This is a genomic window from Nocardia sp. NPDC127606 (genome assembly GCF_042671725.1).
GTDB lineage: Bacteria > Actinomycetota > Actinomycetes > Mycobacteriales > Mycobacteriaceae > Nocardia.
This window is the reverse complement of record NZ_JBHXWQ010000001.1, coordinates 1,392,179-1,853,551: the sequence shown is the minus strand read 5'-3', so window position 1 is coordinate 1,853,551 and position 461,373 is coordinate 1,392,179. Positions and strand designations below refer to the sequence as shown.

General features: G+C 66.4%; 408 protein-coding genes, 8 pseudogenes and 1 riboswitch (2 of these 417 only partly in view). Of the genes and pseudogenes, 236 read left to right on the top strand and 180 right to left on the bottom strand.

From position 1 onward, the window contains the following. Window positions 1–139 carry the 5' end (the start) of a MarR family winged helix-turn-helix transcriptional regulator gene (locus ACFVJ5_RS08665; protein ID WP_379219252.1) on the bottom strand. 356 nt of this gene lie to the left of the window's left edge, so the window shows 139 of its 495 coding nt (coding positions 1–139); its start codon is at window positions 137–139; the stop codon falls past the left edge of the window. Window positions 140–646: 507 nt separating this feature from the next. Continuing rightward, window positions 647–973, bottom strand: a complete 327-nt coding sequence (locus tag ACFVJ5_RS08660) for a hypothetical protein (protein WP_379219251.1) — start codon at window positions 971–973, stop codon at window positions 647–649. On the opposite strand from ACFVJ5_RS08660, the gene ACFVJ5_RS08655 reads away from it, so the two are divergent. After that, window positions 966–1,340 (top strand): hypothetical protein, encoded by a 375-nt coding sequence (locus ACFVJ5_RS08655; protein ID WP_379219250.1) that lies wholly within the window; start codon window positions 966–968, stop codon window positions 1,338–1,340. The genes ACFVJ5_RS08660 and ACFVJ5_RS08655 overlap by 8 nt on opposite strands. Window positions 1,341–1,492: 152 nt before the next feature. Here the strand turns inward: ACFVJ5_RS08655 and ACFVJ5_RS08650 are convergent, their stop codons facing one another. The 6 genes from ACFVJ5_RS08650 to ACFVJ5_RS08625 all read right to left on the bottom strand — a co-directional run bounded on the left by ACFVJ5_RS08650 (window position 1,493) and on the right by ACFVJ5_RS08625 (window position 7,650). Then, window positions 1,493–2,236, bottom strand: a complete 744-nt coding sequence (locus ACFVJ5_RS08650) for a Crp/Fnr family transcriptional regulator (RefSeq protein WP_379219249.1) — start codon at window positions 2,234–2,236, stop codon at window positions 1,493–1,495. A 63-nt stretch (window positions 2,237–2,299) separates the two neighbouring features. Further along, window positions 2,300–3,910: a GMC family oxidoreductase gene (locus tag ACFVJ5_RS08645; protein ID WP_379219248.1), complete on the bottom strand. Its 1,611-nt coding sequence runs from the start codon at window positions 3,908–3,910 to the stop codon at window positions 2,300–2,302. A 113-nt stretch (window positions 3,911–4,023) separates the two neighbouring features. Further along, window positions 4,024–4,530, bottom strand: a complete 507-nt coding sequence (locus tag ACFVJ5_RS08640) for a pyridoxamine 5'-phosphate oxidase family protein (protein ID WP_379219247.1) — start codon at window positions 4,528–4,530, stop codon at window positions 4,024–4,026. Between the two features lie 180 nt (window positions 4,531–4,710). Then, a complete protein-coding gene (locus ACFVJ5_RS08635) occupies window positions 4,711–5,487 on the bottom strand; it encodes an SDR family NAD(P)-dependent oxidoreductase (RefSeq protein WP_379219246.1) in 777 nt (258 codons plus the stop codon). A gap of 68 nt (window positions 5,488–5,555) precedes the next feature. Next, a complete protein-coding gene (locus ACFVJ5_RS08630) occupies window positions 5,556–6,047 on the bottom strand; it encodes a beta-class carbonic anhydrase (protein ID WP_379219245.1) in 492 nt (163 codons plus the stop codon). A 220-nt stretch (window positions 6,048–6,267) separates the two neighbouring features. Further along, on the bottom strand, window positions 6,268–7,650 hold the full coding sequence (locus ACFVJ5_RS08625) for a glutamate decarboxylase (protein WP_379219244.1): 1,383 nt from the start codon (window positions 7,648–7,650) through the stop codon (window positions 6,268–6,270). A 381-nt stretch (window positions 7,651–8,031) separates the two neighbouring features. Between ACFVJ5_RS08625 and ACFVJ5_RS08620 the strand changes: the two genes are divergently transcribed. Then, window positions 8,032–8,691 carry a HEAT repeat domain-containing protein gene (locus tag ACFVJ5_RS08620; protein WP_379219243.1) on the top strand — a complete coding sequence of 220 codons (660 nt, stop codon included), beginning with the start codon at window positions 8,032–8,034 and terminating at the stop codon, window positions 8,689–8,691. Then, window positions 8,685–9,710, top strand: coding sequence for a MerR family transcriptional regulator (locus ACFVJ5_RS08615; RefSeq protein WP_379219242.1), 1,026 nt, complete (start codon window positions 8,685–8,687; stop codon window positions 9,708–9,710). Before ACFVJ5_RS08620 ends, ACFVJ5_RS08615 begins: the two co-directional genes overlap by 7 nt. Window positions 9,711–9,789: 79 nt before the next feature. Here ACFVJ5_RS08615 and ACFVJ5_RS08610 read toward each other — a convergent pair whose 3' ends face one another. The 4 genes from ACFVJ5_RS08610 to ACFVJ5_RS08595 form a co-directional block, all read right to left on the bottom strand. Further along, a complete protein-coding gene (locus ACFVJ5_RS08610) occupies window positions 9,790–10,545 on the bottom strand; it encodes a dienelactone hydrolase family protein (RefSeq protein ID WP_379219241.1) in 756 nt (251 codons plus the stop codon). Window positions 10,546–11,044: 499 nt separating this feature from the next. Further along, entirely contained in the window at window positions 11,045–11,524 is a 480-nt protein-coding gene (locus ACFVJ5_RS08605) for a GNAT family N-acetyltransferase (RefSeq protein ID WP_379219240.1), read from the bottom strand. A 108-nt stretch (window positions 11,525–11,632) separates the two neighbouring features. Next, complete coding sequence (locus ACFVJ5_RS08600) at window positions 11,633–12,202, bottom strand: uridine kinase (protein ID WP_379219239.1); 570 nt, start codon at window positions 12,200–12,202, stop codon at window positions 11,633–11,635. 42 nt (window positions 12,203–12,244) lie between these two features. Beyond that, window positions 12,245–12,613: a DUF4440 domain-containing protein gene (locus ACFVJ5_RS08595; RefSeq protein ID WP_379219238.1), complete on the bottom strand. Its 369-nt coding sequence runs from the start codon at window positions 12,611–12,613 to the stop codon at window positions 12,245–12,247. Window positions 12,614–13,060: 447 nt separating this feature from the next. Between ACFVJ5_RS08595 and ACFVJ5_RS08590 the strand changes: the two genes are divergently transcribed. The 3 genes from ACFVJ5_RS08590 (at window position 13,061) to ACFVJ5_RS08580 (ending at window position 15,949) form a co-directional block, all read left to right on the top strand. Then, complete coding sequence (locus ACFVJ5_RS08590; RefSeq protein WP_379219237.1) at window positions 13,061–13,744, top strand: cysteine hydrolase family protein; 684 nt, start codon at window positions 13,061–13,063, stop codon at window positions 13,742–13,744. A 464-nt stretch (window positions 13,745–14,208) separates the two neighbouring features. Next, window positions 14,209–14,649 carry a hypothetical protein gene (locus ACFVJ5_RS08585; protein ID WP_379219236.1) on the top strand — a complete coding sequence of 147 codons (441 nt, stop codon included), beginning with the start codon at window positions 14,209–14,211 and terminating at the stop codon, window positions 14,647–14,649. Between the two features lie 406 nt (window positions 14,650–15,055). After that, a complete protein-coding gene (locus ACFVJ5_RS08580) occupies window positions 15,056–15,949 on the top strand; it encodes a helix-turn-helix transcriptional regulator (protein WP_379219235.1) in 894 nt (297 codons plus the stop codon). A 66-nt stretch (window positions 15,950–16,015) separates the two neighbouring features. Here ACFVJ5_RS08580 and ACFVJ5_RS08575 read toward each other — a convergent pair whose 3' ends face one another. Continuing rightward, entirely contained in the window at window positions 16,016–16,444 is a 429-nt protein-coding gene (locus ACFVJ5_RS08575) for a pyridoxamine 5'-phosphate oxidase family protein (RefSeq protein ID WP_379219234.1), read from the bottom strand. Between the two features lie 216 nt (window positions 16,445–16,660). Between ACFVJ5_RS08575 and ACFVJ5_RS08570 the strand changes: the two genes are divergently transcribed. The 5 genes from ACFVJ5_RS08570 (at window position 16,661) to ACFVJ5_RS08550 (ending at window position 23,737) form a co-directional block, all read left to right on the top strand. Then, window positions 16,661–17,884 (top strand): cytochrome P450, encoded by a 1,224-nt coding sequence (locus ACFVJ5_RS08570; protein WP_379219233.1) that lies wholly within the window; start codon window positions 16,661–16,663, stop codon window positions 17,882–17,884. A gap of 264 nt (window positions 17,885–18,148) precedes the next feature. Continuing rightward, window positions 18,149–18,955 carry an LppX_LprAFG lipoprotein gene (locus ACFVJ5_RS08565; protein WP_379219232.1) on the top strand — a complete coding sequence of 269 codons (807 nt, stop codon included), beginning with the start codon at window positions 18,149–18,151 and terminating at the stop codon, window positions 18,953–18,955. A 252-nt stretch (window positions 18,956–19,207) separates the two neighbouring features. Beyond that, window positions 19,208–20,674 carry a fatty acid desaturase gene (locus tag ACFVJ5_RS08560; protein ID WP_379219231.1) on the top strand — a complete coding sequence of 489 codons (1,467 nt, stop codon included), beginning with the start codon at window positions 19,208–19,210 and terminating at the stop codon, window positions 20,672–20,674. Window positions 20,675–20,719: 45 nt separating this feature from the next. Next, window positions 20,720–21,889 (top strand): type III polyketide synthase, encoded by a 1,170-nt coding sequence (locus tag ACFVJ5_RS08555; RefSeq protein ID WP_379219230.1) that lies wholly within the window; start codon window positions 20,720–20,722, stop codon window positions 21,887–21,889. Window positions 21,890–21,901: 12 nt separating this feature from the next. Next, a complete protein-coding gene (locus ACFVJ5_RS08550) occupies window positions 21,902–23,737 on the top strand; it encodes an ATP-binding cassette domain-containing protein (RefSeq protein WP_379219229.1) in 1,836 nt (611 codons plus the stop codon). Between the two features lie 42 nt (window positions 23,738–23,779). Here ACFVJ5_RS08550 and ACFVJ5_RS08545 read toward each other — a convergent pair whose 3' ends face one another. Beyond that, window positions 23,780–24,676 carry a glucosyl-3-phosphoglycerate synthase gene (locus ACFVJ5_RS08545; RefSeq protein WP_379219228.1) on the bottom strand — a complete coding sequence of 299 codons (897 nt, stop codon included), beginning with the start codon at window positions 24,674–24,676 and terminating at the stop codon, window positions 23,780–23,782. A gap of 178 nt (window positions 24,677–24,854) precedes the next feature. Between ACFVJ5_RS08545 and ACFVJ5_RS08540 the strand changes: the two genes are divergently transcribed. Together ACFVJ5_RS08540 and ACFVJ5_RS08535 are read left to right on the top strand one after the other, a co-directional pair. Further along, window positions 24,855–26,162, top strand: coding sequence for a TerD family protein (locus tag ACFVJ5_RS08540; RefSeq protein WP_379219227.1), 1,308 nt, complete (start codon window positions 24,855–24,857; stop codon window positions 26,160–26,162). A gap of 281 nt (window positions 26,163–26,443) precedes the next feature. Continuing rightward, entirely contained in the window at window positions 26,444–27,199 is a 756-nt protein-coding gene (locus ACFVJ5_RS08535) for a MerR family transcriptional regulator (protein WP_379219226.1), read from the top strand. A 119-nt stretch (window positions 27,200–27,318) separates the two neighbouring features. Here ACFVJ5_RS08535 and ACFVJ5_RS08530 read toward each other — a convergent pair whose 3' ends face one another. After that, a complete protein-coding gene (locus ACFVJ5_RS08530) occupies window positions 27,319–28,197 on the bottom strand; it encodes a sulfurtransferase (RefSeq protein WP_379219225.1) in 879 nt (292 codons plus the stop codon). Window positions 28,198–28,881: 684 nt separating this feature from the next. Between ACFVJ5_RS08530 and ACFVJ5_RS08525 the strand changes: the two genes are divergently transcribed. The 16 genes from ACFVJ5_RS08525 (at window position 28,882) to fabD (ending at window position 46,770) form a co-directional block, all read left to right on the top strand. Next, complete coding sequence (locus ACFVJ5_RS08525) at window positions 28,882–30,147, top strand: LuxR C-terminal-related transcriptional regulator (protein WP_379219224.1); 1,266 nt, start codon at window positions 28,882–28,884, stop codon at window positions 30,145–30,147. 285 nt (window positions 30,148–30,432) lie between these two features. Beyond that, window positions 30,433–31,608, top strand: a complete 1,176-nt coding sequence (locus ACFVJ5_RS08520; RefSeq protein WP_379219223.1) for an acyl-CoA dehydrogenase family protein — start codon at window positions 30,433–30,435, stop codon at window positions 31,606–31,608. Window positions 31,609–31,637: 29 nt separating this feature from the next. Continuing rightward, window positions 31,638–33,392, top strand: a complete 1,755-nt coding sequence (locus ACFVJ5_RS08515) for an acetyl/propionyl/methylcrotonyl-CoA carboxylase subunit alpha (RefSeq protein WP_379219222.1) — start codon at window positions 31,638–31,640, stop codon at window positions 33,390–33,392. A gap of 20 nt (window positions 33,393–33,412) precedes the next feature. Then, window positions 33,413–34,867 (top strand): FAD-dependent monooxygenase, encoded by a 1,455-nt coding sequence (locus ACFVJ5_RS08510; protein WP_379219221.1) that lies wholly within the window; start codon window positions 33,413–33,415, stop codon window positions 34,865–34,867. A 23-nt stretch (window positions 34,868–34,890) separates the two neighbouring features. After that, window positions 34,891–35,217 carry a TcmI family type II polyketide cyclase gene (locus ACFVJ5_RS08505; RefSeq protein WP_379219220.1) on the top strand — a complete coding sequence of 109 codons (327 nt, stop codon included), beginning with the start codon at window positions 34,891–34,893 and terminating at the stop codon, window positions 35,215–35,217. Further along, window positions 35,214–36,491, top strand: a complete 1,278-nt coding sequence (locus ACFVJ5_RS08500; protein ID WP_379219219.1) for a beta-ketoacyl-[acyl-carrier-protein] synthase family protein — start codon at window positions 35,214–35,216, stop codon at window positions 36,489–36,491. Before ACFVJ5_RS08505 ends, ACFVJ5_RS08500 begins: the two co-directional genes overlap by 4 nt. Then, window positions 36,488–37,711, top strand: a complete 1,224-nt coding sequence (locus tag ACFVJ5_RS08495) for a ketosynthase chain-length factor (RefSeq protein ID WP_379219218.1) — start codon at window positions 36,488–36,490, stop codon at window positions 37,709–37,711. Before ACFVJ5_RS08500 ends, ACFVJ5_RS08495 begins: the two co-directional genes overlap by 4 nt. 14 nt (window positions 37,712–37,725) lie before the next feature. Further along, window positions 37,726–37,989 (top strand): acyl carrier protein, encoded by a 264-nt coding sequence (locus ACFVJ5_RS08490; RefSeq protein WP_056819520.1) that lies wholly within the window; start codon window positions 37,726–37,728, stop codon window positions 37,987–37,989. A gap of 33 nt (window positions 37,990–38,022) precedes the next feature. Continuing rightward, window positions 38,023–38,805 carry a 3-oxoacyl-ACP reductase FabG gene (gene fabG / locus ACFVJ5_RS08485; RefSeq protein WP_357213470.1) on the top strand — a complete coding sequence of 261 codons (783 nt, stop codon included), beginning with the start codon at window positions 38,023–38,025 and terminating at the stop codon, window positions 38,803–38,805. A gap of 29 nt (window positions 38,806–38,834) precedes the next feature. After that, the gene (locus ACFVJ5_RS08480; RefSeq protein WP_378707783.1) at window positions 38,835–39,782 is read left to right on the top strand and encodes an aromatase/cyclase; all 948 of its coding nucleotides are present in this window, start codon (window positions 38,835–38,837) and stop codon (window positions 39,780–39,782) included. Continuing rightward, window positions 39,763–41,718, top strand: a complete 1,956-nt coding sequence (locus tag ACFVJ5_RS08475; RefSeq protein WP_379219217.1) for an SDR family oxidoreductase — start codon at window positions 39,763–39,765, stop codon at window positions 41,716–41,718. Before ACFVJ5_RS08480 ends, ACFVJ5_RS08475 begins: the two co-directional genes overlap by 20 nt. A gap of 35 nt (window positions 41,719–41,753) precedes the next feature. Beyond that, window positions 41,754–43,334: an acyl-CoA carboxylase subunit beta gene (locus tag ACFVJ5_RS08470; protein WP_379219216.1), complete on the top strand. Its 1,581-nt coding sequence runs from the start codon at window positions 41,754–41,756 to the stop codon at window positions 43,332–43,334. Next, complete coding sequence (locus ACFVJ5_RS08465; protein WP_379219215.1) at window positions 43,331–43,540, top strand: acyl-CoA carboxylase epsilon subunit; 210 nt, start codon at window positions 43,331–43,333, stop codon at window positions 43,538–43,540. The genes ACFVJ5_RS08470 and ACFVJ5_RS08465 overlap by 4 nt, the downstream gene beginning before the upstream one ends. Window positions 43,541–43,554: 14 nt before the next feature. Further along, window positions 43,555–44,574 (top strand): LLM class flavin-dependent oxidoreductase, encoded by a 1,020-nt coding sequence (locus ACFVJ5_RS08460; RefSeq protein ID WP_379219214.1) that lies wholly within the window; start codon window positions 43,555–43,557, stop codon window positions 44,572–44,574. Continuing rightward, the gene (locus ACFVJ5_RS08455) at window positions 44,567–45,784 is read left to right on the top strand and encodes an MFS transporter (protein ID WP_379219213.1); all 1,218 of its coding nucleotides are present in this window, start codon (window positions 44,567–44,569) and stop codon (window positions 45,782–45,784) included. The genes ACFVJ5_RS08460 and ACFVJ5_RS08455 overlap by 8 nt, the downstream gene beginning before the upstream one ends. 32 nt (window positions 45,785–45,816) lie before the next feature. Continuing rightward, a complete protein-coding gene (gene fabD, locus ACFVJ5_RS08450; RefSeq protein WP_379219212.1) occupies window positions 45,817–46,770 on the top strand; it encodes an ACP S-malonyltransferase in 954 nt (317 codons plus the stop codon). 616 nt (window positions 46,771–47,386) lie between these two features. Here fabD and ACFVJ5_RS08445 read toward each other — a convergent pair. Further along, a complete protein-coding gene (locus tag ACFVJ5_RS08445; RefSeq protein WP_379219211.1) occupies window positions 47,387–48,175 on the bottom strand; it encodes an NAD(P)/FAD-dependent oxidoreductase in 789 nt (262 codons plus the stop codon). A 220-nt stretch (window positions 48,176–48,395) separates the two neighbouring features. On the opposite strand from ACFVJ5_RS08445, the gene ACFVJ5_RS08440 reads away from it, so the two are divergent. The 4 genes from ACFVJ5_RS08440 (at window position 48,396) to ACFVJ5_RS08425 (ending at window position 55,372) form a co-directional block, all read left to right on the top strand. Then, window positions 48,396–52,088, top strand: a complete 3,693-nt coding sequence (locus tag ACFVJ5_RS08440) for a metallophosphoesterase (protein WP_379219210.1) — start codon at window positions 48,396–48,398, stop codon at window positions 52,086–52,088. A 99-nt stretch (window positions 52,089–52,187) separates the two neighbouring features. Beyond that, window positions 52,188–52,820 (top strand): SLATT domain-containing protein, encoded by a 633-nt coding sequence (locus ACFVJ5_RS08435; RefSeq protein ID WP_379219209.1) that lies wholly within the window; start codon window positions 52,188–52,190, stop codon window positions 52,818–52,820. 402 nt (window positions 52,821–53,222) lie between these two features. After that, window positions 53,223–53,516, top strand: a complete 294-nt coding sequence (locus tag ACFVJ5_RS08430; protein ID WP_379219208.1) for a hypothetical protein — start codon at window positions 53,223–53,225, stop codon at window positions 53,514–53,516. 968 nt (window positions 53,517–54,484) lie between these two features. Next, window positions 54,485–55,372, top strand: a complete 888-nt coding sequence (locus tag ACFVJ5_RS08425) for an exodeoxyribonuclease III (protein WP_379219207.1) — start codon at window positions 54,485–54,487, stop codon at window positions 55,370–55,372. A 57-nt stretch (window positions 55,373–55,429) separates the two neighbouring features. Here the strand turns inward: ACFVJ5_RS08425 and ACFVJ5_RS08420 are convergent, their stop codons facing one another. Together ACFVJ5_RS08420 and ACFVJ5_RS08415 are read right to left on the bottom strand one after the other, a co-directional pair. Next, window positions 55,430–57,121 carry a recombinase family protein gene (locus tag ACFVJ5_RS08420; RefSeq protein WP_379219206.1) on the bottom strand — a complete coding sequence of 564 codons (1,692 nt, stop codon included), beginning with the start codon at window positions 57,119–57,121 and terminating at the stop codon, window positions 55,430–55,432. Window positions 57,122–57,207: 86 nt separating this feature from the next. After that, on the bottom strand, window positions 57,208–57,429 hold the full coding sequence (locus ACFVJ5_RS08415; protein ID WP_379219205.1) for a hypothetical protein: 222 nt from the start codon (window positions 57,427–57,429) through the stop codon (window positions 57,208–57,210). Between the two features lie 1,340 nt (window positions 57,430–58,769). Between ACFVJ5_RS08415 and ACFVJ5_RS08410 the strand changes: the two genes are divergently transcribed. Next, window positions 58,770–59,270, top strand: a complete 501-nt coding sequence (locus ACFVJ5_RS08410) for a hypothetical protein (protein ID WP_379219204.1) — start codon at window positions 58,770–58,772, stop codon at window positions 59,268–59,270. Here ACFVJ5_RS08410 and ACFVJ5_RS08405 read toward each other — a convergent pair. Further along, on the bottom strand, window positions 59,240–60,505 hold the full coding sequence (locus tag ACFVJ5_RS08405) for a hypothetical protein (protein WP_379219203.1): 1,266 nt from the start codon (window positions 60,503–60,505) through the stop codon (window positions 59,240–59,242). The genes ACFVJ5_RS08410 and ACFVJ5_RS08405 overlap by 31 nt on opposite strands. 515 nt (window positions 60,506–61,020) lie before the next feature. Here ACFVJ5_RS08405 and ACFVJ5_RS08400 point away from each other — a divergent pair. The 7 genes from ACFVJ5_RS08400 to ACFVJ5_RS08370 all read left to right on the top strand — a co-directional run bounded on the left by ACFVJ5_RS08400 (window position 61,021) and on the right by ACFVJ5_RS08370 (window position 70,202). After that, complete coding sequence (locus tag ACFVJ5_RS08400) at window positions 61,021–62,226, top strand: hypothetical protein (RefSeq protein WP_379219202.1); 1,206 nt, start codon at window positions 61,021–61,023, stop codon at window positions 62,224–62,226. Window positions 62,227–62,344: 118 nt separating this feature from the next. Next, window positions 62,345–62,884 (top strand): hypothetical protein, encoded by a 540-nt coding sequence (locus ACFVJ5_RS08395; protein ID WP_379219201.1) that lies wholly within the window; start codon window positions 62,345–62,347, stop codon window positions 62,882–62,884. Between the two features lie 1,660 nt (window positions 62,885–64,544). Then, window positions 64,545–64,880 carry a hypothetical protein gene (locus ACFVJ5_RS08390; RefSeq protein WP_379219200.1) on the top strand — a complete coding sequence of 112 codons (336 nt, stop codon included), beginning with the start codon at window positions 64,545–64,547 and terminating at the stop codon, window positions 64,878–64,880. A gap of 529 nt (window positions 64,881–65,409) precedes the next feature. After that, window positions 65,410–66,456, top strand: a complete 1,047-nt coding sequence (locus ACFVJ5_RS08385) for a ferritin-like protein (protein ID WP_379219199.1) — start codon at window positions 65,410–65,412, stop codon at window positions 66,454–66,456. A gap of 106 nt (window positions 66,457–66,562) precedes the next feature. Further along, on the top strand, window positions 66,563–67,303 hold the full coding sequence (locus ACFVJ5_RS08380; protein ID WP_379219198.1) for an SDR family oxidoreductase: 741 nt from the start codon (window positions 66,563–66,565) through the stop codon (window positions 67,301–67,303). 65 nt (window positions 67,304–67,368) lie between these two features. Beyond that, window positions 67,369–69,102 carry an L-aspartate oxidase gene (locus ACFVJ5_RS08375; RefSeq protein WP_379219197.1) on the top strand — a complete coding sequence of 578 codons (1,734 nt, stop codon included), beginning with the start codon at window positions 67,369–67,371 and terminating at the stop codon, window positions 69,100–69,102. A 176-nt stretch (window positions 69,103–69,278) separates the two neighbouring features. Beyond that, on the top strand, window positions 69,279–70,202 hold the full coding sequence (locus tag ACFVJ5_RS08370) for an RNA polymerase sigma-70 factor (RefSeq protein ID WP_379219196.1): 924 nt from the start codon (window positions 69,279–69,281) through the stop codon (window positions 70,200–70,202). Window positions 70,203–70,843: 641 nt separating this feature from the next. Here the strand turns inward: ACFVJ5_RS08370 and ACFVJ5_RS08365 are convergent. The 6 genes from ACFVJ5_RS08365 to ACFVJ5_RS08340 all read right to left on the bottom strand — a co-directional run bounded on the left by ACFVJ5_RS08365 (window position 70,844) and on the right by ACFVJ5_RS08340 (window position 75,872). Then, a complete protein-coding gene (locus ACFVJ5_RS08365; protein WP_379219195.1) occupies window positions 70,844–71,788 on the bottom strand; it encodes a PDR/VanB family oxidoreductase in 945 nt (314 codons plus the stop codon). 13 nt (window positions 71,789–71,801) lie between these two features. Then, entirely contained in the window at window positions 71,802–73,094 is a 1,293-nt protein-coding gene (locus ACFVJ5_RS08360; protein WP_379219194.1) for a Rieske 2Fe-2S domain-containing protein, read from the bottom strand. A 40-nt stretch (window positions 73,095–73,134) separates the two neighbouring features. Continuing rightward, the gene (locus ACFVJ5_RS08355) at window positions 73,135–74,022 is read right to left on the bottom strand and encodes a TIGR03621 family F420-dependent LLM class oxidoreductase (protein WP_379219193.1); all 888 of its coding nucleotides are present in this window, start codon (window positions 74,020–74,022) and stop codon (window positions 73,135–73,137) included. A gap of 16 nt (window positions 74,023–74,038) precedes the next feature. Further along, window positions 74,039–74,464 (bottom strand): MarR family winged helix-turn-helix transcriptional regulator, encoded by a 426-nt coding sequence (locus ACFVJ5_RS08350; protein WP_379219192.1) that lies wholly within the window; start codon window positions 74,462–74,464, stop codon window positions 74,039–74,041. Between the two features lie 29 nt (window positions 74,465–74,493). Next, entirely contained in the window at window positions 74,494–74,985 is a 492-nt protein-coding gene (locus tag ACFVJ5_RS08345) for a nuclear transport factor 2 family protein (protein ID WP_379219191.1), read from the bottom strand. Between the two features lie 404 nt (window positions 74,986–75,389). Next, window positions 75,390–75,872 carry a nuclear transport factor 2 family protein gene (locus ACFVJ5_RS08340; protein ID WP_301907190.1) on the bottom strand — a complete coding sequence of 161 codons (483 nt, stop codon included), beginning with the start codon at window positions 75,870–75,872 and terminating at the stop codon, window positions 75,390–75,392. A 244-nt stretch (window positions 75,873–76,116) separates the two neighbouring features. Here ACFVJ5_RS08340 and ACFVJ5_RS08335 point away from each other — a divergent pair, with 244 nt between their 5' ends. The 4 genes from ACFVJ5_RS08335 to ACFVJ5_RS08320 all read left to right on the top strand — a co-directional run bounded on the left by ACFVJ5_RS08335 (window position 76,117) and on the right by ACFVJ5_RS08320 (window position 81,223). Next, window positions 76,117–77,733 carry an ABC transporter substrate-binding protein gene (locus ACFVJ5_RS08335; protein ID WP_379219190.1) on the top strand — a complete coding sequence of 539 codons (1,617 nt, stop codon included), beginning with the start codon at window positions 76,117–76,119 and terminating at the stop codon, window positions 77,731–77,733. 6 nt (window positions 77,734–77,739) lie between these two features. Then, complete coding sequence (locus ACFVJ5_RS08330; protein WP_379219189.1) at window positions 77,740–78,693, top strand: ABC transporter permease; 954 nt, start codon at window positions 77,740–77,742, stop codon at window positions 78,691–78,693. Window positions 78,694–78,782: 89 nt separating this feature from the next. Beyond that, on the top strand, window positions 78,783–79,598 hold the full coding sequence (locus tag ACFVJ5_RS08325) for an ABC transporter permease (RefSeq protein ID WP_379219802.1): 816 nt from the start codon (window positions 78,783–78,785) through the stop codon (window positions 79,596–79,598). After that, a complete protein-coding gene (locus tag ACFVJ5_RS08320) occupies window positions 79,595–81,223 on the top strand; it encodes a dipeptide ABC transporter ATP-binding protein (protein ID WP_379219188.1) in 1,629 nt (542 codons plus the stop codon). Before ACFVJ5_RS08325 ends, ACFVJ5_RS08320 begins: the two co-directional genes overlap by 4 nt. Here the strand turns inward: ACFVJ5_RS08320 and ACFVJ5_RS08315 are convergent. Both ACFVJ5_RS08315 and ACFVJ5_RS08310 read right to left on the bottom strand, forming a co-directional pair. Next, a complete protein-coding gene (locus tag ACFVJ5_RS08315) occupies window positions 81,212–82,054 on the bottom strand; it encodes an LLM class flavin-dependent oxidoreductase (RefSeq protein WP_379219187.1) in 843 nt (280 codons plus the stop codon). The two genes, ACFVJ5_RS08320 and ACFVJ5_RS08315, sit on opposite strands and share 12 nt — an antisense overlap. Beyond that, window positions 82,051–82,707, bottom strand: a complete 657-nt coding sequence (locus tag ACFVJ5_RS08310) for a TetR/AcrR family transcriptional regulator (protein WP_379219186.1) — start codon at window positions 82,705–82,707, stop codon at window positions 82,051–82,053. Before ACFVJ5_RS08310 ends, ACFVJ5_RS08315 begins: the two co-directional genes overlap by 4 nt. Window positions 82,708–82,931: 224 nt before the next feature. On the opposite strand from ACFVJ5_RS08310, the gene ACFVJ5_RS08305 reads away from it, so the two are divergent. After that, window positions 82,932–83,378 (top strand): helix-turn-helix domain-containing protein, encoded by a 447-nt coding sequence (locus tag ACFVJ5_RS08305; protein ID WP_379219185.1) that lies wholly within the window; start codon window positions 82,932–82,934, stop codon window positions 83,376–83,378. Then, window positions 83,378–84,820 carry an MFS transporter gene (locus tag ACFVJ5_RS08300; RefSeq protein ID WP_379219184.1) on the top strand — a complete coding sequence of 481 codons (1,443 nt, stop codon included), beginning with the start codon at window positions 83,378–83,380 and terminating at the stop codon, window positions 84,818–84,820. Before ACFVJ5_RS08305 ends, ACFVJ5_RS08300 begins: the two co-directional genes overlap by 1 nt. A gap of 23 nt (window positions 84,821–84,843) precedes the next feature. Here ACFVJ5_RS08300 and ACFVJ5_RS08295 read toward each other — a convergent pair whose 3' ends face one another. After that, window positions 84,844–85,758 (bottom strand): LysR family transcriptional regulator, encoded by a 915-nt coding sequence (locus ACFVJ5_RS08295; RefSeq protein ID WP_379219183.1) that lies wholly within the window; start codon window positions 85,756–85,758, stop codon window positions 84,844–84,846. 192 nt (window positions 85,759–85,950) lie between these two features. Here ACFVJ5_RS08295 and ACFVJ5_RS08290 point away from each other — a divergent pair, with 192 nt between their 5' ends. From ACFVJ5_RS08290 to ACFVJ5_RS08275, 4 genes are all read left to right on the top strand, one after another. Then, window positions 85,951–87,324 (top strand): MFS transporter, encoded by a 1,374-nt coding sequence (locus ACFVJ5_RS08290; RefSeq protein WP_379219182.1) that lies wholly within the window; start codon window positions 85,951–85,953, stop codon window positions 87,322–87,324. Beyond that, window positions 87,321–88,067, top strand: a complete 747-nt coding sequence (locus ACFVJ5_RS08285; protein WP_379219181.1) for a 3-hydroxybutyrate dehydrogenase — start codon at window positions 87,321–87,323, stop codon at window positions 88,065–88,067. The genes ACFVJ5_RS08290 and ACFVJ5_RS08285 overlap by 4 nt, the downstream gene beginning before the upstream one ends. Further along, a complete protein-coding gene (locus ACFVJ5_RS08280) occupies window positions 88,064–90,007 on the top strand; it encodes an acetoacetate--CoA ligase (RefSeq protein ID WP_379219180.1) in 1,944 nt (647 codons plus the stop codon). The genes ACFVJ5_RS08285 and ACFVJ5_RS08280 overlap by 4 nt, the downstream gene beginning before the upstream one ends. 196 nt (window positions 90,008–90,203) lie before the next feature. After that, complete coding sequence (locus tag ACFVJ5_RS08275) at window positions 90,204–90,440, top strand: hypothetical protein (RefSeq protein WP_379219179.1); 237 nt, start codon at window positions 90,204–90,206, stop codon at window positions 90,438–90,440. Window positions 90,441–90,510: 70 nt separating this feature from the next. On the opposite strand, the gene ACFVJ5_RS08270 is transcribed toward ACFVJ5_RS08275, so the two are convergent. Further along, window positions 90,511–91,641 (bottom strand): GDSL-type esterase/lipase family protein, encoded by a 1,131-nt coding sequence (locus ACFVJ5_RS08270; RefSeq protein WP_379219178.1) that lies wholly within the window; start codon window positions 91,639–91,641, stop codon window positions 90,511–90,513. Window positions 91,642–91,747: 106 nt separating this feature from the next. On the opposite strand from ACFVJ5_RS08270, the gene ACFVJ5_RS08265 reads away from it, so the two are divergent. Further along, window positions 91,748–92,227, top strand: a complete 480-nt coding sequence (locus ACFVJ5_RS08265) for a MarR family winged helix-turn-helix transcriptional regulator (protein ID WP_379219177.1) — start codon at window positions 91,748–91,750, stop codon at window positions 92,225–92,227. On the opposite strand, the gene ACFVJ5_RS08260 is transcribed toward ACFVJ5_RS08265, so the two are convergent. Further along, window positions 92,202–93,002: a helix-turn-helix domain-containing protein gene (locus ACFVJ5_RS08260; protein ID WP_379219176.1), complete on the bottom strand. Its 801-nt coding sequence runs from the start codon at window positions 93,000–93,002 to the stop codon at window positions 92,202–92,204. The two genes, ACFVJ5_RS08265 and ACFVJ5_RS08260, sit on opposite strands and share 26 nt — an antisense overlap. A 263-nt stretch (window positions 93,003–93,265) precedes the next feature. Next, window positions 93,266–93,490 (bottom strand): hypothetical protein, encoded by a 225-nt coding sequence (locus ACFVJ5_RS08255; RefSeq protein WP_379219175.1) that lies wholly within the window; start codon window positions 93,488–93,490, stop codon window positions 93,266–93,268. Between the two features lie 190 nt (window positions 93,491–93,680). After that, a riboswitch (cobalamin riboswitch) is annotated at window positions 93,681–93,874 on the top strand. A 28-nt stretch (window positions 93,875–93,902) separates the two neighbouring features. Between ACFVJ5_RS08255 and ACFVJ5_RS08250 the strand changes: the two genes are divergently transcribed. From ACFVJ5_RS08250 to ACFVJ5_RS08215, 8 genes are all read left to right on the top strand, one after another. Continuing rightward, window positions 93,903–94,940, top strand: coding sequence for an ABC transporter substrate-binding protein (locus tag ACFVJ5_RS08250; protein WP_379219174.1), 1,038 nt, complete (start codon window positions 93,903–93,905; stop codon window positions 94,938–94,940). Then, complete coding sequence (locus ACFVJ5_RS08245; protein ID WP_379219173.1) at window positions 94,937–95,935, top strand: FecCD family ABC transporter permease; 999 nt, start codon at window positions 94,937–94,939, stop codon at window positions 95,933–95,935. The genes ACFVJ5_RS08250 and ACFVJ5_RS08245 overlap by 4 nt, the downstream gene beginning before the upstream one ends. Continuing rightward, window positions 95,932–96,999 (top strand): FecCD family ABC transporter permease, encoded by a 1,068-nt coding sequence (locus ACFVJ5_RS08240; RefSeq protein WP_379219172.1) that lies wholly within the window; start codon window positions 95,932–95,934, stop codon window positions 96,997–96,999. The genes ACFVJ5_RS08245 and ACFVJ5_RS08240 overlap by 4 nt, the downstream gene beginning before the upstream one ends. After that, the gene (locus ACFVJ5_RS08235) at window positions 96,996–97,784 is read left to right on the top strand and encodes an ABC transporter ATP-binding protein (RefSeq protein WP_379219171.1); all 789 of its coding nucleotides are present in this window, start codon (window positions 96,996–96,998) and stop codon (window positions 97,782–97,784) included. The genes ACFVJ5_RS08240 and ACFVJ5_RS08235 overlap by 4 nt, the downstream gene beginning before the upstream one ends. Beyond that, window positions 97,781–98,416, top strand: coding sequence for a hypothetical protein (locus tag ACFVJ5_RS08230; protein ID WP_379219170.1), 636 nt, complete (start codon window positions 97,781–97,783; stop codon window positions 98,414–98,416). Before ACFVJ5_RS08235 ends, ACFVJ5_RS08230 begins: the two co-directional genes overlap by 4 nt. A gap of 58 nt (window positions 98,417–98,474) precedes the next feature. Continuing rightward, window positions 98,475–99,068: a hypothetical protein gene (locus ACFVJ5_RS08225; RefSeq protein ID WP_378629419.1), complete on the top strand. Its 594-nt coding sequence runs from the start codon at window positions 98,475–98,477 to the stop codon at window positions 99,066–99,068. Window positions 99,069–99,291: 223 nt separating this feature from the next. After that, complete coding sequence (locus ACFVJ5_RS08220; protein ID WP_379219169.1) at window positions 99,292–100,512, top strand: serine hydrolase domain-containing protein; 1,221 nt, start codon at window positions 99,292–99,294, stop codon at window positions 100,510–100,512. Between the two features lie 169 nt (window positions 100,513–100,681). Then, complete coding sequence (locus ACFVJ5_RS08215; RefSeq protein WP_379219168.1) at window positions 100,682–102,490, top strand: exonuclease domain-containing protein; 1,809 nt, start codon at window positions 100,682–100,684, stop codon at window positions 102,488–102,490. Between the two features lie 157 nt (window positions 102,491–102,647). Here the strand turns inward: ACFVJ5_RS08215 and ACFVJ5_RS08210 are convergent, their stop codons facing one another. Genes ACFVJ5_RS08210 through cysD form a run of 5 tightly spaced genes read right to left on the bottom strand, consistent with a single transcriptional unit; the run spans window position 102,648 to window position 108,570 of the window. After that, the gene (locus tag ACFVJ5_RS08210) at window positions 102,648–103,781 is read right to left on the bottom strand and encodes a sulfotransferase family protein (protein WP_379219167.1); all 1,134 of its coding nucleotides are present in this window, start codon (window positions 103,779–103,781) and stop codon (window positions 102,648–102,650) included. A 13-nt stretch (window positions 103,782–103,794) separates the two neighbouring features. Beyond that, window positions 103,795–104,580 carry an SDR family oxidoreductase gene (locus ACFVJ5_RS08205; protein ID WP_379219166.1) on the bottom strand — a complete coding sequence of 262 codons (786 nt, stop codon included), beginning with the start codon at window positions 104,578–104,580 and terminating at the stop codon, window positions 103,795–103,797. Then, the gene (locus tag ACFVJ5_RS08200) at window positions 104,577–105,794 is read right to left on the bottom strand and encodes a hypothetical protein (protein ID WP_379219165.1); all 1,218 of its coding nucleotides are present in this window, start codon (window positions 105,792–105,794) and stop codon (window positions 104,577–104,579) included. Before ACFVJ5_RS08200 ends, ACFVJ5_RS08205 begins: the two co-directional genes overlap by 4 nt. Beyond that, entirely contained in the window at window positions 105,791–107,665 is a 1,875-nt protein-coding gene (gene cysC, locus ACFVJ5_RS08195) for an adenylyl-sulfate kinase (protein WP_379219164.1), read from the bottom strand. The genes ACFVJ5_RS08200 and cysC overlap by 4 nt, the downstream gene beginning before the upstream one ends. Further along, window positions 107,665–108,570, bottom strand: a complete 906-nt coding sequence (gene cysD, locus ACFVJ5_RS08190) for a sulfate adenylyltransferase subunit CysD (protein WP_379219163.1) — start codon at window positions 108,568–108,570, stop codon at window positions 107,665–107,667. Before cysD ends, cysC begins: the two co-directional genes overlap by 1 nt. Window positions 108,571–108,657: 87 nt before the next feature. Between cysD and ACFVJ5_RS08185 the strand changes: the two genes are divergently transcribed. From ACFVJ5_RS08185 to ACFVJ5_RS08160, 6 genes are all read left to right on the top strand, one after another. Then, entirely contained in the window at window positions 108,658–109,587 is a 930-nt protein-coding gene (locus tag ACFVJ5_RS08185) for an IclR family transcriptional regulator (protein WP_379219162.1), read from the top strand. A 152-nt stretch (window positions 109,588–109,739) separates the two neighbouring features. Further along, window positions 109,740–111,089, top strand: a complete 1,350-nt coding sequence (locus tag ACFVJ5_RS08180; protein WP_379219161.1) for a hypothetical protein — start codon at window positions 109,740–109,742, stop codon at window positions 111,087–111,089. A 42-nt stretch (window positions 111,090–111,131) separates the two neighbouring features. Continuing rightward, entirely contained in the window at window positions 111,132–111,797 is a 666-nt protein-coding gene (locus ACFVJ5_RS08175; protein WP_379219160.1) for a GntR family transcriptional regulator, read from the top strand. 57 nt (window positions 111,798–111,854) lie between these two features. After that, window positions 111,855–113,240: an allophanate hydrolase gene (locus tag ACFVJ5_RS08170; RefSeq protein ID WP_379219159.1), complete on the top strand. Its 1,386-nt coding sequence runs from the start codon at window positions 111,855–111,857 to the stop codon at window positions 113,238–113,240. Next, entirely contained in the window at window positions 113,237–113,920 is a 684-nt protein-coding gene (locus ACFVJ5_RS08165) for a cysteine hydrolase family protein (protein WP_379219158.1), read from the top strand. The genes ACFVJ5_RS08170 and ACFVJ5_RS08165 overlap by 4 nt, the downstream gene beginning before the upstream one ends. Window positions 113,921–113,935: 15 nt before the next feature. Further along, on the top strand, window positions 113,936–115,513 hold the full coding sequence (locus tag ACFVJ5_RS08160; RefSeq protein WP_379219157.1) for a regulator: 1,578 nt from the start codon (window positions 113,936–113,938) through the stop codon (window positions 115,511–115,513). A gap of 32 nt (window positions 115,514–115,545) precedes the next feature. On the opposite strand, the gene ACFVJ5_RS08155 is transcribed toward ACFVJ5_RS08160, so the two are convergent. After that, window positions 115,546–116,394 (bottom strand): SDR family oxidoreductase, encoded by an 849-nt coding sequence (locus ACFVJ5_RS08155; RefSeq protein WP_379219156.1) that lies wholly within the window; start codon window positions 116,392–116,394, stop codon window positions 115,546–115,548. Between the two features lie 108 nt (window positions 116,395–116,502). Here ACFVJ5_RS08155 and ACFVJ5_RS08150 point away from each other — a divergent pair, with 108 nt between their 5' ends. Further along, the gene (locus ACFVJ5_RS08150; protein WP_379219155.1) at window positions 116,503–117,384 is read left to right on the top strand and encodes a DUF5995 family protein; all 882 of its coding nucleotides are present in this window, start codon (window positions 116,503–116,505) and stop codon (window positions 117,382–117,384) included. Between the two features lie 54 nt (window positions 117,385–117,438). Here ACFVJ5_RS08150 and ACFVJ5_RS08145 read toward each other — a convergent pair whose 3' ends face one another. Then, window positions 117,439–118,374: an NAD-dependent epimerase/dehydratase family protein gene (locus tag ACFVJ5_RS08145; RefSeq protein WP_379219154.1), complete on the bottom strand. Its 936-nt coding sequence runs from the start codon at window positions 118,372–118,374 to the stop codon at window positions 117,439–117,441. A gap of 103 nt (window positions 118,375–118,477) precedes the next feature. Then, window positions 118,478–120,205, bottom strand: a complete 1,728-nt coding sequence (locus ACFVJ5_RS08140) for a GMC oxidoreductase (protein ID WP_379219153.1) — start codon at window positions 120,203–120,205, stop codon at window positions 118,478–118,480. Window positions 120,206–120,304: 99 nt separating this feature from the next. Here ACFVJ5_RS08140 and ACFVJ5_RS08135 point away from each other — a divergent pair, with 99 nt between their 5' ends. The 4 genes from ACFVJ5_RS08135 to ACFVJ5_RS08120 all read left to right on the top strand — a co-directional run bounded on the left by ACFVJ5_RS08135 (window position 120,305) and on the right by ACFVJ5_RS08120 (window position 123,564). Then, window positions 120,305–121,018 (top strand): MerR family transcriptional regulator, encoded by a 714-nt coding sequence (locus ACFVJ5_RS08135; RefSeq protein WP_379219152.1) that lies wholly within the window; start codon window positions 120,305–120,307, stop codon window positions 121,016–121,018. A 7-nt stretch (window positions 121,019–121,025) separates the two neighbouring features. Beyond that, the gene (locus ACFVJ5_RS08130; RefSeq protein ID WP_379219151.1) at window positions 121,026–121,766 is read left to right on the top strand and encodes a TetR/AcrR family transcriptional regulator; all 741 of its coding nucleotides are present in this window, start codon (window positions 121,026–121,028) and stop codon (window positions 121,764–121,766) included. 84 nt (window positions 121,767–121,850) lie between these two features. After that, window positions 121,851–122,444, top strand: coding sequence for a hypothetical protein (locus tag ACFVJ5_RS08125; protein ID WP_379219150.1), 594 nt, complete (start codon window positions 121,851–121,853; stop codon window positions 122,442–122,444). Window positions 122,445–122,565: 121 nt separating this feature from the next. Beyond that, entirely contained in the window at window positions 122,566–123,564 is a 999-nt protein-coding gene (locus ACFVJ5_RS08120; RefSeq protein ID WP_379219149.1) for a diiron oxygenase, read from the top strand. Between the two features lie 18 nt (window positions 123,565–123,582). On the opposite strand, the gene ACFVJ5_RS08115 is transcribed toward ACFVJ5_RS08120, so the two are convergent. From ACFVJ5_RS08115 to ACFVJ5_RS08105, 3 genes are all read right to left on the bottom strand, one after another. Continuing rightward, the gene (locus ACFVJ5_RS08115) at window positions 123,583–124,305 is read right to left on the bottom strand and encodes a TetR/AcrR family transcriptional regulator (protein ID WP_379219148.1); all 723 of its coding nucleotides are present in this window, start codon (window positions 124,303–124,305) and stop codon (window positions 123,583–123,585) included. A gap of 38 nt (window positions 124,306–124,343) precedes the next feature. Then, window positions 124,344–125,624 (bottom strand): family 1 glycosylhydrolase, encoded by a 1,281-nt coding sequence (locus tag ACFVJ5_RS08110; RefSeq protein ID WP_379219147.1) that lies wholly within the window; start codon window positions 125,622–125,624, stop codon window positions 124,344–124,346. 276 nt (window positions 125,625–125,900) lie between these two features. Further along, window positions 125,901–126,446, bottom strand: coding sequence for a nitroreductase/quinone reductase family protein (locus tag ACFVJ5_RS08105; RefSeq protein WP_379219146.1), 546 nt, complete (start codon window positions 126,444–126,446; stop codon window positions 125,901–125,903). A 110-nt stretch (window positions 126,447–126,556) separates the two neighbouring features. Between ACFVJ5_RS08105 and ACFVJ5_RS08100 the strand changes: the two genes are divergently transcribed. Further along, window positions 126,557–127,039, top strand: coding sequence for a nitroreductase family deazaflavin-dependent oxidoreductase (locus ACFVJ5_RS08100; protein ID WP_378629363.1), 483 nt, complete (start codon window positions 126,557–126,559; stop codon window positions 127,037–127,039). Window positions 127,040–127,108: 69 nt separating this feature from the next. Here ACFVJ5_RS08100 and ACFVJ5_RS08095 read toward each other — a convergent pair whose 3' ends face one another. Together ACFVJ5_RS08095 and ACFVJ5_RS08090 are read right to left on the bottom strand one after the other, a co-directional pair. Beyond that, window positions 127,109–128,311 (bottom strand): site-specific integrase, encoded by a 1,203-nt coding sequence (locus tag ACFVJ5_RS08095; RefSeq protein ID WP_379219145.1) that lies wholly within the window; start codon window positions 128,309–128,311, stop codon window positions 127,109–127,111. A 75-nt stretch (window positions 128,312–128,386) separates the two neighbouring features. Continuing rightward, window positions 128,387–128,626, bottom strand: coding sequence for a hypothetical protein (locus ACFVJ5_RS08090; RefSeq protein ID WP_379219144.1), 240 nt, complete (start codon window positions 128,624–128,626; stop codon window positions 128,387–128,389). Between the two features lie 129 nt (window positions 128,627–128,755). Here ACFVJ5_RS08090 and ACFVJ5_RS08085 point away from each other — a divergent pair, with 129 nt between their 5' ends. Continuing rightward, a complete protein-coding gene (locus ACFVJ5_RS08085; RefSeq protein ID WP_379219143.1) occupies window positions 128,756–129,307 on the top strand; it encodes a hypothetical protein in 552 nt (183 codons plus the stop codon). An 18-nt stretch (window positions 129,308–129,325) separates the two neighbouring features. Here the strand turns inward: ACFVJ5_RS08085 and ACFVJ5_RS08080 are convergent, their stop codons facing one another. Beyond that, on the bottom strand, window positions 129,326–130,024 hold the full coding sequence (locus ACFVJ5_RS08080) for a winged helix-turn-helix transcriptional regulator (RefSeq protein WP_379219142.1): 699 nt from the start codon (window positions 130,022–130,024) through the stop codon (window positions 129,326–129,328). Window positions 130,025–130,141: 117 nt separating this feature from the next. On the opposite strand from ACFVJ5_RS08080, the gene ACFVJ5_RS08075 reads away from it, so the two are divergent. Next, a complete protein-coding gene (locus ACFVJ5_RS08075) occupies window positions 130,142–131,263 on the top strand; it encodes an acyl-CoA dehydrogenase family protein (protein WP_379219141.1) in 1,122 nt (373 codons plus the stop codon). Window positions 131,264–131,299: 36 nt separating this feature from the next. On the opposite strand, the gene ACFVJ5_RS08070 is transcribed toward ACFVJ5_RS08075, so the two are convergent. Then, complete coding sequence (locus tag ACFVJ5_RS08070; protein ID WP_379219140.1) at window positions 131,300–131,740, bottom strand: hypothetical protein; 441 nt, start codon at window positions 131,738–131,740, stop codon at window positions 131,300–131,302. Between the two features lie 309 nt (window positions 131,741–132,049). Between ACFVJ5_RS08070 and ACFVJ5_RS08065 the strand changes: the two genes are divergently transcribed. Continuing rightward, window positions 132,050–132,763, top strand: coding sequence for a hypothetical protein (locus tag ACFVJ5_RS08065; protein ID WP_379219139.1), 714 nt, complete (start codon window positions 132,050–132,052; stop codon window positions 132,761–132,763). A gap of 51 nt (window positions 132,764–132,814) precedes the next feature. On the opposite strand, the gene ACFVJ5_RS08060 is transcribed toward ACFVJ5_RS08065, so the two are convergent. After that, window positions 132,815–133,402 (bottom strand): TetR/AcrR family transcriptional regulator, encoded by a 588-nt coding sequence (locus tag ACFVJ5_RS08060; RefSeq protein WP_379219138.1) that lies wholly within the window; start codon window positions 133,400–133,402, stop codon window positions 132,815–132,817. A 59-nt stretch (window positions 133,403–133,461) separates the two neighbouring features. On the opposite strand from ACFVJ5_RS08060, the gene ACFVJ5_RS08055 reads away from it, so the two are divergent. Continuing rightward, entirely contained in the window at window positions 133,462–135,183 is a 1,722-nt protein-coding gene (locus tag ACFVJ5_RS08055) for an amidohydrolase family protein (protein ID WP_379219137.1), read from the top strand. Window positions 135,184–135,278: 95 nt separating this feature from the next. Here ACFVJ5_RS08055 and ACFVJ5_RS08050 read toward each other — a convergent pair whose 3' ends face one another. After that, entirely contained in the window at window positions 135,279–135,758 is a 480-nt protein-coding gene (locus tag ACFVJ5_RS08050) for a MarR family winged helix-turn-helix transcriptional regulator (RefSeq protein WP_379219136.1), read from the bottom strand. 102 nt (window positions 135,759–135,860) lie between these two features. On the opposite strand from ACFVJ5_RS08050, the gene ACFVJ5_RS08045 reads away from it, so the two are divergent. Further along, window positions 135,861–136,943 (top strand): epoxide hydrolase family protein, encoded by a 1,083-nt coding sequence (locus ACFVJ5_RS08045; RefSeq protein ID WP_379219135.1) that lies wholly within the window; start codon window positions 135,861–135,863, stop codon window positions 136,941–136,943. A gap of 6 nt (window positions 136,944–136,949) precedes the next feature. On the opposite strand, the gene ACFVJ5_RS08040 is transcribed toward ACFVJ5_RS08045, so the two are convergent. The 3 genes from ACFVJ5_RS08040 to ACFVJ5_RS08030 form a co-directional block, all read right to left on the bottom strand. Continuing rightward, window positions 136,950–137,513: a DoxX family protein gene (locus ACFVJ5_RS08040; RefSeq protein WP_379219134.1), complete on the bottom strand. Its 564-nt coding sequence runs from the start codon at window positions 137,511–137,513 to the stop codon at window positions 136,950–136,952. Further along, entirely contained in the window at window positions 137,456–138,352 is an 897-nt protein-coding gene (locus ACFVJ5_RS08035; protein WP_379219133.1) for a sterol desaturase family protein, read from the bottom strand. The genes ACFVJ5_RS08040 and ACFVJ5_RS08035 overlap by 58 nt, the downstream gene beginning before the upstream one ends. 94 nt (window positions 138,353–138,446) lie before the next feature. Further along, window positions 138,447–138,905 (bottom strand): MBL fold metallo-hydrolase, encoded by a 459-nt coding sequence (locus ACFVJ5_RS08030; protein ID WP_379219132.1) that lies wholly within the window; start codon window positions 138,903–138,905, stop codon window positions 138,447–138,449. A gap of 255 nt (window positions 138,906–139,160) precedes the next feature. On the opposite strand from ACFVJ5_RS08030, the gene ACFVJ5_RS08025 reads away from it, so the two are divergent. Further along, window positions 139,161–139,679: a pyridoxamine 5'-phosphate oxidase family protein gene (locus ACFVJ5_RS08025; protein ID WP_379219131.1), complete on the top strand. Its 519-nt coding sequence runs from the start codon at window positions 139,161–139,163 to the stop codon at window positions 139,677–139,679. Between the two features lie 115 nt (window positions 139,680–139,794). Beyond that, a complete protein-coding gene (locus ACFVJ5_RS08020; protein WP_379219130.1) occupies window positions 139,795–140,439 on the top strand; it encodes a DUF4097 family beta strand repeat-containing protein in 645 nt (214 codons plus the stop codon). 91 nt (window positions 140,440–140,530) lie between these two features. Here ACFVJ5_RS08020 and ACFVJ5_RS08015 read toward each other — a convergent pair whose 3' ends face one another. After that, on the bottom strand, window positions 140,531–141,151 hold the full coding sequence (locus ACFVJ5_RS08015; RefSeq protein WP_379219129.1) for a TetR/AcrR family transcriptional regulator: 621 nt from the start codon (window positions 141,149–141,151) through the stop codon (window positions 140,531–140,533). A gap of 164 nt (window positions 141,152–141,315) precedes the next feature. Between ACFVJ5_RS08015 and ACFVJ5_RS08010 the strand changes: the two genes are divergently transcribed. After that, complete coding sequence (locus ACFVJ5_RS08010) at window positions 141,316–141,924, top strand: CatB-related O-acetyltransferase (RefSeq protein ID WP_379219801.1); 609 nt, start codon at window positions 141,316–141,318, stop codon at window positions 141,922–141,924. A gap of 5 nt (window positions 141,925–141,929) precedes the next feature. After that, complete coding sequence (locus tag ACFVJ5_RS08005) at window positions 141,930–143,114, top strand: macrolide family glycosyltransferase (protein WP_379219128.1); 1,185 nt, start codon at window positions 141,930–141,932, stop codon at window positions 143,112–143,114. Here the strand turns inward: ACFVJ5_RS08005 and ACFVJ5_RS08000 are convergent. Beyond that, window positions 143,099–143,833, bottom strand: a complete 735-nt coding sequence (locus ACFVJ5_RS08000; RefSeq protein WP_379219127.1) for a ferritin-like domain-containing protein — start codon at window positions 143,831–143,833, stop codon at window positions 143,099–143,101. The two genes, ACFVJ5_RS08005 and ACFVJ5_RS08000, sit on opposite strands and share 16 nt — an antisense overlap. A gap of 188 nt (window positions 143,834–144,021) precedes the next feature. Continuing rightward, entirely contained in the window at window positions 144,022–144,303 is a 282-nt protein-coding gene (locus ACFVJ5_RS07995) for a hypothetical protein (RefSeq protein WP_379219126.1), read from the bottom strand. Window positions 144,304–144,678: 375 nt separating this feature from the next. Between ACFVJ5_RS07995 and ACFVJ5_RS07990 the strand changes: the two genes are divergently transcribed. Together ACFVJ5_RS07990 and ACFVJ5_RS07985 are read left to right on the top strand one after the other, a co-directional pair. Continuing rightward, on the top strand, window positions 144,679–146,130 hold the full coding sequence (locus tag ACFVJ5_RS07990; RefSeq protein WP_379219125.1) for an amidase: 1,452 nt from the start codon (window positions 144,679–144,681) through the stop codon (window positions 146,128–146,130). 120 nt (window positions 146,131–146,250) lie between these two features. Continuing rightward, complete coding sequence (locus ACFVJ5_RS07985) at window positions 146,251–146,595, top strand: DUF1330 domain-containing protein (RefSeq protein WP_379219124.1); 345 nt, start codon at window positions 146,251–146,253, stop codon at window positions 146,593–146,595. 11 nt (window positions 146,596–146,606) lie between these two features. Here ACFVJ5_RS07985 and ACFVJ5_RS07980 read toward each other — a convergent pair whose 3' ends face one another. Continuing rightward, complete coding sequence (locus tag ACFVJ5_RS07980) at window positions 146,607–147,125, bottom strand: MarR family winged helix-turn-helix transcriptional regulator (protein ID WP_379219123.1); 519 nt, start codon at window positions 147,123–147,125, stop codon at window positions 146,607–146,609. Window positions 147,126–147,198: 73 nt separating this feature from the next. Between ACFVJ5_RS07980 and ACFVJ5_RS07975 the strand changes: the two genes are divergently transcribed. Beyond that, window positions 147,199–148,680, top strand: coding sequence for an FUSC family protein (locus ACFVJ5_RS07975; RefSeq protein ID WP_379219122.1), 1,482 nt, complete (start codon window positions 147,199–147,201; stop codon window positions 148,678–148,680). On the opposite strand, the gene ACFVJ5_RS07970 is transcribed toward ACFVJ5_RS07975, so the two are convergent. Then, a complete protein-coding gene (locus ACFVJ5_RS07970) occupies window positions 148,635–149,480 on the bottom strand; it encodes a DMT family transporter (protein ID WP_379219121.1) in 846 nt (281 codons plus the stop codon). The genes ACFVJ5_RS07975 and ACFVJ5_RS07970 overlap by 46 nt on opposite strands. Window positions 149,481–149,892: 412 nt before the next feature. On the opposite strand from ACFVJ5_RS07970, the gene ACFVJ5_RS07965 reads away from it, so the two are divergent. Next, window positions 149,893–151,011, top strand: coding sequence for a hypothetical protein (locus ACFVJ5_RS07965; protein ID WP_379219120.1), 1,119 nt, complete (start codon window positions 149,893–149,895; stop codon window positions 151,009–151,011). Window positions 151,012–151,060: 49 nt separating this feature from the next. Beyond that, a complete protein-coding gene (locus tag ACFVJ5_RS07960) occupies window positions 151,061–151,246 on the top strand; it encodes a hypothetical protein (protein WP_379219119.1) in 186 nt (61 codons plus the stop codon). A 4-nt stretch (window positions 151,247–151,250) separates the two neighbouring features. Here the strand turns inward: ACFVJ5_RS07960 and ACFVJ5_RS07955 are convergent, their stop codons facing one another. Together ACFVJ5_RS07955 and ACFVJ5_RS07950 are read right to left on the bottom strand one after the other, a co-directional pair. Then, window positions 151,251–151,817, bottom strand: a complete 567-nt coding sequence (locus ACFVJ5_RS07955) for an LGFP repeat-containing protein (protein ID WP_379219800.1) — start codon at window positions 151,815–151,817, stop codon at window positions 151,251–151,253. Window positions 151,818–152,309: 492 nt separating this feature from the next. Beyond that, window positions 152,310–152,963: pseudogene (locus ACFVJ5_RS07950) on the bottom strand (DUF1906 domain-containing protein); the annotation flags it as partial. A gap of 232 nt (window positions 152,964–153,195) precedes the next feature. Between ACFVJ5_RS07950 and ACFVJ5_RS07945 the strand changes: the two are divergent. From ACFVJ5_RS07945 to ACFVJ5_RS07865, 17 genes are all read left to right on the top strand, one after another. Next, the gene (locus tag ACFVJ5_RS07945; protein ID WP_379219118.1) at window positions 153,196–153,951 is read left to right on the top strand and encodes a prolipoprotein diacylglyceryl transferase; all 756 of its coding nucleotides are present in this window, start codon (window positions 153,196–153,198) and stop codon (window positions 153,949–153,951) included. After that, on the top strand, window positions 153,948–154,346 hold the full coding sequence (locus ACFVJ5_RS07940; RefSeq protein ID WP_379219117.1) for a hypothetical protein: 399 nt from the start codon (window positions 153,948–153,950) through the stop codon (window positions 154,344–154,346). The genes ACFVJ5_RS07945 and ACFVJ5_RS07940 overlap by 4 nt, the downstream gene beginning before the upstream one ends. A gap of 5 nt (window positions 154,347–154,351) precedes the next feature. Beyond that, window positions 154,352–155,902, top strand: coding sequence for a radical SAM protein (locus ACFVJ5_RS07935; protein ID WP_379219799.1), 1,551 nt, complete (start codon window positions 154,352–154,354; stop codon window positions 155,900–155,902). Next, entirely contained in the window at window positions 155,899–156,171 is a 273-nt protein-coding gene (locus ACFVJ5_RS07930; RefSeq protein WP_379219116.1) for a hypothetical protein, read from the top strand. The genes ACFVJ5_RS07935 and ACFVJ5_RS07930 overlap by 4 nt, the downstream gene beginning before the upstream one ends. 69 nt (window positions 156,172–156,240) lie before the next feature. Further along, complete coding sequence (locus ACFVJ5_RS07925) at window positions 156,241–157,689, top strand: S8 family serine peptidase (RefSeq protein WP_379219115.1); 1,449 nt, start codon at window positions 156,241–156,243, stop codon at window positions 157,687–157,689. Between the two features lie 8 nt (window positions 157,690–157,697). Further along, window positions 157,698–158,309 (top strand): 1,4-alpha-glucan branching protein, encoded by a 612-nt coding sequence (locus ACFVJ5_RS07920; protein WP_379219114.1) that lies wholly within the window; start codon window positions 157,698–157,700, stop codon window positions 158,307–158,309. Window positions 158,310–158,396: 87 nt separating this feature from the next. Continuing rightward, window positions 158,397–159,599: a GNAT family N-acetyltransferase gene (locus tag ACFVJ5_RS07915; protein WP_379219113.1), complete on the top strand. Its 1,203-nt coding sequence runs from the start codon at window positions 158,397–158,399 to the stop codon at window positions 159,597–159,599. A 139-nt stretch (window positions 159,600–159,738) separates the two neighbouring features. Beyond that, window positions 159,739–162,048 (top strand): ATP-binding cassette domain-containing protein, encoded by a 2,310-nt coding sequence (locus tag ACFVJ5_RS07910; protein ID WP_379219798.1) that lies wholly within the window; start codon window positions 159,739–159,741, stop codon window positions 162,046–162,048. Then, window positions 162,045–162,632 (top strand): DUF308 domain-containing protein, encoded by a 588-nt coding sequence (locus ACFVJ5_RS07905; RefSeq protein WP_379219112.1) that lies wholly within the window; start codon window positions 162,045–162,047, stop codon window positions 162,630–162,632. The genes ACFVJ5_RS07910 and ACFVJ5_RS07905 overlap by 4 nt, the downstream gene beginning before the upstream one ends. A gap of 222 nt (window positions 162,633–162,854) precedes the next feature. Further along, entirely contained in the window at window positions 162,855–164,276 is a 1,422-nt protein-coding gene (locus ACFVJ5_RS07900) for a three-helix bundle dimerization domain-containing protein (protein ID WP_379219111.1), read from the top strand. 223 nt (window positions 164,277–164,499) lie between these two features. After that, on the top strand, window positions 164,500–164,700 hold the full coding sequence (locus ACFVJ5_RS07895; protein ID WP_378629218.1) for a hypothetical protein: 201 nt from the start codon (window positions 164,500–164,502) through the stop codon (window positions 164,698–164,700). Window positions 164,701–164,789: 89 nt separating this feature from the next. Further along, on the top strand, window positions 164,790–165,125 hold the full coding sequence (locus ACFVJ5_RS07890) for a hypothetical protein (RefSeq protein ID WP_379219110.1): 336 nt from the start codon (window positions 164,790–164,792) through the stop codon (window positions 165,123–165,125). A 207-nt stretch (window positions 165,126–165,332) separates the two neighbouring features. Further along, window positions 165,333–165,524 carry a hypothetical protein gene (locus ACFVJ5_RS07885; RefSeq protein ID WP_379219109.1) on the top strand — a complete coding sequence of 64 codons (192 nt, stop codon included), beginning with the start codon at window positions 165,333–165,335 and terminating at the stop codon, window positions 165,522–165,524. A 160-nt stretch (window positions 165,525–165,684) separates the two neighbouring features. Next, entirely contained in the window at window positions 165,685–167,049 is a 1,365-nt protein-coding gene (locus tag ACFVJ5_RS07880) for an MFS transporter (RefSeq protein WP_379219108.1), read from the top strand. Between the two features lie 107 nt (window positions 167,050–167,156). Continuing rightward, window positions 167,157–167,984 (top strand): alpha/beta fold hydrolase, encoded by an 828-nt coding sequence (locus tag ACFVJ5_RS07875; protein WP_379219107.1) that lies wholly within the window; start codon window positions 167,157–167,159, stop codon window positions 167,982–167,984. A 46-nt stretch (window positions 167,985–168,030) separates the two neighbouring features. Beyond that, window positions 168,031–168,459, top strand: a complete 429-nt coding sequence (locus ACFVJ5_RS07870; protein WP_379219106.1) for a nitroreductase/quinone reductase family protein — start codon at window positions 168,031–168,033, stop codon at window positions 168,457–168,459. Window positions 168,460–168,575: 116 nt separating this feature from the next. Further along, on the top strand, window positions 168,576–169,691 hold the full coding sequence (locus ACFVJ5_RS07865; protein ID WP_379219105.1) for a serine hydrolase domain-containing protein: 1,116 nt from the start codon (window positions 168,576–168,578) through the stop codon (window positions 169,689–169,691). A gap of 47 nt (window positions 169,692–169,738) precedes the next feature. Here the strand turns inward: ACFVJ5_RS07865 and ACFVJ5_RS07860 are convergent, their stop codons facing one another. Continuing rightward, window positions 169,739–170,731, bottom strand: coding sequence for a helix-turn-helix transcriptional regulator (locus tag ACFVJ5_RS07860; RefSeq protein ID WP_379219104.1), 993 nt, complete (start codon window positions 170,729–170,731; stop codon window positions 169,739–169,741). A gap of 75 nt (window positions 170,732–170,806) precedes the next feature. Then, a complete protein-coding gene (locus tag ACFVJ5_RS07855) occupies window positions 170,807–171,409 on the bottom strand; it encodes a dihydrofolate reductase family protein (RefSeq protein WP_379219103.1) in 603 nt (200 codons plus the stop codon). Between the two features lie 204 nt (window positions 171,410–171,613). Here ACFVJ5_RS07855 and ACFVJ5_RS07850 point away from each other — a divergent pair, with 204 nt between their 5' ends. Then, window positions 171,614–172,750 carry an epoxide hydrolase family protein gene (locus ACFVJ5_RS07850; protein WP_379219102.1) on the top strand — a complete coding sequence of 379 codons (1,137 nt, stop codon included), beginning with the start codon at window positions 171,614–171,616 and terminating at the stop codon, window positions 172,748–172,750. 18 nt (window positions 172,751–172,768) lie between these two features. On the opposite strand, the gene ACFVJ5_RS07845 is transcribed toward ACFVJ5_RS07850, so the two are convergent. Further along, on the bottom strand, window positions 172,769–173,779 hold the full coding sequence (locus tag ACFVJ5_RS07845; protein ID WP_379219101.1) for a saccharopine dehydrogenase: 1,011 nt from the start codon (window positions 173,777–173,779) through the stop codon (window positions 172,769–172,771). Window positions 173,780–173,857: 78 nt separating this feature from the next. Here ACFVJ5_RS07845 and ACFVJ5_RS07840 point away from each other — a divergent pair, with 78 nt between their 5' ends. Continuing rightward, window positions 173,858–174,448, top strand: a complete 591-nt coding sequence (locus ACFVJ5_RS07840; protein ID WP_379219100.1) for a TetR/AcrR family transcriptional regulator — start codon at window positions 173,858–173,860, stop codon at window positions 174,446–174,448. Between the two features lie 15 nt (window positions 174,449–174,463). Continuing rightward, the gene (locus tag ACFVJ5_RS07835) at window positions 174,464–175,972 is read left to right on the top strand and encodes a carboxylesterase/lipase family protein (protein WP_379219099.1); all 1,509 of its coding nucleotides are present in this window, start codon (window positions 174,464–174,466) and stop codon (window positions 175,970–175,972) included. Between the two features lie 36 nt (window positions 175,973–176,008). On the opposite strand, the gene ACFVJ5_RS07830 is transcribed toward ACFVJ5_RS07835, so the two are convergent. Then, the gene (locus ACFVJ5_RS07830) at window positions 176,009–176,740 is read right to left on the bottom strand and encodes a hypothetical protein (protein WP_379219098.1); all 732 of its coding nucleotides are present in this window, start codon (window positions 176,738–176,740) and stop codon (window positions 176,009–176,011) included. A gap of 104 nt (window positions 176,741–176,844) precedes the next feature. On the opposite strand from ACFVJ5_RS07830, the gene ACFVJ5_RS07825 reads away from it, so the two are divergent. Then, window positions 176,845–177,399 carry a GNAT family N-acetyltransferase gene (locus ACFVJ5_RS07825; RefSeq protein ID WP_379219097.1) on the top strand — a complete coding sequence of 185 codons (555 nt, stop codon included), beginning with the start codon at window positions 176,845–176,847 and terminating at the stop codon, window positions 177,397–177,399. Between the two features lie 47 nt (window positions 177,400–177,446). On the opposite strand, the gene ACFVJ5_RS07820 is transcribed toward ACFVJ5_RS07825, so the two are convergent. The 19 genes from ACFVJ5_RS07820 to ACFVJ5_RS07730 form a co-directional block, all read right to left on the bottom strand. Then, on the bottom strand, window positions 177,447–178,334 hold the full coding sequence (locus ACFVJ5_RS07820) for an NAD(P)-dependent oxidoreductase (RefSeq protein WP_379219096.1): 888 nt from the start codon (window positions 178,332–178,334) through the stop codon (window positions 177,447–177,449). 59 nt (window positions 178,335–178,393) lie between these two features. Continuing rightward, complete coding sequence (locus ACFVJ5_RS07815; RefSeq protein ID WP_379219095.1) at window positions 178,394–179,032, bottom strand: class I SAM-dependent methyltransferase; 639 nt, start codon at window positions 179,030–179,032, stop codon at window positions 178,394–178,396. Next, complete coding sequence (gene nuoN, locus ACFVJ5_RS07810) at window positions 179,032–180,654, bottom strand: NADH-quinone oxidoreductase subunit NuoN (protein WP_379219094.1); 1,623 nt, start codon at window positions 180,652–180,654, stop codon at window positions 179,032–179,034. The genes ACFVJ5_RS07815 and nuoN overlap by 1 nt, the downstream gene beginning before the upstream one ends. Continuing rightward, window positions 180,651–182,273 (bottom strand): NADH-quinone oxidoreductase subunit M, encoded by a 1,623-nt coding sequence (locus tag ACFVJ5_RS07805; RefSeq protein WP_379219093.1) that lies wholly within the window; start codon window positions 182,271–182,273, stop codon window positions 180,651–180,653. The genes nuoN and ACFVJ5_RS07805 overlap by 4 nt, the downstream gene beginning before the upstream one ends. Then, complete coding sequence (gene nuoL, locus ACFVJ5_RS07800; protein ID WP_379219092.1) at window positions 182,270–184,156, bottom strand: NADH-quinone oxidoreductase subunit L; 1,887 nt, start codon at window positions 184,154–184,156, stop codon at window positions 182,270–182,272. Before nuoL ends, ACFVJ5_RS07805 begins: the two co-directional genes overlap by 4 nt. Window position 184,157: 1 nt before the next feature. Next, the gene (gene nuoK / locus ACFVJ5_RS07795) at window positions 184,158–184,457 is read right to left on the bottom strand and encodes an NADH-quinone oxidoreductase subunit NuoK (protein WP_266288663.1); all 300 of its coding nucleotides are present in this window, start codon (window positions 184,455–184,457) and stop codon (window positions 184,158–184,160) included. After that, window positions 184,454–185,275 carry an NADH-quinone oxidoreductase subunit J gene (locus ACFVJ5_RS07790; protein ID WP_379219091.1) on the bottom strand — a complete coding sequence of 274 codons (822 nt, stop codon included), beginning with the start codon at window positions 185,273–185,275 and terminating at the stop codon, window positions 184,454–184,456. Before ACFVJ5_RS07790 ends, nuoK begins: the two co-directional genes overlap by 4 nt. Then, window positions 185,272–187,062: an NADH-quinone oxidoreductase subunit NuoH gene (gene nuoH, locus ACFVJ5_RS07785; RefSeq protein ID WP_379219090.1), complete on the bottom strand. Its 1,791-nt coding sequence runs from the start codon at window positions 187,060–187,062 to the stop codon at window positions 185,272–185,274. Before nuoH ends, ACFVJ5_RS07790 begins: the two co-directional genes overlap by 4 nt. Beyond that, complete coding sequence (locus ACFVJ5_RS07780) at window positions 187,055–189,514, bottom strand: NADH-quinone oxidoreductase subunit G (protein WP_379219089.1); 2,460 nt, start codon at window positions 189,512–189,514, stop codon at window positions 187,055–187,057. The genes nuoH and ACFVJ5_RS07780 overlap by 8 nt, the downstream gene beginning before the upstream one ends. Continuing rightward, window positions 189,511–190,830, bottom strand: coding sequence for an NADH-quinone oxidoreductase subunit NuoF (gene nuoF, locus ACFVJ5_RS07775; RefSeq protein WP_379219088.1), 1,320 nt, complete (start codon window positions 190,828–190,830; stop codon window positions 189,511–189,513). The genes ACFVJ5_RS07780 and nuoF overlap by 4 nt, the downstream gene beginning before the upstream one ends. Next, complete coding sequence (nuoE, locus tag ACFVJ5_RS07770) at window positions 190,830–191,546, bottom strand: NADH-quinone oxidoreductase subunit NuoE (protein ID WP_379219087.1); 717 nt, start codon at window positions 191,544–191,546, stop codon at window positions 190,830–190,832. The genes nuoF and nuoE overlap by 1 nt, the downstream gene beginning before the upstream one ends. Further along, on the bottom strand, window positions 191,543–192,856 hold the full coding sequence (gene nuoD, locus ACFVJ5_RS07765; protein WP_378629165.1) for an NADH dehydrogenase (quinone) subunit D: 1,314 nt from the start codon (window positions 192,854–192,856) through the stop codon (window positions 191,543–191,545). Before nuoD ends, nuoE begins: the two co-directional genes overlap by 4 nt. Beyond that, the gene (locus ACFVJ5_RS07760; RefSeq protein ID WP_379219086.1) at window positions 192,856–193,608 is read right to left on the bottom strand and encodes an NADH-quinone oxidoreductase subunit C; all 753 of its coding nucleotides are present in this window, start codon (window positions 193,606–193,608) and stop codon (window positions 192,856–192,858) included. The genes nuoD and ACFVJ5_RS07760 overlap by 1 nt, the downstream gene beginning before the upstream one ends. After that, window positions 193,605–194,159, bottom strand: coding sequence for an NADH-quinone oxidoreductase subunit B family protein (locus ACFVJ5_RS07755; RefSeq protein WP_101468016.1), 555 nt, complete (start codon window positions 194,157–194,159; stop codon window positions 193,605–193,607). The genes ACFVJ5_RS07760 and ACFVJ5_RS07755 overlap by 4 nt, the downstream gene beginning before the upstream one ends. A 10-nt stretch (window positions 194,160–194,169) precedes the next feature. After that, a complete protein-coding gene (locus tag ACFVJ5_RS07750) occupies window positions 194,170–194,550 on the bottom strand; it encodes an NADH-quinone oxidoreductase subunit A (RefSeq protein WP_056819816.1) in 381 nt (126 codons plus the stop codon). A gap of 371 nt (window positions 194,551–194,921) precedes the next feature. Continuing rightward, the gene (locus ACFVJ5_RS07745; RefSeq protein WP_378991733.1) at window positions 194,922–195,323 is read right to left on the bottom strand and encodes a hypothetical protein; all 402 of its coding nucleotides are present in this window, start codon (window positions 195,321–195,323) and stop codon (window positions 194,922–194,924) included. A gap of 92 nt (window positions 195,324–195,415) precedes the next feature. Continuing rightward, entirely contained in the window at window positions 195,416–196,612 is a 1,197-nt protein-coding gene (locus ACFVJ5_RS07740; RefSeq protein ID WP_379219085.1) for a hypothetical protein, read from the bottom strand. 16 nt (window positions 196,613–196,628) lie between these two features. Continuing rightward, on the bottom strand, window positions 196,629–196,964 hold the full coding sequence (locus tag ACFVJ5_RS07735) for a thioredoxin family protein (protein ID WP_379219084.1): 336 nt from the start codon (window positions 196,962–196,964) through the stop codon (window positions 196,629–196,631). Continuing rightward, complete coding sequence (locus tag ACFVJ5_RS07730) at window positions 196,961–197,446, bottom strand: MerR family transcriptional regulator (protein ID WP_379219083.1); 486 nt, start codon at window positions 197,444–197,446, stop codon at window positions 196,961–196,963. The genes ACFVJ5_RS07735 and ACFVJ5_RS07730 overlap by 4 nt, the downstream gene beginning before the upstream one ends. A 126-nt stretch (window positions 197,447–197,572) precedes the next feature. On the opposite strand from ACFVJ5_RS07730, the gene ACFVJ5_RS07725 reads away from it, so the two are divergent. Further along, the gene (locus tag ACFVJ5_RS07725) at window positions 197,573–198,652 is read left to right on the top strand and encodes a class 1 fructose-bisphosphatase (protein WP_379219082.1); all 1,080 of its coding nucleotides are present in this window, start codon (window positions 197,573–197,575) and stop codon (window positions 198,650–198,652) included. Window positions 198,653–198,683: 31 nt separating this feature from the next. On the opposite strand, the gene ACFVJ5_RS07720 is transcribed toward ACFVJ5_RS07725, so the two are convergent. Together ACFVJ5_RS07720 and ACFVJ5_RS07715 are read right to left on the bottom strand one after the other, a co-directional pair. Continuing rightward, on the bottom strand, window positions 198,684–199,037 hold the full coding sequence (locus tag ACFVJ5_RS07720) for a PLD nuclease N-terminal domain-containing protein (protein ID WP_101468011.1): 354 nt from the start codon (window positions 199,035–199,037) through the stop codon (window positions 198,684–198,686). 7 nt (window positions 199,038–199,044) lie between these two features. After that, window positions 199,045–200,076 (bottom strand): hypothetical protein, encoded by a 1,032-nt coding sequence (locus ACFVJ5_RS07715; RefSeq protein ID WP_379219081.1) that lies wholly within the window; start codon window positions 200,074–200,076, stop codon window positions 199,045–199,047. A gap of 114 nt (window positions 200,077–200,190) precedes the next feature. On the opposite strand from ACFVJ5_RS07715, the gene ACFVJ5_RS07710 reads away from it, so the two are divergent. After that, a complete protein-coding gene (locus tag ACFVJ5_RS07710; protein WP_379219080.1) occupies window positions 200,191–200,787 on the top strand; it encodes a TetR/AcrR family transcriptional regulator in 597 nt (198 codons plus the stop codon). Here ACFVJ5_RS07710 and dinB read toward each other — a convergent pair. The 4 genes from dinB to rox form a co-directional block, all read right to left on the bottom strand. Further along, window positions 200,784–202,019: a DNA polymerase IV gene (dinB, locus tag ACFVJ5_RS07705; protein WP_379219079.1), complete on the bottom strand. Its 1,236-nt coding sequence runs from the start codon at window positions 202,017–202,019 to the stop codon at window positions 200,784–200,786. The two genes, ACFVJ5_RS07710 and dinB, sit on opposite strands and share 4 nt — an antisense overlap. Before the next feature lie 33 nt (window positions 202,020–202,052). Beyond that, window positions 202,053–202,526, bottom strand: a complete 474-nt coding sequence (locus tag ACFVJ5_RS07700; RefSeq protein ID WP_379219078.1) for a flavodoxin family protein — start codon at window positions 202,524–202,526, stop codon at window positions 202,053–202,055. A 91-nt stretch (window positions 202,527–202,617) separates the two neighbouring features. Next, window positions 202,618–203,508 (bottom strand): RNA polymerase sigma-70 factor, encoded by an 891-nt coding sequence (locus tag ACFVJ5_RS07695; RefSeq protein WP_379219077.1) that lies wholly within the window; start codon window positions 203,506–203,508, stop codon window positions 202,618–202,620. Between the two features lie 105 nt (window positions 203,509–203,613). After that, window positions 203,614–205,053: a rifampin monooxygenase gene (rox, locus tag ACFVJ5_RS07690; RefSeq protein ID WP_379219076.1), complete on the bottom strand. Its 1,440-nt coding sequence runs from the start codon at window positions 205,051–205,053 to the stop codon at window positions 203,614–203,616. Window positions 205,054–205,269: 216 nt separating this feature from the next. Between rox and ACFVJ5_RS07685 the strand changes: the two genes are divergently transcribed. The 7 genes and pseudogenes from ACFVJ5_RS07685 (at window position 205,270) to ACFVJ5_RS07655 (ending at window position 209,431) form a co-directional block, all read left to right on the top strand. Continuing rightward, window positions 205,270–205,647 (top strand): BlaI/MecI/CopY family transcriptional regulator, encoded by a 378-nt coding sequence (locus ACFVJ5_RS07685; RefSeq protein ID WP_379219075.1) that lies wholly within the window; start codon window positions 205,270–205,272, stop codon window positions 205,645–205,647. 68 nt (window positions 205,648–205,715) lie between these two features. After that, window positions 205,716–205,904, top strand: a pseudogene (locus ACFVJ5_RS07680) (winged helix DNA-binding domain-containing protein); the annotation flags it as partial. Window positions 205,905–205,962: 58 nt separating this feature from the next. Beyond that, window positions 205,963–206,829, top strand: a complete 867-nt coding sequence (locus ACFVJ5_RS07675; protein ID WP_379219074.1) for a DNA glycosylase AlkZ-like family protein — start codon at window positions 205,963–205,965, stop codon at window positions 206,827–206,829. 49 nt (window positions 206,830–206,878) lie between these two features. After that, window positions 206,879–207,958 carry a dihydrodipicolinate reductase gene (locus ACFVJ5_RS07670; RefSeq protein WP_379219073.1) on the top strand — a complete coding sequence of 360 codons (1,080 nt, stop codon included), beginning with the start codon at window positions 206,879–206,881 and terminating at the stop codon, window positions 207,956–207,958. Beyond that, the gene (locus ACFVJ5_RS07665; RefSeq protein WP_378991755.1) at window positions 207,955–208,434 is read left to right on the top strand and encodes a carboxymuconolactone decarboxylase family protein; all 480 of its coding nucleotides are present in this window, start codon (window positions 207,955–207,957) and stop codon (window positions 208,432–208,434) included. Before ACFVJ5_RS07670 ends, ACFVJ5_RS07665 begins: the two co-directional genes overlap by 4 nt. Window positions 208,435–208,532: 98 nt before the next feature. After that, a complete protein-coding gene (locus tag ACFVJ5_RS07660) occupies window positions 208,533–208,943 on the top strand; it encodes an NUDIX domain-containing protein (protein WP_379219072.1) in 411 nt (136 codons plus the stop codon). Further along, window positions 208,940–209,431 carry a hypothetical protein gene (locus ACFVJ5_RS07655; RefSeq protein WP_379219071.1) on the top strand — a complete coding sequence of 164 codons (492 nt, stop codon included), beginning with the start codon at window positions 208,940–208,942 and terminating at the stop codon, window positions 209,429–209,431. Before ACFVJ5_RS07660 ends, ACFVJ5_RS07655 begins: the two co-directional genes overlap by 4 nt. 9 nt (window positions 209,432–209,440) lie before the next feature. On the opposite strand, the gene ACFVJ5_RS07650 is transcribed toward ACFVJ5_RS07655, so the two are convergent. The 5 genes from ACFVJ5_RS07650 to ACFVJ5_RS07630 form a co-directional block, all read right to left on the bottom strand. Then, entirely contained in the window at window positions 209,441–210,217 is a 777-nt protein-coding gene (locus ACFVJ5_RS07650) for a MerR family transcriptional regulator (RefSeq protein WP_379219070.1), read from the bottom strand. 115 nt (window positions 210,218–210,332) lie between these two features. Then, window positions 210,333–210,941: a serine hydrolase domain-containing protein gene (locus ACFVJ5_RS07645; RefSeq protein ID WP_379219069.1), complete on the bottom strand. Its 609-nt coding sequence runs from the start codon at window positions 210,939–210,941 to the stop codon at window positions 210,333–210,335. After that, window positions 210,878–211,084 (bottom strand): hypothetical protein, encoded by a 207-nt coding sequence (locus tag ACFVJ5_RS07640; RefSeq protein ID WP_379219068.1) that lies wholly within the window; start codon window positions 211,082–211,084, stop codon window positions 210,878–210,880. Before ACFVJ5_RS07640 ends, ACFVJ5_RS07645 begins: the two co-directional genes overlap by 64 nt. Before the next feature lie 100 nt (window positions 211,085–211,184). Then, window positions 211,185–211,928 carry an alpha/beta hydrolase gene (locus ACFVJ5_RS07635; RefSeq protein WP_379219067.1) on the bottom strand — a complete coding sequence of 248 codons (744 nt, stop codon included), beginning with the start codon at window positions 211,926–211,928 and terminating at the stop codon, window positions 211,185–211,187. A 180-nt stretch (window positions 211,929–212,108) separates the two neighbouring features. Continuing rightward, window positions 212,109–228,428, bottom strand: a complete 16,320-nt coding sequence (locus ACFVJ5_RS07630; RefSeq protein WP_379219066.1) for an amino acid adenylation domain-containing protein — start codon at window positions 228,426–228,428, stop codon at window positions 212,109–212,111. A 233-nt stretch (window positions 228,429–228,661) separates the two neighbouring features. Here ACFVJ5_RS07630 and ACFVJ5_RS07625 point away from each other — a divergent pair, with 233 nt between their 5' ends. The 5 genes from ACFVJ5_RS07625 (at window position 228,662) to ACFVJ5_RS07605 (ending at window position 232,837) form a co-directional block, all read left to right on the top strand. Continuing rightward, window positions 228,662–229,918: a PucR family transcriptional regulator gene (locus ACFVJ5_RS07625; protein ID WP_379219065.1), complete on the top strand. Its 1,257-nt coding sequence runs from the start codon at window positions 228,662–228,664 to the stop codon at window positions 229,916–229,918. 174 nt (window positions 229,919–230,092) lie between these two features. Further along, complete coding sequence (locus ACFVJ5_RS07620) at window positions 230,093–230,479, top strand: hypothetical protein (protein WP_379219064.1); 387 nt, start codon at window positions 230,093–230,095, stop codon at window positions 230,477–230,479. A gap of 167 nt (window positions 230,480–230,646) precedes the next feature. Beyond that, window positions 230,647–231,141, top strand: coding sequence for a nuclear transport factor 2 family protein (locus ACFVJ5_RS07615; protein ID WP_379219063.1), 495 nt, complete (start codon window positions 230,647–230,649; stop codon window positions 231,139–231,141). 8 nt (window positions 231,142–231,149) lie between these two features. Then, the gene (locus ACFVJ5_RS07610; protein WP_379219062.1) at window positions 231,150–231,980 is read left to right on the top strand and encodes an SDR family NAD(P)-dependent oxidoreductase; all 831 of its coding nucleotides are present in this window, start codon (window positions 231,150–231,152) and stop codon (window positions 231,978–231,980) included. 83 nt (window positions 231,981–232,063) lie between these two features. After that, window positions 232,064–232,837 (top strand): SDR family NAD(P)-dependent oxidoreductase, encoded by a 774-nt coding sequence (locus ACFVJ5_RS07605; RefSeq protein ID WP_379219061.1) that lies wholly within the window; start codon window positions 232,064–232,066, stop codon window positions 232,835–232,837. 43 nt (window positions 232,838–232,880) lie between these two features. On the opposite strand, the gene ACFVJ5_RS07600 is transcribed toward ACFVJ5_RS07605, so the two are convergent. Then, window positions 232,881–233,957, bottom strand: a complete 1,077-nt coding sequence (locus tag ACFVJ5_RS07600; RefSeq protein WP_379219060.1) for an alcohol dehydrogenase catalytic domain-containing protein — start codon at window positions 233,955–233,957, stop codon at window positions 232,881–232,883. A gap of 2 nt (window positions 233,958–233,959) precedes the next feature. After that, window positions 233,960–235,144, bottom strand: a complete 1,185-nt coding sequence (locus ACFVJ5_RS07595; protein WP_379219059.1) for an LLM class flavin-dependent oxidoreductase — start codon at window positions 235,142–235,144, stop codon at window positions 233,960–233,962. A gap of 232 nt (window positions 235,145–235,376) precedes the next feature. On the opposite strand from ACFVJ5_RS07595, the gene ACFVJ5_RS07590 reads away from it, so the two are divergent. Together ACFVJ5_RS07590 and ACFVJ5_RS07585 are read left to right on the top strand one after the other, a co-directional pair. After that, window positions 235,377–235,697: a hypothetical protein gene (locus ACFVJ5_RS07590; RefSeq protein WP_379219058.1), complete on the top strand. Its 321-nt coding sequence runs from the start codon at window positions 235,377–235,379 to the stop codon at window positions 235,695–235,697. After that, window positions 235,694–236,356 carry a TetR/AcrR family transcriptional regulator gene (locus tag ACFVJ5_RS07585; RefSeq protein ID WP_379219057.1) on the top strand — a complete coding sequence of 221 codons (663 nt, stop codon included), beginning with the start codon at window positions 235,694–235,696 and terminating at the stop codon, window positions 236,354–236,356. Before ACFVJ5_RS07590 ends, ACFVJ5_RS07585 begins: the two co-directional genes overlap by 4 nt. Before the next feature lie 18 nt (window positions 236,357–236,374). Here ACFVJ5_RS07585 and ACFVJ5_RS07580 read toward each other — a convergent pair whose 3' ends face one another. The 3 genes from ACFVJ5_RS07580 to ACFVJ5_RS07570 form a co-directional block, all read right to left on the bottom strand. Next, window positions 236,375–238,045 (bottom strand): AMP-binding protein, encoded by a 1,671-nt coding sequence (locus ACFVJ5_RS07580; protein WP_379219056.1) that lies wholly within the window; start codon window positions 238,043–238,045, stop codon window positions 236,375–236,377. A 113-nt stretch (window positions 238,046–238,158) separates the two neighbouring features. Continuing rightward, complete coding sequence (locus ACFVJ5_RS07575) at window positions 238,159–239,643, bottom strand: FAD-dependent oxidoreductase (RefSeq protein WP_379219055.1); 1,485 nt, start codon at window positions 239,641–239,643, stop codon at window positions 238,159–238,161. Window positions 239,644–239,733: 90 nt separating this feature from the next. Next, window positions 239,734–240,309 (bottom strand): CGNR zinc finger domain-containing protein, encoded by a 576-nt coding sequence (locus ACFVJ5_RS07570; RefSeq protein ID WP_379219054.1) that lies wholly within the window; start codon window positions 240,307–240,309, stop codon window positions 239,734–239,736. A gap of 80 nt (window positions 240,310–240,389) precedes the next feature. On the opposite strand from ACFVJ5_RS07570, the gene ACFVJ5_RS07565 reads away from it, so the two are divergent. Continuing rightward, a complete protein-coding gene (locus ACFVJ5_RS07565; protein WP_379219053.1) occupies window positions 240,390–241,571 on the top strand; it encodes an epoxide hydrolase family protein in 1,182 nt (393 codons plus the stop codon). Between the two features lie 912 nt (window positions 241,572–242,483). Here the strand turns inward: ACFVJ5_RS07565 and ACFVJ5_RS07560 are convergent. From ACFVJ5_RS07560 to ACFVJ5_RS07545, 4 genes are all read right to left on the bottom strand, one after another. Beyond that, on the bottom strand, window positions 242,484–243,476 hold the full coding sequence (locus tag ACFVJ5_RS07560; RefSeq protein ID WP_379219052.1) for a hypothetical protein: 993 nt from the start codon (window positions 243,474–243,476) through the stop codon (window positions 242,484–242,486). Window positions 243,477–243,871: 395 nt separating this feature from the next. Further along, entirely contained in the window at window positions 243,872–244,078 is a 207-nt protein-coding gene (locus tag ACFVJ5_RS07555) for a hypothetical protein (RefSeq protein ID WP_379219051.1), read from the bottom strand. Window positions 244,079–244,206: 128 nt separating this feature from the next. After that, window positions 244,207–245,610, bottom strand: coding sequence for a hypothetical protein (locus ACFVJ5_RS07550; RefSeq protein ID WP_379219050.1), 1,404 nt, complete (start codon window positions 245,608–245,610; stop codon window positions 244,207–244,209). A 267-nt stretch (window positions 245,611–245,877) separates the two neighbouring features. After that, a complete protein-coding gene (locus tag ACFVJ5_RS07545; RefSeq protein WP_379219049.1) occupies window positions 245,878–246,069 on the bottom strand; it encodes a YegP family protein in 192 nt (63 codons plus the stop codon). Between ACFVJ5_RS07545 and ACFVJ5_RS07540 the strand changes: the two are divergent. From ACFVJ5_RS07540 to ACFVJ5_RS07530, 3 genes and pseudogenes are all read left to right on the top strand, one after another. Continuing rightward, a pseudogene (locus ACFVJ5_RS07540) lies at window positions 246,068–246,858 on the top strand (Tn3 family transposase). The gene ACFVJ5_RS07545 and the pseudogene ACFVJ5_RS07540 overlap by 2 nt on opposite strands. A 159-nt stretch (window positions 246,859–247,017) precedes the next feature. Continuing rightward, the gene (locus tag ACFVJ5_RS07535; protein ID WP_379219048.1) at window positions 247,018–247,557 is read left to right on the top strand and encodes a TetR/AcrR family transcriptional regulator; all 540 of its coding nucleotides are present in this window, start codon (window positions 247,018–247,020) and stop codon (window positions 247,555–247,557) included. 43 nt (window positions 247,558–247,600) lie between these two features. Further along, window positions 247,601–248,092, top strand: coding sequence for a nitroreductase family deazaflavin-dependent oxidoreductase (locus ACFVJ5_RS07530; protein WP_379219047.1), 492 nt, complete (start codon window positions 247,601–247,603; stop codon window positions 248,090–248,092). On the opposite strand, the gene ACFVJ5_RS07525 is transcribed toward ACFVJ5_RS07530, so the two are convergent. Together ACFVJ5_RS07525 and ACFVJ5_RS07520 are read right to left on the bottom strand one after the other, a co-directional pair. Further along, a complete protein-coding gene (locus tag ACFVJ5_RS07525; RefSeq protein WP_379219046.1) occupies window positions 248,093–248,269 on the bottom strand; it encodes a tyrosine-type recombinase/integrase in 177 nt (58 codons plus the stop codon). Window positions 248,270–248,759: 490 nt separating this feature from the next. Then, window positions 248,760–251,024: a hypothetical protein gene (locus ACFVJ5_RS07520; protein ID WP_379219045.1), complete on the bottom strand. Its 2,265-nt coding sequence runs from the start codon at window positions 251,022–251,024 to the stop codon at window positions 248,760–248,762. Window positions 251,025–251,187: 163 nt separating this feature from the next. Between ACFVJ5_RS07520 and ACFVJ5_RS07515 the strand changes: the two genes are divergently transcribed. The 4 genes and pseudogenes from ACFVJ5_RS07515 (at window position 251,188) to ACFVJ5_RS07500 (ending at window position 269,922) form a co-directional block, all read left to right on the top strand. Further along, on the top strand, window positions 251,188–251,421 hold the full coding sequence (locus tag ACFVJ5_RS07515; RefSeq protein ID WP_379219044.1) for a hypothetical protein: 234 nt from the start codon (window positions 251,188–251,190) through the stop codon (window positions 251,419–251,421). 543 nt (window positions 251,422–251,964) lie between these two features. Then, complete coding sequence (locus ACFVJ5_RS07510) at window positions 251,965–259,419, top strand: SpvB/TcaC N-terminal domain-containing protein (RefSeq protein ID WP_379219043.1); 7,455 nt, start codon at window positions 251,965–251,967, stop codon at window positions 259,417–259,419. A 67-nt stretch (window positions 259,420–259,486) separates the two neighbouring features. Further along, window positions 259,487–268,861 carry a neuraminidase-like domain-containing protein gene (locus ACFVJ5_RS07505; protein ID WP_379219042.1) on the top strand — a complete coding sequence of 3,125 codons (9,375 nt, stop codon included), beginning with the start codon at window positions 259,487–259,489 and terminating at the stop codon, window positions 268,859–268,861. Window positions 268,862–269,028: 167 nt separating this feature from the next. Beyond that, window positions 269,029–269,922: pseudogene (locus tag ACFVJ5_RS07500) on the top strand (IS5 family transposase). Between the two features lie 499 nt (window positions 269,923–270,421). Here ACFVJ5_RS07500 and ACFVJ5_RS07495 read toward each other — a convergent pair. Further along, complete coding sequence (locus ACFVJ5_RS07495; protein WP_379219797.1) at window positions 270,422–270,664, bottom strand: transposase; 243 nt, start codon at window positions 270,662–270,664, stop codon at window positions 270,422–270,424. 56 nt (window positions 270,665–270,720) lie between these two features. Next, entirely contained in the window at window positions 270,721–271,266 is a 546-nt protein-coding gene (locus ACFVJ5_RS07490) for a TetR/AcrR family transcriptional regulator (protein WP_379219041.1), read from the bottom strand. Window positions 271,267–271,515: 249 nt separating this feature from the next. Here ACFVJ5_RS07490 and ACFVJ5_RS07485 point away from each other — a divergent pair, with 249 nt between their 5' ends. Next, window positions 271,516–271,902: a nuclear transport factor 2 family protein gene (locus tag ACFVJ5_RS07485; protein WP_379219040.1), complete on the top strand. Its 387-nt coding sequence runs from the start codon at window positions 271,516–271,518 to the stop codon at window positions 271,900–271,902. A 196-nt stretch (window positions 271,903–272,098) separates the two neighbouring features. On the opposite strand, the pseudogene ACFVJ5_RS07480 reads toward ACFVJ5_RS07485, so the two are convergent. Next, a pseudogene (locus tag ACFVJ5_RS07480) lies at window positions 272,099–272,281 on the bottom strand (TetR family transcriptional regulator); the annotation flags it as partial. Between the two features lie 81 nt (window positions 272,282–272,362). On the opposite strand from ACFVJ5_RS07480, the pseudogene ACFVJ5_RS07475 reads away from it, so the two are divergent. The 5 genes and pseudogenes from ACFVJ5_RS07475 to ACFVJ5_RS07455 form a co-directional block, all read left to right on the top strand. Continuing rightward, window positions 272,363–272,477, top strand: a pseudogene (locus tag ACFVJ5_RS07475) (alcohol dehydrogenase); the annotation flags it as partial. Then, window positions 272,440–272,709 carry a hypothetical protein gene (locus tag ACFVJ5_RS07470; protein WP_379219818.1) on the top strand — a complete coding sequence of 90 codons (270 nt, stop codon included), beginning with the start codon at window positions 272,440–272,442 and terminating at the stop codon, window positions 272,707–272,709. The pseudogene ACFVJ5_RS07475 and the gene ACFVJ5_RS07470, both read left to right, overlap by 38 nt. Before the next feature lie 202 nt (window positions 272,710–272,911). After that, window positions 272,912–275,617, top strand: a complete 2,706-nt coding sequence (locus ACFVJ5_RS07465) for a CHAT domain-containing protein (protein ID WP_379219039.1) — start codon at window positions 272,912–272,914, stop codon at window positions 275,615–275,617. A gap of 169 nt (window positions 275,618–275,786) precedes the next feature. Beyond that, window positions 275,787–276,179, top strand: a complete 393-nt coding sequence (locus ACFVJ5_RS07460; protein ID WP_379219038.1) for a hypothetical protein — start codon at window positions 275,787–275,789, stop codon at window positions 276,177–276,179. A gap of 11 nt (window positions 276,180–276,190) precedes the next feature. Then, window positions 276,191–277,114: a hypothetical protein gene (locus ACFVJ5_RS07455; RefSeq protein ID WP_379219037.1), complete on the top strand. Its 924-nt coding sequence runs from the start codon at window positions 276,191–276,193 to the stop codon at window positions 277,112–277,114. A gap of 405 nt (window positions 277,115–277,519) precedes the next feature. Here the strand turns inward: ACFVJ5_RS07455 and ACFVJ5_RS07450 are convergent, their stop codons facing one another. Further along, entirely contained in the window at window positions 277,520–279,025 is a 1,506-nt protein-coding gene (locus ACFVJ5_RS07450; RefSeq protein ID WP_379219036.1) for a peptide deformylase, read from the bottom strand. Window positions 279,026–279,227: 202 nt separating this feature from the next. Between ACFVJ5_RS07450 and ACFVJ5_RS07445 the strand changes: the two genes are divergently transcribed. From ACFVJ5_RS07445 to ACFVJ5_RS07415, 7 genes are all read left to right on the top strand, one after another. After that, complete coding sequence (locus ACFVJ5_RS07445) at window positions 279,228–280,427, top strand: radical SAM/SPASM domain-containing protein (protein ID WP_379219035.1); 1,200 nt, start codon at window positions 279,228–279,230, stop codon at window positions 280,425–280,427. A gap of 11 nt (window positions 280,428–280,438) precedes the next feature. Next, window positions 280,439–281,413, top strand: coding sequence for a hypothetical protein (locus ACFVJ5_RS07440; RefSeq protein WP_379219034.1), 975 nt, complete (start codon window positions 280,439–280,441; stop codon window positions 281,411–281,413). Between the two features lie 46 nt (window positions 281,414–281,459). Continuing rightward, the gene (locus ACFVJ5_RS07435; protein ID WP_379219033.1) at window positions 281,460–282,227 is read left to right on the top strand and encodes a creatininase family protein; all 768 of its coding nucleotides are present in this window, start codon (window positions 281,460–281,462) and stop codon (window positions 282,225–282,227) included. Next, window positions 282,227–283,426: an arylsulfotransferase family protein gene (locus tag ACFVJ5_RS07430; RefSeq protein ID WP_379219032.1), complete on the top strand. Its 1,200-nt coding sequence runs from the start codon at window positions 282,227–282,229 to the stop codon at window positions 283,424–283,426. Before ACFVJ5_RS07435 ends, ACFVJ5_RS07430 begins: the two co-directional genes overlap by 1 nt. Beyond that, entirely contained in the window at window positions 283,423–284,352 is a 930-nt protein-coding gene (locus ACFVJ5_RS07425) for a glycosyltransferase family 2 protein (RefSeq protein WP_379219031.1), read from the top strand. The genes ACFVJ5_RS07430 and ACFVJ5_RS07425 overlap by 4 nt, the downstream gene beginning before the upstream one ends. Window positions 284,353–284,355: 3 nt before the next feature. Further along, window positions 284,356–285,090, top strand: coding sequence for a class I SAM-dependent methyltransferase (locus ACFVJ5_RS07420; RefSeq protein ID WP_379219030.1), 735 nt, complete (start codon window positions 284,356–284,358; stop codon window positions 285,088–285,090). A gap of 490 nt (window positions 285,091–285,580) precedes the next feature. Next, on the top strand, window positions 285,581–286,177 hold the full coding sequence (locus tag ACFVJ5_RS07415; protein ID WP_379219029.1) for an AAA family ATPase: 597 nt from the start codon (window positions 285,581–285,583) through the stop codon (window positions 286,175–286,177). Between the two features lie 469 nt (window positions 286,178–286,646). On the opposite strand, the gene ACFVJ5_RS07410 is transcribed toward ACFVJ5_RS07415, so the two are convergent. Continuing rightward, entirely contained in the window at window positions 286,647–287,882 is a 1,236-nt protein-coding gene (locus tag ACFVJ5_RS07410; protein ID WP_379219028.1) for a Scr1 family TA system antitoxin-like transcriptional regulator, read from the bottom strand. A gap of 239 nt (window positions 287,883–288,121) precedes the next feature. Here ACFVJ5_RS07410 and ACFVJ5_RS07405 point away from each other — a divergent pair, with 239 nt between their 5' ends. Together ACFVJ5_RS07405 and ACFVJ5_RS07400 are read left to right on the top strand one after the other, a co-directional pair. Then, entirely contained in the window at window positions 288,122–288,532 is a 411-nt protein-coding gene (locus ACFVJ5_RS07405; RefSeq protein ID WP_379219027.1) for a helix-turn-helix transcriptional regulator, read from the top strand. After that, window positions 288,522–288,746 carry a hypothetical protein gene (locus tag ACFVJ5_RS07400; protein ID WP_379219026.1) on the top strand — a complete coding sequence of 75 codons (225 nt, stop codon included), beginning with the start codon at window positions 288,522–288,524 and terminating at the stop codon, window positions 288,744–288,746. The genes ACFVJ5_RS07405 and ACFVJ5_RS07400 overlap by 11 nt, the downstream gene beginning before the upstream one ends. A 194-nt stretch (window positions 288,747–288,940) precedes the next feature. Here the strand turns inward: ACFVJ5_RS07400 and ACFVJ5_RS07395 are convergent, their stop codons facing one another. The 4 genes from ACFVJ5_RS07395 to ACFVJ5_RS07380 all read right to left on the bottom strand — a co-directional run bounded on the left by ACFVJ5_RS07395 (window position 288,941) and on the right by ACFVJ5_RS07380 (window position 292,711). Next, entirely contained in the window at window positions 288,941–289,585 is a 645-nt protein-coding gene (locus tag ACFVJ5_RS07395; RefSeq protein ID WP_379219025.1) for a hypothetical protein, read from the bottom strand. A 917-nt stretch (window positions 289,586–290,502) separates the two neighbouring features. Next, window positions 290,503–290,922 (bottom strand): hypothetical protein, encoded by a 420-nt coding sequence (locus tag ACFVJ5_RS07390; RefSeq protein WP_379219024.1) that lies wholly within the window; start codon window positions 290,920–290,922, stop codon window positions 290,503–290,505. An 830-nt stretch (window positions 290,923–291,752) separates the two neighbouring features. Continuing rightward, entirely contained in the window at window positions 291,753–292,130 is a 378-nt protein-coding gene (locus ACFVJ5_RS07385) for a hypothetical protein (protein WP_379219023.1), read from the bottom strand. Beyond that, the gene (locus ACFVJ5_RS07380) at window positions 292,127–292,711 is read right to left on the bottom strand and encodes a TetR/AcrR family transcriptional regulator (protein ID WP_379219022.1); all 585 of its coding nucleotides are present in this window, start codon (window positions 292,709–292,711) and stop codon (window positions 292,127–292,129) included. The genes ACFVJ5_RS07385 and ACFVJ5_RS07380 overlap by 4 nt, the downstream gene beginning before the upstream one ends. A gap of 1,003 nt (window positions 292,712–293,714) precedes the next feature. Here ACFVJ5_RS07380 and ACFVJ5_RS07375 point away from each other — a divergent pair. Continuing rightward, window positions 293,715–294,539, top strand: coding sequence for a CPBP family intramembrane glutamic endopeptidase (locus ACFVJ5_RS07375; protein ID WP_379219021.1), 825 nt, complete (start codon window positions 293,715–293,717; stop codon window positions 294,537–294,539). Here the strand turns inward: ACFVJ5_RS07375 and ACFVJ5_RS07370 are convergent. Both ACFVJ5_RS07370 and ACFVJ5_RS07365 read right to left on the bottom strand, forming a co-directional pair. Continuing rightward, complete coding sequence (locus ACFVJ5_RS07370) at window positions 294,490–295,188, bottom strand: response regulator (RefSeq protein ID WP_379219020.1); 699 nt, start codon at window positions 295,186–295,188, stop codon at window positions 294,490–294,492. The two genes, ACFVJ5_RS07375 and ACFVJ5_RS07370, sit on opposite strands and share 50 nt — an antisense overlap. After that, window positions 295,185–296,432, bottom strand: coding sequence for a sensor histidine kinase (locus ACFVJ5_RS07365; protein WP_379219019.1), 1,248 nt, complete (start codon window positions 296,430–296,432; stop codon window positions 295,185–295,187). The genes ACFVJ5_RS07370 and ACFVJ5_RS07365 overlap by 4 nt, the downstream gene beginning before the upstream one ends. Window positions 296,433–296,719: 287 nt before the next feature. On the opposite strand from ACFVJ5_RS07365, the gene ACFVJ5_RS07360 reads away from it, so the two are divergent. The 5 genes from ACFVJ5_RS07360 to ACFVJ5_RS07340 all read left to right on the top strand — a co-directional run bounded on the left by ACFVJ5_RS07360 (window position 296,720) and on the right by ACFVJ5_RS07340 (window position 299,521). Further along, a complete protein-coding gene (locus ACFVJ5_RS07360) occupies window positions 296,720–297,136 on the top strand; it encodes a hypothetical protein (RefSeq protein ID WP_379219018.1) in 417 nt (138 codons plus the stop codon). Window positions 297,137–297,158: 22 nt separating this feature from the next. Next, window positions 297,159–297,320, top strand: coding sequence for a hypothetical protein (locus ACFVJ5_RS07355; RefSeq protein WP_379219017.1), 162 nt, complete (start codon window positions 297,159–297,161; stop codon window positions 297,318–297,320). A 20-nt stretch (window positions 297,321–297,340) separates the two neighbouring features. Next, a complete protein-coding gene (locus ACFVJ5_RS07350; protein ID WP_379219016.1) occupies window positions 297,341–297,859 on the top strand; it encodes a MarR family winged helix-turn-helix transcriptional regulator in 519 nt (172 codons plus the stop codon). Window positions 297,860–298,054: 195 nt separating this feature from the next. Beyond that, entirely contained in the window at window positions 298,055–298,522 is a 468-nt protein-coding gene (locus ACFVJ5_RS07345; RefSeq protein ID WP_379219015.1) for a hypothetical protein, read from the top strand. A gap of 132 nt (window positions 298,523–298,654) precedes the next feature. Next, window positions 298,655–299,521, top strand: coding sequence for an NmrA family NAD(P)-binding protein (locus tag ACFVJ5_RS07340; protein WP_379219014.1), 867 nt, complete (start codon window positions 298,655–298,657; stop codon window positions 299,519–299,521). Window positions 299,522–299,685: 164 nt separating this feature from the next. On the opposite strand, the gene ACFVJ5_RS07335 is transcribed toward ACFVJ5_RS07340, so the two are convergent. Further along, complete coding sequence (locus ACFVJ5_RS07335; protein ID WP_379219013.1) at window positions 299,686–300,843, bottom strand: DUF2254 family protein; 1,158 nt, start codon at window positions 300,841–300,843, stop codon at window positions 299,686–299,688. Window positions 300,844–300,869: 26 nt separating this feature from the next. Then, window positions 300,870–303,227, bottom strand: coding sequence for an arylsulfatase (locus ACFVJ5_RS07330; RefSeq protein ID WP_379219012.1), 2,358 nt, complete (start codon window positions 303,225–303,227; stop codon window positions 300,870–300,872). 381 nt (window positions 303,228–303,608) lie between these two features. On the opposite strand from ACFVJ5_RS07330, the gene ACFVJ5_RS07325 reads away from it, so the two are divergent. After that, window positions 303,609–304,565 (top strand): formylglycine-generating enzyme family protein, encoded by a 957-nt coding sequence (locus ACFVJ5_RS07325; protein ID WP_379219011.1) that lies wholly within the window; start codon window positions 303,609–303,611, stop codon window positions 304,563–304,565. A 220-nt stretch (window positions 304,566–304,785) separates the two neighbouring features. Here ACFVJ5_RS07325 and ACFVJ5_RS07320 read toward each other — a convergent pair whose 3' ends face one another. From ACFVJ5_RS07320 to ACFVJ5_RS07300, 5 genes are all read right to left on the bottom strand, one after another. After that, window positions 304,786–305,001: a biotin/lipoyl-binding carrier protein gene (locus ACFVJ5_RS07320; protein WP_379219010.1), complete on the bottom strand. Its 216-nt coding sequence runs from the start codon at window positions 304,999–305,001 to the stop codon at window positions 304,786–304,788. A gap of 58 nt (window positions 305,002–305,059) precedes the next feature. Further along, complete coding sequence (locus ACFVJ5_RS07315; RefSeq protein ID WP_379219009.1) at window positions 305,060–306,586, bottom strand: acyl-CoA carboxylase subunit beta; 1,527 nt, start codon at window positions 306,584–306,586, stop codon at window positions 305,060–305,062. Beyond that, window positions 306,583–308,796, bottom strand: coding sequence for an acetate--CoA ligase family protein (locus ACFVJ5_RS07310; RefSeq protein WP_379219008.1), 2,214 nt, complete (start codon window positions 308,794–308,796; stop codon window positions 306,583–306,585). The genes ACFVJ5_RS07315 and ACFVJ5_RS07310 overlap by 4 nt, the downstream gene beginning before the upstream one ends. A 157-nt stretch (window positions 308,797–308,953) precedes the next feature. Next, window positions 308,954–309,853: a LysR family transcriptional regulator gene (locus tag ACFVJ5_RS07305; RefSeq protein WP_379219007.1), complete on the bottom strand. Its 900-nt coding sequence runs from the start codon at window positions 309,851–309,853 to the stop codon at window positions 308,954–308,956. Between the two features lie 40 nt (window positions 309,854–309,893). Next, window positions 309,894–310,793, bottom strand: coding sequence for a LysR family transcriptional regulator (locus tag ACFVJ5_RS07300; protein WP_379219006.1), 900 nt, complete (start codon window positions 310,791–310,793; stop codon window positions 309,894–309,896). A gap of 152 nt (window positions 310,794–310,945) precedes the next feature. Here ACFVJ5_RS07300 and ACFVJ5_RS07295 point away from each other — a divergent pair, with 152 nt between their 5' ends. The 16 genes and pseudogenes from ACFVJ5_RS07295 to ACFVJ5_RS07220 all read left to right on the top strand — a co-directional run bounded on the left by ACFVJ5_RS07295 (window position 310,946) and on the right by ACFVJ5_RS07220 (window position 328,219). After that, window positions 310,946–312,145 (top strand): ATP-grasp domain-containing protein, encoded by a 1,200-nt coding sequence (locus tag ACFVJ5_RS07295; RefSeq protein WP_379219005.1) that lies wholly within the window; start codon window positions 310,946–310,948, stop codon window positions 312,143–312,145. Further along, window positions 312,142–313,047, top strand: coding sequence for a CoA-binding protein (locus tag ACFVJ5_RS07290; protein WP_379219004.1), 906 nt, complete (start codon window positions 312,142–312,144; stop codon window positions 313,045–313,047). Before ACFVJ5_RS07295 ends, ACFVJ5_RS07290 begins: the two co-directional genes overlap by 4 nt. 32 nt (window positions 313,048–313,079) lie before the next feature. After that, on the top strand, window positions 313,080–314,702 hold the full coding sequence (locus ACFVJ5_RS07285; protein ID WP_379219003.1) for an acyl-CoA carboxylase subunit beta: 1,623 nt from the start codon (window positions 313,080–313,082) through the stop codon (window positions 314,700–314,702). Window positions 314,703–314,740: 38 nt separating this feature from the next. Further along, window positions 314,741–315,271: an acetyl-CoA carboxylase biotin carboxyl carrier protein gene (locus ACFVJ5_RS07280; RefSeq protein WP_379219002.1), complete on the top strand. Its 531-nt coding sequence runs from the start codon at window positions 314,741–314,743 to the stop codon at window positions 315,269–315,271. After that, entirely contained in the window at window positions 315,268–316,698 is a 1,431-nt protein-coding gene (accC, locus tag ACFVJ5_RS07275; protein ID WP_379219001.1) for an acetyl-CoA carboxylase biotin carboxylase subunit, read from the top strand. Before ACFVJ5_RS07280 ends, accC begins: the two co-directional genes overlap by 4 nt. Then, window positions 316,695–318,119, top strand: a complete 1,425-nt coding sequence (locus tag ACFVJ5_RS07270; RefSeq protein ID WP_379219000.1) for a hypothetical protein — start codon at window positions 316,695–316,697, stop codon at window positions 318,117–318,119. Before accC ends, ACFVJ5_RS07270 begins: the two co-directional genes overlap by 4 nt. Before the next feature lie 5 nt (window positions 318,120–318,124). Continuing rightward, window positions 318,125–319,621, top strand: coding sequence for a pyruvate carboxylase (locus tag ACFVJ5_RS07265; RefSeq protein ID WP_379218999.1), 1,497 nt, complete (start codon window positions 318,125–318,127; stop codon window positions 319,619–319,621). Further along, on the top strand, window positions 319,614–320,039 hold the full coding sequence (locus ACFVJ5_RS07260; protein WP_379218998.1) for a Zn-ribbon domain-containing OB-fold protein: 426 nt from the start codon (window positions 319,614–319,616) through the stop codon (window positions 320,037–320,039). The genes ACFVJ5_RS07265 and ACFVJ5_RS07260 overlap by 8 nt, the downstream gene beginning before the upstream one ends. Then, window positions 320,036–321,574: a class I adenylate-forming enzyme family protein gene (locus ACFVJ5_RS07255; protein ID WP_379218997.1), complete on the top strand. Its 1,539-nt coding sequence runs from the start codon at window positions 320,036–320,038 to the stop codon at window positions 321,572–321,574. The genes ACFVJ5_RS07260 and ACFVJ5_RS07255 overlap by 4 nt, the downstream gene beginning before the upstream one ends. Window positions 321,575–321,577: 3 nt before the next feature. After that, a complete protein-coding gene (locus ACFVJ5_RS07250; RefSeq protein ID WP_379218996.1) occupies window positions 321,578–322,750 on the top strand; it encodes a hypothetical protein in 1,173 nt (390 codons plus the stop codon). Window positions 322,751–322,807: 57 nt separating this feature from the next. Further along, a complete protein-coding gene (locus tag ACFVJ5_RS07245) occupies window positions 322,808–324,211 on the top strand; it encodes an MFS transporter (protein ID WP_379218995.1) in 1,404 nt (467 codons plus the stop codon). A 160-nt stretch (window positions 324,212–324,371) separates the two neighbouring features. Further along, a complete protein-coding gene (locus ACFVJ5_RS07240) occupies window positions 324,372–325,085 on the top strand; it encodes a hypothetical protein (RefSeq protein ID WP_379218994.1) in 714 nt (237 codons plus the stop codon). 229 nt (window positions 325,086–325,314) lie between these two features. Beyond that, a pseudogene (locus tag ACFVJ5_RS07235) lies at window positions 325,315–325,731 on the top strand (hypothetical protein); the annotation flags it as partial. 14 nt (window positions 325,732–325,745) lie between these two features. After that, window positions 325,746–326,108: pseudogene (locus ACFVJ5_RS07230) on the top strand (IS701 family transposase); the annotation flags it as partial. Between the two features lie 818 nt (window positions 326,109–326,926). Beyond that, complete coding sequence (locus ACFVJ5_RS07225; protein WP_379218993.1) at window positions 326,927–327,076, top strand: hypothetical protein; 150 nt, start codon at window positions 326,927–326,929, stop codon at window positions 327,074–327,076. Between the two features lie 585 nt (window positions 327,077–327,661). Beyond that, on the top strand, window positions 327,662–328,219 hold the full coding sequence (locus tag ACFVJ5_RS07220; protein WP_379218992.1) for an Lrp/AsnC family transcriptional regulator: 558 nt from the start codon (window positions 327,662–327,664) through the stop codon (window positions 328,217–328,219). Here ACFVJ5_RS07220 and ald read toward each other — a convergent pair. Further along, complete coding sequence (gene ald, locus ACFVJ5_RS07215) at window positions 328,216–329,322, bottom strand: alanine dehydrogenase (protein WP_379218991.1); 1,107 nt, start codon at window positions 329,320–329,322, stop codon at window positions 328,216–328,218. The two genes, ACFVJ5_RS07220 and ald, sit on opposite strands and share 4 nt — an antisense overlap. A gap of 992 nt (window positions 329,323–330,314) precedes the next feature. Here ald and ACFVJ5_RS07210 point away from each other — a divergent pair. Then, the gene (locus ACFVJ5_RS07210) at window positions 330,315–331,742 is read left to right on the top strand and encodes an amino acid permease (RefSeq protein ID WP_379219796.1); all 1,428 of its coding nucleotides are present in this window, start codon (window positions 330,315–330,317) and stop codon (window positions 331,740–331,742) included. A 716-nt stretch (window positions 331,743–332,458) separates the two neighbouring features. Here the strand turns inward: ACFVJ5_RS07210 and ACFVJ5_RS07205 are convergent. Further along, window positions 332,459–332,656 carry a hypothetical protein gene (locus tag ACFVJ5_RS07205; RefSeq protein WP_379218990.1) on the bottom strand — a complete coding sequence of 66 codons (198 nt, stop codon included), beginning with the start codon at window positions 332,654–332,656 and terminating at the stop codon, window positions 332,459–332,461. 182 nt (window positions 332,657–332,838) lie between these two features. On the opposite strand from ACFVJ5_RS07205, the gene ACFVJ5_RS07200 reads away from it, so the two are divergent. Further along, window positions 332,839–332,994, top strand: coding sequence for a hypothetical protein (locus ACFVJ5_RS07200; protein WP_379218989.1), 156 nt, complete (start codon window positions 332,839–332,841; stop codon window positions 332,992–332,994). Window positions 332,995–333,063: 69 nt separating this feature from the next. After that, complete coding sequence (locus ACFVJ5_RS07195; RefSeq protein ID WP_379218988.1) at window positions 333,064–333,528, top strand: pyridoxamine 5'-phosphate oxidase family protein; 465 nt, start codon at window positions 333,064–333,066, stop codon at window positions 333,526–333,528. A 456-nt stretch (window positions 333,529–333,984) separates the two neighbouring features. Here the strand turns inward: ACFVJ5_RS07195 and ACFVJ5_RS07190 are convergent, their stop codons facing one another. The 3 genes from ACFVJ5_RS07190 to ACFVJ5_RS07180 form a co-directional block, all read right to left on the bottom strand. Further along, on the bottom strand, window positions 333,985–334,956 hold the full coding sequence (locus ACFVJ5_RS07190; protein ID WP_379218987.1) for an MBL fold metallo-hydrolase: 972 nt from the start codon (window positions 334,954–334,956) through the stop codon (window positions 333,985–333,987). 414 nt (window positions 334,957–335,370) lie between these two features. Next, the gene (locus ACFVJ5_RS07185) at window positions 335,371–335,658 is read right to left on the bottom strand and encodes a hypothetical protein (RefSeq protein WP_379218986.1); all 288 of its coding nucleotides are present in this window, start codon (window positions 335,656–335,658) and stop codon (window positions 335,371–335,373) included. A 266-nt stretch (window positions 335,659–335,924) separates the two neighbouring features. Further along, window positions 335,925–337,175, bottom strand: coding sequence for a saccharopine dehydrogenase family protein (locus ACFVJ5_RS07180; protein ID WP_379218985.1), 1,251 nt, complete (start codon window positions 337,173–337,175; stop codon window positions 335,925–335,927). A gap of 62 nt (window positions 337,176–337,237) precedes the next feature. On the opposite strand from ACFVJ5_RS07180, the gene ACFVJ5_RS07175 reads away from it, so the two are divergent. Then, window positions 337,238–337,768, top strand: coding sequence for a hypothetical protein (locus ACFVJ5_RS07175; protein ID WP_379218984.1), 531 nt, complete (start codon window positions 337,238–337,240; stop codon window positions 337,766–337,768). Here ACFVJ5_RS07175 and ACFVJ5_RS07170 read toward each other — a convergent pair. Next, entirely contained in the window at window positions 337,695–338,624 is a 930-nt protein-coding gene (locus ACFVJ5_RS07170) for a PaaX family transcriptional regulator C-terminal domain-containing protein (RefSeq protein WP_379218983.1), read from the bottom strand. The genes ACFVJ5_RS07175 and ACFVJ5_RS07170 overlap by 74 nt on opposite strands. Before the next feature lie 73 nt (window positions 338,625–338,697). Here ACFVJ5_RS07170 and ACFVJ5_RS07165 point away from each other — a divergent pair, with 73 nt between their 5' ends. The 3 genes from ACFVJ5_RS07165 (at window position 338,698) to ACFVJ5_RS07155 (ending at window position 340,998) form a co-directional block, all read left to right on the top strand. Continuing rightward, on the top strand, window positions 338,698–339,753 hold the full coding sequence (locus ACFVJ5_RS07165; RefSeq protein WP_379218982.1) for an alpha/beta hydrolase family protein: 1,056 nt from the start codon (window positions 338,698–338,700) through the stop codon (window positions 339,751–339,753). A gap of 185 nt (window positions 339,754–339,938) precedes the next feature. Continuing rightward, complete coding sequence (locus ACFVJ5_RS07160) at window positions 339,939–340,445, top strand: hypothetical protein (protein WP_379218981.1); 507 nt, start codon at window positions 339,939–339,941, stop codon at window positions 340,443–340,445. 10 nt (window positions 340,446–340,455) lie between these two features. Continuing rightward, window positions 340,456–340,998 carry a TetR/AcrR family transcriptional regulator gene (locus tag ACFVJ5_RS07155; RefSeq protein WP_379218980.1) on the top strand — a complete coding sequence of 181 codons (543 nt, stop codon included), beginning with the start codon at window positions 340,456–340,458 and terminating at the stop codon, window positions 340,996–340,998. Window positions 340,999–341,363: 365 nt separating this feature from the next. Here the strand turns inward: ACFVJ5_RS07155 and ACFVJ5_RS07150 are convergent, their stop codons facing one another. After that, window positions 341,364–341,684 carry a DUF732 domain-containing protein gene (locus tag ACFVJ5_RS07150; RefSeq protein ID WP_379218979.1) on the bottom strand — a complete coding sequence of 107 codons (321 nt, stop codon included), beginning with the start codon at window positions 341,682–341,684 and terminating at the stop codon, window positions 341,364–341,366. Between ACFVJ5_RS07150 and ACFVJ5_RS07145 the strand changes: the two genes are divergently transcribed. The 3 genes from ACFVJ5_RS07145 to ACFVJ5_RS07135 all read left to right on the top strand — a co-directional run bounded on the left by ACFVJ5_RS07145 (window position 341,565) and on the right by ACFVJ5_RS07135 (window position 344,147). Beyond that, window positions 341,565–342,290: a serine protease gene (locus ACFVJ5_RS07145; RefSeq protein ID WP_379219795.1), complete on the top strand. Its 726-nt coding sequence runs from the start codon at window positions 341,565–341,567 to the stop codon at window positions 342,288–342,290. The two genes, ACFVJ5_RS07150 and ACFVJ5_RS07145, sit on opposite strands and share 120 nt — an antisense overlap. A gap of 643 nt (window positions 342,291–342,933) precedes the next feature. Beyond that, window positions 342,934–343,188 (top strand): hypothetical protein, encoded by a 255-nt coding sequence (locus tag ACFVJ5_RS07140; protein WP_379218978.1) that lies wholly within the window; start codon window positions 342,934–342,936, stop codon window positions 343,186–343,188. 371 nt (window positions 343,189–343,559) lie between these two features. After that, window positions 343,560–344,147, top strand: coding sequence for a hypothetical protein (locus tag ACFVJ5_RS07135; protein ID WP_379218977.1), 588 nt, complete (start codon window positions 343,560–343,562; stop codon window positions 344,145–344,147). Window positions 344,148–344,294: 147 nt separating this feature from the next. Here ACFVJ5_RS07135 and ACFVJ5_RS07130 read toward each other — a convergent pair whose 3' ends face one another. Continuing rightward, the gene (locus ACFVJ5_RS07130; protein ID WP_379218976.1) at window positions 344,295–345,305 is read right to left on the bottom strand and encodes an Acg family FMN-binding oxidoreductase; all 1,011 of its coding nucleotides are present in this window, start codon (window positions 345,303–345,305) and stop codon (window positions 344,295–344,297) included. Then, window positions 345,283–346,281: an Acg family FMN-binding oxidoreductase gene (locus ACFVJ5_RS07125; RefSeq protein ID WP_379218975.1), complete on the bottom strand. Its 999-nt coding sequence runs from the start codon at window positions 346,279–346,281 to the stop codon at window positions 345,283–345,285. Before ACFVJ5_RS07125 ends, ACFVJ5_RS07130 begins: the two co-directional genes overlap by 23 nt. A gap of 207 nt (window positions 346,282–346,488) precedes the next feature. On the opposite strand from ACFVJ5_RS07125, the gene ACFVJ5_RS07120 reads away from it, so the two are divergent. Continuing rightward, complete coding sequence (locus tag ACFVJ5_RS07120) at window positions 346,489–346,734, top strand: hypothetical protein (RefSeq protein WP_379218974.1); 246 nt, start codon at window positions 346,489–346,491, stop codon at window positions 346,732–346,734. 163 nt (window positions 346,735–346,897) lie between these two features. Here the strand turns inward: ACFVJ5_RS07120 and ACFVJ5_RS07115 are convergent, their stop codons facing one another. Next, on the bottom strand, window positions 346,898–347,545 hold the full coding sequence (locus ACFVJ5_RS07115) for a PadR family transcriptional regulator (protein ID WP_379218973.1): 648 nt from the start codon (window positions 347,543–347,545) through the stop codon (window positions 346,898–346,900). Window positions 347,546–347,694: 149 nt separating this feature from the next. Between ACFVJ5_RS07115 and ACFVJ5_RS07110 the strand changes: the two genes are divergently transcribed. The 3 genes from ACFVJ5_RS07110 to ACFVJ5_RS07100 all read left to right on the top strand — a co-directional run bounded on the left by ACFVJ5_RS07110 (window position 347,695) and on the right by ACFVJ5_RS07100 (window position 350,373). Then, a complete protein-coding gene (locus tag ACFVJ5_RS07110) occupies window positions 347,695–348,063 on the top strand; it encodes a hypothetical protein (protein WP_379218972.1) in 369 nt (122 codons plus the stop codon). A 282-nt stretch (window positions 348,064–348,345) separates the two neighbouring features. Further along, window positions 348,346–349,824, top strand: coding sequence for a carotenoid oxygenase family protein (locus ACFVJ5_RS07105; protein ID WP_379218971.1), 1,479 nt, complete (start codon window positions 348,346–348,348; stop codon window positions 349,822–349,824). Between the two features lie 30 nt (window positions 349,825–349,854). Beyond that, on the top strand, window positions 349,855–350,373 hold the full coding sequence (locus ACFVJ5_RS07100) for a nitroreductase/quinone reductase family protein (protein WP_379218970.1): 519 nt from the start codon (window positions 349,855–349,857) through the stop codon (window positions 350,371–350,373). Window positions 350,374–350,453: 80 nt separating this feature from the next. Here ACFVJ5_RS07100 and ACFVJ5_RS07095 read toward each other — a convergent pair whose 3' ends face one another. Together ACFVJ5_RS07095 and ACFVJ5_RS07090 are read right to left on the bottom strand one after the other, a co-directional pair. Then, window positions 350,454–351,044: a DUF2267 domain-containing protein gene (locus ACFVJ5_RS07095; protein ID WP_379218969.1), complete on the bottom strand. Its 591-nt coding sequence runs from the start codon at window positions 351,042–351,044 to the stop codon at window positions 350,454–350,456. Between the two features lie 116 nt (window positions 351,045–351,160). Then, window positions 351,161–351,562 carry a DUF302 domain-containing protein gene (locus ACFVJ5_RS07090; protein ID WP_379218968.1) on the bottom strand — a complete coding sequence of 134 codons (402 nt, stop codon included), beginning with the start codon at window positions 351,560–351,562 and terminating at the stop codon, window positions 351,161–351,163. Window positions 351,563–352,036: 474 nt separating this feature from the next. Here ACFVJ5_RS07090 and ACFVJ5_RS07085 point away from each other — a divergent pair, with 474 nt between their 5' ends. The 5 genes from ACFVJ5_RS07085 to ACFVJ5_RS07065 all read left to right on the top strand — a co-directional run bounded on the left by ACFVJ5_RS07085 (window position 352,037) and on the right by ACFVJ5_RS07065 (window position 356,676). Then, the gene (locus ACFVJ5_RS07085; RefSeq protein WP_379218967.1) at window positions 352,037–352,426 is read left to right on the top strand and encodes a PEP/pyruvate-binding domain-containing protein; all 390 of its coding nucleotides are present in this window, start codon (window positions 352,037–352,039) and stop codon (window positions 352,424–352,426) included. After that, window positions 352,419–353,162, top strand: a complete 744-nt coding sequence (locus tag ACFVJ5_RS07080) for an SDR family oxidoreductase (protein WP_379218966.1) — start codon at window positions 352,419–352,421, stop codon at window positions 353,160–353,162. The genes ACFVJ5_RS07085 and ACFVJ5_RS07080 overlap by 8 nt, the downstream gene beginning before the upstream one ends. Further along, window positions 353,159–354,667 (top strand): AAA family ATPase, encoded by a 1,509-nt coding sequence (locus ACFVJ5_RS07075; RefSeq protein ID WP_379218965.1) that lies wholly within the window; start codon window positions 353,159–353,161, stop codon window positions 354,665–354,667. Before ACFVJ5_RS07080 ends, ACFVJ5_RS07075 begins: the two co-directional genes overlap by 4 nt. Window positions 354,668–354,695: 28 nt before the next feature. Beyond that, window positions 354,696–355,604, top strand: coding sequence for a universal stress protein (locus ACFVJ5_RS07070; RefSeq protein ID WP_379218964.1), 909 nt, complete (start codon window positions 354,696–354,698; stop codon window positions 355,602–355,604). Between the two features lie 85 nt (window positions 355,605–355,689). Then, entirely contained in the window at window positions 355,690–356,676 is a 987-nt protein-coding gene (locus ACFVJ5_RS07065; RefSeq protein ID WP_379218963.1) for an Acg family FMN-binding oxidoreductase, read from the top strand. Between the two features lie 72 nt (window positions 356,677–356,748). Here the strand turns inward: ACFVJ5_RS07065 and ACFVJ5_RS07060 are convergent, their stop codons facing one another. Next, complete coding sequence (locus tag ACFVJ5_RS07060) at window positions 356,749–357,654, bottom strand: universal stress protein (RefSeq protein ID WP_379218962.1); 906 nt, start codon at window positions 357,652–357,654, stop codon at window positions 356,749–356,751. Between the two features lie 90 nt (window positions 357,655–357,744). Beyond that, window positions 357,745–359,451, bottom strand: coding sequence for a SulP family inorganic anion transporter (locus tag ACFVJ5_RS07055; protein ID WP_379218961.1), 1,707 nt, complete (start codon window positions 359,449–359,451; stop codon window positions 357,745–357,747). A gap of 127 nt (window positions 359,452–359,578) precedes the next feature. Here ACFVJ5_RS07055 and ACFVJ5_RS07050 point away from each other — a divergent pair, with 127 nt between their 5' ends. The 4 genes from ACFVJ5_RS07050 (at window position 359,579) to ACFVJ5_RS07035 (ending at window position 363,061) form a co-directional block, all read left to right on the top strand. Then, the gene (locus tag ACFVJ5_RS07050; protein WP_379218960.1) at window positions 359,579–359,995 is read left to right on the top strand and encodes a hypothetical protein; all 417 of its coding nucleotides are present in this window, start codon (window positions 359,579–359,581) and stop codon (window positions 359,993–359,995) included. A gap of 24 nt (window positions 359,996–360,019) precedes the next feature. Beyond that, the gene (locus tag ACFVJ5_RS07045; protein WP_379218959.1) at window positions 360,020–360,547 is read left to right on the top strand and encodes a flavodoxin family protein; all 528 of its coding nucleotides are present in this window, start codon (window positions 360,020–360,022) and stop codon (window positions 360,545–360,547) included. 95 nt (window positions 360,548–360,642) lie between these two features. Beyond that, entirely contained in the window at window positions 360,643–361,287 is a 645-nt protein-coding gene (locus ACFVJ5_RS07040; protein WP_379218958.1) for a response regulator, read from the top strand. A 37-nt stretch (window positions 361,288–361,324) separates the two neighbouring features. Continuing rightward, window positions 361,325–363,061 (top strand): GAF domain-containing protein, encoded by a 1,737-nt coding sequence (locus ACFVJ5_RS07035; RefSeq protein WP_379218957.1) that lies wholly within the window; start codon window positions 361,325–361,327, stop codon window positions 363,059–363,061. A gap of 5 nt (window positions 363,062–363,066) precedes the next feature. On the opposite strand, the gene ACFVJ5_RS07030 is transcribed toward ACFVJ5_RS07035, so the two are convergent. Further along, on the bottom strand, window positions 363,067–364,017 hold the full coding sequence (locus tag ACFVJ5_RS07030) for a CHAD domain-containing protein (protein ID WP_379218956.1): 951 nt from the start codon (window positions 364,015–364,017) through the stop codon (window positions 363,067–363,069). A 205-nt stretch (window positions 364,018–364,222) separates the two neighbouring features. Here ACFVJ5_RS07030 and ACFVJ5_RS07025 point away from each other — a divergent pair, with 205 nt between their 5' ends. After that, entirely contained in the window at window positions 364,223–365,098 is an 876-nt protein-coding gene (locus ACFVJ5_RS07025; protein WP_379218955.1) for a universal stress protein, read from the top strand. 25 nt (window positions 365,099–365,123) lie between these two features. Here the strand turns inward: ACFVJ5_RS07025 and ACFVJ5_RS07020 are convergent, their stop codons facing one another. Then, window positions 365,124–366,122, bottom strand: coding sequence for a zinc-binding alcohol dehydrogenase family protein (locus tag ACFVJ5_RS07020; RefSeq protein ID WP_379218954.1), 999 nt, complete (start codon window positions 366,120–366,122; stop codon window positions 365,124–365,126). A gap of 839 nt (window positions 366,123–366,961) precedes the next feature. Continuing rightward, window positions 366,962–367,165, bottom strand: a complete 204-nt coding sequence (locus tag ACFVJ5_RS07015; protein ID WP_379218953.1) for a type II toxin-antitoxin system ParD family antitoxin — start codon at window positions 367,163–367,165, stop codon at window positions 366,962–366,964. A gap of 1,287 nt (window positions 367,166–368,452) precedes the next feature. Between ACFVJ5_RS07015 and ACFVJ5_RS07010 the strand changes: the two genes are divergently transcribed. From ACFVJ5_RS07010 to ACFVJ5_RS06980, 7 genes are all read left to right on the top strand, one after another. Then, a complete protein-coding gene (locus tag ACFVJ5_RS07010) occupies window positions 368,453–369,823 on the top strand; it encodes a hypothetical protein (RefSeq protein WP_379218952.1) in 1,371 nt (456 codons plus the stop codon). Window positions 369,824–370,671: 848 nt separating this feature from the next. Next, on the top strand, window positions 370,672–371,661 hold the full coding sequence (locus ACFVJ5_RS07005; protein ID WP_379218951.1) for a hypothetical protein: 990 nt from the start codon (window positions 370,672–370,674) through the stop codon (window positions 371,659–371,661). Between the two features lie 631 nt (window positions 371,662–372,292). Then, the gene (locus ACFVJ5_RS07000; RefSeq protein WP_379218950.1) at window positions 372,293–372,634 is read left to right on the top strand and encodes a hypothetical protein; all 342 of its coding nucleotides are present in this window, start codon (window positions 372,293–372,295) and stop codon (window positions 372,632–372,634) included. A 481-nt stretch (window positions 372,635–373,115) separates the two neighbouring features. Then, window positions 373,116–373,451 carry a hypothetical protein gene (locus ACFVJ5_RS06995; RefSeq protein ID WP_379218949.1) on the top strand — a complete coding sequence of 112 codons (336 nt, stop codon included), beginning with the start codon at window positions 373,116–373,118 and terminating at the stop codon, window positions 373,449–373,451. Window positions 373,452–373,592: 141 nt separating this feature from the next. Continuing rightward, complete coding sequence (locus ACFVJ5_RS06990) at window positions 373,593–373,886, top strand: hypothetical protein (RefSeq protein ID WP_379218948.1); 294 nt, start codon at window positions 373,593–373,595, stop codon at window positions 373,884–373,886. Window positions 373,887–373,983: 97 nt separating this feature from the next. Beyond that, window positions 373,984–374,724, top strand: a complete 741-nt coding sequence (locus ACFVJ5_RS06985) for a VOC family protein (protein WP_379218947.1) — start codon at window positions 373,984–373,986, stop codon at window positions 374,722–374,724. A gap of 177 nt (window positions 374,725–374,901) precedes the next feature. Further along, window positions 374,902–375,432: a hypothetical protein gene (locus tag ACFVJ5_RS06980; RefSeq protein ID WP_379218946.1), complete on the top strand. Its 531-nt coding sequence runs from the start codon at window positions 374,902–374,904 to the stop codon at window positions 375,430–375,432. A 1,816-nt stretch (window positions 375,433–377,248) separates the two neighbouring features. Here the strand turns inward: ACFVJ5_RS06980 and ACFVJ5_RS06975 are convergent. Together ACFVJ5_RS06975 and ACFVJ5_RS06970 are read right to left on the bottom strand one after the other, a co-directional pair. Then, a complete protein-coding gene (locus ACFVJ5_RS06975; protein WP_379218945.1) occupies window positions 377,249–379,138 on the bottom strand; it encodes a DUF4365 domain-containing protein in 1,890 nt (629 codons plus the stop codon). A gap of 252 nt (window positions 379,139–379,390) precedes the next feature. Further along, complete coding sequence (locus tag ACFVJ5_RS06970; protein ID WP_379218944.1) at window positions 379,391–379,642, bottom strand: hypothetical protein; 252 nt, start codon at window positions 379,640–379,642, stop codon at window positions 379,391–379,393. Here ACFVJ5_RS06970 and ACFVJ5_RS06965 point away from each other — a divergent pair. From ACFVJ5_RS06965 to ACFVJ5_RS06935, 7 genes are all read left to right on the top strand, one after another. Then, a complete protein-coding gene (locus ACFVJ5_RS06965; protein ID WP_379218943.1) occupies window positions 379,629–380,465 on the top strand; it encodes a hypothetical protein in 837 nt (278 codons plus the stop codon). The two genes, ACFVJ5_RS06970 and ACFVJ5_RS06965, sit on opposite strands and share 14 nt — an antisense overlap. A 28-nt stretch (window positions 380,466–380,493) precedes the next feature. Continuing rightward, the gene (locus tag ACFVJ5_RS06960; protein WP_379218942.1) at window positions 380,494–381,510 is read left to right on the top strand and encodes an ATP-binding protein; all 1,017 of its coding nucleotides are present in this window, start codon (window positions 380,494–380,496) and stop codon (window positions 381,508–381,510) included. Then, window positions 381,507–382,250 carry a TniQ family protein gene (locus ACFVJ5_RS06955; protein WP_379218941.1) on the top strand — a complete coding sequence of 248 codons (744 nt, stop codon included), beginning with the start codon at window positions 381,507–381,509 and terminating at the stop codon, window positions 382,248–382,250. The genes ACFVJ5_RS06960 and ACFVJ5_RS06955 overlap by 4 nt, the downstream gene beginning before the upstream one ends. Before the next feature lie 450 nt (window positions 382,251–382,700). Continuing rightward, window positions 382,701–383,423, top strand: a complete 723-nt coding sequence (locus ACFVJ5_RS06950; RefSeq protein WP_379218940.1) for a TnsA-like heteromeric transposase endonuclease subunit — start codon at window positions 382,701–382,703, stop codon at window positions 383,421–383,423. Beyond that, window positions 383,420–385,474: a hypothetical protein gene (locus ACFVJ5_RS06945; RefSeq protein ID WP_379218939.1), complete on the top strand. Its 2,055-nt coding sequence runs from the start codon at window positions 383,420–383,422 to the stop codon at window positions 385,472–385,474. Before ACFVJ5_RS06950 ends, ACFVJ5_RS06945 begins: the two co-directional genes overlap by 4 nt. A gap of 5 nt (window positions 385,475–385,479) precedes the next feature. Beyond that, window positions 385,480–386,520 carry an ATP-binding protein gene (locus ACFVJ5_RS06940; RefSeq protein WP_379218938.1) on the top strand — a complete coding sequence of 347 codons (1,041 nt, stop codon included), beginning with the start codon at window positions 385,480–385,482 and terminating at the stop codon, window positions 386,518–386,520. Window positions 386,521–386,523: 3 nt separating this feature from the next. Continuing rightward, a complete protein-coding gene (locus tag ACFVJ5_RS06935; RefSeq protein WP_379218937.1) occupies window positions 386,524–387,423 on the top strand; it encodes a TniQ family protein in 900 nt (299 codons plus the stop codon). A 120-nt stretch (window positions 387,424–387,543) separates the two neighbouring features. Here ACFVJ5_RS06935 and ACFVJ5_RS06930 read toward each other — a convergent pair whose 3' ends face one another. Further along, window positions 387,544–391,215, bottom strand: a complete 3,672-nt coding sequence (locus ACFVJ5_RS06930; protein ID WP_379218936.1) for a hypothetical protein — start codon at window positions 391,213–391,215, stop codon at window positions 387,544–387,546. 547 nt (window positions 391,216–391,762) lie between these two features. On the opposite strand from ACFVJ5_RS06930, the gene ACFVJ5_RS06925 reads away from it, so the two are divergent. The 4 genes from ACFVJ5_RS06925 to ACFVJ5_RS06910 all read left to right on the top strand — a co-directional run bounded on the left by ACFVJ5_RS06925 (window position 391,763) and on the right by ACFVJ5_RS06910 (window position 395,742). Continuing rightward, a complete protein-coding gene (locus ACFVJ5_RS06925) occupies window positions 391,763–392,764 on the top strand; it encodes a CBASS oligonucleotide cyclase (RefSeq protein WP_379218935.1) in 1,002 nt (333 codons plus the stop codon). Window position 392,765: 1 nt separating this feature from the next. Then, window positions 392,766–393,269 (top strand): hypothetical protein, encoded by a 504-nt coding sequence (locus ACFVJ5_RS06920; protein WP_379218934.1) that lies wholly within the window; start codon window positions 392,766–392,768, stop codon window positions 393,267–393,269. A 71-nt stretch (window positions 393,270–393,340) separates the two neighbouring features. Further along, window positions 393,341–394,282 (top strand): AAA family ATPase, encoded by a 942-nt coding sequence (locus ACFVJ5_RS06915; protein WP_379218933.1) that lies wholly within the window; start codon window positions 393,341–393,343, stop codon window positions 394,280–394,282. Next, window positions 394,279–395,742 carry an SAVED domain-containing protein gene (locus tag ACFVJ5_RS06910; protein ID WP_379218932.1) on the top strand — a complete coding sequence of 488 codons (1,464 nt, stop codon included), beginning with the start codon at window positions 394,279–394,281 and terminating at the stop codon, window positions 395,740–395,742. Before ACFVJ5_RS06915 ends, ACFVJ5_RS06910 begins: the two co-directional genes overlap by 4 nt. Before the next feature lie 681 nt (window positions 395,743–396,423). On the opposite strand, the gene ACFVJ5_RS06905 is transcribed toward ACFVJ5_RS06910, so the two are convergent. Both ACFVJ5_RS06905 and ACFVJ5_RS06900 read right to left on the bottom strand, forming a co-directional pair. Then, window positions 396,424–397,842 carry a TIR domain-containing protein gene (locus ACFVJ5_RS06905; protein WP_379218931.1) on the bottom strand — a complete coding sequence of 473 codons (1,419 nt, stop codon included), beginning with the start codon at window positions 397,840–397,842 and terminating at the stop codon, window positions 396,424–396,426. A gap of 308 nt (window positions 397,843–398,150) precedes the next feature. Further along, on the bottom strand, window positions 398,151–399,869 hold the full coding sequence (locus ACFVJ5_RS06900) for a serine hydrolase domain-containing protein (RefSeq protein ID WP_379218930.1): 1,719 nt from the start codon (window positions 399,867–399,869) through the stop codon (window positions 398,151–398,153). A gap of 60 nt (window positions 399,870–399,929) precedes the next feature. On the opposite strand from ACFVJ5_RS06900, the gene ACFVJ5_RS06895 reads away from it, so the two are divergent. Next, the gene (locus ACFVJ5_RS06895) at window positions 399,930–400,982 is read left to right on the top strand and encodes an alpha/beta hydrolase (protein ID WP_379218929.1); all 1,053 of its coding nucleotides are present in this window, start codon (window positions 399,930–399,932) and stop codon (window positions 400,980–400,982) included. A 57-nt stretch (window positions 400,983–401,039) separates the two neighbouring features. Here ACFVJ5_RS06895 and ACFVJ5_RS06890 read toward each other — a convergent pair whose 3' ends face one another. The 4 genes from ACFVJ5_RS06890 to ACFVJ5_RS06875 all read right to left on the bottom strand — a co-directional run bounded on the left by ACFVJ5_RS06890 (window position 401,040) and on the right by ACFVJ5_RS06875 (window position 406,220). Beyond that, a complete protein-coding gene (locus ACFVJ5_RS06890) occupies window positions 401,040–401,663 on the bottom strand; it encodes a TetR/AcrR family transcriptional regulator (RefSeq protein ID WP_379218928.1) in 624 nt (207 codons plus the stop codon). A 126-nt stretch (window positions 401,664–401,789) separates the two neighbouring features. Further along, on the bottom strand, window positions 401,790–402,947 hold the full coding sequence (locus ACFVJ5_RS06885) for a fatty acid desaturase family protein (protein WP_379218927.1): 1,158 nt from the start codon (window positions 402,945–402,947) through the stop codon (window positions 401,790–401,792). 133 nt (window positions 402,948–403,080) lie between these two features. Continuing rightward, on the bottom strand, window positions 403,081–404,895 hold the full coding sequence (locus ACFVJ5_RS06880; protein WP_379218926.1) for an AMP-dependent synthetase/ligase: 1,815 nt from the start codon (window positions 404,893–404,895) through the stop codon (window positions 403,081–403,083). 29 nt (window positions 404,896–404,924) lie between these two features. After that, entirely contained in the window at window positions 404,925–406,220 is a 1,296-nt protein-coding gene (locus tag ACFVJ5_RS06875) for a DUF3533 domain-containing protein (RefSeq protein ID WP_379218925.1), read from the bottom strand. 78 nt (window positions 406,221–406,298) lie between these two features. Here ACFVJ5_RS06875 and ACFVJ5_RS06870 point away from each other — a divergent pair, with 78 nt between their 5' ends. Further along, window positions 406,299–406,898: a TetR/AcrR family transcriptional regulator gene (locus ACFVJ5_RS06870; RefSeq protein WP_379218924.1), complete on the top strand. Its 600-nt coding sequence runs from the start codon at window positions 406,299–406,301 to the stop codon at window positions 406,896–406,898. A gap of 38 nt (window positions 406,899–406,936) precedes the next feature. Here ACFVJ5_RS06870 and ACFVJ5_RS06865 read toward each other — a convergent pair whose 3' ends face one another. The 11 genes from ACFVJ5_RS06865 to ACFVJ5_RS06815 form a co-directional block, all read right to left on the bottom strand. Beyond that, a complete protein-coding gene (locus tag ACFVJ5_RS06865) occupies window positions 406,937–407,737 on the bottom strand; it encodes a carbonic anhydrase (protein ID WP_379218923.1) in 801 nt (266 codons plus the stop codon). A gap of 775 nt (window positions 407,738–408,512) precedes the next feature. Further along, complete coding sequence (locus ACFVJ5_RS06860) at window positions 408,513–409,925, bottom strand: MFS transporter (RefSeq protein ID WP_379218922.1); 1,413 nt, start codon at window positions 409,923–409,925, stop codon at window positions 408,513–408,515. A gap of 82 nt (window positions 409,926–410,007) precedes the next feature. Then, window positions 410,008–410,448: an Rrf2 family transcriptional regulator gene (locus ACFVJ5_RS06855; protein WP_379218921.1), complete on the bottom strand. Its 441-nt coding sequence runs from the start codon at window positions 410,446–410,448 to the stop codon at window positions 410,008–410,010. A gap of 85 nt (window positions 410,449–410,533) precedes the next feature. Then, complete coding sequence (locus ACFVJ5_RS06850) at window positions 410,534–410,950, bottom strand: GNAT family N-acetyltransferase (protein ID WP_379218920.1); 417 nt, start codon at window positions 410,948–410,950, stop codon at window positions 410,534–410,536. Between the two features lie 196 nt (window positions 410,951–411,146). After that, window positions 411,147–413,528 (bottom strand): ATP-binding cassette domain-containing protein, encoded by a 2,382-nt coding sequence (locus ACFVJ5_RS06845; RefSeq protein ID WP_379218919.1) that lies wholly within the window; start codon window positions 413,526–413,528, stop codon window positions 411,147–411,149. Window positions 413,529–413,583: 55 nt separating this feature from the next. After that, window positions 413,584–413,994 carry a VOC family protein gene (locus tag ACFVJ5_RS06840; RefSeq protein ID WP_379218918.1) on the bottom strand — a complete coding sequence of 137 codons (411 nt, stop codon included), beginning with the start codon at window positions 413,992–413,994 and terminating at the stop codon, window positions 413,584–413,586. A gap of 10 nt (window positions 413,995–414,004) precedes the next feature. After that, complete coding sequence (locus ACFVJ5_RS06835) at window positions 414,005–414,448, bottom strand: helix-turn-helix transcriptional regulator (protein WP_379218917.1); 444 nt, start codon at window positions 414,446–414,448, stop codon at window positions 414,005–414,007. Next, window positions 414,445–414,897, bottom strand: a complete 453-nt coding sequence (locus ACFVJ5_RS06830; protein WP_379218916.1) for a MerR family transcriptional regulator — start codon at window positions 414,895–414,897, stop codon at window positions 414,445–414,447. Before ACFVJ5_RS06830 ends, ACFVJ5_RS06835 begins: the two co-directional genes overlap by 4 nt. Window positions 414,898–414,906: 9 nt before the next feature. Beyond that, window positions 414,907–415,449 carry a class I SAM-dependent methyltransferase gene (locus ACFVJ5_RS06825; RefSeq protein ID WP_379218915.1) on the bottom strand — a complete coding sequence of 181 codons (543 nt, stop codon included), beginning with the start codon at window positions 415,447–415,449 and terminating at the stop codon, window positions 414,907–414,909. A 17-nt stretch (window positions 415,450–415,466) separates the two neighbouring features. Continuing rightward, window positions 415,467–416,024 (bottom strand): isochorismatase family protein, encoded by a 558-nt coding sequence (locus ACFVJ5_RS06820; RefSeq protein WP_379218914.1) that lies wholly within the window; start codon window positions 416,022–416,024, stop codon window positions 415,467–415,469. Window positions 416,025–416,043: 19 nt separating this feature from the next. Then, on the bottom strand, window positions 416,044–416,832 hold the full coding sequence (locus tag ACFVJ5_RS06815; protein ID WP_379218913.1) for a DUF1460 domain-containing protein: 789 nt from the start codon (window positions 416,830–416,832) through the stop codon (window positions 416,044–416,046). Between the two features lie 329 nt (window positions 416,833–417,161). Here ACFVJ5_RS06815 and ACFVJ5_RS06810 point away from each other — a divergent pair, with 329 nt between their 5' ends. Continuing rightward, window positions 417,162–418,187 (top strand): glucose 1-dehydrogenase, encoded by a 1,026-nt coding sequence (locus tag ACFVJ5_RS06810; protein WP_379218912.1) that lies wholly within the window; start codon window positions 417,162–417,164, stop codon window positions 418,185–418,187. Window positions 418,188–418,212: 25 nt separating this feature from the next. Here ACFVJ5_RS06810 and ACFVJ5_RS06805 read toward each other — a convergent pair whose 3' ends face one another. After that, complete coding sequence (locus ACFVJ5_RS06805) at window positions 418,213–418,944, bottom strand: DsbA family oxidoreductase (RefSeq protein WP_379218911.1); 732 nt, start codon at window positions 418,942–418,944, stop codon at window positions 418,213–418,215. A 182-nt stretch (window positions 418,945–419,126) separates the two neighbouring features. Between ACFVJ5_RS06805 and ACFVJ5_RS06800 the strand changes: the two genes are divergently transcribed. The 4 genes from ACFVJ5_RS06800 (at window position 419,127) to ACFVJ5_RS06785 (ending at window position 423,159) form a co-directional block, all read left to right on the top strand. Then, window positions 419,127–419,849 carry a histidine phosphatase family protein gene (locus ACFVJ5_RS06800; RefSeq protein ID WP_379218910.1) on the top strand — a complete coding sequence of 241 codons (723 nt, stop codon included), beginning with the start codon at window positions 419,127–419,129 and terminating at the stop codon, window positions 419,847–419,849. A gap of 146 nt (window positions 419,850–419,995) precedes the next feature. Then, a complete protein-coding gene (locus tag ACFVJ5_RS06795) occupies window positions 419,996–420,181 on the top strand; it encodes a hypothetical protein (RefSeq protein WP_379218909.1) in 186 nt (61 codons plus the stop codon). Then, the gene (locus ACFVJ5_RS06790) at window positions 420,136–421,272 is read left to right on the top strand and encodes a threonine/serine exporter family protein (RefSeq protein WP_379218908.1); all 1,137 of its coding nucleotides are present in this window, start codon (window positions 420,136–420,138) and stop codon (window positions 421,270–421,272) included. Before ACFVJ5_RS06795 ends, ACFVJ5_RS06790 begins: the two co-directional genes overlap by 46 nt. Before the next feature lie 27 nt (window positions 421,273–421,299). After that, on the top strand, window positions 421,300–423,159 hold the full coding sequence (locus tag ACFVJ5_RS06785) for a Na+/H+ antiporter (RefSeq protein ID WP_379218907.1): 1,860 nt from the start codon (window positions 421,300–421,302) through the stop codon (window positions 423,157–423,159). Window positions 423,160–423,189: 30 nt separating this feature from the next. Here ACFVJ5_RS06785 and ACFVJ5_RS06780 read toward each other — a convergent pair whose 3' ends face one another. Beyond that, complete coding sequence (locus tag ACFVJ5_RS06780) at window positions 423,190–423,735, bottom strand: TetR/AcrR family transcriptional regulator (protein WP_379218906.1); 546 nt, start codon at window positions 423,733–423,735, stop codon at window positions 423,190–423,192. A gap of 213 nt (window positions 423,736–423,948) precedes the next feature. On the opposite strand from ACFVJ5_RS06780, the gene ACFVJ5_RS06775 reads away from it, so the two are divergent. Together ACFVJ5_RS06775 and ACFVJ5_RS06770 are read left to right on the top strand one after the other, a co-directional pair. Next, window positions 423,949–424,557: a TetR family transcriptional regulator gene (locus tag ACFVJ5_RS06775; RefSeq protein WP_379218905.1), complete on the top strand. Its 609-nt coding sequence runs from the start codon at window positions 423,949–423,951 to the stop codon at window positions 424,555–424,557. Between the two features lie 12 nt (window positions 424,558–424,569). Next, a complete protein-coding gene (locus ACFVJ5_RS06770; RefSeq protein WP_379218904.1) occupies window positions 424,570–425,226 on the top strand; it encodes an enoyl-CoA hydratase-related protein in 657 nt (218 codons plus the stop codon). Window positions 425,227–425,231: 5 nt separating this feature from the next. On the opposite strand, the gene ACFVJ5_RS06765 is transcribed toward ACFVJ5_RS06770, so the two are convergent. From ACFVJ5_RS06765 to mshC, 6 genes are all read right to left on the bottom strand, one after another. After that, a complete protein-coding gene (locus tag ACFVJ5_RS06765) occupies window positions 425,232–426,059 on the bottom strand; it encodes an Abi-alpha family protein (RefSeq protein ID WP_379218903.1) in 828 nt (275 codons plus the stop codon). 3 nt (window positions 426,060–426,062) lie between these two features. Further along, complete coding sequence (locus ACFVJ5_RS06760; protein ID WP_379218902.1) at window positions 426,063–427,481, bottom strand: hypothetical protein; 1,419 nt, start codon at window positions 427,479–427,481, stop codon at window positions 426,063–426,065. Between the two features lie 114 nt (window positions 427,482–427,595). Beyond that, a complete protein-coding gene (gene zwf, locus ACFVJ5_RS06755; RefSeq protein WP_379218901.1) occupies window positions 427,596–429,044 on the bottom strand; it encodes a glucose-6-phosphate dehydrogenase in 1,449 nt (482 codons plus the stop codon). 45 nt (window positions 429,045–429,089) lie between these two features. Next, complete coding sequence (locus ACFVJ5_RS06750) at window positions 429,090–429,875, bottom strand: universal stress protein (protein ID WP_379218900.1); 786 nt, start codon at window positions 429,873–429,875, stop codon at window positions 429,090–429,092. 128 nt (window positions 429,876–430,003) lie between these two features. Next, window positions 430,004–432,379, bottom strand: a complete 2,376-nt coding sequence (locus tag ACFVJ5_RS06745; protein ID WP_379218899.1) for a heavy metal translocating P-type ATPase — start codon at window positions 432,377–432,379, stop codon at window positions 430,004–430,006. 143 nt (window positions 432,380–432,522) lie between these two features. Beyond that, window positions 432,523–433,761: a cysteine--1-D-myo-inosityl 2-amino-2-deoxy-alpha-D-glucopyranoside ligase gene (gene mshC / locus ACFVJ5_RS06740; protein WP_379218898.1), complete on the bottom strand. Its 1,239-nt coding sequence runs from the start codon at window positions 433,759–433,761 to the stop codon at window positions 432,523–432,525. 295 nt (window positions 433,762–434,056) lie between these two features. Between mshC and ACFVJ5_RS06735 the strand changes: the two genes are divergently transcribed. Continuing rightward, window positions 434,057–434,479, top strand: a complete 423-nt coding sequence (locus tag ACFVJ5_RS06735; protein ID WP_379218897.1) for a helix-turn-helix domain-containing protein — start codon at window positions 434,057–434,059, stop codon at window positions 434,477–434,479. Next, window positions 434,476–435,315 (top strand): alpha/beta fold hydrolase, encoded by an 840-nt coding sequence (locus ACFVJ5_RS06730; protein ID WP_379218896.1) that lies wholly within the window; start codon window positions 434,476–434,478, stop codon window positions 435,313–435,315. Before ACFVJ5_RS06735 ends, ACFVJ5_RS06730 begins: the two co-directional genes overlap by 4 nt. A 51-nt stretch (window positions 435,316–435,366) precedes the next feature. Here the strand turns inward: ACFVJ5_RS06730 and ACFVJ5_RS06725 are convergent, their stop codons facing one another. From ACFVJ5_RS06725 to ACFVJ5_RS06690, 8 genes are all read right to left on the bottom strand, one after another. After that, window positions 435,367–435,624: a hypothetical protein gene (locus tag ACFVJ5_RS06725; RefSeq protein WP_194828263.1), complete on the bottom strand. Its 258-nt coding sequence runs from the start codon at window positions 435,622–435,624 to the stop codon at window positions 435,367–435,369. A gap of 122 nt (window positions 435,625–435,746) precedes the next feature. Next, window positions 435,747–436,298 (bottom strand): dihydrofolate reductase family protein, encoded by a 552-nt coding sequence (locus tag ACFVJ5_RS06720; protein WP_379218895.1) that lies wholly within the window; start codon window positions 436,296–436,298, stop codon window positions 435,747–435,749. Window positions 436,299–436,571: 273 nt separating this feature from the next. Next, entirely contained in the window at window positions 436,572–436,937 is a 366-nt protein-coding gene (locus ACFVJ5_RS06715) for a DUF4345 domain-containing protein (protein ID WP_379218894.1), read from the bottom strand. A 159-nt stretch (window positions 436,938–437,096) separates the two neighbouring features. Then, window positions 437,097–438,281: an alanine--tRNA ligase-related protein gene (locus ACFVJ5_RS06710; RefSeq protein WP_379218893.1), complete on the bottom strand. Its 1,185-nt coding sequence runs from the start codon at window positions 438,279–438,281 to the stop codon at window positions 437,097–437,099. Window positions 438,282–438,523: 242 nt separating this feature from the next. After that, entirely contained in the window at window positions 438,524–439,321 is a 798-nt protein-coding gene (locus ACFVJ5_RS06705) for an SCO1664 family protein (protein ID WP_379218892.1), read from the bottom strand. 6 nt (window positions 439,322–439,327) lie between these two features. Then, window positions 439,328–439,915: a DUF3090 domain-containing protein gene (locus ACFVJ5_RS06700; RefSeq protein WP_056820470.1), complete on the bottom strand. Its 588-nt coding sequence runs from the start codon at window positions 439,913–439,915 to the stop codon at window positions 439,328–439,330. A 49-nt stretch (window positions 439,916–439,964) separates the two neighbouring features. Then, a complete protein-coding gene (locus ACFVJ5_RS06695) occupies window positions 439,965–440,681 on the bottom strand; it encodes a histidine phosphatase family protein (protein WP_379218891.1) in 717 nt (238 codons plus the stop codon). A 32-nt stretch (window positions 440,682–440,713) separates the two neighbouring features. Further along, window positions 440,714–441,655 carry an undecaprenyl-diphosphate phosphatase gene (locus ACFVJ5_RS06690; protein ID WP_379218890.1) on the bottom strand — a complete coding sequence of 314 codons (942 nt, stop codon included), beginning with the start codon at window positions 441,653–441,655 and terminating at the stop codon, window positions 440,714–440,716. Between the two features lie 228 nt (window positions 441,656–441,883). Between ACFVJ5_RS06690 and ACFVJ5_RS06685 the strand changes: the two genes are divergently transcribed. From ACFVJ5_RS06685 to ACFVJ5_RS06650, 8 genes are all read left to right on the top strand, one after another. After that, entirely contained in the window at window positions 441,884–442,861 is a 978-nt protein-coding gene (locus tag ACFVJ5_RS06685) for an aldo/keto reductase (protein WP_379218889.1), read from the top strand. 17 nt (window positions 442,862–442,878) lie between these two features. Next, window positions 442,879–443,892, top strand: coding sequence for a hemin ABC transporter substrate-binding protein (locus ACFVJ5_RS06680; protein ID WP_379218888.1), 1,014 nt, complete (start codon window positions 442,879–442,881; stop codon window positions 443,890–443,892). A gap of 31 nt (window positions 443,893–443,923) precedes the next feature. After that, a complete protein-coding gene (locus ACFVJ5_RS06675) occupies window positions 443,924–445,045 on the top strand; it encodes a FecCD family ABC transporter permease (protein ID WP_379218887.1) in 1,122 nt (373 codons plus the stop codon). Beyond that, window positions 445,042–445,905 (top strand): heme ABC transporter ATP-binding protein, encoded by an 864-nt coding sequence (locus tag ACFVJ5_RS06670; protein WP_379218886.1) that lies wholly within the window; start codon window positions 445,042–445,044, stop codon window positions 445,903–445,905. Before ACFVJ5_RS06675 ends, ACFVJ5_RS06670 begins: the two co-directional genes overlap by 4 nt. Before the next feature lie 176 nt (window positions 445,906–446,081). Beyond that, window positions 446,082–446,414, top strand: a complete 333-nt coding sequence (locus tag ACFVJ5_RS06665) for a VOC family protein (RefSeq protein ID WP_378629065.1) — start codon at window positions 446,082–446,084, stop codon at window positions 446,412–446,414. A gap of 81 nt (window positions 446,415–446,495) precedes the next feature. After that, window positions 446,496–447,071, top strand: a complete 576-nt coding sequence (locus tag ACFVJ5_RS06660) for a TetR/AcrR family transcriptional regulator (protein ID WP_379218885.1) — start codon at window positions 446,496–446,498, stop codon at window positions 447,069–447,071. Window positions 447,072–447,140: 69 nt separating this feature from the next. Beyond that, window positions 447,141–447,929: an SDR family oxidoreductase gene (locus ACFVJ5_RS06655; protein ID WP_379218884.1), complete on the top strand. Its 789-nt coding sequence runs from the start codon at window positions 447,141–447,143 to the stop codon at window positions 447,927–447,929. Between the two features lie 87 nt (window positions 447,930–448,016). After that, window positions 448,017–449,111, top strand: coding sequence for an asparaginase (locus ACFVJ5_RS06650; RefSeq protein ID WP_379218883.1), 1,095 nt, complete (start codon window positions 448,017–448,019; stop codon window positions 449,109–449,111). Between the two features lie 5 nt (window positions 449,112–449,116). Here ACFVJ5_RS06650 and ACFVJ5_RS06645 read toward each other — a convergent pair whose 3' ends face one another. Genes ACFVJ5_RS06645 through ACFVJ5_RS06635 form a run of 3 tightly spaced genes read right to left on the bottom strand, consistent with a single transcriptional unit; the run spans window position 449,117 to window position 452,111 of the window. After that, the gene (locus ACFVJ5_RS06645; protein ID WP_379218882.1) at window positions 449,117–451,195 is read right to left on the bottom strand and encodes an MMPL family transporter; all 2,079 of its coding nucleotides are present in this window, start codon (window positions 451,193–451,195) and stop codon (window positions 449,117–449,119) included. Window positions 451,196–451,214: 19 nt separating this feature from the next. Beyond that, window positions 451,215–451,748: a hypothetical protein gene (locus ACFVJ5_RS06640; RefSeq protein ID WP_379218881.1), complete on the bottom strand. Its 534-nt coding sequence runs from the start codon at window positions 451,746–451,748 to the stop codon at window positions 451,215–451,217. A 6-nt stretch (window positions 451,749–451,754) separates the two neighbouring features. After that, window positions 451,755–452,111: a hypothetical protein gene (locus tag ACFVJ5_RS06635; RefSeq protein ID WP_379218880.1), complete on the bottom strand. Its 357-nt coding sequence runs from the start codon at window positions 452,109–452,111 to the stop codon at window positions 451,755–451,757. A 168-nt stretch (window positions 452,112–452,279) separates the two neighbouring features. On the opposite strand from ACFVJ5_RS06635, the gene ACFVJ5_RS06630 reads away from it, so the two are divergent. From ACFVJ5_RS06630 to ACFVJ5_RS06620, 3 genes are read left to right on the top strand one after another with little or no spacing between them, the layout of a single operon-like run. After that, entirely contained in the window at window positions 452,280–453,287 is a 1,008-nt protein-coding gene (locus tag ACFVJ5_RS06630; RefSeq protein WP_379218879.1) for a hypothetical protein, read from the top strand. Next, window positions 453,287–453,538, top strand: coding sequence for a DUF5703 family protein (locus ACFVJ5_RS06625; protein ID WP_101467954.1), 252 nt, complete (start codon window positions 453,287–453,289; stop codon window positions 453,536–453,538). Before ACFVJ5_RS06630 ends, ACFVJ5_RS06625 begins: the two co-directional genes overlap by 1 nt. A gap of 7 nt (window positions 453,539–453,545) precedes the next feature. Then, window positions 453,546–454,625, top strand: coding sequence for a quinone-dependent dihydroorotate dehydrogenase (locus ACFVJ5_RS06620; protein WP_379218878.1), 1,080 nt, complete (start codon window positions 453,546–453,548; stop codon window positions 454,623–454,625). Window positions 454,626–454,629: 4 nt separating this feature from the next. Here ACFVJ5_RS06620 and ACFVJ5_RS06615 read toward each other — a convergent pair whose 3' ends face one another. Next, window positions 454,630–455,025 (bottom strand): hypothetical protein, encoded by a 396-nt coding sequence (locus tag ACFVJ5_RS06615; RefSeq protein WP_379218877.1) that lies wholly within the window; start codon window positions 455,023–455,025, stop codon window positions 454,630–454,632. 227 nt (window positions 455,026–455,252) lie between these two features. Here ACFVJ5_RS06615 and ACFVJ5_RS06610 point away from each other — a divergent pair, with 227 nt between their 5' ends. The 3 genes from ACFVJ5_RS06610 (at window position 455,253) to ACFVJ5_RS06600 (ending at window position 459,456) form a co-directional block, all read left to right on the top strand. Continuing rightward, the gene (locus tag ACFVJ5_RS06610) at window positions 455,253–456,734 is read left to right on the top strand and encodes a PfkB family carbohydrate kinase (protein ID WP_379218876.1); all 1,482 of its coding nucleotides are present in this window, start codon (window positions 455,253–455,255) and stop codon (window positions 456,732–456,734) included. Window positions 456,735–456,814: 80 nt separating this feature from the next. Continuing rightward, window positions 456,815–457,501 (top strand): GTP cyclohydrolase II, encoded by a 687-nt coding sequence (locus ACFVJ5_RS06605; protein WP_379218875.1) that lies wholly within the window; start codon window positions 456,815–456,817, stop codon window positions 457,499–457,501. 131 nt (window positions 457,502–457,632) lie between these two features. Continuing rightward, the gene (locus ACFVJ5_RS06600; protein ID WP_379218874.1) at window positions 457,633–459,456 is read left to right on the top strand and encodes an AMP-dependent synthetase/ligase; all 1,824 of its coding nucleotides are present in this window, start codon (window positions 457,633–457,635) and stop codon (window positions 459,454–459,456) included. 54 nt (window positions 459,457–459,510) lie between these two features. Here ACFVJ5_RS06600 and ACFVJ5_RS06595 read toward each other — a convergent pair whose 3' ends face one another. Together ACFVJ5_RS06595 and ACFVJ5_RS06590 are read right to left on the bottom strand one after the other, a co-directional pair. After that, window positions 459,511–460,038, bottom strand: a complete 528-nt coding sequence (locus ACFVJ5_RS06595; protein WP_379218873.1) for a YbhB/YbcL family Raf kinase inhibitor-like protein — start codon at window positions 460,036–460,038, stop codon at window positions 459,511–459,513. A 21-nt stretch (window positions 460,039–460,059) separates the two neighbouring features. Then, a protein-coding gene (locus ACFVJ5_RS06590) for a M20/M25/M40 family metallo-hydrolase (RefSeq protein WP_379218872.1) crosses the window boundary here: on the bottom strand, window positions 460,060–461,373 show its 3' portion. 48 nt of this gene lie beyond the right edge of the window; the window shows 1,314 of its 1,362 coding nt (coding positions 49–1,362); its start codon lies off the right edge, out of view; it ends in the stop codon at window positions 460,060–460,062.

The window sequence follows — 461,373 nt, the reverse complement described above, 5'->3', positions numbered from 1 at the left end:
GTGCGCGCCGATCGGTTTCGTTCACGCCCAGCACTCTGATCAATTCGCGGACCAGATCCTCGACGCTTCCGTGATAGAACTCCAGCGCCCTTTTGAGCTCGACCGAGATCCGGGCGGGTTCGCTTGTTGTCGAGCACACGGGCTTTCCCATCGATCACGTGAAACACAGAACCGCTCAGCACAAGTCACCGATCAGGGCCTGCTCGGTTGCTGAGTGCCCGGATCCGTTCGGGGGAGTCGGGGAGCTCGGCGGCGTAGATGGGTGCCGCAGGTCGCGACAGTAGGGATTGGTGCCGGGCGTTCGAAGCGGGCATGGGGGCTCCTGTCAATCGATCGACCGGCGGCCCGAACCGCGGCTGACGAACATTGCGAAAGCGGCACGGCTGCGGTCGTCGAAGCGGCCGTGGCTGTGCCGGACATGCACTGTACGACACACCGGGCGAGGCGATACTGCGCATCGGATAATTCGGTCGAAGTGACTTCACGGCACCAAACCGTAAGCAGGGCAACCACTATCAGGGACGGCGGCTGTCCGGTGTGGCTCGGTCGGACCGGGCCGGGTTGCTGAGGCAACCCGGCCCGGGGCGTTCACGACAGGCCGCCGGCGCGGACACCGGTCATCATCCAGCGGCACCCGTCTGTCGGCTCAGACGACAGTGGTGGTGGTCAGGGTCGGGGACGGGTTCGGGTAGCACGAGGTCGCGACATTGCCGACAAATGAGACATTGGTCGTCATGGTCATGCCGGGACTGGTGTAGCTGGTCCCCGCGTACTTGCTGGTGATCGGTGTTCCGGCGGCACCGGCGGTGACGTTGATGGTCACCGCCGGCGGAGTGAAGCTGGTGCCGCCGGCGATCGGACCCGGCACTGTCAGGACGACGTTCCCGCCGGACGTGGCGACGGTGCCTGCCACGGTCCCCCCGGAGGCGGTAGCCGAGACCAATGTCGAATTCGCCGGAGTCGGAATGGTCATCTTCAGGTTGCTGATGTTGTTCACGGTGAAGCCCGAAGCCGAACTGGGAACCGACGAGGCGCCCGGTGTGATGGTGATGGCCACCGCGGAACCCGATGCCGCCGAGCCCGGCGCGGTTCCGGTGACCGAGGTGTTCATGCTCGAGGTCTGGCCGATGCCGAAGACCGTGCCCCGGCAGCTCCAGTTCACGCTGACGGGGGCGGCGTTTACCGGTGCGGCCAAACAAAAGACGGTCGCGACGGCCACGGGGGCGATAAAGCCGGCGCGAAACAGGGAAGAGGTCGATATCATGGCGATCTCCAGAGAATGTCGAGCAGCGGTATGGCGGGAGGTCCAACCGCAAAAAATGGGTGTTCAGAAAATATAACCCGCTCTCATCCTTCTGTTGTTGAAATCGCAAATCTAAGCGTGTCAAATATATCATTATCCGCAATTAGATATCTACTCTGAATAGTTAACTTCAGAAAGGTTTCTATTTAGGCCAGATAATTATTTGGCCGGTCATCGCCCGCGGACTGCTCAGTGGCTGGGTGTTTTCGCTGTGAGCTGCCGCAATCCGTCGACGTCTTCGATGTCGATGCTCCGTGGGCCGATGGTGATCAGGTGGTGTCGTTCGAATTCCTCGATGACCTTGTGGAACGACGCGATTCGCATGCCGAGCATGGCCGCGAGCGTGCGCTGGTCCGGCTGAACCGACCCGTCGACGGCTTCGTCGAGAAGCAATTGGGCCACCTGGACCGGGAGCGGGCGGCCGAGTAGATCGGTCAGCCGGGCCTGACCTGTCGAAACCCGTTGCGCCACACTGGATATCCAGCGCCGAGCGATCTCGGGGTGGGTGGTGAGCAGTGTGTCGAAATTGCGCTGGGGCAGGAACAGACACTGCGCCTCGGTGAGCGTGCGCGCGGTGTATGCCGGCTCCGCGCCCAGCAGCAGCGCGATATCGCCGTCGACATCGCCAGGGCCCAGCGCGCCCACCACCGCACGCTGCCTGCCCGACCCGACAGACAATTCGACCTGCCCCTGCCCCACGATCCACACCCCGTCCGGCGGTTGGTCCGCCGAGAACATCACCGACCCGGCGGGCAGGGATGTGGACTCGAGATGATCGGCGAGGGCGGTGAGGTCATCGGGGTGCAGGGGAGCGGTGGCGCCGCGGCCTACCGACCGCGCGACCCAGGCCGCATGGCCCACTTGGTGGTCGTCGAACGACTGCTCGCTCATATCGTGCAGCAGGTGGGAGAACGTTCGGTGGCTGTGTAGCATCGCGTGCTCCTGGTGGTGCGTGCGAACTGGTCACCCCCACCGTCCATTGTCCTCCCTTCGGCATCAGGGGCGAAGGATCAGGTCCGCGCACTTCTCGCCGATCATGATCGAGGGCGCATTGGTGTTCCCGCCGATGATGGTCGGCATGATCGACGCGTCCGCGACGCGCAGACCGTCGATGCCCGATACCCGCAACGTCGGATCGACGACTGCCCGCTCGTCGACTCCCATCCGGACCGAGCCCACCGGGTGGTACACGGTGTGAATCCGGTTCGGCAGCTCCGCGCGCAGCGACGCGTCGTCGGAGAACTCGGCCCCGGGATTGATCTCGCCCGCGTTGTCGCCGGTTCCGGCCATGATCTCGCGCACCATCGCGATGCCTTCGAGTAGCACTTCCGCATCTTTGGCCACGCTCAGGTACCCCGGGTCGATGAGGGGAGCCGCGGTCGGATCCGCCGAGGCGAGCCTGACCGTGCCGCGGCTCTCCGGGTAGATCAGTGTCGGGAAGATACTCTGCCCCGGCTTCTTGGTCGGCGGTACGACCCGCTTGTCGGAGTCCTGATTGGGCGAAGGGTAGACCCAGTAGAGGCTGAGCAATTGCAGATCGGGAATGTCGTGGGCGAACGACGTCCGCACGAACGCGACGGATTCGAACGACGATCCGGCCGCCCACGAACTGCCCGGCCGTCGCTTCTCCGCGAGAAGTCCACGCAGGAAGTACGACGGAGTCGGTCGACGCACCGCCGATGTCATCTTGTACGAGAGCGGGACGAAGAGGTGGTCATGCAGGTTGTCGCCGACCGGCAGATCCGCGTGCACCGCGATACCGTGTCGCGCGAGGTGTTCGGCGGGACCGATTCCGGACAGCTGGAGGATCTGCGGCGACCCGAACGCTCCCGCCGAGAGGACCACCTCGCGCGAGGCACGCACGATCTGCTTGCCGCCCTCGACCGAGATCTCGACGCCGGTCGCCCGAGAGCCGTTGATGACGATCCTGATGACCGTCGTATCGGTGAGAACCAGCAGGTTCGGGAGCGGATCCCGATGGATGTAGCCCTGTGCCGCGGAGTACCGCAATCCCTTCGCGGCGCTCTGCTGAAAGACCGCGACGCCTTCCTGACTTTCCGCGTTGTAGTCGTCGATGGCAGGCACGCCCAAGCGCTCGGTCGCCGCACCCATGAAGGCGCGGGCCGCCTCGGTGAGATCGCCCTTCCGGGTGACCTTGATCGGGCCGCCGGCGCCACGAAGGTCGCTGGCGCCGCCCTCCCAATCCTCCAGCCGTTTGAAGTACGGAAGGACACCGGCGTAATCCCAGCCCTGGCAGCCCTCGGCAGCCCAGTCGTCGAAGTTCTTCTTGTTGCCGCGGACGAAGAGCATGCCGTTGACCGAACTCGAACCACCCAGGACCCGGCCACGCGTCATGGGGATGGTGCGGTTGAGCGCATTGCGCTGCGGTGTCGACTTGGATCCCCAGTCGAACAGCTTCTTCAACTGCGGCGTGGAGTGCATGACGTTGATAGCACCGGGAATCTGGAAGAGCATCTTGGCGATGCCCTTGTCGTCTGCGCGCCCTGCCTCGATCAGCACGACGGACGCGCCACTTTCCGCTAGTCGGCGAGCCACCGCGCACCCGGCGCTACCGGCTCCGACCACGACGTAATTGGCATCGGCCATCGGCGTTTCTCCGTTCGATTACCGTTCTTCCAGGACGCCGCAGGCCGCTCACACTCGCGCGGGGGCCTCGGCGAGGCGTGGTCGTCCGACGTCGGCCGACCGATGACCGATGATCAGGGTTGAACGTCAGCTGTACTGCCGCCGAGTGGCATGGCGGGCAGACCGAGTTTGCGATGGTCCCACGAGCGGATCCGAGTCGGCTCGACCCGAACGACGATGCGTTTGTGCATCATGGACTCGACCAGCGGACGAGCCTGCTCGGTGTAGGGACCGACGTAGCGGCGGAAGACGTCGATTCCGGCGTTCCAGTACTCCTCATCGGCGGGGTCCTCGATCAGATGCGCTGTTCCTTCGATCGAAACGCCGCGCAGCTGGTCGTAGGTGTCGCCCGCCTCGGCCATACAGGTGAGGGTCGGGTTGCGGCGCAGGTTGGCCGCCTTCTGCGACTTCGCCTTGGTCTCGAAGTAGATCTTGCCGTCGATGTGGCCGAACCACATCGCTGTCAGATGCGGTTTCCCCTCGGCATCGAGGGTGGCCAAGGTGAGCACCCTGCTGCGGTCGAGGAACTGCGCGATCTCGTCCGCGCTCATCTGCACCGTGGCCCGCTGTTTGACTCCCACGTTCACCTCCCAGATCGATCGTTGCGCCGACCCTATCGAGCAACCGCGCTCGGCGATCCCGAACGCGATTATTCCGCTGGTCAGCGGAGCGGGGCGTTGTTGTCGCCTACTGGAACAGCGTGTCCGACAGGGTGAATCGCAGTCGACGGAACTTCGGAGCGAACGGCGGGCGATGCCCGTTCAGAACGACTGGCCGGGCAGGGGCACAATGCCCAGGTTAGCGTCGAGACCACCGTCGACGACGAGGGTGGTGCCGGTGATATAGCCGGCTGCGGGCGAGGCGAGAAACCAGATCGCCTCCGCCTGTTCGCGTGGTTCCGCGAACCGTCCGAGCGGGATCCGGCGTTCGATCTCGGCCAGCAGCGCGGGGTCCTGGTGCACGCCGGCGGTGATGCCGGTGCGGGTGAGTCCGGGTGCGATGGCGTTGATCCGAATCCCTTGCGCCGCATAGTCGATCGCGACCGCGCGGACCAGGTTGATCAATGCGCCTTTGGACGCGTTGTACGCCCAGTTCCCCGCATCGCCACGCAGACCGGCCACCGACGCGGTCAACACCGCTGAGCCCCCCGACCGGCGCAATGCCGGAATCGCCGCGCGCAGCCCGCGAATCGGGCCGAGCAGGTTCACGTCGAGGATGCGGTCGGCCGCGCGCACCGCATCGGCGGACTCGAACGGCGGGGTGCCGCCGGTTCCGGCATTGAGAACGATGGTGTCGAGTCGGCCGAAGCGGTTCAGTGCGGCGTCCACCGCGGCCTGGTTCACCGCGTCGGCGGACACGTCGCCGGCCAGGGTCACGACGCCGTCGCGAAATCCGGTCAGACCGTGCTCGGAGATGTCCACTGCGACCACGTCGTGCCCGCGTTCGGCGAACAACTCGACGGTGGCACGGCCGATACCGGAGGCGGCGCCGGTCACGATCGCGACGCGACGCGGGTCGGCGGGGGAGGGTTCACTCAATCTGAGGCCTTTTATGGGAGCCCGAGCAGCACGTCTGATCTCGGCCGCTCGGGCAGTCACACCGATGATCAGTCGAGCACTTCGTTCAGTTTCCCGGTCGCGACGTCGAAGACGAATCCGCGCAGGGAGGTGGTGCGCGTGATGAAGGAGTTGCGTTCGATGCGGCGCAGCGAGTTGCGGACGTCCTCGTCGAGATCGCCGAAGGCCTCGGCGGACCAGGTCGGCTTGATGCCGATCTCGTCCTGGATGGCCCGTTTGAAATCGTCGTCGGTGAAGGTGAGCATGCCGCAGTCGGTGTGGTGGATCAGGATGATCTCCGTGGTGCCGAGCAGCCGCTGGCTGATGGCCAGCGAGCGGATCTCGTCGTCGGTCACCACGCCGCCCGCATTGCGGATGACGTGCGCTTCGCCGTCCTGTAGGCCCAGGATGCGGTAGACGTCGAGGCGGGCGTCCATGCACGCCACCACGGCGACGTGCTTGCTGGGCGGCAGCGGCAGCGGGCCGCTGAACTGCGCTGCGTAGGCGGTGTTGTTACTGAGGTATTCGTCTGTGACTGTCATGGCGGCGTCCTCGGGTCGATGGGTGGCGACAACGAATCTCCGCGTTCATGGTTGGTGCTGTACCGGGGAGCGGCCAGAGATTCGCGCAGATCGAGGAGAAAGGTCGTTCGCAGCGGTGCGAACGAGTAGAAGCGCGCATTGCGCGGTATCCGAGATGCGAGCACTCGGATCCCTCGGCGAGGCGCTCGACGTTCGGTATCCGGGTCTCAACGACCCAGCGCTAGTGCGCGAAGGGCTTGAGCCGGTCGAAGTATCCGTTGGGCTTGAGCGCGTCGAGGTGTCCGAGCGCGGCGGTGATGTCTTCGCTCAACGCCCTGGCCATATCCGCCGAGAAACCTTCCCGCACCACGACGCGCAGCACCGCGATATCGGTGGCGTTGTCCGGCATGGTGTACGCGGGCACCTGCCAGCCGTAGGAGCGCAGGGCGTGCGAGACGTCGAACTCGGTGTAGTCGGGGTCGCCCGACAGCCGGAAGCTGATCACCGGGATCGCCGAGCCGTCGGTGATCACCTCGAAGTGTCCGCTCTCGCGCAGCTGGTCGCCGAGCCAGCGCGCGGTCTGTGAGAGGGACTGCATGACCAGGCTGTAGCCGAAGCGGCCGAGCCTGAGGAAGTTGTAGTACTGGCCGATGACCTGATTGCCGGGCCGGGAGAAGTTGAGTGTGAAGGTGGGCATGTCGCCGCCCAGATAGTTGACCCGGAAGATCAGGTCGTCGGGCAGGTACGCGGGGCCGCGCCACACCACGAACCCGATGCCGGGATAGGTCAGCCCGTATTTGTGGCCACTGACGTTGATCGACACCACCCGCGGCAGCCGGAAGTCCCACATCAGGTCGGGATGCAGGAAAGGCACCACGAAGCCGCCGCTGGCCGCGTCGACGTGCACGGGGACGTCCGGTCCTCCGCCGGCAGCGAGCTTGTCGAGCGCCGCGCAGATGTCGCTGATCGGTTCGAGTTCACCGGTGAACGTCGTGCCCAGGATCGCCACGACGCCGATGGTGTCCTCGTCGACGTTGTCCAGCACCTGCTCGGGCGTGATGACGTAGCGGCCCTTCTCCATCGGCAGATACCGCGGCTGGACGTCGAAATAGCGGCAGAACTTCTCCCACACCACCTGCACGTTGGAACCCATCACCATGTTCGGTGTGCGACCCTTCCACCCGTCACCGACCTTCTCGCGCCACAGCCACTTCATGGCCAGCCCGGCCAGCATCACCGCCTCGCTGGATCCGATCGTCGACACCCCCGTGGCGCTGGACGGGTCGTCGTCGCGTAGACCCTCAGCGTGGAACAGGTCGGCGACCATGCACACACACCGCTGCTCGATCGCCGCGGTCGCGGGGTATTCATCCTTGTCGATCATGTTCTTGTCGAACGTCTCCGCCATCAGCTTCTCGGCCTGTGGATCCATCCACGTCGACACGAAGGTGGCCAGATTCAGCCTGCTGCTCCCGTCGAGCATCAGTTCGTCGTGGATGAATCGATAGGCGACGTCAGGATCCATCGATTCAGCGGGCATCCGCAACGCGGGTACCGGGGCCATCGACAGCCGCCCGGTATATGCCGGGGAGACCTGAGGAACGTGAGTGCGCTTGCGCGACATGGAGATCCCTTCGATTCGATGCTGGCAACAGCGGCTCGGACCTGAGTCGGAACGCGCGACGGGACAGGCATTCGAGAGAGCTCAGACCCGATCAGGGGTCCAGGTGGAGATGGCCCAGATGACGATGAGGTCGATGACGATGACAATCACCGACCATCACGGGTAGTAGGGCAGGGACAGGAAGGTGATGCCCACGGCCAGGCCCCCGGCGGACGGGATGTGAGGTGGTGGTCATGGTTTCGACGGTAGAGCTGTCGACGATCGGCCCGTATCCCCCGTTACGGGTGAATCTTGCGCTGGTTCGCCGCGATCATGACACGATCGAGGGCTTGACCCTGACACAGTGACAACGTCTTCACTGGAGGCAGGAGGTGGTTCCCCATGAACTCGACACCAGGACAATCGGTAGACCGGCTGCTTGCGGCACTGAGCGCGGAGAACGCGTCGACCCGGCTGCAGGCGGCGCTGGCCGCGGGCACACATCCCGGCCCGGCGCTGCTCGGAGCCCTGATCGACCGTTGTGCCGTGGAGCCGGACTTCTTCGTCCGCGACATGCTCACCTGGGCGCTGACCAGGCTCCCCGCCGAGCTGACCGTGCCCCGGCTACGCGCCGAGCTGGAATCCGGGAGCGCCCAAGCCCGCAGCCAAGCGCTGCACACACTGTCCAAGATCGGCGACCCGACAGTCTGGCCGGCGATAACTCCCGCACTGCTGCGCGACCCCGACGACGATGTGGCCCGCAGCGCGTGGCGCGCCGCGGTAGTTCTCGTACCCGATGCCGAGCGCGCGGCACTGGCCACCGAACTCGCGACCCAATTCGGGCGCGGTGATCGCGAGGTTCGGCGCAGCCTGAGCCGGGCACTGGCCACGTTGGGCGAGGCAATCACCACGGTGCTGTACCGCGCGACCAGCAGTAGCGACTCGAACGTGCGAGCACACGCACAGGCCACCGAGCAGCTACTGCGCGACCCGGACGCCGCCTTCGACCTCGACATCGACGCGGCGAAACGAGTCGCGGCGCTCGACGGCGCACCGTGCTGATCGGCGAGGTGGCGCGGCGTTCGGGAGTCAGCACCCGAATGCTGCGCCACTACGACTCGCTCGGACTGGTCCGCCCCACCGGGCGCACCGTCGGCGGCTACCGTCAGTACTCCGACGCCGACATCCGCAGTATCTTTCACGTGGAAAGCCTGCGGTCCCTGGGGCTTTCACTACGCGATATCGCCCGGGTACTGGCCGACCGGTCGTTCACACCACAGACCCTGGTGAGCGATCTGATCCAGCGCACCGAGGAACGGCTGGTGCGCGAGCGCGAACTACTCGAACGTCTACGCGCTGTCGAGAACGCCGAGCCCGGCGACTGGCACGACGTGCTGCGCATCGTCGAACTCGTGCGCACGCTCGGCTCGACCGACCCGCATCGCCGCCTGCAGGCAGTACTGAACCCGGCCGACAACGCGCCGGTACCGACCGAGCTGCTGGCCGCGGCCGTGCTCACCGAGACCGAACCCAACATGGCAGGCGCCCTGCGCTGGGCGCTGTCGCGGGCCGGCGACGACGGGCTGGTCGGGCTCGCACCCGGGCTGGACGCCGCCGACGTGGAGGTCCGGCGCCGGGCCGTGCTGGCAGTGGCCGAAATCCCGGGCGACGCCGCGACCGAACTGCTCACCGCCGCGCTCGACGACCCGGACCCGACTGTCCGCGGCCCTGCGGCCCTGGCCGCCGGAAGCCGCGGGGTCAGAGCGGCCGAGCCGATCCTGGTGGCCATGGTGATCGCGGGCACCAACGATGTCGACGCCGGCGAAGTGCTGGGCGCGCTGTCCCAGGACCCGGAATCCGCGGATCGAATACTCGGCGCGCTGATCGCCGCGCTGACCGCACACGAAGACGACGCGGGCATCCGGATCCGGCTCGTCCAGGCACTGGTGGAGCTGCCCGGCACCCGCGCGCTGGCGACTTTGCGGGCACTGAGCGCGGACACCGATCGCTCCGTCGCTCTCGTCGCTACCGCCTTCACCGAACTGGTGGGTTCCCGGGCGACGACCCAGGGTTCGGGATGATTCGTCATGAGCTGCCCAGTCGAACCCTGGCCATCGTTGTCGCCGAACCCGCGGGCCGGACCTGCCCTAGGAAACAGGTTCAGCGCAGAACGCGGGTGAACAAGTCGGTCAGTTCGTTCCAGTGGCGGGCATCGGCCTCGGCGTTGTAGACATCGGTGTCGGATTGGGTGAAGCCGTGGCCGGCACCGGGATACACCTCGGTGCGGAAGGTGGTGCCGGCGGCGGTGAAGGCGGCGTCGAGCTGTTCGATCTGTTCCGGCGGGAGTCCGGGGTCGGCGTCGGCGTGCGCGAGATAGACCTCGGCGGCGATTCGGTCGACTACGGCGTGCGGACTGGTGGGGTCCTCGGTGGCCAGTCGGCCGCCGTGAAAGCCGGCCACCGCGGCCACGCGGTCGGGGTAGGCGGCGGCGGTGTGCAGTGCGTGGCGCACGCCCATGCAGTATCCGGAAAGGCCTACCGGGTTACCCGTGGTCAGCGGGGAATCGGCCAGCCACGACAGATACGCGGCGGCGTCCGCGACGACGAGTTCGGGTGTCAACGCGGTCAGCAGCGGGCGCAGTAGGCCGAAGATCTCGCCGCGTCGCTCGGCCCCGATGAAATCGGGAAGGTCGACCACCGGTGCGGAACCGTTGCGGTACAACAGATTCGGAACGAGCACCGTGAAGCCATGGGCGGCGAGGCGTTCGGCGTCGCGCCGGACCACCGGCCGCAGCCCGAACGCGTCGGAGAACACCAGAACAGCGGGGTGGGGCGCGTTGTTGTCGGGGTAGGCGAGGAACGAATCGGCCTTGCCGTCGGCCGTAGCCACATTGAGGGCGAGCGTGTGTACCGCCACGGCGGAACCTCCTGAGCGCGTCGAGTTGAGCACAATCTACTGATCGCGCAGCGGTGATCCGGCGCTCGAACCGCTCACGACCTGTATCTGCGCACGCACTGAATTCGACTCAGCGCAAGCACATCGCAGCGGCGACCAGTTTCGTCAGCACAAACAACCTGAGCCGGCAAGAACGCCGGGAGTGCCGCGAGTAGGACCCGTTCGCCGATCTGAAGCGTGTGCTCAGTAGCTTGCGCTTCTCCGAGCGAAGTATCCGTATTCCCAACTGGTATCCAAGCGTCAGCAACCAGGCCAAAGGATTCCAATATGCGTCGGAAGCTGGGTATATGATCCGAACAACCTCGTCATGGTGACCCTTCTTCGACGCGTCGCATGATCTGACGGGACATGCCCGAGACCGGTTCCATCGGCAGCTGCAGCCGAGGTTGCGGGCGGCGGTGTTCTGCGCGGAGGACAGCCAGTTCGGACTCGACCTGGTGGCGCAGAAAAGTCGCCCATCTCATGACAGGATCATTGAATACACTGCGCGGTCCCGACCTGGTCCTTTGTAGCCGGCTTTCACGGAGACCCCCTTGACCTCGTAGTCTCCCGGTTCGTTCTCGAAGCCGAGAGTTGCCCAAGTTTGGTGCGCCGCATCGTTCTCGGGCTCGGAAGTCAGGTACAGGCGCCGGCAACCCCATTGTTGTGCCTGGTGCCGCACGCTCTCCAGCAGAACTCTGGCGATTCCGTGGCGTCGATGGGCTGGGTGGATCATGACGTCTTGGATGTAGACCTCATGGGGATCAACTTGACTGCGGAAGGCGATCGCGGCGCCTGCGATGGAGCGGTCGGTGGCGATGGCGACCGGGCACGTGGTGGAAAACAAGGTGGCATAAAGCCAGTAGTCCGACACGGTGCGAGCACTGATGTAGGGCTCGCCGAGTTCCATCAGCAGGCGGACTTCCTGGATGTGGTCGGTTCGCAAGGGTGTGATGTTCACAGCGCTCCTAGGCCTAGATCTCCGGACGAGACTTCTGTGGGCACTTCGTCAGCACTAGTCCGATTTGCCGGCGCGCCAGCAAGTCGCGGTCGAGGCGGCCCGCGGGGGTCAGACCGTTTCCGGTGGAGGGCAATTCGCTAGCCCTCTGATGATCACATCAGCGTGTTCTCGAGTTCGGTCAGCGGCGAAGTGTCGGTCCTCGTCAGCCATCCAACGCTGCCACAGCGCAAGCGAACCGTCCCCGTCGCGATCGAGCCCTCTGGCGAGTCTTACCTCCGGCGGAGTTTGGACCCAGACCGACAGCGACAATCGATCGCGTACGGCCGCTCGAGCAGCGGACACCCCTTCGAGGATCAGGACCACAGGTGGTGCGACATCGTGCCACTCCGCCAAAGTCCGTGCGTCCCAGTCATAGCGCTGATACCGGCCGGCTCGTCCACTAGCGATCGGCGACAAGATCTGCCGCTCGAGTTGGGGCCACCAGTCGAATTGATTGTCCCAAGAAGCGAAGTCATCAGTGTGGAGCAGCGTCGCGGCGCAGGCGGCGGCCAGCTGTGCCGCAAGTGTGGACTTCCCAGCGCCGCCGGGGCCGTCCACAGCGACCAACTTCGTCGAGCCCAGCCGCGGCGTGCTCCGCTCGACGAGGGAGACGAGGTCGTCAACGCGCAGATGAGTCATTGTCTCCGAACCTGATATACGTGGTCGTAGGGCAACAGCAGTTCAGGACGCGCTCACGGTGCCTTGATGAAAGTACAGTCGCCAGCCGTGCTTCGTCCGCCGCCACAGCGAACTCCGGAAGGCGCGAAGCCCATCGGATTCGGATGTGTAGGTCAGATGGACGACATCGTCGGCAAGAAGTTCGCCGCGCATATCGAGCGCCGAGATCGGCTCGGCCGACGTCGCGGCCTGCTCGACGACCACCGCGATGATCTCTGATCGGCTCCATCGGCGCCCCGAGGCGCCGATCTCGCAAAACTCGGGATCGAGCAACTCGGAGATGCGTTCCGGTGACGACCGCACCTTCGGATCGAGGAGTCGCAGTTCACGGGTGATCGCAGCATCTACTGCTTCGGTCAGCTCATCCGACATACACCGCATCTTCGTTCCTGACTCAGTCGAAGTCGAACCGATTTCATCAGCTGGGGGAGTAGCGACGGTCCTTCTACCGCCGCCCGCCCGGCCGGTGATCCCGCAGGTTGTCAACTGCCACGCCGTGGGCGTTAGCCGCAGTGCGTCAGCCGTGGTGGGGGTGAGGCATCAGGTTCGCGGCGGCGATGCGGTAGCGGAGCTTGCCCACGGCTCGTCTCCCACTGTTGGGAGGTCGTCAGTTCGCATCGAACATGTTGCCGTGGCCGACCGAGTCGCAGAAGTGAGCAGGGTGGCCAGTGCACCGTGACGATCACTGGGTGCCGAGGCGATGTCAGCAGTGACAGCCTGAATAGTCAATCCTGTTCTTCGACAGAGCATTTGGCCGTAGCGTTGATCTGCCGAACTTCGGCGACAGGGCGCTGGCGCGCCCGATCGGAAGGGGGCACGATGTCTCACAACACCGCGTTGCTGATGATCGACATGCAGAACGGATACCTGCGCCAGGATCTGCGCGATCCGCTGGGGTGGCCGCCGATCTGGCGGTTGTCCGAGATCGTCGACGAGTGTGCTGGGCTGCTCGCGGCCGCGCGCGAGGCCGGGATGCCGGTGGTGTACTCGCAGCAGCAGCCCAGCACCGCGGGGGAACTCGCGTCGAACCCCAGGTCTGCCCAGCACCACCGGCTGCGTGACTCTCGTGTACCGGCTTTGACCGACGCCGAGCGCCGGTGGAACGCTCAGATCATGGATACGGTGGCGCCGAAGGCGGGTGATGTCGTGCTACCCAAGACCAGACACAATTTCTTCGCGTGGACCGAATTGGAGCCGGTGCTGCGGAGTCTGCGGGTCGAGCGGTTGATTGTGGCGGGACTGCAGACCAATGTCTGCGTCGAAGCGACGGTTCGGGCCGGGCTCGAACACAATTTCTCCGTCGCGGTCGCCGCGGACGCGGTCAGCACTGACGGACCCGACCTTCATTTCGCGGCGTTGAACTCGATGCGGGTCATCTACGTCGAGGTCGACACCTGGCGTGAGCTGATCCGGCCAGACGCGCCATGGGATCGCGCCTATCGGACTCCCCACTACGGGCGAAACCCCGAATACTGGTCGGACCCGGCGTTCGTCGAACGCTGAGCCGGCTGCCCTTCGGCTCGGCGATCACCGTGACAATGTCGGGTGCGCGACATTCGGGGCGATTTACCAGTTCACTGTCGAGGCCTCGGTCGTGTGGGCGCCGGATTCATCGGTACCCCGACACCTTGGCCCAGTCCCGCGCGCACTGATCAGCGGTCACGAAGTCATCGCCCGCCAGATCAACCCCCAACCGCTCGACGCACGGTCGAAAGTATCGAAAGTGGCACGAGCACAACCACGGACGAGCGCATCGCGCGAACGACGGTTCGGCGTAGGGCGGCTTCGGTGTGCGGCCGCGAATCCGCTGGGGTGCTGGGTTGGTGACTCGCACAATGTATTCAGTGTCGGGTTGTTCGGGGGTGAGGGTGGGCGGTAGCCTACGGGCCGGGGGATTCGGGCAGTCGGCACGCGCTGCGGAAAGCCGTCCTCGCTCGCCATTTCAACTGTCACACGGGGGATTTCGAATGTCTCAGATCGATTCGACGCAGGCTGGCGTGCAATCGCCCTACGCGAACGAGCCCGCGGTTCGGCGAGTGACCCGCCTTGCCGGATCCGCCGGAATTGCGCTGGGTATCGCGCTTGTGGCCTGCTCTGTCGGACTCGTGGTGTCCGGGCTGCTCAATCCTGAGTACCTGATCGTCGTCTGCGTGGTCGCGCTGTTGCCCGGGATTCCCGCCCTCAGCCTGCTCACGGCGTCGCGGCGGATTCTGCGCGGCGAGATCAACGGAACGACCAGGGCGACCACGATGTTGGTCACCACGGGCGGCCTCGTCCTGCTGGGAACGGTGGGCGCCATCATCGAAGGGCCTTGGCCCGCGAAGATTCTGATGGTCGTCCTCGCGATCGGCACGTGCACTACCGCGACCTTCGTCAACCGCGCCGATCGGGCGTTGAAGGGCCAATAGCGGAGGCTCGGTGGGCAGGTCTGCGACATAGCTTGACCAGCAGCTCGGAATTCTCGATCTATCTCGCGCGCTGCGTAGCCGGCCGACGGCTGGTCACGAATGCCCGCTACAACGGGCACAGCACCTCACATTCCGGGCAACGTCTGTACTCACCCGAAACAGGATCCGACCAGGGCAACCCGGAACGAGAGATTCTGTGGTCGTCCCACAAACGGGAAGCGTCCGGGCGGCGCCGCAGCGTGCGCGAGCGGCTCGCCTGCCCTGGGCGTGGGGCCGGTGGAGCAATCCGCCGACCGCTACTGGTATCCGAACGTCTCGGGCAGGGAGCCGAAGCCGCTCTGCGGAGAGCCGATCCGGGTACCAGCAGCACCTGGATACCAGCAGCGAAGTCCGCGACAATGGCCCGATGAGGGATGTGGTCGGGGTGGGCACGGTCCGCGAGACGAAGAGGACACAGCTCGCGGAGTTTCTGAAGTCGCGGCGTGCCAGGATCGGTCCCGATGACGTCGGTCTGCCGCCGGGTCCGCGCAGACGCACGCCAGGGCTTCGTCGCGAAGAAGTCGCCCAGATTTCCGGAATCGGCATCACCTGGTACACATGGCTCGAACAAGGTCGGCCCATCAACGCCAGTGTTCAAGTGCTGGATGCGGTATCGCGCACCTTGCGGCTCGATCCGGCGGAAAGGGCCCACCTCTACCGACTGGCCGACCTGCCGACGGTGCCGAACACGACGGTCGCCGACGCCGCGATCCCGCCGGGTGTGCCACTCATCCTCGAACAGTTGGATCCGTTGCCTGCGGTCTTGGTGAGCCCGAAATTCGATGTGCTGGCGCACAACGTCGCCTATCGGACGTTGTTTCCCTGCTTCACCGACAACGTGCTGCGCCGGGTGTTCATGACGCCTGACTGCTGTAATCCCTACGCGCACAACGCTGATGACCTGCGCAGGATGGTGGCCTACTTGCGCGGCGCCTACGCCAAGCATGCCGATGACCCGACGTGGCAGAGCTTGGTGAACGAATTGTCGACCGACAGCCCAGCGTTCGCGGCGCTGTGGGCGAGCAACGATGTGGCGGTGCCGGTCAGCTTGATCAAAGAGGCCCAACACCTGGCCATCGGCTCGATCACGATGCATCTCACCAACCTGTCGCTGCCGCTGACCGATGGTGCCTGGGTTCAGATCTTCACCCCGGTCGACGAGGCGCAGGGCGCGAGACTGACCACGCTGCTCGCGATGACCGACGAGCAACGTCACACAGCCTGGGTCGACCACGTCGCGCGGTGGCACACCGTGAGCTGAAGCCGAAGTGCGACAGCAACCGCCGACCCTGCGTGCGATCACCGCTGAACCGGACGGGAACGGCCGTCACATCGTGTATCGGCTCACGGTTTCGGGCTCGATGACAACGCGCAGCCAGTCGTCGGCCAGCATCGTGGTCAGGTCGTCGGCTCGGCCTTCGTCGTCGAGGTCCCAGTAGCGAGCGGCCAGGCGGGAGAGCAGGTCGTGCGCTCCGTCCGGTGACATGGTGGTGTGGCCTGCGACGGAAACCCAGCGCTCGCGTTCACCCACCGGGGCAGTGACGACGATCGAGGCGCGGGGGTCGCTCCGCAGTCGCGAGACCTTCACCGAATCCGGGGGCGTGAACAATTGGATCGTGCCCTCGGGGGTGACCTCGAACCACACCGGCCGGGGCTGGGGCGGTGTGGGTCCGCCTGCCACGGACAGAAATCCGTAGAGGGGACGTCCGAGGAACTCGATATCCTTGGCGGTCAGCGAATGCGCTGCGGTGCTCATCGTGGTCCTTTCCGAAGAGTGTGGCGTCACCCGGTTCTACCCGCATCGGTGAGGGTGAGGGCTGTCGTGATACGACGCTACCGATCAGCTTCCGCCGATCGCGCCACTATTCGTCCCCGGAACCTCCCTGCCGACGGGTAAGTTCCTTACCGCGCGGGCGAAACTGGCTGCGGCACTGCCGATTACGGGCAGCAAACCCTGGTGGAGGAGATTTTCATGGAACCGATCGTGCTGGATACGACCGGCGCCGACATCCAAGGTGAGTCGGCACGCATTCAGCAGCGTGGCCCGGTCGCGCTGGTCGAACTGCCCGGCGGCGTGCCCGCCTGGTCGGTCACCGATCAGGCCGTGCTGCGGAGTCTGCTCGCCGACCCTCGGGTCTCGAAGGACCCCAGGCAGCACTGGGCGGCGTTCGTCAACGGTGAGATCACCGAGGCGTGGCCGTTGCTGCCGTGGGTGGCGGTGGACAGCATGTTCACCGCCTACGGCGCCGACCACCGCAGGCTGCGGCGACTGGTCTCCCCGGCTTTCAGCCATCGCCGCAGTACCGCGCTGCGTCCGCGGATCGCCGAGATCACCGAGAACCTGCTCGACGCACTGGCGGCCGCCCCTGTCGGCGAACCGGTGGATCTGCGGAGCGGCTTCGCCTATCCGGTTCCGATCCGGGTCATCACCGAACTGGTCGGCGTCCCCGAAGGGATGGGGCCCGGGCTGCACAAGTGCGTGGACGGCTTCTTCGACGGCTCCTTCACCGCCGAGCAAGCACAGGCCAACTACCTCGAGATGTACGGATTGGTCGGCGAACTCGTCGCCTACCGCCGTGAGCATCCTGGCGACGACGTCACCAGCGCGCTGATCGCCACGCGCGACGAGGACGACTCTCAGCTGTCCGAGAAGGAGCTCGTCGACACCTTGATGCTGGTCATCAACGCCGGCCACGAGACCACGGTCAATTTGCTCGACCAGGCGATCGTCGCCCTGCTCACCCATCCCGAGCAGCGTGCCGCGGTGGCCGCGGGCCAGGTGTCATGGGCAGATGTGGTCGAGGAGACGCTGCGCTTCCAGGCGCCGGTGGCACACCTGCCGCTGCGGTATGCGGTCGAGGACATCGAGATCGCCGGGGAGTATCGGATCGGCAAGGGCGAGGCCATCCTGGCCTCGTACGCAGGTGCCAGCCGTGACCCGAAGGTGCACGGTGCCGACACCGCCGAGTTCGACCCCGCCCGTGCCACCCGTGAGCAGCACCTCGCCTTCGGTTATGGGGCACACCACTGCATCGGCGCATCATTGGCCCGTCTGGAAGCCGCGATTGCGTTGCCGGCCTTGTTCGATCGCTTTCCCCGGATGAGCCTGGCAACGAGCGAGGCCGAGCTGGCGCCCGTGCCGAGTTTCATCTCCAACGGGCACGTCACTGTTCCGGTGTCGCTGCACGGCGACTAGCGCTTGGACTTCGCCGCCTCCGCACAGTCCCGCGGAGGTGGCGAGGAGGCATCCCTGGCGACCGTTCGGCACACTGGTCTGAACTGGGGTAATAGCGGACAGCGATGTGTCTCAGTTATCTGAAATCGGATGTGCGCGCAGACAACTCGCAAATCGAATTCCTCGGGTACTATCGCCGACGGGGGAGCACGAGAGATGAACGATGGTCTTCGGCTGCCCTATACCGATATTACGACCATCTCCAGGGGATGACACTTGATCCACATGACACCGAACCCCACCTCGCGTCGGCGCTTCGCGCGACGTTCCGGCATCACTTCGGTCGTCGCGGCGGCGGCGGTCTGCGCGGCCCTCGTATCCGGCTGCACGAAAGACGATTCGGCCACCACGGCGGGCCCGGCGCCCACCGGCCAGCTGCCCGAGGGCGCGCAGATCGTCAAGGAGTCGGCGAAGACCACGCAGACCCTGCACAACGTGCACCTGAAGATCAACGTCAAGAACCTGCCCGACCTGCCGGTGGAAACCGTCTCCGCCGACGTCACCAACGAGACCCAGGGCTCGGGCGCGGCGATGGGCGAGGCCAAGGTCAAGCTCACCCCCGAAGCCGCGTTCACCGAGGCGAAGTTCCTTGTGGTGGACAAGGTCCTCTACACCCAGGCCGGCGGCCGCTACGTGCCGGCGGGTCCGGCCGAGAAGGTCTACGATCCGGGCGTCATCCTGGACAAGGACAAGGGCATCGCGAACGTGATCGCCAACATCCAGAACGCGAAGACCGAGGGCCGTGAGGTGATCGACGGCATCAACACCGTCAAGGTCTCCGGCACCATCGACTCCGCCGTGATCGACCCGATCGTGCCGCGCATCGGTCAGAACGCGGGCACCATGCCGATCACCGTGTGGATCCAGGACACCGCCCCGCCTGCCTCCGATTCGACCAAGCCCTCGGACGCGGCGTCCACCGGCGACGGCCCGAATCTCGTTCGCGCCGTGGTGAAGAAGGATCAGGGCGAGGTCACCGTCGGCCTGTCGAACTGGGCCAAGCCGGTCAACATCATCAAGCCCGCCGGCTGATACTCGCCGGAAATACCGGATCAACCCACACCGGTCCGGGGTCAGCGGAACCTGGCACGCAGTGCCCTCCGCAGCCCCGGGCCGGTGTGTCGTCTGGGTGTCGCCAGCGGTAAGCGAATCACGAACGCACGAGTGCGCATCCAATAAGAGAATGTTCAGCGAGATGCAAGGCGCCACAAGGACTATACGTGTCGGGACGCTGGTCGGCAGGCAACACGCATCGGACGCCGATCGGACACGGAGGAAGAACTAATGACGATCGATGATCGACCTGATGAAGCGGAGCGCGAGCTCCCGCCACCGCCGGGCCCGGGGGGTCGTCCTCCCGTCAACAACGTATGGGTTTATAACGGGAGAGCCTACGACCTGAGTGACTGGATCTCCAAGCATCCAGGTGGTGAATTCTTCATCGGCCGCACGAAAAATCGCGACATCACCTCGATCATCGGTTCCTACCACCGTGATCCGGAAAAAATCGCGCGGATGATCGAGCGTTACAGTCTCGGTCGCGATGCCACGCCCGAGGACATCCATCCGAAGAACAACGCCCCCGACTTCCTATTCAAGGACGGCTTCAACAGCTGGGACGACACCCCGAAGTACAAGTTCGACAACAAGGCCGATCTGCTGCACCAGGTGAAGGCCCGGCTCAAGGAGCCTGAGCTGGCTGCCCGGCTGAAGCGGATGGACCGCGCGTTCAACATCGTCGTCGGCGTGCTGATCTTCGCCTACATCGCCGTGCAGGCGCTGCGTCTCTACGACACGAGCTGGATGCCGTTGCCCGCCTTCGTGATCGCGATGGTGCTGCTGCGTAGCTCGCTGGCCGGGTTCGGCCACTACGCGATCCACCGCGCGCAGAAGGGTTTGAACAAGTACGCGGTCAACGCCTTCGACATGAACTATGTCGCACTGTCTTTCGTCACCGCCGACGGGCACGCACTGCTGCACCACCCGCACACCCAGAGTGAAGTCGACATCAAGAAGAACGTCTTCACGATGATGATGCAGATCCCGCGCCTGTACCGGGTGCCGGTGCACACGGTGCACAAGTTCGGACATCTGTTGACGGGCATGATCATTCGGCTCCTCGACGTCTGCCGACTCACCCGCAAGGTGGGCATCAAGGACATGTACGGCAGCTGGCGTGGCGCGCTGCCGCACTTCATCGGCTCCTTCGGGATGCGGTTCCTGCTGGTGGCCGAGTTCGTGGCCTTCGCGTTCGCGGGCGACCTGCTCGCCTGGGGTCTGCAATTCGTGATCACGCTGTGGATCAGCACCTTCATGGTGGTGGCCAGCCACGACTTCGAGATTCCGACCGAGGAACTGCACACCGAGACCGAGGACTGGGCGGTGAACCAGCTCGAGCAGGCCTACGACCTGACCGTGGTCGGCAACAAGTACGTCGACTGCTTCCTCTCGGCAGGCCTGAGCTCACACCGCGCTCATCACGTACTTCCGTTCCAGCGCAGCGGTTTTGCCAATATCGCGTCGGAGAACGTGGTGCGAGAGGAAGCCGCGAAGTTCGGTGTGGAGTGGCTGCCCGCCAAGAGCTTCTTCGGAGATCGTTTCCCCAAGCTGTGCCGGACCTATCTGCTCGCGCCCTCCCGTGAGGCCGAGGAGAACCGGTGGGGTTTCGTGCGCGAACACTGCGCACCGTCAGCGTTGAAGACCTGTGTCACCTATACCGCGCAGGGCTTCTCCGGCATCGGAACCGTCTGACCCGGCCGTTGCCATCTCTGTTCTGTCTCGAAAGGATTTGTGCCCGTGTCTGTTTCCTTTGACCTGCTCCGCACGCCCGACGTCGAGCGCGGGCACGACCTGCTACCACCCGCGCCGCCGACGACCGTCGGCGTGATCGAAGCGGTCGCCACCGGTTCGCCCGCGCTGATCGTCGATCAGGCCGTCAACGCGGGCCGGGTCGCCGAACTGTTCTCCGATCCCGCACAGCGCCAGCGCATTCCGCGGATCTACGCCAAGACCAGGATCGACACCCGGCACCTCGTCATCGACCCACTCGACCCCGATTTCCTCGAGTTCAGCCGCAAGCCGGGCACCATCCGGGAGCGGATGAACCTGTTCTTCGAGCACGCGGTGCCGCTCGCGGTCGACGTGGCCACACGCGCCGTCGCCGGCCTGGACGATCCCGCCGAGGACATCGGCCAGCTGATCTTCGTGACCAGCACCGGCTTCATCGCCCCCGGCGTCGACGTCGCCGTGGTCAAGCAGTTGGGTCTGTCGCCGAAGGTCGGCCGGATGGTCATCAACTTCATGGGGTGCGCCGCGGCCATGAACGGCATTCGCGCCGCCGTCGACTACGTCCGGGCCCACCCGGACAAGAAGGCGATGGTGCTGTGCATCGAATTGAGTTCGGTCAACGCCGTTTTCGACGACGATGTCAACGACGTGATCACCCACAGCCTCTTCGGTGACGGCTGCGGTGCGGTGGTGATCGGCGCCAACCAGGTGCACAAGCCGCTCGCGGCCGGCAGCGTCGTGATCCGCGACAGCTTCAGCCACCTGTTCGACGACGCCGAGGACGGCATCGTGCTCGGGGTGAAGGACGCGGGCATCACCTGCGAGTTGGCGACCAGCCTGCCCGACTACATCTACCGCGGTGTCGATCCGGTGGTGTCGGAAGTGCTGGCGCGCAACGGGCTCGGCAAGTCCGATATCGAGTTGTGGGCGATCCATCCCGGTGGTCCCCGCATCATCGAGGAGTCGGCGCATTCGCTCGGCATTCCCGCCGAGCTGGCGGCGCCGAGCTGGGAGGTGCTCGCCGAGCACGGCAACATGCTCAGTGTTTCGCTGATCTTCGTGTTGGAGCGGATGATCCGCGACGCACAGACAGCGGCGCCGATCTCTACCGGTGTGGCGTTCTCGTTCGCACCCGGTGTCACCCTCGAGGGCATCGTGTTCGATGTCATCCGCAGCTGAGAGCCGAAGGTCATGCATCTGCTCCGTTTTCTCGCCGCGCTGTCGCCGGCCAGGATCGCGGCCGTCGTCGCCGCCGGCCTGATCTGCGGCGCCGCCAACACCTATCTGGTGACGCTGATCAACGCGGTCGTCTCGCCGCGCCCGCAGCCGGACAACCTGCTGCTGCGCTTCGGCGGCACGGGTCTGGTGATCCTCGTCAGCGGTGTGCTGTCGCAGGTTCTGCTGATTCGCCTGTCCCAGGACGCGATCTACCGGTTGCGCAGCGACCTGAGCTCCGGAATCGTCTCCGCCCCATTGGAACACCTCGAGCGGCTCGGCATGCATCGCCTGATGGCGACGCTCACCGAGGACGTGCGTTCGCTGTCGCAGGCGGTGACCGCCATCCCCTCGATCTGCGTGGATGTGGCGACCATCGTCGGCTGCTTCGTGTTCCTCGCCGTGGTCTCGGGACCGATTTTCGCGGTCACGGTCGGCGGCACGCTGGTCGGCATCGCGTGTGTCGAACTGGTTCTCAAGCGGGTCCGCGGTATCTATCGGGAAGCTCGGGAGAACGAGGACGCGCTGCTGCGATCGTTCCAGGCCGTCACCCTCGGCATCAAGGAACTGAAGCTGCACCGTGGCCGGCGTCGTGACTTCATGGACCGGCACCTGCTCGGTTCTGCGGGCACGCTGCGCGATCAGAACACCGACGCGGGCTCGAAGTTCTCCTACGCCCAGGGCTTCGGCCAGGCGTTGCAGCTGGGCACGATGGCGCTGATCCTGTTCGTCATCGCGGCCGCACTGGATCTGCCGCGCGAGACGATGGTCGGCTACGTGCTGGTCACCACGTTCCTGGCGATGCCGATGCAGAACTTCATGCACCGCATCCCCGATCTGCTGCGTGGTGATGTGGCGCTGGCCAAGATCCGGGCGATGAACCTGTCGATGACGACACTGCACGACGAGGAGTCGCTGCCGTATTCGGAGCGTCCAGCGGCAGGGGAGGCCAAGCTGGAACTGACCAACGTCAGCTACATCTATCGTTCGGAGGCGCCCTCTCAGGTGCCACCGCCGCCGGGATCGCACGGGCCGGGCGGGCATCCGCCGCGTCCCGGGATGCCGCCGCGTGAGGGTGACGGCAGGCCGCCGCATCCGCATCCCGCCCACCCCGGTGCGCATCCGGGTGGCGGTCAGGTGGATGTCAACGGCAAGAACTGGGTCGACCACGGTGGCGTCGATGTGCGCCCGCTGGCTCCGCCGCCCGGACTCGACGAGTCCGAGGACGCCGGTTTCCGTCTCGGCCCGATCGACCTGGTTTTCGAACCGGGCCAGATCACGTTCATCGTCGGTGGCAACGGCAGCGGGAAGTCGACGCTGGCCAAGCTCATCACCGGTCTGTATGTGCCACGCTCGGGGTCGTTGTCGCTCAACGGGGAGAGGATCGACCACGACAACATCGAGTGGTACCGGCAGAATTCGTCGGCGGTGTTCACCGATTTCCATCTGTTCGAGGACTACCTGGGTTTCGACCGCCCCGGTATCGACGCCGAAGTCCAGCGTTATCTCGACGAGTTGCAGATCGCGCACAAGGTGACGGTGCAGGACGGGCGGTTGTCGACCGTCGACCTGTCGCAGGGGCAGCGCAAGCGGTTGGCCCTGCTCACCGCCCTGCTCGAAGACCGCCAGATCTACGTCTTCGACGAATGGGCCGCCGATCAGGAGCCGCGGTTCCGCGACGTGTTCTACCACGAGATCCTCACCGATCTGAAGCGCCGAGGTAAGACGGTCATCGTGATCACCCACGATGACCGGTACTTCGATTGCGCCGACCAATTGGTGAAGCTCGACTTCGGTCTCGTCGCTGTGTAATGCGTGAACGCCGGTCCCGCGCGGGGCCGGCGTTTTCGTGTGTCAGGCGATGTCGCGGTACTCGGCGATGCGGCGCGACATCGGCGGCCGGTCGGCCAGGCTCACCTCGGAAGGCGTTCGCCGCCAACCGGTTTCCCCGGGCAGGAACTGCACCAGACCGATCCCGGAATCGCGGATGCCGAGTCGATCGAGCAGCGTCGCCACGACCTGGCGGCTCATCACCGCGAGTTCGTGCGTCGGCCGATTGCGGTGCACGCGGATCCCGAGGTCTACCTGGGCGATGGCCGACAAACCGCGTCGCTGCCAGCAATCGAGCAGGATCCCGATCTCCGCGCCGTACCCGCTGGCGATGGAGATCTGTCCCAGAAACGCGCGCGTGGTGGCACATTCGCCGCCGAGCGGCTGGATGATCTCGGCCAGCGCGGGCGCGAGCGCGGTGAGCAGTGGGCGCGCCACCAGTTGTGTGACCCGGCCACCGCCATCGGCGTCATCGGTCATCGGCCGACGATAGAAGCCCTTCACCAGGGCGATGTGCGGGTCGGCGAGCAACGGCGCGAGCAAGGTGGGCACGAACATCGGATCGGGTTCGACGAGATCCGCGTCCAGGAAAACGATCAGATCACCGGTACACACCGCCATCGACCGCCACAGTGCCTCGCCCTTGCCCGGCCGCACCGCCACCCCCGGCAACGCCTGCTCCCGCGTATAGACCTCGGCCCCGGCGGCACGCGCCCGCGCGATGGTGCGATCAGCGGACCCGGAATCGAGCACGATCACCTCGTCGACCAGCCCACCGAGTAGCGGCTTCACCGAAGCGACCACCCCGGCGACGGTGTCCTCGTCATCCAGTGCGGGCACCACCACCGAGACCCGACGACCCGCCTTACGGTCGATCAGTTCACGGATGTCCATCCAGCCAGTCAACGACACACTCGCCACCCCCGCTACCGCTGCGTCTCGATCTGTGACGGAATCCAATGGTTTTCCGGCCGTCCTTGGACATACCTACAGGTCCGTGCCGGTCACCGAACGCGGACCCGGTGGCCGGCTCGGCGGGTACCGTGGGGCTCAGCCGACCGGTGGAGGGGCAGAAATCATGAGTGGGAGTGCGGCAACGATGGTCGAGGTTTCGAAAGGGTCCAAGACCGATCTCGTCGACGGGCGGTACACGGTGCGCCTGGATCTCGACAGCCCTGCCGGGGCGGTGGACATCGCGGCGGTGCTGTTGACCGCCGACGGCAAGGTGCGTTCCGATGCCGACTTCGTGTTCTTCAACAATCCGGCGGCGCCGGGTGTTCGGTTGGAGTCCGATGCTGTTGTCGCGGTCGATCTTTCGGCACTGCCCGCCGAGATTCATCGGGTGGTGATCACCGGGAGTACCGAGGCGCAGGGGATTCGGTTCGGGGCGGTCGCCGGGCTGCGGGTCTGCGCTGTCGGTTCCAGTCAATCGGTGAGTTTCGTGCCGCCGGGTCTGGATTCGGAAACGGTGTTGCAAGCTGTCGCGCTGTATCGGCGGGGGAGTGGGTGGCGGCTCGACGCGATCGGTCAGGGTTACAGCGCCGGGCTGGCGGCGTTCGCGACCGATCACGGCATCGTCGTCGACGCGGAAGAAGAACCGACCGACGTGTCGTCGCAGGCGACCGAAGTTCCTGCACCCCAGAGCATTACGCCCCCGGCGCCCTCGGTCGATCTGCGCAAGGTCGATGTCGTGCTCACCAAGGATTCGCCGGATCGGCGCGCGACGATCGACCTGCGCAAGGGCGATCCGGGCTACGTCCTGACCGTCGGCCTCGAATGGGACGGCCGCGGCGCGAAATACGACGCGAACGGTCGTGTCACCGAGTTCGGTACGGGCGACCTCGACGTGTACTTCTTCTGCCGCAACGAGATGACCGGCGACTATGTTGTCCTCAGCGGCGAGAAGGGCCACCAGGGCGACATCACACAGTGGCCGTTCATCCACCACCAGGGCGACACCCGCGGCCCCGGCGCCAACAATCTCCCCGCCACCGAGCAGGTCACCGTCCGCCCCACCGAGAACGGCGACCTGCTGCTCAACGTCTACCAATCCGTGGACAACGGGGCCGGCGCCATCGACAAATTCGGCAACCCTCGCGTCCGCGTCCGCTACGGCCGCCCCGGCCCCGACGGCCTCCCCGACAAGGACGCCGACCAGATCACCGTCATCATCGGCAACGGCAAGAGCTCGTTCTGGGCCACCGTCGCCCACATCGATGTGCGCGACGGCATCCTCACCGTCGACGGCACCATCCACTACAGCCGAGCCTTCAGCGAACGCATGCCCGTCCTCGACACCGACGGCACCTGGGTCCGCTCCGCCAAGAACGGCCCCGTAGGCCGCAGCAAGAAGGCCAACGGGCTCGGTCTGAGCCGCTACGAAGGCCAGTGCCCCACCCCTCGCTGAGTCGAAAACCACCTGAAGCAGCTCGTCCACCACGACGCGGCAGGCACCCTTGTGCGCAAGGCCGGAATCATGGGTGTGGTCATCACGGGTGGCGAGGTCCGGCCCGGCGACAGCATCGTTGTCGAACGTCCGCCGCAGCCGTGGACGGCGCTGGATCGGGTCCAGCGAAGAGCCGACCGTCGGATTCGGCGGGCGTATTCGGGCTTGCACCTGACGTAAGGTCAGGTTTTACCGTCGATGACACCGGCGCACAGGGCGCCGGTGGAAGTGGGATGAAGCGGATGGACCAGCGCGGAACCGAGCGTGTGTGGAAAGTCGGTGAGCTCGCGGCCGAAGCCGGGTTGACGGTACGGACGCTGCATCATTACGACCGGATCGGGTTGGTACACCCGGCGCAACGGTCCGGCACCGGTCACCGGCTCTACACCGCGAGCGATGTCGAACGGCTGTATCAAGTGCTGGCCCTGCGTCAACTGGGCCTGGGCCTGGACCAGATCGCGGACCTGCTCGACGGCGCCGTGGCGATGACGCAGGTACTGGCCGCTCACCGCGACTATCTGGCCGCGCAACTGGCCGCGACCCGGGATCTCCATGCTTTGGTCGCGGCACTGACCGCCACGGCGGAAAGCCGGTCGGACGCATCCACGGATCACTTCCTGGAATTGATCAGGAGGACCGTCATGGTCGACGACACCATCAAGGAATACTTCACCGAGGAGCAGTTGACCCAGCTCGCGCTGCGCCGGGAAGAACTCGGCGAACAGCGCATTCAGCAAGCCGAAGCGGACTGGGCCGTGCTGATCCCCCAGGTCGACGCGGCGATCGCGGCAGGCATGGACCCGACCTCACCCGAGGCGCAGGAGATGGCGGCCCGGTGGATGGGACTGCTGGAAGCGTTCCACGGTGGCGACGACGGCTTGCGCGAGAGCATGTACCGGATGCAGGCCGAGGAGTCCGACCGGATCGAAAGCGAGTTCTGCGGACCCTCACCCGCGCAGATCGAGTTCATCACGACCGCGAACGCCGCACGCGGGTAGCGAATTCGGCCGACGCCGGCATTTCGAATCGGTCGTGCGAGCAACGGCCACCCGTGAGGTGCGGGAATGCTTCCCGCGCCTCACGGTCCGGCACGTGTGGTGTGGACCGGAGCTGTGGGTCAACGAGGCTGCTCGCCGAGGACCAGAGGTAGCGCGGGGTCGGCGGTCCATGCGGTCAGGGATCCGTCGTAGACGGCGACATCGTCGCGCCCGACGAGGGCCAACGCGTGGGCGACGCCCGTTGCCGCGACGCCTCCGCCGCAGTAGGTGACGGGCGTGATCGCAGGGTCGAGCAGACCTGCGGCAGCGAACAGTGCCCGCAGTTCCTCGATGGGGCGCAGCGCGCCGGTCTCCGGGTCGCGGATCTGGTCGATCGGCAGGTTGATGCTTCCAGGGATGTGGCCGGGTCGAGCGAAAACGTCTGTCTCGCCGCGATAGGTCGCGGCGTCGAGGACGCCCACGAGCAGGAACTTGTCATCGGCTGTCGCCGCCTCGACCTCGTCGGTGGATCGGATGAGGCCGGGTCGACGGCGGGCGGTGAAAGTGGCGGGCGTGGGCGTCACCGAAGAGTCCGAAACCTCGGCGCCCGCCGCCCACCATGCGGGAAGGCCGCCGTCCAGGACCGCGACGTCGTCGAAACCCTCCAGGCGCAAGTGCCACCAGAAGCGGGTGGCCCAGATTCCGTCGTGCTGGTCGTAGACGACGACGCGCACCCCGTCGCCGATGCCGATCGCGCCGGCGGCAGCGGCGAAGCGCTCCGACTCCGGCACGGTGCAGGGCTGATCGGATGCGGGATCGGCGAAGTCGGTGAGCAAGTCGGCGAACACGGCGCCCGGGACATGGGCTGTCGCGTACGCGGTGCGCCCCGGCTCGAGCGTGAATGTTCCGTCGTCGAGCACGGTGAATTCGGTGCTCGCGTCCACGACCAGCAGGTCGGGCTCGCCCTGATGGTCACGGAGCCAGGAGACGGACACCGTGTGGGGGACGGTCTGCCCCATGTGGACCTCCGATTGCACTGGTGGACACTGGATTCCGAATCTAGCGAGCACCGCCGGGCTCGCACCAGACCACCGATCGCCGTGAGTGAAACCAAGGTCGCCTGTGGCCATCGAGTTGAACTCGTGGATACAGTTGCCTGGCCTTCCGAGATGACATCGATGAACTATCCCGTTACCGTTGAACATCGAGACTGTTCGATGAGACGAGGAGGCTACTCGCCCGGCTCCAGTCACGCCGGGCCGTGGGCGAGCCCCGGTTCGAGGTCTGCGCCAAGGCCTCTCGGTGGCATCCATCCCACTGCGCGTACGATTACCATCACAATCCGTGTTATGGCAATGCTCGATTCTGTCCCGGTAATAGCCTGCGCGAGTCGGTAATTCACGACGTGATCTGCAAGAGATAAGATCATCGTATTCATATGTTGAACATCACTCTGAATTGCGCAGTGTCGCTGGTACTTTTGACAACCGGGGGGATTTTCGCGGCCTTCGACGGCGTGGTCGTGGAAGCTCGGCTTGCTGCACCAGGGAGACTTCATGACCGATCATCCTGTGTCCCGTTCGGAAGGCGTATCGCCCCCGAGCGTAATGAATGTTATGTCGGAACGCCAGAAAGTGTTGTCGATCAGAACACCCCGAAGCTCGGGGTGCGTCGAGCCGGTGAGATGTGGTCACGCGGAATCGATGTGGTGTGAACGCCGAGATTCCCGGCTCACCGACACGGTCGACTATCTGCCCGGCGTCGGTCGCGCCGAGGCCCGCCTCCGCTTCGGCGATGCCGACACCCTGTGCGGCGGCGTGCAGAACATGCTTTTCGTGCACTGCGGAGTCCTGGACCGGGAGACCATCGTTCGGCGGTCGGAACTCGTGCTCGACGCCGAATCCGACGAGCCCGACCCGGGGTGTCTGTGGCTGGCTCTGCTGGCCCTGGTCTACGCGGACCGATGTGCCGAGGCCGCGGCGTACTGCACTCGATTACTGTCCGCCGGACGCGGCGAGATCTCGTTTCGCCTCTTCGAAGCGCTGACGCTCATTCGCGCCAGGATCGACGCGCAGTCCGGTCGCCCCGCCGCGGCGATCGAGGCGATGGAACCGCTGCTGCGTCGCGGTGTGTCACCGGCGCTGCGTGGCATCGCGCTGGCCTGGCTCGTCGAGGCGCTGGTTCAGGTCGGCGATCTGAGCAGCGCGCGGTGTCTGTTCGAGGACCGGATGAGCAGTGTCGACGCGATGCCCGACCACGCCCATGTACTCGCCGCCCGTGGTGCGCTGCATCGCGCCGAAGGCGACCTCGAGCGCAGCCTGGCGGACTACCTGGCCTGCGGAAAGGTGTTGACCGCGCTGAATGTGGCCAATCCGGCGATCGTTCCGTGGCGTTCCCGCGCCGCGCTGGTGGCGGCCGCGCTCGGCCGGTGCGATCTCGCGGCGGCACTGGCCGACGACGAGCTCGCGGCAGCCCGGCGCTGGGGCTCACCGGGGGCGGTGGGACGGGCCTTGCACGCGGTCGGCATGGCGCGGCGCGACAGTCGGTCGGTGGGCGCGCTCGAACGTGCCGTGGAGCTGCTCGAGCTCGCTGAAGCACGCTACGAGCTGATGGGCGCACTGTGTGATCTGGGACAGTTGCACGCGGTCGAGGGCGACGCGGAACGGTCGCGGTGGGCTGTCACGGCGGCCACCGAGCTCGCGGCCGCTGCCGGTAGCGGCCCCGTCCTGCAGCGTGCGGGCTCGGTCTTGGGCGCATTGGACAATCAGCATCGCGAGACCGGCTTGACCAGGCAGGAGCGCAAGATCGCCGGCCTCGCGGTGCGTGGGCTCAGCAACAAGGAAATCGCCGAGCAGTTGTTCCTGACGGTGCGGACCGTCGAGTTCCACCTGTCCAATGTGTACCGGAAACTCGGTATCGCGGGCAGGCGTCAACTGGCCGGGGTAATGAATGCGCGGGAGTGCGCGTGAGGTAGTTTCCGGTAGTCGAATTACTCGGACGGCAGTCGTGTTCCGCACGACTGCCGTCTTTTGTGCGTGTTCCCACGGTCCCGAACGTGTTGCCCTGGGGATGATCCTGTGGTTTCCCCGGGGATAACCTACGGGTCGACCGTAGAGTCGTTCCGCAGCTCTTGAATCGTCGCCGAATTCTGTGCGAGATTTTCGGTGATCGGTGAGCAGCGTTGTCGCCGAATAATTCTCGAACTTCTTCGATACCGCTTCGGTATTCACGATATTCGGCGAGAGGAATCGACCATGTCTACCAACCCGTCCCGTGAGGAGCTCGTCGAGCGTGCCACGAAGCTGGCGCCGCTATTGCGTTCGCGGGCCCGGTGGATCGACGAGAACCGCCGCCTGCCCGACGATGTCATCGAAGCGATCGAGGAATCCTCGCTGCTGAACATGCAGGTTCCCGCGCAGTACGGCGGATACGAATCCAACACCCGGGATTTCGTGGACGTGCTCGCCGAGGTCGCCCGCGGTAACACCTCGGTGGCATTCTGCCTGTCGATCTACGCCTCGCTCACCTGGATGACGGCGCTGTGGCCCGATGCCGCGCTCGACGAGGTCTTCGCGACACCGAACGTGCGGATCTCGGGCACGACCGCACCCACCGGTACCGCGACGAAGGTCGACGGCGGTTGGGTGCTGAACGGCACCTGGCGCTTCAACAGCGGTGTGCTGCACGCACACTGGAAGGTCACCGTGGCGCTGCCGACCGAGCCCGGCGCCGCGCCGGTGCCGATCTTCGCTCTGGTGCCGACAGCGGATCTGCGGATCGTCGACGACTGGTACACCTCCGGGCTGGAAGGCTCCGGCAGTGTCTCGACGGTGGCCGAGAACGTCTTCGTGCCCGAGCACCGGGTGATCACCGGCGAGGACTTCTACCAGAACCGGTCCAAGTCGGCGGTGAACGTGCTCAAGCCGCAGTACGCGGCGCCGGTGCTGGTGCCCGTCACCGCGATCCAGACCGGTCAGCTGGTCGGCGCGGCGCGGGCGGCGCTGGCGGCGTTCGTCGAACGGCTGCCCGGTCGGCCCATCACCTACACCGACTACCCCAGCCAGCTCGACGCTCCGGTCACCCATTTGCAGGTCGGCGAGGCGGCGTTGCTGATCGAGGACGCCGAGGCGCGGGCCCGCACGTTCGCCGACGTGATCGATGCCAAGGCCGCGGCGAACGAAGCGTGGACCGAACAGGAACGGGTCTGGTCGCGGGTGCAGATCGGCTGGGTGGCTCATCAGGCCAAGGCCGCGGTGGAGATCCTGGCGCAGGCCAGTGGCGGCTCCTCGATCCAGCGCGACGTGCCGATCGCGCGGTTGCAGCGCGACGTCCACGCGACCTCGCTGCACGCGATGATCACGCCCAGCGTGAACATCGAGCTGTACGGCCGTTCGCTGGTCGGTCTGCCGCCCAACACCGTCTACCTGTGACCGTGACGAAGCGACAGGGAGCAGCGACCATGCGCAAGGTACTCATCGCCAATCGGGGCGAGATCGCGGTCCGCGTCGTGCGCGCGTGCCGCGACGAAGGATTGGCCGCGGTCGCGGTCTACGCCGAACCCGATCGGGACGCACCCCATGTGCGGCTGGCCGACGAGGCGTACGCGCTGGGCGGGGACACGCCGGCGACGAGCTACCTCGACGCCGCGAAACTGCTGCGCGCGGCAGCCGCCGCCGGTGCGGACGCGGTTCACCCCGGCTACGGATTCCTTTCCGAGGACGCCGATTTCGCGCAGGCGGTGCTCGACGCCGGTCTCACCTGGATCGGCCCGCCGCCCGCGGCGATCCGTGCGCTCGGTGACAAGGTGTCGGCCCGGCGCATCGCCGAGGCGGTCGGCGCGCCGCTCGTGCCGGGCACGCGGGATCCGATCGCCGGTGCGGCCGAGGCGGTCGCCTTCGCCGACCGGCACGGACTGCCGATCGCGATCAAAGCCGCCCACGGTGGCGGAGGTCGCGGGTTGCGGGTGGTGCGCGAGCGCGCGGAGATCGCCGAGCTGTTCGACGCCGCGGTGCGCGAGGCCACCGCCGCCTTCGGGCGCGGGGAGTGCTTCGTGGAGCGCTACCTCGAGCAGCCGCGTCACGTGGAAACCCAGTGCCTCGCCGATGTCTTCGGGCATGTGGTGGTGGTGTCGACGAGGGACTGCTCGTTGCAGCGCCGCCACCAGAAGCTGGTGGAGGAGGCGCCCGCACCGTTTCTCACCGACGCCCAACGCGCCGAGCTGTACCGGGCGTCGAAGGCGATCCTGTCCCAGGCGGGGTACGTGGGCGCGGGCACCTGCGAATTCCTGATCGGGCCCGACGGGACGCTGTCGTTCCTCGAGGTGAACACCCGGCTGCAGGTCGAACATCCCGTGAGCGAGGAAGTGACCGGGATCGACCTGGTCCGGGAGATGTTCCGGATCGCCCGCGGTGAACCGCTGGGCTACGACGACCCACCGGCGCGCGGTCACGCCGTGGAGTTCCGCATCAACGCCGAGGACCCGGGGCGCGGCTTCCTGCCCGCGCCGGGCACGGTGACGAAATTCGCCGCGCCCTCAGGTCCGGGGGTGCGGGTCGATACTGGCGTGGAGCAGGGATCGGTGATCGGCCCGGCCTGGGACTCGTTGCTGGCCAAGGTGATCGTCACCGGCGCCGACCGGGATCAAGCGCTGGCGCGGTCGCGCCGAGTGCTCGCCGAGCTCACCGTGGACGGCGTCGCGACGACGCTGCCGTTCCACCGCGCGGTGCTCGACGACCCCGCCTTCACCACGGCGCCGTTCACGGTGCATACCCGCTGGATCGAGACCGACTTCGACAACCGCATCGCCGCGCAGGACATCGCGGGGGAGACGGCGCCCGAACCCCAGCGGGAGACGGTGGTCGTGGAGATCAGCGGCCGGCGGGTCGAGGTGTCGCTGCCCGCGCCCGACCGGATCGGTACCGGTCTCGCGGCGCCGCGCCGAAGCGCCCGCGCCGGGCGGGGTGGGCGTGGCGGTGCCACCTCTGACGCGCTGGTAGCGCCTATGCAGGGAACTGTCGTGAAAATCGCTGTGGCAGAAGGTGAATGGGTCGACTCCGGTGACCTCGTCGCCGTCATCGAGGCCATGAAGATGGAACAGCCGCTCACCGCGCACCGGGCGGGCGTCGTGCGCGATTTGACCGCCACCGTCGGCACGACGGTGAGCTCCGGCACCACGCTGTGCCGACTCGACAACTCCGGAAGTCATGCGGCATGAACGGGATTCAGGAGGTAACCATGGACACTGCTGTCATCGTGGCAGGCGCGGGACCGACCGGGCTGACACTGGCCGGGGAACTGCGGCTGGCGGGCGTCGACGTGATCGTCGTCGACCGGCTGCCCGCCCGCACCGGGGAATCGCGTGGCATCGGATTGACCCTGCGCACCACCGAAGTGCTCGACCAGCGCGGACTACTCGGCCGCTTCGGCGCGCTCGAGACCGGTTCGGCGGGGCATTTCGGCGGCATCCCGCTCGACCTCACGGTCCTGCGCGCACCGCTGCAAGCGCCACGCACCGTGCCGCAGTCGACGACCGAAGCGGTGCTGGAGGGCTGGGCGCGAGAGCTGGGCGCCGACATCCGGCGTGGACACGAGGTGGTCGGGCTCGACAGCGACACCGACGGCGTCACCGTGCATTTCGCGGAGCACGCGCCGTTGCGTGGCAGCTATCTCGTCGGTGCCGACGGCGGTCGCAGCGTGGTGCGCAAGGCCGCCGGATTCGACTTTCCCGGTACCCCGGCCACCACCGAACTGCTGCTCGCCGATGTCCGCGGGGTGGAGATCGCGCCGCGGATGATCGGCCAGCAGGTGCCCGGCGGCATGGTGATGAGCGCCCGGCTGCCCGACGGCGCCTACCGGATCATCGTCGGTGAACGCGGCGCCGCACCCCGGCGGCGCAGTGGCCCACCGGAATTCGCCGAGGTCGCCGATGTCTGGAAGCGGCTGACCGATGTCGACATCTCGCACGCGGAACCGGTCTGGGTGAGCGCCTTCGGTGACGCCGCGCGTCTGGTCACCGAGTACCGGCGGGGGCGGGTGCTGCTCGCGGGCGACGCGGCCCACGTCCACCTGCCCGCAGGCGGACAGGGCATGAACACCGGCATCCAGGACGCGGTGAACCTCGGCTGGAAGCTGGCGGCGGTGGTTCGCGGGACAGCGCCGATCGCCCTGCTCGACACCTATCACGGGGAGCGTCACCCGGTCGGGCAGCGGCTGCTGGCCAACACCAAGGCGCAGAGTCTGTTCATCCTCGGCGGCGAGGAGGTCGGGCCACTGCGTGAGGTGCTGAGCGAGCTCGTCGCCTACCCGGAGGTGCAACGGCACCTCGCGGCCCGGGTCACCGGCCTCGACATCCGCTACGACGTGGGCGGCGGGTCCCATCCGCTGCTGGGTGCGCGGTTGCCGCGGCGCACGCTCGCGCGCGGCACGCGCACCACCGATACCGCCGCACTGCTGCGGCCCGGTCGCGGCGTCCTGCTCGACCTCACCGACAACCCGGCACTGCGCCGCCGCGCCGAGCCGTGGACCGACCGCATCGATGTGGTCACCGCGACGGCGACCGAACCCATCGACGCCGACGCGCGCACCACTGCGCTGCTGGTACGGCCCGACGGCCACGTGGCCTGGGTCGCCCCCGGCACCCACCACGACCTACCGACCGCCCTGGACCGCTGGTTCGGGCCGGCCCGATGAACATCCGAGAGAAGGGGAAGTCAATGTTCAGCACACTGATCGTGGCCCGCATGGACCTCGCGTCCGCGGGCGATGTCGCCGGACTGTTCCGGGAATTCGACACCACCGAGCTGCCGCACCGGATGGGCACGCGACGTCGCCAGCTCTTCCACTACCGCGGCCTGTACTTCCACCTGCAGGACTTCGACGACGACAACGGCGGCGAACGGATCGAGGACGCGAAGACCGACGAGCGCTTCGTGCGCATCAGCCAGGATCTGAAGCCGTTCATCGAGGCCTACGACCCGAAGACCTGGCGCTCGCCTGCCGACGCGATGGCGCACCGCTTCTACGACTGGAACGCACGATGAGCGCCCCGGAACGCCGGGTGGTGATCACCGGCGTCGGCGTCACCGCCCCCGGCGGGGTGGGCACCAAGAGCTTCTGGGACCTGATCTCCAACGGCCGCACCGCGACCGGACGGATCTCGCTGTTCGATCCGGCGCCGTTCCGGTCCCAGGTGGCCGCCGAGATCGACTTCGACCCCGAATTACACGGCCTGACCCCGCAGGAGATCCGGCGGATGGACCGGGCGGCGCAGCTGGCGGTGGTCAGTGCCCGCGAGGCGGTCGCCGACAGCGGGCTCGAGTTCGACGACATCGACCCGTTCCGGACCGGTGTCACCATCGGCAGTGCCGTGGGCGCCACGATGGGCCTCGATGAGGAGTACCGCACCGTCAGTGATGGTGGACGGCTGGAACTGGTCGATCACAACTACGCGGTGCCGCACCTCTACAACTACTTCGTCCCGAGTTCGTTCGCGACCGAAGTTGCCTGGGCGGTCGGCGCGCAGGGACCGTCGACCGTGGTATCCACCGGGTGCACTTCCGGTCTGGACGCGGTCGGCTACGCCGCGGAAGTGCTGCGCGAAGGCGGCGCGGACGTGATGATCGCCGGCGCCACCGACGCGCCGATCAGCCCGATCACGGTGGCCTGCTTCGACGCGATCAAGGCGACCACCCCGCGCAACGACGATCCCGAGCACGCCTCGCGACCCTTCGATGCCAGCCGCAACGGCTTCGTCCTCGGCGAGGGCGCGGCGGTGTTCGTGCTCGAGGAACTGGAAAGCGCGCGCAAACGCGGCGCGACGATCTACGCCGAGCTGGCCGGACACGCCACCCGTTCCAATGCCTTCCACATGACCGGTCTGCGCCCGGACGGCAAGGAGATGGCTGAGGCAATCCGCACCGCACTCGGCCAGGCGCAAATCGACGGCACCGAGATCGACTACATCAACGCGCACGGTTCCGGCACCAAACAGAACGACCGGCACGAGACCGCCGCGGTCAAACGCGTTCTCGGCGATCACGCCTACCGCACGCCGATGAGCTCGATCAAGTCGATGGTCGGGCATTCGCTCGGCGCGATCGGGTCGATCGAGATCGCGGCGTCGGTGCTGGCGTTGGTCAACAACGTGGTGCCGCCCACGGCGAACCTGCACAATCCCGACCCCGAATGCGATCTGGACTACGTGCCGTTGACCGCGCGCGACCACCAGGTCGACGTGGTGCTGTCGGTGGGCAGCGGGTTCGGTGGGTTCCAGAGCGCGGTCGTGCTCGCCGATCCTTTCCGGAGCCGACGATGACCGCCGCGGTGGTGACCGGGCTCGGCGTCGCCGCGCCGACCGGTCTCGGGCTGGAAGAGTACTGGCGCACGACGCTGGCCGGGCGCACCGGGATCCGCCGGGTCACCCGGTTCGACCCCGCGTCCTATCCCGCGCAATTGGCCGGGGAGATCACCGGATTCGAGGCCGAGGAGCACCTGCCGGGCAGGCTGTTGCCACAGACCGACCGGATGACGCGGTTGGCTCTGGTGAGCGCGGACTGGGCCTTCGCCGACGCCGGCGTGCGACCCGACGAACTGCCCGACTACGCCGCGGGCGTGATCACCGCCAGCAGTTCGGGTGGCTTCGAGTTCGGGCAGAACGAACTGCGCGCCCTGTGGAGCAAGGGCGGCGAGTACGTGAGCGCCTACCAGTCCTTCGCCTGGTTCTACGCGGTCAACAGTGGACAGATCTCCATTCGCAACGGCCTGCGCGGGCCGAGCAGTGTGGTGGTCAGTGACCAGGCCGGAGGGCTGGACGCGGTGGCCCAGGCGCGCAGGCAGATTCGGCGCGGTACCTCGCTGGTGGTGACCGGCGCGGTCGACGCCTCGATCTGCCCGTGGGGCTGGGTGGCGCAACTGGCGGGCGGCGGACTGAGCACCGTCACCGACCCGGACCGCGCCTACTTGCCGTTCGACGCGCAGGCAGGCGGCTACGTCCCCGGTGAGGGTGGCGCGCTGCTGGTCCTCGAAGACGCCGAGCACGCCAGACAACGCGATGCGCCCCAGATCTACGGCGAGATCGCCGGGCACGCGGCGACCGTGGACCCGCGTCCCGACGGTCCGGGCGAGCCCGGACTGCGCAGGGCGATCGAACTCGCCCTCGGCGACGCGGCAATCACGCCCGCCGAGATCGACGTCGTCTTCGCCGACGCCGCGGGAATCGCCGAACTCGACCGGATCGAGGCCGACGCCCTGGTCGCGGTATTCGGTGCGCGCGCTGTGCCGGTGACCGCACCGAAAACCATGACGGGACGGCTCTATTCGGGCGCCGCGCCACTGGACCTGGCCGCCGCCTTCCTGTCGATCCGCGACGGGGTGATCCCGCCGACCATCGGCACCGATCTCGCCGCCGACTACCAGCTCGATCTGGTCACCGAGGCCAGGCCCGCACCCGTGCGGACCGCGCTCGTACTCGCCCGCGGCGTGGGCGGATTCAACTCCGCCATGGTCGTGCGCGGCCCCGAACACCTTCGCCCCTGAGGAAAGGAAAGCCCGTGTCGACATCGTTCACACTCGACGATCTGCGCCGCATCCTGCGAGAAGGCAGCGGCGACAGCCCCGGCCTCGACGGCGAATTCGCCGATATCGAGTTCGAAGACCTCGGCTACGAGTCGCTGGCGCTGCTCGAGACCACCGGCCGGATCAAGCGCGAATTCGGCGTGACCCTCGATGACGACGCCGTCGTCGCCGTGACCACGCCGCGCGCGCTGGTCGACCTGGTCAACGAACAGCTGCTCGAAGCGCCCCAGCCCAGCTGAGCGCGAAACCGATTGCCCGACAGGAGAACAGATATGACCAACGACGACAAGGTGGCTCTGGTCACCGGCGCCACCAGCGGCATCGGCCTCGCCTCGGTCCGTCAACTGGCCGGGCAGGGACACCGGGTGTTCCTGTGCGCACGCAACAAGGAAGCCGTCGCCGACACCGTCGCGCAATTGCGGGGCGAGGGCTTCGATGTGGACGGCACGACCGCCGATGTCCGTGCGGCCGAGGACATCTCGGCGTTCGTGCGGGCCGCGGTCGACCGGTACGGCCCGGTGGACGTGCTGGTCAACAACGCGGGCCGCTCCGGCGGCGGCGTCACCGCCGACCTCACCGAGGAACTGTGGTCCGACGTGATCGCGACCAACCTCAACAGCGTGTTCCTGGCCAGCCGCGAGGTGCTCACCACCGGCGGCATGCGTGACAAGCAGCGCGGCCGCATCATCAACATCGCCTCGACGGCGGGCAAGCAGGGCGTGGTGCTCGGGGCGCCGTACTCGGCGTCCAAGCACGGCGTCGTCGGGTTCACCAAGGCGCTGGGCAACGAGCTGGCCCCGACCGGGATCACGGTCAACGCCGTGTGCCCCGGCTACGTGGAAACGCCGATGGCACAACGGGTTCGGTCCGGCTACGCCGCGGCCTACGACACCACCGAGGACGCGATCCTCACCAAGTTCCAGGCCAAGATCCCGCTCGGCCGCTACTCCACCCCCGAAGAGGTGGCCGGCCTGGTCGGCTACCTGGCGTCCGATCTGGCCGCCTCCATCACCGCGCAGGCACTCAACGTCTGCGGCGGACTCGGCAACTTCTGATTCCGGCCGACGAGCACCAGGAGACTTCCATGACGACGCAGACCACCCGCGAGGTCGAGCACACGATCACCGTGGCGGCCCCGCCGACCGAGGTGTACCGCCTTCTCGCCGAGGTGGAGAACTGGCCCCGGCTGTTCCCACCCTCGGTGTACGTGACCCGCCTCGAACACGAGGGCAACGAGGAACGCATCCAGATCTGGGCCACCGCCAACGGTGAACCCAAGACCTGGATCTCGCGCCGCGTGCTCGATCCCGAGCAACTGCGGATCACCTTCTGGCAGGAGGTGTCCGCGCCCCCGGTGGCCCAGATGAGCGGCACCTGGATCATCGAACCGCGCGAGGACGGGGGGACCGAGCTGCGGCTGCTGCACTCCTATCGGGCCATCGACGACGATCCCGACGGACTGGCGTGGATCGAGAAGGCGGTCGACGACAACAGCCGTGCGGAACTGCCCGGTCTCAAGGCCGCGGTGGAGTCGGTGGTGCGCACCGCCGACCTGACCCTGTCGTTCGTCGACTCGGTGGAGATCGCCGGTGCGGCAAGCGATGTCTACGACTTCGTCAACGAGGCGAACCTGTGGACCGAGCGGCTGCCGCACGTGGCCTCGGTGCAGCTCACCGAGAACACCCCCGGTGTGCAGGTACTGCGGATGGACACCCTGACCAAGGACGGATCGAGCCACACCACCGAATCGGTCCGGGTCTGCTTCCCGCAGCACCGGATCGCCTACAAGCAGACCACCCTGCCCGCCCTGATGGCCCTGCACACCGGCTACTGGGAGTTCCGGACCAACCCCGACGGCACGACCACCGCGTCCTCGCAGCACACGGTGATCATCGAGGCGACACGGATCACCGAGATCCTCGGCCCCGACGCCGGGGTGCCAGAGGCGCGGACCTTTCTGCGCGAGGCACTCGGGGGCAACAGCCGGGCCACGCTGAACCACGCCAAGAACTATGCCGAAGCTCGTCGATGACACCGACGTCCTGATCGTCGGCGCGGGGCCGGTCGGGTTGCTGCTCGCGGGCGATCTGGCCGGCGCGGGCGTCCGCGTGACGGTGGTGGAACAGCGGATCACCCCCACCACCGAATCGCGGGCCTCCACTCTGCACGCCCGCACCATGGACGTGCTCGCCGAGCGGGGCGTGCTCGATCGGCTCGGGCCGCTGCCCGACGGCGGGCCGGGACACTTCGGCGGACTGCGCCTGGATCTGACCGAAGCCGATCCGGCCCACCGGTTCTCGGGCCAGTGGAAGTGCCCGCAGGTCCGGCTGGAAGCAGTACTGCAGGAACGAGCGCTCGAGGCGGGCGCGGTGCTCCGGCGTGGGCACCGAGCCGCCACCCTGACCGCACAGGCGGGCGCTGTGCTGATCGACACCGTCACCCCGGACGGCGAACGGCACACGTATCGGGGCGCCTACCTCGTCGGTTGCGATGGGGAACGCAGCACCGTGCGCGAGCTGGCCGGCCTCGAGCTGGCGGGTCTCGAGGCCGGGCGGGAAATGCTGCGAGCCGACGTGGCCGGAATCGACATCCCGGCCCGTCGATTCGAACGACTCCCGCACGGGCTGGCGGTGTGCTCGCGCTGGCCCGACGGCAGCACCAGGGTGATGGTGCACGTCTACGGCGCCGCACCTCGCGTCGCGGGTGGGGAACCGGAGTTCGCCGAGATCGCCGACGCCTGGGAACGGGTGACCGGCGAGTCGATCGGACACGGAACACCCCTGTGGCGCAACGCGTTCGACGACACCAGTCAGCAGGTCACCCGGTACCGGAACGGTCGGGTCCTGCTCGCCGGTGACGCGGCCCATCGGCAGATGCCGGTGGGCGGCCAAGCCCTCAACCTCGGCTTACAGGACGCGGCCGACCTGTCCAGCCGCTTGATCGCCGCAATCACCGGCACCGGCGGTGAGGCCGAACTCGACGGCTATCACCGCACCCGGCACGCCGTCGGTGCCCGCACCCTGACCAACATCCGCGCCCAAACCCTGCTGCTGCTGGGCGGACCGGAGGTCGAACCCGCCCGGCAGCTGTTCGCCGAGCTCTTGCGCCTCGACGATGTCCGGTCCCATCTCGCCCGCATGATCAGCGGCCTGCCCGGTCCCGGCGACCCGGCGCCCGCACCACCCGATTCGAAGGAGACACCGATGAGCCTGACGAACAAGACCGCCCTGGTCACCGGATCCAGCCGCGGCATCGGCCGCGCGACCGCCCGCCAGCTCGCCGCCAAGGGCGCGCTCGTGGCCGTGCACTACGCGGACAACGAGTCTGCGGCCCGCGAGACCGTCGAGGTCATCGAGAACGACGGCGGCCGTGCGTTTCCTGTCCGGGCCGAGCTCGGCACGACAGGCGGCGTGCACGAATTGTTCCTCGGCCTCGAACAGGGACTCAAGGAACGCACCGGGCAGACCACGCTCGACATCCTGGTCAACAACGCCGGTGTCACCACCCCGGCCGGCGTCGCCCCCGAGGACGTGACACCCGAGGACTTCGACCGGCTGTTCGCGGTCAATGTCCGCGCGCCGTTCTTCATCGTGCAGCGCGCTCTCGGCCTGCTGCCCGAAGGCGGGCGCATCATCAACATCTCCTCCGGACTCACCCGATTCGCCAGCCCCGACCAGGTGGCCTACTCGATGACCAAGGGCGCGGTGGAACAGATCACGCTGCACTTCGCCCGACACCTGGCACCGCGCGGGATCACCGTCAACAGCGTCGCGCCCGGCATCACCAACAACGGCAGCGCCGTGTTCGACATCCCGGAGGCGGTCGAGCAGATGGCGCAGTTCTCGGCGTTCAAGCGCGTCGGCGAGGCGGTCGACGTGGCCGATGTCGTCACCTTCCTCGCCACCGACGAAGCCCGCTGGATCACCGGCGCGTTCATCGACGCCACCGGCGGGACGCTACTCGGCTGACAGCACGGCCGCCGCCGACCACATCAGGAGATCCGATGACGACAGTGCAAGAACCCACCGGGTACACCCAACGGCTCGACGAGCTCGACGAGCTCGACGCGCTCAAGCGCGCCGCACGTCTGGGCCCCGACCCGGCGGCCACCGAACGCCAGCACGCCAAGGGCAAACTCACCGCCCGCGAACGCATCGACCTGCTCCTCGACCCCGGTTCGTTCGTCGAGGTGGAGCCGCTGCGCAGACACCGGGCCACCGGCTTCGGACTGGAGGCGCGCAGACCCCACACCGACGGCGTGATCACCGGGTGGGGAACCGTGGACACGCGCACGGTCTTCGTCTACGCCAGCGACTTCCGGATCTTCGGCGGCGCACTCGGTGAGGCACACGCCCAGAAGATCCACAAGATCATGGACATGGCCGTCACGGCGGGCGCTCCGCTGGTCTCGCTCAACGACGGTGCGGGCGCGCGCATCCAGGAGGGCGTGACGGCGCTGGCGGGCTACGGCGGGATCTTCCGCCGCAACACCAGGGCCTCGGGAGTCATCCCGCAGATCAGCGTCATGCTCGGGCCGTGCGCCGGCGGGGCGGCGTACTCGCCCGCGCTCACCGACTTCGTCTTCGTGGTGCGTGACATCGCGCAGATGTTCATCACCGGCCCCGACGTGGTGCGCACCGTGACCGGCGAGCAGGTGACCCACGACGAACTCGGCGGCGCCGACATCCACGCCTCGGTTTCGGGGGTGGCGCATTTCGTCTACGACGACGAGCAGTCCTGCCTGTCCGATGTCCGCGCGCTGCTATCGATGCTGCCCGCCAACAACCGGGAGCTGCCGCCGGTCGCCTTCACCGCCGATCCCGCCGACCGGCAGACCACCGCGCTGACCGACCTGGTGCCCCTGGACGGCAACCGCCCCTACGACATTCGTGAGGTACTGGCCGAAATCGTCGACGACGGCGACTATTTCGAAGTACAGGCCACCTGGGCGACGAACCTGGTGTGCGCGCTGGCCCGGCTCGACGGCCAGGTGGTCGGGGTAGTGGCCAGCCAGCCGATGAGCCTGGCCGGGGTACTCGACATCGACGCCAGCGAGAAGGGCGCGCGGTTCGTCCAGTTCTGCGACGCGTTCAATATTCCGCTGCTGACGTTGGTCGACGTGCCGGGGTTCCTGCCCGGCGTCGGCCAGGAACACGCGGGCATCATCCGCCGCGGCGCGAAACTGCTCTACGCCTACTGCAATGCGACCGTACCGCGAATCTCGTTGGTACTGCGCAAGTCCTACGGCGGCGCCTACATCGTGATGGACTCGCTCTCGATCGGCACCGACCTCGCGCTGGCCTGGCCGACCAACGAGATCGCCGTCATGGGCGCCGAGGCCGCCGCCGACGTGGTGTTCCGGCGCGAGATCGCCGCGTCGGAGAATCCCGCGGCCACCAGGGACCGCAAGATCGCCGAGTACCGCGAGGAACTCGTGCATCCCTACTACGCGGCCGAGCGCGGACTCATCGACGACGTGATCGATCCGCGCGACACCCGTGGCGTGCTGATCCGCGCCTTCGCCATGCTCGCGGGCAAGGACACCGATCTGCCCCGCCGCAAGCACGGGAACCCACCGCAATGAGCGCCACGGACCCGGCGCCCTTCCTGCGCGTCGAGAAGGGCAGCGCCGACCCGGACGAGCTCGGCGCGCTGCTCCTGCTGCTGCTCGCCCGGCGTCGGGCCGCCGCCGTGCCGCCGACTCTCACCAGGCCCGTCGCCCGCTGGCGGCGTCTGGAACGCCGCCCCGCCTTCACCGACCCCCGCGCGTGGACCAGGTCCACCCGCTGACGAACGGAGCCACCATGGACGTCGGACTGCTCTTCGACCTGCGCAACCCCGCACAGTGGCAGCGGCCGTGGGCCGACCACTACGCCCGCACCCTCGAGTTCTGTGAGGAGGCCGACCTGCGCGGCGCGGGCGGAGTCTGGTTCACCGAGCACCACCTGTTCGAGGACGGCTACCTCCCGCAGCCGCTCACCTTCGCCGCCGCGGCGGCCGCCAGAACCAAGCGGGTGCGCATCGGCACCGCCGTGGTGCTGCCCGCCCTGCGCAAGCCGGCCCAGCTCGCCGAGGAGGCGGCACTGGTCGATCTGATCAGCGGCGGCCGTCTCGAACTCGGTCTCGGCGCCGGCTACCGCCTGCCCGAATACCAGCTCTTCGACACCGATTTCAGCCGCCGGTTCGCTCGCACCGGCGACAACATCGCCGAGATCCAGCGGTTGTGGGCCACCGGCGGGATCACGCCGGGGCCGATCCAGGATCCCGTGCCGCTGTGGGGCGGGTTCTACGGTCCGCGCGGCGCCCGCCTCGCCGGGCGCCTGGGCATCGGGTTCCTGCACATCTCGCACCAGCTGTTCCCGCTGTACCGCGAGGGACTCATCGAGGGCGGACACGATCCCGAGTCCGCGCGGGTCTCCGATCTGCTGCCGATCCTGCTGGCCGACGATCCAGAGGCCGCGTGGGCCCGGGTGGCCCCACACCTCGCGCACCAGATGAACTCCTATCGTCAACTGTCGGTACAGGGCACCGACGCGCCACCGCCGCCCGTCCTCGAACTCGACCAGCTGCGCCAACGTCCCGAGGACGGATCCTTCGGGCTGCTCGAGATCCTCACCCCCGAACAGGCGGCGGCGCGGATCCACGAACGGGTGGCCGGTCTGCCGGTGCGGCACCTGATCTTCTGGGCCAGCATCGCCGGCATGCCCGACGACCTGGTCACCCGCCATATCGAGCTGGTGAGTGAACAGCTGCCGCCCTTGCTGGACAAGCAGTTCCAGCTCGCCACCGGCGGCCCGATCTCGGCGCGCAACGGCCATGGCTGACACGCGACCAGCGGCGCCGACCTGGGATCGGCGCCGCTGGATACTGCTGCTGGTGCTGTCGGGCAACATGATCCTCGACGCCATCGAGGGCTCCATTCTGGTGCCCGCACTCGGCGTGCTCACCACCGAACTGAACCGGTCGATCGGGCAAACCCAGTGGCTGCTCAGCGGTTTCGCGGCGGGGTTCGCCGCGCTGCTCCTCGCCGGGCCCGCGCTGGCCGCCCGGTTCGGGCGCAGGCAGGTCTATCTCGTCGCCATGGCGCTGTTCGCTGTCGCCTCGGTGATCGGCGGGCTCACCGACGACCTGGCCCTGCTCGTCGCGACCCGCGTGGTGAAGGGCGCCGCCGCCGCGCTGACCGCACCCGCCGGGCTGGCGGTGATCGCCGCGGAGTTCCCGGCCGGTGCCCAGCAGCGCCGCGCGATCTCGGTGTACGCGGTCTTCGGGGCGGCCGGATTCACCACCGGCCTACTGCTGTCGGGTTGGCTCACCGCGCTGAACTGGCACCTGCTGTTCGTGTTCCCCGCACCGATCGCGCTCGCCCTGCTCGTCGCCGCGTGGCGGGTGATCCCCGACCCACCGGTCGCCACACCGCCGAGGCTGTCGAAACCGTTGTTGCGCAATGGTTCGTTGGCACGGTCCGCCCTCGGCGCGGGAGCCCTCAACGGCGGCTACCTCGCACTGCTGGTGGTGATCGCAGTGCAGCTGCACGAGTCGCTCGGTTGGGCGCCGTGGCAGATCGCCGTCGGACTGCTACCCGCGAGTCTGCCGCTGGCACTGTCGGTTCCGTTCGCGGGACGGTTCGTGCAGCGATACGGCACCGCGCGGCTGATCCTCGCCGGTGCGGTGGCGACACTGGCCGGGCACCTGCTGCTGTTCGCCCGACCCGAGATCCACGACTACGTGACCGACGCGCTGCCGGTGCTGCTGCTGATCGAAGCCGGGTTCGTCCTGTCGTTCGCCGCGCTGAACATGCAGTCGACCGCCACCGTGCCCGCCGAACTCCGCCCGATCGCGGTGCCGCTGTATCAAACCGGTGTCCAGTTCGGGGCGGCCTTCGTGCTGCCGATCGCGGTCGGGGCGGCGGCGGCCTTCGATGCCTACCGTCCCGCGGCGGCGGTGATCGCGGTCGCTGGGCTGCTCGCGGTCCTCGCCGCGAGCAGCGAACTGCGCGCATCCGCGACACCGGCACCCGCGAACGCCGTTCCATAACAGCCACACCCACCTCGAGGAGGTACCAACTCATGACCGTCGATGTCTTCATCCGAGAACAGCCCGACCAGCTGGCGACAGGTCCCAGGACCCTGGCACTGTTCCCCGGACAGGGCTCCCAGCGGCCCGGCATGGCCGCGTGGATCACCGACTACCCGGTGGCCGAGGAGGTCTTCCGCCGCGCCGACGACATTCTCGGTATCCCGCTGACCCAGCTGTGCGTCGACGGCACCGCCGAGCAGTTGCGGGCCACCGACGTGGCCCAGCCCGCGATCGTCGCCACCAGCCTGGCCCTCAGCGCGGTCCGCGCCCAGCGTGGACTGCCGCCCGCGGCGGTCGCCGGTCACAGCCTGGGGGAGTTCACCGCCCTGGCCATCGCCGGAGTGTTCGACGAGGACACCGTCCTGCAACTGGTCCGCCGCCGCGGCGAGCTCATGGCCGAGGTCTCGCGCCGCTACGACGGCGCGATGAGCGCCGTCATCGGCCTACCCGCCGAGCAGGTCGACAAGCTGTGCGCCCGCGTCACCTCGGGCGTCGTCGGCGTGGCCAACTACAACCAGCCGACCCAGACCGTGGTCTCCGGCACCGCCACCGCCGTAGCCGACCTCGAGGACCTCGCCCGGTCCGCCGGCGCGGCGAAAGTGGTGCGGCTCAAAGTCGCCGGAGCCTTCCATTCGCCCCTGATGGCCGACATCGCCGCCGAATTCGGCGCCGAACTCGACCGCTACACCCTCCGGCCGCCGCTCGTTCCGGTGCTCAGCGCGGTCACGGCCGACTACGTCACCGACCCCACCGAAATCCGCGCGCTCCTGCGCGGCCAACTGCTGGCCCCGGTCCGCTGGGTGGAGACCGTCCAACGGGCTGCCACCGACGGCTACGACGAACTGGTCGAACTGGGCCCGGGCCAGGTACTGACCGGATTCTCCCGCCGCATCGCCCCCGACGTCAGCTCGACGGCGATATCGAAACCCGAAGAGCAGGGCTAGCCGATGGGTCGGTCCGGCGGCTTACGCCAGACCGACACATGGTTCTCGCTGTCGCCGGTGAACGGAGTACCGAGCCAGTCTGCGGTGCGCCCTCCAGCGACAACCCGGCCAACTGAGCCATCAGATCGCACTCCGCGGGCCAGACGTAGCGAAGGTGGCTGACGCCGTAGGTCACCGTGCCGTCGGGTCGGTGCCGGTCAGTTGGGGTCGGCTGGAGCGGACGGCGGGCGGAGTGCTCGCGCCGGAGCCGTTGGCCGCGCCAACAAGGGAATGGATTGGGTTCCGTACGTCTCGAGCGCGACAAGGCTTGACAGGTCATGAATTCGGCACAGCGTTTCCGCAGGTTCCCAAAGCTGCCCGACTCTTCCCGCGATTTCTATGTTTGCGCAGGTAGAAGACTATTTAGCAGTCCTGAAGCTACCCGTCACTTCCCGGAATTTCCTGTGCAAACTCGTCTGAAATTCGTAGAAAAATCGTAGAAGCACCGGCGACCGACGCTGGTAGACCGTAGCCCCGGGTGGGGGATTGCGGTGCACCAGCGTCCCAACCTGGGGGATGGGTGGGTGCTAGAAGTCCTGGATCCATTGCCTGGCGCGAGGGCGGTCGCAGGTTCGCTCTAGACGGGGGCGGCAAAGCCACGTGGGGCAGTGGCGAATCCCTTGCGCGCGTTGCGCTTGCTGCCGTTGATCATGTCGTTGAACCTGTCGGCGGTCCATGCCGCGCGCAGCCCGAGGCGCCCCATGATCATGGGGACTGCGTGGCCGAATTTCGGTTCGTCGACCCAGATGGTGCGCAGATCGTCCGGGGTGATGCCGGTGGCGATCCGATCCCCGATCAGGGACCCGATGTAGGTGGCCTGTGCAAGACCGTGGCCGTTGCACGCGAGAGAGTAGTAAACGTCCTCGCCGACCGTGCCGGCCACTGGTAGCCAGGTCGAAGTGATCCCGATCCAACCGCCCCAGGCCCGATCGATCGCGACGTCCGCCAGCGGCGGAAAGCGTCGTTCGAACGCACGCGCGCGATCGGCGACCACCGCCGGTTCGGGATGGCGTTCGGGAAGCGGATAGCCTGCGGCACGCTCGATCTGGCGGACGCCGAACACGATGGTGTTGCGTGCGGTGAGCCGGTAGTTCTCCATGATGTTGTGCTGGGTGATGAGCCCGGATCGGCTGGTCCAACCGAGCGCTGCGAGGCGCGCCGGGTCGATCGGCTCGGTCTCGACCTCGGTCACCCACTGCCCCATAGAACGCCTTTCACGCTTTGCTCGGGCTCCGAGCGTTTGCTCGTCACTGGTCTCCGGATGGGAGGTCGTCTCACTGGGGCACTCGGCGTTGACCAGCACGCCGGTAGCGGCAATGGCGTTGGCCAGCTTGACGGTCAGCGTGTTGAAAGCGCTCTTCGGCAATGAGTAGCCCGGGCTCAGGCCGTTCCTGGTACGTGGTCGGCGAGGTGATCCCGTCGAATCTGTGGGGTGATCGGCGGGGCCGGATTGGGTCCGCCGTCCCTTCCGATTCGTCAGATCGCCAGCCACACACCAACATCCGCTCTTGTCCGAGTCGTCGAGTACTCTCCCGGAAGAACACGGGACCGCACATTCGTAAGCCGTCGGAAGCAAGGAGCCATCAGTGGTTCGGGGTGAGTTGACGTGGTGGCAGTTATCGGACCTGCACTGGCCGGTCGATCCGTCCACGGAGCTGAAGCGGTACGTCGACAACCTGCTACGGCACCTCCGCGAGTCCGTGGTGGCCTCGGGGCGTCCCGACTTCGCCGTCTTCACCGGCGACATCGCGTACTCCGGCCAGTCGAAGGAGTACGACTCGGTCGGAGAGCACCTCATAGCGCCACTGCGTGAACTGCTCGGCGACGACGTTCCGCTGCTCTTTGTCCCGGGCAACCATGACATGGACCGTGACGAGGCGCTGATAAAGCAGAGTCGGCTGGTCACCGACCTGGCGGAAGCGGCCGCCGTCGACGCCTTCCTTGGTAACCCACGCAATCGCGCGAACTTCGCAGACCCGTTCCGCGGTTACTCCGACTTTGTGGCGCAGTGGGGCCCCGCTGGGACTGACGACGCCTACCGCTGGACCCACACCGTTACCGTGGCGGGCCACAAGCTCACGGTACTGGGCCTGAACTCGGCCTGGGCGGGCTTCTACCCTACGGCGGACAGCCCAACTGAGGACGACCGCGGTCGGCTGCTTCTCTCTATCGAGCAGACCCCGGAGCCCGACAAGGACGCCGACTTCACGCTCGTCGCCCAGCACCACCCGTTCGAGTGGCTGAACGAGGATGTTTGCGATCCGGCGGTACAGAGCTTGCGCCGAAACTACCAGGTCGGGCTCTTCGGACACGTCCACAGTCCGCGCGAGCTCGGGCAGCTCAGCTCGCCCCACTCCACCTTCTTGCGCATCCCCTCGATGCTGCTGTTCGGACGGCCGCATGGGGACGACTCTGCGCGCTATCCCCGTGGCTACACCGTCGGCGCCATCGACATCGCAACCAGCGAGTGCCGCGTGAGGTATTTCAAATACGACAGCGTCTACTCCCAGTCGTTCAAGGAGTTCACAGACGTCTACGCCGATGACGGGAGACCTCCGACGGCTGTCCTCAAGCCGCGCCGGGTGGGCGTGGAGTCCGCGGGACGGACGGGGACGGCGGCGCGTTCCCGGTTTGGCGAAACGCTGCCGGAGATCATCCGGTTGCGCGAGAGGGTACTGGAGCTCACCTCCTGCGACCGTGATGTGCGGCATGCCCTTGACATGCTCCAGGCGTCTGTCGAACTCGTCGACCGCCACGAAGGCCTGGCTCCCTATCTCCTGGACGGCCCTTCGTTTGCGTTCGCGTACGTCCTCGCCGAGCTGTCGGTGGTACGGGCCCACGCCGTTGGTGGGATCCAGGCGCAGGCCGACTTCAGCGTCGCCTCGCGGCTCAAGCAGGATGCAGACCGGCTCGCGGGAGCTTCGCCGACTGGGGTGCTCGACCTGGCAGAGCTGCTCCGGGCGGTCGACCACGTCAGCATCGCAGAGCCGAGCCGGATCCGGACCGCTGGCGACCTGCGACGCGCACCGGTCGCGAAGGCCTTCGTCTACCTTTGGGGCCTCGCCCGGCTGGCCCAACTCCTAGACAGCCCCGGCTTGATCGAGGGCACCTTGACAGCTGACCAGCGCGGTCGAAACGTGCTCTCCGTGCACGAGACCCCGAACGGCGGAGATGTCCTTGTGTTCGACCTCGCGACCACCGACCGCCGCACCTTCCACCTGGCCTCTGAAGCCCTGCACTCCGTCCGCCGCTACTTCACCGAGCTGGATGACCTATGGCGCAAGTGGCAGCTGATCCACCCGTTGCTGAGGTTCGAGCTCGACACGCCCAATTGGGTGGATCGAAGCGTGAACCACCACGAGATCCGGGTCGACCCACGCCCGGTGACGGAGATTCTGATGGGCCGGGCACTCTACGGTGACCGTCAGCACGTGTGGCTCCGAGAACTAATCCAAAACGCCGTGGACGCTACGGCCATGCGTGCGAAGAGTGGCGAGGACGACTACACCCCCGCCGTCCACGTCGAGCGGCGGAACGAACGCGTCGTGGTCATCCGCGACAACGGTATCGGGATGACTTATCAGCAGGTGGTGAACCAGCTTTCGGTGCTCGGGCGCTCCGGCTGGCGGAGCTCTGCGGAGGTCCAGCAGCCCGCCGACATACCTGCGTTCTTCGGGCGTTTCGGGATCGGGTTCGCCTCTGTCTTCAGCGCTGCCGCGGAGGTGGACGTTCGCACCCGCACTTCGGGCAGCCGTCCCGTCGACGGCGTCCAGGTCCAGTTCACTGCCCCCGACCGGCCGTTCTACACAGACTTCACCACCTGCGACATCGGCACCGAGATCACCGTGACACTGGCCGAGCCGCTCAAAGCGTCCCAGTTCAAAGCCGCACTGCAAGATCTATTCGCCTACTTGCCGGACGTCATACACGCCTCGCCCGCTCCCGGCATTCCGAGCTCCCTGGCCACGTTCTCGGCTGTAAGGTGGCACGACGACAGCGCGCTGGCTGGCTGGAACGTCCTCACCCGTGAGGGCCGCGCCCAGCTCGGAGCCTACGAGGCGGGCTTCAAAGTCGAGCTCCTGTATGACCCCCAGCCGCATCGCCGCAAGAGCAGACGTGAAGTGGGGAAGTCCGGGTTGCCCAAATTCGATGACATCGGCTTTACTTCGCTGACGTTCGCCGCCGATGGGGTCCGCATTAGCGAGCGCAAGGGACTGCGCCCGTCGAAGGACGGCGATTCGACCAGGTACCAAGCGTCTGACCTCGATCTGAATCTCAGCGGTGTCTACATGACCATCGACTTCGCCCGCGAACACGCGCCGGTGCTGGCGTCCCGCAACGAACTTGGGGCCGCTGAGGAGTTTCAGGACGAGATCGAGGAGCTCGTCGTCAAGGAACTCGTCCATCTCGTGCCCGATCTGATGCGAGCGGCATCATCCCGTGCTCGGCATCCGGAAGATCGGCGCCGCGCGGTAGTCCAGGCTCTCATTGACACCTTCCAATCTGCACGCAGCTACAGTTATCGGTGGACCACCGGGTTCCACAAGAACCCTGAGCTGGATCGAGCCTGCACCGAGGCGTATTTCGCGAACTGCCCGGCGCTTGTCGAATCGGCCGACGGTACCGTGCGCCACCTGTTGCTATCCGAGGTCGACCCCCACGTCTGCTCGATCGTTGTGCGGAAGGGGCTCACGGAGACTCCGGTCTTCTCCGCCTTCGTCCGGGCCGAGCAGATCGATCAGTGGTTGGTCGCGATGAACGACGGCGAGATCATCTTGCTCAAGCGGGCCTGGCCGCACGACGTTTCGCTGAGAGCCTTCGACTCGATCCCGCAGCTCACCGAGAACTTCCAGGCAGTCCTACCCGAGTCCCGCACCGGGAACCTGTGGCGGCTCCTACGTTCGGACTTCGCGCTCTCCGAGAGCACGGCATTCGGCCCGTCCCTCTGTCTTACGTTGCCCCGGCAGCGTGGCTCGAGGTCGGTCACCCGGGTCCAGGGCATCGAGCGACGCCGCGTCGAGACCTCGACGACCGAACGGCCTCGGGTATTCCTCAATTGCGCCCACCCGGTCATCCGAGCGCTGGAGGCGTTCTTGAGCCGTAGCGACCGCGAGTTTTCGGCCGAGCTGGCGGTAACGGCGATCCTGGACAACCTCTGCGAGCAGGTAATCGACGAGACCCGTATCACTGTGAGGCGGAGCCGATGGCGCATGATCTGCGAGGAGCTGGAGCGCCTCACCGCCGGCAAATTCACCCACCTGGCCGTCGAGGACCTCTGAGCTCCGCCTGCTGGCCCGTCCCACCGGGGCAGCGCGACACCGCACCTCATCGTCCCTGGAACTGGCCGCCCCGCGGCCACGCTGCGGAAGGCGCAACCCATGCCCCTCGGACGTCAGATCGAGGACCTGAAGCTCTCCTCGTTCACAGTAGGTACGGCGCTGCCGGAGGACCGGCTGGCTACCGTCACCGCTCTGTTCACCCATGTTGAGCGCTATACCATCGAGGCGATCGACTGGTACCTCACCAAGCGCAGGCGCCCCGCGCAGTGGTCGCGGCTGCTGCGGGGCATCGCAGTCGGTGCCGTCGTGGTCGGCGGCATCATCCCGCTCGTCCATGGCGCGTCACCCAGCCTGATCGCTCCCGACTGGGGATTCGTCCTCCTCGCGATCGGCGCTGGGTGCGTGCTCTTCGACCGCGTCTTCGGCCACTCGACCTCCTGGAGCCGGTTTGCACGGACCGGGATCACCCTCCAGCACGCGCTGGCCCGGGCCCAATCCGAATGGGTCGCCGCGCTGGTGACGCTCGATGAAGCCAAGCTCGGGAAAGAAGAACTGCGGGAGCTCCTCGCCGTGGTCGAGCGCCTGCGCAGCAAAGTGCAAGAGACCATGCAGGAAGAGACGTCCGGATGGATCGGCTACCTCGCCGATGGCCTGGAGGAGCTGAATTCCACTACGGTGAACCGTAGTTCGCGAGGTGCCGTGCTCGAGAAAACGATTGCAGCCCCTGACTGAGTGCTCGGTCGGTGGGTTGGTGTTTGGTCCGGGCAGGTTCCGCGCCAGTTGGCAGCTTCGCCGGTGATGCGGCGGCCATGAGTTCGATCATCGCGACGAGCTGGATCATGGTTTCGGTGCGGAGCGGGTGGCGTTCGTAGACACGAGCGAGGCATCGTGGTGTAAGTCAGCCGAACATCCCAGACCGATGAGCTTGACGAATCGTACTTTCTGGGGCCGCGGAACGGCTGGCTGGCGAGGCTGCTCGACCGTCATCTGCGGAAGCAGACGATTGTGATGCTGGTGGAGGCTCACAACTCGGAGCACAGGAGTCTCAAGGAGGAATCTCTATGTGGTCGCAGTCGGGAAGCGGAGGTTAAGCTGGAACGAAATCGGTCCGCGATCGAAACCAGTATCGTCCCGATGACCTTGGTCGAAGCGATGAACGCGGCTCAGGCTGAAAAAGCAACGGCCGCCACAGAATTGGAGCGTAAACCGCAAGTCCCGAAATCGACCGCAGTGCAGATCGAAAAGCTGATCGACGGTCTCGGCGACGTTTGGGCCGTGTTCGACTCGGGAAGCGCCAGCGACCAGATTGCCCCGTATGCGGCGATTGAATTGGCAGACGGGTTGATCGGATGTCGGCGGGTACTGATTCCCGGCTCCCGGCCTGGTTTCCCATGCTCTGTGTTTCCCTGGAGCTCGTACCAGGGGTAACTGATTGACATGCGTTTTTCGGCTTTCGTGCTGGCGATCCAGAGGTGTTGCGCGGTTTTCGGTGGATGGCCGCGAGCGTCGAAAGCTCGCTCTACTCCGGGCATTCAGTACCGCGTTTGTATGGAACCGGTTCACGACGGTCATCGGCTGCCGTCGCGAAGTGTAGGTGGTCTCGGACCGCGTTGTGTGAGCTCGTCGGTCAGAACGTTCGCATAGGTGCCACGCTCGGTGCGTGGATGGCCGACAATCGTCGGTATGGCTGGCGAGGAACAGGTCGGCCCCGCCGACTCGACGGTATCGGGGTTGGAGGTATCGCCGAGTCAGGAGTTGCCAGATGCTGCACGTGCGGAAGGCCCGGAGGACAGCCGCGGTCATCTGGGCGAGTTACCTAGGGCGCGAACCTGCGACGGGTGACCTGGGGTTTCTTGTGAGGTCTATTTAGCTTTGCAGTGCCAACATCGCCCTGAACTGCGGAAATGTGGTCGCAGGTTGGTGCCCTCGGCGGGACACGCAAAACATGAGAAACTGTAAAATGCCTGGTCATCGCGGGTTCGTATCGATTTGATACTCACGCACCGCCGGTTCGAATCGGTTCCTGTACCCGTCTTCGACGTACCCACGGCGGGGCACATCGAAGACGGGACGCGTGACCTGGGGATCTGCTCTGGGCGACTAATGATTGAAGCGAAACCTCAGCATGACATGCACGGCAGCATCGAAGGTGCCGGGTGGCGGGAGCAGGTCCGAGGTGTCGGGGACCTTGAACTCGGACCGCACGGGATATCCGGTCTGAGCTGCCAGTGCTTCGGCGTCGATAAACCGAGTGCCGTTGGGGGGAGGCGAGAACACGCGGTCCCATCCATCGGCTTGCGCGAGGAAAACCAGTTCGCCGACCTCCCCGGCCCCCACCGAGGTCGCGTACCGGAGCTGCCCGAGCGGGGGACGGGGGACTCCGGCACAGTGTTGCCATGGGTTCGTCGGTCGCTGATTCTCTCACTGTCGCCACATTCAACGTGAACGGAATCCGCGCGGCACGTCGTCGTGGATTCGACCAGTGGTTGCGGGCGCGGTCGGTCGATGTGGTCGCGTTGCAGGAGTTGCGTTGTCCCGCATCTGATGTGGGCACATTCGCGGGCTATTCGGCGGCGGTGGACGTGGGTTGCGTGGCCGGTCGTAACGGTGTGGCCGTACTGACGAGGGTTTCCGCCGCTGCCGTGCGGACGTGGGTGACCCACCCACCCCGGGCCCGCGGACTCGGTGAGTTCGCCGCACAGGGACGCTATATCGAGGTCGACCTGGCCGACCGACCGGTGACGGTGGCCTGTCTCTATCTCCCCAAGGGCGGTCTGCCCTCGCATCTGCAGCGCCCGGGATCTATGCGCGAACAGCCCGACGGTGGGGTCAAGTACGAACGGAAGCAGAGGTTCTTCGCGGCGTTCGCCCGCGAAGTGCACCGGAACCGGCTCGCGGCGCTGAGCGCGGGACGCGAGTTCGTCCTCACCGGGGATCTGAACATCGCGCACACCCGGCACGATGTGACCAACTGGCGTGCCGCCCGCACGATGGACGGATTCCTGCCTGCCGACCGCGAGTGGTTCAGTTCGATTCTCGGCACGCGTCGGCTCGTCGACGTGGTGCGACAGGTGCACGGCGATCGCCCGGGTCCACTCACCTGGTGGAGTTGGGCGGGTCAATCGTTCGCCAAGGATGTGGGTTGGCGAGTGGACCACCAACTCGCGACACCCGGTCTCGCCCGCCTCGCCACGTCTGTCGTCGTCGACAAGGAACCGTCACCCGCTGAGCGGCTCTCCGATCACGCCCCACTCGTGGTGACCTACTCGGCAATGCCTGACTGAGAAGTTCTGGTGCCCTCGGCAGGACACACAAAACATGGGCAACTGGAAAACACCTGGTCATAGTCGATGGCTACTCGATCTGAGCTCCAGCACCAACCGCTGCGTGGGGGGCAGGGGTTCGAGTCCCGTTAGCTCCACCAAGTTTGTCATTGCACGAACACTTGGTTTAACGGTCCTGGTCGGCGTTTCTACGCTGGTCAGGGCCTTTTTCGTGTTCGGGGTGATTGTGGTGGTGGGTGGTTCGGGGATGCGGAACACGGGGATGATGGTGTCGGGTCCGGTGATCTTGACTTCTGCGACAAGCGTTTCGATGAGCGTTTTGCGGGCGGTGTCGCTGCCGGTGGTGATGATATCGGTGATGTGGTCGGCTACCTGGTTCGGGGTGGCGGTGTCGGGTCCGGTGGGTGCGGTGTCGAGGTTGGCGGTCAGTTCGTCGCGGTGGTGGGTGAGTTGGCGGTGGGTGTCGCGCAGGCTGGTGAGGCGGTCTCCGATGAGTTCGGCGGTCATGGTGCCGTTCTCGAACGCGGTGAGGTAGCGGTCGATCTTGGCCGTGGTGTCGGTGATCTTGGTGGTGACGGCGGCGAGTTCGTCTTGCTGGGCTTGGCGTCCGCTGTTGTGGAGGTGTTGGGCGGTGGTGACGGCGTCGTTGATGAGGGTGTGCTGCTCACGGTAGAAGGTGGCGAGGGCGTGGAGGACGGCGGTTTCGGCGTGGTCGGCGTTGAGTCGGTAGCCGCCGCATTTCGTGCTGTTGTAGCGGGTGCGGTTGTGGCAGGTGTAGTAGCGGTAGACCTTGGTTTTGCCGTGGGCGCGGGTGCCGATCATGGCGGTGCCGCAGGTGGGGCAGCGCATCCGCCCGGTCAGGGTGTAGTCGGAGGCGTTGGCGGCGCGGTGGGCGTGGTCCTCGCCGCGCTCGAGGCGTAGGCGTTCGGCTTCGGCGAACAGTTCGGGTTCGATCAGTGGTGGGTGGCAGTCGGCGACGGTGATGTCGCGGAAGGTGAGCTCGCCGAGGTAGACGCGGTTGGACAGGGTGCGCAGGACTTGGTGGCCGGACCAGGTACCGCCGTTGGTTGTGCGGTGCCCTCGTTGGTTGAGCAGTGTGGCGATGGCTCTGGAACCGAGTCGGTCTCGGGTGTAGAGGCGGTAGATCGAGGCCACGACGGGGGATTCGGCCGGGTTGGGGGCCAGGGTGTCGCCGGTGGTGTCGGGTCGGTAGCCGAACGGGCGTCGTCCGCCTTTCCAAAGCCCTTTGGCGGCTTTGCGTTCCATGCCCGCGACGACACGGTCGATGATGGTCTCGCGTTCGAACTGGGCGAACATGCCCAGCATCTGAACCAGCATGCGGCCCATCGGGGTGGAGGTGTCGAACGGTTCGGTGGCGGAACGGAACACGACTCCGTGTTTGTCGAGGTCGTCGAGTAGTTCGACGAGGTCACGCAGGTTGCGGGAGAACCGGTCAACGCGGTAGACGAGCAGCACGTCGATCAGCCCGGCTTCGGCTGCCTGTAGGGCGCGTTGCAGGTCCTTGCGATCGGTGCTCGCGCCGGAGGCGTCGTCGGCGAAGCGCATCACGACATGCCAGCCGGGCTGGGAATCGACGTAGGAGCCGAGGCGGGAGTCCTGGGCTTCGATCGAGTAGGGCTGATGTTCATCATCGGTGGAGCGCCGGACATAGATCCCGACCCGCACTGTTTCGAGGGTGTCGAGCCGAGCGGGTTGAATGGTCGCGTTTTTCTTCCTGGGTCGTGCCATACCGAGTCGAATTCCCTTCTACTGCATAATATTGCGTCTGCTATTGTCCATCGATCGTCGATGTGGATCCAGGGATGGGAAACGATTCACGCGGCTATATCGCGGAATTGTTCGGGATTGTCGTGCCGGTTGTTCCATTCGTTGATCAGCGCGGCGAGTGCGGTGACAGCGCGCCGGTTCTGTTCGGGTGTGATCGGGGTGGTCTCGATCCGTTCCACGGTGACGCGGTCGCGGTGGCGGACTCGATGAATGGGCAGGGGGGTGACGTTGTTGTCGGGGTTCGTGGGGTCGCTGGGCTCCGGTGTCACTGGCGCTCCTGACGACGAGACAGACGGGGGTTCGTCCGTAAACACCGGCAAAACCGTCGTTTCGGGACACCGAGGTCGGAAAGTTCTCGAGATCGTTACCTGGGTGCGGAGTCTCGCGGGTGTACCGATAGACACACGCGACCCCCGATACACGTCGCGAGCGGTCCGTCGCGCTGACACGCCCCCGGAACCGGACGATCCCACCCGTAAGCCGTTCGGGCGCTGTGCGACCGCGACGAGCGCAGCGACGCCCCCGTCCGACGACAGCACGGCGGACAGGCCGTCAGGCCGCACCAACTCGACGCGGAATTACCGGCGCGAGCCGAATGTGGTCGTGAAGGTGTGAGCAGCCGGTTGTCGTAGGAGGCGTTGTCGGGTCTCAGATCGAAGGTGGCCCTCTCCTGCGGAGGCCGCCGGGAAGGGTGGTAGGAGCGAGTTCCCGACATCGGATCGCGGCGGAAATCGGGCGATGTGTGCTGTGTACGGATGTCTATACAGTCAGTATGTATAGACAATCCCTGCTGGTATCCGGATGGATATGTGGCCGGTGAACAGCGGATACGCGGGGTGCGGATGGGTCGTTTTGACCACCGCACCGGATCTCGCACGGAAACTCATCATCGAATATGCCACGGAATGAATTTCATCGACCCACCCACCCTCGGGCGCTCGCTGTGGTCGCGGCTGACGGAGCGGTCGCCTACCCGTCCGACGACGTCACCAACGCGGCTCGGCGCCAACAGAACCGGCCCCCCACAGCACGCTGACCCGCGCAGGGGCTCGGGTGCGGGACTCGCCGCAGCCGGCGAGCACAGCGAACACGAGCACAGCGAACACGAGCACAGCGAACAGAGACGTTGAGGACAGCACCGGCACCGGTTGCGGAAGGACTGCTAGCCACTGCACACGATCGGTGAGAACACCAGCGGGCACCGGCGAGGGCTGGGCACGGATGTCTATTCACTATGTATGAATAGACAATCCTGGATGACATCCACGCGGGGATATGGCCTGTGAGCAGCGGATATCCAGGGGCAGGGTGGGGCGGTTTAACCGCCCCACGTATTTCTCCACGTATTTCCCCACGCAATTCCCCACGTATTGACCACACCACGAAATCAACACCCACCCGGCAGCGACGAGCCCGTCAACTTCGACACGGAGGTGGGTTCACCGCCCCTCTCGAGCTGCCTAACCACGACGGCCCGGGCACCGCCCGCACAACCTGAGCCGGGGGCTGGGGGCGGCCTCCAAACCACACCCAGAACGCACCGAAACCACACCGGGAACGCACCCGGCCGTAAACATCGGCAGGTCAACGGGCTCCCGCGTCAGAAGTGGTGACCACCGCGAGCGCGAACAGGTTGGCGGGCGGGGATGGCCAGCAGCGCGAACGATGCGGCTACCATGTCCTCATGGGCAGCGACCCCCTCGAAACCCTCCGCCGAGTCCTCCAATCCGCCTGGTCGGCCGAGACGAGTGCATCTGCCGACTGGACCGACGACAACGCCGCCAAAGGTCAGTGTGCGGTGACAGCTTGCGTGGTACAGGACTATCTGGGCGGTGACATCCTCCACACAACCGCCTCCATGCCCGGCGGAAAGACCGTCTCCCACTACATCAACCTCATCGACGGCATCCAGGTTGATCTCACCGCGGAACAGTTCCCGGAGTACACCCAGTTCTCTCCGCCGACACCGAAAACCAAGAGTTTCGCCTCAACCCGCGACTACTGCCTGTCCTACGTGCACACCAAACAGCGCTACGACCTGCTACGGACGCGCGTGGCGGAACGACTTGACGCTGTGGGTCACCGGGTAGTCCACAGCTCAACAAACTGACCCACTTCCGGCACCGCGACATGGTGGCGCAGATCGTCGGCAATGCCGGTCAGCGTTGTTTGCAGGCGGGTTGAGGCTACCGTGCTGACCTCGGCGAAGTTCTCGACCAGCATTCCACAGCCGTCGGCGATCTCTCCGGCCTGCACGCAATTCTGAGCCAGCCGGATCTGCCAAGCAGTCCGTTCACGAGGATACGCGGCGGTGCCGACGATCGCGGATCTCAAATACGTTGTGGCCTCAGCATGGTCGCCCAACCGCATGAACGCCAAGCCCGTCAGCCCGCTGAGTTGCGCTTCCGGCAGGTGGGCAAGGTAGGCGGGATCGTGCCCTTTGGTTGATTCATGCGCCCGATGTGCCCGATTGACCGCCGCAACCATCACAGAACGATCCCCGATAACACTGTGCGCTTCCGCCTCGCGAATCGCAGCCAAGGCCCGCAGTTTCGGTCCGCCCTCCCGTTCGGCGGCGATTTGGGCAGCTTGGGCAAGCCGCGCCCCTTCCTTGGGTCGCGAACCCTCACGGTACGACAACAGTGAGGCGTTGATCCAGGTATGGGCTGCGGCAATGCCGTCGCCGCTCATGGTGGCTGCTTGCGCTGCATCGGCGTAGTACCGTTTGGCGGATTTCCATTGACCGGCGTCGTAGTGAACCCAGCCCGCAGCCGTCATCATCTCAGCAGCCGCGCTGGTGAGCGCCGTACCGACCGTGTCGCTATAGCGTCCGCTATCGAGGAGATGCTCGACGTAACGCACTTCATTGGTTGCGATTTCGCACAGCCGATCTCCGCCAGCCATCAATTGCAGCTCGTGGATTCGGCCCATACTCTTGACAATTCGTTCGACGTCAGCCATGCCGACTCTGATCCCGAGAGATGCTGGCATACGAGCATCATGCCGTTCGGCCTCTTCCAGCGACCCGGCCCGCTGGTCCTTTCTATGCCGTTCCCGCCATGCCGCCTCGCCCTCCGCCGCGATCTGCGCGAACCGTTCCCGGTCTTCGGGGGTTGCACGCTGCTGGTAGGTCGTGTCCAGGATGGCCTGCACCTTGGTGCGAGGCGTTACGCCACTCAGGCCCTTCCTCCAATTCGCAACCGTGCTGGTTTCTATCCCTAGTAGCGATGCGAAATCCCGCATCGAATACCGCATGGCCTCTTGTAGCGCCGCCGCTTCAAAACCAGTCCATTCCCGCCCTCTGACCATATCGCCGCCTACATTGTTTGTGCCTGAAATGGGCAAACACCTACAATACGCTAACGCTGACCGAACACAACCGGGTTACGCCCGAAAACAGTTACGGGGCATGGTAATCCGTGCACCTGGTACCCGGGAGACGTCGTATCCCTTTGCGCGGCGCACCGGCTTCCCTAGAGAGGAGGGAAGTCTGTGGCGAAAGCCCCGGGTGCCGGGTGCTCCACTTCGAACGGACCTGTCACGGGATTCTATGACGGGGTGTCGGTAGGACGTCACGGGCGCCTCCCGGGGCCCCGAGTCGGGATACCGCGCAACTGTGGACGCCGCCGACATCCCGGTCCGCCCGCCGCAGCAACAGCCGCATCTCGTCGGGCGTGACTTCACAGGCTCGTTCGGTCGGCGTCCACCCGTCCTTACGCTCCAACTAGCCACCACCACGCAGGCGAACTACCCCAACCGAGTGCCGTTGCAGTACTAGTGCCATGTTGCTGTCGTTGGGAAGGTACTTCTGCCCGATAATCTGTGTCTGTGCAGTGTGATTGGTGACATCATCGGTTGCTATGAACACAGACCCCCTCGCAGACGGTGACTGGAGCATTGTCCTCGACCGCGAGACATCGACGTACCAGATCTTGCGGCCTGGCTACGCGCCTGTGGTGGAAGCGTTGAATGGCGGCTCTCCATTCAGCGTTACCTCCTATATTTCCCGTACAACGTATCGCCCTTTAAAAAATACCTTAACTATCGAAACTATTCGAGGCGACACTATCGTCGCGGAGATGCCGACGGTACGCGACTTTTCCCCCCACCGGGGTAGGCCAACGGTCTATCTCGACCAGAACCACTGGAATACGCTCTACAAGGCGAAGTACGTTATTTCTGGAGTTAAGTCACGTGAACATGAGGCTGCCCTCTGGCTGATCGAACAAGCAAGCGCAGGTCGGATCATTCTGCCGCTATCCTCTGCGCACATGTCCGAAACATGCAAGTGGAGAAACAACGGCGAACGATACACTCTCGCATTGACAATTCTGCAATTGAGTGCAGGCTGGCAGCTCCGTGATCCTCTCGCCGTGCGTCGGAACGAAATACTATCCTCGCTTCATTCGAGACTCGAAACTGGCATTGAAATGGTTACGCATCCCGCGGTTACTCTTGAGCCATATGCCATCAGTAGTGGCATAAGATCGCCTGAAGTAGTCCGAAAGCATTCCTTTTTCGCTTCGGCAGCATTGACTGCGGTGACGGCCAATTTCGACACAATGCTTGATGGTGAGGCGGTGCAGCAGAACCCAATACCGGGTTGGGTTGAACGCAATCAGAATTTTACCGATTGGCTAGCAACGGAAAAGGGCGCGGGATCAGCGATGAAGAGAAGGAGGACCTATGTGTTCTTCTTCTCTGATACCGGAAGCGAAGTCGCTAAGGCTGCTCATAGCACGGGGGTATCGGTTGAGGAGATGGGCCGCTGGAGTCGGTCGTTTATGGAACAGGATGTGGCGGTCATGCCGAACCTGGGGCTATTCCGGGAAGTTTTCCATGAGAAGCTGGTCGATGGACGAACGAAGTGGAATAGCAATGACCTGACTGACATGATGTATCTTACTTGCGCGGCCGCCTATTGCGACTTCACTGTGGGCGAGAAGTCGTTGATCAGCAAGATTGAACAGGCGCAGCGACGGATGAAGCGGCCATCTGCCATCTTCCGAAATTTTAGTGCATGCGTTCCTGTGCTCGCAGATAGGATCGGAGAAGTATTTCCCTGACCGCGCTAGCAGCCTGGCGCCGTCGTTGCCTCCATGTTTTCTCGATCACTCGGCACGGGGTAGTATCGGCCGGAGCGTACCCACCAAACCGTTGATCACGGATAAGGAGAACGTAGTAGTGATTCCGACCAGCGGTGCTACTGTCAGCGAATGGGCCCCCGAAGAGCAGCTTTGGGATGTGGATCATTTGATTGGTTCAGGCGCCAGGCTCGCACTTCTACCGGATCGAATTGATCCTGGCACCGGTATCGCATTATACAAAGAAGAAGTTGCAGGAACGCTGAAGCTAGTAAAAAGGCAGTTGGCAGACGCCGATTTTTCGATGCCATCAACTCGGCGAAAGTATCTTAGCGAATATGCAATCGGCGAACTGACCACCTTCGTCGGACTCGCGATTGTGACTCCGCTTATCTATGATGTTGTGAAGGCTTCTGTCACTGCTGTCACAGTTCGAGTTCGGGCTCGGCTTGGGCTAGCTCCTACTGACGACGTCGGGCGAGAAATTGTTACCCTAAGGGTGGCCATTTTGAATGCAGGATCATTCGAGGCTCGCGGAATTGAGATCGCCGGACCTGTTGAAGAAGTTGAAAGAGCGCTGCTCGGCATGGTGGAAAATTCCGGTACCGAAGAACTCGGCGGAGAAAATGACGTTGAGTAACGGGATGGGCGTGAGGGGGCGCATAATTCGAACCGGTGTCCCAATACTTCCGGCCGCAGGTCGCCAAAGAGAGGGAGCACTCTTACATGATGGTCGTGTTGCTATTCTAAGTTCATACAGAGAGTATGGCACTGCGCTTGTCGAATTAAGCGATTGTTTCACTGGCGATCTCGGTGACATTCCTGGTCATAGCATGTATCGCCAAGATGCGCCGCAATCAATTTCTCGTACAAGTCCGCCTTTAGAAAAGTCATGGTATCCACTCAAGAGGAAGATGCGGGATCATCCAAGGCGCTCCGAAATAGAGGACCGCACGCGACAAGCCTTAAATGCTGCAATTTCGGCATTCAACTTTTTTGACGAGCTATCCGATGTTCCGAACCTGGCGGAGATGGCTCATGTCCAAGCGCACCGATGCGCCGAAGTGGTGGGTCAAGTCTTTGGGTGCTTTGCCGAGTATAAAGACAGCAAGTATTGGGATGTGTGCGCACTCCAGTTGATGCATCTGCGCATAGGTTTCTCGGCAGGAATGAATACGGTCCGGTGTTGCTCAATCTGCTCAGAAGATATTGACTTATGTGAGCATCAACTCGATGAGAAGTATGAAGTCGCCGCAGATCGAAAGGATGGCACTTGTACAATATGCGGCATAAAATCGTGTGACCATGCTGTGGGGGACTCGGTGAGCTGCTATCCTGGCGTTCTTCATCGCGATATAGAGTTGAAAGAAGTTAGCATGGTTCGATTCCCGCGCGATCCGTTGGCGCGGCTAGAAGCGGTGCAGATGGATGAAGGCATGATTACTAAGATTCTGGCAGGTAGGTCACCCGGCGAACCTATAGCTTGCCATCGGTGTATCGGACCCTGTTGCGGATTTGCGTATCCCTTTGATGGTCCCGACATCCTCAAGCGTAGTTTCTACTAGTTTGCCAATTGCTGCTCGCTGCTGACAACTCGGGATACTCGATCGGACGTTGATGGTTGGCGGTTGCGTTGGTCACTTAGTCTGGTTGCGCCCCCGGGCCGCAGTCCAAGGGCGCAACATCCGATGTTGCTTTGTCGGCTGCTACCCCCAAAGCTTGCTGCCCTGGCGTTAGGTCCACTTGGATAGCAGGTCAGGCCCGGTCCTGACCTGTCATGTGGGGTCGGACCCCACCGTTTCCCGTTCGGTCGTGCAGCCAGTTGATGGGGCTACGGTTTTGAGACGGAACCAGTTCACCGTCACCTATGCAGCGCGGTCGGCGCACGATCGTCTACGGATGCTGCTGCGGAGCCCCTAGTTTAGCGACCGACGAGTCCCTGTATCCGTGTTGCGGTGACCGCGCCGACGCTTGCCATCGGCGCGCGCTTGGACGGCACCATGCTGTCCGGTTGATACGCAAGCGGCCATCGTGTCGGTGTCCCGGCGCATACTGGGGACCATGGTGACACCTGAGAGGCTGACGGTCTTAGCTACCGCGATCCAGATTTGCGACGAGAACGGTAGCGGCGCGAGCGCCGGGAATGTTGCCGCACCACTTGGCATCGACAAGAGGGTGGCAACGCGAGAGTTGCAGCCGTCGATCGTTGGCTATGTCGGCGGCCGTCAACGCGGAGATGATGGGGTCGTTCCGGTCCGGCAGTCGACAGCCGAAGCGCGCGCATTCGTGGGTGATTCGCGATGACTGACGAACCGCTGTACGACCCCGATCGCATGCTGTTCGAAGATCTCGATCTCTCGGACCCGGACGTCGTGGATGCCTATCTCAACAATCCGACGACCGAGAAGCTGATCGACGACCTAGGCCGCGATTTCCGTCGCAAACCCAATGCAGACCAGCAGCGGGTGCTGAGCGAGGAGCTTAGCCGACACGAGAAGTATCGTTCTGAGGTAGCTAGCGCTCTCCTCCGTCTCGATCCTGATGTGCCACAGTGGCTGGCGCTGCAACGCCTATTCGATGGCCTCGACAGCCTCATCGAGGCAACGAAGCTCCGAATGCTCGAACTCGACGACTAGAACGTCCGTTTGACGTGCAACTGCATTGCCTACCGATTGGCTAAGACACCAAGCGATCGGGCGCGATGCGGTAGACAGACTTGAGGCGAAACGCTGAGTTCAGGTGCGATTCGCTCGGTGATCCGCAACTGCTTGGATACTGCAAATCAGCGCCAACGATGGCGGCTTAAGACCGTCGGGGCGCCTGCCCTCGAACCCCGACCGGTTCGATCCGAATCGCTGGCCCCGTCACTATCAGGGTGTTCGGGTTGTGGCACGTTAGGCCCACAGAAATAACAGGTCAGGCCCGGTCTAAGACCGGGCCTGACCTGTTTCATTGTGTCTGGCCCCGCGGTTACCCCGCGTTTTGGTTGGGTCTTGTTTCAGCGGCTTGCTCTCGCCGCCGGACCCGAAAACGATCGCCGTGTTCGAGCCCGCGAGCTCGGCCCGGTGTTGCGACGGCGAGTCGCAAGTTCTTGTCACAGTTCTCCCGGACGCATTGTCCTAGTTTTCGACACCACATGAACACCTGTCGAGACGAGGTTCGATCATGGACATCAGCACGGGTCACGCCATCGAGACAATGGACGATCTGCGTCGCCATCTGCAGTGGGCGATCGAGCTCGAGCACGCGACCATACCGCCGTACATGTGTGCCCTGTATTCGCTGGAGCCGGGCGCCAATGCCGAAGCGGCACAGGTCATCAGCAGCGTATTCGTAGAGGAGATGCTGCACTTGGCGCTGGCGGCGAATCTGCTCAATGCGGTAGGTGGCGAGCCCAAGCTCGACGCGCCCGAATTGCTGCCCGCGTATCCGCATCCGCTGCCGCACAGCGATCGATCCGTGCGAATACAGCTCGCGCCGTTCGGTTCCGAAGCCCTCGAATTGTTCTTGAACATCGAACGGCCCGCCTCGGCGGACGCGCTACCCGAATCCGATGGCTATCACACGATCGGGCAGTTCTACGCGGCCGTCGAACTCGGTCTCATCTCGCTGGTCGACACCCTCGGCGAGGATGCAGTCTTCTGCGGCGACCCCGGTCGGCAGCTCAACGAGATGCACTTCAACAGCGGTGGCGGACAGGTCGTTCCGGTGCACGATCTGAAGTCGGCGCTGACGGCGCTGGCCGAGATCGTCGAGCAGGGCGAAGGCGCGGCGCGGACCGAGGTGTGGGACGGCGAGAAGGACGTCTTCCATCCCGATCGCGACGAGGTCGCCCATTACTATCGCTTCCTCGAACTGAAGGAAGGCAAGCGGTTCCAGCTCGGTGACACCCCGCAGTCCGGGCCCACTGGTGAACCGATCCTGTTCGACCCCGACAAAGTGCTGCCGATGCGCCCCAACCCCCGCACCGCCGACTATCCGGAAGACAGCGCGGTCCGCCGCGCGCAGGTGGAATTCAACAACACCTACTGCCTGCTGCTGTACTTGCTGGAGGACACCTTCAACGGCAGCCCGTCGCAGATGCGGGACGCGGTGGGGACGATGTACGCGTTGAAGTCCCAGGCCCAAGCGCTCATGAAGATGCCCAGCGGTGACGGCCGCACCACCGCGGGCCCGACCTTCGAGTACGTCGCGCCGCAGGATCGAGCGTAGACGAACGGCCTCGGCACCAGCACTGTCACAGAATCACCGCCTGCCCTGTCCTTGGTACAGCGGAGTTTCGCTAACCCCGCGCAATGCCCGAACGAAAGGAATGAGCATGAAGATCGTCGTCATCGGCGGCACCGGCCTGATCGGTTCCAAGCTCGTCGCACGACACGGTGAGCACGGCCACCAGGCGGTTCCGGCCGCACCCAATACCGGCGTGAACTCCCTCACCGGTGAGGGAGTCAAAGAAGTACTGCAGGACGCGAACGTGGTGATCGATGTTTCCAATTCGCCGTCGTTCGCCGACGACGACGTGATGGAGTTCTTCCGGACCTCCACGACGAACCTGCTCGAGGCCGCCGCCGCGGCCGGTGTCGGGCATTACGTCGCACTGTCGGTGGTGGGTTCGGAACGGTTGCCGGATTCCGGGTATCTGCGGGCGAAGGTGGCGCAGGAGGAACTGATCGCCGGATCGGGTCTGCCGTACTCGATCGTGCGCGCCACGCAATTCTTCGAATTCGCCGGTGGTATCGCGGATTCCGCGACCGTTGACGGTCAGGTGCGGCTGCCAGGTTCCAGTATGCAGCCGATGGCCGCGGACGATGTGGCCGCCGCTGTCGGACGTACGGCGGCCGGCGAGCCGAAGAACGGGACCATCGAGGTCGGCGGCCCGGAGGTCATCGCCCTCGACGAATGGATCCGCACCGTGCTGAGCGCGCGGTCGGACGCCCGCACGGTGGTCACCGATCCGGAGGCCAGATACTTCGGGGCGGTGCCGCAGCGCGAGCTGCTGCCCGGCAGCGATGCGCAATTGGCGCAGACGCGGCTGTCGGAGTGGCTGACCAGCAACTGAACTGTTCGCGCGGGCGGCGATCTGCCCGCCCGCGCGCACTGCCCCCTTCGGAAGGGAACGAAGCGATGCTCACATCCGACGAACGTCAGATCGCGACGTCGGTGCTCGTCGTCGGCACCGGCGGTTCCGGCCTCCGTGCGGCGATCGAACTGGCCGAGCGCGGCATCGACGTCCTGGTGGTGGGCAAGCGGCCGAAGGCGGACGCGCACACCACTCTCGCCGCCGGCGGCATCAATGCCGCGCTGTCGACCATGGACGTCGAGGACAGCTGGCAGCAGCACGCGGCGGACACGATCACCGAAAGCTACCTGCTGGCGCGCCCCGATACCGCCCAGGTGGTCGCCGAGAACGCCGCGCGCGGAATCGAGGATCTCGAGCGTTGGGGGATGCCGTTCGCTCGCGAATCCGACGGCCGGATCTCGCTGCGATTCTTCGGCGCGCACACCTACCGGCGCACCGCGTTCGCCGGTGATTACACCGGCCTCGAGATCCAGCGGACCCTGGTGAACCGGGCCGCGCAGCTCGGCATCCAGATCATCGATACCTGCTACGTGACCCGAATCCTGGTGCGAGACAACGTGGTTTTCGGCGCCTACGGTTTCGATCTCGACAGTGGCGAGCGCTACGTGTTGCGAGCCGACGCGGTAATCCTCGCTGCCGGTGGGCACACCCGCATCTGGCGGCGCACCTCCTCCCGACGTGACGAGAACACCGGTGATTCGTTCCGGCTCGCCGTACTCGCGGGCGGCCGGATTCGGGACCCGGAGCTCGTGCAGTTCCACCCGTCCGGGCTCATCGAACCCGAGAACGCGGCCGGGACACTGGTATCGGAAGCCGCACGGGGAGAAGGCGGCATTCTTCGCAACGCCGCGGGAGAGCGTTTCATGCGGCGCTACGACGCGGAACGCATGGAGCTCTCGACCCGAGACCGGGTCGCGCTGGCCGCCTACACCGAGATCAAGGAGGGTCGAGGAACGCCGAACGGTGCTGTCTGGCTGGATGTTTCGCACCTGCCTCGCGAAACGATCATGCGGCGACTGCCGCGCGTTTACCAGACGATTTTGGAGCTGCAAATGCTCGACATCACTCGCGATCCGATCGAAATCGCGCCGACGGCACACTATTCCATGGGCGGAGTGTGGGTTCGCTCCGAAGATCACGGTACCGGCGTCGAGGGCCTCTATGCGATCGGCGAGGCATCGAGCGGCCTGCACGGCGCCAACCGGCTCGGCGGCAACTCGCTGATCGAACTGCTCGTCTACGGCCGGATCGTCGGCGAGGCGGCAGCGCGGTACTCGGCCGAGCTGGTCGCACAGCGTCGGTCCCACAGTGCGCTCGTCGAGGCCCGCGCCGAGATCGATGAGCTGCTGGCGGTCGACGGGCAGGAGAACGTACGGGCCCTGCAACGCGCCGTGCGCGACACCATGACCGAGCACGCCGGCGTGGTGCGCGACGAGACCGGGATTCGGGCAGGCTTGGCCGAACTCGACGAGGTCGAGGACCGCATGACGAATATCGGCGTGCACCCCGACGCCGCCGGGTTCCAGGATCTGGCGCACGCCTTCGATCTGAAGTCCTCGGTGCTCGCCGCACGCGCCACCTTGGAAGCCGCGCTGGAGCGACGCGAAACCCGTGGCTGCCACAATCGGTCCGACTACCCCGACCTGGATCCGGCGCTGCGGGTGAATCTCGTGTGGTCGGGTCCCGGCAAGCTCGAACGCGAGGAGATCCCCGCGATCCCCGATGGAATCGCCCGGCTCATGCGAGATGTATCGACGGAAGGCAAATTGGTCGAATGACGGCGTCGTGTGGGCGCACAAGCCGCCCGCTGTCCGGTGCCGCTCGCTCAGAGGGGTTGCCGCGTGCCACGCCCCCCGCGTACGGCCGGCGCGAGTAACGTCGTGGGAGATGGTGGCCGAATCGAGGCGGGGGACATGAATCACGCGATTGCCGGTGGCGTCGGAACGACCGCGCGATGAGTGGACCCGCGGGTACCGACCTGGGCAAAGCAGTCGACGACTTCTCCGCGCAGAAGGGACGGCTGTTCGGCATCGCCTACCGAATGCTCGGCACCGTTGCCGACGCCGAGGACATCGTCCAGGACGTCTGGGTGAAGTGGCAGTCCTACGCCGACCGCGATTCCGTGCGTGATGTGGAGGCCTTCCTCGTCACCATGACCACCCGGCAGGCGATCAATGCCACGCAGACCGCGCGGGTCCGTCGGGAAACCTACATCGGCCCGTGGCTGCCCGAGCCCGTGGACACCAGTGCTGATCCCTCGCTCGGCGCGGAGCGTGCCGCGGCATTGGAGACCGCGGTCCTGGTCGTCCTGGAGAAGATGACGCCGACCGAGCGGGCGGCGTTCGTCCTGCGGGAAGCTTTCGACTACCCCTACGGCCGGATCGCCGAAGTCCTCGACATCAAGGAACCAGCCGCCCGGAAGCTGGTGAGCCGGGCACGCCAGGCCATCGAGTCCGACCGGAAAGTATCAGTCGACACCGTGCATCAGCGGCGTCTGCTCGCCGCCTTCCTGAATGCCGCGCGCGCCGGTGAATTCGATGAACTCGAGGCGCTTTTCGCCACCGATGTCGCCAGCTACTCCGACGGCGGCGGCGCGGTGCGCAATGCCTCGCGCATCCCGGTATTCGGACGGATGCGCGTGGCCAAGTACGTGGCCGCGTTCGCCTCACACTTCTGGACGGGGGTCGCCATCGACTGGGTCGACGCCAATGGTCGCGCGTCGGTGGTGGTCAGCCGCGACGGAGCCCCCATCGCCTGGCTCGGGGTTGCTGCGGCCGACGACGAGACGATCGACCGGCTCTACTGGGTGTTCAACCCCGCCAAGCTCGGTCATATCGCCCATGTCGTCGCTGTTCCGGGGGACTCCGCCGCGCCGTGAAACATCATCGGCCACTGGTCAGCGCCTGTGGCAACCACGAATGGCGATCGTCGAGAAAACCACGGTCAGCGTCACCGACTACGTCAGCGCCGCCCGCTGGGTCTGCCTGAAAGCCTCAGTAGGAGGCGGTTCGAGCCAGCGCTCACCCCTCGAGATCTGGCCGATGCCGGTGGTGCTGTCGCGGTGTACATCAGCTCGGCGAACTTCACCAACCTCGGGCCGCGCAAGGGATCGGCACCCCGGCTGGCTCTGACCGATCTGGGAGCGTGTCGCAAGGTCATCAACACTTATGACCGGATCGGTAGATGGTGGGAGGTGGGCGAAGAGCGGTGGAAAGACGTGTTGCCCTCGAAGAACGCGGTCATGCGGCGTCGGCGAGCAGCTCGCGGCCCGACTCTCCTTGCATGTCGGAGAACCGCGCTGTTGGGTGAAGCCGAACCCAGAGCTCGACACCGAACCTGCTGCCGGGTGCAAGTCAGCGTGTCGACCATGTGCGCGGACAGCTGCATTCCACCCACTTCGACACCTGCTCGATCAACGGAATTGCGACGCGGCCGGTGCCACCCCTGCTCACCACACAGGCGAGGAACCGTTTGCCGCCAATCAGTTTCGAGCTTCGTGCCTGGCTCGGCAGACCGTTCTCAGAGGTCCACTTCGAGGACGGGGGAGAGGGATCGTGACGAGCATGTGGTGAACATGCCGTCGGCGCGTTCGGCGTCGGTGAGGACGTCGTCGCGATGGTCGGGATCGCCGGCGAGGACCCGGATGACGCATTCGCCGCAGATGCCCTGCTGGCAGGAGTAGGGGGCGTCGACGCCGTTGTCCAACAGGACATCCAGCACGCTCTGGTCGTCGGCGACGAGGTATTCGGCGCTGCTGGAGGCCAGGCGTACGGTGAATCCGGTCTGTTGCGACTCGGTCGGTGTGGGGAGATCGGTGCCGAATCGCTCGGTGTGTAGTGCGGTGCGCGGCCAGCCGAGGGCTTCGGCCTTGCCTACGACGTAGTCCATGAAGCCGTCCGGTCCGCAGACGTAGACCGCGGTGTCCGGTCTCGGATCACCCAGATCGCGGGTGATGTCGAGCAGTAGGGCTGGGTCTTCGTCGTCGAAATGCAACCGCACCCGGGGGTTCTCGGCCAGCTCGTCCAAGAACGCCGCGCGTGAGCGGGTGCGGGCACTGTAGTGCAGCACGTAGTCGGCCTCGGTCTGCTCGAGGTGCGTCAGCATGGCCAGTAGCGGGGTGATGCCGATGCCGCCCGCGATCAGCACATGACTGCTTGTCTCGGCGAGCGGAAAGTGGTTGCGCGGGGCCGAGATCCGCACCCGATCGCCCACCGCGAGCGCGTGCATCGCCCGCGACCCGCCCCGCGAGTTCGCGACGTTCAGCACCGCCAAGCGGTAGCGGCCCGGCTCGGGCGGTCCGCACAGTGAATACTGGCGGACCAGGCCCGAGCCCAGCTGCACGTCGACATGGGATCCGGCTGTGTAGGAAGGGAATTCGGTGGCATCGACCGGGGTGAGTTCGAGCACCACGATGTCGGACGTCGCCGAGGTGCGGGCGTGGACCACCGCATCGATCCAGGTCACAGGGCTGCCCCGGTCAGACACCGGCCGCGGGCACCGCTGCCGCGGTCTCGTCCGCCGTGGCCCCGGCGAGGGTGAACAGGCCGGCTTGGGTGTGCCGCACCGGTTCCTCGATCAGGCTCACCCCCTGCGGATCACGGCCCGCCTCCACGTCGTCGATCATCGTCCGCAGCAACCGGCGCAGCAGCACCACGCCACGGTCCGTCGTCGCCAAGGTCTCCTCGGAATGCAGCGCGACCGGACCCTGCGAAGTCATCACCTCGCCGTCACCGGGGAAGCGCTGACGTTCCTGGTCGGTCAGCTCCCACGCGTTCTTGCCGTCCTGGGTGATGCCGAACAGGAACCGTTGCACGCGTGCGGGATCGCTCGCGCGGATGGAGAAGAACGCGCGATGGCGGGTGTCGTCGATCGGGACAGCCCAGATCACCATGTCGGCCTTGGTATCCGGGGTGAGCTCGACCCAGTCCGGCAGCACCGTGGCATTGGGCAGGTGCAGCTCGGCGCCCCAGACCCGCTCGGTCCGCTCCCCGTCGCGTTCCTTGTCCAGGAACCGGACGCCGTACTTCGCCCCGAAATCGGTGCGGTCGTAGCTGACCCGGCCCGGCAGGGTGTAGGGATCGAAGAAGTCCTCGGGGAAGCCCGTGGTGCCGGTGCCGAGGAACTGGTAGCCGCTGTGCTGGGAGTGCAGCCAGTTGATATGCACCGGGTCGATCGTGTTCTCGTAGATCAGCAGCCAGTGGAAATCCTGCTCGGCGCCGGTCACCGACAGACCGGGGAACGGCCACTCGGCGAAGTACTGCTCACCCTCGGCGAGGTCCTCGAGCACGTCGTAGCGTGGCAGGACGGGCTTGCGGTCAGGCGGGCCCATGTAGACGAACACCAGCCCGTAGCGTTCCTCGACCGGATACCACGGCTGACGCGCGGCATCGCGGCGCTTGCCGCGATCGGGTTCACAGGCCTGCTCCAAGCATCGCCCCTGCACGTCGTATTTCCAGCCGTGATAGCCACAGCGCAGCCCGTCGTCCTCGATCCGGCCGAAGAACAGACTGGCGCCGCGGTGCGCGCAACGCTCGAAAACCACTCCCGCGCGGCCGCTTCCGTCCCGGAAGACGACCAGGTCCTCGCCGAGGACACGGGTGCGATGCGGTGCCTCGGCGGTGAGGGTGGCCGAGGTGGCGATCGGGTGCCAGTACCGCCGCAGCGCCTCGCCCATCGGTGTGCCGGGGCCGACCTCGGTCAGCCGGGCGTCGTAGGACGGGGCCTTGCGGCCGTACCCGGTGCCGGTGTCCACCGTGGATGGTTCGGTCATATCGGTCTCCTCCGCGTGCGAAAGACGGTGTGCTGCCCGGTTATCGGAGCGCCTGGATGATCGGTGCGAAGGCCTCCATCTCGGGTTCGAGCACGGTGTAGTAGGTCAGGCCGAGGGTCTTGCGCCGTTCGCGCAGGGTGTCGGCGTTCTCCTCGGGGGTGCCGAACAGCAGCGACGGCAGTTCGGCGAGCTCGTCGGGTGTGAGGTCGAGCCGGTTCTGCCAGACATCGGTCACGCCGTCGGTCGCGCCCTTGGGCAGCACCTTGTGGATGGGAATGTTGAACTCCACCTGGTCGATCCGGTCACCGAGCAGTCCACGTACGTAGTCGATCCGGTCGGTGACCTCGGTGATGCCACCCAGCTTCAGCCCGTCGCCGTCGCGCACCTCCGTGGTGCCGGTGAAGGCGATGATGTCGGCGTGGGCGGCCGCCAGCCGCAGGACCCGTGCACCGCGACCGGCGATCAGGATCGGCGGGCCGTCGGGCTGTTCGAACCGGGCGTATTGGTCGAGCTCGGACTTCGGCTTGCGGAACTCGGCGACCGTGCGCTCCAGCTGGGAAACCCGTTCGCCCGCAGTGGGAAACGGGATTCCGGCCGCGTCGAACTGCGCGCGGTCGTAGCCGGCGCCCAGCCCGAGTTCCACCCGGCCGCCGGAGTACCGGTCGACCGTGGCGAGGTCGCGGGCCAGCACCGTCGGGTGGTAGAAGGCGGTGTTGAACACCAGCGTGCCGATGCGGATCCGCTCGGTCGCCTCGGCGGCCAGCAGCAGGGTCGGGATCGGTGCGGGCATGCCGAGGTGGTCCGACACCGAGATGACGTCGTAGCCCAGTTCCTCGGCCCTGCGTACCTTGGCGATCCATTCCGCTCTGGTGGACGGGGTGAACAGGCAGAGACCGAAGCGGAACGGTCGGTCGTACAGGGAAGTCATGACGCTCCTCGCGAGCTCATTCGGTGGCGATGTTGTCGGCGATCTTGGCCAGGACCGCGTTCGCGGCGAGGAATTCCTCCTCGGTGATGCCACGCAGCGATTCGTCGGCGTGGGCGTTCACCAGGGCTTCGGCGCGCTCGTGCGCCGCCTCGCCCGCGGCGGTGAGCCGCAGCGCCGTACCGGAGCCCTCGACCCAGCCGCGGCCGGCGAAGTCGTCGACGATCGGCTGATAGGTCCGCGCGCCGTCGGCGACCAGGAACGGCGCGAACGCCGCGTCGAGTTCGGCGACGCTGCCCAGACCGATCTGCAGGGCGTGCAGGATCTGCCAGTCCCGGCGGGTGAGATTCTGCTCGCGCAGCAGCGCGCCGGTGGCGGCGTCGAACTGCTGGTGCAGGTGCAGCAGCCAGTACCCGATGCGCTTGGTCGTGTTCTTCTGGAGCATGACGAGCCTCTCTGTGGTCGAAGGGCCGGCTACTGCTGCCAGCCGCGCGAGTACGGGATGACCCAGTACAGGTCGAGGGCGATCCGCGCGAACCGCCACCGGCCGCCCTCGCGGACGTACTCGTCGGTGAACTTGCCTGCCACGAACGAGCTTTCGGTATCGAAGACGACCTTCTCCTCGAAGAACGACACTCCGGTGGCTCGATCGCCGAGGATCTCCACGTCGTGCCCGTGCAGGAACTGCTTGACCAGCACCTGCCCGGCCGGGCTGTTGTCCTCGATGAGCTGTGGCAGCCCGGCGAAGTACGCCTGAATGGCAGCCCGCCCCTCGGCCTGGCCCAGATGGCGGTAGTCGAGAAAGGCGTCGGCACTGAACAGTTCGCCGACCTGGTCCCATCTGCCCTCGTTGATGTAGCGGGGTAGGTCGTGGCGCAAGGTGTTCAGCGCGCGGACGGCCTCGAGCGTCTCGAGTCGTTCGGTGAGCTGCTCGACCTGCCCGACCAGGTCCAGGACTTCTGACATCGCTGTGGCACCTCTCGTTTCCGTACACGAACCGGAGCAGACTCCAGGAAACCTCGGCCGCCGTGTTTCTTCGGCCGGGCTGGATTCACCTTCGCACGGGATATTCAGAGGTCACAAGATCGCGGAGCAAACCCTGCGGTTCGACCGTAGGTTTCGACCGTCACGCCCGCAGGGTTCGAATATCACCTGGACGATCGCGAAAGTGTTGCCGGAACATCGGTGACAGTTCGATCATGGCGTCGGAAATTGACGGAGTGAATTGTTTCCCATGTCGCCGGAACATATTGTCACCGATGTCTCCGAACAATTCGTCCAATCGTTGCGGCGAAGTCCTGTGTACGCGAGATCGGGCCGGACTCGGCGACGAGTCCGGCCCGATCTCCGGTGGTGGCGCTGCGTGGTGTTCAGCCCGGGCCGTGGCCCGCGGCGACCCGGCCCGCGACATGGCGCACATCCCGATGCGAGATGAGCCACTCACCCTCGTACTGCTCGAACTCGTCCTGGACCAGTCCGATGACCACCCAGTCAGCCGGTCGGCCCACGTCGGTGGCGGCGGTGCTGGAGAACCAGTGCCACACGGTCGCATAGGCTGTGAGCAGGGGTTTGTCGCCGTTCCACTCGATGGTGGCCTGCCCGATGACATGGGCGACCAGGGAGCGCTGCGATTTGGGCACCCGGCTCATGTGATCGGTGAACTCGTCGCGGCCGTGGAACAGCACCGGCGGGCCGGGCATGATCCGGTACTCGATCAGCGCGTCGGGGGTGAAGCACTCGCTGAACCGCTCGCTCTCCTGGGTGTCGGCGATCCGGAAGAATTTGTAGAACGTTCGGAAGATCGCCCGCTCCGCTTCGATCGTGGCGAGCAGATTGTCATGTACAGCGGTCACGTCGGTCCTTTCTCTGCCGGACGACAACACATCGCGCGGCGCGTCGTTTCGATTATCGACACGGTGCGAAGCTAGCACGGTGCCGGACACCGTCCGACGGCGTACCGCACTATTCGGTCCGACGATGTATTCCGAGCGAAGTGATCCGAATTGTTGACCGGGTATTTCGAGATGTGAAATGTTTCGTCGTGTCGCCCGCCGTGAGTCCCACGTGAATCCGGGCAGTAGACAGAGGAATTCTGGCGTGAGCAGTGTTGTGCGTTCGAAGTCGATTCGCCGTGCCGTGGTGTCGGCGGCGGTGATCACCCTGTTCACCGGCGCCTGTGGCACCGGTGGCGAGCAGGGCGGCGATGCCGGTCCACCGAGATCCGGCGGTACGCTGCGGTTCTCGGTCGCCTCCGACGCGGGCTGTGTCGATCCCCAGCAGGTCGGTAGTAGCGACACCCTGTATTCGCTGCGCGAGACGGTCGATTCGCTGACCGACCAGGATCCCACCACCGGCCAGCCGGTGCCGTGGCTGGCACAGAGCTGGGAGGTGAGTCCCGACGCCAGGTCGTTCACATTCCGGCTGCGGTCCGACGCGACCTTCAGTGACGGCACCCCGCTGAACGCGCAAGTGGTGAAGGCGAACTTCGACGCGATCCCCAAGCTGGGCGCACTCGCCATCCTGTCCAAGGGCTATGTCACCGGGTACGCCGGCACCGAGGTGATCGACGAGCACACCGCCAAGATCACCTTCGAACAGCCCAACGCGCAGTTCCTGCAGGCGACCTCGACCGCCGCGCTCGGCCTGATCTCGACGGCCGACACGGCCAAGACACCCCAGCAGCGTTGCAGCGACGGCGTGATCGGCTCCGGTCCCTTCGTGCTGTCGAAATACGTTCCCAACCAGTCGATCACGATCACCAAGCGGGTCGGCTACGGGTGGGGCTCGCCGTTGTGGACCAAGCAAGGCGAGGCCTACCTCGACTCCATCGAGTTCACCGTCATCCCCGAATCCGGGGTGCGTGCGGGCAGTGTGCAGTCCGGGCAGCTCGACGTCGCCACCGGTCTCGGCCGAGCTGACGAAGCCGGGCTGAAGGCGTCGGGCATCTCGCTGCTCACCCGATCGCACCCGGGGGCGGTGTTCAACCTCGGCCTCAACAACTCTCGGCCGATCCTGCGAGATGTTCAGGTCCGTAAGGCGATTCAGGCGGCGGTCGACCGGCGCCAGATCGTGGAGGCGGTCTTCGCCAGCGGAACCGTGCCCGCCACAGGCATCCTCTCGCACACGACCCCCGGCTACACCGATCTGTCGGCGGATCTGGCCCTGGATGTCGCCCGGTCCACATCGCTGCTGGACGCGGCGGGCTGGCAGGTGGGCGGCGACGGCATCCGGCGTAAGGACGGCACCCGGCTGAGTCTGACGGTGGTGTGGTTCAACAACTCCCAGAACACCCGGGCGGCACTGGAACTGGTCCAGCAGCAGCTCAAGGTGGTGGGGGTGGAGTTGCAGCTCCAGGAGCTCCAGGTGACCCAGTTTCCGCAGCTGATCGGGTCCGGTGACTTCGACGGACTGTGGGGCGGCGACCTGAGCCGGGCCGACCCCGACTGCCTGCGCACGCTGTACTCGACCCGGCAGGTCAACGCCTACCGGCTGCCGCCGAGCGAGCTCGACGGACTGCTCACCGCCCAGGCGGCCGAGGCCGATCCGGCCAAGCGCCGGCCGCTCGTGGAGCAGGCCCAGCAGTTGGTGGTGCGCAATGCGTATGTGATCCCGGTGGTGGAACTCGAGACTGTGCTCGCGGCGGCGCCGACCGTGCACGGCCTGACCTTCGAGTCGTCGAGCCGGACCCGGCTGCACGACACCTGGCGGAGCTGAACCGGCATGGGACGGTACGTGTTACGCCGCCTAGCCCAGGCGGTCGGAGTGCTGTGGGCGGCGTACACGGTGTCGTTCTTCGTGCTGGAATTCCTGCCGGGCGACCCGGTGTCGGCGATGGCGGGCGGCGGACTGAACTCCTCGCCGGTGGACCCGGCCGAGCTCGCCGCACTGCGGGCGCAGTACGGCTTCGACAAGCCGATCGTGGTGCAGTACCTGGACTATCTGGGCCGGGCGCTGGTCGGCGATTTCGGGGATTCGGTGGCCACGGGCCGGTCGGTGACCGGCACGATCGCCGCGGCGCTGCCGCCGACCTTGCAGCTCACGGCGGCGGCGCTGGTGCTCGCGGTGCTGTTCGGCGGCGGGCTCGCCGTGGCGGCCACCTACACCTCGCGGCGCTGGCTGCGGCAGGTGCTGCTGTCGCTGCCGCCGCTGGCGATCTCGATCCCGTCCTTCTGGGCGGGTTTGATGCTGGTGCAGTTGCTGTCGTTTCGGATCCGGCTGTTTCCCGCGTTCGGCAACGCCGGACTGGCCGGGTTGGTGCTGCCCGCGGTGACGCTGGCCATTCCGACCGGCGCGCTGATCGCACAGGTGCTGGCGAAGAGTCTGCTGTCCACCCTGGACGCGCCGTTCGTGCACACCGCGCGGGCCAAGGGCGCCAGCCGGATCCGGGTCCATCTGCGGCACGCGCTGCGCAGTGCGTCGCTGCCCGCGCTCACCATCGTCGGGCTGCTCATCGGACAGTTGGTAGCCAGCGCGGTGGTGATCGAGACGGTGTTCTCGCGCAACGGACTCGGACGGGTCATGGCGGGGGCGGTGAGCGTGCAGGACATTCCGCTCGTGCAAGGAGTTGTGGTGTTCGGCGCGTTCGTCTTCGTCGTGGTGAACCTCATTGTCGACCTGATCTACCCGGTGCTCGACCCACGGATCGTGGTCGCGCCCCCGAGGAGCTACGCGTGACCGATATCGTGCTGACCGAGGCGGCCGTCACCCGAACCGTCATCGACGAGTTCGACGACGAGCACCGCACGGGTTTCGACTGGCGTCGGCTGCCGAAGTTCCTGCTGTACCGACCCGGCCTGGTCCTCTCGGTGGTCACGCTCGTGCTGGTTGTGCTGGCGGCGTTGTGGCCGACGCTGTTCACCTCCCGGGATCCGCTGTTCGGCGTCCCGTCGGAGATCTTCGCGCCGCCCAGTGGGCAGCACTGGTTCGGCACCGACGAACTCGGCCGCGACCTGTTCACCCGCGTCGTGCACGGCACCGCGCTGTCGTTGCAGGCCACGGTGATCGCGGTGGCCGTCGCGTTCGTCGTCGGGGGCGCGATGGGCCTGATCGCGGGGTTCGTCGGCCGCTGGGTCGACGACGTGCTGATGCGCTTCGCCGATGTGCTGCTGTCGATTCCGTCGCTGTTCCTGTCCTTGGCCCTGGTGACCGCGCTGGGCTACGGCACCGTGAAGGTCGCGATCGCGGTGGGTGTGGCCAGCGTGGCCGGCTTCGCCCGGGTGATGCGCGCCGAGGTGCTGCGGTTACGGCAAGCGGTGTTCGTCGAGGCCGCGTGGTCGTCGGGGGCACGCTGGTACACGGTGCTCGCCTGGCACGTCCTGCCGAACGCGATCGGCCCCGTGGTCGTGCTGGCCACCTTGGACCTCGGCACCGCCGTGCTGGCGGTGTCGTCGCTGAGCTTCCTCGGCTACGGCGCGGTGCCCCCGGCGCCGGAGTGGGGCTCGCTCATCTCGAGCGGCCGCAACTATCTCGCCAACGCGTGGTGGATCTCGACGATGTCGGGCCTCATGGTGGCGTTCGTCGTGCTCGCGACCAACCGGATCGCACGGGCACTCGATGGAGAGTGGGCGAATCGTCGATGACCGGAAATCTGCTGGAAGTGCGTGGCCTGTCGATCTCCTACCGCACCAGCACCGGACGGGTGCGCGCGGTGGGCGCGGTCGATCTGGACATCGCGCCGGGCGAGATCGTCGCACTGGTCGGCGAATCCGGCTCGGGCAAGAGCTCGACCGCGCATGCCATCACCGGGTTGCTGCCCGCCGCGGGCCACATCGACGCGGGCCGGATCCAGTTCGCCGGCAGGGACCTGGCGAAGGCGGGGGACCGGGAGCTGCGCGCGATTCGTGGGGCACAGATCGGGTTGATTCCCCAAGACCCCGGCGTCTCGCTGAATCCGGTGCAGCGCATCGGCACCCAGGTCGCCGAGGTCCTGCTCGTCCACGGCCTGGCGACCCGGCGATCGGCGCCCGAGGCAGTGGTGGACCTGCTCGAGCAGGCCGGGATGCCCGACCCGAGAACACGGGCCGACCAGTATCCGCACGAACTCTCCGGTGGCATGCGCCAGCGGGCACTGATCGCGATCGCCATCGCCGCGAACCCGGCGCTGATCATCGCCGACGAGCCGACCAGCGCGCTGGATGTCACCGTGCAGCGACGCATCCTCGACCACATCACCAGTCTGACCGAAACCCTCGGCACCGCAGTACTTCTCGTCACCCACGACCTCGGAGTCGCCGCCGATCGTGCGCAGCGGATCGCGGTGATGTCGCGGGGCCGGATCGTGGAGAGCGGGCCGACCCGCGAGATACTCGACGACCCGCGCGATCCGTATACCCAGCAGTTGTTGCGCAGCGTGCCCGGACGTGCCGGTGTGCGGGCACGGCCACGCCAGCCGGGCACCGAACCGTTGCTCGCGGTCGACAACCTGGTGAAGGAGTTCCCCCTGCCGCGCGCGAACGGCCGCGCGACCAAGACCGTCCGCGCCGTCGACGGCGTGAGCTTCTCGCTGCACCGCGGGGAGACGCTGGCACTGGTGGGGGAGTCCGGGTCGGGCAAGTCCACCACGGCCAGAATGATTCTGCGCCTGGCCCCGCCGACCTCCGGGCGCATCGTGTTCGACGACGACGATGTCACGGCCATCCGGGGTGCGCGATTGCGGGCGCTGCGGCGTCGCGCTCAGGTGATCTACCAGAATCCGTACGAGTCGCTGGATCCGCGGTTCTCGATCCAAGACGTGATCAGCGAGCCACTGCGGGTTTTCGGCATCGGTGACCGCGCGTCGCGTGCGGTGCGGGCGCGCGAACTGCTCGACCGGGTCGCCCTTCCCGCGTCGACGCTGGGGCGCAGGCCAGCGGAGCTCTCCGGTGGACAGCGTCAGCGGGTCGCGATCGCCAGAGCGCTGGCCCTGTCGCCGGAGCTGGTGGTCTGTGACGAGCCGGTCTCGGCGCTGGACGTCTCGGTGCAGGCGCAGATCCTCGACCTGTTCGCCGAGCTGCAAGCCGAGACCGGCGTGGCGTACCTGTTCATCTCGCACGACTTGGCGGTGGTGCGCCAGATCGCCCATCGGGTCGCGGTCATGCGGCAGGGTCGCATCGTCGAGATCGGCACCGCCGAAAAGCTTTTCGGCGAGCCGGCGCACGAGTACACCCGTCAGTTGCTGGCCGCCATCCCCGGCGCCGGCCTGGTCGACGGCAGCTCAGGTGCCTGAGAGCAGACTCACCACGGGCGCGAGTTCGCGTGCCGCGTCGTCGTCGAGAACGATGTAGGAGATCCCGAACTCGTCGCGGAGTCGGCGCAGCTGATCGGCTGCCCGCGCGGGCGATCCGGTGAGCAGTGTCGGGGCTCCATCGGGCATCGGCGGACCGATGGTGCTCGTCGGGGTGCTGAAGCGCAGCGCCCGTTCGATGCCGGAAAGCCGTGGGCCCGCGGCACTGTCGAGCCATTCGACCTGGCGGGTGAGTTGTTCGCGGGAGAAGGTGCTGAACGCGACGGTGTCGGCTTCGGCCGCGGCGAGTTCGGTGGCTCGTCGCCCGCCCGCGGCGAGCAGCAGCGGCACCTTGCGTGGTGGAGCGGGCACCAGCGTCGTTCCGGTGTTCGCGTAGTAGGCCCCGGTGGCCTCGACCCGCTCACCGCGCAACAGTGCGTTGAGGATGCCCACCGATTCGGCGAGACGCTCGAACCGAACCCGGGCGGAGTCGGCGGCGATCCCGAGTTCGCCGTAGCCGATGGCGGTCTGACCGGCGCCGAGGCCGAGCTGGAAGCGGCCGCCGGAGACCAGGTCCAGGGTGGCGGCTTCCCGTGCGAGGACGAACGGATTGCGGAAGTCGTTGGCCAGTACCCATGTTCCGACCTGGAGCGTGGTTGTCGCCGCGGCGGCGTAGCTCAACGCGGTCAGTGGCGCGGGCACCGGTGCGGGCAGGTCGGGCAACAGCAACGCGGAGATCCCGGCGTCCTCGGCCCATCGCGCGGTCGAGATCCACGACTTCGGGTCGGCGGGGGAAACGGTGACGAGGCCGAAGCGAAAAGGGTGGTGGCTCAAGGGTTCTCCGGTGTCCCGTAGGCGCGTAGGAAGGTGTCGACGGCAGCGGTGGCGACCGCGTGCATCTCGGTGGTGGAGACCTTGCGGGTGCCCAGCCGGGTGCGGCCCTCCATCGGGCCGGTGATCAGGACGAGGAACTGCTCGGCGGCGATCGCCGGATCGCTCGCGCGCAGGTGGCCCGACAGCGACAAGCGTGCCAGCCGATCCGCGAGCGCGTCGCCGAGCTGATCAGAGGTCCGGCTCACCACGACATCCATCAGATCGGGGAACTGCGCGACCTGACCGTAGGTGAGCCAGCGCAGCGACCGGGACTGCTCGGTACAGCAGGACCGGATCAGTCGGTACGCCACGTCTTCCAGGGTGGCGCGCAGGTCCTCACCGGGATTGCGCAGCCGCTCGACCACCGCCAGATTCTCGGCGAGCACCGCGTCGCTCACGGCGGCCAGCGTGTGCCGGAACAGCGTTTCCTTGTCGTTGAGGTGGTTGTAGATGGTCGGTTTGGCGACACCGGCGACCTCGGCGATCTCCTGCACGCCCGCCTGCGCGTACCCGCGGCGAGCGAAGACGACGAACGCCGCGTCCAGGATCGCCTGCCGCTTGTCGATCCGTCCACGCGAGGCCGACTGTCCGGTCGGCGGTGTTGCTACAGCCATCCATGAACCATAGCGCAATCGCACCCGAAGTTGCCTGGCGGGTTCATTGTTATATACCGAGTTGCGAGGTGTATGTGAGGACATTAAAGTGAACCAGCAAGTTCAAATGCTCTGTTCCACGTCGGGAGATATCTATGATGCAACCCCCAGGAGACAGGCTCGATCCACTTGCACGCCAGCATGTTCGACGAGGCGGAACCCGTCCGCCGAACGAACGCGGTGCAGTGGTCGGTCTCGAGGCCGAGCCGTGGCTGGAGATCCTGCAGGCACCCGACCGAAACGGGTTGACGGTGACCGAGGTATGCCGGCGATACAACATTTCGCGCAAGAGCTACTACAGCTATCTCGCGCGCTACCGGGAACACGGCGTGGCGGGATTGGCGCCGCGGTCGCGCCGCCCGAAGAGTTTCCCCGCCCGGACGTCGGCCGACATCGAGGCCGTGGTGGTGCGCGTCCGGCTGGACCGTCCGCAGTGGGGAGCACGCAGAATCCGCGCGCACCTACAGCGAGCCGGGTCGACGCGTGTCCCGGCCGTGTCGACAGTGCACGCGATTCTGCGCCGGCACGGTCTGGTCGGTACCCGGTCGGACCACGGGGCGCCGAGCACCGCGATGACGGAGCAGTTGATGACCACACACCGGACACCTAGCCGCGCAGGGAGCTACACCTGATGAGCACCTCGACTTCCACTCGAGACGACGCGACCGACTCGCTGTACCCGCGACGCTGGGCCGCGATGGTCGTGCTCGTTCTGGGATTCACCCTGGACCTGCTGAACGTCACCATCGTCAACGTCGGGCTCCCGGCGATCCAGGCCGACCTCGGGGGAACTCCGTCCCAGGTCGGCTGGATCGCGACGGCCTATCTGCTGGCGTTCGCGGCAGCGCTGATCACCGCGGCCCGGTTGGGTGATCTGTGGGGCCGCAAACGGGTGTTCCTCGTCGGTTTGGCGCTGTTCGCGCTCTCCGGGGCCTGGTCGGCACTCGCGAACAGCCCAACCGAACTGATCGCCAGTCGCGCTGCGCAAGGCGCAGCGGCGGCGATCCTGGCGCCGCAAGTTCTCTCGAGCCTGTTCGTCCTGTTCCGTGGACCCGAGCGCGCCACTGTCCTCGGCATTTTCGGTGTGGTCGCCGGACTCGCACAGGCCGGGGGGCTGCTGCTCGGTGGCGTGCTCGTCACCGCGGACGTCGCCGGTCTCGGTTGGCGAGCGATCTTCTGGATCAGCGTCCCGGCGGCCGTGATCCTGCTCGGCCTCGGCGCCTGGCTGGTCCCGGAGAGCCGCGCCGAAGGTGCGCTGCGGCCACGGTGGCTCGCCGCGGTCGGCCTGACCGTCGGATTGGTCGCCATCGTGTTCCCGCTGCTGGAAGGCCGCACCTACGACTGGGCGCCGTGGATCTGGCTGTTGCTGGTCGCGGGTATCGCCGCGGTGGCGCTCGTCGCCATCGTCGAGAATCGCGATGCCGTCGGTCGGGCCGGCGCGCTCTTGCCGCTCGAGCTGCTCCGCGCGCGCATCAGCAGTGTCGCCCTCGTCGTTCAGCTGGTTGCCTTCGCCGCCTTCAGCGGATTCCTGCTCGTTTTCGTTCTCTGGCTCCAGGAGGGTCAGGGCTACACCGCATTGCGAGCAGGCGTCGTAACCGTCGCGTTCTCCGTCGGCGGACTGGCGGTCGCCCCGCTGGTGGGACGGCTCACCATGCAGTTCGGCCGCTACGCCGTCGTCGCCGGCACCCTTTTCGGCGCCGTCGGCACCGTGGCGGTGCTCGGTGCGGCACTGACCGCGACCACCGATGTGAACCCGTGGCTGCTCGCGCCAGGGCTGTTCGTCGTCGGTGTCGGCATCAACCTGGTCCAGCCGCCGTTGACGACCTTGTTCCTGTCGACGGTGCCGACGCGATACGCGGGGTCGGCGTCGGGGATCTGGACCACCGGCCAACAGTTCGGTGGCGCAGTGGGTGTCGCGTCTCTGAGTGCGATCTTCTTCGGGGTCGCCGCCAGTGACGGCTACCGCAGCGCGCTGACGGCGTGCGCCCTGACGATCATCGCGGCGCTGGTGGTGAGTGCGGCGCTCTGCTTCGCGTTGCCTTCGCCGGAGCCCTCGCCGGAAGCCGCGGGCTGAGGCCCACGGAACGCCAACCCGGTCTACTCGGCGCCGCGGCCACCGACTTGCCGGTGTATCGACAAGGGCTCTGCGCGGTCGCCGAGTAGCTCGGCACGGCGTTCGTGGACCGTAGCCCGCAGTGCCTCGACGACCGCCGCGACTTCGGGGCGCCGCAGGGTTTCGGGCCGGGCGACGAGCCAGTAGGTGAGTTGGACGCGGACCTCGTCGGGCAGGACCCGGACGAGGTCGGCGTGGCGGTCGGCCATGAAGCAGGGGAGTAGCCCGATCCCCGCGGCGGCCCGGGTGGCTTCCACGTGGACGAAGACGTTGGTCGAGGAGACGGATCGGCGCAGGGTGGGGGCGAAGGCGAGGGCCAGGTCGAGGTCGTCGACCTGGAGGATGGATTCGATGAAGTAGACCAGCGGGTGGCGGGTGAGTTCGGCGACGGTGGTCGGGACGCCGTGTTCGGCGAGGTAGTCGCGGGAGGCGTAGAGGCGAAGGCAGTAGTCGCCGAGTTCGATCGCTTCGGCGCGGTGGACCTGCGGTTTGCCGACCACCACTTCGATGTCGAGGCCGGTTCGCTGGGTGGATGCTCGCCGGGTCGCGGCGATGATGTCGACGGCGACGCCCGGATGTCTGCGCTGCACGCGCACCGCGGACGGCGGAGCGAGGTAGGCGCTGAAACCGTCGGTGGCCGAAATCCGCACCACGCCTTCGAGTGTGCGTTCGCCCGCGCTCGAGGCGAGTGATCGGACGGCGGCCTCGACGGCTTCGGCCGCCGTCAGCGCCTCGCGGCCCAGGTCGGTGAGCTCCCAGCCGCCGGTGACTCGGGTCAGCACCCGTCCGCCCATGGCGTGTTCGAGGGCGGCGATACGACGAGAGATCGTCGTGTGGTTGATGCCGAGCTCTTCGGCGGCGGTGATATAGCGCCCCGACCGGCCGACCGCGAGGAGCACGAGCAAATCATCAGCGCTCGGCCTGCGTCCCGACGTCGACGAAGAATGACTCACGTGTGCAGTTTCGCAGATTGCTGCTGCGAAACTGGCCATTGTCACCGAGATAGATCTGCACGAATACTCTCCTCACGGCTTGTGGGCCGCATCACATTAATGGCGTGATGTGACCTGGAACATCGAAGGAGTAGTGCGATGAGCGTGCGGAACGCGATACGACCGACCGGCGACGACCCGGACGAAGCCCCCAGTGGACTGCGGCGGGTCGTGGCCGCCTCGATGGCGGGCACCGTCGTCGAATGGTACGAATTCTTCCTCTACGGCACCGCCGCGACCCTGGTGTTCAGCAAGGTGTTCTTCTCCAAGGACACCAGCGACCTCGATGCGATCCTGGCCGCTTTCGTCACCTACGCCGTCGGGTTCGCGGCGCGCCCGCTCGGCGGTATCGTCTTCGGCTACTTCGGAGACCGATACGGCCGCAAGCAGTTGTTGCAGGTGAGTTTGGTGCTCGTCGGTGCGGCGACCTTCCTGATGGGCTGTCTGCCGACCTTCGCCCAGATCGGCTATTGGGCACCGGCGATGCTGGTGATCCTGCGCTTCGTCCAGGGCTTCGCGATCGGCGGCGAATGGGGCGGCGCGGTGCTGCTGGTAGCCGAGCACAGCCCGAGTCGCAGTCGCGGATTCTGGTCGAGCTGGCCGCAGGCCGGTGTGCCCGCGGGCAATCTGCTCGCCACGATCGTGCTGCTGGTGCTGACCTCGACCCTGTCGGACGCGGCATTCCTGAGCTGGGGCTGGCGCGTGGCGTTCTGGCTGTCGGCGGTGGTCGTGCTGGTCGGCTACTACGTGCGCACCAAGGTGACCGACGCCCCGATCTTCGTGGCCGCGCAGCAGTCGATGGACCAGGCCAAGGCCGCCTCGTTCAGCCCGTTCGAGGTGCTGCGCAAGTACCCGCGTGGTGTGTTCACCGCGATGGGTCTGCGCTTCGGCGAAAACATCATGTACTACCTGGTGGTCACGTTCTCGATCACCTACCTCAAGGTTCACGTGCACGCCGACACCACGACGATTCTGTGGTGGCTGCTCATCGCCCACGCCGTGCACATGGTGGTGATTCCGGTGGCGGGTCGCCTCGGTGACCGTGTCGGGCGTCGCCCGGTCTACCTGGCGGGCGCGGTCGCCGCGGCCACCTGGGGCTTCTTCGCCTTCCCGATGATGGACAGCGGCAACAGCGTGATCATCCTGTCCGCCATCATCATCGGGCTGGTGTTCCACGGATTCATGTACGCCGGTCAGCCGGCGATCATGGCCGAGATGTTCCCGACCCGGATGCGCTACTCCGGTGTGTCGCTGGGCTACCAGGTCACCTCGATCGTGGCGGGCTCGCTGGCGCCGATCATCGCGGTCAAGCTGCTCGACGAGTTCGGTTCGTCGGTCCCGATCGCCTGGTACCTGGCGTTCGCGGCGGCCGTCACCGTGATCGCGGTGGTGTGTGCGAAGGAGACCCGCGGGATCGACCTGGAATCCGTCGACCTCGCCGATGCCTCCGCCACGAAAGGTGTTGCCGCATGAGCGACCTCACCGGACGTAGGGCACTGGTCACCGGTGGGGCGAGCGGCATCGGCGCCGCGTGTGCGCGGGAGCTGGCCGCGCGCGGCGCCGAGGTCACCGTTGCCGACATCGACGGAGTCGCCGCGAAGGCGGTCGCGCACGACATCGGCGGGCATGCTTGGAGCGTCGATCTGCTCGAGGTCGAGGCGTTGGCCGACTTGCGGCTCGAGACCGACATTCTCGTCAACAACGCGGGGGTGCAAAGTGTGAGCCCCATCGAGGATTTCGCGCCGCACCGATTCCGCGCCATGCAGACACTGATGGTCGAAGCGCCGTTCCTGCTCATCCGCGCTGCCCTCCCGCACATGTACGCGCGGGGTTTCGGCCGGATCGTGAACATCTCCTCGGTGCACGGGATCCGCGCCTCCCAGTTCAAGGTCGCGTATGTGACGGCCAAACACGGGCTGGAGGGGTTGTCGAAGGTGACCGCGCTCGAAGGCGGCCCGCACGGGGTCACCAGCAACTGCGTCAGCCCCGGATATGTGCGAACACCCCTGGTGGACAAGCAGATCACCGAGCAGGCGGCCGCGCACGGGATCCCGGAGCAGGAGGTGCTCGAGCGGGTGCTGCTCACCGAGAGCGCGATCAAACGGCTGATCGAGCCGCAGGAGGTCGCGGCGCTGGTCGGTTGGCTCGCCTCCGACACCGCGGGCATGGTCACCGGCTCGTCCTACGTCATGGACGGAGGGTGGAGCGCCCGATGAGCGCAGTGGCAGCGGCACCGCAGTGGGTGCCGGACGACAACGACATCGCCGGAGCTCGGATCACCGACTTCGCGCGGTTCGTGGCCGAGCGGCACACCGTCGCGGTGCCCGACTACCACGCGTTGTGGCAGTGGTCGGTCGACGATCTGGACGGATTCTGGGGTTCGGTGTGGGACTACTTCGAACTCGGTGACCGCCCCGGTGCGGTGCTGGCTTCCTCGGAAATGCCAGGGGCCCGCTGGTTTCCCGAGGTCCGGCTGAACTATGTCGACCAGGTGGTCCGGCAGGCCCGCCCCGATCGTCCCGCGATCGTGTCGGTGGCGGAGGACGGGTCGGTCAGCGCGTTGTCGTGGGACGACTTGCTGAACCAGGTGGCGGCGTGCGCACAGACGCTGCGCGATGTGGGTGTTCGGTCAGGGGACCGGGTCGCCGGTTACCTGCCCAACATCCCCGAGGCGGTGATCGCCTTCCTGGCGACCGCGAGCATCGGCGCGGTGTGGAGTGCGTGCGGGCAGGACTACTCGGCGAAGGCGGCGCTGGACCGGCTCGGGCAGCTCGAGCCGGTGGTGCTGGTGACGTGTGCGGGTTACCGCTACGGAGGCAAGCACCACCGACGATCCGACGAGATCGCCGAACTGCGCGCCGGTCTGCCAACGGTGGTGGCGACGATCGTGGTATCGCAAGAGCACCTTTCCGGCACGCTGAACTGGGCGGATGTCACCGCTGGTGGCGATCGATCCACGCTCTCGACGGCCGAGGTGGGTTTCGATCATCCGCTGTGGGTGCTGTACTCGTCGGGGACGACAGGTCTGCCCAAAGGCATCGTCCACGGTCACGGCGGGGTGCTCCTCGAGCACCTGAAAGCGATGGCGCTGCAGTCGGACCTCGGTGCCGACGACACGTTCCTCTGGTACACCAGCCCGAGCTGGATGATGTGGAACTTCCAGGTCGCCGGTCTCCTGGTCGGCGCGACGATCGTCTGCTATGCGGGGAGCCCGAGTTTCCCGGCCCCGGATGCGTTGTGGGACATCGCCGCTCGAGTCCACGCCACAGTTCTCGGCACCAGCCCCGGCTATGTGCTGGCTTGCGCAAAGGCCGGCGTGGTGCCGCGGCGCGAACACGACCTGACGAGCCTGCGCCTGATCGGCGTCACCGGATCGGCGCTTCCGCCGTCGTCGTCGATCTGGTTGCGCGACAACGTCGGTGCGCATATTCCGGTCGCGTCGATCAGCGGCGGCACCGACGTGGTCTCGGCCTTCGCGGGCGGCGCGCGAACCGTCCCGGTCCGTCCCGGAGAGCTGTCGGCCCCCTACCTGGGTGTGGCCCTCGAAGCCTGGGACGACCAGGGCAACTCGGTGCACGGCGAAGTCGGCGAACTCGTCATCACCGAGCCGATGCCCTCCATGCCCGTCGGCTTCTGGAACGATCCGGACGGATCTCGCTACCACGCAGCCTATTTCGACACCTTTCCCGGTGTCTGGCGCCACGGCGACTGGATCACCCGGACCGAGCACGGCAGCGTGATCGTCCACGGCCGCTCCGACTCCACCCTCAACCGCCACGGCATCCGCATGGGCAGCGCCGACATCTACCAGGCGGTGGAACAGCTCCCGGAAATCGCCGACGCCCTGGTCATCGGCGCGGAGCAACCCGACGGCGGCTACTGGATGCCCCTGTTCGTCGTTCTCGCCGAGGGCATCACCCTCACCGACGACTTGACCGCCCGGATCGGCGCGATCATCCGCACCCGGACTTCCCCGCGCCATGTCCCGGACGACGTCATCAGCGCGCCCGGCGTCCCCCGAACCCGCACCGGCAAGAAGCTGGAGGTCCCCGTCAAGAAGCTTCTCCAGGGCGCCGATCCCACGACTGTCGTCGACCCCAGCGCGGTCGACGACCCCGCACTACTCGCTTGGTACGCCCGGTTCGCCCGAACATAGCTTCCTGACGACCAGCGCTGAAACCGTGGTGTCGATCGGGGCGCGACGGCACGATCTACACAATATTCGCCGGGAAGAACGCTTGTTGTGGACGCTTGGTCATGTTGTAATCCAGATGTTTGCTGATGAATGTCGGCGGCGCTGGTTGCTTGTGCCCGAGCGACCGCCGAGACCGTTCGGAAGGGTGGGGGACGAGATGGCGCGACGCATGGAGAACGGGTCGGAGACCAACGCGGGAGGCGCCGGCGATTTTCCCGTGGTCGAGATCGCGGACAGTCCGCTGACCTCCGACCGTGTCGAACGGCTGAGTTCGGCGGCCCGTCATCGGATCGCGGCCTTCGTGCACACCACCCTCGCCGATCTGGACGAGCTACCCGAGCCCTGGGTCCCACCCATCGAGGTGACCCTGCGGTTGACCGACCGCGAGCACTAGGCGCCCCTCGCCAACAGCACGCTCTCACCGAAGTGGACACGGTGGGAGCGTGCTGATCTCGATCGATGTGTCAGTGGAAGAGGGCGGTGAGATCGGCGGTGGCTGCCATCGCCGCGGCGCCCGCGTCGTTGAGGTGCATGCCGTCGCCGCTGTCGAACTCGGGGCGGATGTAGTCGGGACGGTGGGGGTCGGCCACGGCGCGATCGACGTCGAAGATCGAGTCGAAAACGTCGGTGGCGCGCAGCCAGTCGTTGACGGCGTGGCGAGTCGGCTGGGTTTCCAGCAGGGGCATGCCGGGGTAGACGCAGCCGGCGTAGGGGCCGATGGTGGCGGCGTGGATGCGCAGTCCGGCGGCGTGGGCGCGCGCGGCCAGGTCGGTGAAACCGGCGATCAATTCCTCGGCGGTCGCGGAGGGCTGTCCGCCCATCGCACCGAGGATGAGGTCGTTGATACCGAAATTGACGAGGATGTCGGTGACGCCGGGGACCTGCAACGCGTCGGAGTCGAAACGACCCGAACCGGACTCGCCGATCTGCTCGGCGGTGAGACGATTGCCGGAGATCCCGTTGTTGACCACCCAGCCTCGGGTGAGACGGGCGTTGAGAGCATCGACCGAGCGGCGATTGGCGCTCTGTGTCGTACCGAAGCCCTCGAACCAGGAGTCGCCGAACGCGACGGCGACCGGTGGCGGGTCGGTGACCAGCACGTCGATCCCGGTGATGAAGAAGCGGAACGGAACCTCTTGCGCACCACTGAGTTCCACATCCGCGGTGTGGTCGCCGGTGACGATGTAGGCGATCTCGCCGGGTTGGTGGGAGAAGGTGGCGAGGCCGGTCGGTGCCGGGACGTACAGACTGAGCAGCAGATCTTCGCCCGCGGCGACCGGCAAGGCGATCGGATCGCTCACGAGCTCGGCCCCCGCGTCGATGGTGACCTGCGCCGCGCCGCCGAACGTGATCTCGCGATCGGCGATGATCGCCGATCCGGTCTTGCGCGCTGCGATGCGCGCGGCGCCGATCCGCAGCGGCGCGAGACCGTAGCGGTTGGTCAACCGCACGCGTACCGCGTCGCCGCCACCTGCCATGCGCACGACGTGGCGCACGGTTTCGTCGGCGAACTCGCGTGACTCGGCCAGCTTGATCTGTTCCTTCGGGTCGATGACACCGGTCCGGAACCCGGCGACCCACATGTTGCGCTGCATGATTTCTCCGATATTTGCTGTGCGGAATAATGCCTACGCATAGGTTTACTCGAAGGTATTCCTCATGTCAACTATCCGCATGGCAAGTATCAGCTAAGCTGGCCTCATGTCCGTCCACGAGCTGTTCGACGACCCCCGCTTCACCATCTCCGGCTTGCTCTTCGAGGCGCACAGCGGTCTGATCGCCAAGCTCGAGCCGACCTGGAAAGCGCACGGCCTCTCCGGTCTGGAACTCAACGCCCTGCTGAGACTGAGTCGCTCTCCGAACAGCCGCCTACGGATGTCGGATCTCGCCACCCAAACCGAGCTCTCGACCAGCGGCGTCACCCGTGTGGTCGACCGCCTTGCCGCCGCGGGGCTGATAGAACGCCAGCTCGACCCGACCGACCGCCGCAGCGCCTACGCGGCCTTGACCGACGCCGGCATCCGCCGCCTCGAACAAGTCCTTCCCGATTACCTTGCCGCCCTCGAGCGATGGCTCACCGGCCTGCTGACCCCCACTCAGCTCGACGGCTTGATCACCGGCCTGCGCGTGATCCGCGATGCCACGAACCCGGCGGCTACCGCTGTGTCCGACCAGTCGTGAGGCTGTCACGTGGTGCAGGCGTGGTTTCGAGGTCGAATCGGAATCCCGAGCGCAGGGCCGCCGTGGCGGACATCCCGAACATGCGGTGGAAGGTTTCGCTGAAATGGGAGGGTGTGGCGAACCCCGCGTCTGTCGCCGATCGGGTCAGATCGTGGCCGGCGGCGACATCGCGCATCGCGTGCAGGACGCGGGCCCACTGCTGGTAGCGGCGGAAAGTGGTCCCGTACTGCTGGACGAACAAGCGCAGGAAATGCGAGGTGGACAGGCCGAGATTCGCGGCGATCGGTTCGGCCCGGAACACTCGATCCGGGTGCTGTCGGATCGCGGCCGCGACACGCTCGATGCGCGGATCGATCTCGGCGGGGGGCCCGGCACCGGCCAGCGCCAAGATTCGGTCCGGGTCCGTGTCCGGTAGACGGCATTGCTCGACCAGCTCGCGCTCGCGCAGGTGGTCGAATCCGTACGGCCCCTCGGTGGTCGCCATCTGTCCTTCGATGGCCGAGGCATGCGACCACAGGAGCAGGATCGGTTTGTCGAGGGTGTTCACCCGGTGCACCGCGCGAGCCGGGGCGTACGCGCTACGAGTGAGGATCTCACCGTGGCTGGCGGTCTCGAGGACGAACGGCCCGTCGAGCCCGACGCTGAGTACCGCGACGGAGGTGGAATGCAGGTCGACGCCGAGTTCGGGCCCGATATACCCGGCATGACCCGGCCGGATCCAGACCACCGGTGACCGCGCCGGACCACACGATTTCGCAGGCGCACCGTCGGTCACACCCGCCAGAGTATCGGTGCGCCGCGCGGAACCGCGCCGGCTGATGTCAACCGGCGACGATGACCGGATAGACGCCGGTGAAAGCAGGCGGGTCGGCTTCAGGGGAGTGAATGGTACCGGTTATACGGTGCCGACCCGCCTGCAATCCATTCGTCACCGGCGTCGGTGCGGATGGGATTCGCGAGCTGGATGCCCATGTCCTGCAGTGCAACTCGCAGACGCGGGCACCGCGGACCCGGCAAGCACCGGGTCCGCGGTGGGGTTCAGGGCAGGGGAACCCAGGTGCCGAAGAACCAGAAGCCGTGCTGCGGCGCGTCGTTTCGGTGATGCTCCGGCTGTTGCTGCGGCCGGTGCTCCTGACTCTGCTCGGGCCGCTGCTGGTCGTGCCCACCCGGATCCGCGCTCGCCACGCCCGCCGTGGCGCCCAGCACCCCGAGTGCGAGAGTGCCCGCCACCGCGGTCTTGGCCACTGTCGACTTCATTCTCATGCGCGTTCCTCCTGATCTTCGATCTCACCGCCGAGATCGTCGGCCGGCCGAAGTGCTCGGCCGATAGCTGAATCTTCGCGGCGCAACCGTCGAGCCCGGTGGGACCCGGCTGGGAGTCGGCTGTGTATCGAATCCGGAGGCCGCGCTCGCGCACAGGCCCGGCGCCGACCCCTCGATGGAGCCGACGTTGCTACAGTTCACCAGCCGTGGTGTTCGGGAAACCGGTGTAGAACCGGTGCGGCCCTCGCCACTGTGATCGGGAGTTGTGAATCGATCCGGACGACGTCAGTCATCCGGAGCCACTGGGGCACCCGCCCTGGGAAGGTGGATTCACCGCGCATTATCCCGTCAGCCAGGAGACCGGCCACGGCTACGCACTACCCCATTCCACGAGGACCTGGAAGGCCGTCTCTTGACCCGCTCTGTTTTCGCGCGCCTACGTTCCGGCGCGTTGCTCGCCTGCACGCTTGTTGTCACCGGTTGTGGTGTGCAACCCCTCTCCGACGCGGGCGGCGCAGCTGTCGTCACCCGCGTGAACTGTGGGATCGACGTCGCCGTCGACGGCCCACCGCAGCGGATCTACGCGGCGTATCAGCCCTCGATCGAGATCGCGCACGCGCTCGGTGTCACCGACCGGCTGGTGGGCACGGCATTCCTGGACTCCGCCGTGCTTGCGGAATACGTCGACGCGCAGGCACGCTCGCCATACGTCGAGAAGCTGCCCAGTCGCGACGAACTGCTCGCCCAGCGACCCGACTTCGTCATGTCGGGTTTCAACGGGGTGTTCGCCTCCTCGGCGCAGAACAGCGTCGGTACCAGGGCAAGCCTGCACGAGTTGGGCGTGCACACCTGGGTGCTGAGTCCGCTGTGCCCGAGTGCCGACGGGCTCGCCGATGAAGCGATCGACCCCGAGACCGTGCGCTTCGACAACGTGTACGCCGACCTGCGCGACCTCGGTGCCCTGTGGGGCACCCCCGAACGCGCCGAAGAAGTTGTCACGCAGCTGAGTTCGCGCATCGACGCGGTCCGGGCGAAGGTCGGCAACGCGGTGAAGCCGCGGGTCGCGGTCGTCACCCCCAAAGACGACGGCTCCTATACCGTGGCAGGCGGCATCGACTTCATCACCCAGATCATCGAGGCCGCAGGTGGAGTGAATGTCTTCGCCGATCTCACCGCCAAGCGCAACGTGCCCGTCGGCGCGGAAGAGCTCATCGCCCGTGACCCCGACATCATCCTGACCAGCCTGTGCTGCAAGGCGACCTACACGCGCGCCGACGGTCAGCCCCAGGTCGACAAGATCGTCGGAAACCCGGCGTTCGCGAATCTGACGGCCGTGCGGAACGCGACTGTGCACCCGTTCCTGTTCGCCGACCGGGCGGCAGGGGTGCGGATCGCGCACTCGACCGAACTGGTCGCCGAATTGATCCACCCTGAGCTGTTCCGGCGGTGACGCGCACCGCTGGCGGCACCGGTCCGATCCTGGCCGGCGCCGCGCTGGTGGCTGTCTGCGTCGCGTCCATCCTGATCGGTTCGCACCCGCTCACCCTCGACCAGGCCGTGGTCGCGTTCACCGATTTCCAGGGGACCGACACCGACCGGGTCGTGCGCTACATCAGGCTGCCCAGAACTGTCGCGGGACTCCTCGCCGGTGTCGCGTTGGCGCTGGCGGGCGCGGTGATGCAGGGGCTCACCCGCAACCCACTGGCCGGGCCGGGCCTGCTCGGCATCAACGCCGGTGCGTCGCTGGCGATCGTGCTCGCGATGGGTGCGTTCGGCCTCACGGCGACGGGCGGATTCATCTGGTTCGGTTTCCTCGGTGCCGCGGTCGCCGCGGCGTTCGTCTATGCGCTGGGATCGTTGGGGTTCGGTGGCGCGACCCCGGTGAAACTGGCGCTCGCGGGTGCTGCCTGCACCGCACTGTGTGGGTCGATCACCACGGCGATCACCCTGCTCGACCGGACCCTGTTCGACAACTTCCGGTTCTGGGTGGTCGGCTCGTTGGCTCGCGCCGACATCGAATCCGTGTGGGCGACCGCACCGTTCATCGTCGTCGGGGTGTTGCTGGCGGTAGTGGTGGCACGGCCGTTGAACGCTGTCGCCATCGGTGACGACATGGCGCGCACGCTCGGCACCCGACTGGTCGCGACGCGCGCGACCGGCGCGTTGAGCGTGGTGCTGCTCGCAGGCTCGGCGGTGGCCATCGCCGGACCGATCGCCTTCATCGGCTTGGTGATCCCGTACATCGCCCGATTCTTCGCCGGACACGACTACCGGTGGATTCTGCTGTGGTGCGCGCTGCTGGGCCCGACGCTGCTGTTGGCGGCCGACATTCTCGGACGGATGCTGGCGCGGCCACAGGAAATCCAGGTCGGCATCATCACCGCCTTCGCGGGCTCACCGTTCTTTCTCTATCTCGTGCGCAATCGAAAAGTGGCCACACTGTGACGGGCACCGAGGGCGGCGTCCTGCCCAGCGGCACGCTACTGCTACGAACACCCGACCGGCGCATCGTCTTTCGCGTCGGGAAACGGTCCGCGATCGTGACCGTACTGATCACGGCCGCCGCGATGGCGGTGGCGGCGTGGTCACTCACGATCGGCTACTACCCGCTCACGGTCGCTGACGTGATCCGGGTACTCGGTGGCGGCGGCACGCTCATCGAGTACGACGTGGTGGTGGCCGATCGGTTGCCGCGCGTGCTCACCGGGCTGTGCGTCGGCGCGGCCTTCGCGATATCGGGAGCGATCCTGCAACGGATCGCGACCAACCCACTGGTGAGCCCCGAGATCATCGGGATCAACGCGGGCGCCTCACTGGGCGCCTTGGTGGTGAGCGTGTTGCTCGGTGGCGCCGGACTGGGGCTGGTCGGCGGCGCGATACTCGGCGCCGGGGTGGCCATGGCGCTGATCGTGGCCGTGGCCACCAAGGACGGACTCGACGGCTATCGACTCGTGCTCGTCGGTATCGGCGTCACGGCGATGCTGTCCTCGGCCATCGCGTTCATCCTGACCATTGCCGACAACTACCAGGCGCATACCGCCGCCATGTGGCTCACGGGCAGCTTGGCCAACCGCGAGTGGAGCCACGTCGGGTTCGCCGCGGCGGCGCTGGTGGTGGTCGTGCCGCCGCTGATCGTTCTCGCTCGCTCGTTGCCGCTGCTGGAAATGGGCGACGAACTGGCGAATTCGCTGGCCGGGCGGCGCGGCCCGCACCGCATCACGCTCATCGTCGTCGCGGCCGCCGCCGCGACGCTGGCGACGGCCGCGGCCGGGCCGATCAGTTTCGTCGCCTTGGTGGCGCCGCAGATCGCGCGACGGCTGCTGGCCGAACGCGGTGCGGGGCTCGCGCCCGCGGCTGCCACCGGGGCATTGCTGGTGGTCGCCGCCGACCTGGCCGCCCGGCGGCTGTTTCCGGCGGAACTCCCCGTCGGGGTGGTGACCGCCATCCTCGGCGCTCCCGTCCTCGTCTACCTCCTCGCCCGTGCAACCCGGATCGGACACGCTGGATGACCGCACACCTGACCACCGAGGGACTCACCCTCGGCTACGGCGACACCGCGATCGTCACCGACGCCACCGTCGACTTCCCGACCGGTGCGATCACTGTCATCGTCGGCCGTAACGGCTGCGGCAAATCGACCTTGCTGCGTGGCCTGGCCCGGCTGATCGCGCCGACGGCGGGCGCGGTCCTGCTCGACGGCGCCGATATCGCACCGCAGCCCGCGCGCACGGTCGCCCGCCGGCTCGGCATGTTGCCGCAACAACCTGTCGCCCCCGACAGCATCACCGTGGGTGAACTCGTCGGCCGCGGCCGTCATCCGCACCAACGCTGGTTTCGTCAGTGGTCGGTGCAGGACGGCGAGGCCGTGCGAAAAGCGCTGGTGGCCACCGACACTCTCGAGCTGATCGACCGATCGGTGGATCAGCTCTCCGGCGGTCAGAAGCAACGGGTATGGATCGCGCTCGCGTTGGCTCAAGACCCCGAGGTCATGCTGCTCGACGAACCGACGACCTTTCTCGACCTGGCGCACCAACTCGACGTGCTCGACGTCCTGCGCAACCTGTTGCCGCGCACCATCATCGTCGTCCTGCACGACCTCAACCTCGCCGCCCGCTACGCCGACCACCTCGTCGCCGTGCAGGACGGCCGCGTGGTCGCTCAGGGTGCACCCGCCGAGATCGTGCGCCCCGAGCTGGTGTCGGAAGTCTTCGGCATCGACTGCACCGTGATCGAGGACCCGATGACGGGCACACCGCTGGTGATTCCGGCCCCGCGAACGGTGCGCACCGCATGACGCGCCAGTACGTCCTCATCGCCCGGCCGACTCCGTCGGGCGTCGACCTGCCGTCTGTCCGAGCTCTGGCCGAGGCTTGCGGGGTCGGCTACGCGCTGCTCGACCAGGAGGAGCCGACCATCCACACCGCCCTGGATACCGCCGCCCGCGACGAATCGCCGGTCACACTGATCCCGCTCGCCGTGCCACGCGACCGCTACCTCGAGACCTGGATCGCGCGAGCGGTAGCGAACTGGAAGGAAACGCGCGGGAGCGAACTCGACGTGCGCATCACCGACGGCATCGACACCGCCGCCGGATTCGCCGATGTGGTGCGTTCCAGGATGTCCGAGGACGGCGCACCGGTCACGGCGAGCCCGCGAGCCTTCCGCAGTCCGGCCTTGTCCGAAATCCCCGACCACACCTCCCACATCCTGGTGTGCCGAGGCCCCCGCTGCACCGTGTACGGCGCGGGCGAGCTGCACCGGACACTGCGCCGCGACCACCCCGACGCCCTGATCACCGCGACCGGCTGCCTCAACCCGTGCAATCTGGGCCCGCTCTACATCACCTACCCGGACGGCGAATGGCATACCAACGGCGTACGCGGGGGTGACTCCGTCGGCGCTGCGCGCGATAGCCTGACGGAATGATCGAGGACGAACCGACCACGATCCACCCAGACCGGTCCGCGCGGCGGTCGGCCCTCGCATGCTGATCGAGAAACAGCGCTGGGCCGGGATCCGCAGCGGGGCGGTGACAGTGCTCTTTCGCCGGTGGCGTCACCGGCAGGCCACCGAGGGCAAGGTCTACCGCACCGGCGCGGGACGCATCGCCGTCGACCAGCTGTCGACGGTCACCGCCGATCAGATCAGCATCGAGGACGCGCGCGCCGCCGGATATGACGCACCCGCCGAGGTGATCGCCGATCTCCGTGGCGCCCCGGAGGACCCGATCTATCTTCTCCGAATCCGCTGCCTCACCGACGAAGACCCGCGCGACGCGCTGGCCGCCGACGACCGGATCGACGATGCCGCGGCCTTGGCCGCCCGCCTCGCCCGCATGGACCGGACCGATGCCGAGGGCCCGTGGACCCACGACACGCTCCGAATCATCCAGCGGCGCCCCGCAACCCGGGCTCCCGACCTGGCCGAGGAACTCGGGCGTGACCCGCACCGCTTCAAACTCAACGTACGCAAGCTGAAGAACCTCGGCCTGACCATCAGTCTGGGCACCGGCTACCGGATCTCACCCCGCGGCGCGGCCTTGCTGGCAGCCCTGGATTCAGCGCAGACCGGGGAGTGAACGCGGCGAGTGAACCTCGGCGCCGCCTTGCCTATCAGGCGGGCGGCGCCCGCGGTCGACGCCGAGGTCGGGGCCCGAAATACCCGGCATGACCCGGCCGGATCCAGACCACCGGCTACCGTGCCGGACCACACGATTTCGAAAGCGCCCCATCGGTCGCACCTGCCACGGTAACGGTGCGCCGCTTCGAACTACAGCGGCCGACCACGAGAGGACAGAAATCGTGAAGATCCCACTGGGGATGCTGGTAGGCGTCGCCGTCCTGACTGTCAGCGCATGCGCGATGCGGCCGACGGCCAGCGAAACAGACACTGCGCAACCAGGTTCCGGACTCGATCCGGCTGCGCTGCAATCCGCGCTGGATGCGGTCCGCGACGCGGGAATGACCGGTGTGTACATGGAGGTACGTGACGGCGACCGGGTGTGGAGTGGCACGGCGGGGGTCGCCGACGTCACCTCCGGCGAACCCATCGGCCCCGACATGGTCCACCGAGTAGGCAGCATCACCAAGACGTTCATCGCGGCCGCGATCATGCAGCAGGTCGAGCAGGGGCGGATCGGGCTCGACACACCGATCGGTGACTACCTGCCGCACTTGGTCCCTGGTGAGCGTGGCGCGCAGATCACGGTTCGGATGCTGCTCAACAACACCAGCGGTCTGGCCGAGCACCTGCCGTACTCATTTCCTTCCCTCGCAGCCTTTTTCGGCGGGACGCAGCTGTCATCGGAGAGCTTGGACAAGCATCGGTTCACCCAGTTCGACCCGGTCGAGTTGATCGGAATGGGCGTCAGCGCGCCGCCCGCCACCCGGGCGCCCGGCGCGACCCCCGGCGTGTACTCCAACACCAACTACTTCCTGCTGGGCGAACTGCTGGAGCGGGTGACCGGAACTGCATTCGAGACCTATGTCGCCGAGAAGGTGATCGGACGCGCCGGGCTCGAGCACACCGCGTTTCCGGACGGGCCGACCCTGTCGGTTCCGCACCCGCGAATGTACGAGCGGCTGTTCGGAATGATCGATCCGCCGCGCGACTACAGCGTCTACAACATGTCGTGGGCGCTGCCCGGCGCCGGACTCGTCTCGACCATGGCGGACCTGAATCGCTTCTACCGCATGCTGTTCGGTGGGCACATCGTCAGCCGCGAGTCGTTGGCGCAGATGCAGCGTACGGTGCCCGTCATCGCACTGGACGGTACGCGGATCGAGTACGGTCTCGGCCTGCACCGGGTGCGGACTCCCGGCGGCGAAACATTCTGGGGCCACGACGGCAGTGTCTTCGGTGCCCAAGCGCTATCTCTGACCAGTGCCGACGGCACCCGCCAGATGTCGGTCGCGACAAACCTCGTGCGGTGGAACGAGATCGGCCCCGACGGAAAGCCGAAGCCACACCCCATCGACGACGCCCTCGCCACCCTCTACCACATCGCGATGGGCGGCGAGTGATCCTTCGGCGGCGCTCTGTGCCCCCGGCCCGCCACCCCAGTCGTCGGGGCCGACGGCCCGGATCGGGTGCCCCGACTCGGTGCCGAAGTCTCGCACCGCAACTCGCGCGTCACTGATCGTCGAGTGCAACGTTCCGGGCTCGGCGAACGATGCGATGCTCATGCAGGGGATGACGCAGGTCGATGAGCAGCAGCAAACAGCCGGGTTCGGTGCGTTCACCGTGGTGGATGTCGAGACCTCCGGGCTACAGCCGCACCAGCACCGGGTGCTGTCCGTCGCGGCGGTGACGCTGGACGGCACCGGCCGGGTGACGCGAGAGTTCCACAGCCTGATCGATCCGGGTTGCGATCCGGGTCCCGTGCACATTCACGGGCTCACTGCCGAGGTGCTGCGGGGCTCGCCCGAGTTCGGTCAGGTGCGCGACCAACTGACGGCCATGCTGGACGGCCGGGTGATGGTGGCGCACAACGCGCTGTTCGACTACGGGTTCCTGCTGCAGGAGTTCGCCCGGGCCGGGGGAGCTCTGCCGGTGCAGCGCCGACTGTGCACGTTGGCACTGGCCCGCCGCATCGCGCTGCCGACACCCGACTACAGGTTGGGCACGCTGGCGACGTATTACGGTGTGCCGCAGCAGAAGGCGCACGATGCGCTCGACGACACCCGTGTTCTGGCGAATGTTCTTCGAGCGTTGGTCGCCGACGCGGCCCATCTCGGTATCGCACCCCCTTTGCTCGACTGCGCACCTGATTCGGCCAGGCCGACGCAGGCCAGGTGGCCGGTCGAACGTCGCGGCCCGAAGCAGCCGTGTGATTTCGCCTATCCCGGGAAGCTGGCGGTGGCCGGCCGCCTGCGCCAGGGGATGAAGGTAGCGCTGACTGGAGAGACCCGGATCGAACGGGAAGAGCTCGTCGCCCGTGCCGAGGCTGCGGGGCTCGACGTCACGAGCATGGTGAGCAACCGAACCAGTGTGCTGGTCACCAACAATGCCCATGCGCAAACGGGCAAGGCGCGCAAGGCGTTCGAGTTCGGAACGGCGGTGATCGATGAGGCTCGGTTCGCCGCGCTGCTCGAGTCGGTAGAACCGGGGCACCTGAAAGGAACGGCGGTACCTCAGGTTGCGGCGCCACGTCGGTCGACGGCACCCGCACGGGCGATATCGGGTCCGCTGGCAGGTCGGCGGATTCTGGTGCTGGGCGGAACCCACGGCGAGGCTGCGGCGGCGCGCTCGCGGATCGTCGAGCTCGGTGGTTCGGCCGCGGTCAATCTCTCCGCGACAGTGACAGATCTGCTCCTTCTCGCAGGTGGGGAATCCGACCGGCGCGCGCGAAAGGCCGACGAACTCGCACTGGCGGTCCACGGACCAGACCTGCTCGAGCAGGGTGCGATCGCGCCCGCGGCAATCCCTGCGGCATCGACCGCACCTGGTCGTGCTGAAATCCGGCCCGCGGAGCCGACGGTGTTGTCGCGAGGTCAGGTGATCGACGTGCCGATCGCCGAGGGCGGCAATACGTGGACTCTGCGGGCAACGTGGAGCCAGCTCAGTGCGCCGACCGTGGATCTCGTCGCGTTCCTGCTCGGCAGCGATGAGCGAGTAGACGACTCCGACGACTTCCTGTTCTACAACCAGCCAGAAACGCAGGGCGCCAAGCTTTCCGAGGATGGGCCGAACGAGCAGTCGATCACCCTGGTCCTCGATGACCTGCCCGAGCACTGCACTCGCATCGTCCTCGCCGCTTCGCTCGACGGTGCCGGTCTCACCTTCGGCGACGTCGGCGCCATCGAGCTGGATTTCGCCGCAGGCACGGAATCGAGCACCGCGATACGTTCCACGCTCGATGCCGCAACCGTGGAGCGCACCCTGCTGCTCGCCGAGCTGTATCTGCGCGGTGCAGATTGGCGGCTGCGCGCGGTTGGCCAGGGCTACGAGACCGATCTCGCCGAACTGGCCAGGCGGTACGGGGTCGACGTCGACGAATGAAAGCCGCACGAGGTGGCGGCCGGTCGCGCGCTGATGACTGCGTGTGCTTTCCCTGCTGTCGGTCGATGCCTGCCTCGGTGACAAGCACGACATCGCATCGCTCGCCGGCATCCGGTCGGGGATGCCCGGCGAGCGTCGGTAGCCTGACCGTTCGAGATCAGCTGCCGAAGCTTTCGGCGACCATGTTCTCGGTGAGGCCGTAGTCGGCGAGGGAATAGTGGTGGGTGGGTTTGCGTGCGCCGGTGCGGCTTTCGTTGTCGAGGGCGGTGATGGCGGTTCGAGCTTCGGGTGTGAGGGCGGCACCGGTACGCGCGTACACACGGTCGACGACGCCAAGGGGGTCAGCGCGGAGATCGTCGAAGTCGATGTCGATGAAGGTGGCTTCGGGGTGTCGGGTGCGGGCGGCGGTGAATTCGTGGAGGCCGCGCGACCACAGGTCGAGTTGGGTGCGGCCGATGGTTTCGCCGGTGAAGGTGGTCGACCAGCCTCGGGTGGCGTGTTCGTTGAGGCTGCAGACCGAGGGGATGATCGTGGCGGGGTCGCGGTGGGTTTGGATGACGATGGCGTCGGGGTACGTCGCCAGGAGAGCGTCCAGGCAGAACAGGTGGCTGGGATTCTTGAGGACCCAGCGGCGGGTGTCGTTCATGCCGATCAGTTGCAGGTTGCGGCGGTGACGGGCGTAGGCAGGCGTCCAGTCCTGATCGGACAGCCATTGCGCGTAGCCCGGTACGTAGGCGAGACACTCGTAGGAGTGCGACATGCCCGACTGGCGCAGCAGTTGCCAGCATTCCTCCACGTCGGAGGCGCTCATGTAGTGCAGGCCCATGAACTCGGGGTTCTGCACCTGATGTTGGCGCAGACCCGCGTCGATCTGCTGGTAGGCGGGATTGTCGCCCCAGGTGTCGCGCGGTGGCCGCGGCTGCGGGAAGTCGGTCAGCCACATCTCCAGCCCCTGGTTGCCCGGATCGGCGGCCAGCAGCCGGTGTAGTGCGGTGGTGCCGGTCCGGGGAAGGCCGGTGACGAAAATCGGCTTCGTAACCGGTGTTTCGACATAGGCGGGATTCGCCGCCCACGCCGCTTCGCTCAGCGCACGGGCGACCAGCGTGCCGCGCAGGAAGAAGCGCGACATCTTGGAGCCGAGCTCGGTGAGCCCGGCCTCGTCGCGATACGAGTCGAGCAGAACCTGCAACGCCTCGGTGTAGTCGTCGGCCCCGAAATCGGTGAGACCGGTGAGTTTGGTGGCTGAGGCGTGCAGGTCGGCCACGGTGCCGACATCGGTGCGCACAGTCATCTTCTACAAGCTCCTAGTTGTGGTATTCGCCGCAGTTGACGTCGAGGGTCTGGCCGGTGATCGCCGACGACCAGTCGGAGGCGAGAAACACCACGGCACGGGCGATTTCTTCGGGCTCGGGCAACCGCTTCAGGTCGGATTTCGACGCGGTCTGCTCGTAGACCTGCTCGACGGTGATGCCGTACTTCTCGGCGACCTGACCGAAATACCACTTCAGCTGATCGGTCCAGATGTAGCCGGGCAGTACGCTGTTGACCCGCACGCCCTTGCCGCCGAGTTCGGTGGCCAGGGTCTGCGACATGGCCAGCAACGCGGCCTTGGTGAGTTTGTAGCTGCCGTAGCGCGGCTCGGAGTGGCGCACCACCATCGAATTGATCATCACCACAGCACCTTTGGCCTCGGCGAGAGCGGGCGCGAACGCCTGCGTCACCCGCAGGCCGCCGAGCACCGTCATATCCAGGCTCGACCGGATGTGGTCGAAATCGGTGCGGTCGAGGGGCTTCATCGACGGCACCGAGAACGCGTTGTTCACGAGCGCGTCGACCCGGCCGAAGGTGTCGACCGTACGCGCCACGAGATTCTGGACCGCGGCCTCGTCGGTGATGTCGGTGGGCACGCTCAGCGTGGCGCCCCCGGCGGCCTCGATGTCGGCGGCCACCTCGAGCAGTCGGGATTCGGTGCGTGCCGCGAGCACTACCGTCGCCCCTGCCGCGGCCGCCTCCAGACAGATCGACCGGCCCAGACCCGGTCCGACCCCGGATACGACGACGACCTTGCCGTCCAACAGTGCCCCGCTCATCCCAGCATCCTTTCGGCGAAAGCCCGCTGCCGGGCCGAGATCCGGTCGCGCCAGCCGGCGGCGTCGATCCGGTTGTGTTCGAAATACGGAAGGTGTTGTGCGACTGCGTCGATCGGTACGACCTCGACCGTCGGACCGTCGGCCTCGGTCATCGGCCGATCGGTGCGCTGCCACCGGAACTGCAGAATGCCGCGCGTGCGGCCGGTGGTCTCGATCCAGTTCGCGATGCCCGGGTCCTGCTTGCTCACCACCATCCGGATCAGACCATCCGAATCCACTTGGGCCTGAGCGTGATTGAGGCTGGTCTGGTGGTTGACGTAGTCCAGGGAGATGTACCAGAGACTGCCCAGCTGGAAACCCTGATACGGCGCATCGGATTTCGGGACGGTGATCACCAATGCCTGATCGTCGGCGAGGTCGAAATGGCCCACCGAGGAGTACTGGGTGCTCAGTCCACCGGGCGTGAGCCGGGGCGCGGTGAGGGTGTTCACCGGCAGATCGAGGTAGAACCACTTCGGGAAGTTGAACCAGGTGTGCACGCGGGTGAGCAGCATCTTCGCCGCCGCGCCGTACCGTTTGCGCAGGCGGGCCAGGTCCGGTTCGACCGGTGCGGTGCCGATGGTGTCGACCCGCTCGATCCGGATCGAGCCCTTGCGCTCGGTCCAGTCGCTGTAGACCTCGCGTACGGCCAGCATGGACGCGCCTTCCCCGAGGGGGAAGTAGTCGGGCCCGGCATCGGCCTTCGGCGGTCCGAAGCGAAGCGAGAAGGTGCCGTCGGCGGCGATCGGAACGCGCCGGTCGTCGAAGGCGTCGGCGCCGCCGGGCACGTCGGTCGCGGTGTAGTCACCTTTGAGTACCTGGAAGCTCAGGTCGACGGTGCTGCCGCGCACCCCGCTCACCAGGTACTCGGCGGTCGGCTCGATGGTGGCGTGGTAGTAGAGGGTGTCCGGGTTGTCCAAGCCCATCTTGGCGTACGGGCCGGTCGAGGACACGAAGTAGGGATGGGACGTGCCGTGGGCGCCCGAAAGGCGCAGGCAGGCGGCGACACTGGCGGCGAGGTAGTCGTAGCCCTCGGCGAGGTCCTGATCGCTGCGGACGAATTCCGCTCCGGCGATCAGCGTTTCGGCCTGGGCCACCGCGGCCAGGAACGGCGCGGTGAACGGTTCCGGTGGCGCGCTGCTACCGGATTCGGTGGCGGTACTGGAGTGGGTCAACGGTCTGCGATTCCTAGCTCTCGAAGGATATGGGCGGCGATCTCGGCGGGTGAGCCGAGCTCGGGAGTGATGACCAGGTCAGCATGGTCGGGTCGTTCGTAGGGGGAGCCGATTCCGGTGAAGCCGGGCAGTTCTCCCGCCCGGGCCTTCGCGTAGAGGCCCTTGGAGTCGCGGCGCTCGCACTCCGCGAGCGGGGTGTCGACGAAGACTTCGTGGAACGGCAGTTCGCGGTCGGCGTGGACGGTCCGTGCGGCGGTGCGCTGCGCGGCGAACGGGCTGATCACCGACACGATCGCCACCGCACCCGAATCGGCGAACAGTGCGGCGACTTCGGCGACCCGGCGGACGTTCTCGTCCCGGTCGGCGGGGGAGAAACCGAGACCGGCGTTGAGACCGTGCCGCAGATTGTCACCGTCGAGCAGGTAGGCGGGCCGGCCTGCCGCGACCAGCAGTCGCTCGAGCTCGACCGCCAGGGTGGACTTCCCCGACCCGGACAGGCCGGTCAACCACACCGTCGCGCCCGCATGCCCGCGCTCGGCGCGACTGACCGCCGACCGATGCCAGACCACGGCCGGGGCCGCGCGTTCGCTGCCGACGTTCACGGCATCGGTCCCGGATTCTCGGCCGGTCACCATTCCCGCGGCGACTGTTTGATCGGTCACCGGATCGATCAGGATGAAGCTGCCCGTGCGCCGATTCTCCCGATACGGGTCCGACAGCAGCGGACGACGGCTGCGCAACCGGATGCGCGCGATGTCATTGAGCGACAACGTGGTGACGTCCTCGACCCGGTGCAGCGTGTTCACATCGAGGCGATAGTCGATGGCCGTGACCTCCGCGGACGAGGTCTGCGCCGCGGTGCGCACCAAGTACTGGGCGCCCTCGCGCAACTGAGCGCTCTCGGAGAACCAGCACACCATCGCGTCCAGGTCGGTGCCGATGTGTGGACGGTTACCCGGCCGGGCGAGCAGGTCCCCGCGCCCGACATCGATGTCGTCGTCCAGAGTCAGTGAGACCGCCATGCCGGTGAACGCCTCGTCGACCTTCGTGCCACCCGGACCCCAGATCTCCTTGACGTGCGAGGACCGCCCGGCGGGCAGCACCACCACTTCGTCGCCGGGCTTGAAGATGCCGCCCGCGATGGTGCCCGCGTAACTGCGGTGGTCGAGTCCTTCCTGCGCCCGGATGACGTACTGGATCGGCAGCCGGGCATCGATGAGATTGCGGTCCGAGGCGATGTGCACGTCCTCGAGATGGCGCAGCAACGGCGGTCCGGGATACCAGTCCATGTGCTCCGAGCCGTCGACCACGTTGTCGCCGAGCAGCGCCGACACCGGCACGAAGCTCAGATCGCCCACCGTCAATTTGGCGGCGAACGCGGCGAACTCGGTGCGGATCTCCTCGAAACGCTCCTGCGACCAGTCGACCAGGTCCATCTTGTTCACGCACACCACCAGGTGCGGCACGCCGAGCAGCGTCGCGAGGAACGCGTGCCTGCGGGTCTGTTCGGACACGCCGGTGCGGGCGTCGACCAGGATCAGCGCGAGGTCCGCCGTGGAGGCGCCGGTCACCATATTGCGGGTGTACTGCACGTGCCCGGGAGTATCGGCGATGACGAACTTGCGGCGTGGTGTCGTCACGTAGCGATAGGCGACGTCGATGGTGATGCCCTGCTCGCGTTCGGCGCGCAGACCATCGGTGACCAACGCCAGATCCGCCGCCGCGCCGCCGCGTTCGGTGCTGACTCGTTCGATGGCGGCGAGTTGATCGTCGAACAGGGACTTGGAGTCGTAGAGCAGCCGGCCGATGAGGGTGGATTTGCCGTCGTCGACGCTGCCCGCGGTCGCCAGTCGTAACAGGTTGCGGCGCATCAGAAATAGCCCTCTCGCTTGCGGTCTTCCATGCCGGTCTCGGAGATCCGGTCGTCGGCACGGGTGGCGCCGCGTTCGGTGAGTCGGGTGGCGGCGGTCTCGGCGATCACCTTCGCCGCGGTGTCGGCGGTGCTCTCGACGCAGCCGGTACAGGTGGCGTCGCCGACCGTGCGGAATCGGACGGTCGCTTCGAACACGCGTTCACCGGCCGCCGGGGTGATGAATCGGGTGGCCGACAACAGCATTCCGTCGCGTTCGATGACCTGACGCCGGTGTGCGTAGTACAGCGACGGCAGCTCGACGGCCTCGCGGTCGATGTACTCCCAGATGTCGAGCTCGGTCCAGTTCGAGAGTGGGAACACCCGGATGTGTTCGCCGGGCTGATGGCGGCCGTTGTAGAGGTTCCACACCTCGGGCCGCTGTGCTCGCGGGTCCCATTCGCCGAAGCTGTTGCGGAAGCTGAACACCCGCTCCTTGGCGCGCGCCTTCTCCTCGTCACGACGCGCACCGCCGAACGCCGCGTCGAACCGGTGCTCACCGATCGCGCGCAGCAAGGTGGTGGTCTGCAAGGGGTTGCGGGTGCCGCCGGCGCGTTCTACCGCCCGACCCGCGTCGATGTCGTCCTGGACCCGGGCGATCTCGAGGCGCGCGCCGGTGCGCTCGGCGGTGCGGTCGCGGAACTCGATCACCTCGTCGAAGTTGTGGCCGGTGTCCACGTGCAGCAGCGGAAACGGCAGCGGCGCGGGCCAGAACGCGCGTCGCGCCAGGTGCAGCAGCACGGCGGAATCCTTGCCGCCGGAAAAGAGCAGGGCCGGTCGCGCGAGTGTGGCCGCGACCTCCCGGAAGATGTGCACCGACTCGGCCTCCAAGGCCGCCAGATGCGATAACTCGTACCCCGCCTGCACTGTTCACCCACTTCGTTCGCGCAGTTCGCCGGGGAACTTTCCCCGACGGGTTGCGATGTCGAATATTCGACGCTATTGTTCGGTATTGTGACACCGACGATAAGCCGGGCCGAGCGCGCCGGTCAAGAGGTGAACCCGGATTCGATGGGTGATGCCGAGATTCCCGGCGCCGCGTCGCCGCCGACGCAGCGCGTGGTGAAAGTGCTCGAGCTGCTGTCACGCCATGCCACCGACCGTCTGTCGCTGGCCCGGATAGTGCGCGAAGCGGGGCTGTCGCGCGCCACCGCACATGCCGTGCTCACCCAGCTCACCGCCGATGGCTGGACCGCGCGCGACGACGACGGCTGCTACGGCATCGGGCTACGGCTGCTGACGGTCGCCCGGCGCGCCGAAGCGGCGTTTCCGCTGCGTCGCACCGCTGTGCCGCACCTGCGAGACCTGTCCGAGAAGGTGGGTGTGCCGGTGTTCCTCGCCGAGCGCGCGGGGGACAGCATCGTGGTCACCGAGGTGGTCGGGCATCCCTCGGCCGGATGGATCCGTCCGGGCAGGCGCCTGCCGCTCGCGCCCCCCGTCTGCCGCGAATTCATCGCCTGGACGCCTGAACCGGTCCAGCAGGCCTGGCTCGCCACCGCCGACCCGGCCCATCGCGACCGCCTCGCGCGCGTACTCGCCGAGATCCGCACCCGCGGCTACTCGGTCGAACGGCTGGTCGACGATTCGACACCGATGCTGGAAGTGCTGGCGGGCCTGCGTGATTCGCCGATCACGGCCGCCCTGCGCGCCCAACTCGGTTCCGTCATCACCGAGCTGATCACCATCGACTACCTTCCCGACGAACTCGGCCCCGAGAACGCCGTCGTCACGCTGTCCGCCCCGATCCGCGACCGCACCGGTGCGGTCGTCGCCGCGGTCGTGAGCTGCCCCGACAGTCGGTTGTCTGCCCTTGCCTTGAGCGAGCTGGGCGCGGCGACGGTGAGCACCGCCGACCGAATCACCTCCGGCGGGCTGGGGGACTGACCCCGCGGTCGGTTTCCAGCCGGCCCCGACGGCCCGCGAACGCACGATTTCGAGTTCTCGGCGACGGTGGTTCGCCATTACTCTGAGAGGGGATCTGACCGGACGCGACCCGCTCGACGGTCGTGGAGGCAGATGGCGAGGAAGGACGGGCCGTGGCAAACGACAGTGATCGGTGGTGGGAGGCGCCCGGAATGTCAGGCCCCACCCCTGACCCCGCCGCACAACCTCCCGCCGACCCCACCATCCTGCGCTCGCCCGGCAACCCGGCCGAGCCCCTGCCGCAAGACGGCCGGCAACCCCCCGCCGCCCCGCCGCCGGGAGCGAATCACCCTGGGAGCGGACAGCATCCGATCGCGCCGCCCACCGTGTTCGGGCAGCAATTCGCACCACCGGCGACGGGCGAGCAGCCGTACGGGCAGCAACACGGTACCGGGCAGCAGTGGCAGCAGCCCGGAGCGGGACAGCCCGGCAGCGGGCAGCACCCGTTCGCGCCGCCGACAGTGGTCGGACAACCGTGGACCGGGCAGCAGACCTACGGGCAGCAACCCGGGGTGGGCCACGATCCGTATGCGGCCCAGCCGGGGAGCGGGCAGCAGACGTATGGGCAGCCACCCGGAGCGAGTCACAACCCGTATGCGGCGCAGTCCGGTGGTGGGCAGTCTTATGCGTCTCAGCCCGGGATCGGTCAGCAGCCCTACGGGTCCCAGTTCGGACCGGGTCAGTTCGCTCAGCAGCCGGCGTACAGCCAGCAGCCGTACGGCTATACACCACAGCAGTATTCGCCTCCACCGCGGCGCAACGGCGGTTCGGGCGCGATCATCGCGGTGATCGCGGTGGTCGTCGTGCTGGTGATCGGGGTCGCCGTCGCCGTCGGGTTCGCTGCCAGCTCCTCGGACGAGTCCACCACCTCGGCGAGCACGTCCACCACCACGACGAAGTCAGGACCACTGTCGGGCACCAGTACCGCACCGCTCGCGCCGGGCTCGAAGGGCGTGCTCATCGCCTCCTATCGCGTCGCCTACGACGTGCCGTCGGCGTGGACGGTCCACTCCGAGAGCGACACCATGTCGTTCTCCAACGCGACAGGCGCGATCGACGGTCGCGGCCAGGCGACCGAGGGAGCCGACTACTGCCCGGGCTCGGTGTATCGCGCCATGGCCGCAGTGACCTCGACCACCGAGACCGATCTGGCGGCCGCCGCGAAGAGCGTCGCGAAAATAGCCGCGGCAGGGGGATATTCGGACCCGACCGGCGGGAAGGTCAGCGCGCCGACGTCGTTGAAGACCCAGAGCGGAATCAGCGGCCAATTCGTCGAGACCTCGGGGCCGTGGACCCCGCAGATCCCGGGCTGCACCGCGAATGCCTACTCCGTCTACACCTTCGGCTTCCGCAATGCCAGCAGTACCACCCTCGTCCTGACCATCCTCGTCGACCGCGGCACGACCGGCGAACTCACCGCCGATCAGGCCAAGAAGTTGATCGACAGCCTGCGGCTGGTCTAGCGGCGTCGGCGCCACCCTGGTCGCTGTTCGTAGACTCGACTCATGACGGCAGCCGCATCGAATTCGACCGATCTCCCGGCGAGTCTGGTGGAGATGACCGCTGAGCACGTGCGCGCGGAGGTCCTCAGCGGTGCGTTGGGGCCGGGGGAGCGCGTTGGTGAGGAAGCTCTGTGCGCGCGGCTCGGCATCAGCCGGGCGCCGGTGCGGGAGGCGCTGCGGCGCTTGGCCGAGCAGGGTCTCGTCGAGCATCTGCCGCGGCGTGGGTACCGGGTCGTGGTGTGGTCGGCGCACGACATCGTCCAACTGTTCGAGGTGCGGCGGGCGCTGGAACAGCACGCGTTGACCGTCGCCCTCCCGAGTACGGACCTGCGGCTGGGGCGGGTACGCGCGGCACTCGGGGAACTGACCGCGGCGGACCGGCGCAAAGACTGGGTCGCCCGCGACGACGCGCACCGCCGCTTCCACGCCGAAATCGTCGCGCTGGCAGGCAATCGGCAGCTGGACCTCGTGTACGAGCAGATCCTGGTGAAGTTGCAGCTCGCGATGGCACGTAATCTGCGCGAGGAAACCGAAGTGGGCGCCCGTCGCGAGGGTGTGCGCCGACATCAGGAACTGCTCGCCGCCCTGGAGACCAACGACCCGCTGCGGGCGGAAACCGCACTGCGCAGGCACGGCGAGCAAACATACCTGAAACTCGGTATCTGCTAACACATCCGATACAGACCGATCCCTCTGTCGTCACACTTTCTGTCGACAATCGACAACATGACAGGCTCTACGGTCACGGAAATCCTCGCCCAGCACCAGGGCGGCAACGGCTCCCCGACCAGGACCGCGGCACGAGTGGCCGACGCGATCGCCGCGCGCGGCGACGACGGCACCTGGATCACCCCGGTACCCCGTGACGAATTGCTCGCTGCCGCAGCGGCTATCGAAAGGATGCCGGGCGCACGGACGCTGCCGCTGTACGGCGTTCCCTTCGGGGTGAAAGACAGCATCGACGTCGCCGGCTACCCGACAACGCTGGCCTGCCCCGACTATGCCTACCCCGCCACCCGCACCGCGCCCGCCGTGCAGCGCCTGCTCGACGCGGGCGCGCTGTTCGTCGGCAAGACCAATCTCGACCAGTTCGCCACCGGTCTCAACGGCACCCGAACGCCGTACCCGGTGCCGCGCAGCGTCTTCGGCGGTGATCTGATCTCCGGCGGTTCGAGTTCTGGGTCGGCGCTCGCGGTCGCACTCGGCCAGGTGCCGTTCTGTGTGGCCACCGATACGGCGGGCTCGGGCCGCGTACCCGCCGCACTCAACGGCATCGTCGGCTGGAAGCCGTCGCGCGGCCTGATCAGCACCGTCGGGCTGGTGCCCGCGTGCAAGTCGCTGGACTGCCTCACCCTCATGGCGACCACTGTCGAGGACCTGGATCTGGTCGCCGAGGTGATCATGGCGGTCGATCACGAGGATCCGTGGACCCGCGCCAGGGGCGGGCGATTCGCCGGTGGTCCGATCCGGCTCGGCCTACCGGCACCGCAGGAACTCGAGTTCTTCGATGACGACGCCATGCGCGCGGCACACCTCGGTGCGCGAGCCAGACTGCCGGGCAAGGGATTCAGTTGCGTCGACACGACACTCGCACCGTTTCTCGCCGCGGGCGCGCTGCTCTACCAGGGTCCATGGGTCGCGGAACGTCTGGTCGAATTCGAGGAGTTCCTGACCGAACGGCCCGACTCGATCCTGCCCGTGATCCGGGAGATCCTCGACAGTGGACGGCAATTCAGCGCGGTGGACGTGTTCCGCGCGCAGCAGCGGTTGCAGGAACTGCGCGCCGAGGTCGCCCGGATATGGGACGAGGTCGACGCGGTGGTGGTGCCGACCATCGGCACCACCTTCACTGTCGCGCAGGTGCTGGCCGACCCCATCGCGACCAACACCGTGCTCGGCCACTACACCCATTTCGGCAATCTTCTCGACCTGACCGCGATCGCGGTTCCCGGCGGCACCACCCGCGACGGCAGGCCGGTCTCGCTCATGGTCTTCGGCCCGGCACTCGCCGACGATGTCGTTCTCGCCGCCGCCGCACGGCTGCTGGACGAACCGCGCACCGCGGCACTGCCCCACCACCTCGGCCCGGTATCCCTGCAGGAGCGTCGATGACCGAAATCCCCGCCACCCCCAGCCCGTTCAGCTTCGATCCCGCCACGACCGCACTCGTCATCATCGACATGCAGCGAGACTTCCTGCTGCCCGGTGGCTTCGGCGAGAGCCTCGGCAACGACGTGGCGCTGTTACGCACTGTCATCGAACCTCTCGCCGGTGTGCTCGCCTCGGCCAGGGCCGCGGGCATCACGGTGATCCACACCAGAGAGGGCCACCTGCCGGACCTGTCCGATTGCCCACCGTCGAAACTGCGGCGCGGCAACCCGTCTCAGCGCATCGGTGATCCGGGGCGATTCGGGCGCATCCTGATCCGCGGTGAGTACGGCCACGACATCATCGACGAACTGGCGCCGCTCGACGGCGAGACCGTCATCGACAAGCCGGGCAAAGGTGCGTTCTACGCGACCGAACTGGCCTCTGTGCTGCAACAGCATTCGATCACCACCCTGCTCGTGGCCGGCGTCACCACCGAGGTCTGCGTCCACACGACCGTCCGCGAGGCCAACGACCGCGGCTACGAATGCCTCGTGGTCGCGGACTGCGTCGGCTCCTATTTCCCCGAATTCCAGCGCGTCGGACTGGCGATGATCGCGGCGCAGGGCGCGATCTTCGGCTGGGTCGCCGACTCCGCGGACGTCATCGCCGCACTCGGTACCACCGCCCCCGTCACGGCCTAACGAACAGGATCCACCATGTCCGTCGACACCTCGAAAACGACCACCGCACCCGAACCCCCCGCGCAGCCGGCACTTCCGTGGTGGACCAGGGGAGACACCAACGCCTTCTTCGGGCTGGCTTTCAACATCCTGGTCAACGTCCTCACCCTGACCACACTCACCATCGCGGTGGTGAAGATTCCCAGCAGCGATGTGCTCGGCACGGTGCTGCCCGCCCTCGGCGTCGCGCTCGTACTGGGCAACCTGTACTACATGGTGCTGGCGAGGCGCCTGGCCCGCCGCGAGGGGCGCTCCGATGTCACCGCACTGCCCTACGGGCCGAGCGTTCCGCACATGTTCATCGTCGTGTTCGTGGTGATGCTGCCGATCTACCTGGCCACCGGAGACCCGTTGCAGGCGTGGGCAGCCGGTCTGGCTTGGGCGTTCATGATCGGCGTGATCGTGATGATCGGCGCCTTCGTCGGGCCCTACATTCGCAAGGTCACCCCGCGTGCCGCGATGCTCGGCACCCTGGCCGGCATCTCGATCACCTTCATCGCCATGCGTCCCGCCGCCCAGATGTGGGAGGTGGCCTGGATCGGACTGCCGGTGCTGGCCATCATCCTGATCGGCTTCTTCACCGACATCAAGCTGCCGGGCAATATCCCGGTCGGACTGGTCGCGCTGCTGGTCGGCACGGCGATCGGCTGGATCGGCGGATACATGTCGGCACCCGATGTCGCCCAGGCCGCGCACGACATCGCGCTCGGGCTGCCCGACCTGCGCCTGGACCTGCTCTTCGACGGACTCGGCAACCTCGCTCCGCTGCTGGCCACCGCTATCCCGCTGGGCATCTACAATTTCACCGAAGCCATGAGCAACGTGGAAAGCGCCGCGGCCGCGGGCGACAACTACAACCTGCGCAGCGTGCTGCTGGCCGACGGTTTCGGTGCGGTGATCGGCGCGGGCTTCGGCTCACCCTTCCCACCCGCCGTCTACATCGGTCATCCGGGATGGAAGGACGCGGGCGGGCGCACCGGCTATTCCCTCGCCAGCGGCCTGACCATCGGCATCATGTGCCTGCTGGGGCTTTTCGGCATCCTCGCGACGCTGCTGCCCATCCCGGCGATCGTCCCGATCCTGCTCTACATCGGCCTGCTGATCGGCGCGCAAGCATTCCAAGCGGTGCCGCGAATCCACGCGGTGGCGGTCGTGGCCGCGCTGCTGCCAAACCTCGCTGAGTGGGCCGTCACCCAGATCGACAACGCGCTGTCCGCGGCGGGGACGTCGGCGGCGAAGGTCGGCTCGGACGCGCTCGGTCAGGCGGGCGTGGTCTATGACGGGCTGAAGGTGTTCGGGTCCGGTGCGGTACTGGCCGGTCTGGTGCTCGGCGCGATCGTCACGTTCATCCTCGACAAACGTTTCCGTGCGGCGGGAGTGGCGGCGGTCATCGGCGCCGGATTGAGCTGGATCGGACTGATTCACGCCCACGCGGTCGAATGGGCCGCCGCGCCCGGTGTGGCACTCGGTTACTTGTTCTTCGCACTCGTCTGCCTGGCGTACTCACTGCTGCCGGCGACAACGCCCGCTGCCGAGGAGGAGACCACCGCGTAGGCCTGGTCGACTCCGGCTCACCGGAGTCGGGGTCAGGAGTTCTTCGGCAGCGTCGCGAGGAAGTCGCGGAAGTCGGTGGCCGGGTGGCCGGTCAGGTGCGGGACCGCGTCGGTGACCTGCGCGAGGTCGCCCTGGGCGATCGCGGTGTAGGTACTGACCCAGCCGTCGACTTCCCACTTCGGCGCGTTGTACTTCGCACGGGAAGCGTAGGCCTGGTCGACAGTCTGCTCGACGTAGCGGAACGGTCGGCCGAGGACTTCGGTCATGTCGGCGGCGGCGGTGGTGAGACTGAACGCTCGTGGACCGGTGAGGTCGAAGGTCTTGCCGTTGTGCGCGTCCGAATCGAGCACCGCCGCAGCGCAATCCGCCACGTCGGCACGGGTGACCGCGGCGACTTCGCCGTCGCCTGCCGGACCTTCGATCACCCCGTCCGCGTCGGCGAAATGCGGGATGATGTCCTGGTACTGGTTGTCGCGCAGGAAGGTGAACGCGAGGCCGGAGGCGCGGATGGCCTGTTCGGTGTACCAGTGGTCACGGCCGAATGTGAACGTGGCATCGGGCGCGGCCCCGACGAACGACAGATACACGATCCGCTGTACGCCCGCGTCTTTCGCGGCGTTCACCACCGCGCTCTGCTGGGCTGCGCGGTCGGCGCTCTCGGTGGCCGAGACGAAGAAGAAGGTCCGCACGCCGTCGAGTGCGGCGGCCACCGTGGTCGGATCGCTGAAGTCGATGGTGGCCGTGGTGGCGCCGTCGATCGGCGCGATGTGCTCGACGTGGCGTCCCAGCAGTCGCAGGCGGGCGCTCGAGGGCGCGAGCAGACGGGCAACGCGGCCGCCGATATGTCCGCTGGCCCCTGAAATCGCAATCGTCTCCGGCATCGCTCCAGGCTATGGGCCCCTTGTGGCACGGCGGGCCGACACGCCCATCGGGTACGTCGATGCGCGCGTCGATGCGCGAATCGCGCCGAGAGATGGTGGAATCGGCGCGTGCGCGTATCGAGTGCAATAGCCGCCTGTGTCGCCGTCGCGGCACTGATTCTGCCCGCGGGCCCGGCCGCGGGCGCGGTCGGGGACACGGCCTGCGGGTCCACCCTGTCCCAGACCGACATCGACGAGATCGTGCGGTTGTCGGACACGTCGGCGATCTCCGGCGCCGACAGCCTGGGCCGGCTCGAGGACGCGGTGGCCCGCCATCACCGGATCACCGAGATCCTCGTCGAGCATCGCGACCTACGCGGACTGTTCGCGATCGGGCTCGACGGCGTCGAATACGCCGCGGTGATGCCGATGCAGCGCGACCCGGCGGCGTTCGCGAACCGCGAGTACGCGCACGCGATCAGCTCGGAACTGCTGCGCCGATTTCTCGACAATCTGCATGCCGAGTTCACCGGCGGCATCGCGGAACCGCAATGGGCACACTATTTCGCACTCGCCCGCGACTGCGGGGCATCGCGCGCCCGCACCGCTATGGCCGGCTACAACGCACACCTCACCGTCGACCTGACCTACTCGGTGGCAGCCGTGGGCAGCAGGCCGGAGAACGCGCCGGACTACTTCAAGATCGTGGCCGGCATCGCCTCGGTCGGCGACGTGATCATCGACCGCACCAAGGCGGCCTACGGCGCCGACCTCGGCCCGCTGTGGCGGTTCTATTTCGTCGGTGAGGGATTGGACCAACTGTTCGGCGCGGGCGTCGCCACCGAACAGATGCTCATCGCCGCCGACCTCGGCGCGAACACGGTGATCTTCACCAACGGCCTCGCCCTGCAAGACCCCACTCTCGCACCCGCCGTCCGCACCGAGATCACGGCGTTGTGGCAGGCCGCCGATCTGGCTTTCGAAGCACTGGCCCGGATCAACGCACTCTGAACACGTCTGCGAGCTCCTTCGAAATCCCCTCTCGCGCAGCTTTCGTCGGAGTTGTCAGGAGCGGTCGAACCGGATGTCGGCCGCGAGTGGGTCGTGACCGATGTCGTCGAGTTCGAGAAGCTGGTGGATCCAGGTCGGCGCGGACACCGGATTGCGGATCAGCGCCCGAACCGTGATGGCGGCGATCACGGCTGTAGCCAGCGATTGGCCACGACCGCTCGCCGCTCGGGTCGATCCGTCCGCGGCGCGGGCGAGCGCGACCCAGCGGTCACTGCTACCGGGCATGTGGGCAGGCGCCAGCGATTGCAAGGCGGGCGCCCAGGTGAGAGCGGCCAGACCGAGAGTGGCGAGCTGGGAGTCGAGGCGGAGATAGGTTCGCACCGGAACGCCGAACTCGCGGGTGAGGCGGTGCTGATCGGCGAAGTCGGCGCGCAGGGCGGGGAACGGTCGGTAGGCCGCGTCCGCGGGCGTTGAAAAGCGTTGCCGTCCAGTGAAATTGCGGACGCTCGTGCCGTCGGCGTCGGGAAAGCGCCGGCCGAGGAGCTGGTAGGTCCAGGCAGTCGCGGCGGGGCCGTGGGTTTCGCCGGAGCCGAGGCCGATCATGATGTCGACCGGGCCGCGACGATGCGTGAGCGCGTCGACGGCGAGCAGGGTGGTCAGCCCGGGAGCCAACCCGACGCCGAGCACCACGGGGCCATCGAGGTCTTCGAGTGCCTGGACGTAGTTCGACGTCGCGGAGATGTCGACGAAGACGATCCCGCGACCGGCACAGGCCCGCGCCAACCGAATATCCTCCGCGCCCGCGCAATTCACGACGACGGTCGCACCGGCCAACGCCGCGTCGACGCCGGCGATGTCGCGCAGGTCGACTACCCGGTCTGCCCTGGCGGGATCTCGCCCCGCCGCGTGCGTGGTCACTCCCTCGGCTCGCAGCAATCGCACCAGGTGCGCCCCAACCGTTCCATATCCGCCCAGCACCAGCACCGACATCGAAGGTCCTCCCGTCCTCGGCACCGATGCTACGTGGCCGGACAACGCAACGGCCCCGGCTTCGCGGTGGGTAACCGCGAGGCCGGGGCCGGGTTTGGTCGGATCAGCCCGCGGTCTTCTCCGAGCTGCGGATCTCGACGATCGGCAGGACCAGGGCGGCGGGCGCGCCCGCGGGCACGACCGGCTGGTTCGGGCGGACCGGGGCGATCTTGGTGTAGCCGGCGCTCTGTTCGGGGCGGGTGTCGAGTTCGCCGTTGTTCGGCCAGTAGGCGGCCGCGCGCTCGGCCTGGGCGGTGATGGTGAGCGACGGGTTGACGCCGAGGTTGGCCGACACGGCGGCACCGTCGACGACACTGAGCGTCGGGTAGCCGTACACGCGGTGGTAGGCGTCGATCACGCCGTGCTCACGGTCGGCGCCGATCGCCGCGCCGCCGAGGAAGTGCGCGGTCATCGGCACATTGAACACATCACCCCAGGTACCACCGGCCACGCCGCCGATCTTCTCCGCGACCCGGCGGGTCACATCGTTGCCCGCCGGGATCCAGGTCGGGTTCGGTTGTCCGTGGCCCTGTTTGGAGGTCAGCTTGCGGCCGCCGAAAAGGCCGCGCTTGGTGTAGGTGGTGATCGAGTTGTCCAGGTGCTGCATGACGAGGGAGATGATCGTGCGCTCGCTCCAGTTCTTCACACTCATGAAGCGCAGGAAGATCAGGGGATTGGACAGCACGAGGCCCAGGAACCGCAGCCACCGCGGCACCCGCCCGCCGCCGTCGACCATGAGGGTTTGCAGCATGCCCATCGAGTTCGAGCCCTTGCCGTAACGCACCGGCTCGACGTGGGTGTCGGGGGTGGGGTGGATCGACGAGGTGATCGCGACGCCCTTGGTGAAGTCCTGGTCGGGCCCGAGCGTCTTGGTCGCGGCACCGACGATCGACTCGGAGTTCGTACGGGTGAGCAGGCCGAGCTTGTCCGACAGGTTCGGCAGCGCACCTTCGTCGCGCATCGCGTGCAGCAACTTCTGCGTGCCGAGCGTGCCCGCCGCGAGGACGACATGCTTGGCGGTCACGGTCTTGGGCGCCTTGCGCACCCAGGCGCCGGTGCGCTCGGTGGCCACATCCCAGGTGCCGTCGGGCAGCGGTCGCAGCGACGACACCGTGGTCATCGGAATGACCTGTGCGCCGGCGTGTTCCGCGAGGTAGAGGTAGTTCTTCACCAGAGTGTTCTTGGCGCCGAACTTGCAGCCGACCATGCAGTCGCCGCATTCCACACAGCCGGTGCGCTCGGGACCGACACCACCGAAGTAGGGGTCGGCCTCGGTCTTGCCAGGCGTACCGAAGAACACCCCGACGGGCGTCTGCACGAACGTCTCGCCCACGCCCATGTCCTCGGCGACGGCCTTGAAGATCTCGTCGGCGGGCGTCATGTGGGGATTTGTCACCACACCGAGCATCTTCTTCGCTTGCTCGTAATAGGGGGTGAGCTCGCTGCGCCAGTCGGTGATCTCACGCCACTGCGGGTCCTGGAAGAACGGCTCCGGCGGCACGTACAGAGTGTTGGCGTAGTTCAGCGAGCCACCGCCGACGCCGGCGCCGCCCAGGATCAGGACGTCGCGCAGCGGGTGGATGCGCTGGATGCCGTAGCAGCCGAGCTTGGGCGCCCACACGAATTTGCGCAGGTCCCAGCTGGTCTTGGGCAGTTCGTCATCGGCGAAGCGGCGACCGGCTTCGATGACGCCGACCTTGTAGCCCTTCTCCACCAGTCGCAGTGCGGTGACACTGCCACCGAAGCCGGAGCCGACGATCAGAACGTCGAAATCGGTGGTGCGCTCGGGCATGGGGGAGCTCCTCGATCGGTGTCGACAGTGACGCGGGTAACGCTAATGGCGACAGCCAGAGCTGTCAACGTATGCTCCGAGCCCACCTATGCTGGTCGGGTGGCCCGATACACCCGAGCGGAACTCGCCGACGTCAGCGGCGTGGCGTCGCGCACCATCCGCTATTACCACTCGCTCGGCGTGCTGCCGAAACCCGGCCGAGCGGGCAAGGAAGTCGTCTACACCGACGAGCACTTGGACCGGCTGCGCGACATCGTCGCCATGCAGGCGCGTGGGCTGCGGCTGGACGCCATCCGTGAGGTGTTCGACACCGAGCCGCAAGCGGGCGACTGGCGCACGCTGTTCGATCCGCGCGCGGGACAGTCGATCGAACGCTCGTCCTACCTCGATGATGCCGAACTCGGCGCGATGCTGGGGGAGCGTGGCACCGATGTGCTCACCGAACTCGCCGCGGCGGGATATCTGGAACGACGCGGCCACCGGTGGTTCGTCGCGGACCACACGATGCTCAAGGCCGCACTCGTCCTCTATGACGTCGGTTTCGACGTCACCCTCAGCGGGGTCTTGCGGACGCTGATCCAGTCGCGCATCGCCGATCTCGCCGACGAGGTGGTCGGCACGGTGCGCGACGCGGCGGGCACCGGTTACGGCGGTGAAGGGGTGGCCGTGGATCTGAGCCGCTTCCGCGACCGATTGCTGGCGACGGCCTGGGCGGTCGGCGGGGCGACCCTGGCCGCCGAGATCGAACGCGCCGCCGCCGAGGACGACACGGCCGGACGCCGGGATCCGGCCCGCGCCGCGAGTGGGCGATGATCGGACGATGAGCTCCGACCAGCCGGGTCCGCGCGCACTGGCCCGCGCGCAGACGATCGCCGACATCAAACGCATCGGCCGCGAGCATTTGGCCACGCAGGGCGCGGCGGCGTTGTCGTTGCGCGCGGTTGCCCGCGATCTGGGCGTGGTGTCGTCGGCGGTGTACCGGTATGTCCGCAGCCGCGACGAACTGCTGACCATGCTGGTGGTCGACGGCTACAACGCACTGGGCGACGCGGTCGACGCGGCCCTGCTCGACGCACCCGACGACCCCGCGACCCGCTTCCGGGTCGCCGCGCGAGCGGTGCGGGAGTGGGCGTTGGCCGAACCCGCCTGGTACGGCCTGCTCTTCGGCACCCCCGTCCCGGGCTATGCCGCACCGGCCGCCGACACGGAAGCGCCGGGCGTGCGCGTCATCGCGATTCTGCTGAACATTGTCGACAGCGCCTACCGGCGGGGTCAGCTCGCCGGCCCTGTGCGCGACCCCGCGATCTCCCCGCGTACGGCTGCCGATTTCGCGACGATCCGCGAGGAGTTCGGCCTCGCCGCCCCCGATCGGGTGATCGCGTCCGCCCTCACCGCGTGGACCACGCTCTTCGGTGCCGTGAACTTCGACGTGTTCGACATGTACGGGCGCGACACCTTCGCTGATCGGGCGGAGATCTTCGACCTGAACATCGACCAGCTTCTGCATCTGCTGGGCTTCGTCGTGCCGCGCCCGGATCATGTGGACCGGTCGGTACGGTAGCGAATTGAAGAGTTCCCGCGGTATGTGGGGAGAGGGAATGTGTGAACGGCGACATCGGCGTCGCCAACGAAGGAGAGTGCCCGAGTGAATTCTCGCGAGGAGATCTTGCGCCGAGTCCGTGACGGGCTGCTCGACCTGCCCGAGGACGAGCGTCGGGTACCCATGCGTCGATCGGCGGGCAGGCACGCGATCGTGGATCCGACCGAGCGGGCCGAGGTGCTCGAACGGTTCATCGACCGGTTGCGCGAGCACGGTTCACTGGTGCGCACCGTCGATGTCGCGGGCCTGCCCGCCGCGGTCGCCGACGTCCTCTACGGCATGAGCGTGCAGACAGTGCTGGCCGCGGTCGAGCCGGGCCCGGCGTGGCTGGATCACTGGGCCGGCGCGCCGGGCCATCAGGTCGTGCACAGCGGTTCGGATTCGGTCGAGTCCGGCGACGCTGTGGTTCGCGACGCGGTGGCAGGCGACGCGTCGACCGGTTCGCTGGCACTCGATGTCGATGGTGGACCCGCCGTCTCCGAGTCCGTACCCCAGGTCTGCGTCGTGCGCGCCGATCGTGTTTTCGTGTCTCTGCCCGAAGCGCTGGATCATCTCGACCAACGTCGCCCGCTGATCTGGCTCGGCGGTCCCGGCGACGCCGAGCTGGCTCGCCAGTTGGTGGTGCTGCTCGTCGAATAGGCGGGGAGAAAACGTTATCGCGTCAGGGTTGTGTGGGACTGACGGTCTCAGTTATTCTCGGGTAACGGTGTGACGGCGATAACAGTGTCGTGCGCGCCGGACGCGAACCGAGGAGGCACCGATGACGCTGACCGAATCGAGCCGTGGCGGACCCATCACCGAGGAGTACCGAGAGGCGCTGGCAACCCTGTCACAGGGGTCTGTCGACCGTCATTTCGATCCCTACCTCGATATCGACTGGGATTCGCCCGAGCTCGCCCTTGACCCGAACGACGTGCGGTGGGTTCTCTCGCCGGAGATCGACCCGCTCGGCGCCACGCAGTGGTACCGCGATCAACCGCTGGACCGGCGCATCGCGATCGGCAAATGGCGCACAGCCAATTCGATCAAGGTCGGCGCCGCCTTCGAGAGCATCCTGATCCGCGGAATGATGCAATACATCATGAAGCTGCCGAACGGGTCGCCCGAGTTCCGGTACTGCTTGCACGAGATGACCGAAGAGTGCAACCACATCCAGATGTTCCAGGAGCTGGTCAACCGCATCGACGTCGACGTGCCCGGCATGCGGCCGCTGTTTCGCGCGTTGTCGCCGCTGATCGGTGTGGCGGGCGGCTACGCCCACACGATCCTGTTCATCGGCATCCTCGGCGGCGAGGAACCGATCGATCACTATCAGAAGGCCGTGATCCGCGCGGGCGCGACGATGCCGCCGATGGTGTTGCGCACCATGGAGATCCATATCGCCGAGGAAGCGCGTCACATCTCCTTCGCCGGTGATTTCCTCACCGCGCATATCGGGCGGATGGGCAAGTTCAATCGCGGCGTCTGCTCGGTGGCCTTCCCGATCGCGATGCGCTGGCTGGCCAGCGAGATCATGGCGCCGCCGCGGTCGTTCGAGCGCGAGTTCGATATTCCGCGCGAGGTCATCGAGCAGGCGTTCTGGAAGTCCGAGCATTCCCAGCAGATCCTGTCGGGCTACTTCGGCGACATGCGCAAACTGGCCAACGACCTCGGTCTGATGAACCCGACCGCCAAGTGGCTGTGGCGCAAGTTCGGTATCGACGGGCCGGCGTCGCGCTACCGCAGCGAGCCGGAACGCAGCGCGCGTCGCGCCGCGTGAGCGGGTCCCGGCGGCGATTCAGTTGCCGGCGACCAGCTGGGTGATGATCTCGGTGAGTTGCTGGTCGGGGTCGAGGTTCAGGCCGTGGCGGCGGGCGACGCCGTCGACCACGTGCCAGGCGTAGGAGGCGACTTCCTCGATGAGCTGATCCCTGGTGAGCGCGGGCTCGGGTTCGTTGGCCCAGCGGGTGACGGTGGCCTCGGTCATCGACACGATGGCGAAGGTCATCGTGTCGGCCGAGGCCTCGTCGGTCACGCCGACCACCCCGGCCAGACCGGTGACCAGAGCCCGGGTCGACCCCGCGATGGTGGCGATCAGCGCGCTCATCGCGTCGATATCGGGATCGGCCTCCGACGGGCCGGTCCGCAGGAACTCGTGTAATCGGGGATGGTCCTGGATCCAGGTGACGACGCCGCCGATCGTGCGCACCAGGATTTCGTGGATGGAGCCCTCGGCGATGTCGAGCGCGTCCTCGATGTCGGCGACGAAACGGTCGGCGATCTCGCTCCTGATCCGGCGATCCAGCTCGTCGCGACCGGCGAACTGCCGGTAGACCACCGATTTCGCGAGCCCCGCGTGCTCGGCGATCTGGATGATCGGCACCTCGACGCCGGCGGGCGCCTGTTCGATCAGCTCGACCGCGGCCAGCACGATCCGCTCCCGGCGGCTGTCGTTGTGCGGCTGCCATCGGGCTTGCCTGCCGCTCACGGCGCTGGAGGGGCGTGACGCTGTGCTCGACACCCGCCCGAGTGTAGAGCAAACGTTGACGCTTCAAACCCCTACCGGGGGACCGACACCGGATCGGTGCAACTGGCGAGTCCGTCGACGAGCGAGCACGGAGCGACGGGGCGCGTCGGCCGGTAGTCGGGGCCGACGCCACCCGCCGTGGTGATCGCCCGGTAGGCCGCGACCGCGTCGGTCGGTGTGCGGGTCAGCGTCGGGTCGGTGAGCACGTCGACGGTGTAGAGGCCGAAACGGGGTGTGTAGGAGCCCCATTCGTAGTTGTCGGTCAGGCTCCAGTAGTTGTAGCCCATCAGCGGGATGCCGTCGGCGACGGCGCGCTGCAGCCAGTAGACGGTATCGCGGAGCGAATCCGCGCGGGTGTAGCCGTCGGCGCGCGGGCGTCCGTTCTCGGTGGGGATGCCGTTCTCGACGATGTAGAGCGGGCGGCCGGGGAACTTCCGCGCGTAGTGGTCTAGCGCGTAGTAGATGCCTTCGGGTTGCAGCGGAATCGTCCAGAGGCGGTCGGGATCGGGGACTTGCAGCTGCGCGGGGGAGAGGCCGTAGTAATAGTCGATGCCGATGTAGTCCAGGCGCGCGGAGATCCGGTCGAGCAGTGGTCCACTGACCGCGTCGTCGACTGCGGGGATGTAGGCGACATTGCTGGTCACCTGGGCGCCGGGATGTACGGCGTGGATGTAGTCGTAGATGCTGTTGTGGGCCTGGGTGATTCGTTCACCCATCGTCAGGACATCGGCCGCGCCGATGCCGCCGTGGCGCAGATCGTTGACCAGATAGAACGTGGGCTCGTTGAAGGTCACCCACAGCGGATCGGCGCCGGCGTACCGGTCGACGACGCGGCGGGCGTTGGACAGCCAGTTCGCCACGATCTCCGGATCGCGCCAGCCGCCGCGGTCTGCCGCCCAGCCCGGGTACACCCAGTGATCGAGGGTCAGCATCGGCCGCATTCCGGCCTCGGTGATCGCCGCGATGACGTCGTCGTAGAACGCGAGTGCTACTTCGTCCCAGATTCCGGGCTGCGGTTGAACCCGGGCCCACTCGATACCGATGCGGTACACGCGCACACCGAGTTCCGCGGCGAGGGCGATGTCGGAGCGGTACCGACCACGGAAGTCCACCGAGTTCAGGTAAGGGTCGGCCGTGCTCCCCGATTCGACATAGCGCCGCCAATTGCTGTCCGGCGCATCACCTTCGGCCTGAAAGCCGGAAGCTGCCACGCCCCAGAGGAATTCGGGTCCGAGGGGCGCCAGGTGGGCCGCTGCGGGTGGTCGAGCGAGAGCGGGGGAGGGCTCGGTCGTGAGCAGGGCCGAAGCGGCCACAGCGAACGTAGCGAGAATGCGTCGACCACTGGGGGAGAGCACGGCACTCCTGGCGGGCTAGGGAAGGGGAGTGAGTTCAGTGTGCGACATCGAGGGGACTGTGCGGGGGAATTGAGGCGGAGCGGCGGGGCTGGAACTTGTCACAAGTACAACATGTAGTTACGTAGATATGCGCATCTAAACATGTGTTGTCCTGGAGCCCCACACATCACTCAATTCACGACATGTCCGCACGACACATAGAACTCACCAGCACGGACAGGGGGAGGGCTTCCGCTAGACCGCCAGATCGACGGCTACGGCACGACCGGTGTCGAACCAGTACTCGTGCAGTCGGCGGATCTTCGTGCGTGAGGGCATACCGCGCAGGTGAAGCGTGCATTCGCCGAAGTCGACCAGCACGACGGTGTTGCACAGCAGAGCGCGCGCGGTGGCGAGTTCGGCCGGGTCGATGATCTCCCTGGCTGTCCCGCTGTAGGTGCCGTCGGGCAGCTTCACGGTGACGTTCGGATCGGCGCGGACGTTGAGCAGCCAGGCATTGACGGCACCCGGCTGCTCGACCGTCACGTGCGGCGGCATCAACTGGACCAGGTACGCGCGATCACCGTCGCGAAAGATCCGGACACACTTCGGCCGTGCAAGACCGGTCTTGCGCCCCGTGGTGGTCAGAATCCCGTACCCACGCGGTGTGCGGAGGCGAAAGAAGGGCAGCATGCCCGCGCTCAGCAGCTTGCCGTCGCGAGGGCCGCGCACGAGCCGACCGTGTTTGCTGATTTCGGCCTCCGCCGCAGTGCGCCGAGCTTCGTTTCGGGCCTCGTCCATGCCCCCATGGTCCGCTTGCGGCGATCGGTCGTCCAGCACACCGAGTGAGTTGGCTCTCAGCACACCGTTGTGAGTGGGCGAACCGGGTTCGCTCGAGCCAGGATTCGGGGATGGTTTGGAATCCCTTGCCGGGCTTTGCGCGCGTGTTCGCGTCGCAGCCCTGGGTGATGCGTGGCGCCGGCGTCGTTCTGCCGACCGAGCGGCTGTTGCGCAGGCTCAGCGGCGGTCGGTGGGGTGTGCTCGACCTGGCCGGGCTCCCGTCGATCGAGATCACGGTGGTCGGGCGCAAGTCCGGACAGCCGCGCACCACCTCGCTGCTGTGTGTGCCCGACGGCGACGGCTTCTATCTGGTTGGCTCGAACTGGGGTAAGCCGGAGCATCCGGCCTGGTCGGCGAACCTGCGCGCGGCCCGCACGGCATCGGCGCGTTTCGACGGCAGCTCCGCGTTCCCGGTGTCGGTCACCGAGATCACCGGTGTCGAGCGCAAGCGGGTGTGGGACCAGGCCGTGGAGTTCTGGCCGGGCTACGAGATGGAGTTCCAGCGTTCGGGCGGTCGCGAGTTCCGCATCTTCCGGCTCGACCGGATCGCCTGACCAGCGGGCATTGCCGGAAGATCGCGAAGGTCTCTTCCTCGGGAATCGGTGAGTAGCGTTTGCGGCGATTCAGAGGCCGAGTTTGGTGACGGCGTTGTCTTCGAGCGGATTCGCGGTGCGGATGTAGCCGTGGACGGTGCGGGGGTTGGCCCAGCGGCCCTGACGCATGATCTCGCGGTCGCTGGCGCCGCCGAGGGCGGCCTGGGTGGCGAAGCCTGCGCGCAGGGAGTGCCCGGAGAACAGGTCGGGGTCGAGGCCCGCGCGGGCCGCGTAGCGCTTGACGAGTTCGGCGACGGCCCGGCCGGACAGGGCGGTGGCGCCGATCGAGCCGTGGCGGTTGATGGTGGGGAACAGCGGGCGGTCCTCGTCGGTGCTGAGCCGGGTTCCGGTGAAGCCGTGGCAGCGGTGGATCGTGGTGTCGGCGGCGAGGTTGTTCGCCGTCCAGGATCGTGTGCCCTCGTCGCCGGTGTCGGTGTGGACTTCCAGTAGGCGGACCCAGTCGGCGAACGCGCAGATCGGGCAGGTGCGTGGGTGTTTGCCGCGTGGCAGGGCGATGCGCTGTTCGGCGACGCCGGTCGGGTCGGTCTTGGTTGTCGGCAGGTGCACGACGAGCAGCGGTTCGCCGGTGGTGTGGTCGGTGCGTACGTGCACGTCGCTGATGCGCAGACCCGCGAGTTCGCTGCGTCGCAGCGCGCCGGCGAAGCCGACCAGCAACGCCAGACCGTCTCGGCGGCGCGCGGGTTCGGTGGGCCAGGCGGGTGCGGGGAGTTCGGCGAGAAGCTGGTCGAGGGTGTGCAGCAGGACCGGGCGTTTGCGGGTCGGCGGGGTGCGGCGGGTGCGGCGGATGCCGCGCAGGGTGAGTCGCACGACGTCGGAGCGTGTCGGTGAGGGGAGTCCGTTGGCGGCGTGGACCGCGGCGATGGCGGCGGACTTGCGATCCAGGGTGGCCGGGCTGAATGCCCACGTGCCGTTTTCTCGTCGCGCGTCGGCGGAGGCGGCCAGGTAGACGGCCACGTCGAGTGGGTCGGCGGGCAGGGCCTGTCGGTGTTCGGCCGCGCACCAGCCTGCCCAGGCGATCCAGTCGGTCCGGTAGGCGCGCAGGGTGTTCGCCGATTGGGACGCTTCGAGATAGCGGCGCAGTGCGCCTGCCTGGGTGTCGTCGAAGCGTTCGCGGACCAGGCGCAGGGCTGCGGTATCGACGAGGACGCTGCGTACTCCGCGACGCAGTTCGGTGCGGACTTGCTCGGGAAGCACGACCGATGCGTCGCTCAAGCTCGCCACTCCTCGCGTGAATCGCCTCTGCTGCCGATGGTTACCGGCGTCGCAGCTTATGTCATCGGCGCGCGGTCACGGCATCTCTTCGAGTTCGGCGAGCTGGGTGTGGATGTAGGCGGCGAGGCGGTGCCGGGCCGCGCCGGTGAGGAAGCTGGTGTCGCCCAGGCGCGGGAAGTGGTCGTCGACTGCTCCGGTCGGCGCCGCGGCCGTGTCAGGAGCTTCGCTGACCAGTTCGAGACGGGCCGGATACTGTTGGGGGAGAGGAACATTCGGTTCGTACGGCTCTGAGGTTACTGCTCCGGTACGCACCATGGTCGAATCCTAACGTTTTGATTACGGCGGCTGCCAACATGACGTGGCATGTAGTGATGACCGCCACGTTTTGTTCCATATAGTTCATGACACCCGGTCGAGGCCTGCTCGAACCGACATCATGGACCGATGCAGGTGGTCATCGCCGACACGGAAATCCGGTTTGCCGACTACCCTTTCGCGGGCGCGTCGGTGTATCCCGACGGCGTGATCGCGGTATCGGCGATCACCGAAGCCGATCCGGGCGCGATACGCCCACACCTGCGCACCGTTGCCGGTGAGACGCTGTTCGTGCATGCCGAGCACCGTCGCGTGCTCGACGATTTCTGCCGACGCAACGCGATTGTGGTGCATCGACGTCTCGATATCTGGGCCGATCTGCTCGAGCCGTTCCTCGACACCTGGTTCGATGCCGAGGACCAGCAGGCGACCGAAGCACGGTTGCACGGGGTGGGACTGGGGTCGAAGGAGATCGCCGAGATCCGTGGGCGCGTCGAACGGGCCATGATGTCCTACAACTTCGACAGCATGCTGTGGGAGTGGGTGTATCTGGGCCTGTACGACCTGTTGTCCGCGGCGAACGGCGTCCTCGTGCGGCCTGAATCGCAGGCGACGCTGGGAGATCCGGCAGAGCTGTACCACTGGGCGATGGGGATCGCCGGGCGCGCCGTCACCACCTGAACGGCACGACCTTTCGTCTCACGATGCGCGTGCGCGAGGGTCCGGTCGGGCCGTCGCCGCGACATATCCGGCCACCGGACTCAACCGCAACACCGAGGGCATGCGGCGGGTCAGCGCGGGCGAGCCGGTGAAGGTGATCCGCCCGGTGCGTTGCGCGTGGGTGAGCGGCATGCGCCCCAACCACACCTCGTAGAGTCCGGCGACATCCGCGCTGATCGTGACGTCGACGGGATAGCCGGGATCGGTCTCACACACCGAGGGCACCCCGCCTTCGACCACGATCCAGAAGCGACGAACGTCGTCGGTGAACCGGACGTGCAGCACCTGCCGTCGGCCCGGCAGCATGGAGGTGTCGACGCGGGTGTGCATCCACCACACGAGCAAGGCGGCGTCGAGTTCTTCCTCCTGTGGCGCGCCGAAGGTCCAGCGTGCGCCCCATTCACCGAGGCCGAACAGGATGGGCTCGAGCTGGCTGCCTGCTTCGGTGAGCAGGTGTTCGGTGCCGAGTTTCTCGATGAGTCCGGCGCGTTCGAACTGGCGCAGGCGTTTGGCGAGCAGGCTGCGTGACAGGCCGGGTAGCCCGCGGGCGAGGTCGTTGAAGCGGGTGGTGCCGAGGAACAGGTCGCGCAGGATGAGCAACGACCACCGTTCGCCGAGCACGTCGAGAGCGCGCGAGATCGGACAGTACTGGCCGTAGCCTGCGGTCGTGATTGTCATGGGCACCTCAGCGGTCGGCAATTGCTCCTCCGTCGCACCGACGGGGTCCATTTTCTGGACCGGGAGAGTCCACTTTCTGGACTATCTGGTTATCGCGGCGCTTCCTACCTTCGAAACATGACTTCCACAATTTCTGACACCACGTCCAGCACCGACCGGGTTTCGGTTGCCCGCGAGATCGGTGAAACCTTGCGTCTCGAGGTCCCTGAGCGGGACCGCACCGGCGAAATCTCTGTCGCCGCGTTCGATCGGTTGCGGGTGAGCGGTCTGTCCGCGGCGCTCGTGCCGGTCGAGTTCGGCGGTGGGGGCGCCTCCCATCGGGAGATGGGAGAGATCTTGCGTGAACTCGGCAGGCACGATCCGTCGACGGCGGTCGCGTTCGCGATGCATTCGCACCTGGTGGCCGCGCAGGTGTGGCGCCACAACCACGGGGTGGACGCTTCGGCGGTGTTCGCGAAGGTGGCGGGCGGGGCGATTCTGGTCAGCACCGGCGCCTCGGATTGGGTCGATTCCAACGGGCAGGCCGTGCGCGTCGAGGGTGGGTATCGGGTGAGTGCGCGTAAGGCGCCCGCGAGTGGGTGTGAGGTGGGGGACGTGCTCGTCACCAGTGTCCGCTGCGACGGTGAGGTGTTGCATTTCGCGATCCCGTTGGCCGCCGCGGGCGTGAGCATCGACAAGACCTGGGATTCGTTCGGTTTGCGGGCGAGCGGGTCGCACACGGTCGTGCTCGACGATGTGTTCGTGCCCGATGCCGCGATCTCGATGACCCGCCCGGCCGGTCCGTGGCCGCCGGTGCTCAATGTGGTGATCGGCGCGGCTCTTCCCTTGGTCCTGGCCGCCTATCTCGGTGTCGCGGACGCGGCTGTCGAGCTCACCGCGCGCCTGCTGCAAGGCCGTTCCGACGCCCACACAGTCCAGTCGGCAGGCGAAATGCTCAACGCCTACACCACCGCCGAGGACCTCGTCGCCGCCATGTTCACCGCCTCGGAGAACCTGAGCTTCCCCAACACCGACGCCTACGCCGCCCGCACCCTCAGCCGCAAGACCGTCGCGGCCGACGCGCTCATCACCACCGTCCGCCTGGCGATCGAAACCACCGGCGGCGCAGGCTATTCCCGCGCCTGCGATCTCGAACGCCTCTACCGCGACATCCACGGCTGCCAATTCCACCCCCTGCCTCGCGCCAAGCAGACCCGCTTCAGCGGACGAGTTCTGTTGGGGCACAGTCCACTCGACTGAGCAGCGAGGGGTCGTCCGCGCCGGATGACCCCTTGTCTACTGGTACAGGTGGGCGGTGACGGTCGGGTCGTTGGCCAACACGAAGTCCACGACATCCCAGAACTCCGGCAGGCGAGGGTGGACCAAGCCGTCCGCGCGCGAGAGCACCACCCCGTGGACGTCGTCGGCGGATCCGTCCAAACAGGCCTGGACCAGGGTCGCCGCCGGGTACGGATTGCTCTGGACCGGGCCGACACGACAACCGAAAGTCACATGATCGTCAGCGGATTCGGAATCCCAGGTCCCCAGGATCACGTCGATCCAGGTGTCATGGGCTTGGTCGGCGTGGTGGTAGCTGTTGGCGAAGTACGCCGCGTAGGCGACACCGTCGCGGGTGACCATGTTCCAGGTGCGTTCGATCGGCTCTTCGCAGCAGGGGCATTCGTACCGGGCGAACTGTCGTTCCTCCAGATCCGCTGCGAGTTCGGTCGGATTCATGTCAGACCGCAGATCACCACGACCCGACGCCACACCAGCATCCGGACCTCGAGTGTGCCGGCGAATTCCGTCGCCCTGACCCTCAATCGATCTTGATTCACCGCCACATGATCCGCTACAGCGGTGAAAATCTCCTACTCGAGCGAACTTCCACGTGGTTCGATCACCGGGTGATGATGTTCGCGCACCAGTGGTGGCCGCTGACCTAGCGGCTGACCGAGTTGTGCACGGCCGCCCGAGGGTGGCCAGATCTGTCGTGACGACATCTGTTCCTGCCCCCACGGGCGGTCCCGGAACGGAAGGACGACCATGATCGACAACGACCCGTCTACGGGGACCGGAGGGTTCGGCGAGATCCTCGTCAGCTCGCGCTCCCTGCACGAGTACCGGGCGATGTTCGCGCTCACCGACGACGATCTCGAGCGCCGGATTCTGGACTGCCCGGGTGGTGCGGCCGGATTCGCCGCCGAGGTCAGTCGACGCGGCGGTGATGTAACCGCCTGCGACGTAGCCTATTTCGACGATGGCATCGACCGAGTGGCCGCCACCGCGGTCGCCGAAGCCGACCGCGGCAACAGATACGTCCGCGAGCACGCCGACGCCTACCGCTGGACCTTCTTCGCCGACCCCGACGAACACCACCGCGCCCGCCGCGAGTCAGCCGAACAATTCGCCACCCACACCCGCACCTCGCCCCACCGCTACATCCCGGGCCGCCTGCCCACACTGCCGTTCGCCGACAACACCTTCGACCTTGCCCTGAGCTCTCACCTACTCTTCAGCTACGCCGACGACCTCGACTACACCTTCCACCACCAGTCGATCATCGAACTGGCCCGCGTCGCCACCACCGAGATCCGCCTGTTCCCGTTGACGCCCATCGGTTCGTCGGAGCGGTATCCGCAGCTCGAGGAGTTGCTCGCCGAGCTGTCGCAATCAGGCATCGAGGGGCGAATCGTGGAAGTGCGGTACGAGTTCCAGGCGGGTGCCAACGAGATGCTGGTGTGCCAGGTGCCGAGCTAGTCGGCGGGCTCATCGTCGGCTTCCGTTGTCGACGGTGCGGAGCCATCGATGTCATCGCTGTGCTGTGACGGCTTGCAGGACCGCGCCGAACAGGTCTGGGGGCACGACGCCGGGTTCGGTGAATTCCTCTATCGACAGGCCGCTGTTGAGTGCCAGCACCAGGACGGCGGTCGTGGCGGGGTCGACCTCGGTTCCGAGGTCCAGGCGCTGGACCGCCGCCGCGATCGCGGCGCGGACGGTACGGCGGTGCTGGACGAATCTCTCGCGGACCGACTCGTCTCGGAGAGCGCGCAGCCAGTATTCGGTGAACAGCAGCTGCCAGTCGCGGTTGTCGAGCATGCCCTGCATCAGCAGATCGCCGATCGCTGTGATCGTGGGGCGAGTCGCGGCGGCGTCGGCCAGCGCGGTGACCGCCTCGATCCGTCGGCTGATCTGCTGATCGAGCAACGCGAAGAACAAGTCGTCTTTGGAACCGAAGTTGGAGTAGACCGCGCCCTTGGTGAATCCGGCGACGTCGGCGATCGCGTCGATCGTGGTGCCGACGAACCCTTTGCCTGCGAACTCCGACAGGGCCGCGGCCAGGACTCTCTCCCGTACTTCAGCGCGTGGGGTGCGGATTCGGGGGTTGACTGTGGTCACCGCACTGACGATACTCGCCAGTATCCAAATTTCAATACTCGCCAGTATCGAGGGTTCTGATGTCGCACTATTCGCTCGTCATCCGCAACGGCACCGTGTTCGACGGTGCGGGATCGGCACCCGTTCGCGCCGATATCGGCGTGTGTGAAGGCAAGATCGTCGCGCTCGGCGCCATCGAGTCAGGGACCGCCGAGCGCGAGATCGACGCCGCCGGCAAATGGGTGATCCCGGGCATGCTCGATGTGCACACCCACTACGACGCCGAGGTCCTGGGATCGCCGGGCCTGGGTGAGAGCGTGCGGCACGGGGTCACCTCGGTCGTGCTCGGCAATTGCTCGCTCTCAACTGTCTACGCCGACGCCGACGACTGCGCCGACCTGTTCGCCCGCGTCGAGGCGTTGCCCTGGGACGCGGTGCATTCCGCGGTCAAGGAGCACAAGACCTGGACCGATCCCCAGTCCTACGTCGACGCCATCAACGCACTGCCGCTCGGTTGCAATATCGCCGGTTTTCTCGGGCACTCCGATATCCGTTCCGCGGTCATGGGTTTGGATCGCGCGACCTCCCCCGGTGTCGTACCCACCGACGCCGAGCTGGCACGAATGAAAACCATGCTGACCGCCGCCCTCGATGCCGGATTCGTCGGTCTGTCCACGATTCGCAGCTCGTTCTCCAAGCTGGAGGGGACCCGCTGGCCCGCAAGGTTGCTGCCCTCGACCTATGCCAGTTGGCGCGAATTCGGTGTACTCAACGCGCTGCTGCGCGCGCGTGGCCGAATCCATCAGAGCACACCCAATCTCGCCAAACGCTCGGAGATGGCACGCTACTTCGCCCAGAGCATGGGCCGAAAGCGCAAGCCGCTCAAGACCACCATCATCAGTGCCGCCGACGTCAAGGCCGACCGCACCGTGGTGCGCATGGCGATCGCCGCGGCGAAGATCGTCAACAAACTCGGCGGTGACGGGTTCCGCTGGCAGCACCTACCGGTCCCGTTCGAGGTCTACGCCGACGGCATCGACGTGGTCGTGTTCGAGGAATTCGGTTCCGGTGCGGCGGCGTTGAACATTCGTGATGTCATCGCCCGCGGAGAGCTGCTCGACGATGAGACCTTCCGGCGCCGCTTCCGCAAGGAGATGACGGCGAGCGGCTTCAAGGTGTGGCATCGCGACCTCCACGATGCCGAGATCGTGGCCTGCCCGGACGCCTCGGTGGTGGGAAAGTCGTTCGGTGCGGTCGCGGTCGAGCGGGGCACATCCCCGGTCGACGCGCTGCTGGATCTGGCGGTGGCGTACGGCACGGACCTGCGCTGGCGCACCACCATCGCCAATGACCGCGACGACGTGCTCGATCGACTCCAGCAATCGGCTCAGGTGCAGGTCGGGTTCGCCGATTCCGGTGCCCACCTGCGCAATATGGCCTTTTACAACTTCGGGGTCCGGATGCTCGAGCGGGTATACACCCGCGAATTCATGCCCCTCGAGACCGCGGTGCATCGCCTCACCGGCGAGTTGGCCGACTGGTACGGGCTCGACGCCGGACACCTCACCCTCGGGGCGCGCGCCGATATCGCGATCATCGATCCTGCCGGCTTCGACGGTTCCAGTGCCGCCTACGCTGAATCGCCCATGCCCGGCCTCGACGGGGTCGACCGCATGGTCAACCGCAACGATCACGCCGTCGCGGCCACGATCGTGGCCGGACACGTGCTCTACGAATACGGTGTCTTCGCCGAAGGATTCGGCACCACGGTGCACGCCGGACAGTTTCTGCAAGCCAAGTAGTCGCTCAGCGTGCCCGTCTGCACCGAACGAGGCGCTACCAGCGCTGTTGCTCGACCGCCACACGCATGTGTCCGTCATTCGTGCGTTGTGATCATTCAGTGCAGCGGCTGGTCCGAGTTCCCGGTTCGTTGATTGTGGTGGTCGAGCAGCTTCGACAGCAGACCGGTCAACTGTTGCCGCTCTGCGGGGGAGAGTGGGTCGAGCAGTTCTTCTTGGCTGTGGGCGAGTTGTTTTTCCAGGCGGCGGAGTTGGCGTGTGCCCGGGGTGGTGAGGGTGATGACGTTGCGGCGGCGGTCGGTGGGGTCGGGGGTGCGGTCGACGAGGTCGTGGTCGGCGAGTTCGTTGATGGTGGCGACCATGTCGCTGACGTGGATGCCGCTACGGCGGCCGAGGGTGGCTTGGCTGGCGGGGCCGAATTCGTCGAGGGTGGCCAGGATCCGGTAGTGGTAGCCGCGGGCGTCGGCGGCCGCGAAACCGTCACTGACCAGGCGGTGAGCGTGGTTCGCGGTTTGGGTGAGTAGCCAGGTGGGCAGGTTTTTCCACCTGGCTGAAGTCGGCTCGGGTGGGTGTTCCATGTGACAACTCTAACAAATCGTTTGTGTGACCAACGATCGCGATATCGTTGGTCACGCAAACGTTAGTCGCCCGAACGTTGGGCCGACCAAGGAGTTGAGATCATGATCGAGCCGTTCCGCGTCGACATCCCCCAGGCTGATATCGACGACCTCAACGACCGACTCGCCCGCACCCGCTGGCCCAACGAGCTCGCCGACGCCGGCTGGGACTACGGCTTCCCGCTGGCGCGGCTGAAAGAACTCGCCGAATACTGGCGCACCGAATACAACTGGCGAGCGCACGAGGCGAAACTCAACGAGCTGGCGCACTTCACCACCGAAATCGACGGCCAGAACATCCATTTCGTCCATGTCCGCTCGCCGAAGCCGGACACGCTCGCCCTGATCCTCACCCACGGCTGGCCCGGATCGTTCCTCGAATTCCTCGACGTGATCGAACCGCTGTCGCGCGACTTCCACCTGGTGATCCCGTCCATTCCGGGCTACGGCTTCTCCGGGCCGACCCACGAGCGCGGCTGGGACATCGTCCGGGTGGCGCGCGCGTGGGCCGAGTTGATGCGGCGGCTGGGCTATGAGCGCTACGGCGCCCAGGGTGGCGACTTCGGCTCCGGCATCTCCCAGTCGCTCGGAGCGGTGGCACCGGGCAACGTTGTCGGCGTCCACGTCAATTACCTGCCGACCCGGCCGAACCCCGACGTCGAACTCTCCGACGCCGACGAAGCACGACTCGGCAAGGTCACACAGCTGATGGCGAATCGACCGCCCTACCAGGCACTCCAGGCCGCCACCCCACAGACCATCGGCTACGCGCTCACCGACTCGCCCGTCGGCCAACTCGCCTGGATCGCCGAACGTTTCGCGCAATGGACAGACCCCCGCTCACCCATCAGCGACGACCGGATGCTCACCGACATCTCCCTGTACTGGCTCACCGCCACCGCGGCATCCTCGGCACGGTTGCACCGCGAATCGGCGAGGGGGAGCGAGCCGTGCCCGGTGCCCCTCGGCGTCGCCGTCTTCGCCCATGACATCACCCAGTCGGTGCGCCCGCTGGCCGAGCGGCTCTACGACATCAGGCACTGGTCGGAATTCGACCGGGGCGGTCACTTCGCCGCGATGGAGGTGCCCGAGCTGCTCGCCGCGGATATCCGGGAGTTCTTCCTGAACGGCATCAAGGAGGGTTGACCTCGCTCAGCGGCTGTCGCGCGGGGTGGGCCGCCAGAACACGCCCAGCAGCAGCGTCGCGGAGACGACGCCGAGCGCGACCGAGATCATCAGCGGCACTGTGCCGTCCACCGCGATGCCGACCAGATGATCAACCGACCAGCGACCCGGCCCGAGAGTGGCGACGGCGACGGCCGTCGCGGCGAGGACAGCGGTGTACTCCCAGCCCTGGCCGGGCCGGAAGATGAAGAACCCGTTGCCCCGGTGTGCGGTGACCACGGCGACCGTCATGGTCGAAACAACCGCGGCCGCGGCGAAAGGAGTGAGCAGCCCGACGATGAGCAGCAGGCCGGCCGCGATCTCGGTCACCGTGGCGAGCACCGCGTGCACCATCCCCGGACGAAGACCCATCGAGGCGAACCAGCCCGCCGTGCCGGTCAGTTTGCCGTCACCCCAGGCGTGATTGATGCCGTGCGCGAGGAGCACGGCACCGAGGGTGAGCCGGAGAACGAGGGCCGCGGCGTCGACGGAATTTACGCCGCCTGCTTCTTCGCGACACGCACCGCGGGTTCCCGCACGGCCGGTTGCCACCCGGGCGGGGCGAAGACGTAGCCGAGCCGGTCGCGCCACCGACTCGCACGGCGAACGTCGCGGACGATGTTGGCGTACTCGTGGTACTGCAGGCGCAGCACGTTGTAGGTGCCGACCGGGGTGGTGAGACCGTAAGTGGGAGTGTGCAGTTCCGCCTGGAAGGTGCCGAACATCCGGTCCCAGACGATCAGGACGCCGCCGTAGTTGCGGTCCGGGTATTCCGGGTCGCTGCCGTGATGGACGCGATGGTGGGACGGGGTGTTGAACACGAATTCGAGCGGGCGCCACATCTTGTCGATCGTCTCGGTGTGGGTGAAGAACTGGTAGATGAGGTTGAAGGCGAAGGTCACATAGATCGTCCACGGCGCGAATCCCAGCAGGGGCAGCGGCGCCCAGAAGATCGCCTCCGACCAGGGGTTCCACTTCTGTCGCAGCGCGGTGCCGAGGTTGAAGTACTCGCTCGAGTGATGCGCCTGATGCGCGGCCCAGCCGATGCGCACACGGTGGGAGAACCGGTGATTGCAGTACCAGGCGATATCGACGACCACCATCAACAACGGCCAGTACCACCAGGAGCCGGTGGGTAATTTCCACGGCGCCAGCTCGGTATAGAGGATCACGAACACGAACAGCGTTGCCAGCTTGAACAGTGCCATCGCGCCCATCGCACCGAAACCCATCGTGATGCTGGTGCGCGAGTCGATGGGCGAGTAGGCCCGTGGTGTGTCCTCGGCGTCCGCGTGGCGCAGACTCAGCGCTTCGATGGCGATGAAGACGAGAAAGAACGGAACTGCGTAGATCAAAGGGTTGTTGATGTGGTCCCAGAACGCGGACAGCAAGCCGACTCCTCCTATTGACGTTTGAGTAATTTACAAAATAGTAAATTCACTGTCAACGTCTGTCCACCAGTCGCCTCGCCGGTGCTCTGAGGAGCTAGAGCTCGACTGGCTCCCCGACGCGAAGACGCCGATACATGCCCTCGCCGGGCAGGATCGCGCTCATCTGATCGGTCAGCGTCAGCCCCACATCGTTGAGGTCCCCGTCGTGGATCGGGACGATCACTCGCGGGTGCAGCGCGGCGACATAGTCGACGGCATCGGCGAACCGCATCCACGGTCCGCTCACCGGAAGGAACAACACCTCGATATCGATGCCGTCGGGCAGCGCCGGGAACGCGTCGCCGGGATGGAGCATGCGACCGTCGATCACATAGGCGAGGTTCACCGGCGACGGCAGTGTGTCGTGCACCTCGGCGTGCACGCCGGCAATCGCCTCGACAGCCATCCCCGCAGCCTCGAAGGCGCGACTGTCTGTGTCGATGACCAGCGACAGGCCGTCACGTTCGAGCCGTAGAGCGGAATGTCCGAAGGAAGTGACCGCGATCTGTGGCATGCGCTTCTCCTGATCTGTTCGTGATCGTCGGAAAGAACCCTGTCAGCGGCAGTCGCGCGCTGTGGCCACCCGCTCACGTCTCCATTCGCCAGGCCTGCTCCCGGCGATATTACCTCGAAGTAATATCGCCGCGGCGTTGTGCGCCTTGCCTGTCGAGCGGCGAAGATCGGGGCGCAAACATGACGTGAGCTGTCAAGGTTGTGGTCGAGGATGGGAATCGCCGGTTGACACATCACCCACAGATAAGGGACCGCCTTGCGTGAAACTCCAGAAGATCTCGCAGCGCTTCAGGCGCTTCTCGACGCCTCGCTCACCAGCGCCACATCGCACTTGCGATCGATCATCGACGCCGAGAACACGCTGACCGCGGCGGAACTCACCCGGACTCTCACCGGCATGTGCACCCTCGCGCTGTCCACCGTGACGGCGAAAGGCGAACCGCGGATCAGCGCGGTAGACGGACATTTCCTGCACGGACAATGGCACTTCGGCACGGCGCGCACTGCGGCGAAGGCACGCCACCTCGCGGCCAGGCCCGCTGCCAGCGTCGCGCATCTGCGCGGTGAGAACCTGGGCGTGTTCACGCACGGCACGGTCGAGATCCTCAACCCGCTGGGCGGTGAGCCCGGCGCGGGCTGGCCGGAGCTGCTGGCGTACTTCCAGGACTTCTACGGCGGCGACGCCTTCGACTGGGACAACGAGGTGGTCTACTACCGCCTGCGTCCACACTGGATGACGGTCTACGCGCCCGATATCGCGAGGCTCGCTCCCTGACCCTCTGTGCACAGGCGAAAACTCGTGCTTGCGTTATACGTATACATCTACTTATAGTGAGAGCACGCAATGTACGTATACATCTACGTACAACCTTCGCAGCCCAGGAGTACAGATGCCTACTTTCCAGACGTCGCAGCCGATTATCGTCGCCGTTGATGTGCCCTGCGGTGACGTCACCGTGGTCGCCTCCGATCGCACCGACACTGTTGTCGAGATCCGCCCGGTCGACACCTCCAGCAAGGCTGATGTACGTGCCGCCGAACAGATTCGGGTCGAGTTCGCCGGCGGCAAGCTCACGGTCGAGGCTCCGAAGAAGTGGAAGTCCTTCACCCCCTTCGGTGGCAACCCGTCGGTCTCGGTGACCGTCGAGGTGCCGATCGGCTCCGCTCTCGATGCGACTCTCGCGATGGGTCGACTGGTGAGTGTCGGCGGATTCGACCAGTGCGATCTCGAAGTATCCGCCGGTGACATCGTGGTCGAGCGCCCGAGCGGTTCGGTCAGCGCGAAGACCGCCAAGGGCGACATCCGCGTCGACGACGCCGCGCGGGGGGTGCTGCGACTGGAGACGTCGATGGGCGATCTCGAGGTCGGTATCCGGCCGGGCAGTGCGGCACGGCTGGAGGTCAACGCGCTGCACGGCAGTGTGCAGAACCGGATGGAACCCGTCGATCAGTCGAAGGCGAGCGGGGAGGCCGTCCAGGTTTTCGCGCGCAACCTGTACGGCAACGTCATCGTCGGCCACGGAACCCTCGTCTAGACCGAGGGTCTCGAAGCTGGTGTGCCCGTAGCCGTTCGCGTGCCACCTCGCCGTCCTCGCAGCGACCGCATCCCCGATCGGTGGGGGTGGGTCATCGGGTGAATGCGCCCGCGTCTGCTGCGAGGGTGGCGCTGGTGGCCGCGAGGTCGGGCAGGTGGGGATCGCGTGGGGTCCGTAACAGGACCAGGTGGTGGTAGATCGGTGCGGTCGCGGCGATCAGGAGGGCTCGCGCGTCGACGCCGGAGGGCAGCTCGCCGCGCCGGATCGCGCGCTCGACGATGATCTCGGATTGGGTGTAGCGGTCGTCCCAGAGGCGCCGCAGTGCTCGGGCGGCTTCCTCGGATCGGAACGAGGCGGCGATCAGCGCCATCGCGAGCGAGGGCTCCTCGGTGAACGAATCCTGGATCTCGTGGTTGAGCGCGGCGAGGTCACCGCGCAGGGAGCCGGTGTCGCGGGGGCGCCACTCCTGGCCGCTCGCCGCGTCGAAGAGGTCGGCGAGCAGGCCTCCGACGTCTTGCCAGCGGCGATACACCGTGGCGCGGTGCACGCCCGCGCGAGCCGCGACCGTGTCCATGCTGAGGGCGTCGTAACCGTGTTCGGCCAGCTCGGCGGTGACGGCGTCGAGCACCTGGGTTCGGATGCGCGCGGTGCGGCCACCCGGGCGGGGACGCGTCGGGGGAGCGGGCTCGGAAGCATCCGATGCGGATCTCATTGTCGGCAAACCGATCGCTTGACGGGACAGTGCTACCGTCGTAGCTTAGTGCGACAGATGTCGTATTAGGAAGCCGTGGGTGTTCGACCTCCACCGCCGCCGGATAGCCCACGCGCCGAAGGAGTTCCGCTGTGCCGCACGCCGACCCGACCGTGCTGCACCCCATGCCCGAGCAGCCGCGAGTTGTGCTGTTGAAGCCGCTGATCACCTCACCGCTCATCGAGGTCGGCGAGTACTCCTACTACGACGATCCCGACGATCCGACCGCCTTCGAAACCCGCAATGTCCTCTACCACTACGGTCCGGAGAAGCTGATCATCGGGAAGTTCTGCGCGTTGGGTACCGGAACGCGGTTCATCATGAACGGGGCCAACCACCGCATGGACGGGCCGTCGACCTTCCCGTTCCCCACCATGGGCGGCTCCTGGTCGGATCACTTCGACCTGCTCACCGGCCTGCCGGGCCGGGGCGACACCGTCGTGGGCAACGATGTCTGGTTCGGCAACGGCGCGACGGTGATGCCCGGCGTGCGGATCGGCCACGGCGCCATCATCAGCACCGGCTCCGTCGTCACCGGCGACGTCCCCGACTACGGCATCGTCGGCGGAAATCCCGCCCGCCTCATCCGAACCCGCTTCGACGACCGCGATATCGCCCGCCTGCTGGCCGTCGCATGGTGGGACTGGCCCGCCGAGCACATCACCGCATACGTGCCGACGATCATGTCCGGCAGCATCGACGACCTCGAAGCCGCCGCCGAATCCTCGAAGTGAGTGAAATGCCCTCTCGCCCAGCCCATATCGCGATGATCGGCATCCCCAGCGTCAGCCATGTCCTGCCGAGCCTGGAAGTGATCCGTGAGCTGGTCGCTCGTGGTCATCGCGTCACCTACGCCAACGACCCGGCCGTCGCGGACCTGATCACCGCAGCCGGCGCCGAGCTGATCGCGTGTACCTCGATGCTGCCGGTGGCCGACAACAACTGGCCCGAAGATCCTGTCGCGGTGATGAACCTGTTCCTTGACAATGCCCAGCTCGCGCTGCCTCAGCTGCACGCGGCCTACGAACACGACCCCGCGGATCTCTATCTCTACGACATCGGCGCCTACGCCGGACGCGCCCTCGCTGAAACTCAGGGCCGCCGCATGATCCAGCTCTCGCCCACTTTCGTGGCGTGGAAGGGCTACGAACACGAAGTCGCGGCACCGTTGCGGCAGCTGCCGGGCGCCGACGCCTACCAGGCGAGGTTCGCACGCTGGCTCGCCGACTGCGGCGCCGCGACCACCGATGTCGACGACTTCTCCGGCGTGCCCGATCAGGCGCTGGCGCTGATTCCCCGAGCGATGCAACCGCACGCCGACCGAGTCGATTCCGACACAGTGACTTTCGTCGGCCCCTGCTTCGACACCCGCCCGTCAGCGGGCTGGGACCGCCCCGCCCACGCCGAGAAGGTCCTGCTGATCTCCCTGGGCTCGGCATACACCCGCCAACCCGAGTTCTACCGCCAGTGCCTGCAGGCCTTCGGCGACCTCCCCGGCTGGCACGTCGTTCTGCAGATCGGCAAACACACCGACCCATGCGAGCTCGGCGACATCGCCCCCAATGTCGAAGTGCACTCCTGGGTTCCCCAGCGGGCGATCCTGCAACGCGCCGACGCCTTCGTCACCCACGCCGGCATGGGCGGCTGCGGCGAGGGACTGCTGGCGGGTGTCCCGATGATCGCCGTGCCCCAGGGCGCCGAGCAGTTCATGAACGCGGACCGGCTCGTCGAACTGGGCGTTGCCCGCCGCATCGACACCGCGGACGCTACCGCCGCGAACCTCCAGCAGGCTCTGCTCGACGTGGTCACAGAAGTCGCTCGCCGCTGCGCTCGACTGCGTGCCGACGCGCACGCCGAAGGCGGGACGATGCGCGCGGCCGACCTCATCGAAAAGCTTGCTGGGCTGAATCAGGTCCAGACGTAGCGTTGCGGATCCATCCGGTGCCAGGCGCGGTTCATTGTGGCGTAGGCGGCCCGGCGGTAGTGCGTCCATGTGTAGCCGCCGGCGCGCAGCGCGCGGTGGTGGCCGACCCACACCAGAAGCATCACCGCGAGGAACAGGACACGGTGGACGAGTATGGTGCATCGGTAGCGGGTGCGCGATCGGTTGTGCAGCAGCACCGCGAGTCGTTCACATTGCAACCGCACATGAGGCACCTCGTCGGCGAGGATCTGTGCGCAGACCGCGCGCAGAACCGGTGAGCCGGTAGCCCGACGGATCGCGTTGTAATAGACCATCGCCAGAACTTCGACCATGACCACGGGGGTGGTCCAGACTTCGATGTCGGTGATGCTGTACCGAAGTCTGCGAAAGAGTGTGTCGCCCCAATCAGCTTGTCGCCGTGGAATTCCCGCATCGTCCAAGATCCGACCCAGCAGCGCGCCATGGCGCTGTTCCTCCCGGATGAACAGGTCGATGACATCGCGATACGCGGGATCGTCGGTGGCAGTGGCAAATCGGTCAGCGGACGCCGCCAGATGCTGCCCATCCGACGTTTCGCCGAGCTGCCAGGCCTGCAGCGACCGGCGAAGGGGTGCCATCTCGGCGGTAGATGCCCCGACCCCGTTCGATTGCCACGGAATCTCGCGCTGCCGGAGCGCATTCTGCTGGAAATAGGCGAGCCATTCCTCGGTGGAACGCACTCTTCGGCCACCTGCCCCGTGACCGATCACTGATGTCGCGCTTTTCGATTCCCGCACAGCGTCCCCCTCTGCTCGCCTCCAGTCGTACCCGAAGCGGGAGTCGGCCGCCAGCGGACCCTGCGCGGGACCGACGCCGAGTCACCAGGAAGGTCAACTCTCGGTGACTCGGCGCCGGGTGTTCGCCTGGGTTACTTCCAGGACGGCAAGCAGCCGGCCGCGCGCAGGCGGGAGGCGAAGCCGGTGTCGACGCTGCTGCTCGATCCGGTGGCGGAGCCCGTCGTGGCTCCGGTGAACGCGGCGGCGAGTTCGCCACCGAGCCCGGCACCGATGGAGCACCCGAGCAGATTGAGGTCGATGGTGATGATCTCGTTGGGCTCCGCGGGGTTGTCGGCAGCCTCGGCTGGTCCGGCGAGGCAGGCGATGGTGGCGGCGACGGCTACCGCGACGGCACCGGCTGTGACAGAACGCATTTTTCTCCTGGCAGTTGATTCGGCGAAATTCCGGCGCCGATCAGCCAGTGGACGACAGTCGGCACCGCGGCAGTACGGCCCGACCGGTCACGGCGGGGCGACTCCCCTGACCGAACTACCCATCACATCCACTGTCGAAAACCCCGATCGTCGACAGGCGCAGTGAGACATCCCTCGCGTTGTGCGCAGCGGAATTTCGTGACCGACGCGCACCTGTGCCCCGTGGTGTCGACCCTGTGAACTGGGACGATTCACCGTCGATGGCGTAACGAGAACGCGATTTCCTCAGTGCGGGTGAGCCGTTGGCCGTACATGGTCGGCAGGGGCACGCACAGCGCGAGCGAGAGCCCGCGACAGCTCGGTACGGTCGCATTCATGGAGTGGAGCTTTCAATCGGCCGAACAACTCGCCTCCGCGCTGCGGGCTGGTTCGGTGTCCTCGGTGGAACTGACCGACGAGGCGATCGACCGTATCGAGCGTGACGACAAGGCGATCAACGCGATCTGTGTGCGCGATTTCGACCGTGCGAGGCAGGCCGCACACCGTGCCGACCAGGCGCGCGCCCGCGGTGCCGACAGCGCACTGCTCGGAATTCCGGTGACGGTCAAAGAGTCCTACAACATCGCCGGGCTCCCTACGACCTGGGGCATGCCGCAATTCGCGAACTACTCTCCGCCCGAGGACGCGGTGCAGGTGTCGCGCCTCGCCGCTGCGGGCGCGGTGGTACTCGGCAAAACCAATGTGCCGTTGGGGCTGCAAGACGTGCAGAGCTTCAACGAGATCTACGGCACCACCAACAACCCGTGGGATCACGCTCGCACCCCCGGTGGATCCTCCGGTGGGTCCGCGGCGGCACTGGCGTCCGGATTCGGTGCGCTGTCCATCGGGTCCGACATCGGCGGTTCCCTGCGCACCCCCGCGCATTTCTGCGGCATCTACGCACACAAGCCGACACTCGGGCTGGCCGCCACCCGCGGCATGGTCGCACCGCCCGCGACCGCATTGCCGGTCGATCTCGACCTCGCGGTCGTCGGCCCGATGGCGCGTACGGCCCGCGACCTCACCCTGCTCCTCGACGTCATGGCCGGACCGGACCCGCTGACGAACGGTGTGGCATACGACCTGGCACTGCCGCCTTCGCGCCACGAGCGACTCGCCGACTTCCGTGTCCTGATCCTCGACGAGCATCCGCTCATCCCGACCGGGTCCGCAGTGCGCGCGGGTGTGAACCGGGTGGCCGACGCACTGGTCGAGGGTGGCTCCCACGTGCGACGACACAGCTCACTGCTACCCGATCTCGCCGAAGCCGCGACGGTCTACATGCAGTTGCTGTTCGCCGGCGCGGGCGCACGTTTTCCCGCCGACGCCTACGAGCAACTACGGACCCGAGTCGCGCAGCTGAGCGTCGACGATCGCAGTCTCGTCGCGGTGCGCCAACGCGCGCTGGTGTTCAGCCACCGCGACTGGCTCGAAGCGAACATCAGTCGCGAACTCCACCGCGCCGGCTGGCGGCGACTGTTCACCGAATTCGATGCCGTCGTGTGCCCGATCACGCCCACTCCCGCGTTCGCCCACGATCACGACCCCGACCTGCTGGGCCGCCGGCTCGACATCGACGGTGTGGATCACCCGTACCTCGACCAGCTCGTCTGGGCCGGTGTTGCCACGATGCCGGGCCTGCCCGCCACCGCTATCCCGACGGGACGCTCACCCGAGGGTCTACCGGTCGGGGTGCAGCTGATCGGCCCGCAGTTCGAGGACCGCACCCCACTGCGGCTGGCCGAACTGCTCGAACAGAAGATCGGCGGCTTCCAGGCACCGCAGTAGCGCCGTGGTGGCTGCCTCCCCAGTACCTATAGACGACAGATTCCGGATCGCTGTCGGCCACCTAACTTGGTGAACACAACGCGATTACGAGCATCGAGCCGCAACGGACCGAGGAGAATCATGACCGCCTACGCCATCGCCAGATTGCAGGATGCCCCGCTGCACGAGGACATCGCCGACTACATTGAGCGCATTCCCGCCACCTTAGAGCCGTACGGAGGCCGCTTTCTTGTGCACGTGACGCCACACGAAGTGAAGGAAGGCAGCTGGAGCGGGGGCATCGTGATGATCGGCTTCCCGGGGATCGACCAGGCGCGCGCCTGGTGGGACTCACCGGCGTACCAGGAGATCGCGCCGTTGCGCTCGCGGCACATCGCGGGCGACATCATCTTGGTCGGCGGGGTCGCCGAGGACTACGACCCCGCCGCCACGGCCGCGGCGATGCGTGCCGCGCTGAGCGCCTGAGGCCGAGTGGCTCAGGATCCGGGGGCCGGCCAGGCGGCCGCGTCGGTGTTGCGCGCAACCCGGCGTAGCAGGGTCGCGAGCGTCTGCCGCTCCTGCTCGTCGAGTCCCTCCAGCAGCCGATGGTCGCGTGCTACGCGGCTGGGCAGTTCGGTGTCGACGAGATCGCGCCCGGCCGCGGTCAGCTGCAGCAGCACCACCCGGCCGTCGCGCTCGAACGGCAGCCGTTCGATCAGTCCGATCTTCGTCAGCCGGTCGGCGTGTTTGGTGGTCGAAGCGCCGCTGGTCATGGTCCTCGCGGTCACCTCGCTGGCGCGCAGTGGGCGGCCGGCGCGGGCGAGGGCGCACAGGATGTCGAATTCGCCGCGGTTGACACCCCTCGGTGCGAGCGCCCGGTCGAGCTGGTGCAGCGTCAGCGAACTGATCCGATTGATCCGCCCGATCACCTCGATCGTGGAGGTATCCACCTCGGGATAGGTCTCGGCCCATTCGGCTCGAACGCCGTCGACGAAGTCGGGGGAGGTGTCGCCCATACACTCATCCTAGCGATCGGTTTCACACTATTTCAGATATACTTTACTAGTAAAATACATTTAGGATGGCAGCGTGCCTGCCGCGACTTCTGACCTACACAACCCGCCCACCGCCACCCGGCTGCGGCACTCCCGTGGCGCGTTGGCGCACTCGGTCTCCGCATCCACCTGGCGGCGCGCGCTCGAAGTGCGGCCCGCCGACGCGACCGTGGCGGCCTCGTTGCGCGTCGGCGCCGCGGCCGCGCTGGTCTTCGTCGGGTGTGGCCTCCTCGATCTGCGGCAATACGTCGGCTTCGCGGTGCTCGGCGCACTGGCCTCCGCCTTCGCCCGGCACGAGCCGATGGTCCGGGTCGCGGCCAAGGTGACGCTCGTCGGCGTGCTGGTTGTCGCTTTCGTCGCAGGTGGTGGTCTGCTCGCGCTCGCCCGCGTGCCGATGTGGGCCGAGGTCGCGCTGATGTCGGTCGGTGCCGCGGTCGCGGCGATGTCGGTATCGGCATTCCGGATCACCGGTCCCGGCCCGGTGATCCTCGTCTTCGCGGCCACCGCGGCCGCCGGATACGTCACCGCCCCCGGCGATCTCGTCCACGTGTGCTCGGCCGCGGCGATCGGCGCGGCGGTGGGGCTGCTCGCGCAGACGGCTCCGCTGCTGGTGCTGCCCCTGGGTCCCGCCCGGCTGGCTGTCGCGCGGGCACTCTCGGCTGTCGCCGCGCTCGATCGCGGTGGGTCCGTCGAACCGGCCCGCGTCGCGATCGTGCACGCTCGGGAGAAGGTGGCGCTCAGCGGCGTTCGAGGCGGGGATGCGCGGCACCACCGTGACCTGATCGCCCTGCTCGACGAGGCGGAAGCCGCGGTCGACGACTGGACAGCGGGGGACCGAACGCGACTGCTCGACGTAGTCGGGCACGAGGCCGAACTGCGCAAGATCAAGCGGCGCAGCATCATTTTCGACCATAGTGCCGAAGTCGGGGTGTCCGCGCTGCCGCGTCCCGAGGGGTTCCTGGCGACGGGCATGTCCGGACTGCGCTCACGCGCCGTCCTCGACAACGCCGCGCGCATCGCGCTCGCCTCGGCCTGCGCGGGATGGTTCGCGGCGGCGGCCGGTCTCGCCAGTCCGCTCTGGGCGTCGATGGGTGCGATGGCCGCGATGCAAGGTGTCTCGTACGCGATGACGGTGCAGCGCGGAATCCAACGACTGCTCGGCAACGTCGGCGGCGCGGTCATCGGGGCGCTGTTGATCGCGGCAGGGCTGGGGTATTGGGCAACGGCCCTGGTGATCGTGGCGTTCCAGGTGAGCGCCGAAGTGATGGCCGCCCGCAACTACGCGCTCACCTCGCTGGTCGTCACGCCGATGGCGTTGCTGATGGTCGGCCTCGGGGTGCACCTCTCGCCCGAGATCGGCGTCAGCCGGATCGTGGACACCCTGATCGGCGTCACGATCGGCGTCGTCGTCGCGGCCGTGACGATCAGCCGCTCGGACCTGCAGCATCTCCACACCTCCACCGACGCCGATCAACCAACCGATCGACGGTCATCATCCCGAGTCGCCGCGATGTAGGCGCCGGCCAGCATCAACACGCATCCGAATAGTTGAAGCTGCGTGGGGTTTTCGTCGAGGAAGAGCGCCGCCGACCCCAGCGCGCCGGCCGGGACCAGCATGAGGATGGTGGCGTTCACGGCGCTACTGAGCGCGGGCGCGGCGAGTGCGACGGCGAGCCAGCCGATGAGTTGGCCACCCACGGCCGTCGCTGCGAGCCAGCCCAGGGCGGGCCAGCCCGGGGCAAAGTCCATTCCTTGCCGCAGGGCGGCGACCGTGGTCGCGGAGACGAGGATGAAGAAATAGGACTGCACCGGTTGTCCGGTGTGCCCGGTGCGGCGGAGCAGGAACAGGAACACCGCGTAGCAGAGCGCGGCGATCAAGGCGTGAACCGTACCCAGGAGCGGGTCGGTGCCGATGGACACCGACTCGAAAACGCCGCCGGTGAGCAGGATTCCACCGAGCATGACCGGCAACATCAGCACATACGTCCGCGCAATCGGCTCGCGGTCTACGAGCAGGGCCAGTATCGGGACGATGACGACCTGCGCGTTCACGAGAACCGCGGTCATCCCGGCTCCGACTTCGAAGACCGCCTGCGTCCACAGCAACGCGTCAGCGGCGAACAGCACCCCGGCCATCGCCGCGACCATGACCGCCCGCCGAGGCAGCGGAACGTCCCGACGACGTTCCCTGCGCGCGAGCAGCCACAGTGCGGGCACGGCCAGCGCACATCGGAAGAAGGTGGCAGTCGCGGGGGAGACCTCGGCCAGTGCGATGAACACACCCGAGGCGGCGATTCCGAGCGAGCCGACCGCCATCAACAGGCGCGGTCGTCTCCCGCCCAGGGGTGTCCTGAGCTTCGAAACCGTGTGCTGCCTTGGGCGGACCATCGGGTGACGCTACGTCGACCGGCAAGGACGAGCATCTGATTTTCCGGGGCGCGGGTTTCGTGCAGCCGCTGAATCGGCCGTGAATTCGTCATCGGTACGGCCGTACAGGCGAGCACAGTTTTTCACCAGTTCCGTAGCTATTACGTTTCGTTGACTGCGACCAAACGTAAACGTAAATCAGTCGGGGTCATTCGAACCGATCCCAGATCCTGACCGCCGATAATGTTCACTTATCGGAGGTCAGGTTAGGCATGGCCGGATTCGACTCCCGAAGGGGCGACACGGTTTTCGTTTCGTGCAATACGTAACGGAATGACGAAACCAACGCTACGATTCACCCGTGTCGAGCGTATGCAACTATCCGGGCTGTGCCCGTCCCATTACCCGCGCCGGTGGGCCGGGTCGCCCCTCCGAGTACTGCGATCACCCCGACCACACCCGGTGGCGGGCGTGGCGGGAAAGACAACGGCAGCAACAGGAGTCCGAGAGTGCGACCGCTGCCGTCACTGTGACGGCACAGGGGCCGGTGACGGTGGCGCGGCTGCGGGCCGACGAGCTGCTCGGGCAGTTCCGGGGGCTGGCCGAGCAGTTGGGAACCACGCTGAACGCGGCGGTCGCCGAGCTGCAGACAATCGGGGATCCGTCGGTGGCCGAGGCGCAGGTCCAGGCGGTCCAAGCCGACGCTGCTCGCCGGATCGCCGAAGCGGAAATGGCGACCGTGGCGGCCGAACAAGCACGACGCGAGGCCGAAGAGGCACGCGCACTGGCGGAATCGGTGGCCGAAGAGGCGGTGGCGGCCGCGGAACAAGCCGAACAGGCGGTGGGGGAAGCACTCACGGCCAGGGACGAAGTCGTGGCCTCGGTCGACGCGCTCACCCGACAGGCCTCCGAGGACGTGTTCGCGGCCCGCAGCGACGCCGAGGCACAAGTGCGTGCGGCACAACAACAAGCAGCCGACGACATCGACGCGGCGCGACAAGAAGCCGACGACACCGTGGCCCGGGCCCAACAGCGCGCCGACACCGAGATCGCGCACCAGCGCCGCGACGCCGAAGCCCGGATCGCGGCCGCGAACGCCGAACGCGACCTGGCGATCCAGCGGGCCGCCGACGCCGACCGTGCCACCGAACGCGCCGAACAAGCCACCGCCGAACGCGTAGAGGCCGCCGCCGAAGCACGCGAGGAGTGGCGCCGGGCCCGCACCGAACTCGATACCACCCGCACCGAACTCGACCGCACCCGTATCGAACTGGCCGAGCTTCGTCGTACCACCGCCACCGAAACCCAGCAACGCCGCGAGGAAGCGGCAGCCGCACTCGAGCAGGTGCGCACCGAAGCCTCCGAACGGTGGGCCGCGCTCGACGATGCCCGCGCACAGACGCTGGCCCGGGCCGAACGCGCCGAAGCGCAGCTCGACGAACTGCTCGCCACCACCCGCACCCCGCTGCCGCAAACATGAGCGGGGGTATCGGCGGCGGCGAGCAGCGACCTGGACTAGCGTCACGCACATGACCGAGCAGCCCGGCCCTCTCGAATCGACGCGTGAGTTCGCCGCCATCGACATCGACGACATGCTGAACGCCGACGAAACCTACACCGGACCGACCTCACGGACGCGACTGATCGCGATCCTGGTGGTGGTGGCGCTGCTACTGGGCGCCGCTGCCACCACCCTCGCGATCCTGCTGGCCTGACCTCTCACGCGGGCCGGGCCAGCGGAGTGTCGGGCTCGCCGGAATTGCGCAGTGCGACGATCTGTTCGGGCACCCAGTAGATCCGGCCGAACTCGAACGCCTGATAAACCCCGTCGTCGTGGGCGGTCTCGTCGGAGGCCGGCCAGCCGAGCTCGCCGTTCTGGTACCCGGCCGCCGCCCACCGCGCTCCGATCGCACCGTGCACCCAGTACGCGGGTTGGCCGGCGCGCCGGTAGACGATGCCGCCCTGAAACGCTTGTGCCAGCCCGGGGCCGGACCCGCGTGGATCGGGCAGTTCGGTGTGCTCGGCTGTCGGATAGCCCAAGGGGCCTGTCTCCCAATCCAACTCCGCGTACTTGTCCATGACCGCGGTCGGGACGGCGTGGGCATCGGTGCTCGGATGCCAGTACACGTAGCCGTGCTCGAATTCGGCGAAACGTCCCACCTCGTCCGGTGTGCTGAGTTCGCCGTCGGTGCGGCGCGCGCCCAACCACGGGGACGCGGCAGCACGGACATCGATGGCGTTCGGCCCGGTTCCGTCGGCGAACGAGGCGACGTGGTCGGCGAACACATCCCACGGGAAGTTGGGGCCCACATCGGTATGCGAGCCGATGCCGAGCGCTCTCGTGACGTACTGATGGTCGGAGATCCCGTCGCCGATGTGGTAATCCGGCTCGATCACCTCGGTCGAGTACCCGTGCCGGTGCGCACTGCGGACAGCGAGGAACGCCGCGATCCGCAGATCGCCGTCGATGGCCAGCCACTGTTGGCGCGACCAGGCGATCCGGCTGCCCGCGAAGCACAGATTCACCGTGAAAGGGTTCGCCGAGAGCACCGACCAGGACGCGAGCTCCTCCGGCACCACCCGCACCACCACCGCGTCGCGCAGTGTGTAGTGGTAGGACACGCCGTTGTCGGGGTTGTTGAGGTAGGCGGCCAGGGATTCGGCGGTGCCGTTGCCTTCCTGGGTGTGCAACAGGAAATTGGTGACGCGGGCACCTTCACGCGGGGAGTGCGACGGTCCGAGCCGGTCGATCTCGGTGAACTGCGGTACCGATACCGAACGGTCGAGCGCCCACTGCCCGAAGTCGGGGGCGAGGATGTCGTTGACGTCGACGCGGGTGCCGTCGATGATCGGTCCGGGGTTGCTCGGGGTGTCGATCATCCGCTGGTAGAGCACCGCGCGTGGTTCCCGTTCGGTACCCGACCAGGCCCGCGTCTGCCACGCCCAGCTGAATTCCCCGCGTGCGCCGACCACCCCGTCCTCGATCGCCCACGCACACGCCCGCGAATGCCCGTAGATCCCGGTCCAGGTGGTACCCAGTACCGAGTTCACGCCCCGGAAGAACTCCACGGCCGTGCTGTTCCACTGCGACAGCGAGATGTCCTCGTCGACGGCGAAGAAGATCGGTGCGTGTCGAGGCGCGCCTACGCTCAGGTGGGTGGTCAACGCCTGTTCGGCCATTCGGCGACCGCCGTCGAAACCGGTTGTCCAGTCCGAGGGGGTCGCGTCGCCGGGTTTGCCGTACTGCCAGATGGAGACGATGTCGAGCCCGGCGGCGGTGAGCGCGCGAGCGTAGTCGGCGGTGATCGGTTTGGCGCCGAAGTTCGCGCCCGGCCTGCTCGGTGAGATGTAGGCGAGAACCGCCGAATGGCTCGCCGCGACGATCGCCCGCGGTTCGATGAGCCTGGCCGCGAAATCGACAGCTGTAGACATGATTGACCCCCTGTATGGCTGCGTATCCGATGGAATTCCCGAGATGGTGGAACTATCGCGATGATTTACGCTGGTACCCGAGGATCGGTACCGGGGTGAGGATCTCACCGTGCATCATTCTAAACGAAACACTTACTCCCGCACCGGCGTTCACCAACGAACAGGGTAGTACCCGAATTCGGGAGTAGTTTCACTCACGCGTGCAGGCCCGTGGGCCCGCTAACCTTTCGCCATGGTGGCGCAGCTGATGTGGGGGATCCCGACGCACGGGTTCTTCGTCGCGCTCGGTGTCGCCGTGGCGGCGGTGGTGTTCGTGGCCGAATGCCGGCGCCGCGACGCGCTGCGCGAAGAGTCCCTGGTCGCGGTCACCGGGGCGCTGGTCGGTGGGGCGATCGGCATGCGGTTGTCGAGTCTGGTCGAGACCCTCGATCCGTACGAGAGCTGGATGTTCGGTGCGCGCAGCGTGCTCGGCGGATTGTTCGGCGCGTATGTGGGCGTGTTGATCGCGAAACGGATCATCGGTTATCGGGAACGGACCGGTGACCTGTTCGCACCCGCGGTGGCGCTGGGCATGGCGGTGGGGCGCATCGGCTGCTTGCTCACCGAGGCGCCGGGACGGCCGACGAACCTGCCGTGGGGAATCCACGCGCCAGCGACGGTGCCGCAGTGCCCCGGGTGCGTGGCCGGTGTCGCGATGCATCCGAGCTTTCTCTACGAAATCGTGTTCCAGCTGGCCGCTTTCGGCGCACTGTGGTGGTTGCGCGACCGGATCAGCACGCCGGGTGAGCTGTTCACCCTCTACGTCGGGGCGTACGCGATCTTCCGGTTCCTGGTCGAGTTCACCCGCGCCAACGACACCGTGTGGCTGGATCTGACACGCCCGCAATGGTTCCTGCTGCCGGGACTGGTCCTGGTCGCGGTGCGCTGGAGCATCGGCTACCGGCGCGGGAACTACGAGGGTGTACTTCGACGAAAGGTTGCGGCATGAACTTTCCTCCCGGACCACCACCGAACATGCCGCCCCCACCGCCGCAGCAGGGCGGGAAGCCTCCGGGGCAGGGCGGTCAGGTCGCGGCGATGGCGTTGGCCGGGGCGATGGCGTTCATCGTGGCCAACGCGATGGCGGGATTCTTCGTGTTCATGGTCGTGGCCTCCATCAATGACGACGCCGCGACCAAAGCGCTGTTCGGGCTGACCGCGGTGGTCAGCGCGGCAGCGGCTTTCGGGGGTGGCTGGCTGTTGATCCGGCGCAAACGGCCCGCGCCCAAAGGGTTCGGGATGGGGCTGATGATCGGGTGGTCGCTGGTCACGGTGTGCACGGCGGGTTTGTGCACGGCCATCAACCCCGAGCTGTACACGGGCATGTTCGGGTTGGCGCGATGACCGGCATGCCGTTGCGGGGCGATCGGATCCTGCGCTATGTCACCGCGTTCTGTCCCCGCTGCCACGACGAACACCCCGACACCGCGCTGCCCGATGTCGCGAGGCTGTCGGGGTGGCTCGCCGAACGGGGCGGGAAGGTCTTTCTCGAACGAGGGTGTCGAACCCACGGCATGGTGCGCACCCTCTATGACGAGGACCCCGAAATCCTGGCCTACCTCGAAGAATGGACCGCTCCGACCAAAGCGCACCTGCCCGACGCCGTGGGCAATTTCGACCCGGTGCCCTCGGCGTATCTGCGAGGGCTGCCCGAGATGCAGACCCAGCACACCTGCATCCTGCTCGAAGACATCATCGACAGCTGTAACCTGCGCTGTCCCACCTGTTTCGCCGACTCCTCGCCCGAACTGCGTGGGGTGGTGTCGGTCGAGGACGTGCTGGCCAATGTCGATCAACGCCTTGCCCGCGAGAACGGGCGCCTGGACGTGTTGATGCTCAGCGGCGGCGAACCGACCCTGCATCCACAGTTGGCGCGGCTGCTGACCGCATTGACCGCACGGCCGATCACCCGGATCCTGCTCAACACCAACGGTCTGCGCATCGCCGTCGACGACGAACTGCTGGCGCTGCTGCGCGCGCATCGCGACCGGGTCGAGGTGTATCTGCAATACGACGGGGAAACCGCACAGGCCTCACGCCATCACCGTGGCGGTGACCTGCGGGTCCGCAAACAGCAGGCGCTGCAACGGCTGTCGTCGAACGCCGTCTTCACCACCTTGGTGATGACCGTGGCGCTGGGTGTCAACGACGACGAGATCGGCGCGGTCGTGCGCACCGCCATGGACACACCCTTCGTCGGCGGGGTCTCGATCCAACCGCAATTCGGTTCCGGGCGTTCGGGAGCGATCGACCCGATGAGCCGGCTCACCCACACCGGTGTGCTGGCCCGACTCGGCCCTCAGACCGACGGGTTGGTGACCTGGCGTGACCTCACCGCGCTGCCGTGCTCGCATCCACATTGCTGCTCGGTGGGCTACCTGCTGCGAGACGACGCGGGCGAATGGCGGTCGCTGGTCTCGCTGATCGGGCACGAGAGGTTGAAGCAGCAGCTGGGACTGGTGTCCAATCGGATCGCGGACTCGGCGCTGCCCGCCGAACTGCGGGTGGCGGTACAGGAATCGTTGCTGGGATTGCTCTCGGAGCAGTCGTCGCTGTCGCATCCGGAGATCGGGCGGGTGTGGCGCAACATCTGCGAGAACTGCGATCTGGGGATGTCCACCCTGCTCACGCTGGCGTCGTCGGCGTTGCCGGGGCGGCGTCAACGGTTGCGGACTCTGCTCGGGGAACGCGTTGTGCGGATCACGGTGAAACCGTTCATGGATATGTCGACGATGATCGAGGAACGGCTCACCCAGTGCTGCGTGCACGTGGGGACCCGTGCCGACGCCGATCAGTGCGCGCCGTTCTGTGCGGTGCAGGCCTGGCCCGCGCTGTCGCGGCAGCGGTTGTCGGCGGCGGCACCGGCAGGGCGGGTGTTGTTGCCGGTGGAGGTGCGGTGAGCGAGCGCGGGGTCTATTACGAGGAGGCGATGCGCGGGCAGCAACCGCACGACCCGTTGACGTTGTGTGTGGTCGCGACCGTGGCGTTGCTGACGTGGTTGGTGGGGCCGTGGGCGGTGGTCGGGTTCGGTGCGCTCGCGTTCGTCGGATACTGGCGGGCGTGGCGGGCCGGGTTGCAGCGCAGTCGATGCTGGTTGCGCGATACCCGGCTGGTGCTGGGGTATGTCGGGGCGATCGCCGTGATCGGGGTCGTCGCCGCGGTGTGGTAGCGGCGTGTCGCCAAAGCCGGTGTGGCAGAACAGTAGCGGGCGGGCGCGGGGCACGGTTGACTGGTAGCCATGGCCTCCACCCGATCCAGCAGGCAGCGCCGACCAGGGGTGCCTGCAACCTCGGTCCCGCCGGGCGAACTGATCGTTGTCACCACGCCGACCGGCCCGGAGATCACGCCGATCGCCCTGCGCGAGAACCGGTCCGTACGCACCAGGGTCGATGAACTCCTGCCCGCCGCCGCGCGTCTGGTACCGATCTTCGGTCCGGACAACCGGCTCGCGGCCCGCCTGGCCGACACACCGCAGGCGTCGGTCGCGGGGGAGTACCTCAGTTACTACTCGGTGCACGGTGAACTGGGCGACCTCGGAGAGCTCGCGCACCGGCTGCGCGAGGACGACACCGTCGCCGCCGCCTACGTCAAGCCTGCGGCCGAGCCGCCGCTTGCCCCTCTCGCGGAGAACATCGTCGTCCCGCGAGCGCCCGCTGTGACGCCCGATTTCCGGGTCAGGCAGGCCTATCTGGACGCCGCACCCCACGGCATCGACGCGGTGTGGGCCCACGGCAGGCCCGGCGGGCTCGGAACCGGCGTGCGGGTGATCGACGTCGAGGGCGCGTGGCGGTTCACCCACGAGGATCTGCGACAGAACCAGGGCGGAGTCATCGGCGGCACCGCCTCCGCGGACCTGGGATGGCGCAACCACGGCACCGCCGTCGCCGGCGAGATCAGCGGCGACCTCAACGAATTCGGCGTCACCGGGATCGCACCCGAAGCCCACATCAGGGCCATCTCCATCTTCGGCATCGGCTCGGCCGCCGCGATCCGCTCCGCGGCCGACGCCCTGAACCCCGGCGACATCGTTCTCATCGAACTGCACCGCCCCGGACCACGATTCGACTACCAGGGCACTCCCGATCAGCGCGGCTACATCGCTGTGGAGTGGTGGCCCGACGACTTCGCCGCCATCCGCTACGCGGTGAGCCGGGGCATCGTCGTCGTCGAAGCGGCGGGCAACGGCGGCGAGAACCTCGACGACGCCGTCTACGACACCCGCCCCGGCGATTTCCCCGCCACCTGGCACAACCCGTTCCGCGCGGGGCCCGCCGACTCCGGCGCCATCCTGGTCGGCGCGGGCGCCCCACCGCCGGGCCTGCACGGCCGTGACCACGGACCCGCCCGCTCTCGCCTGGACTTCTCCAACCACGGCGCCCGCCTCGACACCCAGGGCTGGGGCCGCGAAGTCACCACCACCGGCTACGGCGACCTGCAAGGCGGCCCCGACGAAGACCTCTGGTACACCGACGAATTCAGCGGCACCTCCAGCGCGTCCCCGATCGTCGTCGGCGCCATCGCCGCCTACCAGGGCATCCGCACCACCGGCCCCGGCCGCGCGACCCCCGACCAGATCCGAACCCTGCTCCGCACGACCGGCTCGCCCCAAACCGCCGCCCCCGGCCGTCCGACCACCCAGCGCATCGGCACCTTGCCCGACCTGCGCGCCATGACCGCGAAAGGCTGAGGCACCCGATGGCAGTGATCCATCAGACCACCGTCACCCCGTCCAAGCGTGATCTCGTCTCAGCATGGTTGCCCGGTCGGCCGTGGTATCTGGGCACGACCCCGCGCCTGGACAGAGTCGGCGGCTTCCGTCTCGATGACCCGGCCGGCGAGGTCGGGATCGAATTCGTGCTGTTCGTCGACGATTCCGGTCCTGACCAGGTGCTGTATCAGGTGCCGATGACCTATCGCGGAGCACCGCTGCACGGAGCCGACTCGGCGCTGATCGGCACCGCTGAGCACGGGGTACTCGGCCGGCGCTGGATCTACGACGGGACCCGCGATCCGGTCGCGATCGCCGCCGTCATCGATCTGCTGACCGGCCGCACGGCCGCTCAGGCTCAGAACCTCAGCGACACGACCGACCCGACGGTCGTTGTGACACCGGCCGGATCGGTCGACGGCGCCCTCGGCGTGGCTGTGGACGGCATCGCGCACACCGATGTTCCCTGGGGGGCCGCTGTCGTGCGATTCCATCGCGTGCCGGTGTCGTTGTGGGTCGGCGGAGCCGGTTCGGTCGCCGCGCCCTCGGCTCTGGGCCCGGTCGTCGAGTTGATCAGCGTGTTGACCGACTGGGCATAGCGCGGTCCGTGCGCGCCGGACCGACACCTGCTCTGCCAGGTAGAAAACCGGATGTGCCGGGGTGGGGTGGCGTGGCAGGGTACGAGGATGGCATCGGCGAAGAGCGTGTGCGTTCGGGCGGGGACTCCTGCGGACTCGGCGGCGATCGCGGGGTTGCAGGAGGCCGGGTTCGGGATGCGGTACGGGGATGATGAGAACGAATTCCGGGGCAAGGTCTTTCCGGTCGAGCGGTCGCTGGTCGCGGTGGAGGGTGACCGGATCGTAGGGCACACGGTGGACCGGACGATGACGATCACGGTGCCGGGGGAGCGGACGGTGCGCGCGTGTGGGGTGTCGGGGGTCGCGGTCGCGCCGACGCATCGGCGGCGGGGGATCCTGCGCGAGCTCTATCGGGCCCAGCACGCTCGGACCGAGGCCGACGGGTTGCCGTTGACGATCTTCACGGCCAGTGAGGGCACGATCTACGGGCGGTTCGGCTACGAGGTGGCCGTCATCGACACCGCGATCTCCATCGATACGCGGCGTGCGGAATTCCGTTCCACCACACCGGATCCCGGTGGCGTGACCTTGGAGTCACTGCACGCCGCCGCCCCGCGGATCCGCGAGATCTACGAGCGCTGGCAGCACGTGACGGCGGGGGCGCAGGTTCGACCGGACGCCAAGTGGGACCTGTTCTTCGCCGACGTGGAACGCCACCGCTCCGGTGCGACGACGCTGTTCGTCCTGCTGCACGCCGACGGATATGCCCTGTATCGGCGCTCGCGCGAGAACCGTGACATCGCCTCGGTGTGGGAATTGCGTGCGGTCACCCCCGACGCGCACGCCGCGCTGTGGCGAGTACTGCTCGGTATGGACCTGGTCGACACCGTGGAAGCCGAGATCGCCGACGACGATCCGCTCGCCTACATGCTCACCGACCCGCGCACCGTGCAGATGACCCACCGCGGCGACGCACTGTGGGCGCGGGTCATGGATGTCCCCGCCGCCTTGACCGCCCGCGCCTACCGCGCCGACCTCGATACTGTCGTGGCGGTGCGCGACCCGTTCCGCGACGCGGGCGGGAACTTCGCCCTGCGGATCCGCGACGGCGTCGCCGAATGCGAGCCGACCAGCCGGACAGCGACTCTCGGTTTCGACATCAACATTCTCGGCGCCCTCTACTTCGGCGCCCATCGCGCGAACACGTTCGCCGCCGCACACCGGATCGCCGTCGAGGACGCGAAGGCACTGCGTGCGTTCGACGAAGCGTTCACCACCGACCGTGCCCCGCAATTGGGCTGGTTCTTCTAACACTCCGACAACGGGCGCGTTCACCCCGGAGGTCGCCGCGCCGGGAGTACGGTAGGTAGCTGTGGATTCGCACGAGGTCGATCCTTCGGTTCGGGTGCGTGGCGCCCGGGTCCACAACCTGCGTGATGTCGACGCGGACATGCCGCGAAATGCCCTGGTCGCCTTCACGGGAGTGTCGGGTTCCGGAAAGTCGTCGTTGGCGTTCGGCACGCTCTACGCGGAATCGCAACGCCGGTATCTGGAGTCGGTGGCACCGTATGCCCGCAGGTTGCTGCACCAGGTGGAAGCGCCCGATGTCGACACCGTCACCGGCCTACCACCGACCGTGGCCCTGGCCCAGCGCCGGTCCTCGCCGTCGTCGCGGTCGACCGTCGGTACCGTCACCGCGATCTCGAACACGCTGCGCATGCTCATGTCCCGCGAAGGCGACTATCCCGACACCCCGGCCAGGACCGGCCCCGGGCACTACCCGGAGGGCACCAACCGTCTGTACTCCGACGCGTTCTCCCCGAACACCGTCGAGGGCGCCTGCCCGCGCTGCCACGGACAGGGCGTCGTCCACGAGGCTACCGAGGCATCGATGGTCCCGGACCCGTCGCTGAGCATCCGCGAGGGCGCGATCGCGTCGTGGCCCGGCGCCTGGCAGGGCAAGAACCTGCGTGACGTGCTCGCCGCGCTGGGCTACGACATCGACCGCCCGTGGCGTGAACTCTCACCCGCTGCCCGCGAATGGATCCTGTTCACCGAGGAGAAGCCGGTGGTCACGGTGGAACCCGTGCGCGAACCGCATCGCATCCACCGCCCGTATCAGGGCACCTACACCGGCGCCAAGCAGTTGCTGTTGCGCTCGCACGCCGAATCCAAGAGTGAGGCCACCAGGGCCCGCGCGGCCGAATACCTGCACACCGCCGTCTGCCCGCTGTGCGCGGGGCGACGACTCAAACCCGAAGCGCTCGCGGTGACTTTCGCCGGGTACAACATCACCGAACTCGCCGACCTGCCGCTGATCGAGCTCGCCGAGGTGCTGCGGCCCTACACCCCCGGCACGGAAGCCGTCGCGGTACTCACCCAGGACCTCACCTCCCGCATCGATGTGCTGATCGAGCTCGGGCTCGGCTATCTGAGCGTCGACCGGGAGAGCCCGACACTGTCCGGCGGTGAGCTGCAACGATTACGGTTGGCCGGGCAGTTGCGGTCGGGCCTGTTCGGTGTCGTCTACATTCTCGACGAACCCTCGGCCGGACTGCACCCGGCCGACACCGCGGCACTGACGACAGTGCTGGACCGGCTCAAACACTCGGGCAACAGCGTGTTCCTGGTCGAACACGATCTCGACGTCGTCCGCCACGCCGACTGGCTCATCGACATCGGTCCCGGCGCCGGTGTGAACGGCGGCAAGGTCCTCTACGCCGGTGAGGTCGAGGGGTTGCGCGAGGTGGCCGACTCGGTCACCCGGCCCTACCTGTTCGACGAGATAGTCCGCCCGCCGCGCGCGGCTCGCGCCCCGACCGGCGAGCTCCGATTGCGCGCCGTCACCAGCCACAACCTGCACGACCTCGACGCCGACATCCCGCTCGGGGTGTTCACCGCGATCACCGGCGTCTCCGGTTCGGGTAAATCGACTCTGCTACACGCTGTTTCGATCACCGCCGATGCCGACCCGGGCATCGTGCGAGTCGTCGAAGTCGATCAGGCGCCGATCGGGCGCACCCCACGGTCGAACCTGGCCACCTATACCGGCTTGTTCGACACGGTCCGCAAACTCTTCGCCGCGACCGACGCCGCCAAAGCCCGCGGGTACGGCGTCGGCCGCTTCTCGTTCAATGTCGCCGAAGGCCGCTGCCCGACCTGCCAGGGCGAGGGATACATCACCGTGGAGCTGCTGTTCCTGCCCAGCACCTACAGTCCGTGCCCGGCCTGTCACGGCGCGCGCTACAACCCCGAAACCCTCGACATCACCTACCGCGACAAAACCATCGCCGGGGTACTCGATCTGACCGTCGACCAGGCCGCCGACTTCCTCGACGATGTCGAAGTCGTGGCGCGTGCCCTGCGCACGCTGCGCGATGTCGGCCTCGGCTACCTGCGGCTCGGGCAACCCGCCACCGAACTGTCCGGCGGTGAAGCGCAACGGGTGAAACTGGCCACCGAGTTGCAGCGGGCGCGGCGCGCGGGCACCGTCTACCTGCTCGACGAACCGACTACCGGGCTGTATCCGGCCGACACCGATATCCTGATGACACAACTGAATTCGCTCGTCGACAGCGGCGCCAGTGTGGTGGTGGTCGAACACGACATGACCGTTGTCGCGGGGGCCGACCATGTGATCGACATGGGACCGGGCGGCGGCGGGCAGGGAGGCCGGATCGTGGCGCAGGGGACACCGAAACAGGTGGCGGCCAGTACGGTCAGCCGGACTGCGCCCTACCTGCTGGAGCGGCTGACATGACCGGCAGCGCGGATCGGACCCGCACCGCGATGCTCGTCGCGGGCGGGTGTTCGTTCCTGCTCGGGGTGGCACTGCTGCTGTGGCCGGGCCGTGACGAATTCACGCTGGCGACGCTGTTCGGGATCTCGCTGATCCTGAGCACCATGGTGCAGGTGTATCTGGCGTTCATGGCGCGGATCGCGTTCCCGCTGCGGGTGCTGGTACTGGTCAGCGCCGCACTCACGGGGATCTTGGCGGGTCTGGTCTTCCAGGGCGGCAATATCGAACTGCTGGCCCTGTGGATCGGCATCGGCTGGTCGGTGCGCGGTGTCGTGCACGCGCTGGTGGCGGCGTGGGACGACAGCGTCGAGGACGGCTGGGCGCACGAACTGTGCGGGCTCGCCACCACCGCGATCGGCATCGCCATCATCGCGATCACCTTCCAGACGGTCACCGGGCTGGCCACGATGGCCGGTGCCGGGCTGGTCGTGATCGGGGTGATGGAACTGCTCGCCGGTGGGCTCGGGCGGGCGGCCGTGCAGGCGGCGCGCGGGTCCGCGAGCGAGGAGCAGGCGCCGCCGGTTCGGGCCGCGACCGAGCTGTAGTAGCGAATCACACACTGCGACTTCGTGATTCGAGGTTTACGCGAACTCGCGGACAACGTGACATTGCGGGCAGTCGAGCGAGCGCTGAACTCTGCGTGCACCCTCGCTCACGGCTGGGGTATCTGTGCTGCGCGCCGGTAGCGTGGCCCGCGGCGTGCGCACGGGGAGGGCCCTGTTCGGCGCGCCGCGTCCGCAGCCCGATTGTGAGCCCAGGAGAATGTGGTGTCGCGCGTAGTCCCCGGCGTAGCTGCCGATGCCGTCCAGCGTGAAGAGCTGGCTATGCGGCGCATGACCGAGAGTTTGGTCGAAGACCTGTCCGAGAACGTCCCCGTCGACCAGGTGACGTCGGCGGTCGGCGCCGCGCACCACCGGTTCACCGGTAAACCGATCCGGGAGTTCGTGCCGATCCTGGTCGAGCGGATCGTGCGCCGCGAACTCGCCGATCCCGACCCGACGGTACGAGTTCCGGCCCCCACGGCCAGCGTGCGCGCCGCGGAACTGATCGCGCGCGAGTCGAACACGACCGAGGAACCGCCGAAGCGTGCGGTGAGCAGGCGTGCGGTGGTGCCGTTGTCGATCGGTGCGGCCGTGGTCGTGGCCGGTGTCGTGGCCGGTGTCGTGCTCTTGCCCGGCGGTGCCGATGCGCCGGCCGCCGCTCCTGTCGCCGGCGCGACTGTGGTGCGCGGTGTGGTGGGGTCGGAGAAGATGTCGTTCTTCGCCGACGAGCGTGTGGCGAAGGTGCTCGCCGACAACGGTATCCGGGTCGAGGTCCAACCGGCCGGTTCGCGCCAGATCGCGACCACCGTGGACCTCGGCGCTTTCGATTTCGCGTTCCCGTCGAGTATTCCGGCCGCGGAACGAATTCAGCGCCAGCGCAACATCACCACCAAGTACACGCCGTTCTCGTCACCCATCGCCATCGCCACCTACCGGCCGATCGCTGACCTGCTCACGGCGGCCGGGGTGATCAAGCCCGGCCCGGTCGCGACATTCGACATGAACAGGTACCTGGAGCTGGCCGGGACCGGCGTGCAGTGGGACGACCTGCCCGGCAACACGACCTACCCGGTCGCCAAGAACATCCTGGTCTCGACCACCGACCCGCGCAGCTCGAACTCCGCGGCCATGTACCTCTCGATCGCGAGCTATGTCGCCAACGACCACACCATCGTGCGCGGCGCCACCGCCGAACAGCACGTGTTGCCCGCCCTGTCGAAACTGTTCCTCGCCCAGGGCTACACCGACAACAGCAGCGACGGACCGTTCAACCAGTACCTCACCAACGGCATGGGCCAGACCCCGCTGGTCTGCATCTACGAGGCACAGTTCGTCGAAGCCGCGGGCAAGGGCCGGATCAAGCCGGACATGGTGCTGACCTACCCGACCCCGACGGTCCTGTCGAGCCACACCCTCGTCCCGCTCAACACCACCGGCGACAAGATCGGCAAACTGCTCACCGACAACGCCGAACTGCGCCGCCTGGCCGCCGAACACGGCTTCCGCACCGGCGACACCGCCCAGTTCACCTCGGTCGCCGCCGAACGTTCGGTGCCCGTGGCCGCCGATCTGATCGACGTCGTCGACGTGCCGGCCTACGAGACCCTCGAGCACCTGCTCGACGGGGTTGCCAACTCCTACAACTGAACTCGTCTCACCTCGGTGCCGCGCAGCACACCGCTGCGCGGCACTTGCGTTCCGCGGTCAGGTCGCGCATCGGGACACGCGGCCTCGAATCGATTCGCGTCCAGGTGAAGCGCGCAGACCGTAGTGCCGTATTCGGGGTTGACACAGGTTCGGCGCACGACTGTACACTGATGTGTTGCCAGGCATCCGAGCTGGCCCGCATTGCGAATGGAGTTCCACCGAGATGGACAAATTCGAACCCGGCCGAGAACTGATCCACGAGCTGTCCATCGCGGCACGCCGAACCGGTACCGCGCTTGCCGCCATCTTGGGCGACGCGGGCCGCAAGAGTGCGCGCGAGGTGGTCGATCTGGCACACGAGGGGCGCGAGCTGGTCGCCGGAACGCTGCGGGCCAGCGCCGACGAACTTCGCCGCCGCCGTTAGGGAGCGCCCCGGCGGATTCGTCGATGCCGCTGCGGCGTTCGGGGACGTCGTAGCGACCGTGGGTGGCGGGCGTCGGTAGGATCCGGCGGGTGCCAGATTCTTCCGAGATAGCCCGGCTCTTCGATCGGCGACCGCGTCACTGGGGGTCGCCCGCGGACCCGGTGGCATGGAATGCGGTGCGGGACAAGGTTTGTGCGGAGGTCCCGCCGGAGACCGCCACGGAGTTCGTGGCGCTGCTGCGGCGGGAGATCGTCGCGGTGGTCGGGGTCGACGTCGACGATGCCGACGCGACGGCAGCGCCTTCCGTACTGGTCGAGGGGCGCCCGGAAGCGGTGCACCTACCGACCTGGCGCACCATCGTGCTGCCGCTGCTGACCGCCCGCGCGCGTCAGCTCTACGGCGAACTACCCACCGAGCGCCCCTGACGCAGCGCACAACGAGGGCCACAAGAATCGCGTTTCGCGCACTTGCCGTCCATCAGCGCGGAAGGCTTGACACCAGTTCAGTGCACGTCTGTACACTCAGGTGTGTCAGGTAGGCGAGCTGGCCCGCACTGCGAATGGAGTCTCACGAGATGGATCACGTCGGTCACGGTCGAGATCAGCTGATCGCATCGTCGCGGGTGATGTCCGGTGAGCTATCAGAAGGAACTGCTCGACGAGCTGTCCATCGCGGCGCGCCGGACCGGTACCGCGCTTGCCGGAATCCTGGGCGACGCGGGCCGTCAGAGCGCGCGCGAGGTGGTCGATCTGGCGCACGAGGGACGTGAACTGTTCGCCGGAACGCTGCGGGCACGCGCCGAAGAGCTTCGCCGCAGCCGCTGAACGCCGGCAACGGCGATCTCCCGCGACGTCGGCCGATCGCCGCCCCCTCGGACTGGACAAACTTGCCGAACAAGCAAGAGATTTGCTGTTTCGGCAATAACTCTGGGTGATCCGGCCGACTGCTGGTGATACTCCGGTCCTCGATCCGAGGAGGACCCCCATGTTGGACAACCCTGTTCGCGCCCGCACCGCAGCCGTTCGCCCATGGGCCGTGCTGGCCGTGTGCTCGCTGAGCCTGTTCGTCGTCGGGCTCGACGCGACGATCGTCACCGTGGCATTGCCCGCGATCGGCGACGGCCTGCACGTCGGCACCCAGGGCCTGGAGTGGATCGTCGACTCCTACACCCTGGCGCTGGCGAGCTTCCTCATCACCTCGGGAGCGATCGCGGATCGCGTCGGCCGACGACGGGTATTCCGGCTCGGGCTCGTCGTTTTCGGCGCCGCTACCGCCGTGTGCGCACTGGCTCCGACCGTCGAGGTACTCATCGCGGCGCGGATCGCCCAGGGCGTCGGTGGCTCGATGTTGAGTCCGGTGGCCTTGGCGATCGTGGTCTCGACGATCACCGACGCGCGGCAGCGAGCCCGCGCGATCGGGGTGTGGGCGGCGGTGTTCGGGGTGAGCATGGCAGTCGGGCCGACCCTCGGTGGGGCGCTTGTCGACTGGTTCGGGTGGCGGTCGGTGTTCTGGGTGGCGCTTCCGGTCGTGGTGGTCGCACTCGTGCTGAGCGCGGTGTTCGTGCCCGAATCGCGGGCCGAGCAGCCGCGCCGGATCGACGGTGCGGGGCAAATGCTGCTCGTCCTGGTGGTCGGTGGGGTGATCGCCTTGCTCATCGAAGGACCGCGGATCGGATGGGGCTCGGCCACAGCGCTGGCCGGGTACCTCGGTGTCGTGGCGGCGGCTGCCGGGTTCGTATGGGTCGAGCGACGGGTAGCCGAGCCGTTGATCGATCCGGCACTGTTCCGGCGCACGCCATTCACCGCCGCGGTGGTCGGCGCGGTGCTGGTGTTCGTGGCGCTTACCACCACCTTGCTGCTCAGTACCTGGCATCTGCAGCACGAACGAGGAATGAGCGCGGTGGTGGCGGGGGCGATCACGCTGCCCCTCGCGGTGGCGGCAACCGTGTGCGCACCGCTGTCGGGGATTCTCGTCGGACGCGTCGGTGCGCGGCGGCCGTTGTCGCTCGCCGGCGGATTCCTCACCGCCGGTGGGGTCGTGCTCGTCGGCGCGGGCGGCGATCCGGATCTGATGACGATGCTGGTCGCGTTCGGGCTGATCGGTATCGGATTCGGATTCGCGAATGCGCCGATCACCAACACCGCGGTGAGCGGGTTGCCCGCCGCCAGGGCGGGGGTGGCGGGCGGAATCACGTCCACCGCTCGGCAAGTCGGCGCCGCGGTCGGCATCGCGATCGCCGGCGGTGTGATCGCCGGCCACGGGTCTATCCGGATCGGGTGGCTCGTCGTGGCCGGTTGTGGTGTCGTGGTGCTGGCCCTGGCCCGACTCTCGCCAGAGAAAGCCACCTGACCTGCGGAAGAGATTGTCGGAAAAGAATTTTCGCCGTCAGCGATGAGTTCTTTCGGCACGCACCGTCTGTATGAGTGCTACCTATAGCCGAGATCCGGGAGAGCCTCATGACCGCCAGTTCCGCCGTCACCACCGGCACCCTCGTGGTGCCGGACGCCCGCCTGTATTACGAGGTCCGTGGTGCGGGACCGCTGCTCGTCCTCGTCGGTGCCCCGATGAACGCCGCCTCGTTCGCCGCGGCCGCCGAACAACTCGCCACCACCAACACCGTCCTCACCACCGACCCGCGCGGGCATTTCGGCAGCCCCCTGGACGACCCGAACCAGGACTCGACGGTGCTCGCCCGCGCCGGGGACCTCGCCCAGCTCATCACCCATCTCGACGCGGGCCCGGCCGTGGTGTTCGGATCCAGCGGTGGCGCGGTCACCGCACTGGCCCTGGCCCAGACCAACCCCGACCTGGTCACCACCGTCGTCGCCCACGAACCGCCGCTGCGTGAACTGCTCCCCGACGCCGAAGCCCAGCGCCCACTCACCGAGGACATCGTCGCCACCTACGCCACCGGCGATGTGATCGGCGCCTGGCGAAAGTTCTTCGCCCAAGCCGCTGTTCCTGTCCCGGATCCGATGCTCGAACAGATCTTCGGCGGCGACCGCGATCCCCGGCAGGTCGCCAGCGAACGCTTCTGGTTCGCCCATGAACTGTGCCCGACCACCTCCTGGGTGCCGGACCCGCCGTTGCTGCGTTCGATCCCCACCCGGGTGATCGTCGGGATCGGTGCCGAGTCCACCGGTCAGTTCTGCGATCGCACCTCGCGGGGACTGGCATCGGCGCTCGGCGTCGGCCCGGTCCTGTTCCCCGGCGACCACACCGGATTCGTCAACGATGCCGTCACCTTCGCCGCCCGCCTGCAAGAAGTACTCGACGAGCCGTGAGCGTGGTTGCTCGCGCACGCGCGGGTCGGGGGAGAAGATGCCAGGCATGAGCGAATCACAGGACTGGAACAGCAAGATCATCGCCGAGTTCCGAGCCAACGAAGGGCGCGTCGGCGGGCCCTTCGAGGGTGCGCCGATGGTGCTGGTGCATCACCGAGGGCGGCGCACCGACCGGCAACTGGTGTCGCCGATGATGTACTTGGCCGACGAGAACGACCCGAAGCTCATGTACGTCTTCGCGTCCAAGGCCGGTGCCCCCACCAATCCCGACTGGTACTACAACCTCACCTCCGCGGGCGCGGCCGACGCCGAGGTCGGCACCGAGACCTTTCCGGTCACCATCACCGAAGTGACCGGCGACGAACGCGACCGCCTCTACGCCGAGCAGGCGCGACGGTATCCCGGTTTCGCCGGATACGAGGAGAAGACGAAGGGTATCCGCACCATTCCGGTGCTGGCGCTGCGCCGGAACTGATCGGATGACGTCGCGGGCAGGGCGACCGGACCGCCCTGCCCCGCTACCGGAGACCGAGGCGGTGGTAGTACCGCAGTCCAATGTGCGTGCAGGCCTCGGCTTCCTACCGTTCGATCATGCGTTTTCGAACCCTGACCGTGCCGATTTTCGCCGTCGCCCTGGGCTTGTCCGCCTGCACGACCAGCGCGGCCGAGCCCCACGCCTCGGCTCGCGTGGACAGCGTGCGCGGCGACCTCGACGAGATTGTCGGCTCAGGTGCCGTCGGCGCCATCGCCACGCTCACCGAGCACGGGGCAGACACTGTCGTCAGTTCCGGGCTGGCCGACGCGGCCGCGGCGACCCCGATCGGTACCGATGTTCCCCAGCACATCCGGGTCGGCAGTGTCACCAAGTCCTTCACCGCCGCGATCGTGCTGCAGCTGGTGGCCGAACGTCGCGTCGACCTCGACCGGTCCGTCGACACGTATCTGCCCGGATTGCTCACCGGTGCGGGCGTGGACGGTCGCGCGATCACCGTCCGTCAGATCCTGGGCCACCGAAGCGGCCTGCCCGAGCCGGCCCGTTCCCCCGAGCTCGACGAACACGAGGCGGCGAAGAACGGCCGCACCTTCACCCCGGCCCAGGAGATCGCCTTGGCCCTGGAGCATCCGGCGAAGTTCGCGCCCGGCAGCCGGTTCGAGTACACCAACATCAACTACATCGTCGCGGGCATGCTGATCGAAGCGGTGACCGGGCATCGCTACACCGACGAACTGCGCGACCGGATCCTGACACCGCTCGGCCTGTCGAATACCTACCTGCCCGCCACCGGCGAAACCGGATTGCGCCGACCGCATCCGACCGGCTACACCACCGTCGACGAGACACTCACCGACACGACCCTGATGGAGCCGTCGGTGCCGTGGACATCGGGTGCTCTGGTGAGCACCGGCGCCGACCTGAATCGGTTCTTCCTCGCGCTGCTGGCCGGTCAGGTGGTGCCTCAGCCCCAGCTCGCGCAGATGCTCGACGGCGTCGACATGGGCAACGGTGACGGCATGTCCTACGGTCTCGGCCTCGGGTACACCCAACTGCCGTGCGGTGCGCGGTATGTCGGGCACATCGGCGGCGTCCCCGGCTTCTCCACTGTCGCCGGTGCCACTGGGTCCGGCCTCGCGGTCACCATCGCCTATACCGGCAAATCGTCCTCTGTCGATCTCGGCGGGATACTCACCCACGCGCTGTGCGACTGAATCTCCCGCCTCGTCGACGCACCGGCCGACGTGCGAGAACGCCGCTGTCAACGCGGTGATGGCACACGATGCAAGTCGGCATCGGGTGCATCGACAATCGCGTCACGACATCGCTCGCCGACTGTCCGCAGCGCCGCGACGAGCTCCGGTGGGTCGGTGACCGTGAACCCGATGTCCAGGGCGGTGATCATCCAGGCCAGTGCGGCGGGGGAGTCCGCGCCCAGATGCAACAGACAGCTGACATCGTCGACCGCTTCGAGGACACCCATGCCCGGCCAGACACGATCGGCCACCTCGGTGGCCGATCCGTGCAGGGTGACGACGGTGCGCCACGGCCACGACGCGACCGACAGCCTGCGGGACAGATAGGTCGCCGCGTCGCCCTCGGGCAGCGGTCGCGGGGTGAAGCGTGGGCCCGTCGGCACCCGCGGCTCGAGCCGGTCGATGCGGAACGACCGCCAATCCGCGCGGTCGACATCCCACCCGACCAGATACCAATGCCTGCTCACATTGACCAGCGAATCGGGTTCGACATCGCGGCGAGACGTCCGACCGGCGTGATCGGTGTAGTCGAAGCGCAGCCGCTCGTGGCGTCGGCACGCTTCCGCGATCGTCAGCAGCGTCTCGGGCGCCACCCGCGGTGCTTCGGCGGCGACCCGCACCATCGACTGTTGCAAGGTCGTGAGCCGGTGCCGGAGTCGCGAGGGAAGTACCTGCTCCAGCTTGGCGAGCGCGCGGAGCGAGGCGTCCTCGATGCCGGTGACCGTGCCGCCCGAGGTGGTGCGCAAGCCGACCGCGACGGCCACGGCTTCCTCGTCGTCGAGCAGCAGCGGCGGCATCGACGCACCCGCTCCCAACCGATACCCCGCGCTGCCCTGCAATGCCCGCACCGGATAGCCCAATCCGCGTAGTCGCTCCACATCGCGGCGCACGGTGCGCGCGGTGACATCGAGTTTGGCCGCGAGCTCGGCGCCGGACCACACGCGGTTGGTCTGCAACAGCGACAGCAGCCGGAGCAGTCGGGCGGATGTTTCGGACATCTCTCCATCATGGGTGTCGAGGCGTAGAACCGCCCGATCCGGCGCTGACGATTCACCGGGCGCCTTCCTGCAGGCCTACGGCGTACCGGCGCCCCGGTCGTAGGTGAAAAAGGCGGCTCCGCTCGCGAGGACGGTGTGGTCGACGAGCCCCCAGGCGTTGGGTGCGAAAGCCGCGGTCCGGCCGAACAGGGGTATGCCCGTGCCGATCGTGAGCGGGCTCAGTTTGACGATCACCCGGTCGATCTCGCCGTAGAGTGCACCGGCCAGTTCTCCGCCGCCGACGAGCCAGATGTCTTTGCCGTCAGTGCGTTTGAGCTCTCGAACCGTCGCTACCGGGTCATCGGCGACGAGTTCGACACCGGGGTCAGGGCTTTCGGTCAGTGTCCGAGAGAAGACCAGGTGCCGGAGGTGGTCGTAGGCGTTGGTCACGCCGGCCGCGAGTCCGACCTCATAGCTGTTGCGGCCTTCGACGACGGTGTCGAAGTGCCGGCCTTCGGCGGTGACGCCGAGCGCGGCCCTGGCCAGTCCCGGCAAGGTCTCGGGGTACTCCGCGATGAGGTGCTGCAGGTAGTCCTCCGAGGGGGTCCAGAAGCCACCGGGGCCGGATGGGTCGGTGCCGTCGGGACCGGCGATGAAACCGTCGAGAGTGGAGGCGATGAAGTACACGAGTTTGCGCAAAAGTACGTCCTTCGTTGATCGGTCGGCACGGATGAGGAGATCTTCTTGTTCTGCCGCGCCTCATCCTGAAGCGTTTCGATTAAACCACAACAAGTGAAGTACTTCAATTGAAGTGGTTGGCGCTGAACAGTCCCGCGACGAGCGCCGCAGAATCTCGTCACCTTAGGAACGATTCAGACCTAAGTGCTGCCTAGCGTTGTCGGTATGAGCGACATCGACAGCTTCCGGATCGACATTCCGCAGTCCGACCTCGACGACCTGCGCGAGCGGCTCGCCCGCACCCGCTGGGCCGACGACCTGCCCGGCGCCGGCTGGACCTACGGCCTGCCCACCGCCTACCTGCGCGAGCTCGCCGACTACTGGCGGACCGGGTTCGACTGGCGCGCCGCGGAAGCCGCACGCAACGCCCACCCGCAGTTCGTCACCGAGATCGACGGGCAGCGCCTGCACTTCACCCACGTGCGCTCACCCGAACCCGGCGCACTGCCGCTGGTCTTGGTGCACGGTTGGCCGTTCACCGACTTCGGCGCGACGATCGGACCGCTCACCGACCCCCGCGCGCACGGCGGTGACCCGCGCGACGCCTTCGACCTCATCATCCCGACCCTGCCCGGATTCGGGTTCTCCGGGCCCACCCACCAGCCCGGCCAGGCAGCCACCGAACGATCCGCGGAACTGATCGCCCGGCTAATGAGCGAATTGGGCTACCAGCGCTACGGCGTGCAGGGCAGCGACGCGGGCTCGTTCATCGCCCCGCAGGTGGGTCGTGTCGACACCGAGCGGGTCACCGGCGTGCACCTCAACGCCGCGATCACCATTCCCGCATGGAACGACGACGGCGCGGGCTACACCGAGCAGGACCAGGAAAAGCTTGCCGCACTCCAGGATTGGAGCAGCAACGAAACCTCCGCCTATGCGGGTGTGCACAGCACCCGTCCGCACACTCTGGCCCACGCCCTGGCTGATTCACCGGCAGGTCTGCTCGCCTGGGTCGTCGATGTCGTCAACACCTACAAGGACCCCGCCGCCGCGCTGCCCGAGGATTCCCTCGACCGTGACGCCATGCTCGCCGAAACGGCGATCCTGTGGTTCACCGGGACGCCGGGCTCCTCGATGCGGCTGTACAAAGAATCCCAACAGTGGGGCGCGGACCTGCCCAGCTCCGGTGTCCCGACAGCGGTCGCGGTCTTCCCCGGCGACACCACGATTCGCGGCATCGCCGAGAAGCAGAACAACCTCGTCCGGTGGACCGAATACGACCGCGGGGGGCACTTCGCCGCGATGGAAGCGCCCGACCTGCTGATCGAGGATGTGCGCGAGTTCTTCCGGTCGGTGCGGTAGCGACCGGTGGCCCCCGGTCTATGGCCGGGGGCCACCGCTGTCTCGATGCCACACGGCACCGATCTCGCTCAACCGCTCCACGGCGTAGGCGGGGTCGATCAATGCCTCCGGGGTGTGGATGCCCGGTGCGGGACGGTCGCCGCGCACGCCGAGCAGCCGTTCGGCGCCGAGTGCGATCCCGAGGGCGGTCAGCGGCCGCTGACCGTCCCGATGGACGAGATGCTGTGTTCTGTCGAGCGGTTCGCCGCTGCGGCCGGTTCCGGTGAGATCGATCCGAACCTCGACGGAGGCGGGTTCACCGCGACGCCTGCTCGGGGTGGCGCCGACCGCGAAGTCGACCCGGACGTTCGGTGCGCCGGTCGCGAGGGCCAGGCTCGGCACATCGAGTACCGGGATGCTCTGGCCGGGCAGTGCGGTGCCGTCGACGGTGCGGACGTCTGCTTGTGCGTCGGCCTCGGCGAGCCAGGTGAAGACACCGTCACGGCGCACGAGACCCGCCGTCGTGACGGCCGACCAGCGTTCCAGGTCGGCGATTCCCGCGGGTCCGCCGGTGTCGGTGTCATCGAGCGCGACACCGACCCGGACCGTGTCGATCCGGCCGAACTCGCGCGCGGAATCCAGCGTGGCGAGAACGACGATTCCCGCCATCAAATGACTGGCGACCAGAACGGGTGCCGCACTGGACCTTTGCGCGCCCGCGACGATCTCCGGGCCGATGTCGAGCAGGCCGCTGGAGATGCTCAGGTAGGGCAGGCCACGGTCCTGTGCGTAGTGCAGGCCGTTGAGACGGTCGTCCCACAGGGTCGCGACGACCGCCGAGTAGTCGGCGTCGGCGAGCCCGAGGTCGCGGCGTGACAGATCGATCGTCACCGCTGCGGCGGTGCCGAGGCCGTCCGCGACCCGTTGCGCACGACCGAGATCACGGCCCGCGATGGTCAACGGCAGGGCCGGATGCCATCGACGCAACAGAGCGGCGGTGTCCGACCCCGCCTGTCCCGACCCGCCCAAGATCAGTACCGATTGCTCCACGGTGAATTCCTCTCGCTAAGCTACAAGTTGTAACTTGCTCTTTGTAGCTAAGCTGTGGGCATGGCGCAAGGGAGGACGATGACCACACGATCGGGCAGATTGGCGAAGCCGGCCAGGCGCGAGCAACTGCTCGACACGGCCTTGACGCTGGTGCGCGAGCAAGGCACCGATGGCCTGACCTTGGCAACTCTCGCCGAAGCCGCCGGCGTGAGCAGGCCGATCGTCTACGACCACTTCGGCACCCGCCCCGAACTGCTCCTCGCGCTCTACCGCCAACTCGACGAACGCCACCGCCTGGCCTCGGAACAAGCCGCCCGCGACGCCACCCCCACCGTCGACGAGATCGCCCGCGTCATGAGCGCCGCCTACTTCGCCTGCGCCACCGACATGCCCGAATTCGACGCGATTTCCGCCGCCCTGAAAGGCAACCCGGACGTCCAGGCGATCCAGCACGGGATGCTCGACAGCTACCGCGACTGGATGGCAGCCACCCTGCAACCGTTCTCGTCACTCAGCACCACAGCACTGCGACTGCGCTGCGTCGGCGTGCTCGGCGCGGCCGAAACACTGGCCGCGGAACTGAACCTGGGTACGACGACGCCCGAGGAAGCGATCTCGGCGCTGACCGATCTGATCGTCGGTAGCATAGGTGCGAGCGAACGGCGCTGACGGGGAGAGCATCGAGTGGACATCGAACCTGAAATCCGCACGGCCGCCGGTCTTGTGCGCGGCCGGCGGGAAGGCGCTCTCGCGGTCTTTCGTGGGATCAGGTATGCCGAGCCGCCGGTCGGAGCACATCGATTTGCGGCACCTGTGCCCGCCCAGCCGTGGCAGGGCGTTCGCGACGCACTGCGGTTCGGCCCTCCGGTTCCCCAAGCGTGCAACGGCGGATCGGTGATGTCGTCGGCATCCGGCTCGACCTCGGATGGATCCGAGGACTGTTTGACCCTGAACGTCTGGTCACCCGACCTCGGTGCCGCGAAACTGCCGGTGATGGTGTGGATTCAAGGCGGTACCTATCTCGAGAACAACACCGCCAACCCGCATTGCGACGGCGCGCTGCTCGCTGCGGCCGGTGTCGTGGTGGTCAGCATGAACTATCGAGTCGGAGCCGACGGTTTCGCCCGCATTGCCGGAGCTCCGGACAACCGCGGGATCCTCGACCAGATCGCCGCTCTGCGCTGGGTCCAGGACAACATCGCTGAATTCGGTGGCGACTCCGCCAACGTCACCGTTTTCGGTCAGTCCGCCGGCGGTGCGTCTGTCGGTGCACTGCTGGTCATGCCGGCGGCCGCCGGACTGTTTCGACGGGCGATCAGCCAGAGCATGCCCGGCACCTACTTCACTCCGAGTCTCGCCGCCGCGATCTCGACCACGATCGCCGCACAGCTCGGCGTCCAGGCCACCGTCGAGGACTTTGCCCTTCTGCCGCCACGCGCACTGACTGACGCCACCGCCGCGGTGATCGCCATGATGCCCGAGTTCGTCGACGTCTGGGGCCCGATGGCGCTCACGCCCACCCCGTTCTCACCTGTTGTCGACGGTGAGATATTGCCCTGCGCACCGTGGCGTGCGATAGCAGACGGTGCCGCACGAGACATCGACCTGCTCGTCAGCCACACCCGTGACGAGTTCCGGCTCTACACATCTCGGCTTGGCAGCGAACCTGCACCGGCGAACACGACCGCGGCTTTTCGCCACCTCACACCGAGCGCGGAGGGCGACAGGCTCTACCGCGCCGCCTATCCGGAAGCGACATCCGGCCGGCTGTTCGAAATTCTCAACTCCGACTGGCTGTTCCGGATGCCGAGCCTGCACCTGGCCGATGCCGCGCACGCAGGCGGTGGACGCGTGTGGCTGTGCGAACTGGCGTGGAGCTTCAACTCACAACAGGGCGCCGCACACTGCCTGGACTTCCTGCTCCTGTTCGGCACCCTCGGTCCCGACGAGGTCCGCGCCCACCGCTTCGCCCATCCGAACGCCCCGGACGAAATCACCGATGTCGCCCACCGCATGCGTACCGACTGGGTGAACTTCGCTACCTCGGGCAACCCCGGCTGGGCGCCCTACGATCCACAGGCACGAACCACGCGCGTCTACCACTCCGAACCCATCACCCAGCCCTACCCCGAAGAACGCTCCCGCCGCATCTGGTCCGCCCACCAGTTCGACACGCTGGACCTCCCGAGCTGAAGCATCAACTGTTCCGACCGTTCCGGAAGTGTCCCTTCACCAATCGTCCTGGTAGCTCAGAGTGACCGAAACCCGAGGATCGTCGCGAAGAGACACCTGCAAACAGGTGTCGTGACGATCCAAACCCCAGCCCTCTCTTCGACAGGCACGCCAAAAGGCGCGACCGTTCCTCGGCGTCCCCGGAGTGAAAGTCCAGTCGGCGGTGTCTTCGAGGTGACGCCGGACCTCGGCGGCGATCGCTTCTGGCAGTTGATCGCCCGTTCCGTCGACGACGAATTCCCGGTCGCAACTGCTGCCGGATGATCGGGCGGTACACCCGGCATCGATGTTCTCGCTGATGACCAAGCTGTCGGGTAACGACCCGATAGAGTCCGTGGGCGGCACCCACGCCCAGCGGCCGAATGCCAGGATGAGCACAATCGCGATCGCGAGAACCCCACCACTCAGCACGCAGTACCCGCCACTGAGAATCCAGCCGATCGCGATGCGCGCCTTCGTGATTCCCTCTGGGTCGGCATCGTCGGTCGTTCCCGCCTCGACGATCGGTGCTGTCATCAGCACGACCATGACAAGCACTCCCAGCACCGCGATTGCGGTGAGCTGGAAGTCAGGTCCCAGCCAGCCGGCGCCCAGTGCCACCTGGGCCGTCCCGACAGCGGCCAGAACCAGGATCCCGATAACGCGCCCCCGGAAAGTTTCCGCGACAAGTGACCAGCAGACCAGCGGCGCGCCGAGTAAGAAGGTGAGTGTCAAGAAGGTGGCGAGCACACACGCGACAGTAGATGCCGAAACAAGCGGTGCAACGTCGAGACTGCCTACGGGGCTGCATCTTTCGGAGAAGCGCTGTCACACTCGCGCACTAGATTGAGGAAGTGTTCACCGCCGACGGAAGTTCCCACGGCTCGGGGCGCAGGTTGATCGCGCCGTCTGTCGATCTGTACGGTGCGTGGCTCGACGCGCATGTCGAGTGGGGGTCCGGTGTCCACGAGGACGGTTTCGGCTTGTTGCCGAGTGACGACGTCGACTCGGTGGGCGGATTCGAGCTTTGGGTCGCGCGACTCAGCGCCGCGTCGGTGGAGGGCCGGGACGGGCGTTGCTCGTATCGCTGGATAGTCGAGGGTGGTCGTGTGCTCGGCGGGATCGCGTTGCGGCACGGGGACGGTGACCTCGTGCGGAGGCTCGGGCATATCGGGTACGGGATCCGGCCGTCCGCGCGCCGTCGAGGGCTGGCCACGTGGGCATTGGGGGAGATCATCGCTGAGGCACGAGCGGCCGGGATGGATCGGGTGTTGGTCGTTTGCGCGGCCGAGAATCTCGGGTCGGTGAAGACGATCGAGCGCTGTGGTGGCGTTCTCGGGAGCGTCCAGGACACCGAACTCGGTCCGGCACGGCGGTATTGGGTCACGGTCGGGGAGTCGCGCGCGTAAGCGTACCGGTGGGAGGGGCGCTGGGTAGCGCCCCTCCCACGACGTGGCTATCGACGGCCGAAGTGTTCGACCAGTCGGGAGTAGCTGTCGTGGCCGTGGCCCGCGGTGATGGCGTCGGCGACCAGGCTTCTCGTGTAGCTGGGTAGGTCGGTGTCGATTCCTCGGGAGTGGCTCTCGGCGAGTAGATCGTCGAGGGAGGGCAGGTGGTGTTTCAGGGCGCCGTACGGGATGGCGAAATCGGTGCTGTCGATCTCTTTCGCGAGCATCGGGATCAGTGACGACAGGGCTGCGAGGGAAGGATCGGTCTGCTGGGCGAAATCGCCGATGCGGAGACCGGCGTTGCCGAGAAGTGCTGAGGCGTGGAGGAATCCGTTCAGCAGGCCCCACATGATGTCGTGGACGGCCATGCCGTACAGCACGGGCACAGCGGGGTCTGGGGAGACGAAGGTCGCGCGGCCGCCGAGAGCTCGCAGGAGGGCTTCGTGTCGATCGAACGCAGCGCGCGCGCCGCCGTAGAACACCACCGCGTCCGGGGAGCCGATGGCCGGAGCGATGGTCATGATTTGGCCGTGGAGATAGTCCGCACCGTGCTCGTGCACCAACTGTCCAGTGGCAGTGGCGTGTTCGGATGTGCCGTCGGTCAGGTCGACCACGGATCGTCCCGCCAGCTCCGCCCCCGCGGCACGCAACAGATCCGCCGCCACCGCACCACCCTTGACATTGACGATCACCACATCGGCTGCGCCCACAGCCTCCGTCGGGGTCGCGGCCAACCGTGCTCCCTTGGCTACCAACGGATGTGCTCTGTCGTGCGACCGGTTCCACACCGTGACGGAAAAACCCCCATCCAGCAGGGCAGCGGCCAGCGCCGAGCCCATCTCACCCAACCCCAGAACTGCGACTGCCGTTGCTTGTGCGCTCTCATGTCCGCTCATGAAACGGACACTAAGAGCTCAACCACTCTTCAGGTCAAGGCCCGGATTCGGCCGAGCAGTTATCGGCGTTTGATCGTGGCGAGCCAGGCGGAGGTCGAGTCGGCGAAGCGTGTTCGGAGATGCTCGGGGGCGATGGCGGCGATATGCCAGGCGGGGTTGTCATCGAAGGGTGTGGTGAGGGCTTGCCTGGTGACGGGGTGCGGTCCAGTGTCGGGACCGGTATCGCTGAAGCACAACACGTACAGGGTGCCGCCGGAGTCGGCCACCGAGGCCAGGCTTGCCACGTACTCGGTGCGTTCGGACTCGTCGAAGGTGTGGAACAGGCCGCAGTCGAGGACAGTTTCGAAGCGGCGATACAGGCGCTGGAGGTGCAAGGCGTCCGCCATCGCGAAGGCCACGTCGATCCCACGATCGTCGGCTGCCTGCCGGGCGGCGGCCAACGCTGTTTCGGCCACGTCGACACCCAGCACCGGCAACCCGCGGGCGGCGATGAACAAGGCGTTGTCGCCGGTGCCGCACCCGACATCGAGAACCGGTCCGCAGAACCCGCCTGCTTCGGCCAGCCGCACGACAGCGGGCTGCGGGATACCGATGTCCCAGGGTGCGGGGCCGTCGAGATAGGACGCGTTCCACGGCTGTCCGGCGTGGCGTTCGTGACTGGTCGGTGGGCGGGGGTCGGGCTGGGGAGTCGGCGGCATCAGCGGATGAACAGGTTGGAGCGGCCGGCGAGGTCGAGAACCGGCTGGGGGAACAGGCCGAGCAGAACGGTGGCGCCCGCGCTGAAGGCCACGACCAAGGTGGTGGCGAACGGGGCGGTCACGATGGGTGCGTCGGCCGGAGGGTCGGTGAAGAACATCAGCACGATGACCCGGACGTAGAAGAACGCGGCGATGGCGCTGCAGAGAACACCGACGATCACCAAAGCGGTGTAGCCCGCACCGGAGGCGGCGGCGAAGACCGCGAACTTGCTGACGAATCCGCTGGTGAGCGGCAGACCGGCGAAGGACAGCAGCAACAGGGCGAATGCCGAAGCGAGCCACGGAGATCGGCGGCCCAGGCCCGCCCACTGCGACAGCGCGGTCGCTTCGTCACCGGAGGCGTCACGCACCAGACTGACCACCGCGAACGCACCGACGGTGCCGAGGCCGTAGGCCAGCAGGTAGAACAGCACGGCGGCCACACCGGCGCTGTCGGCGGCGACGATACCGACGAGCAGGAAACCGGCGTGCGCGATCGAGGAGTAGGCCAGCATGCGCTTCACATCGGTCTGGGTGATCGCCATGATCGCACCGACGACCATCGTCGCCACCGCGACCGCGGCGAGCACCGGGCGCCAATCCGAGCCCAGCGCACCGACTCCCACCATCAGCACCCGCATGGTCGCGCCGACGGCGGCGATCTTGGTGGCGGCGGCCATGAACGCGGTGATCGGGGTCGGCGCGCCCTGATAGACATCGGGCACCCAGGCCTGGAACGGCACAGCGCCGATCTTGAACAGCAGCCCGACAGCGAGCATGCCGATACCGAGCAGGGCCAAGGTCGCGTTCTCGGGTTGCTTGTCCAGCGCCGCACCGATTCCCGGCAGCGACACCGTGCCGGTCTGTCCGTAGAGCAGCGCGACACCGTAGAGGAAGAACGCCGAGGAGAACGCACCGAGCAGGAAGTACTTCATCGCCGCCTCTTGCGAGAGCAACCGCCTGCGGCGAGCCAGCCCACACAGCAGATACAGCGGCAGTGACAGCACTTCGAGCGCGACGAACATCGTCAGCAGATCGTTCGACGCGGGAAACAGCAGCAGACCACCGACCGCGATCATCGTCAGCGGGAACACCTCGGTGGTCGAGACGCCCGAGCGCACCGCCGCGAGCTCGTGCGCGCTCCCGGGCACCGCGGAAGCCTGCGGTGTGAACGCGTCGACCCCTCGATCCAACGCGGCCGCCGCCCGACTCCACGTGCCCGGCCCGCTGCGCGCCCGCGGCACCGCACCACGCTCGGCGATCAGCAGCAGGCCCAGCAGTGAGACCAGCAGGATCGTCCCCTGCAGGAACAGCGTGACCCCGTCGATGGCGACCGCGCCCACCACCGCGGTGCCCTCGGATCCCGCGAGCAGCACCACGGCCACCAGCGCGCCGACCACACCGGCCAGCCCGAGCACCAACTGCGTCGGATACCGGTAGGGCCGTGGCACGAACGCTTCGACGAGCACACCCACCACACCGACCCCGAACACGATCAGCATCGGGGCGAGCAGGTGGTATTCGATGCTCGGTGCGGGCGCGATGGCCGCGAGCTCGGTGATGGTCACGGAGTCCGTCCTCATTTGTGGCCGCCTGCGGGCGGGGTGGCCGCACCAGCTTCGGGAGCGGGGACCGTCGGAGCGGGATCGTGCTTACCGATCGTCGAGAGGGTGTGTCCCACCGCGGGATCCACCAGATCCAGGATCGGTTTCGGATAGAACCCGAGCACCAGCAGCGCGACCAGCAGCGGTACGACCACGGCCAGCTCACGCGGCACCAGATCACGCAGGTGCTCGTTGCCCTTCTTCAGCGGGCCGGTCATCAACCGCTGATACAGCCACAGCACGTAGATCGCGGCCAAGACCAGTGCACCGGTCGCGATCACCGCCGCCACCTGGTACTTCGGGAAAGTGCCGATGAGGACCAGGAATTCGCTGACGAACGGCGCGAGACCGGGCAGCGAGAGCGTGGCCAGGCCCGCGATGAAGAACGTGCCCGCCAGCACCGGCGCGACCTTCTGCACGCCGCCGTACTCGGCGATCATCCTGGTGCCGCGCCGGGAGACGAGGAAGCCGGCGATGAGAAACAGTGCGGCCGTGGACAGTCCGTGGTTGACCATGTACAGCGTCGCCCCGGATTGGGACTGGCTGGTCATCGCGAAGATACCGAGGATGATGAACCCGAAGTGCGAGATCGAGGTGTAGGCGATCAGTCGCATCACATCGGTCTGGCCGATGGCGAGCAGCGCACCGTAGAGGATGCCGATCACGGCCAGGGTGATCACCAAGGGCGCGAAGGTGTCCGATGCCAGCGGGAACAACAGCAGGCAGTAACGCAGCATGCCGAAGGTGCCGACCTTGTCGACCACCGCCATCATCAGAACCGCGCTGGACGGGGTGGCCGAGACCGCCGCGTCGGGCAGCCACGTGTGCAGCGGCCACAGCGGTGCCTTCACGGCGAAGGCGAACATGAACCCGAGGAACAGGGCGTTGAGCACCGCTGTACTGCCCCCGAGTTCACCGTTGTTGGCCGCGGCGACCACGACGCGCAGATCGAAGGTCCCCGCCGATCCCTCGCCGAGGCCCGCCTGGGCGGTCAGCACGTACAACCCGATCACCGCGGCGAGCATGATCAGCCCACCGAAGAGGTTGTAGAGCAAGAACTTCACCGCCGCGCGCGAACGTTGGGCGCGGACCGCGGCGTCGGTGGTGCGGGTGCCGAAACCGCCGATGAGGAAGTACATCGGGATCAGCATCGCTTCGAAGAACACGTAGAACAGCAGGATGTCGAGGGCCAGGAACGAGATGAGGACCATCGCCTCGACCAGCAGCATCAATGCCATGTAGATGTGGGTGGTCTTGCGGCCGTCGCCGGTGGCGGTGTCGTCGTGCCAGCCCGCCAGGATCAGCAAGGGCACCAGCACCGCTGTCAGCAGGACCAGCGCGGTGGCGATGCCGTCCAAGCCCAGGGTGTACCCGACACCGAACGCCGGGATCCATTCGTGGGATTCGACGAACTGGTACTGGGCGCCGCCGGGCTGGAACCGCACCGCCAGCACGACGGCCAGTGCGAGCACGCCGATCGAGACGACGAACGCGATGCCGCGCGCCACCGTGCGGCGGGCGGCGGGCACGACGAGCACCACACCCGCACCGATCGCGGGGGCGAGCCAGAGTGTCGTCAGCCAGGGAAACGAGTTCACCAGAACCTCACCGCCAGCAGGGCAGCGGCCACCAGGGCCGCGCCGGTGAACATGGACAGGGCGTAGGAGCGCACGAAACCGGTCTGCACCTTGCGGATTCGCGCCGACAGTCCGCCGATCGCGGCGGCCGTGCCGTTGACGATCCCGTCGACCCCCTTCGCGTCGAGGAACACCAGCGCCCTCGTGAGGTGGCGACCGGGGCGTTCGAACACGGCTTCGTTGATCTTGTCGCCGTAGAGATCCTCACGTGCGGCCCCGGTCAGCACGCTGACCGGCTCCGGTGCGACCTCGGGGATCGGGCTCTCGGCGTACTTGCGGTAGGCGACGGCCACACCGATGGCGACCGCCGTCAAGGCCAGACCGGTGACCACCGCCGCGGGGATCACGGGCTCCGCGTGATGGGAACCGACGACGGGTTCGAGCCAGTTCACCAGCGACGAGCCCCAGACGAACAGGCCACCGGCGAAGACCGAACCGAACGCGAGCAGGATCATCGGCCCGGTCATCACCGCGGGTGACTCGTGCGGGTGGGTGTCGGGCTTCCAGCGGCGCTCGCCGAAGAAAGTCATCAGCATGACGCGGGTCATGTAGAACGCGGTGAGCGCAGCGCCGACGAGAGTGACCGCGCCGAGCAGGATTCCGGTGGATCCGCCGTGGTCGAAGGCCGCCTCGATGATCTTGTCCTTGGAGAAGAACCCCGAGAACGGTGGCACTCCGATGATGGCGAGATAGCCGAGGCCGAAGGTGATGAAGGTGATCGGCATCAGCGTGCGCAGGCCGCCGTAGCGGCGCATATCTGTTTCGTCGTCCATCGCGTGCATCACCGAGCCGGCGCCGAGGAACAGTCCGGCCTTGAAGAAGCCGTGGGTGAGCAGGTGCATGATCGCGAACGCGTACCCGGCCGGGCCGAGGCCGACGGCCAGGATCATGTACCCGATCTGGCTCATTGTCGAGGCCGCGAGGGCCTTCTTGATGTCGTCCTTGGCGCAGCCGATGATGGCGCCGAACAGCAACGTCACCGCACCGACGGCGAGCACCGCCGTGCGCGCGTTCGGCGCGAGGTCGTAGATCGGGTTGGCGCGGGCGATCAGGTACACACCGGCGGTGACCATGGTGGCGGCGTGGATGAGCGCCGAGACCGGAGTGGGGCCTTCCATCGCGTCGCCGAGCCACGACTGCAGCGGCACCTGCGCGGATTTGCCGCAGGCGGCCAGCAACAACAGCAGACCGATCGCGGTGAGGGTGCCTTCGCTCGCGCCCGGTGTCGCCGCGAACACGGTGCGGAAGTCGAAGGACCCGAATGTCGCGAACATGACCATCATGGCGATGGCCAGGCCCATGTCGCCGACACGGTTGACCACGAATGCCTTCTTGGCTGCCGTTGCGGCCGAGGGCTTCTCGTACCAGAAGCCGATCAGCAGATAGGACGCCAGGCCCACACCTTCCCAGCCCAGATACAGCACGAGGAAGTTGTCGGCCAGGACCAGGACGAGCATCGCGGCCAAAAACAGGTTGAGATAGCCGAAGAACCGGCGCTTGCCCGGATCGTGGCTCATGTAGCCGATCGAGTAGAGGTGGATCAGCGACCCGACCCCGGTGATCAGCAGCGCGAAGCAGATCGACAACTGGTCCAGTTGCAGGCTGAACCCGACTTGTAGATCACCGACGGGCACCCAGTTGAACAGTTCCTTGTGCACGGCGCGGTCGGCGTCGGCGCGGCCGAGCATGCCGACGAAGGCGACAGCGGCGACGACGAACGAGGACAGCGCGGCCGTCGTGGCCAGGTAGGGACCCCAGCGGTCGGTGAGGTGGCCGAACAGGAGCAGCACGATCGCGCCTGCGAGCGGGAGGGCGGGCAGCAGCCACAGCGTTGCGGTACCCATGTCAGAACTTCAGCAGGTTGGCGTCGTCGACCGAGGTCGACCGGCGGGCACGGAAGATCGTCATGATGATGGCCAGGCCGACGACGACCTCGGCCGCGGCGACCACCATGGTGAAGAACGCGATCACCTGACCGTCGAGGTTGCCGTGCAACCGGGCGAAGGTCACGAATGCCAGATTCACCGCGTTGAGCATCAGCTCCACGCACATGAACACCACGATCGCGTTGCGGCGCAACAACACTCCCGCGGCGCCGATGGTGAACAGCAGCGCAGACAGGAACAGGTAGTTCTGGGGGTTCACCGCTTGCCTTCCTCGTCGGCCGTCGGGTTGTCGTCGCGGACCGTGCCGACCGAGAGCACAGCGGCTTCGGTGTGGGCGCGGTTGCGGCGGTGACGCAGGATCGTGCTCACCGAGAGTTCGGCGAAGGAGCCGTCGGGAAGCTGGGCGGGGCTGTCGACGGCGTTGTGCCGTGCGTAGACACCCGGTGTCGGCAGCGGGGTGGCCCGTTCGCCGGCATTGCGGAAGCGATCGCGCGACATTTCCCGCTGTCCGCGTTTCGGGGTGAACTGTTCGCGGTGGGCCAGCACCATCGCACCGATCGTGGCGGTGATCAGCAGTGCGCCGGTGAGTTCGAACGCCCACACGTAACGCAGGAAGATCAACTCGGCGAGTTCGGCGATCACGTCGCGGTCGCCGAAACCGCGGCCGGGGAAGCTGGTTCCGCTGTCGCGCAGGGCCGCGCCGATGCCGCCGATGAACAGCAACCCGAATCCGAGCCCGACGATCGCGGCGGCGATGCGCTGGCCGCGCAACGTTTCCCGCAGCGATTCCGCGGAGTCGACGCCGACGAGCATCAGCACGAACAGGAACAGCATCATCACCGCGCCCGTGTACACCACGATCTGCACGACGCCGAGGAACAGCGCACCCTGCGCGATGTAGAACACGGCGAGCGCGATCATGGTGGCGGCCAGGCACATCGCCGAATGCACGGCCTTGGCCGCGGTCACCATGCCGAGGGCGCCGAGCACCGCGATCGGGGCGAGCACCCAGAACAGCACGCCCTCACCCGTGGAGGTGTTGGTGACTTCGGCGGCCAGCATGTGTGCGGTGCTCATCGCAGTACCTCCTGCTCCGACGGTGCGGGACCGACCCGGCCCAGGTAGTAGTCGGCCGCGTCGGTGCCCGGTGCCATCGGGTGTGGCGCGGGCGTCATGCCCGGCTCCATGGGGGCCAGCAGCTGGTCCTTCTCGTAGATGAGGTCGGCGCGGTTGTCGTCGGTGAGTTCGTATTCGTTGGTCATCGTCAGCGCACGCGTCGGGCAGGCCTCGATGCACAGGCCGCAGCCGATGCAGCGCAGGTAGTTGATCTGGTAGACGCGGCCGTACCGCTCACCCGGGGAGAAGCGCTCGTCCTCGGTGTTGTCGGCGCCTTCGACGAAGATCGCGTCGGCCGGGCACGCCCACGCGCACAGTTCACAGCCGATGCACTTCTCGAGTCCGTCGTCGTAGCGGTTGAGCTGGTGGCGACCGTGATAGCGCGGCGCGGTCGGCACCTTCTCCTCGGGGTAGGACTCGGTATTGGGCTTCTTGAACATCGTGGCCGCGGTGACCGCGAAACCCGCGAGCGGGTCGAACAACCCGAACTCGGGCTGGTCGTTCGCGGGCCGTGCCGGCATCGGGGGCACCGGGAATCCGAGGAACACCGACGAGGTCGAAGGCTCCTGTGGCGGCAACGGCGGTAGCCCCTTGCTGCGACCCGCGCGCAGGAACATCCCGATCATGGCCGCGGTGATCACCAGCCCCACACCGACCAGGATGAAGTTCTGGCCGGGGATCCCCTCGAGGTCCAGGACCCGTGCGGCGGCCACGACCATCACCCACACCAGCGAAGTGGGGATGAGCAGTTTCCAGCCGAGATTCATGAACTGGTCGTAGCGCAGTCGGGGCAGGGTGCCGCGCAGCCAGACGAACACGAACAGGAACGTCCACACCTTGAGGGTGAACCACAGCAGCGGCCACCATCCGGAGTTCGCGCCCTCCCACAGGCTGATCGGGAACGGTGCCCGCCAGCCGCCCAGGAACAGTGTCGTCGCCAGCGCGGACACCGTGGCCATGTTCACGTATTCGGCGAGCATGAACATCGCGAACTTCAGCGACGAGTACTCGGTGTGGAAACCGCCGACCAGTTCACCTTCGGCTTCGGGCAGGTCGAAGGGCGCCCGGTTGGTCTCACCGACCATCGACACGCAGTAGATGAGGAAGGAGGGCAGCAGCAGGAACACATACCAGGTGCCCTCCTGCGCGCTCACGATCTCGGAGGTCGCCATGGTGCCCGACAGCAGGAACACCGTGGCGAAGGTCAGTGCCATCGCGATCTCGTAGGAGATGACCTGCGCGGTCGAGCGCAGGCCGCCGAGCAGCGGATAGGTCGAACCCGACGACCAGCCGGCGAGCACGATGCCGTACACGCCGATGGAGGTGATGGCGAGGATGTAGAGCACCGCGACGGGCATGTCGGTGAGCTGCAACGCGGTGTGCGTGCCGAAGATCGAGACCTCCGGGCCCATCGGGATCACCGCGAAGGCCATGAACGCCGGGATCACCGAGATGATCGGGGCGAGCACGAAGATCGGCTTGTCCACGATCGCCGGGATGATGTCTTCCTTGAGCGCCATCTTCACACCGTCGGCGATCGACTGGAGCATGCCGCCGGGGCCGATCCGGTTGGGCCCGATCCGCATCTGCATCCACGCCACGACTTTGCGTTCGGCGTAGACCGCGATCAACGGCACCAGCATCAGGTAGATGAACACGCCGAGCGCCTTGACCACCACCAGCCACAGCGGGTCGGTGCCGAAGACAGGTCCGGCGTCGGCCGCGAGGAGTAGGACTCGATCACTCATGGCGGTGTTCCTTCATCCTGTCGTCGGCACGACGCAGGCGCACCACGGCGCCGGGTGTCACACCGAGTTCGGCGGCGACCGTCGAACCGGGCGAGTGCAGCGGCAGCCACACCACCCGGTCGGGCAGGTCCGTGATCATCAACGGCACCGAGATCTCGCCGCGCTCGGTGTAGACGATGACGTGATCGGCATCGTCGGCTTCGATCTCGGCGGCGGTCGCGGCCGAGAGCCGTGCGACCGGTGGGCGGGCGACGCCGGCGAGATTGGGTTCACCGTCTTGCATGCGACCGGCGTCGAGCAGCATCCGCCATCCGGCGAGCACGGCCGTTCCGGGTCCGGGAACGGGTCGGGTCTGGCTGGTCAGCTCCGGAGCGGGGATGGGCTCACCGTTCCATGCGCCGAGTCCGTCGAGTTCGGCACGGGCGGCGGCGGGGTCGGGCAGGTTGATCGGGACGCTCATCTGCGCGGCCAGCGAGTGCAGCACCCGCAGGTCCGACAGGGGAGCGGCGACGCGGCGGGTGGTGTCGAGCGAGGCCGCGGTGAAGGGACGCGGGCGACCTTCCCAGGTACGGAAGGTGCCGGACTTCTCCATCGCGGTCGCCACCGGGAACACGACGTCGGCGCGTTCGGTGACGGCGCTGTGCCGCATTTCGAGGCTGACGACGAACCGGGCCGCGTCGATGGCGGCGAGTGCGGCGGCCGGGTCAGGAAGGTCGGCAGGGTCGACACCGCCGATGACGAGTGCACCCAGCTGGGCGGCGCCGGCCAGGATCGCGTCGGTGTCGCGGCCGACGGTGACGGGGAGTTCACCGGCCTGCCACCGGTGTCGAACCTGTTGACGTGCCGAAGGATCCACGACAGGCCTGCCGCCGGGCAACAGGCTGGGCAGTGCGCCCGCTTCCAGCGCGCCTCGTTCGCCCGCACGACGGGGCACCCAGGCCAGTGCGGCGCCGGTGGCATCGGCCAGGCGGGTCACCGCCGACAGGGCGCCGGGGCTGCCCGCGAGACGTTCACCCGCCATGATCACCGCGCCGGGCGTGTTCAGCATCGTCATGAGTTCGGCGGCATCGGCGGACGTTTCGGCCATGATCGAGGTGATGACGTCGGCTTCCCCGCAGGGCGGGGTTTGGATGAGCGCGCCCGACATGCGTTCGAGGCCGCGGGAAGCGAACGGCGCCAGCGACACCACCCGTTGCCCGTGGGTCCGTGCGGCCTTGCGCAGCCGCAGGTAGACGATGGGCGATTCCTCTTCCGGTTCGAACCCGACCAGCAGCACGACGGGAGCTTTGTCGAGTGCGGCGAAGTCGACCTGGACTCCGCGTCCGGCGATGCGGGCGGCGAGGAATCGTTCTTCCTCCTCCGAATGCACCCGGCTGCGGAAATCGATGTCGTTGGTCGCGAGGACCATGCGTGCGAACTTGCTGTACGCGTACGCCTCTTCCTCGGTGACGCGGCCGCCGACGAGCACTCCGGCATTGCCGATCGCGGCGCTCAGGCCCGCGGCGGCGGCGGTGAGAGCTTCGGGCCAGGACGCGGGAGCGAGGACGCCGTCCCAGCCACGCACCATCGGCGTGGTGAGGCGGTCGCGTTCGGTGGCGTAGGCGAAGGCCCAGCGGCCCTTGTCGCAGTTCCATTCCTCGTTGACCTGCGGATCGTCACCGGCCAAGCGGCGCAACACTTTTCCGCGACGATGATCGGTGCGTTGTGCGCATCCGGAGGCGCAGTGCTCGCACACGCTCGGGGTGGAGACCAGGTCGAACGGGCGGGCCCGGAAACGGTAGGAAGTGCCGGTGAGCGCGCCCACGGGACAGATCTGGACGGTGTTGCCGGAGAAATAGGAGTCGAGCGGTTCGGCTTGGGCGATGCCGACCTGTTGCAGCGCACCACGATCCATCAGTTCGATGAACGGGTCACCGGCGACCTGCTGGGAGAACCGGGTGCAGCGTGCGCACAGCACGCACCGCTCCCGATCGAGCAACACCGCTGTGGACAGCGGGATCGGCTTCGGGTATGTCCGCTTCTCGCCGTCGAAGCGGGATTCGGCGCTGCCGGTGGACATCGCCTGGTTCTGCAGCGGGCACTCGCCGCCCTTGTCGCAGACCGGGCAATCCAGGGGATGGTTGATGAGCAGCAGCTCCATCACCCCGCGTTGAGCCTTCTCGGCGACCGGGGAGCTGATCTGGGTGCGCACGATCATGCCGTCGGTGACCGGGATCGTGCAGGAGGCGACCGGCTTTCGCTGCCCTTCGACTTCGACGAGGCACTGACGGCACGCGCCGACCGGGTCGAGCAGGGGGTGGTCGCAGAAGCGGGGGATCTGCACGCCGATCAGTTCGGCGGCACGGATCAGCAAGGTGCCGACGGGAACTTCGATCGTGGTGTCGTCGATGGTGACGCTCACCATGTCGGTGGGCACCACATCGCTGCTGTTGCCTGGCGCGATGGCTGTCATCGGTCCTCTTTCGCTGGTGCCCACACGGTCGAGGCGGCCGGGTCGAACGGGCAGCCCCCGAGTCGCTGATGCGCGAGGTATTCGTCGCGGAAGTACTTCAGCGAGGAGAAGATCGGGCTGGCCGCGCCGTCACCGAGCGCGCAGAACGATTTGCCGTTGATGTTGTCGGCGATGTCGGCGAGCTTGTCCAGGTCGGCTTCGGTGCCGTCGCCGGCTTCGAGTCGGCGCAGCAGCTGCACGAGCCAGTAGGTGCCTTCGCGGCACGGTGTGCATTTGCCGCACGATTCGTGGGCGTAGAACTCGGTCCAGCGCAGGACCGCGCGCACCACGCAGGTGGTGTCGTCGAAGATCTGTAAGGCCTTGGTGCCCAACATGGATCCGGCGGCGGCGACACCTTCGTAGTCGAGGGCGACGTCGAGGTGTTCGTCGGTGAACATCGGGGTCGAGGAACCACCCGGGGTCCAGAACTTGAGGGTGTGCCCGGCTCGCACACCGCCCGCGTATTCGAGCAGCTCGCGCAACGTGATGCCCAGCGGGGCCTCGTACTGGCCGGGTCGGGCGACGTGCCCGGACAGGGAGTACAGGGTGAAGCCGGGTGATTTCTCGCTGCCCATCGACCGGAACCACTCGGTGCCGTTGCGCAGGATCGAGGGCACGCTGGCAATGGATTCCACATTGTTCACGACCGTCGGGCACGCGTACAGGCCCGCGACGGCGGGGAACGGTGGGCGCAGACGGGGCTGTCCGCGCCTGCCTTCCAGGGAATCGAGCAGTGCGGTTTCCTCACCGCAGATGTAGGCGCCCGCGCCGGCGTGCACGATCAGGTCGAGGTCGAAACCCGAGCCGAGGATGTCGTGGCCGAGCAGGCCCGCGGCGTAGGCCTCGGCGACGGCGGCTTGCAGTCGGCGCAGAACCGGCACCACCTCGCCGCGCACGTAGATGAACGCGGTCGCGGCCCGGATCGCGTAGGCGGCGATCACGATGCCTTCGATGAGGGTGTGCGGGGTGGCCAGCATCAACGGGATGTCTTTGCAGGTGCCGGGTTCGGATTCGTCGGCGTTGACGACGAGGTAGTGCGGCTTCGTGGTGCCGTCGGGGCCGGGACCCTGCGGGATGAACGACCATTTCATCCCGGTGGGGAAGCCCGCCCCACCACGACCGCGCAGACCAGCGTCCTTGACGGTTTGGATCACCTCATCGGGAGTCTTGCCCAAGGCGGCACGGAGTCCGTCGTAGCCGCCGGTCGCGCGATAGCTTTCCAGCGTCCAGGACCGCGGTGTGGCCCAGTGTTCGCTGAGTACCGGAGTGAGGGTCATCATCGCGATCCCCCAGCCGAGTCCTCTTCTGCGCCGGCGATGTCGAGCCCTGCCAGGGTGGGGGCGCCCGGTGCTCCTTCGAGCGCGCCGGGGCGCTCGTCGGGGAATCCGGCGAGGATGCGGGCGGTCTCACGGAACGTGCACAGCGGTGCGCCGCGGGTCGGGCGGACCTGGTGGCCCGACCGGAGGGCATCGGCGATCGCGACTGCCGATTCGGGAGTCTGGTTGTCGAAGAATTCCCAGTTCACCATCATGACCGGCGCGTAGTCGCAGGCGGCGTTGCATTCGATGTGTTCGAGTGTGATGGCGCCGTCGGGGGTGGTTTCGCCGTGCCCGACATCCAGATGTTGCTGCAGCGCTTCGTAGATGGCGTCGCCGCCGAGGATCGCGCAGAGGGTGTTGGTGCAGACCCCGACGTGGTAGTCGCCGGTGGGGGTGCGCCGGTACATCGAATAGAACGTGGCGACGGCGGTCACCTCGGCGCCGGTGAGATTCAGGTGATCGGCGCAGAAGTCGATGCCGGTGCCCGTCACATACCCCTCCTCGGCCTGCACCAGGTGCAGCAGGGGGAGCAGGGCGGAGCGGGGGTGCGGGTAGCGGGTGATGATCTCCTTGGCGTCCAGTTCGAGACGCTCGCGCACATGCGGCGGAAACGGTTCGGGACGGGTACTCAGGCTCAGGAGAATCGGTGTGCTGGTGGGGTTGTCGATTGTCATCTGTCCACTCCGCCCATGACCGGGTCGATGCTGGCGACCGAGGCGATCACGTCGGCGACCATGCCGCCCTCGCACATCGCGGCCACCGCTTGCAGGTTGGTGAACGAGGGGTCGCGGTAGTGCACCCGGTAGGGCTGGGTGCTCCCGTCGCTGACCATGTGCACACCCAGTTCCCCGCGCGGGGACTCGACCGCCGAATACACCTGTCCCGCAGGCACTCTGATGCCCTCGGTGACGAGTTTGAAGTGGTGGATCAGCGATTCCATGGAGGTGCCCATGATCTTGCCGATGTGCTTGGGTGAGTTGCCGAGACCGTCGGGGCCCAGTTCCAGGTCGGCGGGCCAGGCGATCTTCTTGTCGTCGATCATCACCGGTCCCGGGCGCAGCTTGTCCAGGCACTGTTCGACGATCTTGATGGACTCGGTCATCTCGGCGATCCGGATGATGTAGCGGCCGTAGCAGTCACAGCCGGTGGTCGTCGGGATGTCGAATTCGTAGTTCTCGTATCCGCAGTACGGATCTGATTTGCGCAGATCATGCGGCAGACCCGTGGCGCGAAGGACCGGGCCGGTGATGCCGAGTGCCATGCAACCGGTGAGATCTAGGTAGCCGATGTCCTGGGTGCGCTTCTTCCAGATCGGGTTCGCGCTGAGCAGGTGCTCCATGTCGCGCAGGCGGCCGGGCAGCAGGTCGAGCAGTTCCCTGACCTTGGTGACGCCGTCGGCGGGCAGATCCTGGGCCAAGCCGCCGGGGCGGATGTAGGCATGGTTCATCCGCAGGCCGGTGATGTTCTCGAAGACGTCGAGGATGAGTTCGCGTTCACGGAAGCCGAACAGCATCGGGGTGAGCGCGCCCAGCTCCATGCCGCCGGTCGCCAGGGCGACCAGGTGCGAGGAGATGCGGTTGAGTTCCATCAGCAGCACTCGCACCACGGTGGCGCGTTCGGGGATCTGGTCGGTGATGTCGAGGAGTTTCTCCACGCCGAGGCAGTAGGCGGTTTCGTTGAAGAACGGGGACAGGTAGTCCATCCGGGTCACGAAGGTGACGCCCTGGGTCCAGTTGCGGAATTCCAGGTTCTTCTCGATGCCGGTGTGGAGGTAGCCGATGCCGCAGCGGGCCTCGGTGACGGTTTCGCCTTCGATCTCGAGGATCAGGCGCAGCACCCCGTGCGTGGACGGATGTTGCGGGCCCATGTTCACCACGATGCGTTCTTCGGCGCCGCCGTCGATCACTTCGCTGACCTGGTCCCAGTCCTGGCCTGCGACGGTCACTACCGGTGGTTCGTCGCGGCGGAAGTCGGTGTCGGTCATCAGCTGTAGGTCCTCCGCTCGTCGGGCGGCGGTATGCGCGCGCCCTTGTACTCCACCGGGATCCCGCCGAGCGGGTAGTCCTTGCGCTGCGGATGCCCGCGCCAGTCGTCGGGCATGGTGATGCGGGTCAGGGAGGGGTGCCCGTCGAAGAGGATGCCGAAGAAGTCGTAGGTTTCGCGTTCGTGCCAGTCGGTCGTCGGATAGACCGAGAACAGCGACGGAATGTGCGGATCGGCATCGGGTGCGGACACTTCCAGCCGCACGCGGCGGCCGTGCGTGATCGACTTCAAGTGATAGACGGCGTGCAGTTCGCGACCGTCGTCGTCGGGGTAGTGCACGCCGTTGACGCCCAGGCACAGTTCGAATCGCAGTGTGCTGTCATCGCGCAACGCGCTCGCGACCGCGACGAGGTGTTCGCGCTTCACGTGCAGGGTGAGTTCGTCGCGGAAGACCACGATCCTCTCGATCACGGTATCGAAGGCGATGACCCGGCCCACGAGTGCGGCGCGCAAGGTGCCGACGAAGGCGTCGAACCAGCTGCCGTACGGCGGCGGGGTGCCCGCGGGCAGCGCGACCGGGGTGACCAGACCGCCGTAGCCGGAGGTGTCGCCGGTGCCGCTGACACCGAACATCCCGCGCCGGGTGCCGATAACCTCGTCCTGAGGCGGTCTTGATTGCGCCTGTGCGGGCGATTCCTCCGGAACCTGCTGTCCCGCAGGGTTGTCGGTGTTGTCGGGGGAGTCGAACGTCATCGCAGCAGGCCCTCCATCCGGATGGTCGGCGTGCTGGCCAGCGCGGCCTTCTCGGCGGCGCGGATCGCTTCCTCGCGATTGACGCCCATCGGCATCTCGGCGATTTTCGCGTGCAGCGCCAGAATCGCGTTGAGCAACATCTCCGGGCGGGGCGGGCAGCCGGGCAGGTAGATGTCGACCGGGACGATGTGGTCGACGCCCTGCACGATGGCGTAGTTGTTGAACATGCCGCCCGAGGACGCGCAGACCCCCATGGCCAGCACCCATTTCGGTTCGGTCATCTGGTCGTAGACCTGGCGCAGCACCGGCGCCATCTTCTGGCTCACCCGGCCCGCCACGATCATCAGGTCGGCCTGGCGTGGGGAGGCGCGGAACGCTTCCATGCCGAAGCGGGCGATGTCGAATCGTCCGGCGCCGGTGGCCATCATCTCGATCGCGCAGCACGCCAACCCGAACGTGGCGGGCCAGACGGAGCCCTTACGCAGGTAGCCGGCGAAATCCTCGACCGTGCTCAGCAGGAACCCGCTGGGCAGTTTCTCTTCGAGACCCATTATTTCCCACTCATTCCCAGCTGAGGCCGCCGCGACGCCACTCGTAGGCGTAGGCGACAGACACGTTGACGATGAACAGCGCCATCGCGGCGAGACCGAACAGCCCGAGCGTGTCGAAATGCACGGCCCACGGGTACAGGAACACGATCTCGATGTCGAAGATGATGAACAGCATCGCCGTGAGGTAGTACTTCACCGGAAAGCGCTGTCCCGCTGCATTTCCCGGGCCACCGGCGATGGCGTGCGGGGTCGGCTCGATGCCGCATTCATAGGGTTCGAGTTTGGCCCGGTTGTAGCGTTTCGGGCCGATCAGCGACGCCATGATGACGGAGAACACCGCGAACGCCGCGGCGATGGCGCCGAGTACGAGTGCGGGCACCTCGATATTCACGACTGCACTTCCCCTCCTCGCTGGAGCAGGCCGAGCCGTGTGGCCCGGCCGCGGACGGCAGCTTTCGGCGAGACGGGGCCGACAACGTTGTCCGCCGAACCGGGGCTCGCGCAAGGCTGTGCAGCGATGGCGGAGCGTTATACAAGAGCCCGTGCTCGTGTGAGCTAGAGCACAGACTACCGCCGTTTCGGGGGTCCGCCGCACGTTTCCGGGGTGGGGTTTGATCGATATCGGTACCGCGATTCATGAGCGATACGGGGGTAATCGGCTGCGGGCATGCGGCAGCGAACCACTGGCGTTACCAGTGGTGATAGATAGAAAGGTGCGAAGCGGACTATCCGACAGGTCGGGACGATGCCGGATGGTCCTGTTCAGCGGGCGAGCAGGATGCCCGCGACCGCGTTGGTGAGCTGCATGGCGTCGATCGGGTGTGAGACGGCGGCCTCGGCGCGCGACCAGTTGGCCAACCAGGCGTCATCGGGTCGGCCGGTGAGCACCACCACCGGCGGGCACTGATCGATCTCGTCTTTGAGCTGTTTGGCGATACCGAGCCCACCCGTCGGGGCGGATTCACCGTCCAGGATCGCCAGATCGATCCCACCGGCATCCATCTGCTCGATGACCACCGGCGCGGTAGCGACTTCGAAGAATTCGAGCTCCGGTAGATCGGCGCGCGGCTTACGGCCCAGCGCGAGGATCACCTGTTGGCGGGTATCGGCATCGTTGCTGTAGACCAGCACGCGCAGAGGGGTGGAACCATGGGATTCGGCCACGCTCGGATCGTACGTCCGAGGGTGGCGCCACCGTGGCAGGTTCGCCGGATCGACCAGTCGCGCAGTGGTATCAGCGACGGCGTGCCCTGCGCTCACGACCGCGGTGGTAGATCGAACTCGCCGCGGATGTCGGTGAACAGGGTCTCGACGTCTGGGCCGAAGGTGATCGCGGCTTCGGTGATCGCGGAGAGCGCGCCCTGCAACGGATCGGTATGCCGCGCATGGAAAACCGTGTTGAGGGCGAAGTGTGGGCGACTGATGTTGCCGCGGTCGTAAGGGTTCGGCGTCGGGGTACGGGCCTTCGACACCCGCACGACGCTGCTCTGGAAGCTCGCCTCGTCGGGTCCGTACTGGTCTTTGTCCAGCCGTGCGAACGCGGCGTCGTTGTCGTGGAAGGGTTCGGGCAGCGGTGCACCCGATGCGAGCGCGTCCAGCGCCGGACGCACCCAGACGCGATCGCTGAGACCGGCGAGGCCGTAGGCGCGCCGTGCGCAGTACTCGGCCAGTCGACGCAATTGCATGGCGCTCATGGCGGCTATCGACTCGGCCATCGCACGGTCGTAGCCTGCGAGTTCGCGTCCGTGATAGGTGTTGGCGAAGGCGGGTATCGGGTCGCCACCCCATTCGGCGCGGTCTCTGGCCTCGGCCCGGAGCTGCCGATCCGATTCGGGCTCGGGCAGATTCTGGGCAGGCTCGATCGGCGGCGCTTCGCTGTTGGCGGGAATGCCGTAGCCGGGCATGTCCCACTGTCGGGCGGGTCGAGGAGCGGTGCCGTCGTCGGGCCAGAGCCGGATTCGCCAGTGATCGCCGGGGGTGGTGTCGCCGGGCCAGCCGTAGTTCGCGAAACCTGTTCCGGCGATCTCGACAAGGTAGTCGCCGGGCGGCACGGGTGCGTCGGCCCAGCCGTCGACGGGGGAACTGATGGTCAGCCCGTGCTCGCCGATGTGCAGTCGGGCTTCGCTGACCTGCTGCCACTCGCCCTCGTCAACCGGTCGCCGATCCCACACCTGTACGTGAATCGGCATGTCGAAGTTGTTCTGGTGCGGGCTGAGCACCACCACGGTGTGTCCGTCGCCCGCCGACGGCCTGTCCGCATGCGCGGCGTCGAGCAACGCGAGCTCGACACCCTCCTCACCCTCCCCTCCGTGCAGGATGAACTGGCCGTAATCGAGCATCAGTTCCAGGCGATGCTCGGCAAGGAGGTGCGAGGGTTCGGTCACGTACGAGATCGTGGCACAGCCCACCGACAGCGATCCGGCGTCGATGGCGTTGTCGCCCAGTGCAATCACCGAGATCAGTGATCCACTACTCGTCCAACTCGGCGAGGAGCCGGGCTTTGGAGCGGGCGCCGACGAGGGTGCGCAGCAGTTGGCCGTCGCGGAAAAGCAGCAGCGTAGGAGCGGCCATGACCTGGTAGGTGCGGGCAGTGAGTGGGTTCTCATCGGCATTGAGGGTGCGGACGGCTAGCGTGTCCGCACGTTCGCGGGCGACTTCGGCCAGCACCGGCGCGATCAATTTGCACGACGGGCACCACGTGGCCCAGACGTCCACGAGAACGAGGCCGGGGTGGGTGAGCACGTCGCGGTCGAAAGTCTCATCGGTCACCGCCACGGTGCCGACGATCGCAGAACTCAGGGTCATCGTGATTCCTTCGGTTCGGTGGGGTTGTCGTGTGTTCGCTCGGCCTGTGGCTGGGGCGTCCCATCGCGACCTGATGAGGGCTGCAGTGCGGAGACCGCCGTCGGCCACGGGAGCGTTCGCGTGGTGCTGTGACGGTGTGCGGCCTCGCGGAGGCGATCGGTGAGGGCGTCTCTGCGGGCGGTGAGGGCGTCGATTTCCGCGGTGAGTGCGTCGATGGTCCGCTGGTATTCGGCCAAGGACGCGGGGCAGTCGTCGACGTGTTCGCTGCCTGTCGCCAGGCAGTCCAGGAACGGGCGCGTCTCCTCTACCGGGATTCCCAGACGATTCAGGGATCGGATTTCCCGCACCAGCCGGACGGTGTGGTCGTCGTATTCGCGGAAGCCGTTGGGGTGCCGTTCCGGTGCGACCAGCCCCAGTGCCTCGTACCGCCTGATGGCCTTGGGGCTGAGCTGAGCCAGCCGCGCAAGCTCTCCGATCCTCATTCAGCGAATGTAAACGCTGCCCCCAGGGGCAAGGTCAAGTGAGAGTTCACATTGCCTATCGGCGGGCCGTGAGCCATTCTGGAAAGGGCAAGGGACGCACCGGATTTCGCAGGGGGTCGTGACCGAATGCCGAATGGACTGAAAACGCTGACCCGGTACACGATCGAGGAAGAGCATCGGCATCCCGGTTCGTCGGGGGAGTTCTCCGCGCTGGTGAATGTGGTGGCGACGGCGGCGAAGATCATTGCCAATCAGGTGACGCGGGGGGCGATCATCGGGTCGGGGGTCGAGGACGAGACATCGGTGAGTGGGCGGCTCGATGTGTTGACCGATGAGATCATGGTGGGGCAGACGCAGTGGTCCGGTCATCTATCGGGGTTGTTGTCCGAGCAGCATGCGGCCGTGCTGCCCGCGACGCAACGGCGGGGGAAGTATCTCCTGGCCTATGACGCGCTGGACGGGTCGAGCAATATCGACGTGAATCTGCCTGTCGGTTCGATTTTCAGCATTCTGCGGGCGCCGGAAGAGGTTGTCGCCGGCGACGCGGAACCTGCCGACACCGACTTCCTGCAGCCGGGTGTGGAGCAGGTGTGTGCGGGGTTCACGCTGTACGGGCCCGCGACGATGTTGGTCCTCACCACGGGCAGCGGCGTCGACGGGTTCACCCTCGATCGGGAGATCGGCGCGTTCGTGCTGACTCATCCGCAGATGCGAATCCCCGAGGACACCTCGGGTTTCGCGATCAATGCCGCCAATGAGCGGTTCTGGGAGCGGCCGGTGCGCCGGTATGTGCTCGAGTGTTTGGAGGGAGTCGACGGGCCGCGCGGGCGCGATTTCAATATGCGGTGGGTGGCGTCACTGGTGGCCGACACCTTCCATATTCTGACCAGGGGCGGGCTGTATCTGTACCCGCGCGATACGCGCAATCCCGCACAGCCGGGCCGTGTCTCGCTGCTGTACGGGGCGAACCCGATCGCGTTCATCGTCGAGCAGGCGGGTGGGGCGGCGACCACCGGGCACGAGCGCATGATGGAGGTTCCCCCGGCCCAGGTGCATCAGCGGGTGCCGTTCATCTTCGGTTCCCGCAACGAGGTGCTGCGCATCGAGCGGTATCACCGGGAACCGGACGCGGGCAAGCGGTTCGACAGTTCACTGTTCGGGACGCGGTCGTTGTTCCGGCCCGCCAAACACGATCAGCGCACGTAGATGCGCGATCGCCACAGTACTTCTCGGGCGATCAGGCCGGGTCCTGGTCGCGTTCTTCCTGTTGCCTGCGGGCCTCGCGACGCTGCTGTTCGGCACGTTCGCGCAGGCCGCGGAGGAAGGCCTCGTCGTCGTCGGGATTCGACGCGACCCGGCGACCGGGGCGATCGTATTCACCGAAGCGGGTATTCGAGACAGGTCCGGACTCACCGACCGGCCTGCCCGCGAACAGCCACAGCAGCGCACCGATCGTCGGGATCAGCACGACGACGATGATCCACCCCATTTTCGGCAGGTGGCGGATGCCCGCGTCGGGGCTGGTGATGATGTCGACGAGGCAATACACCCACAGGGCGAGAGTCAGAAAGCCGATGACGGCGTATGGCATTCGGCGATTATTCCACGCCTGCTCGCACGGTGGATCCGTAGTGGTCGGCGACTGCGGCGAAGGCGAGCTTCGGCTCCCACGCCAGGCCGGGATAGGTGTGTCCGGCGCGGTCGAGAACCTTGACGATGCCGTAACTGGCGAGGTCGAGATCGTCTCGGGGGTCGCCGTCGGGGCGATGCGGCATGTCGTAGAGGGCGAAGAGGAACACGAAGGCGCTGTCGATACCGCTGTCGTCGAACAGTTCCAGCAGTTCACGCAGATAGGCGGCCTGGCCTGCTTCGTCGCGGAGGCAGGTGGCGCGCAGGCGAATCGGGCCGGGACCGTACTCGACGATCTCGAGTCCGCGCGCACCGACATCGCCGGCGCCGTGGAAGCTCGCGGCACCGAATTCGGTGATGGCCACGGGTTTTCCCTGCGCGACCAAGTCCCGGACGCCGTCGGCGAATCGGTCGGCGACCTCAGCCGAGCGATACAGGTCCAGCGACACGAAGTCGAACGGTGTCCAGTCGACACGTTCCAACGGCACCGCGGCGTAGGTGATCTTGCCGCCGAAGCGTTCGCGAAACAGCGGCACCGCGGCGCCGAGGAAGTCGTTGATGTGTGCGCCCACCTCGCCGACCAATCCGGGCAGCGCGTTCGGCACGGTCAGTGCCGCGACTCGTTCGTCGAGGCTCGCGCCGGGCAGGAAGCCGATGTTCATCAGGCTCAGCTCGGCACCGGCGACGAACACGACCTCGGCGCCGCGCTGCCGGATGCGCTCCGCGCGCTCGGCGCAGTCGGCGAAGAGTTCGAGCATCTGTGCCGTGGTCTGTTCGAGGGGGTACGGCGAGAACCAGACCTCGAGGCCCAGGTCGGCGGCGTAGGCGGCGGCGCGTTCGAGTCGGTCGGGGTCGCCTCCGACGATGCGGACCGCCGTGCAGTGCAGTTCGTCGCGGATGATCCGCAGTTCCTGGCGGACGATGTCAGGGTCGAAGTGAGGGCGCGACGACTGGCCTTCGCGGATGAAGCCCGTGTCGTAGGTGATTCCGTTGGCTCGCACGATGAAGTCCTTTCACGAAACGAGGGTACTAGCCGTACCGTATATGGCATGCGAGCTGGTTACAAGACCGAACGTATAAGGTACTGTCGTACGAAATTCGGGAGGAGATCGACGATGGCGGACCCTGGCAAGTCCGGTGCAACGCGCAGGCGGGGTGCCGACCTCGAGGACGCAATTCTGCGGGCTGCCGCGGCTGAACTCGTCGAGACCGGCTACGCCGGGCTGACCATGGACAAGGTCGCCCAGCGCGCGGGGACCAACAAGAACGCCATATACCGGCGCTGGCCGAACCGACTCTCCCTCGGCATCGCCGCGTACCGGCAGCTGGCGACCACCGTCGATGTGCCCGATACCGGTGACATGCGCGAAGACTGCCTCGAATTGCTGCGGCGGGCCAATCGGCATTGGAGTTCGGCACTCGGTGCGATCATGCGCGAACTGCTCGCTGCCGCCGGTGGCGCCGCCGAACTGCTGGCACAGCTGCCCGAACAGTCGGCCGATGGAACGGCCGCGATGTGGTTGACGGTGCTCGGGCGCGCGGTGGCGCGCGGTGAGGCGGCGCCGGAGTGCCTGCATCCACGGGTCGCCACGGTGGCGGTCGTGCTGCTGCGCAACGAGTTCGTGCTGCGTGGAGTGCCGACCGCTCCCGATGAGGTGCTGGTCGAGATCGTCGACGAGGTGTACCTGCCGCTGGTTCGCCGGCGCGGTTAGTCGGGCAGGAGCGGGACCGAGAGGCCTTCGCCGCTGCGCAGGAGTGCGGCGCGGGTGACGGCGGTGGAGCCGAAGCGGCGGCGCAGGTCGTCGAGGGTGGCGTCGAGGGTGTTCTCGGCGCGCGCTTCCAGCGGCAGGGTGAGTTGCATGGTGTCGGCGTCGTCGAGGTTGGTCAGCGAGAGGCCGATCAGGGTGATGCCGCGTTCGGTGATCAGTGGTTGGGCGGTGTGCAGCAGCAGGCGGGCGGCGTGGCGGATCGCGGTGGAGGCATCGGTGGCTTCGACGAGGGTGTGCGATCGGGTGGCACGGGTGAAATCGTCGAACCGTAGGCGCAGCACCACTGTTCGGCAGACGCGGTCGGCGGCGCGCAGGCGGCGGCCGAGGCGGTCGGTGAGGCCGTCGAGGTAGGCGGCGATCTCGTCGGGGTCGCGGGGGCGGCGGCCGAGGGCGCGTTGGGCGCCGATCGAGCGCCGGCGTTTGCCGGTTTCGACGCGGCGTGGGTCGCGAGCCCAGGACAGGGCGAACAGGTGACGGGCCGCGGCGGGGCCGAGAATGGCGCGCAGGTGGGGTTCGCCGAGTTCGGCGAGCTGACCGATGCGGGTGATGCCGTTGGCGTGCAACGTCGCCGAGGTGACTTTGCCGACGCCCCATAATCGCTCCACCGGCAATGGATGCAGGAAGTCGAGTTCTTTGCCGGGTTCTACAAGGCGTAACCCGTCGGGTTTGGCGACGGCGGAGGCGACCTTGGCGAGGAATTTGTTGCGAGCGATGCCCACGGAGATGGGCAGGCCGACCCGGTCGGCCACCTGCGCACGCAGCCGGTGGCCGATGTCGATCGGCTCGCCGCTGACCCGGCGTAGCCCGCTGACGTCGAGGAACGCCTCGTCGATCGAGATCCCCTCCACCACCGGGGTGGTGTCGTGGAATACCGCGAATACCGCCTTGCTCGCCTCGGCGTAGGCCGACATCCGTGGCGGCACCACGATCGCGTGCGGACACAGGCGCAGCGCCTGGCCCGCGTTCATCGGTGTGCGGATACCGAATGCCTTGGCCTCGTAGCTGGCCGCCAACACCACCCCGCCGCCCACGATGACCGGTTTGCCGCGCAGCCACGGCTGGTCACGCTGCTCGACCGAGGCGTAGAACGAGTCGAGGTCGGCGTGCAGGATCGAGGCCTCGGCGCGGGACTGGATACGCGGGCGACGCGGGGTGGCGGAATCGGACACGAACATATGTTCGCATCGGGGTCTGACGAGTTCGGTTCGTCAGGATGTAGAAGTGGTCCTGGCCTGCAGGTTCTCGGCGAACGCCCGCGCGGCGGTGATGTCGGCGGCGTCGGGGTGGCCCTTGCGGATGCCACCGATCAGGCGCAGCGGCAGCCAGGTGTCGAAGCCTCGGCAGTCGAAAGCGTCGACCACGTCGAAGCCCTTCTTCTCGATGTCCCGGGTCAGGGTGGTGACATAGCGGCGAAACGGCGGTTCGGGGAATCCGCTGGTACGGAAAACGAACGCCTTGCCCTGGTGTCCGGCCGGCAGCGAGGCGATGAATCGGCGCAGTTCCGGATGGAAAGCCATGTTGTAGATGCCCGAGCCGAAGCCGACGAGGTCGTAGTCGGCGAGCTCGGCCGGATCGATGTCGGCGGGGGCGACGACGCGGCCGCCGAGCACCTCGCCGATGGCGTCGGCGACGCGCTGGGTGTTGCCGTGCGACACCGACTTGCACACGAGGATGACCTTCATGGGGATGGTCCTTTCGTTCCACTGTGTTGCTGGACACTCTCGGAGACACCGCTCGGGGTCCCAGCGTGACACGCAGTTGCTGTGCCCTCCGTCACAGCGTGCGTTCGGCGGCGATCTCGAGGGTGCGCACGACATCGATGGACCGCAGTTTGTCGGGGTTGCGGACTGCGTAGAGCCCGGTGATGAGGTCGTCGGTCAGCTCGACCACCAGCACCGTGTCCAGATCGCCGTTCTTCGATCGGGCGATCACCGTGGGCTGCGCGTTGAAACTGCCGAATTCGACCGTCGCGCCAGCCATCGAGTTCTGGGTCAGCCCGATCAGGAACAGGGCGACGGGCTCGGCGCCGATGATCGGGTGGCGCGCGGCACTCACGCGGCCACCGCCGTCGGAGATCTGCAGGACGTCGGGCGCGAGCACCGCCATGAGGGCGCTGACGTCGCCGGTGTTCGCGGCCAGCAGGAATCGGCCGATCACCGCGCGGCTGGTGTCGGAGTCCGGTTGGAAGCGCCGGCGCCGCGACGCGACATGCGCGCGGGCCCGGTGGGCGATCTGCCGCACGGCGGTGTCGGATTTATCGATCATCTCCGCGATCTCGCGATAGCTGTGGCCGAACACCTCCGACAGCACGAACACCGCGCGCTCGGTGGGACCGAGAGTTTCCAGCACGAGCAGCATCGCCATCGACACCGATTCGGCCAGCAACACATCCTGTCCCGCGTCGGGCGCGGTGCGGATCGGTTCGGGCAGCCAGGTGCCGACGTAATCCTCGCGGCGGCGCCGGATTGCGCGGAGGTGATTGATCGCCTGACGGGTGACGATCTGCACCAGGTACGCGCGCGGATGCGTCACCTCCGTCGCGTCGCGCCAGCGAAGGTAGCTGTCCTGCAACACGTCCTCGGCATCGGCGGCACAGCCCAGGATTTCGTAGGCGATCGTGAACAGCAGTGGCCGGAATGTGGCGAATGTGTCGGACTCGGTCATCGGGCCACCTCGGCGCGCCTCATACGCCGATGATTCCGGGCGACAGCGAGTCAGCGCAACCACGCTGTCGCGCAGACGATCCCCGTGGATGCTGCGGACGACACCTCATATCGCTGCGGTGCTGTCACCCCGACCGAACCAGACAGGCAGGTGGTCGAGGAGATCCTGCTGATCTCGACCGACCCACGCCACATGCCCGTCGGGGCGAAGCAGTACCGCGGGGGCATCGAGCTCTTCGCTGACATCGACGATGTGGTCGACCCGATCCGCCCATCCCCGCACGGAGAGGTGCCCGGTCTGGTCGAGCAGGAGTCCGCGGCCCGCGTGCATCTGCGCGTAGAGGCGACCGCGTTCCAAGGCGATATCGCGCAATCGACGGCCGAGTAGTGGGTCGCCCTCGCCGAAGTCGTAGCGGATTCCGATGGCGATGATCTTCTCGGTGAGATAGCGGCTCACCTCGTCGAATTCCATCAGCTGCGATACCAGCTTGCGCACCGCCTGTGGTCCCGCGTCGAGCGACATCAGCTCCATCTGGGCGCGGGTATTGTCGAGCACGTCGGCGGCCACGGGGTGACGTTCGGTCTCGTAGGTGTCGAGCAGGCCCGGTGGCGCCCAACCGTTGATCTCCGCGGCCAGCTTCCAGCCGAGGTTGAACGCGTCCTGCACGCCCAGGTTCAGACCCTGTCCGCCGGTGGGCGGGTGGATGTGGGCGGCGTCGCCTGCCAGCAGCACGCGGCCGACACGGTAGTGCTCGGCTTGGCGGGTGCCGTCGCCGAAACGCGACAGCCAGCGTGGCGAGTGCGCACCGAAGTCGGTGCCCGCGGTGGCGATGAGCTGTTGTTTCATCTCTTCGAGCGTGGGCGCGACAGCCCGGTCCTGCGCGACTCCGGCCGCGGGAGCGAGGACGCGGTAGACCCCGTCGGCCAGCGGCATCGCGCCGAATCGCAGCTGGGTCTTGCGGACTTCGGTCATCACCTCGGTGATCGTCTCCGGTGACGCGGTCAGTTCCATTTCGCCGAGCAGTGTCTCGACCCGGCTCGGTTCACCAGGGAACGCGACGCCGAGCAGTCTGCGTACGGTGCTGCGACCACCGTCGCAACCGACGAGATAGCGCGCACGTAACCGGGTGCCGTCGCCCAGTTCGACGGTGACCGCGTCGTCGAACTGGTTCACGCCGACCACTTCGGTGCCGCGCCGGATCTCGACGCCGAGCTCGGTGGCGTGCTCGCTCAGCAGCTGATCGGTGCGGGGTTGTGGGATGGCCAGGACATAGGGGTGGGCGGTGTCGAGTCGCTCGGGCGCCGGTTTGGGAATGCCGGCGAAGAACCCGCCGAGCGGATGTCGGCGTCCGAGCGCGAGGAACCGGTCGAGCAGGCCACGCTGATCCATGATCTCGATACTGCGCGCGTGCAGACCGAGCGAACGGACGATCTTCGTCGGCTCGTCGTCCTTTTCCAGCACGACCACCCGCACCGCGTGCAGCCTCAATTCGGCGGCCAGCATCATGCCGGTCGGTCCACCGCCGGCCACGATCACGTCGATCATCGAGTACTCCCCTTCGACAAGATTTCTGCAGGTTGCGGGCTCGCCGAGAGATTGTGCGGCATTACCGGGGTCTTGCCGCAAGCCCGGGGGTGCGCTATACATTGGAGGTGGCAAGGAGTGGTTTTCGCTTCTTGCCATTGCCATGCTCGCGACTCTCACCGAGGCGGTGCCGGTACTGTGAAGCCGGTTCGGGCAAGGTGAAGGAGTCGGTCGGCGGTGCGTGGTTTCGGGGATCTCGAGGCAGTGCTGATGGATCGGCTGTGGGACCGCGATGTGGACACCACCACGGTGCGCGAACTGTTCGACGAACTCGCGACCGAACGCGACATCGCCTACACCACCGTGATGTCGACGATGGACAATCTGCACCGCAAAGGCTGGCTGGCCCGCGAGCGTGAGGGCCGCGCGTACCGGTACTGGCCGACGGTGACCCGCGAGGAACACAGCGCCCGGCTCATGCACGAGGCGCTCGGTGTGGGCGGGCGCTCCGACCTGGTCCTCAACTGTTTCGTCGACCGGATCAGCGACGACGAATTCGCGGGATTGCGAGCCGCATTGCGCCGTGTCGCCACCCGGCGGACCGAGGCGAGCTAGCCCGTTCGTGTCGGAGTGATCTGATCTGATGGGGACTCCAACGGGATCGGTCACGGGGATGGGGACGCATGCTTAGTGTCGGATGGGATCAGGTGTTCGCCTGGCGGCTGGGCCGCCAGTTCGTCGCGGCACCGACCGCGAGCTCTGCCGAGGATGTGGCGGCTCGGTTGGCCGGGGTGCAGGCACAGGTGGCGTCGGCCGCGGAGATGGCGGTGGCGGTGCGCAGTGCCGATTCCCGCGCGCTCGGTGTCGGTGAGGCATTGGGCGCGGGCACGCTGATCAAGACCTGGGCGATGCGCGGCACCCCTGCACGCGATGGTGCCCGAGCAGGCCGCGGCCGCGCTGTCGCTGATCGGATCGGCGCGGACCTGGGAGAAACCGTCGTGGCAGAAGACGTTCGGCGCGACCCCGGAGCAGGTGGCCGGTCTGGTGGAGGTGGTGTCGGGGGTCCTGGCCGGTCAGGTCCTGACCCGGGACGAGCTGGTCGACGCGGTACTCGCCGAACCCGGCTTCGCCCACCTCGGTGAGCAGTTGCGCTCGGGCTGGGGTGCGGTGCTCAAACCGTTGGCCTGGCAGGGCGCGCTGTGTCACGGTCCCGCGCGCGGGACCAAGATCACCTTCACCGCACCGGCCGACCTGGCTCCCGGGTGGAAGGGCATCCCGGAACCCGATATCGCCGCACCGGCGCTGATCCGCGCCTATCTCGGCGCGTACGGTCCCGCGACCCCGGAGGCCTTCGACGCGTGGCTCAGTCGCAACAGCGTGCGCAAAACCGTGCTGCGCGGGTGGTTCGCGGCGATGGGTGACGCGCTGACCGAGGTCGACGTCGAGGGGCGGATCGGCTGGATTCCGAGCGAGTTCGCCGACGATCTCGCCGCGTCGACTCTGGACGGCGGTGTCCATCTGCTCGGTCCGTTCGACCAGTACGTGCTGGGACCCGGTACGGCCGATACCGCGCTGCTGCCCGCCGAACATCGGTCGAAGGTGAGTAGGACGGCGGGGTGGATCTCGCCGCTGGTGCTGGTCGACGGTCGCATCGCGGGCACGTGGGAACAGGTCGACGACGAGGTCGTGGTGTCGATGTTCGACGCGCGCAAGGTCGCGAAGCGCGACCTGACCGCAGCGGTGAACCGGCTGGCAGAGGCCGTGGGCGCACCGGGGCTCGGCGTCCGCGCGAGTTGAGATTTCGGATACGCCAGACGACGAACCAAGCGCTTGCTACGGTGGCTCGATGATCCCCACGATCGTCTGGGGCACCGGAAACGTCGGCCGCGCGGCCATCCGTGCCGTGGCTGCCCATCCGGCGCTGAACCTCACCGGGGTGCTCGTGCACAACCCCGACAAAGTCGGCCGAGACGCGGGCACGCTCGCAGGCCTCGACACCGAATTGGGGGTGGCCGCCGGCGACGACATCGACGCGCTACTCGCCACCGGACCCCAGGCGGTGGTGTATGCGGCGTCCGGAGATATCCGGCCCGATGACGCGCTCGCCGACATCGTGCGGGCGATCCGCGCTGGCGCCGTCGTCGTCACCCCCGCGCTCTACGCCCTCTACGACCCGCGCAACGCACCGGCCGAGATGCGCGAGCCGGTGCTGGAAGCCATTGCCGCTGGCGGTGGTTCGCTGTTCGTCTCCGGGGTGGATCCCGGCTGGGGCAACGATGTACTGCCGCTGTTGATCAGCGGGCTCGCCGCCACCGTCGACGTGGTGCGCTGCCAGGAGATCTTCGACTACTCCACCTACGACCAGCCCGACTCGGTGCGCTACCTCGTCGGGATGGGGCAGCCGATGGACTACCAGCCGCCGATGCTGATGGCGAGCGTGCCGACGATGGTGTGGGGCGGCCAGATCCGGCTGATGGCCAGAGCATTGGGTGTCGAACTCGACGAGATCCGCGAAACCGTCGACCGGCGCGCCCTCGACACGACCGTGCAGACCACCCAGATGGGGGCGTTCGACGCGGGCACGCAGGGCGCCGTGCGGTTCGAGGTGCAAGGCATCGTCGACGGGCAGGCGCGCATCGTGATCGAGCACGTCACCCGCATCCATCCCAGCTGCGCACCGGACTGGCCGACACCACCCGACGGTGACGGCGCCCACCGGGTGATCATCGAGGGTTCGCCACGCATCGAGGTCAGCGTCGAAGCGACCGACGAAGGCGGCAATCGCGCGGCGGGTGGAAACGCCACGGCGGTGGGACGTTTGGTCAATGCCATCGACTGGCTGGTCGAGGCGCCGCCCGGTCTCTATGACGCACTCGATGTGCCGCTGCGCGCCGCGGTCGGCAAACTCGGAAGGACACCACGATGATCATCGACATTCCCGAGGGCAAAGATCCCATCGGCTACGTGTGGGGCGAGATGGTGCCCGGCATCGGCGTCGCCGCGGCGGCGTTCTCGCTGTCGGTCTACGAGCACTCCACCCTGGGCCTGCGTGAATTCGAAGCGGCCCGGCTGCGGATCGCCCAGATCAACGGCTGCCTGTTCTGTCAGGACTGGCGCACCGAACGCGACGGGCAGAAGGTCGAAGCCGAGTTCCCCGATGCCGTCACCCACTGGCGTGACACCGACCGGTTCGACGAACGGACCCGCCTCGCCGCCGAATACGCCGAGCGCTACGCCACCGACCACCATGGCCTCGACGACGAATTCTGGGCCAGGATGTTCGCGGAGTACTCCCAGGCCGAGGTGGTGGAGCTGAGCATGAGCATCGGTTCCTGGCTGGCGTTCGGCCGCCTCAACCGTGTCCTCGGGCTGGACACCGTGTGCGTGCTGCCCGGCCACTGACCGCCGGGTGCGCCAGACGTAGCACCGCCTCGCCGACGGCCGGGGGCCAGGGACTGGGCGACACTGTCGCGCCCGCGGCGATTATGCTGCGGGCCGTGATGGAACCTGCGCGAGAGCAGCTCATCGATACGGTGGCCTGGGTGCTGATCGAGAACGGTCGCATCCTGTGTGCCCGCCCGCGCGGCAAGGACGTGTTCTTCATCCCGGGCGGCAAACGGGAAGGCGTCGAGACCGACCTGCAGACCCTGGTCCGTGAGGTCGCCGAGGAACTGACCGTCGAGCTCACGCCCGAGAGCGCCGCCCACGTCGGCACCTACGAGGCCGCGATCGCCGACGGGCACGACACCGTCGTGCGGATGGCGTGCTACACCGCCGACTACCGCGGGGTGCTCACGGCCAGCAGCGAGATCGAGGCACTGGCCTGGTTCGGATTCGGTGACCGCGATCTGGTTCCCCCGGTCGACCAGTTGTTGTTCGACGACCTCGCGGCGGCCGGGTCGCTGCGGTGATCGGCGCGGTGGCGCGGTCGGCGTTCTACGAACTGCTGGCACTGCCACTGGCCTTCACCCGGGTGCGGACCCGGTTGCGGGTGCCACGACTGCTCCTGCGCGAACCTGTCGGCGCCCACAATATTTCGCTGCGACGCTGCCTGATCCAATCGGTGCTGTCCGGTGGTGTCGGGCTGCTCGGCTGGTTCCTCGCGATGCTCAGTGTGCTGGTTCTGGTGCGCGGGCTCGCCTATCCGCTGGTCGCCGCCGACGGTTACGAGACCTCGTGGGGCGGGCCGACCCTGGCGGGCGCGTGGCTGGTGCACGCGGCGCTGGGTGCGTTGATCGCGCCGGCATTCGTCGCGGTGATCGCCCTGTTCGGCCGGTTGCAGCTGCGGGTGACGCGGACTGTGCTCGGCGGTGACCGGTCGTGGTGGGCGATACCGGTCGCCCTGGTTCTCGCGGCGGCCGGCGGGTTGTTCTTCGTCGCGTGGGTGCACCAGATCTGACCGTGCGGGTCAGCGGGATCCGGGGATGTAGACGCCGGCGGCGCGGAGTTTCGCCTCGACGAGGGCCGACAGCCGGGCCGAGGCTGATTCCCGCTCTTCACCGTGGTGGCGGATCAATTTGTAGCGTGTCGCGGCTTCTGTGCGGGCTTGCAGGCCCGTCACGATCTTCAGCTGTTCGGGGTGGGCGAGGTAGTGCTCGGCCAGCGCGGTGGCCACTTCCTCGACACGCGGGTCATCCGGTTCCCAGGTGACCGATTCCGAGGCACGCCTGCTCAGGGCGAGGAATTCGGTGTCCTCGAGGGCGTTCTCGACATTGGTGAGGTAATCGTCGAAGCCCTCCGGGACCAGCGCTCGGGCCAGCACCCACCCTTCCCTGGCCGCCGCCACCTCCGCCGGGGGAAAGCCGAGGCCGGGCAGGCGCGCGAGCAGCTCCACCGCGCGGTCGGGCAGCAGTGCGCGGTCGCCGTCGGCCAGCCGGTGCAGCGTGTCTCGGCGCACGATCAGTTCCTCGATCCGCTCGGTGAGGCGCCGTTCGACGTCGGCGAGCTCGGTGGCGAAGGCATCGGCGTCGGCGTCGAGCAGTGGTCCGATCTCGGCCAGCGGTACTCCGGCGGCGGCGAGGGTTCTGACCTGCACCAGCCGCAACAGCTCGGCGGAACCGTAGCGCCGGTAGCCGGAGCTGTCGCGGGCCGGTTCGTCGAGCAGACCGTTCTTCTCGTAGTGCCGCACGGTCTTGATCGTGACACCGGCGAAAACTGCGGCCTGGCCGATCGTGACGCCGTTCATCATCTGCTCAGTCCGCCTTGTTCGAGGTAGTCCTACTCGGAAAGTTGACCTTGAGGGTGCGTCGAGGTCAAGCATCCGGGGCCGCGCCCGGCTCGGCGAGGCCTTGAAGGCGCGTTCACGCCGTGGCGGCGCCGAACACTTCGTCGAGCAGTCGCTGTGTCGCGGCCTGGAACGTCGTCGACATCGACAGGTCGGCGTCGTCGATGTAGTTGAGTGCGGCGGTCATGGTCTTGGTGCCGTCGAGCGTGCTGTACATCAGCGCCGCATGACCGCCGTGGCCGCCGTTGTGGGTGATGACGGTGCCACTCGGGGTCTCCTGGACGAACACCCCCAGGCCGTAGCCGACCTTGGCTTCGGGGGTGAGCATCTCGGCCAGCAGCGGGGCGGGCAGCAACTTGCCGCGCAGCAGTGCGGAGAGGAAGGTGTGCAGGTCCTTGCTGGTCGAGATCATGTCGCCACCGCTGGAGATCCAGGACGGGTTCTGGGAGGTGACGTCGACCGTCTTCTCCACCCCGGCGTCGTCATAGCGGTAGTAGGCGTGGGCGTGCGGTCCGCCGATCTCGGTCGAGGTCTCCGGCACCACAGTGTCCGAGAGCCCGAGCGGACCCAGGATCAGCCGCTGCATCTCCTCGGCCAGCGAGTGACCGGTGACCGCCTCGATCAACAGCTTGGCGAGCGCGTAGTTGGTGGGCCCAGCTCGCTGAGCCCGGCGGTGCCGACCCACTCGCCCTGCCCGTCGTCGACTCGCACGTGCAGGCCGACGAAACCGGTGGCGACGATCTCCTCGATGGTCTGCTGCAAGGTCGGATAGTGCTGTGCCGCACCGGTTGTGGTGGTGGTCGCTGTGGTTCTCGTGTTCGAAGTCATGACATGAGCGTCCACCTTGACCCAAGGTCAACCACAAGAGTGATCTGGGTCACCCGGCGTGGCCGAGTCGGACGGGATCGGACCCGGCCACGCCGGCGCGTCAGGCTGTTCGGACCAGATGGCGCGTCAGGAATTCGGTGGTGGTGTCCAGTTGGAAGGCCGGAACCTCGGCGTGCCCACCGGGGTTCGCGTGCAAGGTCTTCTCCGCCGAACCGAAGGCATCGAACAGGGCTAGCGCACTGTCACGGTCGACGTATTCGTCGTTCCATTGCAGGAGGAACTCGACGGGAACGGTGATCGAGGCGGCCGCCTCGATCAGGGATTCGTGACCGAGCAGACCGAAGACGGCGGCGGCGATCCGGGGGTCCGCCGCGGTCAGCGCGACACCGATGGCAGTACCCAGCGCGGTGCCACAGTAGGCGATGGGGGCATCGACGCCGATGCTCGGCAGTTGCTGCAGTGCGTCGATGGTCGCCCGCCACTCGGGGACGGCGCGGGAGGCCAGAGAAGCGTTGTACTCCACGATGATCGGTGCGACCGGCTCGCCCGCGGCTTGGGCTTGTCGCAGCGTGGCGATGATCTGGTCGTCCGCGGGAGTTCGTGGCCTGCCGCCGTGGCCGGGGGCGTCGATCGCGGCGACGGTGAAGCCGCAGGTGGTGACGAAGTGCTGAGCGCGGGCCACGATGCCGGGTGCCTGTTTGTGCTGACCTCCGCCGTGGCCCATCAGCACCACGGGTGTGGCGTCGGAATCGGCTGCGGAAGACCAGAATACGCCGGTGATCTCACCCAGGGTGAAGTGGTTTTCGACGACACCGTTCGACGATGCCTGCGCGGTGAAATGCATGGTTGTGCCCTTCGGGATTGCCTCGTGGGGGCGCTCCCGGCGACCTTGACGTCAGGCGGCCGACCGTGCAGTGAGGGAGCACCCATGGACTACTGCGTTGATGGGTCTCACCTCCTCCTGTGATGTCACGGACCCCGCGACGGTACCAGGGCGATACCGCCGCGCCCGAATCGGTTTCGGCTAGCCCAGTTCCTTCCGCAATCTGTCGGCGATGACGGCGAGGGCGCGGTCTTCGGTCATGCGCCAGTGGGTTGCGTCCACCGCATGATTGTCGACGGCGCCGGTCACCGCCTCGGCCCAGGACGACGCACCGGTGGTTCCGGTCGGATCACTGTGGGCCGCGGTGAAATAGGTGATGGCGCCGTCGAAACGGCGGGGGTGGTAGGCGGCGTCGAGGGCGACCGAGGTGATCGCCGCGTCGACGATCCGGTCGATGCGGGACGGGTCGACTACGGCTTGCGGTGCGGAGAGTTCGAACAGTGTCCGTGCGAGGTGGTGGATGTCGACCGGGTCGGCGAAGTTCACCTGCTCGGCGCCGGCGAACCCGCCGAGCAGGTCGGCGGCGGTCACGGTCGTCGCGACGGCCGTCGACGCCGACGACAGGGTGCTGTCCAGCATGGCCAGCACCGCGACTTCTTCGCCGTCTTCCTGGAGTTGGACCGCCATGGCGTGCGCGATGACGCCGCCGAGCGACCAGCCGAGCAGGTGGTACGGACCTTCGGCCTGTACCGCGCGAATCTCCTTGAGGTAGCGCAGTGCCCATTCCTCGATCGAATCCGGAAGAGGCTCGCTCGAACTCAGCGCCGGTGACTGGAGACCGTACAGCGGGCGGTCGAGGTGGGCCGCGAGGCCGCTGAAGGACCAGGCGATGCCGCTGATGGGGTGGACGCAGAACAGTGGTTCGCCGGATCCTTCGGTGCGCAGGGGCAGCAGGACGTCGAAAGCGGCGTCGGTGCCCGCACTGTCGGTGCCCGCGGCGCGCAACGCCGCCACGATGCCCGCCGGGGTGGGGGTGGTGAAGATCCAGGTGACGGGGACGGTCGCGGCCGTCGCGGTACCGAGCTGGGTCGACAGGCGGGTGGCGCTCAGCGATGTGCCGCCGAGTTCGAAGAAGTGGTCGTCCATGCCGACGCGGTCCAGGCGCAGGATGTCGGCGAAGATCGCGGCGACCGTGTGTTCGAGGGCCGTGTCCGGGGCGCGGTATTCGCGGGTGGCGAGTTCGGGCGCGGGCAGCGCGGCACGGTCGAGTTTGCCGGTGTGGGTCAGGGGGACTACACCGAGGACCATGATCGTGGCCGGAACCATATGGGTGGGCAGTGACTGAGCCGCCCATCGCGCGAGGCTGTCCCTGTCGATCTCGCGATCGGGTGCGGCCACCACGTAGGACACCAGGACTGTTTCCCCGGCCTGGTTCTCGCGACCGACGGTGACGGCGAAGCCGACGTCGGGATGGGAAGCCAGCACGGCATCGATCTCCGCGAGTTCGATGCGGAAGCCGCGGATCTTGAGCTGGAAGTCGGTGCGGCCGCGGTATTCGAGTTCGCCGTCGGCGCGCCAGGCGGCGAGGTCGCCGGTGCGGTACAGACGAGTGCCCGCGTGGAACGGGTTGGCGACGAAGCGTTCGGCGGTGAGGTCGGGACGGCCCAGGTAACCGGTGGCCAGCTGAGCGCCCGCGAGGTACAGCTCGCCCGCAACGCCGACGGGGACCGGGCGTAGCCGTGCGTCCAGAACGTAGACCTGGCTGTTCCAGACCGGTGTGCCGATCGCGACGGTGGTCGTGTCGGCGGCACTCACCCGGTGGCTGGTGATCGAGACCGCGGCCTCGGTCGGGCCGTAGACGTTGAACAGGGCGGTGTTCGGGGCCGCGGCGGCGAATCGGCGGGTCAGTGCGACCGGGAGGGTCTCGCCGATGGCCAGGACGCGACGCAGTGACGGTGGGAGTTGCCCGGTCACCAAGGTGTCGAGCATCGACGGCACGACGTGCAGGGTCGTCACTTCTTCGCGCCGCATCAGGTCCGCGAGGTAGGCCGGATCCCGGTGACCGTCGGGCGCGGCGAGGACCAGTCGACCGCCGCAGATCGCCGCGGACCAGAACTCCCAGACCGACAGATCGAAGGTGGCCGCGGTCTTGAGGAGCACGGTGTCCTGTGCGGTGAGACCGAATTCGGCTGTCTTCCAGCGCAACTGGTTGACGATCGCGGCGTGGGAGACGGCGACGCCCTTCGGGCGGCCCGTCGATCCCGACGTGAAGATCACGTAGGCGGTGTTCGCGGGGCGCAAGGGTGCGCGGCGGTCGCGGTCGGTGATCGGGGCGGGGCTGTGGGTGGTGAGGTCCAGCCGCTCGACACATCGAACACGGGTTGTCGTGATGTCGGTGCCGAGGTTGTCGGTCGCGCCGAGCCAGGTGTCGGCGTTGGTGAGGATGAGCAGCGGGGCGGCCGTGTCCAGGATGTAGGCGGTGCGCGATCGAGGGTGATCGGGGTCGATCGGGACGTAGACCCCGCCCGCGGTGCTGACCGCGTACATCGCCACGACCAGGTCGATCGATCGTCGCATCGCCAGTGCCACCGGGGTTTCCGGGCCGACGCCCGCGGTGATCAGGTAGCGGGCCAAACGGTTGACTCGGTCGTCGAGGTCGGCGTAGGTCAGCCGGGTGTCGTCGGCGACGAGGGCGAGGGCGTCCGGGGCGCGCGAGACGGTCGCATCGAACAGGGAGACCAGGGTCGCGGTCGGATCTGCTTGTCGCGCTGTGTGATTCCAGGAGTCGAGGATCCGGACTCGTTCGGCGGGGGCGAGCAGGTCGATGGTGTGCAGCGGTGCGCCGGGGTCGCTGACCACCGCGGTGATCAGCCGGGTGAGCCGGGCCAGGAAGCCTTCGACCGTGGCCGCGTCGAACAGATCGGCGGCGTAGGTGCAGTAGCCGGTGATGCCGGCCGGAGAACCCTCGGCGGTGTAGCGGTCGGCCAGGATCAGGTGCAGGTCGAACTGGGACAGCTCCCGATCGAGCTCCACCGACGACACCCTCATGCCGGGCAGGTCCATGCGCACCTCGGCCAGGTTCTGGAACGACAGACCGACCTGGAACAGAGGGTGGCGGGCGGTGGAGCGGGCCGGATTGAGGACTTCCACCAGCCGTTCGAACGGAATGTCGGCGTGGGCGAAGGCAGCCAGGTCGGTGTCGCGCTGGCGGGTGAGCTGTTCGGCGAAGCTCGCGCCCGCGTCGACGCGGGTGCGGAAGACCAGGGTGTTGACGAACATGCCGATCAGGTCGTCGAGGGCGGCGTCACCGCGGCCGGCGACCGGTGTGCCGATGGCGATGTCGGTGGTGCCCGACAGCTCGGCGAGTACCACCGCGAAGGCAGTGTGCACGGCCATGAACAGGGTCGCGCCGTGGGTGCGGGACAGTTCGGCGAGGGCGGCGTGGGTGGCGGTGTCGACGGTGAACGGAACCCGGCCGCCCGCGTAGGACTGGATCGCCGGTCGTGGCCGGTCGCGGGGTAGTTCGAGCTGGTCGGGCAGCTCTGCCAGGGCGTGCCGCCAGTAGGCGAGCTGGGCGGCCGACACCGAGGTGGGATCGGTTTCGTCGCCGAGCAGGGTTTGCTGCCAGATCGCGTAGTCGGCGTATTGCACCGGCAACGGTGCCCAGGTGGGGGCTTGTCGTTGTGCGCGTGCGGTGTAGGCGATGACGAGGTCGCGGGTGAGGGGTCCGCCGGAGAAGCCGTCACCGGCGATGTGGTGCACGGCCATGGCCAGGACGTAGTCGTGCGGGCCGAGTTCGAACAGGGTGGCACGCAAGGGCACTTCTCGGGTGACGTCGAAAACGGTCGAAACCAGTTCGGTCACCGCGGAAGTCAGGCTTTCGTCGACGTCCGGGGCGATCGTGGTGACGTCGAGGCGCGGTACATCCGGGTGGTCCGAAGGCAGAACGATCTGAGCCGGTGCCTGGTCGACGGTCGGGTAGACGGTGCGCAGGATCTCGTGGCGTGCGACGAGATCGGTGAATGCCTGTCGCATCGCGGTGGTGTCGAGTTCACCGGTCAGGCGGAGCACGACCGGGATGTTGTAGGCGGCGGTCGCGGTGTCGAAGCGGTTGAGGAACCACATGCGCTGCTGGGCGGGCGAGAGCGGGATGTGGTCCGGTCGTGGGCGCGCCCGCAGGGCGGGGCGCCGCGCCGCGCGGGCCAATCCGGCGATCTCGTGCGCGCATTCGGCGACGGTGGGTGCGGCGAACAGCACGCGCACCGGCACCCGGATGTCGAGTGCGGCGCCGATCCGAGCGGTCAGGCGGGTGGCGAGCAGCGAGTTGCCGCCCAAATCGAAGAAGTTGTCGTCGGCGCCGACACGTTCGGCACCGAGCACCTCGGCGAACACCTCGGCGACGGTTCGTTCCAGCCCGGCCGCGGGCTCACGGTAGATGCGCGTCGCGAATTCCGGTGCGGGCAGGGCAGTTCGGTCGATCTTTCCGGCGGCCGAGAGCGGGATACGGTCCAGGACGACGACGGCGGCCGGGACCATGTGCGCGGGCAGCATCGACGCGGACCACCGGGTGATGGCGCCGGGGTCGATCTCGCGGCCTGTCACGTACGCGACCAGCACGGTGTCACCGGCGGGGTTCTGCGCGCCGAGAGTGAGAGCGAAACTCACCTGCGGGTGCCGCAGCAGGACGGCGTCGATCTCGCCGGGCTCGATCCGGAAGCCGCGGATCTTGATCTGGAAGTCGGTGCGGCCCAGATATTCCAGCTCGTAGGTGTCGCCGTGCACCCAGCGGACGAGGTCGCCGGTGCGGTACATGCGTGCGCCGGGACCGGCCCAGGGGCAGGCGACGAAACGATCCGCGGTGGCGGCGGCGCGGCCGCGGTATCCGCGTGCGAGTGCGGGACCCGCCAGATAGAGCTCGCCGGTGGCGCCCACCGGCACCGGGTGCAGACGGGCGTCGAGGACCACGGCGCGCATGCCCGGTACGGGGCGACCGATCGTGACGCGGTCCCCGGCACGCAGCGACGAGTAGGTCGCGCCGATGGTCGCCTCGGTGGGGCCGTAGCCGTTGAGGAAACTGCGGCCCGGTTGCCACGCGGCCAGCAGTTCGGGGGCGGTGGCTTCGCCGCCGGCGGACACGCACCGGAGGTCGGGCAGGGCGCTCGGGTTCAGGGTGCTCAGCAGGGCGGGGGTGATGATCGTGTGCGTCACCTGTTCGGTGCGCAGCAGATCGTCGAGGTCGGTGCCGCCCAGGGTCTCCGGCGGCGCGATGACCAGTGTGGCGCCATGGTGGAAGGCGGTGCTCAGTTCCTCGATCGACTGGTCGAAGCTGGGTGAGCAGACGTGCAGCATGCGGTGGTCGTGGCGCAGGCGCATCAGGGCAGCCGAGTGGGTGACGAGGGCGCCGAGTCCCGCGTGGGTGACCGAGACGCCCTTGGGTGTGCCGGTGGAGCCGGAGGTGTAGATCACGTAGGCGATGTTGTCGCGGCGCAGGGGTGCTCGGCGGTCGCGGTCGCGGACCGGGGTCGACGAGCGGGCGGCGATGCGGGCCTGGGCGGTCGGTTCGTCCAGGGCCAGCCAGCGCAGGGATCCGGGCAGGCTGTTCACCCTGGCGGCGACGGTGAGGCCGATGGTCGCGCCGGAGTCGGCGAGCATGTGACGGACACGGTCTTCGGGGTAGTTCGGGTCGACCGGAAGGTACACGCCGCCCGCTTTGGCGATGGCCCAGAACGCGAGGATCGACTGGTAGGAGCGCGGGATCGCCGACGCGACGACGGTTTCCGGGCCGATTCCCTCGGCGACGAGAACTCGGGCCAGGCGTGAGGAGTCGGCGTCGAGGGTGCCGTAGGTGTAGGTGTTCGCGTTGTCGCGCACGGCGATGCGATGCTGGCCGTAGCCGGTGCCGCGCACGAGCAACTCGGGCAGGGTGGGGGTGCTCGACGGGGTCGTGCCGTCGCCGAGGTGGGTCAGGAACGTGTGCTCGGCGTGATCGGACAACGGCAGATCGCCGGCCGGGGTCCGTGGATCGGCGGCGATCGCGGTGAGCAGCCGGGCCAGACGCCGCACGAACATCTCGGCTTCGTGGTCATCGAAAATGCTTCGGGCGAAAGACATCTCGATCGCCGTGCTCGACGCCGTCTCGACCACGGTCACCCGGACGGGAACGGGCAAGGGGTCGTCCGACGGTTCGGCGGAGTCGGTGGACCGTACTTCCAGCGACACCTGCGCCAGCGCACGGGGCTCGACGCCGAGCAGGTCGGCGAAGTCCGCGAGCGGGATGCCGGCATGAGCCAGCGCGACAGTCTCGGCCTCGTGTGCTCGCGTGAGCAGATCGAGGAAGGGTGCCGCGGGATCGATGGCGGTGCGCAGCAACAGATCAGGAGTGCGGGTTCTGATCACGATGTCGTCGGACGCCGAGAGTCGCGCGAGAAGTACAGCCAAGGCGGTGCGGACCAGCGACTGCCGGCTCACGTTCGCGGTGTCGGCGAGTTCACGGAGGTCTCGGTGCACCGTCGTCGGGATGGTCGACCTGGCACCACCGTGCTCGGCTCCGAGGCCACTGTCCGCGTGCGTACTGCGCGCGCTGTCGGCGACCACGCGGTCGAGGTGGTCGGTGGGCAAGACCAGACGGGCAGGCAAGTCGGCCAAGCTCTGGCGCCAGAAGCGGGATCGGGTGATCGGGTCGGCCGGGTCGGTGGTGAGCTGTTGGGCGATGCGGACCACGGGCGTGGTCGGGGCCGCGACGAGGCTGTCGATCGCCGTGCGGAGACGGTCGGTGACCGCGCGGGCCACCGGATCCGAGACGAGGTCGCGGCGGTACTTGATCTGCACCTGGGTGCGGGCGCCGAGGAAGACCAGGACCGTGATCGGGTAGTGGGTGTGGTCGGCGCCGTGCAGATCGTCGATGCTCAGGTTGTCGAGCGCGCCGCCTGCCTGCTGGAGGCCTTCGACGTCGACGGGGTAGGACTCGAAAGCGAGCATGGTGTCGAAGAGTTCGCCCAGTCCCGCGACGCGCTGGATCGCGCCGAGCCCGAGGTGGTGGTGATCGAGCAGGGATGCCTGCTCGGCCTGGACGACGCGGATCAGATCACCGACGGTGGCGGCGGGGTCGATGCGCACCCGCACCGGAACCGCGTCGACGAACAGCCCGATCATGTCGGCCACGCCGTCGAGCTGCGGCGGGCGCCCGGACACGGTCGCGCCGAACACGACGTCGTCGCGTGCGGTGCTCGCGGCGACGACCAGGCCCCAGGCTGTTTGGAACACGGTGTTCGCGGTGACCTCGGCGGCCGCGGCGAAGGCGGTCAGCGCGGACGTCCGCGCAATATCGAGTTCGAACTCGCACAGGCCGTAGCCGTGGCCGGTCGCGGGCGGCCAGGTCAGCTCGGGGGCGATCATCGTCGCCGACACCCCGTCGAGGACCTCCGACCACGCGCGCTCGGCGGCAGCGCGGTCCTGACGGGTGAGCCAGGCGAGGTAGTCGCGGTAGGGGCGCACCGGCGGGAGCGGGGTCGCGTCGCCGTGGGTGGCGTAGAGAACGAGCAGTTCCTTCATCAGCAGCGGCATGGACCAGCCGTCGAGGAGGATGTGGTGACCGGTCAGGACGAGGTGGCTGCGCCCGGAACCGGTGGTGTACACCGTGAATCGCAGCAGCGGTGCGATCGTGGGGTCGAAGCCGGCCTGTTGATCGGCGGCGAGCAGGGCGGGCAGCTCGGTGTCGGTGGTTGCGACGATCCGCAACGGTGCCTCGACGGCGTCGGCGACGAGCTGAACGGGGGTGCCGTCGGGGGCGGTGACGAAGGCCGAGCGCAGGTTGGCGTGCCGGTTCAGCACCGTCGCGGCCGCGTGGCGAAGCCGGTCGGTGTCGAGCTCGCCGGTCAGTTCGGCCATGAGCTGGATGACATAGGCGTGGACCGACTCGTCGAGCATGTCGCCCAGCGCGAGCAACGAGTGCTGCAACGGCGACAGCGGCAGCACATCCGACAGACCCGGGTGGGTTGCGCGCCAGGTGTCGAGGTCGTTCTGCGAAACCTGTACCAGGTCGACATCGGACGGGGTCAGCCCGCCCGCGGACGGGTGGAGGGTGTGGTCGGCCAGTGCGGTCAGCCAGCTCGTCCAGTCGTCGGCCAGCTCCTGCACCTCGGACTCGGACAGGATGCCGGTGGCGTAGCGGAAGTCCGCCCGCAGTCGCAGGCCGGTGTCGGTGGTGACGGCGATCGCGGTGATGTCGAGGACGGTGTGCGCGGGCAGGGTGGGGTCGTAGTCGACGTCGATGTCACCGAGATCGGCCGTGGGCAACCACGCGATGTCGTCGGTGGGCTGGGTGGCGGTCGTTGCGCGACCCAGGTAGTTGAAGCCGATCTGGCCGAGGGTGCCGGACAACCGGTTTCGGGTTTCCGGGTTCCGGCGCAGCACACCGAACCCGATGCCGTTGTCGGGCACGGTCAGGAGCTGTTCCTTGACGGTGCGCACCGTCGCGGCAAGGGCTTCGTCGTCGAAAACCGTCGGTGTGATCGCGGACAGGTCGAGGGCGACGGGGTAGACGGTGGTGAACCAGCCGACGGTGCGGGTCAGGTCCGCGCCGGGGACAGCGTCTTCTTGGCGGCCGTGGCCTTCGAGTCGCAATCGCAAGGTGGGAGCGTCGACACCGCGACGGGCACGCCAGACCCGCACTGCCAAGGCCAGCGCGGCGAGCAGGGGGTGGTCGGCGCCTGCCCGGTATTGCGCGGGCAGCGTGGTGAGCAGGGGTTCGGTGATGTCGGCGGGGATCTGGACGGTGATCGACCGCGTCGTCGCCTCGGTGTCGAGGCTGCTGTCGACCGCGCGGGCGCCGAGCAGCGGGTCAGGGGTGGACAGGACCTGTTGCCAGTGGTCGAGTTCGGCGGTGCGGTCGGCGGTGGCGAGGCCGTGCGCCCACCGGCGGAACGACGTACCGACCGGCGGCAGCGTGATCTGCTGACCTGCTGCGTGCTGGGCCCAGGCCACGACCAGGTCGGGTAGCAGGATTCGCCAGGAGACGCCGTCGATGACGTAGTGGTGGGCGGCGACCGTGAGAACATCGCGGTCGCCGTGCCTGCGGATCCAGGTGAAGGCGATCATCCGGGCGGCAGCGGGATCCAGCGCCGAGAGTGTCGAATCCATGGCGGCGGTGCCGATTCGGGTCAGCTCATCCGGTGTGACCGCGGAGGAGAGGTCGATCTCGGTGATCAGGGAGTCCACGTCGACGGCGTGGGGTGGCAGGACTTCGAACTGCCACGTGTCGCTGTCTCGTCGCAGGCGCGAGCGCAGCATGTCGTGGTGGCGCAGGACCGCGGCGATGGTGGCTACCAGACCGGGGCGGTCGATGTTCTCGGGCAGTGCCAGGACCATGGTCTGGGCGAAACGGTCGCTCGAACCGGCGGTCAGGAAGTCGGCCAGGACCGGCGTCAACGCGACATCGCCGATGCCGCCGCCGGGCAGTTCGGCCAGCACGGGCGACTGGGGGCTGTCGAGCGCGGCGATGTCGGACAGCTTTGCCACGGTGCGGTGTTCGAACACATCACGGGTGGTGAAGACGATGCCCGCGGCGCGGGCCAGCGACACCAGCTGGATCGACAGGATGCTGTCGCCACCGATCGCGAAGAACGAATCGTGCACGCCGACCTGCGGTACGCCGAGGACGCGGGCGAACAGCCCGGCCAGCAGGGTTTGCATCGCGCCGGTGGGTGCCGCGGTGGGCGCGGTCGCGACGACCGGTTCGGGCAGGGCGTTGCGGTCGAGTTTGCCGTTGGAAGTCAGGGGCAGCGCGTCGAGAACCACGATCGCCGACGGCACCGCGTGCGCGGCCAGGCGGTCGGTGGCGTACTCGGTGAGGGCGTGGGGGTCGGCTGAATGATCCTGTGCCGCAAGTACATAGGACACCAGCGTTGTCGACCCCGAGGGGGTCTGACGTCCGATGGTCACCGCGAACTCGACGGCGGGGTGGCTGACGAGCACGGCGTCGATCTCACCGGGTTCGATCCGGAAACCGCGCACCTTCAACTGGGTGTCGGCGCGGCCGAGGTAGTCGATGTCGCCGGTCTCGCGCAGGCGCACCAGGTCGCCGGTGCGATACATGCGGGTGCCGGGCGCACCCCACGGGTCGGGGACGAATCGGGCCGACGTCGTCGTCGGCTGATTGCGGTAGCCGCGAGCCAACGCGCGCCCGGTCAGATAGAGCTCGCCGGTGACACCCGGCGGAACCGGGTTCAGGCGGGCGTCCAGGATCATCGCGTGCGTGCCGTGCACCGGGGTGCCGATCGAGATCGGTTGTCCGGCAGTGAGTTCGGCGTAGGAGGAGATGATCGTGGTCTCGGTGGGGCCGTAACCGTTGAGGTAGCGGCGGCCGGGCTGCCATTTCGCGAGCAGCTCCGGGGTGGTCACGTCACCGCCGACACTCAACGATTCCAGTGCGTGCAGACCCGCCGGGTCGAGAGTGCCCAGGACCGCGGGGGTGATGATGGCGTGGGTGACGGACTCGGCGGCCAGCAGGTCCGCGAGTTCGATTCCGCCCGCGATGTCGGACGCGACGACGACCAGCGTCGCGCCGGTGGTGAAGGCACACAGCCATTCGAGGACCGAGGGGTCGAACCAGGGGGCGCAGATGTGCAGGAAGCGGTGCTCGGACTCGAGGCGGTAGCGGCGGACCGCCTCGTCGACCAGCGGTGCCAGACCGGCGTGGGTCACGCTGACGCCCTTGGGCAGACCGGTGGAGCCAGAGGTGTAGATGAGGTAGGCGGGGTGGTCCACGCGCAGGGGTGAGAGACGGTCGGCGTCGGTGATCGGCGTCGTCGGATATGTGGCGGTGACTTGGTCGAGATCGTCGAGTGTGAGCCAGGCCGGCTCGTCGGGCAGGTCGTCGAGGTGCACGGCGGCGGTGATGCCGAGTATCGCGCCCGAGTCGGTGACCAGGTGCTGGAGGCGATGCGCGGGATTGCGCGGGTCCATCGGCACATACACCCCACCTGCCGCCGCGATGGCGAGCGCGGCCGCGACCATGTCGTAGGACCGTGGAAGGGCAACGGCGACAGCGACTTCCGGGCCTACGCCGTGGGCGATCAGTTCGCGGGCCCATCGAGCGGTCCGCTCGGTCAGTTCGCCGTAGGTGATCGAACGGCTCTCGTGCCGGACGGCGATCCTGTCGGGGCCCAGCGCGTGGCCGCGTGCGATCAGGTCGGGCAACAGCGCGGTGTCGGTGTCAGCGTTGCGCGCGGTGAGGGTTGCTTCTTCCGCGGCGCTGAGGACCGCGAGGTCACCGACAGCGGTATGGGGGCGCTCGATCGTGTCCGTCAGCAGGCGAATCAGACGTTGCGCGAACACGTCGACCGTTGCCCGGTCGAACAACGCACTCGCGTAGACGAATTCGGCGGTGATGGCACCGGCCGGGCGGTCGTTGACGGACAGCACGAGATCGCGCTCCACGGCAGCAGACGGGCATTCCTCCGACATCAGAGTGACCCGCACCAGTGGCTGCGTCGGGTCGCCGGCGGCCTGGTCGCTCACCATTCTGTGCGACAACCCGTTTCGCGCGAATGCCCGCCGGGCAACCGTGGTCGCCTCGGCCAGCAGTTCGTCGACAGGTGTGGCGCCGCATATCGGTAGTCGTAACACCAGGCGGGCATCCGGGGACTGCGGGCACGGGGTGTCGATCGCGATGTCGTCGGTGTTGGACAGGCGGGCCAGCAGCACCGCGAAGGCGGTGTGCACGAGAATGAAGACCGTCGTGTCGCGGGAATCGGCGAAGTCCCGCATGCGGTGATGGAGTTCGGCGGGGATCTCGAAGCCGACGCGGGCGTCGGCGTGCACGGGGCCCGCGGGGCGGGCGCGATCTGTCGGGAGGTCCAGCTCCGCAGGCAGATCCGCGAGGACGCGACGCCAGTAGCTCGCCTCCGCGATCGCATCGTTGTGCTGGTCGAGGGTGTCCAGGAGCTGCGCGGCGGTCTGGTCGGGTGTGTGGCGGAAGGCGTCGAGGGTGGCGCGGAGGCGGTGCGCGAGAGCTCGAGCGATGCCGGTGTCGATCAGGTCGAGGCGGTACTGGAGGCCGACACGGATCCCCTCGCCCACCTCGACGCCCACGGCCACCGGGTAGTGCGTGGCGTTGGCGGCTCGGACATCGACGATCGCGAGGCCGTCGATGGAACCGTGCGCGCGCCGCATTCCCTCGGTGTCGACGGGGTAGGACTCGTAGGCCATGAGCGTGTCGAACAGCTCGCCCGAGCCCGCGGCCCGCTGGATCTCGGCCAGGCCGAGGTGATGGCCGTCCAACAGGGCGATCTGTTCGGACTGAAGCTGCGACAACATGTTTCGCAGCGGCTCGGACTCGGCGTAACGGACGCGAACGGGGATGGTGTTCGCGAACAGTCCGACCATCGTGTCGACACCGTCCAACTGTGGTGGGCGACCCGAGACCACCGCACCGAACACAACGTCGTCGCGGCCGAACGCACCGGCCAGCACCACACCCCACGCCGCTTGGAACAGGGTGTTCACCGTGACGTCGTTGGCCGCGGCACAGGCCGCCAAGTCCTCGGCCTCGGCCGGTGACAGCTCGACGGTGCACATCCCGTGGCCCTCGCACGGCTCGGTCGGCGGCGCGACCGCGGCGGTCAGCAGGGTCGGGGTGTGCCCGGTCAACGCCTCGCGCCAGCGGCCCAACGCGGCGGAACGGTCCTGGTTCGCGAGCCAGGCGAGGTAGTCACGGTAGGGGCGTACCCGCGGCAGTACCGCCGGGGCGCCGTCGGTGGCGTAGCAGAGCAGTAGTTCCTGCATCAGCAACGGCATCGACCAGCCGTCGACGAGCAGGTGGTGCGCGGTCAACACCAGGTGCATGCCGTCGGCACGGCGGAACAGTGTGAAGCGCAGCAGCGGCGCTGCGGCGAGCTCGAAACCGATCCGCGCCTCGGCGGCCAGGAACTCGTCGGCGTCGGCGAGTTCGGTGTCGATGATCTGCCACGGCACGGTGACGCGCTCGGCCACGAAACCGACCGGCGTGCCCGCCGCCGACGATCCGAAGGCCGTGCGCAGAATCGCGTGGCGGTCGAGGACGGCTTGGGCGGCTCGTCGCAGGCGATCGGTGTCGACCTCGCCGGTCAGCTCGACAGCGAGCTGGACCAGATACGGGTCGGCCGCGGACACCTGGGCGAGGAAGAGCAGACCGAGTTGCAGCGGCGCCAAGGGCAGTACATCGGTCAGGTGCGGGCGTTCGCGATGCCAGGTGTCGAGTTCTGCCTGGGTGACCCGGACCAGCGGCACGTCGGCGGGCGAGAGGCCACCGGCGGCCGGATCGCGCAGGTGTTCGGCGAGGATCGTCAGGGCCTCGGTCCAGCAGTCGGCCAGTTCACGCACCGACGCCTCGTCGATGAGGCCGGAGGCGTAGGAGAACGACGCGCGCAGTGTCAGGCCGGCGTCGGTACCGGTGGCCAGGGCGTTGATGTCGATGACGGCGGCGGCGGGCAGATCGGGGTCTTGTTCGGCGACGGGCTCGCCCCACTCGGCGGTGGGTAGCCAGCTGTGGTCGGTATCGCCGAGATCGCCCGCGGTGATACGTCCCAGGTAGTTGAAGCCGATTTGGCCCAGGGTGCCGTCGAGCTGCGGTGCCGATTCCGGGTCCAGATGGCGGAGCATGCCGAAACCGATGCCCTTGTGCGGCACCGCGCGCAGCTGTTCCTTGACGGCCTTGACGACGGCGGCCGTGGCGTCGCCACCGTGCCATGCGGCGTCGTTGTCGATCTCGCTCAGGTCGAGGGCGATCGGATACATGCTGGTGAACCAGCCGACCGTGCGGGTCAGATCGGCGCCGTCGACCGCGGACTGTTCGCGGCCGTGGCCTTCCAGACGGACTCGCGTCGCGGGTGCGTCGACACCGCGCCGGGTCCGCCACCTGCGCACAGCCATCGCCAGGGCGGCGAGCAGGCCGTCCTCGGCGCCCGCGCGGTACCGGGTGGGCAGGTCGGTCAGGATCGCCTGGGTGATGTCGGCGCGGACTTCGACGTTGATGGTTCGCACCGTCGACGCGGTATCGCGGGGGTCGAGCGAACGACTGCCGAGCAGCGGGTCGGGCACCGACAGGGTCTGCCGCCAGTGGTCGAGTTCCTCGCGCCTGCTCGGCGCCATCTCGGTCAGGCCGTGTGCCCAGCGACGGTACGACGTGCCGACCGGGGGCAGCACAACACGTCGACCGAACTGGGCCCACGCGGCGACCAAGTCCGACAACAGGATTCGCCACGACACACCGTCGATCGCCGCGTGGTTGGCCGCGACGACCAGCCCGTCGGGGCCGTCCGCACGGGCGAGCCAGGCGAAGCCGATCATCCGGTAGGCCTGCGGATCCAGCGTCGCGAGCACGGAATCCATCGCGGCGTCGGCGATCGCACCGAGATGGTCGGTGCCTGCCGGGACATCGACGCGCAGGAGCAGGTCGTGCACATCCACCGCACCCGGCGGCAGGGTGTGCAGTTCCCACTGTCCGTCGACCTGTCGCAGTCCGGCCCGCAGCATGTCGTGGTGATCGATCACCGCGGTGAGGGTGTCCACCAGAGCATTTCGGTCGATGCCGGCAGGCAGGGCCAACACCATCTGCTGGGTGAACCGGCCGAACACCCGCCCACCGGCCAGCGACGCGGCCAGCACCGGCGTCAACGGCATCACGCCCACACCACCGCCGGGCAGTTCGGTCAACGTGGGCGCGGACTCGGCACCCAACACCGCCACCCGCGCCAATCCGGCGACAGTGCGGTGCTCGAACACCGCCTGCGGGGTGAACGAGATGCCGGCGGTGCGCGCGCGCGACACGAGCTGGATGGACAGAATGCTGTCACCGCCCGCGGCGAAGAACGAATCCTCGGCACCGATCTGCTCCAGACCCAGGATCTGGGTGAACAGTTCAGCGATGGCGGTCTCGACCGGGCCCTCGGGCGCACGCGAACCGACGGCCCCGAAAACCGGTGCGGGCAGGGCGTTGCGGTCGAGTTTGCCGTTGGGGGTCAACGGGATCTCGTCGAGGGGCATCAGGACGGTCGGCACCATATGGCCGGGCAAGGAGGTGCCGACGAAGCGGGTTACGTCGTCGGTGTCGATCGACATGCCGGGCCGGGCGAGCAGATACGACACCAGCACGGTCGCGCCCGAGTCTGCTTTCGTGCCGAGGGTGACCGCGTACTCGATGTCGGGGTGGGCGGTGAGCGCGGCGTCGATCTCGCCGAGTTCGACGCGGAAACCGCGGATCTTCACCTGGAAATCGGAGCGCCCGAGGTATTCGAAATCGCCGTCGGCGGTGCGCCGGACCAGATCGCCGGTCCGGTACATGCGGGAATCGGTGAAAGGTGAGGCGACGAATCGTTCGGCGGTGAGCGCGGGCCTGCCCTGATAACTCTGGGCCAGCGCGGGCCCGAACAGATACAGCTCACCCGCCGCGCCCGCGGGGACCGGGCGCAGCCGCGAATCCAGCACTGTCGCACCGACTCCGGCGAACGCCGTGCCGATCGTGATGGGCTGTCCCGGCCGCAGTGCGGTGGTGCCGGTGGCGAGGACGGTGGCCTCGGTCGGGCCGTAGCCGTTGAAGAAGGCGCGCTCGCCGGCCCAGCGGTCGACCAGGGTCGGGCCGAAAGCGTCGCCCGCGACGACGACCACGCGCAGGGCGGCCAGGTCGTGAGCGTCGACAGATTCCAACGCGGCCGGGGTGATCAGCAGATGGGACACCTGTTCGCGGCGCAGCAGCTCGGCGAGTTCGGGGCCGCCGAAGACCGTCGACGGTGCGATCACCAGCGTGGCACCGGAGTTGAACGCCACCAGCAGCTCGAGTACCGAGACGTCGAAGTTCGGCGAGCACACGTGCAGGACGCGGTCGCCTTCGTCGACCGAATAGCGTTCCCTGGCGGCCGCGACCAAGGCACCGAGGCCGGTGTGGGTCACGACCACGCCTTTGGGACGGCCGGTCGAGCCGGAGGTGTAGATGACATAGGCCGGGTGCTGATCGGTCAGCGGACGAACTCGGTCGAGGTAGGAGATCGGGTGGGCGGGGTGCTCGGCGACGCGGTCGTGCTGGGCCGGGGCGTCGATGTCGAGCCACTCGACGGATTCGCCCAGCTTCTCCTGATGTGCCGTGCCGGTGAGGCCGAGCACGGCGCCGGAGTCTTCGAGGAGATAGGCGATCCGCTCGGCGGGCAGCGCCGGATCGACAGGGACGTAGGCGGCGCCGGTCTTGGCCACCGCCCACACCGCCGCCACCGATTCGATCGACCGGGTGAATCCGAGCGCGACGACATCGCCGGGGCCGATGCCGCGCGCGATCAGATCTCTGGCCAGTTGGGACGAGTACTCGTCGAGTCGGGTGTAGGTGAGTTCGCGGCGTTCACCGTCGACGGGGGTGTAGGACACGGCGACGGTGTCGCCGGCGGTGTCGACCGCCGCGGTCAGCAGCTGGGTGAAAAGAGGCGTACTCGACTTTCGGTTGCCTCGACCGCGCGGCGCACGACGAACTTCACGTGGAGAGGTGCGCGCTTCACGCATTCGAGTACAACATCCTTCAGCTAACCGGCCCACAGCTCTGCGATGACCCACGAACCCTGTCGGATTCGGCCTACCGGGGCGGACCAGTGTCGAACAAGCAAGAAGGAGTCGATATCGGGGCGTTCGGCGACCATGACACCACATGTCACGCTGTCACGACCACATGACCGGTTTGTTTATCGACGCCGAGTCCGAATCGGCCGGCAATTTGTGCGGATGGCACAATGTTGTCGATGTTCTTTGTTCAACGGACGGAAGCGCGCGTGGCGGCGTACGGATCCCTGGTATGGGTGGGACAGGCCCTGGGCCCGCGCGTCGACGCCATCACCGCCGACCTCATCCGGGTGACCGAGCAGATGATTCCGCTCAACGACGTCGCCGCCGATCTGGCCGAGATGCGAGCCGCCAGCATCGCCGAGAACATCGCCGCCGTGCAGTACGTGCTGGCCAACGGTATCGATCCGTCCACCGTGAGCCCGCCCGCCGGTGCCGCCGCGTACGCCCAACGTCTGGCCCGGCGAGGGGTACCGCTGACGATCCTGCTGCGCGCCTACGGGCTCGGGCAGTACCGGATCCTCGACGCCGCGATCGGGCTGATTCTCGCCGTTCCCGGCCCCGACCAAGCCGCCCGGATCGCGGAGGTCCTCAAGTTCGCGGGGACCTACCTGGATCGGCTCAATTCGTCGATGGGGCGGATCTACGAGGCGGAACGAGATCGCTGGCTCAGCAGCCGCCAAGCCGCCCGGCAGCAGTGGATCGCGCGGCTGCTCGACCACGACGACGTCGATGTCGCGGCCGCTGAAGAAGTGCTGGGCTACCGACTCGATCAGTGGCACCACGCGGCCGAAGTGTGGTCGACGGTCACCGGCGCGGAGGCTGTGCGCGCGCTCGAGCAGGCCCGACAGTTGCTGGCCGCGGCGATGGGCACCGGCGGTGCCGAATTGGTCGCGGCGTCGGGGGACCGCGCCATGTGCCTGTGGTTCCCGACCGGGCAGCCGTGCGCGGTCGAAAAACTCACCGCACAGCTCGAAACGTCCGGCTTGCCGGTGCGGGTCGCACTCGGCCCCGTCGGCGAGGGACTGTCCGGCTTCCGGCGCTCGGCCCGTAGCGCGGCACGGGCCAAGGCGCTCGTCGTCTCCGCCGGGGAGACCGCGCCCCCTGTCGTCGACTACGACACGATCGCACCCTTCGCGCTGCTGTCCGACGACCCGGACGAGCTGACCGGCCTCGTCCACCGCGTCCTCGGCCCCCTGGCCGGCGACGGAGCCAAGGTGGAACTCCTGCGCAACACCCTCGATGTGTTCCTCGCCGAAGGCGCCAGCTACTCCCGCACCGCCCGCGTCCTCGACGTCCACCGCAACACCGTCCAGTACCGCATCCAACAGGTCACCGGCCGCTACGGCATCGCCGTCGACACCGACACCTTCGAGCTACGCTTCGCCCTGGGCATCTGCCGCTGGTACCCCCACGTCCTGACTCGGACAATCTGAGCCCAGGCGGTTTGTGCGGTACGCACAGCAGGCCGAGCGCAATCGCCGGGTCGGCGACCTGCCACTGGCCGTACGACGCGCCACGGCCGGAGTCGGGTGGGAACGGCTCTGACAGTGGCGATCTCGATCGCTGACGTTCATGATGGTCTGAAGCAGGACGAACGAGGTGGGGGAATGAACAAGAAGCTGATCGCCGCTGTCGCGGCGCTGTTCGCGGGTGCCGTCGCGGTGACCGGGTGCTCGAGCGACGCCGACGTGGTGTCGAAGAACCTGTCCAAGGAATCGGACCAGTTCAAGATCAACCGTCGCGTGGTGTTCTTCAACGGCATCACCGACAAGTACCTGCTGTCCATCGAGGGCAAGTGTTCGATCAAGGACGAGAACAACCAGCTCGAGGTGACGTGCAAGACCGGCGATGAGGAATACAAGAAGCACTTCCTCGGCCTCTCGGACAACGTGAGCTACTTCGTCGAACAGCTCGAAGCCGCCGAGGTGAGCCCCTACCACTACAAGGTCATCTTCAAGCCCGAGGTCATCATTCCCGACGTCGACCGCCCCTGAGGGTGGTACACAGACTCGCGGGCGTTCCCGATGAGCGGGAAGACACGCACGCGGTGACCACGTCCCGGTCCTACGGTGGCGGCCGCGGGACGTAGGAGAGGAAGCGGACGCTCACAGCCATTTCGAGCTCCTTCACGTCTGATCTGTCGATTCGACCAAGGAGCTCCATGTCTGCAACACCGCCGCCCGACGACCCGGCCCGCCACCTCGCACGGTTGGCGGCGATCGAGTCGATCACCGCGCTCAAGCACCGCTATTTCCGTGCCTGCGACGCCAAAGACCCGGTCGGGTTCCGTGACTGTTTCGTCGCGGTCGGCTCGGCGCTGGACTACAGCACGCTCGGTACCACCGACGCCGACGGCATGGCCGCGGTCTTCGCATCGATCGCGCTGCAGCAGGTGGACGGCAAGAACGCGATCCTCGACATGCACCACGGCGTACACCCCGACATCACCGTGCGCGACGACGGCACGGCCAGCGGCCGGTGGACGCTGCGCTTCCGCCAGGTCAACCTGATCGAGCGCACCGAAACCGTCGCCACCGGCGAGTACGCCGACGAATACCGGGTGCAGGACGGGCAATGGAAGATCGCGACGTGCACGTTCCACCAGTTGTGGGCGATCACCCGCCCGCTCGATGACGCCACCCGGATCGCGCAGTAGGAGCGGACATGTCGAAAATCGCTCTGGTGACCGGCGCCAGCCGTGGCGTCGGCAAGGGAATCGCGTTGGCACTCGGCGCAGCGGGCTGGACGGTGTATCTGACCGGACGCGGCACCGAAGGTGACGGCGGCCCCCTGGAGGTCGCGGCCGCCGAGGTGAGCGCTCGCGGCGGCACCGGCATCGCCGTGCGCTGCGACCATCGCGACGACGCGCAGATCGCCGCGGTGTTCACCCGCATCACCGCCGAGCAGAACGGGCTCGACCTGCTGGTCAACAACGTCTGGGCCAATCCCGACGGATTCGCCGGATTCAGTGATCCGTTCTGGCGACGGCCCGTCGCCGACTGGGACACCCTGATCGGTGTCGGCCTGCGGGCGCACTATGTGGCCTCGGTCGAAGCCGCACGGCTCATGGTGCCTCGCGGCAGCGGCGTCATCGCCAACATCTCCTCGTTCGGCACCCGCGGCTACCTGCACTCGGTGCTGTACGGGATGTCGAAGGCGGGGCTGGACAAGATGGCGGCCGACATGGCCGTGGAACTGCGCGACACCGGTGTCAGCACGCTGTCGCTGTGGCCCGGCATCGTGCGCACCGAGCAGGTACTGGCGATGGGCGTCGAAGACATCGAGGGGTTCCCGATCGCCGGCGCGGAGACACCGGAATTCGTCGGCCGGGTCGTTCTCGCCCTGGCCACCGATCCCGAGATCGGCGCGCGCAGCGGCAGCACGGTGATCACCGCCGAGGCCGCCGTCGACTACGGGATCACCGATATCGATGGCGGACAACCGGTCTCGCATCGCGCGGCATTCGGTGGCGGCGCGCTCTTCGGCGTCCGGTGAGACAGCACTCTCGCGACACCGTCGCTCCCGCTGTGCGGGAGACCCGCATGTGGCGAAAGATCAGGCGCCGCTAGCTTTCCCCCATGATGCAACTGACTCTTCTCGACGGTGTCACGCTGGTCTTCGGTGGCAGTGGCGGCCTCGGCCGAGCCGTCGCCGCGGACTTCGCACGGGCGGGCGGTGACGTGGCGATCTGCTACCGCAGCAGACAATCCGTCGCCGACACCACCGTGGCCGAATTGCGTGAGCTCGGCGTGCGCGCCAGCGCCCATCAGGTCGATGTCCGCGACGCGGCCGCCGTCGACCGGGTGATCGCCGAGGTGATCGCCGAGCACGGGCGGATCCGCACGCTCGTCTGGGGTGCCGGGCCCGTCGTCGACCAGATCACCCTCGCCGACACCGAACCCGACCGCTACCGGCAGTCGATCGAGGTGGAGGCGCTGGGCATGTTCACCGCCGTGCACGCCGTGCTGCCGCACCTGCGCGAACACGGCGGCGGCTCGGTGATCCACCTCGGCTCCGCCGGTGACCGGTGGTGGCCCCGCCTCGACGGTCTCTCGGTGCTGCCCAAAGCCGCCAACGAAGCGCTGGTCCGCGGCATCGCGAAAGAGGAAGGCAGGCACAATATCCGCGCCAACTCGGTACTGGTCGGGGTCATCGAAGCGGGCATGTTCCTCGAGCTCAAGGCCGCGGGCGTGGTCGACGCGGCCTGGGAGGCCGAAGCCCGCCGCTTCGTGCCGATGAAGCGATGGGGCACGGCGGCCGACATCGGCGCCGCCTGCGTGTTCCTGGCCTCCGAACAGGCCGGATACATCACCGGCCAGCAATTGTCGGTCTCCGGCGGTTTCGGCATCTGAGCGCGACGCGGGCAGGCGGTGGCCCGCCCGCGTTCGATCGGAATCAATCTGCGGTGAGACCTGGTCGGACAATGATCTTCACGTGATCCTGAGGGGTGCGCAGGGTCGTGAACGCGTCCGCGACACCGTCGAGATCGACGCGGCCGGTGATGATCGCCTCCGCATCGATCGACCCGGCCGCCAGCCGCCGCAGCGTGATGTCATAGGCATCCTGGTAGGGCCCGTGACCGAAATTGATGGCGATGCGCCGGAATTGGGGCACGACCGGGGTGATGGTTTCGGCCGTGAACCCGGCGGCGAGCACCTGGATCCGCGAATTGAACGGCATCTGACGGGTGAGCTCGTCCAGAATACCGGCGCGCCCACTGCATTCGTAGGCGATGAGGATCCCGTTCGCGGCCGCACCGACGACGGAGCCGGCATCGGCGACCAGGGCATTCCACGCCTCGATCGGATTCTGGACAGTCGGATCGACGACGACGTCGGCACCCATGAGCATCGCCAGTTCCCGGCGCCGGGGCGAGGGCTCGGAGGCGATCACCATCTTCGCGCCACGAGCCTTTGCCGCCACAACGGCGCCCAAACCGATCGTCCCACAACCGATCACCAGCGCCGAGTCCGCGGCGGTGAGCCCCGACTGCTGGACATGCATCTCACCCACGTGCAGCGGCTCGGCGAGGGTCGCATGGTCCAGCCGCAAATCGTCGGGGACTGTGCGCACCCAGCAGGCATCGACGACGATCGCCTCACCGAACGCCCCGTGATAGGTGTTGGAGTAGCCGATGATCGTCGGGATACCGGTCGCGGCATCGGTGGCCAAGCCGATACCCGCCACCCGGTCACCCACCGCGAAATCCGTGACCCCGGAACCGAGTTCGGTGATCACCCCGGCGTACTCGTGCCCGAGCACCACCGGTCGTTCGGTGTCGAACGCGGCCAGCGGGTAACCGCCCGCCTCGGCGACTTCGACGAAGCGGCACGCATCCTTGGACACCGACAGGTCACTGCCACAGATTCCGCAGGCGGCCACCGCGATGCGAACCTGGCCGGGACCGGTCTCGGGCAGTTCGGGCACATCGCCGACGGTGAATTCTCCGTCGAGGAATCGCACGGCGCGCATACTCACGCTCCTGTCACGGCGTCGGCGCCGTAGTAGTCGGTGGTGGCCTCGGTGATCGCGGTGACCAGCTGCCCGATCAGCAGTTCGCGGTGATCCTCGGCGAACTGGAGGCTGGCCCGGCGTCCGGCATTGCGATTCTTGAAGTGCGGGACGACCTCGGAAGCGAACAGGTCGTAGCTGCGCTTGGTGTCCTCCCAATTCGCCATGTCCACGTGCAGGATCAGCAACGTGCCGAAACCGCCGGTCTTGTCGATCAACCGCTGGATCTGCGCGATGGCCTCGTCCGGGGTACCGATGACGGCCTGCCCGAACTCACCGAGAGTGTCGTTGCGCCACTGCTCGACGATCCCGTGAGAGGTCCGCGCCCAGTCCGGGCGCTGCCCGGTCTGCCGGTTGACGTAGGCCGCCATGGACCCGATGCGCCGCGAGACCGCGCGCTCGGCGTCGGCGCGCGACTCGGCCAGGAACATCGGGGTGACCAGCCGCCAGTTCGCCCGATCGGCGAGGTGGCCGTGCTCGGCACAGGTCTTCTCGTAGACGCCCCAATTGCGGTCCAGCGCCGCGAAACCGGTCGGCGAACCCGCCGCCAGCGACAGCAGTGACAGACCGTGCGTGCCCGCCAGGACCGATCCGTTCGGGGAGATCGTGGACGCGGTGGCCACCTCGATACCTGCCGGGTCGTTGGTGGGCAGCTGGGCCCGTGCGTCGCGCAAGGTGAACCAGTCGGTCTGCATATCGACGACGTCGCCACGAAGCAGCCCCAGGATCGCCTCGAGTGCTTCGCCCTGGCGGCGGCGCTGATCGGACGGGTTGATGCCCATCATGTGCGCGTCGAGGGGGATCTTGCCCGGGCCCGTGCCGAAGATGACCCGACCACGGGTCTGCAGGTCGAGCTGGGTGATGCGATCGGCGGTGACCAGCGGGTGATGGTAGGGCAGCGACGTCACCCCGGTACCGAATCGGATGCGGTGGGTGCGTTCGGCCGCCGCGGCGATGAACAGGTCCGGCGCGGGCACGATCTCGGCGCCGGTGGAATGGTGTTCACCCATCCACGCCTCGTCGAAACCGAGATGGTCGAGGTGCTCCATCAGGTCGATGTCGCGACGCAGCTGCAGGGCTGGGTCGGCGTCGAGTGGGTGATACGGGGCCAGAAAGGCGCCGAATCTGAGCGAACTGGGGCTCCACATGGTGCGTCTCCTCATCGACACGGTCCGGTGAGCGGGCTCACCGCGTCGTCCTCAGCTTCGACTTGGATCAACTGATCCAGAAGTGGTCCTCCCGTTCAGCGGGAAATTCCGCGAAGCACCGAAGAAACAACCGATCCAGCTGTTGACATCGGCCGTGTCAGCTGTCGATGATTGGATCAGTTGATCCAATTTTCCCGGTGGTCACCAGCGCCGATCGCGAGGAGTCCCGACCATGTTTCTCGACATCGATCCGCGGCGGAAGCCACCGGTCACACTGGCCCAGTCCACCGACTTCGACTCGCTGTCGGTGCTCGTCCGCGCGACGCCGGAAACAGTGCGGCTCCAAGATGTACTCCTCGGCTGGGGCGAATTCGACGGCACCCATGTGTGGCTGAGCACGCAGCGCCTCGAGGACGAACTCGGCGACCACTTCGGCACCGACCTGACCTGGCGGGAACGATTCACCGACCTGCTCGACTACGCCCTGGCCCAGGGCTGGTTCGACGAGTCCGGTCTGAGCGTCCGCGCGCACTGCCGCTGGCAGACGCTATGACCGGCACAGTCGACACGAATCCGACCGCCCCGGCCACCAATCGTCAGGGAAACGCGACGCGCACCCGTCTGGTGAAGACCGCAGAGCGACTCTTCGCCACACACGGCGTCGACGCGGTCTCGGTCCGCGCGGTCAACGCCGCCGCCGGGCTGGGCCCCGCCTCGGTCAACTACCACTTCGGCACGAAAGACGACCTCTTGGCCGCGGTGCTGTTGGACCTCGGAGCCGGTGTGCGTGACCGCATCCGCGCCGATGTCGACGCGCTCGCCGACCGCGAACACGCGCCGACCATCGACGAACTCGTCCGCGCCGTCACCGACCCGTACCGGGAACTGCTCTCGCGCCACCGCACCCGCGGCATGCGCTGGATCAACATCGTCGCCCAGATGTCGGCACAGAACCACCCCGCGCTCGACGCCGCCGAACAAGACCTACGCACGGTCCTGCTGCACCAGGTCCGGCGTACCTTTCCCGACACCGACCCCGTCCGGCTCGAACAGCGCTGGGCCACCGCGCTCATGGTCTTCCTCCAGGCACTGAGCCGAGCAGAGGAATGGAACCACCGACGCGGCGCGGTCCCCAGCGCCGACGACCTGGTCCACTTCTTCGACGACCAGGTGACCTACCTGGCAGGCGGCCTGACACGGCTACTCACCTGAGATCTCGCACGCAGACCTTCACAGCATGCGCTGCCTGCCGTGCGCGGCGAACTCCGACTCCAACGCCTGTCGGTCCGCCTCGATCAGGCGCCCGTAGACCGGTCGACCACGCCCCACCCACCGGTACACCGGTTCATCGGTGCGCCACGCCTGTTCTTGCAGTTCGCGCTTGAGCACCTTGTTCGACCCCGTCACCGGAAGATTCGCCGAGACACGCAGCAGCCGGGGGAGACCTTTGCTGCCGAGATCGGACTGCGCACAGAGGAATTCGGTGAACGCCTCGACATCGAAACCGACCGGGTCGGCAACCTCGACGGCGGCCATCACCTGATCGCCCGAACGCGGATCGGGCACCCCGAACACAGCGGCGGCGATGACTGCGGGATGGCGGCGCAGGACCTGCTCGATCATCAGCGCCGAGGTGTTCTCGCCGTCCACCCGGATCCAGTCGCCCTTGCGACCGGCGAAATACAGGAATCCGGCGGTGTCGATATAGCCGAGATCCCCGGTCCAATACCAACCGTTGCGGAGACGGTCGGCGTCGGCGACATCGTTCTTGTAGTAGCCCTCGAACGCCAGCGCACCGGCCTTGTCGATCATCTCCCCGATGGCCTCATCAGGATTACGGACCCGGCCGTACTCGTCGAACTCGGCCCGCGCGCACTCCCGCAACGAATCCGGATTCACCACCGCCACACCGGGATGCGCCGGCCTGCCGAGCGCAGCGGGCGGTGCGGACGGATCCAGGGCAGCCAGGCTCGGACCCTCGCTGGAGCCGTACCCCTCGAACAGCTTCGCGTCGAAGCGGCGACGGAACTCGTCCTGATCGGCCACCGACGCCTCGGTACCGAATCCGCGCACCAGCGAATTGTCGGAATCCGATGCGGCTTCGGGCGTGGCCAGCAGATACCCGAGCGCCTTGCCGACGTAGGTGAAGAAAGTCGCGCCGAAGTACCGGACATCCGGAAGGAACTGCGACGCGGAGAATTTCGGGGTCAGGCAGACCGTCGCACCGACCGACAGCGCAGGCGCCCACAACGCCATGATCGCATTGCCGTGGAACAGCGGCATACAGCAGTAGTCCACGTCCTCGCGCACATGCCCGAACTTCGCCGCCGCCGCGTACGCGACCACCGACAGACGGCGCTGGGTGCACCGCACCGCCTTCGACATACCGGTGGTGCCGGACGTGAACAGCAACAGCAGCAACGAGTCCGGACCACCCACCGCCGAGGGTAGCCCACGGCAGGCATCGACCCGGGCGGCGTAACCGGGATCATCGACCAGCAGGAACCGATCCTCGGCCAGATCGAGATCCAGCTGCCGCAGCCGCGCCATCCCCGCGGCATCGGTGACGATCAGCTGACAGTCGACATACCGAACATCGGCAGCCAACTGGGCGTCACCCCGGGTCGGATTGAGACCCGCCACCGTCGCGCCCGCCAAAGCCGCCGCGCCCAGCCAGAAGACGAAATCGGGCACATTGTCCAACAGCACCCCGATATGGAACGGGCCGTCGCGGCGCAGGGTGCGGGCAAGCTCCGCACGGGCAGCCGACTCCCGGACCACCGCATCCCAGGTCCACTCGGTGTCACGGGTGCGCAGGCCGAGTCGCTGGTCGCCGAGCCGGTCGAGCAGCATGGTCGCGATATCCGCCCGGCGCGCGCCCGGGGTTGCGTCCACGCTCATGCGCCCGGGTCGATCTGTTTCAGGAAACGCTCTGTCACCACACAATGATCGTCGACAGCCAGCCGGTCCAGCTGGTAATCGAGCACCTTGCTGCGACCGGCCGCGAAATCGGCTCAGGATGATGCGGGGTGCGCGGCCGCGGCCACGCCGGCGCGGCGGCCGAAGAAAGTGCCGTCACCGAGCGATGTGCCGCTGATGTAGCCCCACGAGTGCAGACCCGAAGTGGCTCTGCCCGCGGCGAACAGACCCGGGATCGGTGCGCTGTCCAAGTCGAGGACATGGCCGTCGACCGTGGTGTGCAGTCCACCGATGGTGAACACCTCAGCTCCACCACGGCCCGCTTCACCGTATTCGGGCGGGGCGATACCGCGCTGAACGTCGATCGCGGCGAACGGTGACCGCAGCGGCCGCAGCCAGTGCGCCGCCTTGTGGAAGTAGGGGTCCTGCCCATCGGCCGCGTGCCGGTTGTATTCGGCGACCGTCGTCTCCAGCGCGCCGGGCGGCATGCCGATCTGCTGTTCGAGGTCGTCGAGCGTCTCGGCCACGAAGTGCGGTTGCACGCCCCACCGTTCGTTCTCCGGCACTTCCTCATAGGCTTGCTCGTCGAGGATCACCCACACCTTCAGGCCGTGCTTGAACAGAGCGGCCTGGCCGACGAGCCCGGGATAGACATCCTCGTTGATGAAGCGCCTGCCGAGGTCGTCGACGATCATGCCGCGCACCATCATCCCCGGAATCAGGGAGATCCCGACCTGTGCGGCGGACATGTGCCGCACCGCGGCGCCCGCGGCCTGTGCCATCACGATGCCGCGCCCGTCGTCACCGCCGTCACTGTTGACGCCGGGACCGACCAGTTGCGGTGCGTGCTGAGCCACCATCGCGGCATTGTCGGCGAACCCGCCCGTGGTCAAGACGACACCTCGTCGAGCACGGTAGGTGTAGTACCGGCCGTACTGCTTCGCCACGACACCGACCACACGTCCGGCTTCGGTAACGAGCCGGATCGCGTTGGTGTCGGTGTGCACCGTCACCGCGGTCGCGGCAACGGCTTCGAACAGCTTCTGCATCAGCACCTTGCCACCGAAACCGTCGGAAGTGACCCGGTGTCCGCGCGGCGACGGCTTCGCGAGATCGGCGAAGGGCCAGGCCTTTTCGCCCATCCACATGAGACCGTCGTCGGTGGGCGGCACCCAGGTGGGGGAGTCCCACAGCGAAGGTTTGAACGGGACGCCGTGGTCGACGAGCCACCGGTAGTGCCGTGCGCTTTCACGGCTGTAGAGGCCGACCTTCTCCCGGTCGGCATCCGGTCCCAGCGCGGCCAGCAGGAACGCTTCCATGTCCTGCGCGGTGTCGTCGAACCCACAGGCCCGCTGGATCTCGGTGCCGCCGCCCAGATACATCTCGCCGCCGGACAGCGCGGAGGACCCACCGCCGCCACCCAGCTTCTCCAGCACGAGGACATCGGCGCCCGCGGCGGACGCCTCGAGCGCCGCGGCCGCACCCGCGCACCCGTACCCAACGATCAGAACATCGGTTTCGTAGTCGACCTGCTCGACATCGCCCGCATCGACGGGCGCCACCGAATTGTGTGTGCTCATTACAACTCCCATCCGCTGTGCTGCGCACGCTAGGAGTTCTCGCGCACGCCGGACGGGGGAGTGTCCACCCACCGGGAGACCGTCTGCCGATCAAATGCTCGCTACCGGCAACCCTGATTTTCGATCGTTGAAGCGCGCCTTCTTCTGACGATTCCCGCAGGTGTTCATATCGCACCATTTGCGGGTGCGGCTCTGGCTGGTGTCGAAGAAGGCGGCTCGACAGGTCGGCGATGCGCACAACGCCAATTTCCCGTCTCGTTCGCCGGCGAGGATGCTGATCGCATCGGCGGCGATGACGCCCAGTGCGTCTTCGACACAGGAATCCGCGTTGAGTCGCCAGTGCCGATTGCCCTCGGGCGTCAGGACCGCTGACGCCCGACCCTGGATGCTGCGGTCGTTGATGACTCGGACAGCAGATGCCGGGGGAGTGTCGCGCATCGCGGTCGCCGTCGCGGCGAGGTGAATCGATTCCCGCAGTTCCCGCACGAGTGCGAGCTGGGCGGTGGTGCAGGAGTTCACGGCCAGGCCGCTCACTGCCAGCCAGTCGACGAGTCGCTGCGGCGTGGGGATGCGCTCCACAGCCTCGCCAGAGCGCTCAGTCAGTGTCGCCGTGAAGCTGGTCGCCAGCACAGTGCCGAGGCGGAAGTCAGGGAACTCAGCATGCATGGAACCACCTTAGCTGGTTGCACCCTGACGTCAGGCGTGTTAGAACCGTCTAAGACGGTTCACCAAGCGCAGGAGGTCTCATGCCAAGTCCGACCAGCGACGTGCGAGCATTCGAAGCCCACGCAACCGACGCCGACCTCGACGATCTGCGTGCGAGATTGGCCGCGGCACGACTACCGGAGCCCGAGACGGTCTATCGCGCCGCACCCGACCCGCGCCGATGGGAGCAGGGGGTTCCGCTCGCCGACCTCGTCGAGGTCGTGAACTACTGGCGCACCGAGTACAACTGGCGGTCGTTCGAAGAGCGCCTCAATCAGATCGGCCAGTTCCGCACAACCATCGACGATCTGGGAATCCACTTCCTGCACCGCCGATCCACGCGCGCCGATGCGACGCCGCTGATCATGACGCACGGCTGGCCGGGCAGCATTGCCGAATTCACCGATGTAGTCGACGAACTGGCAGATCCGAAGGACGCGGACGCGCCGGCGTTCCACGTCGTCGTTCCCTCGCTGCCCGGCTTCGGTTACAGCGACAAGCCGGCCACCACCGGGTGGGGGACCGAGAAGATCGCGGCCGCCTGGGTGGAACTGATGAAAAGGCTCGGCTACGGCAGATTCTTAGCCCACGGCGGCGACTGGGGAGGCAATATCACCACGGTTCTCGGTGGCCGATTCCCGGCGCATGTTCTCGGCATCCACTCCACGTTCGCCGAGGCTCCGCCCGGGCTGACGACGGACGGGCTGACAACGACCGAGCGAACGTGGATCGAGGAGACTCGCCATTTCTGGCACCACCGCGCCGCGTACGCGAAGCAGCAGGCGACTCGACCGCAGACCATCGGCTACGCGCTCGTCGACTCACCGGTCGGCCTCCTGGCCTGGATCCTCGACAAGTTCGCCGAGTGGACAGATACCGAAGACAGCCCGTTCGAGACGATTTCCATCGACCGCGTTCTAGACGACGTCACCCTGTACTGGCTGACGCGAACCGGCGCATCAGCAGCCCGCATCTACTACGAAAGCCACAACTCGCTCGACCCCGAACTTCGCGTCGACGTTCCGTCGGCAATCACCATGTATCCACGTGACATCGAGAAGTGTCCGCGAGTCTGGGCACAGGAGCGGTACCGACAGATCGTCCGATGGGGGTCGCCCGACAGTGGGGGACATTTCCCGTCACTGGAGGCTCCCGAGTACTTCGTCAAGGACCTGAGGGAAGGCCTCACAGCTGTGCTGGCCGCCAGCGTAGTGACAACTTGACATAATGTGCATTATCGGCGTTTGAAGGCGGCCGGTCAAGAGGGGTTTTATGGATGTTTGCTGTGCAATCCGGAAAAGGTTGAGAGTGTTCCGGCGAATGATGACAGCAGGGCGAAAATCCAGGAAAAGTTGAGAGTGCGTGCGCATACCGCTGCCCTGGGCGAATATCCATGCATCCGGCGATGTGTCACTGTGACGAAACTATGCGGATGTGGCTGATGTGATTGATGTGGTGGCAATCGCCCACTCTCACCTCTTTCCGGATTTGGCCCCGCGGAGCTGCCGATCCCGAAGGTATGGCACTCGCCGTGGCGCGACCGCGAGTCTCGGCGGCTTCGGGGCGGCAGGTGTGGCGGCAGCACTCAGGGGTGCCGTGAGCGTCCCTGAGTGCCACTCCCCTGGGTCTTGTTGTGTCGCAACGGTTTTGCCGATAATTAGGAATTATGTCAAGTAGAGGCTCCCCGGGCCTCTCGGGTGCGCTTCCGCGCCTCTGGTCCGTCTCGGTGTTATGACGCTCGGGCTGTGTGCATGCATCCCGGGATGCTGTTGCGGGCTTGGGAAGCGACGCGCCTCCCGTTGTGCATCGAGTACTCGATGCACAACGGGAGGCGCGGGTTGTCATCAATCCTGTGCGGTTCCGTTGACCGCCCCCCTTCCCTCTCATGGGGCCGTAAATCGTCACGTGACGAACTGTTGAAGGGGAATCCCCCTGCTCGACTTGACCGAAAGTTCCAGCACGTGCCTCGAGATAAAGGGGCCGACACCCTTGAATTTGTCCTACGTCGAGCGCGCCGTTTTCGCGTGCTTCGAGATCGGGCTGGTCGGTAGCGGATGGCGATGTGCTCAACGGCGCGATACGTCGAAGCGGATCCGGCATCGCACGGTCGTACCTGTTGATCGGCGGATCTGTGTTTACGAGACCAGGCCCTGCGGATGCGGAAATGCGCTCTCCACCAATGCCGTCGCGGCACGGATAGCCGAGGTCGCGGCCTGATCGCTGGGCGCATCAGTTGACGATGACTTCAAATGAACAACCTGGTTGCGCGGTGTGACCAGATCGCTGCGGAGGTTAAGTCCTGCTGGCGGAAGCCATCCGGCGAGTTTGAGTGTGTCCAGGCTTTGTCCAAGTGTTGCGTTGGCCAGTTTGTCGACCAATTCGTCTGGTGTCGAGGATAACTGCGACCGGATCAGCTGTTTGACGGCGATCTCGGCGGCACTGCCCGCGTCGATGATCGCCCGGCGGTGTTGCCCTGCTGCGTTGAGGGAACGTGCGTCCCTGATCAGCATCCATGCCAGAGCTGGACGCACACGTTTACCGGCGAGTTCGAAGCATCGGTGGAGGCTGTCGCGTGTCACCGCAGGCGTGGTGGTTGTTGCGGGGAAGTCCGCGCTGGTCGGAATCGCCAATCGTTGGATGCCGCCGTTGGCGCCTGATCTTTCCCAAATATGGGTCACGCATCCGATACGGATTGTCGGCTGGTGCCCGATGCGGGTCAGCACTTGGCCTGTGCTTACCTCGATCCATGCTTCGACGGTCTGTTGCCACTCGGTGCTGGCGTCCACTAGCTCCTGGGCGAGCTGATTGAATTCTCGCGAGTCGTGGCAGTCGGCCTCGACTTTGAGCACAACTCCGTGGAATGCAATGGCGACGGGCTGGTTGCCCGCCCTCTGGCGCACATACCCCCAGTCCGGTGGTATCAGCTGATCAGTGATCTCGTTGACGGTGCTGGGCGCAAGGTAGAGCTCGTCTCGTTCGGAATCGATCGTCTGCCAGACAACGACGGTCGGCAAGTGGACAGTGGCCGGATGGCCTCCTACCATCGTCTCGAATACTTGTCCTGCGACGTCGCCATCCGCGACCGGGTGTGATTCGAACTGCCAGATCCATTCGATCGTCTTTATCACGTGACTGATACCCCATTAGGTGTCCGGGCGTCGGGCGTTGATGGTGCCCGGGCGTTAGTGCCTCGCACCGACTGGTGGAGCGTGCTGATAGTACGTGGGTGCGACGGCATGAACTCGATGATCGAACAGCCACGGACCCGGAGTTCTTGGTCACAGCCTGGAACCGAGTTCCTTGATCTGCGTTCATATCCGGCGTACTTGGAGTGTTGGGCCTGGCGCCACTATGTGCGTCTTCAGCTGCGACGTTGTGCAGCGGGACGATGGGAAGCCGCCCGGTCCGTGTGGCCGGCCCGTTCTACAGGGTGAAGTGGGTTGTGTCGGTCGCGCTGCCGGTGCCGGCGTCTGATGTTTGGCCCGGAGCTCGTCGATGGCTGCGTCGTATTCGGGATCGCCGCTCATTTCAGGTCCGCGAAATCGGCTTGGATCAACGGGTTGTTGGCGGTTTCGTGATGAAGTGCAGCGTGCTCTTGGGACCGAAGTGTTTCGATTGTCTCGCGCTGCGGGTCTGTACCTTGAGCGCGCAGGAGACGAATCGTGGCCACTGGGTCGCCGCTGGCTGTCGTTGCCGCCAAGTAGATGGTTGGCAGCCCTTTCTCGGTCACCGCGTGAATGTCGGCGCCGGGCGCCGGGAATCGGAGCGCGAGGCAATGCCCGCGCGGCCGACGACAGCACCAACCCAGCGCCTAGCAGCGACGGTTGAGGTCCTGCTGACGACTTGGCTCGCAGTCGGCTACCTCTTGTTTCGGTTGGCGACACCCACGGCGGCTACTTCGTCAGCGCATTGCGCCACAACGGCGCGGACATGGTCGTCGTCGGATCGAAGGGCGCTGAAGAGATCGAAGGTGCGGATTGCGGATTCGTCTGGTTGCCCGGCGGTTTCCTGCGCTGCCAGTGAAGCGGCAAGAGCCGCGGCCGTCCGGCTTGTCTGGGATTCGGTGATGCTCCGCGAGATATACAGCCACCAGGGGAATACGATTCCCTCGGCAACGTCCTTCTTGTGTTCGAAAAGGATGCTGATGTAAACCAACAGGTCCGGTAGCCCGATTGCCTGGCACACCTGGGAGTATCCCCACGTGCCGACCAGGCGAACGAATGCGCTGAGTCCAGGTTGGTTCGCTTGAGCGTCTCTGACGAGGTCAGGGGTCGGCCTCGGCTCGACCCAATTCCACCTCGAAGGTGCCCTCATGTATTCCTGCATGGAGAGTGTGTCTCCGCCAACGAAGTGGCCGCCGTGGATATCGACGGCGAACATGGGGAGATACGCTTGCGACCCCAGCCGCTGCATCTGCTCCCCGGAGTACTTCTCGAGGGTCAGATGTCGGACACCGGATTCCATACGCTCCCAGACTCGTTGCAGGAAGGCGATGTGGTCTTCTGCTTCTGTCCGCCAAGGTGGAGGACCGGCGGGCAACGGGCCCTGGAACGCTCGCAGCACGGTGGTCCGGACGCTGATGGCGTACAACAGCACCGGCAACGCCCAGCGGTAGTCCCACACCCGACCGAAACCGTGGTCGCGTGCGCGGTCGGTCATATTCGACATCCAGCCCAGCCGCCAATGAGTCGGGTCGGCTGTCAGCGACAGCGCCGGCACACTGTAGGGCCGCATCCAGTATGCGTCGTCGAGGCTGCCAATGATGGAGTTCACAGCGTACTGCGAGTCGCGTTCGGCCAGCACTCGGCGGCCTTGCCATGTGGGATCGGATGAGGAAGCGCCACTGCGCAGGAACTCGCGGGCGGTCTGCAAAGCACTCATGGAGTGCGAGCGCAGCAAGCTCAGGTCTTCTTCGCGGGAGGTTATCCAGTGCGCCAGCTGAAAGTCCTGGATCTGCGTCAGTTTTTGGTTCAGTTCAGCCAGCGCCTGCAGCGCAGGATCAGTACTGCCGGACCCACCGGACGCCCAATTGTCCAACGCCACAGCGAGTTCGACGACCTCGACACCCAGCGTGAGCAGATCGAGTGATTCTTTCATAGCCTTGTAGCCAGCCGATTCGTACCACGGCGTGCCCGATCGGAGTGCGAGGGCACGGATGGTGTTTCCGACGTAGGCGGCCTCGAGCGTGTCGGGGGCGTCGGCGAGATCGAGGACATTGTCGTCGTCGGCCGGCGCGCGCACGAAGAAGCCATCATCGCTCAAGAACTGCGTACAGTGGGGCAACCGATACAAATTCCGGGGCATGGCGAGCTCTCTCTCCTGCCGAAGGATTCTCCCAGTGATTGTCCTCCTGAGAATGGCGGACGTCTCGGTAATGGGGCGGGTAGGACACGCCGCGTCGGCGAGTCGGCTGACGATCGCAGGGCCCTGGATTCGGCGAGCTGGCTTCACCTGAAATACCAGTTCAGGCGGCATTCGCAGCCCAACCGCCGAAGGACTGGCCCCACGCGCGGGCGGCGAGCCGGGCCGCTACTTGCCGTCCGCAGTGAGGACGGCAACCGTGGCGCCAGCGGCGCTGGTCTGCACCGAGGCGTTGCCCTTCTTGGCCGCCTCCTCGGACTCATACGTCTGAGAGGCGGCGATGATCTCGCTGTTGCCTGCCTTGAGCCGCCACCGGAACATGCCGCCCTGATCGGCGAAGATCTCGAACTTGCCTGCCATGACCGGGGGTCGAGGAGTCGACTTCATCGACGTCGTGCAGCTCCAGCAGGGCGGGACGCGACCCGACGACATCATCACCGACACCGGTTCCTATTCCGACATCGTGTTCGGTTTGGTGCATTTGATCGGCAAGAAGTATCGGCCGCAGTTGGCGAATCTGCCCGATCAGCGGTTGTGGTCGACCCGGGTGCGGACTACGGCCCCCTCAACCAGGCCGCACCGGGACAGATCGACACCGACAAAATCGCGGCGCACTGGGAGGGCATGTGCCGGATCGCGGTGTCGATCAACGCGTGTGAAGTCTCTGCTCATGACGTCACCCGCATGATCTCCCGAGATGGAAATCCCACCCCGTTGGGTCAGGGGATCGCGCACTACGGGCGGATCTTCAAGACCCTGCACATCCTGCGCCTGGCCGACGACGAACCGTATCGCCGGGAAGGAAAAGTTCAGGCCAATCTCGTCGAGGGCCGCCACGATCTGGGGCGTCGGATCTACCACGGGAAGAAGGGGGAGATGACCCGCACCTATTACGAGGGCATGGAAGATCAGCTCTCCGCGCTCGGGTTGGTACTCAACTGCACGGTTCTGTGGAATACGTTCTACACCAACCGCGCTCTGGAACAGCTACGCGCTCAAGGCTATCCGGTGCTCGACGCCGACGCGCAGCGGTTGTCGGCGTTCATCCGCGCCCACATCGGCATCGACGGCCACTACGCCTTCCGCCTGTCCGACCTCGGCGACACCCATCGCAAATTACGCGATCCCGACGTCCGCGTCGACGAGTGACGAGCCCCGCACGGGCCCCATAGCCGAGCCCGGAACCCTGTCCAGGACGACGGTCCGGTAGTTTGGTCATATGCCCAAGGCGATCGTCCAATCCGTTGTGATCGGAGCAGGCCAATGGTGACGGCGGCTGAGCGAGGCCGGGAAACCCGTACTCGGTTGATGACCGCGGCAATCGAGCTGATCGCCGAGCACGGGTGGGGTGCGGTGACCACACGGCTGGTTGCCGAACGTGCCGGTCTGCGACCAGGGTTGGTGCACTACCACTTCCCGTCGGTGACCGACCTGCTCATCGATGCCTCGCTGCACATGGCGCGCACCGAGTACGACACCGTGATGGCCGAGGCACTCGCAGCCTCCGGCCCTGCGGCCATAACGCAGATGCTCACCACGATCGGTGCCTACACCAGCACCGATCCGGCGACAGTGGCGATGAGCGAGATGATGCTGGCCGCCACCCGCAACGAACGCCTGCGAAACGAGTTGGGCCGCCTGGTCGCCGAGGCACGGGCCGCGATGACCGCGTGGTTTCGCGATCAGGGCCCGAGCATCGATCCGGAGGCTACCGCGGCGGTGGTCTTGGCCCTCATCGATGGGCTGATCCTGCATCGCATGATCGACCCCACCCTGCGCGCGGTGAATGTGACCGGGCCGTTGCTGCGTGCGGCGGGTTTGACCGACAACGAACGCGCCGACTGTTGACCGTCCGCACCACGGGATCACCCCCACCTGAAGGAGAACACAGATGACCGCGACAAGTCTCGCCACAAAGCTCGGTGCCCGCGCACTACGAACTCGATGGCTGGTTCGCGCGCCGATCTGGCTCTACCGCGCCGGATTCGGGTTCGTGTTCGGCTCGCGCCTGCTTATGCTGCGACACACCGGACGCCGCAGTGGCGCACCCCGATTCGTCGTCCTGGAAGTCGTAGACCGACCTGCGGCCGGCGAATATGTCATCGTGTCCGGGTTCGGGACCACGGCCCAGTGGTATCGCAATATCCGGGCCGATCCGCGGGTACGAATATCTACCGGCACTACACGCAACGTTGCCGCGACTTCCACGCCGATGACCGCGGACGAATCGGCCACCGCGCTCGAGCACTACATCCGCAACCAGCCGAAAGCCTGGGACAAACTGCGCACCACCATCGAACACGCCACCGGCAAACCCGTCAGCGTCCTCCCGATGGTCAGGGTGCGGACCGAACACACCCGTGACCGGCGGCTGAGCCTGTAATCACCCCCTTCGCCGCCGGGCCGCAGGATCGCTGTCTGCCTGGAATCGAACGAGTCCTTGATCGGAAACCTTCGCGTACCTGGCAAGGCTTCGAACCGAGGAGTGCCCGGACAACTTCATCAACACCGGCGTCGACGCGCCCTCCTCGGCCGCGTGCGTGAGCCGCGAATGCCGCAACTGATGCAGTGTGTACGGGCCGCCGTCGAACCCGCTGGCGCGGCGTGCAGCGCTTCTCCACTTCGGTTCCGTCCGGGGTCACTGCTTGCCCGCGGCGCGAGCACGCGCTGGGTGCGCGGGTCGAGCCACACCGGCGTCCGGTCGATCTCGCGGGCCCGCAGCACGCGGCCGCCCCGGCAGGGCCATTGCACGAACTCGTACCACCCAGCTCGGCTGGGCGATGTCGGCGGCCGACGAGGCAACCGGGTCCCTCGCCCACGCGGAACCCGCCTACATCCGCGGTTGTGCCCCACCACCCACACCGCCGGGGGGTCGATTCCCACACACCAGGGCCGTCGATGACATCGAATCCTGTGGCGGCGCGGCCGAGCCGCCACACCAGGCGATCGTGGACTCCGAACGTAGGCAGGGGCCACGATCCGACGGAGCGCTACCTACCGATCCAGCCCGGGGCCCTCAGAGCGTCGCGGCGCCGCGTTGATTCACATTCTCATTCGGGTACCAGCAGATCGTCCCAGGTCCATTCTTTCGCGTCGGCGCCATCGGGCTCTCGCCCGAATCGGCAGTCGTGGACGCTCGCGGCGCTCTGCAACGGCCGAGTCCCGGACCTCAGTCGCGGCCATCTCGGCGTGATCCTGCCCCGGTGGTCGAACATTGAGCGATAATCCTGTATTCCGGCGGTCTTGTACAGTTCGGCCTCCCACGTTGTCACTCGCAGCCGATACACGCTGTCCGGGTCGTCGGTATCGAGGGTGAGACCGGCTCGATCGGCCAGGTCGCGTGCATGTTTGCCCAACTCGGCAGTCGATAGTGAGTGCAGCAGGACCGAGACGTATGCCACGTTGTCAACATCTGTGGTGGGTGCGGCCCGATCCGCCAGGTCGTGTGCGTGTTCGCCCAATCCGGCTTCACGCAGTGCGTCCAGCAAGAACGCAACGTTGTTCGGGTTTTCGATGTCGACAGTGGGTATGGTTCGATCGGCGAGGTCGCGTGCGTGTCCGCCGAACTCGGCCTTCAGCAATGCGGTCAGCAGGTTTGCGACTCTGTGCGGTTCGGTGAGGGCATACCGTTCGACGACCCAAGTGGCTGGTCGTCGATCGTTCGGTTGAACTTTGTGCATCACTTCGATCAGGGCAGGAGCGCAGATGTGTGTTCCTGCGCCGATGGCATCGATCCAGAGCTGCGCTGCGGCGCGATACAGGCCACGGCGCCACGCAGCACCACCCAGCAGATCACGGTTCTGAGGGTGAGCGTGGCGGGCGAGGGCCGCCCAGAACGCGATCGGGGGGACGATATCGGCTCGTTCGACGCGGGCACGTTGGTCGAGGTAGTCGGCCAGCAGGTACGTCGATCCGCCTCGTTTGGTGGTTGGCCTGGTTCGGTTACTCGGTTCGACCGGTGGGGTGATGATGCGGGTAAGTGCCCCGTCGGCGCCCTTGCAGGGGCGCTCGGCCTCGGTGAGGGCCTTCTTGAGCCAGTCGTCGGTCGCCGCTACAGTGTTCCAATCGCCGGGGGTCATGTAGACGTGGGCGGCCTCGGCGAGGAGCCCGTACGGGATGGCGTTGCGGTGCCCCATCCGGCGCGCGTCCATCGCTACCTGAACGATCGATCGTGCAGCGGTGGAGAATTCACGGTCGTAGCGGCGCAGCAGTTCCGGCCCTCCGGCCAGGTACTGGGTAATGCGCCCATACTCTGCACGTTCCCGCGCGTACGCGAACCGCGCATCGGTCTCAGCGGCCGCTGTCAGGGCGTCCGGGTCGGCGTCGGCGAACGACGCTGGAACCTCGAGCACCGCAGTGGTCGCCGAGTTCTCCAGCAGCTCGCGGGCTTGGGAAGCGTGCGGGCGGCACAATACGGTGTAGTAGGAGCGCCACAGCGTCCCCACCATGAGCACCGGCCCACGCACATCGTCGGTGAGCAGATCCCTCAGCGCGACCGCGGCGTCTTCGTCGCCGGCTCGGTTGTCCCCGCCTAGATACTCCTGGGCTTCGTTGAGCCACACCACTGTCCGTGGCCGGACCCGGACCAGCTCATCGAGCGCGGCGCGGCGGTTCGGGCTCCTGGGATGCCACAACCGCCATCCACCTTGATCCCGCAACGGCGCCAGGGCTTCCCACAAGGCCCGGGTCTTGCCGGTCGAGGAATCCCCCACCAGCACCACCAACCGGCTCGTCCCGGCAGCCGCCGCCGCGACGACCTCGGCCAGCGCGGCGTCGTGAGCCCGCGGCACATAGGCAGGCAAGGCACTGTCCCGGCCGTCAGGGTCGACTGTGATCGCCTTGTGCACGCCCAGATCGAACGGATCCAACTCCGCGGTCAGCGGCTGCCCGACACCGGGAACCGGGTTCCGGTCGACGGTTCTCGACGGCGTGCTCGCGGCTGCCCGGTACAGCTGCCGCCAATACAGGACGTCCCCCGAAGACAGCTGCGCGTCGGATCTGGAGGTTCGCACTCGATGGATCGCCAGAACCACCGCCAGCAACTGCTCCTCAGTCGGTGGCAGTTTGGGATGGGAGTTCATCCAGCCGTTGAACGCCTTCCGCGAGGCGACCTTCTCCGGCACGGAGAACCGCAGCGGCTGACCTCCCCTGTCACGAGCGACTCTCTCGGCGCTGGCGTGGCGGCGCCGGGCAGCCTCGTCCAGGATCGCGCTCGCGCGCTCGACGATCACCTCGTCGGTGACGAGCCCACGTACCCCCGCCCGCAAGGTCTTCAACGCGGCAGCGAGTTCGGCGCGACCGTTGCTGTCCTCCACAAGCCTCCTCTTCCGTGCCTCCAGATGCCACCGACCAGCACCCCACTCTGCCCGACCGATCCACGCTCCGGCCAGGTTATCCACCCGCACGATTGCCTCCGGAATGCCTCCCTGCTGCCGCCGGACCTCTTTTCCCAGGTGAAACGACTACACCGTAGGCGCCATGACCAACCAGACCACCGCCCCCGAACCCAATCCCACCACCCCGCAACCGAACACACTCCGCCGACAGATCCTCGACACGGCCGCGACCGTCGCCAACACCGCCGCCTTCGCCGCCGACCTCACCGACCACCCGGTCATCGCCACCGCAGCACACGCCACCGCCCTGGCACTGCGGATCCTCAACACCATCCTCGACACACGAACCGCCCCGGGGTCCCCCACCCACGATTGACCCAACCCGCGGTGGGCGGTACCGAGACCTTCTCGGTACCGCCCACCACCATTTCCTCGACCGCACCCGCACCGAATCCGTCGAACCTCGATTCACGGGAGGGACAGGATAGGAATTGCCCGGTCGAAGCTTCGTGCATGGTTGCCTCACGGCCGTGATGGCCTGCTGTACGTCTGGCCGCTGCGCCGGCTGTCGGCCGCCAAATGGGGCGGGACCCGCCGTCTGACGATAGGTCCGTGCCCTGCGATCTGATCGATTCGGAGTCACCACCTCGAGCACCTCGATGGCTGCGCTCGGGGCAGGGATCGTCGAGACGACGATCCGGCAGCAAGACGGCACCCGGGTTTCGAGTAGTGGAGTACTCGTGTTCTCACTGCCGCGCCCGCATAAAGTCAATGCACCTCGTCGCCGCATCCAGGTGATCTCGACACTGAGGTGAACTGCCTCTACCAGCATGGACGTCGCGCCCATCGAATCGCTTCGACGACCCTAACCACACTTTTCACCCTGGAGCCGAACCCTAGGCGTGATCGGAGAGTGCTGATGGTGAGCCCTCGAGCAACAGGTGACGGGCAGACAGGCATCGTGGCCGGTAGCGTGCCCCCACGCCAGCCTGCGGAGTCGTCCGATGCACGTTCCACGTGGGCACCGAGTACGCCGACGCTGAATCTGCCGAAAGGTGGTGGTGCGATCCGCGGCCTCGGCGAGAAGTTCGGCGCCAATGCAGCGTTGGGGACCGCGGGGTTGACCGTTCCCCTGCCCGTCAGTCCGGCTCGGTCGGGTGCGACTCCGGTGTTGTCGCTGAGCTATGACTCCGCAGCGGGAAGTGGCCCATTCGGATTGGGCTGGCGGTTGGCTACGCCGCAGCTGACTCGCAAGACCAGTCGCGGTGTGCCCCGATATGACGACACCGATGTGTTCGTCCTCGCCGGCAGTGACGACTTGGTGCCAGCAGTCGATGCTGTGGGCGAGCCCGTCGTGGACTTCGACAGCGTGCCCGGGTACCGGATCAGCAGATACCGGCCCCGGGTCGAGGGCGCGTTCACGCGGATCGAGCAGTGGACTCACACCGACGACGGTGACACCCATTGGCGGGCCCTGTCGCCGGACAATGTTCTGACAGTTTTCGGACGGACGGCTGCCGACCGGATCAGCGACCCGACCGATGGCCGAGTTTTCAGCTGGCTGATCTCGGAGACACGCGACGTCGACGGCAACGCCGTCGAATACCGATACACGCCGGAGGATACGGTCGAGGTCGACACCACCGCGCCCCACGAACGCAACCGACCCGCCCCGTCGGCGAACCGGTACCTCAAGTGTGTCCGTTACGGCAATCGGAAGCCGCTGCTGGATCAGCATGGACGGCGTCCGGTCGAGCTGACCGCGCTCGAGCGCGCGAACGCCGAGTGGATGTTCGAGTTGGTGTTCGACTACGGCGACCACTCGCGACAGAATCCGTTACCCGAGCCCGACCTGCCGTGGGCTGCTCGCACGGACCCGTTCTCCACTTATCTTCCCGGTTTCGCAGTGCGCACCTACCGGTTGTGTCAACGGGTCCTGATGTTCCACCATTTTGCCGAGGAGTCGGCTGTCGGTGCCGACTGTTTGGTGGCATCGATGGAGTTGGCCTATACCGTCGACCGATTGGCGTTGCTGACTTCGCTCACCCACCGTGGCTACCTGCGAAGAACAGAGGGAAGTTACGACTCCGACACCCTGCCGCCGCTGCAGCTGGAATACACCGAAGCGCATTTGGGCGACACTGTGCTCGAAGTCGATCCGGGTTCGTTGCAGAACGTACCGTCGGGGTTGGATGCGAGCTCGGGTACCTGGGTCGATCTCTACGGTGACGGTGCCTGCGGCATCCTCACCGAGCACCGCAACGCGTGGTACTACAAGCAGAACCTCGGTGGTGGCCGATTCGCTGCTCAGCAGCGCGTGGCGGAACGTCCGCAGTCGGCACAACTAGACGCTGGTCGGCAGGCCCTGCTCGATGTGACCGGTGATGGGCGGGCCGATTTGGTGCAGTTGGAGGGGGGCGCGCCCGGTTTCGCCGCCGGAGTGGGCGACGGGTGGGCGCCGTTCGTGCCGTTCCCGCAGGCGCCGGCGCTCGACTGGCGCGGCACCGAGGTTCAGTGGGTCGACCTCACCGGCGATGGGCTGGCGGATCTGCTGGTGAGCGAGGCCGATGCGTTTACCTGGTACCGGTCGCTGGGCGCGCAGGGTTTTGCCGAAGGTATCCGGGTGGTGCTGCCGAGCGCTGAAGAGCGCGGCCCCCAGCTGGTCCGCGCCGACAAACAGCAGGCACTGTATTTCGCCGACATGTCCGGCGACGGTTTGTTCGATCTGGTTCGGGTTCGAGCCGCCCAGATCTGCTACTGGCCCAACCTCGGGCACGGCCGGTTCGGCGGGCAGATACTAATGAGCCGCTGCCCACTGTTGGACTTGCCGGAAGCTTTCGATGCGCGCAACATCCGGCTGGCCGATATCGACGGCTCGGCCTGCACGGATCTGCTGTATCTGGGGCAAGGCCGGGCCACGGTGTGGTTCAACGAGGCAGGCAACGGTTGGAGCGACCCGGTGGGGTTGGCGCCGTTCCCGCATCTGGACAACCTCGCCACCGTGTCGGTCGTCGACCTGTTCGGCGCAGGCACAGCGTGTCTGATCTGGTCGACCCCGGCCGCGGTGGACGCCGTCGCACCACTGCGATACCTCGACCTGATGGCAGCCGGGCCACCGCGGCTGCTACGGCGAGTAGCCAACTCGATGGGCGCCGAGACCACCGTGACATACGCGCCGTCGACGAAGTTCGCGATCGCTGATCAACTGGCCGGCCATCCCTGGCTGACCAGACTGCCGTTTCCGGTTCACGTGGTGGAGCGAGTTCAGGCCCGCGACCGCGTGAACGGCACGAGGACGACCTCGCACTACACCTACCATCACGGGTACTTCGACGGCACGGAGCGTGAATTCCGTGGGTTCGCTCGGGTTGAGCAGTCCGATACCGAGGCGTTCGAGGATTTCGTCGTCGGCGTCGACGCCGACGGTGGACATCAGGAGCTGGCCCCGGAGTTCTTCCAGCCGCCAGTCACCACCCGAAGCTGGTTCCACACCGGGGTGTTCCTCGACGGCGAGGATCTCACGACCGGACTGGGTGCGGAGTTCTATAACCGCCACCCGGACCTTGACGGCCACGAGTTCCCGGCGGGGCTGTCCACCACCGAATGCCGAGACGCCGTGCGCGCGCTGAAAGGGCTGCCGCTGCGTGTGGAGACCTACTCCTTCGACGGCACCTCCGCCGCCGAGCACCCCTATTCAGTGGCCGAGTACAGGTATGCGGTGCGCACCGTTCAGCCCGGGGTATTCCAATCGGTCGGGATCGAGTCGCTGACAGCCCACTACGACCGTGAACCCGACGAGCCCCGCATCCACCACACCTGCGTGCTCGAAACAGGTCGATTCGGCGAACCGCTGGCGACAGCGACGGTCGACTACGGGCGCCGACATCCCGACCCAGCGTTGCCCCCACAGGTCCGCACGGACCAGGCAAAGACCTGGATCGCCGCTGGGCAGACCGAGCAGGCACCCGAGATCGACGTGCAACTGCCAGTGCCTGCCTACCGGCTGCCCGCACCGTGTGAAACCCGCTCCTACGAGCTCACCGCAGTGACCCCAACCGCAACCTTGTTCACCATCGACGAACTCGCCACCGCCCTGACCACGGCCGGCGACATCGACTACGCGGCCGAGTCCGGCCCGGGCTTGGCTCGCCGGATCCTGCACCGCACGCTGATCCGCTATCGCGGCGACGATCTCACGGCACTACCGTTCGGGCAGCAGGGCAGTCTCGGGCTGAGTTTCGAGTCGTATCGGCTGGCATTCACCCAACCCGTCATCGAGGCCTACTACCCAGACATCACCGAAGCGGATTGGGTGAACGCCGGCTACCGGCGGGTCGACGGTGAGGATGGCTGGTGGATTCCTTCCGGCACAGCCGAATTCGGTACCGACCCGGCAGCGCACTTCCATCTTCCGATCGGTATACGGGATCCGTTCGGCGTGCGCACCACGATCACCCGCGACCCGTACGACTTACTGGCACAGCGGATCGAGATCGTCGGCGCGGCCTGGAACACCACCAGCGCAGTCAACGACTACCGGATCCTGGGGCAGGTGGAAGTGACCGACGCCAACGGCAACCGCAGCGCCGTACGCCACGACGCGCTCGGCCTGGTGGTACGCACGGCGGTGATGGGCAAGGCCGGATCGGGTGAGGGCGACACGTTGGACGATCCCACCACCCGGGTGGAATATGACCTGACCCGCTGGGCGAACACGGGCCGGCCCAACCTCACCCGCGTACTGGCCCGGGAGAACTTCGGTGCGACCAACACCGGTTGGCGCGAGTCCTTTGCCTATGCGAGTGGCTCCGGCGCGGTGGCACTGATGAAAACCCAAGCGCCCGGCGGCTGGCTGGCCACCGGGCGAACGATCGTGAACAACAAGGGCAATCCGGTCAAGCAGTACGAGCCCTACTTCAGCCCGAGCAGCGAATACGACGACTTCGAGGCGCTCGCCACTGTCGGAGTCACTCCGCTGATCGCCTACGACCCACTCGGCCGAGTTACACGCGTCGACCTGCCCGACGGCACCTTCACCACCGTCGAAACTTCCCCATGGCGCACGGACACCGCCGACGCCAACGACACCGTGCTCGACAGTCACTGGTACATCGAGCGCGGCAGTCCCGACCCAGCCGACCCGGAACCGGCCGACCCCGAGCGCCGAGCGGCGTGGCTGGCGGCGCGGCATGCGAACACCCCCGAGGTGGTCCACGCCGATGCGCTGGGCCGGCCGGTGTTCGCGGTCGCCGACTACGGCGGCGGCACAAGCGCGACCGTGCGCTCGATCATCGACCTGACCGGCCGCCGATCCTCGGTGATCGACCAACTCGGCAGGCAAGTCGGCACCGGGTTCACCTCCATGCTCGGCGTACCGGTTTTCGGAGACAGCGCCGAACGCGGGAGCCGCTGGACCTTCACCGATATCCGCGGCGGCCTGGTTCGAAGCTGGGACTCGTCCGGGCGCGAGTTCCGCGCCGACTACGACTCGCTGCGCCGCCCGGTCAGCCTGTCGGTGCGGCACCGCGACGGCCACGAACACGTCCTGCACTGCGTGATCTACGGCGACCGGCACCCGGATGCGTTAGCGCGCAACCTCAACGGCATCCCACATCAAACCTTCGACCAAGCTGGCGTCGTCACCGTGCACGCCCATGCTTTCAGTGGAGAACCGACCTCGGTCAGCCGCGGTCTGACCACCGACCCGACCACGCCCCCGGACTGGCGACCGGTCGCGGTGGCGGGCACCTACGCTGCCGCGCAGACCGCCGCTGACATGGTGCTCGATCCGGCTGATACGTTCACCGCCTCGGCCACCCACGACGCGTTGGGCCGCCCGATCACTCTTACTCTCCCGGACGGCACGGTCCTGACACCGACGTATGACCGCGCCAGCCGACTGGACAATCTGCGGGCACAGTTGCGCGGCACCGGACCAGCGATGGAGTTCCTCGCCGCGCAAACCTACAACGCCAAGGGCCAGAGGCTTCGCGCCGAACACGGCAACGGTCTCACCCTGACCTACGGCTACCATCCGACATCGCTGCGGCTGACCGACATCGCCACCGCCGCAAACGGAACCAGTGCCGCCAGCCCTGCTGTGCAGAACATGCACTACACCTACGACCCGGTCGGCAACGTCACCCAGATCGCCGACGCCGCACAACAAACCCACTTCTTCGCCAACTCCGTGGTCAGCGCGGACACGAGGTACGAGTACGACGCTTTCTACCAACTGATCTCGGCGAGCGGCCGTGAATCGGCCGCTGGTAACGACACCATCCGCGGCTCGACCGACCTGGCCGCAATCATCGGACTTCCGCACGTCAACGACGCTAACGCGGTGCGCCGCTACACCGAACGCTACGACTACGACCTGGCCGGTAACCTCACCCGCCTACGACACCACGCACCGGTCAACGGCGGCGGCTGGACCCGCAACTACCGGTACCGCCACCAGTTCGACCCGACCGATACGACAAACCGGCTGGCGGCGACCAGCCTGCCCGGCGACCCGGACACCGGGCCCTACACCCAAACCTACGACTACGACGGTCACGGTAATTTCTCCCGGCTCCGGACACCGAATCCCGGTGAACTGTTGTGGAACGCACTCGACCAACTACAACAAGTCGACCTCGGCGGGGGAGGCACCGCCTACTACAACTACGGCGCCGACGGCACCCGGATCCGCAAGGTGATTGAGCGCCCCAGCGGGCTGCGCCAGGAGCGGATATACCTCGGCGCCCTCGAGATCTACCGCGAGCTCAAGACGGGGACAGGCCCCACTCTGGTCCGTCAGACACTCCACATCACCGACGACGCCGGCCGAATCGCTCAGGTCGACATCAAACTCGTCGACACCGCCACCATCGACCCCGACAACCCGGTGGGTACCCCGATCATCCGCTACCAGTACAGCAACCACCTCGGCTCAGCCACGCTCGAGACTGACCACGCAGGCTCGGTGCTGTCCTACGAGGAATACCACCCATTCGGGACCACCGCCTACCGGTCGGTGAAATCAGCTGTAGGGCAGTCGCTCAAACGGTATCGATTCAGCGGGAAGGAACGCGACGACGAGACCGGGCTCTTCTACATCGGCGCGCGCTATTACGCGTCCTGGCTCGGTCGGTGGACCAGCCCCGACCCGGCGGGCTACTCGGATGGGCTCAACCTCTGGCGATACTGCCGCAACAGCCCAGCCGTACTGTCTGATCCGACCGGGCACGACCCCGATGAAAGACCCGTGCACATCAGTTGCAATCCCACTGGCAACGAAACCATCAACGATCTCCAGGCATGGGCATCACAGGCCGGGTTGCGTATCGACACCACGAACCTCGACTTGAAGCACCTTAAAGAACACCACTTCCGCACCATCCGTGGCAGTGGACAATGGTTCGGCTTCAGCTTCCTACCATTGGGTGCGCCCGCTGCTGCACACGGAGCTCTCCCCCCACCGTCAATTCCGGCGGCCTCTCCCGAACCACCGCCGAAGGCACCGCCCGGAACGAAATTTGAGGCTGCTGCCAAAGCTGGCCGAGCGGCGTACAAGAATGCGAATCCGATGCCACCGGGAACGCAGCCGCACCATTGGACCAAGGAACGCAGCGCCCAAGCCGCTGATATCGATCCGGGTGTGATGAACCAGAACATGTCAGCACTGCAATCCCATACAGGTGGACGTCCCACCACCCTCCTCGTCCCTCGCAAGCCCAGGTCGACTGTTACGTATACGGTTGAGGGAACTCCGGAGTTGCACACCGAGCACAAATTCGCCGACAACCGAATGATTCCGATAGAAGAGCAGAAGCTCGCTGCAGCCAACCCATCCCTGAATCCTGGGACGCGGGCGATTGAGGCTGGCCGCATGGCGAGATGGCGGATGACCGGTGAACCGGGTCCGGCACCTGGACCCGGCTACGGCCAGGCAGTGCCGCTCAATCAGGTGTTGAAAAACCTGCCGCCAGTGTTTGGAACCCGCGTAGCTCGGCTGCTGGTTGCCGGATTCGCGGAGGCCGAGGTAGTCGGGATCTTCGCTCATTCGTTCGTGACGGGCACCCTCGGCATCACGAGCGGTCCAATTGCGGCCACGGCCGAAGCAGTCTCTGCAGCACCGACCTCATTCGCGATCACGATCACCGCAGCGGCGTATGGCGGGGCAATGGTAGGCAACACAGTTGAGTCGCTCGCGCGAAGTGGAGGCGTCAGCGCGGAGATGTCGATCGGCGCCGCGGTCATCGGCGCCGCTGCCACCGGCGCGGTGATCGGGACTCTCATTCCGATTCCCGCCGTCGGCCCTTTGGCTGGCGCGTTGATCGGCGGGGCCGCCGGCGCGATCGGCTACGGGCTGAGCAAGTTGTTGTTCTAAAACACCCGCAGTACACGGGGTAGCACGAAAGGGACGTCCGATGCCAGCGATACCGACAGTCTCATATGTGGTCACCGGAACAATCACCGTAGCCAACGGCGCACCGCTGGCCTACGCAGTCGTCGATGCGGTCGGCGTGCGACGCCGCCGCTGTTGCCCGTTCGGGCGGCACGATCCGGGCGCGGAAATTCTCCTTGGTGCGGCGAACACCGATGCCAACGGCGTCTATCAGATCCAAGTTACCGACGATCCAGCCAACCCGCGCTCACACGTGCGCATGATTTCGATACAGGTTTCGGTCGGCAGCACAGTGGTCGGCACGAGCAACCCCGTGCGCAAGCACAAGCCGCAGACCATCATCGACCTGCGGGTGGACTACACACCGCCCCGCCACGACTATCGGGTACAAGGCACCGTCCGCGACCGATTCGGTGCGCTGATGACGAACGTGACCGTCTCCGCAGTCGACCGTGACCTGCGCCATGAGCAGCCACTCGGCCAGTGCTCGGTCACTGACGGCACCTACGAGATCCGCTACTCCCCCAGCCAGTTCCAACGAGCCGAAAAGAACACCGCCGACCTCGTACTGACCGTGCGCGACGCCGCGGGCACAACCCTGTACCGGTCGCCGGTCTTCCACAACGCAGCCCAAGACGCCGACATCGATCTCAGCCTCGCAGGTGTCGCCTACACCGGCCCCTCGGAGTGGGAACGCCAGACCGCGGTGCTGATCCCCTTGTTGGATGGTGTGTCCCCGCTGGATCTGCGTGAGGACCAACACCACCAAGACGTCAGCTTCCTGGTCGCAGAGACCGGCTACACCGCGCTGGCCATCGGGGTATGGACGTTCTGCTGGCGACTGGCCGACCGCACCGCACGCGACCGGACTCCTCTGCCCCCAGACGCCGTGTTCGCGTTCCTGCACCAGGGCGAACCATCGATCTTCAGCGAGCAGATACTCACCGACTTCGCGCATCCAGAACGGGTCGTGTTGATAGAGGACTCGCTGCTGCGTGCCCTGTCGACCATGCCCACCGAGCGGCATCGCGCGCTGCTGACCAAGGCGGTCGACGAGAACATGGTGCCGGCTCGTCTCGGTGCCGACATCGACAGGCTCGAGGCGATCCTGGCCCAGATCAAGTTGCGCTACACCGCCGACACCACGATCGGTGGCGGCAAGGGCACCATCGGCGAATTGCTGGCCGCGGCGCAAGTGCCTGCCACACAGCAGAAGACGATCCTGGACGCGATCTCTACCCACACCGGCGCGCTCGCCGAGCTGTGGAACAAACTCGGCGCGGACCCGTCGCTTCCCGCCTCGACGGTGGCCACGGTGAAGATGTCGGTCGAGGTTGGATCGCTGACTCGCAACCATGTGCCGATGGTCGCAGCCCTGCTGCCCGAGTTGACCAGCGGTCGCCTCACCAAGCGTCAACTCGCCCAATACTCCGCCCAGGACTGGTTCGCCGTCTTCGACCAAAAGCGGCCAGACGGAACCACAGTCGGTGTGCCGGCCAACATCGACGGCGACACACCCCAACAGAAGCGCGAAACCTACGCTGCGATCCTGGACGTACAGTTCGAGCGGGCCTACCCGACAGCCTCGCTGGCCGCGAAGATCCTGCGCGAGGACACACCAGCGCCGCAATTGTCGCATCGAGTGGCCCGATTCCTCGACGACAACCCAAAGTTCATGCTGGACAAGCATCGCATCGACCACTACCTCGACACCAGCACCGGTGATGCGGCGCTCGAGGTCGATCCCGGGTTGCTCGCCGATCTGGCGTCGGCGCAGCGCGTGTTCAAGCTCAGGCCGACATTCACCGCCACGAATGCGTTGCTGAGCGAAGGGATCGACTCGGCGCAGAAGATCTATTTCATGGGCGAGGGCCAGTTCGTCGCGGCGGTCGCCAAAGTCCCGAACCAGGGTGGGGTTGCCGCGATCAGCACGCGGCAAGCGCGCACCATCTACCGCAAGGCCGAAACGACCTACGCGCACGCCCTGGCCCTGTTCGGCGACTACAACTTCGCGATCGTCGGCCGACAGCTCGCCGCACTGCCCCAGCACACCCTCGATGCCGATGCTGCCGCGAAGATCCGTACGCTCCCGAATCTGGCGACGCTGTTCGGTTCGCTGGACTACTGCGACTGCATCGACTGCCAATCGGTGTACAGCCCAGCCTCGCACTTCGTCGACGTGCTGCGATTCCTCGGCGCCCGCGACACCCACGGCTCCGGAGTCAACGAAGGAAAGACCGTGCGGGAGGTCCTGCTCGAGCGTCGTCCCGATCTCGGCGACATCGAGTTGAGCTGTGCCAACACCAATACCGCGGTGCCCTATCTCGATCTGGTGAACGAGATCCTCGAGGACGCGGTCGACGAGCCACCGACTGTCAGGCTCAACGCCGCGATCGAATCCGAGTTGGCCGAGGGAACCATCAGCACTGCGGTACTGACGGAGCTGCGCGCCAAAGGCATCCAGATCGCCGCGGACGCGCACGTGTACGCCCCGGATATCCACCGACGCTGGGTGATCCGCGACGACGCACACTCCTACAGCGTGTTCCGGCGCGGAACCCAACTCCGATTGCGTGCCACCCGCCAGACCACCGGGTCCACCGACGAGGTCCGCGCCAACCCCGAACACCTCAACCAGGGCGCGTACACGACATTGGCCGGTGAGGTGTTTCCGTTCCGTCTGCCGTTCGATTTGGCCAACGAGCAGGCTCGCGGCTACCTCGCCCAGCTCGGCGTGCCGCAAGCGCGGCTGTTCGAACTGCTGCAACAACGTAGACCCGACGGCACGGTCACCCCGGCCGACGTACAGATCGCCGGCGCCCGGCTGGGCATCGGGCCGGTCGAACTGCAGATATTGACCGGTTCCCTGACAGGTCGGCAACCGTGGGAGTTCTGGGGACTGGCCAGGACCGGCAACGTCGTGCCCGACCCGAGCACACCGACCCGCACCTTTACCGGCACCTGGCTCGAAGTTCTGGCCAAGGTCCCGGTCATGCTGCACCGGACCGGGTTGTCGTATCGAGATCTGTTGCAGCTGCTGGACATGCGCTTCGTCAACCCCGACAGGGCGGTGTTCGTGCGGCCTTCCACTGATCCGAACGCGGCCAATTGCGATATCTCGCAGTACACCCTGCGCGGGCTCACCGCCGCGGTGCTCCACCGGATCCACCGCTTCGTACGGCTGTGGCGACGCCTCGGGTCGACGATGTGGGAGGTGGACCAGCTACTCACCGGGCGGGCCATCGACGACACCCTCGTGGGTGAGATCGCCGCACTGCGCCGACTGCAGGACCGCACCGGCCTGGACTGGTCGAGGGTGGTCACTGTTTTCACCGGGTTCGATGACCACGTCTACACCGACCGCAGTCGCGGTGGCGGGACCGCGGTCCAGACGGTGTATCAGCGGCTGTTCCGCAACCGTCTCGTCGAGGCCACCGGCACCATGTCGGCGACGGCCGCTGAGTTGACCGGCACCATCGGTGAGCACGCCCCCGGTTTGCTTGCCGGACTGCGCATCACCGAATCCGACCTCGACGCGATCGTGCTCGACCACACACCTGACCCGGATGCACCACTGGACCTGGCCATGCTCAACCACACACACCGCGTTGTCGCACTGGCGCGAGGTCTGGGCATGCGCATCGCTGACTTTCTGCGACTGCGACGGATCGGCGGCATCGACCCCTTCACCTCACCCGCTGCCGCGGTCAGTTTCGCCGAGCTGGCCGACATCGTGATTGCGTCGCCGTTCTCGGTGGCCGAGCTGGACTATGTGCTGACCCACCATTTCACCGTCAACTCCGGTGTCGCTCTCGACGACCGCGCCATCGTGGCATTCCTGACCCAGCTGCGACAAGATCTTTCGCAGGTCAGCGACCGGTTGAAGCGCACGAACGACCAGCCCGACACCGCGTATGTGACCGCCCAGCTCGGCCTGCTGCCGACCTTGGCCGCCGACACCGACCTGCGTGCCGCACAAGCGCTCGCGGACGGGAGCTGGACCGGATCAGACGGCGACCATGATGAACTGATCGACAGGTACTTCGGTGAGATGTTCGACGACCTCGCTGCCGCACGCACCGCCCTGGCCGCGCTGCCTACCGATCAGACTCCCGAACAGCGCCAAGCCAGCATCGATGCCCGCTTTGGGTTCATCGCACCGAAGCTGGAAGCTTACCTGGTCCGCACACACAAGGACCTGTCCGTGCGCCAGCACATCGCCGCCTTCCTCGGGCTGACCCAGCCCTCGGCCGACCAGCTGGTCACCGCGCTGCGCCTGCCCGGGGCGAGCACCGACCTGGCCACCGTCGTCAACGACGCGCGACTGGTCGCGACCGATCCCGACGGTCGCTACACCCATCCCCTCGACGCAGCGACGTTCACCGACAACTACCGTGCGCTGAGGTTGCTACACAAGGCTGCCATGATCGTGGCCAAGCTCGCGATGAACCCGACCGAGGTGGCCTGGTGGCTCGCCGAGGACCACGCACAGGGACTCGGATGGATCGGTGGTGCCGATCTCGGCGTGGACGCCGCGTCGACGGTGCCGCTGGATCGATGGCGCGCCATGCACTGGTTCTTCGACTGGCGCACCTCACTGCCCGCCTCGGACTTGACCGTGCTCGAATTCGCCGAGGAGCTGCTGGATGTCGGCTCGCCGTCGGCGAACACGATCGCTGCGTTGAGCAAGCTCACGGCATCCGACGCCGCCGATCTCACCAGCCTGGCCACCGCATTCGGCTGGCTGTCGCCAACGACCGACCAGGTCAAGCAGCAGCTGGCCAAGGCCGACAATCTGCGCCGCGTCACCGACAGCATGGCGATGGTGCGCCGGCTCGGGGTAACCGCCAGCCGAGCTGTCGGCTGGGCCGCCATGCCAGTGACCCCGACTGTGGCCGAACAGGTCAAACAAGCCCTCAAGGCCCGCTACGACCTGCCCCAGTGGCTCGAGGTCAACCGGCCGGTGGCCGACGCGCTGCGCGAGCGCCGTCGCGAGGTGCTCGTCGACTGGCTTGTCGCGCACCCCGACCCTGCCGAAGGCAAGAACTGGACCGACGCCGACGGACTGTATGGCTACTACCTCATCGACGTGCAAATGAGCGCGTGCGCTATGACCTCACGGCTCAAGCAGGCCACCGCCTCAGTGCAGCAGTTCGTGCAGCGGGTGCTGCTCGGCGTGGAAGTCGACATCATCGCCAGCACGGTCACCGACCCGAAATGGAAGCAATGGCAGTGGATGCGCCGCTACCGGCTGTGGGAGGCCAACCGCAAGATCTTTCTCTACCCGGAGAACTGGATCGAGCCGGAACTACGCGACGAGAAGTCCCCGTTCTTCCTCGACCTCGAACACGACCTGCAGCAAAACGACATCACCGCCGACGTCGCCGAAGACGCCTACCGCAACTACCTGACAAAGCTGGACAAGGTCGCCAACCTCGAGATCCGCGCAAGGTTCGAGGAACACACCGGTGAAGACAACTCGACGCTGCACGTGGTCGGGCGCACCCGAAGCAGCACCGGCGCGGAGTACTTCTACCGCAGAAGGATCAACCGCGGCAGGTGGACCGCCTGGCAGCCGATGAAGCTCGAAATCAAGTCGGACCACCTGATGCTGGGCGTACACAACAGGCGCCTGTACGCGCTGTGGCCGCAGTTCATCGCCAAGGCCAAGGAGCCGAGTACGCTTCGGACGCCGTCGGCGAATGACAGTGTGGCCGTTTCTGCGCCTGATAGGTATTGGGATGTGCAGCTGTTCTGGAGCGAACTGAAGAATGGCGGTTGGACGCCTCCGGTGCTCTCCGACAACGCGGCCGAGATTTCATTCTTCGATGCCGACGGCGACCATTTGGAAAACATCACATTCCGCACGCGGCTAGACCCACAGATCAAAGCCCCGCTATTTGTCACCGCCCACCCGGACACGCTCGCCCCGCATTCCTGGAGAGGATTTGAGAAGCTCGGCCCACAGATCACCCAAACCCCCGGGGGATCAGAGTTTCTCCACTCTCCGCCGGAAAGTCGGTTCCACGGCAACCTCATCCGGCACCAGACCGCGTCGCAGTACTTCTGGCATTCCTCCAGCGCGGAGTCCTCCGGTCTCCTACTGGATGTGTTCAATGCGCACTCCAACGCACTATCGATCCGGACGCTACGTAAAATCGCACCGAACAAGACGTTCACAGTGCTCGACTCGAATGCGTCCGGATTCGCCATCTTCGGGTCGTTCTTTACGTGGGACACGAACCGCAGCTACTTCATCGACTACGCCTATTGGTCTCCCTTCCGCGTGACTCCCTCGGTCCGGTCGCCCGTGCTAGGCATCTTGAACGCCTTCGGGATCTCCAGGTTCCGGTTCTTTCCGCATTACCATCCCTTCATCGAACTGTTCATCAAGGAACTGAACCTGTGGGGTCTGAAAGGGCTGTTGAACAGACAGATCCAGGTCAAGCCAGCGACCGTGCCAGGAGCTCCGACACCGTTCGACTTCAGCGCATACCGGCCCGAGGCTGCGGTACCGAAACCGTGGCCCACCGAGGAGGTCGACTTCAGCTACGAGGGCGCCTACTCCTGCTACAACTGGGAATTGTTCTTCCACGCACCGATGTACATCGCCGGAAAACTGGCAGCGAACCAGCGTTTCGAGGAAGCACTGCAGTGGTATCACTATGTCTTCGACCCGACCAGCACCGATAACGCGACGCCGGACCCGGACACCCCGCAGCAGAAGTACTGGATAACCAAGCCGTTCTATGAGACGACCAAGGCAGACTACTACCAGCAGAAGATCGAGAACATCCTGCTCGCCATCGCCAAAGACGATGCCGAGCTACGAAAGCAGGTCCGTGAGTGGCGGAACAACCCGTTCAACCCACACTTGATCGCCCGGATGCGCACCGTCGCCTATCAAAAGAACGTGCTCATCAAATACATCCAAACACTGATCGCCTGGGGCGACCACCTGTTCGCACAGGACACCATCGAGTCGACCAACGAGGCAACCCAACTGTACGTGCTGGCAGCCACCGTCCTGGGCCCACGACCCAAGAGCGTGCCCCGCCACACCCCCAACCCCGTACGCACCTTCTATCAACTGCAAGCCGAAGGCATCGACGACTTCGGCAACACGCTGCGAACGGTGGAAAACCTCCTCCCCACCGTCCCCCGGTCGGGCGGACCGGCACCGTCGGGCCCGGAGCTACCCCGATTGGACGTGCTCTACTTCTGCATACCCACCAACGACAAGCTGTTGACCCTGTGGGACACCGTCGACGACCGACTGTTCAAACTCAGGCACTGCATGAACCTCGCCGGCGTCGTACGACAACTGCCCCTGTTCGAACCCCCGATCGACCCGGCACTGCTGGTCAAAGCGACCGCCGCAGGACTGGACTTGGGCGCAGCGCTCGCCGACATCAGCGCACCGATGCCGCCCTACCGATTCACCGCCCTGCTCCAGCGCGCACAGCAGGCCTGCACCGCAGTGATCGACCTGGGCCAAGCCATGACGTCGGCGCTCGAGAAGCGCGACGCCGAAACCCTCGCCGCGTTGCGGTCGGCCAACGAGATCACACTGCTGGACGTAATGCGCGATGTCCGCGTGAGCCAGGTCAGCGAGGCCCAAGCGAACTGGGATGCCGCCCAACACCTTCGCGAGGTCGTCGAGTTACGTCGAGCTCACCACCAGCGCCTCGCCGACGACGGACTCAACACCGGAGAAACAACCGCCCTCGGGCTATCGATCATGTCGCTGGAGTTGGAGGCCGTGGTCGCTGTCGGCTACATGCTCTCAGGCGGTCTCAAGCTGATCCCGTCGTTCCAATCCGGCGCCGCCGGATTCGGCGGGTCACCAACTGTGATCGCGAGCACGGGCGGTAACACGATCGGAAACTCCGCGGAGATGGCGGCAGCCAAGCTGCGATCGTTGGCAACCGCCGCGGACAAAGGAGCCGCGCTCGCGGGCGTCCTGGCAGGGCACGCGCGCCGGAAACAGGACTGGCGATACCAAGCAGCCCTGGCCGCAACGGAACTGCCCGAGGTCGACAAGCAGATCCTCACAGCCCAGATCCGCCACACCATCGCCGAGCAGGAACTGCGCCACCACGACAAACAGCGCGCCACCACCACCGTCGAGGACGAATTCCTGCACACCAAGTACACCAACGAAGAACTGTACGACTGGATGGTCGACCAACTGTCTACCGTCTACTTCCAGAGCTACCAGCTGGCCTATGACCTGGCCAAACGAGCGGAACGGTGCTTCCGCTACGAGCTCGGCATCACCGACTCCGACTACATCCGCTACGGCTACTGGGACAGCCTGCGCAAGGGACTGCTCTCCGGTGAACGGCTCTCCCACGACCTGCGCCGACTCGAAGCCGCCTACCTCGAGCACAACAAACGCGAATACGAACTCACCAAACACGTCTCACTGGCCCAACTGGATCCGATCGCGCTGCTGCAACTCAAACGCAACGGTGCGTGCTTCCTCGACATCCCCGAAGCCGCGTTCGATCTCGACCACCCCGGCCACTACTTCCGGCGGCTCAAGGCGGTGTCGCTGTCGGTGCCTTGTGTGGTCGGCCCCTACGGCACCGTCGGCTGCACCCTCACCCTTGTCGGGGACAGCCTGCGCAAAGACGCCACCCTGTCGGCCGGCAAATACCCGCGTGACCCGGCCGGAGACACCCGGTTCCGTGACGGTCTGGCCGCGGTGCAGTCCATCGCGAGCAGTTCCGGCGTCAACGACACCGGCATGTTCGAGCTACGGTTCGACGACCCACGCTACCTGCCGTTCGAAGGCGCCGGAGCGATCAGCTCCTGGCGGCTAGAGCTCAACACCCAACTGCCGCAATTCGATCCGGGCACGATCTCGGATGTGGTGATCCACCTGCAGTACACCGCACGCGAGGGCGGCGCCATCCTACGCAAAGCGGCGCTCGAAGACCTCGACACGGCGCTGTCCACCACCGCCCTCGCCGACGGCAGGCAGGGCCTGTACCGGGTGCTCGACCTCAAGCGAGAGTTCCCCAACGAGTTCTACCGGTTCCTACACCCGGCCAACCAAAGCGACGAGCAGACACTCGAGCTCGGCGACCTCGCCGACCGATTGCCCTACTACACGCGCATGTTCACCGCAAAGAAGATCCACGGCGTCGAAGTAGCCGCGCTCATGAAACACAGCAGCGACACCTACGACGTAGTGCTGCCGGCTCTCGGCACGGCCGAGTTGGTCAATCTTGCGCCCGAACCCAGCCCCGCAACCTACCAAGGCCTGCACCGTGCAGCGAACGACCTCACAGGAAACGAGGCCACGCTGACCGGCTGGACCATGAAAGTGCGCAAGACCGGCGCCGCGGACTTCAAATCACTACCGGACGACGAAATCAGCGAACTGTTCCTCATCGTCAACTACACACTCGCCTGATCGGAGCAGAGCATGTCAGCCCAGTTGAGCCCTCACGAAATTCGTGACACATCGTGGCCCTGATCGAGGCCTCGCCCACCCCGAACGAGTGACCATGTTCGGCTCCTAGGTGATGTCTCCCAATCGGGTTTTCGGTTCTGGTCCGATATGTCGTCGGGTCGGGCATCATGTTCGCCGTGGCGGCGACTGCCGGTGATCGGCATCAGGTTCTAACGGACAACCAGTGGGAACTGCTCGAGCTGCTGTTACCGAAATCCGATGGCCGCGTGGGCCGTAACTTCTCCAACAACCGCCTGGTCGTGGAGGGAATGTTGTTCCGGTTGCGGACGGGGATGCCGTGGCGGGACCTGCCCGAGGTGTTCGGTCTGTGGCAGACGGTATGGAAACGTCACCGCCGTTATGCCGAGGACGGCACCTGGGATCGGATGCTGGTCGCGTTGACCGCGTTGGCGGACGCGACCCGCAACCTCGATTGGATGGTCTCGGTCGATTCGACGATCGTGCGGGTTCATCAACACGGCGCCAACACTCGACGTGGTGGCGGGGCTCTCGTCGTCCCGGATGGTGAGTTATGAGCCGGTTGATCACGGATAGGCCGGTCCCGGGGCGGGCTGACTACCAAAGCCAATCTGGCCACCGACGGCAACGGACGCGGTTTGGCGGTGTTGATCACCGCGGGCCAGGCCGGAGATTGCTCGATGATGCGCTCGGTGCTCGACGCGATCGCGGTACCGAAGCTGGTTGGTGGCCCGCCGCGACGCAACCCTGATCGGGTCCTGGCCGATAAGGCGTATTCTTCAGTGTCGAATCGAGAACTGTTGCGAAGCAGGCGGATCGCGGCGGTGATCCCGCAACGGTCTGATCAGGTCGCCAACCGGAAACGCCGCGGACGTGCCGGTGGACGCCCGCCCGGGTTCGACTCCGATGCCTACAAGGGGCGCAACGTGGTCGAACGGGCATTCAACAAGGCCAAACACTGGCGTGGTGTCGCGACTCGTTATGACAAGCTGGCCTGCACGTACCGGGCAGGAATCGTCATGCCCTCACGGTCGAATGGTTGAAGCTATTGGGAGACATGACCTAGTAGCTGGCCAGGACGGCGAGCCGTGGGAATGGCTCGGATTCGCGACAGCATGGGGTATTACGTTTGCGCTGACGCGGAAAATCGGCCTCGTCATGTCCGCCATCGAGCCCATGGTCGAGACTGGCTACCCGGTAGAGCACGTCCGTGCGGGCCGCCTGGATTCAGTTAAACGCGGGGACTACCACATTAGCGCGGTTCATCAACGAAAAGACGGTGTACTCCGCCAGAGGGTACGTCTACCGACACTCGGACGATGGAGCTGTGTTACCTGCTCGATTGCCGAGCCGCGATTGAGCTATCTGTCGATCGCGGGTCACGGCGAACCCAGTTTTCGGGTGCCAGCCGAGTGAATCCTGCACCGTTCGCGACTCAGTCCGCAACTAGCGCAATGACCACCGGTAGGGAGTGCTAATCCGACGCTAAGGGTTGTCCCGCAAGTCTGAGTTGGTGACGGCGAGACGCCCACCGGCCAGGAATCAATAGGCGTGGGCGAGGTTGGCCAGAGTCGCCACCCCAGCCATCGCGACACCCACCCCGTCACCACGTAAGTGGCAATCGCGCAGGACCTTCCAGGTCTTCATCCGGGCGAAGGCATGCTCGACACGGGCACGGACTTTACGGTGAGACTTGTCGAACTGTCGAGCATGCCTGGGTGGCTCGAGAATGCAGCGGCGTTCACTGCTTTCCCGCCGTGGTCGACCACGACCATGTTCTCGGATGGACTTGCGGGCACTGCCTGCGTTTCGGGTATCTGGTCGGCATGGCGGGTGTGAACCTATGGTCGGTTCACCGCTGCGCCGAGGATGCGCATGAACAGCGAACTACCTGCGGCGAGCGACTGCCCTCCGCCGTGGACAGTCTTGATGCCCTCCACCGTGGTCAGGGCCAAAGCGGCGATCTCCGTCGAGCTCGCTCCGATCGATGACAAGTCGATTTCCCCGGTGGCCGCGGCATCGTCGAGGGCGGCGCTGATGCGCTGTACCAGATGTTCTCGTGCTGCTCGGGTGACCTCTCCCGAGAGCGCCAGGTCCGACTCGAAGAGTTCCTTGCCGTGCGGGCTGGCGCTGATCTGCGCCATCAGTCCTTGCAGGAAGGCGTTCATCGCATCGTCGATCCGGTCGATGACCGGGCCGTCGGCGTCGAGCGCGGCGTCGACATGTTCCAGCACCAGCGCGTGCGCGCGCTGGGACCCCGCGCGAAACAGCGCCTCCTTGCCGTCGAAGTGCAGATACAGCGCCGCCCGCGAGACTCCCGAGGCCTCGGCGATGTCCTTCATCGCCGTCTTGCGGAACCCGTAGCGGCAAAAAACCTCCAGCGCCACATCCAGGATCTCGTCGACCTTCAGCTCAGCACCCACCCGCCCACGATGACAGTATGGACAGATTGTGTCAATTTGCACTGATAGACATCAGAAGTAAATATGTCTAAACGTGCGGTGGTTGGCCGTACGTCCCTGGGACCGGCGGCGCAGACATTCCGTGCCACCGCCCGGTCCTGATCGACTGGGGCATCGGCACCCCTGACCAGGCCCGCACCCGCGACGCTCACGCATCACGACAAAGGAAATCCCATGCCCGACAACACAGCCACCACCGAAGAGCTCATCCGCGCTACCGAGCGCAGCAGGCTTGCAGCGCTCGTCGAGGCCGACGTCGCCGCAGCAGCGATCCACCACGGCACCGAGTTCCAGCTCATCACCCCGATCGGCGCGGCCCTGAACAGGGATGAGTACCTCAGCGCCGTCAGCGACGGCCACATCGATTACCTGGTCTGGGAACCGGGACCGATCAGCGTGCGGCTCCACGCCGACGCGGCGTGCCTCCGCTATCAAGCCGACCTCGAGGTGATCTTCGGCGGGCACCCGCTGCCACAGGCCCGCTACTGGCATACCGACCTCTACGAACTCCTCGACGGCCGCTGGCAGGTGGTGTGGTCACAAGCCACCCAGATCCGCTGAACGTCCGTCGCGAGACGGCCCCCGCGCCGAGTCGACCTGCCCGTAGGGTCAGGCGCTCGCGGGCAGGCCGAGATCGTCCGGTCATCAACTGCCGAACCAAGCCCATGGCGGCCGGTGAGACCACCCAGTTGAACTCGGCACACACCGATTCGGCCGAAGGCTCGCTTGCCGCGTCGTTGGCGCCAGCTTGCAACAGTGAATCGGTGCCGGTGAAATACCGGTAGACGGTCTGGCGGGTCACACCGAGGTGTTCGGCGACGCACAGGATCGTCAAGTCGTGTTCGCCGGCGTCCTGGATCTCCCCGGCCGTGCGCAGGATCCGGGTGACGGCCTCGGCGTCGTCGGCCGGGAAGTCGCCGGACCATCCATGAGTTCGCACCTGGTCATGATCGCTCAGGCACACAGGATTCGGGACGGTCGGGCCTGGCAACTGATGGGCTCTGACGTAACGGATCCGGAGGTCAGTGATCACGTCGCGCTCTCGTTCATCCCCTCCTGCGGCAAGTGTGGCTCCTGTCAAGCCGGTCTGCGCAATCTGTGCAATTTGGGAGCGCTGCTGCTGGCGGGCACCGCGGCGCGGCCCTGCAACCGCCGGTGCTGTTCGCCGACATCCCGTTCGCCGAGCCGGGCGCCTACGAGCAGCCTGGGCTGTGGCACACCGCCGACACCTTGCCCGAACTGGCACGGGATCGGGCTGCGGTCATCGGGCCGTCGGATCTGGGCACCAAGGGCGGTCGACGAATTCCTGACGGCGATTCGGGAACCAGCGTTACCGTGAGCGTACTTGGCGTGAAGGGAGCGGGGTGAGTCTGTTGTTGCCTGCTGCAAGCGCGCACTATCCCACAAATCGAAATGGTGCTGAGACCAGCAAACAATTGCGACAACATATCGACCTTTGATTGCCCGCAGGCTACCGGCGCTGCAGTGCCGACTGCTGTCAATTCAAGTAGACTGCTTGAATCATGAAACCCAACGGTCGTGTTTCCTCCTAGAAGTTGGTGGCGGTGCGATGAGCTACTTCCGTAACAGAAGATCACGCGCCCTTTTCGCAAAAGGCCTGGAGTCTCTTAAAATGGGGCTTGCGACCTGTGATGCGACGAAACTCGATGAGGCGGTGGCTGTTTCGCAACGTGCGGTCGATGGACTCGATACGTCGAGTGCGTTGCTCCCGGACTATTTGAATCTCCTCGGGCTCGCGCTCCAGGCCAGGTCTTCATGCACTGGCAGCATGGTGGACGAAATGCGGTTAATCAACGTGTATGAGCACATGGTGGCCGTTACACCGCTCAATCATCCGAATCGATCCTGGAACGTATCTCTGCTCGGAGGGGCGCTTACGTTCTGGTTTGAGCGCACGGGCAGTGCGGCCGCGCTTGAGCGGGCGCTCTTCGTACTTGAACAGGGACTGGCTGCCACCGCCCCCGATCATCCTGAGCGAGGGTGGTCCCTCTTCGCTCTCGGCCGGGTGCTAGGACACCGTTACGACCACACCGGTAGTGCCGCAGACTTGGACAGGGCCATCGATCTTCTTTGGCAGGCATTGAACATCACGCCGTACGGTCACCCGAGCCTGCCAACGTTTTTCGTGAACATCGCATGCGACCTAGCTAACCGCTTCGGTCGCACCGGTGATATCGCCGACCTGGAGCAAGCAATCGACATTTACGAGCATGTGCTGACCATCACCCCGCCGGATGCCGCAGACCCCAATCTGGCCATTGCCAACCTCGGGTCTGCGCTTCAGTCTCGATATGAGCACACCGGAAGCCTCGCTGATTTGGACCGCGCAATAGACCTCACCGAGCATGCTTTGGCGACTGCCGCAGTCCAAGATGGAAAACGGGCCGCGCTTCTATCTAATCTCGGGTCTGTCCTTCAGTCCCGATATGAGCACACCGGAAGCCTCGCTGATTTGGACCGCGCAATAGACCTCACCGTCCAGGCAATCGCCGCCACCGGGCACGATCACCCTGCCCGAGTCAGGTACCTACTCAACCTCGGGAAAGCGTTCGCGACTCGGTTCGAGCGCACCAGCAGGCCAGCAGATCGGGAACAGACGTTGAAGCTGTTTCGGGAGGCAACCGGGGTAATCTCGGCACCAGTCGCCGACCGAGTGTTGGCAGCGCGTGAGTGGGGTCGGATAGCGGCGGCCGCGCAATTCTGGGATCAGGCCGTTCAGGGGTTCAGCGCCGCCGTGGAGTTGATGGGTTTGGCCGCACCCCGAGAGCTCGGGCGCGCAGACCAAGAGTTCCAGTTGAGCAGGTTTGCCTGGCTTGCCTCAGAGGCGACTGCCGCATGCCTGCAGGCCGGTCAGCCTGATCGGGCGGTGGAGGTGTTCGAGCACAGTAGGGCCGTATTGTTCTCCCAAGTTCTTGATGCCCGTTCGGACTTGAGCAGTCTCCGACGCGCCTACCCAGCTCTTGCTGCCCAATTCGTTCGCTGCCGCGACATACTCGACCGGCCTGACACCCGCTTATCCGCGCCTGCTGACATCGACTCGACGGCCGCCGCTGGTGTAGACGCGGATATTCGTAAGAACGCTGCAGCAGAATTCGGACACGTCCTGACGGAGATCCGGTCGCGGTCCGGTTTCGAGCGATTCCTGGCGCCACGTCGGCTTGCGGAGCTCCTGCCCGCCGCTGAAAATGGGCCAGTCGTGTTGCTCAACGTGGCGCCGTTGCGATCGGATGCCCTGATCCTCACCACCGACGGCGGCGTGAAGGTGCTACCTCTGCCAGGGGTGAGCGACGACGCCGTCATAGAGCAGGTCAACCGCTTCTCTGACGCGCTTGCCCTGGCTCACGACTCCAATGTCTCATCGTCGGCGCGCAAGGCCGCCGTCGAGGCGATGACCAGCGTGCTGATTTGGCTCGGCGACCACATCACCAGCCCGGTCCTCGACGACCTTGGCTATACCAGCACACCGCGAGATGATAGCCCTTGGCCACGCGTCTGGTGGTGCCCTGCCGGGGCACTGTCTCTACTGCCTATCCATGCCGCCGGTCGCCACCAGTCCTTCGCGCAGCGTCCCGACGCGGTTATTGATCGGGTCGTTTCCTCCACCGTCCCTACCTTGCGCGCCCTTATCCACGCACGCCGTTCCAAAGCCGCCGACCCACAACCGAAGGTTTTGGTCGTGGCGATGCCGCACACTCCCGGCCAAGCAGATCTACCGGGCGCTGCCGACGAGGCGAAACACCTGCAACAGCTGTGGGGGACTCGTGTGACTGTGCTGGGTCTGCCCAATACCATCTCTGCCACCTACGCCAACGTCACCGCTCACCTATCCGACCATGCGTGGGTGCACTTTGCCTGCCATGCTCGAAGTGACAACACCAACCCTTCTGCAAGCCATCTCTTGCTGGCTGACCGGCCACTGACGATGACTGACCTGACTCAAACCCGTAAACCACACGCTGAGTTGGCATTCCTGTCCGCGTGCGCCACTGCACACTCCGGGACCAAGGTGCTGGACGAACCCATCCACCTCGCTGCCGGCTGCCAACTTGCAGGCTACCGCCACGTCATTGCCTCCCTTTGGACAATCTCCGACACCGATACCGCCTGGCTGACCAAACGGTTTTACACCACTCTGAACGCGCCAACCACTGTCGACACCGCCGCCGTCGTCCTCCATCACGCCATTCGCAATCTGCGTGCCCTCAACCGCCCCCGCCCCCATCTCTGGGCTCCCTATACTCACACCGGACCCTAATCGCAAGACAGGAGAATAGATGACAACGTTTGTCTGTACCCGGGAGTAGAGTGTGTGGGCCCCAAGTGGTTGGCACTCATGACAACTGCCACTAGCTTGTGCGTTAACCGTTCTGCAAGGGATCAGCGCCATATCCACTGCCGCCAATTTCGATGTGCCGGAGGATCCGATGGACGAAGCTCTATGGGAGGCAGCACGTTCCGTGCGCTCCTATCTAGATGAACTCGTCGGTCCCGAAGCGCCAGATCTCGATGCCGCCTTGTGCGAATTGCTGTCCGATCCCCATCGCGGCGAACATCGGGAGTATCAACTACGTATGATTTTTGAGTCCCACGAGGGCACACGCGTGTTCCTGGAAAGGGTTCGCGAGGATTTCCCGGAATTTCGCCCGCCCCAGGTCCTGGCGGGATCGACGACGCGAAGCAGCGGTTTACCTGGAGACGCCCTGCCGGTTGGGGCGGATAAGTTTACCTGCCCGCACGGCGATTACGTGTGGTATCGACCGGAGGTGGGTGCGGCGGTCCCGCTCTGTCCAACGCATGGCGCACTGCGTCTGACGTAAGAGGCCGATTGATGTTTGACGAGTTCTGGAAGGCGACTGCGGGAAAGCTGGCGGACCGGTGGGCTGGCCTCGCCGCTCCGGCAGTGGTGTTCTGGGCGGGTGCAGTGATCTCCTGGGCGTATGCTGGGCCAGGGTGGACGCGCCTCGTCCAGATTACTGATTGGTTGAACCGGCAGCAGTTGGTCGCCCAACTCGCTGCGCTCATCGGTGCCCTGGTGGTCGGGGCGGCGTCAACGATTCTTGTGCAGCGTTTGACCACTCCAGCGTTGCGTCTCTTGGAGGGCTATTGGCCCCGTTGCATGAGCCGACTCACCGAGTACCGCCGCGGTCACGCCCTGCGGGGGAAGATCAACGATGGCAAGAACTGGCAACGGTTACACGGAGAGATCGCTGAAGGTGAGCCAGCGGCCGCACAGCTTGCGGAAATTGCCCGTTTAGAGCGTCGCCGTCGACACCGGCCCGTGCGGGACAGCGAGCTCTTGCCTACTCGGATCGGCAACATCCTTCGGGCTGCTGAGACGCGACCGCGTCACCGGTTTGGGCTGGATGTGGTGCTGATCTGGCCACGGGTGTGGATATTGTTGCCTGAAACGGTCCGCCAGGAGCTGGCTAGCGCCCGTGCATCGTTGGACGCGTCTGTGGCAGTCGCAATTTGGGGCACGTTGTTCATCGTGTTCGTACCTTTGACATGGTGGGCACTGCTCGGGTTGGTGGTTCCTGTCAGCGCTGTTGTATGGTGGGTTCCCGCTAGGGCCGAGGTCTTCGCGGATCTGGTTGAAGCCACAGTCGAGTTGTACCGCGTCACACTTTATAGACAACTGCGGTGGCCTTTGCCCGAGAATCCCGCTGCGGAACGTGGCGACGGTGAGAGGCTCACCAAGTACCTCGAACGCGGTTCCGATCGGCCAGATCCAGAGTTCACTCCACCCGACTGAAACCCGATTGATGATGTTTGGTTGCACTGCCCCGCACTGTGATTACGTGTGGTATCGACCGGAGTAATCGTTGGATTTTGAGGGAAGAGTACGTCAGCGGCCGAATCTGAATCCCCAAACGCGGTTTACGTCACTGTGCCGTTTGTGGGCACAGGGATGGGCGGGGAGTTCGATACCCGAACGCGCCCAGTGTATCGGCGATCAGCCCGTTTTCTGGCCGCGTTCAGGCATGTGGGGTGGCATCAAGACATCATAGGTTTCTCTGGTCTGCCGTTTCCGAGCTGGAAGAGGCCGGGCATGCGGTGGTTGCCAGTGTTGGTGCTCCTGGTTGCGGGATTCTTCGGCGGGATCGAGCGGCGCTGGATCCGGGGGTGCACACCAGCCTTGACGCTGACATCAGGCTGATCAATATGCCCAGTTCGTGCCAGTGCCTCTGTACTGCTCGACGGAAATGGGCTCCATGCCATGCTTCATGTGGTCGAGGTAGAGCAAACCGTGCAGGTGGTCGACTTCGTGCGCGACCAGGCGTGCGACTCCACGCTCGAACACGGTGATGCGGGTGTTGCCGTCGATGTCGGTATGTTCGACGTGGATCGTCAACGGGCGTGGTACTTGCCCGCGTAGGTCGAAGAAGCTCAAGCATCCTTCGTATTGGTCGTCTTCGCCGCCGCCGGTTTCCACGATGCGCGGGTTGAACAGGGTGATGGTGTCCCCGTGCGGGGTTCGGATGATCGCTGCGGCCCTGCTGATGCCGATCTGTGGTGCGGCGATGCCCATCCCTTTGCCGAACACGTGGGCTTGGGCGACTCGCCGTGCAGCCGAGTTGAGTTCGGCGATGACGCGGCGGGCGTCTTCGGCCTCGGCGGGTAGATCGAAGGGGCGGGCGACCTCGCGCAGGATCTCGTCGCCTTCCTGCGCGATCCCCAGGCCTGCCATCACTTTGCTCGGTGGGGTGCGTTCATCGTCGTTGTGCCCGCGGAAGTCCCATTCGAGGCGGTAGCGGGCGTGCAGTGGCGGGTTGTCGGTGGTCCAGGAGTAGATGTGTCGTCCTTGGTCGGTCTGGTGGGAGATGGGCGTGCGGAACGGCTGTCCTTCGGCGGTCATCGACGTCTGCAGGCCCCAGACGGCGGGTTCGAGCGCGGCAGGGAAGTCCAATCGAACCGAGAGGCGGTTGGTCGGCAGCCGGACCGCGCGCTGGAACCAGTTGCCCCAGTGGGTCGCCGAGACGGTGTATTCGTAGTCGATCCAACACGCCTGGCCGGGGTAGAGCGGGAAGTGGCGGCCCCCATCGGGTTCGCTGAACATCAACCAGATTTCCTTGAACGCGTCGCGGTCGTGGTGGGCCGTCCAGGTCATGGGTTCGGTGCGGGTTTCGCCGTACCAGGCGTGCAAATCGATCTCGCCCCAGGTCAGGGGATTTTCCTGGTAGAGCTGGTTGGATCGTTCGGGGTCGCCGGGGTAACGATCCACCGAGATCCTGATCAGGTAGCGGGTGATGGGTTCGGACCCGCCGTTGATCAGCCGTCGCCGCTGGCGCAGGCGGTAGGTCTGTCCGTCGAAGGACAAACTCGCATCGTCGTGGTCGACCACGAGTGACCCCGTCGAGTCGCCCGGTTCGACAGCGACGGGCGCGCGGACGGTGCTTGGTCGGGCAGCGGTGAACTCGGCGAACGCGGCCCGCAGTGCACCGCCGGCTTGCAGGGTCGATTCGGCACTTGCCGCGAACCCCGCCGAGGGCTTCTCCGTGCCGGATTCGATCTTGGACACGTAGGGGCGGCTGTAGCCCAGTTTGGTCGCCAACGCCCGGCGCGACAATCCACGAACATCGCGCCAGCGGCGCAATTCGAGCGCGAAGGCATTGACCTGCGTCCCCGCAGGTTCATTGGCGGGCGAGGTTCCGGCCGGGGTCACTGTCGCGCGCTCCTGTTCGTGGGGTGTGCGTGTGCGTGAGTACCCCGTGAGTATGAGCCCACTCTGTCGAAACACCCTGCACCCGTGGGGAAATTGGACACCGATTCGACCCAGCGATCAAGTCCGCTGCGCTGGTGACAGGCAGCCATGCCGGTGTCGGAACGGACAGTCTCGCGCAGCACAACCAGACAGGTGCGCCCACATGACACAACTTTCCACCCTGGTACAGACCTCGCCGTATCTGACTCGCATCGACCCCGGCGCCCCGTCGCCGGTGAGCTACTTTTCCGACACATTCGGCCCGACCTACCCCCACAGCGAGACACCCACACACGGTGCTGTTTTCGGGATCGTCGGCCTGGATCGCAACATCGACTGGCACACCGACCCACGGATGCTCGAACTGCTGGTCGCCTGCGCCCGCCAACCCCAGGCGTCCGCCAACCTTGCTCGGCGGTTCGGTGCGGGGCTGGTCACCGAAGCCACAACGCGGCAATGGATTCAACCACCGGAGGACCTGTGTCGGGACTACCGGCTGGTGTCCGGCGAGATCGAAGTCACCGCCCACTGCAACTGGGGATGCCGAAGCTGCCCGGTGGCCGTGGATCCCAAACCACGCCAGACCATGCCGATGGACGTATTCACCGAGATCATGGTCAAGCTGGTCGAGCACGGCTCGATCGACTATGTGACATTCCAGTTCTTCAACGAACCCACCCTCGACCGCTACTTCGCCGATCGCATCAAGGTATTGACCCGGCATGGGATGCCGCTGGCGCTCTACACCAACGCCTCCGCGCTCACCCGAGACAAGATCGAGACCCTGCGCCGCTCCGGGGTGCTGCGCACCCTGGTGGTCAACCTGCCCAGCGTCGACCCGACCGAGTTCGCCGATCTGACCGGTTCCCGCAGCTATGCCAGTAGCACACGGAACGTGGAAGCCGCACTGGCTGCAGGGCTCCCAGTGCAGATCGGTGTCAACGGGGTCGGCGAGCGCCTGGCCCTCAATCTCGACGGGGTGAGGCGCCGCTACGTCCCGCTCGGCGCGGAGGTCACAGCGAATCTGATGTGCGATCGGGCCGGTGATGTGGGCGGGGAGTTCGCACAGAACCTGCTGATCGATGGGCCGCTCACCGGGTGTGGGTATCCGGTTCATCACGCCAGCTTCAGCGTCGGTGGCGATCTGTTCCTGTGCTGCAACGACTACTACCAGCGTGAACGGTTCGCCAACATCCGCGACGGCTCGATCCACGACCTGATGACCAGCGACGCCGCGATCACCGCGCGCCGCAAGGTCTTCGGCGTCGCTGTCGCCGCGGACGACTTCGTGTGCCGGCGTTGCCACAACCAGACACTCGACTTCGCCTGCCGCGACTTCCGACCGATCGCCACCTTCGGATGACGGGGCAGACGATGAACACTCAACGTCCGGTGCGGATCTGGTACGTCGCCGCACAACGACTGTGCAATTTCGGCTGCACCTACTGCGTCTCGACCGGCGACTGGGCGAAAAGCAACCGACACGACTGGCGTGCCGACGAGGATCGCGACACTTTCGCGGCGGTCGTCGACTGGATCGGCACCCGCGCGTTCCCGGTCGATGTCCGCCTCGGCACCCTCGGCGAACCTTTCGCCTCACCGGTATTCCTCGACCGCGCCGCCTGGCTCACCCGCCAACCCGGCGTGCGGTTCGTCGAACTGCTCTCGAACGCCTCGCTCCTGCAACGGCGTCTACCGACCCTGCAACCACACGCCAACCTCGGCAAGCTCTCGCTGTGGCTGACCTGGCACGAAGGCCAAATGAGCCTCGAGAAGTTCATCGCCGCCGCCGCGTTCGCCCAGGACACCTACGGCTGCTTCGTCGTCGTGAACACTCTGCTGTTCGCCGACCACGACACCACCACGATCGCCCGCGTCAAAACCTCCGCCGTCGACGCCGGACTCCGATTCAACGTCGACCTCGGCTACGACCCCTCAGTACACTCCGACAACTCAGCCAACATTGATGCCACCGCCGCAGTACCCGCCATGCGCAGCGGCGGTGACGTTCTCGGCGCGATCGCAACCTGCGGCGGCGATACCGAACTCACCAAAGCCGCCCTGGTCGGGCTGACCTCGCCCCAACACCGGGCATGCCGAGCCGGCGCCGACTACGTCTTCATCGACATCCACGGCGACGTCTACCGCTGCTCGCGCTACGCGACCCTCGGCAAGCACCGCTACGGCAACATCCTCGACCCCGGCTTCGAGCTCCAGCTCCGCGAGAACACCTGGGCTCCTTGTGAAGCCGCCTTCGGGTGCGCGAACAAAGAGGACTTCCTCAACTTGCGCCTAGCCGAGCACCTGCGGCCCTCGGTCGTGCCCAGCCTCGGCTGGACCGACGCCTGACACCGAACGCCCCGATATTCGCTCTTGCGTACCAAGGAGATTCACGATGCTGCTCGCCGACATGACCTGGCCCGACTTCGACGCCCACACACACCGAGGTTGCGCGATCGTGCCGATCGGAGCCGTCGAGCCCCACGGCCCCCACCTACCGCTGGGCGCGGACACGATGATCAGCGACTACTTCGCCCGCCGCCTGGCCGCCGACATCGACGCACTGATCGCCCCGACGATCGGCTACGGCGTCGCCACCCCACCCCAACGCCTCGGCGGAGCCTTCCCCGGCGTCATCGCCGTCAGCGGCACGACCTTCACCCACCTCATCGCCGACATCCTGACCGCCCTGGCCGAACACGGTGTGCGACAACTCGTCATCGTCAACTCCGCCATCGACAACCTCAGCTTCCTGTGCGAAGCCGCCCGCATCGTGACAGCCGCCCACCCCCAGAGCCGGATCATGATCGTGCACTGGTGGGACGTCGTCGGCGAAACATTCCGCAACGCCCTCGCCGAGGAAACCGGCGTCGCTCGCAGCGACGACCACCACGCGGGAATGGTCGAATCCAGCCTGACCATGCACATCGCCCCCGACACAACCCGTCCCGACCTCGTCGACACCGATCCGGTGGTGGCGGGGGCGCGCCGGTTCGGTTACGACGTGTTCCCCTTGCCTGAGGATGCGGCGACCTCCTCGGGGATCGTCTATACCGCCCACAAAGCCAGCGTCGACATCGGCGCCCGCGTCGCCGAGCAGGTCGCCCGTGAAATGACGGCGGCGGTGCGGCTCGAGTTCGGCATCGACTCGGCGAGGCGATGATGGGAACCGAGACAACGCATTTCCTGTTCTCGCCGTCTGCCACGTATCCACGGCCGGTGGCGTGCCTGATCAACCGCGACGCGCAAATCGTCCACGCCTGGAGCAGCGGACTCGATCAACCCGATCCCGCGACGCAACCACCCGGGTACCTGCGCGGCTGGAACCACGTCGAGCTCGGCGCCGACGGCAGCCTGTACGCCACGGTGCCGCTGCACTCGCTGGTGAAGCTGGCACCGGACTCCTCGCTGATCTGGCGGGCCGAGCTGCCGGTACATCACGACCTCGACGTCACCGACTCCGGCCAGATCTTCGTCCTCACCGAAGAACCCCGACTCCTCGACCTGCCCGGCCACCCGTTCGTCGTGCTCGACAATTCGATCACTGTCCTCGACGAGACCGGCACGCTCTCCGCGACCCACTCGTTGTTCGACCTGCTGATGGGCGACCGGGTGCTGTCCGCGCTGATCACCAGCCATATCGACCGCCGCCGCCGGTCACCGCACCACCACGCGACCCTGGCGATCTTTCGCGACCTCGCCTGCGCCGGTTCCGTGTGCCCGGGCCGCGACGCATCCAGGCTCCTGCGTGAGGTGCCGGGTTCTCCGGCGGATCTCCTGCACGCCAACACCATCGAGGTGCTGCGGGCTGATCCGGCCGGGTTGTGGGGCGAGAGTGATGTGCTGGTGTCGATGCGCGAGCTGGACTGCATCGCGGTCGTGGACCTGTCCGCCAACAAGGTGCGTTGGTGGTGGGGGCCCGGTCAATTGTCGGGCCAGCATCAGCCGACGATGCTTCCCGACGGTCACCTGCTGGTGTTCGACAACGGCCAACGCCGCGGATACTCCCGTGTCCTCGAGGTCGACCCGGTCAACCATGCGATCGGGTGGCAACACCTCGCCGTCCCACCACGGAAGCTGTTCTGTGCCTTGGCCGGGGGCGCCGAACCAGTCGCGAACGGCAACATCGTCATCAGCGACGCCCAAGCCGGTCAGGCATTCGAGGTGACCCGTGATGGTCACACCACCTGGGCCGTGCGAACCCTGACTGTGGCGGGTGAGCGCGCCCAGTTCTACCGGATGGCGGCGGTCACCGCCGAGGTCGCCGCTTCGGTCGTCGGACGGCCAGACAGCCCGGCCACCCGATTGGCCCGGCAGCTATTGCGCTGCGAACTACTCGACCCCGCGAGGACGACACCATGATCAGCGTCATCATCCCCACCTTCAACCGGCCCGGGGCCCTACATCGGGCACTGCGCAGCCTCATGCGCCAGGAATTCACCGACTTCGAAGTCATCGTCGTCGACGACGGCGCAACTGTGCCCGCCCGCCCGGTCACCGACAACTGGCGCGCCGCATTGCCGATCCGCCTGATCGAGACAGATCACCACGGCGTCTCAGCCGCCCGCAACACCGGATTGGCCGCAGCGAACGGCGAATACGTCACGTTCCTCGACGATGACGACCTCGTGTTCCCCCGACACCTGCGCGCCGCACACACAGTGCTGGACCGCGGCACCGCCGACGCTGTCTACGGAGGCGCGCTCGTCAGTTCCCGATGGATAGAAACCACTCCCCGCAACACCCGCTGGCTCCCACGCAAGAACTACGAGTTCGACAGCCGATTCCTGTTGACCGCCAACTACATTCACACCGGGTCGCTCGTGTGCCGCAACTTCACCGACACCGCAGCCCGGTTCTCCGAGTCGATGACCCACTGCGAGGACTGGGACCTGTCGCTGAGCTTGCACCGGCGTCTGGGCTACCGGTTCGCCTATCTCGGTGAGACCACCAGCGTCTATCACCAGGTGCCGCAGTGCCGCGGCGCGGTCTCGGCGGCCTACGTGTCGAGCCCGACCCCGTTCACCCTCGCCCGCCGACACGTGTTCGGCACGTGGGCGAGCGCCGATCCGCAGGTCCTCGATTACCGCGCCTGGTTCACCGAGTTCGACGCCCGCCTCGACCGGCTCATCGAACACCGCCGCCAGGTCCCGGCCCACATCTACGAGTCGGCCGTGCGAACACTGCACCCCAGCTTCGCCAAGGGAGAACCCGCCGACCACACGGTCCTGGATTCGCTTCTGCCCGATCATCATCCATCTCGCCGTCAACCAACCAAGGTCAGGTAGCCAATGCTCGCCGATGACGCTGTCACCACCTCCTACGAACAACGCGCCGCCGCATTCGCCGAAGAGGCCGCCAACAGCGCCTACAACGCCCACTACGACAGGCCCGCCGTACTCGACCTACTGGGAGACCTCACCGATCGCGTCGTTCTCGACGCCGGCTGCGGGCCCGGCCTCTACATCACCGAACTCCTCGCCCGCGGCGCCCATGTCATCGCTATCGACGCGAGCGCGAACATGATCGACCTCGCTCGCCGTCACGTCGTCGGTCAGATCACGTTGCGCCAGCACGACCTCACCCAGCCCCTGTACTGGCTCTCCGACAACTCGGTCGATGTCGGCCTGCTCGCCCTGGTCATCCACTACATCGACGACCGCATCGCGCTGCTGCGCGAACTGCACCGCGTCCTGCGCCCGGGCGGGCACCTGATCGTGTCGACCAGCCACCCCACCGCCGACTGGATCACCGCCGACGGCAGCTATTTCGATACCGAGTGGGTCGAGCAGAAGTGGTCGTGCGGCATCACGCACCGCTTCTGGCGCCAACCGTTGCAAGCATGGTGCGCGGAGTTCACCGCGGCAGACTTCACGATCGCAGCGATCACCGAACATCAGCCCACTGCTCAAATGGCCCGCACACATCCCGTCGAATATGAAACCCTCACCCGCCGACCCGGCTTCATCGCCTACCGCCTCACCACACCCACCATTGGAGAAAGTCGGATCGTCGCCGATGCTTGAAGTGCGAGAAGGCGCAACGTCGAATTCCCCTGCAGCCAGCGGTCGTGGTCGTCAGCGGCCCTCCCTGATCGGGCAAATCGAGCCTCGCCAACGCCCTCGCCAGCGCGGTCGGTGCCACCGCGATCATCCGATGACGAAACCAAACAGGGCATAGTCCTGGCCAGCACACGGTCATCGGAGACCGGGTCGACGACCTGAACATTGCGACGCTGCACGCATTCTCCGATACCCTGACCGTGCTGGTAGGGGCAGTGTTGTCGAAGAAGCCGCGTTCCAGGGCAAGCTGAGACTCTCAACCCGTCCTCCTTCTGCTGTGGTTCGATGACTGATCTACGCAGGTACACAGCAGTTGTGAGAGGCGGGGCGTCAGCCCCCGGCCTGAGATGGCCTGCTCGAAGTAGCCAGCTGGGCGTGGGAGATCATGAGCGCCGCCAGGCCCGTTCGGGATGGGAGCGGGGCGCCGATCACGACGAGGAAAAGGGACGAGGCAATGGTGGAAGGCGTCTCAGGGCGGGGCAGAGAAGGCGATGTCCAGTTCCTGCCAGCGCTGATAGTGGTGAGCGGACCGGCAGGGAGCGGCAAGACCACTCTCGCGCACACGATTGCCCAGCGGCTCGGAGTTCCCGCGATCATCCGAGACGAAATCAAACAGGGCATGGTCCTGACCGCCGCCCAGACGCTCGAGCGGGATTGGGATGAGCTGAATATGCCTACGCTGACAGCATTCTTCGATGTCCTCGCCGTGTTGGTGCGGGCTGGTGTCACGGTGGTTGCCGAGGCTGCTTTCCAGCGACGATTGTGGGTGCCGAATTTGCTGCCGCTTGTACCGGTCGCCGATATCCGGATCATCCACTGCACAGCCTCTACCTCCGCGATCCAAGACCGGATCATCCGCCGCGCCGAGATCAACCCTCATCGCCAGGCGCACAACGATCGGGATCTCATCGCGGAGATCACCGCTGGCAGCCACTCAGTTGAGCGTTTCGAATCGGTCGATCTCGACGTGCCCACGCTCACCGTCGATACCACCGATGGCTACTGTCCAGATCTCGAAGCGATCGCCCGGTTCGCCAAAGTCCCGAAGTGACGACCGTCTCGCTGCGGCAATGCACCAGCTGCTCCAAGTCAGCCCGCTGCGCTCGAGCGGACGGCTCAGCCTCTCGTCGTCGAAGCTCGTGGCTCACCCACCAACGCACCGACCTAAAAGAACCGTTCCAAGTCCGAGCCACAGGCGCCGCGGCAGTCTCCGAACGCAGCGACTACGACAAGCTCAACAGTATCCCTCGGTGATCAACCTGCTGGCCATTGAGAAAGACACCGCAAACTCCGAGACCTGCACCGCTCATATCGACACCGGCTGCCGCCTACGCGCCCGGGCCAAGACCATCGGCCCTGGTGAGCAGCGGCCACCACCTGCAGATCCCGCTGCCCTGACCCCGCGGGTCACGGCATAGGCGGTTTCAAATCCTGCTCGATCAACTCGCGAATATAGGCCGACCAGCCCCCCGGTTCGCCCGCTCAGGGCATGTCGGGTTCAGGCCGGTGGGGGGTCTCGCTCAGATGCAGGCGCGATGCATCTCCGGTGCGGGAAACTCCTCGGATGGCAGCAGTCCGGATCTGTGCGTCGATTGGCTGCGCGAGCGACTGGTCGGCACCGCCCCGCGTGTACGCAGGTCCGCCAGAAAGTCGAGTGATTCCTCGGGCGTGAGTGCGGACGTTTCGATCAGATCCATCTGTCGTCGATACTTCTCGATATCATTTGGGCGATCGAAATAGAGCGCGCTCGAAAGCTGCTCCATGTACACCAGATCGGGCATTTCCTTGTCGTCGAACCGCAGGAGACTGAACGATCCCGGATTCAATGTCTCGTAGTTGCTCATGGGTAGAATCTGAACTGTGATGTTGCCTCGTTGTGCTGCGTCCATGATGTGCTGAATCTGCACTGCCATGTCGGCGCCCTCAGGAACCCGGTGGAGGACGCATTCATCGATCACTATCCGTAGCTTCGTGCCACCACGAGCGAGCACCAGCCGTTGGCGTTCCATTCGCAACGACACCCGGCGATTCAATCCATCATCACCGATCATCTGCTTGATGACAGATTCCGCGTAGTTGGCCGTCTGAAGCAGCCCAGGCACATACTGAGCCTCGAACGCCCTGATGAGGATGGCGCGATGCTCCAACGACAGGTATTTCTTGAACCAGGCCGGGAGAACATCGGAATACTCGGTCCACCAACCCGATTGATCCGCGGTATCTGTCAGTTTTTTGTAGTCGCGATGAATTGCGGGATCGTTGACACCGTACGATGTCAGGACGGCGCCGACGGAATTGCGATCAAATTTCGCGCTTCCACTCTCGACACTTTCCAAAACGTCGGGCTCGCATCCGATTCTTTCACTGACTTCTTCGATCGAAATTCCCCGTTCTTCTCGCTGATCGCGCAGATATGTACCCAGCGCGATCCGCAGAACGGTTTGATTTGCGCGCGGGATCATCATTCCTGCCGTGGGGACATCGTCGGCTCGTTCGGTGGGATCCGCGGCGCCACTTCCCGGCGAATGGCGCAGCGATTCGCTCAGATCGCCGAGAACCTGTCCCAGGCGGGCCCCGTGTGATCCGTCGCCGGTTTGAATGATGTCCGCAGCGATGCGATAGGCCTCCCCCAGTGCACGCTGCGCGGCGGATTGCGACTCCTCGGTCGCGTTCTCGACGACCCATGGTTCGCGCCCGGACAGTACTTCGCGGGCACTGCCTGCCGACCAACCCAGTGCCTGTTCGATGATCGCCAAGGATCCTTCCGACACCGGGCGCGAACCTCGCTCGAGGTCTCCGAGGAGCCGGTAACTCAAACCGGTTGCTTCAGCTAGCCCATGTCGGGTGGGTATGCCCAGCTCTCTCCGCCGAGCGACGATACACGCCGCCAAGCGCTTCCAGCCACCATCGCCAGCCATGGGCATACTATGCCACTTCCTCTGGAAACTTCCAACGAATAGCCGCCCGTCGGCGACACGCGCAAGGACCTGCCTCGATGCCTGAACAGGCAAGACTTTCCTTTTCAAGCTGGCAAATCGTGCCACTTCATCGTTACGATCTCGACATGCGACAAGGGGATGACAAGGTCAGAGTCGGTGCCACCATCAAAGCTCTGCGCAACGCGCGCGGGCTAAGTGGCGCCTCCCTAGCTCAATCCGTCGGAATCAGCTCGGGGCACTTGACCAATATCGAAGCCGGCCGTCGGGCCTGCCTGCTCCCGCTGGCTCGCCGGATCGCGCAGAGCCTCAACGTCGACGTGAAGGCGATCACCACCACAACCGAACTCCTCGGCGCCCGCGAGTCGGACCCCGCATCACCACCCCGGCCGCAGAAGCGGTCACCTTCCCCGCGGCGGACACTGGGTCGCGGCATCCGTTTCGAGCCAGGGAGCCCACGTGTCTGGTGACACGGAACAACCACCTACCAAGACCCGCACAGCGCTACTGGTTCTCGCTCTGCTTGTCGTCATCGAATTCGCCATCGTCATGGGACTTCTCGGGGGGATCCTCACCGCGGCGGGGGGCTCGACGGTCACCAACGCAATCATCGTCGGCGGCGGCGGATGCGCGACCTCGATGACGATCGGTCTCATGATCCTCGCCTTGATCATCCGACGATGAGGCGGCGACCACCAACCGACGGGTACCGCGGTGCTCACCTTCGACGGTGGTGGCGGCTTGCGAACCCCGGTCGAGAGACTCGGCGCCGATCGTGGTGGCCACCTGCAGCACGTGCCGCAGTCGATTCGATCGGGCATGACTGGCATCGCTACGAGCAGGTCGCTCGGTTCCGGCCAGCTTCTCCGGCCCGGATCTCAGATCGGGGGAAGACCCTCGGCTATCAGCTGGGCGTGCAGAGTTGCCGCCAGTTCATCTGCCAGCGGATCCAGCGGGGTGACCGGAATCGGCATACCGCCATCGAGGCGCACCTGGACCAGGGCTAGCGCGAGGATGACGAAGTCACCGGAGTGAACGACACCCCAGCTCCGCCGCACGATGGCCGCCGCCGACGGCGACGGGGTCACGGCGCGTTCGCGCCACCGCTCCGGGTCCGCCCCCGTCAACGCCTTGACTCGGCGGTGGCGCGCCGCCGTCCGCCCGGCGACCGCGTGGTGACGGGCGATTGTCGATGGCAGGACGTGGATGTAGAGGTGCTCGCACAGCACCTGCCGTTGAGACTCGCCGCGAGTCGACGCGGCCAGTGCTGCCACGATGGCCGCGGTCGGGATCTCGCCGCGGTGCGCGTCGATCCACGCGGTGAGCGCCTGCTCGAGTAGCTGGGATTCGACCCCGTTGATCCGGGCGGTGAGCTCGGCGGCTTCCTCCTCGACCGCCAGGTGGCGTTCGGCCGAGGTGAGGGTGACATCAACGGCCCACTCGTTGCGGATCCTGGCAACTTCCTGCCAGACCTGCAGGTCGATTTCACGCTCGTCGGTACGTCCTGTGTCGAATCCGTTCATCGCCGCGGTGAGCCGATTCGGACTCGGCGAATCGGTAGTCGGTTCCCGATGCGCTCGGCCCGCTGAATCGTCATGTGCTCGTGCAGGAGGCGCACTGACACGCTGGCGCAGCGGCTACTGGCTCCCGGTAGTCGACCTCGAGTTCTCCCGTCGGACACTGTCGACAGGTCGAGGGGGCCTCCCGCTCTGGTATGCAAGACGATTGCGAGAGCGCCCGACACCGATGCGCGAATATCGGGGCGAATTCGCAGCCACGGGGTGGCGTATTCGCGCCGCGTACCGAACCGCATCGGCATCGCCGCGCATGGCAGTACAGGAGCGCGTTGCTCGGACCGAGCATCTCGTTGCCCGGCTGCAGTGCCATAGCCGCAGTTGGCCAGCTTGCCCATAGAACAAACCGTACGCCAGGGAACTATTCGGTGCCGCAGGTCAGCCCACCGTGTTGCCCAGCGCGCCGGGCTGGTTCGCCCCCGTCCTCCGTCGATCCGATGCGAGCAATGACCGTGCCGCACTTCGACTTTCGCCTCAACAGGCTCTTCAACGCCAGGTAGGCAACAGGCGGGACCCCATGCACGAACCGCGACGTGGTGCGCACTGCAAAGCAGCTCGCCCTGCTATCTCGAGCTAGGTTCATCGCCGGCGCCAGCCAAGGCACGAGATCGCCAGGGGGCAGGGCTTGGCTACACACGACACCATCGAGCGCTGACCGCGTCAGTGGTGACCCGATCGGCGAACCCGCCGCCCCGACTGGCGGGCGATCGAGGAGATCGTCGGAATCGGCAGCCTCATGGTCGTCATCGTCGCCCTTCAATACGAGACAGTGTTCAGGCTCGAACAGCTCCACGGCAACGACGACAACGACGCGCCCGCCTCAGATCGGACCTGCCACCATCGACTGGATTCTGACGGCGGGCCGCTCAACTGGACGCCCGGCTGGCCGAGTGAGACGTATCTCCGATGCCGACTGCTGCGTCGGCGAAGTACCGCACAGCGCCGCTGGCTGTGACCCGTGCGCGCCAGCCACTGGTGCGGTAGTACCCAGCATCGACCAGCGTCCGGTCGAGCCCGTCGAGGTCGACGGAGGTGTCCGGTGCCAGCCTCAGTGACCTCGACCAGCTTGTGGTAGCGCGGCCGCAGAAAGCGCCGTCGACGGCATGGCTGAAATGGACCTCGCTGGTGTACACATCGGCCGCAGCATCACCGACGTCGAGGCGGGCGATGACATACAGCTCGATCGTCATTACCGCCGCCAGAGGAGTTCGGGGGTCGAGAACTGCGTCGCCGCCCACCCTTCCGGATTCGTCTGAACCGCCGGGGGGCATCGCGGTGGTCGCCACGTCAGCATCTTCGGATCCCGGTGTGTCACGGCACGAGAGTAGGGCTAGGACGGCGTGTTTGTGGCGCCCAATTGTCGGCACATGGTCATTGATGACGGACTCGGATCCGCCGCGAAACAAAACGAGCAGTTTGGAAGTTGTCACTTGAGAACCTCACATCCTTGGGGCGCAGTGTTTCACGGCCCGATCCCACCATCGCAAATACGAGGCAAATAGAGTACAAAGTCCTTCTGAAAAGGCCTATTGGTTGCGAACAACCGGCCTGGTTGACCAACATTCTGCACGCGAGATGCGATTCCCAACTAGTGCCGTAACCGTTTCTCAGCGGTTGCTCGCAGCTGGTACCCGCAAGGTTCGGAATGGCGGCTTGCGAACTCGCGCTGCAAAGTGGGTCCATATTCCCACTGCCAGGCTCCGGGCGTAGCGCGAAAGATTCTCGGCTGAGGTGGTCACGATACTCGCGCCACGCAGTCCGGGGCGCGGTGCATGCTTCGGCCGAAGTCTCGTTTGAGGTCGCGCACCGGTACCGCTATACCACTGCGCCGAAGCCGTTCCGCCACTGCTCGAGCTACTCCGGTGGTGCGTGACGAACTGGACGCCTTCAACACCTGGCGCGATACTCGAGGCTCCCCATGCATCGGCCGAGGCCGACATCGCCGATACCGACTACGTCTCCGACCTGATCGACGTCGTAGTCGTCGGCGAGTTCGACAGCGGATGTTCGAAGCCTGCCGAACGCAACAGCGCATCCACGCTCCGATCTGGACAGCGCGCGGCATCTCACCAAACGAGGTCGCCAGAACTTGCCTCCCATGAGGTTTTCCGAACGCCTACCAACCGCCGAGGCCGGCCAGAATAGCCACCGGCGCCAACAGGATCCACTGGGGCAGACGCAACAACGGCGCACGGCCAGGCACACGCAACGCGATCACGACGAAGACGACCGAGTACGCCGCGTACCGAACGGCGGTCAGGACCGCTACCAGTTCGAACCCCACCGGCTGCCACCACGCCACCGCGAGCAGGGTCGACGCGGTCGCGACGAGATCGACACTGACCATATGCCACACCGCGTGCATGGTCCGCTTCGGAACATCGGCCATCGAGCTGGCCAGCAGCGGCCGCACCGGATCGACGTGCCCGGCGACGATGTGGATCGCCGACACCACCGCCGCGGTCAGGCCCGCGGCGAGCAGATACCAGTTCATCGCGACCCCACCCCGGCAGTGACAATCCTGGCGAGCCGATCGGCCAATTCCGCCGTTACCGGCTCCCCGAGCACACCCAGATGGAAGAAGACCGCGCCGGCGACGGTGTCGAGGACGAGCTCGACCGCGACATCCTCCCCCACCTCGCCGCGGGCCCGCGCCCGTTCGAAGATCTCGATCATCCGCAGCTTCGCCGGGGCGAGGAACGAATCACGCAGCACCGCCCGCAGCTTCGGATCGGCGGCGAAGTCGGCGAGCAGACCCGGCAGCGCAGCGGCCGCGGCGGGCGCGCTGAACTCGGCGATCAATGCCGCGACCAACACGGTCACATCGGCTTCCACCGCCCCCTCGTCGGGTACCGGACCCATATCGACGCGAGTGAACAGAGCTTCATAGATCAATTCGGGTTTCCCCGACCAGCGGCGATAGATCGTGTCCTTGCCGACCCCGGCGCGCGCCGCGATCGCGGTGACCGAGGTCGCCGAGTAGCCGATGTCGACGACGAGCTGCTCGGCGGCTTCGAGGATGGCCGCGTGGATGCGGTAATCGCGGGGGCGCCCGGCGGGAGGATGTGTACTCACAGATTTACCATACGGGTCTACCCGTATGGTAAATCGAAGGGTGACGGAGCTCGCACAATGTTCTGGCTGGATAAGTCGTGCACTCACCGCGGGGGCGATTTCGCCAATCTCCCCCGGAGCGTGCGGCATCGGAAACCTCGTCCAGGCGCAGCCATACCGCCTGCCCGGAGTGGCTGATTGGACACTCGGCCAACCGCTCTCCCACTGTGGCCTCCTCAGTGAGGACGCCGATGACCACGTCGATTACCTCGGGAGGCGTGGCTGTCCCCGCCGCTGAGTTTGAGCGCGCTCCAGGCGGGCAGGGTGCGAACGGGGTCGGTTCCACAATTCGGCAGGACCTCTCGCGTTGCACCATGGCAGAGGGGTTACCGCCCAGTCTTCTCCGCAGGTTCTCGGCGGGCACGGGACTGGTAGCGCAGAGTTGGCCGAGTGGCACAGTCGCTGCCTTCAAGACCTAGCCTGAAATGTCACGGTGACAACAGGATTTGCTTGACTGCGGGCCCGTGTCAGTAGACCCTCACGTACGGATCGGGATTGGGATCAGCGACAGTGAACGTCGCTGTCGTGGGGAACTTGTCGACCTATACCGACCGGAGCACCGGTCATCGTCGTCACCGCGAGGGTCGGTCTTCTCGAGGACGCCGACGGTCTTCCTCAATGCCAGCCGCGCCCTCAGGCGTCGTGGCCGAACGTGCACGTCGAGCAGCCACACGCCCACCCACGTGCGAGCGACCCGCCCCGGCCACGACCCGGTTCCTGGCACCAGGGGCCTGAATGGGTGTCCGCAATCGTCGGTGTCCTCGTCTCGATGCACCCCTGCGCCGCGTTGGCGTCGGGCATCGGGAGGGCACAAGGATGCATCCAGGTCCTCATCTCGAAGTACTAGGTTCGCGGTGCGAGACCGGATGCCGTCGGTGTATGAAAACCCCATCCGCGGTGGATGTTTCTCGATGCCTTGTCGATCAGGCTTGGTCGGTCGGTCTCTGGAAAGAAGGCTCCCCGCGTGTTCGAACGTCTCTCCGATCGCACCTCGTCGATCGTCTTCACCGTCCTGGTCCTCGGGATTTCTCTGTGCACCGCCAACATCGCCGAGGGGCTCGTCCTGGCGATCTCGCCACTGCTCACGGTGCTGGTCATGCTGCTCGTCATCACTCGAGAGGGCTACACGCGCGAGGGATGGCGCCGCCTGGGCATGAGCAAAGCCGGGACCCGATTCTGGCCACTGGCACTGATCACCACAGCCGGGGTATCGGCGCTTGCGTTCGCAGGCGCCGTCGTGGTCGGTGCCGCGGACTTCACTGCGCCGTCAGGTGACTGGCTCCAAGCAACGCTCGTGCTGGGTATCACCGGCCCGATCCTTGCTTTCGCCGAAGAGCTCGGTTGGCGCGGATATCTGCAGCCGCGCCTGGCCTTTCTCGGTCAACGGTGGGCGATGCTCGTTGTGGGCGTCATCTGGATCGGCTGGCACCTGCCCTACATCCTGCTCACGCCCTACTATCACGCCGAGGGTGAACGCCCTCTCGTGCTCGTCCTCTTCGGCGGTAGCGTGATCGCGTTCTCGTTCGTGTTCGGGTACCTGCGGGTGCTCTCGCGCAGTGTGTGGCCCGCTGTCCTCGCGCACTTCGCGCACAACGCGACGTTCGCGATCCTCGCGACCTACGCGATCACCACCGATCGCCCCGTCCTGGTCAACGAATACCTGGCCGGAGACACCGGCCTGTTCGTACTCCTCGGCACAGCGGTATGCGCCGTCGCCATCGCAGTGCGAACCGCGACGCTCACTCGGTGCCGTGCGCAGCCCTCGCTCGCACCGATCGCGCGAGGATGACGGCCTGCACACGATCACGGAGACCGAGCTTGCGCAGGACGGAGCCGAGGTGGGTCTTCACCGTCGACTCGGCCACGTGCAGTCGCGCGGCGATCTCGGAGTTGGTGAGGCCGAGACCGACAGCGGCGAGGATCTCGCGTTCGCGGACGGTCAGGGCGTCCAGGCTCGGATCGCCGGGGGAAGTTCCGTCCGAACCGGGGTGTGGTGCAGGCGCGGTGAGGACGAACGAGTCGACCAGTCGCCGCATCAATTTCGGTGAGATCGGCGCCTCCCCCAGGGCTGCCGCGCGGATGGCGGCAACGAGCTCCAGTGCACCTGCGTCTTTGACGAGAAAGCCCGATGCTCCGGCCCGGAGCGCCTCGACCAGCAACTCGTCGGTATCGAAGGTGGTCAGCATCAGCACCCGCGGCGGGTCGGGCTCGGCGAGGAGTCTGCGCGTGGCTTCGATGCCATCGATTCCGGGCATGGTGATGTCCATGAGAACGACATCGCAGCGGTTCTCGGGTCGTCGCAGCAGCGCGAGCGCGGACTCGCCATCGCCGGCACCGCCGACGACACTCATCCCGTTCGTCGCATCGACGATCATCGCGAACCCGGTGCGGACGAGCTCCTGGTCGTCGACGAGGAAGACGCGGACGGCTTCGGTCATGCTGTGCTCCGTTCGCCGAGCGAGGTGTTCAGCGGAATCACCACGGTGACCTCGAATCCTCGCACCGGTCGGTGCTCGGCGCGAAACTGCCCGCCCAGCTCGTGCACTCGTTCCCCCATGCCGGCCAGGCCATGTCCAGCGCCGGTGCCGGTGGCGGGTCCATCACCGCGGCGGCCTGGGCCGTCGTCGACGATGCGCAGGCACAGATCGGCGGGGGTGCACTCGATGGAAACCCGGGCGTTCACCGGCGAGCCCGCGTGTTTGAGGACATTGGTCAGCGATTCCTGAACAGCGCGCAGCACAACGAATCTCAGCCGGAGCGGCAGAGCGTCGAAGGTCGCCGGATGTTCGTCGAATGCGACCGGCACGCCCGCGGCGCGAACGGAATCCACGAGTCGGCGCAGCTCGGCGCCGGTGGCCTGACCGTCGTGGCAGGCCCCGAATACGGTGTCGACCTCGCGGGTGTCCACATCGCGGAGCACGTCGACGACGGTGCGCACCTCGGCCAGCGCCGACCGCGCCGTCGCACCGATGACATCGAGGACCTCCCGAGCCTGCGTGCGATCCCATCGGTCAGCGTTGGCAGCGGCGTAGGCGGCGCCGTCGGCTTGGACGATGACGACAGTCAGGGAATGCGCGACGATATCGTGGATCTCCCGGGCCGCCGACACCCGCTCACGCTGTGCGACGAACTGTTCGAGCCGGCGCCGTCCCTGCTCAAGTTGGACAACGGCGTGGGCGAGCTGGCGCAGATTCTCCTCACGTCCGCGAACAAGGTTCCCGATCACCCAGACGAGCGCAGCAAGAACTCCGAGTACCCCCGCTGCTGCCAGCGAATGCCGTCCGTAGTCAGGCGGTGTGCTCCATCTGAACCCGGCGAGCAGGCTGCCGGCCAGTGCTGCCACCAAGGTGCACAATCGCACGCCGAGCGACGCGACGTTCGCGGCGACGGTGTAGACGACGACCGCTTGAGCGACGTTGCCCGGCAGCGGGATCGGGATGACGATGAGCTGAAGGACCGACATCGCCAGGCTCCACGCCAAGACCCCGATCGGGTACCGGCGGCGCACAGCGAGCGGAATGATCGTGAAGGTAGCGACAACCAGACCAGGCCAACCGGCGATGAACGCGCTCGCCGAACCGAGCAGTACGAGCAGCGTACCGGCGAAGATCGAATCCAAAAGTAGCCCATGATCACGGCCCCACCGGTAGGTGGTGACGGCCAGGGCATCAGGTCGCTCCACGAGAACTCCGCTCGACCTTCCCCTGATCCGATGAATGTGAGTGATCGCAGTGTACCGACAACCGGCAGACGCAAATATTCGCTCGTACGAGACGCTGACAAGTACCGATCACCCGACATCATCGGCACAGACGACGTGATAATCCTTGCACCCGATGTGAACCTGGATCCCGACCAGGAATCGGCCGTTGAGCGAGATCACGTCGCGCTCAGCCGGCGGAGCGCCGGCCTTACTGGCGAAGAACCGGCCGAAACTCCGGAAATCGGCTACGAGGTATTATAGGAGGAGTGGGCACATTGAGAATAGTTCCAAAAGAAATTGAATTGATCTACGATCAACTCGATACGAACGCGATCAACTTCCGCGAAGCGGACGGCTATTTTTCAATTCAGACCGGGGTGTACCTGGAAGAGGACGGCCAACTCGATGAACCGCAATTCGAATTGAACGACCAGGGCAATTCGCAGTTCGGCGGACTGCGGCAGGCCCTCTTCTCCAAGGACGAGCTGACGCTGGAATTCGCCGACGACACACCATTCATCGAGAAGCACAAGACGGTGGACGTGGATCTGAGCAGCGCGGACATCCACCAGGTTGTCGACTTCTTCGCCAATCACCTGGCCATGGGTGACATCATTGCATATACTGCTGACTTCCCCGATGCCGACAAGGTTGAGCAAACCGAGAAGCGGGCACTCTTTTAGACTTCATGCCGAAGAAAAATCGTTGCTCCTCATAATCGACAGCCACAGTGATCCGAACGCCTCCGAGCACTATCGGCTCGCGGTGGAAGCCCTCTACGCCGCCTCGTACGCGGTGAAGTTCGCGCGCAAGAAGGTCATCACAATCGGACCGCTGGAGGACCGGTACGGGTTGACCGAGATGTAGTTAGCTGCCATATTACTTACATGACAACGGACGAGACCGACCACGAGTCACCCACACTGGACCAGGCCCGGCGCCAGTTGGAGCACTACGGTCTCGATGTCGACCCACAGGCGGTACTCGTCGCGGTGCGGCTGATCTCGGCGGGCGCGCGCCTCGGCCGGGCGACCGAGGCGCACTTCGCGAGATATGGGTTGTCGACCGGGCGATACCGGCTGCTCGCGGATCTGGAAGATCACGGCGGGGAGAAGTCGCCCTCGCATCTGGCGGCCCACCTCGGAGTCTCACGGGCCACGGTTACCGGACTGGTCGACGGACTGGAGCGGGAGGGCCTGGTCGCCCGGCGTCCATCCACGGAGGACGGGCGGGGAGCCGTGGTGATCCTGACCGCTCGCGGCGCGCAGCGGTTACGCGACATGGCGCCAGAGCATTTCGACCGTCTTCAGGAAATGGTGGGCGAGCTCACCGTCGACGAGCGCACGGTGTTTCTGGATCTACTCTCGCGGGTCGTTCGCGGAATCGGCGCCCTGACCGCGGAGTAGCCCGCCCGGGGATGCTCCTGCGGATCGATCCAAGGGACCGATCCGAACGAACCCGCAAGCCGCAACCGCCCGTCAGCGTCGGCGGGCGCCATCGCATAGCCTAATAGTTAGCTACCTAATCATATTCGGAGAATAGGTCCTCTCATGCCCGAACTCACCCCGCCGATCCCATCCGAAAGCGGAACAGAGGTCACCATGCCCCACGGAAAAGACACCGCGGCGGTCCCTAGCGCCGCTCGACCCTTCACCCTGTGGCGTGAGGTGCTGGTCGCCTACCTCGCTCCCGCCGTCATGGCCGGCGCCGGCGGAGTCGCCGGTGGGCAGGCCGAGCTGACGGTGGCGGCCTGGACGTCCATCGCAGGCACCTCGGCCGTGGTGGCGCTGCTGATCGGCGCCTGGCTGCAACGCCGCAGGGGGCCTCGCCCGTGGACCACGGCCCTGCCGCGTGCCGTGCTGGCCGCACTGGTCTCCGTCGGCGCCGCCGGGGCAGCCGGTCTCGTCGGGTGGTTCGCCGCTGGCTGGCTGCCGACGCACACCGGCGTGCCCGACACCTTGTGGCTCAGCCGGCTGCGGCTCGATCTGCCGATATCGGCGGCCCTGGCGGCGGGCATCGTGAGCTGGCGTTGGCGTGGGACCCAGCGAACACAGCCACCCCAGCCCTAGGCCGGCACCGCCCGCACTCCCCTACCCAGCCGCCCCTAGCCCGCACTACCCGCGCCGGGAGCAGATCCGCGGTCGGCGTACATATCGACACACTCCCCGCAGTTACCCCGGGGGAAGACCGAAAGGCACACAATGATCGTCATTTTGGGAGCGTCCGGAACCACCGGCGGCGCGTTGCTGGCCAGCCTCTCCGCCTCAGGCGTGCCGAGTAGGGCGCTGACCCGCGACCCGGACCGGCTGCGGGCTCACCTCGACGACGCGGTCGGCGACCTGGTCGAGACCGTGCCCGCCGACGCCGCCGACACCGCCTCGCTGCGCGCCGCGTTCACCGGCGCCCGGCAACTGTTCCTCGCCATGGCCAACAGCCCGGCGCAGGTCGCGCTCGAAACGCGTGTCGTCGACACGGCCGCCGACAGCGGCATCGAGCACATCGTCAAGATCTCCGCCCCGGCGGCCGAAGCCGATTCCCCTGTCGCGATCTCCCGCGGCCACCACGCCGTCGAGGAACACCTGCGCGCGTCCGGCCTCACCCACACCCTGCTGCGCCCCTACGCGTTCATGCAGAACCTGCTGCGTCTGGCTCCGGGCGTGGCCGCACAAGGGACCATCCTGGGCGCGATGGGAGACGCCCGCTGTAACTGGGTCGACTGCCGCGACATCGGTGACGTCGCCGCCGCGGTGCTCACGCGCGCCGACCTCGCGGGCGGCACCTACCTGCTCACCGGGAGCGAAACCCTCAGCTACGGTGGACTCGCCCGAACTCTGACACGCCTGCTCAGCCGCCCGGTCCGCTACGTGGACCTGACCCCGCAGCAACTGCGCGACAACCTCATCCACCACGCGCACATGCCCCCCTGGCTCGCCGAACACGTTGTGGAGATCCAGCAACTGGCCGCGTCCCGCCCGGAATCGCCCACCGACACCGTCACCCACATCTTGGGACGTGAGCCCCGGACCCTGGACGCGTTCCTGCACGAACACCTGAGCTGCTTCCGTTGATCCGGTGCCGTGCACGAGGAACTCGCTCGAGCGCCCTGCAACGATGCCTGGGACAACCCGGTGACCGAATCAAGGAAAGCGACTAGCGCTTTGGGTAATCGGCCATGGCACAGGAACTAGGCGATCGCCTCCGCCCACGGTGGTGCTCCGTGCTCGCCGCGGGCTCAGGGGAGGTTCCGCTGGGCCACCCTGTCATCGAGCCACGTCAGCCGCCGGTCGATCAGTTCGGTGCGGTCGGGATCAGCGCGGTCGCGTACCCGCCGCAGCATGTCCTGTAGGCCTGTGACGACCATCGGCGAGTTGACGGCGCACGCGATGTCGTCGACACCTGTCCGAATGAACTCCTCCCATTCCGGCAGAACAACGATCAGCCTTTCGACACCGTTGTGGTCGGTCAGGCGCAACGGATCGAGTCGTGTCGCAGCGGCCGATGCGAGCAGATCCCCCAACTCGTCGAGGGCTTGTACTGCTGTCGCCGGGTCGTTCACCGCCGGGGACAATGCGCGCAGCGCGATATCGGCCAACAGCCGAACCGCGAGCAACGGGTCCTGGTCGAAAGTCCGTTCTTTACCGACGATCAGCCCCTGCAGGACACGGGCTTCGGGCAGCGTCCCGCCGTAGATGTCGGCGACGCGACTGCTGTGATGCAGTGTGGCGCCAGGACTGTGTCGCACGACGATGACCACGTTCGCGGCCGTCGCTGCGTCGATCAGCCGGTCGACCTCGACCTGTTGCAGCACCATCGGGGGGTGCTGCCACCCGACCGACATGTGTGGGGGCGGCAGCGGGGACCGAGCCGGCGAGCTGCGCCCGGAGTACATGGCGTCGAAAGCCTTTCGCCCGCGGGCGGCGATCGCGCCGAGCGCGGGGGCCAATTGAATCGCGGTGAAGGCACGCAACTGCAAGGTTCGCAACAACGCGATCTGCACCAGCACCAGCAGCATCGCCAGGAGCGGCACGGCCGCCGAAACCTCGGGTTGTTTGCCGATGGCCAGAGCAGAGGTGACGCAGAATACCGCGATCCCGAGGGCGAAGCCGAATGCCCGCCAGATGATCGGGTCGTCGCGGAAGAGCATCAAACGCGGCGTGAAAGTGGTGGCCACCCACTGCACAACCAGGAAAAGCAGCGAGAAGATGACCGCCACCGCGCCGAGGAGACCGAGCCCGATCGCCAGCAGCGTGTCGATCACCTGGGCACTCGACACGCGAGGGCCCCAGGCGATCCGCGGGACGACGAGTCCAGCACCCAGTCCGACCGCTACGAACACGAGCTGGGCCAGGCCTGCACGCACGCGGCGGCGGATTCGGACTCCCTCGAGCACGGTAGCCACCGCTGACCTGGGTGCGGTTACTCGCGTGACAGCATCGCGGCGGCTTCGCGTTCGAGATCGATGAACGGTTCGCCGCTCACGTCGACCGCTACCCGGTGCAGCGTCCCACCGGTGAACGACCATGGTCGCGCTCCGGGGTAGTCCCCGGTAACGGCTTCGGCGCTGTCACGGCCCGCGTTGAGCCCTTCGCCGGTGAGGCTGAATTTGCCTGGCTGGGTACGGATTCGGCCCTCGCCGACCTTGCGGTCACCGTGGTAGAGGCTGAGGAGACCGCGTGCGGTGCCGGGTGGATCCTCGCTCTCCTTGTCGAAGGATGCGGCCAGGATCAGGTTCTCGCCGGTCGGCAGGTCCTCGGTCGCCACGATCCGCTGTTCCTCGCTGCCCAGGAAGTTGTACACGTAGTGCAGCCGGTTGTCCTTGATGTACAGCGCGTGCCCGCCGAAGCGGCCGCCGTGGGAGAACAGGACACCGGAGGCACCTGGTGCGGGCAGATCGACGAGCGCTCCGATCGAGTACGAGCGGTTGCGGATGTTGACCGCCACCGCCTCGGGGACCTCCGCGCCGCCGGGACGGTAGACGTAGCGGTTGCGCGGCGGCGCGAGCTGGGGACGTGGGGTGGTGAGGATTTCGACGGCGGAGCGGTCGTCGAGCGGGAACGCCTGGTTGGTACCTGCCTCGTAGAACCACAGGCCGATGAGTTCGGCCAGCCTCCCGGGCTCCTCGGCGGCGAGATCGCGCATCTCGGCGCGGTCCACCTCGGTGTGGTAGAGCTCCCAGGTGTCGTCGGGGAAGTCGCTCCATCCGCTCAGAGTGGGGTGGGTGGTGACCGCTTTCCAGCCGTCGTGCCAGATCCCGCGCCCGCCGAGCATCGAGTAGAACTGCGTGTGCTTGGCGGTCGGGATGTTGGGCGCGTCGAAGCTGTAGCGCATGCTCACGCCCTGTAGTGGCACCTGGGCGTGTCCCTTCACCATCTCGGGGAGGTCGACACCGACGCAGTCCAGCAACGTCGGCACCAGGTCGACGGCGTGATGGTACTGATCACGGGTCTCGCCGTTGGCCGAGATCCCGGCCGGCCAGGAGATCACGCACGGGTCGCAGGTGCCGCCGTTGAAGGAGTACCGCTTCCACATCTTGAAGGGGGCGTTGAAGGCCATCGCCCACCCGTTCGGATAGTGGTTGTAGGTCGTGGGACTGCCCAGCTCGTCGAGTTTGGCCATGTTCTCGGCCAGATCGTCCGGGACGCCGTTGGCGATCTTGTTCTCGTTGACCGAGCCGTCCGATCCGCCCTCACCGCTGGCCCCGTTGTCGGAGACCACCACGATGATGGTGTTGTCGAGTTCCTCGATCCGCTCCAGATAATCGAGCAGGCGCCCGATCTGGTCGTCACAGTGCGACAGGAAACCCGCGTACACCTCGGCCATGCGGGAGAACAGCCGCTGTTCATCACTGGAGAGGGAGTCCCAGGGGCGGGTGTAGTCCAGCGGCGGGAACGGCTCGCCGCCGGGTCCACTGCGGGTCTCGGGTGTGCCGATCGGGTTGAGCGGTGGCAGCTCGGTGTTCTGGGGAACCAAACCCATCTGCTTCTGCCGCGCGAGGATCTCTGCGCGCATCGCCTCGTAGCCGGCGTCGAACCTGCCCCGATAGCGGTCGGCCCATTCGCGCGGCACCTGGTGCGGAGCGTGCGCGCACCCTGGAGCGTAGTAGAGAAGAACCGGACGATCCGGGGCGATGGCTTTGACATCGTCGATGTATTCGATGGCCCGGTCGGTGATGTCGACGCTGAAGTGGTAGCCGTCCTCGGGCATCGACGGCTGCTCGACCGGATGGTTGTCGTGGATCAGATCGGGATACCACTGGTTGGTCTCCGCGCCGAGGAATCCGTAGAAACGCTCGAAACCGCGACCGATCGGCCAGTTCCGTTTGGTGGAGGCGAGGTTCATCTCGTCCTCGGCGCACAGATGCCATTTGCCGACCATCGCCGTGCTGTAGCCCTGTTCGACCAGAACCTCGGCCAGCGTGGCGCACTCCGGTGGGATATGGCCGTTGGCGCCCGGAAATCCCACCGCGCACTCGCTGATACACGCCATGCCGTTGGTGGTGTGGTTGCGGCCGGTGAGCAGGCAGGAGCGGGTCGGCGAGCACAGTGCGGTGGTATGCCACTGGCTGTAGCGCAGACCTTTCGCGGCGATCCGATCGATGTTCGGTGTCTCGATCGGGCCGCCGTAGCAACTCATCGCGCCGAACCCGACATCATCGAGCACGATGTAAACGACGTTCGGCGAGCCCGCCGCCGCCTTCGGCTGCTGATAGGGGCCCCAGTCCGGGACCGAATCGCGGATATCGAGGTTGACAACACCGCGGAATGGAATTGCCATGGGGCAGACTCCTCACAGATAGGACACCGATGCGCGGCAAGTCCCGGCGCTCCTCGCGGAGAGGAATCACGGCGAGCTACCCTGCAGGGCTTCGGATATCGTCACAATGTCGATTCCTATATCGACCACCGTCCAACCGCAGGGCGTGTGCAGGCTGAGCCTGCTCCGCACCCACCTATCCGAGCTCGCCGTGCCGGAGTCATCTTGGGGAATCAGCACCGACGGCCGGTCCAACGACCCGTTCGACATTACACCGGGTATCAGTGAATACCGCGATCATCATCGAAAGTTCACCCTTGCCGGATGAGGGATTACAGCGCCGTGACAACGAAGCTCGGAGTACCTCCCGCGATATCCGTCGGTCATCAGAAGGGCAACGATATGAACAGGATCGCCGACGAGCCGTTACCGCACATCGACCGCCCCCGGCAAGAACACCAGGTATGGATCGAAGGCGGCAGCTACACGATGGGCTCGGACAACCATTACCCGGAGGAAGCGCCGGCCCACCGGGTCGCGGTCCCCGGATTCTGGATCGACCCGCATCCGGTGACGAATACCGAATTCGCCCGCTTCGTTTCCCGCACCCGCTATGTCACCGTCGCCGAGCGCGCCCCGGCAGCGACCGACTACCCCGATGCCGCCCCCGACCAACTGGTCCCCGGCTCGTCGGTGTTCATCAAGCCCGATCACCGCGTGCGCTTGGACCAGCCCTACCGATGGTGGCATTGGGTTCCCGGAGCGAATTGGCGGCATCCACAGGGTCCTGGCACCTCCATCAAGAAGCGACCCGACCATCCGGTGGTGCACATAGCCTGGGACGACGTCGCGGCCTACGCCGAATGGGCGCGCAAGGACGTACCGACCGAGGCCGAATGGGAGTACGCCTGCCGCGGGGGGCTCGACGGCGCCGAATTCGCGTGGGGTGATGAATTCGAACCGGAAAGCACACCGATGGCGAATACTTGGCACGGCGAATTCCCCCACCACAACACGCGAATCGACCGATACGAAGGAACTTCACCGACCGGATCGTTCCCGCCCAACGGATATGGGCTTTCGGACATGATCGGCAACGTCTGGGAGTGGACCCAGGATTGGTACACGGCCCACCAGAGCCCGGCCCATGCCTGCTGTGTCCCCGAAAATCCGCGTGGCGGTACCGAAACCGACAGCCGCGATCATGCTGGATCGACCATCGGCCGCCGTGTCATCAAAGGCGGCTCACACCTGTGTGCTCCGAACTACTGCCGTCGGTACCGGCCGGCGGCGAGAATGGCCCAAGTTGTCGACACCTCGACCTCACATCTGGGATTTCGGCTGATCGTGCGACCGTAAACGACGCCGCCAGCCTGACCACGTCCGTGATATGACGAGCCAGCTTCGCTCCCTTGGTGGCAACCCATACTCGACCGCCTGGGTGCACATCGAATCCGGGACAACGGCCTCATAGCGGCAAACGGCTGGCGGGGGGACAGACGCCGTCGACGTCCGCAGAGCTCTGAACCAAACGCGCTCTGCACGCGGCGCTTCCGATGATGCGCGGAGTTCTGATAGTTCAGTTCACGGTCGCGAGTAGCTGGCCGGCTGCGACAGTCTGCGCCTCGGCCACGTCGATGGAGGCGATTGTTCCGCCGCCCTCACAAATGACCGGGATCTCCATCTTCATCGACTCCAGGATCATCACGACCCCGCCATCGTCGACGACGTCACCCACGGAGGCGAGGATTTTCCAGACGCTGGCTCCCACGTCGGCGATGATTGGTTCGGACATTGTCGTTCTCCTTGTTCTCGAGCCGGTTAGCTCGGCAGGTCGGTCATTTTTTCGTGATTCAGTAGCTGGTGGGCCAGGTCGAGAGCAGATGCTGTCCCACTCCCCCGGTCGATTTGGGTGTGAGTATCTCGATCGTCCTGATTAGGTAGCCGCGTGTCTCTCGGGGATCGATGACGTCATGAGCGCCATAGACCGATGCCAGGTCGTACGGTCCGCCGTCCTTGGACATCTCTTCGAGATGCCGGTCGAACGCCTGCGGATCGTCCCCCTGTGAGAGGCCGTGCACGATGCGTACGCCGGAGCGCGGATCCATGAATCCGACCTCGGCCGTGTACCAGGCCGCGACCGCATCGGAGGTAGCGCCGCCGCCCATGTTGACGAATGCCTGGCCGTAGCTCTTGCGCATGATCACAGTCACTTTGGGGACCGTGACGAGGGATGTCGCGTTCATCCAATTGATCACCTTGCCGGCGATGCGCTTGCGCTCCGCGTCGAGGCCCACCAGGAAACCTGGCTGGTCGACCATGAAGACGAGGGGGATGTTGTAGGAGTCGCACAGGACCAGGAAGCTGACAACCTTGTCGCAGGCATCCGCGTCGATCGCCCCGCCCTTGTAGAGCGGGTTGTTGGCCACGATTCCGACCGTGCGCCCATTCAGCCGGCACAGTGCCGTGACGAGACTTCGGGCGAAACGTGACTTGAGCTCCATCATCGAGCCGTCGTCGACGATGTTGCGAATGACCTTGCGCACGTCGTAGACGGCGTTGGGTCGGTCGGGAAGAATGTCGAAGATCGATTCTTCCTCGGTGTGCAGCATCTCGGGGGCGAGCGGGGGCGGCTCCGCGTTGTGGCTGGGCAGATAGGACAAGAACCGTCGGGTAGCAGCTAGAGCCTGGACATCATCGTCGACGACCACGTCGACGACGCCGGTCACTTCCGAGTGCAGCTTCCAACCGCCGAGCTCTTCACGGTCCACATCCTGGCCCGTTGCCATGCTGACAAGGGTTGGGCTCGACACTGCCATCACCGAGCCCTTCACCATCACCGCGAAGTCCGCGCACACCGTGTGCCAGGCTGCTGACCCGAATGCGTATCCGAAAACCGAAGAAACCCAGGGTGTCTCGCGCCGACGTAAGAAACGAGACGAGTCGTCGCCGCTTCCCATCGCCACCGCGCCCATGATGTCGGGCATCCTGACTCCGGTCGATTCCGCGAGATAGACGACCGGCATGCCCGAGTGCGCGGCCAGGTCCTTCATGTGCTGCATCTTCTTGTTGCTGACCGGGCTGCTCGAGGCACCCTTGACGGTGAAGTCGTACGACACCACCGCCGCTGGTCGTCCGTCGACGGTTCCCACTCCGCACACTTTGCCGTCGGCGGGAGTGGAGTGGCGGTCGGCCTCCCTCCGCGATGTCGTGTGCATACCCCACTCCGAGAACGACCCAGGGTCGAAAAGCAGGCTCACTCGCTCGCGAGCATTCAGCTGCCCAGCCTCTCGCCGCCTGCCGAGCTTTTCTGGGCCGCCCATAGCCAGAATCTTCTCGATCCGGGCATCGTGCTGAGCACTTCGTTCGTCGAGCGTCACAACGTATTTCCTTCCTCATGGGGCTCTTGGGTTGCGGAGATCAAGGCAGCAATCGCCCCGACTGCCTGGGCTATCTCGTCGAATACCGGAAGACCGAAAAAGCCTGCGAGAGAGCGATATTCACGAATGCGCTGCTCCGTGGCAGGTCGGCCGTCGGAGCGCAGCACGAGCCCGTGGTGCGACCGGCCGGGATAGTCCGCCCGCACCTGGCCGATCGCGGTGATGATCGACTCCACCGCGTCGGTGCCGGCGTGTCCGGTGTGGCTGGCGATGACGCCCACGTTGAGATGAGAGATCATCGCTGCCGGGGGCTGATCGCTGTTCATCACTTCTCGCAGGACGTCCTCGGCGACCTGACCATTGCGCGCCGCGATCGCAGGTGCCGGAGCGTCGATGGGGTTGACGAGACTGCTGCCGGGCTCGAGGCCCACGGCGGTGAGCTTCTCGAGCACCCCCGGCTCCAAGTCTGCAAGGCTCAGGCCCACGCGTTCCAGCGCATCGGTGGCCAGGACACTGCTGCCGCCACCATTTCCGAACAGGACGACCTCGTTGTCGACCGGGCGTACCGCCGCATCGCGGAACTGGAATGCAAGGAGTGCATTCACCAACTCGGACAGCGTGTCGACCAGAACGAATCCGGACTGGCGAGCGAGTACCGGCCACAACGTGTGATCTGTCATGAGGGCACCGGTATGCGAGCTGGCGGCACGAGCGCCGGAGGACGTACGGCCCCCGGCGAGCAGGACAATAGGCTTGCGAGCCGTTCCCTGTAGCGCGACGTCCATTACCGCTTTGGCCTCGGCCAGCGACTCGAGATACAACCCGATCACGGAGACTGCCGGATCGTCGAGATGGTGGCGCACCAGCTCTGCCGGACTGACATCGGCCCCGTTGCCGAGACTGACGACGGAGTTGAACTGCAGACCCCTGCTGCTGCCCAGGCGCAGGATGTCGATCGCAAGTCCGCCGCTCTGACTGACCACGCAGACCCCGCCCTCGACAGGATCGACCTCGTCTATGAAGGTCAGACGTCCGCGGGACGAGTGAGTGCCGACGCAGTTGGGGCCGATGATCCTTGTACCCGAACGGCGCGCGGCATCGACGAGCGCTTGTTGCTTCTCGCCGCCATCGGCGGTCTCACCGAAGCCGCTCGACACGATTTGGGCGAACTTCACGCGCCCGGCGCCTGTCTCCAGCAGGTCCGCCACCGCTGCGCCGGGTAGGGCCACGTAAAGGTAGTCCACGTCCGCCGGGAGGCTTGCGACATCCCGATAGGCGGGCAGGCCCTCGATTTCGTCAGCCGTGACGTGCAGCGGAAAGATCGACCCGTCGAAGCCGAAGTCCCGGGTGTTGCGGATGAACATGTTCGCCGCATTCGTCTTTTTCGACGACGCGCCCGCGACAGCGATGGTGCGGGGACCGAACAGCGGTTGGAAATCACTCGCGAGCTGCGGCGGACTGTCAACGGCCGAACCTGGCGCACCCACGATGAATCGCGCATCCACTGCCGTCGCTCCGGAGGCCGACACGATAACGGGGTTCAGATCGACGGCCAAGAGTTCGGCCGGGGCGTGGGACAGAAGACCCCGCGGGCCCGCGAGCTGCTCGACCACGCTGACAAGACCCTCGACGTCGACGGGCGGACGGCCCCGTGCACCCTCGAGGATTCCTTTGCCTCGCAGACTCCTGATCATCCGTCTGATCTCTGCACGTTCGAGTGGGCCGAACGCGAAGGTGACGTCACCGATGAGCTCGACGAAGATCCCGCCGATGCCTACCATGACGATCCAGCCGAGGCCGTCGCGGCGCACAGCTCCGACGACGAGTTCCTGGCCAGGTTCGGCCATCTCCTCCAGGAGGAACCCGGAGACTTCGTGTCCTGCGGCTCGGAGGTTGTCAGCCATCCGACGAGCCGCGGCGACGACCTCGTTCGCATCGTGGAGACCGACGACCACGGCACCGAGGTCACTTTTGTGCACGACCGTCGGGGATACCGCCTTCAGTACCAACGGTGTCTTCAGTTCGGCCGCGGCTACCCGCAGCTGCTCGAATGTAGTGGCCGAGCGCCCCGACGGAACCGACACGCCGGCGGCTCGCAGAACCTGCTTGGCGGAAGCCTCGTCGACCATGGTGCTTCCGTCCGCCATTGCCTGCTCGACGACGTGCGACAGTCGATCGGCCGGTGTTGACGAATCGTCGGTCAAGGTCACTTGCGCATCTCCTCGAACTCGTGGTGATTTCGAGCAAGAGTGCACCTGTGACTGGCGTGGCGGGAATACGCATTCGCCATGAACCGCGATAGTCATGGGTTATCGCAGAAGTTGGACCGGCAGCCCTCGGTGTGCGGTCGAGGGCTCGCGGACGCCGTCAGTCGCGGGGATCGACTTTCGAGGCACGTAGCAGCTGGAGGAACCCCTGCGCCGCTCGGGACGGCTGTTCGCCCACCCGCATGACCACCGACATCTGGGTCGCTGTCCACGGCACGTCGAGGGTCGCCAGGACAACACCGGGCCTGCTGAGAGTCGTCGATGCCAACGTATGTGCCAGCGCGAACCCGATCCCGGCGCGGACCAGCTGCTGCGCAGACTCCGTGGTGTTGGTGAAATAGACCGGCTGTGTCGCCACCTCTTGGGACAACCGCTCGTAGGCATCCCTGAGCAGGGTGCCCCGCTGCATGACGATCATGGGCTGCCCTTCCAGATCCTTTGCGCCGATTCTGTCTTTCTCGGCAAGAGGATGCTTCTCCGGAATTGCGAGAACGATCCGCCCCGGCCGCAGGTCTATGACCCGGAGGTCGTCTCCCTGTGATCCGTCGTCCGCAAACCTCGAGACGATACCGAGGTCGAAGTCGCCCTTGCTGACGCCCCGCTCGACCTCCATCGAGCCACACTCGTTCACCTGGAACTGCACGTTGGGATGAGTGTTCCGGAACTGAGCCACGACGTCGGGGAGCAGCCGATTGCTCGCCGCTGGAATGGTGCCGATACTGATGCGACCGGATGTCAGCCCGCTGATCGCGCTCGCCTCGGCCCGGATGGCGCTCTCCGCGCGAAGTGCGGAGCGCACATGCGGCATGATGAGCTCGGCGGCATAGGTAGGACGCACTCCATTGCTGCCCCTCGTCATCAGGACGAGTCCCAATTCCTCTTCCAGCCTTCGGATCTGGTCGCTGACCGCGGGCTGGGACAGGTCGAGACTGGCCGCCGCTCGTCGGAGCGATCCTTCCTGGACGGCGGCTACGAGATATCGCAGTTGTTCGAACCTCACCGGGCGCCTCTGTCATTCCTGGACCGAGAGTCGAAGGCTATCACTTGCCGGACCATTCCGCGCTGACCTCGCGCAGTGCGTGGATGAGCTTTCGCGCTGCGGGCGCTGGCTGAGTGTCGGTCCGCCTGATCAGGCAGACGGTCAGCCGAGGTGGGTCCCACTCCGTTGCGGGTGTGGCGATCTCGTCGGCGCCGTAGCCGCGCAGCGCATGCCGAGGCAGCATGGCGATGCCCACCTGGGCCGCGACCATGAGCAGGCTGGTGTGCGGGGTGGTCGTCTCGTAGACGATGTCTTGTGCTGGTGGTGAGAATGTGCGGTCCACCAACTCCCGGAGGGCGTAACCGTGCGCGGACACCACCCAGGGCTGGCCCTCAAGGTCGTCGATGCTGACGGTTGACTTGCCGGCCAGCGGATGATGCCGGGACACGCACAGCAGGACTTCATCGAAGATCAGGTCGGTCGAGGTGAGGCCGGCGGAGGAGGCCGGATCGTCGGTGCCCACCACCAACCCGAGATCGAGTTCGCCGCTGATCACGCTGTCGCGCACAGCCTGGGAGCCCGATTCCCACACTGAGAAGCGCACGTTGGGAAACGAGTTCCGGTAGAGCGGAACCACTCTCGGTAGCAGTATCTGGCTGGCCGTGGCGACCGCGCCCAGACGGACGCTGCCGCTGCGCAGCCCGTTGATCAGACCGGCCTCCTCGCGCAGGGCACGGTTGGCCTGCAGCACCTGCCGTATGTGTGGGAGCAGAATCCGGGCCTCGGCGCTGGGGAGGACGCCGTTGGCGCGGCGGATCAGCAGGATGACGTTGAGATCCTCCTCGAGGCGCTGAATCTGCTGGCTGAGTGTCGGCTGCCCGACGCCCACCTCCTGGGCCGCCTTGCGCAGTGAACCGTGGCGGATCGCCGCCTCCAGGTAGCGCAGCTGTTCCGATCTCATGCCGCGATGGTAGCGCGATGGTAGCCAGAGTGATCGACAATGACGATCACGGTGGTAGTCAATGACTTCTTCCTTGAATCAGTTACCTGCATCACAGTGATACGTGACTCGATCGGCCCACCACCTGAGGGCCCGAAATGAAGGGAGACGCGATGCCACGCGCCACTGAGAGCGCCGCGATGCCATGGCTGCGCCAGGCCGGCGTCGAGACGCCCGAACTGGTCGTCGTGACGGATGAGCGGCTCTTGGCGTCGGACGAGCCTGGGTTCGGGCCACCATGGGTGGTCAAGCCCGACATCGCGGGCAGCGGCAAGGGCCTGGCCGGACTCGTGCATATCTGCCGGACTCGGGGCGAGCTGTCTTCCGCCGTCGTCGCGACGCTTCGAGGTGGCGCGCCCGCGGTGGTGGAGGAGTACGTCGATGGGGAGGAGTGCTACCTCTCCATCGCCCTCGACGAGACCACGCGTGGCGCGATCGTGCGGGCCGATGCCACCGGCGGTGTCGGATTCGACGCGCGCCGAGCGGCCGCCGTCACGGTCGGCTTGACGGACGGCCTCGACGACGACACCGTGGCCGCCTTGCTCGATGAGGCGGCTGTCCACGATGCCGGGCTGCGCAGTGCGCTCACCCATGCGCTGCACGTCCTGTGGACCACCTTCTGCGCCGCGGAGGCCGCCCTCATCGAGGTGAACCCCCTCCGGTGGGACGGTAAACGACTGGTCGCCGTCGGTGTGGCGGTCGAATTCGACCCCCACGGTCATCCGGCCGCACAGGCACTTCGACCGACACCGCTGGTCGAACCCGAGGCGGCTCTCGACCGCGCGCCCACCCCGCGCGAACTGATGGTGCGCAAGGCCGACGCCGCCGAGCCGAACCGGGCCGGCATCAAGTTCTTCGAGTTGGACGGCGACGTGGCCTGCATGATCACCGGTGGTGGCGCGGGACTTCTGGCGCTGGACTACCTGACGGACCTCGGCATCCGCCCGGCCTGCTATCTCGACGCGTCGCCAGGCGCCGGTAGTGAGAAGCTGCGGACACTTTTCAGTTCCGCACTGTCTGTACCCGGGCTTCGGGGGGTGCTGTTCGGCGGCGCAGTGCTGAGTCTCGCCGATGCGCGTGACGTCGCGCTCGAGTTCGTTGCTGCGGCGGATCGGGCCGGATTCGACTCGACGCGCGTGCCCACTGTCGTCCGGCTGGCCGGCCCGCACGAAGCGGAGGCCCACGCAATCTTGAAAGAGCGCTTGCCGGCTGCGCTTGTACTCGATCGCACAGCCTCGCTCGAAGACGCCTGTGACCTACTGCTGACCGCCATGGAACGGTCACCGCGTGAACTGGAAGGACTTGTCCGATGATTCGTCGACTTCTCGAAGCTGGTCCTGGTCTTCTCGTACAAGGCATCACCGGTAAACAGGGGCAGCTCGAGACCCGCTGGATGCTCGATTCCGGTGTCAAGGTGGCGGCCGGTGTCACCCCCGGCAAGGGCGGTTCCGTGGTGCACGGTGTGCCGGTGTTCGACACGGTCGCCGCGGCCGTTGCGGCGACGGGGGCACAGGTGGCGATGAGCTACGCGCCGCCGCAGGCCGCAGCCGATGCGGTCGTGGAGGCTGCGCAGGCGGGTCTCGAACTGATCGTGGTCAGCGCGGAGAACGTTCCGCAGCATCGTTGGCTTCGGGCGCTCGAGGTCGCGCGAGCGCACAACTGCCGGGTGATCGGACCGAACTCCCAGGGCGTCGTCGTCCCGGGTGTGGGCCGAATCGGTTGTCCCGGGGGTGACGAACCGTGGCAGCGGTTCGCGGCCGGTTCGGTGGGCATCGTCTCGCGCAGCGGCGGCATGGCCTCCGAACTGGCGATGTTGATGCGGATATGGGGACTGGGCACCAGTGTGCAGATGTCCATCGGCGGCACGCCGACGGTTGGCACCACACTCACCGAAGGTGTCGAACTTGTCGCGAGTGATCCGAACACCCGCGCAGTGGTGGTCTTCGGTGAACCGTCCAGCAGCCAGGAAGTCGACTTGGCGGTCGCGGTGGCGGACGGACGAATCGAGGTTCCGGTCATCGCGATGGTGGCCGGGCGTGCGGGCGACTCCTTGCCGACAGCCCTGCCATTCGGTCACGCGCCGCGCGACGCGGATGGTGCGACTGTCCAGGAAAAGTGTGCGGCACTCGCCGACGCGGGCGTCCTCGTGGCCCTCTCGACGTATGACGTCCGTGTACACCTCGCCGAAGTAATCCCGGCTGCGGCGGTTCGCTGACCTGCATCCCTGACCAGACAGGAAACCTCACCATGACCCAGATCGAACCCCGAGCGGCTTCCCCGGCCCTGACCGTCGGCACAAGCGCCGTAGACAGCACCGGGCGGCCGTGGTTCGAAGCGGAAATGGCCAAACGCCGGAAGTTCGCCTTGGCGATGGGCGGGCCCGACAAGGTCGAGCGCCAGCACTCCCGCGGGCGTCTGACGGCGCGCGAACGCATCGAGCGACTCGTCGACACCGGATCATGGCGCGAGATCGGCATGATGACCGGCTCGGCCCGCTACGACGAACACGGGCAGCTGATCTCGGTCGAACCGTCGAATGTCATCTGCGGGCAAGCCACGATCGACGGCCGCGAGGTGATCGTGGTCGCCGAGGACTTCACCGTGCGAGGGGGGTCGTCGGAGGCGACCAACCCGGAGAAATGGCAGTACGTCGAGCGCTTGGCTCTGACCTATCGTTGGCCCGTAGTCCGGCTGGTCGAGACCGCAGGCGGCAGCGTCAACCTCCTCGAGCAGATGTCTGCCACCAAGATTCCCGGATACCCGCACTGGCCGATGGTGGAACTGCTGGGCACCGTCCCTGTCGTCGGCGTCGCGCTCGGCGCCGCCGCCGGTCTCGGCGCGGTGCGGGTGTGCGCGAGCCACCTGTCGATCATGACCGCCGAGGGTTCCTACCTTTTCGCCGGTGGACCCGCTGTCGTGAAGAAGGCCGTGGGCGAAGACGTCACCAATGCGGAACTCGGCGGCGCGGATGTGCATGCGCGCGGATCGGGCGTTGTCGACAACGAGGCAGCCGACGAGTTCGAGGCACTCGAGCAGACCGCCCATTTCTTGTCCTACCTGCCGTCGAGCGTCCATGAGCTTCCCCCGGTAAGGCCCTGCGCCGATCCGGTGTACCGCCGAGACGAGGCCTTGTCCACGACGATCCCTGCGATCAAGCAGTACTCGTATGAAATGCGCGAGTTGCTGGCCTCGGTTTTCGACCACGGCAGCTTGTTCGAGATCGGACGCTACTTCGGACAGTCGCAGATCACGATGCTCGCCCGTCTCGATGGTCATCCCGTGGCGGTCCTTGCGAATGACCCCAGGTGGCTGGGCGGCTCGTTGACTGTCGACTCCGCCGAGAAGACCATCAGGTTCGTCGACATGGCCGATACCTTCCACCTGCCGATGGTGAACCTGATCGACCAGCCCGGCACCTTTGTCGGCAGCGATGCCGAGCAGAAGGGCACCCTGCGCAAGGGCGTCAGGGCGGCGATGGCACTCGAGCAGGCACGTATCCCCTGGCTCTCGCTGTTCGTGCGGCGCGCCTACGGACTGGCCGGCGCCGCCTACGGACCGGTGGGTGGCGGCAGCATCAATCGGCGTCTAGCCTGGCCGACAGCACACTGGGGATCGATCCCCATCGAGGGCGGAGTCGAAGCCGCCTACCGGCGCACGCTCGCGGAAAGCGATGACCCGGCCGCGCTCCGCAAGGAGCTGTATGCCCGGTTCCAACCTGTGGAGAACCCCTTCCGAACCGCGGAACGGTTCGGCATCCAGGACATCATCGACCCCCGCGACACCCGTCCGATGCTGTGCGAATGGATACGTCAGGCCTACCGCATCCTGCCCGAACATCTCGGTACGACCGCGCGCACCATGCGGGCCTGACCGTACCTCCCATCGCGAAACTCACCGAGGAGTGGACCATGAATCTTCAACACGCAGACGTCCGGCGCATCCTTGAACTGCTGGATACCGCAGAGCACCTCGATTTGCTCGACCTTCGGATCGGAGATGTCGTACTGCAGGCGCGCAAGCCTGGAGCCGCACCCCTGAGCGTGCTACCAGTCGAGGCTCCGGCAGCGACTCCGATCGCAGCGACCCCGGCCGTGAAGACGCAGGCAGCCGCGCCGGCAAGTACCCCGGCTGCCGCCCCGCCTGCAACCAGTAAGCCAGCACCGGCCGAGGTCCCGGACCAGATGCTCGCGATCCGCGCGCCGATGCCCGGCACATTCTTCCGCACACCCGCCCCAGACCAGCCGCCGTTCGTGGAGCAGGGCCAGCGAGTCGATGCGTCGGCGACGCTGTGCCTGGTCGAGGTCATGAAGATGTTCAACTCGATCGCGGCGCCGGCAGCGGGACGGATCCATTCGATCCTCGTCGAGCACGGTCATGCGGTCGAGCAAGACCAGATCCTGATGATCGTCGACCCCACCGAGGCGGAGGACGCGGCATGATCGGCGACATCCCCTTCGTTCAGCACGACATCCGGAAGGTGTTCGTTGCCAATCGCGGTGAGATCGCCGTCCGCATCATCCGGGCGTGCCGTTCGCTCGGGATCGACACCGTTCTCGGTGTCTCCGAGGCGGACGTCGACAGCCTGGCCGCACGAATGGCCGACGAGGTCGTCGTCATCGGCCCGCCCCAGGCGACACGCAGCTATCTCCGGGCGGACCTGCTGGTCCGGGCCGCGCAGCGGACCCGGTGCGACGCGGTCCACCCCGGCTACGGATTCCTGTCCGAACGAGCGTCGTTCGCCCGCGCCTGCGGCGACGCGGGCCTGATCTTCATCGGTCCGACGCCGGAGTCCATCGAGAGCATGGGCGACAAGATCACGGCGGTGGGCTTGGCAGCGAAGGCCGGGGTTCCGTGCGTGCCAGGCTCAGGGGCGGTGTCCGATCCGGACGAGGCCTCGACGATCGCCACGCAGATCGGTTTTCCCGTCCTGATCAAGGCCACTGCCGGCGGCGGCGGCCGTGGCATGCGGGTCGTGGAGTCGGCCGAGAAGCTTCCTGAGGCCTTCAGATCCGCATCATCGGAGGCGCAATCGGCCTTCGGCGATGCCACGCTGTACGTCGAGAAGTTCATCGAACGAGCTCGGCACATCGAAATCCAGATCATCGGTGATCAATTCGGCAACATCGTGCATCTGGGTGAACGAGAGTGCTCGACGCAGCGCCGCCATCAGAAGCTGATCGAGGAGGCACCCTCACCGGTGCTCGGGGCCAACGAACGTGCGGCGATGGGGGAAAGCGCTGTCCGCCTCGCGCGGAATGTGGACTACGTCGGTGCGGGCACGGTCGAGTTCGTAGTCGACGACCGCGACAACAGCTACTACTTCCTGGAGATGAACACTCGAATCCAGGTCGAGCATCCCGTCACCGAGATGATCAGTGGACGAGACCTGGTGGCCGAGCAGATCCGAGTCGCATCCGGCCTGCCACTGTCCTTCACGCAGGACGACATCGTCCTGGACGGCCACGCGATCGAGTGCCGCATCAACGCCGAGGACCCTGACCGCGGGTTCTTCCCCAGTCCCGGGTTGGTCGAGGAATGGGTACCGCCGAGCGGACACGGCGTTCGCGTCGACACCCACTGTCATTCGGGGTACACGGTCTCGCCGTACTACGACTCGCTTCTGGCGAAGCTCATCGTGCACGCCCCTACCCGGGCCGAGGCGATCGAGAAGATGAGCACCGCGTTGTCCGAGTTGAGGGTCAGCGGTCCGACGACCACCGCAGCGTTCCACCACGCGGTGCTCGCCCACCCGCACTTCCGCGAGGGGTCGGTCACCACGCGGTGGGTCGAGGACACCTTTCTCCCCTCGCGAGACCAAAAACTCAGCACTCGTCAGTCCAGCAAAGAGGCGGGAGTATCGGTATGAGCAAGCTCGCATTCACCGACACGAGCCTTACTGACGGCCAAGCCGTGGTTTGGTCTGGCGCACTGGATAATCGGATGCTCCTCGCCTCGGCCGCAGCGCTGTCGTCCAGCAGGCTGGCGGCAGTCGAGGTGCTCGGTCCCGCAGTTCTGGACGAGTGCCTGGCCCGCGACGAGCACCCGTTGCAGCGGGTGGAACTCGCCTCTCGGCACTATGGCTCCGTTCCGCTGCGCGCCACCGTCAATCTGCTGACCGGGCATGGACGACCGGGCGCCGACGTCCTCGGCCCGACGGCGATCGAGGCCTGGCTGTCGGCACTGGCCGCGGCGGGCATCCAGCAGGTGGTCCTGCTGGATCCGCTTCTGGACCTGACCCGCCTGAAGGCGGCCCTGAATTCTGCCACCGCCGCCGGACTGATCGCCATTGCCGCCCTGCCCTATTCGGCCGACGACGATGTGTCGGACGACATCTACGCGCAGCGAGCGGAATCGCTCGTCACCGCAGGCGCCGCGCGGGTGATGCTCCGGGACGAGAGCGGAGTCCTGACACCGGATCGGGCTCACACCCTTTTCCCCGCACTGGTGTCGGCTCTCGGCGACACTCCGCTCGACCTTCACACGCGGTGCCACACCGCGCTCGGAACCGTCGTCGCTCTCGAGGCCGGCCAGCTCGGCGTCAGCGGTATCGACACCGCGCTGCCCTCGGTCGCCAACGGTGCCTCTCTTCCCTCGCTGCCGTCCTTGATCCGCGTCCTGCAACACGAGCAGCACTTCCAGGATCTGCCCGACCTCGACAGCCTGCTGTCCGCCGATGCGATCCTTGCCGAAATCGCCGACCAGGAAGGCTTTCCCGCTGCGGCGCCGTGGCCTTTCGATCTGGCGACCTACGTCCATCAACTGCCGGGTGAGGTGGCCGCCGACGTGCGCAGTGCCTTGCGCGGGCGCTGGGCAGACCTGCACGAGTTCGCCGCGGAATGCGCGGTCGTGCGCCGTGAGATGGGCTCACCGCCGATGGTGGCCCCGTTCGCCCGCGCGATCGCTGAGCAAGCGATGTGCCACTTCGATGGCGAGCAGCGATACGAAAGCCTGCGGCCAGTGCTGCGCAGGCTGCTGCAAGGGGTGTACGGCACGGTGGACGGTGAGCTTCGCACCGACCTCCAGGAGCGGATCGGCCTGGTGCTGTCATCCGACGCCTCCCCCATGACAGTCGAAGCCGATCTCGGAGCCGATGAGGCGGTACTGCTCGCCTGGGTGGCCGGAGTCACGGTCGCCGCCATCCCGCCGAGGGCGAACGCGGTGCGGCCGTACGAAGCGTTGACACCCTACGAAAGCCTCGCTCGCGGACTGCTCGAGCGTGCCGGCCGCTACACCACGCTGAGTGTGCAAGCGCCCGGTATCCGCATCCATCTGCAACAGGAAGGGTGAATCCAGTGCTCGCCAACCTCCGGAACCTTGTCGAGGCCGACTACGCGCGCACAGGTCGGCGCCGGACGATCGGCCTGACCGACGGCACACTCCGGGACGCTCATCAATGCCTGTGGGCGACCCGGATGCGCACCGAACACATGTTGCCCATCGCGGAAAGGATCGAACAAGCAGGCTTCGGTACCGTCGAGGCGCTCGCGATGGTGAGCTTCGACGCCGGAATCCTGTTCCTGCAACAAGATCCGTTCGAGCGGGTGCGTCTGCTGCGTGATCGGATCCCGGCAACTCCCCTCCGTGGCGCCATCCGCAGCAACTTGCTGCACGGCTTCTACCCGCGACCGACCGACATCAACGAACTCTTCGTCGAGCGGATGTTCGTCAACGGCATCCGTGACTTCGCGGTCCTCGAATCCCTCCATTGCTGGGACAACGTGGCACCCGCAGTCCACGCCGCAAAGCGGCTCGGGGCGGAGATCACGATCCCTCTCTTGTTCAACCTCGCCCCTGGCTACGACGATGCCTTCTACGTCCGGCAGGCCCGCGAGGTCATCGATCGCTTCGACCCGGACACGATCTGCCTCGCCGACGCCGGTGGCAGCCTGACCGTCGAACGCACCCGGACGCTGGTACCAGCACTACGCGCGGCGATCGGCGACATCCGGCTGGAACTGAACACACACTGCTTGACCGGGATGGGTCCGCAGGTCGCGCTCGAGGCGGCGGTGTACGGCGCGGATCAGATCCTGACCGCCATCGATCCGTTGGCCAATGGCAACTCGCTGCCTGCGGCGCAGGCGACGGCACGGGATCTGCGCGCCTTGGGGTTCTCCGTCGATATCGACGACCGAGCACTCGACGAGGTGGGCGACTACCTGGGCAAGCTCGCCGCGCAGCTGAACTACCCCGTCGGAGTCCCGGCGGAATACGACCCTGCGAACTACCAGACGCAGTACGCAGGCGGCGCCATGACGAATCTGGAGGCGCAGCTGAAGGCGGCCGGAATCGCCGACAAGCTGCCCGCGGTGATCGAGGAGATCGGCCGGGTGCGAGAAGAATTGGGCTCGCCTGTCATGGCGACGCCGTTCCCCGCCATCGTCGCCGCCCAAGCCGTGATGAATGTGCTCAACACCGAGCGCTACAGCGTGGTGCCGGACGAGGTCAAGAAGTACGTGTGCGGATACTTCGGCGCGCTGCCGCTACCCGTCGACGACAACGTCAAGGACCTCGTGATGAACAACGGCTCGCGCGATATTTCCGAGACACCGCCGCAGCTCGACCCGGTCGTGCCGGAACTGCGGAAACAGTACGGGCACCTCTCGCCGGACGAAATGATCCTGCGCTACATGTACGACGACAAGAAGATCGATGCACTCGTCCCGGTCGAGGACACCTTCAGCGTCGAGCAGACGGTCGTGGAGGTGATGGCCGGACTCAGTCGGATGCGGAGCAAGCGGAACGTGCGTCTGGTCGCACCCGGCATCGAACTACGAGCCAATGGCTGACAACGTGCTGCGTCCGGAACCGCGCCCCACCACCGAGACGGCGACGTACTGGAACGCAGCCCGCGAGGAACGCCTCGTGGTCCAGCGTTGCGAGGAGTGCGGGCGTCATCAGTTCTACCCGCGCGCTTTCTGCACGGCCTGCCTGTCAGAACACCTCGAATGGGTGGACTCGGTGGGAGCGGGGAGCATCTACACCTTCACGATCTGCCGGATTCCGGCCGATCCGTCGATGGCGGACAAGGTTCCTTATGCCGTGGCCATCATCGACCTCGACGAGGGCGTGCGCCTGCTGACCAACATCGTGGATTGCCCGATCGACCGCATCCGCGTCGGCGCCCACGTCGAAGTCCGCTTCGAACGCGTCAGCACCACCGCCGTCCTCCCCCAATTCACCCTGACAGATCTGGACTACCGATGATCACCGACTACTTCGACGCGGGCGCCGCCCGATACCCGGAGCGCGCGTTTCTGCAGTCCGACACACTGCGGCTCAGCTACCAGGACGTCGTGGTGGCCTCGCACGCGATTGCGCACGGACTGACCCAAGAAGGACTCGCGAACGGCACCATCGGCATTCTGTCCCCGAATCATCCCGACGGCTTCGTCGCGATGCTCGGGATCCTGCGTGCGGGCGCCACCTACGTACCGCTCAACGCCCGCGACCACATCGAGGACCTGATCTGGTTCATGCGATTCACGGAAATGTCGGCGCTGGTCTACCACGAGCAGTACCTCCCGCACATTGATCGCATTCGGTCCGAAGTACCCACGCTCACAGCATGTATCGTGTTCGACGATGGCACAGCGGCCGAGCACAGTACCGAGGCATGGAAGCGAGACCATCGGGGACAGTCCTGCAACACACGACGAGATATCGACAGCATAGCGTTGATCAAGGCCTCCGGGGGTACCACCGGTCGCCCCAAGGCGATCATGCAGAGCCACCGCTGCCTGCTTGCCGCCTACCGAATCGTCAATCAGTTCACCGCGCCAGCGAAGGACCCGGTGCACCTGGTGGTGGCACCGCTGACCCACGCTGCGGGCGCGACAGCAATGGGACTGTCCGCCTTCGGCACTCGCAACGTGATGGCGCCGTCGACCGATCCCGCGGTCATCCTCGAGCTGATCGAGCGGGAGCAGGTGACACACATCTTCCTGCCGCCGACGATGATCTACCGGCTCTTGGCGCACCCGGACGCCCAGACACGGGACTGTTCCTCCCTCGAGTACGTGATCTACGGCGCCGCACCGATGTCGGTGAACAAGCTCGAGGAAGGGTTGAAACTGTGGGGTCAGGTGTTCGTCCAGTTCTACGGGCAGTCCGAGGCGCCGGGAGTGATCACGTGCCTCACGCGTCAGGATCATTCCCTCAGCGATGCGGCCGTCGGGCACCTCGCGTCGGCCGGTCGGCCGACCGGGGCGTGCGAGGTGGCGCTGATGGACGACGACGGCCGCTTCGTCCCGGCCGGTGAGCGCGGGGAGATCGTCGTCCGAGGTGAGCTGGTCTGTCCCGGGTATCTCAACAATGCCGAGGCCGATGCCGAAGCGCACCGTTTCGGCTGGCACCACACCGGAGACATCGGGGTCTTCGACGAGAGCGGCTACCTCTACGTCGTCGATCGCAGCAAAGACATCGTGATCTCCGGCGGGTTCAACATTTATCCCAGTGAGATCGAACAGCTGATCTGGTCGCATCCCGCCGTGCAGGACTGCGCGGTCGTCGGCGTGCCCGACGACGACTGGGGCGAGCGGCTCACCGTCGTGGTCGAGCTGAAGCCAGAGTCCGAGGTGACCGCCGAGAGCATCATCGCGATGTGCCGGAACCGGTTCGGCAGCCTGAAGACCCCCAAGCAGGTCGAATTCTGGGAGACGTTGCCGCGCAGTTCGGTCGGCAAGGTCCTCAAGAAGGATGTCCGCGCCAAGATCATCGCCGCATCCATCGGGACGGACTGACAGATGGCGGACAAGAGCGCTCTTGCGGGGCGATACGCCATCGTCGGGGTGGGTGAAGCGGGACTGGGCAGTGCGCCCGCCGGGTCGACGGCGCTGTCGCTGCAATGCCGGGCTGCCCGCCTGGCACTGCTCGAGGCCGGGCTCGGCTTGGCCGACATCGATGGTGTCTTTGCGCACTGGGATGATCGGGCGAACGGCCTGCTTGTTGCTGAATACCTCGGCATTCACCCGCGGTATGTCGACAGCACGGTGGTGGGTGGCCAGTCCACTATCACCCATCTGGTCCATGCAATGGCGGCCATCGAGGCAGGCTTGTGCGAAGTAGCCTTGGTCACCTACGGCAGCACACAACGTTTGGACAAGAGCCGTGCGCGCAGCGGCATAGTCCAAGACCCGCGCTCACCTGTGGGTCAGTTCGCGGCGCCGTACGGGATGCTCAATCCGGTCGGGTACTACGCCATGCTGGCCCAGCTGTACTCGAGTCGATATGGTAGCGCGCCAGAGGATCTCGGCCAGGTGGCGCTCGCCGCCCGCCAGTGGGCACAGCTCAATCCGAACGCGGCGCGCCAGGATCCGCTGACCATGGCGGACTATCTCGCGTCACCGCGCGTTGCCGACCCGCTACGCAAGCTCGACATCTGCCAGATCAACGACGGCGCCGGCGCCATGATCTTGACCAGCGCCGACCGTGCCCGCGATCTGGCGCAGAAACCGGTGTCGATCAGGGGTTTCGGTGACACCTACCGGCATCACTTGACCCCACTCGGCAACGACGACTGGCTCGACAACGGCGCGCTGCGCACGATCGCCGATGACGCGCTGTCCATGGCGCAGCTCGACCGCCAAGACCTCGACGTCGTCCAGATCTACGACGCGTTCACCATCAATGTGCTGGTAGCGCTGGAAGCGCTCGGGTTCTGCGAGCCCGGCGGCGCGGGCGCATTCGTCGGCGGCGGACGAATCGCCCCGGGCGGATCGTTCCCGCTGAATACCTCCGGTGGCGGGCTCTCGTTCAACCATTCCGGCCAGTTCGGCATGCAATTGATGATCGAGGCGGTCCGCCAACTGCGCGGCGAATGCGGCCCGCGTCAGATCCCTGGCGCACGTACCTGCCTGGTACAGGCCGGAGGAATGGTCATGTCCGCGCACATGGTCATGGTCCTCGACACGATCTGAATTCTCGGCCCGGCCATCGTGGTCTCGCCCGACCGGATATCCCTCCAAGGAGGCCCCATGCAAGAAACAACTATCCCGCCGGGTGTCATGGAGACGGCCAACCTGCTCTCCCGCCTGGACCGGCTACCGATGACGAGGACAGCACTGCTGACCACCATCCTCGTGACCATCATCTGGATCGCCGAGGGGTTCGAGACCGGGGTGATCGGCCCGATCCTGCTGTTGGTCAAGGAGCCATGGGGCCTGACGGCTCAGGGCACCGCCCAGCTCGGCATCGCCTCCACCGCCGGCATCATCGTGGGCGCAGCCTTCGCGGGCCGCCTCATCGACCGCTATGGCCGCAAGGTTGTTCTGCTCTGGGGCGTCACGGTGTTTTCACTGTTCTCCGCGCTGTGCGCAGTGTCGGCGGACATCGGCTGGATCATGGCGATGCGTGTTCTCGGCGGCCTCGCGCTCGGAGCGGTCTTCCCGATTCCGTACCTCATACTCTCGGAACTGCTGGGGACCCGATCCCGCGCGAGAATGATCGCCGCGGCGTCCGGGGTGCTCGCACTGAGCTATCTCGTTCCACAGGCGGCCGCACTGGCCATGGTCGATCGTCTTCCTGTCGAACTGGCCTGGCGCATCATGTTTCTCCTCGGTGGCCTTCCGATCCTGGCGGTGCCGCTCATCTACCGGCATCTGCCCGAAAGCCCGCGTTGGCTGCTACTCAAGGACCGTGGAGCCGAAGCGCAGGCGCTGGTGGAGCGGATGGAACGCGAGGCAGGCTACGAGCACGACGACGGCCTTCTTGATTCCAGGATCACCGCCATCGTGCAGGCCGAATACGAGGCAGGCACCGGAGGGGGCAGCAAGTCTGCGGCCGTGTTTCGTCAGCCGCTCCTCGGCCGTTTCGTTCTGTGCGTGCTCATCTGCGCAGGCGCAAGTGCCGCTAGCTATGTGCTCTTGATATACGCGCCGACGATCTACGCGGACAAGGGGATGTCGGACAAGGCAGCGCTGGCTACCACCATCGGAATCGTCATCACTGGCGCGATAGGGGCGGTCGCGGTGGGGCAGTTTGCCGAGAGAATCGGCCGTAAGAAGACCTTCCTCCTCTACAGCCTCGGTGCCGGGTTCGGTTTCAGCCTGCTCGCGCTGTCGGACAACACAACGCTCGCAGTCGCTTTCGGACTCACCAGCGCGTTCTTCTCCACGGGTTTGGCGCCCTTTACCAAGCTGTTCACGGCCGAGCAATTCCCCACGCACGCACGAGGAACCGCCGCCGGGTTCGTGGAGTCTGCCGCCCGATGTTTCGGTGGAGTTCTCATCGTCGCGTCGCTTCCCTTCATGCAGTCGAATCTGGGGGCGAGTGCACCGTTCTGGTTGATCTGCGCGATCTTCCTGGTGTGCCTCGGTCCCGTCATGCTCCGCGCGCGTGAAACCCGCGGCATGAGTATCGATCGGGCGGGAGCGTCCTGAGTTCTGATGCCCCACGGGTATTCAGCGAAAGGAGCGCATCCTACGCCCACGGCGTCTCGGTGGAACAACAAATTGACCGGGTCGTCCAAGCCTCCAGCATCTGACCGTACTGAACCAGTATACCTCAGCCCAACTATCGCCTAGAACAAGGAAATCAGTGATGAGCACCACCAAAGCTGCCGCGGCAGCGGTTATTGCCGCTGCCGCGCTGAGCCTCACTGCCGGAACCGCTTCGGCTGCACCGGCTTCGGGACCACTCAGCGTCAATATCGCGCCCGCCGTGAACTACAAGGCTTACAAGGAAGGCAACGCCGCGGTCATCACCGTCGACGCCGGCAAGCTCATCGTCGACCAGGACCAATTCCAAATCCGTTCCAACACGGGTGAAATCCTCGCCGGTGTACCCCTGGAATTCAACGTCGACGACATCGCGTTCCCCATCGACGCCAAAATCGACGGGAACACCGCCACCCTCACCCCTGCGCTCGACATGGACCGCGCACATTACAAGCCCGCAGCATTGCCGTTCGAGCAGCAAGCACCGTGGAAGACGCCCTACGACCGCGAAGTCGCGGCCTGGGCACGCATGAGCCAGACCGTCATCCTCGGTGCCGGAATCGGCGCCATCGTCGGCGCGGTCGGATCCGGCACGATCGGCTGTCTGCTCGGCGGCGCCGCAGGTACCGCCCTCACCAGTCCGCTCGCCACCCTCTTCGGCGCGGGCCCGCTCGCTGGATGCCTCATCGGTGCCGCCGCGCTCGCCCCCATCGGCGTCGTCGCCGGCTCCATCTTCGTCGCCGCACCGGTCGCGATCGCGGCAGGCATCCAGTACTTCACGACCATCAATGAGCCCTTCCCGGAACCCAAGAAATAGACGGAAGAGTTGATCCGGGGAGAACAACGCTCCGGAGTCCCAACGCCCGTCGCGCGGAGGCAATCGGTTGGACGTAGATTCAGCGTTTCCGAAGATGGATCTCTGTGGTTGAGGCGTGTGTCCCTTCGGGCATAAGAACGGCCTTCAGTGCACAACTGCACTGTGAAATCCATTTTGCTGCTCCGGGTCGATCATCGGCAAAGATCATGATTGGTCCAAGCCGGCGGCGATGGCCATCCCGAAGGAAGGGTATTTGGATCTCGTGCCGGGCCGGTATTCCCCCGCACACCGGCCAATTACGGCTTCTCGATCATCGCGAAGGTCAAACCCGGTCGGGAGGCGGCGATCCGGGAGTACGGCAAGCAGTTCGAGGCCGCGGTCCGGGAAGACCCCATTGTGCTGGTGCCGCTGCGACTGCACTACCTGCGGTGGGTGCTGTTCGACATCGGCGACGGGTTGTGTTTCCAGTATCAGGGATCTTCGACGACACCGACTTCGACAAGTACGTCGAGGATGCCATCGCGCTCTTCCTGTCGACGGGTATCACGACCATCTTCGTAACCTCGAGCGGTTCCCGGAGGACTGGAAGACCAGTACCGATGCGGTCGTGAAATTCTTCCGTGAGCATCAATTCCCGAGCTTGCTGGTCGTCGCAACGCGCCACCCGAGGCATGGAAGCGGCTGAGCTGCAGCGAAGGCGCGAAAGGCCCCAGGCTGTTCGACTGGGCCGTGTCCACGCTGCCCACCGTCAGTGAAGCTGGCGCCGGGTGGCGGCGCTGGCTGCTGGCGCGTCGGTCGTTGACCCGCAGCGCGAACGGCGAACTCGAAATCGCGTACTACCTGTGCGGCGCCCCGGTGGGTACCAGCGACGAGGATCTCGTCCGTGTCGCTGGTGCCCGATGGGCGGTCGAGGACTGTTTCCAGACCGCGAAAACCGAGGTCGGGCTCGATCAATACCAGGTCCGCCGTTACGACGGCTGGTATCGGCACATCACCCTCGCGATGCTCGCCCACCCCTACCTCGCCGACGGCTGCTGTTTCCCCAAAAGTATTGGCAGCGCCCTCATTTCACTCACGCTCGGTGAAATCAAGCATCTCCTGGCACACGTGATCACCCCGATCCCGAACCTGACATCGGCACACCGCTGGTCGACCTGGCGACGAAGACACCAATACCGAGCTAAAAAAGCCCACTACCAGCGAAGACAGGCAACACATCACGAAGTGATGCTGGAATACTAGTATTCAGCGCCGGGAGTTATTGTTCAATCGAGGGGGTGCGTGAGGCCTATTTGCATGACAGCAATAGCAGTCCGACCACGTCGGCAAACTCGCCCCACCGGCTCGGAACGAAGTTCGGTGGGGCGCGTTCGCCACCCGGGCCGGGGCTGCGACACCCACATGGATGCCGGCGGAAGCACTCACCGCCGTCGCGAGATCTACCATGGACAATGCGCCGATGCTATTCGAGCCTACAAACGGACTGCGAGACTTCGACACCTTCGGCTGGCGGACAGTGGAATTGGAGAACTGGCTGGGCCGTCACTCAGGTATCGCGGGCTCCCAAGTTCCGGCTGCTCCGCTTCCGCCACTCGCGATGACGGAGACCAGCGGTCGAACCACCGACGGCGAGTGACGGCGGCTTGGTCCGAGCCTGCCGATGGATCAGCGCCTCCGCGGTACTTGCTCAATTACCGCGCCGCGATGGCCGGTCTGGTTGTGAACTCCGGCAAACTGCGGTTTCACTGTCCCGGCACTCGTTGACTGTTGGTTACCGGACCTGCTGGATGCGGTGATACCAGGACGGGGCACGAACTCCGGTGTCTCGATGCAGTGGCATCGTGGCGATCATTTTGAACCGCGAGTCGGCGATCCCGTACGGCGAGTGCTTCAACGCAGGGATCGACGATTTCAACTGCGGGTCGTCTTCTTCGTCGGATTGCCTGAACAGCCAGTCGGACATCAGAACCCAGGACGCTATGCCTGGTTGATCCTCGTGCCGCGTCCTTCACGCGCGTGCAGCGTGAAGGGTCCGAAGCAGGCCCGGAAGATCGCATAGATCAACCAGAGCAGGCACTCGCCCCAGCTTCGACTGCATGAAGGGAATCGAATCGACGACAAGAACCCCCCGAAGCATCGGCTCACGGATTCACGAACCCCACGTCGGTTCCCAGTGCGTGAGTGAAGAATTACCCGGCCGTGAACAGCCTGGCGAAGGGACCGAGCGCGTGCAGACGAACGCGCTGGCATACGCGACGGCGAAGCGTTCGAACAGCGCGCCGGGAAAACGCATTTATCGAGAGGGCGCTATTTCGTCGATCGAGAACTGCGTGGCGAGGTCATCGAGAAGTCCGGCGACCCGGCGTACGGCAGCCAGTCGCCGATGGCGCGTTGGCGGCTGTCGAAGCCTCGGTCAAGCCTGCTGCCAGATGCACGTGGGAGCGTCGGCGATCTGCTGGATCGGCGGCGGTGATGCGCTCGTCGGCGTCCGGTACCCTTCACCCTCGGTTCCTACCACTCGAAGATCACTCGAATAGGCGCTTCAGATCACGAATAATATTCGGTACTGTCGGGCCATGCGGAAGAGTGATTCACCTGCTGGCCCAGCCTCGACGGTTCCGCCGAACCGCCCCCGTCCGGGCACGCTGATCGATGACATCGACCGGATTCTGCTGGACCAGCTCGCGCGGGATGGGCGTATGACCAACAATTCGCTCGCCACCGCCGCGGGCATAGCACCGTCCACCTGTCTCGGGCGGGTGCGGGCACTGATGGAACGTGGCGTCATTCGCGGGTTCCATGCCGATATCGACATGGCCGCACTGGGCCGGAGCCTGCAGGCGATGATTGCGGTTCGGCTACATGCCGGCGCGCGACACCAGCTCGCCGAGTTCGGGACGGAGATGTCGGCGTTGGAGACGGTGCTGAACGTGTATTTCATCGCGGGTGCCCAGGACTATCTGATCCATGTCGCTACCGCGAACAGCGATGAGCTACGCATCTTCGTGCTGAACCATCTGAGCGCGCATTCCGCAGTCGCCTCGACCGAGACGATTCTCATCTTCGAGCACTTGCGCGCAAAAACCCCACACATCGCGCCCGCAGCGGACGAAAGCTCCCGGCGAAATCCCTAGGCCACCAGGCTCTGTGCCATGTATCCGTGAGCGGCAGCAACGGACTCTGACAGCAGCACTCCGCGGTGGGTGCTCAGACCGGCGGCCAATTCCGGGTCCGCGGCCACCGCATCTTGCCAGCCGTGCTCGGCGAGCGAAACCACATACGGCAGTGTGGCATTGGTGAGCGCCACGGTCGAGGTGTATGGCACTGCCCCCGGCATGTTCGCGACGCAGTAGAAGACCGAGTCGCACACCCGGTAGGTCGGTTCCGCGTGGGTGGTCGGCCGTGAATCCGCAAGGCAGCCACCCTGATCGATGGCGATGTCGACCAGCACGGAGCCCGCCTTCATCTGCGCGACAAGGTCGTTGGAGACCAAGGTCGGCGCCTTGGAACCGGGCACCAGCACCGCGCCGATCACCAGGTCCGCTTCGCGGACTGCGGCTTCCACCTCCAATCGGTTGGACATGACGGTCCGCACCCGCCCCTCGTACCGCGCGTCGATCTCGCGCAGGCGGGCGATGTTCAGATCCAGGACGGTCACGTTCGCGCGCATGCCGTGCGCGACGGCGATCGCGTTACCGCCTGCCACACCGGCGCCGATCACGACGACGTTGGCGGGTGGGACGCCCGGCACGCCACCCATCAGGACGCCCCGGCCGCCGCCGCTACGCATCAGGTGGTATGCCCCGGCCTGCGGCGCGAGCCTGCCCGCGACCTCGCTCATCGGCGCGAGGAGCGGCAGCGAGCCGTCCCTGCTGGTGACCGTCTCGTAGGCAATCGAGGTGATGCCCGAGGTCAGTAGCGCGTCCGTGCATTCCTTAGACGCTGCCAAATGCAGGTAAGTGAACAGCACCTGGCCCTCGCGCATGCGCGAATACTCCTCGGAGACCGGCTCCTTGACCTTGAGCACCACGTCCGCGGTCCCCCAGACCTCGTCAGCGGAGTCCAGCACGCGCGCCCCGGCGGCGGTGTACGCCTCGTCTTCGAACGCCGACCCGCGACCGGCCCCCGATTCGATGTACACCTCGTGTCCGCGAGACACGAGCTCATGCGCGCCCGCTGGGGTGCACGCGACCCGATACTCATGGTTCTTGACCTCGCGGGGGATTCCGATCTTCACTTGCACTCCTTAACGTCGATGGATGACACCGGAATGATCCGTATGAAGTGGATCACCGCTTCTCCGAGTATGAATATTCTGCGACAATACGTCTATACTACTGAATATAATTCTTCAGAGTGGCTACTTTTCATCCGAATTGTCTGAACTATCGCTAGTCGGGTCTACATTTCCGCAAGATATTCGACGAACCGACACCTCGATTTGCCGACCACGAAGCGGTGGAAGGCCGCCTGCCGGCGAGGCCCGATGCCTCCGGTAGAGCCACAAGAGCGGTGTCAGCGGATGTGCACCCGGGCGATAGCGCGGTCTGATCCCCGACCTCATCGACCGGGCGGACGTAGCGCCGCCGGGTTCATCGCACCTATGACGATTCCCTCGAAACCGTGTTGCACGCATGGGGGCCGAACCAGGATCACGGCGCCGGCACCACCCCACACAGGCGCGTCGAACGTGACCGCCAGTGGCGGGAGGATGATGCCCGGGTTGCCTGAGCGGGCTCATCCCTCACATGCAGAAGATTCCTCGGTTCCGAACCCAAGTCTCGCTCCTTAGCAGAATATACAGAGGAAATCGCTCGATTCTTCAGAATTATATGCAGAAATATGGCAATACTGTTGATCAAAATTCATACTACTAGAAATAGATCAACCAGTGACGCCACTCATATCAGCCATCGGCTGCGGCGCTGCCGCTCAATCCGCGATACACACGTTCAGGAGCTTGCCGTGAAGATCGGACCCCGCTTCTCCGCTGGGTCTCGCTCGCCACTGGCTCTCGCTCGCCGGCCATGACCAGAAGGCCGCGACAGCCGCAATACCTGGGCCAGCGAGCGGTCTGAGCAACCACGCTGGCGAGCTGCTGTCCGATGCCGTGGACGCCCGCGCGCGGATACGCCGCGCATCTGCGGTTGCCGTTGAGCATCGATGTCTTGTCGCATCCGCAGTTACCGAAGGAATGGACACATGACAATCCCCGACAGAAAGCACAAGATGGACCGGAATGGGAATACCGAGCCTGGTGTGTTCACAGCCACGGAGCCGGAAGGCTACGCCCGCGGACTGAGTCCGAGGACGATACAGATGATCGCGATAGGAGGGGCGATCGGCACCGGTCTCTTCTACGGCTCGGGCGGTGCGATCGCACAGGCGGGACCCGCGTTGATCCTGTCGTATCTCGTTGCGGGCCTGGCCATCTTCGTGATCATGCGGGCACTTGGCGAGTTGCTGACGTACCGGCCGGTTTCCGGCAGCTTCGCAGAGTACGCCCACGAGTTTCTCGGCCGCTTCGCTGGATTCGCCACCGGTTGGACCTACTGGGCAGTGTGGGTAAGCACCTGCATGGCCGAGATCACCGTCGCGGCCAAGTACATCGAGTACTGGTTCGACATCCAGCCGTGGATCACCGCACTGGTCGTGTTGACCGTGCTGTTCGGTGCGAACTTGATCTCGGTACGGCTGTTCGGGGAGGCCGAGTTCTGGTTCTCCGCTGTCAAGATCACCGCGATCGTCGGGATGATCCTGATCGGGATCGGGGTCTTGACAATCGGATTCGGTCACGCGGCGCACCCGTCCGTTACCAACCTGTGGGCCGACGGCGGCGTGTTCCCCCACGGCTTCGGGCAGTCCCTGATGACATTGCAGATCGTGCTGTTCGCCTATGTCGGCGTCGAACTCGTCGGCGTAACCGCAGGCGAGGCACGCGATCCCAAGAAGACGCTGCGGAAAGCGATCAACACCCTTCCGTTCCGCATCGGCCTGTTCTACATCGGTTCGCTTCTGGTGATCATGTCCGTTGCCAGTTGGCGAAACTTTCAGGCGGGAAAGAGTCCGTTCGTCGAAGTCTTCGAGCAGATCGGAATCCCCGCCGCCGCGGGCATCATCAACTTCGTACTGCTCACCGCCGCACTGTCATCATGTAATTCGGGCATCTACTCCACCGGGCGGATGCTCCGCAGCCTGTCACTGCGAAGGGAAGCACCCGCCGTGGTCGGCACACTCAGCTCCCGCTCGGTGCCGTTCGCCGGAATTTGTCTGTCCGCGGGCGTCATGGCCCTCGGCGTAGTCGTCAACGCCATCGCTCCCAACAAGGCCTTCGCCTACATCACCTCGGTCTCGACCGTCGGCATCATCTTCGTCTGGGGAACCATACTGATCTGCCACATGGTCTACCGCGCCCGAGTCAAAGCCGGAGTCCTACCGGCAAGCGACTACCGACTGCCCGCCGCGCCGGTGACCACCTGGCTCGCGCTCGGACTCCTCGGTCTTGTTGTGTTCCTGCTGTTCTTCACCGACAGCGGGCGTACCGCGGTCGCGGTCGGCGCCGTATGGGGGGTAGTCGTCAGCGCGGGATATCTCATAATGACCCGGCTGGGGCCAGGAGATCGCAATCACGACATTGCGCAAGGAACGAAACGATGAATTGCTGCTTTCTCGATCTCACCGCGATTGATGGTCGCGCAGATTCTGCGCCGTACCCAACGAGGCTGGTGCCCGATATGGATAGCCAGAAGTCTCCGCACCCGGAGGAACCGGACGTGCACCTTGCAGTGCAATTAGGCAGCGTGCGTTTCGATTTCACGGCGTGCGTCACTGCGGCATTGTTGTTCATACAAGATTGCCGTCACCGCTGCTATCCGAAGCATCTCACAGTGACCCCGGATGACACCTACAGGTATCCACGCTTGCCCAACGAACGCCTCTACCTCGAGCCCTGAACCACACCGATGATCCGAACAGCTTGCACCGACCTGGGCGTTTCTCGAGGCGTCGGGACATGACGGCGGGGTGTCCCTCGATGAATTCATCGACTGGCTGATCCGTTCCGGGCACCGAATCCAGCGGATCGACAATTACGACGAATGGTTCGACCGCCTCGCCACTGCCCTTCGTTCGCTCCCCGAGCCGCAGCGCCAAACATCCTTCCTACCGTCGGCCAACCCGATGGCTCGGCCATCGGCATTCGGTCACTATAGCGCTGTTCGATCGCCTGGCCGAGGAGTCATTCCGGTTCGGTAGGGACGTGCGGGCACACGGGTTGGAGCGAGGCGAGGTGGCCGCGGACGGTGGGATCGGGGAACCAGGACACACGGGTCTGCCACCCCGCTGCACCCACGCGACTTCGGCGTGATTGAGCATTACCCGACTCCGAGCACGCCTTCGCGGTTGAACATGTCCGTCGCGGGCAGCAGCCGCTCGGCGTCGACGTAGAGCGCTGCGGTGGTTCCGTCCCAGCGCCAACGCCACGGTTGGCTGTTGTGCAGCGACGGCGCGCGTGAGGCGTGACCGAAAACGGTACGGACAGTGTCGATGTCAGGGCTGGAATCGCTGGTCATCGGATACCTCGTCCTCGCAGGTCAACAGGTCGACCCGTCGCCGGGGCGTTTGCGGAGGGAAAACGGCGCTGGTCGGCGCCGTGCTCGACGAGCTCGGTAGTCAAGGATTGCTCGATACGGCGCCGAATGCCCGCTCATCATCGCCCCGCCCGCCACCGGGGATTTAGACTGAGACCGTCACCATGACCGCACTCGCTACCCGCCCAGCGTTCGGGGTCGACGGTTCGGAATCGGCATTGAACGGTGGAAGCGGGGCCTCGCGCACCGCGATGCTGCGCGTCGCGCCACTGCACGCCGTCCACGCGATAAGTTCGGGCTGGGACACCTGTGCGTGCTGAACACGGGACGGATCAGCGCATTGGGAGGTGAACGGACAGACTTCTGCCCACGACAGAAAGGCAAAGACTATGGGAAGCGACGACCCGAGTGTCAAGGAACTCGCTGTCAACGACTGCTGGGCGCTACTGCGTACAGAGGAGATCGGCCGCCTCGCTGTGTGGGTGGATGACCATCCAGACATCTTCCCCCTCAACTACGCGGTCGATCACGGAACCATTGTGTTTCGATCCGCGCGAGGCACCAAGATGTCCGCCGCGTTGTCGGATGCGCCCGTCGCGCTGGAAGTCGACGGCTACATCTCCGGGTCTCACGAAGCCTGGAGTGTGGTGATCAAGGGACGTGCAGATGGGATCCGGGAGATCGGTGATTTGATGGACACGGTGGATCTGCCCCTCTTTCCGTGGCAGGCCGGGGCGAAGAATTTCTTCATCCGACTCGTACCAACCATAGTGACCGGTCGCCGGTTTCCTGTTGTCGACTCGGCCGCTTGGCAGTCTCCCTTCTCGAATGTGCGACGGTCTCGTTCGGAGTAAGGCAGCTTTGCTGCGGTGATGCCCGCGCGCGGGATTGAAGATATGCACGAGCCTGAGCGAGCCCGAGCAGCGACAATCTCGCGCCTTGGCGCGCTCGCGGGTCACTCAGGCCTCGCGCGGCATCCGAAACACCCGATGCCAAGCCCGATCAGCTGGCCGTTCCTGCCTTGCTACACGCAAGCAAGCCTCTTGTTCGCCGAGGCGCTCACTCGTTGCCGTATGCGGTTGCCTCCGTCGATGTCCCACCAAGTGGTACCGCGGCATCGCCGCGTGCTGCCGGCAATTCGTACAGCAACCCGCGCAGACATAGGAAACAGAAGGGCCAAGTTCGGCCACATGGCAGCCCACGCAGACATCGGCGGCAAACGTGGAGGCTGCCCACAGTGCCCGATCTCGAACGGCGCCAGCGCCGCCCCGGTCTCTGATGTGGGAAGGGCCCTGGCTCAGGTGTGGCGATTATTGCAGGGTGATGGTCTGCAGGTCGTTGCCGATGATCACCTCGCCGGAGTATCCCTGCTGAGCCCAGCGAGTCCATTGCGCCGGGTCGACAGTCGCAGTGGGCCCGAAGTCCGCGATGTGTGAGAGAACAAGTTGGGGAACGTCGGCTTTGGAAGCGATGGTGCCGACCTGCTGCACCGCCGTGTGTGACTCGCTCATGTGCGATTGGGCCGAGGGCGACAGGTTTCCGCCCTCGGTGTTGATCGCCTCGTGGACGAGCAGTTCTGAACCGCGAGCGAGTTGGATGAGGTTCTCGGAGTTGGTGGTATCTCCGGAAAAGGTGACCGCACCGTATTCGGTGTCGAAACGGAACGCGAACGAAGGAAATACCGGGCCGTGCGGGACCAGCGTCGCGGTAACCTGCACGTGGTCGTCGCTCATGACCGGGAATGGTGCAGTCGCGGGGGCCGTGTCGGTGTAGCTGGCGCCGACCTGCGGCAGGGCAATCTCGTGGACGACCGCGATCGCCGCCGTGTCCTGCAACCCGGTGTCACGCATGAGCACGTTGTTGCTGTAGGCGAACGCCTCGTTGCATCTGCGCGTCAGCTCCGCCAGGCCAGGTGTCGGATCGCCCGGCGAGGCCACGGGTGGGTCCGCTCCGCCGAAAGCGGGTTGCAGCCCACCGGCCGAACCCGGTCCGTAGACCTGGACCGGCGCCGACACGCCGTCGGTGGTCTGGACATCGGTGGAGCCGCCCAGCATGAAGAAATTGTTGTAGTCGGCCACATGGTCGGCGTGCAGGTGGGTGATGAAGATGTTCTTCAAGGCGGCGAACTTCAACCCGGAGCGGTGGTATTGCCACACCGACGATTGGCCGCAGTCGACCAGATAGACCTGGCCGTCGACCACCAAAGCCGTCGATATCCCGGTCCGATCTCCCTGCACGTACGGCCCAGCGCGGGTACCGAGCAGGACCACACCCAGCTTCACCGGCGCCGCCAGCGCCGGTGTCGCTGTGGCGCTCGCTGGCGATATCTTATCGGCGTTGTTCGACGAACCACACGCCGCGACCGCGAACAGCGTGGCCGCCGAACCCAGTCCGGCCAACGCCGATCGGCGACTCAGACCGGAATTCCCTCGCCCGCTGACATCCCCCTCGCACGACATGCACATAAGCCGGTAGTCCTTTCAAGCACGGGCGCACAAGCCACACAACACATCGGCAGATCATCGACGGTGAGGCGGCAGACAGTCAGCGCCTGCACGGCGGCGCCACGACAACTAGGCACGATCGCTGCGGGCGAACCGCATCTCCGGAAACATGCCTGATCACAGTACCGCCCGCGCCCCCGCGAACTCCAGACTCAAATTCCACACCGCCCCACCGGGGAGCGGGTCGTGGGTTCAGCATTTCTTGGCGCGAGGAGGGCACACGGTCCATCCATTGCCGTCGGGGCGCGGGATGCGCCGCCACTTGGGTGGGCGCGTGGTGCTGGGTGCGGTGCTCGGCTCGGCGTGCGGGGTCTGATGCTTGATCGCGGTGGCGTGCGCGCGCGCTTCATGTGCCGGCCGTAGGGCGATAGTGTCGTCTGGGTCCGGGCCGGATCCGATCGATGCGGCGCCGAGTACCCCGGCCAGGGTGATCGCGAGCGCGGCGATGCGGGCTCGGGGTGTGCTGTTGCGAAACGACATAGTGTCAGTCCTGAGCAGAGTCGGAAAAGCGGTTGATATCCAGTCGACTTGGACTGGGCGGCGGTGTATTCGCGGCGCGCACGGCGCGCCGACCATGCAGCCAGGCGCTCGAGGCCGTGCACCAGATCGAATCCGCAAACACGATGCGACTGTCGCGTCGAGACGCTGGTTCAGCACTCGTTGCCTGACTCGTCGCAGGGCTTGGTTCACCGCGATACGCCGGATGCGGTTGTGTTGTAGAGGTCGGGAGGGCATCGAATCGGCCCTCACCCACAAAGAGTGCTCTGGTCGGCTTCGCCGACCCCGGCGGTCTTTTCGCACGGCGCATGCTCGACGGTGACCAGACGCAGTGCCGGGCTCATCCCGATTCTCGCGGCGAGATCGCGGAAGAAGCGCTCGGAGTCGATGATCGCCTCCGGTGGATGGACCCCTGGTTTTCGGGCGGTGCCGTCGATGAGCTGCGACAAACCCAATGCCAGGGGGATTCCGGTGGATCTGGCCATGTCGGTGAGGAACCGTGTCGTATCGGCGGTTTCGGTGAGGTAGGCGATGGTGGAGCGGTCGTGGGTGCCGGTGTTGCCGGTCGCGGCCGCGAAGAACGGCGGCAGGGTGCCATGTGAGGGGCGTGAGCGAAACCGGGTCAGGGACCGCAGAATGCGGCCCAGGCTGGGTTGGGCGATTTCGTGCGCGGCGGTTTCGTTGGTGAGTTTGCCGCGGTCGATATCGGTGCGCAGCACGTTGAGGAAGGCCGCGGTCCCCGGCGTGATGACCATGAGGTTGGCGGCCTCACCGTGCGGGGACAGGGTGCGCTGCATTGTGATCGGTTCCGGGTGCCCGACGGTGTAGGCGGCGCCGCGACGGTGGCCGGGTAGATCCAAGGTGACCGCGCGCAGCGGCGGCTCCTCTGCCAGGACGCCATCGCGGACGACGGTGATGGTGCCGCTGATCTGTTGCATCCAGTGCACCGCGGCCGCGTCTGCCACACTGCCGGGCTCCGCCGGATCCAGGGTGGCGACGGATTCGGGGACGTCGACGGGCCAGGCGGTATAGAGGTCCTCGACCCATTGCAAGCCTCGAGTGGCGGTGAGTGCCAGCAGATTACTCACCCCTGGACTTGCGCCCATCCCCACGATCGCGCACACGCCGGTCTTCTGCGCGGCGTCGTGCAGTTCGAGCATGCGCGTGGTGGGTTCGCCGTCGTCACAGATATCGAGGTAGTGGGTCCGAGTCAGGATCGCCGCCTGAAGAACCGTCGGGCCGAATCGGTAGTACGGGCCCACGGTGTTGAGCACGACATCGGCGCCGTGCAGAGCCTGGTTGAGCGCGGCGGGGTCGGTGATGTCGACCCGCAGGGCACGGACGGGGACCGCCCGCCCGGCCAGTTCGACCGCCAATGTCTGAGCCGCGGCCAGATCTCGGTCGGCCACAACAATGTCGGTCACGGTGGGCAACTTCGCTGCGGCGCGCACGGCTGCCGCCCCCATCGCCCCCGCTCCCCCAAGTGCGAGCACCCGCATACGATCAATCTCCCAAACTATAAACGTTCGTTTCGTCTACGATCGACACTAGCATGATCGAAATGAGTTCGGATTCCGCGAGGAACGACAGGACAGCCCGCTGCGCGGCCCAGCCATCCGGCGACCGCCCGAGCGCCGCCCAGCAGCGCCCGGCGCAGACGCTGGTGACGAGGGAGGCGTGGGGCGCTATCGCCTATGGCTGCCTGACATTGCCTTTCACCACTCCCGCCGCGACCGCGGTACCCGAGTGGGTGCAGCTGTTCGGGCTGGCCCTGTTGGCGGCGGCGCCGGTGCTCAGGCTCGCCTGCTGGCGCGCGATGATCGCGGCGGGATTGAGAGGATCACAGCGCGCGATGACAACGCGACTGGACGAGCAGTGCCGAGATGAACAGCGGGTTCGCCGTGGCGCCCTGCTGATCATCGGCGTGACGGTTGTGCTGCTGCCGATTCCCCCGACGTGGGTGCGGTTCTGGTTCATGCTCGGGATAACGACGACGGCGCTGGCCCTCGTCGCGTTGATCACCCAGCAGTGCGGATCGCCTGCCCGCCTGCGGTTTCGATGCCCTCGGCGCCGGCGGTCACCCGCTCGATGACATCGGCGTAGTGGTAGAACATGCGAGGCCAGTCGGGCATCGACCGCAAGGGCATCAATTGCGCCCAGCAGGCTGCCAGCGCAGACCGGGCTCGGGTACCCGGCCACGGCTGCGGGAGCAACTCCGGTGGCAGCAGCGGGTCGGGCTCGCTCGCCCGGGTGAACTCGGCGGCTAGTTCGACGAGCATGGTGAGTATCTGCGACCGCGACAGCTCCCGCGGGCCGGCCAGCCGGTCCAGGCGCGCCTGCGTCACCGCCAGCAATCGCTCATGGCCCGCGGCGATCTTGTCCAGCGGCCATAGATGCGCGGCGATTTGCCGGGGCGAGTCCAGCTCGCCGACACGCAGATCCGTGGTGGTGAGCCGAGTCAGGTGCCCGCCGATGTCGAGCCGGTCGGCCAAGTCCTCGACGTAGGGTTCCCACGAGTTCGGCGACACGTAGAGCCCACCTTGAATCGCTGCGCCGCCCAGGCCAACGATGCCGTCGCGCACGGCATCTCGGGCCTGTCGCCGGGTCTCGGGAACAGCGAAGGCGACCAGATGCCAGATTCCGTCCCACGGGGCGGCACCGCGATCCTGGTCGTACATCAAGCCGACGAACTCGATGTTGGGCTCGATCGAACCCAACATCTGCCCGCCCACACGCAACAGCGCCCGTCGACCTCGCCCCTCTTGGGTGATCTGCCCGTCGGTGACCAGGCGCCGGATATGGAGGCGCACTTGCTGATCCGACATCCCCAGCGCGGCAGCCACCGTGTACAGCTCACCGGCGTCGATGGTCGCGTCCTCGCGGATCATGCTCTCCACGAGCAATCTGGTCGGTATCTCGACCGCGTCGTTCACGTGCTCTTCAGCCATGCATCCACCATATCCCTCACATACCGTTCACTTCACAAACGATAGTTTCAACTTTGAATGTTACGGTGTAGTTATGCCGTCGCCGACCCCGCCTCCCCCTCTCCGACCTCGCCGCCGCAGGGCCCGAACCCTTGTCGCGATACTGGCGGTTCTCGCCCTCATCACTGCCACCGTCGGCGGCTGGATCGTCTACCAGAACACCTACGACCTGCGCGAAGAACGGGTCACCATCGCCGGTGCGACGCACCCGCTCCACGGGGTCCTGGCCCTGCCCGAACACGGCAACGGCCCCTTCGGCCTGGTCGTGTTCGTCCACGGCGACGGACCCAAGGACGCCACCGGTGAAACGTTCTACCGGCCGATGTGGGAATCCTTCGCCGCAGCCGGATACGCCTCGCTGTCCTGGGACAAGCCCGGAATCAACGGCGCCCCGGGAGACTGGCTCGATCAGAGCATGGATGACCGCGCCGCCGAAACCCACGCCGCCATCCGTTGGGCGCGCGCCCGACCCGACATCGATGCCTCCCGCATCGGCGTGTGGGGTGCAAGCCAAGCCGGATGGGTGCTGCCCAAGGTCGCCGCACAGGATCCAGGGCTGCAGTTCATGATTGCGGTCTCCCCCGCGATCAACTGGCTCCAGCAAGGCCGATACAACACCCTCGCGGAGTTGACCGAACAAAACGCCGACCCGGCGCAGGTCGAAGCAGCCCTTGCCCGCCGCGAAACCACCTTGGCCCTGCTCGCACGCAACGCCACCTTCGCCGAAGTCGAGGCTGCCGGGATCACCGGCATGACAGCGCGGCGCTGGCGGTTCATCCATACCAACTACACCGCCGACGCCACCGCCGATCTGGCCCAGGTGCGGATTCCGGTTCTGCTCATCCTGGCCGACCACGACCTCAACGTCGACATCGCCGATACCGAACGCACATACCGGGCCGTGTTGACCGGGCCCGGGCAATTGCAGGTCCAGCACTACCGCGATGCGCGGCACTCGCTGGTACGCAAGAGCATCGAGGACAGCACGGTCAGGTCCTATCTCGTCGCGATCGCCGCGCCGCGGCGACTGTTCGCCGACGGCTTCCTCGACAACCAGGCCCATTTCGTCGGCCAATCCGACTCACCATGACCGCCGCCTTGCCCTACACGGCCGGCATCGCCGAAATGTTCACCGTCACCGTCGATGGCACCGATGCCTTGGCTCTGGGGTTGCGCAGGTCGGATCGGCTCGACGCCGTGGCAGCCAGTCCGAGAGGATTCTCATAGACATCCAGTGTAGACACGATGTCTACACATATAGTCTACAGTGATGCAATGCGTCATTCGACAGTCCTGCTGACCATCCCTGTCGTGGTCTTGCTGACACAACCGTTGTGGGCTCCGCAGTGGGGTGCGGGGATGCTCGGTGAGGTGACGGCACTCGGTCCGCTCGGCTCCTTGCTTGCATTCGTGGTCTTCTTCGGTCTCGTCGCGCTCTACTGCCGGAGCCTGCAGCGGCTCTCCCAGCGTGTCGCCCCGCAATTCCGTGCGCGCTCGCCTCGCTCGGTCTGGTTGATGTTCGCGGTGCCGTTCAACTTCGTGGAGGACTTCGCCATCGTCGCCGACCTGGGTACCAGCCTGCGCCGGGCCGGTCAGACCAGGGCGTCGGTGGTGACCACGTGGGTCGCGCTGGGGTGGACATGGTGCGGGTTGCAAATCGCCTCGCTGCTACCCGGGACGGTCGGCGTCGCCGCTGGCGTGCTCGCCCTGCTGGCCTGGGCTGACCACTGGGTCTATACCGTCCTTATCGGGCGCCGGCTCAGAGCCGCGGCTCCCGCATAGGCTTGCAGTCGTGCCGCTTCCCCGATTCCATCGCCTCGCACCCCTGGAGCGGGCCCGCATCCTCGCGATTGCCACCCGCAATGTCGCCGATCACGGCGCCGACATGTCGATCATCGATGTCGCCGGCGAAGCCGGGTTGTCACGCTCGGGCATCTACAACTATTTCGACGGACGTGAGGACCTGCTCGTCGCAGTTCGCGCCGCGGCAGCTGATCGTGTCGCTGAGGCCCTCGGCCCATGGGAGCCTCTCCCGGACGTGGACTCGTTCTGGGCGGCGTTTCACGCCGGATCCCAACGACTCCAGTTCCTGCTGTCGGAGGCACCGGAGTTGCGCCGAGTCCTCGAAGACGCAGTCCCTGCACTGCAGAGCTGGATCAACGGCTTCTTCGAGAACGCGCTGGACCTAGGCCTGGTCACTACCGCGAACCGAGCCCTGGCCCGCGCCGCGACCGGCGCGATCCTCGCCGCGGCCGACGCCACCGAACTCGCCGCTGCAGGCAGTGTCACCCCGAAGGATGTGGCCACGGTGCTCCGCGCGATCTGGCACGCGTGAGTTCGATCAACCGATGTGATCGACACCGGGCCAGCATACTGTTTTGAGCGACCGGCACCGATGCACGATCCTCACACATCTGAACCGATGTGCCAGCCCGCTTACCGTCAGAAACCCACGACCAGCCCAAACGGCAATCGCGCGAGAAGTACGGGCCTGCCGCCTTCGGGTCCGGTGCGTTGTCTGGCTGCAGAGCTGGATTTGAAACGCCAGAACCTCGATCAGGCGAGGCTCAGGGGCACTCTTGAGCCGAGGGGAGAGCGGAGTCGAGGAAGCCGTCCCGCTTCTTGCGCGTTCGGAGGGACTCGATATGCCAGAATTCTGGTGTCTGGGCACAGAAGGTTCCGAAGTTGTGGACCGAGCCCTTACTTGCCGAATGACGCCTTGAACTCGGGGCAGTACACCTCGATGCTCAACGCGATCAACGACCCCGCATCTTCCTGACTCAGATTGGTCTTGACCTCGACTTTCTGCACTATCCTGGCTAGCTCGAACGGGTCGAGATTTGCGGGATTGTCAGTGGATGCGCCCAGGTCGGCACACGAATTCTGGGCCTGCAGCCGCGCCTGGGCCGGGTCGATGTCAAGGTTCCGCTCCGTGACCGCCTTGCCGAAGCGCTCATCGTTCAACTGGGTGTCGGCGTCCCCGGTGTCGCCGCCGCGCCAGGGAATAGCGGCCTCGCTCACGGCGATGTCCGCAGCGGGACCGGACTCACCTTGGATCCCTGGCATGTGCTGACAAACGCTCACGTGACCCAAGACATGCAGCTCGACCAGTACGTGGTCAGCTCCCGCGAAAGCCCTCCCGTGCCGCGCAGCCCCGGATGCGCGAACCGCTTGTCGATCAAGGATGTTCATGCCCATGACGCTGTCGACGTGGCGGTGATCGAGTTGAACAAAGACGCCGGAAACACTGGGCTACCGACCCTGGACGGGATAGCTTTTCGCGACCCGGCTTGGGCTGATGAAACCTTCGTCTTCGGCTATCCACCGGTGCCGACATTGAACGATGCCTACCTGACCGTCCAAAGAGGCGAGGTGGTCAACCCCTCGGCGAAAACAACCTTTCGGGAGAGTTGCTTCCTGTACTCCGCGGTGACACGTCCGGGCAACAGCGGCGGGCCTATCGTCGCCGGCGACGGCCGAGTGATCGGAATCGTTGCCCACGACGCGTTCGACAAGGCCCGAGGCGAAGAAGCTCGCTTCTTCCGCGGCATCCCCGCGAACACGGTTGTCGGCGCACTGGCCGACCTCGGAGTTGCGCACCTGACAACGCTCGAGGACTGGTCGTGATAGCGAGCGCCCGTCGACGAGTGGCTGATCGAGTGTTTCGATCCCCCTGTCTCATGCCTGCCTCCGATCACCACCGCTGAGCTGAGCACCGAGGCCGGACTGTCGTTGCGTGGCCGCCGCCGACCTGTCGGATCACTGTGGTGCGGTGGTCCGCAGGACAGCCAGCCGATCCGCGTACTCCTGGGCATCGATCCCACCGTGCGCGAAACGCTCTGCCAATACATGTTCGGCGCCAGGCGGGGGGCAGGACGCAGGACTCGGGCGCTGTCGGTTCGGAACAGGTACCGCAGTGCGAGTGCGAATCCTGTGATCGACAGCCCCCAGAACAGGACCATTCCGAAACCCATCCACGCATACCCCCCAACCACTGACGTCGTGGTCATACCAGTGCATCGCCGCCTCCTTCCTTCTTTCTGACCGCGGGGCGCGGTTTCTCTCGCCCCTGTCACCATGTCCCGAGCGGGCCTGCCGAGGAAGGGGCCGAGCGCCACCATCGGGAGTACCAAATGCCCCGCAGATGACCTTTGTCGGATCCACCCGGGACCAACGCCTCTCACAGCGGGAAACGCGGTGAGCGACAGTGATTCGACGGACCGCCGAGACATCACCGGACGCGGTCCACTCGATCCGAGGAGGAATCACCGTGAGCGACAGCACTGTCAGCGAGACGTTTCACAGCAAGCCCGGCGACAGCCTCGCCGACCCGTACAACATCCCCGGCATCTTGCTTTTCATGGCAGGAGTGGTCGGCCTCGCATCGACACTCACCGCAGCGGGCTACGGCTACGGTGGCTGGACCGCACTCGGCGCGGGAGCTACCGCTGTGTGCTTCATCGCCAGCATCACGGTGTTCGTCGTCGAACACGAAAGGCTGCGCAGACTCGCCCGGCGCCGTTGACCCCGAGAGCTGCAGGCGAAGCACACAGCTGCTCCGCCTGCAGTCGCCCGAAACCAATCCCCGTTCGACGCGAAACCGCAATCGCCGTGGATCACAGACACCCGCCGACAACCGCATGGGCTTCGCCCAGGAATCCATCGCTGCGCGCGCAGCGAATCAGGTTCGACGACAGAGGATACGAGCAGCACCTTCTGGTCGCCGAAGGGGCTGTGGCAGTTGACATCGTATGATCTCTCCTGCTTTCTACCCTGGACCCGGCAACACCGAGTAGGTCATGGCATCGAAGCCGACTCCGCTGTACCACCCGCGATCAGCTCACCGTCGCCGAGATTTCTCACATCCGTTGCCGCGCCCAGCGATGCTGTCGTGCCGTGAGCACGAGCCTGTGGCAGTTCCTTATCGTGGCCGCCGTCGTGTTCGTGGTGAACCTGATGCCGGCATTCGGCCCACCCAACGCGCTGGTGCTGGTGTTCTTCACACTGAACTGGCACCTGAACCCAGTCGCTCTCGTGGTCGTCGGCGCTTTCAGTTCCGGCGCGGGTCGCTATGTGCTCGCCGCTGCAACCCACCGGGTAGGGGACCGTCTCAGTGCGCAACGCAGGGCTAATCTGGCGGCAGCCAGTAACTACCTCACCAGTCGCCGAGGTCGCAGATTCGCCGTGCTCGGGCTATTTCTGGTGTCTCCCCTGCCGTCGGCGCAGATGTTCGAAGCGGCCGGGCTCATGGGTCTTTCACTGCTGCCGGTGACTGCCGCGCACATCTCGGGACGATTGGTCAGCTTCTCGTTCTATATGGGCGTGGCAGGGCTGGCCGAGCGGAGTCTCGGTGCAACATTGACCTCTTCGCTCACCTCACCTTTCGGGATCGCGATTCAGATCGCTTTGCTCACCGGAGTCGTCCTGCTTGCCCGGATCGACTGGACCAGATACCTGCCGGCTACCAAAGAACCCGACTGCTGAAGTCGGAGCTGCCGCCGGTCATGGCCAACCCCGCAATGCGCCCGGATGCTGTCGGGCCGGGACAGACGCGCGAAACGCGACTTCTCACTCCAGCCCTATGCCGATATGCGCTCGGGGGTCGTCGCGTTCTCTGCCGTCGCGAACGTGTCATCGATCTTGCTGTGTTGTGCCGATGGTGTCGTCGGCGATGCCGATCTCGAGAAAGCTGTCGAGTCCTCGGCGAGGAGTGCGCGGCGGCGGTTCTGCACGCGCACTGCCGATCCGCACCAGTACCTGCGGGAAACGCTGTCCGACGAGCTCGGCCACCCTGGCACGGGCCGACGGAATCTCCACGATATGGGAGACGGTACAGGTCGACAGACCTTGCACCGTGCACTCGAGCAGAACAGCCGAGAGCGCACGTCCGCAGTCGAGTAGGTCCGTCGCCGAATCTCCGGGGGTGGACAGCACCACAACCATCGCCTCATCGTCACCCTCGCCTGCCGGACCCGCTGTCCCGGAAGGAAACTCGCGCCCCAGCGGTATGTGAGATCGGTCCGGGGTCGTCGGTAGAACAGAGGCTGGCACGCCTGCTCGGCCCGCATCAGGTCCCGCGGTCCACCAGCTCAGCTCCGCTTGGTATTTGGGGTCGTAGCGACGGAATCCGGTGGTCATTGCCGAGATCTGGTGCAGTGCGCCCAACGCGGTCGGGTCGAGAAACGTCGTGGTCGTGCCGGATCGGCTGGCGAGGAACTCCAGAATCTGGCGAGTTGCCTGCCAACCCGATGGCTCGTCCATCGGCATTCGGTCGCTATAGCGCTGTTCGATCGCTTGGCCGAGTAGTCGTTCCGGTTCGGTGGGGACATGCGGGCACACGGGTTGGAGCGAGGCGAGGTGGCCGCGGACGGTGGGATCGGGGAACGAGGACACACGGGTCTGCCACCCCGCGGCACCCCACGCGACTTCGGCGTGATTGAGCATCACCCCGGCTCCGAGGACACCTTCGCGGTTGAACATGTCTGTCGCCGGCAGCAACCGCTCGGCGTCGAGGTAGAGCGCCGCGGTGGTTCCATCCCAACGCCATCGCCACGGTTGGCTGTTGTGTAGCGACGGCGCGCGTGCGGCGTGGCCGAAAACGGTGCGGACAGTGTCGATGTCAGGGCTGGAATTTCTGGTCATCGGATACCTCGTCATCGCAGATCAATAGGTCATCGACCCGTCGCCGGGGCGTGTGCGGAGGGAAATCGGCGCTGGTCGGCGCCCATCCGACACGCAGGAACGCTTGCGGATAGGCGGTGTCGGACAGCAGGTCGTTACGGATCCCCGCGCGCTCGGCAGCGACCTCGAGCGGTTCTGTGAGCAGGCAAGTAGCGAGCCCGATCCCGGTCGCGGTCAACAAGACACTGCTGATCGCCTCACCGGCGCGCAAGCGCGACAGCCGATCGTCTGCGCTGGTACCGATCACCAGCAACTCTGCGTGATCGGGTCCGCGTGCCGGATCGGTGAATTCGGCGGCGGCGAACGCTCGGGGCGGGAAGTCATCGGCCGGCCCGCCGGGCGGTACGTTGCGAGCGGGAACGCCGTCGGCGCTCCCGTGTCGGCCCGACCACATCGCGAGTTCGAACCGGTAGGACTCGTCGGCAGCGTGAATTCTGTTCGCCTGCTGGGCGGCAACTATCACTGGCTCCCGGTCGTCGACCCGGCGCACCACCGCACCCAGCGCCGCTGCCCGCTCGGTGAACAGACTGAGGTACCCGGGCGGTACCGGCCACGATGTGTAGTGACGCCGATCGGTGCGTCGCACGGTGATGGCCTTGCTCAGCTCGATGTCGAGGGAGGTGGGCCGGTGCGGTATCAGGGTCAGGGACGCCAGGTGATCGGGTTCGGCGGGGTCGGGGATCCGGCGGATCACCGGCGCCCATCCCATCGCGGTGAGAGCCACCGACAGGTGGCCCAGCGCCGCACCGCAACTGATCACGATGTCGCGGTTATCGGGATCGGTCGCGGGCAGGGCGCGCCGTGTGTCGAGGTAGAGGTGAATGCTGTGGTCAGCGACGCGCCAGCGCCAGGGCTGCACATTGTGCACGGAAGGGGCGCGCCCGGCCAGCTCCAGCGCTGCCTTCACGGTGTTGTCGTCGGGCATTCCGCGGTCCATGATGTCCGTCCTTCGTCGAATCGATCCGTACTCCTCACGATCGCAGTAGCGCAGGGGCGCAGGTAAGGGCACGACGTCCCCGTTCGGAAGGACTTCGGGTCACTGTCGCCTCTACCATGGAGCACTTCCCGGGTATGGGCCCGGGCGAGCAGGATCGGGGGTGCACGGCCAACGATTCGCTGCGCTCGGGCCTCGTGGGCACCGACGATGGTGATGCAGCTGGAGAATATGCCGCTACCGGTGTGCCGGACCGCCAGTGGATTCGGCGCGGTGATCTTCGACATGGACGGGATCGTCACCGACACCGCGTCCGTGCACGCGGCGGCGTGGAAGCAGCGCTTCGGCGGTGTCGTGACCAGGACTCAAGCGAACCGACTCCGAGCTACCCGAGTACATCAGGCGGGGATGCGTCATGGTGGCTATGTCCGTGAATTTGAGCGTCACTGGGCATAGTCACCGGGGAACCCGCTGACTATGGCTTCGTTGCTGCAGTTGATCCGATACAGACGAGGCAGCGTGGTGCGGCTTCCGTTCGGCGTTCACGCTGGTAGTGCCCAGTTCGAGCGTCGTTGGCTGCGTCCTGATCATCGAGAAGGGCATGCGGCGGCGCCAGCGGCTAGCCGTGGCTGGTCACGTTCGGTAGTGGGGTCGCCTCGCTGATGGAGGATCGAGGGTCTGACAGTGGTATCCCTGGGATCGTCTGGCCGCGAAGGCGGGCGCGGATGGCTTCTGCTGTCCAGCGGCTATACCGAGCATTGTCTTGTTCGAAGAGTTGGCCGCGTCGGCATGTGAGGTACGGGCCGATACGTTGTTCGTTCTGTAGGTACTCCAACTCGGTGCGATCGCCGAGCATTGAGCGGAGGATCTGTGTGAACAGGTCTGCGCGGGCTTGGCATTCGGTGGCGCGTTGGTCGAGTTCGCTGGCGATCTGTGCGTCATCGCGCGCGTCGTCGCCGGTGGTGAACACTTTGACCACGAGGTCGTCGCGGATGATGCTCGGCTTCGAGGCTGTGGCGATGAAGTTGGAGATTTCGTCGCGCCCGGCCTTCGTGAGGGTGTAGACCCGCTTGTTGGGGCGGTTCGTCTGCACGACCTCGCGGCCGGCGATGAGGCCGCGTGCCTCCAGTTTCGGTAACTCGGCGTAGATCTGCTGCGGTGATGAGGCCCAGAAGTTGGCCACCGAGACGTCGAAGGCTTTGACCAGCTGGTATCCCGCCGCCTCGGTTCCGAGTAGTGCGACCAGTACCGCGTGACGAAGTGTCATTAATCCTCCTAATCCGCATACCGAGGGTATCGCGAGTCTTGTGCTTACGACACCAAAGACATACTCTTGTTCCGTAATAGTCTGGTTTATGACTAATGCGGAGGTGGATCATTGTGCTCGCTCGTCGGGTACGCCTAGCGCTGTGGGGCATGGTCGCACTGACCGCTCTCGTGTATGCCCCGCTCGCGTTCGAGTACGGGTGGCATTACTTCGAGCCGGGGTCGCCGCGGCCGCGGGAGAGCCTGATCGGCGCCCTGGTGTCGCGGGACTTCGCCTTCGGTCCCGGTTCGGTGGCTGATTACCGCGCGGCCGATCACGCGCAGCTCTGGGCGCCTTCATCCCACGAAACGACCGTGATGGTGACCCTGGGTCTGCTGGTGACGATCGTGTTGATCGCAGTGTCAGCCCCGGTGATCACCGAGCCCTATGGGGTGCCGACGCTGCTGGTCATGTCCAGAGTGGCAGCAATGATGCTTGACCTACGCCGCTGCTGCGGCACGTGCCACGAGCCGCGGTGACCTGCGCCTGGCCACGCTGTAGCGGCTCCACACGTTCGCAATGGCCCTCATCCCCAATCGCGGTCAGAGCAGGGTGGCTCGCCGTATCACCCTTCATATCCACCACCGACGCCATAGCGACCAGCGCCGTAGTCCGCCGCACCGCTACCTGTTGGACCGACCATCCTTCCTCGATGTCATGACCTCAACAAAGTCCCGCCCCGCGCCCACCACCCGGCGCGCAGCCACAGTGCCAGCCACATCCTGATCAACCCCCTCACAACCACGCAAAGGCAGCAAACAATGACCACGAATCCACTGCACTTCCCTGAAGGCAACCCGTTCCTCGAAGACAACCTTCGCCCGGTAGCGAACGAGATCACCGACGTCCACCTGAAAGCCACAGGCACCATCCCGGCCTACCTCGACGGCCGATACCTACGCAACGGCCCCAACCCCGTCGCAGAGGTCGACCCAGAAACCTACGCATGGTTCGCCGGCGACGGCATGGTGCACGGCGTGCGTCTACGCGACGGCCAGGCACACTGGTACCGCAACCGCTACGTACGAAGCACGACCGTCGCCCACGCACTCGGGGAGCGCACACCTCGCAACCGATTCCGCGATGGCTTCCGAGCCATCGGCGCCAACACCAACGTGATCGGCCACGCCGGCAAGACTCTTGCCCTCGTCGAAGGCGGCGTGGCGAGCTTCGAGATGACCGACGAGCTCGACACAGTCGGAACCTGCAGCTTCGACGGCACTCTCCACGGCGGATACACCGCCCACCCCCTGCGCGACCCCGAATCCGGCGAGCTGCACGCCATCTCGTACTCCTTCGGCCGCGGCAACACCGTCCAGTACTCGGTAATAGGCCGCGACGGACGTGCCCGCCGCAACATCGACATCGAGGTCAATGGCAGCCCGATGATGCACGGCTTCGCCCTCACCAGCAACTACGTCCTGGTCTTCGACTTCCCCGTCACCTTCGACCAGGCTGCGGCCGCCTCTTTGTCCATGCCGCGCCGGCTCCGCAAGCCCGCAGAACTCGTGCTCAATGCCTTGATCGGCCGGGTCCATCTCCCCGACCCCATCACCATCGCGATCGGCAACCTCGCGCCCGGGAACAAGGGCTTTCCCTACAGCTGGGACAACGACTACCCCGCCCGCATCGGCGTCCTTCCCCGCGAGGCACCAGCCACCGCGATCCGCTGGTTCGATATCGAACCCTGCTACATCTTCCATCAGGCCAACGCCTACGAGGATGGCGACACCATCGTCCTCGACGGCGTGCGGCACCGCCGGGTCTTCGACCAAAATCGGCGCGACCCTATCGAGGGTGATCCCGCCATGCATCGATGGGTACTGAACCTCCTCACGGGTACCGTCCACGAATCGCAGATCGATGATCGCCTCCAGGAATTTCCCCGCGTCGACGAGCGTGTCGTCGGACGCCCCCACCGATACGCCTACGCCCCGATGCTCAGCGAAGAATCCGAAGGCCCGACCGGCGTCATCCTCAAACACGACCTGCACACCGGCAACACCATCGCCCGTGACCTTGGTCCGGGAAAGGAAGCCGCAGAGTTCGTCTTCGAACCCGCCTCCGCCGACGCCGCCGAAGATGACGGAGTGCTGATGGGCTACGTCTACGACCGCGCCGACGATCGCACCGACCTGACCTTCCTCGACGCCGGAACCCTCGAAACGGTCGGCCAAGTGCACCTACCCCAACGCGTTCCGCATGGCTTCCACGGCAACTGGGTTCCCACCGGCCTCTGAACACCGACCGCGCAGAGACGGGACCATTTCATGAACCGCACATTCCCCGAGAACCGTTGGGGTACACACCGCCCGTGGCTATTCCGCCCCGGAATCGCCTTGGCATCGACCCGGGTCGGCGCACTCGCAGTCCGGAAACTCACTCCACTCGACCGTGCCGTAATGCGACGCAGCAGCGGCCGGTTCACCATCCTCGGCCCGCTCGCCCTGCCGACCGTCCTTCTGACCACTACCGGACGGAAATCCGGTCTCCCGCGGTCAAGTCCACTGTTGTGCCTACACGAAGGACACAGACTCATCATTGTCGGCTCCAACTTCGGACAACAACACCACCCGGCATGGACAGCCAACCTCCTCGCCGACCCCCGCGCCACCGCTACCCTCGGCGGCGAAACCATCCCCGTGATCGCCACCCCCATCACAGAGCCCGAATACGCCCCCCTTTACGGACGCTTCATCGCTATGGCCAGCAACTACGGCGCCTACCGTCAGCGAACATCCCGACCATTACGCATGTTCGCATTGACACACGACACCGCCGCTCGCTAAACGCGTGCTCGTTCGACAACGCGGTCCTTCCCAAACCGAGGTTCCGATTCATATAGCTGTCAGCTATATGAATCGGAACCTCAGTCGTCGGTTCCGTCGGTGGGTAGGTGTTGCAGGCCTCGGGTGAGCGTGAGGACCGCCTCGGTCAGCGCGGTGATCTGCGCTTCGATGCTGGTGACGCGGTCGTGTGTCGGTTGTTCGTCGGCGCCGACATCCTCGGGCAGGTGTAGCTTGTCGGCGATGTCGCGGGATGCTCCGTAGAAGAGGCGGTACAGATCGATCGGCATGGCGGCGAAGGTTCGACCGAGCAGTCCGGGCGAGAACAACTCCTCGAGGGCGAAGGTCACCGGAGCCACGACGGCAGGGACTTCGGCGGGGTCGATTCCGGCTTCGGCGGCGAATTGCGCGAGGAGCTCGCGCAGACCGTGCCGCACGGGGACATGGCTGGGTATCCAGTTCTCGTAGTAGATGCCGCGCAGCAGTTCTGGTAGTTGCGCTGCCAGGTGCGCGGAGCTGTTGACCCCGATCCGATCGCGCACGGTGTGCAACCACGCACGCAGTGCTCGAAGAGCGAAACGGTGGTCGTCGGTGTCGAGGCTGTCGGCGACAGCGCGCAGCCACACGTGCGCGGTGTGGATTGCCGGTGCCAGTGGATCATGGTTGGTCGACATGATTTCTCCTGGTGGTCGCGTCGGGTGTCTCGATTCGACCAGGATCTGATGACCGCGACCAGAGACCACAGGCCCTGCCAGGGGTGCCGTTGGTCGCTACCAGGGCACACCGCCGTTCATGCCGCGGTGAGGACCTCGATCGCCGCGCGCAGGCGAGTGGTCGCCTCTGCGACGACCGGGTCGAGGGCGGGCTCGCCGGTGAGGTCGGCCATCAGTTCGGGGTTCATGGCCTCGACGATGACGATGTCGGCGGCGGTGGGATCGCGGCGCACGACCACGTTGCAGGGCAGCAGCAGTCCGATCTGGCGGTCGATGTCGACCGCGCGGTGGGCCAAGGCCGGATTGCAGGCACCCAGGATTCGGTAGTCCTCCATCTCCTGCCCCAATTTGGCTTTCATCGTCGCACGCATGTCGATATCGGTGAGAATGCCGAAACCTTGCGCCGCGAGTGCCTGGCGGGTGCGCTCGATCGCGTCGTCGAAGCTCGTGTGCAGGATGGTCGAGAGAGCGAGATCCATCATGGACTCCTTGTCGTTGAGGCGAGGGAGCGCCTGCGAGTTCGCAGTGCACCTGGTTGCGTGGTCGTCGGCGCAGGCACCGGGCCGGTCGACTTCCCTGGTCTCCGAAAGCAATGCCCGAGCCACATCGTCACGTAATTGTGGCTATACGCGCTGGGTGAACAACCTCATTGTCGTCCACTCGGGAGCCGTGCTGTTCATGTCTTCATCGTCGGTGCTCGACGCACACGCCAGACAGATCCGAAAGACCTCAGCGCGGCGGCTCGACGACCCCACCCGCGAGGACCACGCCACGTTCGAAACCCGCTCACCACACTCACGCTGAACGGGGAAAAGTCCACAGACCCGCGATGCGGAGAGCTGATCGGGACCAATGCCAGCACTGAACCGGGACTTTCGGCCATATCGACCGATACCGGTGCCGACGAGGCTGAGAAGTGCCATTGATGCCGAGACCGAATCGAGGACAGCAAGATGGGTGAACTCGTCACCGAGTTCAGCGAGTTGCGCCTCGAGGACGCCGACCGGGCAGGTGGCAAAGGCGCCGATCTCGGCGAACTGGTGGCCGCTGGGCTGGCGGTGCCACCAGGCTTCGTACTGCTGGCCGCCTGCTACGAGCACGCACTGACCGACTCCCCGGCAGGCGCGGAACTGGATCGGTTGCACACCCAGGCCATTGCAGCCAGCACCGATGCCGCTGCGCTCGGCGAGCTCTGCGAGAAGATGACCGCGCTCGCGGAATCCACTGAGCTCGACGAGGTGATCCGCCGGGTCGTCGCCGCGGCCGAACGGCGAATTCTGCTCGACCACGCTTTGGCTCCGTTTCGGCGCACCCTCCAGGAAAGGTTCGACCATCATGTTTGATCTGCATGGACGCAGCGTTGTTGTCACCGGCGGTGCGCGCGGTATCGGCGCGGCCGTCGCGCGCACCCTCGTCAAGTCCGGCGCCGGGGTTGTCGTCGCGGACATCCTCGAACGAGACGGCACCACCATCGCGGCCGACCTCGGACCCCAAGCGGTGTTCCGCCGTCTCGATGTCACCGACGAGGACGAGTGGCGGCGAGTGCTCGACGACGCCGAAGCGACGTTCGGACCACTGGCGGTGCTGGTGAACAACGCAGGCATCGTCGATTTCGGTGGAGTCGAGTCCGAATCACCGGCGCAGTTCCGCCACGTCCTCGATGTGAACCTCGTCGGCGCCTGGCTCGGCATGTACCTAGCCGCACCGCGGCTGCGCGCCGCCGGCGACGGGGTCATCGTGAACGTTTCCTCGACGGCGGGACTGATCGGATACTCCGGCATCGCGGGCTACGTCGCCAGCAAGTGGGGTTTGCGCGGGTTGACCAAGGCGGCCGCGCTCGAGCTCGGCAATGCGAACGTGCGGGTCTGCTCGGTGCATCCGGGACCGATCCGCACGCCGATGACCGCGGGCATGGATCCGAGTGTCGCGGCGGGACAGCCCCTTCCACGCTTCGGCGAGCCCGAGGAAGTCGCGGCGATGATCGGTTTCGTCATCAGCGAGGCCACCTTCTCGACCGGCTCGGAATTCGTCCTCGACGGCGGCGCGACGGCCGGCGCCTCACTCGTGATGCCCTCATGAACAACGCACCCGGCATCCCCGTGCCCCCAGCATCGGCTCAGGTGCACGAAACACACAGTGGCGTGGTCTTTCTCTACGGCGAGCGCGCCTACAAGGTGAAGAAGTCGCTGCGCACCGACTTCCTCGACTTCAGCACACCGCAGCTACGTGAACGCGCATGCGCGCGCGAGCTCGAACTGAATCGACGACTCGCCCCCGATGTCTACCTCGGGGTCGCCCATCTCAGCAGCCCCGAAGGTGGGCCTGTCGAGCCGGTCCTGATCATGGCCCGGATGCCGGAGAATCGGCGATTGTCGATACTGCTCACCTCGCCGAACCAGACCCCGGCGACATTGGGAACACTCGTTCGGCTCCTGGTCGGCTTCCACGACGGGGCACACCGCGGGCCCGAGATCGACCGAGCGGGTACCGACACCGCGTTACGCGCCCGCTGGCGGAGCCTGCTCGACCCGTTACACGACGGGCCCGACGATCTCGTCGATCCGGCGGTACTCGCGCGCATCGATCGGCAGGCGATGCGATACCTCGACGGCCGAACCCCACTGCTGGACAGCCGGATCGCGCAAGGTCGCATCGTCGACGGGCACGGCGACCTTCTCGCCGAGGACATCTTCGAGCTCCCCGATGGATTCCGGGTGCTGGACTGCCTCGACTTCGACGACGCATTGCGCTACGTCGACCGATTAGACGATATCGCCTTCCTCGCCATGGACTTCGAGTTCCTCGGCCAAGCCGAGCTCGCCGACCGGTTCATCGACGACTACCTTCGCGAATCCGCTGATCCCGCACCGACATCACTACGCGATCACTACATCGCCTACCGGGCGACGGTGCGAGCAAAAGTTGACCTGATCCGCGCCGGACAAGGCGACCCCACCGCCGCACAGCGCCTGCGCGCACATCTTTGCCTGGCCGCAGACCGTCTCGAACGTGGCACGGTACGCCTGACCCTGGTCGGAGGGCTACCCGGAACCGGCAAATCGACTATCGCCACCGAACTCTCGGCCCGGACCGGGGCGGTGGTGGTCTCGAGCGACCATGTCCGCAAGGAACTGGCTCAGGTCGGGACGGTGGGCGGGCCTGTCGGACAGTTCGGGGCAGGACGATACTGCGACGCCAACCGAGCCCGGGTCTACGACGAACTGCTGTGGCGTGCCGAAGTACTTCTGGGCGCCGGTGTCTCGGTGATCCTGGACGCGAGCTGGACAGATCCCGAGCAACGTCGGCGCGCCGCGGCGCTGGCGGCCGACACCGCCGCCGATCTCGTTGCCCTGCACTGTGTGTGCCCCACCGAAATCTCGCACCGCCGGATCCGGCAACGCCGCATCCACGAATCCGACGCCACCACCGATATCGCCGACACGATGGCCGCTACCACCCCCGCCTGGCCCGAGGCCGTCATCATCGACACCACGGGCGCACTCGCCGACTCCGCGACGGCGGCCTCTCGCGCCTGGCACGCCACCACCGATTCGGTGACCGAACCGATCGAATACACCGCGTGATCAGCGCACCAGCCCAGAAAGGCCGACCATGACCCAACACAGCGAAAACCCGCACCTGATATCTTCGGCGGCGGTGGTCGTGGGGACCGACGGATCGGACGGATCCCAGGCTGCCGTGCGCTGGGCCGCCCGCACCGCCGCCGCCCGCGAACGCGTGCTGCACATCGTGCACAGCACCGAACCGCTGACCGACAGAACCCCTCGCAGCGCCTACGACGCGTTCATCTACGCCACGATGCAAGACATCCGCCTCGCTGCCGAACAAGTCCTGGCCGACGCCCGCGATCAGGCGCGCGCCACCGCGCCAGGAATCACCGTGACCACCGAGCTCGCCGACGGCAATCCGGCCCGAACGCTCATCGCGGCATCAGCGCACGCACATCTGGTCGTACTCGGAGTTTCCTCCTGGGCCGGCTCGATCGCCCACCTGGGCTCGACGTTGCTCGCCGTGACTTCCCATGCGCAGGGCGCGGTCGTCATCGTGCGTGGCCCCGATCCGGACCGCCGGACCGGGCCGGTCGTCGTCGGCGTCGACGGCAGCAACGTCAGCGAACCCGCCATCGCCGCCGCGTTCGCTGAAGCTTCGCTGCGTGGAGCCGAACTGGTCGCCGTACACGGCTGGAGTGATCTGTCCAAGGGCGAATTCGGTGGATCCAGCTATCTATCGCTGCCGGTAGCCGACTTCGAGACCGCCGAAGCGGCGCTGCTGGCCGAAAGGCTCGCTGGATGGGCAGAGCAATTCCCCGATGTCATCGTGCGCCGTGAGGTCGAGATCTACGGTCCGCGCGAACGGTTGGCGCAATGGTCGCGAACTGCTCAGCTCGTGGTCGTCGGCAGCCGAGGCCGTGGCGGGTTCCGTGGTTTGCTGCTCGGTTCGACCAGCAATTGGTTGGTGCAGCACGCCGGGTGCCCCGTCATGGTCGTGCACCACGACTGACCGCTGCAATGAAGGCACTTGGTCCCCCCTGAACGGGCGCAAAGACCGTCTCGGCAAACACCTGGCAAGGACGAAACTTGCTGGTATGAGTGAACAACGAGTCCCCGAAGTCCCTGACCCTCCCACGATCCGAGCGGCAATCGGCCTCGGGTGCCGGGCGCCGTCGGTCCACAACACCCAACCGTGGCGGTGGGTCTTCGACGGCACCCGGCTACACCTGTTGCGTGACACCGATCGTCAGCTCACCGCCGCCGATCCGCGCGCACGCCAGGCGGTGATCAGCTGTGGTGCGGCACTACACCACGTGCGGACCGCGTTCGCCTCCCACGGCTGGCGCACCGACACCGTGCGGCTACCCGACCCGCCCCGCCCGGATCTACTGGCCACCCTAGAGTTCCAGCCCTGGCCGAACCCGCCGATGGGAGTCTTCCGACGCGCCGAGGCGATCTCCCGCCGCTACACCGACCGGCTACCGTTGGCCGAGCCCGTCGGGTGGGGGTCGGTCCGGCTGGCACTCGATGACCTCGTCTCCCCGCACGAGGTCACCCTCGATGTCCTTGACGAGGACGCCCGCGCCCGGCTCTCGGTCGCCTCCGAGCAGTCCGATGCCCTGCGCCACTACGACATGGACTATCAGGGCGAACTCCGGTGGTGGGCTGGTCACCCCGGTACTCCGGAGGGTGTGCCGCCCTCGGCGTTGGTCTCGGAGTCCGAACGCTCGCGGGTGGGTGTCGCCCGGAAGTTCCCGACACCGGGCCCCTCGGCCAGACGCGGCGACCTGCACGACCACGCCCGCCTGGTCGTGCTCACCTCGACCGACGAGACGCCCTCGACGTGGCTGCACACCGGGGAGGCGCTCTCGGCGGTCCTGCTCGAATGCACGGCGTCGGGGATGTCGAGCTGCGCACTGACCCACATCACCGAACTCAGCGCGGGAAGGCGGCTGCTGAGCAGCCTGATCGCCCACCCCGGCATCCCGCAGGTCGTGATCCGCATCGGCACCGCACCCGACGACCAGCAACCGCCGCCCACTCCCCGTCGGCCGCTGGTCGACATTCTCACCGTGCAATGATCCTGCTGCTCCGACACGACACATGCAAGGACGGCCACCGGATTCCGGTGGCGGTCCTCGTGTTCTGCGGAGTCACCGCTCGGTGCGAACCACGATCGTCGGGATCTCCACCGAGTGCAGCAGCGCGTTGCTCGTCGAACCGAGCAGCATGCTGGAGAATCCGCCTCTGCCGTGGCTGCCGACCACCAGCATCTGCGCCGACGCCGATTCGTCGAGCAGCGTGCGGACCGGGCGATTGGCGACCACGATCCGGCGCACCGGTACATCCGGATACTGCTCCACATAGCCGGCCAGGGCCTCGGCGAGATCGGCCTCGGCCGATTGTCTGCCCATTTCCCAGCCGAACGCGGGCAGATCCAGTGCACTGGCGTCGCTGAATGCGTGCACCGCGACCAGCTCCACCTTGCGGCGCGACGCCTCGTCGAAAGCGAGCGCGATCGCAGGCACACTGTTGGGGCTGCAGTCGACCCCGACCAGGACCGGCTGGGCCGCCGAGACCGGGTCGATCGCGGCGATACCGTGGATCACCGCCACCGGGCAATGCGCGTGCTGCGCGGCCGCCCGGCTGACCGAACCGAGCAGTCCGCGCTGAAACGCACCCAGCCCGCGACTACCGACAACCAGCATCTGCGCCGATCTCGACCGCTCGATCAACAGCGGCGCGGCCAACTCGAAACTCACCTCGGTGGTGATCGCGAGATCCTCGTCGGGTACAGCGGCGCGGGCGACCCGCTCGGCTTCGGCGACGACCCGCTCGGCGTCGACCCGCAACCATTCGAGGTCGGCCTCGCCCAGGGACATGCCGGGACCGAACCCGGTCTGGATGGCACCCGAGGTGAGAATGTGCAGCGGCAGGTGGTGCAGGGCGGCTTCGGCCGCCGCCCACGCGGCGGCCTGGTAGGAGTTGGCCGACCCGTCGACCGCGGCGAGCACCGACCGCGGACCGTGCGCGGTGATCCCCTGCTTCTTGTCGCTCATCATCGCTCCTCTCGTCGGCGCGACCGTGGGCCGACCGCGCTCTCGGATTCGAGGATCGTCCGCTCCGCCGCACGACGTCAGGGGACAAGGTCATTGCCGAACGGGGCCGATCGGCCCCGGATCGGATCGAAACGCCGCCACCGCGGTCGCCAACGTGGGGAACAACCGGTCGACGCCGATACGTTCGGTCAGCCCGCTCGCATCCAGGTCATCGCGCAGATCCTCTTTCACCCGGGCCATCGCGAAGACCACCCCGCGCGAGACCAGCTCCGCACGCAGCTGCTCCACCGCGTCGAGCGCGGTGAGATCTACCTCGACGTTGGCCTCGGCGCTGAGCACGAACCAGCGCACCGGTTCACCGCTGCGCTCGGTCCACCAGTCGACCGCGGCGAGCGCCCGCTTGCGGAAGTCCTCGGCGTTGGCGAAACACAGTGGCGCGTCGTAGCGGTAGACCACCAGTCCCGCGACAGGTTGCGCGGCAGGGTAGTCGTCTACGTCGTGCATGCCGGCGAGCCCCGGGACGAAGCCCAGGACCGCGTCGTGGGCGCGGGCGATGCGGCGCAGCAGGTCGAACACCGACAGTGCGATCGCGATGAGGACGCCGTAGAGCACTCCGAGCACCAAGACACCGAACACCGTTGTCAGCGCGAGCACCAACTCGCTACGCCGGAAGCGGGCGATGCGGCGAAACTCTGCCACGTCGATCAGCCGCAACGCCGCGTAGACAACCAACGCCCCCAGCGCGGCGGAGGGAAATTCGGCCAGCACACCACGTGCGCCGAACAGCACGACGAGCACCGAGGCGAGTGTGACCAGTGCGTAGAGCTGGGTGCGTGCGCCGAGCAGGTCGGCGATGCTGGTGCGGCTGCCGCTGCAGCTCACCGGGAATCCGTGTGTCAGCGCGGTGGCCACATTCGTCGCACCCAGGGCCGCGAGCTCGGTATTGGCCTGTACGTGGGTGCCGTGGCGGGCCGCGAACGCACGGCCGGTCAGTGCGTTGTCGGAGAATCCGACCACCGCGATACCGATGGCGGGCAGTAGCAGCGCCGCCACCTCGGCCATCCCGAAGTCAGGAAACGCCGGTGTGGGCAGACCCGCGGGAACCTCACCGACGACCGCGAGTCCGAGCCGTTGCGAGGACAGCATTGCGACCACCGCTGTCGCGACCAGCACCGCGATCAACGGGCCCGGCGCGCGCGGCACCCATTTCGCCATGGCCAGCAGTCCGATCAGCACCGAACCCGCCAGTACAGCGGTCCCTGGATGCCACTGATCGATGTCGGCCACGAACGAGCGCAATTGCGCGATCACGGTCGTTCCCTCGACCGGCACGCCCGTGACCTTGCCCAACTGGCTCACGATCATCAGACCGGCGGTTCCGGCCAGATACCCGACCAGCACCGGATGCGACAGAAGGTCTGCGAGCACCCCGAGCCGCATCAGCGCTCCCAGCAGGCACCACAACCCGACCAACAGCGCCAGGATCGCGGCGAGCGCGGCGTATCGCTGCGGGTCACCCGCGGCCAACGGCGCCAGCGTGACCGCGGTCATCAGGGCGGTGGTCGACTCGGGTCCGACCGAGAGCTGTCGCGAGGTCGCCAGCAGCGCGTACACCGCCAGCGGTGCGAGCGCGGCCCACAGTCCGACCACCGGCGGCAGTCCGGCGACTGTCGCATAGGCCATCACTTGCGGGATGAGATACGCGGCTACGGTCACGCCCGCCATCACGTCCGAGCGCAGCCACGCCCGTCGATAGCCCTGGAGTTGCCGTAGACCCGGCAGTACACGCGTCAACACTGTTCCAGCATTGTGCGCCGAAACCGCTTCGGGGACGGCCCAACGTCACCGGATCGGGACGCGAGTCCCTGGCCCACGGGACCTTCGGCCCTGCCGGTGACCGGTGCGAACGGGCGAGGCTTTACCCATGATGACCACCTACCTGCGGCGATTGGACCCCCGCCGATCGGTGCTGTGCCTGATCACCGGCATCGTGGCGATCTGGGCGTTCGCGGGGTCACTCGCCCTCATCACCGGAACCCTGTCACTAGGTCCAGAAGCCGAGAGCCGCCTGCCGTGGCAGAGCCCGATCCTGGCCGGGGTCATGCTGGCCCTCGTGGTCGGTCTGCCGATGACGGTCGTCGCCCTCACCACCACCAATGATGACACGCACCCATCACAGACATCGATGGTCGCGGCCTGCGCGCTGATCGGCTGGATTCTGTTGCAGCTGTTGATATTGCGGGAATTCAGCTGGCTGCAGCCGGTGTGTGTTGTCTCAGCTGTCACGGTCGCCGCGCTCGGCGCTCCGCCGCTCACCCACCGCACCCCATCGCACCACTGAAGACCACCTGCTGAAGGGAACATCATGCGCGCACTGATCGTCTACGAGTCCATGTTCGGCAATACCGCCGTGGTGGCCGAGGCCATCGCCGACGGTCTTCGCCCGTCCTGCGAGGTGGAGCTGTGCCCGATCGCCGATGCGGTGAATCGGCCCCCGCCGCAGGTGGACCTGTTGATCGTCGGTGGGCCGACGCACGCGTTCGGCCTCAGCCGTCTCGCGACCCGCCAGGACGCCGCACACCGGACACAAACCTCGATCGAAACCGAGATCGGGATCCGCGAGTGGCTCGACGCCGCCCTGCCGATCCCCACACCACGGCGAGCCGCCGCCTTCGGCACCAAGGTCGCCCGTCCGCCGTGGCTGCCGGGTTCCGCCGCGAAAGGCATTGGAAAACGCCTACGCGCGCTGGGCTATCAGCTCGCTGCCGCACCCGCCGACTTCCATGTCACCGCCATGACCGGCCCGCTCGCACCGGGAGAACGCGACCGGGCAACCGCCTGGGCGACACAACTGGCCACGACACACCCCGACCTACCGAAGACCGCGCAGTGATCGTGGCGCCGCTCGAGACACGAAATGTTCCATCGGTCGCCGCGTCGGCGCAAGATGGGGTGCAACGGCCCAACCGACGCGAGAGAGAGTCACCGATGATCAAGGTGTTCCTGGTCGACGACCACGAGATCGTCCGGCGCGGAGTCGGCGACCTGATCGAGCTCGAACCCGACCTCGAGGTGATCGGCGAGGCAGGGTCGTGCTCGCAGGCCCTGGCACGGATCCCGGCATTGCGCCCCGATGTGGTGGTACTCGATGTCCGGTTGCCCGATGGCAACGGCATCGAACTGTGCCGTGAGCTGCTCTCGGCCGAACCCGAATTGCGCTGTTTGATCCTGACCTCGTTCACCGACGAGCAGGCCATGCTCGATGCCATCCTCGCGGGCGCGAGCGGCTATGTCGTCAAAGACATCAGGAGCCTGGAACTGATCAACGCCGTGCGCGAGGTCGGCGAGGGCAAATCGTTGCTCGACAATCGGGCAGCTGCCGCCCTGATGGCCAAGCTGCGCTCGGAAGCCGAGGAGAAAACCGGCCCACTGGCGGCACTGACCGAACAGGAACGCACGCTGCTCTCGCTGCTGGGCGAGGGCCTGACCAACCGGCAGATCGCCGCGCGCATGTTCCTGGCCGAGAAGACCGTCAAGAACTATGTGTCGAGGTTGCTGACCAAACTGGGTGTCGAGCGCCGGACCCAGGCCGCGGTCATGGCAGCCGACCTGAATCGGGAACAACGCAGGTAACAAACCGCCTCCACGGCAGCATGGAAGAATGCGCCCTATGGACAACACGTCTGGCGCGAATGGTCGGGCGCCGGTGACCGAGACCCTGTCCCAGCTGCGGTTACGTGAACTGCTCGCCGAGGTACAGGACCGGATCACCCAGATCGTGGACGTGCGTGACCGGATGGACCGGCTCATGGAAGCCATGCTCGTGGTCACCGCGGGCCTGGATCTGGACAACACCCTGCGCACCATCGTGCACACCGCGATCGAACTTGTCGACGCCGGCTACGGCGCGCTCGGCGTCCGCGAAACCGACAAGACCAGCAATCAGCTCGCCGAGTTCGTCTACGAGGGAATCGACGACCGCACCCGGGTGCTCATAGGGGATCTGCCCCGCGGACACGGGGTCCTCGGGGTACTGATCGCCGACCCGAAACCCATTCGGCTGTCCAATCTTTCCGACCACCCATCCTCGGTGGGCTTTCCCGCGAACCACCCGCCGATGCGAACGTTTCTCGGCGTGCCGGTCAAGGTGCGCGACGAGGTGTTCGGCAACCTGTATCTGACCGAAAAATCGGGCGGTCTGGAATTCACCGAAGACGACGAAGTGGTCGTCCAAGCGCTCGCCGCGGCCGCCGGCATCGCGATCGAGAACGCCCGCCTCTACGAACAATCACGGGTGCGCCAGCAATGGCTCGAAGCCATCCGCGACGTGGCCACCGAGCTGCTGGCAGGCAGCCCGTCCAAAGACGTCCTCGGCCTCGTCGCCGAACGCGGACGCTCCTTGACCAACTCCGCCTGCACGTTCCTTGCGCTGCCCGAAGACCCGGATGTCCCCCCTGACGAGATCACCGAATTGGTGGTGGTCGCCGCGGCCGGTGTCGACGCCGACAGCCTGATCGGCCGCCACATCCCGCTCGAGGATTCACACTCGGCGCAGGCCTTCCGGTCCGGTCAGGTAGTCGCCGCAGCCTCCCCCACACAGACCACGATCTTCGACTCGATCGTCGATTTCGGGCCGGTTCTCACCTTGCCCTTGCGCGCGAACGGGTCGGTCACCGGCGTGTTGACATCGGTGTTCTCCGCCGGTGCACCCCAGCTCAGCGCAGCGGACCAGGCACTGATGACCACCTACGCCGACCAGGCAGCAGTCGCGCTGCAACTGGCCGACACCCAGCGTCGGATGCGTGAACTCGACGTCTACGCCGACCGCGACCGCATCGCCCGGGGCCTGCACGATCACGTCATCCAACGCCTGTTCGCGGTCGGGCTGTCGTTGCAGGGCACGATGCAGCGGGCCAGATCCACCGAAGTGCGCGGGCGCCTCGACGAAACCATCGACGATATTCAAGCGATCGTCCAAGACATTCGCTTCTCGATCTTCGATCTGCAGAGCAACACCGCCACCGACTCCTCGACCTATCGCAAACGCCTGCACGACATCATCACCGACATGACCGACGACACCGGCCTGCGCACCACCGTCCGGCTGGCCGGGCCGGTCACCGTGCTCGAACCACCACTGTCCGATCATGTCGAAGCCGTCCTGCGCGAGGCGGTCAGCAACGTGGTGCGGCACGCGAAGGCCAGTACCGTCGGGGTGGAACTCGTGGTGCGCGACGAGGTGTCGATCGAGGTCACCGACGACGGGACCGGCATCGACCCCGAGACCGCCCGCCGCAGCGGCCTGGCCAACCTCGCGGCCCGCGCCGCGCAGATGGGCGGCACCTTCACCATCGCACCCAGGCCCCAAGGTGGCACCACAATGCGATGGACAGCACCGCTGGACTGAGTTGTTCAGCTCTTCGCGTGCACGTCCTCCATCACCCGGGCATCACGCAGTGATCGCCAGTAGGCCGACGGCAATGCCTCCGAACACTGTGTGGTCCGGTCGATTTCGCGCTGCAACAGCAACCCGTAGGTGAACGTCGACTCCTGCGCGTTCTCGGCTTCCCGGGTGATCTGGATCAGGTGATGTTTGGCCACCACCGCGTCCTGATGCTCACCGAGCAGATCTTGTAGAGCAGTCATGCCCTCGCACGCCTGCGCGGTGCGCGCCGGAGCGAGATCGTGCACGCTTTCGAGGTAGTAGCGGGTGCGACGAATCGCTTTACGCAACGCGTGGACCGCCGCGTCGCGTGCGTCTTCCTCCCGCGCCGACTCGACCGCGCGCATGCGCGACCTGACCCGATCGAGGAGCGCGCTCAGCACGACCGTGTTGTCGACGTCGTCGATGCCCGCCACGATGCCGCCGCGCAGCAATCGTTCTTCGGCCTTCAGGTCCTTGATCATCGCGGGAAATCGGGGCGATCCGAGCAGGTCACGCGCGGCGACCCACGCCAGTCTGGTTCGTTCCCCGAAATATTCGGTGATCCTGTCTCTCACCGGACCGCGGACATAGCGCGGACGCAGCACATCAACGGCGGCGTGCAATCGCGCCGACTGGGTCCGCATCTCGTGGGCCGCGCCGACGCTGATACCGAACCAGCGCAGCTCCTCGATCAGCCTGCGCACTTCGGGCTCGGTATGAACCGTTCGCCGGTGCGCGCTCAGCACGCTACGAGCCCGCCGCGACGCGATCACCATCTCGGGCACCGAGTCCGGATCGTCGTGTGTCTCGACGGTGATCCTCCCGTCCAGCATCGTCTCACGTTGGGTGTGCAGGTATTGAGCCAGCAAGACACTCGCCGATGCGGTAGTCGCCGGAGCACCGGCACCGGGGGTGTTCGTGGGGATCTCGATGCTCATCGCAGGACCTACCTCGGTGAAGGGGGAACAGTTATGCCTCCACCCTGCGCTGCGCGCACCGCCGACCACAGGGCCATTCGCCCTGATCGGTCCTCGATCCGCGTCGTGGTCGGCGACGACCTTGTGCCCATCGCAGCGTGCCATCCGACCCTGCCGCACACCGCGGCTCCCCGCGCACAGTGAAAGAAACAGAAAGGCACACACCATGTCCATTTCCCCGAATCCGAGCAAACCGGTCGTGGTAGGCGTCGACGGATCGCAACAGTCACACATCGCCCTGCGCTGGGCCGCGGAGTACGCCGCGCACCACCACGCTCCACTGCAGCTCGTCTACGCCCTCGAGGCTCCGGTCGACTACGGGCCTGGTCTGGTCGCCCCGATCTTCGATCTCGAGGCGCTGCGCCACCACGGCGAGTCCGTGATCGCCGCCGCGGCAGCGGCGGCCGCCGAGATCACCGCACCCCTGTCCGAGGTCACGATCTCGACCGAGGCGGTGCAGGGTTCCGCGGTGGCAGTGCTGCGCAGCCGCAGCAAGTCGGCACGGCTGCTCGTGGTCGGTAGCCGGGGCTTGGGAGCGCTGCGCCGCACACTGCTCGGCTCGGTCAGCACATCGCTGGCCCGCCACGCCGCGTGCCCGGTCGCGGTGATCCCGGAAACCGAGTTCGACACCAGCGCGCCGGTCGTGGTCGGTGTCGACGGCTCCGCGTGCAGCGCGGATGCGATCGCCCTCGCTTTCGACGAGGCCTCCCGTCGAGGTGTAGGCCTGATCGCGGTCAATGCCTGGTCGGAGTTCTACCGCTACGACGCACGCGCCACGATGCAGATTGAAGCCGAAGCGGTGCTCGCGGAAAGCCTCGCGGGATATGCCGAGAAGTATCCCGAGGTGCTCGTCGATCGCGTCGTCGTCGAGGACCGCCCGGCCAGGGCCATCCTCACCGCCTCGGCGAGGGCCCAACTGATCGTGGTCGGCAGCCACGGTCGTGGCGGATTCGCCGGCATGACGCTGGGCTCGGTCGCTCAGGCCGTGCTGCACGGCGCCGAATGCCCACTGATCATCGCCAGGCCCGAGGCTGGGAACTGACCGGCTCACCGGCCGGGGCGGCATGTCATGGGATGAGCACTGCCGCCCCGTCGAACCGACCCAGCGCCAGATCCTGCAATGCCCGATCAGCGCGATCGAGGGGGTATCGGTGGGTCGAGACCGACAACCGATGCTGTTGTGCCAGGGCGAGAAACTCCCGGGCCTGCACCCGTGTATTGGATGTCACGCTGCGAATCTGGCGTTCCCGGAACAGATGCCGCTGGTAGTTCAGCGCGGGGATATCGCTGAGGTGGATGCCCGCCAGCGCCAAGGTTCCGCCACCGTCGAGCGCCTCGAGCGCCGGCAGCACCAGTTCGCCGACCGGGGCGAACAGGATCGCCGAATCCAACGGCTCAGGAGGAACAGCTGCGGCCTCCTGAACCGAATCCGCACCGAGCGCGAGCGCCAACTCCCTGGCCGCCGCACCACGAGTCATCACATGCACCCGCACACCCTGGGCGATCGCGACTTGCGCGGTGAGATGGGCGCTACCACCGAATCCATAGATGCCCAGCACCCCACCCGATCGAACCTCGGCACGAACAAGTGCGTGATAGCCGATGATCCCCGCGCACAGCAGCGGCGCCAACTCCTCATCGCTGTACCCCTGCGGTAACGGCAAAGCGAAATTGACAGGGACGGTGGCGAAGTCGGCGTAGCCGCCGTCGTCGTCCCAGCCGGTGTAGCGCGACTGCAGACACAGGTTTTCGGCGCCACGCGCACAATAGCGACACACACCGCAGGTATAGCGTAGCCACGCAACACCGACCCGATCCCCGACCGCGATATCGGTGCACCCGTCCGGAACCGAGACCACCTCGGCGACCACCTCATGCCCCGGCGTCACCCTCGGCCGATGAACGGGCAGATCGCCTTCGGCCACGTGCAGGTCGGTGCGGCACACTCCACACGAGAGCACCCGCACCAGCAGTTCACCGGGCGCGGGCGTCGGGATCGGTTCGTATCCCATCCGTAGGGGTCTCGTCGCGACCGGACCCGGTCGGTGCACTCGCCAGACTCGCATCATCTCAACGCTCCAAGGCCCTGTTCCCCGATGCCGGTGTCCATCCTGGCATGCACAGGTCACGTCCTCATGTCACCGGGCTCAGAGCCGACCTTCCCCCGCCCCGAACGGTAAATTTCAGCGCATCAACTACGAGTACGAGGTCCTGGGCAACTTGTGGCCACACCTGCTACCAGTGGGAACCCGACCACCTCCGAGTAGGCCCGGTCGCCCTCTACGGATCTGACCGAGAGGCTCCCCAACACCGGCTCGGTGCCAGGCACGACCCGTTGGGGTCCGCCATATCGGCTGCACCGCAGGAAGTTGTCGCTGAGGACTGAAAGGGCCAGCGCCGGTTGCCACTGTCCAGAAATCGCGCGCGCCGACGTTCTCGGAAGAACGATTCCGCCCCTCGAAATTTCGGGTAAGTGGCCCGCAGCGAACAACGCCCGACTCCAGCAGCGCACCTCGACCTGCTCAAAGTAGGCAATCCCTACCAGCCGGTGACACCGAATAGCTGTCACCGGTGAGAGAGCCTCGTCGGCACCAGGTGCCGTCGGCGGCATGTTTAGGCGAGTCGAACCAGCAGGGCCCGGACTTGACCGGCACGCGAGCCAGCTCCTGCAGATCGATCCGGCGCGAGGCGCGTGCCTTCAGCCATAGATCTGTTTCGAGATCCTGCTTCCGCAGGATTGCGTACCACGCCCCAGTTCAGTCTCGAGAACTGCTGTTCTACGGCGTTCTGACCGATGTTGCCGGCGGAACCCGCATGCCGACATCCACCGGTACACCTCCACCCGATGGGCACACCCGGGCTCAGGCAGCTTGGTTGCTTCCTTGGGCCACATCCGGCGGAGCGATCACGGCAGCTCGGACGCCTCGGCCGGTTCGTTACTGCGAACCAGACGGCCGGCCTGGAAATCACCCATGAGATCGGCGTCGGCCGCCTGCTTGGCGAGTTCTTCGATGCGGCGTTCCACATCGAACTCGGTGGACGGCCCGCTGTCCTCGCCACCCGCGAGGGCAGCCCGCAGCGCCTCCAGTTTGGACGGGTTCCTCTCCATCACCCGAGACTACCAATTCCTGCTCCTACTGACCGCTCTGACCTGGACAGACAGCGAATAGCTCGTCCGATCGATCACGGCCGACCGACCTCGCCGCAGGATGGCTCGAACCTCCTAGGACGCGATTCTTCGGCTGCGATTGGAGGACTTCTGGCCCCCGGGCGCTGAAGACCGCACTCGACACCTTCGCTGCTCGATCGGAGTCGAGCCCGCAACAGAACTGGTTCGACTATATGATCGCCGCTCTGCTGCCCACTCCAAAGGTGACACCGACGGACCCAGATGTCGTTGACACCCTGGCACAGTGCCGCCGAAGCTGGCTACAACCCAGCGCCCTCCGCAGGCTCACCGACCGATGGCTGCGCATGGCCCGTCGGCAGCCAAAGACAGTCGACACCGTCGTGAAGTTCGCGCGAGGCACGATCATCGAGTGGCAGGTGACAGGTGCCCTAGGATGAGATCGAAACAATCATCGACGGACAGTTAGATCTGATCGCCAACCACCTTTGGTACCTCACACAGTGGCTGGCTGAACTCCGCGACGCCGGCGTGATCGTAGACGGATCCGGAAGCCGGTACCATCGAATCGTCTGACGGACTGGCCGCCGCAGGTGATCGAGCTGCAGTCGGACTCCAACAGCTCTAGGAGTAGCCGATTCCGCTACGACGTCCCGCGACCGTTCCAGCGGGAAGGTCACCGACAGCCTGCCGGTGACAACGGAAGCAACGCCCACGCGAGCGATTTCCGGACATGCCACCATGATCGACGAGCACCCGCCAGTTCAGGCAGTCTGTTCGCTAGGGAACGACCACCCTCGTCGAGGACTCACTCACCACCACGCTCGTGGCTACCTACCGGGGCCAACCCTACGAATCAGACCTCTCGGAGGCAGCTCTGGTCGCCGTAGCTGTAGCCGTTAACGACCCGTTCCGGAAAAAGTTGGTAGCAGTTCGGGAAGAGTTGGCAATGTCCGGATGTGGGTTCCTTTCCGGTGAAGGTGGTTGTTGGTCAACTGCTTCTGCCGCTTTCTGCAAATTTCTGCAACTTTCGTAGTGTCACGCTGACGTAAGTTACTTGTGGCTGATATGTCGTTTCCGGCACTGTCAGGTCTTTCCAGACGCGGTGTGGTGTGGGTGTGTCGGTCTGCGGTGCCGCGCCCTGCCACGACGCACCCGGTCGATGGACGTTCTTTCTGAGGTGGGCCGAATGTGCCGAGGATTTATGGGTTCATGGTGCACACTTGCGTGAGTTGATCTCGGTTACCGGATAAGAAAGAGGTGAGGAAAATGGCAGCACTCGGGCAAGTCACCGTCCCGTACCGTCACGGATACGACATCGGTGTCGGTGCAGACCTTGCCTCCGGCAGTCCGATGGGTTTCGCGGTTGTTGCCGAGGCAAGCCCTGTCGATGACGCCAAGGGTGCTGCTGTGACGATCAATTTGAGCCGTGCGACCTCGACCGAGGATGTCGAGGATGCACTGGGGATCAATGTTGCAGCCAGCTATGGGTGCGCGTCCTTCGGTGCAGGAGCGTCGGCTCGGTTCGACTTCGCCAGACAATCGAAGGTCCACACCAGTGCCCTTTTCATGATGGTTTCAATTACCGTCGAATTGGCGTTCTTGTCGGTCGACGCGCCGCGGTTGACAGAGGTCGCTTCGAAGTATGTCGACAACGCCACGGTCTTCGAGACGCGATACGGCAATATGTTCGTGCGGGGGCTGGGCCGCGGTGGCGTCTTCTTGGGTGTGATGCGTATCGAGACCCGATCAGAGGATGAGGCGTCGGACGTCGCTGCGAACTTGGCCGGATCGTATGGGTTGTTCTCGCTGGATGCGAAGATGAAGCTGTCGAATGTACAGCAGAAATTTCAGAGCGAGATCAGCATTCTGATGTACCACGAGGGCGGGCCGGTGGATCTGGCCATCAGCAACCCTGCCGATCCACTGGAGTTGCTGGACAACGCGAACAAGTTCCTGAAAAGCTTCACCGACGACCCCGTCAAGTATTCGCGACCGTACTTCGTGACGCTGGCACCGATAGCGATTGCCGAGGGCCCGCTGCCTCCTAGCGTCGAGGAACTTCAAAACGTCCAGGATGTCCTGGTCTATTGCGCGAAACGTCGCAGCGCTCTGCTGGACCAGTTGAATCTGCTGGACTATATCGCCGACCATCCGAATAACTACGACTTCTCCAAGAGCGCCACGCTCGACGAGGTCCGTACGCAAGCTCGTCTCACACAACAAGATCTGGATCTGCTGTCGCAGTGTGCGATCAAGGCGATCAACAACCCCAAAGGCGCGGTGCGACCCGCCGTCTTCGCTGTAGGAGAGGGCGAAGAGTATCCCGTCTCGGCCCTGCCCAACCCGATGCCCCTGCCTGTCGCAGGCGCAAAGCCGGTGACGGTGCCAGATTTTCGGGGCTGCGCCACCTTCGCTGCGTGCCAGGAGTTGGCCGAACGATCAGGGCTCGGAATCGCCTACGAAGACTTCGGCGAACCGAAAGCCTTCCAAGTCATCGACTTCCGCCCTCCCAGGGACAGCATCCAGCCGGAGGGGACGGTCATTACAATCGTCTGCCCTCCCTCTCCCCCGATCGTCTGGACACCCACCCACAGCAGCAGCCCCCGAGACAGACCATGGCTCAAACGGCTCCCATGACCGAAACACCGAGAACTCGCCCCGCTCGCGCAGTGCCCGAGGAATGCGAGCGAGCTCTCAGGCCGGATACCGGCCTGGCGCCGCACTGGTCATCCACAGTCAGCACCGAGAGACAGCAGGGAATGCTGCGGCTGATAGCGCTGCTCGCCGAAGATGGGCACCTGGTGGCGGTTCCCGGCTGCGCACGATGCGGTAGGCAGGTCCGTTGCAGGGGCGGATCGACGCCGGCCGCGGATGCTCGCGGTGCCTTCATGCGAGCAGGCGTGCGCTCCGCGCGCGGTGCGGGAAGGATCGCTGCATCGCCGGTCGCGACGAGTTCGGCCGTCCTTGCTGCGGCTATTGCCGCACCCGCCGCGCCGAAACCTGTGCGACCTGTGCCCAGCAGCGTCCCGTCCACAGGCGCCTGCCCGACGGCTCGCCACAATGCCATCGCTGCTACCGGCGGCCCGAACGTCGTTGCAGCAAGTGCGGCGAGCTGAGGCATATCACGGCGAACACCTCGACCGGACCCGTGTGCGAGCGGTGCTACCAACGTCCGAAACGCCGCTGCGGCGCCTGCGGCCGCCACGAAACGATCCGGCCGTCTGTCCACCGCGAACAGACCCGAGCTGTGTGGGCGGTGCGCTCATCGGGAACTGCGCCCATGCACAACCGCCTACTCAGCGCACCCCAACGCCCAGAAGTCCGTGTGCCTGCCCTGCCGCGACGCCGGACACATCACCGAACCCGACCTGGTCGAGGCGCCTCCCATCCGTCGTCGCCCGCACGGGACTACGGTGCGCGATCTGCTCCGTAGTAGGGTCCATGAACTGATCGGTCATCCCGTACACGGTCTTGCACCGGCACTCATGCCGCTCGTCGAGGTTCTGGTCGCGGCCCCGAATCCACCTACAGTGCTCACCCGGATCAGCCGTAACAACGGCGCGGCGCTGCTACGTGAACTCGCGGTGCGTGCCCACACCGAACCGCTCACGCACGCCCTTGTCAACAGTCTCGGACGTGGCTACGCCGTTCAGCGGCTGCGTGAGCTCCTTGTCCATGCCGAGATCCTGCCTGCCCGGGAGGAACTGCTCGACCGGGTCGAACGCTGGCTCGATGACACCCTCGTACACCAGTCCGACCACATCACCACTCTGGTGCGCCCGTATGCAACCTGGCACGTTCTGCGCCGCGTCCGTCAACGCGCCCGCCGTCGCCCGGTCACCACCAACTCCGCGACTTACAACCGCTCGCAGATCCAGATCGCCATCAACCTGCTCACCTGGCTCGATCATCGGGACGCGACACTCGCCGAGTTGACCCAGCCCGACCTCGAACAGTGGTTGCTCGAAAGCCCCCGGTACCACTCCTTTATTGCCGGGTTCATCGGCTGGGCCCGAGCCCGCAAGTTGTGCGGACCACTACTCGTTCCGTCGTCGCGCTCTGCCGACCCCGACCTGGGGCTTCCCGAGCATCAACGTTGGGCCGAGCTCGAGCGCTGTATCCGCGACCCCGCCTTGCCGCACGATGTCCGCGCCGCGGGCATACTCGTTCTGCTCTACCGCCGTGCGCTCACCGAATGTGCCGAACTGACCACCGATGCCATCGAACAGCGCGGTGACACAACGAACCTGCGCCTCCCCGAAATCAGCGTCGAGATGCCACCAACCGTCGCTGCTGTCTTCGCCGCGCTGATCGAGTCGAGTGCGGCGAGACCGTTCCAGCGATCCGGGAACGCCCCGTACCTGTTTCCCAGCGAGATGCCCGGCCAACCGACGCGCGGATTCGTGCTTGCCAGAAAACTGCGCGCGCACGGAATCAACGCCCTGCCGGCGCGGCATGCGGCTCGGGCGGCCTAGTCCACCGAAATCCTGAACCCGATCGCCGCTGACCTTCTCGGCATCAACATCACCACCGCAACCCAGTGGGCCGCCAGGTCCAAACGAGACTGGACCGACTATCTCGCTGCCCGCACCGAGGCAGGAGGCCAATAACCCGCCTCGACGAGGCGGCGAATGCTGCGCCATTCGAACACCGACACGTCACCAGGCAACCGGGTTCGGCGGCCTTGAGCGCGTCGAGCTGGGCCAGCGGGGCAGAATGGCCCTGGGTCATCGCGTAGAACTCCTTGTGGGTGAGTCACTTTGGTCGGTAACTCGTTCACCACTACGCAATGGCCCACCTCACGGCGGTATCGACAACACGCCCGGATCGGGGCGGGGTTGACTGATTCAAATCCCCACCTCAAGGGACTTACCGCTCAATTTTCCAGATGCATGATCTGCGCCTTCAGAGAATACACAACGACTATACTAACCAGCGGGGTGCCGCGGGATCGAGACCCCTCTCGCACTGAAGCCCAGTCAACCACCACCCATCCAGGTCAGTGCCAGGCTGTTAGCTAAGAACGGAGGACCGATGCCTACAGGGCTATTCCCCGTAAGGTTGGAAACGGACACAATCGATCAGAATGGCAACCGGGCAACAAGGGTGACCTTCATCCTCTTCGATGATCGAGGCGATCCCGTGCGGGAGTATCGTTTCGATCATATTCAAGGCGATGGAGTCCCCGGCGTCGTCACTTCGGTTGACACTCAGGGTCTGAACGGTTTAATAGTCGGCGATCAGGGCGCATCATCACTGCTCGACCTGGCCGATGCCAGGTTATTCACGTTGTCAAACCAAGAGGCGCCTCCCACTATTCCACAGCCAGATTGGCCAATCAGGCTCGTATTGGGTGGATTTGTATTTGGACAGTGGACAGTGCGTTTCGAATCTCCGGTCGATTCTTTCGATATCGACGGTCGATGGGGGCTTCCTCCGCAGCCATGACAGATGTACATCGCAGATGTTCGCCATGTGCATCATTCTCCCAAGCCTTGGCCGGCTAGCGATCGTTGCATTACCTGACAAAAGAAGGATCGGTATGATTTCCTTCCGAGAAAGCAGGGGGTTGTTGCTGCGACGTTCCCAATCGAGATCAAGCTCAATATCGACAGCGGCATCAGCGCCGCGCTGACGACCTTGGATCCGCGGGTAGCGATGCGCAAGCGGCAAATCTGGTTCGCTGAGGATCCTCAGGGAATTGCCGAAGCTCGCCTATCACTATTGGAGGAGGGCGTCATCATCAGGCTATGTCACCAGTCGATGGTGGAGTTGTTCTCCTGGCTGCGGGCAGCCGTTCGCTCGCCTGATCACCCAACTGCGGCGATGCGGCAGCTCGCGGCAGTGTTCGGGCTTGACGTGCGCATCTTCCAGCAGATAGCCGTCTGTGGACGTTTCGGCTTGACCCGTTCCGCTCGGCGTGCAGCCGATGGAGATCGCCGCCGATTGGACGACGGTCCGGCGCAAGGATGTCTGGCAGGTGCCCGCGCGGCTACTGGTCACCGGTTCGTGGGGGACGATCGACCTGAACTTCGCCAGCGCCGAGTTCCTCGGGCCGAGCGTCGATATCGAAATTCAGATGGCGGTGTCGACGGTCAAGTTGATGCTCGGCCCCGATCATGAGATCGAGTACAGCGGTGTCGACGCGATCGGTTGGTCGAGCGTGAAGGACAAAGCGGGATCGCCAAAACGTCCTAGTGGGCAGGTGATCCGGTTGGTCGGGGCGATCTCAGGGATGAGCGGAATCGCCATCCGACTGCGTTGACGCTCAGCTCGGTGGGTACTCGAACTCGACCACTACGCGATCTACCTGCACGACTACGGATCCCAGTTCGGCTCTGGCTGGCGATGTCGGCGCCGGAGACTGTGACCGCGCTGATCATCAGCAACGGCGATATCTACCCGGATGAGCACGGACCGAAAGATGAACCCCGGCACCGATTCTGGGAAAACCCGACCGAGCAAGGCTGCCGAGCCCTCGGCGGAGCGGTCACCGAGGGGTTTCGCCGACGAATTCGTCGGCGAGATCGACGACGATCTTGTCGAGCGCGTCAGCCCTGACCCCTGGACGCTGTCCTGGGCACTACTGGGAACGCGCAGGCACCGCGAGAACCTCACGAATCTGTTCGCCGATCAGCGCACCACCATGGACTGGTTCGCCGATGAGCGAGCCCATCTTCGCCAACACCGCCCAGGCTGATCGTCTTGGGTTCGCAGGACCGCTACATGCCCGCCGCCCCACACCACTCCGGCAGGACTTAGCATGACCTAACTCAAATCGTTGCTCGGGAGGGCTCATGCCAGACCACACCGCCACCTTCGACCATCTCATCCATTGGGTGAGCGCTCTCGACGACGCCATGGCGTCCTACGACGCGCTCGGGCTGCCGACCCATGCGGCACTGACGATGCCCGGTTTCCGCAATGCCGCATGGGGCGTCGACGACGAGCGCTACGTCGAACTGGCCGTAGTAGACGATTGGGACGCGGTGACCACCTCCAAGTACGCGGACAGCCTGGAGATCCTCAAACCCGCCATCGGCGCGCTCCGCGGACCTGGCCTGCTGACCTTCGCGGTCGACGTGCCAAACGCGCGGGCGACCGCGGCGCGATTGCGTGCAGCCGGACACGACGTGGACGACATCGAGGTGCGCTTCGAGGAGCGGAACGCGGGATTCGTCGAGGTGTTCGTCCGCGACGTGCCCACGTACTTTCCCTTCTTCATCACCTATGACCCGCCACGCGCCGAGATCGCCCGTCTGCGCGCCGAGCGCCGGGCGGCCCAGGGCATCAGCCTCGACGGGCGTCCCGACCTGGTCGCCCTGCTCATCCGCAGCGCCGAGCCCGAAGCCGACGCGCGCCTGCTCGCCGACCTGGTCGGTTGCCCCGCCGACGGGTCGACGGTCGCCCTTCCCGGTGCCGAGGTGCGCTTCGAGCAAGGCGCCCCGAACGGCTTGTACGGCATCGTCGTGCGTGGACTCGACCCGGCGGCAGCGCCGACCGAGGTACTCGGCATGACGGTGGTCGCCGAAAGCTGATCGGGAGCCTGACAGCCTGCACGAAAGGCCGAACGCCGTGCCCGTCCCCCATCCATGTTCGGCCCACACCGACCGGCCGACTATCGACACCTCCACTGCCTGCAATGCCGCCTGTTCGCAGATCTCATGGCTAAACTGCGTCCATTCCAGTGTGGAGCAGCGAATGGCGGAGGTGTCATGAGCAGCGTCGCTGACGAAGCGATCATCTCTCGGCTCGTCACCGAGGACGGCCGGACCCTGGTCGTCGACGTATATCGACCGAAGCTCGTCGACGGCCACGCCGAGTGCACCTATCGGCTCGCAGATACGCGACGCGCCACACAGGGCGCCGACGAACTGGCAGCGCTCTATCGCGCGCTCACCGAAATAGGCGACCTTCTGGCGCAGGCCAACAACAAGCCACGGGCCCGATTCCTCGTCCCCGCCCACCTCGGCTTCCCGACATCTCCAGTCGACCACACGACTCTTCACCCCGCTGCTGACGCCGTGGCAAGGCAAACGATCACACATAACGGCGAACGCCACACCATCACCATCGGCCGACCATTCCACGATCCCGGCCAGGGCTACATCCTGTGTCCGTTTCGTGTCGACGACCGAGACCCCGCAGTGGCGTCAGGCTGGGACAGCATCGACGCTCTGCTCAACGCGGTTGCAATGATCGGCGGATGGCTACGGCTGCCCAGGGGCTGGCCACTCGCCACCTAGGCATCGATGCCGAGCGGCCGCACTGGTCAGTGAAATCCTCGGATGCCCCGCCACCGTAGCCGGGGCATTGCGCGCAACGACGGCGGGGAACCGATCGTCGGCACAGCTGAATTGGTGTGCCGCAAAACCATCTACCGCCACTCTGAACGCGACACCTCGCCGCGGCGTCACCAGAAATTAGCTGGCACGAACGACCCTGAGACCGGGTTCGAAAAGCCTCGCCTATCAGCTGCTTACGCCATATCCGCCAGATTTTCGGCGGAAACTACGGCGACCCCAATATGTAAGTCCGAGGTCCCGATGATACCGGGACATCGGTGTCAGGCGTCAGGCACCTTGTGCCGCCCTGCCGCGCGTATGACCGCTACGAACCTCGCGGACCGGGCGGTAGCTCTCCGAACAGACTTTTGGCTGCTGCGGGATTTGTCAGCATTGTGACGACTTTGCGGGGATCCTGGCCTTGTAGCTGGAAGGCCCTAAGCTGAGGAATGAGCTGGTCAAGGGAAATTTCATGCCGTTTTGCAACCTTGGCGTGAGCCTCGAACTCCCGGACGGAGAATCCCAACTTCGGCGCCCAACGAGTAACTGTGCTGCGCTCTGAATCGGTTAGCGCGGATCCCTGGTCTCCGCCGAGCAGACGTTTGAACAACCCCATGGAACAACGATACCGCTCAAGCCCACGAGAGTGGTTGGTAATCGGGATGTGAGGAACTAAGTGCCTCATCCGGCGTTGCCGCGCATAGTTTCTGGAATCGACCCACCATAGACCAGTCAAAACACCAGGTCGCCATCTGCGTTATCGCGCAAAGCCAGTGGCTATGTGTCGTCCCGTGAGGAACTCGCTAGCGCCGGAAGGGGCACTTTGCTCCTCGCGCCCTGATTCAGCTGGCTTCCGAGGCCTGCGCGCGGCCGCCGACACCCTCATACGTCCTCGACCGAGGTGGTCGGCGTCATGTCATACGCGGTTTGGAGGGACTCGTCGCGCCCGGAACGTGCTGGAAGCGGTCCACAGCGCGTCCATCGGCTCGAGTCGGTCACTTTTGATCTCGGCTGGTAACACGTTGCGATAGAGGGTCTTTCGGCCGATGAGTACCTCGAGTGTGGTCTCGATCAGCGGTTCGGGATCGCAACCGGGGAATGGCAAGTTGAGCGACAGGCCGCCAGCACCACCAGATCCTCATAGCCCTCACGTATTTCCGCGAGATGTTCCGGTTCGGTGAGGCTGGACGGCATCCTCGATGTTGTGAGTGCCCAATGAGCACACGCGCAGGCTTCGGCGACCTGCGGCGACCACCCCGCCCACAGAATCGGTTCCCCGGGGCGTCCCGGCCCGCGGGCGCGGAAGCTGCGCGGCGATCCACACATCGATCTCGCGGACAACCTGCGCAATCTGCTGGCCGACCTTACAAGCGGACTGGTCGCCGAGCCAGACGCGATACAGCGATCCGAGCTTCGGCACCCAATCCGCTAGCGGCCGATCACAGTTCGGGGATCCACTGATCGCACAGAAATTCTGCGGTGACAGAAACGGACCGTACTGCGGTGGCACACGGGTCGAGTTGGTAGCTGGTCAGTGTGTTGTCGATGGCCGCGCGCGCCTGCCCGGTGGCGGCGTCGCGATGGGCGCGATCCGGAGGGCGAGGATCGGATCTTCGGCTAGCGCGGCCGACATCAAGGTCTCCGCTTCTGCGACAACGGATGTTCACCCGACAGCATCGAGTGAATCGGTCGCTGCGTAGCTTCGCTTTCGACACCGCCCTGGGCACCGAAACACCATGAAACCTGAACCCACAAGCACAGAGTCGATCCCGAAACGCTACTCGTCGCGGTCTCCGCCACGCCGAACCCAGCCGTGGTCCTGGTCGACCCGCTCGACGAATTCCACGATCAGGTTCTGATCCGATGACTGTGCGACCAAGGCTCGAAGTTCGAGATGGAAATCCTCGCCGAAGTCGTAGACTCCCACCACTGCCAGGCACGTCGCCAACATCTCGAAACCACCTCGCACAGCTGCGGCCACAGCCAGGGCCCAGGGTTCGGGTCGCCGGTCAGCGAGGGCAGCGACGGTGAGCGGCGCTGCAGCACGTCCAGGATCGTCTACGTGGAGGTCATAGAGGCCAAGCTCTGACCACGCCGCACGGTGGAGTGGATCGTGTCCGGCAGCGCGCAGGCATCGCCGCCGAGTCTGATGAGGAGTCTCCGAACCTCCGCGGTCGGCGAGCACTCTGTCGGCTGCATCGGGATCGCGGATGCCGTCGGTCATTCCTGTTCGCAACAGGAACCCGATCACCTCGGACTTGAGGCACCATATTGCCTCTGGATCCTCGGTCATGCGCTCGAAATACTGTCCGAACAGCGACGCCGCATCTGTCAGGCGGCCCTGCTGCAACAGCGAGTCTGCCCTGCGGGCGAGCAGCCGGGTGTCGTCAGGGCACAGTTCGATGGCGCTCGCGTACACCTGCGCTGCCCGGATGTAGTCGCCTGCTTCGTGGGCAGCGCCTGCAACCTCGGCGAGAGTTTCACTTTGGCGCGCGATCGAGGGGTCGAGCTTCACAGCATGGGTGAAGCACAAATCCGCAGTTTTCCAATCCCCGGTCTTGTGGAAGTGGCATCGTGCCGCGGCCAGAAAGGCACTCGCAGCGACCATCTCGCGACGGCCAGACTTCAGGGTCAGTGACTTTTCCGCGATATCTTTCAGCATCGCGCCTGCTGCTATCAGCTGGCCCGTCTCGGCGCGACCCACCCCCGCACACGCCGAGTGCAGAGTCAGTATGGCCGGGGCGAGCTCGTCTGCGGTGCTGGCCCGGTCGAGCCAGTGCTGCGCGACCCGCAGGGCACAATCAGCGCGGTTGGCGTGGGAGAAATAGGTCCCGGATTTTTCAGCGAGGTCGGCATTGACAGGTGCTTCACACAGGAAGGCCTCGAGCAGAGGTGCGGCCTTGTCGCCGAGACCGATGTTGCCCAGCACAAGTGCCGCGCCCAAGACGATACGCCAGGCAACCACAGCGCGGGATTCGGTGTCGGTCCAGCCTGGTGGACCATCAGTGGTGTGGCTGGCGGTCGTCGCGGCGACGCGGACTGTGTCGCTGCCGACGGTGGCCTCCAACGTCGGCTGCTCGGGCGGACCGGGTTGTTTGGTCAGAGCGAGCACGCTGTTGGTTCCGATAGCTTCGTGCACGGCCAGTTCGAGGTCGCGGGCGGTGTGGGCACCTGTCGCGGTCACGCGAAGGCGAACCGGCCAGCGCATCGTGGGCCGATTCCACACACGAAGGGCCTGAACTTCAGTTCTCAACTCGGCGGCGGAAAGCGGGGTCAGTTCAGCGTCTGGCATAAACCGGATCGTCTGGCTGACTGTGCGCGGATAGGGGTCGAACCGGTGAAACCACTGCACATATGTGCGCTTGGTCGTGGAGTGGTATCGGGCGAGCAGGACCGGTAGGTCCAGGGAGTGGAAGTAGTTTTGGTGCGCAAGCCCCAGCCGCATCGTCACTGTCGGCTCGGGCTCGTCGGTGCCCTTGGATTGGACATAGAACTTCAGGCCGGTGGCCTGGCCGGCGTGGAAGATCTCGACCTCGTCGTCGATGCCGTAGTCCTTGCTGTCGACCGGACGCACGACCCAGCCCAGTGGCAGGATCACAGCACCGAACGCGGCGCGGGCTTCATCCTCGAGGACATGCGGACGCGGCCTTTGCGGCATCTCCACCATGCCGAGAGAATCTCACACGACCATCGACGGCGACAGATCTTTCGACGTCGGGCTGATCCGCCCCGACCGGGAAACCACACCGACTCCCCCAGTCGGCCCCGCCGGAATACCTCGCGGCACTCACCAGAGCAGCTCCGCAGGCTGCATAGGAGGCGGGCGGAGTCTGATCTGGTGGCGATGACGCGCCAAGTGTGCCCGCGAGGACTGTCAACGAGCTGAACCTTCCTACGACAAGTCACAGCGCCCAGCAAGTCATGTCGGCGGTGTGACTTCGTAGGCGGCTGCGGCACTCGTAGCGTCATCGACGAGCCTGCGGCCGACTGACACACGGCCCGGTAACCAGACGGTTGCGTAGAGATTGTCGTGGTGGCGCGATGCCGCCGGATCGTTTCCTTGCTCCACCGGCAAGGCGCCGATAATTGACAGCACAGGACACAATCGCTCGAAGAAGACAGCAAAATGCGCTGCTGCCTCCTGGAGAGGAATCGCGATGACCGTCAGCATCGAAGAACTCGACGAGATCGAGCAATCCGGACCCGACGGCGGCCGCGGCGAAGGGTTGCCCCGCGTGGCCATCAGTACTGCGGTGCAGACCCTTGTGGCTGCCTATCAGGACGGAATGAACCCCTCGCTGTCGCAGGTCGCAGCTCGGCTGGGCCAGACGGTGAACTCCGGTGCCTTCCGAAACCGGATGGCCTCGTGCAACCACTACGGCATGACCGAGCGGGCGGGGTCTGGGTCGATCCGCATCACCGAACTCGGCCGGCGCCTGCTCGACGAACCCACACGCGACAAAGCAATGGTGGAGGCGTGGATGCGGATCCACGTGTTCGCCGCGATCTTCCGGCTCTATGACGGCACCAAACTCCCCGCCAGCAGTGCCCTCGACGCCGACCTGACCCGGATGGGTGTTCCCACCAAACAGGTCGTCACGGTGCGACGGCTGTTGATGTCGGGCGCGGAGACTGCAGGGCTGCTCAACCCTGCGCGTGAGCGCATGGTGATGCCGAGCTTTCCCGACGCCGAGCCCGATGAGCAGGCCCCACAGTCGGCACCGGTGCGCGACGCGGGAGCGGCGCTGTCGAAGACTGCTGTGCTCGCCGATCTGGGCAGGATCACCCTCAGCGTCGAGCTGCGGTGGCTGGAGCTGCCGGAGCTGATTCGGGAGAAGGTCTTCGCCATGGTCGATCAGCTCACCGACCTCGAGAAGTTGGCCGAATCCACCGAGCGCCGTAGCGGCCCGCGTGATCGCGTTCGCGGCGATGCACCGATTCTGGTGGCCGACGCGGCCGAGCAACCCAGCGACGACGCCCCATCACACCGGTGAGCGAGTGGTATGTCTGAAGGAGGCGGCCATGGCCGCGCCGACCAATCGGGAACTGTGGTTCAACCATTGCGAGGAGATGGCCAAACCACCCGCGCTACGCCCGCGGGCGAGCTTTGCGGAATTGTCGGTCATGGGCCCGGCGGCACGAGCGCGGTTCGACCGATCCCGCATCGATTACCTGCTGCGCGACCGTGTCTATCTCACCGACAACGTCGTCTGGATCGACAAGACGCTGACGCGGATGCTGACCAAGTCCCGCTCCTACACCGCGGTCGCCCGCCCGGCTTTGCGGGTGTCGGGACCTTCTGGCACCGGGAAATCGACCGCGCTGCTGTGGGCGGGCGCGCGCATCGATCTTCGGCTTCGCCGACGGAATCTGGGCCTGGGCGATCGCACCTACCTGCCGGTCATCTACGTCAGCATCGGCGACGTCACCTCGGTCAACACCTTGTTGGCATGTTTCGGGCAGTTCCTCGGCGTCGGCCCGCTCGCGCGAGGAACTGCCGAGGATCGCCTGTGTGCCCTGGCTCGGCTGGTTCGTGAAATGGGGACACGGTTCGTCGTTGTCGATGAGGTGCAGAATCTGGCGACCCACCGAATCCAGGGAGCCGAGGCCGCTCACGCGCTCAAACGTTTCGCCGAGCAAACCGACGCGACCATGGTCTATGTCGGGATTGATCTGGACACCGCTCCGCTGTTCAGCGCCGGCACCGGTGCCCAATGGCGTGCGCACAGTTGCGGATACGCCATGCGCACCTACACCACCGTCACCAGCGCGCGAGCACTACCGTGGATCGAACTGATCGACACCTTCGAGCGGGATCTGCCGTTGTGCCGACACGAACCCGGCAGCCTGGCAGTGCTGTACCGCTACCTGTTCGACCGCACCGGCGGCAAGATCGGATCGCTCAAGCACCTGCTGCTCGACGCGGCACTCGATGCCATCGAAGGCGGCCGCGAACAGATCACGCGCGAACTGCTCGATCAGATCGATACCGATGTCCAACTCGCACCGCGCACACCCCGAATCATCACCTCGGCATGAGCGCGGCCGGCCTGATCGTGTTGCCGTTGCCGGTCCGTCCGCTCGGCGGGGAAACGGTGAGCAGCTACCTACACCGGCTCGCGATGCGCAACGGGGTCTCCCCCGATCGGCTTGCCCGCATGGTCGGGGCCCACCCCGACACCACCGAGGCGATCGCCGCCCTGAGCGGACTCGACCCGCGAACCCTGCCGTCGGCGCTACCACAACTACGCCCCGGGTTCCCCGACGACGCCGACCGTGCGTCTCGGCGTTGTCCAGCATGCACCTGGTGTGCCTTGGCAGCCCGCGCCGGCCCGGCCACCGTCCTGGCTGCTCCCGATCGCGTCGTGTGTCGACGGCATCGGCGCTGGATCGGTGGGCCGGTGCTGGCGTGCCGGGCAGACCAGCAGTTCGACTGCGCCTCGATTCCGGCGATGATGGCGGCAGGATCGCGCCACCATGGCCTGGCCGCACAGTGGGGCCTGCCCGGCTATGGCGCCGCGTTTGCCGAGTCGATCCACACATTGGGTCGAGCCCAGGCCCGAGGCCTGCTCGTCGGGCACGGCGACCAGGCCATCAACGACCGCCGCCGCTTGCTGGCGTCGGCGGCGCCCAACTTGTCGGGCACAGCGCTCGACATCCTGGCGTGGTATCCGGCCACCGTGGCCCACACCGCCGCGATCCTTCGCCGCCGACACAGCCCCAAGGCCACACCCACCCCGACCCGAGACGGCCTCGAATACCTCACGCATGTGACGTGACCTGCCTGAACACGTCCCCGGTAACTCGGGTGGGTGCTTGCCGCTCGCCACAGCACAGAGCTATCGTCACAAGATCGGGACTGCGCACAGCTGACCGCGCATCGCCGGGGTCGGTTCGCCGCCGCGGTCTCCTCGTCCCAGCCGTCGACACGCGCCGACGGTCTGCGGCGACGCCGAAGGGAGACCACATGATCGGCTGACAGAAAAAAGCCGGGCCCGCAGCCCGGCAGTTCCTTCGTTCGACGGTTGGCGCCGTCGTCCTAGCACCTATTCCAACCCCTTGGGGGTTCGATCATGTCTATTGCACCCCTGTCGCGCCGCGATGTCAATACCGGTATGTCCACAGCAGCTGCCGCCACCGAAACCCGTCGACCGCGCCCCGGGAACCCGAGGGCGGCCCGGGCTAGGAGGTCGACGATCTCGATACCCGGGTTGGGCGCCACACCACGAATGCCGTTCACCCGCATCGCCTACCGAAACCCCGACAACGCCATCGTGATCCGCCGCGTCACCCCCGTGGTTGCGACGTTGCCGCTCGAACTGTCACCGCCGGTTCGCGCTCTACCGGCATGGCCCGGCCGCAGCAGCCACCAGGGACGATACTGGCATTCGCGGTCCGGGCACTACGTCAAACTCGAATCGCGATTCGAAGCAGCGGCCGTGCTGCTGATCGATTTTCAGCAGCAACTCAGATCCCTTGCCGCGCAACCATTCTGGATCCTGTGGCCCGACCCGAGCACCACTGCACGGCATGCACCGGACTTCTTCGGCCGTGACGGTCGCGGTCGCGGATGGGTGATCGATGTCCATCCACGCCCCCGCTTGGACAGACGCAACCGCGAGCAGTTCCAGGCCACCGAAGCCTTGTGTCAGAGGTTGGGTTGGCGGTTCGTCCTGGTCGATGCCATCGACGAGACCCTGCGCCGCAACGTCGAGGTGCTGGCCGCCTACCGGCATCCACGCTACGCACCCGACCCCACCACCGCCCGGGCACTGCGCCGCATCGCCGCCGAGCAGCCGATCTGCCTCGACGATCTGGCGACCCGCATCGCCGCCGAGCGTGGCCTGACCCGTTCGGTAGCGCTGAGCGCGATCTACCACCTCGCCTGGAATCGACGCCTGCACATGGACCTGTCGCGGCCACTGGCAATGTCGCGGAGGGTCCGGCGATGATCAGCCTCGAACCCGGCGACCTGATCGTCTACCGCGCCCGCCCCTGGCAGGTTCTCACCTGCGATGGCCAACACGTCGAACTGGCCGGCCTCGACACCGACCACCAGAATCTGGTCGTGGCCACCGCCACCGTGCTCTCGGACCCCGATGTGCGCAACCACGAAGCCACCACCGCGATCGCCGAGCACCATCTGCTGACCTCGATGACCCCCAGTCAACGCGACCGCGTGCACTTCTGGTTCGAGGAAATGTATGAGGTTGCCTACGGATGTCGGCCCCGCCAGCGCCGCGTACTGCCCACACCGCCGCCCCTACCCTCGGGTACCGTCGCCGCCCGGTTGGCCGCCCAGCGTGACCGCCTCGCTAAGAAGAACATCGAGGTGTCGATGTCGACGCTGTGGCGGCACTGGTCACAGTTCAACGCCGAGGGTCTGGTCGGGTTGGCCGACAAACGGGGGTTACCCGGCCACACCCGGCGACCCAGCTACGACTACCGGCTCCACGGCCTCATCGACGAGATCCTCGACCTGTTCACCCTCAAGGCCACCCCGTCGAAGAAGCAGTGCATCGAACTGCTGCGTCGCCGCGCCGCCGAGGTCGGGATGCCGGTTCCCGGTCGCAGCAGGCTCTACGAGCTCTTCGACGACCTCGACCGCGGTCGCCACACCTTCGGACCAGCGACCAGACGCCGATCCCAGAACAAGAGCCCCCAGCGCGCGTTCAGGCTCGCCGTCGCGGACTACCCCGGCCAGGAAGTCCAACTCGACACCACACCACTGGACTGCATGATCATCACCGACACCGGTGAACAACTACCCGTCGAACTCGGTATCGCTGTGGACGTGGCCACCCGCACGATCGCCGCAGCCATTCTGCGCGCGGTCGCCCCCATCCGGATGGACGCGGTCGAGTTGGTCACCCGCAGCCTGGTCCCGTTGCCGATGCTGCCCGGCTGGGACGCCGCGTGGAGCGCGTCGCGATCGTATCTGCCCAGTGAACTGCTCGTGCCCGACGGTGAGGTGGCCGCCCACATCGCCGCGAAACCGGTTCTCGACATCCGTGGCATCGTGTTGGACCGGGCACAGATCTTCATGTCGCACACCTTCGAAGAGGCTCTCAAGACGCTGGGAATCGACACCCGCTACGCCGGAGCGGGTGAACCGACCGCGAAACCGATCGTGGAACGCCACCTCCGCACCATCGCTGAGGATTTCGTCCGCTGGGTCAAAAGCTACAAGGGCTCCTCGGTCGCCTACCGTGGCCTGCACCCCGAATACGATGCCGTGTGGCCGTTGCCGGGTCTGCAGGCACTACTCGATCAGTGGATCGTCACGGTGTACCAGAATCGCACCCACGCCGGGGTCGTCCACCCACTCATGCCACGCAAGCGGCTCACACCCAACGACATGTACCGGGCGATGAGCGCGGTAACACCCGGGGCGGTGCGCAGCCTCTCGCGCGACGACTGGATTTCCTTACAACCGGCCACCACCTGTGTGCTGGGGCGCAGGGGAATCCAACTCAACCGGCTCCACTACGACGCCTCCGCGGCACTGACGGGCAACGGGCGGCCCAGCCCCGGCGTCGTGTCCGACCGGCGAGCGACCGTGCACTACGACCCGACCAACTTGATGGCGGTCTGGGTGCGCGACTACGACAACAACACCTGGATCGAATGCCCCTGGTACCTGGCCGGACAGGTCAGCGCACCGTTCGGTCTCGACGTCTTGAACGCCATCCGCGAAGGGTTCGACGACCCGGCCCGGGTGCCCGAGAAGGAAGTGGCCCGCCGCACCGAGGAACTGCACCACCGGTTGTGGCAGGGCCCCGACCCCGAGCACCCCGCCGTCCTGCGCGCCAGCCGCAAGGAACGCCGCGCGAGCACCCGCAACCTGACTCTGCAGCAGCTGCCCGCCCCGACCGGGCGAGACGACCGCGACCCCACAACGCCACCGCCTGCCCCCACAGATCCAGACGAGACAACCGAGGACGACGAACAGCCCAGAGTCCGCACACCGCTGCCCGTGGCGCGCCGCGACCGAGGGTGGTGACAAGGATGGCTGCGCCGACGACGAAGGAGACCTGGATCGAGCATTGCCTCTACGAGCCGACACCGGCCGAGCGGCGTCCGCACCTGACCCGGGCACAGCGCGCCGCGTTGCCCGCACCCGAGCAGGCCCGATTCGATGCCTCCCGCCGGTCCTACATCGTGGAGAACCGGGTCTATGAGACCCGCAATGTCGTTACCATCGGCAAACGTTGCCGCCGACTGCTGGAACGGACCACACAGCCCTCACCGGTGGTTCGTCGCGGCCTGCGCGTGGCCGGTGTGTCCGGGTCGGGGAAGTCGACCACGATCCTGGACGCGGGCCGCGAGCTCGACGTCGGCCTGCGCCGCAGAAACAACCGGGCCGTCGACGACCTCAGCTACCTGCCCGTCATCTATGTCACCATCGGCGATGTCAACTCCGACAACAAGCTGTGGGCAGCGTTCGCCGAGTTCGTCGGTCTGCCCCTGTCCGCGCGCGGCAACGCCGATACCCGCCTCTACCGGCTGACCGCGATCCTGCGCGAACTGGGCACCAGGTTCGTGATCGTCGACGAAGTCCAGCATCTGCAGACCCACAAGACCAACGGCGCCCAGGCGGCCAACGCGCTCAAACGTTTCGCCGAGCACATCGACGCCACCATGATCTATGTCGGCGTCGACCTCGACCACGCTCCGCTGTTCACTGGTGAGGCCGGCAAACAATGGCGTGCTCGCACGATTCCCTACGAGATGAGTACCTACCACATCGAACGCGCCAGCGACCGCCGCGAATGGGTCGATCTCATCGACGCTTTCGACAACGACCTGCCCCTGTGCAATCAAGTCGCCGGTGCCCTCGCCCGTCAGGATCAATATCTGTTCCACCGCACCGCAGGCTCGATCGGCTCGCTCAAACAACTGCTCACCGACGCCGCGCTCGATGCGATCGACGACGGCCGCGAACGCATCACCCGAGCCCACCTCGACGCGGTCGTTCTCGACAGCGCCGCCGACGACTACGCCGCCGGCCACCGCCCACCCGTTCGTAGCGATCGCCGCAGGAGGTAGACGATGGAGCCCACACCGCCACGGCGGCTGCCGCTGCGGGTCGTCCCGCTCACCGGAGAAACACTGGATGGGTACCTGCGCCGGTTGGCACGACACAACGGCACCCCCTACTCCCCGCTACGCATCATGGTCCGCGACCACCCCGTCCCGGCAGCTGCACTGTCCGGACTCACCGGATTGACACCGACGAACCTGTGTAGAGCGCTACCCGAACTGTGCACCGCCGACGAACCCGTCGTCGGCGGTGAGGGCCATCGACCCGCGCGCTGGCGAAGCCCGGCCTGCACCCACTGCGCGGCAGCACGCGGAGCAGACACCACGACAACCGTGTTCGCCTGTGCCGAGCGGGCCGTGTGCCGCAAACATCAACGCTGGATCGGCGGCCCACACCTGCCCTGCACAGCCAACCAACAATTCAGCTGCGCGGCCGCACCCGCCCTGACCGCGGCGGCCACCCGCCACCACCGGCTGGCCGGTATCTGGGGCACACCGCTGACCCGCGACGCCTTCGACGACGCACTCGTGGTTTTCAATTACTGGCGCAAGAACGGAATACTGTTCGGCTCCACCGATCCCGGCTTGAGGACCCGACGCGCGAGCCTGGGCTGGGTCGCCGATACCTATATTCCCGAACCGATCATCGACGCGTGCTGCTACCCCGGCACGGTGACCCTGACCGGGGTCATCTTGCGACTGCGCGCACGAATCGCGCACGGCGCTGACACCCGCACCAGCGTGAACAACGCACACGCGGAGATCGCACGCACCGTACTCATCGGCGCCCGACCCGGCGGAGCCGGTGACCCGCTGCACTACCTCACCAGCTCGCTGCTGTGGCCATCGCCGCAAACCACGTCGCACCATGACGAGATCGCGAACAGCGCAACAGAGCACAGCACCTAGCGCCCCACACGGGGAACGTATCGGCAGCCCGCCACCGATGACTCCACCGCGGCGAGACCGGCCGCCGTCGTAGGCACCCATTTTGACGTCGCAGTGCGTACGGAGCGGGACGTGGCCGGGTCAGAACCCTCGTGCCATACCGGCATTGGCGAAGGCGTAGATGAACACCACGACCATCCAGGTCATCGCTAGCAGGTCCTGGTCCTCGTGGTTGTCGAAGATCGCCGAGCGTGGTGTGATCTGCTCGCCGTCGGCGAGAACCTTGTTCAGCAATTCGACGGCCAGGTCGTGGGATTCGCGGGTGTAGTGAAACTGGTGGCTACCGGCAGTGTTGAGGTCGAAGTCTGGATGGATGCCCCGCGACGCTCTCGCCTCGCCGAATCGGGCAGCCAGCAGGGCTGCAACCCCGTCGAGGGTCTCGCAGATCATGACCGCCCCGAATCCGCCGACGTAGAACATCATCGCCACTTCTTCCTCGGAGATGAGGTCGGTGAGCGACCACTCCTGGAAGGGGTCCTCGTCGAGTTTGTCGAGCCCGTAGCGAATGTTTGCCAGTACTTGGGTGACGTCCACGGCGATCCGCCCGTCGCTGGGAATGGTGGCTGCCGTGCCACCCACCGTGGCAAGGCCGAGCAGGGCATGGGTGGCACCGCCTTCGGGGTCGGTGACGTCGCCAAGGTGGGCTTTGAGGGCGTTGATCACGTGGATGTCTTGTTGGATCTCGCGATGTCCGGGCTCGAAGATCTCACTGTCGATGGTGAATGCCTCGGTTGCGTGCTCGAGTGCGATCTCGTTCATCCCGAGCCCGGACATGGTCAGAGCCAGATGAACCAGCGGTGCCGACAGCCGTGGCCGAAACCCTGAGGGCATCGCCCGCACCACGGCGATCCCCTCCTCGAGGCAGCCGCGTGCCTGTTCGGAGCGCCCTTCGACCAAAAACAGCCGCCCCTCGGTGATCAGGTTGTCGGCCCGCATCAACGACCCGTCGCCGAAGCCGTGCTCGGTCACGGCCTGGGCTGCCCGGTCGATCAGCGCCCGGGCCTGTTCGTAGCGGCCGGCACCGATCGCGGCATCGGCGGCGGCGTGCAGGTTGATGATCGCGGCGACCGGGGTGATCGACGGCGCGTTGTCTTCGCTGTCCTGGATCGCGATAACGGCGAGCGCGTACTTCATCGATGCCAGGTCATCGCGGTTGTCTCGGGCGATGACCGACGCCGCGGCGTATGCCTTCATCGCCAATTTCGGATCCGTGTCCGGATGTGCGGTGACGAGGTCGATAGCGGTCCGGCACACCGTGATCGCTTCGGCGCTGCGCCCGAGCATCCGCAGCAGATTCGCCTGGACAACCGTGACCGACGCCGCGTGGTCACTGGGTATTTCCGCATCGACGAACTCGCCGATCATCGCGAGGAGATGTCCGGCTTCCTCGAGGCCGCCGTGGGTGGTGACGATTGCTTCCGCGGTCGCGACAGCCTCGATGACAACGCCGGGGCTGCCGATTTCGAGACCGTAATCCATGACCGTTTCGGTGGTGTGCAGTGCATCGGCGCCGCGACCGGACAGCGAATAGGCCTGAGCCAAGACGAGTTGGGCACGCGCGGCCGCCAGCTTCCACATGGTGGTCGCGGTCCGGGCCGCATTGGCCGCCGCCGCGGCGGCGGCGCGTTCACCGAAGTCGACGGCGGTCCAGCCGTGGGGAAGGGCGGCCGCGTGTGGTCCGATGAGCATGAGCCGGTGACACACCCGCATGGCGAGAAAGACCGGTGCCGCGCCCTCGAGGCCTCGGCTGAGCGCACCGACGGCGGCATGGGCTGCCGAGCTGAGGTTGTCGTCGAGTACCGGGATCGGCGCGGTGAGCGAACTGCCTTCGGGAACGAACAGCCCGACCCCGGCTTGAATCCACGGGACCGGGTCCTGCTCGATCCGGTCGGTCACGACCAGCGCGATCAGGGGATGCACCGACAGATACCCGGCGTTGGCACCGATCAGTGAGAGCCGGGCCAGCTTTTCCACCGCTGCGTCGCGAAGACTGCTGTCATGCAGGTGCTTTCGAATCGCCATCGCGCGGCTCGCGACCAGACGCGCTGCGGTCGGGTCGGTGTAGGGCCGGCCCCGCAACCGCGACCACCACGGGCCGAGCCGACTGCTGAGTCCGGTGATCGGCTTCGGGGTTTCGACCACCGCGACACCGACCGGCTGCCCGAGGACCGACTCGTGGATCGGGGCAGGCCCCAATACCGACAGCACCGACAGCAACATGAGCGCGTCGGGATCACTGGCGTGGACGGCCTCGATGTTGAGTCGGATCGATTCGATGATCGAGACCGGGTGTCCACTGGCCTGTCCGAGCTGCAACGTGTGTGCGGGTGCCTCGTGCAACCGGGCCACATAGTCGGTGACGAGCCGGCCCGTGACCCGGCAGTGATCCACCGCCTGCACCAGTGCCAAGGGATGGTCGTGCAGGACCTCACGAAGTCGATCGCAGTCTGCGGGTTGGGAGCCGGGCAGGTGATCACGCAGGAACTGCGTGCTCTCCTGCGGACTCCACGATGTCAGCACTATCTCTTGGTAGCCGCTGTCGAGGTTGGCGACCGTCGTGGTGATCAACACCCGACACAGCGACCTACGCGGGATCAACCCACGAACAGCGTCGAGGTCGGTGACGTTGTCCAAGATCAGCAACAAGCCCGTGGTCGCAGGCAGTGCACCGGTGACCGGCGTGCGAGCCTCGGCGGCTCCCCCACCACGGGTGTCGGCACCGAGTTGCTGCAATGCCACGATCACTTCGGCGCGGCTGTGTGCGCTGATGAACACCGGTCGCACCACATCCGAATGTGTGGCAGCGAACTGCATTGCCACACTGGTCTTTCCGCTGCCGGTCATTCCGCGCAGGACAACCGGCGACACCGGATCGACTCCGCCGGGCTGTAGTAACCCGATCAACTGCGCCAACACCCCGCCACGACCAACGAACCGATCATCGGGTTCCCAGCCGAACCCCGGGTCCGGCACGGTGCTCGCCGACCGCAGATCATGAGCCCGCAAGACGATGGCCTGGGCCTCGTCGACCGGTAACGTCCGTGACGCCAGCGCCGCGGCATCACCGCAATCCAGTACCGGATACAGATTTCGGATCATCTCGAGACGGGCATCGTCGGCGGGCGGGATCGGCGTCGCGGCACTGAGCTCTTCGACGCGCTCGGTCAGCGCATCGAAGCACTGCCGAGCGAACAGGAGGTGGCCATGACGGCCGTGGTGTCGAAGCAACTGCCCCGCCAACTCCGCACCGACCGCTTCGATCTCCGTGCGCCGCGGAAGGGGTTCATCGAGCAACTCCAGTTCGTGGAGGAACCCAGCGGCGTCTGCGGCCGGTATGGCGACAGTCTTGATCGCCCACTGCAGGGTCTTGGCCGGCGGTGCGGCGCCGCGCATCCGCTGCTCATGAAACCGACGCAGGTCCCCGATGAAGCCCGCGTTGGACCAGAACGCAGGCCGGCAGGCGCGCTGCGCCTCGACCCACTGCCGATACAGATCGGCCAAGACCTTCGAAAACTGCGACTGCCCCCACCCGCTGTCACCGCTTTTCTGGTGCGGTTCGCGATGTTTGATCGACACCAGCCGCGGCCTGCGATCACGATGCAGAACGAGAAGATCTGACGAGTGCTGCACAGCGATCGCTTCGACGTCACCAGCCTCGAGCAACATGCGCAGCAGCGCCAACGCCACGACCTGCTTCTCGTACCTGATCCACGACTCGGTCACCGGCCCGGTATTCACACCGTCAACGGGCATCCTCTGCACAACACCGACTGACTCCCCCTGGTCGTCCATGCGATCCAGGCTACATTCACGTCATTGATTGTGTTGCGCCACAGCAACTCTCGAGACAACAGCACAGCAACGCCCTGCGGCGTTGCGGTATTGGATGCCATGCCCACAGAGCGAGGTACACGCAGGCCACCGCTCACACCCGAGATCACGGCCGATGTCGTTGTCCCGGAGCAGCTGAGCGGGCACGAAGGTCATCCCAGCGGGTATTCGCAATGCTGGCACTCGCGGCCCGCGAGCGCCAATAGTTGTCGGTGGGTGGCGGTATGCTCTGTGAGGAGGTCCAGCCGACCTCCAAGAGTCCGGACAAGACGTAGGCCCCGAGTCGACGTGATGTCTGATCTCAGGGCCTACGTGGTACTGCTTGGTCGCTTACCAGCATAGGGTGCATTCCGTGTGCGCGCACAATTTCGCGCCCACGGACTGTTGCCGTGCGTTCCTAGGTCGAGGTCGGTCTCGTCGGCTCCTGTGTCGAGTTCGCTGCGAGCCGCTCATCGACCCAAGGAGATCAGTGCACACGCATGTGAGTCATGCCGACCTGGCGAAATACGCCCAAGACAAGGTCAACGTCCCGAGTGACAAAGCGAAGGCGAGGCGGACCCAGGTCGCGCACCTGCGCTCGCGCTTGGAGAACTACATCGCCGAGCACCCCGACTACGACTTGGTGAAGATGCGCGCATCGGGCAGCGTCGCCAAGCACACCGCGATCCGTGCCGGCTCAGACACCGATATCGCCGCCTATGTCCGCGCATCCGCGATCGGTGGGGTCGACCCCGAGGAGTCGAAGCTGCTGGAATGGCTGCGTGACCGGTGCATCGAGGTCTACGGCGCCACAAAGGACGCCGACGATTTCCAAATCTCCCACCACGCCGTCGGAATCACGATGCACGGCAGCGGCTTGAAGATCGACGTCGCAGCCGTGCTGTACGAAGGGGAGGCCAATGACCGCGGCCACCTGATCACCCCGTCCGGCGAGAAGGTCCTCACCTCGGTGACTCAGCACTTGGAGTTCCTGAACAAGCGCAAGAACCAGGTGGGTTCGGAGTACAAGGAGTTCATCCGGCTGGTGAAGCAGTTCATCAGCCGCGCCAAGAAGGAGGCCGAGGCCGTCGGACCGGAGCTGCGGTTCAAGAGTTTCCTCGCTGAACTCATCGTCGCGCACTTGTGGGACAACGGCTGGAACGGTGAGGGTTTCGCCGTCAAGGACTACCCGCGAGCGTTCGAGCAGTTTTTCGGCTACATCGTCACGACCGAGTTGAGGCAGCCGATCGTGTTCGCCGACTACTACTCCGTCGGCGACGTCGACCAGTCCGACGAGCCGGTGCAGGTGTGGGATCCGGTGAACCCCCTCAACAACGTCACCAAGTCCTACACCGACGCCGATCGGCAGCGGCTGGTCGAGCGGTGTTCGCAGGCGTTGGACCAGATCACCTGGGCGGGAACGGCACCGTTCAAAGGCGACGCGGTCGATGCCTGGCGCACGGTGTTCGGCCCGACCTTCTCGGTGGCCTGACATGACCACTTCGATCACTCGCAGCTCCAGCTTCACGATCACCGACGCCCGCTACGTCGCAAGCAAACTCGGCGCCAACCTCCGTAACCTCAACGCCCGCTACGGCAAGCCGGAACTGTCCATGATCGACAAGTACATCGAGGAGACCGCCCAGTACCTGAAGGCCGGCTACCTCGACACGGTCGACTTCGGCTTCAAGGACGACGACCGATGGATCCTGCGGTTACGGTACACCGCAGCCGCAGGTGGCCAGCTTCGCGATGAGCCCCCAGGCGGCCTGCCGAGCGCGGTCGACGTGGCCGGCTACAGTTTCTGCAGCTATTTGAAGCGGAATGATAAATTCGCCGCGCTGACATCTGCCGAGCAGGATGAATTCAAAAAGAAGCTGCCATTCCAGCGCTCGGGGGCACCAGAACCGTCGGCGACCGCGGGCAGCTACGGGAACAGCTCACAGTATTCCCGCAACGGTGTCGGCCTCAGTCGCGACATCTACTGCGCCATCTGACCATATCAACCTATCCATTTCGGCGTCGTGCACATCGGTAGGCGCCATTTCCGACTTTTGGAGAACGATCAGTGTCAAGCGACAACGAGTTGTTCCATCCCGTGATCACGCTGCCCGACGAGATCCGCAAGGGCCGCTACGCACGTCTTGTCGGCCTCGACGAGGTCAAGACCCGACTCCGCAAAGAAGCAGCCGTACTCGCCGATCCGTCGGTGCTGGCCCGCTGGGCGTCCAGACATCACCCGAACGTCGCCGCCGATGACCAAGCATTCACATTGTTGCGCGACCGCGCACCGTTGATCCTGTTCGCCGGCGACGTCGGGTCCGGAAAGTCGGCGCTGGCGGAGAGCTTCGGATGCGACCTGGCCGAAGTACTGGACATCGAGGTCACCCTGTTCCGGCTCAAGCTGACCACGCGTGGCACCGGTCACGTCGGCGAGATGACGGCCCTCGTCGGGGACGCATTTGCCACGGTCATCGCAGAAGCGAAGCTCGGCCGCTCTTCCAGCGGAAAGCTGCGCGGTGTCACCGTCCTGGTTATTGACGAGGCCGATGCGCTCGTGCAGTCGCGTGAGGCGACCCAGATGCATCACGAAGACCGCGCGGGTGTGAATGCATTTCTGGCAGGTATCGATGACATCGCGGGTTCCGGTATTCCGCTGCTGGTGGTGATGTGCACCAACCGCCTTGCGGCGTTGGACCCAGCGGTAAAACGTCGCGCTGCCGCGATTTTCGAGTTCGGCCGCCCGAACGATGGACAGCGCCGAAAGGTGCTCCAGAATGCGTTCGCCGGATTCGACCTCACGGATGAAACGATCGACAAATTGGTCCTCGCGACCGGCGGGCGAGCAGATGGTCGGCCGGGATACACCTATTCCGACATCACCCAACGCTTGGTCCCGTCAGTCATTTTGGCCGCCTACCCCGACACCGCGATCACAGCAGACCTGCTGCTCGCCGTCGCCGAGGACCTGCAGCCGACGCCTCCGTTCGATGATCGAGCCGCGGCATGACGACGATGCCCGCCCGAGGCGCCGCCATCCGCGGAGACGACTATCAGCACATCGTCGGCCTGTTCCACGCCGGCCGCATACTGACCGACCCGGAACTCGAATCAGTCAGCATCGAGGACTCCGACGGCGGCGCGTTTGACGACATCGTCGTGCGCTCGACAGCAACTTCGGGCCGCCCGCACCTCTATATTCAAGTGAAGTCAGGCGTCGACCGCGGAGCGGTCATCGACGCCGACTGGCTCGTGACGGCACGAACACCGAAAGGCAAGAGCCCCCTCCAGCACTTCCATCGCACCTGGGTGGATGTGACCGCCAAGGGGGAGCCGTTCGTGTTGCAGCTTCTCTCGAACAAGAACTACGACCACAATGACCCCGTCCTCAAGCTCATCGACAATCTCACGGACAAAATCGCCCGGACGAAGCTCGACGCGCTTACACCGCGGAGCAAAGGCGGAGTTCAACTGTCTGCCTGGGCAGACCATCTAGGCGTGACGCAGGACGACCTCAAGGGTTTCCTTACGGCGGTCGAATTCGTTCGCGGAGAGTCTGACGCTTCGTGGGCAGCGAGGGCGGCTACGCTGATGCGAAACGCGGGTCTTCGTGATGACGACGACGCCGTGTCCCGTGCTCGCGAGATGGTCCGCGGCTGGGTCACCTCGGGCGCTGGCGTTCGCACGACGAACGACATCCGGGCTGAAGTCGCCGCCAAGGGCCTACTCGCCCGCGGCAGCGAGCTTGTCCTCGCCATCCACGCGATCGATCGCGCTACCTTGCCGCACCGACCAAACGCCGAAGTCGACATCATCGACCTCTACCCGGATGTAGACCCATTCCAGCGGCGGGAGTTGTTGGACTCCGCCGCGTGGGAGGGCGTGGTCATGCCGAAGTTGAAGGCGGCCAAGAAGGACCTCGAAGGTTTCAAGAGTCGCAAGCTCTATATCACCGCACACATGCGGCTACCGTTGTACTTCGCCGTGGGCCGGACATTTCCAGATGTCGGAGGCTGGGTGCTGTCGACCGACCAGCGAGATGTCATTTGGACGACCGATGTGGGAAGGGCAACTGCCGCTGTCGAGGTCGTGATCGACCGGCGCGTGGGCGACGGTCCCGATCTTGCGGTTGCGATCGCGCTCACATACGACCCGACAGATGACGTCTGTGATTACATCGAATCCTCGGGCATCCCGATCGGACGAATCCTGTCGCTATCCACGTCCGGTGGCCCCAGCAAAACGTCGGTGCCTGGGCCGGGATGGTCTGCTGACTGGGTCCGGCGTGCTCGCGACCACATCCGAGCCGCGGCCAAAGAGATGCGCGCGGAGCGGGTACACCTGTTTGTATCGTCGCCCGCTGGCATCGCTCTGTTCCTCGGGCACGACTGGAATCTATTGCCGACCACCATCGTGTACGACCACCTGGGCATTACTGGGTACTCCCCCACCATCACACTGCCTGGGTAACAACCCACTGCGGAATCGTGAGTGGCGCGAGCACTTCGGTCACGTCGGCATCGGATACGCCGCCGGAGCAGCCGACAAGTTTCTCTCGCCTGGAGGATCGCCGACCAGCGCGACCCCGAACCAGGCTCGCTACTCTCAGGTTCTTCCGGATTATGCGGCTTACTCTCAGCTCATTCCGGAAGTGCTGTGCGAGATCTTTCCGGAACTACTTGAGAATGCCCAGGTAGAAGACTCAGCCGACTCTCAGATCTTTCTGGATCGCACATTTGCAGTGTTGTCCAATTCGGAAAAGGTCGAGCCTGTTCCGGTAAATGCTGGCACCAGCTCGAATCGCCGGGAAAGTTGAGAGTATGTGCGCATACCGCTGCTCTGGGTGAACATCCATGCATCCATCAATGTGTCACAGTGACGAAACGCTATAGACGAGGCTGATGTGCGTGCCTGCCGTGAATGCGCCGGACTTCTTCGGTCGTGACGGACACGGCTGTGGGTGGGTGATCGCTATCCGCCCACGAGCATGCCGGCCCGAACAATCCGATGCGACGAGGTGGAGAGCATTGTGCCCGTCGAACCCCCGATGTTGAGACCAATCGACTGCAGGATCAGCAGGGCAGAATTGAGGGGCACTGCGGATGTCGCCAACCCGCATGGCACACCGAATCCGTGCGCGCGAAGCCGATGTCACTCCGCACACACGACGGACAACTCGCGGAATACGGCAGACAGCGGACTGCTGGGTATCGGTGTGTTGAGCACGGACATTCCGGCCGTCGCCTCGCCGACGAGCTGAGCCGACCCCGGTAACGCTTCCCATTGCCGTGCACCGGCGGTTCGCCACTCCCCTGTGATCGCCGAACCGTTTCGTTGCAGACGTAGATCGACCGCATCTGCCGACGTCCGTATTACCGCACCCGAACCCGGCTCATTCGCAAAGGGAGTCGTCAGCTTGACGTGTTCGCCGTTAGTCGAGAACTCGAAGGCGATCGCGTCGAACGTGCCGTGGCCGCGTTCGAGACGAACATAATTGAGCTGATCGACCATGATCAGCAATCCGGCGGCTTGGTAACTTTTCGTCGGATCTACGGTCACACTGGTCTCCAACGTGAAATCGCCCCGCACGGGAATGCTTACGAACGCAGCCGTCACCGAGCCTTGAAAATCGGTTCGCACATCCGAACCAGGCGCACCCACAACGACAAGGCCGTCCCGTGTGTACTCCGGTTCCGTCGGCATGTGAGCGGTAGCGAATTGCGGATACTTCGACCCGTTCGTGAAATCGGCATCCAGCGCGCCGCATGAACTGTTCGTCTGGTCGCCCCCACCCTCAGCCACGAATTTCACGAGCACAACGCCACCGACGACCGCGGCAGACGCGAGGAGCGCTGCAATCACCAAGAGCCGCGACCGTCGGGGTCGCGGCTCGCTCCGATGTACCGGTTCGAACGACGCGGCACGGGTGAATTCGGGCGTTCGCGCCGGCAGTGCGGATGGTTGGGTTACCTGCCTTTGGTGGGGTTCGACGGAGGACGTGTCGGTTTGACTCACATCGTCGGCGGGGTCGCGGAAGGCGTTGGGGACTCGGCCCCCGGTCGGGCGCTGGTGGGCTGGCGTTGCGCTCCCGTCGAGCAGCCTCGTCAAGCGGTCGAGCAGCCTGTTCACGTCTGAACGGAAGGACTCGTGCGATAGGCGGATGGCGTTGCGCACGGCCAGAGACTCGATGGACGGCGGGAGTTCTGAGCTGCGCGGCATGTCAGCGCCGTCCACGAGCACGGGGATGACGCGGATGCCGCGTGCGAGCGCCGTCGCGATCTCTAATACGACGAAGTCACCAGATCTGTCCAGTCTGCGTTGGCCCTGCTCGTCCACGACCGACACCCAGCGCCGCCCGATCAGCGCGAGAAATACGTCGCTGACGCTGACGGCATCGACGATCGCCTTCGTGAAGTCGACTCCTATCTCGATCGAGTCGATGTCCATGAACACCCGATCGGCGCCGAGTCGGTCAACGAGGCGTTCGCGAAGGTGGCGGGCGGTGCCCTGGGTGTCCTCGCGCCGATAGCTGAGGAATACCCGACCGGACGCCTGTTGCATGGATGCCATACTCCGCTCCTGTGATGCCGTCCCGAACGCCCGCCCTGAACTGCTATGGCCCAGTTTATGCCGGAGGCTCACCGTTTAGAGAGTCATCCTTCGCAGAACCCGGCGACGTCGGACTATCCAGTCCCGGCGTGTCGGGTTGTCCCCTTTATCGCATCGATGTGGCGGTATTGTGCTGGGCCATCCGGATTGCGGCCCAACCGATGGCGGCGGTGAAGAGTTCACCCTCATGGTGGGCGCGCACCTCCAGACACCGATCCAGCCGCATGGTGGGTGACACTCCCCCTCCCAACTTCCCCTGCCCTAATTCGTCACTGTGACACAACGAGGGGCTGGGTCGGGCATGCTGATTCATTGGACCGATTTCGCTCCAGTTGCATTCGTACCCATTCCGGAGTCAGCGCGGGCCCGTACCGAGCCCTGCCGCGACCGCGGCGAATTGGTTGGCCGCATCGACCATCCAGTTGAAGACATCGATCGGCACAACGGTCCCGTTGCACGTCAAGATGTTGCAGTTTCCGGGCGCGTAGGGGCCTACGCCGAGGAGTGTGCCGAGGACATTCTGCGGGTCGGCCCAGTAAGCGAGGTCTTCGACGCCGGTGATCAACGGGCCTGTGCTGTCGTCGTAGTGGTAGGGGTTTGTCGGGCTGAACGTCAGGGACGTCGTCGACGGCGGCGGTGATCAGACGGATAAGTTCTTGATTGTCGGGGTTGCCGGTGCCGGTCAGATTGGCGCTGAGGTTGTTCGGGTCGATGCGGGTAGGGATGCCGTTGCGGACGATGACCATATCGAGGCTGGGGACTACGACAGCCAATTGCCCGAGAGCACCGGAGAACGCGTAGGTATCGCGCGGCGATCCGGGCAGGATGGGACGTTCGTGCAGGCGAGCACGGGGCCCGGAGAACGATCCCCAATGGGTGTCACCGGCATTGGTCCAGAGCAGGAATCCGTAGCCGCCGTTGGCTGAGGTGGGCTCGGCGGCCTGGCGTACATAGTCGGGATCGATGAGATTTCGGCCCTGCCAGGTGCCGTTCTGCAGCATGAGGCGGCCGTACCTGGCGAAGTCATCGGGGCGCATCGCCAGACCGCCTGATGCGATGGAGTTGCCGGAACGATCCCGCAGCCAGAACCAGTTCTGTCGGTTGATGCCCAGCGGGTCCATGAGTTCGCGTTGCATGAAGTCCTGAAAGTCCAGCTGACCGGCGATTTCGACGATCTCCGCGAGCAGGGTCAGAACGCCTTGCGCGTATTGGAAGGTCGTGCCCGGATCGTGTTCGACCGGCAAGTTGAGGCCCTGTTGCACGGGATCGGTGTAGTAGCCGGTGATGTCGTTGATCCAGCTGAAGTGCAGGCCGGAGGTCTGGGTCAGGATCTGGCGCACGGTGATCGCGGCGTGGGCGGGGTCGGCCTGGGGGAAGAACCTGCCGATCGGGTCGTCGAGGCCGAAGTATCCGAGCGTGATCGCCCGGCCGACGGCTACCGAAAGGACACCCTTCGTTCCGCTCGCCAGTGGCATCGGCAAGTTCCACGAGTTGGTGCGGTCGCCGATCAGACAGCCGTGCCGGTAGACCTGCAACGCGATGGCGCCCTTGGCGGCGCCGAAATCCATCGCGGCGTTCAACGCCGCAGGGTCGAAGCCCGCTGCTCGAGCATCGCGCCGTTCGGCGATCTGGTCCGGCGCGGGCTCGGCGCAGCTGTTCTGGGCCGGCGGCGTCGCTGTCGGCTCGGCCGCCACCAACGCTGCGGGCGCGGTGCTGACGAGGATGGTTGCGGCCGTGGCGGTCAGGACCGTTCGTCTCAGTGCGGCGAACTTCATGTTGCTGGTTGCTCCCCTTGGCTGGTGCACGAGGTAATCGCCGCGCACAATGTTGGACGCTCGTGTCCAAGTGTTCGCACAGTATTCCACTGTGCGGTGAAACACAATCCCGAATCCATCAACCGAACCAGCGCAATCCTGCGGTGGGCAACCAGTGCGTGCCCCTCCCCCGTCGCCGGAGCTCGTCGCCGTGGAAGTTGTGCCCCACGCCACATCCGGGTACCGTCCCGGAAACATGGACGACGGTGTCCAACATTAATTCCAGGGGAGCGAATGTTCAGATCGACGGTGTTGCGGATCATGACGGTCGGGATGGCGGTAGCGATGTGTTCGGGGGTCGCCACCGCGCAGCCGACCGATCACGAGGAGCCGCCGACATCCACCGGTCCTTTCGGCGTGTGGCCGAAGACGGTACAGGGCGAGATCCATCGAGAGTTCGCGCGAACGGGTGAGCACGAGGTCGCGGTGTCGCAGGAGCTGCATCCCTGTGACGACCTCTACGGCACGATGCAGCGTGTCGGGTTCTGGCTGGCCGGTGGCAACGACATGGACAAGATGCGGTGCACGTACGCGTTTCCGCACGGCCTGGATTCCCCGATCGGAATGCTCTACTACTCCCCGCGCGACCTACAGACCATGGACGCCGCACCGGTGCTGGTGTGGTTGCCTGGACTCGACGGTGACGCGGGGCAGTACGATGCCATCGCGCGCCTGTGGGCGAGCCGTGGATTCGTCGTCGCAATACCGTACAACTTCGTGAATTCCTTCCCCACGGACGATATCTGGGGTATCCAGGCGCTGCTGGCGGAGGAAGCGCGACCGGAGTCCCCTTTGCACGGCAAAGTCGACTTCGCCCGGACGATGCTGGGCGGCCATTCCGGCGGTGCGGGAGCGACGTTCTGGGCGGCGAGCTATCTGCCGGGCAACGTGCATCTGCTCGACCCGCGGCTGCGGATCATCGGGGCACTCAGTGTGGCTACCGGCATCCAGGCGCCCACCGGGCTCAATGTCACCGTGCCGACGCTGACCATCACCGGCAACCTCGACATCATCACCCCGGATATGCTCTGGCCCCGATGGGTCGACTACAAGACGATCTTCCAGGCTCCGGCCTACATCGCGACTGCCATCAACGCGACGCATTTCGCGGTCAACGGCGACCTGCCGAACAATCCCGTCGCCGGGCTGTCGACGGCCTGGTTGGAACATCTCGCCGGTACCAACCCGGCTGCGGACCAGGTGTTCGTCGGGCCGGACTGGTCACTACCCCACGATGGCGCGTTCATGGCCGTCGAGCGCAACGCACCGGCTGAACAGGTGCGATGAGCCCAGCTCGAGTAGCCAGGGTCGGCGGTAGTCGCCCGACGTGCGTCGACTTTCCGGTTACATCACGCTGACGAGGAAGTGGGTGAGGACCTCGACCAGGTCCTCGAGTTCGGCGGGCGATCCGCCCATGCTCCACTGATGCACCAGTGCCATCAGTGCGCCGATGAATCCGGTTGCCGCGGCACGAAATCCGCCGGCGGGGACGAAGTCGGCGCCGCGTGTCTGCTTCAGTTCCCAGGTGACGAACTCCACCCAGATCTCGCGCTGTTCGACGCGATGCTTCTCGACTTCGGCGCTCACGCCGACGATTTCGACGAACGACACCCGTGCGCGATTGGGGTCCTTGCCGATCGATTCGGCGTACGCACGTACCGCGATGGATGCGCGGGTGGCCGGGTCGGCACCGACGACGGCTGAGAGCGCCTCGATGAGCGCTTGTCGCGCATCGGCTTGGATCATGTCGTAGACCGCGAGGAGCAGTTCCTCGCGGTTGCCGAAGTGTTCGTAGAACTGGGCCCGCGCCAACCCGGCGGCCTTGCATACAGCGGTGATCGAGCTGCTCTGATAGCCCTGGTCGCCGAACACGGCGAGCCCGGCGGCGATGAACTGTTCGCGTCGCTCTGCCCGGCGATCCTCGACCGGGCGACCGTCATAGACCCGTGGAGAACCGCTCGCCGTCACATCATCAACCCTAACGGCGCGGGGACGTCATCGGCTCGCGGGTCGCCGATCCACCCCGGTGCGGCCGGCCCTCGGTCGTGGCACTGGTGAGATGCAGCAGCCACGACCGAGGTCGCTGACAGTCCGTCAGACTGGAACAGGGGTGAGGCGGCGGGATTCGGTGGCCTTTTCGGAGCTGGTCTCCGGGGCGTTGTCCGCGTCGGCGGTGAGGTACTGATCGGGCAACGACAGTTTCGCGATGGTGCGCAGTGTCAGACCATATTGCCGGACCAGGCTGCCAGTGGTATACGGCAGGCGATATTCGGCCGCCAGTTTGCGTACTTCACGTTGGATTTCGGGGAGCCGGTTGCTCGGTAGATCCGGGAACAGGTGGTGTTCGATTTGATGGCTGAGCGTGCCCGACAGAATGCGCATCACGGGGCCGACTTCGATATTGGCGCTGCCCAGGTATTGGCGTAGGTACCATTCGCCGCGAGTCTCGCCCTCGATGTCGCGTTTGGTGAACTTCTCCGCGCCGTCGGGGAAATGCCCGCAGAAGGTGATGATCTGCTCCCACACGTTCTTGGTGAGGTTGGCGGTGATGTTCGCGCGGATCGTCGATTTCCAGTTTCGCCCGGTCATCGCCGGGAAGATGACGTAGTCCTTGAGCAGCTGCTTTCCTGCCTTCTGGACGATTTCGTCACGCGCCTGCCGGAACTTCTTCTTGTCCTTCTTGCCCGCCAGCACGCGCGGGATCTCCAGGTGGTACACGCACATGCCCAGTTCATAGAGCAGCGAGACCGGGACGAGGTAGACGAAGTTGCCGAGATGATAAGGGCGCCAGCGACGGTCGCGCGTGATGCGGAGGAGACCGTAGCCTTCGTCGGGGTCCAGCCCGAGCACGTTGGTGAAAACGTGGTGGCGGTAGTTGTGCGCTTCTTTCCAATGCGCGGCGGGCATGGAATGGTCCCATTCCCAGGTGGTGGAGTGGATTTCCGGGTCGTTCATCCAGTCCCACTGGCCGTGCATGACGTTGTGCCCGATCTCCATGTTCTCGAGCACCTTCGACAGGGTGAGCAGGCCTGTCCCCCACCACCAACTGCTTTTCCGACCCGAGTCGATCAGCACGAGTCGAGCGGCTATCTCGCACGCTCGCTGAACGCGGATGACTGTCTTGATGTATTTCGCATCGCGTTCACCCAGGCTGGATTCGATCTGCCTGCGCAACGCATCCAGGCGTTGCCCGAACTCTTCGATGTCGGTCGGCGTGAGATGTGTGTACGCCTCGACGTCAGATATAGCCATCTGCTGTGTTCAACCCCTGTTCCGGTGCCGCGCGCCGGGCGCGGTCCAGGTGAGAATACGAACTCGAGGGGTTTGTTCGGTGCTGTGCGCGGTATTTAGTTAGACGTAACAGCCAGGAGTCCTGGATTGGGTGTCAGTGACTACTATCGGCGGCGGGTTCGTAGATCTTGTCCACCTCGGGGGCGTACTTCTTCATGACTTCCGCTCGCTTGAGCGACATCTTCGGCGTCAGTTCGCCGGTGGCCTCGGTCCAGTCGACGGGCAGAATGCGGACCTTCTTGATCGCCTCGGCATGGGACACTTTCTTGTTGGTGTCGGCCACGGCTGCATCGATCTCCGCGATGAGATCCGGGTTGTCGATCAGGGCCTCGTTCGGAGTGTCGGCGGGCAGGCTGTGGCTGTGCTTCCACGCCGGGAGTACTTCGGGGTCGAGGGTGATCAGCGCGCCGACGAACGGACGGCCGTCACCGACCACCATCGCCTGACTGATCAGCGGGTGGGCGCGCAGCGAGTCTTCCATCAGTCCCGGGGAGACGTTCTTTCCGCCCGCGGTGACGATGATTTCCTTCTTGCGGCCGGTGATGGTGAGGTAGCCGTCGCGGTCGATGCTGCCGAGGTCGCCGGTCTGGAACCAGCCGTCGGCGAAGGCGTCGTCGGTGGCCTGGGGGTTGCCCCAGTATTCGTGGAACACGACAGGGCCGCGTAGCAGCAGCTCGCCGTCGTCGGCGATCTTGACGGCGTGGCCTTCGGTCGGGCGTCCGACGGTGCCGACTCGGGTATCGGTCGGGGTGTTCACGGTGATCGCCGCGGTGGTCTCGGTGAGTCCGTAGCCCTCGTAGATGGGGATGCCGACGCCGCGGAAGAAGTGACCGAGCCGCGCGCCGAGTGGTCCACCACCGGATACCGCGGCCTCGCAGCGTCCGCCGAGCGCGCGACGCAGTGTGCGGTATACGAGTTTGTCGAACAGGGCGTGGCGCAGTCTGAGGACGATTCCGGGGCCGCCGGTGTCGCGGGACTCGCTCCAGGCGATGGCGGTCTCGGTGGCCAGGTCGAAGATCTTTCCCTTACCGCCGGCGTGCGCCTTCTGCTTGGCGCCGTTGAAGACCTTTTCGAAGACCCGTGGCACCGCCAGGATGAAATGCGGACGGAAGCTGCCGAACTGGTCGACCAGCGTGGACCAGTCGGAGCTGAACGCGACGACCACCTTGGCGTCGAGCGCGGCCAGCGTCACCGCGCGCGCGAAGACGTGGGCGAGCGGCAGGAACATCAGTGTCTTGTTGCCCTCGGTGACGAACTCCCCCAGCGCGATTCGGTCGGATTTCGACTCGGCGTAGAGGTTCCCGTGGGTGAGGATCACGCCTTTGGGGCGGCCGGTGGTGCCCGAGGTGTAGATCAGGGTGGCCGGGGAGCTCGCGCCGACCTCGGCTCGGCGGGTGTGCACGGCCGCGTCGTCGAGATGGGCGCCGCGCGTGGTCAATTCCTCGACGACGCCCTTGTCGATCTGCAGGATTTCTCGCAGCTCGGGCAGTGCGCGGTCGTCGATCTCCTCGATGATCCTGCGGTGTTCGTCGCTGTCGACGATGAGCAGTTTCGTCGCGGAGTCCTGCAGGATCCATGTGGCCTGCTCGGCGGCGGAGCTGTCGTAGATGGCGACGGTGCAACCGCCGGTGGCCCAGATCGCGTGGTCGAGCACGACCCACTCGTAGCGGGTGGGGGCCATGATGGCCACTCGGTCACCGGGTCCGATGCCCGAGGCGATGAGGCCCTTGGCCACGTCGGTGACCGTTCGGGCGAACTCGGCCGCGGTGACGTCGGTGAGTTCGCCGCCACCGTTGGAGACGTTGAACAACACCGTGTGGGGCGAGTGCTCGGCGTGCAGGAACACACTGTCGGAATTGTTCGCGTGCTCGGGAATCGTGTAGGAAGCCAGGGCTTCGAACTCGTGCATCACAGGGGCCTTCCACATGGATTGATCAGTTACTGCGCGGGCGCGTGCTCGATACCGAGTCGCAGCATGCCGCGCAGGTCGTAGGTGTTGGTGGCGACCGCGCCGACGATCAGGCCGATCGCCAGTCCCGCGCAGGTCATCCAGAGACCCTGCGCCATGCCTGCTTCGAGGTGTCCGTCGAAGAACAGGATGGCGCGCACAGCCAGGTAGATCTGGTGCATGGGTTCGAACGTGGCCATGTCGGCGATCCAGCGCGGTGTCGCCTCGAGCGGGATGGTGCCGGAGGACGACGGGATTCCGAGCACCACGAACACGATGAGGTTGATCATCAGGCCTGCCGTGCCGAAGGCGGCCATCACCGACAGGGCGGTGACCGCGATGGCGGCGATGGCCAGTGTGCCATAGAGGAACAGCATCAGTGGTCTCTCGATCGCCATGTTCAGCAGGGTTCCGATGCCGAGGAACACACCGGAGGCCAGCGGGGCGCTGATCGTGGCGATCCCCCATTTGACGAGCAGCGTGCGCCACCGGCTGATCGGGGCCGGGGTGGTGGCCTTGTGCCAGGGGCCGTATTCGGCGGGGACATAGCCCAGTGAGGCGTCGACGAGAGAATTGATCATCATCGCGCCGCTGAATCCGACGATCAGCAGGACCAGGGTGTAGAAGAAGGCCGCCAAGCCCTGGCCGGTGCCTTCGGGCAGCGGGTGGTAGGCGGTGACGACGACGTCGATCGGCTCGGCGAGTTGGAGTTGTGCCGCACCGCTGAGTGGTGTGGCCCCGGCCGCGGAGCGGACCTGTTCGGCGAGCTGGGTGCCGATGGTGCTGTTGACCTGTGTCATGGCCTGGTCGGCGACGGTGTTCATGATCTGTGCGGCGAGGGTGCCCGCCCTCGGGTTGGTGAGCACGGAGATGATGGGCTGCTCGACCTGGCCTGGGACGATCGAGGCGGCGCCGAGGATGGCGACGCGCTTGGTGAAGTCGCCGGGGATGACGATGGCGCCGTAGACCTCGCCGTTCTGCAGCTGTTGCTGGGCTTCGTTGATGCCGAGTGGGCGCAGGTCGATCTTGTCGGCGGGGATGTTGTCGCTCAGCGCCGTGGTGATCTGTGCGCCGATGTTGGCGGGCTTGCCACCGACGGTGTCGCCGACATCCTGGTTGACCAGGGCGATCGGGAAGTCGTGGAGGTGCTTTTCGGGGTCGGCGGTGTAGCCGAGGTACATGGTGCCCAGGAGCGCCGCCAGGATGGTGACCAGGGTGATCGGGGCCAGCCATTCGCGGATCGGCATGGTGCGCTGCTTGCGGGTGGGCGCGGTGTTGTCAGTCATGGCAATCGTCAATGTAGTCAGCGACAACAAAGTAGTCAACGCAAACATTGGGTGGCTGTCGGATATCCTGCTCGTACCATGTCCCTGCACACCCCGTACCACCACGGAGACCTCCGCGCCGCGCTGCTGACGCGCGCCGAGGCGACACTGCGCGAGGCCGGCGTGGACGGGCTGTCCCTGCGTCAACTGGCTCGCGACACCGGCGTCAGCCATGCGGCGCCGAGTCGTCATTTCCGCGACAAGCAGGCACTCCTCGACGCACTCGCCGTCACCGGGCTCGAACGCCTCGGCTCCTGCTTCGAACAAGCCGTGATCGAAGGACCCATCACGGCACGCCTACAAACCGTCGCCTACGCCTACCTGCGATTCGCCGTCGACAACCTCGAGCTCTTGCCGCTGATGTTCGCGCGCCGAAACACCTCGACCTCTGCCGATATCCAGCAGGCCGCCGACCGGGCGTTCGCGGTGCCGATCACCCTCATCGCCGAAGGTCAGGCCGCCGGCGAGATCGTGGCGGGCGACCCGAAACGACTCGGTGTCACCGCCCTGGCCGCTCTTCAGGGGTTGGCCACCTTCGTCGGCTCCGGCTATACGGCCGACTACGACTCCGAACAGCTGCTCGACGACCTGGTCCGCCACCTCACCCTCGGCCTGCTCCCCCGGTCCTCCCCCGGCTGACAATCGCAGAACGCGCCATGCGCGCCCCTCGACACTGCTCAGTTGGATCCGGCCAGGACCACCGGCCGACCGTTGCGCGGTTGGGTGGGTCTGTTGCTGTGCGGGAACAGCGCACGGTAATTGTCGACATCGGGGGCTGCGACCGGCGCAGGGTGGCGCAGCACGATCCACTCGACGCCTTCGGTGCACGGTGGCGTGGTCAGGGAGCCCTGGTAGCGGAACTGGGCGAGGTCGGCCGGGAGGAATTCGCGTGGGTCGACGGTAGTGACAGCGCGGGTGAGCCCTGAGCGGTTCGGGGTGGCGGTGAGTATGCGACTCAGCGGGGTGGGGTCGGTGTGCGCGTTCAGCAGGACGGCGAGAACGGCCAGCCGGCCCGATTGGGCGGTGTGGACGAAATGCAGTTCCATGGCGGTCTCGGCGCCGTCGACTGTGTGCTCGCTGGGGAGATGGAAGTGGAATTGGGTCAGGGTGAACGGCGTTCCGTCGACGACGATGCGGTTGCCGGAGTCCGCTGGGGCGCTCGCCTGAACGGTGTGTCCGTTGTTGAGCAGGTTCACAGACGGAATGGGGCGGTAGTCGATCTCGATGTGGTCGGACGGGTGTAGTTCGGTGGGGCTGTCCAGGTCGATCGGCGATTGGGCGTGGCCGACGCGGCAGGCCGAGTAGCCGCGGTCGAGGTCGGCCCAGTGCTCGGGGCCCTCGGCGTCGTAGTCCCAGTGCGGTTTGCCCGTGCTGGCCGCGACCGAACCGCCGCAACCGGCGGCAGCGAGCAGTGCCAGTGCGGCGAGTGCGCCGCGGCGGGTGATGACGGGGCTGAGGTCATTGTGACGAACCGGCACCGGTGTAGCTCCTTGCCACGATTCTGCCGTCGGCCCGGATGTACACGTTCCGGGACGGCAGTGTGCGCGTGTCGAGATCAGCGTTCTCCACCGAACCGATAATGTCCGTTTTGCGCCGAATAGCGTTCTATTGCAGTCGATTTCGACCCTGCGCGGGATCTCAGGCTATGCCGGTCGTCATCGCGCAGACCAGACTCGAGGGCGGCGAGATGCGTCACATCGCCGGTGGCCGCGGTTCGAGGTGGACACCTAGGGGTCGGATCATGATCGAGATCCCAGAGGTCTTCGACCGCGAAACGATCAGTCGCGAAGGCGAACCCGGGCGGGCATGGATCGCGGCACTGCCCCGACTGGCGGATGAGTTACTGCAACGGTGGTCGTGCACTCCCGACGGGCCGCTCATGCACGGCCACGTCGGGATCGTCATTCCGGTGCTGCGCCCGGATCCGCTTGGCTGTCGACGCCCCTGCCGGGCTGCCGCGGTTGAGCGACCTGGTCGCCGACTGGACAGACGAGATGCGAGGCAGCGGGGATCGACCGTGATCGCGCCCAACGCTGGGCGCAGGTGCGTGCGGTGAAAGCAGCGCTCTGGGGCCGACGTCATGGGGATCCCGATTGGTTGATCCGAGCGACCGATCGACTGACCGAGATCCTGAGGTGATGCCACGATCGGCGGCGGGGAGCAGTCCGTGCCCGAGTAGGAGTACCGCGCGCAGAGCACCAGACCCGATGGCGGAGGCACCTCCGGTGATGGCGATGGTCTTCATGGCAGTTCTTACGGCGCGGGAGTAGGGCGCATCCACAGGGCGATGATCAGTGCGGCGACGGCGACGAGGGCCATCGCGAGGAAGGCATCGGAGAATGCCGCGCCGGCCACCGTGTCGTGCAAGGGGTTGAGGGCGTCGGTACCGGCTTGGCGTCGTGCGCTGACCAAGACGCCGAAGACCGCCGGACCCGCGCTGGCGCCGAGGAATTGGGCGCCCTGGAGGATCCCGAGCCCGATGCCGGCCTGTTCGGGAGCCAGAGCGCCGGCCGCGGCGCTGATGATCGGCGTCATGACGAAAATGAAGCCGACGCACAGTGTGGTGATCCCGATCGCGGTGAGGACCAGCGAACCGCTTCCGGCCACAGCGGACAGGAATACCGCGGAAAGTCCCATCACAACCAGGCCGGACAGCGCAGGGGTGCGGGCACCGATGCGATCGGCCAGCCGTCCGCTCAGCGGGGAGAGTACCGCGACGGCGAGGCCGGCCGGGATCATCACCAGGGCGCCGGTGCCCGGATCGAGGCCATCGACGTCGACGAGCACAATCGGCACGAACACCAGCGCGCCGAGGTTGATGCTCATCGCCAGCGACGCGACGATCACAGCGATCCGGAAGACCGGGCTGCCGAACAGTGCGGGCGGGACGAACGGCCGGTCGACGCGCCGATTGCGACCGGCGAACACAATGAGCGTGACCAGACCGATCACAAGGCATCCCAACGCCGAGGGCGCCGTGAATCCGGCGACCTGGGCCTGGGTGATTCCGAACAGCAGCAGTCCGGCGCCTGCGCCGAGCAGGATGCCGCCGGTGAGGTCGAAGCGTTCGGCGGTGGTCGGTGAGTCGGCGGGCAGGACCCGCCAGATCAACGGCAGCAGCACGAGCGCGATGGCGACCATCAGCCAGAAGGGGGCGTGCCAGCCGAGCAGCTGTCCGATGCCCCCACCGAGGGCAGGTCCGGCCGCGGTGCCGATTCCCGCCGCGGCGGAGATGACCCCGATTCCCATCCCGCGCTTTTCCGTCGGCAGCAGCCGGGTCACGGCCAGGATCGTGAGCACCGGGATCCCGGCCGCGCCGATGCCCATCACGATGCGACCCGCCACCAGCGCGAGCAGGGTCGGGGCGAGCGCGCTGACCAGGCTGCCCGCGGCATAGGTCGTCAGGCAGACCACGAACAGGTTTCGCAGGCTCACCCGGTCCGACAGGCGTCCGTAGAAGGGAATGCCGACGGAGAACATCAGCAGGAATCCGGTGACGACCCATGCCAATTCGGCTTCCGAGGCGTCGAACTCGGTGCCTATCGCCGGCAGCAGCAGATTGACCATGTCGCTGGCGATGACCGTCGCCAGCATCGCCGGCATGAGCACCGCCAGCAATGCCAGGGCTGAACCGGCACGGTCGGCGCTGAGTCTTGTCGAAGTCATGGGTTCCTCCCCACGGTTTTACCGCAACCATCGCGGTTGCAGTTACGGTAAAAAAGAACGGCGGTTTCCCGCCGTTGAACGGTCAGCGCGTCTGTGCCGCCGCTTCGATGTCGAATACCTTTTGGAGCAGGTGCGCGATGGTCGTCCGACCCAACTGCTCTTCCATCGCTTGCTCGGCGTTGCGGAACTCCTCGTCGACAATCGCCTGCATATGTCGCCCGACCTCGCACTCGGCACTGGGGGGGTGGGCATGTCGAGACAGCACCGGCGAACCCTCGACGGCGCGGTAGGCATCGAAGAGCGTGATGTCGCGAGCAGGGCGAGCGAGCGTCCAGCCGCCACCGCGACCCTCCGTGGACAGCACCAGATCAGCGTCACGCAGGTTGCCGAGGATGCGCCGAACCAGCACCGGATTACTCGCCAGACTTTCCGCGATCTCCACCGACGTCAGCGAAGTCTCGCCGCCTTGCGCCAGTTTCGTCAACGCGTGAATGGCGACCGCGCTTCTGCTGCTGACGCTCATGCATCCTCCCGGTGCGGTTGACCTTCGAAACTGAAACTAACACGGTTGCGGTTGCCGTGCATGGCGAACGGGCACCGGTCGTGGTTCAAGCCGGGTTGGCAGGCCAGTTCTTTTCCATCCAGTGGTCCGGCTTGGGGTGGGCAGTGAAGCCGTAGGGGCGGTACATGTCGTGGGCATCGCCGGTGGCCAGGGCCATGCGGCGCAGTCCCCAGCCGTCGGCGTCGGCCATGATCCGGTCGAGCAGGAGTTTGCCGACGCCTTTTCCGCGCTGCGAACGGTCTACGTAGACATCGGAAAGCCAGGCGAAAGTGGTGCGGTCGGTGACCAGGCGAGCGAAGGCGATCTGGGAACCGTCGCGCAACACGCTGTAGGGCAAGGAATTCTCGACGATGCGGCGGACACGCTCACGGCTGCGACCGAGTGCCCAGTAGGCGTCGGTGGACAGCCGGTGGTGGAGCCAATCGAGGTCGACGGCGGCGGGATCGGTGGAGATCTCGAGCATCGGTCCAGGATAGGACTTGTGCAGGCTGGTGAGTCTGGCTGGATTCGCCTCGGTGCTGCTTTTCGTCCTACCTGGCGAAAAGGACATCAAGACCGTTGCCTCGGAGATGCAGCTGCCGAATCGCCGCGGCGCATGCCAGGTTCCGTCACGCTGCGCTTCCCTGGAGAGTCACCCCAGGGAAGCGCAGCCGGGGTGTTCAGGCGCCGACGTAGGTGGCCAGGTGTTCGCCGGTGAGGGTGGAGCGGGCTTCGACGAGTTCGGCGGGGGTGCCTTCGAAGACGATGTGGCCGCCGTCGTGGCCCGCGCCGGGGCCGAGGTCGATGATCCAGTCGGCGTGGGCCATCACCGCCTGGTGGTGTTCGACGACGATGACGGACTTGCCGGATTCGACGAGGCGGTCGAGCAGGCCGAGGAGTTGTTCGACGTCGGCCAGGTGCAGGCCGGTGGTCGGTTCGTCGAGGATGTAGACCCCGCCCTTGTCGGACATGTGGGTGGCGAGCTTGAGGCGCTGGCGTTCGCCGCCGGACAGGGTGGTCAGTGGCTGGCCGATGGTGAGGTAGCCGAGGCCGACTTCGGTGAGGTGGGTGAGAATCTTGTGGGCGGCGGGGGTGCGGGCTTCGCCGTCGCCGAAGAACTCACGCGCTTCGTCGACGGGCATCGAAAGCACTTCGCTGATGTTCTTGCCCGCGAAGGTGTATTCGAGGACTTCGGCCATGAAGCGTTTGCCCTCACACACCTCACACATGGTCGAGACACCGGCCATCATCGCCAGATCGGTGTAGACCACCCCGGCGCCGTTGCAGTTCGGGCAGGCGCCCTCGGAATTGGCGCTGAACAGGGCTGGTTTGGCGCCGGTGGCCTTGGCGAACGCTTTGCGGATGTGGTCGAGCAGGCCGGTGTAGGTGGCGGGGTTGCTGCGGCGCGAGCCCTTGATCGGGGTCTGGTCGATGGAGATGACGCCCTCGTCGATCGGGATCGAGCCGTGCACGAGCGAGCTCTTGCCCGAGCCCGCGACGCCGGTGATCGCCACCAGAATGCCGAGGGGGATGTCGACGTCGACTTTGTCGAGGTTGTTGGCGGTGGCGCCACGAATCTGCAAGGCGCTGGTCGACTTTCGCACCGAGTCCTTGACCGAGGCGCGGTCGTCGAAGTGGCGGCCGGTGACGGTGTCGCTGGCGCGCAGCCCGTCGACGGTGCCTTCGAAGCAGATGGTGCCGCCCTTGGAGCCGGCGGCGGGGCCGAGGTCGACGATGTGGTCGGCGATGACGATCGTTTCGGGCTTGTGCTCGACGACGAGCACAGTGTTGCCCTTGTCACGCAGGCGCAGCAGCAGGTCGTTCATCCGCTGGATGTCGTGCGGGTGCAGGCCCGCGGTGGGCTCGTCGAAGACGTAGGTGACGTCGGTGAGCGAGGAGCCGAGGTGGCGAATCATCTTGACGCGCTGAGCTTCACCGCCCGACAGGGTGCCCGAGGGGCGCGACAGCGACAGGTAGCCGAGGCCGATCTCGACGAACGAGTCCAGGGTCTGGCGCAGCGACTCGAGCAGCGGCGCCACCGACGGGTCGTCGACTTCCTTGACCCAGTCGGCGAGATCGGTGATCTGCATGGCGCAGGCGTCGGCGATGCTGATGCCGTTGATCTTCGACGAGCGGGCCGCGGCGGACAGCCGGGTGCCCGCACAGTCGGGGCAGGTACCGAAGGTGACGGCGCGTTCGACGAAGGCGCGCACATGCGGTTGCAGCGAATCGATGTCCTTGGACAACATCGACTTGCGCAGTTTGGGGATGAGTCCTTCGTAGGTGAGGTTGATGCCCTCGACCTTGACCTTCGTCGGCTCTTTGTACAGCAGGTCGGCGAGCTGTTTTTTGGTGTACTTCTTGATCGGCTTGGCCGGGTCGAAGAAGCCGGAACCCTTGAAGATGCGGCCCATCCAGCCGTCCATGCTGTAGCCGGGGATCTTGAACGGGCCGTCGTCGAGGGAGAGATTCTCGTCGTAGAGCTCGGTGAGGTTGATGTCGTTGATCTGGCCTTTGCCCTCACAGGTGGGACACATGCCGCCGGTGATGGCGAAGCTGCGGCGTTCCTTGACGGTGACACCGTTCTTCTCGACCTCGACCGCACCGGCGCCGCTGATCGAGGCGACATTGAACGAGAACGCCTGCGACGACCCGATGTGCGGGTCGCCGAGGCGGCTGAACAGGATCCGCAGCATCGCGTTGGCGTCGGTGACAGTGCCGACGGTGGAACGCGGGTCGGCGCCCAGCCGGGACTGGTCGACGAGGATGGCGGTGGTCAGGCCCTCGAGCACGTCGACGTCGGGGCGGGCCTGGCTGGGCATGAAGCCCTGCACGAACGCGCTGTAGGTCTCGTTGATCAGGCGCTGTGATTCGGCGGCGATGGTGCCGAAGACCAGGGAGCTCTTGCCGGATCCGGACACGCCCGTGAAGACCGTCAGCCTGCGCTTGGGGATCTCGATGCTCACATCGCGCAGGTTGTTGACCCGCGCGCCGTGGACGCGGATCAAATCGTGGCTGTCGGCCGGCTCTATGGTGGTGCCGGTCTTCTTGGCCGTGCTCATGGGTCTCCCTCGATCAGTCGACATCGCCGGATATCGAATCTACCGGCGCGGTGGCCTACTTGGCCTGCTGGATGCGGACCATATTTCCGGCGGGGTCGCGGAAGGCGCAGTCGCGGACGCCGTAGGGCTGATCGGTGGGTTCCTGGACGACCTCGATCTCGCCGGCCTGCAGCTTTTCGAACAGGCCGTCGAGGTCGTCGGTGGCGAGGTTGATGCCGGCGTAGGTGCCCTTGGCCATCATTTCGCTGATCACGCGACGTTCGTCGTCGGTGAGGCCGGGATCGGCGGCCGGTGGGTGCAGCACGATGGAGGTATCGGGTTGGCCGGTGGGGCCGACGGTGATCCAGCGCATCCCGTTGTAGCCCACATCGTTGCGCACCTCGAAGCCGAGCGCGTCGCGGTAGAAGGCGAGCGCGGCGTCGGGGTCGTCTTGGGGCAGGTAGCTCTGGTGAATGGTGAGGTTCATGCCGACCACGCTAATTGTCGGCCGGAGCGGAAGCTTCTCGATTCCTGATCGGTCTGGTCACCTTCTTGACCACGCACGACGGCATGCCCGCGGTCTGTTCGTCCTGCTGCTGTTTGTAGACGCTGGGCGGTACGCCGACGAGTTCGGTGAAGCGGGTGCTGAAGGTGCCCAGCGAGGACGAGCCGACCGCGAAACACACCTCGGTGACGCTCAGGTCGCCGCGGCGCAGCAGCGCCATGGCGCGTTCGATGCGGCGGGTCATCAGGTAGGAGTACGGCGATTCCCCGTAGGCGAGGCGGAATTGCCGGCTGAGGTGTCCGGCCGACATGTGGACGCCGCGGGCGAGCGCTTCGACGTCGAGTGGCTGGGCGTATTCGCGGTCGATGCGGTCGCGCACACGACGCAGCAGCGCGAGGTCGCGCAGGTGCTGTGGTTTCGCGGGTGTGGCGGTCACATGGCCGATCGTCCCACGTCGGGCGGTGTTCTCGACACCGGCGGGTCGGTGCGGGTGTCGAGAACCCCGGCGAGTTCGGCGCGGAAGTGGGGGCAGGTGCGGAAGTCCTCGGCGTCACAGTCCAGGACGTGGGTGACGGCGTCGAGGGCGGCGCGGGTGCGGGCGATCTGGTCGGCGAGGCGGTCGCGATGGGCCTCGAGTACTTCGCGGCGGGTGCGGCGATCGGGGGAACGCAGGAACAGGATGCCGAGATCGTCGAGTGACAAGCCGGCTTTCTTGCCCAGGATGATCATCGCGATGGTGTCGATATCGGTGCCGCGGTAGTGGCGGCGACCGGCCGAGTCACGGGGTGGGGCGAGCAGTCCGCGGTCTTCCCAGTGGCGCAGCACGTGGGTCGCGAGCCCGAACTGTGCCGCCACCGCACCGATCGTGGTGTGTTCCTCGGCCATCCGCCGAGCCTATGCGGTGACGCGGTAGCAGGTGATCACGGCGACGGGATGCCAGGGCAGACGCACTGTTTCGGTGTCGACCGAGCCGAATGCGGTGGTGAGCGCGCGGCGGATCTCGCGGGTTCGGGTGAAGCGGAAGTCAAAGATCGCGGCAGCGCCGCCGGGGCGGAGCACTCGACGCAGTTCGGTGACGGCGGCGGGCAGGTCCGGCCATTCGTGCATGCTCAGGCTCGACACGGCGAAGTCGACGCTCCCGTCGGGGTAGGGCAGCTCGGCGACGTCGGCGACAGCCAGTTCGATCGTCTGCCCCACGGCGCGGCGGGCGATCTCGATCATGTGCGGAGACAGGTCGATCCCGTGCAGGTGCAGGTCGGGGCGACGAGTTGCCACGTGGGACAACAACTTTCCCGGACCTGTGCCGAGATCGACGACGGTGGCCGAGTCGGTGGTGCGGGTGTCGATGTCGGCGGCGATCCGGCGGTACAGGCCGGTGAGGAGTCGGGTGGCGCGCCGGTCGTAGCCGAGGCTTTGTTCGTATCCGAAAGTGGTCATGAGACCACCGTGGTTGTTCAGGTCGACCTGAAGTCAAGCTCGTCGGTCGGGCGCACGGCCGCGGTGCGACCGGGCGCTTGCTGGAATCGCCAGTACAGGTTGGTGTGGGCGATGACGTCTTCGGGTTTCGGTGCGCCCCACCGGGTCTTGTCGCCGGTGGTGTGGGCGTCGGCGACGAGAGTGACGTCGTAACCGCGCACGAACGCACCGTGGATGGTCGAGCGAACGCAGGCGTCGGATTCGGCGCCCGTGACGACCAGGTGGCCGGCGCCCACCGCCGCGAGCAGTCCCTCGAGTTCGGTGTCCTCGAAGGAGTCCCCGTAGTGCTTGTGGACCAGCGGTTCGGTGTCGGTGCGGATGAGTTCGGGGACGTAGTGCCAGAGATCGCTGTGTTCGACCAGGTCCTCGGAGGAGTGCTGGATCCAGATGATCGGGACATCGGCGATGCGGGCACGGTCGACGAGGGCGTTGATGTTCGCGACGACCTCGTCGCGGCGGGGTGCTTCGTCGACGACGCCGTTCTGCACGTCGACGACGAGCAGTGCGGTGTTCGGGCGGTCGGGCAGCGTGGTCATGGCGAATCCTCGGCAGCGGTCAGAGTGGGCGAAGGACGACGACGCCCGGGACGGTCTGGAGATACTCGGTCAAGGGGGTGTCGACGACCTGGTTGTTCGCCGCGAGCGAGGAGGCGTTGCGGAAGACCGGGCCGGTGGGAGTTTGGACGATGATGCCGACGTGGGTCACGTCGAGACCGGCGTCGGGTGTGTAAGCGCCGAGGAAGTCGCCGGTGCGAAGGGCGGCTTGGACTCCCCCGTCGACGGCGGCCGCGGGAATGTGGGTGACGGCACGGTCGACCACGGCGACACCCGGCAGGTAGGTACTGCCGTCAGCTTTCGCGTTGAGGTGCTTGGTGGTGGTCACGGCGGCGGGACTCAGACTCGCGGTGACGTCGGTGGCGGCGAGCCGTTCCCGGCCGGCCCAGTCGGTGAAGAAGTGCTTGCGCTGGGCGAATTCGACGCGACCGTCGATGTAGCGGGTGTTGACCAGGTTGGTGAAGAACTCGTCGCGGGTGCTGGAGCGAGAGGCGGCGTCGATGTAGTCGAGGTAGGTGAAGCAGTCGACCCGGCGCAGATCCGCGACCAGCCGTTCGGGCTCGGTGGCCGATCCGATCAGCATGTTCGCGCCGTACGGGGTGCCGAGCAGACGCGCGGAGAGCCGTTCGATGAGTTCGCCACGGCTCAGACCGCCCGATTCGGCGCGCACGGTGAGGAGTTCGTCGATCTTGCGCGCGGAGGCGTCATCGACCGACGGTGCGGCCGAGGCCGGTGCGAGCGCGCACACGAGTGCGGCGAGCACGAGCATGATCCGGACGATGATGCGCAAGACGCCTCCAGCTGGCCACGGGTCGATCGGTGCGAGCGCTGTCCACCGTAGCCGAGGCGGCGGACAGGATCGGCACCTCAGGGTTCCCGGCACCGCGATGATCGACGAGTGTGACGTTCGGCCATAGGCGATGCCGATTGTTCGCGAATGGTCTCGTATCGACCGATGAATGGGTTGTTCGCGTACCGTTGTCGCAGGTAGTCCGTGTTCGCGGCGAGTTCGCGATGGGGTTGCTCCCCGGGTGTCGTGGATGTGGTTCGTGCAGACGTCGACCATTGGCCCGTCCGGGCGGAAGGGATGCCGAAATGCGTGCGTTGACAGTGGTTCCCATGCAGAAGCAATCGTTGCGGGTGGAGGATGTGCCCGACCCGGTCGTCGGTCCCGGCGAACTGCTCGTCGACGGGATCTCGCTGGGCATCTGCGGCACCGACCGCGATATCGCGCAGGGCAACTACGGCTGGCTGCCACCGGGCAAGTCACAGATGGTGCTCGGGCACGAATCTCTGGGCCGGGTGAAGACCGCGCCCGCGGGCAGCGCATTCGCCCCCGGCGACCTCGTCGTCGGGATCGTGCGCAGGCCGGATCCGGTGCCGTGCGGGGCGTGCGCGCGCGGCCAATGGGACATGTGCCGCAACGGGATGTACGTCGAACGCGGGATCAAGGAGATCGACGGGTACGGGTCGACATCCTGGGTGGTGCGCGAGGACTTCGCGGTGCGACTCGATCCGGCCCTGGAGAAGGTCGGGGTGCTGCTCGAGCCGACGACCGTGGTCGCCAAGGCCTGGGATCAGATCGAGAAGATCAACAACCGCGCCTGGTTCGATCCGCGCACGGTCCTGGTCACCGGCGCCGGGCCGATCGGTCTGCTCGCGGCTCTGCTCGGGCAGCAGCGCGGCCTCGACGTACACGTCCTCGACCGGACCAGCGGCGGGACGAAAGAAGAGCTGGTCGAGGCGTTGGGCGGCACGTTCCACACAGGGACGGCGGCCGCCGCCGCCAAAGAGATCCGCCCCGACATCGTGATCGAGGCGACCGGCGCGCCCGCGGTGGCGTTGCAGGCGATGGAGATCGACAACCCCGGCGTGATCGTTTGTCTGACCGGGGTGTCGACACCCGGTGTCGACACCGATGTCGATGTGGGCGGATTGAACCGCAATATCGTGCTCGACAACGCGCTGGTGTTCGGTTCGGTGAACGCGAACCGCCACCACTACGAGCAGGGCGCCGAGGCGCTGGCCAAAGCCGACGAGGCGTGGCTGGCACGCCTCATCACCCGGCGGCTGCCGCTGGAGAAGGCGCTCGAGGCGTTCGCCCCGGGCGGGTCCGATATCAAGGTCGTCATCGACCTGGTCTGACTCGCCGATGCGAGGTCCGCGGTGGTCAGTCGGCCACCGCGGACTCGGCGGTGGGGACCGCGCAGCCGTCGGGGCCGCAGCTGTCGCCGTCGGCGATGAGCTGGGGGGCGGGTCGATCGTTCCAGGCGGTGTTCAGCGCCCGGGTGAACGTTTCGGGAGGTTGGGCGCCGGAGACCGCGTACTTGCCGTCGAAGACGAAGAACGGGACACCGGTGGCGCCGAGCGCGGCGGCTTCGGCTTCGTCGCGGCGGACCGCGTCGGCGTAGGCATCGGGGTCGGCCAGCACCGCGCGCACCGAGTTCTCGTCCAGGCCCGCGCGCACAGCCAAGGCCACCAGGCGTTCGGTGTCGCCGAAGACGGGCTCGGACTCGGCGAAGTTGCCCGCGTAGAGAGCGTCGAGCATGGCCTCCTGCTCGCCCTGGTCGAGGGCGTAGTGCAGGAGCCGGTGCATATCGAAGCTGTTGCCGGAGTCGCGGCCCGCGGTCTGGTAGGGCAGACCCATGGCCGCGGCCTGGGCGCCGATGCCGCGTTCGTTGGCGGCGGCCTGGTCGACGGTGATGCCGTACTTCTCGGCGATCGCCGGGATGACCGGGCGCGTGGAACCGGCGGGCAGCGTCGGATCGAGCTCGAAGGACCGGTGCACCACCTCGACGTCGTCACGGTGCGCGAAGTCGGCCAGCGCTTCTTCGAAGCGGGCTTTGCCCAGGTAGCAGAACGGGCAATTGATGTCGGTCCAGATCTCTACTCTGGTGGACAAGCGGGCCTCCTGCGGCGCATCGAGGGGTGCGGCGGTGGTCCGCCGAACAGTTCTGGACAGGCGTTCGAATTCGGGGAATGTAACGCCGGCAACGAGGCCGCTATTCCCTGGCGCGTCCGGGCACGACGGGACGAGCACGAGGGGCATCGATGGAGTTCGAGCGGCGGAGGGGGTGGGTGCAGGTGCCCGAAGGATTGGTGGTGCCGCGCGCGCTGGGTGGATTGTGGGCGGTGCGGCACGCGCAGAGTGAGGCCAATGTGTGGTTCGCCGACCCGGCGACCGAGCAGCGGCCGATGCGGGGCACCGATTCCGCGGTGGAGCTGACCGCCCACGGGCAGTGGCAGGCACAATGTCTCGGCGACTGGCTGGCCGGGTTGGCGGGCATGCAGCGACCCACGCTGGTGGTCTGCTCCCCCTACCTGCGCACCAGGGTCACGTGGGCGGTGATGGCCGAGGCCGCCGCCGCCCGCAACCGGCACCTGCACCCGATCCGCACCCTGGTCGACGAACGGTTGCGCGACCGGGAGATGGGGGTGTTCGAACTGCATCCGTATCGGGCGATCCGGCGACGCGCACCCGAGGAGGGGCTGCGTCGTGAACTGGTCGGCAACTGGGTGTATCGGCCGCCGGGCGGGGAATCGCTGGCCGATGTGGCGTTGCGGGTGCGCAGTTTCCTCGACGAGCTCGATGTGGCGGCGGCGGGCGAGCAGGTGCTGGTGGTGACGCACGACGCGGTGGTGATGGCGTTGCGCTACGTCCTCGACGGACTCGGTGCGCCGGTACCGGATTCGCTCGAGCCGGTGCCCAACGCGTCGGTGTCGCAGTGGCGGCGTGAGGGCCCACGACTGGCATTGCGTGTGTGGGGCTCGGTCGACCACCTCGCGATGGACGCGGAAACGGGATAGGACTCGCTGGCAGCGGGGCTGTTCGAGGCGTCGTGCGTGTCTGCGGGCAGCCTCGGTGACGGCCATTACGTTGGCGCTATGTCGAACCACGCGGGTCGAACCACAGCGGATCGAACCAGGGCGGGTCGAACCACAGCGGATCGAAGGTGGATCGCTGCGACGACGACACCGATGACCGGCGGGTCGAAGCGGCGCTGACGTTCCTGACCGAATTGGGTACCTCGACACTGGAATCCGGCTACGCCACCGAAGCGATGATGCTGATGGTGAACACCTGCGCCGCGGCGTGGGGACTGCGCGATGTGACGGTGTGCGGGGTGGGCCGGTGGTGATCGTGCAGTGCAGCGACGACAACGGCCACACCGTCTCCCGACTCGCCGAGGCCTCGACACTGGACTGCTTAGACTGCGATCGGATGCGTCGCGTCAAAAACGTTGCCAGACAGACAGTTACCGACAACCTCGACCCAGCCGTCGCGTGCGAGCGGTTGACGGCGGCCAACGCTGGGCCGCAACCGTTTCCGTGGTGGTCGGTGCAGGCGGGCGGAATGCTGCTGGCGTTCTGTATCTGCCTGCAGATCGGCGGTAACGCGGCGGCCGCGCTGCTGGCGGCGACCACCCAGCTGGTGGTGAACCTCAGCGGGCGCGGATTCGGGGCGCACCGAGTGCCGAAGTTCGTCGGTGTGGCGGTGCAGGCGGCACTGGCGGGCGCGTTCGGTGGCGCATTCCATCTGCTCGGCTGGCTCACGGTCGCGCAGGCGGCGACGGTGATCGCGACGACGTGGGTCCTGATCGCGCCACTGCCGCAGTTGATGTTGACGGCGATCGATGTGGTCAGCGCCGACAGTTTGACCGCGCCGGCGCGGGCGTTGGGCGCGGCGTTGATCATCGGCGGGATCGTGCTCGGTGGACTGCTGATGCTGGCACTGTCGTGGCGTTTCGATCTCGGGATCGCCGGTGACGCGGTGCTTCCGGTGTTGCCGGTCTGGTTGGGCATCATCTTCGCGATCCTGGGTGCGATCGGCAACGCGCTGTTCAACGTGGGTGGGCGCGGCCTGTTGTTGCCTGCCGCGGTGGCAGGGTTGGTGACGGCGTCGGTGAACCAGACCCTGATCCATGTCGGGCACATGCCCTCGGCGTGGGCGGGTCCGCTCGCGGCGGTCGTGCTCGGGGTGCTGGCCGCGGCGTCGGCGGACCGGTTGCGGTTGCCGGTGTCGGCGTTGACGCTTGTCGGAACCACCGGCGCGTTGCTCCCGGGTTTGATCGTGTGCCAGGGGCTGATCCTGTCGGTGTACCAGGTGTCGGGGATCGGGTATTTCGTGCAGGCGGCGGCGGTGTGTGTGGCGTTGGGCCTGGGCGCGAGCTTCGGCGTGTACCTGTGGTCGGTGCCGGCGCGGCTGTCGTGGGCGGCATCGACGGACTGATGGGTCCGTAGGTGGGACAATGCGCGAGTGGATGTCGCGATCGGTCTGGTTGTCCTCATCGGCTCGGCGACCGCGCTGGCGGCGCTGGCGCGGCGATTCGGGGTGTCGGAACCGCTGGTGCTGACGTTGGCCGGGGTGGCCGCGTCGTATCTGCCGATGGTGCCGCAGGTGCACCTCGAGCCGGAGGTGGTGCTGCTGGGGTTGCTGCCGCCGCTGCTCTACACCGCCGCGCTGCGCACCTCGCTGGTCGATTTCAAGGACAACCTGCGCACCATCGCGTCGCTGTCGGTGGGGTTGGTGCTGTTCAGCACGTTCGCGGTGGCGTTGGTGGTGTGGTGGTTGCTGCCGGTGCCGTTCGCGGCGGCGGTCGCGTTGGGTGCGGTGGTCGCTCCCCCGGATGCCGTGGCAGCGACCGCGGTGGCCCGGCGCACGGGGATGCCGCGCAGCATCGTGACGGTGCTCGAGGACGAGTCGCTGTTCAACGACGCGACCGCGCTGGTGGCGTTGCGTTCGGCGATCGCGGCGATGGCCGGTGCGGTGACCGCGTGGCAGATCGGGGGCGATTTCCTGCTCGCGGCCGTCGGTGGCGGTGTCATCGGGGCCGTGGTGGCGGCGGCATTGGCGATGGTGCGCAGGCGGATCACCGATCCGGTGCTGGATACCTCGGTGTCGCTGCTCGCCCCGTTCGTGGCGTATCTGCCCGCCGAGCACTTCCACGCCTCGGGCGTGATCGCGGTCGTGACGTGCGGGATGATCCTGGGCCACGGCGCGCAACGGTGGCAGGGCGCGGCCTCGCGGGTCGCCGAGACCACGAATTGGCGCACCATCCAGTTCATTCTGGAGAGCGCGGTGTTCTTGATCATCGGGTTGCAGGTGCGCTGGATCGTCGAGGCCGCCTGGCACAGCGGGTTGGATCGCGGCACGCTCGTCGTCGCGGCGGTGGGTGTGCTCGCCGCGGTGATGCTGGCGCGCCCGGTGTGGGTGTTCACGCCGGTGTTGGTGGCCAGGCTGTTCGGGCGCGCGACCGAACCGTTGAGTCATGCGGCGGTGGTGTCGTGGGCGGGAATGCGCGGGGTGGTGACATTGGCGGCGGTGTTGTTGCTGCCCGACTCGACGCCGCAGTTGCCGGTGCTGGAACTGCTCGCCCTGGTGGTGGTCGGCGGCACGCTGCTGGTGCAGGGCAGTTCGTTGCCGTGGCTGGTGCGGTTGCTGCGGTTGCGTGGACCCAGTCGCGAGGAGGACGCGCTCGCGAAAGCCGATCTGCTGCAACAGGCTTCGACCGCCGGCCTGGCCGAACTCGATCGCAGGATCGGACCGGACACCCCCGAGCCGGTGATCGAATCGCTGCGGCAGCGGCTGATCTGGCGCTCCAACGCCGCCTGGGAGCGGTTGGGCCGCCCGGAGGCCGAACTGGTGACACCGACCGCGGAGTACCGCCGGCTACGGGTGGCGATGCTGGGCGCCGAACGCGATGCGGTGCTGAAGGTTCGCGACGCGGGGGCGGTGGATTACGAAGTGCTCCAACATGTGCTGGCCCGGCTCGATCTCGAGGAGTCGATGATCGACCGCTTCGACGAGAGCGACGACGAGCGCCGCGCCGAACCGCTGTCGACCGCCGCCGGGGCGGTGGGGTGCGCCCATCTGGACGAGGCGCCGCTACCGGCGGAGCCACCCGCTGGTGAGCTGGTATGCCAGACGTGTCTGGACGAGGGTCTGCGCTGGGTGCATCTGCGAATGTGCACCGCCTGCGGCAATATCGGCTGCTGCGAGTCCTCGATCGGCGACCACGCGAGTGCCCATTTCCGGGACTCGGCGCATCCGGTGATGCGCAGTGTGGAGCCTGGGGAAGCCTGGCGATGGTGCTTCGTGGACCAACTCCTCGGCTAGGTCACCGAGGAGGTCTCACCGACGTGGTCGTCAGCCGCGGTGGGAGTAGATCAGACGCGCGTATTCGGCGAGCAGGTGGTCGAGTTCGGTGGATTCGCCTGCGGCAGCGAGCTGTTGGTAGCCGATGATCATCGCCATACCGAATTCGGTGACGACGGTGGCAGTGTCGGTGTCGTCGACGACGCCGTCGATGACGCGGTGCACGGTGCGCCGTCGCGACTCGTCGACCCGCTTGACGGTGACGTGTACCGATTCGTCGTTGGCGGCCCAGGCGCGCAGCGCGGCTTCGGCGCCGTGTTCGAGTCCGCTGGCGAGCACCGACATGGCGCGCACGTCGGCGTCGGCGTCACCGTGGCCGACGTCGAGCGCGCGTAGCTCGACCATCTGACGGTTCTCCCAGTGTTCGAGCAGGGTGTCGACGAAGCCCTGCCAGGAGCCGAAGTGGTGATAGAACGAGCCACTGGTGACACCGAGGCGACGGCACAGCACCCCGATGTTGAGACCTTTGAAACCGAACTCGGCGAGCACCGCCACCGCGGTGTCGAAGTACTGCTCCTTGGTGACCACTCGGGACATCGCGATGCCGTTCTGTTCGTGCGGGCAGGGCCGAAGAATCCGAACAGTACCCCATCGTATCGAGCCCTCGCGCATACGTAACGTTGTCTACGCTGCGCTTCATCGAGCCCAAGGAACGACGAAATGCCAAGTGGTGGAACGAAATACGTGCACAAGTGCCCAAAAGCGCATCCGAATGGAATAGCAGAGCGAACGCTCTGTAAACTTTTGTTCATGCCGAGACCGCGTACCCACGACCCGGAGACCGTTCTGGACGCCGCCGAAAAGCTGGCGGCCGACTTCGGACCCGCCGCTGTCACGGTGCGCGCGGTCGCCGCCGCTACCGGAGTATCCAATGGCGCGCTCTATCACACATTTCAGTCCCGGCAGGTTGTCTTGGCGCGCACGTGGTTACGCGCCGCGCACCGATTCCTCGCCCTGCAGTCGGCCGATATCGACCGCGCCGTCACCGCGCCGGACCCCCAGACGCGCATCGACGCGGTCCTCGACGCCGCCGAGGCGCCGGCGCGACTGGCCCAACATCATCCCGACTCCGCGCGTCTGCTGTTGATCGTCGACCGGGCCGAACTGCTCGCCGGCGACATCGCACCCGCCCTGGCACAGGAGATCGCCGACACCGAGAAGGCGCTCGTCGCCGCGCTCAACCGGCTCGCGCGCGCCCTGTGGGGTCGCGCCGACCGGCGCGGCGTCGCCACCGTCACCACCTGCCTGGTAGATCTGCCCACCGCGCTGCTGCTGCGCCGCGACCGGCTCACCGATCCCCTGGCCCGCGCTCAGCTGCGTGCTGCCGTGCGTGCCGTCCTCGACCTCGGTCCCCACTGAAAAGGAAACCCCATGCCCACACTGCGCCACCACGATTCGATCGCCGTGCTCGACCTCGGTGACGGCGAGAACCGCTTCTCCCCCGACTTCCTCGACGAGATGAACACCCACCTCGACGCGGTCGTCGCCGAGGGCGCGTCCGCGCTGGTGACCACCGCGACCGGCAAGATCTACTCCAACGGTCTCGACCTGGACTGGCTCTCGGCCAACGGTGACCGGGCCGCCGAATACGTCGCAGCGGTGCACACCCTGTTCGCCCGGGTCCTCACCCTGCCCATGCCGACGGCCGCCGCGATCGGCGGACACGCCTTCGGAGCGGGTGCGATGGTGGCGATGGCGCACGACTACCGGGTGATGCGCGCCGACCGCGGCTACTTCTGCTTCCCCGAGGCCGACATCCGCATCCCGTTCACCAACGGCATGGCCGCGCTCATCCAAGCCAAGACGACCCCCAAGACCGCCGTCGCCAGCATGACCACGGCCCGCCGCTTCGGTGGCCCCGACGCACTGGCACTGGATCTGGTCGACGCCACCGCCGCCGAAGGCGAAGTCCTCGATACCGCACTGGCTTTGGTAGCACCGCTGGGCGGCAAGGACCAGACCACGATGACCGCGATCAAATCCGTGATGTTCGCCGGGGTCCTCGACGCGCTGCGCAACCGGGACTGAACCGATCAGGGCAACCGGGGGCCCTTGCCCAGGTAGATGTCGCCACGGTCATCGCCTGTCCAACCGCCCCCGGTGTAGTCGCCCAGCACGAAACACGCGTCGCAGAACTGCTTTCCGAAAACCGTCAGGTAGATGCTGCGGTAGGAGCTGATGGCCCGCATCTTCACCGACTTGTAGGCCGCCTGTGCCGGTGGTTGCGCTTCCAGGAACGCGTAGCGGCGAAAGTCGGCGACCGGTTCGGTGGAGAAGCGGACCAGCCCGAGACGACTCAGGTTCCCCAGGTAGTGGTGGTCACGGTCGGGCAGCGCGCACCCGGCCATGGCGGCGATCATGTTGATACCGTCGGCCAGCCGCTGCGAGCCGATCCCGAACGGCGCCTTGGTGCGGATGTCGATCGCGGGCTGCGGTCCGGCGACGGCCAGGAAGCGCAGGATCCGGGCTTCGTCGGGTGTCAGGTCGTGCAGGATCGGCACGAACGAGGGGTGCAGCTCCCGCGGTTGCTGCGCGGAGTCCCAGCCCTCGGTGATCATCGCATCACCCATCGCCTTGAGATCCTCGGCGTCGATCTTGGTCTCGACCGGGCCGTAGACGCCGGTGGCGGTGCTGGTCAGGCCGAGCGCGCTCAACGCGGCGCGACGAAACAGATCCATGCGTTCGTCGAAGATCTGCGATATCGGTTCGCCGGAGCGGATGTCGTCGACGAGATCGGTGGCGGTGTGCACCGCGCCCTTGGTCACCGCGCCGACGATGTGGCGCAACGACTGTCCCGCGATCCGCGCCAAACCGAGCAGATCGGTGGGGATCCCGGGTTCGCGATCAGGGTTGGGCTCCATTGCTCACGCTCCGAAGATCAGCAGGTGTAGCGCACCGATGAAGGCACCGAGCACGCCGCCGTGCAGATACAGCAGCCAGGCATCCTGTTCGATGGCGGTGTAGAGCATTTCGACGAACTCCTCCGGCGGCAGTTCGCGCAGTTTCTCGGTGGCGAGCCGGTCGACGCTGGCCGCGGTGGTCTGAGAGAACTCGACGTCCTCGACCAACCACGGCTTCATCTCGGTGGCCAGGTTCGCCCCGGCGGTGGCCTGGATGGCGTCGAAGTGGCGTGGCCCGATCGCGAGCCGGGTCACCGAGCGCAGCGGGCCCAGGATCCGGTCGATCTCGGCCTCGAGGAAATGGGCGATGACCGCGCGGGTCTTGTCACCACTCGGCCCGTCGAGCAGTTGCTCGGTGACGACATCGAGGGTGACGATCTGATACCCGATCGCATGGCCCAGATCCGCCGCCGCCTGGTACTGCCGTTTCGCGAATTTCGCTACCCGCCACGGATATCGGTAGCGCGGCCGTGGCACGGCGGGCTCGAACACCACCTTGATCGCGATGATGTTGACCAGCACACCTACCATCGCGCCACCGGCGAGCACCCACGCCCACGCGGGCAGGAAGTGCAGGATCTCGTAGAGCCAGCCGGGCAGCGAGATCACCGCGGGGGCGTCACCGTGGGGAGTGCTGTAGTGCAGCAACGACAACCACAGCGCCACGATCACCCCGAACGGGAACCCCAGCACCCCGCTGCGGATCATGAACCGCAATTCCGGGGCGCCGAGCCCGTAGATCACGTCCTTGAGCAGTTCGGGCCTGCGCCGTAGGTAGCCCACGACCATCAGCTTCACATCGAGGAGCTGGTCGATGTTCTCGCCGATGAAGTCGAACGCGCGATCGGTGATCGCGGGCAGCTCGGCCTCGACCCGCGTGTAGATGGCTTCGCGTGCGCGCGGCGGCATGTCGGCCCACAGGCGCGGGTGCTCGGCGACCATGATCGAGTCGACCATCGAGCGCACGTTCGGCATCGCCACCAGCGCGACCTGCGCGGAGATCTTGCGCGGATCCATCTGGTCGAAGAAGTCCTTGGCGGTGCCGATCTTGGCGACCGCGTTGTCGACCATCAGGCTGGCCATCTTCTCCGAGCGGGCCGGAATGAAGCCTTGGAAGCCGAGGATGCCGCCGGGGGCGAAGGTCGGCAGGATCTGCACCTTGCGCGGCAGCAGCGGGAAGATCGTTTTCAGACCCGGCACGTAGAAGCCGGTGAACCGCACGGGCGCGAAGAGCATGATCACCCCGGTCCAGTTGGTGATCAGACCGGCCATGGCACTGAAAATCGGGATGGTGATCATGTCGACCCAGAACTTGCTCAGACCGGTCGTCTTCTCCCAGTCCAGCAGGCCGAAGAACCCCGCCGCCTCGATCCCAGCATTCATCCGGCGTCCACTCCGTTGTGTGGCGAACATCGCGCGTACGGTCATCATAGGCGACCGAACTCCCCGGTCCGGGCAAGTTCCGCGGTTACCCGCTAAACCGGAGCAAACACCGGATCACGACCAGACGCGGCGCTCTCGCCAGGCCCGTTCGAACGGCAATCGCCACGAACGTGGCGTCACCAGTTGGTGGATGGCGTTGGGGCCCCACGAGCCGGTGTCGTAGTTGCGCACCGGTGGTGGGTCGTTGAGCAGCGGCGCCGAGATCTCCCACAGCCGTTCGATGCCCTCGGCGGTGGTGAACAGCGTGTGGTCGTTGCGCATCGCGTCGAGGATGAGGCGCTCGTAGGCTTCGAGCACGTCACCGGCGCGGTCGGTCTCCTCGAGCGCGAACTGCAGGCTGAGCTTGTCGAGCTTCATGCCGACCCCGGGACGCTTGCCGTAGAACGACAACGACACCTTCGACGAATCGGCCAGGTCGAACGTGAGGTGGTCGGGACCGTGCGCGCCGACCCCGGAACCGGCCGGGAACATGCTCTGCGGCGGTTCCCGGAAGGCGATCGAGATGATGCGTTGCCCCTGCGCCAGATACTTGCCGGTGCGCAGGTAGAACGGCACATCCGCCCAGCGCCAGTTATCGATCCCGCAGGCCAGCGCCACGAAAGTCTCGGTGTCGGAATCGGGGTCGACGCCGGGTTCGTCGTGATAGCCGCGCACCTGCCCGCGCACCACCTTGCGCGGGTCCAGCGGCAGCATCGACCGGAAGACCTTGTTCTTCTCGATCGTGATCGCCTGGGAGTCCAGGGCGGTCGGCGGTTCCATCGCGACGAACGCCAGGATCTGGAACAGGTGGGTCACCACCATGTCGCGGAACGCGCCGGTCGCGTCGTAGAACTCCGAACGTCCTTCGAGACTGAGCTTTTCGGGGACATCGATCTGGATGTGGTCGATGAAGTTGCGGTTCCAGATCGGCTCGAACAGCCCGTTGGCGAAGCGGAACGCCAGGATGTTGAGCGCGGATTCCTTGCCGAGGAAGTGGTCGATGCGAAAGATCTGGGATTCGTCGAAGACCTCGTGGATGGCGGCGTTGAGGGTGCGGGCGCTGTCGAGATCGACTCCGAACGGCTTTTCCATCACCACCCGCGCGTCCTCGGTCAGACCCGCCTCGGCGAGCAGGGCGATCACCGCCGGTGCGGCTTTCGGCGGTACCGACAGATACGCCAGGACCTGGGTGTCCGGCCCCAGCGCGGCGCGTTGGACGTCGACGGCGTGGCGCAGGGCCTCGGGGCCCGCGGTGAGCGGAACGTAGGTCAGCGTTTGCGCGAACTCGCCCCAATCCTCGAGTACCCCACGGCGCGAGGACGCTTCGCAGGCGGTGTGGGCGAGGGCGCGGAAGGACTCGTCGTCGAGGTCGTCGAGGGATACCCCGATGATGCGCAGGTCCGGCGCCAGGTGCGACCGTGACAGATGCAGCAGGCCGGGCAGGAGTTTACGGCGGGCGAGATCGCCGGTGGCGCCGAACAAGACGACGACGTGCGGTGCGGTTTCCGAGCCTGTGGCCGACACCTCACCAAGGCTGCTGCGCGCGACGTGGATTCGTCGGCCGAGGAGTCAGTGCGTGGTGTTGACCAGCAGCAGGTTGGTGTCGATGTCGTGGGTCACCTTGTTGGCCACCGAGCCCAAAAGGCGTGCGGGGCCGCTCATTCCACGGTTGCCGATCACGACGAGGTCGTATTTCCAGGCCGAGTTGCAGATCGCCTCGGCCGGGGGGACCCCGGTGAGGATGTCGCGTCCGAACAGTTCCGGGTCCTCGACCGCGATCTGACCTTCGACGTCGATCAGGATGTCGGCGCCGTCGTCGTCGGTCTTGGCGGAGGTCACCAGGAACGGGCGCGCGCTCAGGGCCACGGCGAGCTCGTAGCCGCGTCGGACCGCGGTCAGCGAACTCGCCGATCCGTCGGTGGTTAGCCCGATGGTGGTCCAGCGTTTGGGCACCTTGTTGGTGAACACGACGTCGGTCTGACTGTGGTGGGACACGTGATTGGCTGTCGAGCCGAGCAGGCGCGCCTTGGAACTGCCCAGGCTGCCGCCACCGATCACGAGCAAGGTCTGGGGTTCGCGTTCGGCGATCTCGAGCAGCAACGCGCCCGCTGTGCCGTCGAGTTCGGTGCGGGCGACCTCGGCCACGCCGGCTTCGAGCAGGGCTTCGGCGGCCGCACGAGTATTGGCTTGGGCCCATTCGGCGTCGGTGGCCGATTTACGCCCCGCGTCCTTCCACACACTCACCGCGGTGACCGCGACACCGAGGCGCACCGCGAACTCCCCCGCCACCGCTACCGCCGTCTGCGCGGCCTCCGAGCCGTTGGTTCCCACCACGATGCGCTGATAGCACCCCATGTGACGCTCTCCGATCGACGGCAGGTCAGCTGCGCTGTGGCCCACAGTATAAGCGCAGCACACTGTGGGCAACCGGTGCGGCGGTGCTCGTCCACGAGGGTGCGGGCCACGTTGGGCTGGGTCGGGCCTCACGTGTGCCGTGGTGCGGAGGGCAACGACAGGCGTTTGAGGTGTAAAGCGTTGAGGGCGACGATCAGGCTCGACCCCGACATCGCCATCGCGGCGATCTCCGGGCGCATGGTCAACCCCCACGGGGCGAAGACACCGGCCGCGACGGGCAGGGCGATGCCGTTGTAACCGACTGCCCAACCCAGGTTCTGGTGTTCCTTGCGGACAGTGCCGCGGCCGATGCGCAGGGCCGTCGACACCGCGTACGGGTCCGAGCGCATGAGCACCACGTCGGCGGTTTGGATGGCCACGTCCGTGCCCGCGCCGATGGCGATGCCGAGATCGGCGCGGGCCAGAGCGGGCGCGTCGTTCACACCGTCGCCGACCATCGCGACCTTCTTACCGGTGCGTTGCAGATCGGCGATCCGGTCGGCCTTGTCCTTGGGCAGGACATCGGCGATCACGGTGTCGATGCCGAGATCGTGGGCGATGCGTTCGGCGGTGCCTGTGTTGTCACCGGTCAGCATGACCACCCCGACACCGAGATCGTGCAGTGCCCGCACCGCGGCGGCGGAGGTCGGGCGTGGGGCATCGGCCAACGCGATCACCGCGTGCGCGTGACCGTCGACGGCGACCAGGACGGCGGTGTGGCCCGAGGCCGCCAGTTCGTCACGGTGCTTCGCCAACTCGCCCAGCTCGATGTGGTCGGCGTCGAGCAGCCCGCGGTTGCCCACGATCACGCGCTGCCCATCGACAGTGGCCGTCGCGCCGCGGCCGGCCACATTCTGGAAATCGATGGCCGAAAGGGTCGCCGCACCATGGGTTTTCGCGTAGTCGACGATGGCTTCGGCGAGGGGATGCTCGGATTCGAGTTCCACCGCCGCGGCCAGTGCCAGCACCCGGTCGGTGTCCACGCCGGGCGCGGTGATCACGTCGGTGACTTCGGGTGCGCCCGTGGTGAGGGTGCCGGTCTTGTCCATCACCACCACGTCGATGCGCGCCGCGTCCTCCAGTGCCGTCGCGTTCTTGAACAGCACACCGCGTTCGGCGCCGAGACCGGTGCCGACCATGATCGCCGTGGGCGTCGCCAAGCCGAGCGCGTCCGGACAGGTCACCACCACCACAGTGATCGCGAACAGCAGCGCCTTGCTCAGCGACGCCCCGACGAGCAACCACACCGCCAGTGTGGTCAGGCTGCCCACCAGCGCGACCAGGGTGAGCCAGAAAGCGGCCCGATCGGCCAGCCGCTGCCCCGGCGCCTTCGAATTCTGTGCCTGCTGCACCAATTCGACAATCTGGGCCAGGGCGGTGTCGGACCCGACCTTGGTGGCCCGCACTCGCAGGCTGCCGGTGATGTTGATGGTCGCGCCGATCACCGCCGAACCCGGCTCCTTGCGCACCGGCATGCTCTCACCGGTCACCATCGACTCGTCGACCTCGCTCGACCCGTCCAGCACGGTGCCGTCGACGGCGATCTTCGCGCCGGGCCGCACCAGCAGCACCTCACCCACCCGCACATCGGCGGTCGGCACCCGCATTTCCTGACCGGCGCGCAGCACAACGGCTTTCGGCGGCGACAGATCCAGCAGACTCGTCACCGCGTCGCCGGCACCGCTGCGCGCCCGCATCTCGAACCAGTGGCCCAGCAGCACGAACGTCGCCAGCATCGTGGAGGCCTCGTAGAACACCTCACCGCCGCCGGTGAACGTCACATACAGCGAATACAGCCATCCGGTCCCGATACCCACCGAGACCAGCACCATCATGTCGAGGGTGTGGGCCTTCAGCGCCGCCCACGCCCCGGTGAAGAAGATCGTCGAGGAGTAGAAGATCACCGGCAAGCTCAGGACGAGCATCCAGATGTCGGCGCGCATCCCGAACGGGACGGGCAGATGCAGGCCGAGCATGTGGGTGGCCATCGGCGACCAGAGCATCACCAGGGTGGAGAAGACCAGCGCGACGAGGAACCGGTTCCGCATGTCGCGAGCCATGTCGTCCATCGACATCGACGCGTGCCCGCCGTGCATGTGCCCGCCACCGTGCTCGACGTGCGGCTGATCGTGCGTCGGCGCGCGATGGCTCGAGGACTCGCCGTGCGTGGCGGGCCGAGCGTGGGTGGTCGGCTCGCTCGTCGGGTCGCAGACGTGGGCCGGGACGGAGCGCCCCGCGCAGTGATAGCCACAGTCGCGGACCCAGGTGCGCAGGTCGGCGACCGATGTTCGGGTGGGATCGTAGGTGACAGTGGCGGTTTGGGCGACCGGATTCGGGTCGACAGCGATGACGCCGGGCCGGTGACGCAACCCGTTGGTCAGTATCCCGTGGGAGCTGGCGCGCAGTTGCCCGCCCACGTGCAGGACGGTCGTGGCGGAGGCCGGTTGGTCCTGCGGGTCGGGCATCGCCGCTCCTGTCGCCGGTCGTGCGCACGACGCGACAGCGCCCCGCGCCTCACTTCTCGGCGACTCTACCGGCGGCGGGTCACAGGTCGGCGCAGGTCACCGCGGCGTCAGGAAGACCGTCGCCGCGGTGACCTGCGATCGCGTCAGAGGCTGACGCCGAGGAGCGCGTCGACGGCGGTGCGGATCAGGGCGGGGGCTTCGGTGTCGGCGCCGCCGTAGGCGATGGCCTGTTCGGCCCAGTTGTCGATCGCGTCGAGGGCCTTGGGGGTATCGAGGTCGTCGGCCAGGTGCTGACGCAACCGGGCGACCGTGTCGGTGGCCGAGGGGCCCGAGGCCAGCGACACGGCTTCACGCCAGCGGTCGAGGCGGTGCTGCGCGGCGGTGAGCACCTCGTCGGTCCACATGCGGTCGGCGCGGTAGTGACCGGCGAGCAGGCCGAGGCGGATCGCGGCGGGGTCGACACCGTCGCGGCGCAGTTTCGACACGAGGACGAGGTTGCCCCGCGACTTCGACATCTTCTCGCCGTCCAGGCCGATCAGGCCGGCGTGCACGTAGTGGCGGGCGAAGCGGCGGGCGCCGGTGATCGCCTCGGCGTGTGCGGCGGAGTACTCGTGGTGGGGGTACATCAGGTCCGAGCCGCCACCCTGGATGTCGAACTCGGCGCCGATGCGGTTGAGCGCGATCGCCGCACACTCGATGTGCCAGCCGGGCCTGCCTGCGCCGAAGGGCGCTTCCCATGCCGGTTCACCGGGACGCTCGGCCCGCCAGAGCAGGGCGTCGATGGTGTCGCGCTTGCCCGGCCGGTCCGGGTCGCCGCCGCGTTCGGCGAACAGCGTCTCCATGGTGGCGCGGTCGTAGCCGGATTCGTAGCCGAACTGCTCGGTGGCGTCGGTGCGGAAGTAGATGTCGGGGTATTCGGCGTCGTCGACGATGTAGGCGGCGCCGGCGGCGAGCAACTTCTGCACCAGCTCCACCACCTCCTCCACCGATTCGATGGCACCGATGTAGTGCCGCGGCGGCAGCACCTGGAGTGCGGCCATGTCCTCGCGGAACAGGTCGATCTCGCGGCTGCCGAGATCGCGCCAGTCGATGCCGTCGCGGTCAGCGCGCTCGAACAGCGGGTCGTCGACGTCGGTGACGTTCTGCACGTAGTGCACGTCGTGGCCCGCGTCGCGCCAGATCCGGTTGACCAGGTCGAACGTGAGGTAGGTGGCGGCGTGACCGAGGTGGGTGGCGTCGTAGGGCGTGATGCCGCAGACGTACATCTTCGCGGTCTCGCCGGGGGTGACCGGGCGGATCTGACGGTCGGCGGTGTCGTACAAACGCAACGGCGGCCCTGTTCCGGGGACTGTCGGCAGGGCGATATCGGACCAGGACTGCATGTCTTCGAGGGTAGAGCCCCTGTCGAGGTGCTCGGCTCGCGGCCCGGCCCATGGGGTTGCTCGCGGCGTCGCGGCACGGCCCGCTACCTGCACACAAACGTGTCCCGGCGCCCGCGTCAAGGTTTGCGCTCGAGCAGATCCCCTGGTCACGGGGGTAACGGGGCGAATCGGGCGTGTCGTGCCCAGTGTGCGGTCCCACCTGGGCGAACGGTTGCCATCGCGATCATTGTCACAGTCCACAACTCACCAAACATCCCTACTGCTCCCTATATATACCTTCGTTTACGGTTGTTTCATGACGGATCGTCTCTATTCGGTGGAGCAGGTCGCCGAACTGCTCGGACTGCATGTCCGCACCGTGCGCAGTTATGTGCGCGACGGCAAACTCCCCGCCGCGCGCATCGGCAAGCAGTACCGCATCACCCACGAAGACCTCGAGACGTTCACCGGACTGCCGATCACCACCCCGCAGACGGCACCGCGTCGACATGCCGAGTCCTCGTGCATCGTCGAGATCGACGACATCGACCGCCCCACCGTCGACCGGATCACCACCCTGCTCACCGCCACCGCCGGGACCCGCGGCGGCGGCGGTCAGCGGATGCGCGTGGAAACCAGCTACGACCCCGCCCGGCACCGCCTCAAAGTGATCCTGCTCGGCAGCCTCGCCGACAGTTCCCGCCTGCTCGACTACCTGGACGGAATCCTGCAGTCATGATCTACAAGTCCGACGAAGGCCGACGGCTCGTCGAACAGCGCTATCGCGAACACCTCGACGCCTGGCCGGTTCCACGCGAGGAACTGCGGATCGACACCGGCATCGGCGAAACGTTCGTCGTGGTCTCCGGACCGGTGGACGCACCGCCGCTGGTCGTGCTGCACGGCTCGGGAGCCAACGCGAGCACCTGGCGCGCCGACATCGCGGACTGGTCGAGAAGTTTCCGCGTGTACGCGGTGGATCTGCCCGGCGAACCGGGATTCAGCGCCCCCACCCGGCTGGCATTGGACAGCGACGCGACCGCGAGCTGGCTCGACGAGGTCGTCGACGGACTCGGCCTCGACACCGTGGCACTGATAGGCATGTCGCTGGGTGGGTGGACCGCACTCGATTACGTCCTGCGCAGGCCGGGTCGGGTCACGACATTGGTCCTGCTGTGCCCGGGAGGACTGGGCAAGCACCGCTACGGCTGGCTCGTGAAGGCGATCGGGCTGCGGATGATCGGCAGGCACAGCGTGCGCGACATGGCACGGCTGGGTCTGGGCCTGGATGGGGCGCAAGCGGATCCGATCATCGATGACATCGAATTGACGTTCACCCATTTCTCGCCCCGCCCCGGAAACCTGCCCATTTTCCGCGACGAACAACTACGCGAAGTGGACATCCCGGTCCTGATAATCGTCGGCGAACGCGACGCCCTGTTCGACTCCGCGCGCACCGCCGAACGGGCCCGCGCCTTCACTCGAGGCGAGGTGCGGCTACTGCCCGGAGTCGGGCACGCACTGCTGAATCAGACTGCTGCGGTAGGCGAATTCGTGCTCTCACACGCAGGATGAGACTTCGGTGCCACCGCTCCCCGACGTGCGGCGACACCGAACATGATCAGATCACAGTTCGCGGCACTGCATCTGCGCCGCGTCCGGGCCGAGCTGTTGCGTCGCGTAGTACGCCGCACCAACCTCGTTGCCCGCCTTCACCGTCACGTCGGGCAGCGGCGCACCGGCCTGGTTGGTGGAGGAACACACGTAGGTCTTCTCAGCCCACCACCCGGCGGGAAACGCCTGCGCGGGCGCGGCAACAGCAGCGGCCGCACCGGTGAGCAGCAACGCGGCTGCGGAGGCGGTGACGATAGAACGGGTCGACATAGGTTTCCTCAGATCTCACGGGGATAACGAAAGTGCTTGGAGCACACTAGCACCGGCGCTGACCAGGCAACAGAGCCTTGGCCACCGTGAGAAACCGCAGCTACAGCCGCGGTGAGCGGACCTCAGTCGACCTGATAGCGCAGCAGCATCACCGTTTCGAAGCGCCGCGTCTCGACCAATCGCAGCCCGATCCGCTGGTCCAGTGCCGGGAACATCGGTGTGCCACCGCCGAGCACAATCGGCGAGACGTACAGTTGGTACTCGTCGATGAGCCCGTGTGGCATCAGCGCGGACGCGAGGCTCGCGCCACCGACCTCCATGACGCCGTCGCCTTCGGCCTTGATCCTGCGGACCTCTTCCACCGCGTTCTCGCTGACCAGGGTGCTGTTCCAGTGGACCTCGGTGAGCGTGCGGGAGAAGACGACCTTGGGCGTGCGGGTCCAGAGCTCACCGAACTCACGCTGGATGGGCGGTGCGTCCGCGGGCACGTGCGGCCAGTACTCGGCCATCAGCTCGTAGAGGCGGCGACCGTTCAACGCGACCTCGAGCCCGCGGAATCTGTCGTTGTGGTACTGGTGCAGCTCGTCGTCGGGATCGGTCCAGTCGATCTTGCCGTCGCGGTCGTTGACGTAACCGTCGAGGGACACGCCGAATCCGTAGATCAGTTTCCTCATGACCGTGTAGACCTCCTGCGCACTCGAAACTCATCGGATCTCACCTGAACGTCTCGGAAACTACGGGAATGTGTTCGAGACGATGACGATTTTCGTGTCCTGGGCGACGTGGAGATCCCGAGGCCGGCGGCCAGCTCGGCGGCGCCGGTGTGTCCGGCGGGCTCGTCGACGATCGCGTTCATCACCGCGGTGCGCTCGCTCCGGTGAGCGTGGGCGCCCGAGTCGACCGTCATGGTCGAGATCATCGCAGCAGACGCGTCGTACACGGGGAGCTCAGGCGACACCGAGCACGAGCGCGGCGCCCCCGAGTTCGATCAGGCAGTAGAACCAGTTCGGATAGAAGCGCGTCCCGCTGTCGACCAGTCGCGAGATGATGCGACCACCCGCCATCCCGGCCAGCGCGAAACCCACGGTCAGCGCAGCCCCGGACCGTAGATCGTCGGCACCGAACGCCGACCAGAACAGCACCCCGGCGACGGCCAGCCCGAAACCGCCGTACACCGCGCGAATCTCGGCCCGGCTCACCGCCGTCGCCACCGACATCCCGAACGGGCGTGCCAGCGCGGCAGGGACGGCCAGCGCGTACAACCCCATCCCCGCGAACAGCACCGCGACAAGACTCAGCACGACGGTTCTCATCGGCTTCCCCCGACCAGGCACCCCTGCGCACCCGGCCGAGCCGGACCAGCATGTTGTCGCATCTCTTCTCCTCACATCGATGTCCGGCGATCCTCACACCCGGTCCGACCCTTGCGCTTCCGAAAACCTGCTACCGCCGAGAAAGATCGAGAGTCTCGCTCAACCGACCCCGGCTTCGGTGGTCAGATACACCACGAGATCGCGGGGCAGACCGTGCGTGTCGTGCAGGTAGTGGTAGTCGACGTCCGTCAAGGGTCCGCTGAAACGGCGATGGGACAAGATCTTTCGCCCGCGCTGGAGCAGCAGATCGAATTTGTGTTCCTCCTCGACCAGCAGGGTGCGCACGTCCTGGGAGCGCACGGATTGCCGGAAGTGCCCGAGGGTGTGGTCCACCAGCTCGATCGGCAGGTCGGTCAGGGTGCGGGTCGGATCCTCGCGCCACAACGTGGTGAGGGTGCGGCGGATCAAACGCCGCAGGATGTGACCACGGCCGGACGGGGACGGCGTGACCCGGTCGCCGAGGATGACGATGCTCGATCGCAGATGGTCCGACAGCACTCGCAGCGACCGATCGTCGAGCGGGCCCCAGATTCGGGGCAGGGTGCTCAGCCAGGGCTCGAACAGGTCGATCTCGAAGACGGACTGTGTGTTGCGCAGGATTCGCACCAGCCGTTCCAACCCCAGACCGGTGTCGACGCAGGGCCGTCGCATCGATTCGAGGCTGCCGTCGGGGTGGCGCAGGTAGCGCATCATGACGTGATTCCACACCTCCACCCACCGGTCATCGGTCATCGGTGTGCCCTGCGGCATGTCGCCGCCGGTCCAGACGAAGATCTCGGAGTCGGGCCCGCACAGTCCGGTCGGGCCGTTGGACCACCAGTTCTCGTCGGTGGTCGGTTCGACCGGCAGACCCAGCTCGTCCCAGGTGCGCCACGATTCGTGGTCGGGCTCGACGTGGTCGTCACCGCCGAACACCGTGACGTGCATCCGGTTCGGGTCGATGCCGAAGCCGTCGCGCAGCAGTTCCACACCCCACCGCAGGCTCTGCGGGCCGCTGTAGTCGCCCAGTGACCACGATCCGAGCATCTCGAACACGGTGAGATGGGTGTCGTCACCGACCTCGTCGAGATCGGTGGTGCGCAAGCAGCGTTGCGAGCCGGTGAGTCGCCGACCCAGCGGGTGGGGCCGACCCATCAGATGCGGGGTCAACGGGTGCATCCCGGAGCTGGTGAACAGCACCGGATCCCCCGGCGAGGGTATGAGTGAACCGTCCGGTGTGAGTTCGTGCCCGCGTTCGCGGAAGTAGTCGAGGAAGGTCTGAACGGTCTGGTCTGTGGTGATCATGGTGGTTGCTCCATCGATGTGACATCGACCGGAAGCGGCCACCATGACGAACGGCGACAGGACCGACGCACGCCAGCGGACCGTTTCCGGTCGCCGGCGTGGGAGAGAAGGTCAGGCGGCAGCGACCGGCGAGCTGAGAGCTCGTGCGGTCGCGGCAGCGATTCGTGAATCGACCTTCATGGCGGCAACGGTAGCAACCGGGCCGGGCGGAGCACGACCGATTATCGGCGCCGGACCTGCTGTCAGAACGCGGGCCAGGGGATCGGGCGCGAGGAGTTGGGGATCGGCATCACCGGGTGGTCCAGCAACGCCTTCGCCCGTTCGGTGAGGGCGGTGATCTCGGCGTCGGTGATGTGGATGGCCAGCGAATCGGCCACGGCGCCGGGCAGATTCGCGGCGAAGGTGGTGATGTCGGGGATCAGTGACTCGTGCACCGGTCGCCCCGCCCAGCCCCACAGCACGGTGCGCAGTTTCGGTTCGGTGTGCAGGCAGATGCCGTGGTCGACGCCGTAGACCTGCCCGTCGACACCTTCGAGCGCGTGCCCGCCTTTGCGATCGGCGTTGTTGAGCAACAGATCCAGCACCGCCATCCGTTGCAGGCGCGGGTCGTCGGCGTGGATGAGCGAGACCTCGTTGCCCTGCTCGTCGAGCGCGCGCAGCACTTCGCAGAATCCCTCGGGCACGGTTCCCGGCGTGCACAGGTCGACCAGGTCGAGGCGCTGACGGGCGTCGGTGCGGTTGTCGACCGAGGTGACCCAGCGCTGCACCATGCCCGGGCCCAACGGCCCGTCGCGCAGCACCGTTTCGGGGATCACACCCCAGCCGAGGTGTTCGGAGATCAGATACGACGCGACTTCGCGGCCCGCGAGGGTGCCGTCGGGAAAGTCCCACAGCGGCCGTTCACCCCGCACCGGCTTGTACACCACCCGCAGCGGGGCACCGTCGGGTTCGGGTGCGGCGATCTCACACACCAGCGTGAGGTTGCTGGCGACGCCGATCTGCCCGACGATGTCGAGGTCACCTTCGGTGAGCACCGGCACAGGAGATCACTCCTCTTCGAGCTCGGCAGCGCCGAAGATCTCGCCGCGCTTGTACCCGTTGGTGCGCACACACATGTGCCCGCGCGAGGACAGCGGTTCTCCGCACAGCGGGCACGGAGGACGGCCCGCCGCGATCACCCGCGCCGACCGCAACGCGAACTCGCGTGCCTGGATGGGGGTCAGGAACACCCGCACCGCGTCGGGGCCCTCGTCGGTGTCGTCGAGCACCACCGATTCGTCGACCTCGGTCTCGGTGATCGCGAGCAACTCGACCACCACGGCGTTGGCATCGGAATCCCAGCCCAGACCCATGGTGCCGACCCGGAATTCGGTGTCGATGGGGGTGACCAGCGGCGCGACATCGCGCACGTCCTCCCCTTCGGGTGGTACCTCGGCGCCGAAGCGGCGCGCTACCTCGTCGAGCAGCAGACCCATCCGGTCGGCGAGCACCTTCACCTGCTGCTTCTCCAGCAGCACACTCACCACCAGCGGCTCCTGCACAGCCTGCAGGTAGAACGAACGATCGCCCGGTTCACCGACGGTCCCGGCGACGAAACGATCGGGGGTGCGAAATACATGGATTGCGCGTGACACATGCACCTCCTGATACGTGACCCTGATCGACACTCACGAACACACTCCTCTAAGGAGAATCGCGGTGCCCCGCGTTCCCATTATCCGCGTTCGTGGCCGTCGGCACCTCTCCACCGGGTGTCGGTGTCGTCGGTGCGGCCGCGGCCAGCGCGGAAAGATCGGCGCCGGTGTCGTTGAACTTCCACACCGACGGCCCGTGCGGGCTGTAGCGGACGACGCTGATCGAGGCCGGTTCCACCGCGATCCGCTGAAAGCTGTCCAGGTGCAGGCCCAGAGCGTCGGCCAGGATCGATTTGATGACGTCGCCGTGCGCGCACGCCACCCACAGCACATCCCGGCCCGCTTTCTCGGCCAGGGTGCGTTCGATATCGCGGATCGCGGCGACCGCGCGCTGCTGGACCTGGGCCAGTCCTTCCCCACCGGGGAACACCGCGCCCGAGGCGTGGCCCTGCACGACCCGCCACAGCGGTTCGGTGACCAGTTCGGCGATCGGGCGCCCGGTCCAGTCGCCGTAGTCGACCTCGATGAGGCGTTCGTCGTGGTCGGGTTCGAGACCGAGTTTCTCGGCCAGCGGCGCCACGGTGCGCTGACAGCGCAGCAGCGGGGAGCTGGCGATGTGTTCGATCGGCAGCATCGCGAGCCGGTCGGCCACCGCGGCGGCCTGTTCGGTGCCGCGCTCGGTGAGTTCGACACCGGGGGCGCGGCCCGCGAGGGTGCGCGCGGTGTTGGAGGTGGACACTCCGTGCCGGAGCAGGATCACCGTCATGGGACCAGCCTAACCATGGGTCGGTGTCGGGATCAGGTGGCGGAGACGACGCCGGCGGCCAGCAGGCCCAGCATCGTGACACCGAGGATGATCCGGTAGCCGACGAACCAGTAGAACGAATGCTTGCCGACGAACTTCAGCAACCACGCCACCGAGGCGTACCCGACGACGAACGCCACCACGGTGGCGACCAGCAACTGCGCCCCACTGGCATTGAGGCCCTCACCTGCCGGTTCGAACGCGTCGGGCAGGCTGAACAGGCCCGACGCCGTCACCGCCGGGATGGCCAGCAGGAACGAGAACCGCACGGCCGCTTCACGCTCCAGGCCCAGGAACAGACCCGCGGTGGAGGTGGCGCCGGAGCGGGACACGCCGGGAATCAGCGCGAGGCATTGCGCCAGGCCCATGAGGATGCCGTCACGGGTCGTGAGCTGTTCGATCGGACGTTCCTTCTTGCCGAAGTACTCGCCCGCGGCGATCACCAGCGCGAACGCGACCAGCATGAACGAGACCAACCACAAGTTGCGGGCCCCGGTGCGGATCTCGTCCTTGAACAGGTAACCCAACACCCCGATCGGGATGGTGGCGATGATCACGTACCAGCCGATGCGGTAGTCGAGTTCGCGCTGGGTGTCGCGTTCGTGCGCGTCACGGGCACTGCGGTCCATCACCGGCAGCTTCGTGGTGACCCGGTCGCCCACCGCGACCTCGCGCTGGGACCGTTCGCGCCAGCGCATCCCGAGCGTGGTGAACCAGGCGACGAGGATGCGCCAGATGTCCTTGGCGAAGTACACCAGCACCGCTGCCTCGGTGCCGAGCTGGGTGACCGCGGTGAACGACGCGCCCGCGTCGTCACCGAAGAACACGCCCGACACGATGCGCAGGTGCGCCGAGGACGAGATCGGCAGGAACTCGGTGAGTCCCTGCACCAATCCGAGTACCAATGCCTGGAACCAGGTCATCGACTCGCCCAACACGTCCTCCTGCTGACTCGCGCCCGAAAGACGGCGTCCTCCTGGGCTTTTCCTTCACCTGTGGCTCTGACCGCCACGATCTCGCAGCGACCCTACCCGTCGGCGCGGTCGGTCGTCGCCCGCCCGTCGCCGAGATCGAGTTCTGCCGCGCCGTGGCACGGGTCGCCGAGCGAGGCAGCGGTGGTGCGCGCATTAGGCTGTCGCCGTGACGAATGCGCGGGCGCGGTGATGGAACAGCGAACGGTGGGACGCAGCGGACTTCGGGTGTCGCGAATCGGGTTGGCGACCCATACCTGGGGGACACATACCGATGCCGACGAGGCATCGGTGCAGTTGGCGGCGTTCACCGAGGCCGGTGGCACGCTCGTCGACCTCTCGCCCGTCTACGGCGAGGGGGCGGCGCAGCGGATCCTGGCGGACCTGCTCGGCGACTTGGTGTCGCGTGACGAATTGGTGCTCAGCGGCAGCGCGGGTGTGGTGATGCACGCACCCGGCGCCGGAGTCGGCGACTCGGTGCCCGCCCCCGCGGCGATGGGCCCGGTGGTCGATGCGTCGCGACGCACGCTGCTCAAACAACTCGATCGGACCCTGCTCGAACTGGGCACCGACCATCTCGACATCTGGAGCATCGCCGCCTGGGATCCGTACACCCCGCTCGATGAGGTCGCGGCGACCCTCGAGACCGCGGTGCGGACCGGCCGCACCCGGTACGCGGGGGTGCGTGGCTTCGCGGCGTGGCAGTTGGCGAGTCTGGCCGCGATCGCGCCGATCAGCGCCGCGCAGACGCCGTATTCGCTGCTCGCGCGTGGCACCGAGAACGATGTGATTCCCGCCGCCCGCCACCACGGGGTCGGCGTCATCGCGTCGGCGCCGCTGGCGGGTGGAATCCTGACCGGCAAGTATCGCGACGGTGTCCCCGCGGATTCGCGAGGTGCCGACGAGGCGACCGCGGCCGAGATCCGGCGCAGGCTCGACGACGATCGCGCGACCAGAGTGGTCGACGCGCTGGTCACCGCCGCCGACGGGCTGGGCACGTCACCGTTGGCGGTGGCGCTGGCCTGGATCCGGGACCGGCCGGGCATCGCGAGCATGATCGTCGGTGCCCGCGATATCGGTCAGCTCACCGGTGTGCTGGCCGCCGAAACCCTCGAGTTGCCGCGGGCGATCGCGGCGGCACTGGACGATGTGAGCGCCCGTTCCGAATGATGGCTAGCCTTACCTACATGAAACTGCGTGGTGTGCTGACGGCGATGCTCGCGGCGACGGTGCTGACCGGCGCCGTCGCTTGCACCGGAAGCAATTCTGCATCGACTGCCAATTCCGGTGGGCCGGTGACAGCCCAGCTCGCCGACCTCGACCCCGTGCCGATCGGACCCGCGCCGAGTCCGCGGTTGCCGGTGACGGTGAAGTCCCATGACGGCACCGACGTGACGATCGCCGACACCTCGCGGATCATCGCCGTCGACCGGTACGGCACCCTCGCCCAAACCGTGTGGGCCCTCGGCCTGGGCGCGAACCTCGTCGGTCGCAGCACCTCGGCGTCGTTCCCCGCCGTCGCGTCCGTGCCCAATGTGGCCGGTGGCAACGGCAGCCTCAGCGTCGAAGCGGTCCTGAACCTGCGCCCGTCGGTGTTCCTCACCGACACCACCAGCGCGGCCCCGGCCGTGCGTGAGCAGCTCCGCGCGGCCGGAGTGACCGTCGTCTACTTCGACCCCGATCGCAGCATGGACGGTGTCGTCCCGCAGATCGAGGCGGTGGCCACCGCGCTGGGCGTTCCCGAAGCGGGCAAGCAGCTCGGCGCGCGCACCCACGACGAGATCACCGCCGCGACCGCCCGCGTGCCCCAGCAGGATCCACAGCCCAAGATCGCCTTCCTGTACCTGCGCAGCGCCGCGATCACCATGATCGCCGGGCGCGGCTCGGGCGCTGATTCGCTGATTTCCGCAATCGGTGGCGTGGACGCGGGCACCGCCTCCGGGGTGAACGAACCGTTCGTGTCCATCACCAGCGAGGCGATGATCGCCGCCGCCCCCGATGTGTTGCTGGTGATGTCGGACGGGCTGAAATCGCTGGGCGGGGTCGAGGGACTGGAGAAGGTGCCCGGCATCGCCCAGACTCCGGCGGGCCGCAATCGACGCGTGGTCGACATGTCCGACGCGGTGATCCTCAGTTTCGGTCCCAACACCGGCCGCGTGGTCTCCGCGCTGTCCGACGCCGTCTACGGCAAATCGGCATGAGCGCTCAGCAGTCGTGCCGGGCGGACCCCGCATGAGCGAAGTTCCCGACCTGACCAAAGCCGCGGACACCCCGCGGATCACCGACGCCACCCCCGATCCCCTGCCGCCCACGGGGCACCGGGGCACGCGCGTGACCGTTGTGTTCGCGGTGGCGTTGCTCGCCCTGCTCGTGCTGGCGCTGGTCTCGGCGGTGCTCGGGCAGGTCCCCACGACCGCCGCCGAGGTGCTCGGCAGTGTGGCGCACCGGATCGGCCTGGACATCGGGCCCGTGCCCGCGCATCCGGCCGGTGAGGTGACGCTGTGGGAGGTGCGGTTTCCTCGGGTGGCCCTCGCCGTCCTGGTCGGGGCTTGCCTGGCGACAGCGGGTGCGTTGTTGCAGGGGGTGTTCGCCAATCCGCTCGCCGAACCCGGCGTCATCGGGGTCTCGGCCGGTGCGGCGGTCGGAGCGGGCACGGTGATCGTGGTCGGCGGCGCGTTCGTCGCCGCGTGGTCGGTGGCGGCCGCCGCCTTCGTCGCCGGGTTGATCACCACCGCCCTGGTCTATGTGCTGTCGAGATCGAACGGGCGCACCGAGGTGGTGACGCTGATCCTCACCGGCGTCGCGATCAACGCCTTCGCCGGCGGGTTGATCGCGCTGCTGCTGTTCGTCGCCAGCCCCGCCGCGCGGGATCAGATCGTGTTCTGGCAGCTCGGCAGCCTCAACGGCGCCACCTGGCAATCGGTGGCGATTGTGGCGGCGCTGGCCTCGGTCGGCATCCTCGCCGCGATCCTCATCGCACCACGCCTGGATCTGCTCGCGCTCGGCGATTCCGCGGCCCGCCACCTCGGTGTCGACGTGGAGCGGCTGCGCAGGCAGGTGATCGTGGTGGTCGCCGTGCTCACCGCGGCAGGCGTCGCGTTCAGCGGCATCATCTTGTTCGTGGGGCTGATCGTGCCGCACCTGGTGCGCATGATGGTCGGCCCCGGCCACCGGGTGCTCGTCCCGCTCAGCGCGATCGTGGGCGCGGTGGTGCTGCTCGGCGCCGACGTCGCCGCCCGCACGCTGGTCCACAACGCGGACCTGCCACTGGGCATGCTCACCTCCCTGATCGGCGGCCCGTTCTTCTTCTGGCTGCTGCGCCGCACCCGTGCCCGCGCGGGAGGCTGGGGATGACCGACACCACCCGCGAACGCCGCGCCTCCTGGCGTTCGCTGTTCGCACGAACCCCCGACGTGCCCGCGCGCCCGGAGCTCGGCACCGTCACCCTGCGCGCCACCGGGCTCACCGTCCAGCGGGGCACCCGTACCGTCCTCGAAGAGGTCGACTTCCAGGTCGCGGCCGGGGAAATCGTCGCGCTCGTCGGCCCGAACGGTGCGGGCAAATCCAGCCTGCTCGCCGCCCTCGCCGGCGAACTGGACCCCAGCGCCGGCGCGGTGAAACTCGAAGGCCACGCGCTCTCGCACTGGACCCCCGCCGATATGGCCCGCCGCCGCGCCGTCCTGCCCCAATCCCACGCCGTCGGCTTCCCGTTCACCGCCCGTGAGGTCGTCGCCATGGGCCGTGCCCCGTGGCTGCACACTCCGGCCGCCGACAACGACGACGCCCTCATCACCGCGGCACTGGCCGCCACCGACGTCACCCACCTCGCCACGCGCGTGTTCCCGTCGTTGTCGGGCGGCGAGCGCGCCCGGGTGGCCCTGGCTCGCGTTCTGGCTCAGGACACCGCCACCCTGCTGCTGGACGAACCGACCGCCGCCCTCGACCTCGGTCACCAGGAAGCCGTCCTGCGCTTGGCGGCCACTCGTGCCGCCGACGGCGCCGCCGTGGTCGTCGTGGTCCACGACCTCGGGGTGGCCGCCGCCTACGCCGACCGGGTCACGGTCCTGGACGGGGGCCGCGTCGCCGCCGACGGCCACCCACGCGAGATCCTCACCCGCGAACTGCTCACCACCGTCTACCACCACCCCGTCGACGTCTTCGATCACCCGAGCACCGGCGCCCAACTGGTCTTGCCCGAACGCGGACGCACCTGAGGCAACCGTTGCGCAAACACTCCTCGACACGCGGGCTTCGGCGGCGACGGAGGGCCGAGCGGGGCTGAGTAGGCTGGGCGCCGAGGTCATTCGTCCATCGCGGTCACCATCGCAACGACGATCGGTCCACTCGTCGCTCGCGAACGTGGCTCGCTCCTATCGCAAGAGGAGATCCGATGAGCCCCACCATCGCCAGCGTCGTCATCCCCGTATCCGATCTGGCCGCGACGAAAGCCGTCTACACCACCCTCTACGGCGAACCCCACACCGACGAGCCGTACTACGTCGGCTGGGCAGTCGGCGACGTCCAGATCGGCCTCGACCCCAGCGGTGACGTCGCGGCGGGCCCGGTGGCCTTCGCCGGAGTCGACGATGTCGACAAGGCCAGAGCGGCGGCGATCGCCGCGGGCGCGACCGAACGGACCGCCCCGCGCGAGGTCAGCCCCGGCGCCCGCATCTGCGTCCTGGAAGACACCGACGGCAACGCTTTCGGCATCATCGGCAAGTAGCGCACGAGATCGTGGCACGCGCGGCCACGGTCTTTCGCCCGAGTTATTGACCTACAGGTATAGAACGTCTACCGTCGAGACATGGCCAGGCCCCAGAACTTCGACACCGACACGGTCCTGGACCGCGCGATGGACCAGTTCTGGACCCACGGCTACGCCAACACCTCCCCCGCACAGCTCGCCGAAGCAACCGGCATCGGAAAAGGCAGCCTGTACAACACCTTCGGCAGCAAACGCGCGCTGTTCGACGTCGTTCTCGACCGCTACGGCCGACTCGGCGTGGCCATGGCCGAGGACTACATGTCCCGGCCGGGAACCACCCGGGAGTGCCTGCGCGAATACCTGCGCGCCGCAGTCGATCTCGACATGGCCTCCCCGACCCGACGCGGCTGCCTCGCCGTCAACACCGCGGCAGAACTCGGCGGCCACGACGCGGCGGCCACCACAACGTTGCGCGGGATCGAACAACGCATCGTCGCCACGCTGGCCGCCCGGATCGACCAGGGCCGCCGCGACGGCGACGTCGACCGCGAGGTGGACCCGAATTCGATTGCGGCCCTGTTGTTCACCACCAGCGCGGGCCTGCGCCTCATGGCGAAGACCAACGATGCCCCCCAGCTCTACCGCCTCATCGACGTAGCACTGACCACCCTGTGAAACCCCTACTCCCGCACGCATTTTCCGCATGCCCTAATTATTGACCTGCAGTTCAAGAAAGGTACGAGCATGGATCTCGAACTCACCGGAAAGACCGCCGTCGTCACCGGAGCCTCCCGCGGCATCGGTCTCGCCGTCGCCGAAACACTCGCCGCGGAGGGCGTGCGCGTCGTCGGCGCCGCACGCACGATCACTCCCGAGCTCGACAAGGTCGCGGCCGCGACGGTCGCCGCCGATCTGGGGACTGCGCAGGGCGTCACCACGGTCATCGACACCGCGCTGGAGGAACTCGGCGGCATCGACATCCTGGTCAACAATGTCGGCGGCGGCGACCCTGATCGGCTCACGCTGGCCGGATTCCTCGACACCACCGACGACCAATGGCACCACTTCCTCGATATCAACCTGTTCAGCGCGATCCGGGCCACCCGCGCGGCACTGCCCAGCCTGCTCGATCGCCGCGGCACCATCATCAACGTCTCGTCCATCAACGCGCACCTGCCCGCGGTGGGCCCCACCGGCTACAGCGAAGCCAAAGCCGCACTCACCTCCCTCGGCAAACGACTCAGCGAGGAGTTCGGTCCGCAGGGCGTGCGGGTCAACACCGTCTCCCCCGGCCCCGTCGGCACCAGGATCTGGCGCGACGAACACCGCATCGGTGCGAAACTGGCTGCCGCCCAGGGCATTTCCCGCGAGCAGCTACTCGAGGCGCTGCCCGAACAGTTCGACATCGCCTCGCGCCGGATCTCCGAGGCCGACGAGGTCGCCGCGCTGATCGCGTTCCTCGCCTCGGCCAAGGCCGCCAACATCCTCGGCGCCGACGTGGTGATCGATGGCGGCATCATCAAGACGATCTGATCTCGCTCGCGCAGTACCTCGGTATCGGATCGAGGTACCGCGCGGGAGTGATGTGGTCGGGCATGTGCCGTTCCTAGCGTGAGCGACATGCCCACAGTCTCGAAAATCGCCGCCACGATCGCGCTCGCCGGAACCGTCGCCGGTGCCGGAATCGGTGTCGGCTCAGCGGACCCCACACCGGCGGGTGCCGCGCAGCGAGTCGCGGTGATCGGCCTCGGCGGCACCATCGCAGGCACCTCCGACCGGCGCACCGACCTCGAAACCTATCGGCCGGGCACACGCCCGATCGCCGAACTCGTCGACTCGCTGCGCCCCGAAATCGCGGATGTCGCCGCCGTGTCGACCGAGGACTTCGGGCAGAAGGGATCCGGCGAGTACACCGTCACCGACCTCTACGACTTGGCGCAGCTGGTCGAACGCCGCCTCCGAGACCATGATTCGGTCGTGGTCAGCACCGGTTCGGCCACCATGGAGGAGCTGAGCTACTTCCTCGACCTCACCGTGCGCAGCACGAAACCGGTGGTGGTGACCGGGGCGATGCGACCGTGGACCGCGATCGGCAGCGACGGACCGATCAACCTCTACAACGCGATCCGCCTCGCGGCGAGCAACCGCACCACCTGCTTCGGCACGGTCATCGCCCTCAACGAACAGATCCTGCCCGCCCGCGACGCCACCAAATCCGACTCGACCCGCGTGCACACCTTCACCACCCACGAATACGGCGACCTCGGCACCATCGACCAGGCGGGCATCCGCCTGCAACGCGCCCCGGCCCGCGTGCGACGCTGCGACGACCCCGCCCGCTGGACGACCCCGTTCGACCTGACCACGATCCCCCGCGACACCCTCCCGCGTGTCGACATCGCCCACAGCTACCTCGACGCCCCCGCCGAGCCCATCACCGCCGCCGTCGCCGCGGGCGCCAAGGGCATCGTCTTCGCGGGCACTCCGTCTCCGAGCCAGGCGAACGCGGCGATGGCGACCAAGGGCGTCGCCCTGGTCGCCACCAACGGCTACGGCTCGGGCGCGATCACCGTCGACCCGAAGATGGGCGTCGTCAGCGGCGGCGACCTCGCGCCCAAGAAGGCACGCCTGCTGCTCCTGCTGGCACTGGCCGCAACCGCCGACCACGACCAGATCGTGGCCTGGTTCCGCGATTACGGCAACCAGCAGTTCTGAGTCTGCTATTTCCAGATGATCTTCAGCAGGGCCGGGGTGAGCACCATCCGGATGATCGTGGCGTCGATGATCAGGGCGACGATCATCCCGTAGGCGATGTATTTCATCAGCACCAGATCCGAGAACCCGAACGCGCCGGTCACCACGATCAAGATCGCGGCCGCCGACGTGATCACCCCGCCGGTGTGCGCCACGCCGTAGCGGATGGACTCCGTGGCGTCGGCGCCCGCGGCCCGTTTCTCGGCGATCCGCGACAGCAGGAACACCTCGTAGTCGGTGGACAATCCGAAGATCACCGTCACGATCAACGCCACCACCGCGAACATCAGCGGTCCCGGCGTGAACTGGAATGCCCCGGACCCGTGCCCTTCCACGAAGATCCAGGTCAGCACACCCAGGGTCGAGACCAGGCTGAGCGCGCTCATCGCGACGGCTTTCACCGCGAGAACCACCGACCGGAACGCCACGATCATCAACGCCAGCGCCGCCGCGATCAGGATCGCCAACAGCAGCGGTAGCCCGTCGATCAACCCGTTGATGCTGTCGCGTTCGAGCGCGGGGATACCGGCGACCATCACCTGCACGCCCGGTGGGGCGGGTAGCGCACGCAGCGCGTCGATCACGCGGTCGGCGTCGCGTTTGTCACCGAGCCCGGCGGAGAGCACGTTGACGTTGTCCTTGGTCGCCGCCGCGGGTTCGAACCGCCCGGTCAGTCCCGGAACCTGATTGGCCTCGAAGCGGATATCGCTCAACTGCTCGGGTGAGGCGCCGACCACGATCAGTTTCAGCGGTTCGGTGCGAAAACCGGGAAACAGGTGATCGAAGTCCTCCTGGGCCACCCGCGCCGGGTTGTCGGCAGCCAGATACTTCTCACTGATCCCACCGAACTCGATGTGGCGCAACGGAATACTCAGCGCCAGCAGTCCGAGCACGATCGGGATGACCACCGCCCACGGCCGTCGCATCGCCCACTGCGCCAGCCGGGAGAAGAACCCGGCATCGATCTCGGCTTCGGTCTTGCTGCGCGAGAAGCGTTTCCAGCCCAGCCAGTCGATCCGGTGGCCGGCGATACTCAACGCGGCGGGCAGCGCGGTGACCGACAACAGGGCCGCCAGCATCACCGCGGAGATGCCGCCGTAGGGCACCGAGCGCAGCACCCCGTTCGGGAAGATGAACAGCGCGCCGAGGCTCAAGGCGATGATCGCCGCGGAGAACAGCACCGTGCGCCCCGCGGTGGCGACAGTCCGCGCGGTCGCGTCCTCGACCGAGCGCCCGGCCGAGAGTTCCTCCCGGAACCGGGTCACCGTGAACAGTCCGTAGTCGATCGCCAACCCGAGCGCGACCAACGTCATCACCGCGCTGGCGAACACGTTGACCTCGATCTGGGCGGTGAGCACCCGCAAGATCCCGGAGGTGCCGAGGATGGTGAGTCCACCGATCAGCACCGGCAGCAGTGCGCCGATCACCCCGCCGAACACGAAGTACAGCAGGATCGCCACGATCGGCAGGGCGATGATCTCGGCGCGCTTGATGTCGTGCTGCATCCCGATATTGATGCCCTCGACCACCGGCTGCAGCCCCGCCAGCTGCACGGTCGTCCCGCCGGGGCCGGCGCCGGGGACATCGGCGTGCAGGTGCGGTTTCAACGCGAGGTAGTTGTTGACCGTCGCGGTCCCGCCGCCCCCGGCCAGCCCGATGCTGGCGAACGCGTGCTGTTTGGTCGGGTCGGAGGCATTGGCCGAGAACGGGCTGTCCCAGTAGCTGTCGATCTTGTGGATGCACTCACCGTACTGCTTACGCAGGTCGGCCAGTGCCGCCGTCACCGGTCCGCGGACAGCGGGATCGTCGACGGTGGTGCCGGGCGGGGCGGTGTAGATGACGATCAGATCGCCGTCGGTGTCGCGGCCGAAGGTGTCGTCGGCCAGCTTGGACGCCGCCACCGACTGGCTCGACTCGTCGAACCAGCCCTCCTGGGTGTAGCGGTCGGCGAGGTCGCGACCGAACCATCCCGAGATCAGCACGGTCAGCACGAAGAAGCCGAGCACGAGGAATCGGTGGCGGTAGACGAACCTGCCCCACCGCATGGATCGAGATTCGCGCATCTCAGCCGCAGGCGGCGGTGCGGTAGTCGGCCGAGCGCAGGATGCCACACAGGTCGGTGCGCGAGATCTTCCACTTACCGTCGAGCAGCACGAAGTGCACGATGGTGGTGCGCACGTTGGTGCCCGAACCGTCCTTGTCCAGGCGCATGGTCGCGGTGAGTGTGCCGTCACGGTTGTCGAACACCGGGTCGACGACGCCGTACACCGCGTGAGGGTTGTCGCGTAGCGCCTTGTACATGTCGGGGATGGCGTCGGAGAACGCGGCACCGTCCTCGATCAGTTCGGTGCGTTCGACATCGGGCAGGCTCGGGTCGAGCGCGCGTTTGATCTGTGCGTCGAGCTGTTGGGCGTTCGGCAGCGGCACAGTGGCCTTGCTGGCCGAGATCGCGACGGAGGAAGCGAGGGAGGCGTTGGCCGAAGACCGTGCGGCGTCGACCGAGGCCTCGTCGGTGGTTCCCGCGCAACCGGCGAGGGCGACGAGGGCCGTGAGGCAGGCGGTGGCCGCAGCGGCCCTGGCGGAAAGTGTGGAAGACATCACCATCTACATACCATCAATGACGGCACTGATCCGTCCCAGGATGGCGCGAACTGTGGAGATGTCACTGGTTGTGGCCGCCTCGACAGGGTCGGCGTCGAGGAGCAGATCGCGCACGAAGGCGCTGACGCTGCGTTCGTCACCGAGGTCGATGTCGGTCACCTGGGCCTGGGCCTGGGCCACCACGTCGTCGGATCCGGGCACCGTGTCGCCCAGGTCGGCGCGATAGATCTGCACCGTGAGGGTGGCGCGGTGGGTGCGGAAGGCGAAGGGTCGACCGTCGTCGGTGGTGCCGAAGCCGTGGGCGAACGGTCCGACGGAGATGTCATCGATGCCGAAACCCGCTGGTGTCCGGTCGGTCATCGTAAGGATCTCCTGCCGCTGCATGGCAATCAATTACTCGACACGTCAACAGTAACGCGCGTCACCGACAGCTCCGACGCCAGATACCCGGTCGGAGCTACTGGTGAGTCATCATGGTCAGATGGTGATCAAGGCAGTCACCTCGTGCGGATTGAAGGAGTTCGGTGCATGCGCCCTCGTGGCTCGGTCGCCTCTGCGTTGGTCGGCGCGGCGGTTCTGGTGGTACTGACCGGGTGCAGTGGTGAAGACGGCGGTCGCGATGTGCCGACCAGAGCGCCGGCGACCGCGGCGGTGTCGCCCGCCGCGGCGAATCCCGCCGGGCAGGTCTTTGCCGCGACCGCGACCACAGCGCTGCTCGCCGAACGCTCGACGGGTCTGCTCGCCGCTCTCGATACCGCGGGCACCACGCTGTCGCTGACCGACCCCGCCGCACCGGCAACCTCCCGCGCGGTCACCCTGCCTGCCCCCGGCGCGTCACTGGCCCAGGGCAAGCCGGGAGAAGTCCTCGTCGCCGCCCCCAACCGGGTTCTGCGGGTAGACGCAGGCACGGGCGCGCTCACCGAGACCGCTGTCGACGGCGACGTGCACAGCGTGCACACCCGCGCCGACGGCACACTCGTCGTCGGCACCGCCGACGGCACCGTGCGCGAACTGAATGCCGACGGCACCGTCACCCGCACGATCACCGGCCTCGTCTCGGCCGACGCGATCGCGGTGACCGGCGAGAACATCACCGTGCTCGACCGCAAGCAAACCGCCGTCGTCGCGGTGCGCGAGGACGCGCTCGGCCTGATGCTGCGCGCGGGCGACGGCGCCACCAACGCCATCACCGACCCGCACGGGCGCATCATCGTGGCCGACACCGCGGGCGGTGAACTGCTGGTCTACTCGGCCGGTCCGCTCGTACTGCGCCAGCGTTTCCCGGTATCATCATCGCCTTACGCGCTCGCTTACGACTCGCGGTCGGAGCTGGTCTGGGTGAGCGCAACGCTGAGCAACGAGGTCGTCGGCTACGACCTGTCGACCGGCATCGGTGTCGAGGTGGCCCGGCTCGCGACAGTGCGCCAGCCCGACGCGATCGCCGTCGACGAACGCACCGGCGACCTGTTCGTCGCCTCGGCCGCGGGCGATGGCCTGCAGCGGATCGGCGTGCAAGAGCGGAAGAGAGGGCAGTGATGGCCACACCTCGCAGAGCGCGCTCGGCGATACCGCCGAGCTGGGAAACCAGCAACGACGACTACGAATACGTGCCGCTGCGGCTGCCGCCGGAGGTCAACCGGGTCACCGCCTCGATGCGACTGGCCATCCAGGCCGAATTCGGCGGCTGGGAGTTGTCCCGGGTGCGCGCCTACACCGACGGCAGCCGCCGGGTGCTGTTGCGCCGCCGCAAAAACGCCGTCCTGCCTGTGCCCGAACCCGGATTGTGAGCCGACCATGTACGCCCTCCTGTTACGCCTGATGTTCCTGATCCCGCCGGAGCGGGTGCATCACCTGGTGTTCGCCGCGCTGCGTTTCGCCACCTGGTTCCCGCCGACGCGCTGGCTGGCCCGCAAGCTCACCGTGGTGGCGGACCCGATCCTGGCCACCACCGCGTTCGGTGTCGACTTCCCCGCGCCGCTGGGCCTGGCCGCCGGTTTCGACAAGAACGCCGACGGCGCGAACGCCTGGGGCGCACTGGGTTTCGGTTTCGCCGAGATCGGCACGGTCACCGCGCACGCTCAGCCCGGCAACCCCGCGCCGCGACTGTTCCGGCTGCCCGCCGACCACGCCCTGATCAACCGGATGGGTTTCAACAACCACGGTGCCGCCGCCGCGGCCGCTCGCCTGCACGGCGCGCGCCCCACTGTCCCGATCGGCGCGAACATCGGCAAGACCAAGGTCACCGAACCCGATGCCGCCGCCGGCGATTACGCGACCAGCGCCCGATTACTCGGCCCGCTCGCGGACTTCGTCGTTGTCAACGTGTCCTCCCCCAACACCCCCGGCCTGCGTGACCTGCAGGCCGTCGAGTCGCTGCGCCCGATCCTGCAGGCCGTGCTCGACAGCGTCTCGGTGCCGGTCCTGGTGAAGATCGCCCCCGACCTGTCCGACGACGACATCGACGCCGTCGCCGACCTCGCCGTCGAGCTGGGTCTGGCGGGCATCGTCGCCACCAACACCACCATCCGCCGCGACGGCCTGGCCACCCCGACCGCCGAAGTCGAAGCCATGGGCGCGGGCGGGCTGTCCGGCGCCCCCGTGGCCGATCGCTCCCTGGAGGTCCTGCGCCGCCTCTACACCCGCGTCGGCGATCGGGTGGTCTTGATCTCGGTGGGCGGCATCGAAACCCCCGAGCAGGCCTGGGCCCGCATCCTCGCCGGCGCCACCCTGCTGCAGGGCTACACCGGGTTCATCTACGGCGGCCCCTTCTGGACCACCCGCGTCCACCGCGGGATCGCCGCCAACCTGCGCGCGGGTGGCTACGCCCGCCTGTCCGACGCCGTCGGCGCCGAACACCGCACCCACTCGGTCTGAGTTCTCAGCCGTAGTACGCCTGGGGCGCCCGGTCGTCGTGCATCGATCGCGCCGGGCGTAGCCGGGACAGTCGCGCCGGTGGGTCGTGGAACGACTCCCCCGCTGCCGGGTCGTCGCCGTGCCCGCGAGCGTCGATGCGCTTGGCGAGCTTGATCAGAGCCTGCTGCCAGATGATGCCGAGCAGGTCGGCGCGGGCGCTGATCTCGGCGTGCGCGAGCCGGTCGTGCACGCCGGCGAGATCGCTGACGAGTTCGTCGAGCTCCATGCCCGCCCAGGCCTGCTCACGGGTCAGGGTGTACTCGGGCAACCAGCTCAATCGCCAGCCGCCGGTGTCGTTTCGTTGGGCGAATTCCGGCGTGCGGTCGCTGCGTAACGTGTCGTCGGTGCCATGAATAACCATCGCGGACCTGCCTTCCCCGGCGGGGCGCTGCGCCCTCCCCGAGCGTCTGGCGGGGCATCCACTCCCCGTAATCCAGTGTGGCATTTGCCAATTGTCTTGGTCAATTGCCATTGTTAGTAGGTAATTGCCGGATTTCGGGCGTGGCAAACCCGGCATTGTGGCGATCGCAGTGCGGCGTCCGCCCTGATCGGGTGCGCGCCGGCCTCGACAAGTGGACGGGAGGCAGCATGCCGATGGTTCCCCAGGACGCCCGCGTCGCCGCGATCCGCAGCATCCTGGCCAGGCTGGGCAAGTACGCGGGCTTGAACGCAGAACGCCTGCGCCACACCGAGATCGACGCTGCGCCCCTGCTAGAGCTGCTGTCGGTGCGCAGGCACGCGCGGCGTACCGGGGCCAGTGTCGAGGCCTCGATCCTGCCCGTGGTGCGCGAGGTCACGCAGTGGCTGTCGCCGACGGACCGGCTGATCGTGGACGCGGCACTCTCACTCGGGCTGTTCCGCGACCGCTCCGGCGTGGGTGTCGATGTCGAACGCCTGTATGCAGACAACCTCGGGGAACGTCGAGAGGCCTTGACCGAGCAGTGGGTCGCGCTGCACACCCTGCTCGACGTCGACCCCGTTCCCGAGGCGCCCACCGTCAAACGGTTGCGTACGGTCTCCGAACACAACGCCTTCACCGCGCTCGCCGGGCTGCTCGCCACCGATTCCGGCTATCCGATGGCCGGGCCCTCGCTCACCCCACCCACCACCACCGCGCCCGCCCGGCGCGGTGTCGTCACGGTCTTCGGTGACGCTGTCATCGATCACCTCTACCGGGTCGACGCCTTCCCCGCCGCCGACAACGCGGCCAGCGGTAGCTTTACCGGGCACCCCGGCGGCAAAGGGCTGAACCGGGCGGTCGCCGCAGCCCGTCTCGGCATCGGCGTGCATCTGGTTTGTGCCGTCGGCGGCGACGAATACGGCCGTCGCATCCTCGAATTCATCGAATCCGAACGCGTCCACCTCGATCTGGTCAAGGTCGTCCCGTTCGCGACGTCGCTGGTCACCGCCGTGGTGATCACCCCCAACGGTGAGAGCCGCATCATCGGCTGCCGTGACAATCGCGTCCAACTACAGGACGACGATCTACACCGCCCCGAACTACGTGCCGCCCTGGAAGCCTCGGATGCGGTGATCCTGAGTTTCGAACCGCCGCCTTCGGTGATCGAGCAGGTGCTGTCGATGGTGTCGCAGATGCGGCCCAAACCACCCGTGATCGTGTGTCCGACACCAGCCATGCCGGTGCCGCAGAGCCTGTATCGACATCTGGGCGCGGTCGACTACCTCGTCGGCGCAGCCGCGGATCTCGACGCGCTGCTGCCCGATGTACCCGCGGAATCCGCTGCCGATATCGCCAGGCTGCTGCGTGGCCTCGGCGTCGGTACCGTGTGCACAGTCGAGAACTTCCGGTGTGTGGTGGCCTCCGACACGATCGAGACAGTCATCGACCATTTCCCGCAGGTACTCAAGGCCTCGGTCGGCGCTGCCGCCGCCTTCACCGGTGCCCTGGCCTATCGTCTCGTCAATTCCGGAACTCCGCTCACCGCAACTGATTTCGTGTGGGCGACCGCGGCGATGATTCCGACCCAGAATCTGGGTGCGGTGGCGGTGTCGATGCCGAGTGCCGAGGAGATCGACCGCATCGTGCGCCTGTACGCGCCACCGGCGTGATCCGGGGGTAAGGTCGCGACATTCAGCTCACGCCTGTCCGGCATCGGCGCCTTGCCGCCCTGTCCACGCACGGAGGATCGTTGACCATTCTGTCGTTCGGCGGTGCCAGGACCGGGGAAGCCGGTGCCGATACCGCACACCGACTGGGTCGCCAGGGCAAGCAGCTACCGATTCGGGTCATCGAGATCCCGGACCGCGACGACGGCGGGCACCTTTTCCTCTTCGGTGAGCCCCGCGACGGCTGCCTGGTGCGGGTGCATTCGCGCTGCCTCTACGGCGAGGGCCTCGGTTCCGACGACTGCGACTGCGGCGGGGAGCTCACCGAGTCGATGGACCGCATCCAGGCCGAGGGCGCGGGCGTACTCGTCTATCTCGAACAGGAAGGTCGCGGGGCGGGCCTGATCTGGAAGGCCCGCGGCTACCGGGAGAGCGAACAGTCCGGGGCCGACACCTTCGACAGCTATCGGCGCCTCGGCCTCGACGCCGACACCCGCCGCTACGACCCCGCCGCGCAGGCCCTGCGCGACCTAGAACTCACCCGGGTCCGGCTGCTCACCAACAACCCCGACAAGTGCCGGGCGCTGACCGAGGCGGGGATCACCGTCGAGCCCGTCGCCCTCACCATCGCGTTGCACTCCTCGCGGGGCAGGCAATATCTGCAGGCCAAACGGCGCCACCGCCAGCACACCATCCCCGCCGATCCGCTCGCCGACGAGCCGCGATCGGAGCGGGCGCGGTCGTGGTGGCGACCACGAGGTCGCCGGTAACCCTCCTCGCAATCCCGTATGTCCGGTTACGATAAGTGAGCCACGCCACTGCTGCCGTCCCTGTCTCGAGACAACGAGGCAGTTCCACTCGCATTGGCTCGGCGTCCAGCTCGGCCTATGGGAACAGGGATATGACAGACATCGGTTTCGCGCACGCATCCGGGGTCACGGTGCACACCGTGCCCGCCGCCTTCCAGCAGACCGCCACGTTGCGGCCCGACCAGATCGCCTTGCGCACGGTCGGTGGCACCCAGGAGATCACCTGGGCCGAATATGCGACGAGGGTGCGCGCACTGGCCGCCGGGTTGGCGAAGCTCGGTGTGCGTCACGGTGACGCGGTCGGCATCATGCTCACCAACCGACCCGAGTTCAACCTGATCGACACCGCCGCCCTGCACCTGGGTGCCATCCCGTTCTCGGTGTACAACACCAGCTCCACCGAACAGATCGCGCACGTGTTCGCCAACGCGGGCAACAAGGTGGTCATCACCGAGCAGGCGTTCCTCGACACCATCCGCGCTTCGGGCGCCGAGATCGAGCACACGGTCGTTGTCGACGGCATCGCCGAGGGCACCGTCACGTTGGCCGAGCTCGAATCCGATCCCGCACCGGACTTCGATTTCGACGCGACCTGGCAGGCGGTCGAGCCCGGCGATCTGGCCACCCTGATCTACACCTCCGGCACCACCGGCCCGTCCAAGGGCGTCGAGCTCACCCAGAGCAATGTGATCGCCCAGGTCGTCGGCCTGGTCTCAGGTCCGCTGCCGGTCGGTTTCGACGACCGCGCCGTGTCGTATCTGCCCGCCGCACACGTCGCCGACCGCATCTCCGCGCACGCGATGAGCCTGCTCACCGGCATCCAGATCACCACCGTCACCGATCCGCGCGAGATCGCCGCCGCCCTGCCCGATGCCCGCCCCACGGTGTTCTTCGGTGTCCCCCGGGTGTGGCAGAAGATCAAGGCCGGCATCGAGAACAAGCTCGCGGTCGAGCCGAGCCCGGTCAAGAAGGCACTGGCCAACTGGGCGATCGGGGTCGGCGTCGCGCAGGCCAGGGCGAACCTGGCCGGTGAGAGCTCGCTGGTGCTGGGCGTGCAGCACAAGATCGCCGACACCCTCGTGCTGGCGAAGCTGCGCGAAGCGCTCGGGTTCGCCGAGCTGAAGGTCGCCGCGTCCGGTGCCGCGCCGGTGCCGCCGGAAACCCTCGAGTACTTCCTCGGCCTGGGCTTCGCGGTCAGCGAGGTGTGGGGGATGTCGGAAACCGCGGGCGTGGGCACCTACACCGAGATCGACAAGCCGCGCCCCGGCTCGGTCGGACGCGTCATGGACGGTGTGGAGCTGCGGCTCGACGCCGACGGCGAGGTCCTCATCCGTGGCCCGATCATCACCCCCGGCTACCGCAACATGCCCGACAAGACCGCCGAGGCGATCGACGACGCGGGCTGGCTGCACACCGGCGACATCGGCACCCTCGACGCCGACGGCTACCTGCGCATCGTAGACCGCAAGAAGGAACTCATCATCAGCGAAGCGGGCAAGAACATCGCCCCCTCCAATATCGAGAACGCCATGAAGGCGGCCTCGTCGATGATCGGCCAGGCCGTCGCGATCGGCGAGGCCCGCGCCTACATCACCGCCCTGATCATGCTCGATCCCGACGTCGCGGCATTGCGCGCCAAGGACTTCGGCGCCACCGATGCCACCCACGCGGAACTGGCGCGGCGACAGGAGATCGTCGACGAGGTCAGGGAAGCGGTCCTCGCGGGCAACCGCAAGCTCTCGCGAGTGGAGCAGATCAAGCGTTTCGTGATCGTCGAGAACCTGTGGGAGCCCGGCGGTGACGAGCTGACTCCGAAGATGTCGCTCAAGCGGACCCCGATCTCGAACAAGTACGCCGAGACCATCGAGCAGCTCTACGCCGCGACCCCGCCCGAGCATGTCGTCAACGTGAAGTAGTTGCGAAAACGGCGGTGGCCCTGGAATTCTCAGGGCCACCGCCGTTGTACGTTCTCAGTTCTGTTCGTAGGTGCCGATCAGGGTGGCCCTGGCCAGCGTGTGGAAGAACAGGTTGAACCCCAGGTAGGCGGGCGTGGCGTCCGCTCCGACCTCGAGTTCGGGCACATCGACGGCGTGTACTACCACGAAATACCGGTGTGGGCCATGGCCTTTCGGCGGTCCGGCACCGACGAAGCCGGGAAAACCACCGTCGTTGCGCAAGCTCACCGCACCGGCGGGCAGGCTCCCGCCTTCGCTGCCCGCACCGGCATCGAGGGTGGTGACCGATGCCGGAATATTGGCCACGGCCCAGTGCCAGAACCCCGACGCGGTCGGTGCGTCGGGGTCGTACACGGTCACCGCGAAACTCTGCGTGCCCTCGGGGAATCCCGACCAGCTCAGCTGCGGCGAGATGTCCTTGCCGCCGGCGCCGAACACTCCCGACACCTGATCATCGGCCAAGGGCTGACCGTCGGTGATGTCGGCGGAGGTAACGGTGAACGAGGGCACCTGCGGCAACGCGTCATAGGGGTTGTCAGTCATCGAGGACCTTTCCAGTCGAGGTCAGCTGTGCAGAAGGAAGTGTTCCAGCACCCGGGTGCCGAATTCCAGTGATGCCACCGGCACCCGTTCGTCCACCCCGTGGAACAGGGCGGTGAAGTCCAGCTCGGGAGGCAGCTGCAGCGGTGCGAAACCGAAGCAGCGAATCCCCAGGCGGGCGAACGCTTTCGCGTCGGTGCCGCCCGAGAGCATGTAGGGCACGGTGCGGCCCTGGGCGTCGTGGGCCAGGACCGCGTCGTTCATGGCGTCGACGAGGTGGCCGTCGAAGGTGGTCTCGTAGGAGTCGAGCTTGGTGATCCATTCTCGCTCCACGTCGGGTCCGATCAGCTCGTCGACCTCGCGTTCGAACGCCGCCTGCCGTCCCGGCACCACCCGGCAGTCGACCACGGCTTCCGCGGTCTGCGGGATGACGTTGGCTTTGTACCCGGCCTGCAGCATCGTCGGATTCGCGGTATCGCGCAGCGTGGCGCCGATGATGCGCGAGATGGTACCCAGCTTGGCCAGCTGACCTTCGATATCGGGTCCGTGCGGGTCGAACGCCAGCCCGCTCTCCTCGCTGACCGCGGCGAGGAACTCGGCCACCGAATCCGACAGCACCACCGGGAAGGTGTGGCGGCCCAGGCGCGCGACGGCTTCGGCGAGGATGGTGACGGCGTTGTCCTCGTGCAGGAACGACCCGTGTCCGGCGCGGGCCTTGGCACGCAACCGCATCCAGCCCAGACCCTTCTCCGCGGTCTCCACCAGGTAGAGCCTGCGTTCGGTGCCGTCGGGACGGGGCACGGTCAGCGAGAACCCGCCGACCTCACCGACGGCCTCGGTGACACCGTCGAACAGGTCGGGCCGGTGCTCGACCAGCCACTGCGAGCCCCATTTGCCGCCGTTCTCCTCGTCGGCCAGGAACGCGAACACCAGATCCCGCGGCGGGACCGTGCCCTCGGCTTTGAACTGGCGGGCCAGCGCGAGGGTCATCCCGACCATGTCCTTCATGTCGATCGCGCCGCGCCCCCACACGTAGCCGTCGCGTACCGCACCCGAGAACGGGTGCACGCTCCAGTCGGCGGCCTCGGCGGGCACCACATCGAGGTGCCCGTGGATCATCAGCGCCCCGCGACCGGAATCGGCGCCCTTCAACCGCGCGAACACGTTCCCGCGCCCGGGCGCACCGGATTCGACGTACTCGGTCTCGTAACCGACCTCGTGCAACTGCTGGGCCACCCACTCGGCGCATTGCCGCTCGCCCTTGGTGGTGGACAGCTCGCCGGTGTTGGAGGTGTCGAACTGGATCAGCTTGCTGACCAGCTCCACCACCTCGTCTTC

Coding starts and splice junctions, on each gene's coding strand:
- ACFVJ5_RS08645 (WP_379219248.1), bottom strand. CDS start 3,910: ATGGCCGATGCCAATTACGTCGTGGTCGGAGCCGGTAGCGCCGGGTGC.
- ACFVJ5_RS07035 (WP_379218957.1), top strand. CDS start 361,325: ATGGACAACACGTCTGGCGCGAATGGTCGGGCGCCGGTGACCGAGACC.
- ACFVJ5_RS07570 (WP_379219054.1), bottom strand. CDS start 240,309: ATGCATGCTGAGTTCCCTGACTTCCGCCTCGGCACTGTGCTGGCGACC.
- ACFVJ5_RS07935 (WP_379219799.1), top strand. CDS start 154,352: ATGCCGTTGCGGGGCGATCGGATCCTGCGCTATGTCACCGCGTTCTGT.
- ACFVJ5_RS08205 (WP_379219166.1), bottom strand. CDS start 104,580: ATGAGCGGGGCACTGTTGGACGGCAAGGTCGTCGTCGTATCCGGGGTC.
- ACFVJ5_RS06635 (WP_379218880.1), bottom strand. CDS start 452,111: ATGACCGACCGGACACCAGCGGGTTTCGGCATCGATGACATCTCCGTC.
- ACFVJ5_RS07665 (WP_378991755.1), top strand. CDS start 207,955: ATGATCATCGACATTCCCGAGGGCAAAGATCCCATCGGCTACGTGTGG.
- ACFVJ5_RS07635 (WP_379219067.1), bottom strand. CDS start 211,928: ATGCATTTCACCGCGCAGGCATCGTCGAACGGTGTCGTCGAAAACCAC.
- ACFVJ5_RS07860 (WP_379219104.1), bottom strand. CDS start 170,731: ATGTCCGAAACATCCGCCCGACTGCTCCGGCTGCTGTCGCTGTTGCAG.
- ACFVJ5_RS06975 (WP_379218945.1), bottom strand. CDS start 379,138: ATGGTGGAGATGCCGCAAAGGCCGCGTCCGCATGTCCTCGAGGATGAA.
- ACFVJ5_RS06685 (WP_379218889.1), top strand. CDS start 441,884: ATGGAACAGCGAACGGTGGGACGCAGCGGACTTCGGGTGTCGCGAATC.
- ACFVJ5_RS08505 (WP_379219220.1), top strand. CDS start 34,891: ATGTTCAGCACACTGATCGTGGCCCGCATGGACCTCGCGTCCGCGGGC.
- ACFVJ5_RS07385 (WP_379219023.1), bottom strand. CDS start 292,130: ATGAACTGGTATCTGCTCGCCGCGGGCCTGACCGCGGCGGTGGTGTCG.
- ACFVJ5_RS08230 (WP_379219170.1), top strand. CDS start 97,781: ATGACGCGCCAGTACGTCCTCATCGCCCGGCCGACTCCGTCGGGCGTC.
- ACFVJ5_RS08055 (WP_379219137.1), top strand. CDS start 133,462: ATGTCGCACTATTCGCTCGTCATCCGCAACGGCACCGTGTTCGACGGT.
- ACFVJ5_RS07535 (WP_379219048.1), top strand. CDS start 247,018: ATGACCGCGGCAATCGAGCTGATCGCCGAGCACGGGTGGGGTGCGGTG.
- ACFVJ5_RS07170 (WP_379218983.1), bottom strand. CDS start 338,624: ATGGCTGAAGAGCACGTGAACGACGCGGTCGAGATACCGACCAGATTG.
- ACFVJ5_RS06645 (WP_379218882.1), bottom strand. CDS start 451,195: ATGCGGTGGGGCAGGTTCGTCTACCGCCACCGATTCCTCGTGCTCGGC.
- ACFVJ5_RS07280 (WP_379219002.1), top strand. CDS start 314,741: ATGAATCTTCAACACGCAGACGTCCGGCGCATCCTTGAACTGCTGGAT.
- ACFVJ5_RS06720 (WP_379218895.1), bottom strand. CDS start 436,298: ATGAGGAAACTGATCTACGGATTCGGCGTGTCCCTCGACGGTTACGTC.
- ACFVJ5_RS07720 (WP_101468011.1), bottom strand. CDS start 199,037: ATGCCATACGCCGTCATCGGCTTTCTGACTCTCGCCCTGTGGGTGTAT.
- ACFVJ5_RS07195 (WP_379218988.1), top strand. CDS start 333,064: ATGGGAAGCGACGACCCGAGTGTCAAGGAACTCGCTGTCAACGACTGC.
- ACFVJ5_RS07185 (WP_379218986.1), bottom strand. CDS start 335,658: ATGTCGTTTCGCAACAGCACACCCCGAGCCCGCATCGCCGCGCTCGCG.
- ACFVJ5_RS06855 (WP_379218921.1), bottom strand. CDS start 410,448: ATGAGCGTCAGCAGCAGAAGCGCGGTCGCCATTCACGCGTTGACGAAA.
- ACFVJ5_RS08470 (WP_379219216.1), top strand. CDS start 41,754: ATGACGACAGTGCAAGAACCCACCGGGTACACCCAACGGCTCGACGAG.
- ACFVJ5_RS08500 (WP_379219219.1), top strand. CDS start 35,214: ATGAGCGCCCCGGAACGCCGGGTGGTGATCACCGGCGTCGGCGTCACC.
- ACFVJ5_RS07180 (WP_379218985.1), bottom strand. CDS start 337,175: ATGCGGGTGCTCGCACTTGGGGGAGCGGGGGCGATGGGGGCGGCAGCC.
- ACFVJ5_RS07340 (WP_379219014.1), top strand. CDS start 298,655: ATGATCGTCATTTTGGGAGCGTCCGGAACCACCGGCGGCGCGTTGCTG.
- ACFVJ5_RS08050 (WP_379219136.1), bottom strand. CDS start 135,758: ATGGAACACCCACCCGAGCCGACTTCAGCCAGGTGGAAAAACCTGCCC.
- ACFVJ5_RS06910 (WP_379218932.1), top strand. CDS start 394,279: ATGACGACGATGCCCGCCCGAGGCGCCGCCATCCGCGGAGACGACTAT.
- ACFVJ5_RS08435 (WP_379219209.1), top strand. CDS start 52,188: ATGCCCCTCGGACGTCAGATCGAGGACCTGAAGCTCTCCTCGTTCACA.
- ACFVJ5_RS06950 (WP_379218940.1), top strand. CDS start 382,701: ATGCCGTTCACCCGCATCGCCTACCGAAACCCCGACAACGCCATCGTG.
- ACFVJ5_RS07430 (WP_379219032.1), top strand. CDS start 282,227: ATGGGAACCGAGACAACGCATTTCCTGTTCTCGCCGTCTGCCACGTAT.
- ACFVJ5_RS07725 (WP_379219082.1), top strand. CDS start 197,573: ATGCCGAATGGACTGAAAACGCTGACCCGGTACACGATCGAGGAAGAG.
- ACFVJ5_RS08175 (WP_379219160.1), top strand. CDS start 111,132: ATGACGGCAGCCGCATCGAATTCGACCGATCTCCCGGCGAGTCTGGTG.
- ACFVJ5_RS07920 (WP_379219114.1), top strand. CDS start 157,698: ATGGCAGTGATCCATCAGACCACCGTCACCCCGTCCAAGCGTGATCTC.
- ACFVJ5_RS08105 (WP_379219146.1), bottom strand. CDS start 126,446: ATGGACGAGGCCCGAAACGAAGCTCGGCGCACTGCGGCGGAGGCCGAA.
- ACFVJ5_RS08010 (WP_379219801.1), top strand. CDS start 141,316: ATGCCCGAGCAGCCGCGAGTTGTGCTGTTGAAGCCGCTGATCACCTCA.
- ACFVJ5_RS06670 (WP_379218886.1), top strand. CDS start 445,042: ATGACCGACACCACCCGCGAACGCCGCGCCTCCTGGCGTTCGCTGTTC.
- ACFVJ5_RS07130 (WP_379218976.1), bottom strand. CDS start 345,305: ATGACCAGAAATTCCAGCCCTGACATCGACACTGTCCGCACCGTTTTC.
- ACFVJ5_RS06935 (WP_379218937.1), top strand. CDS start 386,524: ATGGAGCCCACACCGCCACGGCGGCTGCCGCTGCGGGTCGTCCCGCTC.
- ACFVJ5_RS06750 (WP_379218900.1), bottom strand. CDS start 429,875: ATGGGGTGCTATCAGCGCATCGTGGTGGGAACCAACGGCTCGGAGGCC.
- ACFVJ5_RS07580 (WP_379219056.1), bottom strand. CDS start 238,045: ATGAGCGTGGACGCAACCCCGGGCGCGCGCCGGGCGGATATCGCGACC.
- ACFVJ5_RS08120 (WP_379219149.1), top strand. CDS start 122,566: ATGACGCTGACCGAATCGAGCCGTGGCGGACCCATCACCGAGGAGTAC.
- ACFVJ5_RS08590 (WP_379219237.1), top strand. CDS start 13,061: ATGTCTCACAACACCGCGTTGCTGATGATCGACATGCAGAACGGATAC.
- ACFVJ5_RS07300 (WP_379219006.1), bottom strand. CDS start 310,793: ATGAGATCGGAACAGCTGCGCTACCTGGAGGCGGCGATCCGCCACGGT.
- ACFVJ5_RS07565 (WP_379219053.1), top strand. CDS start 240,390: ATGCCAAGTCCGACCAGCGACGTGCGAGCATTCGAAGCCCACGCAACC.
- ACFVJ5_RS07030 (WP_379218956.1), bottom strand. CDS start 364,017: ATGAGCATCGAGATCCCCACGAACACCCCCGGTGCCGGTGCTCCGGCG.
- ACFVJ5_RS06990 (WP_379218948.1), top strand. CDS start 373,593: ATGAGCACGGACCGAAAGATGAACCCCGGCACCGATTCTGGGAAAACC.
- ACFVJ5_RS08275 (WP_379219179.1), top strand. CDS start 90,204: ATGGCGCGACGCATGGAGAACGGGTCGGAGACCAACGCGGGAGGCGCC.
- ACFVJ5_RS08600 (WP_379219239.1), bottom strand. CDS start 12,202: ATGACTCATCTGCGCGTTGACGACCTCGTCTCCCTCGTCGAGCGGAGC.
- ACFVJ5_RS07295 (WP_379219005.1), top strand. CDS start 310,946: ATGCCACGCGCCACTGAGAGCGCCGCGATGCCATGGCTGCGCCAGGCC.
- ACFVJ5_RS07915 (WP_379219113.1), top strand. CDS start 158,397: ATGGCATCGGCGAAGAGCGTGTGCGTTCGGGCGGGGACTCCTGCGGAC.
- ACFVJ5_RS06775 (WP_379218905.1), top strand. CDS start 423,949: ATGCCGAGACCGCGTACCCACGACCCGGAGACCGTTCTGGACGCCGCC.
- ACFVJ5_RS07460 (WP_379219038.1), top strand. CDS start 275,787: ATGGACGAAGCTCTATGGGAGGCAGCACGTTCCGTGCGCTCCTATCTA.
- ACFVJ5_RS08420 (WP_379219206.1), bottom strand. CDS start 57,121: ATGGCACGACCCAGGAAGAAAAACGCGACCATTCAACCCGCTCGGCTC.
- ACFVJ5_RS07615 (WP_379219063.1), top strand. CDS start 230,647: ATGTCTGCAACACCGCCGCCCGACGACCCGGCCCGCCACCTCGCACGG.
- ACFVJ5_RS07345 (WP_379219015.1), top strand. CDS start 298,055: ATGCCCCACGGAAAAGACACCGCGGCGGTCCCTAGCGCCGCTCGACCC.
- ACFVJ5_RS07650 (WP_379219070.1), bottom strand. CDS start 210,217: ATGAACGGCGTCACGATCGGCCAGGCCGCAGTTTTCGCCGGTGTCACG.
- ACFVJ5_RS07025 (WP_379218955.1), top strand. CDS start 364,223: ATGTCCATTTCCCCGAATCCGAGCAAACCGGTCGTGGTAGGCGTCGAC.
- ACFVJ5_RS07970 (WP_379219121.1), bottom strand. CDS start 149,480: ATGGCGGTCGGCTCGCTCGGAATCGCCGCCTCGGGTGTGTTCATCGCA.
- ACFVJ5_RS07285 (WP_379219003.1), top strand. CDS start 313,080: ATGACCCAGATCGAACCCCGAGCGGCTTCCCCGGCCCTGACCGTCGGC.
- ACFVJ5_RS08160 (WP_379219157.1), top strand. CDS start 113,936: ATGTCCGTCGACACCTCGAAAACGACCACCGCACCCGAACCCCCCGCG.
- ACFVJ5_RS07620 (WP_379219064.1), top strand. CDS start 230,093: ATGAACAAGAAGCTGATCGCCGCTGTCGCGGCGCTGTTCGCGGGTGCC.
- ACFVJ5_RS08320 (WP_379219188.1), top strand. CDS start 79,595: ATGACCGGAAATCTGCTGGAAGTGCGTGGCCTGTCGATCTCCTACCGC.
- ACFVJ5_RS08455 (WP_379219213.1), top strand. CDS start 44,567: ATGGCTGACACGCGACCAGCGGCGCCGACCTGGGATCGGCGCCGCTGG.
- ACFVJ5_RS06760 (WP_379218902.1), bottom strand. CDS start 427,481: ATGAATGCTGGGATCGAGGCGGCGGGGTTCTTCGGCCTGCTGGACTGG.
- ACFVJ5_RS08210 (WP_379219167.1), bottom strand. CDS start 103,781: ATGACTGTGCGCACCGATGTCGGCACCGTGGCCGACCTGCACGCCTCA.
- ACFVJ5_RS07255 (WP_379218997.1), top strand. CDS start 320,036: ATGATCACCGACTACTTCGACGCGGGCGCCGCCCGATACCCGGAGCGC.
- ACFVJ5_RS06930 (WP_379218936.1), bottom strand. CDS start 391,215: ATGCCCGTTGACGGTGTGAATACCGGGCCGGTGACCGAGTCGTGGATC.
- dinB (WP_379219079.1), bottom strand. CDS start 202,019: ATGTTCGTGTCCGATTCCGCCACCCCGCGTCGCCCGCGTATCCAGTCC.
- ACFVJ5_RS07605 (WP_379219061.1), top strand. CDS start 232,064: ATGATGCAACTGACTCTTCTCGACGGTGTCACGCTGGTCTTCGGTGGC.
- ACFVJ5_RS07005 (WP_379218951.1), top strand. CDS start 370,672: ATGCCGCTCGTCGAGGTTCTGGTCGCGGCCCCGAATCCACCTACAGTG.
- ACFVJ5_RS08020 (WP_379219130.1), top strand. CDS start 139,795: ATGCCTACTTTCCAGACGTCGCAGCCGATTATCGTCGCCGTTGATGTG.
- ACFVJ5_RS07045 (WP_379218959.1), top strand. CDS start 360,020: ATGCGCGCACTGATCGTCTACGAGTCCATGTTCGGCAATACCGCCGTG.
- ACFVJ5_RS07610 (WP_379219062.1), top strand. CDS start 231,150: ATGTCGAAAATCGCTCTGGTGACCGGCGCCAGCCGTGGCGTCGGCAAG.
- ACFVJ5_RS07040 (WP_379218958.1), top strand. CDS start 360,643: ATGATCAAGGTGTTCCTGGTCGACGACCACGAGATCGTCCGGCGCGGA.
- ACFVJ5_RS07405 (WP_379219027.1), top strand. CDS start 288,122: ATGCCTGAACAGGCAAGACTTTCCTTTTCAAGCTGGCAAATCGTGCCA.
- ACFVJ5_RS08280 (WP_379219180.1), top strand. CDS start 88,064: ATGAGCGCAGTGGCAGCGGCACCGCAGTGGGTGCCGGACGACAACGAC.
- ACFVJ5_RS08560 (WP_379219231.1), top strand. CDS start 19,208: ATGACGATCGATGATCGACCTGATGAAGCGGAGCGCGAGCTCCCGCCA.
- ACFVJ5_RS06875 (WP_379218925.1), bottom strand. CDS start 406,220: ATGACTGACAACACCGCGCCCACCCGCAAGCAGCGCACCATGCCGATC.
- ACFVJ5_RS08285 (WP_379219181.1), top strand. CDS start 87,321: ATGAGCGACCTCACCGGACGTAGGGCACTGGTCACCGGTGGGGCGAGC.
- ACFVJ5_RS07290 (WP_379219004.1), top strand. CDS start 312,142: ATGATTCGTCGACTTCTCGAAGCTGGTCCTGGTCTTCTCGTACAAGGC.
- ACFVJ5_RS07815 (WP_379219095.1), bottom strand. CDS start 179,032: ATGCCGCCGACTCCCCAGCCCGACCCCCGCCCACCGACCAGTCACGAA.
- ACFVJ5_RS08100 (WP_378629363.1), top strand. CDS start 126,557: ATGGTTTGGAATCCCTTGCCGGGCTTTGCGCGCGTGTTCGCGTCGCAG.
- ACFVJ5_RS06595 (WP_379218873.1), bottom strand. CDS start 460,038: ATGACTGACAACCCCTATGACGCGTTGCCGCAGGTGCCCTCGTTCACC.
- ACFVJ5_RS07960 (WP_379219119.1), top strand. CDS start 151,061: ATGACCGAGCAGCCCGGCCCTCTCGAATCGACGCGTGAGTTCGCCGCC.
- ACFVJ5_RS07895 (WP_378629218.1), top strand. CDS start 164,500: ATGGACAAATTCGAACCCGGCCGAGAACTGATCCACGAGCTGTCCATC.
- ACFVJ5_RS08355 (WP_379219193.1), bottom strand. CDS start 74,022: ATGACTTCCCTGTACGACCGACCGTTCCGCTTCGGTCTCTGCCTGTTC.
- ACFVJ5_RS07995 (WP_379219126.1), bottom strand. CDS start 144,303: ATGCGTTCTGTCACAGCCGGTGCCGTCGCGGTAGCCGTCGCCGCCACC.
- ACFVJ5_RS07110 (WP_379218972.1), top strand. CDS start 347,695: ATGGTCGCACTGACCGCTCTCGTGTATGCCCCGCTCGCGTTCGAGTAC.
- ACFVJ5_RS08255 (WP_379219175.1), bottom strand. CDS start 93,490: ATGAGAATGAAGTCGACAGTGGCCAAGACCGCGGTGGCGGGCACTCTC.
- ACFVJ5_RS07425 (WP_379219031.1), top strand. CDS start 283,423: ATGATCAGCGTCATCATCCCCACCTTCAACCGGCCCGGGGCCCTACAT.
- ACFVJ5_RS07865 (WP_379219105.1), top strand. CDS start 168,576: ATGCGTTTTCGAACCCTGACCGTGCCGATTTTCGCCGTCGCCCTGGGC.
- ACFVJ5_RS07325 (WP_379219011.1), top strand. CDS start 303,609: ATGAACAGGATCGCCGACGAGCCGTTACCGCACATCGACCGCCCCCGG.
- ACFVJ5_RS07415 (WP_379219029.1), top strand. CDS start 285,581: ATGGTGGAAGGCGTCTCAGGGCGGGGCAGAGAAGGCGATGTCCAGTTC.
- ACFVJ5_RS08080 (WP_379219142.1), bottom strand. CDS start 130,024: ATGACAATCACGACCGCAGGCTACGGCCAGTACTGTCCGATCTCGCGC.
- ACFVJ5_RS08075 (WP_379219141.1), top strand. CDS start 130,142: ATGACTTCCACAATTTCTGACACCACGTCCAGCACCGACCGGGTTTCG.
- ACFVJ5_RS06630 (WP_379218879.1), top strand. CDS start 452,280: ATGCGCCCTCGTGGCTCGGTCGCCTCTGCGTTGGTCGGCGCGGCGGTT.
- ACFVJ5_RS06995 (WP_379218949.1), top strand. CDS start 373,116: ATGGAGATCGCCGCCGATTGGACGACGGTCCGGCGCAAGGATGTCTGG.
- ACFVJ5_RS06885 (WP_379218927.1), bottom strand. CDS start 402,947: ATGGCTATATCTGACGTCGAGGCGTACACACATCTCACGCCGACCGAC.
- ACFVJ5_RS07625 (WP_379219065.1), top strand. CDS start 228,662: ATGTTCTTTGTTCAACGGACGGAAGCGCGCGTGGCGGCGTACGGATCC.
- ACFVJ5_RS07465 (WP_379219039.1), top strand. CDS start 272,912: ATGAGCTACTTCCGTAACAGAAGATCACGCGCCCTTTTCGCAAAAGGC.
- ACFVJ5_RS06650 (WP_379218883.1), top strand. CDS start 448,017: ATGCCCACAGTCTCGAAAATCGCCGCCACGATCGCGCTCGCCGGAACC.
- ACFVJ5_RS06745 (WP_379218899.1), bottom strand. CDS start 432,379: ATGCCCGACCCGCAGGACCAACCGGCCTCCGCCACGACCGTCCTGCAC.
- ACFVJ5_RS08130 (WP_379219151.1), top strand. CDS start 121,026: ATGAGCTCCGACCAGCCGGGTCCGCGCGCACTGGCCCGCGCGCAGACG.
- ACFVJ5_RS07675 (WP_379219074.1), top strand. CDS start 205,963: ATGGTGCCCGAGCAGGCCGCGGCCGCGCTGTCGCTGATCGGATCGGCG.
- ACFVJ5_RS06905 (WP_379218931.1), bottom strand. CDS start 397,842: ATGGCATCCATGCAACAGGCGTCCGGTCGGGTATTCCTCAGCTATCGG.
- ACFVJ5_RS08300 (WP_379219184.1), top strand. CDS start 83,378: ATGAGCACCTCGACTTCCACTCGAGACGACGCGACCGACTCGCTGTAC.
- ACFVJ5_RS06710 (WP_379218893.1), bottom strand. CDS start 438,281: ATGATCACCACAGACCAGACCGTTCAGACCTTCCTCGACTACTTCCGC.
- ACFVJ5_RS07980 (WP_379219123.1), bottom strand. CDS start 147,125: ATGGGCGACACCTCCCCCGACTTCGTCGACGGCGTTCGAGCCGAATGG.
- ACFVJ5_RS08345 (WP_379219191.1), bottom strand. CDS start 74,985: ATGTCAGAAGTCCTGGACCTGGTCGGGCAGGTCGAGCAGCTCACCGAA.
- ACFVJ5_RS07600 (WP_379219060.1), bottom strand. CDS start 233,957: ATGCGCGCCGTGCGATTCCTCGACGGAGAATTCACCGTCGGCGATGTG.
- ACFVJ5_RS07710 (WP_379219080.1), top strand. CDS start 200,191: ATGGCGGACCCTGGCAAGTCCGGTGCAACGCGCAGGCGGGGTGCCGAC.
- ACFVJ5_RS07090 (WP_379218968.1), bottom strand. CDS start 351,562: ATGGATCTCGCTCTCTCGACCATCCTGCACACGAGCTTCGACGACGCG.
- ACFVJ5_RS07205 (WP_379218990.1), bottom strand. CDS start 332,656: ATGACCAGCGATTCCAGCCCTGACATCGACACTGTCCGTACCGTTTTC.
- ACFVJ5_RS07175 (WP_379218984.1), top strand. CDS start 337,238: ATGAGTTCGGATTCCGCGAGGAACGACAGGACAGCCCGCTGCGCGGCC.
- ACFVJ5_RS06895 (WP_379218929.1), top strand. CDS start 399,930: ATGTTCAGATCGACGGTGTTGCGGATCATGACGGTCGGGATGGCGGTA.
- ACFVJ5_RS07760 (WP_379219086.1), bottom strand. CDS start 193,608: ATGACGTTCGACTCCCCCGACAACACCGACAACCCTGCGGGACAGCAG.
- ACFVJ5_RS07320 (WP_379219010.1), bottom strand. CDS start 305,001: ATGTCCGAACCAATCATCGCCGACGTGGGAGCCAGCGTCTGGAAAATC.
- ACFVJ5_RS07080 (WP_379218966.1), top strand. CDS start 352,419: ATGTTTGATCTGCATGGACGCAGCGTTGTTGTCACCGGCGGTGCGCGC.
- ACFVJ5_RS08265 (WP_379219177.1), top strand. CDS start 91,748: ATGTCCGTCCACGAGCTGTTCGACGACCCCCGCTTCACCATCTCCGGC.
- ACFVJ5_RS07065 (WP_379218963.1), top strand. CDS start 355,690: ATGAGTGAACAACGAGTCCCCGAAGTCCCTGACCCTCCCACGATCCGA.
- ACFVJ5_RS08400 (WP_379219202.1), top strand. CDS start 61,021: ATGAACACAGACCCCCTCGCAGACGGTGACTGGAGCATTGTCCTCGAC.
- ACFVJ5_RS07925 (WP_379219115.1), top strand. CDS start 156,241: ATGGCCTCCACCCGATCCAGCAGGCAGCGCCGACCAGGGGTGCCTGCA.
- ACFVJ5_RS08235 (WP_379219171.1), top strand. CDS start 96,996: ATGACCGCACACCTGACCACCGAGGGACTCACCCTCGGCTACGGCGAC.
- ACFVJ5_RS08065 (WP_379219139.1), top strand. CDS start 132,050: ATGATCGACAACGACCCGTCTACGGGGACCGGAGGGTTCGGCGAGATC.
- ACFVJ5_RS08460 (WP_379219214.1), top strand. CDS start 43,555: ATGGACGTCGGACTGCTCTTCGACCTGCGCAACCCCGCACAGTGGCAG.
- ACFVJ5_RS07250 (WP_379218996.1), top strand. CDS start 321,578: ATGGCGGACAAGAGCGCTCTTGCGGGGCGATACGCCATCGTCGGGGTG.
- ACFVJ5_RS08155 (WP_379219156.1), bottom strand. CDS start 116,394: ATGCCGGAGACGATTGCGATTTCAGGGGCCAGCGGACATATCGGCGGC.
- ACFVJ5_RS07790 (WP_379219091.1), bottom strand. CDS start 185,275: ATGAGCACCGCACACATGCTGGCCGCCGAAGTCACCAACACCTCCACG.
- ACFVJ5_RS07585 (WP_379219057.1), top strand. CDS start 235,694: ATGACCGGCACAGTCGACACGAATCCGACCGCCCCGGCCACCAATCGT.
- ACFVJ5_RS08015 (WP_379219129.1), bottom strand. CDS start 141,151: ATGAGATCCGCATCGGATGCTTCCGAGCCCGCTCCCCCGACGCGTCCC.
- ACFVJ5_RS07780 (WP_379219089.1), bottom strand. CDS start 189,514: ATGACAGCCATCGCGCCAGGCAACAGCAGCGATGTGGTGCCCACCGAC.
- ACFVJ5_RS07445 (WP_379219035.1), top strand. CDS start 279,228: ATGACACAACTTTCCACCCTGGTACAGACCTCGCCGTATCTGACTCGC.
- ACFVJ5_RS06765 (WP_379218903.1), bottom strand. CDS start 426,059: ATGGAGCCCAACCCTGATCGCGAACCCGGGATCCCCACCGATCTGCTC.
- ACFVJ5_RS07485 (WP_379219040.1), top strand. CDS start 271,516: ATGCCCGACAACACAGCCACCACCGAAGAGCTCATCCGCGCTACCGAG.
- ACFVJ5_RS07985 (WP_379219124.1), top strand. CDS start 146,251: ATGACCGCCTACGCCATCGCCAGATTGCAGGATGCCCCGCTGCACGAG.
- ACFVJ5_RS08515 (WP_379219222.1), top strand. CDS start 31,638: ATGCGCAAGGTACTCATCGCCAATCGGGGCGAGATCGCGGTCCGCGTC.
- ACFVJ5_RS07510 (WP_379219043.1), top strand. CDS start 251,965: ATGGTGAGCCCTCGAGCAACAGGTGACGGGCAGACAGGCATCGTGGCC.
- ACFVJ5_RS07910 (WP_379219798.1), top strand. CDS start 159,739: ATGCCGCGAAATGCCCTGGTCGCCTTCACGGGAGTGTCGGGTTCCGGA.
- ACFVJ5_RS06945 (WP_379218939.1), top strand. CDS start 383,420: ATGATCAGCCTCGAACCCGGCGACCTGATCGTCTACCGCGCCCGCCCC.
- ACFVJ5_RS06820 (WP_379218914.1), bottom strand. CDS start 416,024: ATGACCACGCTGCCCGACCGCCCGAACACCGCACTGCTCGTCGTCGAC.
- ACFVJ5_RS06880 (WP_379218926.1), bottom strand. CDS start 404,895: ATGCACGAGTTCGAAGCCCTGGCTTCCTACACGATTCCCGAGCACGCG.
- accC (WP_379219001.1), top strand. CDS start 315,268: ATGATCGGCGACATCCCCTTCGTTCAGCACGACATCCGGAAGGTGTTC.
- nuoE (WP_379219087.1), bottom strand. CDS start 191,546: ATGACAATCGACAACCCCACCAGCACACCGATTCTCCTGAGCCTGAGT.
- ACFVJ5_RS06955 (WP_379218941.1), top strand. CDS start 381,507: ATGAGCGCGGCCGGCCTGATCGTGTTGCCGTTGCCGGTCCGTCCGCTC.
- ACFVJ5_RS07245 (WP_379218995.1), top strand. CDS start 322,808: ATGCAAGAAACAACTATCCCGCCGGGTGTCATGGAGACGGCCAACCTG.
- ACFVJ5_RS07120 (WP_379218974.1), top strand. CDS start 346,489: ATGGTGATGCAGCTGGAGAATATGCCGCTACCGGTGTGCCGGACCGCC.
- ACFVJ5_RS07070 (WP_379218964.1), top strand. CDS start 354,696: ATGACCCAACACAGCGAAAACCCGCACCTGATATCTTCGGCGGCGGTG.
- mshC (WP_379218898.1), bottom strand. CDS start 433,761: ATGCAGTCCTGGTCCGATATCGCCCTGCCGACAGTCCCCGGAACAGGG.
- nuoL (WP_379219092.1), bottom strand. CDS start 184,156: ATGGGTACCGCAACGCTGTGGCTGCTGCCCGCCCTCCCGCTCGCAGGC.
- ACFVJ5_RS07420 (WP_379219030.1), top strand. CDS start 284,356: ATGCTCGCCGATGACGCTGTCACCACCTCCTACGAACAACGCGCCGCC.
- ACFVJ5_RS07545 (WP_379219049.1), bottom strand. CDS start 246,069: ATGGCAGGCAAGTTCGAGATCTTCGCCGATCAGGGCGGCATGTTCCGG.
- ACFVJ5_RS08390 (WP_379219200.1), top strand. CDS start 64,545: ATGACTGACGAACCGCTGTACGACCCCGATCGCATGCTGTTCGAAGAT.
- ACFVJ5_RS08595 (WP_379219238.1), bottom strand. CDS start 12,613: ATGTCGGATGAGCTGACCGAAGCAGTAGATGCTGCGATCACCCGTGAA.
- ACFVJ5_RS08090 (WP_379219144.1), bottom strand. CDS start 128,626: ATGGTGCGTACCGGAGCAGTAACCTCAGAGCCGTACGAACCGAATGTT.
- ACFVJ5_RS08565 (WP_379219232.1), top strand. CDS start 18,149: ATGACACCGAACCCCACCTCGCGTCGGCGCTTCGCGCGACGTTCCGGC.
- ACFVJ5_RS07595 (WP_379219059.1), bottom strand. CDS start 235,144: ATGTGGAGCCCCAGTTCGCTCAGATTCGGCGCCTTTCTGGCCCCGTAT.
- ACFVJ5_RS07905 (WP_379219112.1), top strand. CDS start 162,045: ATGACCGGCAGCGCGGATCGGACCCGCACCGCGATGCTCGTCGCGGGC.
- ACFVJ5_RS08005 (WP_379219128.1), top strand. CDS start 141,930: ATGCCCTCTCGCCCAGCCCATATCGCGATGATCGGCATCCCCAGCGTC.
- ACFVJ5_RS07530 (WP_379219047.1), top strand. CDS start 247,601: ATGACCGCGACAAGTCTCGCCACAAAGCTCGGTGCCCGCGCACTACGA.
- ACFVJ5_RS06980 (WP_379218946.1), top strand. CDS start 374,902: ATGAGCAGCGTCGCTGACGAAGCGATCATCTCTCGGCTCGTCACCGAG.
- ACFVJ5_RS07630 (WP_379219066.1), bottom strand. CDS start 228,428: ATGCGTGAAGCGCGCACCTCTCCACGTGAAGTTCGTCGTGCGCCGCGC.
- ACFVJ5_RS06840 (WP_379218918.1), bottom strand. CDS start 413,994: ATGAACCTCACCATTCACCAGAGCTACCTGCCCCAAGACGACCCCGAC.
- ACFVJ5_RS06665 (WP_378629065.1), top strand. CDS start 446,082: ATGAGCCCCACCATCGCCAGCGTCGTCATCCCCGTATCCGATCTGGCC.
- ACFVJ5_RS07695 (WP_379219077.1), bottom strand. CDS start 203,508: ATGACCGAGTCCGACACATTCGCCACATTCCGGCCACTGCTGTTCACG.
- ACFVJ5_RS06985 (WP_379218947.1), top strand. CDS start 373,984: ATGCCAGACCACACCGCCACCTTCGACCATCTCATCCATTGGGTGAGC.
- nuoD (WP_378629165.1), bottom strand. CDS start 192,856: ATGACCGACACCGACTTCCGCCGCGACGAACCACCGGTAGTGACCGTC.
- ACFVJ5_RS07010 (WP_379218952.1), top strand. CDS start 368,453: ATGGCAGCACTCGGGCAAGTCACCGTCCCGTACCGTCACGGATACGAC.
- ACFVJ5_RS06830 (WP_379218916.1), bottom strand. CDS start 414,897: ATGGCCGAGGAACACACCACGATCGGTGCGGTGGCGGCACAGTTCGGG.
- ACFVJ5_RS07220 (WP_379218992.1), top strand. CDS start 327,662: ATGCGGAAGAGTGATTCACCTGCTGGCCCAGCCTCGACGGTTCCGCCG.
- ACFVJ5_RS08540 (WP_379219227.1), top strand. CDS start 24,855: ATGGTCGAGGTTTCGAAAGGGTCCAAGACCGATCTCGTCGACGGGCGG.
- ACFVJ5_RS08225 (WP_378629419.1), top strand. CDS start 98,475: ATGCTGATCGAGAAACAGCGCTGGGCCGGGATCCGCAGCGGGGCGGTG.
- ACFVJ5_RS06920 (WP_379218934.1), top strand. CDS start 392,766: ATGACCACTTCGATCACTCGCAGCTCCAGCTTCACGATCACCGACGCC.
- ACFVJ5_RS08270 (WP_379219178.1), bottom strand. CDS start 91,641: ATGCAGCGCAACATGTGGGTCGCCGGGTTCCGGACCGGTGTCATCGAC.
- ACFVJ5_RS07660 (WP_379219072.1), top strand. CDS start 208,533: ATGGAACCTGCGCGAGAGCAGCTCATCGATACGGTGGCCTGGGTGCTG.
- ACFVJ5_RS07350 (WP_379219016.1), top strand. CDS start 297,341: ATGACAACGGACGAGACCGACCACGAGTCACCCACACTGGACCAGGCC.
- ACFVJ5_RS06715 (WP_379218894.1), bottom strand. CDS start 436,937: ATGAGAACCGTCGTGCTGAGTCTTGTCGCGGTGCTGTTCGCGGGGATG.
- ACFVJ5_RS06735 (WP_379218897.1), top strand. CDS start 434,057: ATGACGGATCGTCTCTATTCGGTGGAGCAGGTCGCCGAACTGCTCGGA.
- ACFVJ5_RS08070 (WP_379219140.1), bottom strand. CDS start 131,740: ATGAATCCGACCGAACTCGCAGCGGATCTGGAGGAACGACAGTTCGCC.
- ACFVJ5_RS06725 (WP_194828263.1), bottom strand. CDS start 435,624: ATGTCGACCCGTTCTATCGTCACCGCCTCCGCAGCCGCGTTGCTGCTC.
- ACFVJ5_RS08290 (WP_379219182.1), top strand. CDS start 85,951: ATGAGCGTGCGGAACGCGATACGACCGACCGGCGACGACCCGGACGAA.
- ACFVJ5_RS08215 (WP_379219168.1), top strand. CDS start 100,682: ATGACGCAGGTCGATGAGCAGCAGCAAACAGCCGGGTTCGGTGCGTTC.
- ACFVJ5_RS08650 (WP_379219249.1), bottom strand. CDS start 2,236: ATGCTACACAGCCACCGAACGTTCTCCCACCTGCTGCACGATATGAGC.
- ACFVJ5_RS06640 (WP_379218881.1), bottom strand. CDS start 451,748: ATGTCTTCCACACTTTCCGCCAGGGCCGCTGCGGCCACCGCCTGCCTC.
- ACFVJ5_RS08360 (WP_379219194.1), bottom strand. CDS start 73,094: ATGACCGAACCATCCACGGTGGACACCGGCACCGGGTACGGCCGCAAG.
- ACFVJ5_RS06960 (WP_379218942.1), top strand. CDS start 380,494: ATGGCCGCGCCGACCAATCGGGAACTGTGGTTCAACCATTGCGAGGAG.
- ACFVJ5_RS07755 (WP_101468016.1), bottom strand. CDS start 194,159: ATGGGTCTCGAAGAGAAACTGCCCAGCGGGTTCCTGCTGAGCACGGTC.
- ACFVJ5_RS07105 (WP_379218971.1), top strand. CDS start 348,346: ATGACCACGAATCCACTGCACTTCCCTGAAGGCAACCCGTTCCTCGAA.
- ACFVJ5_RS08575 (WP_379219234.1), bottom strand. CDS start 16,444: ATGAGCACCGCAGCGCATTCGCTGACCGCCAAGGATATCGAGTTCCTC.
- ACFVJ5_RS07440 (WP_379219034.1), top strand. CDS start 280,439: ATGAACACTCAACGTCCGGTGCGGATCTGGTACGTCGCCGCACAACGA.
- ACFVJ5_RS06780 (WP_379218906.1), bottom strand. CDS start 423,735: ATGTCCCGAGTGGTCACCAAGGAGCAGTACTTCGACACCGCGGTGGCG.
- ACFVJ5_RS08045 (WP_379219135.1), top strand. CDS start 135,861: ATGATCGAGCCGTTCCGCGTCGACATCCCCCAGGCTGATATCGACGAC.
- ACFVJ5_RS07945 (WP_379219118.1), top strand. CDS start 153,196: ATGGTGGCGCAGCTGATGTGGGGGATCCCGACGCACGGGTTCTTCGTC.
- ACFVJ5_RS08655 (WP_379219250.1), top strand. CDS start 966: ATGGTCATCTTCAGGTTGCTGATGTTGTTCACGGTGAAGCCCGAAGCC.
- ACFVJ5_RS08030 (WP_379219132.1), bottom strand. CDS start 138,905: ATGCCACAGATCGCGGTCACTTCCTTCGGACATTCCGCTCTACGGCTC.
- ACFVJ5_RS07575 (WP_379219055.1), bottom strand. CDS start 239,643: ATGAGCACACACAATTCGGTGGCGCCCGTCGATGCGGGCGATGTCGAG.
- ACFVJ5_RS07395 (WP_379219025.1), bottom strand. CDS start 289,585: ATGAACGGATTCGACACAGGACGTACCGACGAGCGTGAAATCGACCTG.
- ACFVJ5_RS07730 (WP_379219083.1), bottom strand. CDS start 197,446: ATGAGGATCGGAGAGCTTGCGCGGCTGGCTCAGCTCAGCCCCAAGGCC.
- ACFVJ5_RS08580 (WP_379219235.1), top strand. CDS start 15,056: ATGAGGGATGTGGTCGGGGTGGGCACGGTCCGCGAGACGAAGAGGACA.
- ACFVJ5_RS07200 (WP_379218989.1), top strand. CDS start 332,839: ATGACCGCACTCGCTACCCGCCCAGCGTTCGGGGTCGACGGTTCGGAA.
- ACFVJ5_RS07455 (WP_379219037.1), top strand. CDS start 276,191: ATGTTTGACGAGTTCTGGAAGGCGACTGCGGGAAAGCTGGCGGACCGG.
- ACFVJ5_RS06970 (WP_379218944.1), bottom strand. CDS start 379,642: ATGCTGACGGTCATCGCGATTCCTCTCCAGGAGGCAGCAGCGCATTTT.
- ACFVJ5_RS08430 (WP_379219208.1), top strand. CDS start 53,223: ATGACCTTGGTCGAAGCGATGAACGCGGCTCAGGCTGAAAAAGCAACG.
- ACFVJ5_RS07270 (WP_379219000.1), top strand. CDS start 316,695: ATGAGCAAGCTCGCATTCACCGACACGAGCCTTACTGACGGCCAAGCC.
- ACFVJ5_RS08530 (WP_379219225.1), bottom strand. CDS start 28,197: ATGGGGCAGACCGTCCCCCACACGGTGTCCGTCTCCTGGCTCCGTGAC.
- ACFVJ5_RS06940 (WP_379218938.1), top strand. CDS start 385,480: ATGGCTGCGCCGACGACGAAGGAGACCTGGATCGAGCATTGCCTCTAC.
- ACFVJ5_RS08375 (WP_379219197.1), top strand. CDS start 67,369: ATGCTCACATCCGACGAACGTCAGATCGCGACGTCGGTGCTCGTCGTC.
- ACFVJ5_RS07870 (WP_379219106.1), top strand. CDS start 168,031: ATGAGCGAATCACAGGACTGGAACAGCAAGATCATCGCCGAGTTCCGA.
- ACFVJ5_RS07820 (WP_379219096.1), bottom strand. CDS start 178,334: ATGAGCGGACATGAGAGCGCACAAGCAACGGCAGTCGCAGTTCTGGGG.
- ACFVJ5_RS07020 (WP_379218954.1), bottom strand. CDS start 366,122: ATGCGAGTCTGGCGAGTGCACCGACCGGGTCCGGTCGCGACGAGACCC.
- fabD (WP_379219212.1), top strand. CDS start 45,817: ATGACCGTCGATGTCTTCATCCGAGAACAGCCCGACCAGCTGGCGACA.
- ACFVJ5_RS06695 (WP_379218891.1), bottom strand. CDS start 440,681: ATGACGGTGATCCTGCTCCGGCACGGAGTGTCCACCTCCAACACCGCG.
- ACFVJ5_RS07260 (WP_379218998.1), top strand. CDS start 319,614: ATGGCTGACAACGTGCTGCGTCCGGAACCGCGCCCCACCACCGAGACG.
- ACFVJ5_RS07640 (WP_379219068.1), bottom strand. CDS start 211,084: ATGACTTCGAACACGAGAACCACAGCGACCACCACCACAACCGGTGCG.
- ACFVJ5_RS07590 (WP_379219058.1), top strand. CDS start 235,377: ATGTTTCTCGACATCGATCCGCGGCGGAAGCCACCGGTCACACTGGCC.
- ACFVJ5_RS07515 (WP_379219044.1), top strand. CDS start 251,188: ATGACCAACCAGACCACCGCCCCCGAACCCAATCCCACCACCCCGCAA.
- ACFVJ5_RS07075 (WP_379218965.1), top strand. CDS start 353,159: ATGAACAACGCACCCGGCATCCCCGTGCCCCCAGCATCGGCTCAGGTG.
- ACFVJ5_RS06845 (WP_379218919.1), bottom strand. CDS start 413,528: ATGAGCACGGCCAAGAAGACCGGCACCACCATAGAGCCGGCCGACAGC.
- ACFVJ5_RS08570 (WP_379219233.1), top strand. CDS start 16,661: ATGGAACCGATCGTGCTGGATACGACCGGCGCCGACATCCAAGGTGAG.
- ACFVJ5_RS08495 (WP_379219218.1), top strand. CDS start 36,488: ATGACCGCCGCGGTGGTGACCGGGCTCGGCGTCGCCGCGCCGACCGGT.
- ACFVJ5_RS07370 (WP_379219020.1), bottom strand. CDS start 295,188: ATGACCGAAGCCGTCCGCGTCTTCCTCGTCGACGACCAGGAGCTCGTC.
- ACFVJ5_RS06610 (WP_379218876.1), top strand. CDS start 455,253: ATGCCGATGGTTCCCCAGGACGCCCGCGTCGCCGCGATCCGCAGCATC.
- ACFVJ5_RS08165 (WP_379219158.1), top strand. CDS start 113,237: ATGACCGAAATCCCCGCCACCCCCAGCCCGTTCAGCTTCGATCCCGCC.
- ACFVJ5_RS07840 (WP_379219100.1), top strand. CDS start 173,858: ATGACCACACGATCGGGCAGATTGGCGAAGCCGGCCAGGCGCGAGCAA.
- ACFVJ5_RS07160 (WP_379218981.1), top strand. CDS start 339,939: ATGCGTCATTCGACAGTCCTGCTGACCATCCCTGTCGTGGTCTTGCTG.
- ACFVJ5_RS07165 (WP_379218982.1), top strand. CDS start 338,698: ATGCCGTCGCCGACCCCGCCTCCCCCTCTCCGACCTCGCCGCCGCAGG.
- ACFVJ5_RS07700 (WP_379219078.1), bottom strand. CDS start 202,526: ATGAAGGTCATCCTCGTGTGCAAGTCGGTGTCGCACGGCAACACCCAG.
- ACFVJ5_RS07330 (WP_379219012.1), bottom strand. CDS start 303,227: ATGGCAATTCCATTCCGCGGTGTTGTCAACCTCGATATCCGCGATTCG.
- ACFVJ5_RS08535 (WP_379219226.1), top strand. CDS start 26,444: ATGGACCAGCGCGGAACCGAGCGTGTGTGGAAAGTCGGTGAGCTCGCG.
- ACFVJ5_RS07240 (WP_379218994.1), top strand. CDS start 324,372: ATGAGCACCACCAAAGCTGCCGCGGCAGCGGTTATTGCCGCTGCCGCG.
- ACFVJ5_RS08350 (WP_379219192.1), bottom strand. CDS start 74,464: ATGCTCCAGAAGAACACGACCAAGCGCATCGGGTACTGGCTGCTGCAC.
- ACFVJ5_RS06870 (WP_379218924.1), top strand. CDS start 406,299: ATGTCCCTGCACACCCCGTACCACCACGGAGACCTCCGCGCCGCGCTG.
- ACFVJ5_RS08465 (WP_379219215.1), top strand. CDS start 43,331: ATGAGCGCCACGGACCCGGCGCCCTTCCTGCGCGTCGAGAAGGGCAGC.
- ACFVJ5_RS07115 (WP_379218973.1), bottom strand. CDS start 347,545: ATGACACTTCGTCACGCGGTACTGGTCGCACTACTCGGAACCGAGGCG.
- ACFVJ5_RS07125 (WP_379218975.1), bottom strand. CDS start 346,281: ATGGACCGCGGAATGCCCGACGACAACACCGTGAAGGCAGCGCTGGAG.
- ACFVJ5_RS06965 (WP_379218943.1), top strand. CDS start 379,629: ATGACCGTCAGCATCGAAGAACTCGACGAGATCGAGCAATCCGGACCC.
- ACFVJ5_RS07100 (WP_379218970.1), top strand. CDS start 349,855: ATGAACCGCACATTCCCCGAGAACCGTTGGGGTACACACCGCCCGTGG.
- ACFVJ5_RS07095 (WP_379218969.1), bottom strand. CDS start 351,044: ATGTCGACCAACCATGATCCACTGGCACCGGCAATCCACACCGCGCAC.
- ACFVJ5_RS06860 (WP_379218922.1), bottom strand. CDS start 409,925: ATGACTTCGACAAGACTCAGCGCCGACCGTGCCGGTTCAGCCCTGGCA.
- ACFVJ5_RS08310 (WP_379219186.1), bottom strand. CDS start 82,707: ATGGCTGTAGCAACACCGCCGACCGGACAGTCGGCCTCGCGTGGACGG.
- ACFVJ5_RS07875 (WP_379219107.1), top strand. CDS start 167,157: ATGACCGCCAGTTCCGCCGTCACCACCGGCACCCTCGTGGTGCCGGAC.
- ACFVJ5_RS08585 (WP_379219236.1), top strand. CDS start 14,209: ATGTCTCAGATCGATTCGACGCAGGCTGGCGTGCAATCGCCCTACGCG.
- ACFVJ5_RS06660 (WP_379218885.1), top strand. CDS start 446,496: ATGGCCAGGCCCCAGAACTTCGACACCGACACGGTCCTGGACCGCGCG.
- ACFVJ5_RS07060 (WP_379218962.1), bottom strand. CDS start 357,654: ATGAGCGACAAGAAGCAGGGGATCACCGCGCACGGTCCGCGGTCGGTG.
- ACFVJ5_RS08330 (WP_379219189.1), top strand. CDS start 77,740: ATGGGACGGTACGTGTTACGCCGCCTAGCCCAGGCGGTCGGAGTGCTG.
- ACFVJ5_RS08380 (WP_379219198.1), top strand. CDS start 66,563: ATGAAGATCGTCGTCATCGGCGGCACCGGCCTGATCGGTTCCAAGCTC.
- ACFVJ5_RS07880 (WP_379219108.1), top strand. CDS start 165,685: ATGTTGGACAACCCTGTTCGCGCCCGCACCGCAGCCGTTCGCCCATGG.
- fabG (WP_357213470.1), top strand. CDS start 38,023: ATGACCAACGACGACAAGGTGGCTCTGGTCACCGGCGCCACCAGCGGC.
- ACFVJ5_RS08085 (WP_379219143.1), top strand. CDS start 128,756: ATGCAGGTGGTCATCGCCGACACGGAAATCCGGTTTGCCGACTACCCT.
- ACFVJ5_RS07940 (WP_379219117.1), top strand. CDS start 153,948: ATGAACTTTCCTCCCGGACCACCACCGAACATGCCGCCCCCACCGCCG.
- ACFVJ5_RS07735 (WP_379219084.1), bottom strand. CDS start 196,964: ATGACCCTGAGTTCTGCGATCGTCGGCACCGTGGCGGTGACCGATGAG.
- ACFVJ5_RS08370 (WP_379219196.1), top strand. CDS start 69,279: ATGAGTGGACCCGCGGGTACCGACCTGGGCAAAGCAGTCGACGACTTC.
- ACFVJ5_RS08550 (WP_379219229.1), top strand. CDS start 21,902: ATGCATCTGCTCCGTTTTCTCGCCGCGCTGTCGCCGGCCAGGATCGCG.
- rox (WP_379219076.1), bottom strand. CDS start 205,053: ATGATCGACGTGATCGTGGCCGGCGGTGGACCGACCGGCATGATGCTG.
- ACFVJ5_RS07210 (WP_379219796.1), top strand. CDS start 330,315: ATGGACCGGAATGGGAATACCGAGCCTGGTGTGTTCACAGCCACGGAG.
- nuoF (WP_379219088.1), bottom strand. CDS start 190,830: ATGACCCTCACTCCGGTACTCAGCGAACACTGGGCCACACCGCGGTCC.
- ACFVJ5_RS07085 (WP_379218967.1), top strand. CDS start 352,037: ATGGGTGAACTCGTCACCGAGTTCAGCGAGTTGCGCCTCGAGGACGCC.
- ACFVJ5_RS07050 (WP_379218960.1), top strand. CDS start 359,579: ATGATGACCACCTACCTGCGGCGATTGGACCCCCGCCGATCGGTGCTG.
- ACFVJ5_RS08630 (WP_379219245.1), bottom strand. CDS start 6,047: ATGACAGTCACAGACGAATACCTCAGTAACAACACCGCCTACGCAGCG.
- nuoH (WP_379219090.1), bottom strand. CDS start 187,062: ATGAGTGATCGAGTCCTACTCCTCGCGGCCGACGCCGGACCTGTCTTC.
- ACFVJ5_RS07850 (WP_379219102.1), top strand. CDS start 171,614: ATGAGCGACATCGACAGCTTCCGGATCGACATTCCGCAGTCCGACCTC.
- ACFVJ5_RS07990 (WP_379219125.1), top strand. CDS start 144,679: ATGGAGTGGAGCTTTCAATCGGCCGAACAACTCGCCTCCGCGCTGCGG.
- ACFVJ5_RS07435 (WP_379219033.1), top strand. CDS start 281,460: ATGCTGCTCGCCGACATGACCTGGCCCGACTTCGACGCCCACACACAC.
- ACFVJ5_RS06620 (WP_379218878.1), top strand. CDS start 453,546: ATGTACGCCCTCCTGTTACGCCTGATGTTCCTGATCCCGCCGGAGCGG.
- ACFVJ5_RS08660 (WP_379219251.1), bottom strand. CDS start 973: ATGACCATTCCGACTCCGGCGAATTCGACATTGGTCTCGGCTACCGCC.
- ACFVJ5_RS08145 (WP_379219154.1), bottom strand. CDS start 118,374: ATGTCGGTGCTGGTGCTGGGCGGATATGGAACGGTTGGGGCGCACCTG.
- ACFVJ5_RS08480 (WP_378707783.1), top strand. CDS start 38,835: ATGACGACGCAGACCACCCGCGAGGTCGAGCACACGATCACCGTGGCG.
- ACFVJ5_RS06810 (WP_379218912.1), top strand. CDS start 417,162: ATGCAGAAGCAATCGTTGCGGGTGGAGGATGTGCCCGACCCGGTCGTC.
- ACFVJ5_RS08170 (WP_379219159.1), top strand. CDS start 111,855: ATGACAGGCTCTACGGTCACGGAAATCCTCGCCCAGCACCAGGGCGGC.
- ACFVJ5_RS07670 (WP_379219073.1), top strand. CDS start 206,879: ATGATCCCCACGATCGTCTGGGGCACCGGAAACGTCGGCCGCGCGGCC.
- ACFVJ5_RS06730 (WP_379218896.1), top strand. CDS start 434,476: ATGATCTACAAGTCCGACGAAGGCCGACGGCTCGTCGAACAGCGCTAT.
- ACFVJ5_RS06625 (WP_101467954.1), top strand. CDS start 453,287: ATGGCCACACCTCGCAGAGCGCGCTCGGCGATACCGCCGAGCTGGGAA.
- ACFVJ5_RS08620 (WP_379219243.1), top strand. CDS start 8,032: ATGAACTCGACACCAGGACAATCGGTAGACCGGCTGCTTGCGGCACTG.
- ACFVJ5_RS06615 (WP_379218877.1), bottom strand. CDS start 455,025: ATGGTTATTCATGGCACCGACGACACGTTACGCAGCGACCGCACGCCG.
- ACFVJ5_RS06600 (WP_379218874.1), top strand. CDS start 457,633: ATGACAGACATCGGTTTCGCGCACGCATCCGGGGTCACGGTGCACACC.
- cysC (WP_379219164.1), bottom strand. CDS start 107,665: ATGCGCCGCAACCTGTTACGACTGGCGACCGCGGGCAGCGTCGACGAC.
- ACFVJ5_RS08510 (WP_379219221.1), top strand. CDS start 33,413: ATGGACACTGCTGTCATCGTGGCAGGCGCGGGACCGACCGGGCTGACA.
- ACFVJ5_RS08140 (WP_379219153.1), bottom strand. CDS start 120,205: ATGCCCGAGCGCACCACCGATTTCGACGTTCTGATCGTCGGCTCCGGC.
- ACFVJ5_RS08385 (WP_379219199.1), top strand. CDS start 65,410: ATGGACATCAGCACGGGTCACGCCATCGAGACAATGGACGATCTGCGT.
- ACFVJ5_RS06675 (WP_379218887.1), top strand. CDS start 443,924: ATGAGCGAAGTTCCCGACCTGACCAAAGCCGCGGACACCCCGCGGATC.
- ACFVJ5_RS06655 (WP_379218884.1), top strand. CDS start 447,141: ATGGATCTCGAACTCACCGGAAAGACCGCCGTCGTCACCGGAGCCTCC.
- nuoN (WP_379219094.1), bottom strand. CDS start 180,654: ATGAGGACGGACTCCGTGACCATCACCGAGCTCGCGGCCATCGCGCCC.
- ACFVJ5_RS08525 (WP_379219224.1), top strand. CDS start 28,882: ATGTGGTGTGAACGCCGAGATTCCCGGCTCACCGACACGGTCGACTAT.
- ACFVJ5_RS06825 (WP_379218915.1), bottom strand. CDS start 415,449: ATGACCACTTTCGGATACGAACAAAGCCTCGGCTACGACCGGCGCGCC.
- ACFVJ5_RS08625 (WP_379219244.1), bottom strand. CDS start 7,650: ATGTCGCGCAAGCGCACTCACGTTCCTCAGGTCTCCCCGGCATATACC.
- ACFVJ5_RS06850 (WP_379218920.1), bottom strand. CDS start 410,950: ATGCTCGAGATCTCCACCGATCCCGCCGCCGTCGACCTCGATTGGCTC.
- ACFVJ5_RS08520 (WP_379219223.1), top strand. CDS start 30,433: ATGTCTACCAACCCGTCCCGTGAGGAGCTCGTCGAGCGTGCCACGAAG.
- ACFVJ5_RS08475 (WP_379219217.1), top strand. CDS start 39,763: ATGCCGAAGCTCGTCGATGACACCGACGTCCTGATCGTCGGCGCGGGG.
- ACFVJ5_RS07015 (WP_379218953.1), bottom strand. CDS start 367,165: ATGGAGAGGAACCCGTCCAAACTGGAGGCGCTGCGGGCTGCCCTCGCG.
- ACFVJ5_RS08425 (WP_379219207.1), top strand. CDS start 54,485: ATGGGTTCGTCGGTCGCTGATTCTCTCACTGTCGCCACATTCAACGTG.
- ACFVJ5_RS06770 (WP_379218904.1), top strand. CDS start 424,570: ATGCCCACACTGCGCCACCACGATTCGATCGCCGTGCTCGACCTCGGT.
- ACFVJ5_RS06680 (WP_379218888.1), top strand. CDS start 442,879: ATGAAACTGCGTGGTGTGCTGACGGCGATGCTCGCGGCGACGGTGCTG.